Annotated in this window: 432 protein-coding genes, 4 tRNA genes, 1 other RNA gene, 6 pseudogenes and 1 riboswitch (2 of these 444 running past the window's edge); of the genes and pseudogenes, 190 read left to right on the top strand and 253 right to left on the bottom strand. The window is 75.2% G+C overall.

The window, feature by feature from the left end; all coding sequences use genetic code 11:
- Positions 1–404 carry the 5' end (the start) of a tetratricopeptide repeat protein gene (locus EDC57_RS03500; protein ID WP_123400282.1) on the bottom strand. The gene continues 1,300 nt to the left of window position 1, outside the view, so the window shows 404 of its 1,704 coding nt (coding positions 1–404); the start codon lies at positions 402–404; the stop codon falls past the left edge of the window.
- A 144-nt stretch (positions 405–548) separates the two neighbouring features.
- Between EDC57_RS03500 and hemA the strand changes: the two genes are divergently transcribed.
- The 5 genes from hemA (at position 549) to EDC57_RS03475 (ending at position 4,958) form a co-directional block, all read left to right on the top strand.
- On the top strand, positions 549–1,817 hold the full coding sequence (gene hemA / locus EDC57_RS03495; protein ID WP_123400280.1) for a glutamyl-tRNA reductase: 1,269 nt from the start codon (positions 549–551) through the stop codon (positions 1,815–1,817).
- On the top strand, positions 1,814–2,902 hold the full coding sequence (gene prfA, locus EDC57_RS03490) for a peptide chain release factor 1 (RefSeq protein ID WP_123400278.1): 1,089 nt from the start codon (positions 1,814–1,816) through the stop codon (positions 2,900–2,902). Before hemA ends, prfA begins: the two co-directional genes overlap by 4 nt.
- Positions 2,899–3,780, top strand: a complete 882-nt coding sequence (gene prmC, locus EDC57_RS03485) for a peptide chain release factor N(5)-glutamine methyltransferase (RefSeq protein WP_123400276.1) — start codon at positions 2,899–2,901, stop codon at positions 3,778–3,780. The genes prfA and prmC overlap by 4 nt, the downstream gene beginning before the upstream one ends.
- Positions 3,781–3,828: 48 nt before the next feature.
- Positions 3,829–4,581, top strand: a complete 753-nt coding sequence (locus tag EDC57_RS03480; protein ID WP_123400274.1) for a HesA/MoeB/ThiF family protein — start codon at positions 3,829–3,831, stop codon at positions 4,579–4,581.
- A 92-nt stretch (positions 4,582–4,673) separates the two neighbouring features.
- A complete protein-coding gene (locus EDC57_RS03475; RefSeq protein ID WP_123400272.1) occupies positions 4,674–4,958 on the top strand; it encodes an oxidative damage protection protein in 285 nt (94 codons plus the stop codon).
- Positions 4,959–4,961: 3 nt separating this feature from the next.
- Here the strand turns inward: EDC57_RS03475 and EDC57_RS03470 are convergent, their stop codons facing one another.
- From EDC57_RS03470 to EDC57_RS03460, 3 genes are all read right to left on the bottom strand, one after another.
- A complete protein-coding gene (locus EDC57_RS03470) occupies positions 4,962–6,206 on the bottom strand; it encodes an ATP-grasp domain-containing protein (RefSeq protein ID WP_123400270.1) in 1,245 nt (414 codons plus the stop codon).
- A 21-nt stretch (positions 6,207–6,227) separates the two neighbouring features.
- Positions 6,228–6,644, bottom strand: coding sequence for a HesB/IscA family protein (locus EDC57_RS03465; protein ID WP_123400268.1), 417 nt, complete (start codon positions 6,642–6,644; stop codon positions 6,228–6,230).
- 63 nt (positions 6,645–6,707) lie between these two features.
- Entirely contained in the window at positions 6,708–7,205 is a 498-nt protein-coding gene (locus tag EDC57_RS03460) for a DUF5063 domain-containing protein (protein WP_123400266.1), read from the bottom strand.
- Positions 7,206–7,327: 122 nt separating this feature from the next.
- On the opposite strand from EDC57_RS03460, the gene thiD reads away from it, so the two are divergent.
- The 4 genes from thiD to EDC57_RS03440 are packed head-to-tail and all read left to right on the top strand — an operon-like array spanning position 7,328 to position 12,111.
- A complete protein-coding gene (gene thiD, locus EDC57_RS03455) occupies positions 7,328–8,131 on the top strand; it encodes a bifunctional hydroxymethylpyrimidine kinase/phosphomethylpyrimidine kinase (RefSeq protein WP_123400264.1) in 804 nt (267 codons plus the stop codon).
- Entirely contained in the window at positions 8,128–8,784 is a 657-nt protein-coding gene (gene thiE, locus EDC57_RS03450; RefSeq protein WP_123400262.1) for a thiamine phosphate synthase, read from the top strand. Before thiD ends, thiE begins: the two co-directional genes overlap by 4 nt.
- Positions 8,781–10,061, top strand: coding sequence for a glutamate-1-semialdehyde 2,1-aminomutase (gene hemL / locus EDC57_RS03445; protein ID WP_123400260.1), 1,281 nt, complete (start codon positions 8,781–8,783; stop codon positions 10,059–10,061). The genes thiE and hemL overlap by 4 nt, the downstream gene beginning before the upstream one ends.
- Positions 10,062–10,092: 31 nt before the next feature.
- Positions 10,093–12,111 (top strand): bifunctional DedA family/phosphatase PAP2 family protein, encoded by a 2,019-nt coding sequence (locus EDC57_RS03440; protein WP_123400258.1) that lies wholly within the window; start codon positions 10,093–10,095, stop codon positions 12,109–12,111.
- Here EDC57_RS03440 and EDC57_RS03435 read toward each other — a convergent pair.
- The gene (locus EDC57_RS03435; protein WP_123400256.1) at positions 12,089–12,700 is read right to left on the bottom strand and encodes a flavin prenyltransferase UbiX; all 612 of its coding nucleotides are present in this window, start codon (positions 12,698–12,700) and stop codon (positions 12,089–12,091) included. The two genes, EDC57_RS03440 and EDC57_RS03435, sit on opposite strands and share 23 nt — an antisense overlap.
- Positions 12,701–12,851: 151 nt before the next feature.
- Here EDC57_RS03435 and pomA point away from each other — a divergent pair, with 151 nt between their 5' ends.
- From pomA to EDC57_RS03420, 3 genes are read left to right on the top strand one after another with little or no spacing between them, the layout of a single operon-like run.
- On the top strand, positions 12,852–13,613 hold the full coding sequence (pomA, locus tag EDC57_RS03430) for a flagellar motor protein PomA (protein WP_123400253.1): 762 nt from the start codon (positions 12,852–12,854) through the stop codon (positions 13,611–13,613).
- A 2-nt stretch (positions 13,614–13,615) separates the two neighbouring features.
- A complete protein-coding gene (gene tssL / locus EDC57_RS03425; protein ID WP_123400251.1) occupies positions 13,616–14,440 on the top strand; it encodes a type VI secretion system protein TssL, long form in 825 nt (274 codons plus the stop codon).
- A gap of 7 nt (positions 14,441–14,447) precedes the next feature.
- A complete protein-coding gene (locus EDC57_RS03420) occupies positions 14,448–15,026 on the top strand; it encodes a PilZ domain-containing protein (protein WP_123400248.1) in 579 nt (192 codons plus the stop codon).
- 20 nt (positions 15,027–15,046) lie between these two features.
- On the opposite strand, the gene EDC57_RS03415 is transcribed toward EDC57_RS03420, so the two are convergent.
- The 15 genes from EDC57_RS03415 to EDC57_RS03350 form a co-directional block, all read right to left on the bottom strand.
- Entirely contained in the window at positions 15,047–15,280 is a 234-nt protein-coding gene (locus EDC57_RS03415; RefSeq protein WP_123400246.1) for an SHOCT domain-containing protein, read from the bottom strand.
- Positions 15,280–16,488 carry a c-type cytochrome gene (locus EDC57_RS03410; RefSeq protein WP_148051424.1) on the bottom strand — a complete coding sequence of 403 codons (1,209 nt, stop codon included), beginning with the start codon at positions 16,486–16,488 and terminating at the stop codon, positions 15,280–15,282. The genes EDC57_RS03415 and EDC57_RS03410 overlap by 1 nt, the downstream gene beginning before the upstream one ends.
- On the bottom strand, positions 16,485–18,974 hold the full coding sequence (locus EDC57_RS03405; RefSeq protein WP_123400242.1) for a heavy metal translocating P-type ATPase: 2,490 nt from the start codon (positions 18,972–18,974) through the stop codon (positions 16,485–16,487). The genes EDC57_RS03410 and EDC57_RS03405 overlap by 4 nt, the downstream gene beginning before the upstream one ends.
- A 35-nt stretch (positions 18,975–19,009) precedes the next feature.
- Positions 19,010–19,300: a metal-sensitive transcriptional regulator gene (locus tag EDC57_RS03400; protein WP_123400240.1), complete on the bottom strand. Its 291-nt coding sequence runs from the start codon at positions 19,298–19,300 to the stop codon at positions 19,010–19,012.
- Entirely contained in the window at positions 19,297–19,497 is a 201-nt protein-coding gene (locus EDC57_RS03395; RefSeq protein WP_123400238.1) for a CopZ family metallochaperone, read from the bottom strand. The genes EDC57_RS03400 and EDC57_RS03395 overlap by 4 nt, the downstream gene beginning before the upstream one ends.
- Before the next feature lie 88 nt (positions 19,498–19,585).
- Positions 19,586–19,921: a hypothetical protein gene (locus EDC57_RS12740; RefSeq protein ID WP_170165024.1), complete on the bottom strand. Its 336-nt coding sequence runs from the start codon at positions 19,919–19,921 to the stop codon at positions 19,586–19,588.
- Between the two features lie 31 nt (positions 19,922–19,952).
- Positions 19,953–20,549, bottom strand: a complete 597-nt coding sequence (gene petA, locus EDC57_RS03385) for a ubiquinol-cytochrome c reductase iron-sulfur subunit (protein ID WP_123400236.1) — start codon at positions 20,547–20,549, stop codon at positions 19,953–19,955.
- On the bottom strand, positions 20,546–21,088 hold the full coding sequence (locus EDC57_RS03380) for a DsbE family thiol:disulfide interchange protein (RefSeq protein ID WP_123400234.1): 543 nt from the start codon (positions 21,086–21,088) through the stop codon (positions 20,546–20,548). Before EDC57_RS03380 ends, petA begins: the two co-directional genes overlap by 4 nt.
- A 54-nt stretch (positions 21,089–21,142) precedes the next feature.
- Positions 21,143–21,469, bottom strand: coding sequence for a hypothetical protein (locus EDC57_RS03375; RefSeq protein WP_123400232.1), 327 nt, complete (start codon positions 21,467–21,469; stop codon positions 21,143–21,145).
- A 56-nt stretch (positions 21,470–21,525) separates the two neighbouring features.
- Positions 21,526–21,804 carry a cytochrome c gene (locus EDC57_RS03370; protein WP_123400230.1) on the bottom strand — a complete coding sequence of 93 codons (279 nt, stop codon included), beginning with the start codon at positions 21,802–21,804 and terminating at the stop codon, positions 21,526–21,528.
- Positions 21,805–21,816: 12 nt separating this feature from the next.
- Entirely contained in the window at positions 21,817–23,016 is a 1,200-nt protein-coding gene (locus EDC57_RS03365) for a porin (RefSeq protein WP_123400227.1), read from the bottom strand.
- Between the two features lie 100 nt (positions 23,017–23,116).
- Positions 23,117–23,464: a hypothetical protein gene (locus tag EDC57_RS12625; RefSeq protein ID WP_148051423.1), complete on the bottom strand. Its 348-nt coding sequence runs from the start codon at positions 23,462–23,464 to the stop codon at positions 23,117–23,119.
- 52 nt (positions 23,465–23,516) lie between these two features.
- On the bottom strand, positions 23,517–24,884 hold the full coding sequence (gene mpl / locus EDC57_RS03360) for a UDP-N-acetylmuramate:L-alanyl-gamma-D-glutamyl-meso-diaminopimelate ligase (protein WP_123400225.1): 1,368 nt from the start codon (positions 24,882–24,884) through the stop codon (positions 23,517–23,519).
- Positions 24,884–25,402: a hypothetical protein gene (locus EDC57_RS12735; RefSeq protein ID WP_123400223.1), complete on the bottom strand. Its 519-nt coding sequence runs from the start codon at positions 25,400–25,402 to the stop codon at positions 24,884–24,886. Before EDC57_RS12735 ends, mpl begins: the two co-directional genes overlap by 1 nt.
- A 5-nt stretch (positions 25,403–25,407) precedes the next feature.
- A complete protein-coding gene (locus tag EDC57_RS03350) occupies positions 25,408–26,235 on the bottom strand; it encodes a vitamin B12 dependent-methionine synthase activation domain-containing protein (RefSeq protein ID WP_170165023.1) in 828 nt (275 codons plus the stop codon).
- Between the two features lie 114 nt (positions 26,236–26,349).
- Here EDC57_RS03350 and EDC57_RS03345 point away from each other — a divergent pair, with 114 nt between their 5' ends.
- Positions 26,350–27,552 (top strand): SAM-dependent methyltransferase, encoded by a 1,203-nt coding sequence (locus EDC57_RS03345; protein ID WP_123400219.1) that lies wholly within the window; start codon positions 26,350–26,352, stop codon positions 27,550–27,552.
- A 3-nt stretch (positions 27,553–27,555) separates the two neighbouring features.
- Here EDC57_RS03345 and EDC57_RS03340 read toward each other — a convergent pair whose 3' ends face one another.
- Positions 27,556–28,236: an adenylate kinase gene (locus EDC57_RS03340; protein ID WP_123400217.1), complete on the bottom strand. Its 681-nt coding sequence runs from the start codon at positions 28,234–28,236 to the stop codon at positions 27,556–27,558.
- A 178-nt stretch (positions 28,237–28,414) separates the two neighbouring features.
- Between EDC57_RS03340 and EDC57_RS03335 the strand changes: the two genes are divergently transcribed.
- The 9 genes from EDC57_RS03335 (at position 28,415) to EDC57_RS03295 (ending at position 37,109) form a co-directional block, all read left to right on the top strand.
- Positions 28,415–28,780, top strand: a complete 366-nt coding sequence (locus EDC57_RS03335; RefSeq protein WP_123400215.1) for a hypothetical protein — start codon at positions 28,415–28,417, stop codon at positions 28,778–28,780.
- Positions 28,781–28,809: 29 nt separating this feature from the next.
- Positions 28,810–30,099, top strand: a complete 1,290-nt coding sequence (locus tag EDC57_RS03330; RefSeq protein WP_123400213.1) for a 6-phosphofructokinase — start codon at positions 28,810–28,812, stop codon at positions 30,097–30,099.
- 140 nt (positions 30,100–30,239) lie between these two features.
- Entirely contained in the window at positions 30,240–32,258 is a 2,019-nt protein-coding gene (locus EDC57_RS03325; protein ID WP_123400211.1) for a sodium-translocating pyrophosphatase, read from the top strand.
- 112 nt (positions 32,259–32,370) lie between these two features.
- On the top strand, positions 32,371–32,919 hold the full coding sequence (gene ppa / locus EDC57_RS03320; protein WP_123400209.1) for an inorganic diphosphatase: 549 nt from the start codon (positions 32,371–32,373) through the stop codon (positions 32,917–32,919).
- 48 nt (positions 32,920–32,967) lie between these two features.
- Positions 32,968–33,507 carry a metallophosphoesterase family protein gene (locus tag EDC57_RS03315; RefSeq protein WP_170165022.1) on the top strand — a complete coding sequence of 180 codons (540 nt, stop codon included), beginning with the start codon at positions 32,968–32,970 and terminating at the stop codon, positions 33,505–33,507.
- A 25-nt stretch (positions 33,508–33,532) separates the two neighbouring features.
- Positions 33,533–34,015, top strand: coding sequence for a cyclic pyranopterin monophosphate synthase MoaC (gene moaC / locus EDC57_RS03310; RefSeq protein WP_123400205.1), 483 nt, complete (start codon positions 33,533–33,535; stop codon positions 34,013–34,015).
- 4 nt (positions 34,016–34,019) lie between these two features.
- Positions 34,020–34,952, top strand: a complete 933-nt coding sequence (locus tag EDC57_RS03305; protein ID WP_123400203.1) for a cytochrome-c peroxidase — start codon at positions 34,020–34,022, stop codon at positions 34,950–34,952.
- Entirely contained in the window at positions 34,949–36,181 is a 1,233-nt protein-coding gene (locus tag EDC57_RS03300) for a DAHL domain-containing protein (RefSeq protein ID WP_123400201.1), read from the top strand. The genes EDC57_RS03305 and EDC57_RS03300 overlap by 4 nt, the downstream gene beginning before the upstream one ends.
- Positions 36,182–36,218: 37 nt before the next feature.
- Positions 36,219–37,109, top strand: a complete 891-nt coding sequence (locus EDC57_RS03295) for a cation diffusion facilitator family transporter (RefSeq protein WP_211331867.1) — start codon at positions 36,219–36,221, stop codon at positions 37,107–37,109.
- Here the strand turns inward: EDC57_RS03295 and EDC57_RS03290 are convergent.
- From EDC57_RS03290 to thiC, 5 genes are all read right to left on the bottom strand, one after another.
- Positions 37,076–38,029 (bottom strand): PLP-dependent cysteine synthase family protein, encoded by a 954-nt coding sequence (locus EDC57_RS03290; RefSeq protein ID WP_123400197.1) that lies wholly within the window; start codon positions 38,027–38,029, stop codon positions 37,076–37,078. The genes EDC57_RS03295 and EDC57_RS03290 overlap by 34 nt on opposite strands.
- Positions 37,998–39,449 (bottom strand): molybdopterin-synthase adenylyltransferase MoeB, encoded by a 1,452-nt coding sequence (gene moeB / locus EDC57_RS03285; protein WP_123400195.1) that lies wholly within the window; start codon positions 39,447–39,449, stop codon positions 37,998–38,000. Before moeB ends, EDC57_RS03290 begins: the two co-directional genes overlap by 32 nt.
- Positions 39,446–39,865 carry a M67 family metallopeptidase gene (locus EDC57_RS03280; RefSeq protein ID WP_123400904.1) on the bottom strand — a complete coding sequence of 140 codons (420 nt, stop codon included), beginning with the start codon at positions 39,863–39,865 and terminating at the stop codon, positions 39,446–39,448. The genes moeB and EDC57_RS03280 overlap by 4 nt, the downstream gene beginning before the upstream one ends.
- A gap of 64 nt (positions 39,866–39,929) precedes the next feature.
- Positions 39,930–41,126: a conjugal transfer protein TraF gene (traF, locus tag EDC57_RS03275; protein ID WP_123400193.1), complete on the bottom strand. Its 1,197-nt coding sequence runs from the start codon at positions 41,124–41,126 to the stop codon at positions 39,930–39,932.
- Between the two features lie 98 nt (positions 41,127–41,224).
- Positions 41,225–43,102 carry a phosphomethylpyrimidine synthase ThiC gene (thiC, locus tag EDC57_RS03270; protein WP_123400191.1) on the bottom strand — a complete coding sequence of 626 codons (1,878 nt, stop codon included), beginning with the start codon at positions 43,100–43,102 and terminating at the stop codon, positions 41,225–41,227.
- Between the two features lie 50 nt (positions 43,103–43,152).
- Positions 43,153–43,236: riboswitch (TPP riboswitch) on the bottom strand.
- A 124-nt stretch (positions 43,237–43,360) separates the two neighbouring features.
- On the opposite strand from thiC, the gene EDC57_RS03265 reads away from it, so the two are divergent.
- Both EDC57_RS03265 and EDC57_RS03260 read left to right on the top strand, forming a co-directional pair.
- Positions 43,361–44,014: a protein-L-isoaspartate O-methyltransferase family protein gene (locus EDC57_RS03265; RefSeq protein WP_123400189.1), complete on the top strand. Its 654-nt coding sequence runs from the start codon at positions 43,361–43,363 to the stop codon at positions 44,012–44,014.
- Positions 44,015–44,159: 145 nt separating this feature from the next.
- Entirely contained in the window at positions 44,160–45,431 is a 1,272-nt protein-coding gene (locus EDC57_RS03260) for a TolC family outer membrane protein (RefSeq protein WP_170165021.1), read from the top strand.
- Between the two features lie 15 nt (positions 45,432–45,446).
- On the opposite strand, the gene EDC57_RS03255 is transcribed toward EDC57_RS03260, so the two are convergent.
- Positions 45,447–47,288, bottom strand: coding sequence for a FimV/HubP-related protein (locus tag EDC57_RS03255; RefSeq protein ID WP_123400185.1), 1,842 nt, complete (start codon positions 47,286–47,288; stop codon positions 45,447–45,449).
- Between the two features lie 123 nt (positions 47,289–47,411).
- Between EDC57_RS03255 and EDC57_RS03250 the strand changes: the two genes are divergently transcribed.
- Entirely contained in the window at positions 47,412–48,662 is a 1,251-nt protein-coding gene (locus tag EDC57_RS03250; protein WP_123400183.1) for a 3-deoxy-D-manno-octulosonic acid transferase, read from the top strand.
- Here the strand turns inward: EDC57_RS03250 and EDC57_RS03245 are convergent.
- Positions 48,617–49,360, bottom strand: coding sequence for a 3-deoxy-D-manno-octulosonic acid kinase (locus EDC57_RS03245; protein WP_170165020.1), 744 nt, complete (start codon positions 49,358–49,360; stop codon positions 48,617–48,619). The genes EDC57_RS03250 and EDC57_RS03245 overlap by 46 nt on opposite strands.
- Here EDC57_RS03245 and EDC57_RS03240 point away from each other — a divergent pair, their 5' ends adjacent.
- From EDC57_RS03240 to EDC57_RS03230, 3 genes are all read left to right on the top strand, one after another.
- A complete protein-coding gene (locus EDC57_RS03240; RefSeq protein ID WP_170165019.1) occupies positions 49,361–51,343 on the top strand; it encodes an LTA synthase family protein in 1,983 nt (660 codons plus the stop codon). It begins immediately after the preceding gene.
- Entirely contained in the window at positions 51,340–52,404 is a 1,065-nt protein-coding gene (locus EDC57_RS03235) for a glycosyltransferase family 9 protein (RefSeq protein WP_123400177.1), read from the top strand. Before EDC57_RS03240 ends, EDC57_RS03235 begins: the two co-directional genes overlap by 4 nt.
- Before the next feature lie 64 nt (positions 52,405–52,468).
- Entirely contained in the window at positions 52,469–53,011 is a 543-nt protein-coding gene (locus tag EDC57_RS03230; protein WP_123400175.1) for a zinc ribbon-containing protein, read from the top strand.
- A 7-nt stretch (positions 53,012–53,018) separates the two neighbouring features.
- Here the strand turns inward: EDC57_RS03230 and EDC57_RS03225 are convergent, their stop codons facing one another.
- The 17 genes and pseudogenes from EDC57_RS03225 to EDC57_RS03150 form a co-directional block, all read right to left on the bottom strand.
- Positions 53,019–54,281 (bottom strand): TIGR04063 family PEP-CTERM/XrtA system glycosyltransferase, encoded by a 1,263-nt coding sequence (locus tag EDC57_RS03225; protein WP_123400173.1) that lies wholly within the window; start codon positions 54,279–54,281, stop codon positions 53,019–53,021.
- A 13-nt stretch (positions 54,282–54,294) separates the two neighbouring features.
- Entirely contained in the window at positions 54,295–55,509 is a 1,215-nt protein-coding gene (locus tag EDC57_RS03220; RefSeq protein ID WP_123400170.1) for a glycosyltransferase, read from the bottom strand.
- On the bottom strand, positions 55,506–57,434 hold the full coding sequence (locus EDC57_RS03215; protein ID WP_123400903.1) for an XrtA/PEP-CTERM system amidotransferase: 1,929 nt from the start codon (positions 57,432–57,434) through the stop codon (positions 55,506–55,508). The genes EDC57_RS03220 and EDC57_RS03215 overlap by 4 nt, the downstream gene beginning before the upstream one ends.
- Positions 57,435–57,444: 10 nt before the next feature.
- Positions 57,445–58,575, bottom strand: coding sequence for a TIGR03088 family PEP-CTERM/XrtA system glycosyltransferase (locus tag EDC57_RS03210; protein WP_123400902.1), 1,131 nt, complete (start codon positions 58,573–58,575; stop codon positions 57,445–57,447).
- 65 nt (positions 58,576–58,640) lie between these two features.
- Complete coding sequence (xrtA, locus tag EDC57_RS03205) at positions 58,641–60,155, bottom strand: exosortase A (RefSeq protein ID WP_123400168.1); 1,515 nt, start codon at positions 60,153–60,155, stop codon at positions 58,641–58,643.
- Positions 60,152–61,387 carry a TIGR03087 family PEP-CTERM/XrtA system glycosyltransferase gene (locus EDC57_RS03200; protein WP_123400166.1) on the bottom strand — a complete coding sequence of 412 codons (1,236 nt, stop codon included), beginning with the start codon at positions 61,385–61,387 and terminating at the stop codon, positions 60,152–60,154. The genes xrtA and EDC57_RS03200 overlap by 4 nt, the downstream gene beginning before the upstream one ends.
- Complete coding sequence (locus EDC57_RS03195; RefSeq protein WP_123400164.1) at positions 61,384–62,430, bottom strand: FemAB family XrtA/PEP-CTERM system-associated protein; 1,047 nt, start codon at positions 62,428–62,430, stop codon at positions 61,384–61,386. The genes EDC57_RS03200 and EDC57_RS03195 overlap by 4 nt, the downstream gene beginning before the upstream one ends.
- A complete protein-coding gene (locus EDC57_RS03190) occupies positions 62,420–63,214 on the bottom strand; it encodes an XrtA system polysaccharide deacetylase (RefSeq protein WP_245995156.1) in 795 nt (264 codons plus the stop codon). The genes EDC57_RS03195 and EDC57_RS03190 overlap by 11 nt, the downstream gene beginning before the upstream one ends.
- 110 nt (positions 63,215–63,324) lie before the next feature.
- Positions 63,325–64,443 (bottom strand): non-hydrolyzing UDP-N-acetylglucosamine 2-epimerase, encoded by a 1,119-nt coding sequence (wecB, locus tag EDC57_RS13075; RefSeq protein WP_281272253.1) that lies wholly within the window; start codon positions 64,441–64,443, stop codon positions 63,325–63,327.
- 291 nt (positions 64,444–64,734) lie between these two features.
- A pseudogene (locus tag EDC57_RS13070) lies at positions 64,735–65,529 on the bottom strand (XrtA/PEP-CTERM system-associated ATPase); the annotation flags it as partial.
- A 4-nt stretch (positions 65,530–65,533) separates the two neighbouring features.
- Complete coding sequence (locus EDC57_RS03180) at positions 65,534–67,069, bottom strand: TIGR03016 family PEP-CTERM system-associated outer membrane protein (protein WP_123400158.1); 1,536 nt, start codon at positions 67,067–67,069, stop codon at positions 65,534–65,536.
- An 11-nt stretch (positions 67,070–67,080) separates the two neighbouring features.
- Positions 67,081–67,944, bottom strand: a complete 864-nt coding sequence (locus EDC57_RS03175) for an XrtA-associated tyrosine autokinase (RefSeq protein WP_211331866.1) — start codon at positions 67,942–67,944, stop codon at positions 67,081–67,083.
- Entirely contained in the window at positions 67,941–69,554 is a 1,614-nt protein-coding gene (locus tag EDC57_RS03170; protein ID WP_123400156.1) for an XrtA system polysaccharide chain length determinant, read from the bottom strand. Before EDC57_RS03170 ends, EDC57_RS03175 begins: the two co-directional genes overlap by 4 nt.
- Before the next feature lie 37 nt (positions 69,555–69,591).
- Positions 69,592–70,209: an XrtA/PEP-CTERM system exopolysaccharide export protein gene (locus EDC57_RS03165; protein ID WP_123400900.1), complete on the bottom strand. Its 618-nt coding sequence runs from the start codon at positions 70,207–70,209 to the stop codon at positions 69,592–69,594.
- 168 nt (positions 70,210–70,377) lie between these two features.
- Positions 70,378–72,630 carry an efflux RND transporter permease subunit gene (locus EDC57_RS03160; RefSeq protein WP_245995111.1) on the bottom strand — a complete coding sequence of 751 codons (2,253 nt, stop codon included), beginning with the start codon at positions 72,628–72,630 and terminating at the stop codon, positions 70,378–70,380.
- Positions 72,627–74,366, bottom strand: coding sequence for a DUF1302 family protein (locus EDC57_RS13065; RefSeq protein ID WP_148051422.1), 1,740 nt, complete (start codon positions 74,364–74,366; stop codon positions 72,627–72,629). Before EDC57_RS13065 ends, EDC57_RS03160 begins: the two co-directional genes overlap by 4 nt.
- 15 nt (positions 74,367–74,381) lie before the next feature.
- Complete coding sequence (locus EDC57_RS03150; RefSeq protein WP_123400152.1) at positions 74,382–75,191, bottom strand: outer membrane lipoprotein-sorting protein; 810 nt, start codon at positions 75,189–75,191, stop codon at positions 74,382–74,384.
- Between the two features lie 126 nt (positions 75,192–75,317).
- Between EDC57_RS03150 and EDC57_RS03145 the strand changes: the two genes are divergently transcribed.
- From EDC57_RS03145 to EDC57_RS03125, 5 genes are all read left to right on the top strand, one after another.
- Positions 75,318–76,139, top strand: coding sequence for a PEP-CTERM/exosortase system-associated acyltransferase (locus tag EDC57_RS03145; protein WP_123400150.1), 822 nt, complete (start codon positions 75,318–75,320; stop codon positions 76,137–76,139).
- Positions 76,140–76,381: 242 nt separating this feature from the next.
- Entirely contained in the window at positions 76,382–76,810 is a 429-nt protein-coding gene (rplM, locus tag EDC57_RS03140) for a 50S ribosomal protein L13 (RefSeq protein ID WP_123400148.1), read from the top strand.
- 13 nt (positions 76,811–76,823) lie between these two features.
- Positions 76,824–77,213, top strand: coding sequence for a 30S ribosomal protein S9 (gene rpsI, locus EDC57_RS03135; RefSeq protein ID WP_425454784.1), 390 nt, complete (start codon positions 76,824–76,826; stop codon positions 77,211–77,213).
- Positions 77,214–77,283: 70 nt separating this feature from the next.
- Positions 77,284–77,357: transfer RNA gene (locus EDC57_RS03130), tRNA-Gln, on the top strand.
- Between the two features lie 191 nt (positions 77,358–77,548).
- Entirely contained in the window at positions 77,549–78,484 is a 936-nt protein-coding gene (locus tag EDC57_RS03125; RefSeq protein ID WP_123400144.1) for a porin, read from the top strand.
- Positions 78,485–78,569: 85 nt separating this feature from the next.
- Here the strand turns inward: EDC57_RS03125 and EDC57_RS03120 are convergent, their stop codons facing one another.
- Positions 78,570–78,809: a hypothetical protein gene (locus tag EDC57_RS03120; protein WP_123400142.1), complete on the bottom strand. Its 240-nt coding sequence runs from the start codon at positions 78,807–78,809 to the stop codon at positions 78,570–78,572.
- Between the two features lie 184 nt (positions 78,810–78,993).
- Between EDC57_RS03120 and EDC57_RS03115 the strand changes: the two genes are divergently transcribed.
- Together EDC57_RS03115 and EDC57_RS03110 are read left to right on the top strand one after the other, a co-directional pair.
- Positions 78,994–82,827, top strand: coding sequence for a DUF3683 domain-containing protein (locus EDC57_RS03115; protein WP_123400140.1), 3,834 nt, complete (start codon positions 78,994–78,996; stop codon positions 82,825–82,827).
- Positions 82,828–82,915: 88 nt separating this feature from the next.
- The gene (locus EDC57_RS03110; RefSeq protein WP_123400138.1) at positions 82,916–83,116 is read left to right on the top strand and encodes a DUF2905 domain-containing protein; all 201 of its coding nucleotides are present in this window, start codon (positions 82,916–82,918) and stop codon (positions 83,114–83,116) included.
- Between the two features lie 9 nt (positions 83,117–83,125).
- Here EDC57_RS03110 and rpiA read toward each other — a convergent pair whose 3' ends face one another.
- A complete protein-coding gene (gene rpiA, locus EDC57_RS03105) occupies positions 83,126–83,785 on the bottom strand; it encodes a ribose-5-phosphate isomerase RpiA (RefSeq protein ID WP_123400136.1) in 660 nt (219 codons plus the stop codon).
- Between the two features lie 124 nt (positions 83,786–83,909).
- Between rpiA and ilvA the strand changes: the two genes are divergently transcribed.
- Positions 83,910–85,430, top strand: a complete 1,521-nt coding sequence (gene ilvA, locus EDC57_RS03100) for a threonine ammonia-lyase, biosynthetic (RefSeq protein WP_123400134.1) — start codon at positions 83,910–83,912, stop codon at positions 85,428–85,430.
- A gap of 4 nt (positions 85,431–85,434) precedes the next feature.
- Here the strand turns inward: ilvA and EDC57_RS03095 are convergent, their stop codons facing one another.
- The 3 genes from EDC57_RS03095 to ssrS form a co-directional block, all read right to left on the bottom strand.
- Positions 85,435–85,905, bottom strand: a complete 471-nt coding sequence (locus EDC57_RS03095; RefSeq protein ID WP_123400132.1) for an EVE domain-containing protein — start codon at positions 85,903–85,905, stop codon at positions 85,435–85,437.
- The gene (locus EDC57_RS03090) at positions 85,902–86,513 is read right to left on the bottom strand and encodes a 5-formyltetrahydrofolate cyclo-ligase (RefSeq protein WP_123400131.1); all 612 of its coding nucleotides are present in this window, start codon (positions 86,511–86,513) and stop codon (positions 85,902–85,904) included. The genes EDC57_RS03095 and EDC57_RS03090 overlap by 4 nt, the downstream gene beginning before the upstream one ends.
- A gap of 7 nt (positions 86,514–86,520) precedes the next feature.
- Positions 86,521–86,705: non-coding RNA, 6S RNA (gene ssrS / locus EDC57_RS03085), on the bottom strand.
- Between the two features lie 103 nt (positions 86,706–86,808).
- On the opposite strand from ssrS, the pseudogene EDC57_RS13060 reads away from it, so the two are divergent.
- The 3 genes and pseudogenes from EDC57_RS13060 to EDC57_RS03070 form a co-directional block, all read left to right on the top strand.
- A pseudogene (locus EDC57_RS13060) lies at positions 86,809–87,696 on the top strand (ThiF family adenylyltransferase); the annotation flags it as partial.
- A gap of 1,248 nt (positions 87,697–88,944) precedes the next feature.
- Positions 88,945–89,892: a hypothetical protein gene (locus EDC57_RS03075; RefSeq protein ID WP_123400127.1), complete on the top strand. Its 948-nt coding sequence runs from the start codon at positions 88,945–88,947 to the stop codon at positions 89,890–89,892.
- A gap of 98 nt (positions 89,893–89,990) precedes the next feature.
- A complete protein-coding gene (locus EDC57_RS03070) occupies positions 89,991–90,866 on the top strand; it encodes a class I SAM-dependent methyltransferase (protein ID WP_123400125.1) in 876 nt (291 codons plus the stop codon).
- 15 nt (positions 90,867–90,881) lie between these two features.
- On the opposite strand, the gene prsT (EDC57_RS03065) is transcribed toward EDC57_RS03070, so the two are convergent.
- The 13 genes from prsT (EDC57_RS03065) to rluD form a co-directional block, all read right to left on the bottom strand.
- Positions 90,882–93,674: an XrtA/PEP-CTERM system TPR-repeat protein PrsT gene (prsT, locus tag EDC57_RS03065; protein ID WP_123400123.1), complete on the bottom strand. Its 2,793-nt coding sequence runs from the start codon at positions 93,672–93,674 to the stop codon at positions 90,882–90,884.
- Positions 93,652–94,164 (bottom strand): Crp/Fnr family transcriptional regulator, encoded by a 513-nt coding sequence (locus EDC57_RS03060; protein ID WP_123400120.1) that lies wholly within the window; start codon positions 94,162–94,164, stop codon positions 93,652–93,654. The genes prsT (EDC57_RS03065) and EDC57_RS03060 overlap by 23 nt, the downstream gene beginning before the upstream one ends.
- A complete protein-coding gene (prsT, locus tag EDC57_RS03055; protein ID WP_123400118.1) occupies positions 94,137–96,941 on the bottom strand; it encodes an XrtA/PEP-CTERM system TPR-repeat protein PrsT in 2,805 nt (934 codons plus the stop codon). The genes EDC57_RS03060 and prsT (EDC57_RS03055) overlap by 28 nt, the downstream gene beginning before the upstream one ends.
- 4 nt (positions 96,942–96,945) lie before the next feature.
- Entirely contained in the window at positions 96,946–98,331 is a 1,386-nt protein-coding gene (gene prsR / locus EDC57_RS03050) for a PEP-CTERM-box response regulator transcription factor (RefSeq protein ID WP_123400116.1), read from the bottom strand.
- On the bottom strand, positions 98,328–100,367 hold the full coding sequence (prsK, locus tag EDC57_RS03045) for an XrtA/PEP-CTERM system histidine kinase PrsK (RefSeq protein ID WP_123400114.1): 2,040 nt from the start codon (positions 100,365–100,367) through the stop codon (positions 98,328–98,330). The genes prsR and prsK overlap by 4 nt, the downstream gene beginning before the upstream one ends.
- Positions 100,368–100,403: 36 nt before the next feature.
- The gene (locus EDC57_RS03040; protein WP_123400112.1) at positions 100,404–101,837 is read right to left on the bottom strand and encodes a TIGR03013 family XrtA/PEP-CTERM system glycosyltransferase; all 1,434 of its coding nucleotides are present in this window, start codon (positions 101,835–101,837) and stop codon (positions 100,404–100,406) included.
- Positions 101,838–102,039: 202 nt separating this feature from the next.
- Entirely contained in the window at positions 102,040–104,634 is a 2,595-nt protein-coding gene (gene clpB / locus EDC57_RS03035) for an ATP-dependent chaperone ClpB (RefSeq protein ID WP_123400110.1), read from the bottom strand.
- 69 nt (positions 104,635–104,703) lie between these two features.
- Entirely contained in the window at positions 104,704–105,369 is a 666-nt protein-coding gene (locus EDC57_RS03030; protein WP_123400108.1) for a lysophospholipid acyltransferase family protein, read from the bottom strand.
- Positions 105,366–106,667, bottom strand: a complete 1,302-nt coding sequence (locus EDC57_RS03025) for an MFS transporter (protein ID WP_123400106.1) — start codon at positions 106,665–106,667, stop codon at positions 105,366–105,368. Before EDC57_RS03025 ends, EDC57_RS03030 begins: the two co-directional genes overlap by 4 nt.
- Before the next feature lie 6 nt (positions 106,668–106,673).
- Positions 106,674–107,210, bottom strand: a complete 537-nt coding sequence (def, locus tag EDC57_RS03020; protein ID WP_123400104.1) for a peptide deformylase — start codon at positions 107,208–107,210, stop codon at positions 106,674–106,676.
- A gap of 3 nt (positions 107,211–107,213) precedes the next feature.
- Complete coding sequence (locus tag EDC57_RS03015; RefSeq protein WP_123400102.1) at positions 107,214–107,732, bottom strand: glycine cleavage system transcriptional repressor; 519 nt, start codon at positions 107,730–107,732, stop codon at positions 107,214–107,216.
- The gene (pgeF, locus tag EDC57_RS03010; protein ID WP_123400100.1) at positions 107,729–108,514 is read right to left on the bottom strand and encodes a peptidoglycan editing factor PgeF; all 786 of its coding nucleotides are present in this window, start codon (positions 108,512–108,514) and stop codon (positions 107,729–107,731) included. Before pgeF ends, EDC57_RS03015 begins: the two co-directional genes overlap by 4 nt.
- Entirely contained in the window at positions 108,507–109,469 is a 963-nt protein-coding gene (rluD, locus tag EDC57_RS03005) for a 23S rRNA pseudouridine(1911/1915/1917) synthase RluD (protein ID WP_123400098.1), read from the bottom strand. Before rluD ends, pgeF begins: the two co-directional genes overlap by 8 nt.
- Before the next feature lie 87 nt (positions 109,470–109,556).
- On the opposite strand from rluD, the gene EDC57_RS03000 reads away from it, so the two are divergent.
- Both EDC57_RS03000 and EDC57_RS02995 read left to right on the top strand, forming a co-directional pair.
- Positions 109,557–110,318 carry an outer membrane protein assembly factor BamD gene (locus EDC57_RS03000; RefSeq protein WP_123400097.1) on the top strand — a complete coding sequence of 254 codons (762 nt, stop codon included), beginning with the start codon at positions 109,557–109,559 and terminating at the stop codon, positions 110,316–110,318.
- A gap of 19 nt (positions 110,319–110,337) precedes the next feature.
- Positions 110,338–110,859, top strand: coding sequence for a nitroreductase family protein (locus EDC57_RS02995; RefSeq protein WP_123400095.1), 522 nt, complete (start codon positions 110,338–110,340; stop codon positions 110,857–110,859).
- A gap of 10 nt (positions 110,860–110,869) precedes the next feature.
- On the opposite strand, the gene glnB is transcribed toward EDC57_RS02995, so the two are convergent.
- The 4 genes from glnB to sucC all read right to left on the bottom strand — a co-directional run bounded on the left by glnB (position 110,870) and on the right by sucC (position 115,038).
- Positions 110,870–111,208, bottom strand: a complete 339-nt coding sequence (gene glnB / locus EDC57_RS02990; RefSeq protein WP_123400093.1) for a nitrogen regulatory protein P-II — start codon at positions 111,206–111,208, stop codon at positions 110,870–110,872.
- A 74-nt stretch (positions 111,209–111,282) separates the two neighbouring features.
- Positions 111,283–112,905, bottom strand: a complete 1,623-nt coding sequence (locus EDC57_RS02985; protein WP_123400091.1) for an NAD+ synthase — start codon at positions 112,903–112,905, stop codon at positions 111,283–111,285.
- A 75-nt stretch (positions 112,906–112,980) separates the two neighbouring features.
- The gene (gene sucD, locus EDC57_RS02980) at positions 112,981–113,853 is read right to left on the bottom strand and encodes a succinate--CoA ligase subunit alpha (protein ID WP_123400089.1); all 873 of its coding nucleotides are present in this window, start codon (positions 113,851–113,853) and stop codon (positions 112,981–112,983) included.
- 21 nt (positions 113,854–113,874) lie between these two features.
- The gene (gene sucC / locus EDC57_RS02975; protein ID WP_123400087.1) at positions 113,875–115,038 is read right to left on the bottom strand and encodes an ADP-forming succinate--CoA ligase subunit beta; all 1,164 of its coding nucleotides are present in this window, start codon (positions 115,036–115,038) and stop codon (positions 113,875–113,877) included.
- Positions 115,039–115,184: 146 nt separating this feature from the next.
- Between sucC and EDC57_RS02970 the strand changes: the two genes are divergently transcribed.
- The 4 genes from EDC57_RS02970 (at position 115,185) to hemJ (ending at position 119,888) form a co-directional block, all read left to right on the top strand.
- Complete coding sequence (locus EDC57_RS02970) at positions 115,185–116,810, top strand: sensor histidine kinase (protein WP_123400085.1); 1,626 nt, start codon at positions 115,185–115,187, stop codon at positions 116,808–116,810.
- Positions 116,807–118,138: a sigma-54-dependent transcriptional regulator gene (locus EDC57_RS02965; protein ID WP_123400083.1), complete on the top strand. Its 1,332-nt coding sequence runs from the start codon at positions 116,807–116,809 to the stop codon at positions 118,136–118,138. Before EDC57_RS02970 ends, EDC57_RS02965 begins: the two co-directional genes overlap by 4 nt.
- A gap of 71 nt (positions 118,139–118,209) precedes the next feature.
- Positions 118,210–119,445 carry a chloride channel protein gene (locus tag EDC57_RS02960; RefSeq protein ID WP_170165018.1) on the top strand — a complete coding sequence of 412 codons (1,236 nt, stop codon included), beginning with the start codon at positions 118,210–118,212 and terminating at the stop codon, positions 119,443–119,445.
- Between the two features lie 17 nt (positions 119,446–119,462).
- Entirely contained in the window at positions 119,463–119,888 is a 426-nt protein-coding gene (hemJ, locus tag EDC57_RS02955; protein ID WP_123400080.1) for a protoporphyrinogen oxidase HemJ, read from the top strand.
- Positions 119,889–119,904: 16 nt separating this feature from the next.
- On the opposite strand, the gene hslO is transcribed toward hemJ, so the two are convergent.
- From hslO to gatC, 5 genes and pseudogenes are all read right to left on the bottom strand, one after another.
- Entirely contained in the window at positions 119,905–120,453 is a 549-nt protein-coding gene (gene hslO, locus EDC57_RS13355) for an Hsp33 family molecular chaperone HslO (protein WP_342768966.1), read from the bottom strand.
- Positions 120,454–120,553: 100 nt separating this feature from the next.
- A pseudogene (locus tag EDC57_RS13350) lies at positions 120,554–120,715 on the bottom strand (Hsp33 family molecular chaperone HslO); the annotation flags it as partial.
- Between the two features lie 53 nt (positions 120,716–120,768).
- Entirely contained in the window at positions 120,769–122,202 is a 1,434-nt protein-coding gene (gene gatB / locus EDC57_RS02945; RefSeq protein ID WP_123400078.1) for an Asp-tRNA(Asn)/Glu-tRNA(Gln) amidotransferase subunit GatB, read from the bottom strand.
- Positions 122,203–122,213: 11 nt separating this feature from the next.
- Positions 122,214–123,671: an Asp-tRNA(Asn)/Glu-tRNA(Gln) amidotransferase subunit GatA gene (gene gatA, locus EDC57_RS02940; RefSeq protein ID WP_123400898.1), complete on the bottom strand. Its 1,458-nt coding sequence runs from the start codon at positions 123,669–123,671 to the stop codon at positions 122,214–122,216.
- Positions 123,672–123,686: 15 nt separating this feature from the next.
- A complete protein-coding gene (gatC, locus tag EDC57_RS02935) occupies positions 123,687–123,974 on the bottom strand; it encodes an Asp-tRNA(Asn)/Glu-tRNA(Gln) amidotransferase subunit GatC (RefSeq protein WP_123400076.1) in 288 nt (95 codons plus the stop codon).
- A 130-nt stretch (positions 123,975–124,104) separates the two neighbouring features.
- Between gatC and EDC57_RS02930 the strand changes: the two genes are divergently transcribed.
- The 15 genes from EDC57_RS02930 (at position 124,105) to EDC57_RS02865 (ending at position 139,448) form a co-directional block, all read left to right on the top strand.
- Positions 124,105–125,148: a rod shape-determining protein gene (locus tag EDC57_RS02930; RefSeq protein WP_123400074.1), complete on the top strand. Its 1,044-nt coding sequence runs from the start codon at positions 124,105–124,107 to the stop codon at positions 125,146–125,148.
- A gap of 16 nt (positions 125,149–125,164) precedes the next feature.
- Positions 125,165–125,995 (top strand): rod shape-determining protein MreC, encoded by an 831-nt coding sequence (gene mreC / locus EDC57_RS02925; protein WP_123400072.1) that lies wholly within the window; start codon positions 125,165–125,167, stop codon positions 125,993–125,995.
- Positions 125,992–126,486, top strand: a complete 495-nt coding sequence (gene mreD / locus EDC57_RS02920; protein WP_123400070.1) for a rod shape-determining protein MreD — start codon at positions 125,992–125,994, stop codon at positions 126,484–126,486. The genes mreC and mreD overlap by 4 nt, the downstream gene beginning before the upstream one ends.
- 5 nt (positions 126,487–126,491) lie before the next feature.
- Positions 126,492–128,339 carry a penicillin-binding protein 2 gene (gene mrdA / locus EDC57_RS02915; protein WP_123400068.1) on the top strand — a complete coding sequence of 616 codons (1,848 nt, stop codon included), beginning with the start codon at positions 126,492–126,494 and terminating at the stop codon, positions 128,337–128,339.
- Positions 128,336–129,460, top strand: a complete 1,125-nt coding sequence (rodA, locus tag EDC57_RS02910; protein WP_245995110.1) for a rod shape-determining protein RodA — start codon at positions 128,336–128,338, stop codon at positions 129,458–129,460. Before mrdA ends, rodA begins: the two co-directional genes overlap by 4 nt.
- 3 nt (positions 129,461–129,463) lie before the next feature.
- Positions 129,464–130,435 (top strand): lytic murein transglycosylase B, encoded by a 972-nt coding sequence (mltB, locus tag EDC57_RS02905; protein ID WP_123400066.1) that lies wholly within the window; start codon positions 129,464–129,466, stop codon positions 130,433–130,435.
- Entirely contained in the window at positions 130,432–131,241 is an 810-nt protein-coding gene (locus EDC57_RS13285) for a septal ring lytic transglycosylase RlpA family protein (protein ID WP_123400064.1), read from the top strand. The genes mltB and EDC57_RS13285 overlap by 4 nt, the downstream gene beginning before the upstream one ends.
- A gap of 77 nt (positions 131,242–131,318) precedes the next feature.
- On the top strand, positions 131,319–132,461 hold the full coding sequence (locus EDC57_RS02895) for a D-alanyl-D-alanine carboxypeptidase family protein (RefSeq protein ID WP_123400062.1): 1,143 nt from the start codon (positions 131,319–131,321) through the stop codon (positions 132,459–132,461).
- The gene (locus EDC57_RS02890; protein ID WP_123400060.1) at positions 132,458–133,333 is read left to right on the top strand and encodes a D-amino acid aminotransferase; all 876 of its coding nucleotides are present in this window, start codon (positions 132,458–132,460) and stop codon (positions 133,331–133,333) included. Before EDC57_RS02895 ends, EDC57_RS02890 begins: the two co-directional genes overlap by 4 nt.
- Positions 133,334–133,377: 44 nt before the next feature.
- The gene (locus tag EDC57_RS12900) at positions 133,378–133,647 is read left to right on the top strand and encodes a YbeD family protein (protein ID WP_211331861.1); all 270 of its coding nucleotides are present in this window, start codon (positions 133,378–133,380) and stop codon (positions 133,645–133,647) included.
- A complete protein-coding gene (gene lipB / locus EDC57_RS02885; protein ID WP_211331860.1) occupies positions 133,644–134,297 on the top strand; it encodes a lipoyl(octanoyl) transferase LipB in 654 nt (217 codons plus the stop codon). The genes EDC57_RS12900 and lipB overlap by 4 nt, the downstream gene beginning before the upstream one ends.
- Positions 134,294–135,250 carry a lipoyl synthase gene (gene lipA, locus EDC57_RS02880; RefSeq protein WP_123400057.1) on the top strand — a complete coding sequence of 319 codons (957 nt, stop codon included), beginning with the start codon at positions 134,294–134,296 and terminating at the stop codon, positions 135,248–135,250. Before lipB ends, lipA begins: the two co-directional genes overlap by 4 nt.
- A 90-nt stretch (positions 135,251–135,340) precedes the next feature.
- Positions 135,341–137,923 (top strand): serine/threonine-protein kinase, encoded by a 2,583-nt coding sequence (locus EDC57_RS02875; RefSeq protein WP_148051421.1) that lies wholly within the window; start codon positions 135,341–135,343, stop codon positions 137,921–137,923.
- A 42-nt stretch (positions 137,924–137,965) separates the two neighbouring features.
- Positions 137,966–138,778 (top strand): Stp1/IreP family PP2C-type Ser/Thr phosphatase, encoded by an 813-nt coding sequence (locus tag EDC57_RS02870; RefSeq protein ID WP_245995109.1) that lies wholly within the window; start codon positions 137,966–137,968, stop codon positions 138,776–138,778.
- Positions 138,779–138,794: 16 nt separating this feature from the next.
- On the top strand, positions 138,795–139,448 hold the full coding sequence (locus EDC57_RS02865; RefSeq protein WP_123400052.1) for an FHA domain-containing protein: 654 nt from the start codon (positions 138,795–138,797) through the stop codon (positions 139,446–139,448).
- A gap of 7 nt (positions 139,449–139,455) precedes the next feature.
- Here the strand turns inward: EDC57_RS02865 and EDC57_RS02860 are convergent, their stop codons facing one another.
- From EDC57_RS02860 to EDC57_RS02845, 4 genes are read right to left on the bottom strand one after another with little or no spacing between them, the layout of a single operon-like run.
- On the bottom strand, positions 139,456–140,487 hold the full coding sequence (locus EDC57_RS02860; RefSeq protein ID WP_123400050.1) for a M14 family metallopeptidase: 1,032 nt from the start codon (positions 140,485–140,487) through the stop codon (positions 139,456–139,458).
- A complete protein-coding gene (locus EDC57_RS02855; protein WP_123400048.1) occupies positions 140,487–141,902 on the bottom strand; it encodes a glutamate-cysteine ligase family protein in 1,416 nt (471 codons plus the stop codon). Before EDC57_RS02855 ends, EDC57_RS02860 begins: the two co-directional genes overlap by 1 nt.
- Complete coding sequence (murU, locus tag EDC57_RS02850) at positions 141,895–142,572, bottom strand: N-acetylmuramate alpha-1-phosphate uridylyltransferase MurU (protein WP_123400046.1); 678 nt, start codon at positions 142,570–142,572, stop codon at positions 141,895–141,897. Before murU ends, EDC57_RS02855 begins: the two co-directional genes overlap by 8 nt.
- Positions 142,560–143,579: an aminoglycoside phosphotransferase family protein gene (locus EDC57_RS02845; protein ID WP_245995108.1), complete on the bottom strand. Its 1,020-nt coding sequence runs from the start codon at positions 143,577–143,579 to the stop codon at positions 142,560–142,562. Before EDC57_RS02845 ends, murU begins: the two co-directional genes overlap by 13 nt.
- Positions 143,580–143,656: 77 nt before the next feature.
- Between EDC57_RS02845 and EDC57_RS02840 the strand changes: the two genes are divergently transcribed.
- Genes EDC57_RS02840 through rsmA form a run of 4 tightly spaced genes read left to right on the top strand, consistent with a single transcriptional unit; the run spans position 143,657 to position 148,856 of the window.
- A complete protein-coding gene (locus EDC57_RS02840; protein ID WP_123400042.1) occupies positions 143,657–145,819 on the top strand; it encodes an LPS-assembly protein LptD in 2,163 nt (720 codons plus the stop codon).
- 6 nt (positions 145,820–145,825) lie between these two features.
- On the top strand, positions 145,826–147,112 hold the full coding sequence (locus tag EDC57_RS02835) for a peptidylprolyl isomerase (RefSeq protein WP_123400040.1): 1,287 nt from the start codon (positions 145,826–145,828) through the stop codon (positions 147,110–147,112).
- A complete protein-coding gene (pdxA, locus tag EDC57_RS02830; RefSeq protein WP_123400038.1) occupies positions 147,109–148,089 on the top strand; it encodes a 4-hydroxythreonine-4-phosphate dehydrogenase PdxA in 981 nt (326 codons plus the stop codon). The genes EDC57_RS02835 and pdxA overlap by 4 nt, the downstream gene beginning before the upstream one ends.
- Complete coding sequence (gene rsmA / locus EDC57_RS02825; RefSeq protein ID WP_123400036.1) at positions 148,086–148,856, top strand: 16S rRNA (adenine(1518)-N(6)/adenine(1519)-N(6))-dimethyltransferase RsmA; 771 nt, start codon at positions 148,086–148,088, stop codon at positions 148,854–148,856. The genes pdxA and rsmA overlap by 4 nt, the downstream gene beginning before the upstream one ends.
- On the opposite strand, the gene EDC57_RS02820 is transcribed toward rsmA, so the two are convergent.
- The 3 genes from EDC57_RS02820 to EDC57_RS02810 all read right to left on the bottom strand — a co-directional run bounded on the left by EDC57_RS02820 (position 148,841) and on the right by EDC57_RS02810 (position 151,495).
- The gene (locus EDC57_RS02820) at positions 148,841–149,284 is read right to left on the bottom strand and encodes a hypothetical protein (protein ID WP_245995107.1); all 444 of its coding nucleotides are present in this window, start codon (positions 149,282–149,284) and stop codon (positions 148,841–148,843) included. The genes rsmA and EDC57_RS02820 overlap by 16 nt on opposite strands.
- A gap of 163 nt (positions 149,285–149,447) precedes the next feature.
- Positions 149,448–150,560: a DegT/DnrJ/EryC1/StrS family aminotransferase gene (locus EDC57_RS02815; RefSeq protein ID WP_123400032.1), complete on the bottom strand. Its 1,113-nt coding sequence runs from the start codon at positions 150,558–150,560 to the stop codon at positions 149,448–149,450.
- Positions 150,557–151,495 carry a Gfo/Idh/MocA family protein gene (locus tag EDC57_RS02810; protein ID WP_123400030.1) on the bottom strand — a complete coding sequence of 313 codons (939 nt, stop codon included), beginning with the start codon at positions 151,493–151,495 and terminating at the stop codon, positions 150,557–150,559. Before EDC57_RS02810 ends, EDC57_RS02815 begins: the two co-directional genes overlap by 4 nt.
- A gap of 134 nt (positions 151,496–151,629) precedes the next feature.
- Between EDC57_RS02810 and EDC57_RS02805 the strand changes: the two genes are divergently transcribed.
- Positions 151,630–152,067 (top strand): universal stress protein, encoded by a 438-nt coding sequence (locus EDC57_RS02805; protein WP_123400028.1) that lies wholly within the window; start codon positions 151,630–151,632, stop codon positions 152,065–152,067.
- Between the two features lie 8 nt (positions 152,068–152,075).
- On the opposite strand, the gene EDC57_RS02800 is transcribed toward EDC57_RS02805, so the two are convergent.
- Positions 152,076–152,285 carry an acetyltransferase gene (locus EDC57_RS02800; RefSeq protein ID WP_123400026.1) on the bottom strand — a complete coding sequence of 70 codons (210 nt, stop codon included), beginning with the start codon at positions 152,283–152,285 and terminating at the stop codon, positions 152,076–152,078.
- A 118-nt stretch (positions 152,286–152,403) separates the two neighbouring features.
- Between EDC57_RS02800 and pgl the strand changes: the two genes are divergently transcribed.
- From pgl to EDC57_RS02780, 4 genes are read left to right on the top strand one after another with little or no spacing between them, the layout of a single operon-like run.
- A complete protein-coding gene (pgl, locus tag EDC57_RS02795; RefSeq protein WP_123400024.1) occupies positions 152,404–153,144 on the top strand; it encodes a 6-phosphogluconolactonase in 741 nt (246 codons plus the stop codon).
- The gene (gene glk / locus EDC57_RS02790; protein ID WP_123400022.1) at positions 153,141–154,124 is read left to right on the top strand and encodes a glucokinase; all 984 of its coding nucleotides are present in this window, start codon (positions 153,141–153,143) and stop codon (positions 154,122–154,124) included. The genes pgl and glk overlap by 4 nt, the downstream gene beginning before the upstream one ends.
- Positions 154,121–154,501 carry a Co2+/Mg2+ efflux protein ApaG gene (gene apaG / locus EDC57_RS02785; RefSeq protein ID WP_123400020.1) on the top strand — a complete coding sequence of 127 codons (381 nt, stop codon included), beginning with the start codon at positions 154,121–154,123 and terminating at the stop codon, positions 154,499–154,501. Before glk ends, apaG begins: the two co-directional genes overlap by 4 nt.
- The gene (locus tag EDC57_RS02780) at positions 154,501–155,346 is read left to right on the top strand and encodes a symmetrical bis(5'-nucleosyl)-tetraphosphatase (protein WP_123400018.1); all 846 of its coding nucleotides are present in this window, start codon (positions 154,501–154,503) and stop codon (positions 155,344–155,346) included. Before apaG ends, EDC57_RS02780 begins: the two co-directional genes overlap by 1 nt.
- Here the strand turns inward: EDC57_RS02780 and EDC57_RS02775 are convergent.
- The 4 genes from EDC57_RS02775 to EDC57_RS02760 are packed head-to-tail and all read right to left on the bottom strand — an operon-like array spanning position 155,313 to position 158,628.
- Positions 155,313–155,804, bottom strand: a complete 492-nt coding sequence (locus tag EDC57_RS02775) for a dihydrofolate reductase (protein ID WP_170165017.1) — start codon at positions 155,802–155,804, stop codon at positions 155,313–155,315. The two genes, EDC57_RS02780 and EDC57_RS02775, sit on opposite strands and share 34 nt — an antisense overlap.
- Positions 155,801–156,631, bottom strand: coding sequence for a thymidylate synthase (locus EDC57_RS02770; RefSeq protein WP_123400014.1), 831 nt, complete (start codon positions 156,629–156,631; stop codon positions 155,801–155,803). Before EDC57_RS02770 ends, EDC57_RS02775 begins: the two co-directional genes overlap by 4 nt.
- Complete coding sequence (gene lgt, locus EDC57_RS02765; protein ID WP_123400012.1) at positions 156,628–157,419, bottom strand: prolipoprotein diacylglyceryl transferase; 792 nt, start codon at positions 157,417–157,419, stop codon at positions 156,628–156,630. The genes EDC57_RS02770 and lgt overlap by 4 nt, the downstream gene beginning before the upstream one ends.
- The gene (locus tag EDC57_RS02760) at positions 157,420–158,628 is read right to left on the bottom strand and encodes a class I SAM-dependent rRNA methyltransferase (protein WP_123400895.1); all 1,209 of its coding nucleotides are present in this window, start codon (positions 158,626–158,628) and stop codon (positions 157,420–157,422) included.
- A gap of 64 nt (positions 158,629–158,692) precedes the next feature.
- Between EDC57_RS02760 and EDC57_RS02755 the strand changes: the two genes are divergently transcribed.
- From EDC57_RS02755 to EDC57_RS02745, 3 genes are read left to right on the top strand one after another with little or no spacing between them, the layout of a single operon-like run.
- Complete coding sequence (locus tag EDC57_RS02755; protein WP_170165016.1) at positions 158,693–159,322, top strand: CDP-alcohol phosphatidyltransferase family protein; 630 nt, start codon at positions 158,693–158,695, stop codon at positions 159,320–159,322.
- On the top strand, positions 159,319–159,963 hold the full coding sequence (locus EDC57_RS12720; protein ID WP_170165015.1) for an HAD family hydrolase: 645 nt from the start codon (positions 159,319–159,321) through the stop codon (positions 159,961–159,963). The genes EDC57_RS02755 and EDC57_RS12720 overlap by 4 nt, the downstream gene beginning before the upstream one ends.
- Before the next feature lie 50 nt (positions 159,964–160,013).
- Positions 160,014–162,041: a thioredoxin domain-containing protein gene (locus EDC57_RS02745; protein ID WP_123400009.1), complete on the top strand. Its 2,028-nt coding sequence runs from the start codon at positions 160,014–160,016 to the stop codon at positions 162,039–162,041.
- Here EDC57_RS02745 and EDC57_RS02740 read toward each other — a convergent pair.
- The 8 genes from EDC57_RS02740 to gcvT form a co-directional block, all read right to left on the bottom strand.
- Positions 161,927–162,781 carry an anti-sigma factor family protein gene (locus EDC57_RS02740; RefSeq protein ID WP_211331859.1) on the bottom strand — a complete coding sequence of 285 codons (855 nt, stop codon included), beginning with the start codon at positions 162,779–162,781 and terminating at the stop codon, positions 161,927–161,929. The two genes, EDC57_RS02745 and EDC57_RS02740, sit on opposite strands and share 115 nt — an antisense overlap.
- Positions 162,778–163,281 carry a sigma-70 family RNA polymerase sigma factor gene (locus EDC57_RS02735; RefSeq protein ID WP_211331858.1) on the bottom strand — a complete coding sequence of 168 codons (504 nt, stop codon included), beginning with the start codon at positions 163,279–163,281 and terminating at the stop codon, positions 162,778–162,780. The genes EDC57_RS02740 and EDC57_RS02735 overlap by 4 nt, the downstream gene beginning before the upstream one ends.
- Positions 163,282–163,527: 246 nt before the next feature.
- Positions 163,528–163,896, bottom strand: a complete 369-nt coding sequence (locus tag EDC57_RS02730) for a diacylglycerol kinase (RefSeq protein ID WP_123400007.1) — start codon at positions 163,894–163,896, stop codon at positions 163,528–163,530.
- A 1-nt stretch (position 163,897) separates the two neighbouring features.
- Positions 163,898–165,346 (bottom strand): aminomethyl-transferring glycine dehydrogenase subunit GcvPB, encoded by a 1,449-nt coding sequence (gene gcvPB / locus EDC57_RS02725; RefSeq protein ID WP_123400005.1) that lies wholly within the window; start codon positions 165,344–165,346, stop codon positions 163,898–163,900.
- Positions 165,347–165,374: 28 nt separating this feature from the next.
- Positions 165,375–165,878 (bottom strand): thiol peroxidase, encoded by a 504-nt coding sequence (gene tpx, locus EDC57_RS02720; RefSeq protein ID WP_123400003.1) that lies wholly within the window; start codon positions 165,876–165,878, stop codon positions 165,375–165,377.
- A 44-nt stretch (positions 165,879–165,922) separates the two neighbouring features.
- On the bottom strand, positions 165,923–167,308 hold the full coding sequence (gcvPA, locus tag EDC57_RS02715) for an aminomethyl-transferring glycine dehydrogenase subunit GcvPA (protein WP_123400001.1): 1,386 nt from the start codon (positions 167,306–167,308) through the stop codon (positions 165,923–165,925).
- Between the two features lie 5 nt (positions 167,309–167,313).
- Positions 167,314–167,706 carry a glycine cleavage system protein GcvH gene (gcvH, locus tag EDC57_RS02710; protein ID WP_123400000.1) on the bottom strand — a complete coding sequence of 131 codons (393 nt, stop codon included), beginning with the start codon at positions 167,704–167,706 and terminating at the stop codon, positions 167,314–167,316.
- Positions 167,699–168,829, bottom strand: a complete 1,131-nt coding sequence (gene gcvT / locus EDC57_RS02705) for a glycine cleavage system aminomethyltransferase GcvT (RefSeq protein ID WP_123399998.1) — start codon at positions 168,827–168,829, stop codon at positions 167,699–167,701. Before gcvT ends, gcvH begins: the two co-directional genes overlap by 8 nt.
- Positions 168,830–169,056: 227 nt before the next feature.
- Here gcvT and EDC57_RS02700 point away from each other — a divergent pair, with 227 nt between their 5' ends.
- The 7 genes from EDC57_RS02700 to EDC57_RS02670 are packed head-to-tail and all read left to right on the top strand — an operon-like array spanning position 169,057 to position 173,432.
- Positions 169,057–169,653, top strand: a complete 597-nt coding sequence (locus EDC57_RS02700) for a cytochrome b/b6 domain-containing protein (RefSeq protein WP_123399996.1) — start codon at positions 169,057–169,059, stop codon at positions 169,651–169,653.
- Entirely contained in the window at positions 169,650–170,048 is a 399-nt protein-coding gene (locus EDC57_RS13280) for a DUF1924 domain-containing protein (RefSeq protein ID WP_123399994.1), read from the top strand. Before EDC57_RS02700 ends, EDC57_RS13280 begins: the two co-directional genes overlap by 4 nt.
- Before the next feature lie 17 nt (positions 170,049–170,065).
- Positions 170,066–170,611, top strand: a complete 546-nt coding sequence (locus EDC57_RS02690; RefSeq protein WP_123399992.1) for a diheme cytochrome c — start codon at positions 170,066–170,068, stop codon at positions 170,609–170,611.
- Positions 170,604–171,149 carry a cytochrome b/b6 domain-containing protein gene (locus EDC57_RS02685; protein WP_211331857.1) on the top strand — a complete coding sequence of 182 codons (546 nt, stop codon included), beginning with the start codon at positions 170,604–170,606 and terminating at the stop codon, positions 171,147–171,149. Before EDC57_RS02690 ends, EDC57_RS02685 begins: the two co-directional genes overlap by 8 nt.
- A complete protein-coding gene (locus EDC57_RS02680) occupies positions 171,146–171,445 on the top strand; it encodes a PepSY domain-containing protein (protein ID WP_148051420.1) in 300 nt (99 codons plus the stop codon). Before EDC57_RS02685 ends, EDC57_RS02680 begins: the two co-directional genes overlap by 4 nt.
- Positions 171,445–172,113 (top strand): response regulator transcription factor, encoded by a 669-nt coding sequence (locus tag EDC57_RS02675; protein WP_123399986.1) that lies wholly within the window; start codon positions 171,445–171,447, stop codon positions 172,111–172,113. Before EDC57_RS02680 ends, EDC57_RS02675 begins: the two co-directional genes overlap by 1 nt.
- Complete coding sequence (locus tag EDC57_RS02670) at positions 172,110–173,432, top strand: sensor histidine kinase (RefSeq protein ID WP_123399984.1); 1,323 nt, start codon at positions 172,110–172,112, stop codon at positions 173,430–173,432. The genes EDC57_RS02675 and EDC57_RS02670 overlap by 4 nt, the downstream gene beginning before the upstream one ends.
- Before the next feature lie 3 nt (positions 173,433–173,435).
- Here the strand turns inward: EDC57_RS02670 and EDC57_RS02665 are convergent, their stop codons facing one another.
- The 4 genes from EDC57_RS02665 to EDC57_RS02650 all read right to left on the bottom strand — a co-directional run bounded on the left by EDC57_RS02665 (position 173,436) and on the right by EDC57_RS02650 (position 178,112).
- On the bottom strand, positions 173,436–175,151 hold the full coding sequence (locus EDC57_RS02665; protein ID WP_425454783.1) for an ABC transporter permease: 1,716 nt from the start codon (positions 175,149–175,151) through the stop codon (positions 173,436–173,438).
- A gap of 13 nt (positions 175,152–175,164) precedes the next feature.
- On the bottom strand, positions 175,165–176,172 hold the full coding sequence (locus EDC57_RS02660; RefSeq protein ID WP_123399982.1) for a Fe(3+) ABC transporter substrate-binding protein: 1,008 nt from the start codon (positions 176,170–176,172) through the stop codon (positions 175,165–175,167).
- 106 nt (positions 176,173–176,278) lie between these two features.
- Entirely contained in the window at positions 176,279–177,586 is a 1,308-nt protein-coding gene (pepP, locus tag EDC57_RS02655) for a Xaa-Pro aminopeptidase (protein ID WP_123399979.1), read from the bottom strand.
- A complete protein-coding gene (locus EDC57_RS02650) occupies positions 177,573–178,112 on the bottom strand; it encodes a UPF0149 family protein (protein WP_123399977.1) in 540 nt (179 codons plus the stop codon). Before EDC57_RS02650 ends, pepP begins: the two co-directional genes overlap by 14 nt.
- Positions 178,113–178,223: 111 nt before the next feature.
- Between EDC57_RS02650 and EDC57_RS02645 the strand changes: the two genes are divergently transcribed.
- Positions 178,224–178,457 carry a TIGR02449 family protein gene (locus tag EDC57_RS02645; RefSeq protein WP_123399975.1) on the top strand — a complete coding sequence of 78 codons (234 nt, stop codon included), beginning with the start codon at positions 178,224–178,226 and terminating at the stop codon, positions 178,455–178,457.
- On the top strand, positions 178,454–178,771 hold the full coding sequence (locus EDC57_RS02640; RefSeq protein WP_123399973.1) for a cell division protein ZapA: 318 nt from the start codon (positions 178,454–178,456) through the stop codon (positions 178,769–178,771). Before EDC57_RS02645 ends, EDC57_RS02640 begins: the two co-directional genes overlap by 4 nt.
- 149 nt (positions 178,772–178,920) lie before the next feature.
- On the opposite strand, the gene EDC57_RS02635 is transcribed toward EDC57_RS02640, so the two are convergent.
- The 3 genes from EDC57_RS02635 to EDC57_RS02625 form a co-directional block, all read right to left on the bottom strand.
- A tRNA-Phe gene (locus tag EDC57_RS02635) sits at positions 178,921–178,996 on the bottom strand.
- A gap of 60 nt (positions 178,997–179,056) precedes the next feature.
- On the bottom strand, positions 179,057–180,097 hold the full coding sequence (gene mutY, locus EDC57_RS02630; RefSeq protein ID WP_123399971.1) for an A/G-specific adenine glycosylase: 1,041 nt from the start codon (positions 180,095–180,097) through the stop codon (positions 179,057–179,059).
- Entirely contained in the window at positions 180,094–182,457 is a 2,364-nt protein-coding gene (locus tag EDC57_RS02625; RefSeq protein WP_123399969.1) for an AsmA family protein, read from the bottom strand. Before EDC57_RS02625 ends, mutY begins: the two co-directional genes overlap by 4 nt.
- Before the next feature lie 77 nt (positions 182,458–182,534).
- On the opposite strand from EDC57_RS02625, the gene EDC57_RS12715 reads away from it, so the two are divergent.
- From EDC57_RS12715 to EDC57_RS02615, 3 genes are all read left to right on the top strand, one after another.
- Entirely contained in the window at positions 182,535–183,977 is a 1,443-nt protein-coding gene (locus tag EDC57_RS12715) for a hypothetical protein (protein ID WP_170165014.1), read from the top strand.
- 73 nt (positions 183,978–184,050) lie between these two features.
- On the top strand, positions 184,051–184,734 hold the full coding sequence (locus EDC57_RS02620; RefSeq protein WP_170165013.1) for a DUF3047 domain-containing protein: 684 nt from the start codon (positions 184,051–184,053) through the stop codon (positions 184,732–184,734).
- Entirely contained in the window at positions 184,731–185,213 is a 483-nt protein-coding gene (locus EDC57_RS02615; RefSeq protein WP_123399965.1) for a host attachment protein, read from the top strand. The genes EDC57_RS02620 and EDC57_RS02615 overlap by 4 nt, the downstream gene beginning before the upstream one ends.
- Before the next feature lie 159 nt (positions 185,214–185,372).
- Here EDC57_RS02615 and EDC57_RS02610 read toward each other — a convergent pair.
- Positions 185,373–185,446, bottom strand: a tRNA-Gly gene (locus tag EDC57_RS02610).
- A 113-nt stretch (positions 185,447–185,559) separates the two neighbouring features.
- Here EDC57_RS02610 and EDC57_RS02605 point away from each other — a divergent pair.
- The 9 genes from EDC57_RS02605 (at position 185,560) to nfi (ending at position 192,408) form a co-directional block, all read left to right on the top strand.
- On the top strand, positions 185,560–186,087 hold the full coding sequence (locus EDC57_RS02605) for a sigma-70 family RNA polymerase sigma factor (RefSeq protein WP_123399963.1): 528 nt from the start codon (positions 185,560–185,562) through the stop codon (positions 186,085–186,087).
- Positions 186,084–186,824, top strand: a complete 741-nt coding sequence (locus EDC57_RS02600; protein WP_123399961.1) for a DUF3379 family protein — start codon at positions 186,084–186,086, stop codon at positions 186,822–186,824. Before EDC57_RS02605 ends, EDC57_RS02600 begins: the two co-directional genes overlap by 4 nt.
- A 90-nt stretch (positions 186,825–186,914) precedes the next feature.
- Positions 186,915–187,115, top strand: coding sequence for a sulfur carrier protein ThiS (gene thiS, locus EDC57_RS02595; protein WP_123399959.1), 201 nt, complete (start codon positions 186,915–186,917; stop codon positions 187,113–187,115).
- A gap of 28 nt (positions 187,116–187,143) precedes the next feature.
- Positions 187,144–187,947, top strand: a complete 804-nt coding sequence (locus EDC57_RS02590; RefSeq protein ID WP_123399957.1) for a thiazole synthase — start codon at positions 187,144–187,146, stop codon at positions 187,945–187,947.
- A 19-nt stretch (positions 187,948–187,966) separates the two neighbouring features.
- Positions 187,967–188,677 (top strand): tRNA (guanosine(46)-N7)-methyltransferase TrmB, encoded by a 711-nt coding sequence (trmB, locus tag EDC57_RS02585; RefSeq protein ID WP_123399955.1) that lies wholly within the window; start codon positions 187,967–187,969, stop codon positions 188,675–188,677.
- A 44-nt stretch (positions 188,678–188,721) separates the two neighbouring features.
- Positions 188,722–189,453 carry an MBL fold metallo-hydrolase gene (locus EDC57_RS02580; RefSeq protein ID WP_211331856.1) on the top strand — a complete coding sequence of 244 codons (732 nt, stop codon included), beginning with the start codon at positions 188,722–188,724 and terminating at the stop codon, positions 189,451–189,453.
- A gap of 179 nt (positions 189,454–189,632) precedes the next feature.
- Positions 189,633–190,511: a phosphoribulokinase gene (locus EDC57_RS02575; RefSeq protein ID WP_123399953.1), complete on the top strand. Its 879-nt coding sequence runs from the start codon at positions 189,633–189,635 to the stop codon at positions 190,509–190,511.
- 104 nt (positions 190,512–190,615) lie between these two features.
- Complete coding sequence (locus tag EDC57_RS02570) at positions 190,616–191,668, top strand: NADP(H)-dependent aldo-keto reductase (protein WP_123399951.1); 1,053 nt, start codon at positions 190,616–190,618, stop codon at positions 191,666–191,668.
- A gap of 17 nt (positions 191,669–191,685) precedes the next feature.
- Positions 191,686–192,408 carry a deoxyribonuclease V gene (gene nfi, locus EDC57_RS02565; protein WP_281272246.1) on the top strand — a complete coding sequence of 241 codons (723 nt, stop codon included), beginning with the start codon at positions 191,686–191,688 and terminating at the stop codon, positions 192,406–192,408.
- Here nfi and EDC57_RS02560 read toward each other — a convergent pair.
- Genes EDC57_RS02560 through EDC57_RS02540 form a run of 5 tightly spaced genes read right to left on the bottom strand, consistent with a single transcriptional unit; the run spans position 192,371 to position 198,498 of the window.
- Complete coding sequence (locus EDC57_RS02560; protein WP_123399949.1) at positions 192,371–192,892, bottom strand: tetratricopeptide repeat protein; 522 nt, start codon at positions 192,890–192,892, stop codon at positions 192,371–192,373. The genes nfi and EDC57_RS02560 overlap by 38 nt on opposite strands.
- 35 nt (positions 192,893–192,927) lie before the next feature.
- On the bottom strand, positions 192,928–193,728 hold the full coding sequence (locus EDC57_RS02555) for an ABC transporter permease (protein ID WP_245995106.1): 801 nt from the start codon (positions 193,726–193,728) through the stop codon (positions 192,928–192,930).
- Complete coding sequence (locus EDC57_RS02550; protein ID WP_123399947.1) at positions 193,725–194,492, bottom strand: ABC transporter ATP-binding protein; 768 nt, start codon at positions 194,490–194,492, stop codon at positions 193,725–193,727. Before EDC57_RS02550 ends, EDC57_RS02555 begins: the two co-directional genes overlap by 4 nt.
- A gap of 9 nt (positions 194,493–194,501) precedes the next feature.
- The gene (locus tag EDC57_RS02545; protein ID WP_123399945.1) at positions 194,502–195,374 is read right to left on the bottom strand and encodes a PfkB family carbohydrate kinase; all 873 of its coding nucleotides are present in this window, start codon (positions 195,372–195,374) and stop codon (positions 194,502–194,504) included.
- A gap of 1 nt (position 195,375) precedes the next feature.
- On the bottom strand, positions 195,376–198,498 hold the full coding sequence (locus tag EDC57_RS02540) for an SUMF1/EgtB/PvdO family nonheme iron enzyme (RefSeq protein WP_170165012.1): 3,123 nt from the start codon (positions 198,496–198,498) through the stop codon (positions 195,376–195,378).
- 113 nt (positions 198,499–198,611) lie between these two features.
- On the opposite strand from EDC57_RS02540, the gene EDC57_RS02535 reads away from it, so the two are divergent.
- Positions 198,612–200,138 carry a gamma-glutamyltransferase gene (locus tag EDC57_RS02535; RefSeq protein ID WP_123399941.1) on the top strand — a complete coding sequence of 509 codons (1,527 nt, stop codon included), beginning with the start codon at positions 198,612–198,614 and terminating at the stop codon, positions 200,136–200,138.
- A gap of 97 nt (positions 200,139–200,235) precedes the next feature.
- Positions 200,236–200,673 carry an HU family DNA-binding protein gene (locus EDC57_RS02530; protein ID WP_123399939.1) on the top strand — a complete coding sequence of 146 codons (438 nt, stop codon included), beginning with the start codon at positions 200,236–200,238 and terminating at the stop codon, positions 200,671–200,673.
- Positions 200,674–200,703: 30 nt separating this feature from the next.
- Here the strand turns inward: EDC57_RS02530 and EDC57_RS02525 are convergent, their stop codons facing one another.
- From EDC57_RS02525 to moaB, 4 genes are all read right to left on the bottom strand, one after another.
- A complete protein-coding gene (locus tag EDC57_RS02525) occupies positions 200,704–201,165 on the bottom strand; it encodes a tellurite resistance TerB family protein (protein ID WP_123400888.1) in 462 nt (153 codons plus the stop codon).
- An 8-nt stretch (positions 201,166–201,173) separates the two neighbouring features.
- Positions 201,174–201,974, bottom strand: a complete 801-nt coding sequence (locus tag EDC57_RS02520) for a hypothetical protein (RefSeq protein ID WP_123399937.1) — start codon at positions 201,972–201,974, stop codon at positions 201,174–201,176.
- Between the two features lie 67 nt (positions 201,975–202,041).
- On the bottom strand, positions 202,042–203,163 hold the full coding sequence (locus EDC57_RS02515) for a DUF3179 domain-containing protein (protein WP_123399935.1): 1,122 nt from the start codon (positions 203,161–203,163) through the stop codon (positions 202,042–202,044).
- A 55-nt stretch (positions 203,164–203,218) separates the two neighbouring features.
- Positions 203,219–203,743, bottom strand: a complete 525-nt coding sequence (gene moaB, locus EDC57_RS02510) for a molybdenum cofactor biosynthesis protein B (protein ID WP_123399933.1) — start codon at positions 203,741–203,743, stop codon at positions 203,219–203,221.
- 93 nt (positions 203,744–203,836) lie between these two features.
- On the opposite strand from moaB, the gene EDC57_RS02505 reads away from it, so the two are divergent.
- Genes EDC57_RS02505 through EDC57_RS02490 form a run of 4 tightly spaced genes read left to right on the top strand, consistent with a single transcriptional unit; the run spans position 203,837 to position 208,055 of the window.
- Complete coding sequence (locus tag EDC57_RS02505; RefSeq protein WP_123399931.1) at positions 203,837–204,988, top strand: efflux RND transporter periplasmic adaptor subunit; 1,152 nt, start codon at positions 203,837–203,839, stop codon at positions 204,986–204,988.
- Positions 204,985–205,659 carry an ABC transporter ATP-binding protein gene (locus EDC57_RS02500; protein ID WP_123399929.1) on the top strand — a complete coding sequence of 225 codons (675 nt, stop codon included), beginning with the start codon at positions 204,985–204,987 and terminating at the stop codon, positions 205,657–205,659. The genes EDC57_RS02505 and EDC57_RS02500 overlap by 4 nt, the downstream gene beginning before the upstream one ends.
- The gene (locus EDC57_RS02495) at positions 205,656–206,852 is read left to right on the top strand and encodes an ABC transporter permease (protein WP_123399927.1); all 1,197 of its coding nucleotides are present in this window, start codon (positions 205,656–205,658) and stop codon (positions 206,850–206,852) included. Before EDC57_RS02500 ends, EDC57_RS02495 begins: the two co-directional genes overlap by 4 nt.
- 3 nt (positions 206,853–206,855) lie before the next feature.
- Positions 206,856–208,055 carry an ABC transporter permease gene (locus EDC57_RS02490; protein ID WP_123399925.1) on the top strand — a complete coding sequence of 400 codons (1,200 nt, stop codon included), beginning with the start codon at positions 206,856–206,858 and terminating at the stop codon, positions 208,053–208,055.
- A gap of 4 nt (positions 208,056–208,059) precedes the next feature.
- Here EDC57_RS02490 and EDC57_RS02485 read toward each other — a convergent pair whose 3' ends face one another.
- On the bottom strand, positions 208,060–209,280 hold the full coding sequence (locus tag EDC57_RS02485; RefSeq protein WP_123399923.1) for a bifunctional alpha/beta hydrolase/OsmC family protein: 1,221 nt from the start codon (positions 209,278–209,280) through the stop codon (positions 208,060–208,062).
- Positions 209,277–210,065, bottom strand: coding sequence for an NRDE family protein (locus EDC57_RS02480; RefSeq protein ID WP_123399921.1), 789 nt, complete (start codon positions 210,063–210,065; stop codon positions 209,277–209,279). The genes EDC57_RS02485 and EDC57_RS02480 overlap by 4 nt, the downstream gene beginning before the upstream one ends.
- A gap of 74 nt (positions 210,066–210,139) precedes the next feature.
- On the opposite strand from EDC57_RS02480, the gene EDC57_RS02475 reads away from it, so the two are divergent.
- Complete coding sequence (locus EDC57_RS02475; protein WP_123399919.1) at positions 210,140–210,730, top strand: RNA ligase partner protein; 591 nt, start codon at positions 210,140–210,142, stop codon at positions 210,728–210,730.
- Positions 210,731–210,738: 8 nt separating this feature from the next.
- Here EDC57_RS02475 and EDC57_RS02470 read toward each other — a convergent pair whose 3' ends face one another.
- Complete coding sequence (locus tag EDC57_RS02470; protein ID WP_123399917.1) at positions 210,739–211,842, bottom strand: RNA ligase; 1,104 nt, start codon at positions 211,840–211,842, stop codon at positions 210,739–210,741.
- 167 nt (positions 211,843–212,009) lie between these two features.
- Here EDC57_RS02470 and EDC57_RS02465 point away from each other — a divergent pair, with 167 nt between their 5' ends.
- Positions 212,010–212,342: a TusE/DsrC/DsvC family sulfur relay protein gene (locus EDC57_RS02465; protein ID WP_123399915.1), complete on the top strand. Its 333-nt coding sequence runs from the start codon at positions 212,010–212,012 to the stop codon at positions 212,340–212,342.
- A gap of 101 nt (positions 212,343–212,443) precedes the next feature.
- Complete coding sequence (locus EDC57_RS02460; RefSeq protein ID WP_123399913.1) at positions 212,444–213,046, top strand: HNH endonuclease; 603 nt, start codon at positions 212,444–212,446, stop codon at positions 213,044–213,046.
- A 4-nt stretch (positions 213,047–213,050) separates the two neighbouring features.
- Here EDC57_RS02460 and EDC57_RS02455 read toward each other — a convergent pair whose 3' ends face one another.
- Genes EDC57_RS02455 through EDC57_RS02445 form a run of 3 tightly spaced genes read right to left on the bottom strand, consistent with a single transcriptional unit; the run spans position 213,051 to position 215,555 of the window.
- Positions 213,051–213,827 (bottom strand): ABC transporter permease, encoded by a 777-nt coding sequence (locus EDC57_RS02455; RefSeq protein ID WP_123399911.1) that lies wholly within the window; start codon positions 213,825–213,827, stop codon positions 213,051–213,053.
- A complete protein-coding gene (locus tag EDC57_RS02450) occupies positions 213,827–214,738 on the bottom strand; it encodes an ATP-binding cassette domain-containing protein (RefSeq protein ID WP_123399909.1) in 912 nt (303 codons plus the stop codon). The genes EDC57_RS02455 and EDC57_RS02450 overlap by 1 nt, the downstream gene beginning before the upstream one ends.
- 1 nt (position 214,739) lies before the next feature.
- Positions 214,740–215,555: a pyruvate, water dikinase regulatory protein gene (locus tag EDC57_RS02445; protein ID WP_123399907.1), complete on the bottom strand. Its 816-nt coding sequence runs from the start codon at positions 215,553–215,555 to the stop codon at positions 214,740–214,742.
- Between the two features lie 236 nt (positions 215,556–215,791).
- On the opposite strand from EDC57_RS02445, the gene EDC57_RS02440 reads away from it, so the two are divergent.
- Positions 215,792–217,741, top strand: a complete 1,950-nt coding sequence (locus EDC57_RS02440; protein WP_123399905.1) for a hypothetical protein — start codon at positions 215,792–215,794, stop codon at positions 217,739–217,741.
- Positions 217,742–217,808: 67 nt separating this feature from the next.
- Here EDC57_RS02440 and ppsR read toward each other — a convergent pair whose 3' ends face one another.
- The 6 genes from ppsR to EDC57_RS02410 form a co-directional block, all read right to left on the bottom strand.
- Positions 217,809–218,654, bottom strand: a complete 846-nt coding sequence (gene ppsR, locus EDC57_RS02435; protein WP_123399903.1) for a posphoenolpyruvate synthetase regulatory kinase/phosphorylase PpsR — start codon at positions 218,652–218,654, stop codon at positions 217,809–217,811.
- A gap of 97 nt (positions 218,655–218,751) precedes the next feature.
- Complete coding sequence (locus tag EDC57_RS02430; RefSeq protein ID WP_123399901.1) at positions 218,752–219,564, bottom strand: DODA-type extradiol aromatic ring-opening family dioxygenase; 813 nt, start codon at positions 219,562–219,564, stop codon at positions 218,752–218,754.
- Entirely contained in the window at positions 219,533–220,657 is a 1,125-nt protein-coding gene (zapE, locus tag EDC57_RS02425) for a cell division protein ZapE (RefSeq protein ID WP_211331855.1), read from the bottom strand. The genes EDC57_RS02430 and zapE overlap by 32 nt, the downstream gene beginning before the upstream one ends.
- A gap of 73 nt (positions 220,658–220,730) precedes the next feature.
- Entirely contained in the window at positions 220,731–221,186 is a 456-nt protein-coding gene (locus EDC57_RS02420) for a YiiD C-terminal domain-containing protein (RefSeq protein WP_123399897.1), read from the bottom strand.
- A complete protein-coding gene (locus EDC57_RS02415) occupies positions 221,183–221,704 on the bottom strand; it encodes a SixA phosphatase family protein (RefSeq protein WP_123399895.1) in 522 nt (173 codons plus the stop codon). The genes EDC57_RS02420 and EDC57_RS02415 overlap by 4 nt, the downstream gene beginning before the upstream one ends.
- Positions 221,705–221,707: 3 nt before the next feature.
- On the bottom strand, positions 221,708–222,553 hold the full coding sequence (locus tag EDC57_RS02410; protein WP_123399893.1) for a metal-dependent hydrolase: 846 nt from the start codon (positions 222,551–222,553) through the stop codon (positions 221,708–221,710).
- A gap of 65 nt (positions 222,554–222,618) precedes the next feature.
- On the opposite strand from EDC57_RS02410, the gene EDC57_RS02405 reads away from it, so the two are divergent.
- Genes EDC57_RS02405 through EDC57_RS02395 form a run of 3 tightly spaced genes read left to right on the top strand, consistent with a single transcriptional unit; the run spans position 222,619 to position 225,341 of the window.
- The gene (locus tag EDC57_RS02405; protein ID WP_170165011.1) at positions 222,619–223,356 is read left to right on the top strand and encodes a competence/damage-inducible protein A; all 738 of its coding nucleotides are present in this window, start codon (positions 222,619–222,621) and stop codon (positions 223,354–223,356) included.
- A complete protein-coding gene (locus tag EDC57_RS02400; RefSeq protein WP_245995105.1) occupies positions 223,353–225,149 on the top strand; it encodes a single-stranded-DNA-specific exonuclease RecJ in 1,797 nt (598 codons plus the stop codon). Before EDC57_RS02405 ends, EDC57_RS02400 begins: the two co-directional genes overlap by 4 nt.
- Before the next feature lie 9 nt (positions 225,150–225,158).
- Complete coding sequence (locus EDC57_RS02395) at positions 225,159–225,341, top strand: hypothetical protein (RefSeq protein WP_123399889.1); 183 nt, start codon at positions 225,159–225,161, stop codon at positions 225,339–225,341.
- Positions 225,342–225,347: 6 nt separating this feature from the next.
- Here EDC57_RS02395 and EDC57_RS02390 read toward each other — a convergent pair whose 3' ends face one another.
- The 7 genes from EDC57_RS02390 to EDC57_RS02360 all read right to left on the bottom strand — a co-directional run bounded on the left by EDC57_RS02390 (position 225,348) and on the right by EDC57_RS02360 (position 231,234).
- Entirely contained in the window at positions 225,348–225,641 is a 294-nt protein-coding gene (locus EDC57_RS02390; protein ID WP_123399887.1) for a putative quinol monooxygenase, read from the bottom strand.
- A gap of 5 nt (positions 225,642–225,646) precedes the next feature.
- On the bottom strand, positions 225,647–226,504 hold the full coding sequence (locus tag EDC57_RS02385; RefSeq protein ID WP_123399885.1) for an ABC transporter ATP-binding protein: 858 nt from the start codon (positions 226,502–226,504) through the stop codon (positions 225,647–225,649).
- Complete coding sequence (locus EDC57_RS02380) at positions 226,505–227,248, bottom strand: ABC transporter ATP-binding protein (protein WP_123399883.1); 744 nt, start codon at positions 227,246–227,248, stop codon at positions 226,505–226,507.
- Positions 227,245–228,231: a branched-chain amino acid ABC transporter permease gene (locus EDC57_RS02375; RefSeq protein WP_123399881.1), complete on the bottom strand. Its 987-nt coding sequence runs from the start codon at positions 228,229–228,231 to the stop codon at positions 227,245–227,247. The genes EDC57_RS02380 and EDC57_RS02375 overlap by 4 nt, the downstream gene beginning before the upstream one ends.
- A complete protein-coding gene (locus tag EDC57_RS02370) occupies positions 228,228–229,127 on the bottom strand; it encodes a branched-chain amino acid ABC transporter permease (RefSeq protein WP_123399879.1) in 900 nt (299 codons plus the stop codon). The genes EDC57_RS02375 and EDC57_RS02370 overlap by 4 nt, the downstream gene beginning before the upstream one ends.
- Positions 229,128–229,195: 68 nt before the next feature.
- A complete protein-coding gene (locus EDC57_RS02365; protein ID WP_123400886.1) occupies positions 229,196–230,419 on the bottom strand; it encodes an amino acid ABC transporter substrate-binding protein in 1,224 nt (407 codons plus the stop codon).
- A gap of 107 nt (positions 230,420–230,526) precedes the next feature.
- Positions 230,527–231,234, bottom strand: coding sequence for a J domain-containing protein (locus tag EDC57_RS02360; RefSeq protein WP_123399877.1), 708 nt, complete (start codon positions 231,232–231,234; stop codon positions 230,527–230,529).
- Positions 231,235–231,390: 156 nt separating this feature from the next.
- Here EDC57_RS02360 and EDC57_RS02355 point away from each other — a divergent pair, with 156 nt between their 5' ends.
- Complete coding sequence (locus EDC57_RS02355) at positions 231,391–231,912, top strand: YbhB/YbcL family Raf kinase inhibitor-like protein (protein ID WP_425454782.1); 522 nt, start codon at positions 231,391–231,393, stop codon at positions 231,910–231,912.
- Between the two features lies 1 nt (position 231,913).
- Here EDC57_RS02355 and EDC57_RS13275 read toward each other — a convergent pair whose 3' ends face one another.
- The 3 genes from EDC57_RS13275 to EDC57_RS02340 all read right to left on the bottom strand — a co-directional run bounded on the left by EDC57_RS13275 (position 231,914) and on the right by EDC57_RS02340 (position 234,131).
- A complete protein-coding gene (locus EDC57_RS13275) occupies positions 231,914–232,789 on the bottom strand; it encodes a pirin family protein (RefSeq protein ID WP_123399873.1) in 876 nt (291 codons plus the stop codon).
- A gap of 191 nt (positions 232,790–232,980) precedes the next feature.
- Positions 232,981–233,679, bottom strand: coding sequence for a rhomboid family intramembrane serine protease (locus EDC57_RS02345; protein ID WP_123399871.1), 699 nt, complete (start codon positions 233,677–233,679; stop codon positions 232,981–232,983).
- A gap of 14 nt (positions 233,680–233,693) precedes the next feature.
- Positions 233,694–234,131, bottom strand: coding sequence for an acyl-CoA thioesterase (locus EDC57_RS02340; protein ID WP_123399869.1), 438 nt, complete (start codon positions 234,129–234,131; stop codon positions 233,694–233,696).
- An 83-nt stretch (positions 234,132–234,214) separates the two neighbouring features.
- Between EDC57_RS02340 and EDC57_RS02335 the strand changes: the two genes are divergently transcribed.
- On the top strand, positions 234,215–235,135 hold the full coding sequence (locus tag EDC57_RS02335; protein ID WP_123399867.1) for a DMT family transporter: 921 nt from the start codon (positions 234,215–234,217) through the stop codon (positions 235,133–235,135).
- Here EDC57_RS02335 and msrB read toward each other — a convergent pair.
- The 4 genes from msrB to EDC57_RS02315 all read right to left on the bottom strand — a co-directional run bounded on the left by msrB (position 235,092) and on the right by EDC57_RS02315 (position 239,902).
- Positions 235,092–235,496, bottom strand: a complete 405-nt coding sequence (gene msrB, locus EDC57_RS02330; protein ID WP_123399865.1) for a peptide-methionine (R)-S-oxide reductase MsrB — start codon at positions 235,494–235,496, stop codon at positions 235,092–235,094. The genes EDC57_RS02335 and msrB overlap by 44 nt on opposite strands.
- Positions 235,493–235,780, bottom strand: a complete 288-nt coding sequence (locus tag EDC57_RS02325) for an Lrp/AsnC family transcriptional regulator (protein ID WP_123399863.1) — start codon at positions 235,778–235,780, stop codon at positions 235,493–235,495. Before EDC57_RS02325 ends, msrB begins: the two co-directional genes overlap by 4 nt.
- A gap of 130 nt (positions 235,781–235,910) precedes the next feature.
- Positions 235,911–236,603 (bottom strand): TSCPD domain-containing protein, encoded by a 693-nt coding sequence (locus EDC57_RS02320; RefSeq protein ID WP_123399861.1) that lies wholly within the window; start codon positions 236,601–236,603, stop codon positions 235,911–235,913.
- 17 nt (positions 236,604–236,620) lie between these two features.
- The gene (locus EDC57_RS02315) at positions 236,621–239,902 is read right to left on the bottom strand and encodes an LAGLIDADG family homing endonuclease (RefSeq protein ID WP_123399859.1); all 3,282 of its coding nucleotides are present in this window, start codon (positions 239,900–239,902) and stop codon (positions 236,621–236,623) included.
- A 389-nt stretch (positions 239,903–240,291) separates the two neighbouring features.
- Here EDC57_RS02315 and EDC57_RS02310 point away from each other — a divergent pair, with 389 nt between their 5' ends.
- From EDC57_RS02310 to EDC57_RS02275, 8 genes are all read left to right on the top strand, one after another.
- Positions 240,292–240,738 (top strand): Hsp20/alpha crystallin family protein, encoded by a 447-nt coding sequence (locus EDC57_RS02310; RefSeq protein ID WP_123399857.1) that lies wholly within the window; start codon positions 240,292–240,294, stop codon positions 240,736–240,738.
- A 110-nt stretch (positions 240,739–240,848) separates the two neighbouring features.
- Positions 240,849–241,778, top strand: coding sequence for a DnaJ C-terminal domain-containing protein (locus EDC57_RS02305; protein WP_123399855.1), 930 nt, complete (start codon positions 240,849–240,851; stop codon positions 241,776–241,778).
- The gene (locus EDC57_RS02300; RefSeq protein WP_123399853.1) at positions 241,775–242,095 is read left to right on the top strand and encodes a chaperone modulator CbpM; all 321 of its coding nucleotides are present in this window, start codon (positions 241,775–241,777) and stop codon (positions 242,093–242,095) included. Before EDC57_RS02305 ends, EDC57_RS02300 begins: the two co-directional genes overlap by 4 nt.
- A 43-nt stretch (positions 242,096–242,138) precedes the next feature.
- Positions 242,139–242,645, top strand: coding sequence for an Hsp20/alpha crystallin family protein (locus tag EDC57_RS02295; RefSeq protein ID WP_123399851.1), 507 nt, complete (start codon positions 242,139–242,141; stop codon positions 242,643–242,645).
- Positions 242,646–242,650: 5 nt separating this feature from the next.
- A complete protein-coding gene (locus EDC57_RS02290) occupies positions 242,651–244,012 on the top strand; it encodes a DegQ family serine endoprotease (protein WP_425454790.1) in 1,362 nt (453 codons plus the stop codon).
- Positions 244,013–244,123: 111 nt separating this feature from the next.
- Positions 244,124–244,573: a ligand-binding protein SH3 gene (locus EDC57_RS02285; RefSeq protein WP_123399846.1), complete on the top strand. Its 450-nt coding sequence runs from the start codon at positions 244,124–244,126 to the stop codon at positions 244,571–244,573.
- Positions 244,574–244,658: 85 nt separating this feature from the next.
- A complete protein-coding gene (locus tag EDC57_RS02280) occupies positions 244,659–245,816 on the top strand; it encodes a DUF2325 domain-containing protein (protein ID WP_123399844.1) in 1,158 nt (385 codons plus the stop codon).
- 106 nt (positions 245,817–245,922) lie between these two features.
- Positions 245,923–247,173 (top strand): nucleotidyl cyclase domain-containing protein, encoded by a 1,251-nt coding sequence (locus EDC57_RS02275; protein ID WP_123399842.1) that lies wholly within the window; start codon positions 245,923–245,925, stop codon positions 247,171–247,173.
- 8 nt (positions 247,174–247,181) lie between these two features.
- Here EDC57_RS02275 and EDC57_RS02270 read toward each other — a convergent pair whose 3' ends face one another.
- The 9 genes from EDC57_RS02270 to EDC57_RS02230 form a co-directional block, all read right to left on the bottom strand.
- The gene (locus EDC57_RS02270) at positions 247,182–247,934 is read right to left on the bottom strand and encodes an HAD family hydrolase (protein WP_123399840.1); all 753 of its coding nucleotides are present in this window, start codon (positions 247,932–247,934) and stop codon (positions 247,182–247,184) included.
- Positions 247,935–248,004: 70 nt separating this feature from the next.
- Complete coding sequence (locus EDC57_RS02265; RefSeq protein WP_123399838.1) at positions 248,005–249,003, bottom strand: TIGR00266 family protein; 999 nt, start codon at positions 249,001–249,003, stop codon at positions 248,005–248,007.
- A gap of 17 nt (positions 249,004–249,020) precedes the next feature.
- The gene (locus tag EDC57_RS02260) at positions 249,021–249,719 is read right to left on the bottom strand and encodes a glutathione S-transferase family protein (protein ID WP_123399836.1); all 699 of its coding nucleotides are present in this window, start codon (positions 249,717–249,719) and stop codon (positions 249,021–249,023) included.
- On the bottom strand, positions 249,716–250,333 hold the full coding sequence (locus EDC57_RS02255; RefSeq protein ID WP_170165010.1) for a 2-hydroxychromene-2-carboxylate isomerase: 618 nt from the start codon (positions 250,331–250,333) through the stop codon (positions 249,716–249,718). The genes EDC57_RS02260 and EDC57_RS02255 overlap by 4 nt, the downstream gene beginning before the upstream one ends.
- Positions 250,330–251,007: a haloacid dehalogenase type II gene (locus EDC57_RS02250; RefSeq protein ID WP_123399833.1), complete on the bottom strand. Its 678-nt coding sequence runs from the start codon at positions 251,005–251,007 to the stop codon at positions 250,330–250,332. The genes EDC57_RS02255 and EDC57_RS02250 overlap by 4 nt, the downstream gene beginning before the upstream one ends.
- Before the next feature lie 3 nt (positions 251,008–251,010).
- Complete coding sequence (locus EDC57_RS02245) at positions 251,011–251,526, bottom strand: peroxiredoxin family protein (protein WP_123399831.1); 516 nt, start codon at positions 251,524–251,526, stop codon at positions 251,011–251,013.
- Positions 251,527–251,569: 43 nt separating this feature from the next.
- Positions 251,570–252,163 carry a TetR/AcrR family transcriptional regulator gene (locus tag EDC57_RS02240; protein ID WP_123399829.1) on the bottom strand — a complete coding sequence of 198 codons (594 nt, stop codon included), beginning with the start codon at positions 252,161–252,163 and terminating at the stop codon, positions 251,570–251,572.
- A 55-nt stretch (positions 252,164–252,218) separates the two neighbouring features.
- Positions 252,219–254,363, bottom strand: coding sequence for a nitric oxide reductase activation protein (locus EDC57_RS02235; protein WP_123399827.1), 2,145 nt, complete (start codon positions 254,361–254,363; stop codon positions 252,219–252,221).
- A gap of 10 nt (positions 254,364–254,373) precedes the next feature.
- The gene (locus tag EDC57_RS02230) at positions 254,374–255,183 is read right to left on the bottom strand and encodes a CbbQ/NirQ/NorQ/GpvN family protein (protein WP_123399825.1); all 810 of its coding nucleotides are present in this window, start codon (positions 255,181–255,183) and stop codon (positions 254,374–254,376) included.
- Positions 255,184–255,350: 167 nt separating this feature from the next.
- Here EDC57_RS02230 and EDC57_RS02225 point away from each other — a divergent pair, with 167 nt between their 5' ends.
- Genes EDC57_RS02225 through EDC57_RS02210 form a run of 4 tightly spaced genes read left to right on the top strand, consistent with a single transcriptional unit; the run spans position 255,351 to position 260,414 of the window.
- Complete coding sequence (locus EDC57_RS02225; protein ID WP_123399823.1) at positions 255,351–256,634, top strand: FAD-dependent oxidoreductase; 1,284 nt, start codon at positions 255,351–255,353, stop codon at positions 256,632–256,634.
- Positions 256,635–256,638: 4 nt separating this feature from the next.
- A complete protein-coding gene (locus tag EDC57_RS13265) occupies positions 256,639–258,861 on the top strand; it encodes an FAD-dependent oxidoreductase (RefSeq protein ID WP_123399821.1) in 2,223 nt (740 codons plus the stop codon).
- Positions 258,862–258,871: 10 nt separating this feature from the next.
- A complete protein-coding gene (locus EDC57_RS02215) occupies positions 258,872–259,501 on the top strand; it encodes a 4Fe-4S dicluster domain-containing protein (RefSeq protein WP_123399819.1) in 630 nt (209 codons plus the stop codon).
- A gap of 10 nt (positions 259,502–259,511) precedes the next feature.
- The gene (locus tag EDC57_RS02210; protein WP_123399817.1) at positions 259,512–260,414 is read left to right on the top strand and encodes a CoB--CoM heterodisulfide reductase iron-sulfur subunit B family protein; all 903 of its coding nucleotides are present in this window, start codon (positions 259,512–259,514) and stop codon (positions 260,412–260,414) included.
- Positions 260,415–260,513: 99 nt separating this feature from the next.
- Here EDC57_RS02210 and EDC57_RS02205 read toward each other — a convergent pair whose 3' ends face one another.
- From EDC57_RS02205 to EDC57_RS02170, 8 genes are all read right to left on the bottom strand, one after another.
- Complete coding sequence (locus EDC57_RS02205; protein WP_245995104.1) at positions 260,514–261,563, bottom strand: succinylglutamate desuccinylase/aspartoacylase family protein; 1,050 nt, start codon at positions 261,561–261,563, stop codon at positions 260,514–260,516.
- Complete coding sequence (gene rimK, locus EDC57_RS02200) at positions 261,560–262,465, bottom strand: 30S ribosomal protein S6--L-glutamate ligase (RefSeq protein ID WP_123399815.1); 906 nt, start codon at positions 262,463–262,465, stop codon at positions 261,560–261,562. Before rimK ends, EDC57_RS02205 begins: the two co-directional genes overlap by 4 nt.
- The gene (locus EDC57_RS02195) at positions 262,462–262,899 is read right to left on the bottom strand and encodes an ATP-dependent zinc protease family protein (RefSeq protein ID WP_123399813.1); all 438 of its coding nucleotides are present in this window, start codon (positions 262,897–262,899) and stop codon (positions 262,462–262,464) included. Before EDC57_RS02195 ends, rimK begins: the two co-directional genes overlap by 4 nt.
- Before the next feature lie 88 nt (positions 262,900–262,987).
- Positions 262,988–264,307 (bottom strand): sigma-54-dependent transcriptional regulator, encoded by a 1,320-nt coding sequence (locus EDC57_RS02190; protein WP_281272245.1) that lies wholly within the window; start codon positions 264,305–264,307, stop codon positions 262,988–262,990.
- Positions 264,304–266,133 (bottom strand): sensor histidine kinase, encoded by a 1,830-nt coding sequence (locus EDC57_RS02185; RefSeq protein ID WP_123399809.1) that lies wholly within the window; start codon positions 266,131–266,133, stop codon positions 264,304–264,306. Before EDC57_RS02185 ends, EDC57_RS02190 begins: the two co-directional genes overlap by 4 nt.
- Before the next feature lie 85 nt (positions 266,134–266,218).
- Positions 266,219–267,616: a TRAP transporter large permease gene (locus tag EDC57_RS02180; RefSeq protein ID WP_123399807.1), complete on the bottom strand. Its 1,398-nt coding sequence runs from the start codon at positions 267,614–267,616 to the stop codon at positions 266,219–266,221.
- Positions 267,613–268,155 carry a TRAP transporter small permease gene (locus tag EDC57_RS02175; RefSeq protein ID WP_123399805.1) on the bottom strand — a complete coding sequence of 181 codons (543 nt, stop codon included), beginning with the start codon at positions 268,153–268,155 and terminating at the stop codon, positions 267,613–267,615. Before EDC57_RS02175 ends, EDC57_RS02180 begins: the two co-directional genes overlap by 4 nt.
- Positions 268,156–268,279: 124 nt before the next feature.
- Entirely contained in the window at positions 268,280–269,269 is a 990-nt protein-coding gene (locus tag EDC57_RS02170) for a TRAP transporter substrate-binding protein (protein WP_123399803.1), read from the bottom strand.
- A gap of 279 nt (positions 269,270–269,548) precedes the next feature.
- On the opposite strand from EDC57_RS02170, the gene EDC57_RS02165 reads away from it, so the two are divergent.
- Positions 269,549–269,992, top strand: coding sequence for a host attachment protein (locus tag EDC57_RS02165; protein WP_123399801.1), 444 nt, complete (start codon positions 269,549–269,551; stop codon positions 269,990–269,992).
- A 60-nt stretch (positions 269,993–270,052) separates the two neighbouring features.
- Here EDC57_RS02165 and EDC57_RS02160 read toward each other — a convergent pair whose 3' ends face one another.
- The 10 genes from EDC57_RS02160 to EDC57_RS02115 all read right to left on the bottom strand — a co-directional run bounded on the left by EDC57_RS02160 (position 270,053) and on the right by EDC57_RS02115 (position 282,366).
- Positions 270,053–271,495: a bifunctional 2-methylcitrate dehydratase/aconitate hydratase gene (locus EDC57_RS02160; protein ID WP_123399799.1), complete on the bottom strand. Its 1,443-nt coding sequence runs from the start codon at positions 271,493–271,495 to the stop codon at positions 270,053–270,055.
- An 85-nt stretch (positions 271,496–271,580) separates the two neighbouring features.
- Positions 271,581–272,735 carry a bifunctional 2-methylcitrate synthase/citrate synthase gene (prpC, locus tag EDC57_RS02155; protein ID WP_123399798.1) on the bottom strand — a complete coding sequence of 385 codons (1,155 nt, stop codon included), beginning with the start codon at positions 272,733–272,735 and terminating at the stop codon, positions 271,581–271,583.
- Between the two features lie 2 nt (positions 272,736–272,737).
- Positions 272,738–273,625 carry a methylisocitrate lyase gene (gene prpB, locus EDC57_RS02150; protein ID WP_123399796.1) on the bottom strand — a complete coding sequence of 296 codons (888 nt, stop codon included), beginning with the start codon at positions 273,623–273,625 and terminating at the stop codon, positions 272,738–272,740.
- Positions 273,626–273,681: 56 nt separating this feature from the next.
- On the bottom strand, positions 273,682–275,577 hold the full coding sequence (locus tag EDC57_RS02145) for a propionyl-CoA synthetase (RefSeq protein WP_123399793.1): 1,896 nt from the start codon (positions 275,575–275,577) through the stop codon (positions 273,682–273,684).
- 140 nt (positions 275,578–275,717) lie between these two features.
- A complete protein-coding gene (locus EDC57_RS02140) occupies positions 275,718–276,668 on the bottom strand; it encodes an MBL fold metallo-hydrolase (RefSeq protein WP_211331854.1) in 951 nt (316 codons plus the stop codon).
- 53 nt (positions 276,669–276,721) lie between these two features.
- A complete protein-coding gene (locus EDC57_RS02135) occupies positions 276,722–277,570 on the bottom strand; it encodes a YkgJ family cysteine cluster protein (protein ID WP_123399791.1) in 849 nt (282 codons plus the stop codon).
- Between the two features lie 108 nt (positions 277,571–277,678).
- A complete protein-coding gene (gene aprA / locus EDC57_RS02130; protein ID WP_123399789.1) occupies positions 277,679–279,631 on the bottom strand; it encodes an adenylyl-sulfate reductase subunit alpha in 1,953 nt (650 codons plus the stop codon).
- A 60-nt stretch (positions 279,632–279,691) separates the two neighbouring features.
- Positions 279,692–280,162 (bottom strand): adenylyl-sulfate reductase subunit beta, encoded by a 471-nt coding sequence (gene aprB / locus EDC57_RS02125; protein ID WP_123399786.1) that lies wholly within the window; start codon positions 280,160–280,162, stop codon positions 279,692–279,694.
- Between the two features lie 72 nt (positions 280,163–280,234).
- Positions 280,235–281,449, bottom strand: a complete 1,215-nt coding sequence (gene sat / locus EDC57_RS02120; RefSeq protein WP_123399783.1) for a sulfate adenylyltransferase — start codon at positions 281,447–281,449, stop codon at positions 280,235–280,237.
- A 116-nt stretch (positions 281,450–281,565) separates the two neighbouring features.
- A complete protein-coding gene (locus EDC57_RS02115; protein ID WP_123399782.1) occupies positions 281,566–282,366 on the bottom strand; it encodes a sulfite exporter TauE/SafE family protein in 801 nt (266 codons plus the stop codon).
- A gap of 101 nt (positions 282,367–282,467) precedes the next feature.
- On the opposite strand from EDC57_RS02115, the gene EDC57_RS02110 reads away from it, so the two are divergent.
- Complete coding sequence (locus EDC57_RS02110) at positions 282,468–283,445, top strand: complex I NDUFA9 subunit family protein (RefSeq protein ID WP_123399780.1); 978 nt, start codon at positions 282,468–282,470, stop codon at positions 283,443–283,445.
- Between the two features lie 16 nt (positions 283,446–283,461).
- A complete protein-coding gene (locus tag EDC57_RS02105) occupies positions 283,462–284,688 on the top strand; it encodes a multifunctional CCA addition/repair protein (RefSeq protein WP_123399778.1) in 1,227 nt (408 codons plus the stop codon).
- Here EDC57_RS02105 and EDC57_RS02100 read toward each other — a convergent pair.
- Genes EDC57_RS02100 through EDC57_RS02085 form a run of 4 tightly spaced genes read right to left on the bottom strand, consistent with a single transcriptional unit; the run spans position 284,667 to position 287,738 of the window.
- Positions 284,667–285,056, bottom strand: a complete 390-nt coding sequence (locus EDC57_RS02100) for a VanZ family protein (RefSeq protein WP_123399776.1) — start codon at positions 285,054–285,056, stop codon at positions 284,667–284,669. The genes EDC57_RS02105 and EDC57_RS02100 overlap by 22 nt on opposite strands.
- Positions 285,053–285,850 (bottom strand): undecaprenyl-diphosphate phosphatase, encoded by a 798-nt coding sequence (locus tag EDC57_RS02095; protein ID WP_123399774.1) that lies wholly within the window; start codon positions 285,848–285,850, stop codon positions 285,053–285,055. The genes EDC57_RS02100 and EDC57_RS02095 overlap by 4 nt, the downstream gene beginning before the upstream one ends.
- Positions 285,850–286,545 (bottom strand): class I SAM-dependent methyltransferase, encoded by a 696-nt coding sequence (locus EDC57_RS02090; RefSeq protein WP_123399773.1) that lies wholly within the window; start codon positions 286,543–286,545, stop codon positions 285,850–285,852. The genes EDC57_RS02095 and EDC57_RS02090 overlap by 1 nt, the downstream gene beginning before the upstream one ends.
- A 14-nt stretch (positions 286,546–286,559) precedes the next feature.
- The gene (locus tag EDC57_RS02085) at positions 286,560–287,738 is read right to left on the bottom strand and encodes a class I SAM-dependent methyltransferase (RefSeq protein WP_123399771.1); all 1,179 of its coding nucleotides are present in this window, start codon (positions 287,736–287,738) and stop codon (positions 286,560–286,562) included.
- Positions 287,739–287,778: 40 nt separating this feature from the next.
- Between EDC57_RS02085 and EDC57_RS02080 the strand changes: the two genes are divergently transcribed.
- Positions 287,779–288,519 carry a pteridine reductase gene (locus EDC57_RS02080; RefSeq protein WP_123399769.1) on the top strand — a complete coding sequence of 247 codons (741 nt, stop codon included), beginning with the start codon at positions 287,779–287,781 and terminating at the stop codon, positions 288,517–288,519.
- On the opposite strand, the gene folK is transcribed toward EDC57_RS02080, so the two are convergent.
- Positions 288,516–289,001, bottom strand: a complete 486-nt coding sequence (gene folK / locus EDC57_RS02075; RefSeq protein ID WP_123399767.1) for a 2-amino-4-hydroxy-6-hydroxymethyldihydropteridine diphosphokinase — start codon at positions 288,999–289,001, stop codon at positions 288,516–288,518. The two genes, EDC57_RS02080 and folK, sit on opposite strands and share 4 nt — an antisense overlap.
- Entirely contained in the window at positions 288,998–289,354 is a 357-nt protein-coding gene (folB, locus tag EDC57_RS02070) for a dihydroneopterin aldolase (RefSeq protein WP_123399765.1), read from the bottom strand. The genes folK and folB overlap by 4 nt, the downstream gene beginning before the upstream one ends.
- A gap of 103 nt (positions 289,355–289,457) precedes the next feature.
- Here folB and EDC57_RS02065 point away from each other — a divergent pair, with 103 nt between their 5' ends.
- From EDC57_RS02065 to EDC57_RS02040, 6 genes are read left to right on the top strand one after another with little or no spacing between them, the layout of a single operon-like run.
- Complete coding sequence (locus EDC57_RS02065; protein WP_123399763.1) at positions 289,458–290,021, top strand: YqgE/AlgH family protein; 564 nt, start codon at positions 289,458–289,460, stop codon at positions 290,019–290,021.
- On the top strand, positions 290,018–290,428 hold the full coding sequence (gene ruvX, locus EDC57_RS02060; protein WP_123399761.1) for a Holliday junction resolvase RuvX: 411 nt from the start codon (positions 290,018–290,020) through the stop codon (positions 290,426–290,428). Before EDC57_RS02065 ends, ruvX begins: the two co-directional genes overlap by 4 nt.
- On the top strand, positions 290,418–290,921 hold the full coding sequence (pyrR, locus tag EDC57_RS02055) for a bifunctional pyr operon transcriptional regulator/uracil phosphoribosyltransferase PyrR (protein ID WP_425454781.1): 504 nt from the start codon (positions 290,418–290,420) through the stop codon (positions 290,919–290,921). Before ruvX ends, pyrR begins: the two co-directional genes overlap by 11 nt.
- Before the next feature lie 4 nt (positions 290,922–290,925).
- Complete coding sequence (locus EDC57_RS02050; protein WP_123399757.1) at positions 290,926–291,897, top strand: aspartate carbamoyltransferase catalytic subunit; 972 nt, start codon at positions 290,926–290,928, stop codon at positions 291,895–291,897.
- A gap of 1 nt (position 291,898) precedes the next feature.
- The gene (locus EDC57_RS02045; RefSeq protein WP_123399755.1) at positions 291,899–293,182 is read left to right on the top strand and encodes a dihydroorotase; all 1,284 of its coding nucleotides are present in this window, start codon (positions 291,899–291,901) and stop codon (positions 293,180–293,182) included.
- Positions 293,179–294,054: a dihydroorotate dehydrogenase electron transfer subunit gene (locus EDC57_RS02040; protein ID WP_123399753.1), complete on the top strand. Its 876-nt coding sequence runs from the start codon at positions 293,179–293,181 to the stop codon at positions 294,052–294,054. Before EDC57_RS02045 ends, EDC57_RS02040 begins: the two co-directional genes overlap by 4 nt.
- Here the strand turns inward: EDC57_RS02040 and EDC57_RS02035 are convergent.
- From EDC57_RS02035 to EDC57_RS13260, 4 genes are all read right to left on the bottom strand, one after another.
- Complete coding sequence (locus EDC57_RS02035) at positions 294,051–294,602, bottom strand: hypothetical protein (protein ID WP_148051418.1); 552 nt, start codon at positions 294,600–294,602, stop codon at positions 294,051–294,053. The genes EDC57_RS02040 and EDC57_RS02035 overlap by 4 nt on opposite strands.
- Complete coding sequence (locus EDC57_RS02030; RefSeq protein WP_123399749.1) at positions 294,587–295,381, bottom strand: cytochrome c3 family protein; 795 nt, start codon at positions 295,379–295,381, stop codon at positions 294,587–294,589. The genes EDC57_RS02035 and EDC57_RS02030 overlap by 16 nt, the downstream gene beginning before the upstream one ends.
- The gene (locus EDC57_RS02025) at positions 295,368–295,886 is read right to left on the bottom strand and encodes a hypothetical protein (protein WP_148051417.1); all 519 of its coding nucleotides are present in this window, start codon (positions 295,884–295,886) and stop codon (positions 295,368–295,370) included. The genes EDC57_RS02030 and EDC57_RS02025 overlap by 14 nt, the downstream gene beginning before the upstream one ends.
- A gap of 72 nt (positions 295,887–295,958) precedes the next feature.
- Positions 295,959–298,472 (bottom strand): bifunctional diguanylate cyclase/phosphodiesterase, encoded by a 2,514-nt coding sequence (locus tag EDC57_RS13260; RefSeq protein WP_123399745.1) that lies wholly within the window; start codon positions 298,470–298,472, stop codon positions 295,959–295,961.
- A gap of 169 nt (positions 298,473–298,641) precedes the next feature.
- Here EDC57_RS13260 and rpoH point away from each other — a divergent pair, with 169 nt between their 5' ends.
- On the top strand, positions 298,642–299,499 hold the full coding sequence (rpoH, locus tag EDC57_RS02015; protein ID WP_123399743.1) for an RNA polymerase sigma factor RpoH: 858 nt from the start codon (positions 298,642–298,644) through the stop codon (positions 299,497–299,499).
- A gap of 3 nt (positions 299,500–299,502) precedes the next feature.
- Here the strand turns inward: rpoH and bioD are convergent, their stop codons facing one another.
- Genes bioD through bioB form a run of 5 tightly spaced genes read right to left on the bottom strand, consistent with a single transcriptional unit; the run spans position 299,503 to position 303,959 of the window.
- On the bottom strand, positions 299,503–300,174 hold the full coding sequence (gene bioD / locus EDC57_RS02010) for a dethiobiotin synthase (protein WP_123399741.1): 672 nt from the start codon (positions 300,172–300,174) through the stop codon (positions 299,503–299,505).
- Positions 300,171–301,019 carry a malonyl-ACP O-methyltransferase BioC gene (gene bioC, locus EDC57_RS02005; RefSeq protein ID WP_123399739.1) on the bottom strand — a complete coding sequence of 283 codons (849 nt, stop codon included), beginning with the start codon at positions 301,017–301,019 and terminating at the stop codon, positions 300,171–300,173. The genes bioD and bioC overlap by 4 nt, the downstream gene beginning before the upstream one ends.
- Positions 301,006–301,740, bottom strand: a complete 735-nt coding sequence (bioH, locus tag EDC57_RS02000) for a pimeloyl-ACP methyl ester esterase BioH (protein ID WP_245995103.1) — start codon at positions 301,738–301,740, stop codon at positions 301,006–301,008. The genes bioC and bioH overlap by 14 nt, the downstream gene beginning before the upstream one ends.
- On the bottom strand, positions 301,733–302,920 hold the full coding sequence (bioF, locus tag EDC57_RS01995; RefSeq protein ID WP_123399737.1) for an 8-amino-7-oxononanoate synthase: 1,188 nt from the start codon (positions 302,918–302,920) through the stop codon (positions 301,733–301,735). Before bioF ends, bioH begins: the two co-directional genes overlap by 8 nt.
- Positions 302,895–303,959, bottom strand: a complete 1,065-nt coding sequence (gene bioB, locus EDC57_RS01990) for a biotin synthase BioB (protein ID WP_123399735.1) — start codon at positions 303,957–303,959, stop codon at positions 302,895–302,897. The genes bioF and bioB overlap by 26 nt, the downstream gene beginning before the upstream one ends.
- A gap of 74 nt (positions 303,960–304,033) precedes the next feature.
- Here bioB and EDC57_RS01985 point away from each other — a divergent pair, with 74 nt between their 5' ends.
- On the top strand, positions 304,034–304,723 hold the full coding sequence (locus EDC57_RS01985) for a ComF family protein (RefSeq protein ID WP_245995102.1): 690 nt from the start codon (positions 304,034–304,036) through the stop codon (positions 304,721–304,723).
- Between the two features lies 1 nt (position 304,724).
- On the opposite strand, the gene ubiA is transcribed toward EDC57_RS01985, so the two are convergent.
- From ubiA to recG, 3 genes are read right to left on the bottom strand one after another with little or no spacing between them, the layout of a single operon-like run.
- Entirely contained in the window at positions 304,725–305,585 is an 861-nt protein-coding gene (gene ubiA / locus EDC57_RS01980) for a 4-hydroxybenzoate octaprenyltransferase (protein ID WP_211331890.1), read from the bottom strand.
- A gap of 29 nt (positions 305,586–305,614) precedes the next feature.
- The gene (locus EDC57_RS01975) at positions 305,615–306,097 is read right to left on the bottom strand and encodes a chorismate--pyruvate lyase family protein (RefSeq protein WP_170165009.1); all 483 of its coding nucleotides are present in this window, start codon (positions 306,095–306,097) and stop codon (positions 305,615–305,617) included.
- A gap of 19 nt (positions 306,098–306,116) precedes the next feature.
- Positions 306,117–308,183, bottom strand: coding sequence for an ATP-dependent DNA helicase RecG (recG, locus tag EDC57_RS01970; RefSeq protein ID WP_123399728.1), 2,067 nt, complete (start codon positions 308,181–308,183; stop codon positions 306,117–306,119).
- Between the two features lie 167 nt (positions 308,184–308,350).
- On the opposite strand from recG, the gene gltB reads away from it, so the two are divergent.
- The 5 genes from gltB to EDC57_RS01945 are packed head-to-tail and all read left to right on the top strand — an operon-like array spanning position 308,351 to position 317,811.
- On the top strand, positions 308,351–312,814 hold the full coding sequence (gene gltB / locus EDC57_RS01965) for a glutamate synthase large subunit (protein WP_123399726.1): 4,464 nt from the start codon (positions 308,351–308,353) through the stop codon (positions 312,812–312,814).
- Positions 312,815–312,825: 11 nt separating this feature from the next.
- Positions 312,826–314,232 (top strand): FAD-dependent oxidoreductase, encoded by a 1,407-nt coding sequence (locus EDC57_RS01960; protein WP_123399725.1) that lies wholly within the window; start codon positions 312,826–312,828, stop codon positions 314,230–314,232.
- Positions 314,233–314,259: 27 nt separating this feature from the next.
- Positions 314,260–315,324: a uroporphyrinogen decarboxylase gene (gene hemE, locus EDC57_RS01955; protein ID WP_123399723.1), complete on the top strand. Its 1,065-nt coding sequence runs from the start codon at positions 314,260–314,262 to the stop codon at positions 315,322–315,324.
- Between the two features lie 44 nt (positions 315,325–315,368).
- Complete coding sequence (locus EDC57_RS01950; protein WP_123399721.1) at positions 315,369–317,009, top strand: NADH-ubiquinone oxidoreductase-F iron-sulfur binding region domain-containing protein; 1,641 nt, start codon at positions 315,369–315,371, stop codon at positions 317,007–317,009.
- 34 nt (positions 317,010–317,043) lie between these two features.
- Positions 317,044–317,811 carry a pseudouridine synthase gene (locus tag EDC57_RS01945; protein WP_123399719.1) on the top strand — a complete coding sequence of 256 codons (768 nt, stop codon included), beginning with the start codon at positions 317,044–317,046 and terminating at the stop codon, positions 317,809–317,811.
- Here the strand turns inward: EDC57_RS01945 and EDC57_RS01940 are convergent.
- A complete protein-coding gene (locus EDC57_RS01940) occupies positions 317,786–318,910 on the bottom strand; it encodes a PilT/PilU family type 4a pilus ATPase (protein WP_123399717.1) in 1,125 nt (374 codons plus the stop codon). The two genes, EDC57_RS01945 and EDC57_RS01940, sit on opposite strands and share 26 nt — an antisense overlap.
- A 10-nt stretch (positions 318,911–318,920) precedes the next feature.
- Positions 318,921–319,958: a type IV pilus twitching motility protein PilT gene (locus EDC57_RS01935; RefSeq protein WP_123399715.1), complete on the bottom strand. Its 1,038-nt coding sequence runs from the start codon at positions 319,956–319,958 to the stop codon at positions 318,921–318,923.
- 22 nt (positions 319,959–319,980) lie between these two features.
- Between EDC57_RS01935 and EDC57_RS01930 the strand changes: the two genes are divergently transcribed.
- Genes EDC57_RS01930 through metW form a run of 6 tightly spaced genes read left to right on the top strand, consistent with a single transcriptional unit; the run spans position 319,981 to position 324,240 of the window.
- Positions 319,981–320,691 (top strand): YggS family pyridoxal phosphate-dependent enzyme, encoded by a 711-nt coding sequence (locus EDC57_RS01930; protein ID WP_123399712.1) that lies wholly within the window; start codon positions 319,981–319,983, stop codon positions 320,689–320,691.
- A 50-nt stretch (positions 320,692–320,741) separates the two neighbouring features.
- Complete coding sequence (gene proC, locus EDC57_RS01925) at positions 320,742–321,575, top strand: pyrroline-5-carboxylate reductase (protein WP_123399710.1); 834 nt, start codon at positions 320,742–320,744, stop codon at positions 321,573–321,575.
- Positions 321,572–322,135, top strand: coding sequence for a YggT family protein (locus EDC57_RS01920; protein WP_123399708.1), 564 nt, complete (start codon positions 321,572–321,574; stop codon positions 322,133–322,135). The genes proC and EDC57_RS01920 overlap by 4 nt, the downstream gene beginning before the upstream one ends.
- A complete protein-coding gene (locus tag EDC57_RS01915; protein ID WP_123399706.1) occupies positions 322,132–322,416 on the top strand; it encodes a DUF167 family protein in 285 nt (94 codons plus the stop codon). The genes EDC57_RS01920 and EDC57_RS01915 overlap by 4 nt, the downstream gene beginning before the upstream one ends.
- Before the next feature lie 49 nt (positions 322,417–322,465).
- A complete protein-coding gene (gene metX / locus EDC57_RS01910; protein WP_123399704.1) occupies positions 322,466–323,632 on the top strand; it encodes a homoserine O-succinyltransferase MetX in 1,167 nt (388 codons plus the stop codon).
- Positions 323,629–324,240 (top strand): methionine biosynthesis protein MetW, encoded by a 612-nt coding sequence (gene metW / locus EDC57_RS01905; RefSeq protein ID WP_123399702.1) that lies wholly within the window; start codon positions 323,629–323,631, stop codon positions 324,238–324,240. The genes metX and metW overlap by 4 nt, the downstream gene beginning before the upstream one ends.
- 6 nt (positions 324,241–324,246) lie before the next feature.
- On the opposite strand, the gene EDC57_RS01900 is transcribed toward metW, so the two are convergent.
- On the bottom strand, positions 324,247–324,966 hold the full coding sequence (locus tag EDC57_RS01900) for a sulfite exporter TauE/SafE family protein (protein ID WP_245995101.1): 720 nt from the start codon (positions 324,964–324,966) through the stop codon (positions 324,247–324,249).
- Positions 324,963–325,742, bottom strand: a complete 780-nt coding sequence (locus EDC57_RS01895) for an exodeoxyribonuclease III (protein WP_123399700.1) — start codon at positions 325,740–325,742, stop codon at positions 324,963–324,965. Before EDC57_RS01895 ends, EDC57_RS01900 begins: the two co-directional genes overlap by 4 nt.
- A 61-nt stretch (positions 325,743–325,803) precedes the next feature.
- Here EDC57_RS01895 and pyrE point away from each other — a divergent pair, with 61 nt between their 5' ends.
- Positions 325,804–326,445, top strand: a complete 642-nt coding sequence (pyrE, locus tag EDC57_RS01890) for an orotate phosphoribosyltransferase (RefSeq protein ID WP_123399698.1) — start codon at positions 325,804–325,806, stop codon at positions 326,443–326,445.
- A 12-nt stretch (positions 326,446–326,457) separates the two neighbouring features.
- Positions 326,458–327,099: a DUF4124 domain-containing protein gene (locus EDC57_RS01885; protein ID WP_123399696.1), complete on the top strand. Its 642-nt coding sequence runs from the start codon at positions 326,458–326,460 to the stop codon at positions 327,097–327,099.
- Between the two features lie 4 nt (positions 327,100–327,103).
- Here the strand turns inward: EDC57_RS01885 and slmA are convergent, their stop codons facing one another.
- The 5 genes from slmA to coaBC are packed head-to-tail and all read right to left on the bottom strand — an operon-like array spanning position 327,104 to position 332,804.
- The gene (slmA, locus tag EDC57_RS01880; RefSeq protein WP_123399694.1) at positions 327,104–327,709 is read right to left on the bottom strand and encodes a nucleoid occlusion factor SlmA; all 606 of its coding nucleotides are present in this window, start codon (positions 327,707–327,709) and stop codon (positions 327,104–327,106) included.
- Positions 327,706–328,608, bottom strand: coding sequence for an acetylglutamate kinase (gene argB / locus EDC57_RS01875; RefSeq protein WP_123399692.1), 903 nt, complete (start codon positions 328,606–328,608; stop codon positions 327,706–327,708). The genes slmA and argB overlap by 4 nt, the downstream gene beginning before the upstream one ends.
- A 30-nt stretch (positions 328,609–328,638) precedes the next feature.
- The gene (locus tag EDC57_RS13255) at positions 328,639–331,152 is read right to left on the bottom strand and encodes a phosphomannomutase/phosphoglucomutase (protein WP_123399689.1); all 2,514 of its coding nucleotides are present in this window, start codon (positions 331,150–331,152) and stop codon (positions 328,639–328,641) included.
- Positions 331,153–331,162: 10 nt separating this feature from the next.
- Positions 331,163–331,621, bottom strand: a complete 459-nt coding sequence (dut, locus tag EDC57_RS01865; protein ID WP_123399687.1) for a dUTP diphosphatase — start codon at positions 331,619–331,621, stop codon at positions 331,163–331,165.
- A complete protein-coding gene (coaBC, locus tag EDC57_RS01860) occupies positions 331,572–332,804 on the bottom strand; it encodes a bifunctional phosphopantothenoylcysteine decarboxylase/phosphopantothenate--cysteine ligase CoaBC (RefSeq protein ID WP_123399685.1) in 1,233 nt (410 codons plus the stop codon). Before coaBC ends, dut begins: the two co-directional genes overlap by 50 nt.
- A gap of 137 nt (positions 332,805–332,941) precedes the next feature.
- Here coaBC and radC point away from each other — a divergent pair, with 137 nt between their 5' ends.
- Positions 332,942–333,619, top strand: a complete 678-nt coding sequence (gene radC / locus EDC57_RS01855; protein ID WP_123399683.1) for a RadC family protein — start codon at positions 332,942–332,944, stop codon at positions 333,617–333,619.
- Between the two features lie 127 nt (positions 333,620–333,746).
- A complete protein-coding gene (locus tag EDC57_RS01850; RefSeq protein ID WP_148051416.1) occupies positions 333,747–335,471 on the top strand; it encodes a hypothetical protein in 1,725 nt (574 codons plus the stop codon).
- On the opposite strand, the pseudogene tatC reads toward EDC57_RS01850, so the two are convergent.
- The 10 genes and pseudogenes from tatC to hisB all read right to left on the bottom strand — a co-directional run.
- Positions 335,423–336,274 (bottom strand): annotated as a pseudogene (gene tatC, locus EDC57_RS01845) (twin-arginine translocase subunit TatC); the annotation flags it as partial. The gene EDC57_RS01850 and the pseudogene tatC sit on opposite strands and share 49 nt — an antisense overlap.
- Positions 336,271–336,615, bottom strand: a complete 345-nt coding sequence (gene tatB / locus EDC57_RS01840; protein WP_123399677.1) for a Sec-independent protein translocase protein TatB — start codon at positions 336,613–336,615, stop codon at positions 336,271–336,273. The gene tatB and the pseudogene tatC, both read right to left, overlap by 4 nt.
- 33 nt (positions 336,616–336,648) lie before the next feature.
- Complete coding sequence (gene tatA, locus EDC57_RS01835; RefSeq protein ID WP_123399675.1) at positions 336,649–336,924, bottom strand: twin-arginine translocase TatA/TatE family subunit; 276 nt, start codon at positions 336,922–336,924, stop codon at positions 336,649–336,651.
- 21 nt (positions 336,925–336,945) lie between these two features.
- Positions 336,946–337,278 (bottom strand): histidine triad nucleotide-binding protein, encoded by a 333-nt coding sequence (locus tag EDC57_RS01830; RefSeq protein ID WP_123399673.1) that lies wholly within the window; start codon positions 337,276–337,278, stop codon positions 336,946–336,948.
- Entirely contained in the window at positions 337,275–337,595 is a 321-nt protein-coding gene (locus EDC57_RS01825) for a phosphoribosyl-ATP diphosphatase (protein WP_123399671.1), read from the bottom strand. The genes EDC57_RS01830 and EDC57_RS01825 overlap by 4 nt, the downstream gene beginning before the upstream one ends.
- Positions 337,588–337,983 carry a phosphoribosyl-AMP cyclohydrolase gene (gene hisI, locus EDC57_RS01820; RefSeq protein WP_123399669.1) on the bottom strand — a complete coding sequence of 132 codons (396 nt, stop codon included), beginning with the start codon at positions 337,981–337,983 and terminating at the stop codon, positions 337,588–337,590. The genes EDC57_RS01825 and hisI overlap by 8 nt, the downstream gene beginning before the upstream one ends.
- A complete protein-coding gene (gene hisF / locus EDC57_RS01815; RefSeq protein WP_123399667.1) occupies positions 337,980–338,747 on the bottom strand; it encodes an imidazole glycerol phosphate synthase subunit HisF in 768 nt (255 codons plus the stop codon). The genes hisI and hisF overlap by 4 nt, the downstream gene beginning before the upstream one ends.
- Position 338,748: 1 nt before the next feature.
- Entirely contained in the window at positions 338,749–339,495 is a 747-nt protein-coding gene (gene hisA, locus EDC57_RS01810; RefSeq protein WP_123399665.1) for a 1-(5-phosphoribosyl)-5-[(5-phosphoribosylamino)methylideneamino]imidazole-4-carboxamide isomerase, read from the bottom strand.
- 24 nt (positions 339,496–339,519) lie between these two features.
- On the bottom strand, positions 339,520–340,164 hold the full coding sequence (hisH, locus tag EDC57_RS01805) for an imidazole glycerol phosphate synthase subunit HisH (protein ID WP_123399662.1): 645 nt from the start codon (positions 340,162–340,164) through the stop codon (positions 339,520–339,522).
- Positions 340,165–340,174: 10 nt separating this feature from the next.
- Complete coding sequence (hisB, locus tag EDC57_RS01800) at positions 340,175–340,774, bottom strand: imidazoleglycerol-phosphate dehydratase HisB (protein ID WP_123399660.1); 600 nt, start codon at positions 340,772–340,774, stop codon at positions 340,175–340,177.
- A gap of 140 nt (positions 340,775–340,914) precedes the next feature.
- Here hisB and fnr point away from each other — a divergent pair, with 140 nt between their 5' ends.
- The 9 genes from fnr (at position 340,915) to ccoS (ending at position 350,042) form a co-directional block, all read left to right on the top strand.
- Complete coding sequence (gene fnr, locus EDC57_RS01795; protein WP_123399658.1) at positions 340,915–341,679, top strand: fumarate/nitrate reduction transcriptional regulator Fnr; 765 nt, start codon at positions 340,915–340,917, stop codon at positions 341,677–341,679.
- Positions 341,680–341,931: 252 nt separating this feature from the next.
- Entirely contained in the window at positions 341,932–343,359 is a 1,428-nt protein-coding gene (gene ccoN / locus EDC57_RS01790; protein WP_123399656.1) for a cytochrome-c oxidase, cbb3-type subunit I, read from the top strand.
- 13 nt (positions 343,360–343,372) lie between these two features.
- A complete protein-coding gene (gene ccoO / locus EDC57_RS01785) occupies positions 343,373–344,113 on the top strand; it encodes a cytochrome-c oxidase, cbb3-type subunit II (protein ID WP_123399654.1) in 741 nt (246 codons plus the stop codon).
- Entirely contained in the window at positions 344,106–344,288 is a 183-nt protein-coding gene (locus EDC57_RS01780; protein ID WP_123399652.1) for a cbb3-type cytochrome c oxidase subunit 3, read from the top strand. Before ccoO ends, EDC57_RS01780 begins: the two co-directional genes overlap by 8 nt.
- A gap of 19 nt (positions 344,289–344,307) precedes the next feature.
- The gene (gene ccoP / locus EDC57_RS01775; RefSeq protein ID WP_123399650.1) at positions 344,308–345,165 is read left to right on the top strand and encodes a cytochrome-c oxidase, cbb3-type subunit III; all 858 of its coding nucleotides are present in this window, start codon (positions 344,308–344,310) and stop codon (positions 345,163–345,165) included.
- Positions 345,166–345,412: 247 nt separating this feature from the next.
- Complete coding sequence (ccoG, locus tag EDC57_RS01770; RefSeq protein WP_123399648.1) at positions 345,413–346,861, top strand: cytochrome c oxidase accessory protein CcoG; 1,449 nt, start codon at positions 345,413–345,415, stop codon at positions 346,859–346,861.
- 10 nt (positions 346,862–346,871) lie between these two features.
- A complete protein-coding gene (locus EDC57_RS01765) occupies positions 346,872–347,390 on the top strand; it encodes a FixH family protein (RefSeq protein ID WP_123399646.1) in 519 nt (172 codons plus the stop codon).
- 4 nt (positions 347,391–347,394) lie between these two features.
- A complete protein-coding gene (locus EDC57_RS01760) occupies positions 347,395–349,890 on the top strand; it encodes a heavy metal translocating P-type ATPase (RefSeq protein WP_123399644.1) in 2,496 nt (831 codons plus the stop codon).
- On the top strand, positions 349,851–350,042 hold the full coding sequence (gene ccoS / locus EDC57_RS01755; RefSeq protein WP_123399642.1) for a cbb3-type cytochrome oxidase assembly protein CcoS: 192 nt from the start codon (positions 349,851–349,853) through the stop codon (positions 350,040–350,042). Before EDC57_RS01760 ends, ccoS begins: the two co-directional genes overlap by 40 nt.
- Here ccoS and dtd read toward each other — a convergent pair.
- The 10 genes from dtd to EDC57_RS01705 all read right to left on the bottom strand — a co-directional run bounded on the left by dtd (position 350,039) and on the right by EDC57_RS01705 (position 361,358).
- Positions 350,039–350,491, bottom strand: a complete 453-nt coding sequence (dtd, locus tag EDC57_RS01750) for a D-aminoacyl-tRNA deacylase (RefSeq protein WP_123399640.1) — start codon at positions 350,489–350,491, stop codon at positions 350,039–350,041. The two genes, ccoS and dtd, sit on opposite strands and share 4 nt — an antisense overlap.
- A gap of 256 nt (positions 350,492–350,747) precedes the next feature.
- On the bottom strand, positions 350,748–352,568 hold the full coding sequence (gene typA / locus EDC57_RS01745; RefSeq protein WP_123399638.1) for a translational GTPase TypA: 1,821 nt from the start codon (positions 352,566–352,568) through the stop codon (positions 350,748–350,750).
- 26 nt (positions 352,569–352,594) lie between these two features.
- Positions 352,595–353,281, bottom strand: coding sequence for a YecA/YgfB family protein (locus EDC57_RS01740; RefSeq protein ID WP_123399636.1), 687 nt, complete (start codon positions 353,279–353,281; stop codon positions 352,595–352,597).
- A 61-nt stretch (positions 353,282–353,342) separates the two neighbouring features.
- Entirely contained in the window at positions 353,343–355,904 is a 2,562-nt protein-coding gene (gene metH, locus EDC57_RS01735) for a methionine synthase (protein ID WP_123399634.1), read from the bottom strand.
- A 3-nt stretch (positions 355,905–355,907) separates the two neighbouring features.
- A complete protein-coding gene (locus EDC57_RS01730) occupies positions 355,908–356,351 on the bottom strand; it encodes a rhodanese-like domain-containing protein (protein WP_123399632.1) in 444 nt (147 codons plus the stop codon).
- 32 nt (positions 356,352–356,383) lie between these two features.
- Complete coding sequence (locus EDC57_RS01725) at positions 356,384–357,484, bottom strand: PA0069 family radical SAM protein (protein ID WP_425454789.1); 1,101 nt, start codon at positions 357,482–357,484, stop codon at positions 356,384–356,386.
- The gene (locus tag EDC57_RS01720) at positions 357,457–358,155 is read right to left on the bottom strand and encodes an SDR family NAD(P)-dependent oxidoreductase (RefSeq protein ID WP_211331852.1); all 699 of its coding nucleotides are present in this window, start codon (positions 358,153–358,155) and stop codon (positions 357,457–357,459) included. Before EDC57_RS01720 ends, EDC57_RS01725 begins: the two co-directional genes overlap by 28 nt.
- A gap of 63 nt (positions 358,156–358,218) precedes the next feature.
- Positions 358,219–359,706 (bottom strand): HDOD domain-containing protein, encoded by a 1,488-nt coding sequence (locus EDC57_RS01715; RefSeq protein WP_123399627.1) that lies wholly within the window; start codon positions 359,704–359,706, stop codon positions 358,219–358,221.
- Positions 359,707–359,865: 159 nt separating this feature from the next.
- Positions 359,866–361,059, bottom strand: coding sequence for an iron-containing alcohol dehydrogenase (locus EDC57_RS01710; RefSeq protein WP_123399625.1), 1,194 nt, complete (start codon positions 361,057–361,059; stop codon positions 359,866–359,868).
- The gene (locus tag EDC57_RS01705; RefSeq protein WP_123399623.1) at positions 361,056–361,358 is read right to left on the bottom strand and encodes an antibiotic biosynthesis monooxygenase; all 303 of its coding nucleotides are present in this window, start codon (positions 361,356–361,358) and stop codon (positions 361,056–361,058) included. Before EDC57_RS01705 ends, EDC57_RS01710 begins: the two co-directional genes overlap by 4 nt.
- Before the next feature lie 86 nt (positions 361,359–361,444).
- On the opposite strand from EDC57_RS01705, the gene EDC57_RS01700 reads away from it, so the two are divergent.
- On the top strand, positions 361,445–362,335 hold the full coding sequence (locus tag EDC57_RS01700; protein ID WP_123399621.1) for a DMT family transporter: 891 nt from the start codon (positions 361,445–361,447) through the stop codon (positions 362,333–362,335).
- Positions 362,336–362,341: 6 nt separating this feature from the next.
- On the opposite strand, the gene EDC57_RS01695 is transcribed toward EDC57_RS01700, so the two are convergent.
- The 4 genes from EDC57_RS01695 to msrA form a co-directional block, all read right to left on the bottom strand.
- The gene (locus tag EDC57_RS01695; RefSeq protein ID WP_123399619.1) at positions 362,342–363,031 is read right to left on the bottom strand and encodes a TVP38/TMEM64 family protein; all 690 of its coding nucleotides are present in this window, start codon (positions 363,029–363,031) and stop codon (positions 362,342–362,344) included.
- Between the two features lie 79 nt (positions 363,032–363,110).
- Entirely contained in the window at positions 363,111–363,668 is a 558-nt protein-coding gene (locus EDC57_RS01690) for a DUF924 family protein (RefSeq protein WP_123399617.1), read from the bottom strand.
- Between the two features lie 19 nt (positions 363,669–363,687).
- Positions 363,688–364,704: a class 1 fructose-bisphosphatase gene (locus tag EDC57_RS01685; protein WP_123399615.1), complete on the bottom strand. Its 1,017-nt coding sequence runs from the start codon at positions 364,702–364,704 to the stop codon at positions 363,688–363,690.
- 175 nt (positions 364,705–364,879) lie between these two features.
- Positions 364,880–365,410 (bottom strand): peptide-methionine (S)-S-oxide reductase MsrA, encoded by a 531-nt coding sequence (gene msrA, locus EDC57_RS01680; protein ID WP_245995142.1) that lies wholly within the window; start codon positions 365,408–365,410, stop codon positions 364,880–364,882.
- A 209-nt stretch (positions 365,411–365,619) separates the two neighbouring features.
- On the opposite strand from msrA, the gene EDC57_RS01675 reads away from it, so the two are divergent.
- From EDC57_RS01675 to EDC57_RS01645, 7 genes are all read left to right on the top strand, one after another.
- The gene (locus EDC57_RS01675; protein ID WP_123399612.1) at positions 365,620–365,952 is read left to right on the top strand and encodes a DnaJ family domain-containing protein; all 333 of its coding nucleotides are present in this window, start codon (positions 365,620–365,622) and stop codon (positions 365,950–365,952) included.
- A gap of 10 nt (positions 365,953–365,962) precedes the next feature.
- Positions 365,963–366,844, top strand: coding sequence for an ATP adenylyltransferase family protein (locus EDC57_RS01670; RefSeq protein WP_170165007.1), 882 nt, complete (start codon positions 365,963–365,965; stop codon positions 366,842–366,844).
- Positions 366,845–366,972: 128 nt separating this feature from the next.
- Positions 366,973–372,456, top strand: coding sequence for an excinuclease ABC subunit UvrA (gene uvrA / locus EDC57_RS01665; RefSeq protein WP_123399608.1), 5,484 nt, complete (start codon positions 366,973–366,975; stop codon positions 372,454–372,456).
- 80 nt (positions 372,457–372,536) lie between these two features.
- Positions 372,537–373,697, top strand: a complete 1,161-nt coding sequence (locus EDC57_RS13250) for an OmpA family protein (RefSeq protein ID WP_123399606.1) — start codon at positions 372,537–372,539, stop codon at positions 373,695–373,697.
- Between the two features lie 9 nt (positions 373,698–373,706).
- Positions 373,707–376,250: a hypothetical protein gene (locus EDC57_RS01655; protein ID WP_123399604.1), complete on the top strand. Its 2,544-nt coding sequence runs from the start codon at positions 373,707–373,709 to the stop codon at positions 376,248–376,250.
- A gap of 46 nt (positions 376,251–376,296) precedes the next feature.
- Positions 376,297–376,995 carry a hypothetical protein gene (locus EDC57_RS01650; protein WP_123399602.1) on the top strand — a complete coding sequence of 233 codons (699 nt, stop codon included), beginning with the start codon at positions 376,297–376,299 and terminating at the stop codon, positions 376,993–376,995.
- Complete coding sequence (locus tag EDC57_RS01645) at positions 376,992–378,407, top strand: hypothetical protein (RefSeq protein WP_123399600.1); 1,416 nt, start codon at positions 376,992–376,994, stop codon at positions 378,405–378,407. The genes EDC57_RS01650 and EDC57_RS01645 overlap by 4 nt, the downstream gene beginning before the upstream one ends.
- Before the next feature lie 160 nt (positions 378,408–378,567).
- Here EDC57_RS01645 and EDC57_RS13370 read toward each other — a convergent pair.
- The 3 genes and pseudogenes from EDC57_RS13370 to EDC57_RS01630 all read right to left on the bottom strand — a co-directional run.
- A pseudogene (locus tag EDC57_RS13370) lies at positions 378,568–379,380 on the bottom strand (glycoside hydrolase 100 family protein); the annotation flags it as partial.
- A pseudogene (locus EDC57_RS13245) lies at positions 379,350–379,748 on the bottom strand (glycoside hydrolase 100 family protein); the annotation flags it as partial. The pseudogenes EDC57_RS13370 and EDC57_RS13245, both read right to left, overlap by 31 nt.
- A 20-nt stretch (positions 379,749–379,768) precedes the next feature.
- Complete coding sequence (locus EDC57_RS01630) at positions 379,769–380,581, bottom strand: LOG family protein (RefSeq protein ID WP_123399594.1); 813 nt, start codon at positions 380,579–380,581, stop codon at positions 379,769–379,771.
- A 107-nt stretch (positions 380,582–380,688) separates the two neighbouring features.
- On the opposite strand from EDC57_RS01630, the gene EDC57_RS01625 reads away from it, so the two are divergent.
- Together EDC57_RS01625 and tcdA are read left to right on the top strand one after the other, a co-directional pair.
- Positions 380,689–381,453 (top strand): TatD family hydrolase, encoded by a 765-nt coding sequence (locus tag EDC57_RS01625; protein WP_123399592.1) that lies wholly within the window; start codon positions 380,689–380,691, stop codon positions 381,451–381,453.
- Positions 381,434–382,249 carry a tRNA cyclic N6-threonylcarbamoyladenosine(37) synthase TcdA gene (tcdA, locus tag EDC57_RS01620; protein WP_123399590.1) on the top strand — a complete coding sequence of 272 codons (816 nt, stop codon included), beginning with the start codon at positions 381,434–381,436 and terminating at the stop codon, positions 382,247–382,249. The genes EDC57_RS01625 and tcdA overlap by 20 nt, the downstream gene beginning before the upstream one ends.
- A gap of 16 nt (positions 382,250–382,265) precedes the next feature.
- On the opposite strand, the gene EDC57_RS01615 is transcribed toward tcdA, so the two are convergent.
- A complete protein-coding gene (locus EDC57_RS01615) occupies positions 382,266–384,434 on the bottom strand; it encodes a GNAT family N-acetyltransferase (protein WP_170165005.1) in 2,169 nt (722 codons plus the stop codon).
- A gap of 56 nt (positions 384,435–384,490) precedes the next feature.
- On the opposite strand from EDC57_RS01615, the gene EDC57_RS01610 reads away from it, so the two are divergent.
- A complete protein-coding gene (locus EDC57_RS01610; protein WP_123399586.1) occupies positions 384,491–384,913 on the top strand; it encodes a hypothetical protein in 423 nt (140 codons plus the stop codon).
- Positions 384,914–384,934: 21 nt separating this feature from the next.
- Here the strand turns inward: EDC57_RS01610 and EDC57_RS01605 are convergent, their stop codons facing one another.
- Positions 384,935–385,837: a transcriptional regulator GcvA gene (locus EDC57_RS01605; RefSeq protein WP_123399584.1), complete on the bottom strand. Its 903-nt coding sequence runs from the start codon at positions 385,835–385,837 to the stop codon at positions 384,935–384,937.
- A gap of 119 nt (positions 385,838–385,956) precedes the next feature.
- Between EDC57_RS01605 and EDC57_RS01600 the strand changes: the two genes are divergently transcribed.
- Together EDC57_RS01600 and EDC57_RS01595 are read left to right on the top strand one after the other, a co-directional pair.
- The gene (locus EDC57_RS01600) at positions 385,957–386,163 is read left to right on the top strand and encodes a hypothetical protein (protein ID WP_148051415.1); all 207 of its coding nucleotides are present in this window, start codon (positions 385,957–385,959) and stop codon (positions 386,161–386,163) included.
- Between the two features lie 99 nt (positions 386,164–386,262).
- Positions 386,263–387,108, top strand: a complete 846-nt coding sequence (locus EDC57_RS01595; RefSeq protein WP_123399580.1) for an NAD-dependent protein deacetylase — start codon at positions 386,263–386,265, stop codon at positions 387,106–387,108.
- Here EDC57_RS01595 and EDC57_RS01590 read toward each other — a convergent pair.
- Entirely contained in the window at positions 387,105–387,302 is a 198-nt protein-coding gene (locus EDC57_RS01590; RefSeq protein WP_123399578.1) for a cysteine-rich CWC family protein, read from the bottom strand. The genes EDC57_RS01595 and EDC57_RS01590 overlap by 4 nt on opposite strands.
- Positions 387,299–387,916, bottom strand: coding sequence for a flavin reductase family protein (locus tag EDC57_RS01585; RefSeq protein WP_123399576.1), 618 nt, complete (start codon positions 387,914–387,916; stop codon positions 387,299–387,301). The genes EDC57_RS01590 and EDC57_RS01585 overlap by 4 nt, the downstream gene beginning before the upstream one ends.
- 71 nt (positions 387,917–387,987) lie before the next feature.
- Here EDC57_RS01585 and EDC57_RS01580 point away from each other — a divergent pair, with 71 nt between their 5' ends.
- The 3 genes from EDC57_RS01580 to EDC57_RS01570 all read left to right on the top strand — a co-directional run bounded on the left by EDC57_RS01580 (position 387,988) and on the right by EDC57_RS01570 (position 389,894).
- Positions 387,988–389,526 carry a M48 family metalloprotease gene (locus EDC57_RS01580; RefSeq protein ID WP_123399574.1) on the top strand — a complete coding sequence of 513 codons (1,539 nt, stop codon included), beginning with the start codon at positions 387,988–387,990 and terminating at the stop codon, positions 389,524–389,526.
- 79 nt (positions 389,527–389,605) lie between these two features.
- A tRNA-Arg gene (locus EDC57_RS01575) sits at positions 389,606–389,682 on the top strand.
- A 119-nt stretch (positions 389,683–389,801) separates the two neighbouring features.
- Positions 389,802–389,894 carry a 30S ribosomal protein THX gene (locus tag EDC57_RS01570; protein ID WP_123399572.1) on the top strand — a complete coding sequence of 31 codons (93 nt, stop codon included), beginning with the start codon at positions 389,802–389,804 and terminating at the stop codon, positions 389,892–389,894.
- A 25-nt stretch (positions 389,895–389,919) separates the two neighbouring features.
- Here EDC57_RS01570 and EDC57_RS01565 read toward each other — a convergent pair whose 3' ends face one another.
- Positions 389,920–391,920: a UvrD-helicase domain-containing protein gene (locus tag EDC57_RS01565; protein WP_123399570.1), complete on the bottom strand. Its 2,001-nt coding sequence runs from the start codon at positions 391,918–391,920 to the stop codon at positions 389,920–389,922.
- Positions 391,921–391,979: 59 nt separating this feature from the next.
- On the bottom strand, positions 391,980–392,984 hold the full coding sequence (locus EDC57_RS01560; protein ID WP_211331851.1) for an MDR family oxidoreductase: 1,005 nt from the start codon (positions 392,982–392,984) through the stop codon (positions 391,980–391,982).
- A 149-nt stretch (positions 392,985–393,133) separates the two neighbouring features.
- Between EDC57_RS01560 and EDC57_RS01555 the strand changes: the two genes are divergently transcribed.
- The 3 genes from EDC57_RS01555 to EDC57_RS01545 are packed head-to-tail and all read left to right on the top strand — an operon-like array spanning position 393,134 to position 398,363.
- The gene (locus EDC57_RS01555; protein WP_123399568.1) at positions 393,134–394,045 is read left to right on the top strand and encodes a LysR family transcriptional regulator; all 912 of its coding nucleotides are present in this window, start codon (positions 393,134–393,136) and stop codon (positions 394,043–394,045) included.
- Complete coding sequence (locus EDC57_RS01550) at positions 394,042–395,235, top strand: efflux RND transporter periplasmic adaptor subunit (RefSeq protein ID WP_123399565.1); 1,194 nt, start codon at positions 394,042–394,044, stop codon at positions 395,233–395,235. Before EDC57_RS01555 ends, EDC57_RS01550 begins: the two co-directional genes overlap by 4 nt.
- Positions 395,232–398,363, top strand: coding sequence for an efflux RND transporter permease subunit (locus EDC57_RS01545; RefSeq protein WP_123399563.1), 3,132 nt, complete (start codon positions 395,232–395,234; stop codon positions 398,361–398,363). The genes EDC57_RS01550 and EDC57_RS01545 overlap by 4 nt, the downstream gene beginning before the upstream one ends.
- A gap of 5 nt (positions 398,364–398,368) precedes the next feature.
- Here the strand turns inward: EDC57_RS01545 and EDC57_RS01540 are convergent, their stop codons facing one another.
- Together EDC57_RS01540 and ubiK are read right to left on the bottom strand one after the other, a co-directional pair.
- Positions 398,369–399,865, bottom strand: a complete 1,497-nt coding sequence (locus EDC57_RS01540; protein WP_123399561.1) for a YifB family Mg chelatase-like AAA ATPase — start codon at positions 399,863–399,865, stop codon at positions 398,369–398,371.
- 28 nt (positions 399,866–399,893) lie between these two features.
- Positions 399,894–400,193, bottom strand: a complete 300-nt coding sequence (gene ubiK, locus EDC57_RS01535; protein ID WP_123399559.1) for a ubiquinone biosynthesis accessory factor UbiK — start codon at positions 400,191–400,193, stop codon at positions 399,894–399,896.
- 109 nt (positions 400,194–400,302) lie between these two features.
- Here ubiK and EDC57_RS01530 point away from each other — a divergent pair, with 109 nt between their 5' ends.
- The 3 genes from EDC57_RS01530 to EDC57_RS01520 are packed head-to-tail and all read left to right on the top strand — an operon-like array spanning position 400,303 to position 402,240.
- Complete coding sequence (locus EDC57_RS01530) at positions 400,303–400,854, top strand: hypothetical protein (RefSeq protein ID WP_123399557.1); 552 nt, start codon at positions 400,303–400,305, stop codon at positions 400,852–400,854.
- The gene (locus EDC57_RS01525; RefSeq protein ID WP_123399555.1) at positions 400,847–401,446 is read left to right on the top strand and encodes an ABC transporter ATP-binding protein; all 600 of its coding nucleotides are present in this window, start codon (positions 400,847–400,849) and stop codon (positions 401,444–401,446) included. Before EDC57_RS01530 ends, EDC57_RS01525 begins: the two co-directional genes overlap by 8 nt.
- A complete protein-coding gene (locus tag EDC57_RS01520; protein WP_123399552.1) occupies positions 401,443–402,240 on the top strand; it encodes an ABC transporter permease in 798 nt (265 codons plus the stop codon). Before EDC57_RS01525 ends, EDC57_RS01520 begins: the two co-directional genes overlap by 4 nt.
- A 397-nt stretch (positions 402,241–402,637) precedes the next feature.
- Here the strand turns inward: EDC57_RS01520 and xerC are convergent, their stop codons facing one another.
- Genes xerC through lptM form a run of 5 tightly spaced genes read right to left on the bottom strand, consistent with a single transcriptional unit; the run spans position 402,638 to position 406,449 of the window.
- Entirely contained in the window at positions 402,638–403,543 is a 906-nt protein-coding gene (gene xerC / locus EDC57_RS01515; RefSeq protein WP_123399550.1) for a tyrosine recombinase XerC, read from the bottom strand.
- A gap of 9 nt (positions 403,544–403,552) precedes the next feature.
- Positions 403,553–404,257 (bottom strand): DUF484 family protein, encoded by a 705-nt coding sequence (locus tag EDC57_RS01510; protein WP_123399548.1) that lies wholly within the window; start codon positions 404,255–404,257, stop codon positions 403,553–403,555.
- Complete coding sequence (gene dapF / locus EDC57_RS01505) at positions 404,254–405,063, bottom strand: diaminopimelate epimerase (protein ID WP_123400879.1); 810 nt, start codon at positions 405,061–405,063, stop codon at positions 404,254–404,256. The genes EDC57_RS01510 and dapF overlap by 4 nt, the downstream gene beginning before the upstream one ends.
- A 19-nt stretch (positions 405,064–405,082) precedes the next feature.
- The gene (gene lysA, locus EDC57_RS01500; protein ID WP_123399546.1) at positions 405,083–406,336 is read right to left on the bottom strand and encodes a diaminopimelate decarboxylase; all 1,254 of its coding nucleotides are present in this window, start codon (positions 406,334–406,336) and stop codon (positions 405,083–405,085) included.
- Positions 406,337–406,341: 5 nt separating this feature from the next.
- Positions 406,342–406,449 (bottom strand): LPS translocon maturation chaperone LptM, encoded by a 108-nt coding sequence (lptM, locus tag EDC57_RS01495; RefSeq protein WP_245995099.1) that lies wholly within the window; start codon positions 406,447–406,449, stop codon positions 406,342–406,344.
- A 75-nt stretch (positions 406,450–406,524) separates the two neighbouring features.
- Here lptM and EDC57_RS01490 point away from each other — a divergent pair, with 75 nt between their 5' ends.
- Together EDC57_RS01490 and EDC57_RS01485 are read left to right on the top strand one after the other, a co-directional pair.
- On the top strand, positions 406,525–407,547 hold the full coding sequence (locus EDC57_RS01490; RefSeq protein WP_123399542.1) for a c-type cytochrome: 1,023 nt from the start codon (positions 406,525–406,527) through the stop codon (positions 407,545–407,547).
- Positions 407,544–407,999: a DUF302 domain-containing protein gene (locus EDC57_RS01485; RefSeq protein WP_123399540.1), complete on the top strand. Its 456-nt coding sequence runs from the start codon at positions 407,544–407,546 to the stop codon at positions 407,997–407,999. The genes EDC57_RS01490 and EDC57_RS01485 overlap by 4 nt, the downstream gene beginning before the upstream one ends.
- Before the next feature lie 7 nt (positions 408,000–408,006).
- On the opposite strand, the gene EDC57_RS01480 is transcribed toward EDC57_RS01485, so the two are convergent.
- The gene (locus tag EDC57_RS01480; RefSeq protein WP_123399538.1) at positions 408,007–410,799 is read right to left on the bottom strand and encodes a class I adenylate cyclase; all 2,793 of its coding nucleotides are present in this window, start codon (positions 410,797–410,799) and stop codon (positions 408,007–408,009) included.
- 120 nt (positions 410,800–410,919) lie between these two features.
- Between EDC57_RS01480 and EDC57_RS01475 the strand changes: the two genes are divergently transcribed.
- Positions 410,920–411,165 carry a hypothetical protein gene (locus EDC57_RS01475; protein ID WP_123399536.1) on the top strand — a complete coding sequence of 82 codons (246 nt, stop codon included), beginning with the start codon at positions 410,920–410,922 and terminating at the stop codon, positions 411,163–411,165.
- A 15-nt stretch (positions 411,166–411,180) separates the two neighbouring features.
- Here EDC57_RS01475 and argH read toward each other — a convergent pair whose 3' ends face one another.
- Positions 411,181–412,587: an argininosuccinate lyase gene (gene argH, locus EDC57_RS01470; protein ID WP_123399534.1), complete on the bottom strand. Its 1,407-nt coding sequence runs from the start codon at positions 412,585–412,587 to the stop codon at positions 411,181–411,183.
- Between the two features lie 92 nt (positions 412,588–412,679).
- Here argH and EDC57_RS01465 point away from each other — a divergent pair, with 92 nt between their 5' ends.
- Complete coding sequence (locus EDC57_RS01465) at positions 412,680–413,681, top strand: sensor histidine kinase (RefSeq protein WP_211331850.1); 1,002 nt, start codon at positions 412,680–412,682, stop codon at positions 413,679–413,681.
- On the top strand, positions 413,681–414,430 hold the full coding sequence (locus EDC57_RS01460; RefSeq protein WP_123399532.1) for a LytR/AlgR family response regulator transcription factor: 750 nt from the start codon (positions 413,681–413,683) through the stop codon (positions 414,428–414,430). The genes EDC57_RS01465 and EDC57_RS01460 overlap by 1 nt, the downstream gene beginning before the upstream one ends.
- Here the strand turns inward: EDC57_RS01460 and EDC57_RS01455 are convergent.
- Positions 414,421–414,927, bottom strand: coding sequence for a thioredoxin family protein (locus EDC57_RS01455; RefSeq protein WP_170165004.1), 507 nt, complete (start codon positions 414,925–414,927; stop codon positions 414,421–414,423). The genes EDC57_RS01460 and EDC57_RS01455 overlap by 10 nt on opposite strands.
- Before the next feature lie 130 nt (positions 414,928–415,057).
- Here EDC57_RS01455 and hemC point away from each other — a divergent pair, with 130 nt between their 5' ends.
- The 4 genes from hemC to EDC57_RS01435 are packed head-to-tail and all read left to right on the top strand — an operon-like array spanning position 415,058 to position 419,175.
- Positions 415,058–416,020: a hydroxymethylbilane synthase gene (gene hemC, locus EDC57_RS01450; RefSeq protein ID WP_123399528.1), complete on the top strand. Its 963-nt coding sequence runs from the start codon at positions 415,058–415,060 to the stop codon at positions 416,018–416,020.
- Between the two features lie 3 nt (positions 416,021–416,023).
- Positions 416,024–416,806, top strand: coding sequence for a uroporphyrinogen-III synthase (locus EDC57_RS01445; RefSeq protein WP_123399526.1), 783 nt, complete (start codon positions 416,024–416,026; stop codon positions 416,804–416,806).
- Positions 416,803–417,957 carry a uroporphyrinogen-III C-methyltransferase gene (locus EDC57_RS01440; protein ID WP_123399524.1) on the top strand — a complete coding sequence of 385 codons (1,155 nt, stop codon included), beginning with the start codon at positions 416,803–416,805 and terminating at the stop codon, positions 417,955–417,957. Before EDC57_RS01445 ends, EDC57_RS01440 begins: the two co-directional genes overlap by 4 nt.
- A gap of 3 nt (positions 417,958–417,960) precedes the next feature.
- Positions 417,961–419,175 carry a heme biosynthesis protein HemY gene (locus EDC57_RS01435; protein ID WP_123399522.1) on the top strand — a complete coding sequence of 405 codons (1,215 nt, stop codon included), beginning with the start codon at positions 417,961–417,963 and terminating at the stop codon, positions 419,173–419,175.
- 3 nt (positions 419,176–419,178) lie between these two features.
- Here the strand turns inward: EDC57_RS01435 and EDC57_RS01430 are convergent, their stop codons facing one another.
- Positions 419,179–420,204, bottom strand: a complete 1,026-nt coding sequence (locus EDC57_RS01430) for a CDP-6-deoxy-delta-3,4-glucoseen reductase (protein ID WP_123399520.1) — start codon at positions 420,202–420,204, stop codon at positions 419,179–419,181.
- Positions 420,205–420,249: 45 nt separating this feature from the next.
- Between EDC57_RS01430 and EDC57_RS01425 the strand changes: the two genes are divergently transcribed.
- Positions 420,250–421,116, top strand: a complete 867-nt coding sequence (locus EDC57_RS01425) for an NAD-dependent epimerase/dehydratase family protein (protein ID WP_123399518.1) — start codon at positions 420,250–420,252, stop codon at positions 421,114–421,116.
- Here EDC57_RS01425 and EDC57_RS01420 read toward each other — a convergent pair.
- The 8 genes from EDC57_RS01420 to ubiD form a co-directional block, all read right to left on the bottom strand.
- Positions 421,065–421,790 carry an HD-GYP domain-containing protein gene (locus EDC57_RS01420; protein WP_211331849.1) on the bottom strand — a complete coding sequence of 242 codons (726 nt, stop codon included), beginning with the start codon at positions 421,788–421,790 and terminating at the stop codon, positions 421,065–421,067. The genes EDC57_RS01425 and EDC57_RS01420 overlap by 52 nt on opposite strands.
- Position 421,791: 1 nt before the next feature.
- The gene (ccmI, locus tag EDC57_RS01415; protein WP_123399517.1) at positions 421,792–422,631 is read right to left on the bottom strand and encodes a c-type cytochrome biogenesis protein CcmI; all 840 of its coding nucleotides are present in this window, start codon (positions 422,629–422,631) and stop codon (positions 421,792–421,794) included.
- Positions 422,628–423,125, bottom strand: coding sequence for a cytochrome c-type biogenesis protein (locus EDC57_RS01410; RefSeq protein ID WP_123399514.1), 498 nt, complete (start codon positions 423,123–423,125; stop codon positions 422,628–422,630). The genes ccmI and EDC57_RS01410 overlap by 4 nt, the downstream gene beginning before the upstream one ends.
- Entirely contained in the window at positions 423,122–425,086 is a 1,965-nt protein-coding gene (locus EDC57_RS01405) for a heme lyase CcmF/NrfE family subunit (RefSeq protein ID WP_123399512.1), read from the bottom strand. Before EDC57_RS01405 ends, EDC57_RS01410 begins: the two co-directional genes overlap by 4 nt.
- Positions 425,083–426,126 (bottom strand): YncE family protein, encoded by a 1,044-nt coding sequence (locus tag EDC57_RS01400; RefSeq protein WP_148051413.1) that lies wholly within the window; start codon positions 426,124–426,126, stop codon positions 425,083–425,085. Before EDC57_RS01400 ends, EDC57_RS01405 begins: the two co-directional genes overlap by 4 nt.
- Before the next feature lie 61 nt (positions 426,127–426,187).
- Positions 426,188–426,556: a hypothetical protein gene (locus tag EDC57_RS01395; protein WP_123399507.1), complete on the bottom strand. Its 369-nt coding sequence runs from the start codon at positions 426,554–426,556 to the stop codon at positions 426,188–426,190.
- 91 nt (positions 426,557–426,647) lie between these two features.
- A complete protein-coding gene (locus EDC57_RS01390) occupies positions 426,648–427,289 on the bottom strand; it encodes a nucleotide-binding protein (RefSeq protein WP_123399505.1) in 642 nt (213 codons plus the stop codon).
- Between the two features lie 32 nt (positions 427,290–427,321).
- A complete protein-coding gene (gene ubiD, locus EDC57_RS01385) occupies positions 427,322–428,824 on the bottom strand; it encodes a 4-hydroxy-3-polyprenylbenzoate decarboxylase (RefSeq protein ID WP_123399503.1) in 1,503 nt (500 codons plus the stop codon).
- A gap of 71 nt (positions 428,825–428,895) precedes the next feature.
- Here ubiD and EDC57_RS01380 point away from each other — a divergent pair, with 71 nt between their 5' ends.
- Entirely contained in the window at positions 428,896–429,675 is a 780-nt protein-coding gene (locus EDC57_RS01380) for a DUF72 domain-containing protein (protein ID WP_123399501.1), read from the top strand.
- Here EDC57_RS01380 and cysN read toward each other — a convergent pair.
- The 4 genes from cysN to EDC57_RS01360 all read right to left on the bottom strand — a co-directional run bounded on the left by cysN (position 429,623) and on the right by EDC57_RS01360 (position 434,934).
- A complete protein-coding gene (gene cysN, locus EDC57_RS01375; protein ID WP_123399499.1) occupies positions 429,623–431,488 on the bottom strand; it encodes a sulfate adenylyltransferase subunit CysN in 1,866 nt (621 codons plus the stop codon). The two genes, EDC57_RS01380 and cysN, sit on opposite strands and share 53 nt — an antisense overlap.
- Entirely contained in the window at positions 431,488–432,417 is a 930-nt protein-coding gene (cysD, locus tag EDC57_RS01370; protein ID WP_123399497.1) for a sulfate adenylyltransferase subunit CysD, read from the bottom strand. The genes cysN and cysD overlap by 1 nt, the downstream gene beginning before the upstream one ends.
- A gap of 67 nt (positions 432,418–432,484) precedes the next feature.
- Positions 432,485–434,146 carry a nitrite/sulfite reductase gene (locus EDC57_RS01365; RefSeq protein WP_123399490.1) on the bottom strand — a complete coding sequence of 554 codons (1,662 nt, stop codon included), beginning with the start codon at positions 434,144–434,146 and terminating at the stop codon, positions 432,485–432,487.
- 20 nt (positions 434,147–434,166) lie between these two features.
- Positions 434,167–434,934 carry a sulfite exporter TauE/SafE family protein gene (locus EDC57_RS01360; RefSeq protein ID WP_123399488.1) on the bottom strand — a complete coding sequence of 256 codons (768 nt, stop codon included), beginning with the start codon at positions 434,932–434,934 and terminating at the stop codon, positions 434,167–434,169.
- Between the two features lie 105 nt (positions 434,935–435,039).
- Between EDC57_RS01360 and cysB the strand changes: the two genes are divergently transcribed.
- Positions 435,040–436,014 carry an HTH-type transcriptional regulator CysB gene (gene cysB / locus EDC57_RS01355; protein ID WP_123399486.1) on the top strand — a complete coding sequence of 325 codons (975 nt, stop codon included), beginning with the start codon at positions 435,040–435,042 and terminating at the stop codon, positions 436,012–436,014.
- A gap of 9 nt (positions 436,015–436,023) precedes the next feature.
- On the opposite strand, the gene EDC57_RS01350 is transcribed toward cysB, so the two are convergent.
- From EDC57_RS01350 to EDC57_RS01315, 8 genes are all read right to left on the bottom strand, one after another.
- Complete coding sequence (locus EDC57_RS01350) at positions 436,024–436,356, bottom strand: hypothetical protein (protein ID WP_123399484.1); 333 nt, start codon at positions 436,354–436,356, stop codon at positions 436,024–436,026.
- 12 nt (positions 436,357–436,368) lie between these two features.
- Positions 436,369–437,094 (bottom strand): phosphoadenylyl-sulfate reductase, encoded by a 726-nt coding sequence (locus tag EDC57_RS01345; protein ID WP_123399482.1) that lies wholly within the window; start codon positions 437,092–437,094, stop codon positions 436,369–436,371.
- Positions 437,095–437,232: 138 nt separating this feature from the next.
- The gene (locus tag EDC57_RS01340; RefSeq protein WP_123400876.1) at positions 437,233–437,565 is read right to left on the bottom strand and encodes a type 1 pili tip component; all 333 of its coding nucleotides are present in this window, start codon (positions 437,563–437,565) and stop codon (positions 437,233–437,235) included.
- Positions 437,566–437,631: 66 nt separating this feature from the next.
- Positions 437,632–438,213, bottom strand: a complete 582-nt coding sequence (locus EDC57_RS01335) for a carboxymuconolactone decarboxylase family protein (protein ID WP_123399481.1) — start codon at positions 438,211–438,213, stop codon at positions 437,632–437,634.
- Positions 438,210–439,427 carry an MFS transporter gene (locus tag EDC57_RS01330; RefSeq protein WP_123399479.1) on the bottom strand — a complete coding sequence of 406 codons (1,218 nt, stop codon included), beginning with the start codon at positions 439,425–439,427 and terminating at the stop codon, positions 438,210–438,212. Before EDC57_RS01330 ends, EDC57_RS01335 begins: the two co-directional genes overlap by 4 nt.
- Positions 439,428–439,454: 27 nt before the next feature.
- Positions 439,455–439,778, bottom strand: a complete 324-nt coding sequence (locus EDC57_RS01325) for an MTH1187 family thiamine-binding protein (protein WP_245995098.1) — start codon at positions 439,776–439,778, stop codon at positions 439,455–439,457.
- Positions 439,779–439,797: 19 nt separating this feature from the next.
- Positions 439,798–440,574: an exodeoxyribonuclease III gene (gene xth / locus EDC57_RS01320; protein ID WP_123399477.1), complete on the bottom strand. Its 777-nt coding sequence runs from the start codon at positions 440,572–440,574 to the stop codon at positions 439,798–439,800.
- A protein-coding gene (locus tag EDC57_RS01315) for a M3 family metallopeptidase (RefSeq protein ID WP_123399475.1) crosses the window boundary here: on the bottom strand, positions 440,571–442,457 show its 3' portion. Its footprint extends 168 nt past the window's final position; 1,887 of the gene's 2,055 nt are visible here — the last part of the coding sequence; the start codon falls outside the window, past its right edge — the gene reads right to left on this strand; its stop codon occupies positions 440,571–440,573. The genes xth and EDC57_RS01315 overlap by 4 nt, the downstream gene beginning before the upstream one ends.

The following is a 442,457-nucleotide window of genomic DNA, read 5'->3' as shown; positions in this document are numbered from 1 at the left end:
CGCGCCCGCAGCGTCTGCCCGAGGCGCAGGTGCGCCACCAGCACCACCTGCCGCGCCGGCAGGCTCGCCGGCTCCAGGGCGAGCCAGAGCCGCCCCGCCTCGAGGGCCTCGGCCGCCCGGCCGGCGTCGAGGGCCACCTGCGCGGCGCGCCGCGCCACCGCGGCATCGCGCGAAGCGCGCGCGGCCCAGAGGTAGTGCGCGGCCGCCTCCTCCCCCCGCCCTGCGCGCTCGAGGAACTCGCCGGCCAGGATCTGGTAGAGGATCTCGCCGTCGTAGCGCGCCGGCCCCGCCGCCACCGGCTCGGGGGGCTCGGGCAGGGGCACGCGCACGCGCGGGGCGGCGCAGCCCCCCGCGAGGGCCGCACCCACGGCGACGAGGCACAGCATGATGCAACCCTTGCGCATCCCGGCTTGCGATCCCGACCCGCGGCCGATCCGGCGCCCACTATAGCGGGTTTCCCCGCCCCGGACAGCCGCCGCGAGGCCTTGCTTGTCAACCCCCCGGCCTTCCCCCACAATCGTTCGGCTGGACCCCGGCGCGCCTTGAACATGCCGCTTCTCGCCCTTGGACTCAACCACAGGACCGCCCCGGTGGAGATCCGGGAGAAGGTCGCCTTTCCGCCCGAGCGCCTGCCCGAGGCGCTGCGCGAGCTGGTGCGCCTGCCCGCGGTCAACGAGGCGGCGATCGTCTCCACCTGCAACCGCACCGAGCTCTACTGCGGCGTCGAGGCGCTGGAGCAGGAGCGCCTCCTGCGCTGGCTCGCCGGCTACCACCGCCTGCCGGCCGAGGTCCTCGCCCCCAATGTCTACGTCCACCCCGAGCAGTCGGCGGTGCGGCACATCCTGCGCGTGGCGAGCGGCCTCGACTCCATGGTCCTCGGCGAGCCGCAGATCCTCGGCCAGATCAAGGACGCCTACCGCGCCGCCACCGAGGCCGGCACCCTCGGGCGGGTGCTCGGGCGCCTGTTCCAGCACACCTTCGCGGTGGCCAAGCAGGTGCGCACCGACACCGCCATCGGCTCGAGCCCGGTCTCGGTGGCCTTCGCCGCGGTGCGCCTGGCGCAGCAGATCTTCGGCGACCTCGCGCGCCAGACGGCGCTGCTCATCGGCGCCGGCGAGACCATCGAGCTGGTGGCGCGGCACCTCGTGGAGCAGCGCATCGGCCGCATCATCGTCGCCAACCGCACCGTGGAGCGCGCCGCCCACCTGGCCGAGGCCGTGGACGGCTACGCCATCGCCCTCAAGGAGATCCCGACCCACCTCGCCGACGCCGACATCGTCATCTCCTCCACCGCGAGCCCCCTGCCCATCCTCGGCAAGGGGGCGGTGGAGCGCGCCATCCGCGAGCGCCGCCACCGGCCGATGTTCATGGTGGACATTGCGGTGCCGCGGGACATCGAGCCGGAGGTGGCCGAGCTCGACGACGTCTATCTCTACACCGTCGACGACCTGCGCGACGTCATCGAGGAGGGCCTCGCCTCGCGCCGCGAGGCGGCGCGCCAGGCCGAGGAGATCATCGACGTGCAGGCCCGCCGCTTCATGGACTGGGTGCGGGCGCTGGAGGCGGTGGGGAGCATCCGCACCCTGCGCGAGCAGGCCGACGCCGTGCGCGAGGAGGTGCTGGAGAAGGCCCTGCGGCGGCTCGCCGCGGGGCGGGACCCCGCCGAGACCGCCCGCTGGCTCGCCCACACCCTCACCAACAAGCTCCTGCACGCGCCGAGCGTCGGGATGCGCCAGGCGGCCCTGGAGGGGCGCGAGGGGGTGATCGAGGCCGCCCACGAGCTCTTCCGTCTCGGCCCGCCGCCGCGCCGGGGATGAGACCTTCGCTGCTCGAGCGGCTGCGGGCGCTGGCGGCCCGCCACGAGGCCTTGGGGCGGGAGCTCGCGGACCCCGCGGTGGCCGCGGACCCCGAGCGCTTCCGCGCCCTCTCCATCGAGTACGCGCGCACCGAGCCGGTGGCGGCGCGCATGCGCGCCCTGGAGGCGGCGCGGGAGAACCTCGCCGCGGCCGAGGCCATGCGCGCCGACCCCGACCCGGGGATCCGCGAGCTCGCCGAGGAGGAGCGCGCCGCGGCCGAGGCGCGCATCGCCGAGCTCGAGCGGGAGCTCGAGCTGATGCTGCTGCCCGAGGAGCCGGAGGACCGCCTCAACGTCTTCCTCGAGATCCGCGCCGGCACCGGCGGCGCCGAGGCGGCGCTCTTCGCCGGCGATCTCCTGCGCATGTACACCCGCTACGCCGAGCGGCGCGGCTGGGAGGTGGAGCAGGTCAGCGCCAGCCCCGCCGAGCAGGGCGGCTACAAGGAGGTGGTGCTGCGGGTGAGCGGGCGCGACGTCTACGCCCGCCTCAAGTTCGAGTCCGGCACCCACCGCGTGCAGCGGGTGCCGGCGACGGAGTCGCAGGGACGCATCCACACCTCCGCCTGCACGGTGGCGGTGCTGCCCGAGCCCGAGGCGGTGGACACCGTGGAGATCAGCCCCCAAGAGCTGCGCATCGACACCTTCCGCGCCTCCGGCGCCGGCGGCCAGCACGTCAACAAGACCGAATCGGCGGTGCGCATCACCCACCTGCCCACCGGCATCGTCGTCGAGTGCCAGGACGAGCGCTCCCAGCACAAGAACCGCGCCCGCGCCATGGCCCTGCTGCAGGCGCGGCTGCGCGAGCGCGAGCGGGCCCGGCGCGAGGCCGAGCGCGCCCGCACCCGCCGCCTCCTGGTGGGCAGCGGCGACCGCTCCGAGCGCATCCGCACCTACAACTTCCCCCAGGGCCGGGTCACCGACCACCGCATCAACCTCACCCTCTACAAGCTCGACGAGATCCTCGACGGCGACCTCGACCCGGTGATCGAGCCGCTGATCCGCGAGCACCAGGCCGAACGCCTGGCCGAGCTCGCCGAGGCCCCATGAGCGGCGACGTCGCCGCCCTCCTGGCCTGGGCCCGGGCGCGCCTGCGCGGGCGGCGCGAGGCACGGCTGGAGGCCGAGGTCCTGCTCGCGCACGCCCTCGGGCGGCCGCGGAGCTGGCTCTGGGCGCACCCCGAGGCGGTGCCGGGCGAGGGCGCGCGGACCCGCTTCGAGCACCTGGTGGCGCGCCGGGCCGCGGGCGAGCCGGTCGCCCATCTCACCGGCCGGCGCGAGTTCTGGTCGCTGGAGCTCGAGGTGGGCGCCGCCACCCTCATCCCCCGCCCCGAGACCGAGCGCCTGGTGGAGCTCGCCCTCGCCCTCTTGCCCGAGGCCTCGTCGGCGCGGGTGGCCGACCTCGGCACCGGCTGCGGCGCCGTCGCCGTCGCCCTCGCCGTGGAGCGGCGCGGGATCGAGGTGGTGGCGACGGACCTCTCGGCGGCGGCCCTCGCCGTCGCCGCGCGCAACGCCGCACGGCACGCCCCCGGACGGATCGAGCTGCGCCAGGGCGACTGGTGGCAGGCGGTGGCCGGCCGGCGCTTCCACCTCGCGGTGGCGAACCCGCCCTACATCGCCGCCGACGACCCCTGCCTGCGCCGCGGCGACCTGCCCTGGGAGCCCCAGATCGCCCTCACCCCCGGCGGCGACGGGCTCGGCGCCATCCGCGCCATCGCCGCCGGCGCCGCCGCACATCTCCACCCGGGCGGCTGGCTGCTGCTGGAGCACGGCGCCGACCAGGGTCCGGCGGTGCGCGCCATCCTCGCCGCGGCGGGGCTCGTCGAGGTGACCACCGCCCGCGACCTCGCCGGCCACGAGCGGGTGAGCGGGGGGCGCGTCCCCGGGGCGTCGGCCGCGGTGCACCCCCGTCCCGACCCCGCCGCCTGAGGCTGCGGCGGCCTTGCCGGGCGGCGGCCGCGGTCGTATCTTGCCCCCATGGACGACGAGACGCTGCTGCGCTACAGCCGCCAGATCATGCTGCCGCAGGTGGACATCGCCGGGCAGGAGCGGCTGCTTGCGGCGCACGCGGTGATCCTCGGCCTCGGCGGCCTCGGCTCCCCCGCCGCGCTCTACCTCGCCGCAGCGGGGGTCGGGCGCCTCACCCTGGTGGACGACGACCGCGTCGACCTCAGCAACCTCCAGCGCCAGATCGTCCACGGCACGCCGGACATCGGCCGTCCCAAGGTGGCCTCGGCGGCCGAGGCGCTGGCGCGCATCAACCCCGACGTCCGGGTCGAGACCATCGGCCGCCGCCTCGGGGAGGCCGAGCTCGCCGAGCTCGCCGCCGGCGCCGACGTGGTCCTCGACGGCACCGACAACTTCGCCAGCCGCTTCACCGCCAACGCCGCCTGCCAGCGCGCGGGCACGCCGCTGGTCTCGGGGGCGGCGATCCGCTTCGAGGGCCAGGTGGGCGTGTTCCTCCCCGGCGGGCCCTGCTACCGCTGCCTCTACCGCGACGAGGGCGCCCCCGAGGACCGCTGCGTCAACGCCGGCGTCTTCACGCCGGTGGTGGGCGTGGTGGGGAGCCTGCAGGCGGTGGAGGCGATGAAGCTCATCCTCGGCATCGGCCGGTCGCTGAGCGGACGGCTGCTGCTCCTCGACCTCCTGGGCGGCGAGATCCGCAGCGTCGCCCTCCGCCGCGACCCGGCCTGCCCGGTCTGCTCGGGTGCCGCCGCCCGCACCGGCTGAGGGCCCAGCGGCGATCCCGCACCCGGGGCGTGGTTGAGTCGGCGGCCGCGGCGCGCCATCATGGCGGCCTTTGCAGCCGGAGGCGGTGCGACATGGCGAGAATGGTCCAGTGCGTGGTGCTCAAGCGGGAGGCCAAGGGGCTCGACGCCCCGCCCCATCCGGGCGAGCTCGGCCGCCGCATCTACGAGAACGTCTCCCGCGAGGGCTGGCAGCGCTGGCTCGAGCGGCTGACCATGATCATCAACGAGTACGGCCTGAGCACCGCCGATCCGCGCACCCTCGAGCTCATCGAGCAGCACATGGTGGGCTTCCTCTTCGGCGAGGGCGAGCTGGGGCAGGCGCCGGAGCAGTTCCGCCCGCCGCGGGCCAAGAAGTAGCCCTCAGCCGACCGAGACCGCGAGCTCCGGCGCCACCACCACGCGCAGGCGCGCGCGGGCCTCGCGCAGCGCCGCCTCCACCGTCTCCGGGTCGGGGCCGCGGGCGAAGACGAAGCCGAGGTAGCTGCCGCCCTCGGGCAGCGGCACCAGGCGGTAGCCCTCGCGCAGGCCGATCTCCACCGCCTCCACCCCCGGCACCCGCCGGGCCGCCAGCACCCCCTCGACCCGGCGCAGCACGCCGGGGCCGGGCACCGGCAGCATGAGCACGCCGCCCGCGCCCGCGAAGGGCCGCACCTGCGGCGCACGCCCGAGGGCGGCGGCGATCACCAGCGCCTCCAGCGCCACCCCGGTGCCCATGTGGAGCAGGCGGGCACACTCGCCGCCGATGGTGCGCGCGGCCACCTCCAGCACCCAGGCCTCGCCGTCGTGGAGGCGGAACTCGGCGTGCACCGGCCCCTCGCGCAGGCCGCAGGCGGCGCAGACCTCGGCGAGCCGCCGCTCGACCCGCGCGAGCAGCGCCGGGTCGTGGCGCGACGGGGTGACGTAGAGGGTCTCCTCGAAGAAGGGCCCCTCCAGGGGGTCGGGCTTGTCGAAGACGGCCAGGATCCGGGGCCGCCCCGCCCGCAGCAGCGCCTCCACCGCGATCTCCTCGCCGGGGAGGTAGGCCTCCACCAGGGCGTGACCGCGCTCCTCGGCGTCGGCCAGCCCGCCGACGATGGCGGCCACCCGCCGTGCCGCCGCGGCGAGCCCCCGCGCATCGTCGGCGCGGATGACGCCGCGGCTGGCGTTGAGGGCGAGGGGCTTGATGACGCAGGGATAGGGCACCTCGTCCGGGATGCGCCCGGCGGCGAGCTCCGCCAGCGGGAGGCGGCGGAACCAGGGCACCGGCAGCCCCGCGGCGGCCTGGGCCTGGCGCGCCAGATCCTTGCGCCGGGCCCGCCGCGCCGCCTCCGGCGGGTTGTGGGGCAGCCCGAGGGCCTCGGCCACCCGCGCCGCCACCTCCACCGTGGCGTCGTCGGTGGCCACCACCGCCGCGGGCGGCGCCTGCGCCACCGCGTCCAGGATCGCCCGCGCCGCCCGTGCCGGCTCCTCCAGCCGCACGTGGATGCCGTGCCCCGCGGCCAGCGGCTCGCCGTCGGCCGCCACCACCGGCTCGACGCCGAGGGCCCGCGCCGCCTCGAGGTAGGGGACGATGCGGTAGCTCGCGAGCGGCGCCACCAGCAGCACGCGCCCGCCCGCGCCGGGCATCGCGCGCGGCCGGCGAGGGGCTCAGGCGCAGCCGCCGCCTGCGGCGCCGCAGGCGCTGCAGGCCCCGCTGCCGCCCACGGCGGCGAAGACGTTGCGGAAGACGAAGCTCGCCCCCATGGGCCGCTCGACGTAGTCGATCTCGGCGCCGCGCAGGTAGTTGAGGGCGACGGCGTCGACGTAGATGGTCACCCCCTCCTTCTCCAGCGCCGCGTCGTAGGGGGTCTCGGTGTCGGTGAAGGTCATGCCGTAGGTCATGCCGCCGCAGCCGCCGCCGCTGACGAAGACCCGCACGCCGCGGATCTCCTCGTCGGCCTCGGCCAGCAGCTGCGCCAGCTTCACCCGCGCCGCCTCGGTCAGGCGGATGTCCTCGTCGCCGATGCGGCGCGGAAAGTCCACGACGGCGCCCGCTTCGGCGCGGGCCTCGATCTGCTCGCTCATCTCCGGCTCTCCGTGGGTCAATTCCGACCTGGAGGGTAGTCTATCAGCCCGGGGCGGGCGCCGTCAGGCCCCGCCCAGGCGCCCCTCGCTATGCAGGCGGTAGATGTGGCGGGCGGCATCCACCAGGTGCTGGCCCCAGTGCAGGACGTAGCTCGAGCGCAGGAAGCGCAGCGCCCGCTCCGGCTCGCCTGCGTCCACGAGGGCCAGCGCCTGGCGCAGGTCGAAGTAGATGTCGGCGAGGTCGTCGGCGAGGCTGCCGCTCATGTGCTCGCGGTCGCCCTCGAGCCAGTAGGCGTCGTGCTCGCCGAGCAGCGCGCGCAGGCGCAGGAAGAGCTCGAAGCGGTGCTCGAAGTCCGGCACGCGCCCGTCCCGCTCCACCGCCGCCGGCCGGCCCAGCGCCTGCATGCCCGCCTGCAGCCGCGCCAGCAGCACCGCCGCCTCCTGCAGCAGGGTGGGCAGGCTCATGGCCTCGGCGCCGTCGATGAGGGCCACGTAGCGGCGGGCCGCCCGCTCCAGCTCCCCCATCGGCGCCGCCTCCCGCTCGAGCTCGATGCTGCTCACCCCGCAGGCCTCCCGGACTTTTCCCAAGTCTAGCAGCCGCCCCGGAAAGTCCAGGGCGGATCTGGCACCGCGCGCCCCCTTCCGATAGCTTTGCCCCGTCGGGAGGATCGACGGAGGGTGAGGTGAGCAGGACGGTGCCCGTGGTGCTCGTCTTCGCCGGCCACGACCCCAGCGGCGGGGCGGGGCTTGCCGCCGACATCGAGGCGGTGGCCAGCATGGGCGCCCACGCCGCCCCCGTGGCCACCGCGGTGACGGTGCAGGACACCCGGCGCGTGCAGCGCTTCGAGCCGCTGCCGCCGGCCCTGGTGGCCGAGCAGGCGCGGGCGGTGGTGGAGGACCTGCCGGTGGCGGCGGTCAAGATCGGCATGGTGGGCAGCGCCGCCAACGCCGCCGCCGTCGCCGCCGTGCTCGCCGACCTCGGCGACGTCCCCGTGGTCCTGGACCCGGTCCTCGCCGGCGGGGGCGGCGGCAGCCTCGCCGGCGAGGAGGTGCGCGAGGCGCTGCTCGCCCTGCTGGTGCCGCGGGCCACGGTCCTCACCCCCAACAGCGAGGAGGCGCGCGCCCTCGCCCCCGAGGCCGACAGCCTCGAGGCCTGCGCCCAGCAGCTGCTCGCCGCCGGCGCCGAGCTGGTGCTGCTCACCGGCACCCACGAGCCCACCGAGCACGTGGTCAACCGCCTCTGGGGCAACCTCCGGCTCCTCGAGCGCTTCACCTGGGAGCGGCTGCCGGGCAGCTACCACGGCTCCGGCTGCACCCTGGCCTCGGCCATCGCCGGGCTGCTGGCCCAGGGGCTCGAGCCCTTCACCGCCATCCACGAGGCCCAGGAGTACACCTGGGAGGCGCTGCGCGCGGGCTACCGCCCGGGGCGCGGCCAGCACCTGCCCAACCGCCTCTTCTGGGCCTTCGACCGCGGGGAGACGTCGTGACCGGCGAGCGCCCCCTGTGCGGGCTCTATGTCCTCACCGACGGCGCCCTGACCCCCGGCGCGCGGCTCCTCCCCGCGGTGGCGGCGGCGATCCGCGGCGGCGCGCGCCTCGTCCAGTACCGCGACAAGGGGGGCGATGCGCGGCGGCGCCTGGAAGAAGCGACGGCGCTGGCGGCCCTCTGCCGCCGCGCCGGCGTCCCCCTGGTGGTCAACGACGACCCCGCCCTCGCCCGCGCCGCGGGGGCCGCCGGCGTCCACCTCGGCGCCGACGACCCCGATCCGGCCGAGGCCCGCCGGCTGCTCGGCCCCCAGGCCCTGGTCGGGGTCTCCTGCTACGACTCCCTCGCCCGCGCGGAGGAGGCCGCCGCGGCGGGCGCCGACTACGTCGCCTTCGGCAGCTTCTTCCCCTCGCGCACCAAGCCGGCGGCGCGACGCGCCCCGCCGGCGCTGCTGCAGCGGGCGCGGGCCCGCCTCGCCCTGCCCCTGGTTGCCATCGGCGGGATCACCCCCGACAATGGCGCCGCCCTCGTCGCCGCGGGGGCCGACCTGCTGGCGGTGGTGCACGGCGTCTTCGGCGCCGCCGACATCGAGGCCGCGGCCCGCCGCTACGCCGCCCTGTTCGAGCCCGCACACGCATCCGGGAGGGAGCCATGAGCCGGTCGCAGGAGCTGTTCGAGCGCGCCCGCCGCGTCATCCCCGGCGGGGTCAACTCGCCCGTGCGCGCCTTCCGCGCCGTCGGCGGCGAGCCGCCCTTCATCGCCCGCGCCGAGGGGGCCTACCTGTGGGACGCCGACGGGCGCCGCTACATCGACTACGTGGGCTCCTGGGGCCCGATGATCCTCGGCCACGCCCATCCGGCGGTGATCGAGGCGGTGCGCGAGACCGCCGCCCGCGGCCTCTCCTTCGGCGCCCCCTGCGCGCTGGAGGTGGAGCTCGCCGAGCTCGTCTGCGAGCTGGTGCCCTCGGTGGAGATGGTGCGCATGGTGAGCTCCGGCACCGAGGCCACCATGAGCGCGATCCGGCTCGCCCGCGGCTTCACCGGACGCGACCGCATCGTCAAGTTCGAGGGCTGCTACCACGGCCACGCCGACGCCCTGCTGGTCAAGGCCGGCTCCGGCGCCCTGACCCTGGGCGTGCCCACCTCGCCCGGCGTGCCGGCGGCCCTCGCCGCGCACACCCTGACCCTGACCTACAACGACGCGGGGCAGGTGCGCGAGGTCTTCGACCGCATGGGCGACGAGATCGCCTGCGTCATCGTCGAGCCGGTGGCGGGAAACATGAACTGCATCCCGCCGGAGCCGGGCTTCCTCGAAACCCTGCGCGAGGTCTGCGACCGCCACGGCGCGCTGCTCATCTTCGACGAGGTGATGACCGGCTTCCGCGTCGCCCTCGGCGGCGCCCAGGCCCGCTACGGCGTCCGCCCCGACCTCACCACCCTGGGCAAGGTCCTCGGTGGCGGCATGCCGGTGGGGGCCTTCGGCGGGCGGCGCGAGGTCATGGAGCGGATCGCCCCCACCGGGCCCGTCTACCAGGCCGGCACCCTCTCGGGCAACCCGGTGGCGATGGCGGCGGGGCTGGCCACCCTGCGGCTGCTGCGAGAGCCGGGCCTCTACGAGCGGCTCGAGGCGCGCACCGCGGCCCTCTGCGCGGGGCTCGAGGCGGCGGCGCGCGAGACCGGGGTGGCCCTGCGCACCCAGCACGTGGGGGCCATGTTCGGGCTCTTCTTCACCGAGGCCGAGCGGATCACGGGCTACGCCGACGTCACCGCCTGCGACGCCGAGCGCTTCCGCCGCTTCTTCCACGGCATGCTCGCGCGCGGCGTCTATCTCGCGCCGTCGGCATTCGAGGCCGCCTTCATGAGCACGGCCCACACCGAGGCGGACATCGAGGCCACCGTCGCCGCCGCGCGCGAGGTGCTGGCCGGGCTCTGAGCAGCGGAGCCGCCACCGGCCGCGCACCGCCGTGGAGCACCCCGCCCTCGAGGCGCTGCTGGCCTGGATCGCGGCCCACCCGGCCTGGGCCGGGGCGGTGGTCTTCGCCGCCGCCTTCGCCGAGTCGCTGGTCCTGGTGGGGCTGGTGGTCCCCGGCGCGGTCTTCATGTTCGCCGCCGGCGCCCTCGTCGCCACCGGCACCGTCCAGCTCGCCCCCACCTGGGCCGCGGCCTCGGCCGGCGCCCTCGCCGGGGACCTCGTCAGCTTCTGGCTCGGCCGTCGCCACGGCGCGCGCCTGCTCGCCCACCGCCTGCTGGCCCGGCGGCGCGAGCTGGTGACGCGGGCCGAGGCGTTCGTCCGCCGCCACGGCGGCAAGGGGGTGCTGGTGGCCCGCTTCGTCGGCCCCCTGCGCCCGGTGGTGCCGGCGCTGGCGGGCAGCCTGGGCATGCCGTGGCCGCGCTTCGCCGCCCTCGCCGCCGCCGGCGCCGTCGCCTGGGCCCCGGCCTACCTGCTGCCGGGGATCGCGGTCGGGGCCTCGCTCGCCCTCGCCTCGGAGGTGGCGGGCCGTCTCGTGCTCCTCCTGGCGCTGATCCTGGGGCTGACCTGGGGGGTCTTCGCCGCGGTGCACCGCCTCTACGCCCGCCTGACCCCGCGCGCGGCGCGCCTTGCCGCGCGGCTCATCGCCTGGAGCGGACGCCATCCGCTCCTGGGCCCGCCGGTGCGCGCCCTGGTGGACCCCGAGCGGCCGGACCTCGGCAGCCTCGCCCTCCTCGGCCCGCTGCTCGCGGGCGGGGTCGCGGGCTTCGCCGCCCTCGCCTGGCAGGTGGCGCGCACGCCCCCGCCGACGCCGTGGGAGGAGGCGCTGCACCGCACCCTCCAGGGGCTGCGCTCGCCCCTCGTCGACCACGTGATGGTGGCCCTGACCGAGCTCGGCGACGGCGCCGTGCTCTGGCCCTTCGGCCTCGGCGTGCTGGCCTGGCTGCTGGTGCAGCGCCGGCGCACGGTCGCGGTGCACTGGGCCCTGGGGCTTGCCTTCGCCTTCGCCGTGCCGCCGATCCTCAAGGCGCTCTTGGCGGTGCCGCGCCCGCCCGGGGCGATGGTGGCCGGTTACGCCTTTCCCAGCGGACACGCCACCGCCGCCGCCGCGATCTACAGCCTCGCCGCGATCCTCGCCGCCCCGGCCCTCGCCCCCGCGTGGCGCTGGCTCCTCTACGCCTCCACCGCGACGCTGGTGCTCGGCATCGCCGCCTCCCGCCTCTACCTCGGGGTGCACTGGCTCGGCGACGTCGCCGCCGGCCTCGCCCTGGGCGGGGCGTGGGCGGCGCTGGTGGGTCTGGCCTGCCGCCGCCACGGCGGGACGCCGCCGCGGGGAGCGCACCTGGTGGCGGTCTCGAGCCTGCTCCTGGCGCTCTTCGGCGGCACCCACATCGCCCTGCGCCACGAGGCGGACCTCGCCCGCTACGCGCCCCGCGTCCCGCTGCGCACGCTGGCCCCGGCGGCGTGGCTCGACGGGGGCTGGCGCGCGCTGCCGGCGTGGCGCAACGACCTCGGCGGCCGTCGCCGCCATCCCCTGACGGTGCAGGCGGCGGTGGCACCCGCCGCCCTGGCCCGCGCGCTGGCCGCCCAGGGCTGGCGGCCCGCCCCGTTTCGCGCCCGCGACCTCCTCGCCCTCCTCGTACCGGATCCGGACCCGCAGACCCTGCCGGTCCTGCCGCAGGTCCACGACGGCCGCCACGAGGTCCTGCGCCTCGCCCTGCCCGCGCCGGGGGGCCGGCTGGTACTGCGCCTCTGGGATGCCGGCTGGCGCCTCGCCGGGTGGGACACGCCGATCCTGGTGGGCAACGTGAGCTTCCTCGGCGCGGCGCGGCCCCTGCCGCTGCTGACCCTGCCGCGCACCCTGCCCCGCTTCGACGGGCCGCGCGAGGTGCTGGCGCGCCACGCCGGGGCGCTGGTGCGGGCGCAGGTGCGGCGGGGCGAGGGCGGGCCGGAATGGGACGGGGGCGTGCTGTTGCTCGCCCCGCCCGACATCACGCCCCCCAGCGGGGGATGAGATCGTGGCCGATGCCGAGGTGGTCGAGGATCCGCGCGACCACGAAGTCCACCACCTCGGCCACGGTCCGGGGACGGTGGTAGAAGCCGGGCGAGGCCGGCAGCACCACCGCCCCCGCCCGCGTCACGCGCAGCATGTTCTCGAGATGGATCGCGGACAGGGGCGTGTCGCGGGGGACGAGGATGAGGGGGCGGCGCTCCTTGAGCATGACGTCGGCGGCGCGCTCGATGAGGTTGTTGCTGGCGCCGGTGGCGATGGCCGAGAGGGTCCCCATGGAGCAGGGACAGACCACCATCGCCCGGGGCGCGGCGCTGCCGCTGGCCACCGGCGCCATCCACTCCTGATGGCCGAGGATGCGCAGGCCGTCGGTGGCGACCCCGAGCCGCGCCCCCAGGGCGGCCGCCATCGCGCCGCCCTCGGCCGGCAGCGCGAGGTCCTCCTCGGCGGCGAGCACCACCCGGGCCGCCGGCGAGACCATGAGGAAGACCTCCTCGCCGGCCGCCAGCAGGCAGTGGAGCAGACGCAGCCCGTAGGGCGCCCCCGAGGCCCCGGTCCAGGCGAGCGCGATGGCGTCACGGGGGCTGCCCACGTCCCTCTCCCGATCCGACGCCGGTCAGTTAAACTGAAGCCGCCGCCGCGGGCAAGGACGCGCGGGCTCAACCCACGGCCGCGGCGGCCGACATAGATCAAGATCCACCCAGTCGCAGGACCCGGATCGCGGGCACCGGGGAGCAGCCTCGATGGACCTGGCAACCCTCATCGGCCTTCTCTTCGGCCTCGGCATCGTGGTCGGCTCGATCCTCATGGGCAGCGGGCCCGGCATCTTCGTCAACCCGCCGAGCCTGCTCATCGTCGTCGGCGGCACCATCGCCGCGACCCTCATCAAGTTCCCCCTCGCCAACTTCCTGAGCGCCTTCAGCGTCGCCGCGAAGGCCTTCATCTTCAAAATCGAGTCGCCGGAGGAGCTCATCAAGGACGCCGTACGCCTGGCCGAGACCGCGCGCAAGGCCGGGCTGCTGGAGCTCGAGAAGGCGCCGGTCAAGAACGAATTCTTCAAGAAGGGGCTGCAGCTCGTGGTGGACGGTCACGACGCGGCGCTGGTGCGCAAGATGCTCACCCAGGAGATGAACCTGACGGTGGAGCGCCACGAGACGGGGCAGAAGATCTGGAAGGCCATCGGCGACTCCGCCCCCGCCATGGGCATGATCGGGACCCTCATCGGCCTCGTCCAGCTCATGGCCAACATGGACGACCCGAAAAAGATCGGGCCGGCGATGGCGGTGGCGCTGCTCACCACCCTCTACGGCTCGCTCATCGCCAACCTCGTCGCCCTGCCCATCGCGGAGAAGCTGGAGCTTCGCAGCGAGCAGGAGCGCACCAACAAGTCGCTCATCATCGAGGCCATCAACGCGATCCAGGACGGCATGAACCCGCGCGTGCTCGACGGCCTGCTCAAGGCCTACCTGCCGGGCAAGAAGCGCGACAAGGCGAAGGCCAAGTAGCCATGGCCACGGGCACCGCCAAGGGCGCCGCCCCGCCGCCCCCGCCGCCGGACCCGCCGCGGGAGAAGAAGTGCCCGCCGCCGAGGGCGCCGGGCTGGATCGTCACCTTCGCCGACCTCGCCACGCTGCTCATGGCCTTCTTCGTGCTCCTGCTGTCCTTCTCCGAGATGGACGTGCAGAAGTACAAGCAGATCGCGGGCTCCATGAAGAACGCCTTCGGCGTGCAGCGCGAGCTGCGCACCCTGGAGCCGCCCAAGGGAACCAGCATCATCGCGCGCGAGTTCAGCCCCGGCCGCCCGACGCCGGACCCCACCAAGGACATCCGCCAGAAGACCGTCGACGAGAACCGGCAGACCCTGGAGTTCACCGACGCCCGCATCCAGGAGGCCCGGCGCGAGGCCGTCAAGCTGCGCCGCCTGCTGCAGCAGCAGATCCGCCAGGGGCTCGTCGAGGTGGAGCAGCGCGAGGGCAACGTCATCGTCCGTGTCCGCGAGAAGGGCTCCTTCCCCTCGGGCAGCGCCGAGCTCGACCCCGGGTTCGTCCCGGTGCTGGAGACCATCGGCAAGACCCTGGAGAAGACCGAGGGGCGCATCGTCGTCGCCGGCCACACCGACGACGTCCCCGTGCACGGCGGCCCCTACCGTTCGAACTGGGAGCTCTCCGCCGCGCGTGCGGTCTCCGTGGTGCACGAGCTGCTCGCCCGCTCGGCCATTCCCTCCAAGCGCGTCGCCGCCGAGGGCCACGCCGACACCCAGCCGTTGGTGCCCAACACCACCCCGGAGAACCGCGCCCGCAACCGCCGCGTGGAGATCATCATCCAGAAGTGAGGCCGCGATGGACCGACGCCAGTTCTACCGGGTCGAGGATCTCGTCAGCCTGAGCTACCGGGTACTGGAGGCCGAGGCCTTCGAGGAGGCGCTGGCGTCCTTCGAGCGCCGGGGCCCGGTCTGGTTCACCCTCTCCGACACGCTGCAGCGCGAGGCCGAGCAGCTGGAGGCCGCGATCCGCGAGGTCGCCGAGGAGCACCCCCGCATCGCCTACTGCCTGGAGCTGATGGACCGCAAGCTGGAGCTGCTCGGCCGCCTCATCGCCGCCGACCGCGAGGGCCTCTACGACGTACCGCCGCGCCCGGCCGAGATCAGCGCCTCGGGGATCGCCTTCGCCAACGACGAGCGCCTCGAGCCCGGCACGCTGCTCGAGCTGCGCATCGTGCTGCACCCCTCCTTCACCGCCATCCTCACCTACGGGCGCGTCGTGCGCTGCGAGCGCGCGGACGGCGGCGAGCACCCCTGGCGCATCGCCGCCGCCTTCGAGGCGCTGCGCGAGGAGGACCGCGACGTCATCGTCAGCCACGTCCTGCGCCGCCAGGCCGAGCGGCTGCGGGCGCAGCGGCAGGGCGACGAAGGATCCTGACGCCCCTGCCGGCGCCGCCGTCAGTCGCGCCGCAGCGCCTCGCGCATGCGCTCGTAGGTCTCGCGGTCGATCTCGCCCCGGGCGTAGCGGCGCTTGAGCACCACGAGCGGGTCCTCCTCCCGGCCGCTGCCGCCGCCCAGGAGGGCCCGCACGATCCAGACCACCGCCACCAGGACGAGCACCCAGAAGAGCACCATCCCGATCCCGCCGAGGCCCATCCAGGCCCAGCCCCAGGCCCCGCCGCCGTCGTGCATCACGATCCCTCCTCCTCGCCCGCGCCGGGCGGGCAACGCATGTGTCGAGGCCCCTGGCAGGCGCGGGCACGCGGCCCCCACAGGGACTTGATGTAGGCCACGAGATCCCGCGCCTGCGCCTCGTCGAGCACGCCGCGCCAGGCCGGCATCCGCCCCCCGGGGACCCCGTCGAGGATGGTGCGCACCAGATCCTCGTCGGTGTGGTGCCAGGCATGCAGGGCATCGTCCAGGGGCGGGGCGAAGCGATAGTCGCGCACCGCGAGCTTCTCCACCGTGAGCGGCTCGCCGAGGCCGTCGCGGCCGTGACAGGCCCGGCAGCGCGCCTCGTAGAGGCGCTGCCCGCGCCGCGCGGCCTCCGCGGGCGCGGCGGCGGGCAGACCCCAGCGGCGCCATGAGGCGCCGCCGTCGGTGGAGACCAGGATGCGGCCGAGATGGGTCAGCAGGTAGAGCCCGCCGTCGGCGTCCGCGGTGAGGGCGAGCGGGACGTGGGCGCCGAAGTCCGGCACCAGCACCTGCCAGCCTGTCCCCGGGTCCCTGCCGCGGACGAGCCCCTTGCCCAGCAGGAAGGCGTAGACGGTGCCGTCGGGCCGCACCGCCACGAGGCTCCCGGGCTCGTCGCCGCTGGTGAGGGGCGTCCAGCCGCGGCCGCCGTCCCGGCTCACCAGCAGCCCCCCGCCCGCGGCCGCGTAGAGGCGGCGACCGTCCGGGGAGAAGGCGAGGGAGAGGATCTCCTCGGGGGCGCGCCCCACCTGCCGCCAGCTCCGCCCGCCGTCCTCGCTCGTCCACAGCGTGCCGGCGTGGACGCCGGCCAGGCGCCGGGGATCGGCGGCCGAGACCGCAAGGGCGTGGAAGTCGGCCTCGGCGGCGCCCCGCCGCGCCCAGGTCCGCCCCCCGTCGGTGGAGGCCGCAAGGCCCAGGTTCTCGCCCTCGCCCGGGTGCCCCCCCGCGTAGAGCCAGCCCGGCCGTCCGGGGACCTCGATCAGGCTCATGAGGTCCCAGCCGGCGGCGCCGACGCGCCGGACACGACCGTCGGGCGCGACGGCATAGAGCCCGTCGTGGGCGGCCACGCGCAGTCCCTCCCCCGGCACCCAGGCGATGCCGTGAAGGTGGGGCAGCGCCTCCAGGCGCAGGGCGTGCGCCGGCGCTGCGAGCGCCAGCAGCAGCGCCGCCGCGAGCCAGCCGCGGCCGCTGCGCACCCCCCGCCTCATGCCGCCACCCCCTGGGCCTCGGTCCCGGCTCCGGCGTGGGTGGCCGCGGGCGGGCGGAAGCGGCGCAGGCGCAGGCTGTTGGTGACGACGAAGACGCTCGACAGGCTCATCGCCGCCGCCGCCAGCATCGGGTTCAGGAGGACGCCGAGGAGCGGGTAGAGGGCACCGGCGGCGACCGGGATGAGGGCGACGTTGTAGGCGTAGGCCCAGAAGAAGTTGAGGCGGATGGTGCGCAGGGTGCGGCGCGCGAGCGCCACCGCGTTGACGATGCCGCGCAGGTCCCCCGACATCAGGATCACGTCGCCGGCCTCGATGGCCACGTCGGTGCCGGTGCCGATGGCCACGCCCACGTCCGCCTGGGCGAGCGCGGGGGCGTCGTTGATGCCGTCGCCGACGAAGGCCACCCGCCGGCCCTCGGCCTGGAGCCTGCGCACCTCCTCGGCCTTGTGCTCGGGCAGCACCTCCGCCATGACGCGCTCGATGCCCACCGCGCGGGCCACCGCCTCGGCCGTGCGGCGGTGGTCGCCGGTGACCATGGCCACGGCGAGCCCCAGCCGGTGCAGCGCCTCGACCGCCTCGCGACTGCCTTCCTTGACCGGATCCGCCACCGCGAGGGCCGCCGCGAGCCGGCCGTCGACGGCCGCGTAGAGCGGTGTCTTGGCGGCGTCCGCCCATGCCTCCACCCGCCCCGCCACCGGGCCGAGGTCGATGCCGAGCCGTGCCATGTAGCGGTCGGCCCCCACCTGGATGCGGCGCCCCTCCACCTCGGCCTCGATGCCGTAGCCCGGGACGGCCTCGAAGGCCGCCACCTCCGGCAGGTCCAGCCCCCGCGCACGCGCCGCCTCCACCACGGCCTCGGCGATGGGGTGCTCGCTGCGCGCCTCGGCCGCCGCCACCCGGCGCAGCACCTCGGCCTCCTCGCCCTCCACCACCACGAGATCGGTCAGCTCCGGCCGGCCGCGGGTCACGGTCCCGGTCTTGTCCAGGACCACGGTATCGACGCGGGCGAGCAGCTCCAGCGCGGTCCCCTTGCGGAACAGCACGCCCATCTCGGCCCCGCGGCCGGTGCCCACCATGATGGCGGTGGGCGTGGCAAGCCCCATGGCGCAGGGGCAGGCGATGAGCAGCACGCTCACCGCGGCGACGAAGGCGTAGCTGAGCGCCGGCGACGGCCCCACCAGCAGCCAGATCACGAAGGTCAGCGCCGCCACCACCATGACCACGGGCACGAAGACGCCGGCGATGCGGTCGGCGAGCTGCTGGATCGGGGGCTTGGCCGCCTGCGCCTCCTCCACCATGCGGATGATCTGGGCGAGCACCGTGTCCGCGCCGACGCGCTCGGCACGGAAGGTGAAGGAGCCGGTCTTGTTCACGGTCCCGCCGACGACGGTGTCCCCGGGCCCCTTCGCCACCGGGACCGGCTCGCCCGAGAGCATGGACTCGTCCACATAGCTCGAGCCTTCGGTCACCGTGCCGTCCACCGGCACGCGCTCGCCCGGCCGCACGACCACGAGGTCGCCCGGCAGCACCTCCTCCACCGGGACCTCCACCGCCTCGCCGCCACGCAGCACGCGGGCGGTGCGCGCCTGCAGCGCCATGAGGCGGCGGATCGCCTCGGAGGTGCGCCCCTTGGCGCGGGCCTCCAGGTAGCGGCCGAGCAGGATCAGGGTGACGATCACCGCGGCGGCCTCGAAGTAGAGGTTGGCGGTGCCCTCGGGGAAAAGCCCCGGCGCCGCCAGCGCCAGCACCGAGTAGCCCCACGCGGCGCTTGTGCCGAGCATCACGAGGCTGTTCATGCCGGGGCTCGCGTGGCGCAGCTCGGCCCATCCCGAGCGGAAGAAGCGCCGCCCCGCGCCGAACAGCACCGGGGTGGCGAGCAGGAACTCGAGGCCGTGCCAGAAGGCGGGCGGCGCCACCGCCTCGAGGAGCCCCCCCAGCGCCGGGAAGAAGAGCGGCCCCATGGCGATCAGCACCAGCGGCACCGTGAGCGCCGCCGCCGCGGTGAGGTCGCGCCCCAGCCCGCGGATCTCGGCCTCGCGCTCGGCCTGCTCGCGGTCGGCGTCGGCGGCCGCCCCCAGCACCGGCTCGTAGCCTGCGGCACGCACGGCCGCACCCAGCGCGGCCGGCGTCACCGCGTCGGCCAGGTGCTCCACCGTCGCCCGCCCGGTGGCGAGATTGACGCTCGCCGAGAGCACGCCCGGCAGCTTCCCGAGCGCGCGCTCGACGCGGCGCACGCAGGCGGCGCAGGTCATGCCCTTCACCCCCAGCTCGGTGCGCGTCACCACCGGCTCGTAGCCCGCCTGGCGCACCGCCTCCACGAGCTCGGGCAGCTCGACGCGCCGGGCGTCGAAGGCCACCCGCGCGCGCTCGGTGGCGAGGTTGACCTCCGCCGTCTCCACCCCCTCGCGCCTGCGCAGCGCCCGTTCCACCCGCGCCACGCAGCTTGCGCAGGTCATCCCGCCGATCCGGAAGCTCACCTCGGCCATCGCACGCTCTCCCCCGCCGCCGGGCACCGCGCCCCTCAGCGGTACTTGAGGATCTCCATCATCTCCTCGACGATGCCTTCGGCATCGCCGCGCTCGCTGGCGGTGACCACGTGCTCGCGCAGGTGGCTGCGCAGGACCAGCGCTCCGACCTTGTCGAGCGCCCCCTGCACCGCCTTGATCTGCTTGAGGGCGTCGACGCAGTAGACGGTCTCGTCCTCCAGCATCCGGAGGATGCCCTCGACATGGCCGCGGATGGAGAGGAGGCGCCGCCGCGCCTCCTCGCGCACCTCCGGGTTGAGACGCAGCCCGCTGCAGCAGCCGTTCACGCGGCCTCCGCCTCGTAGCCCTCCTCCCGGATCGCCGCCACCAAGGCCTCGATGTCGGGCGAGCCCTCCACCACCGCGACCCCCTTGGTGCGGTCCACCTCCACCACGCGCTCGACCCCGGGCACCGCCTCGAGGGCCTTGCGCACGGCGTTCTCGCAATGTCCGCAGGTCATGCCCTTCACCTTCAGCTGGATCATCTCGTCCACCTCCTTCGCTGCCACCCCACCCCACTGGGGGTGGGGTGGCTACAGACTACGCCTTGCGCCCCCCCGCGTCAAGCGCCGCTCAGCGGCGGCGGCGCTGCGCGAGGATCTCGGTGGGGTTGCTGCAGCAGGGCCCCGCCTTGGCACGCGCATTGGCGCGCAGGTTGCCGTCCAGGTAGCCGTACCAGGCGCGGCGCAGGCGGGCCAGCCAGCCCCGCGCCGCCGCCGCGCCCGCCGCCTCCGCCGCCGCCATCAGCGTCGGATAGTCGACGCGGGCCGCATCATAGGTCACCTCGAGGCCGGCGCCGATCCGCACCGCCTCCACACCCTCCACCCCCTCCAGGGCCGCACGCAGGCGGTCCGACACCGCCTCCGCCGCCACCAGGAGGGGACGGGACACCCGGGTCGCCTCGCTCATGGGTCGCTTCCTCCCGTGGCCTGGGCGGCGCTCACGCCGCCTTCCCATCGACACCGATCTCCACCACCCGCTCCCCGAGGTAGCGGTGCGGCGGGATCTCCAGGTTGAGGGGGGCCGGAACCCCCTTGTAGACACGCCCGGCCAGGTCGTAACGGGAGCCGTGGCAGGGGCAGAAATAGCCGCCCGGCCAGTCCGGGCCGAGATCCTCCGGGGCCACGTCGGGCCGGTAGGTGGGGACGCAGCCCAGATGCGTGCAGATGCCGATGGCGATGAGGAACTCCGGCTTGATGGAGCGATGGCGGTTCCGGCAGTAGAGCGGCTGCTGGGGGCGGAGCGACTGCGGGTCGCGCAGCCGGTCCTCGATCTTCGCCAGGGTCTGCAGCATCTGCGGCGTCCGGTGGAGGATCCACACCGGCTTGCCGCGCCATTCCACCGTCATCTGCTGGCCGGGCTCCAGCTTGGCGAAGTCCACCTGCACCGGCGCCCCGAAGGCGCGGGCCCGGGCGCTGGGCGCCAGCGAGGCCACGAAGGGCACGGCGGCGAAGCCCACGCCGACACCGCCCACCACCCCGGTGGCGGCGACGAGGAAGCGGCGGCGCGCCGCGTCGGTGCGGTCCTGCCGGTTCATGAGGCACCTCCTGCGGCCTGCAGCGCACGCACGCGGGGCAGGATCTCCTCCTCGATCACCCGCGGCGTCATCGGGCCGATGTGCTTGTAGCGGATCACCCCGCGGGCATCCACGAGGAAGGTCTCCGGCACGCCGTAGACCCCCCAGTCGATGCCCACGCGGCCGCTGCGGTCCTGGGCGACGAGGTCGTAGGGATCGCCCAGCTCCGCCAGCCACGCCAGCGCGTTTTCGCGCTCGTCCTTGTAGTTGAGGCCGACGATCTGCACCACCTTCGCCCGCCCCAGCTCCATGAGCAGCGGGTGCTCCTGGCGGCAGGCGGTGCACCAGCTCGCCCACACGTTGACCAGCGAGACGCGACCCAGGAGGTCGTCGCGGGTCACCTCCCGCTGCGGCTCGCGCAGCTCCGGCAGGCGGAACTCCGGCGCCGGCTTGTCGATGAGCGGCGAGGGCACCAGCTTCGGGTCGCGGAACAGCCCCACCGCGAAGACCACGGTGAGGGGCAGGAAGATCAGCAGAGGCACGTAGTAGCGTGCGCGCATGGCACATCCCCCGTTCTGCAAGGACGGACGGCCGCCGCGGCGGCCGCGGCGTTCTCAGGCGGGGGGGCGGCGCGGCGGCGGCTGGGGCGGCTCGAGGAAGACGGGCAGCAGCCGGCGGGCGGCCGGAGCCGGCCGCTCGGCATCGCCCCCCGGCGCGGGGGCGGCGGCCGCCGCCGCGACCACGCAGCCCGTGCCGCAGGGCGTGCAATGGGCGGGGGAGACACAGGACGGCGCCGCCGGGGGAGGCGGCGGCTGCGCCGGGAGCACGTCCGGCGGGACCGCGCTCATCCCCGGCGCCGGGTGCGCGGAGACGACGCGGGCGCTGCCGGACCCCACGCCGAGGCCCAGCGCCGCAAGCAAGACCACGATCCAGGCGCGCATGACAGCGAATTCGACCGGCCCGGCCCGGCGGGGTTCCCGCCGGGCCGGGCGCAGGCTCAGTTGCTCTCCTGCATGTAGCGCAGGACGTCACGGGCCTCCTGCCCGGTCAGCCCCGCACGGATGCGCATGTGGGTGATGATGGGCCGCCACAGGCCGTCGCGGAACTCCTTCGGGTCGCGGTACTCGTGACAGCGGTTGCAGTTGTTGACCCACACCTGGGCGCCGCGCCCCATGTCGCCCTGGCGCGCCTCGTCCGAGGCCGCCCACGCGGCACCGCCACCCGCCACCGAGGCCGCAGCCAGCACCGCGGCGAGGATCGTCGGCATCGTACGCATGGTCTTCCCTCCTCAGAAACCGTAGGCGAACTGGAGCAGGACGCGGTCGGGGTCGTCGCCGGCGTCGAAGTCGTTGGTCTCGTAGGCCAGCTTCACCAGCGCGTTGTTGGCGAGATAGTAGTTGACCCCCACCGCGGTCTGGGTCTGGTCGGACTCGTCGTCGTGGGGGGTGTCCACCTCACCGTAGCGGAGCACCACCTCGACGTTGCCGACGCGATAGGAGCCCTGCACGTACCAGGCCTCCCAGTCGCCGGTCTCCACCTCGCCGCCGGCCAGCTCCGTGCCGTCGAGGCTGATGTCCCCGAGCTCGCTGCGGACCCACTCGGCGTAGACCTTGAGCCCACCGCGCCGGTAGGCGAGATCGAAGGCGAAGACGTCGTAGTCGGCGCTGACCACGGCCTCTCCGGGGTTGCCGCCGCCCACGTCGTCGTCGGTGATCTCCGCATCCGCCTTGCCGGTGGCGGCGGAGAGGCCGATCTCCAGCTCGGGGAAGGGCAGAATGCCGAGCCGGCCGCCCACCACCTTCTCCTCGTTGAGGTCGCGGGAGAAGCCCTCCGCCATGATCCCTTCCACGGCGAAGTCGTCGGGGGCGCCGACGTTCTCCGTCTCGGAGACCACCTCCAGCTCCGGCCCGTTGCCGACGTAGACCGCGTAGTTGAAGCGCACGCCGCCTCCGCCGAATCCACCGCGCAGCTGCAGCCCGGTCTCGCTGGTGGGTGCGGCCCCGTCGTGGCCGAAGCCCGCCGGCGCCGTCGGCAGCTTGTTGATCCAGGACGGATGCAGGTTCTGGCGGAAGAACCCGAGGGGACTGAGGAAGCGCCCGGCGACCACGGTGAGATGGTCGTTCGCGATCCAGTCGATGGTCAGGTACTCCATCTCCAGGTCGGTCTCGCCCTCCTCCGTGACGGCGAGCTCCAGCTCGGACTCGAGCAGGATCGAGTCGCCGTACTGGTAGTGGAAGATGGGCGCAAACTGGGTGCCGGAGAAGGCGTCCACGTCCTTCGTCCCGTCGTGCCCGCGGACGTCCCCGTTCTGGTACGTGACACCGGCGTAGCCGGCCAGGTGCACCACCGACTTCTGGTCGCTCCACTCGGAATGCTCCCGCAGGACCTTCTCAACGGCCTGCTCCAGCGCCTCCGGGGTCTGTGCCGCCGCGGGCCCCGCCGCGGCCGCGAGCCCCAGCGCCGTCACGAGGACATGATGCTTGCGCATGTCGCTACCTCCTGTGGTTTCGGGTCGGAGTCGAGATCGGAGTCGAAAGCGGGCGGCGATCCGCGTCGCCGCGCGGGCGCAGCACCGTGCGCGGACCGCCTCAGGCGGCGATGGGCGGTCGTGTGAGGGGATCGGTCTCGACGCCCGCGAGCGGGGCCCGCGCCTCCGACACGGGGTCGTGCGCCTGCGAAGGCAGCCACCACGCGGCGATGACCGGCACCGCGCAGTGCGGCAACGCCGTGGTGCAGCCCACCCCCCCCGCGCAGGCGGTGCGGCAGGGGCAGGAGCCGATGCAGTGGCAGGGACAGCGGAGCTCGACGTGCCGATGCGGCACGGCACGGAGGACGGGACCGGCGTCGGCGTGCCCCTGCACCGGCACCGGCAGGACCGCTGCCAGCGCCAGCAGGACCGCGACCAGGCCTAGGACGTGGAGCCACGTGCGTGGCATTTCCCGGTCGACCACTCCGAAAACCGCCAAAGGTTACGTGGTTAATTCCAGCTTACGCCCCCGCCGCGCCGGCGGCAAGGGCCGCGAGCAGCCGCCGCGGCACACCGTCGAAGGCGCCGTTGCTCATGCACACCACGTGGTCGCCGGGGCGCGCCTCGCCCGCCACCGCCGCCACCAGGGCCCGGGTGGCCTCGTGCACCGCCGCCCTCGGCCCGAGGGGCGCGAGCGCCGCGGCGAGGTCCCAGCCCAGCCCCGGCGGGCGCAGGGCGTGCACGCGGTCGGCGCCGGCGAGGGCGGCCGCCAGGGCCTCGCGGTGCACGCCCATGCGCATGGTGTTGGAGCGCGGCTCGAGGCAGGCGACGAGCCGGCCCGCACCCACGCGCGGGCGCAGCGCCGCCAGCGTGGCCGCGATCGCGGTGGGATGGTGGGCGAAGTCGTCGTAGACGGTGACGCCGCCGGCCTCGCCCACCACCTCCAGCCTACGCCGCACCCCGGGGAAGCCCGCCAGCGCCTCCAGCGCCGCCGCCGGCGCGACCCCGGCGTGGCGCGCCGCGGCCAGGGCCGAGAGCGCGTTGGCGAGGTTGTGGGCCCCCGCGAGCCGCCAGCGCACCTCGCCGAGGGCCCGCCCGTCGAGGCGCACGCGGAAGGCCGAGGCGTCCTCGGCCAGCGGCTCGGCCTGCCAGAGCCCGCCGGGGCCGGTGCGCTCCACCGGCGTCCAGCAGCCCATGGCCAGCGCGCCCGCCACAGCCGCATCCCCCGCCGGGGCTACGATCCGCCCCGAGGCCGGCACCGTGCGCACCAGGTGGTGGACCTGGCGCTGGATCGCCGCCAGATCCGGATAGATGTCGGCGTGGTCGAACTCGAGATTGTTGAGCACCAGGGTGCGCGGGCGGTAGTGGACGAACTTGGCGCGCTTGTCGAAGAAGGCGGTGTCGTACTCGTCCGCCTCCACCACGAAGAAGGGGGTCTCGCCGAGGCAGGCCGAGGCGCCGAGCCCCCGCGGCGCACCCCCCACCAGCCAGCCCGGGGCCAGCCCCGCCTGCGCCAGGATCCAGGCCACCATCGCGGTGGTGGTGGTCTTGCCGTGGGTGCCCGCGACGGCGATCACCCAGCGTCCGCGCAGCACCGCCTCGGCCAGCCACTGCGGCCCGGAGGTGTAGGGCAGGCCCCGGTCGAGGACGTGCTCCACCGCGGGGTTGCCGCGCGAGAGGGCGTTGCCGACGACGACGCAGTCCACCCCCCGCGGGATCGCCGCCGGATCCCACCCCTCGCGCACCTCGATCCCGGCCTCGGCCAGCAGCTCGCTCATGGGGGGGTAGATCCCGGCGTCCTGCCCGCTCACCTCGTGGCCCAGCGCCCGGGCGAGCTGCGCAAGCCCGCCCATGAAGGTGCCGCAGATGCCGAGGATGTGCACCCGCATCAGCCGCCTCCCGCGGTCATGGCGCCCACCACCGCCATGGAGGCCGCGAGGTAGAGCACCGCGCCGGCGAGCCCCACCGCCGGCGGCACCGACAGGGCGTGGCGCAGGATGTGCGCGATCACGGCGAGGCTCCAGGCCACGAGCCCGAGCCAGGCCAGCAACGCCGCGGGTGCGGGCCGCCCGGCGGCCGCCGCCTGCGCCAGCACCGCCGCCACCGGCAGGGCGAGGAAGCCGAGCAGGGCACCGCTCCCGGTGAGGGCGGTGTAGGTCTGGCGGAAGCGCGCCGGCACCCCCCGCACCGCCAGCGCCAGACGCAGCAGGACCACCATCACCGCGAGATCGGCGAGCGCCGGCGCCACCGCCGCCGCCGTCCCCCGCCCCTCCACCGCGAGCAGCGCGACGCCGCTGGCGAGATAGGCCGCGGTGGCGAGCGCCGCGAGCACCTGCGAGGGCGGAAGATCCTGCGGCCCGGCGCGCAGCAGGCACAGCCCCCAGAAGCGTCGCAGCAGCGCGCCCATGCGCCTCAGACGGTGAAGTAGCGGGCCTGGGGGTGGTGGACCACGATCGCCGAGGTGGACTCCTCGGGCCAGAGCTGGTCCTCCTCGCCGAGGCGCACGCCGATGCGCGCCGCATCCAGCAGCTCCAGGATCAGCACCTGCTGGTGCAGGTCGGGGCAGGCCGGGTAGCCGAAGGAGTAGCGCGCGCCGCGGTAGCCGCCCTTGATCACGGCCTTGAGGTCGCGCGCGTCCTCGGCGGCGAAGCCGAGCTCGGCGCGGATCAGCCGGTGCACGTACTCGGCCAGCGCCTCGGTGGCCTCCACGTTGAGCCCGTGCCAGTAGAGATAGTCCTGATAGCGGTCGGCCTCGAAGAGGGCGCGGGCGTGATCCGCGGCGCGCTGGCCCACGGTGACCACCTGGAAGGCCACCACGTCCATCTCGCCCGAGGCGCGGGGGCGGAAGAAGTCCGCGATGCACAGGCGCCGCCCCCGGCGCTGGCGCGGAAACAGGAAGCGGCCGCGCTCGACCCGACCCTCGGGATCGTCGTAGACGATCAGCGCCTCCCCCTCGCTCTGGCACGGGAAGTAGCCGTAGACCGCCTGCGGACGCAGGATGTCGCCGCCCTCGCTCTCCGCCACCAGGCGGTTGAGCACCGGGTCGGCCACCCGACGCAGCCACGCCCGGTAGGCCTCGGGCTCGCGCCCCCCCGGCTTGAGCCCCCACTGGAATTTGTAGAGCGCGGTGCGGTTGAGATAGGGCAACACCGCGCGCAGCGGCACATGCTCGATGCAGCGCGCGCCCCAGAAGGGCGGCACAGGGACGGCGTTGTCGTGACGGACGGGCTCCTCGCTCACCGCGTGCTCCTCGGGCAGCGCAGGCCATTATACGGATCGCCCCGCACTTGCCCCTCCGGCGGGGTCTCACTATGTTTGTGCGCAGACCCTGGACAGCGGTGGAGGCGCGCGGCCATGCACCAGCGCATCCTACGCCGGCACATCCGCAAGGGCACGCTCGGCCTGGTCCTCCCGGACGGGCGGCGCGAGCGCTACGGCGAGGGCGAGCCCGCCGCCGAGTGGGTGATCCACGACCCCAAGGCCCTGCGCCGCATCGCCGCCGACCCCGACCTCGCCTTCGGCGAGACCTACATGGAAGGCGCCTGGTCGGCGGGCGAGGGCGGCCTCGTCCGCCTCCTGGAGGTCCTGCTCACCAACTTCCCGCTGCGCCACGAGCGCGGCTGGCGCGCCGCGCTCAAGCGGCTGTGGCAGCAGGGCAACCGCATCGCCCGCAGCCGCCGCAACGCCGCCCACCACTACGACCTCGACGAGTGGCTCTTCCGCCGCTTCCTCGACCGCGAGATGCACTACTCCTGCGCCTACTTCGCGCGGCCCGACATGACCCTGGAGGAGGCCCAGGAGGCCAAGGCCCGTCACATCGCCGCCAAGCTCCTGCTCCGCCCGGGGATGCGCGTGCTCGACATCGGCAGCGGCTGGGGAAGCCTCGCGCGCCACCTCGCCCGCCACCACGGCGTCCACGTCACCGGGGTGACGCTGTCGAAGGAACAGCTCCGCGTCGCCCGCGCCTGGGCCGAGGCCGAAGGGCTCGCCGACCGCCTCACGTTCCGCCTCGAGGACTACCGCGAGCACCGCGGCCGCTACGACCGCATCGTCAGCGTCGGCATGTTCGAGCACGTGGGCCAGCCCCAGTACCGCACCTACTTCGAGCGGGCGCGCGAGCTGCTCGCGCCCGACGGCGTGATGCTGCTGCACACCATCGGCCGCCTGGGGCCGCCCACCACCACCAACGCCTGGATCCGCCGCTACATCTTCCCCGGCGGCTACAACCCGGCCCTGTCCGAGGTCGCCGCCGCCATCGAGGAGGCGGGGCTGGAGCTGTGCGACGTGGAGGTGCTGCGCCTGCACTACGCCATGACCCTCGCCCACTGGCAGGCGCGCTTCCAGCGCCACCGCGACGAGGTGGCCGAGCGCATGGGCGAGCGCTTCGCGCGCATGTGGGAGATGTATCTCGCCATCGCCGAGGCGAGCTTCCGCTGGAGCGACATGGTGGTGTTCCAGATCCAGCTCGCCCGCGACCGCACCGCGGTCCCGCTCACCCGCGACTATCTCTACCGGGGCGAGGGCGCGCAGGCGCCGGCCGCGCGCGGCGCCGCCTGAGGCTCAGTCGCCGCTGGCGCGGGCGCGCCCGCCGACCCCGCCCTCGGTGACGGCGGCCTCGATCTGGGCGAAGACCTCGTCGACCTCGCCGTTGCCGTCCACGCTGCGCAGCAGGCCGCGCTCGCGGTAGTGGCCGGCGAGCTCGCCGATGAGCCCCTCGTAGGTGCGCAGCCGGTTGCTGATGGTCTCCTCGTTGTCGTCGGCGCGCCGCCGCAGGCGCCCCCCGCACTCGTCGCACTCGTCGTCGATGAGGGGTGGATCGAGGAAGATGTTGTAGGTGCGGCCGCACTGGGCACAGGTCCGCCGCCCCACCACGCGCTGGACGATGAGGTCGAAGTCCATCTCGATCAGGATCGCCAGATCCAGCGGCCGGCCGATCTCGGCCAGCATCTCGTCCAGGACCCGCGCCTGCTCGGCGTTGCGGGGGAAGCCGTCGAGGACGTAGCCGCGCGCCGCATCACGCCGCGCCAGGCGCTGGCGGATGAGGGCCAGCGCGATCTCGTCCGGGACCGGCATGCCGGCGTCATGGAAGGCCTTCGCCTGCTGACCGAGGGGCGTCCCCTTGCGGATCGCCTCGCGCACCAGGTCCGCAAGCGCCACGTGCGGCACCCCGAAGCGCGCCGCGACCCGCCTGGCCTGGGTCCCCTTCCCGCCCCCTGGCGGCCCGAGCACCACCACCCTCATGGACTCGACACCTCCTCGACCGGATCGCACGCACGGGCCAGCGGCGCACGCCGCATCGCGTCGTGCGGCCTGGCGCATCCTTCATGCCCCCATTAGGGAAATTGCATGGCGGCGCCGAAAAGGAGCGACTAAGCTAGTGCGCCGTTCCGGGCAAGTCAATCACGGGCCGCACCTGACCATGACCCAAGCCGGATCGCCGCCGGGCTTCACCGAGGCCGAGCGCTGGATCGTCGAGACCGCCCTGCGCGAGCGCTGGGGCGGGGACGCGCCCGCTCCGGAGGACGTGGAGGTGGAGGTGCGCCTGCGGCCGACGGCGCGCGAGCTCACCGCCCGCCCGGCGCTCTACTTCCGCCAGGGCGACTGCCATTTCCTCATCGTCAAGACCGGCGACCGCCGCTACCGCTGCCAGTTCTTCTACAGCGTGCGGGAGCAGTACGGCACCGGGATCGAGGAGTTCGACGATCTCGCCGACTGCACCGTGACGCTGCTGCGGGTGCAGGCCGACCAGGCGCGCGAGCGCGCGCGGGCGGCCGAGGGGGGTTGAGCGACGACACACCAAGGGGGAGCAAGCTCATGGCGACGAAGAAGAAGGCCGCCGGCCGCGGCCGCAAGAACGCCTTCTACGCCCAGTCGGGGGGCGTCACCGCGGTCATCAACGCCAGCGCCTGCGGCGTCATCGAGGCCTGCCGCAAGGCCCGCGAGATCGGCAAGGTCTACGCCGGACGCAACGGCATCATCGGCGCCCTCACCGAGGACCTCATCGACACCAGCAAGGAATCGGCCGCGGCGATTAGCGCCCTGCGCCACACCCCCGGCGGGGCCTTCGGCTCCTGCCGCTACAAGCTCAAGAGCCTGGAGGAGAACCGCGCCCAGTACGAGCGGCTGATCGAGGTCTTCGAGGCCCACAACATCGGCTACTTCTTCTACAACGGCGGCGGCGACTCGGCCGACACCTGCCTCAAGGTGGCCCAGCTCTCGGAGAAGATGGGCTATCCCATCCAGGCCATCCACGTCCCGAAGACGGTCGACAACGACCTGCCCATCACCGACAACTGCCCCGGCTTCGGCTCGGTGGCCAAGTACATCGCGGTCTCCACCCGCGAGGCCACCCTCGATGTGGCCTCCATGGCCAAGACCTCCACCAAGGTCTTCGTCCTCGAGGTCATGGGCCGGCACGCGGGCTGGATCGCCGCCGCCGGCGGCCTCGCCTCCGGCCCCGACCTCGAGCTGCCCATCGTGATCCTGTTCCCGGAGGTGCGCTTCGACCAGGACAAGTTCCTGGCCAAGGTGGACGCCATGGTGAAGGCGCACGGCTACTGCACCGTGGTGGTCTCGGAGGGCCTGCGCTGGCCGGACGGGCGGTTCGTCTCCGATCAGGGCATGCGCGACGCCTTCGGCCACGCCCAGCTCGGCGGCGCCGCGCCGGTGATCGCCAACATGGTGCGGGAGGGACTGGGGCTCAAGTACCACTGGGCGGTGGCCGACTACCTGCAGCGCGCGGCGCGCCACATCGCCTCGGCCACCGACGTCGAGCAGGCCTACGCCGTCGGCCAGGCCGCGGTGGAGATGGCGCTGCAGGGGCGCAATGCGGTCATGCCCGCCATCGAGCGCCGCTCCGACAAGCCCTACCGCTGGCGCATCGTCGAGGCGCCGCTCGCGCAGGTGGCCAACCGCGAGAAGATGATGCCCCGGCGCTTCATCTCCCGCGACGGCTTCGGCATCACCCCGAGCTGCCGCGCCTACCTGGAGCCCCTGATCCAGGGCGAGGCCTACCCGCCCTACCGCAACGGGATGCCCCGGTACGTGCGGCTCAAGAACGTCGCCGTGCCGAAGAAGCTGGCGCCGTTCGAGCTCGCGCTGTGAGGGTGCGGGTGCGTTGATCCCGCACCGCGGATACCTATAATGCGCTGACGCGTCCGCCTAAGCACATTTTATCGGTGCATAACGGGTAGGGGGCCCGGACGAAGGCGGTCGCCTCAACCGACCAGAAGGGAGGATCTTCGATGTCCGGCAGTCTCGTCTTCGCGCTCCTGTGCGCGATCGCCGCCGTCATCTACGGCGTCGTCTCCATGCGCTGGATCCTGGCCCAGCCGGCGGGCAACGAGCGCATGCGCGCCATCGCCACGGCGATCCAGGAGGGCGCCCAGGCCTACCTCAACCGCCAGTACACCACCATCGGCATCGTCGGCGCGGTGCTGTTCGTGGTCATCGGCCTCGCCCTGTCCTGGAAGACCGCCTTCGGCTTCGCGGTCGGGGCCATCCTCTCCGGGGCGGCCGGCTACATCGGCATGAACATCTCGGTGCGCGCCAACGTGCGCACCGCCGAGGCCGCCCGCCACGGCATCAACCCCGCGCTGCAGGTGGCCTTCCGCGGCGGCGCCATCACCGGCCTGCTGGTGGTGGGCCTGGGGCTGCTCGGCGTGGCCGGTTACTACGCCTTCCTCGCCGCCACCTCGGGCGCCGAGTCGGTGGACCTCTCGCCACTGGTGGGCCTCGGCTTCGGCGGCTCGCTGATCTCCATCTTCGCCCGTCTCGGCGGCGGCATCTTCACCAAGGGCGCCGACGTCGGCGCCGACCTCGTGGGCAAGGTGGAGGCGGGCATCCCCGAGGACGACCCGCGCAATCCCGCGGTGATCGCCGACAACGTCGGCGACAACGTGGGCGACTGCGCCGGCATGGCGGCGGACCTGTTCGAGACCTATGCCGTCACCGTCATCGCCACGATGCTGCTCGGCGGCCTCATGCTCGCCGATGCCGGCAGCGACGCGGTGGTCTACCCCCTGGTCCTCGGCGGCGTCTCCATCGTCGCCTCGGTGATCGGCACCTTCTTCGTCAAGGCGCGCGAGGGCGGCAAGATCATGGGCGCCCTCTACCGCGGCCTGATCGTCGCCGGCGTCCTCGCCGCCATCGCCTACTACCCGGTCACCGCCGGCCTCATGGGCGACAACGGCACCTACAGCGTGGGCGCCCTCTACGGCTCGGCCCTCATCGGCCTCGCCCTGACCGCGGCGATGGTGATCATCACCGAGTACTACACCGGCACCGAGTTCGGGCCCGTGCGCCACATCGCCGAGGCCTCCACCACGGGCCATGCCACCAACATCATCGCCGGCCTCGGCGTCGGCATGAAGGCGACGGCGCTGCCGGTGATCGCGGTCTGCATCAGCATCTGGGCCGCCTATGCCCTCGCCGGCCTCTACGGCATCGCCATCGCGGCCACGGCGATGCTCTCCATGACCGGCATCATCGTCGCCCTGGACGCCTACGGCCCCATCACCGACAACGCCGGCGGCATCGCGGAGATGGCCGAGCTGCCCGACGACGTGCGCAACATCACCGACCCCCTCGACGCCGTCGGCAACACCACCAAGGCCGTCACCAAGGGCTATGCCATCGGATCGGCGGGTCTCGCCGCCCTGGTGCTCTTCGCCGACTACACCCACGAGCTCACCGCCCACGGCAAGGAGCTCGCCTTCGACCTCTCCGACCACCTGGTCATCATCGGGCTCTTCATCGGCGGTCTGGTGCCGTACCTCTTCGGCGCCCTGGCCATGGAGGCGGTGGGCCGCGCCGCGGGCTCGGTGGTGCGCGAGGTGCGGCGGCAGTTCCGCGAGATCGCGGGCATCATGGAGGGCAAGGCCAAGCCCGACTACTCGCGCGCCGTGGACATGCTGACGCGGGCGGCGATCAAGGAGATGATCGTGCCCTCGCTGCTGCCGGTGCTGGTGCCGCTGCTGGTGGGCCTGATCCTCGGCCCCAAGGCCCTCGGCGGCGTGCTCCTCGGCACCATCGTCACCGGGCTGTTCGTGGCCATCTCCATGACCACCGGCGGCGGCGCCTGGGACAACGCCAAGAAGTACATCGAGGACGGCAACTTCGGCGGCAAGGGCTCGGAGGCGCACAAGGCCTCGGTCACCGGCGACACCGTCGGCGACCCCTACAAGGACACCGCGGGCCCGGCCATCAACCCCCTCATCAAGATCATCAACATCGTCGCCCTGCTCATCGTGCCGCTGCTCTGAGCGGGCGCGACCCTTCATCCCCGGTGCGGGGGCCGGTATACTGCCGGCCCCCGTTTTTTGCGCCGCGCCCAGGGGCCGCGGCGCCGGATCCACGGCAACCGCGGAGGTCGGAATGAACCTGGACCGGGTCGGACCGGGCGAGCACGCCCCGGAGGAGATCAACGTCATCATCGAGATCCCGGCCCATGCCGATCCCGTCAAGTACGAGATCGACAAGGAGACCGGCGCCCTGTTCGTGGACCGCTTCCTCGGCACGGCGATGCACTACCCGGCCAACTACGGCTACGTGCCGCACACGCTGGCCGAGGACGGCGACCCCGTGGACGTCATGGTGATCACTCCGATCCCGGTGATCACCGGCGCCGTCATCCGCTGCCGGCCGGTGGGGATGCTGCGCATGGTGGACGAGAAGGGCCCGGACGCCAAGCTCCTGGCGGTACCGGCCCGCGATCTCAGCGCCCACTACCACCACGTGGACGACCTGGGCGATCTGCCGCGGTCCGCCCTCGCCCCCATCGAGCACTTCTTCGCCCGCTACAAGGACCTCGAGGACGGCAAGTGGACCCGCATCGAGGGCTGGGCCGGCGCCGCCGCGGCACGCGAGGAGGTGGCCGCGGCCATCCGCCGCTTCCGCGAGGCGCCGGTCAAGCCGGCCTTCTAGCGCCGATGCCCGTGACGCGGCATCGCCAGACCGCCCGCGCCTGACCCCGTGCGCATCGCCGTCGTCTCCGACAGCCACGACGATGCCGAGGCCCTCGCCGCGGCGCTTGCGGCGGCCGCCGCCCGCGGCGCGGCCCTCGCCCTCCACTGCGGCGACATCGTCCGTCTCGAGACCGTGCGCGCCCTCGGCAGGCCGCCCCTGCCCCTGCACCTCGTGCACGGCAACAACCACGCCGACCCCGAGGGCTTCCCCGCCTGGTGCGACGGCCGCGACGGCCGCCCACGCTACCACGGCGAGGTGGGGCGGATCGCCCTCCCCGCGGGCCCCGTCGTCTTCACCCACGACCCGGAGGCGGCGCGCCGGCTCGCCGCGCCGGGCTGCGCCCTCGCCGCCTGCGGCCACACCCACGTCCCGCGCATCGAGACCCTGCGCGCCCCGGACGGCGCCCGCATCCTCCTCGTCAACCCCGGCACCGTCGCCGGCCGCGGGGGGCCGGCCACCTGGGCCTTGGTGGACCTCGCGGCGGGGCGCGCCGAGATCCTGCCCACGCCGGGGCGTGACGCGGGCGCCGCCGGCGCCCTACCATAGGGCCCCACGCAGGCGGGAGCGGGACATGAGCGGGCTGACCCACTTCAACGCCGCCGGCGAGGCCCACATGGTGGACGTCGGCGACAAGGACGAGACCCATCGCGTGGCGGTGGCGGAGGGCCGGATCCGAATGGAGGCCGCGACCCTCGCGCGGATCCGCGCCGGCGACCACCGCAAGGGCGACGTCCTGGGGGTGGCGCGCATCGCCGGCATCATGGGCGCCAAGCGCACCGCGGATCTGGTGCCGCTGTGCCACCCGCTGGCCCTGACGCGGGTCGCCGTGGACTTCGCCTTCGAGGAGGACCCGCCCGCGGTCCGCTGCACCGCCCGCGTCGAGACCCGCGGCCGCACCGGCGTCGAGATGGAGGCCCTGTGCGCGGTGCAGGTGGCGCTCCTCACCATCTACGACATGTGCAAGGCGGTGGACCGCGCCATGACCATCGACGGCGTGCGCCTGCTGGAGAAGGCCGGCGGGCGCTCCGGGCACTGGATCCGCAGGGAGGACTGAGGGCGTGCTGCGACGCCTCGCCGTCGCGGCCACCCTCGCGCTGGCGCTCTCCGCGCGCGCCGACGACGTCGACTACGGCGGGGATCCGATCACGCCCGTGCCCCCGCCGCCGCCCGCGGACGCCGCCGCCGAGGTCGGGCGCGCCCTCTTCGCCGATCCCCGCCTCGCCGCCGACGGCAGGCGAAGCTGCGCCGGCTGCCACGACCCGGCGCGGGCCTACGCCGGCGACGGCCCCCGCCCCGCCCACCGCGGCCGCGTCCGCCGCGACGTGCCGACGCTGCTCAACGCCGGCCTGCTCGCGCTCTTCGGCTGGGGGGGCGACGCCCGCCGCCTCGAGGAGGCCGTCGCCGCCTGCCTCGAGGACCCCGCGCGCATGGGGACGGACCCGGAGACGGCGCTTGTGCGCCTGCCCGAGCTCGAGGCGCGGGCGCGGGCGCTCGGCCTCGCCCCGCCCCGCGCGGTGACGGCCCTCGCGGCCTTCCTGCGCACCCTCAACACCCCGGATTCCCCCTTCGACCGCTTCCTGCGCGGCGAGACCACGGCCATCTCCGAGGAGGCGCGGGAGGGCTACCACCTCTTCCGGGACGTCGGCTGCATCCACTGCCACAACGGCGCGCTGGCGGGCGGCAACGTCCGCCAGCCCATCGACCCGCTCGGTGACCTCTTCGACGAGCACCGCGAGGTGAACGCGGAGGACCCCGGTCTCGCGGTGGTCACCGGGCGCGACGACGACCGCAGGATCTTCCGCGTCCCGCCGCTGCGCAACGTCGCCCGCACCCCGCCCTACTACTTCGACGGCTCCATGGAGACCCTCGAGGAGGCGGTGGAGGAGATGGCCGAGCACATGGCCGGCATCGATCTCACGCGGGAGGAGATCGCGCGCATCGTCGCCTTCCTGCGCAGCCTCGACCCCGCCGGCGGGGAGGCGGCCCGGTGATCGGGCCGGGAACGCCGCTGCCGCGCTCGGTGGTGGCGACCACCCTCCTGCTGCTGCTCCTGCTCGGCGGCCTCGCCGCGCAGACGACCTACATCGCCCGCATCAACGCCCGCCACGGGGCCGTGGTCAAGGCCCTGGAGGCCGCCCGCGACGCCGAGCGCTCCCTCGACCGGGAGCTCCTCGTGCTGCGCTATCTCCAGCACCACGACTTCGACCTCGTGCGCGCGGCCGAGGACCGCCTCAGCGAGACCCTCGCCGCCCTCGGCCGGGCGCCGCTGGCCGAGGCGATCGCGGCGTCGCCGGCCACCGCCTACGCCATCCAGCAGGCCGCCCTGCGCTGGTCGGAGATGCGCGCCGACCTGGAGCGCTATCTCACGGAGGTGGCGGGGTTCAAGGTCGCGCTCGCCTTCTTCGCCTTCATGGAGCCGCAGCGCCTCGGCGGGCAGGGCGGGACGCGGCCCGAAACGGCCGCCCGCGTCACCGAGGCCCAGCGCCTCGCCCTGCGCCTCGTCAACAGCCGCGACGCCCGGCTCGCCGCCGGGCTGCTCCGCATCACCAACGGGATCGAGCGGCAGGCTGCGGAGCTGCCGGCGGCCCGTCGCCTGGCGGCCCAGGCCCGCCGCCTGGTCACCCTCGGCGCCGTCCTCGAGCGCCGTCTCGAGCTCATCGAGTCCACCGGCGTCGGTCGCGTCCTCGACGAGGCCCTGGAAGGCTTCCTCAACTACCACGAGCGCGTGGAGCGGAACTCGGAGCGGATGCGCAACCTCCTGGTCGGGCTCGCGGTGCTGGTGTTCCTGGTCCTGACCACCGTGCTGGCGCGCGAGTACGGCATCGGGACCCGGCGCATCGCCGCCGGCGCCGGCGCCTGGCGCGCCCTCCAGTCGCTCAACGCCGCCGTGCTCCTGGTCGACGACCAGGACCGCGTGATGCTCGCCAACGCCGAGGCCGAGCGGCTGCTGGGCCCGCGCCTGGGCGGCCGCCCCCTGGCCGAGGTCCTGCCCCTGGTGAGCGAGGTCACCCGCGCCCCCCTGCCGAGCCCGGCGCGCGAGGCGATCCAGTCGGACGCGCCGGTGCGCTGGCTGCGGGACGTCCGCATCGAGGGAGGAGACGCCTCGGTGGCGGTGGAGGCCTATCCGCTGGTGCGGCCCAACCCGCGCGACACCGAGGGGGCGCTGGTGATGGTGCGCAGGCTGCGCCGCAGCGACCAGCGCCAGCGCATACCGGCCTGACCCCGTGCACGGTGGAAGCGCAGCAACGGGCCCGCTGGTGGTCTCGCTGGCCCTGATCCTCGGCTTCGCCGCCGTGGAGGCGGCGGCGGGCTGGTGGGCGGGGTCGCTGGCGCTGATGGCCGACGCCGGCCACATGCTCTCCGACGCCGGCGCCCTCGCCGTCGCCGCGCTCGCCGCCTGGATCGCGCGCCGCCCGCCGAGCCTGCGCCACTCCTACGGCCTCGGGCGCGCCGAGGTGGTGGCGGCGCTGCTCAACGGGTTCGCCATGGTGGCCCTGGTGATCGGGCTCGTGGTCGCCGCCGTGCGCCGGCTGCACGATCCGCAGCCGGTGGCCGGGGGCACGGTGATGGCGGTGGCCGCGGCGGGCCTCGCGGTCAACGTCGTGGTCGCCCTGCGCCTGAGCCACGGCGGCCACGACCTCAACGTGCGCGCCGCCCTCCTCCACGTCGTGGGGGATCTCCTGGGCTCGGTGGCGGCGCTGCTCTCCGGCGCCGTGGTCCACTTCACCGGCTGGACCCCCATCGACCCCCTGCTCACCCTGCTCATCGCGGGGCTGATCCTGTTCTCCACCGTGCGGCTGCTGCTCGAGGCCCTGCACGTGCTCCTGGAGGGGGTGCCGCACCACCTCGACCTCGCCGAGGTGGGCCGCGCCATGGCCGCCCACCCGGGCGTGGCCTCGGTCCATGACCTCCACATCTGGAGCCTCGGCAGCGGCCAGGTGGCCCTCTCCGCCCACGTGGTGGTGCGCGACCTCGCCGCCTGGCTCGAGGTCCTCCAGGGCCTGCAGCGCATGCTGGCGGAGCGCTACGGCATCGGGCACGTGACGCTGCAGCCCGAGCCCGACGGCCACGGCGTGCCGCTGGCCGCGCTCCGCCGGCGATCTGGCGCGGGCGGTCAGGGGGACGGCCACAGCCCCGTCGAGCCGTAGCGCTCCCCGGTGTCCGAGAGCACCGTGACGACGACGCCGCGGCGCCGCTCGGCGGCCACCTGCAGCGCCGCCCACACGAAGGCCCCCGAGGACGGGCCGACGAAGAGCCCCTGGGCGGCGAGGCGGCGGCAGGTGGCAGCCGCGGCCTCGCTGGTGACCGGCACGCGCCGGTCGATGAGCCCCTGATCGAGGATCGCGGGGACGATGTCGTCGGGCGCGCCGAGGGGCTTGAGGCCCTCGATGCCCGGAAACCGCTCCGGGATCGCGGCCACGATCTCCACCTCCGCCCGCGCCTCGCGCAGGCGCCGCCCCACCCCGGTCAGGGTGCCGCCGGTGCCGACCCCGGCGACGAGGACGTCCGGCGGCGCCCCGGTGCGGGCGTGCACCTGCGCGAGGATCTCGCCCCCGGTGCCCTCGTAGTGGGCGCGCCAGTTGTCCTCGTTGCCGTACTGGTCGCAGTGCCAGTAGCGGTCGGGACGGCGCGCGGCGAGGCGGCGCGCCTCGCGCAGGGCGAAGTCGTAGCCCTCCACGGGGTCGGTGAGGATGAGCTCGGCGCCGTGGGCGCGGATGCGCGCGAGGCGCTCGGCGCTGGCGTTGCCCGGCACCACGAGGGTGACCGGGATGCCCAGCGCGGCGCCGAGCATGGCGTAGGAGATGCCGGCGTTGCCGGAGGAGGAGTCCAGCAGCCGCCGCCCCCCGGCGAGGCGCCCGGCGGCGAGGGCCCGCGTCACCATCCCCGCCACCGGGCGGTCCTTGATGGAGCCGCCGGGGTTGCAGGCCTCGAGCTTGGCGAAGAGCCGCACCCCGGCGGGCAGCTCCGGGAAGGCGAGCTCCACCAAGGGCGTGCGCCCGATCCCGGCCAGCAGCCCGGCGGCGGCCCCCCGGCGCTCAGCCGTCGGCGGCGGCGCAGAAGTGCTCATAGTCCACGTAGCCCGGGAACGGCGCCCCCTCCGCGCAGTAGCGGCAGGCCCGGTCCGGGGCCAGGCGCAGCTCCGTGAAGCGGGCCCGCAAGGCGTCGTAGTGGAGCATGCGCCCGACGAGGGGGTCGCCGAGGCCGAGCAGGATCTTGATCGCCTCCACCGCCTGCAGCAGGCCGATCACGCCCGGCAGCACCCCCAGCACGCCGGCCTCGGCGCAGGAGGGGGCGAACTGCGGCGGCGGCGGCTCCGGGTAGAGACAGCGGTAGCACGGACCGCGCCCCTCGGGACGGCGCGGCCAGAACACCGTCACCTGCCCCTCGAAGCGGTAGACGGCACCGTGCACGTCCGGGATCCCGAGGCGGACGCAGGCGTCGTTGACCAGGTAGCGGGTGGGGAAGTTGTCCGAGCCGTCCACCACCACGTCGTAGCCCGAGAGGATCTCCTCGACGTTGTCGCTGGTCAGGCGCACCGGATGGGGCACCACCTGCACCGACGGGTTGAGAGCGGTGAGGGCCTCGGCCGCGGAGGCCACCTTGGGCATGCCGACGCGGTCGTCCGCATGCAGGATCTGGCGCTGGAGGTTGGAGCGGTCCACCACGTCGTGGTCCACGATGCCCAGGGTTCCCACCCCGGCGGCGGCGAGGTAGAAGGCCGCCGGCGAGCCCAGCCCGCCCGCCCCCACCAGCAGCACGCGGCCGCCCAGGAGCCGGAGCTGCCCCGCCTCGCCCACCTCCGGCATCAAGAGGTGGCGCGCGTAGCGCTCGCGGGCGGCGGCGTCGAGCACCGGCGGGATCTCGAAGGGCAGGCCCTCGCTCTTCCACCGCGTGAAGCCGCCCGCCACCGAACGCACGTCCCGGTAGCCGAGCCGCATCAGGTCCTCGGCCGCGAAGAGCGAGCGGATCCCGCCCTCGCACAGGGTCAGCACCGGCCGGTCCGGATCCGGCGCCACCTCCTCGATGCGCAGCTCCAGGTAGCCGCGCCCCAGCCGCGCCGCGCCCGCGGGGCTGCCCTGCGCGACCTCGTCCGGCTCGCGCACGTCCACCAGCACCGCCCCCTGCCGCTCCACGAGGGCGAGCGCCTCCCGCGGCGTCACCTCCGGGATGCGGGCCCGCAGCTCCGCCAGCCTGCGCTCGGCGATCCGGCCGCCGCCGGTGCCCCCGGCCACCGCCGGGACGATGGCGAGCACCGCCCCGTCACGCACCGGCGCGGCCAGGTCCCGCACCCGCTCGCCGTCCACGAACAGGTTGACGAAGCTGCGCAGCCCGCCGGCCTCGTCCAGGAGGGCGGCGAGGATGCCGGGGTGGTGCTCGCCCAGGTCCGCCAGCACCTCGCCGACGGTGCCGCCGCGGGCGCTCACCTCGTCGGCGCCGCCGGTGTAGCCGCGCAGCGGCGTCGGGATGCGCACGGTCACGCTGCTCATGGCCTCACCTCCTCCTCCTCGAACGCCCGCCCCGCGCCGAGCCGCCACGAGCGCAGCTCGCCCGCCCCGGCCGCGGTGACGGCGACGATGACGTAGGACCACCCGGGCCAGGCCCGGGCCCGGTCCGTCTCCGAGGGCCGGGCGGGGTGGTCCGGGTGGCTGTGCCAGACCCCCACCACGGCCAGCCCCTCGGCCCGCGCCTCGGCGTCCGTGCGCAGGAAGTCCTCGGGATCCAGCTCGTAGCGGTCGCGCGCCCGCGCCCGGTCGAGGTTGGCCGCGCGCACCACGCGCACCACCTCGGTGCAGCCCCCGGCCTGCCGCCCCACGAGCAACCCGCAGGCCTCCTCGGGGTGGGCCCGGGCGGCCCACGCGGCGATGCGGGCACGGAGGTGCCCCGGCAGGCGAAGCACGCTCATGCCCATAGAGTGTAGTCAGGAATTGCGCCGGCGGGGACGGTCCCGCCGTCCCCGCCGGCGCGGCTCAGAAGCGGAAGCCGAGCTCGAAGGCGGCGCCGATCTCGTCGCTGTTGCCGGCCACCGCGAGGTCCGCGTGCACCGCGGCCTCGATGCCGAACCCCGCCGAGTAGACCGTCTCCTCCTCATCGCCCTCGGCGGCGAGGTTGTGGCGCACGCCGAGGCGGAGCTTGAGCACCGGCAGGTCCAGCTCGGCGCCCACCGCCAGGTACTGGGTCTTGCCGTCGAGGCCCAGGGGGTCGTTCTCGGTGAGGTCCAGGTCCGCGGCGATGTGGCCCCAGCGCCAGGAGCGGCCGATGCCGACGCGGGCCTGGGGCTCCACCGAGACCTGGTTGCCGCGCACGGTGGTGTAGTCGTGGGAGAGGAGATTGCGCACCACCAGCCCCACGCGCCAGTCCTCGCCCACGAACCCCAGCAGGCCCGCGTCGAGGTTGAAGTCCTCGAAGCTGCGCCGGCCCTCGTCGACGGTGAAGTCGGCGGTGTCGGCGTCGAGGCGGTAGTCGAAGGTCTCGACGCGCTGCAGCTTCGGGGTCAGGCCCACGGCCCAGCCCTTCTGCTCGCCCTGCAGCTTGCGCGCGACCGCCACCCCGGCCTCCACCACCACGGCGCCGCGGGCCTCCACCGCGGACTGGGGATCGAAGTCGCCGGAGATGAAGGACGGGGCGTCGGTGGGATCCCCGTCGGTGAGGTCCTTGAGCTCGTCGATGTCGGCGGCGGCGACCTCGATGACGCCGCCGCCTGCGGCAAGCCCCGCGGCGTAGACCGCGCCCCCCCACAGCCGGCCCGGGATCGCCACGGAGAAGGCGAGCCCGCCCTGGCCCTGCAGGGGCCGCCCACCGATCCGCTGCGTCCGCTCCAGCGTCTCCTGCGCCGCCGCCTGCACCTGCGACGCGTCGCCGCCCGCAAGCGCGGCATCGAGCCTGTCCACCGCGTCCTGCCAGTCGTCGAGGGCGTCGGCGAGCTCGTCGGGATCGGCCAGCCGCAGCCCCAGGCTCGGCGCCATGAGGCCGAAGTCGTCCTTCTCCCGCGCCGCCGCCATCAGCGCCGGGTTGAAGAAGGGCGCGTGCTCGGGCCGCGCCGTCGCCACCCCGGTCCCGCCCATGGCCATGGAGCGGGCGTCGAAGCTGACGAAGGGGCCGGCCTGCGCCGCCGCCGCAACGAGCACCCCCGCGAGGGCCGTCCCGCCCACGAACCTTCCGCGCATGTCCGCTCTCCTCTTCCGTGTGCCGTCTTCCCCGGCGTGCGCGGACGCACGCCCCCTTCCCCTGTTCGGCCGGTGGCGCGGGATCTTGAGGCTGCGGCTCAGAGCTTGCGGTAGATCTCCCCGCCCCCGGTGCGGAACTGCGCGGCCTTCTCCTCGAGACCCTCGCGCAGGGCCGCCTCGGGGTCCTCGAGGCCGCGCTCGCGGGCGTACTCGCGCACCTCCTGGGTGATCTTCATGGAGCAGAACTTGGGCCCGCACATGGAGCAGAAGTGGGCGACCTTGGCCGATTCCTTGGGCAGGGTCTCATCGTGGAAGGCGCGGGCGCGCTCGGGGTCGAGGCCGAGGTTGAACTGGTCCTCCCAGCGGAACTCGAACCGCGCCTTGGACAGCGCGTTGTCGCGCAGCTGCGCCGCCGGGTGGCCCTTGGCCAGATCGGCCGCGTGCGCGGCGATGCGGTAGGCGATGATGCCCTCGCGCACGTCGTCCCGGTCGGGCAACCCGAGGTGCTCCTTGGGGGTGACGTAGCAGAGCATGGCGGTGCCGTACCAGCCGATCATGGCCGCGCCGATGGCGGAGGCGATGTGGTCGTAGCCGGGGGCGATGTCGGTGACCAGCGGCCCGAGGGTGTAGAAGGGCGCCTCGTGGCAGGCCCCGAGCTCGCGCTCCATGTTCTCGCGGATGCGCTGCATGGGCACGTGCCCCGGCCCCTCGATCATGACCTGCACATCGTGCGCCCAGGCGATGCGGGTCAGCTCGCCCAGGGTCTCCAGCTCGGCGAACTGGGCCTCGTCGTTGGCGTCGGCGATGGAGCCCGGGCGCAGGCCGTCGCCGAGGGAGACGGCGACGTCGTAGGCGGCGAGGATCTCGCAGATCTCCTCGAAGTGGGTGTAGAGGAAGTTCTCCCGGTGGTGGGCGAGGCACCACTTGGCCATGATGGAGCCGCCGCGGGAGACGATCCCCGTGACCCGCCTCGCGGTGAGGGGGATGTGGGCGAGGCGGACGCCGGCGTGGATGGTGAAGTAGTCCACCCCCTGCTCGGCCTGCTCGATGAGGGTGTCGCGGAAGATCTCCCAGGTCAGCTCCTCGGCGCGCCCGTCCACCTTCTCCAGCGCCTGGTAGAGGGGCACGGTGCCGATGGGGACGGGGCTGTTGCGCAGGATCCACTCGCGGGTCTCGTGGATGTTGCGCCCGGTGGAGAGGTCCATCACGGTGTCGGCGCCCCAGCGGATGCCCCACACCATCTTCTCCACCTCCTCGCCGATGGAGGAGCCGAGCGCCGAGTTGCCGATGTTGGCGTTGATCTTCACGAGGAAGTTGCGCCCGATGATCATCGGCTCCAGCTCGGGGTGGTTGATGTTGGCGGGAATGATGGCGCGTCCCGCGGCCACCTCCTGGCGCACGAACTCGGGGGTCACCTCCTCGGGCAGGTTCGCCCCCATGGGCTCGCCCGGATGCACCGGCAGGCCGAGCTCCGCCACCTGGGCCCGCCGCAGGTTCTCGCGGATGGCGACGAACTCCATCTCGGGGGTGATGATCCCCCGGCGCGCGTAGTGCATCTGGGTCACCCGCGCCCCCGGCCGCGCCCGCCGCGGCCGCCGCGTGCCGGGGAAGCGCACCGGCGCAAGCGCCGGATCGGCCGCCCGCGCGCGCGCGTAGGCCGAGCTCGGCCCCGCCAGCACCTCGGTGTCGCCGCGCTCCTCGATCCAGGCCTCGCGCAGGGGCGGCAGCCCGCGGGTGAGGTCGATGGAGACCGCCGGATCCGTGTAGGGCCCCGAGGTGTCGTAGAGCCGGACGGGCGGGTTCTCGGCCGGGCCGAAGGCCGCCGCCGTGGGCGCCTGGGCGACCTCGCGAAACGGCACCCGCAGGTCCGGCCGGCTGCCGGTGATGTAGATCTTGCGCGCGTTGGGGAAGGGACGGACCACCTCCCGGCTCAGGCGCGCGGCCTCCCGCAGGAGCTTCTCGGCGGCGGCGTTCATGGTGCTCACCTCGGGCGGTGGGTCGTGGGGGACGCAGGAGGCGGGCCCGGGAGCTTCCCTACGCCGGCACGACCCGGATCAGGTTCCTGGGGTCTCTCTCAGCCCCGCGCCCGGCCGCGGGGCACCCCCAGCTCCCGCGGCAACTAAAACACACCGCCGCCCTCGGCGCAAGGCGGCCCGGATGCCGGTTTCGGTTGCGCATCAAGGGGAAAGGCCGTACCCTTGGGCGCCGCGTCGCGGTTGTGCGGAGGGGCTGCCATGGACCTCGAGCGGGCGCGCTACAACATGATCGAGCAGCAGGTCCGACCCTGGGAGGTGCTGGACCAGCGCGTGCTGGACACCCTGGCGAAGGTGCCGCGCGAGCACTTCGTCCCCGAGCCCTACCGCGCCCTCGCCTTCGCCGACGTGCAGATCCCGCTTCCCCACGGGCAGGTGATGATGCCGCCGAAGATGGAGGGCCGGCTGCTGCAGGCCCTGTCCCCGCAGCCGGACGAGCGGGTGCTGGAGGTGGGGACCGGCAGCGGCTTCCTCACCGCCTGCCTGGCGGCGCTGGCCGGCCACGTGTACACCGTGGAGATCTTCGAGGACCTGGCGGCGGAGGCCGCACGCCGGCTCGCCTCGCTGGGCATCGGCAACGTCACCGTGGAGACCGGGCAGGCGGCGGCGGGCTGGAGCGCCCACGCCCCCTACAACGTCATCGCCCTCACCGGGTCGGTGCCCGTGCTCGCCGAGCGCTTCCGCGAGGACCTGGCCGTGGGCGGGCGGCTGTTCGCCATCGTCGGCACCTCGCCGGTGATGGAGGCGATCCTGGTCACCCGCACCGGCCCCTCCGACTGGGTCACCGAGAGCCTGTTCGAGACCGACTTCCCGGCCCTCATCGACGCCCCGGCACCGCGCCGCTTCGTCTTCTGAGCCCGAGCGGCCGGGGGGATCCGCCGGATCCCGCGGCGAGACGCCGATGCCGGAGCGAAGAGGCGTGGCGGAACGGACCCCGAGCCCTGGATGCCGGGCGAGTATTTCAGGAGTTCAGAATATGCGGAGATTGATGCTTGCAGCCATGACCTGGGCCTTCCTCGCCGTCCCCGCCCGCGCCGAGGACCTGCTGGCGCTCTACCGCCAGGCGCTCGCCGGCGAACCCAGCCTCAAGCAGGCCGAGGCCGGCCTCGGGGCAAGCCGGGCCGCCGCCCGCCGCGCCCGCGGCGCGCTGCTGCCCGGCGTCGGGCTCGCCGCCGAGTACGCGCGCCAGCGCCAGGACTTCGACGGTACCCCGGAGGAGGAGTTCGACGAGTCGAGCATCGCCCTCAGCTTCACCCAGCCGCTCTTCCGGCGTGACCGGCGCATCGGCCTCGAGCAGGCGGGCACGGAGGTGGCCCGCGCCGAGGCCGAGCTCGCGCGCGCCCGCCAGGAGCTCATGGTGCGGGTGGCCGAGCGCTACTTCGGGGTCCTCGCCGCCGAGGACGATCTGGAGCTCGCCGTGGCCGAGAAGAAGGCCATCGCCCGCCAGCTCGAGCAGGCCCGGCAGCGCTTCGAGGTGGGGCTGATCGCCATTACCGACGTGCACGAGGCCCAGGCGCGCTTCGACCAGGCGGTGGCCGGCGAGATCGTCGCCCGCAACCGCCTCGACGCCGCCCGCGAGGCGCTGGTGGAGGTGACCGGCCCCTACCGCGGCCCGCTGCGCCGGCCCGCCGAGACGATGCCGCTGCTGCCGCCCGACCCGGACGACCCCGAGCGCTGGGCGGAGACGGCGCTCGCCCGCAACCGCGGCCTCGAAGCCCTGCGCCACGCCGTCGCCGTGGCCGAGGCCGAGGTGCGCAAGGCCCGCGCCGCGCGCCTGCCCGCGGTGGATCTCACCGCGAGCGTCAGCCGCCTCGACACCGGCGGCTTCTTCGGCCGCACCGGCGAGACCGGCTCCATCGGCATCCAGCTCACCATGCCCATCTACCAGGGCGGCCAGATCCCGGCCGGCATCGAGGAGGCGGCCCAGCGCCTCGCGGCGGTGCGCCAGCAGCTCGAGGCCGCCCGCCGCCAGGTGGCGCGCGCGGCCCGCGACGCCTACCGCGGCGTGGTGGCCTCGGTCAGCCAGGTCAAGGCGCTGGCCCAGGCGGTGGTCTCCAGCGAGAGCGCCCTCGAGGCCACCGAGGCCGGCTTCGAGGTGGGCACCCGCACCGTCGTCGACGTGCTCAACGCCCAGCGCGAGCTCTTCCGCGCCCGCCGCGACTACCGCCGGGCCCGCTACGACTATCTCCTCAACCGGCTGCGCCTCGCCCTCGCCGCCGGCACCCTGGACGAGGAGGTGCTGGGCGGGATCAGCCGGCTGCTACAGCGCTGAGCGCCGCGGCGGGGATCAGACGCCGTCGCGGATGCGGATCACGCCCCGCAGCAGCAGCAGGTCCTCGGCCACCGGGAGGTCGAAGCCGGTGCGGATGCCGCCGCGGTCGTCGAGGATCAGCTGGTCGAGATAGCGCGCGCAGGGACGCGGCGTCGGCCACAGGGACACGATGGCCTGCGTGATGCGCGGGAAGCGCTCCTCGATCCCGCCCTCCGGCGGCGGCGACCACCATTCCTCCCAGCCCGGCAGGCGGATGTTGAAGCGCTGGCGGAAGGCGGCCGCGGCCTCCTCGAAGGCCTCCCGCAGCCCCTCCTGGCGATAGATCCGGAGCAGGGTCAGCCACGGCGCCGGGTCGCCCTCGTGGCTGCCCCCCTCCCGCACGGTGCGCTCGAGCAGGGCGATGGCCTCCTCCGGGCGGCGAAGGAGGAGGAGGAACTCCGCCCGCACGAGGATGTTGCTGACCTCGGGATCGAGGCCGGCCACGCCCTGCCCGGCGGGAAGGTCGCGGATCTCCATCCCCGCAGGCTCCGCCCGCCCGCCGTCCGCGCCGTCCGCGCCGTCCGCGCCGTCCGCGCCGTCCGCGCCGTCCGCGGGCGGCGCGGGCGGCACCGCCTCCTCGACCCGATCCAGGGCCGCCAGCGGATCGGGCGGTTCGGGCCCGGCGGCCTGCCCGTGGGCGTCCCGCACCGCGCCGTCCACCGCGGGCGGCATCACCGCCGGCACCGGCGCCAGCCCCTCGGCCGCGGTCTCGACCGCCTCGGCCCGCCGGCGGAAGAGGTACATGAGCCCGCTGCCCGCCACCAGCACCACGAGCCCGAGGATCCACCACGCCGTCTCGCCCGCGTCGCCGGCGCCACCCACCGGCGCCGGCCCGGCCACCGCGACCCCCGCCACGGGCGGGGGCGCCGGCGGCTCCAAGACCCCGCTGCGCGCCAGCGCCTCCAGGGCCCGGTTGAGACGATCGAGCTCCCGCTCGAGGCTCGCGATGCGCGCCTTCAGGGCCTCGTTCTCGGCGACGTAGGCCTCCGTGGCCAGGAGGAGCTGCTGCGCGCGCGCCTCGACCCCGTCGCGCCGCCTGGGCCCGCCCTCCTGCGACGCCGTCGCAAGCTCCAGCCGATAGCCGCCCTCCGGCGGCCGCTCAGGCGCCGGCTCGGGCCGCGGACGGGCCGGTGCGGCGGGGGATGCGGGCGCCCGATCCCCGGCGGCGGCAACACCCGGCCGCTCGCGGGCGGGGCGCAGCACCACCGCCGGATCCGGGATCCGCAGCCTCACCCCGGCGGGGAGACGGTCGGGGTTGCGCTCGGGGAAGACCGACGGATTGGCCTCCATGATGGCCTGCACGAAGCGCCACCGCGCCGCCCCCGGCTCGTCCACGTAGCGGGCGGCGATGCGCAGCAGCGTATCCCCCGGGCGCACCGTCCAGGCCGAGGCCGCGGCCTGGCGCGTGCGCGCCGAGCGCGGCGCGGTCTGGGTCCGCGGCCGCTCGGCGCGCGCGAGCGCCGGCGCCAGCGCCCGCGGCAGGGGCGGATCCAGCAGCACCGTATACTCGCGCACGACCCGCGCCTCGCCGGGGCAGGCGAGCCCGAGGGCGAAGACGAGCACCGGCTCGCGCACGCTCTCGCGCGAGCGCACGGCCACGGCACCGCCTTCCAGCGCGGCGGCCAGCGCCGGGGCCGCGGCGGGGACCGGTGCCCGCACCGGCCGCACCTCCACCTCGCACCCGGCCGCCTGCGCCCCCAGCACCGGCACCCGCACGTGGAGCGGCTCGCCGAGCCGGGACCGCACCTCCGCCGGACCGAGGCCCACCGCGCCCGCGGCACCCGCCGCCAGGGCGAGCACGAGCGCCCCCGGGCGCACCGCCCGGGCGCGGGGGACAGGAGCAGACCGCGGGGACAAGCGCACCCTCCCTGCCTACAATGGGGCGGCACCGGCGCCGCTCCATCCCTACAGATCGGCCGGGACAAGATATCAATTAAGCCGATGCAGCGCACCACGCGCCCGCCCCCCTCCTACCCCTGGCTCCTGCGGGCCCTCGCGCCCGTGCTCGCGGGCTATACCGCCTGGCGGGCCGGCCGCCGCGCGGGCCCGCGCTATCTCCGCGAGCGCCTCGGCCTCGTCCCCCCCACCGCGCCCGGTGCGGTGTGGGTCCATGCCGCCTCGGTGGGGGAGGTGGTGACGGCGCGGCCGCTGCTTGCGGCGCTGGCCGCGGGCGGCCGCCGCATCGTCCTCACCACCCACACCGAGACCGGCGCCGCGGTGGCCGCCCGCGCCGGGATCCCGGGGCTTGCGCACCGCTACCTGCCCCTCGACCTGCCGGGTGCGGTCGGACGCTTCCTCGACCGCACCCGCCCGGCCTGCGGCCTCGTGGTGGAGACCGAGCTCTGGCCGACGCTCCTCACCGCCGCCGCCAGGCGCGGGATCCCCGTGGCCATCGTCAACGGCCGCGTCTCCCATCGCTCCCTCCGGGGCGGCCGCTACCACCGCCGCCTCGCCGCCGCCGCCCTCGGCGCCGTCACCGCGGTGCTCGCGCGCTCGGCGGCGGACGCCGAAGGGTTCCGCACCCTCGGCGCCCCGCCCGAGCGCGTGCGCGTGATCGGCAATCTCAAGTTCGCGCCGCCGCCGCAGGCGGCGGCGCCGGCGCGGCCGCTGCCCGGCCCCTTCGTGCTCGCGGCCTCCACCCACGAGGACGAGGAGCGGCGCATCGGCGCGCTGTGGGCCGGGCGCCGCCGCGGACAGGCGCTGGTGATCGCGCCCCGCCATCCCGAGCGGGCCGGTGCCGTGGCCGCCGCCCTCGCCGCCCTCGGGCTCGCGGTGCGCCGGCGCAGCCGGGGCGAGACCGTCGCGGGCGGGGCGCGCGAGGTCTTTCTCCTCGACACCGTGGGCGAGCTCGAGCCCTACCTCGCCCACGCCGAGGTGGTGATCATGGGGGGGTCGTTCGTCCCCCGCGGCGGCCACAACCTGCTCGAGCCCGCGCGGCACGGCCGCGCCGTCGTCGTCGGCCCGCACATGGAGAACTTCGCCGAAGAGACGGACCGGCTGCTCGCGGCCGAGGCGATCGTGCGGGTGGCGGACGAGGCCGCCCTCGGCCCGGTCCTCGATGCCCTGCTCGCCGACGAGGCGCGGCGCCGCGCCCTCGGCCGCCGCGCCCGCGCGGTGCTGGAGGCCGAGGCCGACGTGGTCGCCCGCTACCTCGACGCCCTCGCCGACTGCGGCGTGCTCCCCGCCCGGTAGCCCGCGAGCAGCGCCGACCAGGCGCCCTCGTCGAAGGCGAAGCCCGGGTCCTGCGCCGCGAGCTTGCGCAGCGAGCGGTGCAGCCGCGCGAGATTGGCCTCCGTCCAGGCCCCGGGCGCGCGGATGCGGCCGCGGTCCAGGTCCACCAGATGGACCCCGGCGGGGGCAAGCAGCACGTTGTGGGCGTTGAGGTCGGCGTGGTCCACGCCGGCGGCGTGGAAGCGGGCGATGCACGCCCCCACCGCGGCCCAGGTCCCGGCCTCCAGCGGCCCGCGGGCGAGGCGGGCGGCGAGGCTCAGCGCGCCCGGCAGGTACTCGGTGAGGAGATCGGCGCGGTAGCGCAACCCCCGGCGCACCACCCGCGCCGCCACCGGCCGCGGCACCGCAAGCCCCAGGGCCGCAAGCCGCGCAAGGAGATGCCACTCCCGCCACGGGCGCGAGCGCGCAAGCCCCGTCCACAGGTAGCCGTCGCCGGTGAGCGGCGCAAGCACCCCGCCGCGCCGGTAGTGGCGCAGGACGCATGCGGTGCCGCCGATGCGGACCACCCACGCGGTGCCCCGCCCGCGCAGGCGCGCCTGCACGCGCCCGCGCGCGCCGAGCACGGCGGGCTCGAACCAAGCCGTCTCCGGCTCCTCCCCGCGGGAGGCATCGTATAGGATGTACGCCCCTTCCAGGCGCCGGACCCGAGGCTCGATCACGTGCACCCACCGCAGCAGGGAAGAGTCGCCGCCACCTGGACGGCGGCGGATGCCGAGTCTACCACCGACGCCCGCGCGGGGCGGCTCGCGCCCGCCCTCGCCGCGCTGCGGCTCGCCCTCCTCCTCGCCGCGCTGGGCCTTGCCGGACGCATCCTCTTCCTCGCCGCCCACGCCGGCACCCTGGGCCTCGGCGCCGGCGAGGTGGTGAGGCCGCTGCTCGTCGGGCTGCGCTTCGACCTCGCGGTGGCCGGATTCCTGACCCTGCTCGCGGCCTGGGGGGGCTATCTCGGGCAGCGGCTCCTGGGGCGCGACCCGCGCGCGGTCCTCGCCGCCCTGGGTGGGGCCGCGGCCGCGCTCGTTGCCGGGCTGCAGGTGGGCGATCTCCTCTACTACGGCGAGGCCGGACGCCACCTGGGCTACGAGATCCGCGATCTCGCCCGCAGCCTCGGCGACGTGCTGCGCACCGGGTGGACGCGGGCCCCGCTGTGGATGCTCGCCGCGCCGCTGCTCGCGGCGCTCCCGGCCTGGCTCGCGTGGCGGGCGCTGCGCCCGCGGCGGCCCGCGCCGCGCGGGCGCGGCCTGTGGCCGGAGCTGTGCCTCGCCGCGGTCACCGTCGCCGGCGTGATCGCCGCCCGCGGCGGGCTGCAGCCGATCCCGCTCATGCCCCTCGACGCCCGCTCCGCCGGCGACGCGGCGCAGGCCACGGTGGCCCTCAACGGCGCCTTCAACGCCCTCTACTACGGCATCGGCGGGCGCCACCTGCGCCCCGTGCCGGTGCCGTTCCCGGACGCGGAGGCGCGCCGGATCACCGCCGCCCTCTACCCGCCGGCGGGGCCGCACCCGGCGACGCCGGTGCGTCCCAATATCGTCGTCGTCCTGCTCGAGTCGTGGTCGGCGCGCTTCATGAGCGCCTACGGCTACCCGGCGCCGACCACGCCGGAGTTCGCCGCCCTGCGCGCGCGCGCCCTCACGGTCCCGGCCATGCTCGCCGGCGGCCACCGCACCACCGAGGGCATGTTCGCGGTCTTCTGCGGCGCCCAGAACCCCCTCGGCCAGACCGTGGCGCGGACCAGCTACGAGCACCTGCCCTACCGCTGCCTGCCCCACGTGCTCGCCGGGCTCGGCTACCGCAGCGCCTTCTTCCAGGGGACCCACCGCAACACCTCCGGGGTGGGCAGCTTCGCCCTCGCCGTCGGCTTCGCCGAGAGCTATGGGCGCGAGGAGCTGCCGCCGCCGCGCATCCCCCCCAACGACTGGGGACTGCACGATCCCGACATCTACCGCGCCGCGCTGGAGTGGATGGAGCGGGCGCCGCGCCCCTTCCTCGTCGGCATCAACACCAACACCACCCACGACATCCGCCTCCCCCCGGGGCGCGCGCCCCGCTTCGGGACGGCCTCGGTGCAGGCGCGCTATCTCGACGTCCTGGCCTACGCCGACGAGGCCCTCGGCGCCTTCGTCCGCTCCCTCGAGGCCCGTCGTGCCGCGCTCGGGCCCACGGTGCTGGTGCTGGTGGCGGACCACACCGGCGGCCTGCCGGTGGATCCGTTCTCCCGCTACCACGTCCCCTTCGCCCTCGTCGCCCCCGGCCTGGTGGCACCCGGCACGGTCCGGCGCCCGGCCTCCCAGCGCGACATCCCGGTCACCCTGCTCGACCTCCTGGGGCTGCCCCCGGTGGGACTCATGAGCGGGAAGTCGCTGCTGCGCGCCGACGAGCCGCCGTACTTCGCCGACTACTACCACGCCGGCGCCCTCGGCTGGTGGGAGGGCGAGGGGCTGGTGGAGGTGCCCCTCGCCTCCGCCGCCCCGCCGCGCTGTCTGCGCCTTGCGGGCGCGCCGCTGCGGCCCCGCCCCGCCGCCTGCGGCGCGGAGGCGGGGGCGCTTCGCCGCCGCGCCCTCGCCTTCACCCGCTTCAGCCAGCAGGCGCTTCTGCAGGGGCGCACGGAGGCCTTCGCCCGGCTGCGCGGGGCGGCCGCCCCATGAGCCGCACCGCCCTGCCGCTCGCTGCACCGCCGCGCGCCCTGTGCGTGCTGCGCCTCTCCGCCCTCGGCGACGTCTGCCACACCCTCGCGGTGGTGCGCACCCTGCAGCGGCACTGGCCCGGGACCCGCATCACCTGGATCATCGGGCGCACGGAGGCGGGCCTGGTGGGCGACATCCCGGAGATCGAGTTCGTGGTCGTCGACAAGGCCGCAGGCCCCCTCGCCGCCGCGCGCGCCCTCGCCCGCACCCTGCGCGGCCGCCGCTTCGACGTGCTGCTGCACATGCAGGCGGCGCTGCGCGCGAGCCTCCTCGCGCGCGTGGTCCAGGCCCCGGTCCGGCTCGGCTTCGACCGCCCCCGCGCGAAAGATCTCCAGTGGCTCTTCACCAACGCGCGCATCGAGGGTCCCCATCGCGAGCACGTCCTCGACGGGCTGTTCCGCTTCGCGGAGGCCCTGGGCGTGCGCGGGCGCGATCTGCGCTGGGACATCCCCATCCCTCCCGCCGCCCGCGAGCGCGCGCGCAGGGCCACCGCCGGCCTCGGCCCCTACCTCGTCATCAGCCCCTGCTCGCGCTGGGCCTACCGCAACTGGCTCCCCGAGCGCTACGCCGCCGTCGCCCGCCACGCCCTGCGCCGCGGGCTGGGCGTGGTGATCACCGGGGGGGCGAGTGCCGCCGAGCGCGCCCACGCCGCGGCCATCCTCGAGGGCACCGGCGGGCGCGCCGTGGACCTCACGGGCCGCACCGACCTCAAGACCCTGCTGGCGCTGCTGGAGGGGGCGGTGGCGGTGGTCTCGCCGGACTCCGGCCCCGCGCACTTCGGCACCGCCGTCGGCACCCCCGTCCTCGGCCTCTACGCCGCCACCAACCCCGACCGCGCCCGTCCCTACCTCAGCGCGCGCTGGACCGTGAACCGCTACCCCGAGGCGGTGCGCCGCCTCCTCGGCAAGGACCCCGAGCGCGTGCGCTGGGGCACGCGGGTGCGCGACCCCCGCGCCATGGCGCTGATCCCGGTCGAGGCGGTGTGCGAGCGCCTCGACGCCCTGCTCGGTGCGCGCGCCTGACGCCTTGCCGCGGCGGCGCCGACCTGTCCATACTGGACCCCGGGAGGCACGCGGGAGGACCGGCATGAGCGGGGAAGGACGGGAACCGGACCGGCTCGGCACCGCCTACCACCGCATGGTGGAGCGGGTCCGGGGGATGCTGGAGCGCGCCGAGCACGAGACGGCGCCGACCCTGCGCCAGCTCCTCGAGCGGGCCAAGGAGCGCGCGGTGGAGCTGGGCGAGCTGACGCGGGAGGAGGCCGAGGAGCTCGCCGACTACGTCCGCCGCGATCTCCAGCACGCCGCCCGCTACGTCGCCGAGACCGGCCGCGGGCTCGCCGACTGGCTGCGCTTCGACCTCCAGTACCTGGAGGAGCGCCTGGCCGAGATGCTGCCGCTGGTGGTGGACCGCACCCGCCTGGAGCTCGAGCGCCTCGCCGAGCAGGCGCGCGAGGCCACCGTCTGGCACACGGGCGAGGTGACCGGCCCCGGCACCCTCGTCTGCACCGCCTGCGGCGAGACCCTGCAGTTCCGCCGCGCGGGCCGCATCCCGCCCTGCCCGCGCTGCCACGGCACCCGCTTCCGGCGCCCCGACGACGAGGACGGCGTCGAGGCCGACGGCGGCTGAGCGTCGCTCACCCCCCCGCCCCGGCGGCCGTGCCCGGCGGCTGCGCGGGCGCCCCGTCGCCCGGACGCAGGCGGTCGTAGACCTCGCGGTAGCGGGCGACGCAGCGCGCCCAGCTGCGCTCGGTCTCCACGAAGCGGCGCCCGGCCCGACGCATGGCCTCGGCCTGCGCCGCGGGCATGCGCAGCAGGTCCACCACCGCCTCCGCCAGCGCCGCGGGCGAGTCGGGGGCGAAGAGCCGCCCCGTCTCGCCGTCGCGGATGAGCTCGCGGTGGCCGCCCACCGCCGAGGCCGCCACCAGCCGCCCATGGGCCATGGCCTCGAGGGGCTTGAGAGGGGTCACCAGCTCGGTCAGACGCATGGAGCGGCGGGGATAGACGAAGAGCTCCACGAGATCGTAGTAGGCGCTCACCTCGTGGTGGGGCACACGGCCGACGAGGGTCACGTGGGGCGCGACGTCGGCGCGCGTGGCGCGCTCGCGCAGCCGCTCCGCCTGCGGCCCGCCGCCCACCAGCAGCAGGTGCGCCTGCGGCACCCGGGCGACGATGCGCGGGAGCGCATCGAGCAGCAGGTCCAGCCCCTCGTAGGCGTAGAACGAGCCGATGAAGCCCAGCACCCGCCGCCCCTCGAGGCCGTGCCGGGCCGCCAGCTCCGCCCGGCGCTCGGCGAGGCCCGGCTGGAAGCGCACCGCGTCCACGGCGTTGGGCACCACGGTGACCCGCTCGGCGGGGATGCCGCGCGCGACGATGTCGGCGCGCAGGCCCTCGCAGATGCAGGTCACGGCGTCGGCTCCGCGCAGCACGTGCGTCTCCAGCGCCCGCGTGGCGCGGTAGCGGGGCCCCCAGGGGGTGGCGGTGCCGTGATCCACGGCGGCATCCTCCCAGAACGCCCGCACCTCGTAGACCAGCGGGATGCGGTGCCGGCGCGCCACGCGGAGCGCGGCGAGGCCGTTGAGGGCCGGCGAGTGGGCGTGGAGGATGTCGGGCGGCCCCTGCTCGGCGAGGAGGCGCTCGATGCGCCGCTCGAGGGCGTCCACCACCGCCAGCTCGCGCAGCACCGGGAGCCGCGCCGCGAGGCCCCGCGGCGTCGGGGTGCGGTGGAAGCGCAGCCCGTCCACCGTCTCCTCGCGCTGCGCCGGATCCGGATGCTTGGGGCTGGTGACGTGCACCGTGTCCCAGCCCATGCGCCGCTGGTGCACGAGGATCTCGCGGCTGCGGAAGGTGTAGCCGCTCTGCACCGGCAGCGAGTGGTCGAAGACGTGCAGGATGCGCACCCGTCCTCCCTCCTCAGCCTGCGGCCGCCGCCGCGCGGGGCCGCGCGAGCGCGGCCTCGAACGCCGCCACCACCTCCGCCGCCACCGTGCGCCAGGTGCGCCGCCCCCCGTGCGCGGCGATGGCGGCCCGGTCCCAGCGGCGGCGAAGCCCGGCGGCCAGCGCGCGGCCCAGGGCCTCGCCGTCGCCCGGGGGAACCACGATGCCGAGGCCGGGGCGATCCACCTGCTCGCGGTTGCCGCCGACGTCGGTGACCACCGCCGGGGTGCCGCAGGCGAGGCTCTCGGCGATGGCGTTGGCCCAGCCCTCGTTGGCGCTGGCGAGGACGAAGAGGTCGGCGGCGCCGTAGTAGAGGGGCAGGCGCTCCGGCGGCTGCGGCCCCTCGAAGCGCACGCGGCCCTCCAGCCCGAGGGCGCGCACCCGCCGCTCCAGGGCGGCCCGATGATCCCCCTCCGCGGAGCCGCCCCCCACCACCACGTAGCGGAGCCCGGGCACCGCCTCCGCCAGCGCCGGCAGCGTCTCGATCACGTGCTGCACCCCCTTGCGCGGCACCAGCCCGCCCACGGTGAGCAGTACCCGCGCCTCCTCCTCCAGGCCCAGGGCGCGCCGGCAGGCGGCGCGGGGCAGCGGGCGGAAGCGGCCGTCGTCGATCCCGTTGGGGATGACATGGACCCCCGCGGGGTCGCAGCCGTGGGCGAGGGCGAGCTCGGCCAGGGAGCGGCTCACCGCGATCACCGCCGCGGCGTCGCGCCAGGTCGCCGCCAGCTCCTCCCGCCGCGCCGGGTCGCGGACGTGGCCCACCTCGGTGCCCCGCAGCGTGACGGTGTAGGGCACGCCGAGGGCGGCGGCGAGGCGGCGCACCGCGGCCCCGTCGGGCCAGGTGAAGTGGGCGTCCAGGAGCTCGAAGGGGAAGGCGCGCCGCAGCCGCGCCAGGTGCGGCAGCAACGAGCGGGCGTAGAGGGCGGTCTCGAGGCCCTTGAGGACACCGGGCGGGGAGAGCCGCCGCGGCCTGGCCACCGGCGGCGTCTCGCCGGGGCCGTCCACCGCCCGCTGCGGCCGGAAGCCCGGGCGCACGAGGCGCAGCAGCGGGTCCAGCGGCGACCACGGCACCGGCGCCACCACCCGCAGCGCCACCAGGGCCGCCACATGGCGCACGCGCTCGCGGATGAACAGCCCCGCCAGCGGCACCCCGGGGCCGGGGTAGAGGCTGCTGACCGTGACCACCCTCACCCGGTGCGGCCCCGCGCGGGCGGCACCGCCGCGGCGCCCGCCTGGCGGCGCAGGAAGCCCTCGAACATGAGCAGCGACCAGAGCGCGGCGCTGTGGTCGCGCAGCCCCGCCTGGTGCTGCTCCACCAGCCGGCGCAGGAAGTCCATGTCGAAGATGCCGGCATCGGCCATGACCTCGCCCAGCACCGCCTCGCGCACGCGCCGGCGCAGCGGGCCGCGGAACCAGCGCGCCAGCGGCACCGCGAAGCCCATCTTGGGACGGTAGAGGATCTCCCGCGGCAGCAGCGGCTCCATCGCCCGCTTGAGCAGGTACTTGCCCTCGCGCCCGCGCAGCTTGAGCGACTCCGGCAGGCCCGAGATCCACGCCACCAGCTCGTGGTCCAGCAGCGGCACGCGCACCTCCAGGGCGTGGGCCATGCTGGCGCGGTCCACCTTGGTGAGGATGTCGCCCACGAGATAGGTCTTGAGATCCAGGTACTGGACCAGCGAGAGCGGGCTTCGCACCGGGGCGCGCGCGGCGTGCGCCTCGAGCACCTCCACCGCCCGGAACCCCCCCAGGGCGCGGCGGAAGCCCTCGCTCCAGAGCCGCGCCCGCAGCGGATCGCCCAGCACCGAGACGCTGTGGAAATAGCCCTCCACCGCGTCGCGCGCCAGCGACTCCAGGGTCGCCTTGGCGCGCAGCACCTTGGGCGCCCAGTCCATCTTGGGGTAGATCCGCCCGAGGAGGCCGAAGAGCGGGCGGCGCAGCGCCAGCGGCAGCCGCGCCCGCAGCCGCTCCTCGTAGACGTGCCAGCGGTAGCGGCGGTAGCCGGCGAGGTTCTCGTCGCCGCCGTCGCCCGAGAGCGCCACCGTGACGCGCTCGCGCGCCAGCTCGCAGACGCGGTAGGTGGGCATCGCCGAGCTGTCGGCATAGGGCTCGTCGTAGACCTCCACCAGGCGGTCGACGAGATCGAAGTCGTCGGGGTCCACCTGGCGCACGCGGTGGTCGGTGCGGTAGCGCTCGGCGACCCGCGCCGCGTAGGCGGCCTCGTTGAAGGCCGGATCGCCGAAGGAGATGGAGCAGGTGTTGACGGGGCCGTCCACGAGCCCGGCCATGGTCGCCACCACGGTGCTGGAGTCCACCCCGCCGGAGAGGAAGGCGCCCAGCGGCACCTCGGCCACGAGACGGATCCGCACCGCCTCGCGGATGCGCTCCACCAGCTCCGCCGCCGCCTCGGCCTCGTCCATGGGGCCATGGGGGACGAAGGGGACGTCCCAGTAGGGCGCCGGCGCCGGCAGCGGGCGGCCCCGGCGCACCGTGAGGGTGTGGCCGGGCGGGAGCTTGAGGACGCCCTCGTGGATGGTGTGCGGCTCCGGCACGTAGCCGTAGGCGAAGTAGCTCTCCACCGCGCGCGGATCCAGCGTCCGCGGCAGCGCCGGATGCAGCGCCAGGGCCTTGAGCTCGGAGGCGACGGCGAGCCAGCCGTCGGCCAGCGCGGCGTAGAAGAGCGGCTTGATCCCGAGGCGGTCGCGGGCGAGGAAGAGGGTCTGCGTCCGCCCGTCCCAGAGGGCGAAGGCGAACATGCCGCGGAAGCGCTCCACGCAGCGCTCGCCCCACGCCTCCCAGGCGTGGACGATGACCTCGGTGTCGCAGCGGGTGCGGAAGCGGTGCCCGAGGGCCTCCAGCTCCGCCATGAGCTCGGCGAAGTTGTAGATCTCGCCGTTGTAGGCGACCCAGACGCGGCCGTCCTCGTTGGCGAGCGGCTGGGTGCCGCCGGCGAGATCGATGATGGCGAGGCGGCGGTGGCCGAGCCCCACCCCCGGCTCGCAGTGCAGGCCCTCGCCGTCGGGGCCGCGGTGGGCCAGGCGGCGGGTCATGCGGGCGAGCAGCACCTGGTCCACCGGGCGCCGGTCGCGCAGGTCGAAGAGGGCGGTCAGGCCGCACACCGCAGCGCCCTCAGCCGGCCAGCGCGAGCCCGCGCCGCGCCAGCAGGCCCGCATAGAGGCGGTCGTAGGCCTGCACCATGGCCTCGATGCCGAAGCGGTGCTCGGTCATGCGCCGGGCGATGGCCCCGTGGATGCGTCGCAGCACGGGGTCGCGCACGTAGGCGGCGATGGCGTCGGCGAGGGCGATCTCGTCGCCCGGCGGCACCAGCGCCCCCGCGGCCCGGTCCGCCACCAGCTCGCGGTTGCCGCCCACCGCGGTGGCCACCACCGGCACGCCGCAGGCCATGGCCTCGAGCACCGTGTTGCAGACCCCTTCCGCCAGCGAGGGCAGGACGAAGAGGTGGAAGCGGCGCATGAGCTCGGGGATGTCGTCGCGGCGGCCCGGCAGCCAGGCCGCCCCGTCGGCGCCCGCCTCCCGCAGCAGCCGCTCGGCCTCCGTCCGCAGCGGGCCGTCCCCCACCATCACCAGGCGCAGCCGCCGGCCGAGCTCGGCATCGGCGGCGCGCAGGTGGAGAAAGGCGCGGACGAGCCCGAGGGGGTTCTTCACCGCCTCCATCCGCCCCACCCAGCCGACGACGAAGGCCCCCGCCCAGTCGCGGTCGGCCGGCAGCGCCGCCACCGGCCCCTGGGGCGAGAAGCGCTCGAGATCGACGCCGTTGTAGATCTGCTCCACCGCATCCTCGGGCAGCCCCACCACGTCGTGCAGATAGGCGCGGATCTGCAGCGAGAGGGCGACGTGGCGGTGCACCAGGAGGCTCACCCAGCGGCGCAGCCGCGCGTAGCGCCGCCCGTCGAGATCGTGCACGTCCCAGCCGTGCTCGCCGTGGACGCGGCAGGGCACGCCGGCGAGGAAGGCCGGGATCTGCGCCTCCAGGGTGGCCACGTTGCGGGTGTGGACGAGGGCCGGGCGCAGGGTGCGGAAGAGCCGCCACAGCCTGCGGTAGAGCCCCCAGTCCTGGCCCTCGCGCTTGCCGAGGGCGTGGAAGGCGACGTCGTCGCGCCGGATGCGCCGGCGGAACTCCGTCACCTCCGTCAGCGCCACCACGGCGTGGCGGTAGCGCGCCCGCGGCAGGCGGTTGATGAGATTGACGACCCCGTTCTCCAGCCCGCCGACGTCGAAGCGGTAGACCACGTGCACGATGAGCGGCGCCGCCTCGCCGCCCTCCCCCGCCACCGGCCGCACCGCCGCATCCATGCCCGACCTCCTCAGCGTCCCGCTTCCCGCAGCACCGGGGCGGCCGCGCGCAGGAACTGCGCCAGGACCTCACGCGCCGCCGCCGGATCCTCCTCGAAGGGCGCGTAGACCACCACCCCCACGGCCGAGCCGTCGCCGTGCAGGATCTTGGCCGCCACCTCGGCCAGCTTGCCCACGTAGGGGCTCGTGGTCTCGACGCCGCCGATCCGGTCCCAGGACCAGGCCACGAGCCCCGTGGCGGCCGAACGCAGCACCGCCTCGCGCACCCGCCCGGGCGGCACCGGGACCGCGACCTGCGCCGCGGCGGTCTGCCGCCAGACCGGGTCCTTCTGCACCACCATCACGTTCTGGGAGTTGACGAGCTCGTGGTCCTGGCGCTGATCCGCATAGTAGGCGAGGTAGACGCCCACGACACGACCGGCGGCATCGCGGTAGGTGCGCTGCAGCTCGGCGTCGGTGCCGAGATAGCGCGGCCGCCACGCCGCAGGCCCGCCCTCCGCCGCGGTCCAGGGGCCGATGGCCGCCGGCAGCGCGAGGCGGGCCGAGGCGGCGGCGTCGATGCGCGCCTGCACGGCGGCGGCAAGCCCCGGCCCCAGCCCCGCCACCGCCACCGCCGCGAGCACCAGCGCCGGGCGCACGCGCCCCGCGCCCCCGGGCGCCTGCGGCGCCTGCTCGGGCGGGCGCTCGTCCTCGCGCCAGAAGCCGCCGATCCAGAACATGAGCCCGATCACCAGGCCGAAGAACACCCAGCCGTAGATGATGTGGTCGACGCCAAGGGCCAGGCGCATGTCGCTCAGGTGCGCGATCATCACGATCATGTAGGCCCGCAGCCCGTTGGCGACGATGGGCGTGACCACCGAGGCCGCGATGAAGAGCAGACGGCGGCGCAGGCTGGTGTAGGTGAGATAGGCGTAGAGGGTGCCGAGGGCGGTGGAGGCGATGAGGTAGCGCACGCCGCTGCAGCCCTCCACGACCGACCAGTCGCCGCTGGGGATGGAGAAGAACAGCCCCTCGCGGTAGACCGGGATCCCGGTCAGGCGCAGCAGCGCCACCGTGAAGTCGGCGGTGAACTCCATCAGCGGCGGCACCAGCGCCTCCCCCACCGGGACCATGAAGAACAGGTAGGCGAGGGGGAAGGCGACGGCCCGGGCCACCGCGGCGCCCAGCACCGCCGTCACCGCCGCCGGGATCATGGCCACGAAGGCGAGCTGCTCCGCCACCAGCACCCCGCCGACCCGGGCCACGAGCCAGACCAGCGCCAGCACCGCAAGCACCGCCAGCGCCCGCGGCTCGCCGCGCGGCGCCATGGCGGCAAGGTGCCGGCGCCGCCGCCAGACCAGATAGAGGCTGATGGGCAGGATCACGAAGCCGTGGGCGAAGGTGTCGGAGCGCCACCAGATCGCCGCCATGGAGGCGACGGTGCCGGCGTACAGCAGGGCCAGGGCGAGCAGCGCCGCCGCCGCCAGCGCCAGCGCCCGCCGCCAGGCGGCGGGTGCGGCCGGCACCGCCCACGCCGGCGCGCTCACGCCGTGGCCTCCCGCGACGCCGCCGGGGCGCCGTCGAGCCCCAGCGCCTCGTCCAGCACCGCCAGCGCCTCGTCCCAGCCGTAGCGCGCGCGGACGAAGGCCCGCGCCCGCCGCCCCTGGCCGCCGTCGTCCCCGGCCACGAGGCGCGCCACCGCCTCGGCGAACGCCCCGGCGTCCTGCGCCACCGTGACCTCGTCGCCGCGCAGCCCGGCGATGCCGCGCACCGCCGCCGGTGTCGCCACCACCGCACGCCCCATGGCCATGGCCTCGAGGACCTTGTTCTGCACCCCGCGCGCGATGCGCAACGGCGCCACCGCGGCCGCGGCGTGGGCGAGATAGGGGCGCACGTCTTCGACCCGGCCCGTGACCACGATCCCGTCGCGGCCGTCGAGGGCGGCCACCACCGGCGCCGGCCGCGCCCCCACCACGTAGAGGCGCGCCCCCGGGTGGCGGCGGCGGACCGCGGGCCAGACCTCGCGCGCAAGCCACAGCACCGCATCGACGTTGGCCCAGTAGTCCATGGCGCCGGTGAAGACCACCGCCCGCTCGCCCTCGCGGTAGGGGCTGGGACCGGCGCCGGCGGGGTCGAACCAGCCGCAGTCGACGCCGTTGCGCATCACGCGGATCCGGCCCTCGGCCCCCGGCGCGATGCGCCCGAGCAGCGCCGCCTCCGCCTCCGAGACCACGAGGGTGGCGTCGAAGGCGGCGACGAAGGCGCGCTCGGCCGCGGCGAGCCGCCGCGCCTCGCGGCCGTAGACCCAGCGCGCCGCACCGCCCCGCCCCTCGGCGTACTGGCGCCACTTGTCGGAATCGACGTCCACGAGGTCGAGGACGCGCCGGCGCAGCCCCGGGACGAGGGCGTAGGGGGCGACCCCCGAGGAGAAGGCCAGCGCCGCCTCGATGCGATGGCGGGCCACGGTCTCGCGCACCCAGGCCGCGAGCGCCGGATCCCGGTACCAGGCGAGGGTGAGGGCCTCGCCCCGCAGCAGCCCCAGCGCGGCGCGGCGCCGGCCGCGCCAGCCGCCGGCCTCGGCCACCCGCAGCGAGGCGCAGAGCCCGGCCAGGTGCGGCACGTGGACGCGGTCGGCGGGGTCGTCGACGAAGGTCGCCAGATGGACGCGGGCGCGCCCCGCGAGATGGCGCAGGATGCGCCAGGAGCGGATCTTGTCCCCCTTGTCCGGCGGATAGGGGATGCGGTGGGTCACCAGCAGGATGTCCGGCCCCGCGCTCATCCCAGGTCCCTCGCCAGCCAGGGCCCGAGCCGGTTCGCCACCGCCAGGGGCAGCCGCCGCCAGGCGGCGATGAAGAGGCGGTAGCGGGGGTTGCGCGGGCTCACGTCCGGGATCCGCCGCGCCCGCACCGGCAGCACCTCGTAGTGGAGCGGCTCGGGGGTGAAGCCCCAGTGCTTCTTGAAGCGGTAGGAGCCGCTGTCGACCTTGCTGCGGCCGTAGTCGAAGACGCGCACGCCCCGCCGGCAGGCGTCCGCCATCAGGCTCCAGTACATGAAGTCGTTGGCCTTGAGATCGCGCGCCGCCGCGCGCCCGCCGCCGTAGTACGGCAGCACCTCGTCGCGGAAGTAGAAGCTCATGACGCCGGCCACCACCTCGCCGCGGTGGCGCACCAGGCGCACCTCGCAGGCCTCGCCGAAGGTCTCCTTGAGCAGCCGCAGGTAGCGGCGGTGGAAGACCGGGGTGCCGAGGTTGCGCACGCTCTCGGCGTAGACCGCGTGGAGGGTGTCGGTCTCCTCCACCACCTCGGCCTCGAGCCCGGCCTCGATGCCCTTGCGGATCATCGCCCGCTGCTTGCGCGGCACCGCCCGGAGGTTGACCTCGGGGTCGGGGTCGATCACCTTGCGGAAGGTGACGTAGTGGGGCCGGCGGTGCCACTCGGGACGGCGCGGCGCGCGGTTGCGAAGCTCCAGGTACTGCACGCCGAGCTCCTCGGCGAGCGCCGCCGCGCGTGCCTCCAGCGCCGCGCGCGCGGTCTCGTCCCGCGCCGCCGCCCCGCCGTAGACGCAGAACGGGGTCGAGATGAGGGCGTCGGCGAAGAGGCGGCTGCGGATGCGGGCCAGGGGCAGGACGCCCTGGATCTCGCCCCCGCGCTCGGCGTAGAGATACCAGGTGGGATGGCCGAAGGCCTCCTCGAGGACGCGCCGCCAGCCCGCGCGGTGGAAGAAGGTGGCCTCGGGACAGGCCTCGACGAAGGCGTCCCACCGCGCCGCCGCGGCATCGTCCAGGGTGCGCACCACGAGCTGCGGGCGGACCTCAGCAAGCATGGGCGAGCGCTCCCGCGGGGAGGGCGACGACGCGGTCGATGCGGTCCCAGACGAAGTCGCGCAGCAGCCGCTCGAGGCGCGCCTCGGTGCGGCGCAGGTTCAGATAGTGGCGCACGCGGGTGCGCCGGTCGAGGCCGCGCGGCCGCGGCTGGGCCGGATCGAGCTCCCAGGGGTGGAGATAGAACACCGCCGGCCGCCCCTCGGCGTGGATCCGGCGCAGCGCCCAGCGCGTGTAGCGGTAGGGGGCGAGGCGGAAGAAGCCGCCGCCCCCGCAGGGCAGGCGCCGCCCGCCCACCTCGACGGTGGAGACCGGCACCTCCAGCAGCCCGTGGCCGCGCGGGAACGGGAAGCGCGGCGCGTGGGGATCGCCGTAGTGGTCGTGACGGATGGGGTGGAGGCTGGAGCTGTAGCGGTAGCCCGCCTCGGCGAGGATGGGCACCGCCCAGGGCTCGCCGGCGTCGAGGGAGAAGCTCGGCGCGCGGTAGCCGATCACCGCCGTGCCCGAGAGGTCCTCCAGCAGGGCCTTGCTGCGCCGCACCTCGTCGCGGAAGGCGCCGGGGCCGAGGGCGCCGACGCGCTCGTGGGACCAGCCGTGGCTCGCCACCTCGTGGCCCTCGGCGGCGATGCGCCGCACCAGCCCCGGCTCGCGCTCGGCCACCCAGCCGAGGACGAAGAAGGTGGCGTGGGCGCCGTGCTCGGCGAGCAGGTCGAGGATGCGGTGGGTGTTGGCGGCGACGCGCCGCTCCATCCGGTCCCACGCCGCGCGCGGGACGTAGGGCGCCATGGCGCTGACCTGGAAGTAGTCCTCGACGTCGAAGCTGAGGGCGTTGACCGGGGTGCCGTCGGGGAAGCCCCGCGGCACGCTGCGCCCCTGGATCGCGTCCCTGCCTGCGTTCATCCCGCCCTCCCGTTGAGCCAGGAGACGAGCACGTCGCGGATCCGCTCCGCCGCGCGCCCGTCCCACAGCTGCGGCACCCGCCCCTGGGCGCCGTTGGCGAGCACGTGGTCCACCGCCGCGAGGATGCGATTGGGGTCAGAGCCCACGATGCGGTTGGTGCCCTGCTCGACGGTGATGGGGCGCTCGGTGTTCTCGCGCAGGGTGATGCAGGGCACGCCGAGCGCCGTGGTCTCCTCCTGCATCCCGCCGGAGTCGGTCATCACCAGCCGCGCCTCCGCCATCAGCCCCAGGGTCTCGAGATAGCCCAGGGGCGGCAGGCGCACGATGCGCCGCGCCCCCATGAGGTCGCCGAGGCCGGCGGCCTCGATGCGCGCGGCGGTGCGCGGATGCACCGGGAAGACCACCGGAACCGCGTCGCTGATGCCGCGCACGGTCTTGATCAGCCGCCGCAGCACCGCCGGGTCGTCCACGTTGGCCGGCCGGTGCAGGGTCAGCAGGATGTAGCCCTCGGCGCCCTCGATCACGGCCGGATCCACCCCGTGGCGGGCGAGGGTGCGCGCCGGCGGCACCGCCAGCTCGCGGTGGCGCAGCAGGGTGTCGATCATGACGTTGCCCACGAGGTGGATGCGCCCCTCCTCGATGCCCTCGCCGCGCAGGTTCTCCACCGCCCGCGGCTCGGTGCAGAAGAGGAGATCCGCCACCTGGTCGGTGAGGACCCGGTTGACCTCCTCGGGCATGGTGCGGTCGAAGCTGCGCAGCCCCGCCTCCACGTGCGCCACCGCGCGCCCGGCCTTGGCCGCGACGAGGGCGCAGGCGAGGGTGGAGTTGACGTCGCCCACCACCACCACGCAGGCCGGGTCCTCGCGCTCGAGCACCGGCTCGAAGCGCTCCATGATCTGCGCCGTCTGCACCGCGTGGCTGGCCGAGCCGACGCCGAGGTCCACGTCCGGCTCGGGCAGCCCGAGCTGGCGGAAGAAGGCGTCCTTCATGGCCTCGTCGTAGTGCTGCCCGGTGTGGACCAGGCGCACCCGCACCGGCTCCGGCGCCTCGCGCAGGGCGCGCATCACGGGCGCGATCTTCATGAAGTTGGGCCGCGCCCCGACGACGCAGAGCACGCCCCGGCCGCGGGGCGGGTGCCGCCGGGTGGCCGGCCGCCCCCGCCCCGTGCCGGCCTCCGCCCGGCCGGCGGCGCCGAGCAGGGCCTCCATGCGCTCGCGGATCGCGCCGACGCCCGCCTCGATCCCGTCGAGGCGCTCCTCGATCCCGGCCATGCGCCCCTCCATGCCCTCGACCCGGCCCTCCAGGCCCGCGGCCTCGCCGCGGCGGGGGCTCCGCCCTGGCGGGCCCGCGGGCGCCGCCTCCATGGCCGCCGACGGCGCGGCCTCGAGGAAGGCCTCCTCGCGCAGCTCCTCGATCACCACCCCCACCACGTCGGCGCTGATCTCGTGCAGCTCCTCCAGGTAGCCGTAGAGCAGGAGGCGGTCGCAGAGGGTGTTGATGCGGCGCGGGATCCCGCCGCTGAAGCGGTGGATCACGTGGAAGGCCTCGTCCGTGAAGACCGGGTCGCCCTTCCAGCCCGCCCGCCGCAGGCGGTGCTCGATGTACTCGCGGGTCTCGTCCGAGCGCAGCGGCCCGAGGTGGTAGGCCGCCACCACGCGCTGGCGCAGCTGCTCCATGTGCGGGGCGCGCAGGAGCCGGCGGAACTCGTCCTGGCCGAAGAGGAAGATCTGCAGCAGCGGCCGGCCGTCCAGCTCGAGGTTGGACAGCAGCCGCAGCTCCTCGAGGGCGTCGCGGGCGATGTTCTGCGCCTCGTCCACCACCAGCAGCGCCCGCCGCCCGCGCGCCACCCCGTCGGCGAGGAAGGCCTCGATGCGCTTGATGAGCGCCGTCTTGCTCTTGCCCTCGTGCTCGAGGCCGAAGGAGGCGGCCACCATCTCCAGCATGTCGTAGGCCTCGAGCTGCGAGGTGGCCACCCGCGCCCCGATCACCGCCTCCCGGGCGAGGTCGCGCAGCAGCGCCGCGGCGAGCATGGTCTTGCCGGTCCCGATCTCGCCGGTGAGGACGAGAAAGCCCTCCTCCTTGCTCAGGCCGTAGCGCAGATAGGCCATGGCCCGCCGGTGACCCCGGCTCATGAAGAAGAACGCGGGGTCGGGGGTGAGCTCGAAGGGCAGCGACTCGAGCCTGTAGAAGGACTGGTACACGGTCTCAGAAGCGCCTCGTCACGGTGACGGTCACGCGGTTCTCGCGGTAGTCCTCGCCCGCCTCGGTGGAGTCGCGGCGCTGGTGGCGGTAGGCCGCGGAGACCCCGAGACGGCGCGCGCTCTCGCGGCCGATGGAGAGCTCGCCCGTGGTGGTGTCGTCCTCGCGGCCGTCGTCGAACTCGTTGCGCACCCGCGAGGCCCGCAGCGCCCCCCGCGTGCGCGCCCCGAGGCGCCGCTCGACGGCGACGGTGAGCCCGCGCGCCCGCTCCACCTCGCCCCCGAGCTCGAAGGTGCGCCGCTCGCCGAAGGCGCCGAGCCGCAGGGTGGTGCGCGCCCCGCGCAGGTCCCAGGAGAGATCCCCGCGCTCGCGCAGGAACTCGCCGTCGGCGAGGGAGAAGACGTCGGCGAAGAGCACCACCGGAAGCCCCGTGACCGGGTCCAGGACCGGCGCCCCGGTGGCCGGGTCCACGAGCACGAAGGCCTGCCGCCCGGCGAGGACCAGGCGCTGGACGCTGGTCACCTCCTCGCCGTAGTGCAGGCGCAGGGTGCTCCGGCGGCTGCGCTGGGTCAGGGTCGCATCCCAGGCGCCGGCGGGATTGAGCCCCACGTCCCGGTCGCGCCAGGCGAGATCGAGGCTGGTGCGCGGGGTCGGGGCGATGCGCAGGGCGACCTCGCGGTCGTTCTCGCCGGCGAGCGCGCGCAGGCTGAAGCGCCGCCCCGGCGTCCAGGCGAAGCCTGCGCTCCAGAAGGTGCCGTTCTCGAGGCTGCGCGAGGTGGCGAGCTCGTGGTCCTCGCGGCCGGCGCGGGCGAGCAGGTGCAGGCTGCGGCCGACCCGCCAGTCGGCGTTGCCCTCGAGGACCCGGCTCTCGCTGTCGTCACCGCCCTCGCGGTCCAGGTTGCTGTCGAGGTAGTCCACCGACCAGGTCAGGGGCGAGGGGCGCCGGCCGCTGCCGAGGCGCGCGGTCACCGTGTCGGCGCGGGTGTCGGCGGCGCCGCGCTCGAAGTCGGCGGCCTCGTGGCGCAGCACCAGCCGCCCCGCCACCGGCCCCCAGTCGCGTTCGAGCCGGGGCGCGAGGGCGTAGCGGACGACGTCGGTGCGGTTGCCGTCGAAGATGCTGTCCACCCCGCCCCGCGCCCGCGCCGACACCAGGGCCTGGTCCACGCTCGCCTCGGCGTCCAGGAAGAAGGTCCGCGGCGCAAGCTCCGCCGCGGCGCGGGCCTCCGCGCGGTGGATCACCTCGTTGCGGTCGCTGTCCTCGCTGGAGACGCGCACCCGCCCCTGCCAGGCCAGGCGCAGGTCGAGCCGCCGCCCGTCGGCCTCGGCCACGATCCCCGGCGCGAGCTCGCCCACGAGGTCGCTCTCCTCCGCGCCCGGAGGTGCGAGCTCGACGTTGTCGCTCCAGATCAGCGAGGCGCCCACCGAGGGGCTCACCGTCCACCGCGCCGCCTGCGCCGCCGCCGGGAGGAGGAGCGCGGCGGCCACCCCCGCGAGCAGACGGCGGCCGAGACGCACCCGGGGCGAACGGACCGCGCGCTCCACGCGTCGCCCCCTCAGGACCGGCCGCCGCCGTAGTAACCGCCGTAGTAGCTGCCCCCGTAGTAGGCGGCGCCGCGGCGGCGGGTCTTGTTGAGCACCATGCCGACGCAGTCGCAGCCCTCGAGCAGCTCCAGGGCCTCGGTCACGGCCCGCTGCGAGGTGCGCTCGGCCTCCACCACCACCACGATCTGTCCCATGAGGCCCGCGAGCACGCTCGCCTCCGTGGTCTGCAGCAGCGGCGGCGAGTCGAAGATCACGACCCGGTCCGGGTAGCGCCGCGCGAGCTCCCCGGCGAGCGCCGCCATCGCCGCGCTGCCCAGGAGCTCGGTGGAGCGCTGATGCCGCCGCCCCGCCGGCAGCACGCAGAGCTTGGGCACGTTGGTGCGGACGAGCACCTCGGAGAGGTCCCGGACCTCGCCGGCGAGCACCTCGATCAGCCCCCGACCCGCCGGGATCCCCAGCTCCGAGGCCACCGAGGGGTGGGCGACGTCGGCGTCCACCAGCAGCACCGTGCGGTCCATCTCCATGGCGATGCTCATGGCCAGGTTGATGGCGGTGAAGGTCTTGCCCTCGTTGGCCATCGCGCTGGTGACCATGATCATGTTCGCGTGCTCGGGCCGGCTCGCCTCGTCGCGCGCGATGTTGGCGAGGAGCGGCCGCTTGATGACGCGGTACTCCTCCACCACCCGCCCCTCGGCGTCCGGGGTCACGTAGCCGCGGCGGCGCATCCGCTCGAGATCGATCTGCGCCTGCGGCACGGCCTGCGGGCGCAGGGCGGCATCGGGCGCCGCCGCGGCGGCGCCCGCCGGCGATGCGGGCGCGGTCTCCGGCGCCGGACGGCGCCCCTCCTTCTCCATGGCGCGCTCGATGATGCTCACAGCAGCCTCTCCCTCACGGCCTCCACGGCCGCCAGCACCTGACCGAGATCGATACGCCCGAGCTCGTGCGCCTCGAGCGCCGCCAGCGCCCCCGCAAGCCCGAGCCCAAGAATGAGGAAGGGCAGGGCGGCGGCCACCGTGCGCCAGCGCCGCCCGGGGGTCATGGCGAGCCCGACGCTGCCCAGCACGGGCCGGCCCGTGACCTTGCGCAGCATCCGCCCCTCGTCGAAGACCGGCCGCAGCAGGACCAGCAGGAGCGCCGCCGCCGCCCCCGCCGCGAGCGCGGCGAGGAAGACCGCGGCGTTGAGCAGCAGCCGGTTGGGGGCGCTGGGCTCGAGCGGCACGTGCGGCGGGTCGATGATGCGGAAGCGCACCTGGTCGCTGCTGGTGGCCGCCTCCTCGGTCAGGCGCGCGGTCTCGCGCCGCTTGAGCAGCGCCTCGTAGTTCTGCTTGTTGACCTCGACGTCGCGGGTCAGGCGGGCGAGCTCGGCCTCGACGCGGGGGATGGTGTCGAGGGCCTTGCGCAGCTCCTCCACCTTCGCCTCGAAGCTCTGCACCCGCACCCGCGCGGCGGCGACGTTGGCCTCGGCCTCGCTGAGGGCGATGCGCAGCTGCTGCACGAAGGCGCTGTCCGACCCGCGCCCCGCCCCCGCGCCGCCGGCCGCCCGCGCCGCAAGCTCCTCCTCGCGGCGCTTCTCCAGCTCCTGCAGCGTCGCCCGCACCGCGAGCACGTCCGGGTGCTCCTCGGTGTATTTCAGCAGGAGCTCGTCGAGGCGCTGCTGCAGGGCCTGGATGCGCCCGTCGTAGGCGGTGGCGACGCCGCCCGCCGCCGGCGCCGCGGCGAGGAGGTCGTCCTCGGCCGCCGCCCCCGACTCGGCGTCGGCGAGCTGGCGCGCGAGCTCGTCGCGGCGGAACTGCGCCTCGCGCAGGGCGAGCCTGGCCTGCTCGAGCTGCGCCCGCGCCTCCTCGAGGCGGGCGAAGTAGCTGCCGCCCGAGACCGCGAGGAGGGCGACGTTGGCCCGCTTGAATTCGGTGAGGGCCTTCTGCGCCTCGTCCAGGCGCCGGGCGTACTCCTGCAGCTGCTCGTCGAGGAAGCGCTGCGCGGTGTCGGTGTCGCGGCGGCTCTCGCCGAGGGCGCTCTCCACCAGGATGTTGAGCAGGGACTGGACGGTGCGCTTGGCCACCTTCGGGTCCTCGTGCTCGTAGCTGATGGTGTAGAGGTTCTCGCGCCCGCCGCTGATGCGGATCTCGTCGCGCAGGCGGTCGATGAGCTGCTCCATCGCCTCCGGCGTCGCCGCCTTGAGGTCCTGGTCGGTCATCCGCGCCAGCTTCTCCAGGTTGGGGCGGCTGAGCAGGGTGCGGGTGACGATGGCCACCCGCTGGTTGACGTCGGGCTCGATGGCAAGCCCCCGAAGCAGCGGCCGCAGGATCGAGCGGGTGTCGACGAAGACACGGGCGCTCGCCTCGTAGCGGTCCGGCATCTGCCGCACGTAGAGCCAGCCGGCCACCGCCACGAGCCAGGCCACCGCCAGCGCCACCCAGCGGTGGCGCCACACCCCGCGGGTGTAGTAGCGAAGCTCCGAGACGGCCTCGAGGATCGGGTTGGTCATGCGGACCCCTCCATGCCGCCCGCCGGCGGCGAAGCGCTCAGAACCACGCCTCCGGGATGATGAGGATGTCGCCCGGCAGCACCGGCACGTTGGCGCTCACGTCGCCGTCGCGCAGCAGCCGGTCGAGATGGACGCGAAGCTGCGTCTGCTTGCCGTCCACCACGCGGACGATGCTCGCCTTGTCGCCGGCGGCGAAGTCGGTCAGCCCCCCCACCGCGATCATGACGTCGAGCAGGGTCATCCCCTTGCGGTAGGGAATGGCCTGCGGCTGGGCGGCCTGGCCGACGACCCGGACCTGCTGCGAGAACACGCCGGAGAAGCCGCTGACGATGACCGTCACCACCGGATTGCGGATGTAGCGCGAGAGGACCTGCTCGATCTCGCGCGCCACCTGGGTGGGGGTCTTGCCCGCCACCGGCAGGTCCTCCACCAGCGGCACCGAGATCTTGCCGTCGGGGCGCACCGGCACGGAGGTGGAGACCTCCGGATTGCGCCAGACGAAGATCTGGATGGTGTCGCCGGGACCGATGAGGTAGTCGATGTCGGGCGCCGCCGCCGACGGCGCCGGCACCTCGCCGCCGTAGCGCGGCCCCGCGCAGCCGGCGGCCAGCACCAGCGCGATCAGCACCCCCAGCACCTGAGCCCTTCTTCTCACCACGTCCACCTCCCTCGCGGCCCCTCGCCGCCGGCCGCCTGTCAGATCAGCCGTTTTGTTTTTCGCGCACGAACGGCTTTATGCATTATAGACAGCTCCCGGGCCCCGGCACGGCCGGAACCGGACGCCTTGCCGCGCGGCGCGGCGCATTTTCCTGTAAGCCTGGGACTACACGGGGCGGGAGGCGCGGGGACGGTCCACCAGCACCAGCAGCGCAGGCAGGAACAGGAGGTCGAAGAGCAGCGCCGCCACCAGACCCACCGCGCTGAGGAGGCCGAATTCCACCGTGGGCACGAAGCGCGAGGCGCCAAGCAGCGCGAACTGCGCCGTCAGCACCAGGGTCGTGGCCCCCACCGCGCGCCCGGCGTGGCGGTAGGTGCGGGCGAGCGCCGTCGCGGGCCTGGCGCCCCGGCGCCGGCGCCGTCGGTAGCCGTGGTAGATGTGGATGGTGTCGTCGACGGCGATGCCCACGGCGACGCTGGCGATGAGCACGGTGGCGACGTCCAGCCACACCCCGGCCGCGCCCATGACCGCGAAGATGAGGACGACGGGGGCGAGGTTGGGGATCATGCAGAGGACCGCCTCGCCGAGGGAGCGCCACAGCAGGGCCATGAGGGCGAGGATGAGGGCGAGGGCGGCCAGGATGCTGCGCACCTGCCCCACCACCAACAGCCGCTCCTGGTCGCGGAAGAGCCGCCCCCCGCCCCCCACCGCCCAGGCGAGGTCGGCGGGCGGGTGCGCCTGCAGCCGCGCGCGCAGGGTGTCGATGACGGCCCCGATCTCGCGGCTGCCGTGCACGCGCAGGTGGATGAGCACCCGCGTCGCCGCCAGCTCCCGGTCGGCGAGCTCCCATAGATCGTTGCCGTCGTAGACGAAGAGGTACTGGGCCACCAGCCGGCGGTCGTCCGGGACGCGCCGCGCCGCCGGATCCTCGCCGTGGAAGGCCCAGTTCATCTCCTCCACCAGGTCGGCCACGGACAGCGTGCGCGCCACCTCCGGCAGCGCCTCGGCGAAGCGCTGCAGCTCGCGGATCGCGGCGAGGCGCACCGGCTCCGTCAGCCCGTCCCGCCCCGGCGCCTGCAGCAGCACCTCCAGCGGCGTCACCCCGGTGAGGCGCTCCTCGATCAGGCGCGTCGCCCGCGTCAGCGGGTGCCCCTCGTCGAAGAAGCGGTAGAGATCGGTCTGCACCTCGACGCGGGCGATGAGCGGCACCGAGACCGCCGCCCCGGCCAGCGTCGCCGCCACCACCCAGCCGGCGCGCCGCGCCCCCAGGCGTCCCAGCGCCCGCACCGCACCGCCCACCGCCCGCAGCCCCCCGCGCCGGGGCCAGGCACCGCGGTCCCAGCGGGCAAGCACGGCCGGCAGCAGGACCACCGCGGCGGCATAGAGGGCCGCCACCCCGAGGGCGGCGGCGAGTCCGAAGGTGGCCACCGGCGGCATCGGGCTGGTGCCGAGGGAGGCGAGCCCGGCGGCGGTGGTGAGCGCGGTGTAGCGCGCCGGCCGCTCCACCTCGGCCAGCGCCCGGCGCACCCGCTCGGCACCGCGGTGGCCGCGGTGGTCGGCGTGGGCGACGGCGTTGAAGAGGTGGATCAGCAGCGCCGTCGCCAGCGCCGCCATCAGCGGCGGCAGCATGGCCGTGACCAGGGTGTAGGGCTGGCCGGCCAGGACCACCGCCGCCACCGGCACCAGGACCGCCACCCCCATCACCGCCACCGCCGCCGCCACCGCCAGCCAGCGCCGGTACATCCACCCCAGCAGGAGGAGGCCGGCCACCGTGGTGGCGGGGATGAAGATGGCGCTGTCGCGCACCATGGAGCGGAACTCGGCCACATCCAGGGCGACGTCGCCCCCGAGCGCCGCGAGCCTCGGCCCCAGCCCCGCCGCCTCGAGGGCCGCGCGCACGCCGCGCTCGAGGCGCAGCCGCGCGAGGCTGTCGAGGCCCGTGCGCGGGCGCACCACCAGCGCCACCGACCCGCCGTCGCGGCTCACCAGCAGCCCCGGCGCGAAGCGGTCGCCGAGGACCCGCGCCCGCGCCGCCTCCGCGGGCAGGGGGTTCGCCGGATCCAGCAGCCGCTCCACCGCGAAGCCGTCCTCCGCCGCCCCGATGTGCTCCACCGTGGTCACCGCCAGCACCCGGTCCACCCCCGGCAGGGCCTCGATGGCGCGCACCGCCCGGTCGATGCGCGCCACCCCCGCCGGGGCGAGGAGGTCGCCGCCCTCGAGGAGGACGAAGAGCGAGGCGTCGTCGGGAAAGAGCGCGCGCAACCGGCGGTCCAGCACCACCGCCGGGGCGTCGGGCGGGTAGTAGACCGGCGGGGTGTTGTCCAGGCGCAGCCCGCGCAGGGGCAGCGCCGCGAGCACGAGGAGGCCGAGGAGCAGGGCGAGCGCGAGCCGCGGCGGCAGCAGGCGCGGCCCGGTCAATAGCGCAGCCTCCAGCCGAGCACCGCGAGGTCGTGCCCCGCGTGGAAGCCGCCGGCGGTGTCGGCGTCGCCCGAGAAGAGATGCGCCCCGAGGTAGAGCTCGTGCGGCTCGAGCCCGAGGTAGCGCACCTCCGGGTTGAGGTAGCGGTCGTCGGCGTCGAGCCCGTGGACGAAGCGCAGCCGCCAGCGCCAGCGCCCGTGCCCGGCCAGCGCCTCCACCGCCCCGGTGAGCGCCCGCTGCCGCCGCCGGTCCAGGACCGCGCCGCCCCCCAGCCGGCGCTCGAGCAGCTGCAGCTCCAGGCGCAGGTCGCCGTCGCCCGGGAAGAGCTCGACGCCGACCCCCCAGGCCCAGGCGGTCCGCGTCTCCACCGCGAGGCTCGGGGTCGTCGCCGCCACGTCCGACAGCCACAGGAGCTCGCCGCGCCAGGTGGCCCCGCCCGCCTCCCGCGCGAAATCCACCCCCGCCGCCCACGTGCGCGGATGGCGCCCCACCAGCGCCGGACCGCGGGCGGCGGCGAGCGCCGCCCCCACGTCGCCGCCGCTCGCGAGCAGCGCCGCCCGCACCGGCTCGTCGAGGCCGTAGTAGGGCAGCGGCTCGGGGCCCCGGACGAGGGTGGCGCCGAGGTCGAGGCCCTCGCCGGCGCGGCTCAGCCGCAGCCCGATGCCGCCGCCGTCCGGCGTCTCCTCGCCGACCCCGCCGCGCTGCACCAGCGCCGCCAGCACCGGATCCGGCGGCAGGCCGAGGATCCGCCCCCGCACGCGGTCCACCGGGTACCATGCCGATCCCGCCTCCGGCAGCTCCGCGCCGTGGAAGCCGAGCTGGGCCAGCAGGTCCGCCTTCCAGCCCCCCCGCGCCCACTCCAGGCGGAGGGCCGGCACCGGCAGCCGGCGCTCCGCGAGGTCGTCGAGGAGAAAGCGGCGCAGGTCCGGCACCGACAGCCGGTCGGCCAGCGGCGACTCGTCCATCCGGCCCCAGATCACGCTCTGCCAGCCGAGGGTCAGCCGCCAGGGCCCGCCGCGCCAGCGCAGCCAGCTCTCGCCCGGCTCCAGTTCCGCCTCCTCCGGCCCAGGACCCTCGGCCGCCGCCCGCAGCCGCCCCTCGATGCGCCAGCCCCAGCCCGCCGACGGCTCGCGCGCCCAGGCGAGGCCGGCGCGCACGAGGCCCTGGTCCGGCCCGTCGCCGCCGCCCGCCTCGAGCCAGAGGTCGGCGCTGCGCCGCGGCGCCACCACCGCCGCCCCCCGGGGCGCCGGCCCGGCCGCCGCCGGCGGCGGTGCGGCGCCGAGCAGGATCACCTCGCCCCCGCCTTCCTCTGCGCGACGGATGCGGAAGTAGCGCCGGCGCGCCTGCACCGCCACCACCCGCAGCGGCCCGAGGCCGGCCGCCTCCAGCCGCGCCCGCGCCTGCGCCAGCGCCTCCGCCGAGGCGAACTCGCCCGCCGCCACGGCGTAGCCGCGGCCGAGGGCTCGGCCGGCGATCCAGGCCCCGAGGCCGAGCGCCTCCAGGCGCGCGCGGACGCGGCGCGCCGCGGCGTAGTCCGGCGCCAGCACCTCCAGGCGCTGCAGCCCGACCCGGCCCTCCACCTCCTCCACCCGGGCCGCCTGCCCCTCGGCGCGCAGCCGCGCCGCCTCGGCCTCGGCCGCCTCGCGGGTGGGGAACCACGCCCCGGCGCGGCCCTCCGCGGCGGCGGCGGCGAGCACCGCCGCCAGCACCGCCGCCCCTGTCCGCCCCGCCCGCATCCCGCGTCCGGGGCCTCAGGGGCGCCAGCGGCGCTCGCGCGCGGGATCCTCCAGGACCCCGCGCTCGAACAGCGACTCGGGCAGCCCGCGGTCGTAGCGGATGCGCTCGATGACGATCCGGGTGCGATGGCCGGAGGCGAGCTCCTCCATGGTGCTGTCCATCACCGTCCAGTAGCCCTGCACCTTCTCGATGCGGTGCACGGTCAGGCGCTTGACCACGCGGCCGCGCTGGTGGAACGCCACCTCCAGGGCGACCAGGGTGGGCTCGTGGATGCAGGCGATGCGCCGCTCGTAGACCGAGGAGCCCGCCTCGCGCGGCACGCTCTCGAGGCGCGTGCAGGGCTGGCCCGAGACCGTGCCGGCGCCGAGGATGCGGTGGACGTCCAGCTCCGGCTCGCGGTCCTGCAGGTCCTCATAATAGATGTCGGAGCCGACGAAGCGCCCGCCCTTGCGGCTGCCGGCGATGCGGCGCACGCGCCCGAGCGCCGGCAGGTAGAGCCACTGCTCGCTGTCCGGCCCCGGGCGGTCGCGGGTCAGCAGCCCGGTATCGGCGATGTCGGGCGGGGCGAGGAAGCGGATCAGCGACCACACCGTGCCGCCGCCCTGGTCCCGGCGGTAGCTGACGAAGCGCCGCTCGCGCACGCCGCCGCCGGGGTCCTGCAGGATCATGCGCGCAAGGGCGGTGGCGTCGCGCCCGTCGGGCCGCTCGTAGACCCTGCGGGCAAGCGCCTCGCCCGCCTCGTCGGCGCCCGCCGCCGCCGCGGCGAGGAGCACCGCCGCGAGCACCGGCAGGAGGCCCCGGGGCCTGCGTGTGAATCCGGTCACGTTCCCTGCCCTCCGTCCTTTACCTGCGCCGGCCGGTGGCCCACAATCGACTTGAAGCTAGCCTATCACGACCCCGCTGCCCACCGCCCGCCACGGACGGGGTGCGGCCCCACGGAGGACCCGCCCATGGCCGCCCAGTCCATCGCCCGCGTCTTCGAGGATTACTTCCGGGTGGTCCCGGCCTCCACCCCCGAGCTGCTGGACGAGGCCTACCGCATCCGCTACCGCGTCTACGTGGACGAGTTCGGCTGGGAGCCCCGCGAGCGCTTCCCCGACGGGCGCGAGTATGACGCCTGCGACCGCCACGCCCGCCACTGCCTGCTCCTGCACCGCCCGAGCGGACGCTTCGCCGGCTGCGTCCGCCTCGTCCTGCAGAACCCGGAGGATCCGCAGGCGCCGCTGCCCTTCGAGCGCCACGCCGGGGCGGCCCTGGATCCCGCGGTCTTCGACCCCGCGCGGCTGCCGCGGCACCGCTTCGGCGAGGTCTCGCGCCTTGCGGTGCCGGCCGAGTTCCGCCGCCGCCGCGGCGAGCGCCACAACCCCGTCGCCCTCATCGCCGGCGCCCACCCGCACGAGGGCGTCGCCGAGCACCGCCACCGCTTCCCCTTCATCCCCGTGGGGCTCTACCTCGCCGCCGCCACCATCGGCCTCGAGGAGGGGCTCGACTGCGTCTTCGCCATGATGGAGCCGCGCCTCATGCGCCACCTCAAGGTCTTCGGCATCACCTTCCGCCAGGTGAGCGAGCCGGTCGAGTTCCGGGGCGTGCGCGCGGTCTTCCAGATCACCCGCGACGACCTCTTCCGCCACCTGCGCCCGGAGCTGCACGCCCTGCTCGCCCTCATCCGCGGCCAGATCCTGGAGACCCCGGCGGCGCGACGCTTCGCCAGCCCCGCCGCCTACGAGCGTGACCACCCCCGCCACCTCGAGGCCGGCTCCAGGCACTGGTGAGGGCCCGGAGGGGTTGACCTGCGCATCAGCATGTAAGAAAATTCGCGACAACGGATTTGCCGTCGAGGCGAGGGTTCCCGGCAAGTCTCCCGACTCCTCCATCCTCCTTTGAGGCTTCGGCGCGGCCCGCATGCCGCGCCTTTTTTTTGCCGGCGCCCCGCCCCGCGGGTGGTTGCACCGGTCGGGGGAAGGCATTACCATTGCGCGCCTTCTCCCATCGGGACGATGCGGGAGCCTGAGGCATGAAGACATTCGTCGCCAAGCCCGCCGAGGTGCGCCGCGACTGGTACGTGGTGGACGCCGCGGGCAAGACCCTGGGGCGGCTCGCCGCCGAGATCGCGCGCCGCCTGCGGGGCAAGCACAAGCCCGAGTACACGCCGCACGTGGACACCGGCGACTACATCGTCGTGGTCAACGCCGGCAAGGTCCGCGTCACCGGGCGCAAGCTGGAGCAGAAGGTCTACCACCGGCACACCGGCTACGTGGGCAACCTCAAGTCGGAGACCCTGGGCAAGCTGCTCGCACGGCGGCCCGAGCGCGTGATCGAGCTCGCAGTCAAGGGGATGCTGCCGAAGGGGCCGCTGGGGCGGGCCATGTTCCGCAAGCTCAAGGTCTACGCCGGACCTGAGCACCGGCACCAGGCCCAGCAGCCGAAGCCGCTGGACATCTGACGGGGGACGCATCGTGGAGACGGCTCACTACGGCACCGGGCGGCGCAAGACGGCCACCGCCCGCGTCTTCGTCCGGCCCGGCAGCGGGCGCATCGTGGTCAACCGCCGTCCGCTGGAGGCCTACTTCGGGCGCGAGACGGCGCGCATGATCGTGCGCCAGCCGCTGGAGGTGACGGGCCTCGCCGACAAGGTGGACGTCACCGTCACCGTGGAGGGCGGCGGCACCAGCGGCCAGGCGGGCGCCATCCGCCACGGCATCGCGCGCGCCCTGCTGCGCTACGACGAGGCCCTGCGCAGGCCGCTTCGCAGCGCCGGCTTCCTCACCCGCGACGCCCGCGAGGTGGAGCGCAAGAAGGTCGGCCTGCACAAGGCGCGCAAGGCCACCCAGTACTCCAAGCGCTGAGGCGCGGTTGCGCGCGGCGGCGCGCATCCCTTATCCTTCCCCGCCGCCCCGTTCCGGGGCGGCACGCCACTGGGGGATCGTCTAACGGCAGGACAGCGGACTCTGACTCCGTGAATCTAGGTTCGAATCCTAGTCCCCCAGCCAACCCCGAGGCCCGCCGCACGGCGGGCCTCGCCGTCTCCGGCCCCGCGCGCCCCAGGGCCGCTGTTGCGATGAGGCAACGAAACCGCGCGGCTGTTGCGCCGAAGGCAAAAAGTGGTTGCAAAGCACCGCGGCGTGGCCTATAGTCCCTCCGGTCTCGTCGAGACAACTCTGATTCTGAGGAGGGATAGCCCATGAAGAAGAAGCTGCTTGCCGTCGCCGTCGCGGCCGCGGTGGCCGCGCCGCTGGCCGCCAGCGCCGAGGCCACCGTCTACGGCCGCGCGAAGTTCAACCTCATTAACGGACCGGCCAAGAACGACCCCACGGACACGCAGGTGGACGTGACGCCCGACGTCCGCATCGGCTTCAAGGGGGCCGAGGACCTGGGCAACGGCCTCCAGGCCGTCTTCAAGCTCGAGTACCGTGTGCTCGACGCTGACGACGTCGGCAAACCCAACAACATCGAGAACCGCGAGCAGAGCGTCGGCCTCGCCGGCGGCTTCGGCAAGGTACTCATCGGCAACCTGAGCGCGCCGTACTACGACGGCTCCTTCGCCTTCGTGGACCTGGCCAACATCTTCGACCGCGACCCGGCCAGCGGCAAGGACGGGCGCATCGACAACGCCGTCGGCTACTTCGGCTCCTTCGGCGCCGTCAACGTCGGCGTGACCGTGGGCGGCCTGAACGGTGACTCCAGCGACAACGAAGAGGATACGTCGGAGCCGAACAAGTCGCGGGGCCGCGTCTTCAATGCGTCCGCCACCGCCGACGTGGGGCCCGTGAAGCTCGGGCTCGCCATCGAGTCGCCCGAGGCCGGTGACGACAAGCTCGCGGTGGCGGCGAGCTACAGCTCCGGCGCCTTCGGCGTGGCGCTGGTCTACGACGACAACGGCGCCACCGACGGCACCGCCATCGCCCTCGGCGGCCAGTTCACCGCGGGCGCCAACCGCATCTATGCGGTGTTCGTGGACAACGACAAGGGCCGCGGCAAAGTTGCCGACACCAACCCGTGGACGCTGGGCGTGCAGCACAACTTCAGCAAGCGCACCCGCGTCTACGCGGAGGTCGCGGACAACGACAAGAAGGGCGAGGATACCGCCTTCGGCGTCGGCATCCGCCACGACTTCTGATCGGGCCCGAGGCCCGACGGAAGCGGAACGGGCGCCTGCGGGCGCCCGTTCCTTTTGGCCTGCGGCCCGCGCGGGGCCGGCGGGCTCAGCTCCGGTCGTCGCCGTAGACCAGCGCGGCGACACTGCGCCCGGAGCGGGTCGGGGTGACGACGGCGTCGGTGCTGCGGTCGTCGGCGGCGACGAGGCCGCCGCCGGGGCTGCCGACGGACGGGATCACGGCGGGCTCGCCGCTGCGGTCGTCGCCGTACACCAGACCCGCGGCCTGGGCGCCGAGGCCGAACCCGGTCAGGAGGATGGCGGTCAGCAGGATGTTGCGCTTCTTCATGGTCGTGCCCTCTTGCGGTCGGTTGCGTGTGCCGGGGTCTCCGGCCGGCGAGGGCGTACAACGTCCGCCCTCGCACCCATAGACCGGCGCGCCGCCGCAATCCTTACCGCGCCTCTCAGGAATCACGGCCCGCCCCGTGCTGCTCTGCAGCACGAGGCCCGCCACTCCGCTACAATGCGCCTCCATGCCCGAGCGCATCCGCGAGATCCCCTACAACTACACCTCCTTCTCGGACCGCGAGATCGCCCTGCGCTTTCTCGGCCCGCGCGGCTGGGCCCTGATCGAGGCCCTGCGCGGGGCGCGGCGCACCGGGCGCTCGGCGCGCATGCTCTTCGAGGTCCTGGGCGATCTCTGGGTGGTGGAGCGCAACCCCTACCTGCAGGACGATCTGCTCGCCGACCGGGCGCGCCGCGCCTCCCTCACCCACGCCCTGCGCCACCGCCTCGACCAGGTGGAGGCCCGCGCCGAGGGCAACGCCCACGCCCTGGAGCTCGCCGGGCTCGCGCGCGAGGCGGTGGCGCGCTTCGAGGCCGGGCTCGAGGCCCTCGGGCGGCGGCGTGAGGAGGTGATGCGGCGCCTCGCCCGGGCGACCCGCCGCGACAACGTCCGCTTCGACGGCTTCGCCCGCGTCGCCCACGTCACCGACGCCACCGACTGGCGCGTCGAGCTCCCCTTCGTGGTGATCTTCCCCGACACCGAGGCCGAGGTGCGCGAGGTGGTGGCGGCCTGCATCGAGCTGGGGCTGACCATCGTCCCCCGCGGCGGCGGCACCGGCTACACGGGCGGGGCGGTGCCGCTGCACCCCGACACGGCGGTGATCAACACCGAGAAGCTGGACGGCCTCGGCGAGGTGGTGCGGCGCCGCCTGCCGGGCAGCGGGCGGGAGGCGGCGACGGTGCGCGCCGAGGCCGGGGTGGTGACGCGGCGGGTGGCGGAGCTTGCGGAGCGGCACGGCCTCGTCTTCGCCGTCGACCCCACCTCCCAGGACGCCTGCACCATCGGCGGCAACGTCGCCATGAACGCCGGGGGCAAGAAGGCGGTGCGCTGGGGGACGACCCTGGACAACCTCCTCTCCTGGCGCATGGTGACCCCGGACGGCGACTGGCTGGAGGTGGAGCGGCTCGACCACAACCTGGGCAAGATCCACGAGCAGGCGCGGGTGCGCTTCCGCATCACCCGCTACGGCGCCGACGGGCGCACGCCGCGGGGGGAGCCGCGGCTGCTGGAGCTGCCCGGCGGCGCCTTCCGCAAGCCCGGCCTCGGCAAGGACGTCACCGACAAGGTCCTCGGGGGGCTTCCCGGGGTGCAGAAGGAGGGCTGCGACGGCATCATCACCTCGGCCGTCTTCGTCCTCCACCCCCAGCCCCGCCACGTGCGCACGGTGTGCCTGGAGTTCTTCGGCCCGGACCTGCGCACGGCGGTGCCGGCCATCGTCGAGACCAAGCGCCACGTGGAGGCGGCCGAGGGGGTGGATCTCCTCGGCCTCGAGCACCTGGACGAGCGCTACGTGCGCGCGGTGCGCTACAGCACCAAGGCGCCGCGGCGCGAGCGGCCCAAGATGGTGCTGCTCGCGGATCTCGCCGGCGACGACGAGGCCGCGGTGGCGCGCTGCGCCTCGGAGGTGGTGCGCCTCGCCGCGGCCCGCGGCGCCGAGGGCTTCGTCGCCGCCAGCCCCGAGGCCCGGCGCCGCTTCTGGGCCGACCGCGCCCGCACCGCCGCCATCGCCCGCCACACCAACGCCTTCAAGATCAACGAGGACGTGGTGATCCCGCTGGAGCGGCTGGCGGACTACACCGAGGGCATCGAACGCATCAACATCGAGTACTCCATCCGCAACAAGCTGGAGATGCTGGATGCGGTGGAGGCCTACCTCGCCGGCGCCCTGCCGGAGCTTCGCGAGGCGCCGGACTACGAAGCGAGCGCCGAGGCCGAGGCCATCCTCGAGGGCAAGAAGGCCGCGGCGCGCGCCCACCTCGACGCCGTGCGCGCCCGCTGGGCCGGGCTCCTGGCCCATCTCGACGAGCCGGCGCAGGCCCACCGCGGGCTCCTGGGGGAGGTGGAGCCGGCGCCGGGGGACACGGTGCTCGCGCTGCTGCTGCGGCGCGCGCTGCGCGTCTCCTACCGGCGCGAGGTGGAGCGGCCGCTCAAGCAGATCTTCGCCGGGCGGGAGTTGGAGCCGGTGCGCCGCCGCCTCGACGCCATCCACGCCGCCATCCGGCCGCGGCGCCTCTTCGTCGCCACCCACATGCACGCCGGCGACGGCAACGTCCACACCAACATCCCCGTCCACTCCAACGACTACGCCATGCTCCACGAGGCCGAGCGCATCGTGGAGCGGGTCATGGCCCTCGCCGTCGCCCTCGGCGGCGTGGTCTCCGGCGAGCACGGCATCGGCATCACCAAGCTCCACTACCTCGAGCCCGAGAAGGTGCGCGCCTTCGCCGAGTACAAGCGCCGGGTCGACCCCGAGGGCCGCTTCAACCGCGGCAAGCTCATGGAGGACCCGGCCCTGCTGGAGCGCGCCTACACCCCGTCGCTGCGCCTGGTGCAGCAGGAGGCGCTGATCCTGGAGGCGAGCGAGCTCGGGGCCCTCAACGACGCCATCCGCAACTGCCTGCGCTGCGGCAAGTGCAAGGCGGTCTGCAACACCCACGTGCCGCGCGCCAACCTCCTCTACGCCCCGCGCGACAAGATCCTCGCCACGGGGCTCGTGATCGAGGCCTTCCTCTACGAGGAACAGACCCGCCGTGGCGTCTCGGCGCGCCACTTCGAGGCCATGAACGACCTCGCCGACCACTGCACCGTGTGCCACAAGTGCGTCACGCCCTGCCCGGTGGACATCGACTTCGGCGACGTCTCGGTGCGCATGCGCGAGATCCTCGCCGCCCAGGGGCGGTGCTGGAGCAACCTCGGCACGCGGCTGTCGCTGGCCCTGCTCAACGCCACCGACGCCCGCGCCGTGCGGGGGCTTCGCGCCGCCATCGTCGGGGCGGGCTATCCGGCGCAGCGCCTCGGCCACCGCCTCGCGCGCCGCCTCGGCCTCGGGCGGCGCAACCCGCCGCGGCCGACCACCGGGCGCATGACGCTGCCGGTGCAGGTGGAGCAGATGCTGGCGCGGCCGCTGCCGGGCGACGCGCCCCGCGAGACCCTGCGCGCGCTGCTGGGGATCGAGGACCCGACCCTGGTGCCCATCGTGCGCGATCCGGCGCGCGCCGACCACGGCGGCGAGGCGGTGTTCTACTTCCCGGGCTGCGGCTCGGAGCGGCTCTTCGGCCAGGTGGGGCTCGCCACCCTCGCCATGCTGTGGGAGCTCGGCGTGCAGACGGTGCTGCCGCCGGGCTACCTCTGCTGCGGCTATCCGCAGGCAGCGGCGGGGCAGGCGGCGCGCGCACGCAGGATCAGCACCGACAACCGGGTCCTCTTCCACCGCGTCGCCAACACCCTCAACTACCTGGACATCGGCACCGTGCTCGTCTCCTGCGGCACCTGCCTCGACCAGCTCCTGCTCTACGAGCTGGAGGCGATCTTCCCGGGGGCGCGGCTGCTGGACATCCACGAGTACCTGGCCGAGCGTGGGGTGGGCCTGGAGACGGCGGGCGGGCGCCGCTACCTCTACCACGACCCCTGCCACAGCCCCATGAAGGTGCACGACCCGCTGCAGGTGGCCTCGCGGCTGCTGGGCGGGGCCGAGGTGCGGCTCTCGGACCGCTGCTGCGGCGAGGCGGGCACCTTCGCCGTCTCCCGCCCCGACATCGCCACCCAGGTGCGCTTCCGCAAGGAGGAGGAGCTGCGCCGGGGTCTCGCCGAGCTCACGGGGCGGACGCGGGCGGACGGCACGGTGGGGCTGCTCACCGCCTGCCCCGCCTGCCGCCAGGGGCTCGCCCGCTACGAGGAGGCGACGGGGCTGCGGGCCGAGTACATCGTCGTCGAGCTCGCCCGCGCCCGCCTCGGCGAGGACTGGGAGGCGCGCTTCGTCGAGCGCGTGCGCGCCGGGGGCATCGAGCGCGTGCTGCTCTAGGCCGGGGGCCGCCCGCACCGCGGCGCCGACGGCGTCGTACAATGGTCGGCGTCGGGGGGACGGCCCGGGACGCGAGCGGGAGGTTACGGTGCAAAGGGTGCTGATCACCGTCGGGCTCGTGCTGGTGGCCGCGGGGCTGCTCTGGCCGCTCATCCAGCGCCTCGGGCTCGGGCGGCTGCCCGGGGACATCCACCTCGAACGCGACGGCTTCCACTTCTACTTCCCGCTCACCACCTCCATCCTCCTGAGCCTGCTGCTGACCCTGATCCTGTGGCTGTTCCGGCGCTGAGGCCGGCGCTCACAGGCGGAGGGTCTGCACGCCGTCGGCGCGCGCCACCAGGAGCACGTCCGCCGGGCGCAGGGCGAACAGGCCGTTGGTCACCACCCCGGGGATGTCGTTGAGCTCGGACTCGAGCCGCGCCGGCTCCAGGATCTCGAGGTCGTGGACGTCGAGGATGACGTTGCCGTTGTCGGTGACGAAGCCCTGGCGCCAGACCGGGCGGCCGCCGCGGGCGGCGAGCCTGCGCGCGACGAGGCTGCGCGCCATGGGGATCACCTCCACCGGCAGCGGGAAGCGGCCGAGGCGGTCCGCCAGCTTGCTCTCGTCCACGATGCAGACGAAGGTGCGGCTCGCGGCGGCGACGATCTTCTCGCGCGTGAGCGCGCCGCCCCCGCCCTTGGTCAGGTGCAGGTGGCGGGTGGCCTCGTCGGCGCCGTCCACGTAGACCGGCAGGTCGCCGACGTCGTTGAGGTCCAGCACCTCGATGCCGTGGCGGCGAAGGCGCGCGGTGGAGGCCTCGGAGCTCGAGACCGCGCCCGCGACGTCGATGCGCCGCTCGGCGAGGAGATCGATGAAGTGGTTGACGGTGGAGCCCGTGCCGACGCCGATCACCTCGCCGCGCGGGACGTAGTCGAGCGCCGCCTCGGCGGCCATCCGCTTGAGCCGGTCCTGATCCATCGCACCCTCCCTCCGTCGCTCGCACCGAGGCCGCGATGATACGGCGCCGCGGCGCGCGGGCGTAGACGCACCGCAGCATGCCGGGCTGGCGGCGGCCTCGGGGCCGCTGCTAACCTTGCCCGCCATGGGCGCGGGCGGATATCTGGAGCGCATCCTCACGGCGCGGGTCTACGAGGTGGCCCGGGAGACGCCGCTGGAGCGGGCGCCGGGGCTGTCGCGCCGGCTCGGCTGCGAGGTCCTGCTCAAGCGCGAGGACCTGCAGCCGGTCTTCTCCTTCAAGCTGCGGGGGGCCTACAACCGCATCGCCCGCCTCCCCCCCGAGCAGGCCCGCCACGGCGTGGTCGCGGCCTCCGCCGGCAACCACGCCCAGGGGGTGGCGCTGGCGGCGCGGCGGCTGGGGCTGCGCGCCACCATCGTCATGCCCCGCACCACCCCCAGCATCAAGGTGGAGGCGGTGCGGCGGCTGGGCGCGCGGGCGCTGCTGCACGGCGACACCTACGACGAGGCCGCGGCCCACGCCGTGGCCCTGGCCCGCTCCGCCGGCGCCGCCTTCATCCATCCCTACGACGACCCCGACGTCATCGCCGGGCAGGGCACCATCGGCATGGAGATCCTGCGCCAGCACCCGGGGCCACTGGATGCGGTCTTCGTGCCCGTGGGCGGCGGCGGGCTCATCGCCGGGATCGCGGCCTACGTCAAGCATCTGCGCCCCGAGGTGCGCATCGTCGGGGTGGAGCCGGAGGATGCGCCGACGCTCACCCGCGCCCTGGAGCGCGGACGGCGGGTGCGGCTGCCGCAGGTGGGGATCTTCGCCGACGGGGTGGCGGTGCGGCAGGTGGGGCGCGAACCCTTCCGCATCGCCCGGCGCACGGTGGACGAGATGGTGCTGGTGGGCGTCGACGAGATCTGCGCCGCGATCAAGGACGTCTTCGAGGACACCCGCTCGGTGCCGGAGCCGGCGGGCGCGGTGGCGGTGGCGGGGCTCAAGCGCTGGGTGCACGAGCGGGGCGTGCGCGACGCCGTGCTGGTGGCCATCGAGAGCGGGGCCAACATCAACTTCGACCGCCTGCGCTACGTCGCCGAGCGCACCGAGCTCGGCGAGGGCCACGAGGCGCTGCTCGCGGTGACCATCCCCGAGCGGCCGGGCAGCTTCCTGCGCTTCTGCCGCGCCATCGGGCGGCGCGCCATCACCGAGTTCAACTACCGCTACGCGGATCCGGCCGAGGCCCACGTCTTCGTCGGCCTGCGCATCGCCGACCGGGACGAGCGCGAGGCCCTGGTGGGGCACCTGCGCGGCGAGGGCTACCCGGTGGTGGATCTCAGCGACGACGAGGTGGCGAAGCTGCACGTGCGCCACATGGTGGGCGGGCGGGCGCCGCAGGTGCGCGACGAGGTCCTCTACCGGGTGGAGTTCCCGGAGCGGCCCGGGGCCCTGATGGAGTTCCTGGGGCGCATGGGCGGGCGCTGGAACATCAGCCTCTTCCACTACCGCAACCACGGCGACGCCTACGGCCGGGTGCTCATGGGGGTGCAGGTGCCGCCTGGGGAGCGGCGCGCCTTCCGCGACTTCCTCGCCGGCCTCGGCCTGCCCTTCTGGGACGAGAGCGACAACCCCGCCTACGCCCTCTTCGCCGCCGCCGGCTGAGGGCTCAGGGCGCGGGGCGGCGCGCCATGGCGAGGATGTGCGCCCAGTGCGCGGGCGCGACCGGGGTGACCGAGAGGCGGTTGCCGCGGCGCAGGATGAGCAGCCCCTCGAGGGCCGGCTCGGCGCGAAGCTCGGCCAGGGTCACCGGCCGCGGCAGACGCTCCACCAGCCGTACGTCCACGGCGAACCAGCGCGGCCGCCGCGGATCGGCCCGCGGGTCGTGGTAGGGCGAGGCCGGATCGAAGGCGGTGGGGTCGGGGTAGGCCTCGCGCACCACCTCCACGATGCCCACCACCGCGGGCCGGCGGCAGTTGGAGTGGTAGAAGAAGGCCCGGTCCCCGACCCGCATGGCGCGCAGGAAGTTGCGCGCCTGGTGGTTGCGCACGCCGTCCCAGGCGTCGGTCCCGTCCGGGGCCGCGGCGAGATCGTCGATCCCGTAGGTGGCTGGCTCGGACTTGAGCAGCCAGTACGTCACGGCCGCTCGCCTGCGCAGGGGAAGAGGCGCAGCCCCTGCTCCGTCACCACGCCGTGCAGCGGCACGTCCCAGGGGCGGGCCGGCAGCGCCGGCACCTCCTGGCAGGCGTAGGCGACGCCGATGACCCGCGGGCGGCTGCGCAGACGATCGCGGCGCAGGAAGGCGAGGGCGCGGTCGTAGAAGCCGCCGCCCATGCCGAGGCGGTGCCCGGCGGGGTCGAAGCCCACCAGGGGGGCGAGCACGAGATCGAGGCTGGCCGCCGGCACCGCCGCCACGTGCGCGGGCTCCGGGATGCCGAAGCGGTTGCGCACCAGCGTGGTGTCAGGGCCGAAGGGGGCGAAGAGGAGGCCGCCGCGGGGTGGCGGCGCCAGCACCGGCAGGCAGCAGAGCTTGCCCGCGGCCCACGCCCGCCGCAGCAAGCCGGCGAGGTCCGGCTCGCCGTCGTGGGCGAGATAGAGGGCGATGCGCCGCGCGTAGCGGAAGGGGGCGCTGACCGCGAGGGCGCGCACGATGGCGGCGTCGCGGCGGGCGCGCTCGGCCCCGGCGAGGGCGCGGCGGGCGGCGCGCAGCCGCCGGCGCAGGGCCGGCAGCGCCTCCGGCGCGGGCACGCAAAGGGCGCCCCCCGCATGTGCCGTAGCGGGCCATCGCCCTTGAACCAGAGGTTCAAGTGGGGGCACCGTCGTCACCGAAGGCTTTCCGCTCGCGGGCGGACCTGCACACTGGCGCCGAACAGCGCGCCCCCAGGCGACGCGTTTAGGCTCAAAGGGATCTCCAGCCCGCTTCGTGCACCGCAGGGTGCGCCACGCCGACCATGATACCCCGCCCCGGGCCGCCGCGCACCCGTCTCGCCCGCGGGCCCCGCCGGCGCTAGACTGGGGTCGCCGTCCGGCGAGGGAGCCGCCCGTGAACCAGCACGCCACCTTCGACCCCGGCGAGGCCTTCGCCCGCAACATCGGCTGGATCACCCCGGCGGAGGCCGAGGCGCTCACCGGCAAGCGCGTCGCCATCGCCGGCATGGGCGGGGTCGGCGGCAGCCACCTCCTCACCCTCGTGCGCCTCGGCGTGGGCGCCTTCACCCTCGCCGACCCCGACGTCTTCGAGCTCGCCAACTTCAACCGCCAGGCGGGCGCCGATCTCATGAGCCTCGGCCGCAACAAGGCCGAGGTGATGGCCGAGCGCGCGCGCCGCATCAATCCCGGCCTGCGTCTGCGGGTGATGCCCGAGGCGGTGGGCGCGGACAACGTGGACGCCTTCCTCGCCGACGCCGACCTCTATCTCGACGCCCTCGACTTCTTCGCCTTCGAGGCCCGCGAGCGGGTCTTCGCCCGCTGCGCCGAGCTGGGCATCCCGGCGGTCACCGCCGCCCCCCTCGGCATGGGCACCGCCCTGCTCTGCTTCCTCCCCGGGGGCATGACCTTCGAGGCCTACTTCGGCCTCGCCGGCCGCGGCGAGGAGGAGAAGATCCTGCGCTTCCTCGTCGGGCTCGCCCCCGCCATGCTCCAGCGCGGCTACGTGGCCTGGCCGCAGGCGGTGGATCTGGCCGCCCACCGCGGCCCCTCCACCCCCATGGCGGTGGAGCTCTGCGCCGGCGTCGCCGCCACCGAGGTGCTCAAGATCCTGCTCGGACGCGGCCCCGTGCGCGGGGCGCCGCGCGGGCTGCAGTTCGACGCCTACCGCCGCCGCATGGTCCGCACCTGGCGCCCGGGCGGGCACCGCAACCCCCTGACCCGGCTCACCCTGGCCGTGGCCCGGCGCCGGCTCGCACGGCTGCGGGCCGAGGCCGCGGCGGCCGAGGCGCCGACCCCGGCCACGCCGGCCGGGCGCGTCCTGGAGCTCGCGCGCTGGGCCCCCAGCGGCGACAACACCCAGCCCTGGCGCTTCCGCATCAAGGACGACGCGCGCTTCACCATCTTCGGCCACGACACCCGCGACCACTGCGTCTACGACCTCGACGGCCACGCCAGCCATCTCGCCCACGGCGCCCTGGTGGAGACCGTGGCCATCGCCGCCACCACCGTCGGGCGCCGCGCCGTCGTCCGCATGCGCGAGGCGGGCGATCCGCCGCGGCCGGTCTTCGAGGTCCGGCTGGAGCCCGCCGAGGCGGCGCCCGACCCCCTCGCCCCCTTCATCCGCCTGCGCACCACGCAGCGGCGGGCCATGGGGCGGCGGCGCCTCGCCCCGCGTGAGCGCGAGGCCCTGCGCGCGGCGGTGGCGCCGGACTACGAGCTGATCCTCCTCGATGCGCCGGCGCAGCGGCGGCGGGCGGCCTGGCTCGCCTTCCGCGCCGCCCGCCTGCGCCTGACCATCCCCGAGGCCTGGGCGGTCCACCGCGAGGTCATCGCCTGGGGGGCGCGCCACAGCGAGGACCGCATCCCCGAGGCCGCGGTGGGCTTCGATCCCCTCACCGCGCGCCTCTCGCGCTGGGCCCTGCGGAGCTGGCCGCGGGTCGCCTTCCTCAACCGCTGGCTCGCCGGCACCCTGGCGCCGCGGATCCAGCTGGACCTCCTGCCGGGGCTTCGCTGCGCGGGCTTCGTCGCCCTCGCCGCGCCCCGCCCCCCGGAGGGGACGGCGGACTGGGTCGAGGCCGGGCGCCGGGTGCAACGGCTGTGGCTGGCCGCGACCCGCCTCGGCCTGCAGATGCAGCCGCAGATGACCCCGCTCATCTTCGCCCGCTACGCCCGCGAGGGTGTAAAGTTTTCCGACACCCCCGGGGCCGCGGACGAGGCCGCCGCCATCGACCGCAGGCTCCGCCGCCTCCTCGGCGAGGCCGCCCCGCGCACGGTCTGGCTCGCCCGCATCGGGCCCGCGCGCCCGGTCCCGGGCCGCTCCCTGCGCCTGCCGCTGGCGCGGCTCTGCCTGGACGGGGCCGCGGGCTGAGCGCGGGGCCGCGCTGTCAGGATTTTTTACATTCGCCCCCGCCCCGCCCCCGGCCTCGGCGCGCAACCCATTGTTTCTGCGTGATTCGGGCAGGATGGCACGGGAACTGCATAGGAGAGGGCAACCGCGAACCCATGCACCGGACAAAGGGAGCACGAATCCATGAACACCCCAAGGAACGAGACCCTGCGCAGGAAGACCCTCTCCGCGGCGGTGGCCGCCGGCCTGCTGGCGCTGGCCTCGGGCGGCGCCCAGGCGGCGAACATCCTCTTCGACCCCGACGCGGCCAACATCGACGCCGGCGCGAGCGGCCCCTTCGCCAGCTTCGATTTCGGGCAGGCCCAGGTCTCGGCCTTCCAGCTCTCGTCGGCGCTGGGCTTTCCCAACACCGCCACCGTGTCCATCGGCCTCGGCGCCGACGACGTGGTGAGCCCCGGCGATTCCTTCTCCGAGCAGGTACTCTTCGCCATCCCCAGCCACACCGACTGGGCCGGGACGAACAAGGCCGACGGCTGGCGCGTCAGCGGCCCGAGCGGCAGCTTCGACCAGCTCTTCGTCCTCGCCGATCTCACCGGCTCCATCGCCAGCATCTCGCCCGGCACCATCGGCGCCGGCAACCCGGGTGACATCGGCACCGCGGACTTCACGGTGAACTTCACGGGCACGAGCATCAGCGTGGTCTGGACCCCGGACGGCAACCCGTTCGACGCGAGCGACAACTTCGTCCTCGCCACCCTCGGAAACATCACGGGCGGCATCGACAACGCCAACTTCAACAACGGGACCGCCTCCGTCAACGTGGACATCACCGCCGAGTTCACCAGCGTGATGCCCGGGGTCTGGGCCATGAGCGACGGCACTCCCTTCGAGACCCTCCTTGCCACCACGCCGCCGACGGTGATCCTGGCGCTCGCGGACACCTCCGCCACGTTCCAGGGCGCGAGCGCGAATCTCGGCGGCGACGGCGCCGTGGGCGGCGGCGACGACACCCTGCTGCTTACGATCCGCAACGACCAGGGCACGGCGACGATCCCGGCCCCGGCGCCGCTCGCGCTGCTCGGCGCCGGCCTCCTGGCCCTCGGCGCCATGGCCCGCCGCCGCCGCGGCTGAGGCCGAGCCCTCCCCGCGCCGAATGGCCCGCCTCCGGCGGGCCATTCGCTTTCCGGGCGCGCTACCATGTTCCCGGGAGCACGAGGGGAGCAAGCGCGATGCCCACCCCGGGCATGATCCTCGCCGCGGCGCGGGAGCTGCTGCCCGGCCCCCCGCCCCCGCGGGTGCCGGAGCCCGACCTGGTGATGGACGACCCGGCCAAGGTGGCGGCCTTCCACGAGGCCGGCGCCGAGGGCGGGGTGATGACCCCGGTCTACCTCTTCCACGCCGCCCAGGTCTGCGACGTGGTCCGCCCCGGCGATCGCGTCCTCGACCTCGGCTGCGGCCCCGCCAACCAGCTTGCCCTCGTGGCCGCCCTCAACCCGCAGACCCACTTCCTGGGCGTCGACCTCTCGGCGGAGATGCTGGCCCGGGCCGAGGCCCGCATCGCCGAGCGGGGGCTCGCCAACGTCGCCCTGCGCCGCGGCGACATCACGGAGCTGCGGGGGCTGGAGGACGGCTCGGTGGACGCGGTGATCTCCACCGTGGTCCTCCACCACCTCCCGGACGAGGCGGCGCTGGCGCGCTGCTTCGCCGAGATCGCCCGCGTCCTCAGGCCCGGCGGGGGGATCTACCTGGTGGACTTCGGGCGCATGCGCAGCGAGGCCTCCATGCGCGCCTTCGCCTGGCAGCACGCCCGCCGCCAGCCCGAGCTCTTCACCCTGGACTATTTCCACTCCCTGCGGGCGGCCTTCCGGGTGGAGGACTTCGGCGCCGCCCTCGCCCGCCACCTCGCCGGGCGGGCGCGCCTCTACCGCACCGCCCTGGTGCCCTACATGGTGGCGGTGAAGTCGCCGCCGCGGCGCCCCCCCGACGAGGCGGCGCGCGCCCGGCTGCGGGCGCTGGCGCAGGCCATGCCGCCGCACCAACGGCGCGACCTGCGCGACCTGCGCCTCTTCTTCCGCCTCGGCGGCCTCGCGAGCCGCCACCTCTGAGGACGGCGCCGCCGCTCAGGAGCGCTCCAGCTCCCGCAGCAGCGCCGCCGCGCGCTCCCGCTCCGGGAAGGGCGCCTTCGCCCCGGCCAGCAGGCGCCGCAGCAGCGCCGCCGCCTCCCGCCCCCGCCCCGCGCGCGCCAGCGCCGCGGCGTAGCGGTAGGCGATCCCGGGATGGTCCCCGGCCCGCGCGTGGGCCTGCTCCAGCGCCCGCACCGCCTCCTCGATGCGCCCGGCGCGCAGGAGCAGACCGCCGTAGGTGTCCAGCACCGCCGCCGCCTCGGGGGCGCGCGCGAAGGCCCGCTCGGCAAGCGCCAGCGCCTGGCCCGGATCCTCCTCCGCGAGGGCCTCGGCGAGGTTGTTGAGGGCGACGACGTTGTCGGGGTCGGCGGCGAGGACCCGCCGCCAGGCGGCGACGGCGCCGGCGCGGTCGCCCAGCAGGAGCCGCGCGTCGGCCGCGAGGAGCCGCACCCCCACGTCCCCCGGGTGGCCTTCGAGCCAGTCCTCCAGCGCCGCGAGCGCCTCGTCCCGCCGCCCCGCGCGCCACAGGGCCCGGTAGGTGGCGAGGGTGAGCCAGCGCGTCTCCCAGCCCCGGGCCGCCTCGGCGAGGGCGGCCGCGGCCGCCTCGTTCCGGCCCTCGGCGAGGGCGATCATGCCGGCGAGGGCACGCCCCGGAGGCGCGCCCCGGGCCGCCTCGGGCAGGGCCTGGTAGGCCGCCCGCGCCGCCTCGGAACGCCCCTGGGCCACCTCCAGCAGACCGAGGGCGACCCGCGCCGGCACGTGCCCCGGCGCCAGTTCCAGCACCTTCTCCAGCTCGGCGCGGTAGCGCGCCGCATCCCCCACCGCCTCGTAGGCGCCGGCGAGGAGGAAGTGGGCGAGGGGGGCATCGGGCCTGCGGCGCACCGCCTCGGCGAAGGCCTTGACCGCGCCCTCGGCCCGCCCCGCCTGCAGCCGGACGCCGCCGAGGACCACGAGCACCTCGGGGTCGTCGGGGCGCTGGCGCGCCGCCGCCTCGGCATGCTCCAGCGCCTCCGGCGTCCGGCCCAGGCGCAGGGCGAGCTCGGCCGCCGCCGCCTCCAGCTGCCACGCCTCCGGCAGCGCCTCGATCCCGCGCCGGGCCCAGGCGAGGGCCTCCTCGAGCCGCCCCGCGCCGCGCTCCAGCTCCACCAGCCGCAGATACGTGGGCAGGTGCTGCGGGTTGCGCTCGAGCACCGCCCCCAGGCGCTCCACCGCGGCCTCGGTCCGGCCGTCGCGGACCTCCAGGAGGGCGAGATGCAGCCCCACCTCCGGATCCCCCGGCGCCGCCGCCCAGGCCGCCTCCAGCACCCGCCGCGCCTCGTCGTGGCGCCCGAGCCCCACCAGGGCCTTGGCCTGCAGGACCCGCCAGCGGGGGGCGTCGCCGCCCCTGCGCGCCTCGGCCAGGGCCTCGGCGTAGCGGCCCGCGCCGAGCAGCGTCGTGACCAGCAGCCCGCGCAGGGAGACCGCCGCCTCCCCCCCGACCCCCAGCCCCTCGCGCAGGGTCGCAAGCGCCGCCTCCACGTCGCCGGTGCGCACCAGGCCGAGGGCGAGACGGGCCCGCGCCTGCGGGGTCTCGGGCGCCTGCGCCACCGCCCGCCGCAGCAGCTCGATGCCCGCCTCCCGCTCGCCGAGGGCGAGCCTCGCCGCCCCCAGGAGGCCGAGGATCTCGGCATCGGCCGCGCCCGCATCCACCACCGGCTGCAGCAGCTTCGCCACCTCGCCGGGGCGCCCGGCGCGCAGCCGCACCAGCGCCAGCGTGCGCCGCGCGGCGACCGAGCCCGGCGCCCGCGCCAGCGCCGTCTCCAGCAGCCGCGCCGCCTGCTCCTGCTGCCCCAGGCGGTAGCGCACGTAGCCCGCCGCCACCAGCACCGGCACGCTCCCCGGGGCGCGGGCGAGGGCGGTGTCCAGCGCCCCCTGCGCCTCCTCGAGCCGCCCCCGCGCCAGCAGGAGCAGCCCGCGCGTGTAGTGCACGCCGGGATGATCCTTGCTGAGGCGGGCCGCGGCTTCGATGTCCTCGCCGGCGGCGTCGAGGCGCTCGAGGCCGATGCGCACCACCGCCCGGCGAAGCAGCACCCGCCCGGGCGCCACCCCGAGCGCCAGCGCCCGCCCGTAGGCCGCCTCCGCCGCCCCGCCGTCCCCGCGGCGCCGGGCGAGGTCGCCGAGGGCGACCCAGGTCTCGCCGTCGTTGGGCGTCGTCTCCAGGGCCCGGCGCAGGAGGGCCTCGGCGGCGGCCAGCTCCCCGCGCGCGGCGGCGAGCCGCGCCTCGCCGCGCAGCGCCCGCGGGTGGCCGGGGGCGAGCCGGCGGGCCTCGGCGAAGGCGTCCGCCGCCTCCCCGGCGCGGCCGAGGGCGAGCAGCGCCTCGCCCCGCAGGGCCTCGGCGTCGGCCCGCCGCGCCGGCGCCAGCGGCAGCTCGCCGAGCAGGTCCAGCACCGCCTGCCCCTTGCCCTGGGCGAGGAGCGCCTCGGCCAGCGGCACGAGGACGGCGTCCGGCGCGGCGCCCGCCCGCAGCGCACGGCGGAAGGCGTCCTCAGCCGCGGCGTGCTGCTCGAGCCGCATCAGCGCCCGGCCGAGGAGGAAGCGCGCGCGCGCATCCTCCGGCGCCTCCCGCAGGGCGTTCTTGAGCTCGATGACGGCACCGCGGGCGTCGCCCTGCTGGAGCATCGCCTCGGCGCGCTGCACGCGCTCGGCGAAGCCCGGAGCGCCGCCGCCGCAGGCGCCGAGGAGGAGCGCCGCCGCCGCCGCGGCGGCGATCCACGCCGCGCGGCGGGCCCTAGAGATGCCGGTCGATGTCATGGGCCTTCAGCCCCCATGCGAAGAGCGCCACCGCCTTCTGCGTCGTGGCGCGGAGCCGCTCGGCCAGGGTCTCGAGGAAGCCGCGCAGGACCCGGTAGCCGATCTCGGGATGGGCGTCGAGGAAGGCGAGCATCGCCGCGCCGTCGATCTCGGCCACCTCCGCCTCGTCCACGGCGACCACGGTGGCCGAGTGCGGGCGGCCGTCGAAGAGGGCGAGCTCGCCGAAGACCTCCCCCTCGCCGAGATCGCGAAAGCCGGGATGGAGCGGCCGGTTCCCCTCCAGTCGGACCTCGCCGAGGACCCGGACGCGGCCGCGCAGGACCAGATAGACCCTGCCGCTGCGCTCGCCCTCGCGCAGGACCGCCTCGCCCGCCGCGAGCACGCGCCGGCGCCAGGGGCCGCCCTCGGCAAAGCCCGGGTGGCGCAGCAGCTCGGCAAGCGCCTCCCCCGCCACGGCCGCCGTCAGCGCCCGCCCTCCGCCGGCCGCCACTCCAGCTCGTCCAGGAGGCGGCGGGCGGCCTCGCGCTCGGGAAAGTCGCCCCCGCCGGCCAGCGCCGTGCGCAGATACTCCACCGCGCGCGGCTTGCGGCCCGTCCGCGCCAGCAGGGCGGCGTAGTGGTAGGCCACCGAGGGGTTGTCGGGCAGCGCCGCCGCCGCCCGCTCCAGCAGCGGCTCGGCCTCGCGCACCCGCCCGCTGCGCAGCAGCAGCCAGCCGTAGGTGTCGGCGACGGCCACCGCGCGGGGGGCGCGCTCGTAGGCGCGCCGGGCGAACTCCAGGGCCCGCCCCAGATCCTCCTGCTCGTACAGGTAGGCGAGGTTGTTGAGGAGGATGGGATCGTCCGGATAACGCTCCAGCAGGCGCTCGTAGCTCGCCCGCGCCTCCTCGCGCCGCCCGCCGGTGAGGTAGACCTCGGCGAGCACGAGCGCCATGCGCTGGTCGTCCGGATGCCGGCCGAGCCATGCCCGCGCCGCCTCCACCGCCCCCTCCACGCGGCCCGCCGCCTGCTCGGCGCGCACGATCCCGCGCGCGGCCTCGAAGGCGTCGGGGGCGTGCTCGAGCACCGCGCGGTAGGCCGCCACCGCCTCGTCGTGGCGCCCCCGGGCGAGGTGGAGGTCGCCCTCGAGGAGGCGGCCGAGCCAGCGGGTCGGCTCCTTCGCCGTGAGCCCGGCGATGTGCCGCCGGGCCTCCTCCCAGCGGCCGAGGCGGATCTCGAGGGCGACGAGCTCGCGCGCAAGCCCCGCGTCGGCCGGCGCCAGGCGCGCCGCCTCCAGCAACGCCTCGTGGGCCCGCTCGGTGTCACCCGCCCGCAGCGCCGCCCCGGCGAGGAGGCGGCGGGCCGCCGCCGAGCGCTCCAGCATCCGGGCCAGGGCCTCGTAGGTCTTGACCGCGGCCTCGGCCTGCCCCGCCGCGAGCTCCATCTCGCCCAGGGCGCGCAGGTAGGCGGGGTCGTCCCGGATCGTCTCCGGCGCCCGGCGGAGCACGTTCAGGCCCTCGGCGGCGTCCCCCCGGCGCAGGTGGAACCGGGCCAGCGCCACGCGCGGCGCGAGGGCCTCGGGCCGCTGCGCCACCATCTCCTCCAGCGCCTTGCGCGCCTCCTCGACCCGCCCCTCGCGCGCGTCCAGCTCGGCCAGCGCCAGCCGTGTACGCAGGTGCTGCGGATGGGCCTCGAGGACGGCCTGGTAGAGGCTGCGGGCGCGCGCCGCATCCCCCTCGCGCAGGGCCATGGCGGCGAGGTTGTGGGCCGCGGTGGGATCGCCCGGGGCGAGCGCCAGGGCCTTGGTGAAGGCGGCGCGGGCCTCCTCGGTGCGCCCGGCGGCGGCGTGGACGAGGCCGGTGAGGTTCCAGCCGAGCGCCCGTTCGGGGCTGCGCGCGCGCAGCCGCTCCGCCGCCGCCATGGCCTTGTCCGTCTCCCCCGCCCGCAGGTGCGCGAGGGTCAGCACCACATCCGCCGCCCCACCCTTCGGATCCAGCTCCACCGCCTGCTCGAGGGCGGCGGTGCCCTCCTCGCGCTCGCCCGTGGCGAGCAGGCTCAGGCCCAGGCGCAGCCTGGCCTGGGCCGAGTCGGGATCGGCCTCCACCGCCTTCTCCAGGGCCTCGATGCCCTCGTCGGTGCGGCCCAGCCCGAGGAGGGCGGCGCCGAGGATCTGCTGCGCGGCGGCATCCCCCGGCGCCGCCTCCACCACGGGACGCACCGCGGCGACGGCATCGGCGTGGCGGCCCTGGCGCACGTAGAGCAGCCCCAGGAGCTTGCGCGCCGGCTGCGAGCCCGGGACCCGGCGCAGGACGCGGCTGAGATACTCCTCGGCCTGGCGGTCCTGGCCCTGCATGAGGTGGGTCACGCCCAGATAGAACTGCGCCGGCACGTAGTCCGGCGCCGACTTGAGCGCCTCCTCCAGCGCCGTCTGGGCCTCGGCGAAGCGGCGCTGCTGGAACTGCCAGAGGCCCTCGGCGTAGGGGGCGGCGGGGTGGCGCGGCGCGAGCCGCCGCAGGGCGTCGATGTCGGCGCGCGCCTCCTCCAGCGCCCCGCGCTGGATCCTGAGCAGGGCCCGCTTGAAGAGGAGATCGGGGCGCTGACGGCGCCGGATGGCCTCGTCGTAGGCCGACTCCGCCTCCCGCCAGTCCCGTCGCGCCATGGCGACGTCGCCGCGCAGGATCCAGGCCGCGACGTCCTCCGCGTCCTCCCGGGTGAGGGCCTGCACCGCCTCCCAGGCGCGGTCCCGCTCGCCCCGGCGCAGCCACAGGGCGACCTCCACCATGCGCACGTGCCGGCTGCCGCCGTCGGCCTCCCGCCCGCGGGCGAGCGCCGCCTCGGCCTCGTCGGTGCGCCCCAGGGCGAGCAGCGCCGAGGCGCGCATGGCGTGGAGCTCGGCCCGCACCGCAGGCGCCTGCGCCGCGGCGGGGTCCACCTCGGCGAGCAGCTCCTCGAAGCGCCGCTGCATGAGGAGCGCCCGCGCCAGCCACGGCAGCACCTCCTCGCGGCTGCGGCCGAGGACCTGGGCGCGGCGCAGCTCCTTCTCCGCGGAGGGGCCGTCGCCGGCCTCCACGTAGACCCGGCCGAGCAGGAGCCGGGCCGCGGCATCGTCCGGATTCTCGGCGAGCGCGTTCTTGAGCTCGATCACCGCCGCGCGCAGCTCGCCGCGGGCGCGGTACGCCTCGGCCCGCTCCACCGGCCCGCCCCAGGCGGCCGCCGCCAGCAGCAGGCCGAGGGCGCCCAGCGCCGCGCGCCCGTATCCGCCCCGGTTGCCCCGATCCTTCACGATGCCCATGGGCTCACCTCCCCGGTGTGTCCGTGCCGGCCTGCGTGCCGTGCGGGATGCCGTGCTTTTCCAGCAGGCTGTAGAGGGTCGGCCGCGTCACCCCGAGCAGGCGCGCGGCCTCGCTGACGTTGTGCCCGGCCCGCGCCAGGGCGCGCAGGATGGCGCCGCGCTCGGCCGCCTCCCGCACCTGGCGCAGGTTGAGGGGCTCGGCCTCGCGCGTGCCGTCGAGCTGCAGGTCCGCCGCATGCACGCGCTCGCCGTCGGCCATGATCACGGCGCGCTTGACCCGGTTCTCCAGCTCACGCACGTTGCCGGGCCAGTCGTGGGCCTCGATGGCGGCGAGGGCGTCCTCGCTGAAGCCGCGCACGGGCCGGCCGAGCTCGCGGGCGTGGCGCTCGAGGAAGGCGCGCGCGAGCAGCACCGCATCCCCCTCGCGCCGGCGCAGCGGCGGGATCTCCAGGGTGACCTCGCTGACGCGGTAGTAGAGATCCTCGCGGAAGGCGCCCTCGGCCATGAGGGCGCGCAGGTCCTGGTGAGTGGCGCAGACCACGCGCACGTCCACCGGGATCTCCTCGCGCCCGCCGATGCGCTCCACCACCCGCTCCTGGAGGAAGCGCAGGAGCTTGGCCTGGAGGCTCAGGGGCAGGTCGCCGATCTCGTCGAGGAAGAGGGTGCCGCCGTCGGCGACCTCGATCTTGCCCGGCGTGCGCCGCACGGCGCCGGTGAAGGCCCCCTTCTCGTAGCCGAAGAGCTCGCTCTCGAGCAGGTTCTCGGGGATGGCGGCGCAGTTGATGGCGACGAAGCGTTTGTCGCGGCGCGGGCTCAGCGCGTGGAGCGCGCGGGCGACGAGCTCCTTGCCGGTGCCCGACTCGCCGAGCACCAGCACGGTGACGTCGGCCGGGGCGAGCCGCTCGACGGTGCGGCAGACCTCCAGCATCCCCGGGCTTGCGGCGATGATGCCGTCGAGGGGGGCGGCGTCGGCGCCGACGGCGAGGCGGCGGTTCTCCGCCTCCAGCTCGTGGAGGCGGAAGGCGCGCTCGACGGCGAAGGCGAGCAGCTCCGCATCCACCGGCTTCTGGTAGTAGTCGTAGGCGCCCATGCCGACGGCGCGCACGGCGTTGTCGCGGTCCTCGCGGCCGGTGACCACGACGACCTTGGTGTGCGGGGCGAGGGAGAGGATCTCGCGCAGGGTGGCGAAGCCCTCGCTGGCCCCGCCGGGATCCGGCGGCAGGCCGAGATCGAGGGTCACCACCTGGGGCTCGAGGCGGCGAAGCTCCGCCACCGCCTCCTCGCGCGTCCCCGCCACCGCCACCTCGACCCCCTCGAAGCACCAGCGCAGCTGGCTCTGCAGCCCGGGGTCGTCCTCCACCACCAGGAGCCTGCGGCCCTCGGCGCTCATCCCGCCGCCTCCTGCACGGCCTCGGCCGCCAGCGGCAGGCGGATGCGGAAGCAGGTGCCCCGGCCGGGGCTGCTCTCCACCGCCACCTCTCCGCCGAGGGCGCGCACGTACTCGCGGCACTCGTAGGCGCCGATGCCCATGCCGCTCAGCCCCTTGGTGCTGTCGAAGGGCCGGAACAGCCGCTCGCGAAGGAAGGTCGCATCCATGCCCGTGCCCGTGTCCTCGATCTCCACCAGGGCGCGGCCGCCGTCGGTGCCGACCCGCACCGTCACCCGCCCGTCCGGCGGCGTCGCCTCCTGGGCATTCTGCACCACGTGGCGCAGGACCGTCGTGAGCCGGTCCGGATCGGCCTCCACCCACGGCCCCGGCGGCGCCGCCTCCAGCCGCGGCGCGGGCTGCACCCGGGCCCGCTCGGTGACCACCGCGGCCGCCAGCGCCGCCAGGTCCACCGCCCGCCGCGCCCCCTCGCGGCGCCCCGAGCGCAGCTGCGCCACCAGCCGGTTCATGCGCCCCACCGCATTCTCCAGGGTCGCCACCATGTCGTCCAGGAAGGCGGGGTTGCCGCCGTGGCGGCGGGCGTTGGCGGCGAGCAGGCCGAGCTGGGCGGCGAGATTCTTGAGGTCGTGCACCACGTAGGCCGACAGGCGGTGGTAGGCCTCGAACTGGCGCGCCTGGGAGAGGGCCTCGGCGGCCTGCATCTGGGCCAGGTGGCCCGCCGCCTGCCGCCCGGCGATGCGCAGCAGGTCGTAGTCCTCCCAGATGAGGCGCACCGGCGCGCGGGGCGGGGCGAGCACGACGAAGCCCATGGGCGCCTCGTGCAGCCACAGCGGCACCACCAGCCATGCCCCCAGGGCCTCGAGCCAGGGCGGCAGCCGCAGCCCGGGGTAGCGCTCCGGCGAGGCCGCCACCTCCGCCGGTTCGATCACCCACTCGCGCCCCGCCAGCGCCGCCGCCAGGGGCTCGTCCGGCGCCACCACCGCCTCCGGCGGCGGGGTGAGGTTGAGCCACGCCCGCGGCCGGTAGGCGCCGTGCTCGTCGCGCAGCCACAGCGCCCCGCCCGGACACTCGAACAGCTCCGCCAGGGCGTGGATGGCGCGCTCGGCCGGGGGCAGGTCGGACTCGGTCCCGGCGAGGGTGCGGGTGAGCCGCATCCAGGCGTCGCGGTAGTCGTGCTTGTAGCTGTAGAAGTTGCGGCTGATGAAGACCCGCAGCCACGCCCGCATCCGCCCCGAGGCCATGAGCGCCGCCAGCAGCACCGCGGCCCCCACGAGGAAGACCACCTGCCAGACCGCCCCCCAGGTGCCGCCGAAGCGGCGGATGTAGTAGCCCGCCGCGGCCATGAAGAGGAGGTAGACGCCGGCGCCGAGGAGGGCCGCGCTGTGGAAGACCGCCCGCCGCGAGACCGCGATGTCCACCGCCCAGTCGCGGTTGCGCGCGGCCGCCACCGCGAGCAGCGGCGCCATCAGCCCCTCCGCCGCCACCCGCGCCTGCCAGAGCGCCGGGCTGATGCGGCGCAGCAGCAGCGCGTCGGCGTAGAGGTAGAAGTCGTAGGCGAAGAGGCCGCCGAGGCCGAGGCAGAGGAACTTGAGGGCCCAGCGGCGCGCGGGCGGGGCGTTGCGCCAGAGCTGCTCCACCGCCACCAGCCCCGCGAGGGCGAGGGCGAGGTGGCCGGCCACCGCCCAGTGCCCGCCGACGCGGTGCAGCGGCAGCAGGTCGAGGGCGAGGACGCCCCCCGCGAGCGCCCCCGCGCCGGCGAGCGCCAGGACGCGCCGGCGCCCCGCGAGCATGGTCAGCGCCAGAAAGCCGATCCAGGCCAGGTCGCGCGCCACCTCGGCGGCGAGGAGCGCGCGCAGGGGCGGGACGCCGGCGGCGGCGTAGAGGACGTGCAGGCCCGCCCACAGGGCGGTCAGGCCGGCGGCGGCGAGGAAGGCCGCCCCCGGCGCCGTGCCCCGCCAGCCGAAGGCGAGGAGGAGGGTGAGCCCGCCGAAGGCGGCCGCCCCGAGGGCATGGCTCACCAGCGCCGCGTCGATCTCCATGGCCCTAACGCCTGGCGGAGGGACGCGCCCCTCCGCTCACCGCGCGCCCCGGCCCCAGAGCACCACCTCCACGGTCTGGACGAGGATCACCAGGTCCAGGAAGAGGCTGTGGTTCTTCATGTAGTAGAGGTCGTAGCGGAGCTTCTCCGCCGCGTCCTCGTCGCTCGCCCCGTAAGGGTAGCTCACCTGCGCCCAGCCGGTGAGGCCCGGCTTCACCCGGTGGCGCTCGCCGTAGTAGGGGATGCGCTCCTGCAGCCGGGCGACGAACTCCGGCCGCTCCGGGCGCGGCCCCACCAGGCTCATCTCGCCGCGCAGGACGTTGATGAGCTGCGGCAGCTCGTCGATGCGGGTCTTGCGCAGCCAGGCCCCGACGCGGGTCACGCGCGCATCGCCCGGCCGCGCCCAGCGGGGACGGCCGTCGGCCTCGGCGTCGGGGCGCATGCTGCGGAACTTGATCACCTCGAAGGGCCGCCCGTGCTGGCCCACGCGGGTCTGGCGGTAGAAGACGGGGCCGCCGTCCTCGAGCTTGACCGCGAGGGCCGCAAGCAGCATCACCGGCCAGGTGAGGGCCAGCAGCAGCCCCGCCGCGGCGAGGTCGAACAGCCGCTTGACCGCGTCGGCGGCGAGGCCGCCGCGGAAGCCGTCCGAGAAGACCAGCCAGCTCGGGTGCAGGTCCTCCAGCATCACGCGCCCGGTCTCGCGCTCGTAGAAGCTGTGGAAGTCGCTCACCGGCACCCCCACCATGCGGCAGGCGAGCAGCTCGCGCATGGGCAGGTGGCCGCGGCGGTCGCTCACCGCCACCACCACCTCGTCGACGTCGCGGTCGCGCACGATCCCGAGCAGGTCCCCCACCCCCGTGCGCTCGGACGCGAGATCGTCGACGAAGCGGATGACGTTGTGCTCGACGACGTAGCGGGGCTCCACCGCCAGGCGCTCCTCGCCCAGGGGCACGCAGCCCACCACCTTGAAGCCCGCCCCGGGGGCGCGCGCGCCCTCGATGATGCGCCGCGCCGGCTCGCCGCCGCCCACCACCAGCACGCGGCGCTTGAAGACGTCGATGCCGCACAGGCGCACGAAGGCCCAGCGCGTCAGCAGCACGCCCGCGAAGGCCGCGGGGAAGGCCAGCGCCAGCGAGCGCCGCCACGGCACCACCCCCGGGAAGACGAGGTTGATCACCGCCAGCTCGGCGAAGCCGAAGGCGAAGGCGATCATCATGCGCACCAGCTGGCCCGAGGCGCCCTCGGCCATGCGCCGCTGGTAGAGGCCCACCACCACGAAGTTGAGGACCATGAGCACGGCGAAGGCCGAGGCGTTGGCGAAGGCGCCGAAGCGCAGGGGCGACTCCAGCTCGCCGATGCCGAGCATGCGCAGGGCCTCGCCCACGTACATGGCGAGGCCGAAGACGAGGCCCTCCACCGCGGCGAGGGCGACGAACCACCCCGGGATGTAGTGACGGAACAGTCGGATCATCCTCACTCCCGGCCCCAGCGGCCTGATCGAGATCGATCGAATCGCTCGAACTTACATGCAAATCTCGCCTATGAAAAGATAGCGCAGAGGACGGCCGTCCGCCTCCGCTTTTCATCGGGACGGCCACGCAAATCGATGTAGGAATTTGCTTACAGGGGGGGGGCGTGGAGGCGCCGGCACCCGCGGGTGCCGGCGCCTCCGGTCACGCCGCCGAGGCGGCGGCGCGGCGGGCGAAGACGAGGCCGTCGGGGCCTGCGTCCACCTCGATGGTGTCGCCCGGCACGAACGCGCCGGCGAGGATCTTCTGCGCCAGCGGGTTCTCCAGCTGCTGCTGGATCGCCCGCTTGAGCGGCCGCGCCCCGTAGACGGGGTCGTAGCCGGCCTCGCCGAGCCGCTCGAGGGCGGCGTCGGTGACCACCAGCCGGTAGTGCTTCTCCGCCAGCCGCGCCGCCAGACGCTCGACCTGGATGCGGGCGATCTCGCGGATCTGCGCCTTGCCCAGCGGGTGGAAGACCACCACCTCGTCGATGCGGTTGATGAACTCGGGGCGGAAGTGCTTGCCCACGATCTCCATCACCGCCGCCTTCATGCGCGGGTAGTTCTCCTCCCCCGCCATCTCCTGGATGAGCTGGGAGCCGAGGTTGGAGGTCATCACCACCACCGTGTTGCGGAAGTCCACGGTGCGCCCCTGCCCGTCGGTCAGGCGCCCGTCGTCGAGCACCTGCAGGAGGACGTTGAAGACGTCGGGGTGGGCCTTCTCCACCTCGTCGAACAGCACCACCGAGTAGGGCTTGCGCCGCACCGCCTCGGTGAGATACCCACCCTCCTCGTAGCCGACGTAGCCCGGCGGGGCGCCGATGAGCCGCGCCACCGAGTGCTTCTCCATGAACTCCGACATGTCGATGCGGACCATGGCGTCCTCGGTGTCGAAGAGGAACTCCGCAAGCGCCTTGCAGAGTTCGGTCTTGCCGACGCCGGTGGGGCCGAGGAAGAGGAAGGAGCCGTTCGGCCGGTTGGGATCGGCGAGCCCCGCGCGGGCGCGGCGGATGGCGTCGGCCACCGCCCGCACCGCCTCGTCCTGGCCCACCACGCGCCGGTGCAGCGCCTCCTCCATGCGCAGCAGCTTCTCGCGCTCGCCCTCGAGCATCTTCGCCACCGGGATGCCGGTCCAGCGCGAGACCACCTCGGCCACCTCCTCCTCGGTGACCCGGTTGCGCAGGAGGCGGAACTCGCGCGACTCGGCGGCCTGGGCCTCGGCCAGCCGCCGCTCGAGCTCCGGGATGCGCCCGTACTGGATCTCCGACATGCGCGCGAGATCCCCGGCCCGGCGCGCCGCCTCGAGCTCGATCCGGGCCTGCTCCAGCGCCTCCTTGATGTGCTGGGCACCCTGCAGGGCCGCCTTCTCCGCCTTCCAGACCTCCTCCAGGTCGGAGTACTCGCGCTCGAGGCGGCCGATCTCGGCCTCGAGGTCGGCGAGACGCTTGCGCGCCGCCTCGTCGGTCTCCTTCCTCAGCGCCTCGCGCTCGATCTTGAGCTGGATCAGGCGGCGCTCGAGCCGGTCGAGGGCCTCCGGCTTGGAGTCCATCTCGATGCGGATGCGGCTCGCCGCCTCGTCGATGAGGTCGATGGCCTTGTCCGGGAGCTTGCGGTCGGTGATGTAGCGGTGCGACAGCGTCGCCGCGGCGACGATGGCCGAGTCGGTGATCTCGACGCCGTGGTGGACCTCGTAGCGCTCCTTGAGGCCGCGCAGGATGGCGATGGTGTCCTCGACGCTGGGCTCGTCCACCAGCACCTTCTGGAAGCGCCGCTCCAGCGCCGCGTCCTTCTCGATGTACTTGCGGTACTCGTCGAGGGTGGTGGCGCCGATGCAGCGCAGCTCGCCGCGGGCGAGCGCCGGCTTGAGCATGTTGCCGGCGTCGATGGCGCCCTCGGCCTTGCCGGCGCCGACGATGGTGTGGAGCTCGTCGATGAAGAGGATGATGCGGCCCTCCTGCCGCGCGATGTCCTTGAGCACCGCCTTGAGCCGCTCCTCGAACTCGCCCCGGTACTTGGCGCCGGCGAGCAGCGCCCCCATGTCGAGGGCGAGGATGCGCTTGTCGCGCAGCCCCTCGGGCACCTCGCCGTTGACGATGCGCTGGGCGAGCCCCTCCACGATGGCGGTCTTGCCCACGCCCGGCTCGCCGATGAGGACCGGGTTGTTCTTGGTCCGGCGCGACAGCACCTGGATCGTGCGGCGGATCTCCTCGTCGCGCCCGATCACGGGATCGAGCTTGCCCTGGGCGGCGCGCTCGGTGAGGTCCACGGTGTAGCGCTCGAGGGCCTGGCGCGCCTCCTCCGCCTCGGGGTCGGTGACCGCCTCGCCGCCGCGCAGCGCCTCCACCGCCTTCTCCAGCACCGCCTTGGTGGCGCCGCACTCGCGCAGGGCCTCGCCGGCCGGGTCGCGGTCGTCCACCAGCGCGAGCACGAAGAGCTCCGAGGAGACGTACTGATCCTTGCGCTGCTGGGCGAGCTTGTCGGCCACGTTGAGCACCCGCGCCAGGGCGTTGGAGACGTGCACCTCGCCCGCCGTCCCCTCCACCCGCGGCAGCCCGTCGAGGATGCGCCCGAGGCGGGCGCGGAGGAGGTTGAGGTTGACGCCGGCGCGGTCGAGCAGGGGCCGCACCGTGCCCCCCTCCTGGTCGAGCAGCGCCGCGAGCACGTGCGCCGGCTCGATGAACTGGTGGTCGCGGCCGACGGCGAGGCTCTGGGCATCGGCCAGCGCCATCTGGAACTTGGTGGTCAGACGGTCCATCCGCATCGCGCTTCACTCCCGGTCTTGAACTGGACTGCCCCGGGAGATGCGGCCTGCGGCCGGCGATTTCAACCGTCAGCAGAGGAGATCGTGCAGGCGCGCAAGGAGCCGCGGCCCCTCCTCCGGCGCGGCGCAGCGCAGCGGCGGGTAGGCCGTGACGCGCACACGGCTCGGGAGGAAGAGCGCCCCCAGCACCCGGCCCGCGCCGCGCACCCCGTCGACCCGCACCGGCAGCACCGGCGCCCCGGTGCGGCAGGCGAGCCAGGCCACACCGCCCTTGAGCCCGCGCCGGCGCTCGGTGCGGTAGCGGATGCCGCCCTCGGGGAAGATCACCACCACCTCGCCCGCCTCCAGCGCCCGCAGCGCCGCGCGCAGGGCGCGGTCGGGGCGGTGGGCGCGGTCCACCGGGATGCAGCCGATGGCGCGGAAGAAGGGCCGCAGCCACCACCGCGCGTATTGCTCGCGGGCGATGAGGAAGCGCAGCGGCCGCGGGGAGACCGCCGCCAGCACCAGCGGATCGAGCCCCGAGACGTGGTTGGCGGCGACCAGGGCCGGACCCTCGGGGGGCAGCGCCAGCAGCGGCGCCCGCAGCCCGTGGACGTGGCGGCAGAAGAGGCGGTTGAGGCCGTCGAGCCGATCGAGCCAAGGCGCACCCCAGTCGGCGCGCGCGGCGCGCCCGGCCTGCCGCCCGAGGGCCGCCGCCGCGAGCACCGCCGCGGCGGCAAGGAGCCACCCCGTCACCGCGCCGCCCGCGCCGCCGCCCGCCCGCGCCGCTCGTCCACGGTGGCGAGCAGGACGAGCCCGGCGACGAAGTAGGCCGCGGTGGTGAGGAGGGCGCGGCGGTGATCGCCCCCGGTGAGGTAGGCCACGAGCCCGTAGCTCGGCGGCCCCAGCACCGCCGCGAGCTTCACCGCCAGCCCCCACAGCCCGAAGAACTCGGCGGCCCGCCCCGCCGGCGTGAACGCCGCCACCAGCGCCCGCCCGGCCGACTGGCTCGCGCCCATGGCGAGCCCGATGAGGTTGCCCGCGACCCACATCCCGGCGCGGCCGCCCGCCGCCCACGCCACCGCCAGGGCGAGGATCCAGAGGAGCAGGGTCGCGGCGAGGGTGGGCACCGAGCCGATGCGGTCCTGAAGGTGGCCGAAGGCGAGGGCGCCGAGGGCGGCGGTGACGTTGACCACGAGGATCAGCACCAGCAGCTCGCGCTGCCCCATGCCCATCGCCTCCTGGGCGTAGACTGCGGCCAGCACGATCACGGTCTGGATCCCGGCGTGGTAGACCGTCAGCGTCACCAGGAAGCGGAAGAGGTCGCGGTGGTGGCGCGCCCGCCGCAGGGTCTCGGCGAGGCGGCCGAGCCCCGCGGCGACGGCGGCGGCGAGCCCGGCGCCGTCCCCGGCCGGACGCGCGCGCTCGCGCAGGAAGAGAAAGGTCGGGCTCGCGGCGAGGGCGAAGACCGCGGCCACCCCGAGCAGGATCCAGGGCACGTAGGTCTCGGGCCCCAGCCCCGCGGCCTGCGCCCGCGCGATGACGGCGAGGGCGAGGAGCAGGATCAGCACGCCGCCGGCGTAGCCCAGGGCCCAGCCGTAGGCGGAGATGCGGCCGAGCTGGTCGTCGCGCGCGATCTCCGGGAGGAAGGCCGCCACCAGATTCTCGCCGCTGGCGAAGAGGTAGGCGGAGAGCGCGAGCAGCACCGCCGCGAACCGCCACTCCCCGGGGCCGGCGAGCCCGAGGGCGGCGGTGGCGGCGACACAGCCCACGGTGGTGGCGAGAAGGAGCGGCTTCTTGGCCGCACGGTGGTCGGCGACGGCGCCGATCACGGGGGCGGTCAGCAGCACCAGCCCGTTGGCCGCGGCGAGCGCGAGGGTCCACACCAGCGTCCCCGCGCCGGGGGCGAGCGCCGGATCCCCCCCGGCCACCACGGAGACGAAGTAGGCGTTGTAGACCGCGGTGAGGACCACCGTGGCGTAGCCGGAGTTGGCCAGGTCGTAGCAGGCCCAGGCGAGGATCTCGCCGCGCCCTGCGGGCGAGGCGGCGCCCACCGCGGCTCAGCCCCCGCCGCCCTCCGCGCGCCGGCGCGGCGGCGGCGCATAGACCTTGCGCCGGAAGAGGTCGTTGCGACGGCTGACCAGGCGGTCCAGGAAGAGCAGCCCGTCGAGATGGTCGATCTCGTGCTGGATCGCGCGGGCCTCGTAGCCGCGGCTCTCGATCTCGTGCGCCGCCCCGTGCTCGTCGAGGAAGCGCACGCGGATGGCGGCGGCGCGGACCACGTTGCCGGTGTAGTCCGGCACCGACATGCAGCCCTCGCGCCCCACCTCGAGCCCCTCCCACGCCAGGATCTCGGGGTTGACGAGGACGAGCCGCCCGTGGCTCTCGACCCCCTCGCGCGCCGAGACGTCGACGATGCAGATGCGCTGCCGCCGCCCCACCTGAGGGGCGGCGATGCCGACGCCGCCCGGCTGGGCGCGCATCGTCTCCTCGAGATCGGCGACGAAGGCGCGCAGGGCCTCGTCGAAGCGCTCCACCGGCGCCGAGACCGCCTTCAGGCGGGGGTCCGGGTAGGTCAGGACCGGCAGCACCGCCACGGCTCAGCCCACCAGGGTCTCGACCGGCTCGACCCGCACGTCGAGGTCGCCGAGCCCCGCCCCCGCCAGCGCCCGGCGCAGGGCCTCGATGCCGCGGCGCGCCTCGCCCTCGATGTGGAGCACGTAGATGGGCCGGTCGGGGGTGCCGGCGACATCGGACTCGAGGTCGAGGATGTTGAGCCCGGCCTCGGCCAGCGCCTGCGTCGCCTGGGCGACGATGCCGGTGCGGTCGGCGCCGGCGATGGTGATGCGCACGTCCGGGACCGCGTGCTCGTGGAGGCGCCCCCGGATCGGGTCCACGTGCAGGTGCAGCCCGAGCGCGCGCGCCACCGGCGCCAGCACCGCCTCCAGCGCACCCTCCGGCCCCGCCTGCTCCACCATCAGCATGACGGCGAAGTTCCCGCCGAGCCGCATCATCGAGGCCTCGCCCAGGTTGCAGCCGGCCTCGTAGAGGGCGCCGCTCACCCGCGCCACGATCCCCTGGCGGTCCTCCCCCACCAGGGTCACCATGTACCAGCTCATCGCGCCTCCTCCGCAGGCGAAGGCACCCATGATAGCCCATGGCTGCGCCCGGGCTCGATCCAGGCCAGGGTCGCCATGCGGCCGGTGACGCCGTCGCGCCGGTAGGAGTAGAAGGCGGCCGCCTCACGGAAGGTGCAGCGGCCGCAGACGGCGACCGCCTCCACCCCCGCGCGCCGCAGCCGCCGCCGCGCCGCCGCGGCGAGATCCAGCCGCCAGCGCCCCGCCCGCGGCGAGGGGCGCATCGCCTCCGCCGCCCCCGGATCGGCCGCGAGCACGGCCTCGCGCACCTCGGGCCCCACCTCGTAGGCGGCGGCGCCGATGGCGGGCCCGATCCAGGCCACGACGCCGCCGCCGAGCGCCGCCACCGCCGCCTCCAGCACCCCCGCGGCAAGCCCCCGCCAGCCGGCATGGGCCACCGCCACGGCGCCCCCGTCGCGCCGCGCCAGCACCACCGGCAGGCAGTCGGCGGTGAGCACCGCGAGCACCACCCCCGGCCGCGCGGTCCATGCGCCGTCGGCCTCGGCCCCGGCCCCCGCGGGGGCCTCGACGACGCGGGTGCCGTGGACCTGACGCAGCCAGGCGGGCTCGGCCGGCAGGGCGAGGGCGGCGCGCAGGCGGCGGCGGTTCTCCGCCACCGCCTCGGGGGCGTCGCCCACGTGTCCGGCGAGGTTGAGGCCGGCGTAGGGCCCGGCGCTGACGCCGCCGGTGCGCAGGGTGGTGAGCGCCCGCACCCGCGGCGGCGCGGGCCACTGTGCCTCGATCCAGGCGGGCCCCTCAGCCATGGGCGGCGAGATCCTCCTCCAGGGCCTCGAGCAGCGCCGCGAGATCCGCGGGCAGGGGCGAGGCGAACGCCAGCGGCGTGCCCGTCAGCGGGTGCGCGAAGGCGAGCCGCGCCGCGTGCAGGGCCTGGCGGCGCATCGCCCGCACCCGCTCCGCCAGCGCCGGGAGGGGGTCGCGCGGCAGGCGCGGGCGCCCGCCGTAGACGGGGTCGCCGGTCACGGGGTGGCGCAGATGCGCCATGTGGACGCGGATCTGGTGGGTGCGGCCGGTCTCGAGCCGCACCTCGAGCAGGGTGTGGGCGCGGAAGCGCCGCCGCACCCGGTAGTGGGTCACCGCCGGCCGCCCGGCCGGGACCACGGCCATGCGCTTGCGGTCCACGGGATGGCGCCCCACCGGGGCGTCCACGGTGCCGCCGGCGGTGACGACGCCGTTGACCACCGCGAGGTAGGTGCGGGCGATGGCGCGCGCCTGCATTGCCCGCACCAGGCGGGTGTGCGCCTCCGGGGTGCGGGCCACCAGCAGCAGCCCCGAGGTGTCCTTGTCGAGGCGGTGGACGAGGCCCGCGCGCGGCAGCACGGCAAGCGCCGGGTCGTGGGCGAGGAGGGCGTTGACCAGGGTGCCGCGGGGGTTGCCCGCGGCCGGGTGCACCACCAGCCCGGCGGGCTTGTCGAGGACGATGAGGTGCGCCTCCTCGTGCACGATGCGCAGCGGCATCGGCTCCGGCGCCGGCGCCTCTTCCGCCTCCACCGCGGCGTCCACCTCCACCCGCTCGCCACCGGCGAGGCGCTGGCGGGGCCGCGCCGCGGCCCCGTCCACGCGCACGCACTCGGCCTCGATCCAGCCCTTGATGCGGCTGCGCGAGTGCTCCGGCAGGAGGCTCGCCAGGGCCTGGTCGAGGCGCCGCCCGGCGAGCTCGGGCGGGATCACGAGGGTGTGACGCACCACGTGGCGGACCATGACCGCGCGAGTCTATCAGGGGCGCGGGGCGGCGGCCGCATCCGCTATACTGGCGCCCGCCATGTCCCGAGGGATGCGCACCGCGTCATGAGGCCGCTCGCCCGTCTGCTGCCGCTGCTGGTGGCGGTGCTCGCCCTCGCCGGCTGCGCCAGCCTCAAGTCCGCGGACCCGACCCGCGACTGGAGCGCGCAGCGCTTCTACGAGGAGGCGCGCTCGGCCCTCGATGCCGGCGACTACGAGCGCGCCATCGAGCTCTACGAGAAGCTCGAGGCCCGCTACCCCTTCGGCCCCTACGCCCAGCAGGCGGCGCTGGAGGTGGCCTACGCCTACTACAAGTTCGACGAGCCGGACTCGGCCATCGCCGCCGCCGACCGCTTCATCCGCACCTACCCGCGCCACCCCAACGTCGCCTACGCCTACTACATCAAGGGCCTGGCCAACTTCAACCGCGGCGTCGGGATCCTCGACCGCTACCTCGGCGACGCCATCTCCGAGCGCGACCCGCGCACCGCGCGCGAGGCCTTCGCCGCCTTCGCCGAGCTGGTGCGGCGCTTCCCCGAGAGCCGCTACGCCGAGGACGCGCGCCGGCGCATGCTCTACCTGCGCAACGCGCTCGCCGCCCACGAGGTGCAGGTGGCGGCCTTCTATCTCGAGCGCAAGGCCTACGTCGCCGCCGCCGGGCGGGCCCGCTACGTGATCGAGCACTACCCGCGCAGCCCGGCGGTGGGGCCGGCGCTGCGCATCCTGCGCGATGCCTACCGCGGCATGGGGATGGAGGATCTGGCACGGGACGCCGAGCGCGTCCTGGAGGCCAACCCGGCCTACCGCGACGTCGAGCTCGGGCCCTGAGGCGGGGAGGGGAGCGGCCATGTGGGACTTCTTCGAGACCGTGCGGCACCGCCACTCGGTGCGCCACTACCATCCGGACCTCGAGGTGGAGGAGGCGAAGCTGCATGCGGTGCTGGAGACCGCCTGCGCCGCCCCCTCGGCCGGCGACCTGCAGAGCTACCACATCGTCGTCGTGCGCGACCCGGCGCTGCGGCAGGGCCTCGCCGCCGCCGCCGAGGGCCAGGGCTTCGTCGCCGAGGCCCCGGTGTCGCTCATCTTCTGCGCCGACCCCGACCGCTCGGGCTCGGCCTTCGGCGAGCGCGGGCGCAGCCTCTACGCCCTCCAGGACGCCACCATCGCCGCCGCCTACGCCCAGCTCGCGGCGGTGGCCGCGGGGCTCGCCTCCACCTGGGTCGGCTACTTCGACGAGCAGGCCGTGGCGGAGCTCGTGGGCCTCGGCCCCGGCCTGCGCCCGGTCGCCATCATCCTCCTCGGCTACGCCGCCGAGCTGCCCGAGCCGAGCCCGCGCCGGCGCATGGACGAGGTGGTGACGCGGCGCTGAGGCGTCGCCCTCAGATCGCGGCCTCGTCCTCCTCGCCGGTGCGGATGCGCACCACCCGCTCCACCGGCGTGACGAAGATCTTGCCGTCGCCGATCTTGCCCGTGCGCGCCGCCTCGGTGATGGCCTCGATACAGCGCTCCACCTGTTCGTCCGGGATCACCACCTCGATCTTGACCTTGGGCAGGAAATCGACCACGTACTCGGCGCCGCGGTAGAGCTCGGTGTGCCCCTTCTGACGCCCGAAGCCCTTGACCTCGGTGGCGGTCATGCCACTGATGCCGATCTCGGCGAGGGCCTCGCGCACGTCGTCGAGCTTGAACGGCTTGATGATCGCCTCCACCTTTTTCATTGTGCTCCTCCCAGCGGGGGCGGCACCGCCCCCGTTCCGAACCAGACGGATGCATTCTCCCGCCTCGGCGCGCCCTAGGCCAGGTCCTCGCGGTAGCCCGAGGTGATGGGGTAGCGGCGGTCCCGGCCGAAGGCGCGCCGCGTGATGCGCACCCCGGGCGGGGCCTGGCGCCGCTTGTACTCGGCGCGGTCCACCATGCGCGCCACCCGGCGCACGATCTCGGGGTCGAAGCCCTCGGCCACGATCTCCTCCACCGCGCGGTCCTGCTCCACGTAGCGCTCGAGGATGGGGTCGAGCACCTCGTAGGGCGGCAGCGTGTCGGTGTCCTCCTGGTCCGGGGCGAGCTCGGCCGAGGGCGGGCGCGCAAGGACCCGCTCCGGGATCACCGCGCCGCGCCGGTTGCGGTGGCGGGCGAGGCGGTAGACCAGGGTCTTGGGCACGTCCTTGATGGGGGCGAAGCCGCCCGCCATGTCGCCGTAGAGGGTGGCGTAGCCCACCGCCATCTCGCTCTTGTTGCCGGTGGTGAGCACCAGCCGCCCGGTCCGGTTGGACAGGGCCATGAGGATGACGCCGCGGCAGCGGGCCTGGATGTTCTCCTCCGTGGTGTCCGGGGGGCGGCCAGCAAGATGCGGCGCCAGCGCCTCGAGGAAGGCGGCGAACGGCCCCTCGATGGGGATCACGTGGTGCTCGACGCCGAGGGCGCGGGCCTCGGCCTCGGCATCCTCCAGGCTCATGGGGCGGGTGTAGCGCGAGGGCATGAGCACCGCGGTGCAGCGTTCGGGGCCCAGGGCGTCGGCGGCGACGGCGAGGGTGAGGGCCGAGTCGATGCCGCCCGAGAGCCCCACGAGGACACCGGGGAAGCGATTCTTCTCCACGTAGTCGCGCACCCCGAGGACGAGGGCGCGGTAGACCGCCTCCTCCTCGGCGAGCTCGGGTGCGACGGGCCCCGGGTGCAGGCGCCCCGCCTCCCAGGTCACCGCCTCGATGCGCTCCTCGAAGGCCGGCAGGCGCGCCACCAGGGCGCCGTCGCCGTCCACCGCCAGCGAGGCGCCGTCGAAGACCAGCTCGTCCTGGCCGCCGACGAGGTTGACGTAGATCACCGGCAGTCCCGCCTCGCGGCAGCGCTCGCCGAGCACCGCACGCCGCTCGGCGTCCTTGCCCGCGTGGAAGGGCGAGGCGTTGAGGTTGACCAGAAGCCGCGCCCCGGCGGCCGCGGCCTGCGCCGCCGGCCCCGGGTGCCAGAGGTCCTCGCAAATGGTGATGCCCACGGGGACGCCCCCCGTCTCCACCACGCACGGCGCGGACCCCGGGGCGAAGTAGCGCTTTTCGTCGAAGACGCTGTAGTTGGGCAGGTGCTGCTTGTGGTACTCGGCGACGATGCGGCCGTCGCGCAGGAGGCCCGCGGCGTTGTGGATCCGCCCCCCGCGCCGGCGCGGATAGCCGACGATGCAGTCGATGCCGCGCATCTGCGCGGCCAGCCGCCCCAGCGCCTCCTCCACGCGCCAGTGCAGCCCGGGGCGCAGCAGCAGGTCCTCCGGCGGGTAGCCGGTGAGGGTGAGCTCGGGGAAGACCACGAGCCCGGCGCCGAGGCGGTCGCGGGCCTCGGCCGCGGCCGCGGCGACGCGGCGGGCGTTGCCGTCGATGTCGCCGACCAGGCAGTCGATCTGGGCGAGGGCGATGACGAGGCGCTGGGACATGGACGGCGGCCGCTCACGGTGCGTGGCGGCCGATTATACGCGCCGCCGCGGCGCGGCGGCGCGTACCGGGGCGGCTCAGCCGAGCAGCGCCTTCATGCGCTCGCCGATCTCGGCCGGCGAGCGCACGGTGGCCACGCCCGCGGCCTCCAGCGCCGCATACTTGCCTTCGGCGGTGCCCTTGCCGCCGGAGATGATGGCGCCGGCATGGCCCATGCGCTTGCCCGGCGGCGCGGTGACCCCCGCGATGTAGGCCACCACCGGCTTGGTGACGTGCGCGCGGATGTACTCGGCGGCCTCCTCCTCGGCGCTGCCGCCGATCTCGCCCACCATGACGATGCCCTCGGTCTGGGGATCGGCCTGGAAGAGCTCGAGGCAGTCGATGAAGCTCATGCCGTGGATGGGATCGCCGCCGATGCCGACGCAGGTGCTCTGCCCGAGCCCGTTGCGGGTGGTCTGGTCGACGCACTCGTAGGTGAGGGTGCCCGAGCGCGAGACGATGCCCACCCGGCCCGGGGTGTGGATGTGCCCCGGCATGATGCCGATCTTGCACTCGCCCGGGGTGATGATGCCGGGGCAGTTGGGCCCGATCAGGCGCACCCCAGGATAGCCGGCGAGGGCGGCGCGCACCCGCAGCATGTCCAGCACCGGGATGCCCTCGGTGATGCAGACGATGACGCGGATGCCGGCGTCGGCGGCCTCGAGGATGGCGTCGGCGGCGAAGGGCGCCGGCACGTAGATCATGGTCGCCTCGGCGCCGGTCTCGGCCACCGCGTCGTGCACCGTGTCGAAGACCGGCAGCCCGAGATGGGTGGTGCCGCCCTTGCCCGGCGTGACCCCGCCAACCAGCTTCGTGCCGTAGGCCAGCGCCTGCTCCGAGTGGAAGGTCCCCTGCTTGCCGGTGAAGCCCTGGCAGATGACCCGGGTGTCCTTGTCGACGAGAATGCTCATGTCGCTGTCCGTCCCCTGTCCTCAGGCCGCCGCCGCGGCCACCACCTTGCGCGCCGCGTCGGTGAGGTCCTCGGCGGGCTGGATGTCGAGCCCGCTCGAGGCCAGCAGCTCGCGGCCGCGCTCGACGTTGGTGCCCTCGAGCCGCACCACCACCGGCACCCGCAGGTCCACCTCGCGGGCGGCGGCGATGATGCCCTCGGCGATGAGGTCGCAGCGCACGATGCCGCCGAAAATGTTGACCAGGATGGCGCGCACGCGCTCGTTGGCGAGGATCAGCTTGAAGGCCTCGGCGACGCGCTCGGCGGTGGTGCCCCCGCCCACGTCCAGGAAGTTGGCGGGCTCGCCGCCGTGGAGCTTGATGATGTCCATGGTGGCCATGGCCAGCCCGGCGCCGTTGACCATGCAGCCGATGTTGCCGTCGAGGGCGACGTAGTTGAGGTCGTGCTGGCGTGCGGCGTGCTCGATGGGGTCCTCCTGGGTGGCGTCGCGCCACTCGGCGAGCTCCGCCTGGCGGTAGAGGGCGTTGTCGTCGAGGTTGACCTTGGCATCGAGGGCGAGCAGATCCCCCCCCGAGGTCACGATCAGCGGGTTGACCTCCACCAGGCTCGCATCGCACTCGTTGAACAGCCGGTAGATGCCGGCCATGATGCGCACGAGCTGCCCGGCCTGGCGGCCGTCGAGGCCCATGGCGAAGGCCATGCGCCGCCCCTGGTAGGGCTGGAATCCGGCCGCGGGGTCGATGGCCGCGGTGAGGATCTTCTCCGGCGAGGTGGCGGCCACCTCCTCGATGTCCATGCCGCCGGCGGCCGAGCCCACGAAGACGATGCGCCGCCGCGACCGGTCCACCAGCGCGCTCAGGTAGAGCTCCTGCGCCGGCGGGTTGGCCTTCTCCACCAGCACCACGTGGATCGGCAGCCCCTCGGCGCCGCTCTGCTTGGTCACCAGGCGGGTGCCGAGGAGGGCGTCGGCGGCCTCGCGCACCGCCTCCGGGCTGTCGACGAGCTTGACCCCGCCGGCCTTGCCGCGGCCGCCGGCGTGGACCTGCGCCTTGACCACCCAGCGCCCGCCGCCGAGCTCGCGCGCGGCGGCCTCCGCCTCGGCCGCCGTGCGCGCCGGACGCCCCTCGGGCACCGGGATCCCGTAGCGGGCGAAGAGCTGCTTGGACTGGTACTCGTGGAGGTTCATAAATACCCCTTATCGGCTCATTACCCACGCAAAGGGCGTATTTTTGCGCAAGCGCGTCGCGAAATCAAAGACCGCACGGGCCCCGCCTTGCAGGCCCGGCCCGGATCCCCGAAACTGCGCAGGGTCACTGCGGGCAAAGGTAGCCGTTGAGCGCATCCTCCGCCATCCCGGGCCACCCCTCCGATCCCGGGCCGCGCGCCTGGCAGACCCTGCTCATCATCGGCACCTACCGCCTCGCCCTGGCGGGGCTGCTGACGGTGCTCGCGGTCACCGGCCTCGCGCCGCGCACCCTCGGGGTCGCCGATCCCGCCCTCTTCACCCTCGCCGCCGTCGTCTACCTCGTCCTCGCCCTCGCCGGCAGCATCGCCTTCCACCTGCGTCGGCCCGCGTTCGACACCCAGGTCCACCTCCAGGGCTTCGTGGACATCGCCCTCATCACGGCCCTGATCCACGCCGCGGGAGGCGTCTCCAGCGGGCTGGGGATGCTGCTGCTGGTGGTGGTGATCGGCGGCGGGCTCCTGCTCGAGGGCCGGCTCGCCGTCCTCTTCGCCGCCCTCGCGACGCTTGCCCTGCTCGCCGAGGAGACCTACCGCCAGCTCACCACCGGGGCCGACCCGGCGGCCTATCCCCGCATCGGCATCCTCGGCGCCGCCCTCTTCGCCACCGCCTACCTCGCCCACGTCCTCGCGCGCCGGGTGCGCCAGAGCGAGGCCCTCGCCGCCAGGCGCGCGGTGGACCTTGCCAACCTCGCGGAGCTCAACGACTATATCATCCAGCGCTTCCGCTCCGGGCTGCTCGCGGTGGACGCCGCGCAGCGCATCCGCCTCGTCAACGACGCCGCCTGGCGCCTCCTCGGGATGCCGGCCCTGGGGGAGCGCACGCCGCTGGCGGCGGTGGCGCCGGGGCTCGCCGAGGCGCTGGAGGCGTGGCGGCAGGAGCGGCGGCAGCCGCGCGAGGCGGTGCGGGCGACCCCCGGCGGACGCGACGTCCTGCCCCGCTTCTATCCGCTCGGCGCGGGCGCGGATGCGGGGACCCTGGTGGTGCTCGAGGACGATCAGGTCGTCACCGAGCAGGTGCAGCAGCTCAAGCTCGCCTCGCTGGGACGGCTCAGCGCCTCCATCGCCCACGAGATCCGCAACCCCCTCGGGGCCATCGCCCACGCCGCCCAGCTCCTGGAGGAGACCGAGGGGCTCGACGAGGGGACGCGCCGGCTGGTGGCGATCGTGCGCGACAACGCCCGACGCGTGAACACGGTGGTGGAGAACGTGCTGCAGATCTCGCGCGCGCCGCGGGCGCGCACCCGGCCGCTGGCGCTGGCGCCGTGGCTCGAGCGGTTCGCCGCGGAGTTCCGGGCGCAGCGCGGCCTCGGCGCGGACGACGCCCTGGCGGTGGCCGTGGAGCCGGCGGATCTCACCGTCGAGGCCGACCCCGACCAGCTCCACCAGATCCTCTGGAACCTCTGCGCCAACGCCGACGAGCACGGCCGCGACGAGGCCGGCAGGCTCCATCTCACCCTGCGCGCCGGCACCGCACCGGAGACCGGCGGCGCCTTCATCGAGGTCGCCGACCGCGGCCCCGGCATCCTGCCGGAGGTGGCATCGCGCATCTTCGAGCCCTTCTTCTCCACCGGCGGCCGCGGCACGGGCCTCGGCCTCTACATCGCCCGCGAGCTCGCCGCCGTCGCCGGCGCGGCGCTGGAGTACCGGCCGGTGCCCACCGGCGGCAGCGCCTTCCGTCTGCGCCTCGCGGGCGAACGGGAGATGGCCGCGTGAGCCGCGCCCGCGCCCTCGTGGTGGACGACGAGGCGGACATCCGCGAGCTCGTCGCCATCACCCTCGCGCGCATGGACGTGGAGGCGCGCTGCGCCGCGGACCTCGCCGAGGCCCGCGCCCTCGCCGGAGCCGAACCCTTCGACCTGTGCCTGACCGACATGCGCCTGCCCGACGGCAGCGGCATCGATCTCGTCCGCCACCTCCAGCGCACCCGGCCCGACCTCCCGGCGGCGGTGATCACCGCCTACGGCGACGTGGAGTCGGCGGTGGAGGCCCTGAAGGCCGGCGCCTTCGACTTCGTCTCCAAGCCGGTGGATCTGGGTGTGCTGCGCCGGCTGGTGGAGACGGCGCTGCGCCTGCGCGAGCGCCGCGCCCCGGGCCGCCTGCACCTGGTCGGGGACTCGCCGCCGATGCGCCGGCTGCGGGCCATGATCGCCAAGCTCGCCCGCAGCCAGGCGCCGGTCTACATCAGCGGCGAGTCCGGCACCGGCAAGGAGCTGGTGGCGCGCATGATCCACGAGCAGGGGCCGCGCGCGGCCGGACCCTTCGTCCCGGTCAACTGCGGCGCCATCCCCGCCGAGCTCATGGAGAGCGAGCTCTTCGGCCACGTCAAGGGGGCCTTCACGGGCGCCGCCGCCGACAAGGAAGGCCTCTTCCAGGCCGCCGAGGGGGGGACGCTGTTCCTCGACGAGATCGCCGAGCTGCCGCCGCACATGCAGGTCAAGCTGCTGCGCGCGATCCAGGAGAAGGCGGTGCGCCCGGTGGGGGCGGCGCGCGAGGTGCCGGTGGACGTGCGCATCCTCAGCGCCACCCACAAGGATCTTGCCGCCCTCGTCCAGGCCGGCGAGTTCCGCCAGGACCTCTACTACCGCATCAACGTCATCGAGCTGGCGGTGCCGCCGCTGCGCGCGCGGCGCGAGGACATCCCGGCGCTCGCCGAGCACTTCCTCGCCCGCATCGCCGCGGCGCACGGGGGCGAGCCGCCGCGGCTCGGCGCGGCCGCCCTCGAGGCCCTGATGCGCTACCCCTTCCCGGGCAACGTGCGCGAGCTGGAGAACATCCTCGAGCGCGCCTGCACCCTGTGCGAGGGCGACGAGATCCGCCCCGAGGACCTGCAGCTGCCCGAGGACGGCGGCAGCGGCGCCTTCGAGGCCCCGGAGGCGGTCCCGGAGGAGGGCCTCGAGACCTACCTCGACCGCATCGAGCGCGAGACCATCCTCAAGGCGCTGGAGGAGACGCGCTGGAACCGGACCCAGGCGGCGAAGCGCCTCGGCATCAGCTTCCGCGCCCTGCGCTACCGCCTCAAGAAGCTGGGGCTCGACGGATGAGAACCGGTGCGCCGGGCCCGGTCGGCCGCGCGACAAGGCGGCGCTGGCGCCATGCGCTGCTGTCCCCGACGGTGTGGCGACTGCGCCTCGTGTACTGGGGCGGGGCGGCGGCGGTGGCCGTGCTGACGGCAGGTTATGCCCGCCTCGCCCGCGAGGCCGAGGCGACCTATCGGGCCGGGCTGGAGCTTGACCCCGGGGTGGGCTGGCTGCTGCCGGCGGTGACGCTTCCCCTCATCGGGTGGCTCGTGGCCCGGCTCGCCCCCGCCGCGGCAGGCAGCGGCGCCCCCCAGGCCATGGCCGCCCTGGTGGTGGCGGACGAACGCGCCCGCGCCCGCCTCCTTGCGCCGCGCGTGGTGGCAGCCAAGATCGGCCTCGGCGCCGCGGCGCTCGCGGGCGGGGCCGCAGCCGGCATCTTCGCCCCCTCGGTCCAGATCGGCGCCGCCACCATGCAGGCGGTGGGCCGCCATGCCGGGCTCGCCGGGCGCCGCGCCGAGCGCGGGCTGGTCCTCGCGGGGGCCGCGGCGGGGATCGCCGCCTCCTTCGGCGCCCCGCTGGCAGGGATCGTCTTCGCCATGGAGGAGATGGCCCGCAGCTTCGAGGAGCGGGCGAACGCCCTGCTGCTCACCGCGGTGGTGCTGGCAGGCCTGGTCACGGTGGCCATGGGCTGGGACGCCACCCGCGGTATGCCGCAGCTGCCCGATCCGGTGGGCACGCTGTGGCTCGCCGTGCCGGCGCTCGGCGTCGGCGGCGGGATCCTCGGCGGCCTCGTCGCCCTCGTCCTGGTCTCGGCGCTGCAGGGGCTCGAGGGCATCCCGCCGCGCCGCCGCCTGGCGGTGGCGACCGTGTGCGGCCTCGTCGTCGGCACCGCCGCGCTGGCCACCGGCGGCGAAGCCGTGGGCACCGGCCTGACCGAGATCGAGCAGCTGCTCGCGGGGGGAGAGGCGGCGCCGCTGCTGGCGCTGTGGAAGCTGCTCGCCGCCACCGCAACCGCCCTCTCGGGGGTCCCGGGAGGCCTCATCGGGCCCGGTCTCGCGGTGGGCGGCGCACTGGGACACGGGCTTGCGCCGCTGCTGCCGGCGGTGCCGCCGCCCCTGCTGGTGGTCGTCGGCATGGGCGGCTTCGTCGCAGGGCTCCTGCAGAGCCCCCTGACGGTGCTCGTGATCGTGCTGGAGGTCGCCGACCACCACGCCCTGGTGCCGCCGCTCATGACCACCGTGTTCCTCGCCTACGGGGCCTCGCGGCTGGTCTGCGACCGCCCCCTCTACCGCGCCCTGGCACGCGGCCTTGCCCACCAGGGGCGCGCCTGACGACCCGAGGAGAGACGATGCTCTGGATCAAGGCCCTGCACATCATCTTTATGGTGACGTGGTTCGCCGGCCTCTTCTATCTCCCCCGGCTCTTCGTCTACCACGCCCTGTGCGAGGACGAACCCGGCCGCGCGCGCTTCAAGGTGATGGAGCGCAAGCTCTTCTGGGCGATCACGACCCCCGGCGCGGTGCTGACCGTGGTCTTCGGCCTCTGGCTCCTGGCCGACTACGCCTGGGCCGCCTACCGGCACAGCGGCTGGCTCCACGCCAAGCTGGCGCTGGTGGCGGGGCTCGTCGCCTACCATGTCTGGTGCGGGAAGCTGGTGGCGGACTTCGCCGCCGACCGCAACCGCCACGGCCACGTCTTCTACCGCTGGTTCAACGAGGTCCCCGTGCTGTTCCTGGTGGGGATCGTGATCCTGGTGGTGGTCAAGCCCTTCTGAGCCCCGGCCCGCCGCCTCAGTGCGCACCGCCGGGCGGGGGCGCGGCACCGCTCAGCACCGCCTCCACGTCCACCGCGTCGAGGCGGTGGCGGCGGCCGCAGAAGGCGCACTCCGCCACCACCTCGCCCTCGGCGGCGAGCACCCCCTCGACCTCGGCGCGGCCGAGCCCCCGCATGAGCTCCGCCACCCGCTCGCGTGAGCAGCCGCAGCGGAAGGCCACCGGCGTCGGGTCGAACAGGCGCAGGGGCTCCTCGTGGAAGAGGCGGCGAAGGAGCGCGCCGGCGTCGAGGCGCAGGAGTTCGTCGCCGCGCACCGTCGCCGCCAGCGCCTCCACCCGGCGCCACCGGTCGGGGTCGGGGGGCTCGCCCTTGGGCATGGCCTGGAGCATGAGCCCGGCCGCGCTCTCCGCGTCGGCGGCGAGCCAAAACCGGGTCGGCAGCTGCTCGGAGCGGGCGAAATAGCGCTCGAGCGCCTCGGCAAGGCTCGCGCCCTCGGCGGGCACCACCCCCTGGTGGCGAGCCATCCCCTCGGGCTCCAGGGTGAGGGCCACGAGCCCCCCCCGCACCCACCAGGGCGCCGAGCCCGCCCGCCGACGGCACCGCCCCCTCCCAGCGCGCCAGCCCCCGCACGCCGCCCTCGGTGGTGGCCCGCACAAGGAGCAGCCGCACCGGCCCCGGGCCCTGGATCTGCAGATCGAGGCGGGCGCGGCCCTTGAGGCCGCTGGTCATGAGGAGCGCCGCGGCGAGCGCCTCGCCGAGCAGGGCCCGCACCGGGGGCGGGTGGTCGCGCCGCGCCTGCACGGCCCGCCACGCCGCGCCGAGGCGCACGTGGGCGCCGCGCACGGCGCCGGCCTCGAAGAGGAACCGGGTCAGGGCGTCGCTCACCCCAGGAGCCGCTGCAGGATCTCGTTGACCTGCCGGGGGTTGGCCTTGCCGCCGGTGGCCTTCATCACCTGGCCGACGAAGAAGCCCATGAGCTTGGTCTTGCCGGCGCGGTAGCGCGCCACCTGCTCGGGGTTGTCCTCGAGCACCCGGCGACACAGCGCCTCGAGCTCGCCGTGGTCGGTGATCTGCCGAAGCCCCCGGGCCTCGATCACCGCGTCGGCGTCGCCCTCGCCGGCCCACATGGCCTCGAAGACCTCCTTGGCGATCTTGCCCGAGATGGTGCCGTCCTCGATGCGGCGCAGCAGCCCGGCGAGGGCCTCGGGGCCCACGGGCGCATCCGCGATGCCGATCCCGGCGCGGTTGAGGGCCCCGGCCAGCTCCACCATGACCCAGTTGGCGGCGAGCTTGGGATTGTCCGGCACCGCCTCCACCAGCGCCTCGTAGTAGTCGGCGGTGGCGCGGTCGGCGGTGAGCACGCCGGCATCGTAGGGCTTGAGCCCGTACTGCGCGACGAAGCGGGCGCGGCGCGCGTCCGGCAGCTCCGGCAGCGCCGCCCGCGTCTCCTCGATGAAGGCCTCGTCGAGCACCAGCGGCAGCAGGTCCGGGTCCGGGAAGTAGCGGTAGTCGTTGGCCTCCTCCTTGGTGCGCATGGAGCGGGTCTCGTCGCGCGCGGCGTCGTAGAGGCGGGTCTCCTGCACCACCTCGCCGCCGGACTCCAGGACCTCGATCTGGCGCTCGATCTCGTGGCGGATGGCGCGCTCGACGAAGCGGAAGGAGTTGACGTTCTTGATCTCGGTGCGGGTGCCGAAGGCCTGGCTGCCCTTCGCGCGCACGGAGACGTTGGCGTCGCAGCGGAACGAACCCTCCTGCATGTTGCCGTCGCAGATGCCGAGCCACACCACGAGCTGGTGCAGCTTCTTCATGTAGGCGACGGCCTCCTCGGGCGAGCGCAGGTCGGGCTCGGAGACGATCTCCAGCAGCGGCACGCCGGCGCGGTTGAGGTCGATGCCGGTCATGCCGTGGAAGTCCTCGTGCAGCGACTTGCCGGCGTCCTCCTCGAGGTGGGCGCGGGTGATGCCCACGGTCTTGGTGGTGCCGTCGGCGAGCTCGATGGCGAGGCGCCCGCGCGCCACGATGGGCAGCTCGTACTGGCTGATCTGGTAGCCCTTGGGCAGGTCGGGGTAGAAGTAGTTCTTGCGCGCGAAGACCGAGCGGCGCGCGATCTCGGCCTCCACCGCGAGACCGAACATCACCGCCATGCGCACCGCCTCGCGGTTGAGCACCGGCAGCACCCCCGGCAGGCCGAGGTCGATGGCGCAGGCCTGGGTGTTGGGGGGCGCCCCGTAGGCGGTGGAGGCCCCGGAGAAGATCTTGCTGCGCGTGCGGAGCTGGACGTGGATCTCCAGCCCGATGACCGCTTCCCACTCCATCGTCCGCCCCCTCAGCCGTCGAGGCCCGCCGGCGCGCGCCGGTGCCAGTCGGTGATCCGCTGGAAGCGGTGCGCGGCGCCGAGCAGCCGCGCCTCGTCGAAGTGGCGGCCGATCAGCTGCAGACCCACCGGCAGCCCGTGCGCGAACCCCGCCGGGACCGAGATCGCGGGCAGCCCAGCCAGGTTCACCGCGATGGTGTAGATGTCGGAGAGGTACATCGCCACCGGATCGTCCGTCTTCTCGCCGAGGCGGAAGGCCGGCGTCGGCGAGGTGGGCCCGGCGATGAGGTCCACCTCCTCGAAGGCGCGCAGGAAGTCGTCGCGGATGAGCCGCCGCACCCGCTGCGCGCGCAGGTAGTAGGCGTCGTAGTAGCCCGCCGACAGGGTGTAGGTGCCGATCATGATGCGCCGCTTGACCTCGGCCCCGAAGCCCTCGCCGCGGGTGCGCTTGTAGAGGTCCTCGAGGTCGCGCGGATCGGCGCAGCGGTAGCCGTAGCGGACGCCGTCGTAGCGGGCGAGGTTGGAGGAGGCCTCGGCCGGCGCGATGACGTAGTAGGCCGGCACCGCGTAGCGGCTGTTGGGCAGGGAGATCTCGCGCAGGCGCGCCCCCTCGGCCTCGAGCACGCGCAGCGCGGCCTCCACCGCGGCCGCCACCGCGGGATCGAGCCCCTCGCCGAAGTACTCCCTCGGCACGCCGATGCGCAGCCCCGCAAGCGGCGCCTCGAGGGCGGCGCGGTAGTCCGGCACCTCGGCCTCGACGCTGGTGGAGTCGCGGGGATCGAAGCCCGCCATGGCCCCGAGCAGCAGCGCGCAGTCCTCGGCCGTGCGCGCCATCGGCCCGCCCTGGTCGAGGCTCGAGGCGAAGGCGATCATGCCCCAGCGCGAGACGCGGCCGTAGGTGGGCTTGAGGCCGGTGATCCCGGTCAGGGCCGCGGGCTGGCGGATGGAGCCGCCGGTGTCGGTGCCGGTGGCGGCCGGCACCAGGCGCGCCGCCACCGCCGCCGCCGAGCCCCCGGAGGAGCCGCCGGGGACGCGCTCGGGATCCCAGGGATTGCGCACCGGGCCGTAGAAGCTCGTCTCGTTGGACGAGCCCATGGCGAACTCGTCCATGTTGGTCTTGCCGAGCATCACCGCCCCCGCCGCGCGCAGCCGCTCCACCACGGTGGCGTCGTAGGGGGCGACGAAGGCGTCCAGCATGCGCGAGCCGCAGCTGGTGCGCACGCCGCGGGTGCAGAAGATGTCCTTGTGGGCGATGGGCACGCCCTCGAGCGGGCCGCCCTCGCCGCGGGCGAGGCGCGCATCGGCCTCGCGCGCCTGCGCAAGGGCCGCCTCGGCGGTGACCGTGATGAAGGCGTTGAGCCGCGCGTCGAGCCGCTCGATGCGCGCGAGGAAGTGGCGCGCCGCCTCCTCGGCCGAGAGGCTGCGCGCGCGCAGCGCCGCGGCCAGCTCGGCGACGGTGAGCTCGTGGATCTCGCTCATGGGCTGCTACTCGATGACCTTGGGCACGAGGTAGAGGCCGTCCTCCACCGCCGGCGCGATGGCCTGGAAGAGCGCGCGCTGATCCGTCTCCGTGACGACGTCGTCGCGCAGGCGCTGCACCGCGTCGATGGGATGGGCGAGCGGCTCCACCCCCTCGGTGGGCGCCTCGGCCAGCTGCTCGACGAAGGCCAGGATCTTGGACAGCTCGCGCGCATAGCCCGGGATGTCGGCCTCGCGGATGGCGAGCCGCGCGAGATGGGCGATGTACTCGACGTCGCTGCGCTCCAGGGACATCGCGTGCGCCTCCTCGGCGAGGTCGGTGCGACGGGGCCGCAAAGGTAGCACAAGCCCTCCCTTGCCCAAACCCCCGCCATTCGCTACAGTTTCCCGGTTATTGACCCCCTCCCCCCGAGAAAACACCGGAATGTTCAAAAGGTTACGCGGCCTCTTCTCGAACGATCTGTCGATCGACCTCGGCACCGCCAACACCCTGATCTACGCCCGCGGGCAGGGCATCGTCCTCAACGAGCCCTCGGTGGTGGCGATCCGGCGCGACGCCACCCGCGGCGCCAAAAGCATCGCCGCGGTGGGCGCCGAGGCCAAGCGCATGCTCGGGCGCACGCCGGGCAGCATCGAGGCCATCCGGCCGCTCAAGGACGGCGTCATCGCCGACTTCACCGTCACCGAGAAGATGCTGCAGTACTTCATCCACAAGGTGCACGAGTCGCGCTTCTTCCGTCCCAGCCCGCGGGTGCTGATCTGCGTCCCCTGCGGCTCGACCCAGGTGGAGCGGCGCGCCATCCGCGAGTCGGCGGCCGGGGCCGGCGCGCGCGAGGTCTATCTCATCGAGGAGCCCATGGCCGCCGCCATCGGCGCCGGGCTGCCGGTGGACGAGGCGCGCGGCTCGATGGTCCTCGACATCGGCGGCGGCACCTCGGAGGTGGCGGTCATCTCCCTCAACGGCATCGTCTACTCGCAGTCGGTGCGCATCGGCGGCGACCGCTTCGACGAGGCCATCATCAACTACGTGCGCCGCAACTACAGCACCCTCATCGGCGAGGCCACCGCCGAGCGCATCAAGCACGAGATCGGCACCGCCTTCCCCGGCAGCGAGGTGCGCGAGATCGAGGTCACCGGGCGCAACCTCGCCGAGGGCATCCCGCGCAGCTTCACCCTCAACAGCAACGAGATCCTCGAGGCCCTGCACGAGCCGCTCTCGGGCATCGTCGCCGCGGTCAAGACCGCGCTGGAGCAGACCCCGCCGGAGCTCGGGGCGGACGTGGCCGAGCGTGGCATCGTCCTCACCGGGGGCGGGGCGCTGCTGCGCGACATCGACCGCCTCATCGCCGAGGAGACGGGCCTGCCGGTGGTCATCGCCGAGGACCCCATGACCTGCGTGGCCCGCGGCGGCGGCCGCGCCCTCGAGCTCATCGACGAGCGCGGCGCCGACATCTTCGCCCTCGACTGAGGGCGGGAGGGGAGCCATCAAGGGGCTGTTCCTCGAAGGGCCCGCCCACGGCGCCCGCCTGGCGCTGCTCGCCGCCCTGTCGCTGGCGCTGATGGTGCTCGATCACCGCCAGCACCGCCTCGACCAGGTGCGCGCCGCCCTCCTCGCGGTGGCCGCGCCGGTGCTCTACGTGGCGCGGCTGCCGGCGGAGGCGGCGCGCTGGTCGCAGGAGGCGGTCAAGGACCGGCGCACCCTGCGCGAGGAGAACGCCGCCCTGCGCGCCCGCATCACCGTGCTCGAGGCCCGCCTGCAGCGCCTCGAGGCCCTCGAGCGCGAGAACCTGCGCCTGCGCGAGCTGCTGGGCGCGCCCTTCCAGCCCGGGCTGCGCATCGCGGTGGCGGAGGTCATCGCCGCCGACCTCGACCCCTACCGCCAGCAGGTGCGCATCGACCGCGGCGCCGGCGACGGCGTGCAGGTCGGCCAGGCCGTGATCTCCTCGGCGGGCGTGGTCGGGCAGGTCAGCTTCGTCGCCGCCGGCACCGCCACCGTGACCCTGCTCACCGACCCCGGCCACGCCATCCCCGTGGAGGTGCAGCGCAACGGCCTGCGCACGCTGGCCCTCGGCACCGGGACCCCGGACCGCCTGGCCCTGCCCTACCTGCCCAACCACGCCGACATCCGCCCCGGCGACCGGCTCGTGAGCTCGGGCCTCGGCGGCCGCTTCCCCAGGGGCTACCCGGTGGCCGAGGTGGTGGTGGTGGAGCCGCGTCCCGGGCGCCCCTTCGCGCGGGTGGAGGCCCGCCCGAGCGCGGCCCTGGACCGGCTGCGCGAGCTGCTGCTGGTCTGGCCCGGGGAGGCGGCGCCGTGAGCGAGACGCCGGCCCGCCCGCGCGGGCGCTGGGTGATCGCCGCCACCCTGCTCGCCGCCCTCGTCCTCGCCGTGCTCCCCCTGCCCGAGGCCTTCGCACCCTGGCGCCCGCGGTGGGCGGCCCTCATCCTCATCTACTGGTGCATGGCCCTGCCCCACCGGGTGGGGGTGGGCACGGCCTGGGCCACCGGCCTGTTCGAGGACGTGCTCACCGGCACCCTGCTCGGCCAGCACGCGCTCACCCTGGCGGTGCTCGCCTACCTGGTGATCAAGCTCCACCAGCGGCTGCGGCTCTTCCCCCTGCGCCAGCAGATGCTCGCGGTGCTGGTCCTGCTCCTGCTGGGGCAGCTGCTGGATCTGTGGATCCGCGGCTTCACCGGCCGCTCGCCCGAGACCTGGGCCTACTGGGGGGCGTCCCTGACCGGCACCCTCCTCTGGCCCTGGGTGTTCACGCTGCTGCGCACCCTGCGGCGGCGGCTCCGGGTGACGTAGGGGCCATGCGCAGGCGTCAGCCGCTGCGGGACGAGCAGGCCGAGGCGCGGCTGGTGCGGCGGCGCCTCCTCCTCGCCGGCGCCGGCATGGGGGCGCTCGCGGGGGGGCTGGTGGCGAGGCTGGCGTGGCTGCAGGTGGCCCAGCACGAACGCTACCGGACGCTGTCGCGGGACAACCGCGTGCGGCTGCTGCCGGTGCCGCCGACCCGGGGCCAGGTCTACGACCGCCGCGGACGGCTCCTGGCCGAGAACCTCCCCGCCTACGGCCTGGACCTGGTCCCGGAGCAGGTGCCCGACCTCGACGGCACCCTGCGCCGCCTCGGCGCGGTGATCCCCATCGGCGAGGACGACCTGGAGCGCTTCCGCCGCCTCCTGCGCCGGCGGCGGCGGTTCGAGCCCGTGCCCCTGCGCGTGGGCATGGACGAGCGGGAGGTGGCCGCCTTCGCGGTGGAGCGCCACCGCTTCCCGGGGGTGGACGTGCAGGCGCGGCTGACCCGCCGCTACCCCTTCGGGGCGCTCGCGGCCCACGCCGTGGGCTACGTGGGCCGCATCGGCCCGGGCGAGCTCGCGCCCGAGGACGAGGCCGCCTACGCCGGCACCACCCACATCGGCAAGACCGGCGTCGAGCGCGTCTACGAGCCGCTGCTCCACGGCGCGGTGGGCTACCGGCGGGTGGAGACCAACGCCGAGGGGCGGATCCTGCGCACCCTCGACGAGACGCCGCCGCGGGGCGGGCGCGACCTCCACCTCAGCCTCGACATCGAGCTGCAGCGCGCCGCGGTGGAGGCCCTCGGCGAGGAGGCCGGGGCGGTGGTGGCGCTGGATCCGCGCAGCGGCGAGGTGCTGGCCCTCGCCAGCACCCCTGCCTTCGACCCGAACCCCTTCGTGGAGGGCATCCCGGCGCGGGACTACGAGGCCCTGCGCAGCCACCCGCTGCGGCCGCTGTTCAACCGCGCCCTCGACGGGCGCTACCCGCCGGGCTCCACGGTCAAGCCCTTCCTCGGGCTGGGGGCGCTGGAGCTCGGTCTCACCCCGGCGGCGCGGCGGGTCTTCTGCCCGGGCTACTACCAGCTGCCCAACGACGAGCGCCGCTACCGCGACTGGAAGCGGCGCGGCCACGGCGCCGTCGACCTCCACGACGCCATCGTCCAGTCCTGCGACGTCTACTTCTACGAGCTCGCCCACCGCATGGGCATCGACCGCATCCACGACTGGCTGGCCCGCTTCGGCTTCGGCGCCCCCACCGGCGTCGACCTCCCGGGGGAATCGGAGGGGCTGCTGCCCTCGCGGGCGTGGAAGCGCGCCGCCCGCGGCGAGCCCTGGTACCCGGGCGAGACCCTCATCACCGGCATCGGCCAGGGCTTCCTGCTGGCGACGCCGCTGCAGCTCGCCGCCGCCACCGCGGCGCTCGCCAACCGCGGCCTGCGCGTGCGCCCGCGCCTGGCCCGCGCCAGCGCCCCCGCCGGCGGCGCCCCGCAGCCCCTGCCCGCGGGCGCGCCCGAGCCGCTGCCGGTGGCGCAGCCGGAGAACTGGGCCTACGTGGCGGCGGCGATGGAAGACGTGGTGCACGGCGCGCGGGGCACCGCCCGCCGCATCGGCCTCGGCGCCCCCGTGCGCATCGCCGGCAAGACTGGGACCTCCCAGGTCTACGGCCTGCCCGACGAGGAGGACGAGCCGCCGGAGGACGTCCCGCGCCGGCTGCGCGACCATGCCCTCTTCATCGCCTACGCGCCGGCGCGGCGGCCGCGCATCGCGGTGGCGGTGGTGGTCGAGCATGGCGGCAGCGGCGGCGCCGTCGCGGCACCGATCGCCCGCCGCGTCATCGACGCCTGGCTGGGGGAGATCGAGCCGTGAGGGGCGGGGCGGCCGCCGAGCTCCTGCTCTTTTTGCTCGCCGGCGCAAGGCGGCTGCTGCGCATCGACGGCGCGCTGCTGGGGCTGCTGGCGCTGGTCGCCGCCTACGGGCTCCTCGTCCTCTACTCCGCCTCGGGCGAGGACCTGGAGGTGGTGCGCCGGCAGCTCGTGCGCCTCGGCGTCGCCTTCGCCGTCTTCCTCGCCGCGGCGCAGGTCCCGCCCCGCCACCTGCGCGCCGCCGCCCCCCTCGCCTACGTCCTGACCCTGGGCCTCCTGGTGGCGGTGCTCGCGGCCGGCGAGGTGGGCAAGGGGGCGCAGCGCTGGCTCGACCTCGGGCTGTTCCGCTTCCAGCCCTCGGAGCTCATGAAGATCGCCCTGCCCATGATGGTGGCGCGCTTTCTCGCCGACCGCCCGCTGCCGCCGGCGCCGCGCCACGTCCTCGCCGCCCTGGCCCTGATCGCGCTTCCGGTGGCGCTCATCGTGCGCCAGCCCGACCTCGGCACCGGGCTGCTGGTGGGGGCGTCGGGCCTCGCCGCCCTCTTCCTCGCCGGGCTGCCGTGGCGCTGGATGCTGGGGGGGGCGCTGGCGGCGGCGGCGGGGGCGCCCCTCGCCTGGCACTTCATGCACGAGTACCAGCGCCAGCGGGTGCGGACCTTCCTCGACCCCGAGTCCGACCCGCTGGGCGCGGGCTACCACATCATCCAGTCCAAGATCGCCATCGGCTCGGGCGGCATCTACGGCAAGGGCTGGCTCGCGGGCACCCAGTCGCACCTGGAGTTCCTGCCCGAGCGCTCCACCGACTTCATCTTCGCCGTGCTGGGCGAGGAGCTGGGGCTGGCCGGGGAGCTCGCGCTCATCGGCCTCTACCTGCTCATCGCCTGGCGCGGGCTGGCCATCGCCGCCCGCGCCCAGGACGCCTTCTCGCGCCTGCTCGCCGGGGCCCTGGTGCTCACCTTCTTCGTCTACGTCTTCGTCAACATCGGCATGGTCTCGGGGCTGCTGCCCGTGGTCGGGCTGCCGCTGCCCCTGGTGAGCTTCGGGGGCACCTCCATGGTGACGCTCATGGCCGGCTTCGGTATCCTCAGCGCCGTGCAGAGCCACCGCCGCCTCCTCGCCCCCTGACCCATGGCCCGCCGCAGCCTCGCCGCCGTCCTCCTCCTCGCCGCCGCCGGCGCCGGCGCCGCCCCGGCCGAGTTCCCCGGGCTCGAGACCTTCCTCGAGCGCATGGTGCGCGAGCACGGCTTCGACCGCGACCGCCTCGCGGCGCTCTTCGCCGGCGTGCGCCTCGAGCAGCGCATCCTCGACGCCATCGCGCGCCCGGCCGAGGCCCGGCCCTGGCGCGACTACCGGCCGATCTTCGTCAACGAGGCGCGGATCGAGGAAGGGGCGCGCTTCTGGGCCGCCAACCGCGGCCTGCTCGGGGAGGTGGAGGCGCGCTACGGGGTCGACCCCGCGGTGGTGGTCGCCATCCTCGGGGTCGAGACCCGCTATGGGCGCCACCGCGGGGGCTACCGCGTCCTCGACGCCCTCTCGACGCTGGCCTTCGCGTGGCCGCCGCGGGCGGCGTTCTTCCGCCGCGAGCTCGAGCAGTTCCTGCTGCTCGCACGCGAGACCGGCATCGACCCGGCGGCGGTCACCGGCTCCTACGCCGGCGCCATGGGGCCGCCCCAGTTCATCCCCAGCAGCTACCGCCGCTACGCCGTGGACTTCGACGGCGACGGCGACCGCGACCTGTGGTCGCTGCCGGACGCCCTCGGCAGCATCGGCAACTACCTCGCCCGCCACGGCTGGCGCCGCGGCGGCCCGGTGGCGATGCCGGTGCGCGTGACCGGCGACTTCGCCTCGCTGCTCGACCCCGACCTGCACCTCGCGCGCAGCGCCGGGGCGCTCCGGCGCGCCGGCGTCGAGCCCCTCGGCGCGGTGGACGACGACGAGCCCGCGGCCCTCATCCTGCTCGCCGGCGAGGCGCAGCCGGTGCTCGTCTTCACCAACTTCCGCGTCATCACCCGCTACAACCGCAGCCCCCTCTACGCCATGGCCGTCCACGAGCTGGCCGAGGCCGTGCGGGGGCGGCTGCAGCGCCAGGCCCGGCGATGAGGGCGCGGCTGCTGCCGGCGCTGCTGCTCCTGCTCGGCGGCTGCAGCGCCCTGGTGCGCCACGACGGCCCCCCGGCGCGGGCGCCCGACCTCTCGGCGGTGGCCGAGGCGGTGCCGCGGGCCGAGCCGCGCAGCCCCTACGGCAACCCCGACAGCTACGTGGTCGAAGGGCGGCGCTACCACGTCCTGGCGAGCGCCGAGGGCTATCGCGAGCGCGGCATCGCCTCCTGGTACGGGCGCAAGTTCCACGGCCGGCGCACCGCCAGCGGCGAGCCCTACGACATGTACGCGATGACCGCCGCCCACCGCACCCTGCCGCTGCCCACCTACGTGCGGGTGACCAACCTCGAGAACGGCCGCAGCGTGGTGGTGCGGGTCAACGACCGCGGCCCGTTCCGGCGCAACCGCATCATCGACCTCTCCTACGCCGCCGCGCTCCGGCTCGGCTTCGCCGACAAGGGGACCGCCCTCGTGGAGGTCGAGGCCCTCACCCCCGGGGCGGCCCCGGCGTCGGCCGCGGCCGCGCCGCAGCCGCCGGAGCCGGTCGCCGCCGCCGCGCCGGCGCCGCCGCCGGTGCGGCTCTACCTCCAGGCCGGCGCCTTCGTCAGCCGCCGCAACGCCGAGCTGCTGCGCCGGCGCCTCGAGGTCCTGGTGCGGGAACCGGTGGAGGTGGGGCGGGTCACCGGCGCCGCCGACGCCCTCTTCCGCGTCCGCATCGGCCCGCTCGCCGGCGTCGAGGAGGCCGACGCCCTGGCCGAACGCCTCGCCCGCATCGGCCTCGAGTCGGTCCGCGTGGTGATCGAGTAGGCGGCGCCGGGCGGGCCTGCGCTACAATGCGGCGCGGCCACGTTCCGCCCGTCCAATCCCGGAAGCATCGGACCGCCATGCCTGCGATCGTCATCCTCATCGCCCTCGTCGCCGCGCTCGCCGCGCCCGCGCTGCGGGCGGCGGCGCCGCCGGTGCCCGCCCCGCCCGCGCTCGAGGCGCGAAGCTACCTGCTCATGGACTTCGACAGCGGCCGCGTCCTCGCCGCGCGCGAGCCCGAGGCCCGCGTAGAGCCGGCCAGCATCACCAAGGTGATGACCACCTACGTGGTCCTGCGCGAGATCGCCGCCGGCCGCATCCGCCTCGACGACGCGGTGACGGTGAGCGAGAAGGCCTGGCGCACGCCGGGCTCGCGCATGTTCATCGAGGTCGGCACCAAGGTCACCGTGCGCGAGCTCCTCATGGGCCTCATCGTGCAGTCGGGCAACGACGCCAGCGTCGCCCTGGCCGAGCAGGTCGCCGGCACCGAAGCCGCCTTCGCCGACCTCATGAACCGCACCGCCGCCGAGCTCGGCCTCACCGGCAGCCACTTCGTCAACGCCACCGGGCTGCCCGACCCCGAGCACTACATGACCGCGCGCGACATCGCCCTCCTCGCCCGCGCCCTGATCCGCGACTTCCCGCGCGAGTACGCATGGTTCAAGGAGCGCGTCTACGAGTACAACGGCATCCGCCAGTACAACCGCAACCGGCTGCTGTGGCGCGACGGCAGCGTCGACGGCATCAAGACCGGCCACACCGAGAGCGCCGGCTACTCCCTCGTGGCCTCGGCCCGGCGCGGCCCCATGCGGCTGATCTCGGTGGTGCTGGGCACGCGCAGCGACGAGGCCCGCACCGAGGCGAGCCAGGCCCTGCTCAACTACGGCTTCCGCTTCTTCGAGACCCACCGCCTCTACGCCGCCGGCAAGCCCCTCACCGAGGCGCGGGTCTGGAAGGGCGCACGGCCCACCGTGGGCCTCGGGCTCGCCGAGGACCTCTACGTCACCATCCCGCGCGGGGCCTACGAGCAGCTCGAGGCCGAGATGGCCCTCGACGGCACCGCCGTCACCGCCCCCGCCCGCAAGGGCCAGCGCCTCGGCACGGTGCGGGTGCGGCTCGGCGGCGAGACCCTGGCCGAGCGGCCGCTGGTGGCGCTCGCCGACGTGCCCCTCGGCGGCCTCGCCCAGCGGCTCATCGACGAGGTGCGGCTGTGGTTCCAGTGACCGAGCCCCCCCCCGGGCGCTGCTGGCTCGACGGCCGCTGGCTGCCGCTGGCGCAGGCGCGGGTCTCCGTCCTCGACCGCGGCTTCCTCTTCGGCGACGGCGTCTACGAGGTCATCCCCGTCTACGGCGGGCGGCCGCTGCGGCTGGAGCAGCACCTGGACCGGCTCGAGGCGAGCCTCGGCCACATCCGCCTCGCCAACCCCCTGCCGCGGGCCCGCTGGCGCGAGCTCCTCGCCGAGGCGGTCCACGAGGGCGGCGGCGGCGACCTCGCCCTCTACCTGCAGGTCACCCGCGGCCCGGCGCCCCGGCGCGACCACGCCTTCCCCGCCGAGCCCCGCCCCACCGTCCTCGTCCTGCCCTCGCCGCTCGCCGACGCCGGCGCCCTGCGGGCACGAGGCGCGGTGGTGGTGACCCTGCCCGACATCCGCTGGCGGTGGTGCCACGTCAAGGCCATCACGCTGCTCGCCAACGTCCTCGCGCGGCAGCAGGCGGCCGAACTCGGCGCCGACGAGGCCCTGCTGGTGCGCGACGGGCTCGTCAGCGAGGGCTCGGCGAGCAACGTCTTCGTGGTCGCGGACGGCGTCGTGCGCACGCCCCCCAAGGGGGAGCACATGCTCCCCGGCATCACCCGCGACCTGGTGCTGGAACTCCTGCGCGAGGCGGGGCTGCCCTGCCGCGAGGAGCCGCTGCCGGCGGCGCGCCTCGCCGGCGCCGAGGAGATCTGGATCAGCAGCTCCACCCGCGAGCTGCTGCCCGTGGTGCGTCTCGACGGCCGCCCCGTCGGCGACGGCCGCCCGGGTCCGCTTTTCGCCCGCGCCTGGGCCCTGTACGATGCCTATCGGGAGGCGGTGCGCCGCGGCGAGGCCGGCTGAGGACGCAGACGGGCGCGCCCGGGGGTGCGCGAGAGGAGCAGGCCATGCGCAGCGACCAGGACAGCCCCCTGCAGTTCCCGTGCGAGTTCCCGGTCAAGGTGATCGGGGCCGCGGGGGGCGACTTCCTGGAGCACGTGCTCGCCATCTGCCGCGAGATCGTGGGCGAGATCCCCCCGGAGGCGGTCTCCACCCGCACCAGCCAGGAGGGCCGCTACCTGGCGGTGACGGTGCGCGTCGAGGCGCGCAGCCGCCTCCAGCTCGACAGCCTCTACCAGGCCCTGCACGCCAGCGAGCGCGTGCTCATGCTGCTGTGAGCGCGACCCTGCAGGTGCGGCGCCTCGGCCGCGTACCCTACGAGGCCGCCTGGCGGCGCATGCAGGCCTTCACCGCCGCCCGCACCGGCACCACCGACGACGAGCTGTGGCTGCTGGAACATCCCCCGGTCTACACCCTCGGGCTCGCCGGCCGCGAGGCGCACGTGCGCGACGCCGGCGGCATCCCGGTGGTGCGCACCGACCGCGGCGGCCAGGTCACCTACCACGGGCCGGGGCAGGTGGTGGCCTACCTGCTCCTCGACCTCGCGCGGCTGGGGCTCGGGGTCAGGGGGCTCGTCCGCTGCCTCGAGGAGGCGGTGATGGAGGCGCTGGCGCTCTGGGACATCCGCGGCGCGCGCCGCGAGGGGGCCCCGGGGGTCTACGTGGACGGACGCAAGATCGCCTCCCTGGGCCTGCGGGTGCGGCGCGGCCGCAGCTACCACGGCCTCGCCCTCAACGTCGCCATGGACCTCGCCCCCTTCCGCCGCATCGACCCCTGCGGCCACCCCGGCCTCGAGGTGACGCAGGTGGCCGACCTCGGCGGCCCCGCCGACCCGGATCGCGTCGCCGCCGTCCTCGCCGACGTCCTCGCCCGCCGCCTCGGCCTCGAACCGGTGCCGGCCGCCCCCCGCCTGGAGATCCCCGCATGAGCCGCGAGCGCCCCGCCTCCCCCCCGCTGCGCGAGAAGGGCGCGGCCAAGACCGCGCGCCTGCCGGTGCGCATCGAGCCCACCGCGCGCCCCCTGCGCAAGCCCTCCTGGATCCGCGTCCGCGCCCCCGTGGGCGGCAGCGTCGAGCGCCTCAAGGGGATCCTGCGCCGGCACCACCTCCACACCGTCTGCGAGGAGGCCTCCTGCCCCAACCTCGGCGAGTGTTTCTCGGGCGGCACCGCCACCTTCATGATCATGGGCGACGTCTGCACCCGGCGCTGCCCCTTCTGCGACGTGGCCCACGGCCGGCCCGCGCCGCTCGATCCCGCGGAGCCGCGCCAGCTCGCCGAGACCGTGGTCGCGATGGGGCTGCGCTACGTGGTCATCACCTCCGTCGACCGCGACGACCTGCGCGACGGCGGCGCCGCCCACTTCGCGGCCTGCGTGCAGGCGGTGCGCGAGGCGAGCCCGGGGATCCGGGTGGAGGTCCTGGTGCCGGACTTCCGCGGCCGCCAGGAACGCGCCCTCGAGGCGCTCTCCGCGGCCCCCCCGGACGTCTTCAACCACAACCTGGAGACGGTGCCGCGCCTCTACCGCGAGGTGCGCCCCGGCGCCGACTACGCCACCTCCCTGCGCCTGCTGGCGCGGTTCAAGGCCCGCCACCCCGGGGTCCCCACCAAGTCGGGGCTGATGCTGGGCCTCGGCGAGACCCTCGAGGAGGTGCTCGCGGTGATGCGCGACCTGCGGACGCACGGCTGCGAGATGCTCACCCTCGGCCAGTACCTGCAGCCCACCCTGCACCACCTGCCGGTGCGCCGCTACGTCCACCCGGACGAGTTCGCCGCGCTCGCCCGCGAGGGCCGCGCCATGGGCTTCCGCAGCGTCGCCGCCGGCCCCCTGGTGCGCTCCTCCTACCACGCCGAGGCCCAGGCCGCGGAGGGCGACGAAGTGTGAACCCGGTCCGGTTCCGGGCCGGAAAAAGATAGAAGAATTGAATCGGAACGATGTGCTTTGCCGGCTCATGATGCGGGGGCTCGGGGGGCAGTGAGGCGCGCACGGCGGCTCGGGGGGGAGGCGTGGTTCGCGGCCCTGGCGGCGGGGCTCGCCGCCCTCGTCGCCGCCCTCTCGCCCTGGGGGCAGGCCCTCGAGGGCGCAGTCTACGACCTCGCCCAGCGCCTGCGCCCGCCGCCCACCGCGGCGCACACCGCCGCGGTCCTGGTGGACGCCGACACCGTCGCCGCCCTCGGGCCGCCGCCCTGGAGCCCCGGCGTCCACGCCGCCCTCCTCGAGCGCATCGCCGCCGCCGGGGCCGCCGCCGTCGCCGACCTCGTGCCGGCGGCGGCCCCCGCCCCGCCCCCCGAGGCCCGCCACCTGCAGCGCCTGCTCGCCGAGCTCGACGAGGCCGCGCTCGCCCGCGCCGCGCGCGCCCTGCGCGGTCTCGGCAGGACCCTGGAGGACGGAGACGGCGACCCGCGCCTCGCCGCCGCCCGCCGCCTGCTGCGCGAGGGCGGCCTCGCCGATGGGCTGCCGGCACGCCTGCAGCGGCTGGCCCGGCTCGCCGCCACCGCCCCGAGCCGCGGCGAGGACGCCCTCGCGGCGCGCCTCGGCGGCCCCCCGCCGCTGGTGCTCGCGCTCACCCCGGGGGAGGCGCCGCCGGCGGCGGGGCTCGCCGCCCACGCCCTCGGCGGCGACGCGCCGCTGCCCGGCATCGGCGGCCTCGCCCCGCTGCCCGAGGCACTCGCCGCCGCCGTGCGCGCCGTGGGCGTGGTCCCGCCGCAGTGGCGGCGGCTGCCGCTGGGGGTGGAGGTCGGGGGGCTGCGGCTCGCCACCGTGCCCCTCGCCCTCGCGCTCGCCGCCGACGGGGGCGGGCCCCGCGGCGCCGACCCGGAACGCGTCACCCTCGGCGGCCGCCCGCTCGAACCCGTCCAGGGACTCGTCCTGCCGCACTGGGGTGCGGCGGCCTCGGTCCCGGTGATCTCGGCGGCGGCGCTGCTTTCGGGCCGGCCGCCGGCCGTGCTGCGCGGGCGCGCCGTGGTCCTCGGCCTCGGCGGGCTCCCGGGGGTGGCGCCGGCCCCGACCCCGGCGGGGCGGCTGCCCGCGGCGGTGGCCACCGCCGCGGCCACCGAGGCCCTGCTCGCCGGCGCCTGGTTCCGCGAGCCGCCGGCCGCGCCGACCCTGCGCCACGGCGCCCTCCTCCTCGCCCTGCTGGTGGCGGTGGCGGTGCTGCCGCGCACGGGCGTCGTCGCCGGCTGGGTCCTCACCGTGGTCCTCGTCAACGTGGTGCTCGATGCCGAGCTGCTGCTGCTCGCCGTGCGCGAGACCTGGCTGCCCCTCGCGGGGGCGGCGCTGGTGCTCCTTGCCGCGCAGACCGGGCTCGCCCTCCACCGGCTGGGTGCCGGCATCGGGGGCCGCTGGATCTCGGAGGGGGAGTGGTCCGAGACCAACCGCATGCTGGGGGTCGCCCTCCAGGGCCAAGGGCAGCTCGACCTCGCCTTCGAGCGGCTGCGCAAGTGCCGGCTCGACGGCGAGACCATGGACCTCCTCTACAACCTCGCCCTTGACTACGAGCGCAAGCGCCAGTTCGCCAAGGCGCGCGCGGTCTACGAGTACATGGCCGGGCACGACGGGGGCTTTCGCGACATCGCCGAGCGCATCGAGAAGACGCGCCAGCTCGAGTCGGCGGCGGAGCTGGGGCTCGCCGGCGCCGCCACCACCGGCGGCTCCTCGGGGCCGCTCCTCCTGGACACCGAGGGGGTGCAGAAGCCCATGCTGGGCCGCTACGTGGTGGAGGAGGTCCTGGGCCGGGGCGCCATGGGCGTGGTCTACCGCGGCCGCGACCCGCGCATCAACCGCATCGTCGCGATCAAGACCCTGCCCCTGGCGCAGGAGTTCGAACCGGACGAGCTCGCCGAGGTCAAGGCGCGCTTCTTCCGCGAGGCCGAGACCGCGGGGCGGCTCAACCACCCCAACATCGTGACCATCTATGATGTGGGCGAGGAGCACGACCTCGCCTACATCGCCATGGAGTACCTGGAGGGGCGCGACCTCACCGTCTTCACCCGCCGCGGCCGCCTGCTGCCGCCGGCGGTGGCCCTGCACATCGCGGTCAAGGCGGCCGAGGCCCTCGACTACGCCCATCGCCACCACGTGGTGCACCGCGACATCAAGCCGGGCAACATCGTCTTCGAGCCGCGCAGCGGCCTCGTGAAGCTCACCGACTTCGGTATCGCGCGCATCACCGACGCCAGCCGCACCCGCACCGGCACCGTCCTCGGCACGCCCGCCTACATGTCGCCGGAGCAGGTGGCGGGGCAGCGGGTGGACGGGCGCTCGGACCTGTTCTCCCTCGGCGTCATGCTCTACCAGCTCCTCACCGGGGAGCTGCCCTTCCGCGCCGACTCCATGACCGGCCTCATGTACAAGATCACCCACGAGCCCCACCGGCCGCCCTCGCGGCTCAACCCGCGCCTGCCGCCCTGCATCGACGAGCTGCTCGCCAAGGCGCTCGCCAAGACGCCGCAGGCGCGCTTCCAGAGCGGCGCGGAGATGGCGCGCGCGGTGCGCGCCTGCGGCCGGCGGCTGGCCGCAGCGAGCCGCGCCGCCGCGGCGGGGCGCAACACGGGGTAAAGCCGGAGCGATGCGGGGCCGATACGGGAGAAGGACGTGAGCGTGCGCGGGAGCATTGCCTTCGCCGGGGTCAGCGATGCCGGTCGCGTGCGCGCCCACAACGAGGACAGCATCGGCATCGACGAGGGGCTCGGCATCGCGCTCCTCGCCGACGGCATGGGCGGGCACAACGCCGGCGAGGTGGCGAGCGCCCTCGCCGTGGAGGTGGTGATGCGGGAGCTGCGCCGCCGCCTGCCGCACCCGGAGGGCGGCGGCGACTGGGCGGGCTTCGCGCCCGCGACGCGGGTGCTCGCGGAGGCGGTGCACAAGGCCAATGCCGCCATCCACGAGGCGGCCGCCGCGCGCCCGCAGTGCCGGGGCATGGGGACGACGCTGGTGGGGCTGCTCTTCCACGACGACCGCGCGAGCATCGCCCACGTGGGCGATTCCCGCGTCTACCGCCTGCGCGCGGGCGTCCTCGAGCAGCTCACCACCGACCACACGCTGGTGCAGGAACTCGTCGCCCGCGGCTTCTACACCCCCGAGGAGGCGGCCACGGCCCTCAACCGCAACGTCATCACCCGCGCCCTCGGGACCGAGCCGCAGGTGGCGGTGGACCTGCAGGAGGAGGCGGTGCGCCCGGGCGACCTCTTCCTGCTCTGCTCCGACGGGCTCAGCGACATGATGGACGATGGCGAGATCGCCGCCGAGCTCGCCCGCGCCGACAGCCCCCTGGAGGCGCGTGCCCGGCGGCTGGTGGCGCTCGCCAACGCCCACGGCGGCAGGGACAACATCTCCGTCATCCTGGCCGAGGTGCGCCGGCCCTTCCCGGCGCGGCGCAGCTGGTGGCGGCGACTGGTGACATGGTTCGACTGATCAGGGACACGACACCATGGGCAAGCTGGTTCTGAGCTTCCAGGGCAAGATCCTCGGCGAGTACCCCCTCGACCGCGAGCGGATCACCATCGGGCGGCACCCCGACAACGACATCCGCATCGAGAACCTCGCCGTCAGCGGCCATCACGCCGCCGTGCTCACCATCCTCAACGACGCCTTCATCGAGGATCTCGACAGCACCAACGGCACGCTCGTCAACGGCCGCCCGATCAAGAAGCACGCCCTGCGCAACGGCGACGTGATCACCATCGGCAAGCACGAGCTGCGCTACGTGGCCGACCCCGCAGCGGCCGAGGACTTGGAGAAGACGGTGGTCATCCGCCCCCAGGCCGCCGCCGCGCTGGGGGCCGGCCCCGCGGCCGCGGCGACGCCGCCCCCGGCCAGGCTGCAGGTCCTCAACGGCCCCCACGCCGGGCGCGAACTCGCCCTCACCAAGGCCCTCACCACCATCGGGCGGCCGGGGGTGCAGGTGGCGGCCATCAGCCGCCGCCCCCAGGGCTACTACATCGTCCACGTGGACGGCGCCGACGGCCGCTACCCGGTGGTCAACGGCACCTCCATCGGCCCCCAGGCCCGCCGCCTGGAGGACGGCGACACCATCGAGATCGCCGGCACCAAGATGGGCTTCTTCCTCGGCGGCGCCGACTGAGCCCGGCTCAGCCGGCGGCGGCCACCGCGCCGCCGGCGGCCGCCGCCGGGACCCGCTCCATCAGGTAGCAGAGGCAGTCCTGGCGCACCACCTCCGTATCGAGGGTCAGCATCGAGGGCATCAGCGGGACCCGCGTCCGCAGCGCCCCGTCGGTGACCTCGAAGTAGCGGCGGGCGACGTCGCGGCCGGCCTCGTCGTGGACCTCCAGGCAGCGCGCCCCGCAGCCCTCCACCCAGCCCAGCACGGTCCCGGGCGGCAGCTCGCGGAAGTTGAGGCGGTCGAGGTCGGGGGCGAGCCGCAGCCCCGGGCCGCCCCGGCCCAGACCGAGCGGCACGCCCTCGGCGACCCGCACCACGGCGACGGTGTGGAAGAGATCGATGTCGTGGCCCGGCACCGGATGCGCCGGCAGGTGGTCCATGCGCAGGCAGGCCTCCAGGAACGCGCAGGCATGGGCGGCGCCGCGGGCCTCCCCCACGCGGCCGCACTCCAGGGTCACCGACGGACACAGCGGGGCGAAGGCCGCCGACTGCACCCCGCGCGGGCGCAGGAACCACACCACCGTGCGCGAGAACAGCACCGCGAGGTGGAGGAAGGCGGGCTCGAGGCGGTTGACGCAGGCGTAGTGGGGGTTGAGCCCGGTGTTGTTGTGCAGGTCGACGCTGGCGAAGACGCCCCGCTCGCGCATCCGCGCCACCACCTCCGCCATCATCGCGTGCTCGGGGGCGGGCGGCAGCTCGCTGCCGGGCCAGACGCGGTTGTAGTCGGGCTGTCCGGGCAGGCGCCGCACGCCGGCGCGCGCCGCCTCGACGTTGCCCACGAAGAGGGTCAGCGCCCGCGGCAGCTCCCGCCCCGCCGCCAGCAGCCGCTGCACCGCCTCCAGACCCACCGGCTCGTTGCCGTGCAGCAGCAGCGAGACGAAGAGCGGCGGCTCGCGGCGCCCGCGCAGGTGGATCAGCGCAGGGCCCGGCAGGACGCGGTGCAGCGTCCGCGCGTCGGCGGCGAGAAACCCCTCCGGAAGCCCCTCCAGCACCCGCAGCATCAGACCTCCCACTCGCACACCGGCGCCCCCCCGTCCTGGCGGGCGAGGTAGGCCTCGGTCAGGCGCACCATGTCGGCACCGTGGCGTGCCACCCATGCGCGCTGCCAGTCGGCGCCGGTGCGCCGCCGTTGCAGCCGCGCCTCCACCACCGCGAGATGGGCCGCGGCATCGGCGCCGTCGAGGCCGAGCCGCGCAAGCCCCTCGTGGGCGAGCGGCAGCAGCTCCTCGAGCCACAGCGCCCGCGCCTCGCGCTCGCGCCCGTCGAGCCAGCGCAGGCGCGCCGCGAGCCCGTGCCGCGCTGCAGCATACAGGTTCGCACGCGCGGCCGCGAACGGCAGCCGCCTCGCCAGCTCCGGCCCCAGTGCCGCCAGGCGGTGGGCGAGGCCGAAGAAGAGCGCGGCGTTGGCCACCGCGTCGGCCACCGTCGGCCCCGCCGGAACCACCCGGTGCTCGACCCGCAGCCGCAGCCGCCCGTCCGCGTCGAAGCCCACGAGGGGGCGGTTCCAGCGCCAGATGGTGCCGTTGTGCAGGCGCAGGTGCGCGAACCGCTCGGGCGGCGCGTCGAAGAGGATGGGCAGCAGCACCGGGTAGCGCAGGTTCTCCTGGAACAGCCCCTCCAGCCCCCCCTCGAGGTAGCCGGCGCCGAGGGTGACCCGGTCGGGCGAGCCCGGCCCGCCCACCGCCACCGCCTGCTCGAAGAGCGGGATGCGGGTCTCGGCCCAGAGCTCGCGGCCGAAGAGGAAGGGGGCGTTGGCGCAGGCGGCCACCATCGGCCCCGAGGCGGCGACGGCGGCGTTGTAGAGGTCGCCCGCCCGCGCCGCCTCCACCTGGAGGTGGATCTGGAAGGAGGTGGAGGCCGCCTCCAGCATGAGGTCCGAACGGGCGCAGCGCAGCCGCTCGCGCCCGCCGATCTCCACCACCACCGGCCGCCCGCGGCGCAGACGCATGACCTCCGCGTTGAGGGCGCGGTAGCGGCGCAGCGGCGACATCGCCTGCGGCCCGAAGTCGTCGGGGCGTGCGCTCGGCAGGGTCCCGATCATGGCCAGGCGCGCCCCGAGCTCGCGCGCCGCCTCCGCGGCGGCGCGCCAGGTCTTGTCGAGATCGCGGGCGATGGCGCTGAGGGCCCGCCCGCGCAGCGGCCTCGCCTCGCCGTTGAGCTCGAGGTTGAAGCGGGCGAGCTCCGGACACAGCGGCAGCCCGCGGGCACGCGCGAGCAGCGCCTCGTTGACCGGCGCCGGCCGCCCCGCGGCATCCACCAGCCAGGCCTCGAGCTCCCAGCCCCCCACCGCCGCCGCCTCGCCGCCGAGCCCCGCGCGGCAGCGCGCCACCAACAGCGCCGTCTCCTCGGCGAGGCGGGCGCGGAAGGCCTCGCGGTCGGCCTCGGTAAAGACCTCGCGCCCGATCTCCTCACCCATGGGCGCCCTCCAGCGCCGCGGCGAGGCGCCGCGCCTCGGCGAGCCGCTCGGGGGTGCCGACGTCGAGCCAGCATCCCCGGTGGAGCACCCCGCTCACGCGGCCGGCGGCCGCCGCCTCGCGCAGCAGCGGCCCCAGCGGCCGCGGCCCCGGCGCGCACCCGGCGAAGAGCGCGGCGCGATAGAGCCCGATCCCGGCGAAGGTCCGGCGCGGTCCCGGGCCGCCGACGCGGCCCTGCGCGTCGATGGCGAAGTCGCCGGCGGGGTGGTGGGCGGGATTGGGCACCAGCACCAGGTGGGCGTCGGCCCACGCCGGGATGCGCAGCCGCCCGGGGTCGAGATCGGTGTAGACGTCGGCGTTGAGGACGAGGAAGGGCCCCCGGCCCAGCCACGCCAGCGCGTTCACCACCGCCCCCGCGGTCTCGAGCACCGGCGCCTCCGGGAAGTAGGTGATGCGCACGCCGTGGCGGCGCCCGTCGCCGAGGCGGGCGCGGATCCGCTCCCCCAGGTGGCCGAGGTTGACCGCCACCTCGCGGATCCCGGCCGCGGCCAGCCGCACCAGGTGATGCTCGATGAGGGCGCGCCCGCCCACCTCGAGCAGGGCCTTGGGGGTGCGGTCGGTGAGGGGGCGCAGGCGCTCGCCGCGCCCGGCGGCGAGGATCAGGGCGCGCACGGGGCCGCCTCCGCACCGAGGTCCGCAAGCAGCCTGCCGAGGGGCCGCAGCTCGCCGTAGGCCTCGCACACCGCCGTCACGTAGCCCAGGGTGCGGGGGATGTCGGCGAGATAGCCGGGCTTGCCGTCGCGGTGGTAGAGGCGGGCGAAGATGCCCGCCGCCTTGAGGTGGCGCTGCACCCCCATCCAGTCGAACCAGCGCAGGAAGCGGGCCTCGCCCACGTCGGGCAGCAGCCCCAGGGCGCGCGCCTCCGCCCGCCACGCCAGGGCCCAGCCCCGCACCCGCGCCGGCGGCCAGGCGATGTAGCAGTCGCGCAGCAGCGAGACCAAGTCGTAGGTGGCAGGCCCCAGCACCGCGTCCTGGAAGTCCAGCACACCGGGCCCGCCCTCCGGCAGCCGCATCAGGTTGCGGGCGTGGTAGTCGCGGTGGACGAAGAGGCGCGGCTGCGCCAGCGCCTCGGCCACCAGCCGCCGCCAGGCGCTCTCCAGCACCCGCCGCGCCGCCGCGCCCAGGCGCGCGCCCAGGTGGCGTCCAAGATACCAGCGCGGGAAGAGATCCAGCTCCGCCCGCAGCAGCGCCTCGTCGTAGGGCGGCAGCGTCGCCGCCCACGGCCGCGCCCCCGCCTGCATGCGCAGCAGCGTCTCCAGCGCCGCCCCGTAGAGGGCGTCGGCGTCGCCCTCGCGCAGGGCCTCGAGGTAGCAGGTGTCGCCGAGGTCGGTGACGAGCAGGAAGCCCTCGGCCAGATCCGCCGCGAGGACCCGCGGCACCGCCACACCCAGCGCCGCGAGCCGCCCCGCCAGACGCACGAAGGGAGCGCTGTCCTCGCGCTCGGGCGGGGCGTCCACCGCCACCAGCCCGAGCCCGCCCAGGTGCAGCCGGAAGTAGCGGCGGAAGCTCGCATCCCCGGCCAGGGGCTCGAGGGGCGGCACCGCCGTGCCGAGGCGCGCCGCGAGCCACGCCCGCAGCCTCTCGGCGCGCTCCGCCGCCATCGCCTGCCCAGCGCCCATGGCGCGAGCATATCCGCCGCCGCGGCCGCCCGTCCACGCTGGGCCGCCGCCCCCCCTTGGGCTATCCTTGCGGGCCCATGCGCGCGCGCATCCTCCTCGCCCTCCTGCTCCTCGCCCACGCGGCGGCCGCGGCCGACCCCTGGGACCTGTGCCTGCCCATGGACTCCGGCCAAGCCCCGCGCCCGGAGCCCGCCGCCGGCGGCGGCACCCGCATCCGCGGCCGCGAGGTGGCGGGCGACGCCCATCGGCTGCGCGCCCGCGGCGAGGCCCGCATCGACACCCCGGCCCGGGTGGTGGAGGCCGAGACCCTGGACTACGACCGCGACACCGGGGTCGGCACCGCCGAGGAGGGGGTGCGGGTGAGCGACGGCGACACCGTGATCGAGGCCGAGCGGGCGCGCGTCGAGGACGACGGCGCCCGCGGCGAGCTCGAGGGCGTGCGCTACCGCATCCTCTCGCGCCACGCCCGCGGCGGCGCGGACCGGGTCTTCATGGAGGACCGCGACCGCTACCGGCTCCTCGGCTTCACCTACACCACCTGCGACCCGACGGCGGAGTTCTGGCGCCTCGAGGGGCCCGAGGTGCGCATCGACATGGCCCGCGGCAGCGGCACCGCCTACCACGCCAACCTGCGCATCCACGGCGTCCCCGTCTTCTATCTGCCCGTCTTCTCCTTCCCCGTGGACGACCGGCGCAAGACCGGCTTCCTGATCCCGCGCCTCGGCTCGAGCAGCGAGACCGGGAGCGAGCTCGCCGTCCCCTGGTACTGGAACATCGCGCCCCAGTACGACCTCACCCTGACGCCGCGGCTGACCTCGCGCCGCGGCGCCTTCCTCGGGGTGGAGGCGCGGCACCTGCAGCGCCACGGCGCCGGCACGCTGGAGGCCGACCTCGTGCCCGAGGACCGGCTCACGGGCGGGCGCCGCTGGCTCGCCCGCTGGCGCGAGAGCGGACGCCTCGGCGCCCGCTGGCTCTACGACCTCGACGCCGCCCGCGCCTCCGACACCGGCTATTTCGAGGACTTCGGCGAGACCCTGGCGGTGGCCAGCACGACCCATCTCGAGCAGCGGGCCGACCTCACCTACGCCGGTCCCCGCTGGCGCACCCGGCTGCGCCTGCAGGCCTTCCAGACCGTCGACGGCACCGTCGCCGAGACCGCCCGCCCCTACCGTCGCCTCCCGGCGCTGGAGGTGCTGCTGCGCAACCCGCCCCGGCTCGGCCCCTTGGAGCCCGGGCTGCGCCTGGAGGCGACCCGCTTCGAGCACGACGTCAAGGTGGAGGGGCGGCGCCTCGACCTCTTGGGCTCGCTGGCCTGGCCCCTGCGCCGCCCGTGGGGGTTCGTGGTGCCGAGGCTGTGGGCGCGGCACACCGCCTACGATCTGGCCGGACCCGTCACCGGGGAGGAGAACCCGAGCCGCTCGCTGCCCGGCTTCAGCCTCGACGCCGGGCTCGTCCTCGAGCGCCAGACCCCACGCTTCCTCCAGACCCTGGAGCCGCGCCTGTTCTACCTCCGGGTGCCCTACCGCGACCAGTCGGCGATCCCGGTCTTCGACAGCGCCCGCCTGGAGCTCACCTTCGCCGGGCTCTTCCGCGACAACCGCTTCAGCGGGGCCGACCGCGTCGGCGACGCCGACCAGCTCACGCTGGCCCTGACCTCGCGGCTGCTGGACGCCGACGGCGGCCGCGAGCGGCTCCGGGCCTCCGTGGGCCAGATCCTCCACTTCCGCGACCGGCGCGTGGTCCTGCCGGGCAAGGCACCGGAGACGGCGGCGCGCTCGGCGCTGGTGGGCGAGCTCACGGCAGCCCTGGCAGGCGGCTGGCGGGTCCTCGCCGACGCCCGCTACGACACCGAGACCCCGCGCACCGAGGAGGCCAACGTGCGCCTGCAGTACCGGCCCGACGAGCGCCACATCCTCAACCTCGCCTACCGCTTCGAGGCCGAGGCCTCGCGCCAGAGCGACCTCTCCTTCCGCTGGCCCCTCGGCCGGCGCTGGTACACGGTGGGGCGCTGGAACCGCGACCTCGACGCGCGCCAGGACCTCGAGACCTTCCTCGGCCTCGAGTACGAGAGCTGCTGCTGGATGCTGCGCGTGGTGGGCCGCCGCTTCGTCAACGACACCGAGGGCGACACCAACACCAGCTTCTACCTCCAGCTGGTGCTGAAGGGCCTGGCCCGGGTCGGCAACCGCCTCGAGGACATCCTCGGGCGTGGTATCCTTGGCTACCCCGACGGACCCTGAGACCCCATGCGCAAGGCCCTCCTGCTCCTGCTCGCCGCGTGGCTGGCGCTGCCCGCCCTCGCGCCGGCGGCCGAGCCGCTCGACCGCATCGTCGCGGTGGTCAACGACGACGTCATCACCGCCACCGAGCTCGCCGCCCGCATCGACCTCGTGCGGCGCCAGCTCGAGGCCGACGGCACCCCGATCCCGCCGCGCGACGAGCTCGCCCGGCAGGTGCTCGAGCGCGAGATCCTCGACCGCATCCAGCTCCAGGCCGCGGCGGCCGCGGGCATCCAGGTGGACGACACCACCGTCGACCAGGCGCTTCGCAACCTCGCCCGCGACAACGGCCTCGGCCTCGACCGCTTCCGCGAGCTCATCGAGTCCCAGGGCTACCCCTACGCCCGCTTCCGCGAGGACCTGCGCCGCCAGATCACCATCGGGCGGCTGCGCCAGCGCGCCGTCTTCTCCCGCATCCAGGTGCAGGAGCACGAGATCCGGCGCTTCCTCGAGCGGGAGGATCCCCTCGCCGCAGACCGCGAGTACCGGCTCGGGCACATCCTGGTCGCCCTCCCCGAGGGGGCCACGCCGGAGCGCATCGAGGCCGCGCGGCGCCGCGCCGAGGCGATCCTCGAGCGCCTGCGCGCCGGCGCCGACTTCGCCCGGACCGCGGTCGCCGAGTCCGACGGCCAGCAGGCCCTCGCCGGCGGCGACCTCGGCTGGCGCAAGCCGGGCCAGCTCCCCACCCCCTTCGTCGAGGAGGTGCGGCGGATGCGCCCCGGCGAGATCGCCGGTCCCATCCGCACCGCCAGCGGCTTCCACATCATCAAGCTGCTGGAGGTGCGCGGCGGCGAGGCCCGCCGGCGCGTCACCCAGACCCACGCCCGCCACATCCTCGTGCGCACCAGCGCCGTGGTGGACGACACCGAGGCCCGCCGCCGCCTCCTGCTGCTGCGGGCGCGCGCCCTCGCGGGCGAGGACTTCGCCGCCCTCGCCCGGGCCCACTCGGAGGATCCGGTCTCGGCCGCCGAGGGCGGCGACCTGGGCTGGGTCGGCCCGGGGGACGTGGTGCCGGAGTTCGAGAAGGCGATGGCGGCGCTCGCGCCGGGCGAGATCAGCGAGCCCTTCCGCACCCGCTTCGGCTGGCACATCGTGCAGGTGCTGGGGCGGCGCAGCCACGACAACACCGAGGAGGCGCGTCGCGAGGAGGCCGTGCGCCAGATCCGCCGCCGCAAGAGCGAGGAGGAGCTCGCCCTGTGGCTGCAGCGGCTGCGCGACGAGGCCCACGTCGAGGTGCGCCTCGGCTCCGGATGAGCCTGCGCCTCGCCGTCACCGCCGGCGAGCCCGCCGGGGTCGGACCGGAGCTCTGCCTGCGCCTTGCCGAGCGGGACTGGCCCTGGGAGCCGGTGGTGGTGGCCGACCGCGCCCTGCTCGAGGCCCGCGCCCGCGCCCTCGGCTGGGACGTGGCCCTGACGGAGGCGGACCTCGCAGCACCGCCGCGCCCGGCCCGCGCCGGCCGTCTCGCCGTCCTCCACGTCCCCGCCCCGGGCACCGCCACGCCCGGACGGCCCGACCCGGCCCTCGCCCCCTACGTGGTGGAGACGGTGCGGCGGGCGGTGCGCGGCTGCCTCGCCGGGCGCTTCGCCGCCCTCGTCACCGCCCCCGTGCACAAGGGCGTCATCAACGACGCCGGCATCCCCTTCAGCGGGCACACCGAGCTCGTCGCCGCCGAGTGCGGCGCGGCCCAGCCGGTGATGATGCTGGTGGCGCAGCGGCTGCGCGTCGCCCTCGTCACCACCCACCTGCCCCTGCGGGCGGTCCCCGAGGCCGTGCGCCGCGAGCGGGTGGAGGCGGTGCTGGCGGTCCTCGAGCACGACCTGCGCCACCGCTTCCGCATCCCGCGCCCGCGCATCCTGGTCTGCGGTCTCAACCCCCACGCCGGGGAGGGCGGCCACCTCGGGCGGGAGGAGATCGAGCACATCGCCCCGGCGGTGGCGAAGGCCCGCGCCGGCGGCGCCGACGTGATCGGCCCGCTGCCCGCCGACACCGCCTTCACCCCGGCCCGCCTCGCCGGCGCCGACGCGGTCCTCGCCATGTACCACGATCAGGGGCTGCCGGTGCTCAAGCACCGCGGCTTCGGTCGCGCCGTCAACGTCACCCTCGGCCTGCCCATCGTGCGCACCTCGGTGGACCACGGCACGGCCCTGGAGCTCGCCGGCACCGGGCGCGCCGACCCCGGCAGCCTGCACGAGGCGCTGCGTCTCGCCGCCACCCTCGCCGGCGCGCCATGACCCGGCCCAAGCGCCGCCTCGGGCAGCACTTCCTCCACGATCCGGCGGTCATCGAGCGCATCGTCGCCGCCGCCGACCCGCGCCCGGGCGACGCCGTGGTGGAGATCGGCCCCGGCCTCGGCGCCCTCACGGTGCCGCTGCTGCGCCGCCTCGGCCGCCTCGACGTGGTGGAGCTCGACCGCGAGCTGCTGCCCGCGCTCGCCGCCCGCTGCGAGGGCCTCGGCGAGCTGCGCATCCACGCCATGGATGCGCTCGCGCTGGAGCTCGCGGCCCTCGGCCCCGGCCCCTTCCTGGTGGTGGGGAACCTGCCCTACAACGTCTCGACCCCGCTCCTGTTCCGCCTCCTCGGGCAGCTGCGGCACGTGCGCGCCATGTGCCTCATGCTCCAGCACGAGGTGGTGGCGCGCATGGCGGCCGCGCCGGGCGGGCGCGACTACGGCCGGCTCTCGGTGGCGGTGCAGGCGCGCTGCGCGGTGCGCCCGCTCTTCCGCGTCGGCCCGGGCGCGTTCCGCCCGCCGCCGCGGGTGTGGTCGACGGTGGTGCGCCTCGAGCCGCTGGCGGCGCCCGCGGTGGCGCCGGCGCTCGACGGCGCCTTCGACCGGGTCCTGCGCGCCGCCTTCGGGCAGCGGCGCAAGACCCTGCGCAACGCCCTCGCCGGGGTCCTCGCCGAGGAGGCCATCACCGCCGCCGGGATCGACCCCCGGCGGCGGCCGGAGACCCTCACGGTGGAGGAGTTCGCGCGCCTCGCCCGTCAGGCGGCGGTGTAGACGCCGCGGCGCGGCGTCAGCACGCGGCCGCGCTTCTTGAGGTAGCTGAGGGTCTGGCCGAGGTTCTTGGTGGCGATGCCCTCGGACTCGAGGCGCGTGCGCAGGGTGGCGGTGTCGATGGGCCCGTCGGCGGCGATGATCTCCAGGGCGCGGGCCGAGAGCACGCCGCCGCGGCGGCTCGACCCCGCCGCCTCGCCCCCGGTGCGGCGGCGGCGGCCGCGCATCCCCGCCGCCCCCTCGAGCCTGCGGATCTCGCGGTCGATGGCGGCGATCTCCTGGCGCATGCGGTTCTGAATCTCGCGCCGCTTCGCCCGCAGCTCCTCGACCTGGCGCCGCATCGCCTCCTGCTCGCGCCGCTTCTCCTCCTCCTCCTTGCGGCGGGCGAGTTCATACAGCTCGGCGGCGCTCATCTCCTCGATCGACTTCATGTCTTCCACCCCCTGAATTCACAACGTGAACGGCAAGACAAGGCGCCATGATTATTGGCCAGGGCGACCGCGCTTTCAAGCAAAGTATGAATTCAGGCGGTGCGCCGCGGATCCGAATTCGGCATCCGCGGGCCGCCGCGCGGTTGTGAACTCGCGCCGGGGATCAGGCCGCGGCGCGCACCGCCTCGCAGACGCGCGCGATGCGCGCCTCGTCCATGTCGGGGTAGATGGGCAGGGAGAGGGTCTCGCGGCAGGCCTGATCGGTGACCGGCAGGTCGCCCTCGCGGTAGCCGAGGTCGCGATAGACCGCCTGCCGGTGCAGACCCAGAGGATAGCACTGGGAGGTGGGGATGCCGGCGGCGGCGAGGCCGCTGCGCAGGGCGTCGCGGCGCGGGCTGCGCACGGTGTAGAGATTGAAGACGTGGCGGCCCTCCGCGGGCTGCCCCGGCGTGACCAGGTCGCAGCCGGCAAGCCCCTCATCATAGGCCGCGGCGACCCGCCGCCTGCCCGCGATCAGGTCCTCGATGCGCGCGAGCTTGAGCCTGAGCAGCGCGGCCTGCACCTCGTCGAGGCGGCTGTTGCAGCCGAGGGTGTCGTGCATGAAGGGCGCGGTGGCGCCGTGGTTGCGCAGATGGCGCACCCGCTCGGCCACCTCGGCGCGCTGCGTGAAGACCATGCCGCCGTCGCCGTAGCAGCCGAGCACCTTGGTGGGGTAGAAGCTCACCGCGGCGGCATCGCCGAAGCTGCCCACGCGCCGCCCCCGCCACTCGGCGCCGAAGGCCTGGGCGCAGTCCTCCACCAGCGCCAGCCCGTGGCGGCGGGCAAGCTCCGTGAACGCCCCCATGTCCGCGGGGTGGCCGAAGATGTGGACCACGAGGATGGCGGCGGTGCGCGGCCCGATGCGCTCGGCCACGCTCGCCGGATCCAGGTTGAAGCTCGCCGGGTCGATGTCGGCGAAGACCGGCGTCGCCCCCACCAGGGAGACGGCCTCGGCGGTGGCGAAGAAGGTGAAGGGGGTGGTGATCACCTCGTCGCCGGGGCCGATCCCCAGCGCGCGAAGGGCGAGCACGAGGGCGTCGGTGCCGTTGGCCACGCCCACGGCGTGCGCGGCCCCGACGTAGGCCGCGGCCTCGGCCTCCAAGGCCTCGACGTTGGGGCCGAGGATGAAGCGCCCGCCGGCGCCGATCTCCCGCAGGGCCTGGAACCAGGCGGGGGCGAGGGCCTCGAACTCCGGCCCCAGGTCGAGAAAGGGCACCGCAGGCCCGGTCGTGCTCATGAGCCGATCCTCTCGCGTACCTCGATGGCGACGCGCAGGGCCTCGAGGCCGGCACGGCCGTCCACCAGCGGCCGGCCGCCCTCGCGCACCACGCGCAGGAAGTCCTCCAGCTCCGCATCCAGGGGCGGGCGCGGCGCCACCTCGATGCGCTCGTGGCGGATCTCGGGCCAGCCGCCCCCGGCCCGGGCCGGCCCCGTGCGCACGCTGTCGATCTGCTGGTCGATGAAGTCCAGGGCGTCGTAGCCGTGCTCGGAGAAGACGCGGATGCGGCGCAGCCGCTTGGTGGAGACGCGGCTGGCGGTGACGTTGGCGACCGTGCCGTTGACGAACTCGAGCCGGGCGTTGGCGATGTCCACGTGCCCGGTGATGACCGGCGAGCCCACCGCCGAGACCGAGGCGATCTCCTCCCCCACCAGGGACAGGATGATGTCGATGTCGTGGATCATGAGGTCGGTGACCACGTCCACGTCGGTGGCACGGCCGACGAACTCGCCGATGCGGTGGACCTCGATGAAGCGCGGGCGCGCGATGCGCTCGGCGAGCGCCATGACGCCGGCGTTGTAGCGCTCGAGGTGCCCGATCTGCAGGATCGCGCCGCCGCGCTCGGCGGCCTCGATCACCGCCTCGGCCTCGGCCAGGGTCGCCGCGATGGGCTTCTCCAGCAGCATGTGCACGCCCCGCTCGAGGAAGGGGCGGGCCACCTCCAGATGGGCCACGGTGGGGACGACGACGCTCACCGCGTCCACCCGCCCGAGCAGCTCCGAGCCATCGGCGAAGGCCTCGCAGCCGCACTCGGCGGCCACCGCGCGGGCGCGCGCGGGATCGAGGTCGGCCACCCCCACCAGGCGCACCTGCGGCATGCGCGCGTAGATGCGCGCGTGGATGCTGCCGAGGTAGCCGACCCCGACGACGCCGACGCGGATGGGATCATGCACGGAAGCCCGCCTCCCGCCACGCGCCCCGCCCGCAGAGGTGACAGCGCGCGGCCTCTGGATCAGAATCCATGTTGCGGACGGAGCCGGGCATTACACCACAACCGCGGGTCCGTCCCCAAGCGGAGGAGCGCGAGATGGAGACCTACCGTCACATCCTGCTGGCCGTCGACCTCACCGACGAGGGCCGGCGCGTGGCCGAGCGCGCGGCCGCCATCGCCCGGCACTGCGGGGCGCGGCTGACCCTGCTCCACGTCGTCGAGCACGTGCCGCTGGACCTCTCCAACGACCTCGTCCTCGCCCAGCCGGTGGAGCTCGACGAGGAGCTCATGCGGGAGGCCGAGGCGCGGCTTGCCGAACTCGCCGAGTCGCTCGGCCTCGCCGACGCCGAGCGCCGCATCGAGCTCGGCTCCACCAAGAGCGAGATCGTGCGCGCGGCGCGCGAGAGCGGCGCCGACCTCATCGTCGTCGGCGCCCACGAGCGGCACGGGCTCGCCCTGCTGCTGGGCTCCACCGCCGACGCCGTGCTCCACGGCGCCCCCTGCGACGTGCTCGCGGTGCGGGTGCCCCGCTGAGCCGCCGCTCAGCGCGCGCGCCAGTCGGGATCGAGCCAGCAGCGCGGCAGGTCCTCCCCCGACGGGAAGGCCAGTTCCGCCTTCGGAAACACCGCCGGCTCCTGCAGCTCCTCGCCGGCGTGGAAGCGGCCCACCACACGGTCGCGGCAGGGATCGGCGAGGGCCGTCACCTCCAGGATCTCCACCAGGTCTCCGCTGGGGCGGTGCTTGAGATACATCGTCTCCCCTCCTTTCCGGTCGTGGGTGGGGCGCACCCGGCCACGCCCCTCCTCCTATACTAGGACCGTTTCGCGGCCGCGGCAGCGGCGCCCGGCCGCCCGCGCGAGGAGGCGCACCATGCCGCCCCAGATCCGCATCCTCGACGACCCCGAGACCCTGGCCGAGGCGGCCGCGGCGCGCTGCGAGGAGATCCTGCGCCGGGCCGTCGCCACCGCCGGGACCGCCCACCTCGCCCTCGCCGGCGGGCGCACCCCGCGCGCCCTCTACCGCCGGCTCGCCCGGCGCGGCGGGATCGACTGGCGCCGCGTCCACGTCTGGTTCGGCGACGAGCGCGCGGTCCCCTTCGACGACCCCCGCAGCAACTACCGCATGGCGCGCGAGACCCTGCTCGAGCACGTCCCCGTGCCGCCGGCCCAGGTCCATCCCATGCGCGCCCGCCCGCCCTGCCTGCGCGACGACGCCGAGGCCTATGCCGCCACCCTGTGCGCCCTCGCCCCCCTCAGCGCCCTCGGCGTGCCCTGTCTCGACCTGGTCCTCCTGGGGCTCGGCGCCGACGGCCACGTCGCCTCCCTCTTCCCCGGCACGCGCGCCCTCGCCGAGCGCGACGATCCGGTGGCGGCGGTGGACGAGCCGGGCATCGAGCCGCCGCGGCTGACCCTCACCCTGCCGGTGCTCGACCACGCCCGCCACCTCCTCCTGCTGGTCGCCGGCGAGGAGAAGGCGGCGGTGGTGCGCCGCGCGCTGGCCGAGGCCCCACGGGGCGAGCCGCTTCCGGTGCAGCGCCTCGCCCCGCGCGGGACCCTCGAGTGGTTCCTGGACGCGGCGGCCGCGGCGGGCGTCCCGCGGGAGGGCGCATGAAGGTCCTCGCCGGCGACCTGGGCGGCACCAAGCTGCTGCTGGCGCTTGCGGAGGTGGCGGACGGGCGCGTCGTGCTCGGCCCCGTGCACCGCTACGCCAGCGCCGAGCTTTCCGGCCTGACGGAGGCGGTGCGTCGCTTCCTCGCCGAGGCCGGGGGCGAGGCGGCGGCGGCCTGCATCGGGGTCGCCGGCCCCGTGGAGGCGACCCCGGCCGGGGGACGGGCGCGCCTCACCAACCTGCCGTGGGAGGTGGACGCGGCCGAGCTCGCCGCCGCCGCGGGGGTCCCGAGGGCGCGCCTGGTCAACGACTTCGCCGCCATCGCCCGCGCCCTGCCGGCCCTCGACGCGGAGACCGAGGTGGTGACGCTGCAGCGCGGGCGGCCCGACCCGGCGGCGCCGCGCGCCGCCCTCGGCGCCGGCACCGGCCTCGGCGCGGCGCTGCTGCTGCCCGCGGGGGACGGCTGGCGGGTGCACGCCACCGAGGCCGGCCACATGGACTTCGCCCCCGCCGACGCCCTCGAGACCGCCCTCCTCGAGGCGCTGCGGGCCGAGTTCGGCCGCGTCTCCCTGGAGCGGGTGCTGTCGGGCCCGGGGCTTGCGCGCATCCACGCCTTCCTCGCCCGCCGCCGGGGGGACCAGGGGGCCGCGCTCGCCCCGCCCGAGGTGGTGGCGAGGGCGCGCGCGGGGGAGCCGGCGGCGGCCGCCGCCCTGGGGCGGTTCGTGCGCATCTACGGCGCCCAGGCCGGGAACCTAGCGCTGGCCTGGCTGCCGGCGGGCGGGCTCTACCTCGCCGGGGGCATCGCCCCGGCCATCCTCGACGCGCTGCGCCAGGGCCCCTTCCTCGAGGCCTTCCTGGCCAAGGGCCGCATGACTCCGGTGGTGGCCCGCATCCCGGTCCACGTCGTCATCCACCCCGCCCCGGGGCTCGTCGGGGCGGCGCTGTGCGCCGCCGAGGCCGGCGCGCGGGAGGAGACACCATGAGCGCGCCCGAGCATCGCATCGAGATCGAGGTGGAGACCCGCTACGTGGAGGAGCAGTCCGATCCGGCCGGCGACCGCTACGTCTTCGCCTACACCATCACCATCCTCAATGCGGGCACGCGCGCCGCGCAGCTGCTCGCGCGGCGCTGGGTCATCACCGACGCCAACGGCCGCGTCCAGGAGGTGGAGGGCGAGGGCGTCGTGGGCCAGCAGCCGGTGCTGCGGCCCGGCGAGGCCTTCCGCTACACCAGCGGCGCCATGCTGGAGACGCCCCTCGGCAGCATGGAGGGGGTCTACCGCCTGGTGGACGAGGCGGGGGTCGGGTTCGAGGCCGAGATCCCGCGCTTCACCCTCGCGGTGCCGGGCATCCTGCACTGATGGCCCTGTGGGCGGTGGGCGATGTGCAGGGCTGCCGCGAGGCCCTGGCCCGGATCCTCCACCGGATCGGCTTCGATCCGTCCGCCGACCGCCTGTGGCTGGTGGGGGACCTGGTCGCCCGCGGCCCCGACTCGGCGGGGGTCCTGCGCCTCATGCGCGACCTCGGCGAGGCCGCCGTCTGCGTCCTCGGCAACCACGACCTGCACCTGCTGGCCCTGGCCGAGGGCGTGCGCGGACCGGAGCCGGGCGATGCCCTCGACGTCCTCGAGGCCCCCGACGCCGCCGAGCTCCTGACGTGGCTGCACAACCGCCCCCTGCTGCACCGCGACGAGGCCCTGGGTCTCGCCCTGGTCCACGCCGGGGTCCCGCCCGGCTGGGATCTCGAGGCGGCGGCGGCGCACGCGGCGGAGGTGGAGGCGTGGCTGCGCGGCGGCCGCCGCCGCGACCTCCTCGCCGCGATGTACGGCGACGAGCCGGCGCGCTGGGACGAGGCGCTGGCGGGCGCGGCGCGGCTGCGCTTCATCGTCAACGCCCTCACCCGGATCCGCCTCGTCACCGCCGACGGGGCCCTCGCCCTGGACGGCTACGCCGCCCCCGAGGCCGCCCCGCCGGGCCTCGTACCCTGGTTCGACCACCCCGACTGCCGGGTCCGCGGCCTCGTCTTCGGCCACTGGTCCACGGCGGGGCTGCGCGCCACCCGCGCCGGCTGGTGCCTGGACTCGGGCTGCGTCTGGGGCGGGCGCCTGAGCGCCCTGCGCCTCGACGCCCGCCCCCCCGAGTTGGTCCAGGTGGACTGCCCGCGGCGGCCGCCTCAGGCGCGGCGCTCCAGGACCAGGAAGCTGTAGGGCCAGGGATTGTCGGCGTCGGGGGCGTGGTCCTCGCGCGCGACCTCGACCCACTGCGCGGGGTCGATGGGCGGGAACCAGGCGTCGCCCTCGAAGCGGTGGTGGATGCGCGTGAGGTAGAGCCGGTCGGCGCGCGGGAGGAAGTGGCGATAGAGGGCGGCGCCGCCGATCACCATCACCTCCCGGGCGCCGGCGGCGAGGGCGAGGGCGGCCTCGGGCGAGGCGGCGCGCTCGCAGCCCGCGGCGCGCCAGTCCGGGTCGCGGGTGACCACGATGTTGCGCCGCCCCGGCAGGGGACGGCCGATGGACTCGAAGGTGCGCCGCCCCATGACCACGGGCTTGCCCCAGGTGACGGCGCGGAAGTGGCGCAGGTCCGCCGGCAGGCGCCACGGCAGGGCGTTGCCGCGGCCGATGAGGCCGCCCTCGTCGATGGCCGCGATGAGGCTCAGCACGCTCACACCGCCACCGGCGCCGGGATGTGGGGGTGGGGGTCGTAGCCCTCGATGCGGAAGTCCTCGTAGCGGAAATCGAACAGCGAGCGCACCGCGGGGTTGAGCACCATGCGCGGCAGCGGCCGCGGCTCGCGCGCAAGCTGTGTGCGCGCCTGCTCCAGATGGTTGAGGTAGAGGTGGCAGTCGCCGCCGGTCCAGATGAACTCCCCCGGCTCGTGGCCGGTCACCTGCGCCACCATCAGGGTGAGCAGCGCGTAGGAGGCGATGTTGAAGGGCACGCCGAGGAAGACGTCGGCGCTGCGCTGGTAGAGCTGGCAGGACAGGCGCCCGTCGGCGACGTGGAACTGGAACAGCGCATGGCACGGCGCGAGCGCCATGCGCCCGCGGCGCACGTTCTCCTGCGGCGGGATCGACTCGTCCGGCAGGTCCGCCACGTTCCACGCCGAGACCACGAGCCGGCGCGAGTGCGGCGTGCGCCGGATCGCCTCCACCACCTCGGCGAGCTGATCGATCACGCGCCCGTCGGGGGCGGGCCAGGCGCGCCACTGGCGCCCGTAGATGGGGCCCAGATCGCCCTCGTGCGCCCACTCGTCCCAGATCGTGACCCCGTGGGCGTGGAGGTAGTCCAGGCGCGTCTCCCCGCGCAGGAACCAGAGCAGCTCGTGGACGACGGACTTCAGATGCACCCGCTTGGTGGTGACGAGCGGAAAGCCCTCGGCGAGATCGAAGCGCATCTGATGGCCGAAGACGCTGAGGGTCCCGGTGCCGGTGCGGTCCTCCTTGCGCACCCCCTCCTCGAGGATGCGCCGCATCAGCGCCAGATACGGCCTCATGCCACCCCCTCCCGGCGCCGCAGCGCCCACAGCAAGAGCCCCGCACCGGCCGCGATCATGGGCAGCGAGAGCAGCTGCCCCATGGTCATCCAGCCGAAGGCGACGAAGCCGATGTGCGCGTCCGGCTCGCGCACGAACTCCACGAGGAAGCGGAAGCCGCCGTAGAGGAGCAGAAAGAGCCCCGTCACCGCCCCCGCCGGCCGCGGCCGCGCCGAGAACCACCAGACGAGCGCGAACAGCACCACCCCCTCGAGGAAGGCTTCGTAGAGCTGGCTCGGATGCCGCGGGAGCGGCCCTGCGCCCTCGAACACCATGCCCCAGGGCAGCGCCGTCGGCCGCCCCCACAGCTCGCCGTTGATGAAGTTGCCGATGCGCCCGGCGCCGAGACCCACCGGGACCAGCGGCGCGACGAAGTCGGCCAGCGCAAGCAGCGGCTTGCCGAAGCGGCGGGCGAAGAGCCCGAGCGCCACCGCCACCCCCAGGAGCCCGCCGTGGAAGGACATGCCGCCCTTCCAGACCTCGAGGATGGAGAGCGGGCGGGCGAGGAAGGCGTCGAGCCCGTAGAAGAGCACGTAGCCCAGGCGCCCGCCGAGGATCACCCCGAGGGCGACGTAGAAGACGAGGTCGTCCACCTCGCGCGCGCTCCAGCCGCTGCCCGAACGGGCCGCGCGGCGCCGGCCCAGCCACCAGCCCGCGGCGAAGCCCACCAGGTACATGATCCCGTACCAGTGCACCTGCAGCGGCCCGAGGCGGATGGCGACGGGGTCGATGTCGGGATGGCGCAGCATTCAGATCACCCGGAGGAAGAGGGCCTTGAGGTAGCGGGTCTCGGGCATCGCCGGGTGCACCGGATGGTCCATGTCCTGCCCGGCAGCGGCAAGCTCCTGCACCGCCCGCCCCTGCGTCCGTGCGGCCTCGCGCACCACGCGCCGCAGCGCCTCCTCCTCGAGGTGATGCGAGCAGGAGCAGCTCACGAGGAAGCCGCCCTCGGCGGTCACCGCCATGCCGAGGGCGTTGAGCCGGCGGTAGGCGGCGAGCCCCGCCTTGCAGTCCCGGGCCCGCTTGATGAGCGCCGGGGGGTCGAGGATGACGAGGTCGAAGCGCGCCCCCTCGGCGGCCAGCGCCTCCAGGGCCTCGAAGGCGTCGGCCCGCTCCGCGCGCACGCGCGCCGCCACGCCGTTGCGCTCGGCGTTGGCGGCAAGGCGCGCCAGCGCCGCCTCCGAGGCGTCGATGCAGCGCACCTCCCGCGCCCCGGCGAGGGCCGCGCGGATGCCGAACCCGCCCACGTAGCTGAAGACGTCGAGGACGCGCGCCCCCCGCGCGAGGGCGGCCGCGGTGCGGCGGTTGGCACGCTGGTCGTAGAACCAGCCCGTCTTCTGCCCGGCGGCGGGGTCCACCTCGAAGACGGCGCCGTCCTCCTCCACGAGGACCACCGGCGGCGGCTCGCCGAGCCACGGCTCCACGTAGCGCGCGAGCCCCTCGAGGGCGCGCACCGCGGTGTCGTTGCGGGCGAGCACGTGGCGCACCCCCGCCACCTCGGCGAGCGCCGCCACCACCGCCTCGCGCATGCGCTCCATGCCCGCCGTGGTCAGCTGCACCACCGCGGTCTCGCCGTAGCGGTCCACCACCAGCCCCGGCAGGTGGTCGCCCTCGCCGAAGGCGAGGCGGTAGCTGGGGGCCGGGAACAGCCGCTCGCGCAGGGCCAGGGCCCGCCGCAGCCGCTCGACGAGCAGGCGCCGATCGAGCAGACGGCGGCCGTGGCTGACCAGGCGGGCGCAGATCAGCGAGCGCGGGTTCGCGTAGCCTGCGCCCACGACGCCGCCGCGATGGTCCAGGACCAGCACCGGCGCTCCCGGCTCCAGGCCCTTGAGGGGCGTGCGCGCGGTGTCCACCTCGTTGCTGTAGACCCAGAGGTGGCCCGCACGCAGGCGCCGATCCTCGCCGCGGCGAAGCCGCAGGGTCGCCACCGCCGCTTCCTGGTGGGTTTGGTTGGCCATGGGGGCGCCCACTATAATCCCTCCTTCGCCGTGCACCAACTGCGCGGCCCGGTGCCGCGACGCCATGGCCAACCTCGTCACAACCCTCCGCTTCCTGCTGCTCTTCCTGCTCGTGTGGATGGCCTACCAGGCGCCGCCGCTGGTGCAGCTCGCCAACGCCCCGCTGGTGGCGCTCATCTTCGCCCTCGACGGCCTCGACGGCTACATCGCCCGCCGGCGCGGCGAGGAGTCGCTCTTCGGCGCCATCTTCGACATCGCCGTCGACCGCGTGGTGGAGAACGTCCTCTGGGTGGTGCTCGCCGACCTCGACCTGGTGCCGGTGTGGGTCCCCATCGTCTTCCTCACCCGCGGCATCCTCGTGGACAGCCTGCGCAGCCAGGGCGCCGCCCGCGGCGAGACGCCCTTCGGCATGATGCAGACGCGCATCGGCCGGTTCCTCGTCGCCGGCCGCTTCATGCGTCTGAGCTACGGCGTGATCAAGGGCGTGACCTTCGGCTGGATCCTCTTCCTGCAGCCCTGGCCGGCGCTGGCGCCGAGCCTGTGGGCGCAGTGGTCGGCGCCTCTTGGCCTCGCCTCCCAGGTGCTCTACGTCCTCGCGGTGGTGCTCTGCCTCCTGCGCGGCCTGCCGGTGCTGGTCGAGGTGGCCGTCCACGAGGCCTTCCGGTCCCGCCCCGGGCGCGAGGCCGCTCCGTGAGGCTGGTCCTGGTGGATGTGGACGGCACGCTGCTCGAGGGAACGAGCTCCGAGCGGCGCTTCTTCCGCCACCTCCTGCGCCGCGGCCTTCTGGGCCCGGCCCAGCTCGGCGCCTTCCTCGCCTTCGCCGTCCGCCACCGCCGCCGCTACGGCGCCGACGTCTGGAAGAAGGACAAGGCGTATCTGGCCGGCCTGCGCCTCGAGCCGGTGGCAGCGGAGGCCGAGCGCTTCGTGGCGCGGCGCCTGCTGCCGGCGGTCCGGCCGGTGATGCGCCGGCGCATCGAGGGCCACCGCGCCGCCGGCGACGTCCTCGCGCTGCTCACCGGCACCCCCGCCTTCCTCGCCCGCCCCCTCGCCGAGGCCCTCGCCATCCCGCACGTGATCGCCACCCGCTGCGACCTGCGCGCAGGGCGCTTCACCGCCGCCCCGCCCCCGGTCCACCCCTACGGCGCCGAGAAGGAGCGGCTCGCGCGGGCCCTCGCCGCCGAGCTCCGCCTGCCCCTCGAGGAGGCGGTGGCCTACGCCGACTCGGCCAGCGACCGGCCCCTGCTCGCCGCCGTCGGCGAGGCGGTGGCGGTGCACCCCGACACCGGCCTGCGCAGCGAGGCCCGCGGCCTCGGCTGGGAGATCCTCGGGGGCTGAGGGCGGCGGCTGCTACAATCCTGAGCGAACTGCTCGGATTGGAGCCCGCCATGCCCCGCAACCGCCTCGCCGACGAAGCGAGCCCCTACCTGCTGCAGCACGCCGACAACCCGGTGGACTGGTACCCCTGGGGCGAGGAGGCCCTCGCGCGCGCACGCCGCGAGGACCGGCCGATCCTGCTCAGCATCGGCTACTCGGCCTGCCACTGGTGCCACGTCATGGCCCACGAGTCCTTCGAGGACGAGGCCACGGCGCGGCTCATGAACACGCACTTCGTCAACGTCAAGGTGGACCGCGAGGAGCGGCCCGACCTCGACCGCGTCTACCAGATCGCCCACCAGATCCTGGCCCGACGCCCGGGCGGGTGGCCGCTGACGGTCTTCCTGGATCCGCAGGATCTCGCCCCCATCTTCGCCGGCACCTACTTCCCCCCCGAGCCCCGCCACGGCATGCCCTCGTTCCGCGAGGTCCTGGAGGCGGTGGCCCGCTTCTGGCGCGAGCACCGCGACGAGGCCCGCCGCCAGGGGGCCGAGCTCGGCCGCATCCTCGCCGGCGTGCGGCCGCGCCCGGGCGCCCTCCCCGACCCCGCCGCCGCCTTCGCCGCCGCCGTGGCCGAGCTCGCCGCCCAGCACGACGCCCGCCACGGCGGCTTCGGCGGCGCCCCCAAGTTCCCGCAGCCGACCCTGCTTGTGCTGCTCGCCCGCGCCGAGAAGCCGCGCGGGCGCGCCATGCTGGCGGCCGCCCTCGCCGCGATGGCCCGCGGCGGGCTTCGCGACCACCTGGGCGGCGGCTTCTTCCGCTACTGCGTGGACGCCGACTGGACCGTCCCCCACTTCGAGAAGATGCTCTACGACAACGCCCTGCTGCTGCCGATCTACGCCGAGGCCGCCGCACGGGACGGCGAGGCCGAGGCGGCGGAGGTGGCCGAGGCCACGGCCGCGTGGGCGCTCACCACCATGCAGTCCCCGGAGGGGCCCTTCTGGTCCAGCCTCGACGCCGACAGCGCGGGGGGCGAGGGGGCCTTCTACCTGTGGACGCGCGACGAGGCCCGCAGCGTCGTGGGCGAGGCCGACTGGCCGCTGGTGAGCGCCCACTTCGGCCTCGAGGGCCCGCCCAACTTCGAGGGCCGCTGGCACCTCACCGCCCGCACCCCCCTCGCGCAGACCGCGGCCCGGCTCGGGATCGACCCCGCGGCGGCGGCCGCGGCCCTCGCCCGCGCCCGCGCCCGCCTGCTCGCCGCCCGCGCCGCCCGCCCCGCCCCCGGCCGCGACGAGAAGTGGCTCGCGGCCTGGAACGGGCTCATGATCGGGGGGGTCGCCCGCGCCGGCCGGCTGCTCGGGCGCGAGGACTGGATCGACGCCGCCCTGCGCGCGGCCGCGGGGACACGGGCGGCGCTGTGGCGCGACGGCACGCTGCACGCCTCGGGCCGCTCCGGCCGCCTGGGGGCGCCGGGCTTCCTCGACGACTACGCCTTTCTCGGCCTCGGGCTGGTGGAGCTCGTCCAGGCCCGCTTCGACGCCGGCCTCCTGGCCTGGGCGCGCACCCTCGCCGAGACGATGCGGACGCGCTTCGCCGACCCCGCCGGCGGCTTCCACCTCACCGCCGAGGAGCACGACCGCCTGCCGCTCAGACTCAAGCCCACCGCCGACGAGGCGGTGCCCTCCGGCAACGGGGCCGCGGCGCGCCTCCTCGCCGCCCTCGGCCTCATCCTCGGCGAGGGGGCGCTGCTCGATGCGGCGCGGCGCACCGTGGCCGCGGCCGCAGGCGACATCGAGCGCGCCCCCTCGGCCCACGCCACGCTGCTGCTCGCCCTCGACGAGATCGAGCACCCGCCGGCGACGGTGGTGGTGCGCGCCGCCGACGCCGGGCCGTGGCGCGAGGTCCTGCGCCGCCACCCCGACCCGCGGCGGCTGGAGCTGGTGCTGCCGGCCGCCGATGCGGGCCTGCCGCCGCCCCTCGCCGCCTACCGGGCCCGCGGCGACGCGGCCTGGGTCTGCCGCGGCACCGCCTGCAGCGCGCCTCTGGCCTCGCCCGAGGCGCTCGCCGCATCGCTCGCGTCCCCGGCGAGCTCGGCGTAGACGCGGCGGGCCACGGCCAGCAGCTCGGCGCGCTCCAGCGCGCCGCTGAGGGCGTAGCCGAAGGGCCCGTCCACCCAGTAGAAGACGCTCACCCCGCCCTCGCGCAGGTAGCGGAAGGCGGTGTCGCCGCGCCGGGCCTCGCGGGCGACGTAGAGGGTCAGGCGCCGCCCGGCGCGGTCCTCGTACATGAACTGCGCCGCCGGCCCCGCCTCGCCGGGCAGCAGCCGCCCGCCCACCAGCGTGAAGCCCGCCTCGCCCAGCCGCGGCGGGCGCAGCGGCGCCCCCAGCCGCTTGCCGAGCCAGGCCGCCAGGTGCGCCTCCTCCCCCGCCGACACCTCCACCGGATGGCGCACCTCGGGGGCGTAGACCGCGTGGGCCACCGCCGCCCGCACCGCGAGCGCCCGCTCCGCCGGCGCGCCGCTGCCTCCCAGACCGCCGGGCTCGAGGCCGCGGGCGAACCAGCCCACCGCGATCCCGAGGGCGAGCGCCGCCGCCACCGCGAGGAGCGGCCCCGGCCGGCGCCGCCGCCGCCACACCAGGAGCCGCGCCGGGACCGGCTCCTCCACCACCTCCTGGAACCGCGCCCGCACCGCATCGCCGATGCGGGCGTAGGCCGCCAGACGCGCCGCCTCCTCCGGATGCTCGGCGAGCCAGGATTCCACCTGCGCCCGCCGCTCCGCCGGCAGCAGCCCGTCGACGTAGGCGTGCAGGTCCGCCTCGGCGATGCGCCCCCCGCTCACTTCACCCTCCGCAGGCGCGGCCCGGCGCCCCCCTCGAGGAGGCGGCGCAGCCGCTCCCGTGCCCGGTACAGGCGCGACATCACGGTGCCCAGCGGGATCTCCAGCACCGCCGCCACCTCCTCGTAGCGCATCCCCTCCAGCACCACCAGCAGCAGCACCTCGCGCTGCGCCGACGGCAGGCGCGCGAGCGCCGCCTCCAGCTCGTCCAGGCGCAGGCTGTCCTCCTGCCCCCCCGGCACCCCCTCGCGTCCCTCCTCGAAGGCGTGGTGGAGGGGACGGCGGTGGTAGCGGCGCAGGGCGCTGACGTAGAGGTTGTGCATGATCGTGAACAGCCAGGCCCGCAGGTCGGTCCCGGGCCGGAAGCGGTTGAGCCGCGTCAGCGCCCGCTCCAGGGTGTCCTGGACGAGATCGTCCGCGGCCTCCGGATCGCCCACCAGGGCCCGCGCGTAGCGCCTGAGCCTGGGGATGTGGGCGACGAGCTGCCCCGCCTCCTCGGACACCGGTCCCTCCGTGCCGTCCGCCTGTCCGGTCAACGCCCTTCGCCCTTCGCTATTCCCTCGGCGGGGCCGGACGCCGCCCGGGCAAAAAAAGAGGCGGGGGCGCGAGGCCCCCGCCCGGGGTGACGTCCGGCGCCCTTGCGGGCGCCCACCGGAGCATCGGGGGAGGGGAAGGGATCACTCCGGTGCGTGCCATTGAGCCCCAGAACGCCGGCGCGGACCATGATCCAGGTCAATTGAAATGCATTCTCACGCCGGCCAGAGCACCGCCGCCCACACCGCGGCCGCGAGCAGCAGCGCCACCAGCACCGCCGCCGATCCCAGGTCCTTGGCCTGGCCGGCGAGGGGGTGGTGCTCGGTGCCGATGCGATCCACCGTGGCCTCCACCGCGCTGTTGAGCAGCTCCACCAGCGGCACCAGCAGGACGCTGCCGGCGAGCAGGGCCCGCTCCGTCCCGTCGCGCCCCAGCCAGAAGGCTGCGGGGAGCAGCACCACCGCGGCCGCCACCTCGAGCTGGAAGGCCTCCTCGTCGCGCCACGCCGCGCGAAGCCCGCGCAGCGAATGGCCGAAGGCAAGAACCAGGCGGCGCAGCCCCCGCGGGCGCTCCCCCGGACGCACCTCAGCCCTCCGCCAGGGCGACGTCCAGCTCGCGGGCGGCGCGCACGTCGTCGAGGCGGCGCACCGGCAGGGTGTGCGGCGCCTCGCGGACCCGCTCGGGCTGGGTCCGCGCCTCCTCGGCGATGGCCGCCATGGCCTCGACGAAGCGGTCCAGCGCCTCCCGGCTCTCGGTCTCGGTGGGCTCGATGAGCAGGCACTCGGGGACCAGGAGCGGGAAGTAGGTGGTGGGGGCGTGCTGGCCGTGGTCCAGCAGCCGTTTGGCGAAGTCCATGGCGGTGACCCCGTGCTCCTTGGCGAAGCGGCGCAGGGTGAGGATGAACTCGTGGGTCGCGCGGCGGCCGGGGAAGGCGGGCTCGAAGCCGGCCGCACGCAGCCTGGCGAGCAGGTAGTTGGCATTGAGGGTCGCCATCTCGGCGATGCGCTCCATCCCCTCGCGCCCCACCAGGCGCATGTAGACGTAGGCCCTGAGCAGCACCCCCGCGTTGCCGGCGAAGGCCGACAGCCGGCCGATGGTCTGCGGCCGGTCGACCTCGGTGAGCCAGCGGTAGCGCTCGCCCTCGCGCGCCACCATGGGCACCGGGAGGAAGGGCGCGAGCCGCGCGCTCACCCCCACGGGACCGGCCCCCGGCCCGCCGCCGCCGTGAGGGGTGGCGAAGGTCTTGTGCAGGTTGACGTGGATCACGTCGAAGCCCATGTCCCCGGGGCGCACCTTGCCGAGGATGGCGTTGAGGTTGGCCCCGTCGTAGTAGAGCAGGCCGCCGGCGTCGTGGACGATGCGGGCGATCTCGTCGATGCGCCGCTCGAACACGCCGAGGGTCGAGGGGTTGGTGAGCATCAGCCCCGCGGTGCGCGGACCCACCGCCGCGCGCAGGGCCTCGAGGTCCACGTCGCCCTCGGCGTCGGTGGGGATCTCCCGCACCGTGAAGCCCGCCATCACCGCCGAGGCGGGGTTGGTGCCGTGGGCCGCGTCCGGCACCAGCATCTCCGTGCGCCCCTCCTCGCCCCGCGCCCGGTGGTAGGCGCGGATCATCATCACGCCGGCGAGCTCCCCTTGGGCGCCGGCGGCCGGAGTGAGCGAGACCTCGGCCATCCCCGTCACCTCGGCGAGCATCTCCTGCAGCTCCCAGAGGCAGGCCATGAAGCCCTGGCTCAGGGCCTCCGGGGCTAGGGGGTGGCGGGCGAGGAACCCGGGAAGCATGGCGAGGCTGTTGCACGCCCGGGGGTTGTACTTCATGGTGCACGAGCCCAGCGGGTAGAAGTGGGTGTCGATGGAGAAGTTGCGCTGGGACAGGCGGGTGTAGTGGCGCACCGCCTCCAGTTCCGAGACCTCCGGCAGCGCCGGCGGCTGCCGGCGCCTGAGGTGCGGCGGGATGTCGTCGGCCGACGCCTCCGCCGCCGGGGCGTGGGCCGGGTTGCGCCGGCCCGGGCGCGACAGGTCGAAGATCAGCATCGGGACCTCCCTGAGGCCGCTCCGCCGCTCAGGCCGACAGCGCGGCGACGGCCGCGTCGTAGTCGGGCTCCTGGGCGATCTCGGGCACCAGCTCGGCATGGAGCACGCGGTCGTTGACGTCCAGCACCACCACCGCCCGCGCCGTCAGCCCCGCCAGCGGCCCGTCCTCGATCAGTACCCCGTAGTCCTTGGCGAACCTGCGCGAGCGCATCATGGACAGCGGCACCACGCGCTCGATGCCCTCGGTGGCGCAGAAGCGCTTCTGCGCGAAGGGCAGGTCGGCCGAGATCACCAGCACCACGGTGTTGTCGAGGGCCGCCGCGCGCTCGTTGAACTTGCGCGTGGAGGTGGCGCAGGTGGGGGTGTCGAGGCTGGGGACGATGTTGAGCACCTTGCGCCGTCCGGCGAAGTCGGCAAGCGTGACGTCACGAAGCTCCGCGTCGGTGAGCCGGAAGTCGGGCGCCCTGGCGCCCACCGCCGGCAGCTCGCCGCAGGTGTGGATCTCGGTTCCGCGCAGGGTGATGGTCGCCATGGCCGGGGCCTCCTCTGGTGGTGGGGGGAAGGGGGGCACCGCCCCTAGCGCGGGCGCAGCCGCTCGCAGGGCGGGGCGCGCCGCGCGAGGATGCGCCCGAGGTGCTCGGCGTAGCGGCCGATCTCCTCCTCGGTGCGCTTCTCCGTGGCGCACACCAGCAGCGCCCCCTCGCCGAGCTCGGGATAGTCGCCGGCGAGGGCGACCCCGCCGACGAGGTCGTAGGTGGCGAGGGTGTCCAGCACCTCGCGCGCCGGCAGCGGCAGGCGCAGCACCACTTCGTGGAAGAAGGGCCCCTCCATGAGGCGCTCGACGCCCTCGACGGCGGTCAGCGCCGCGGCCAGCCGCGCGGTGTTGGCATGGCAGGCCGCCGCCGTGCGCGCCAGCCCCTCCGGCCCCAGCAGGGCCATGTGGATGGTGGCCGCGGTCACCATCAGGCCCTGGTTGGTGCAGATGTTGGACGTGGCCTTGGAGCGGCGGATGTGCTGCTCGCGCGCCTGCAGGGTGAGGGTGAAGCCGACGCAGCCGTCGCGGTCGACGGTGCGCCCCACGAGCCGCCCCGGCATCTGCCGCACGTGCTCGCGCCGGCAGCAGAGGAAGCCGAAGTAGGGCCCGCCGGAGGAGAGGGGCACGCCGAGCGGCTGGCCCTCGCCGCAGGCGATGTCCACGCCGTCGGCGCCCCACGCCCCCGGCGGCTTGAGCAGCCCCAGCGAGAGCGGGTTCACCACCGCCACGGCAAGGGCGCCCGCGGCGTGGGCGCGGTCGGTGAGCGCGTCCACCTCCTCCAGGCGCCCGAAGTAGTTGGGCTGCGGGATCACCACCGCCGCCACCGGGCCCTCCACCGCTGCGGGATCGGTGACGCCGGTGGCGGGATCGAAGGGCAGCTCCGCCACCTCGATCCCCTGGGGCGAGACGATGGTGCGCACGGTGGCCCGATAGGCCGGATGGACCGTGCGCGGCATGAGCACGCGCCGGCCGCCGGCGCGCCGGTTGGCCCGCACCGCCATCAGCACCGCCTCGGCCAGCGCCGAGGCGCCGTCGTAGAGCGAGGCGTTGGAGACCTCCAGCGCGGTCAGCCGCGCCATCATGGTCTGGTACTCGTAGATGAGCTGGAGGGTGCCCTGGCTCGCCTCCGCCTGGTACGGCGTGTAGGCGGTGTAGAACTCGCCCCGCGTCGCCAGCTCCCACACCGCCGCCGGCACGTGGTGGTCGTAGGCGCCGGCGCCGGCGAAGCAGACCGGGAGGCCGTCGGCGGCCGCGCGCCGGTGCATGATGCGGGCCACCTCCATCTCGGGCACCGCCGCCGGCATCCGCTCGCCGACGCGGCTGCGAAGCTGCGGCGGGACCTCCTCGAAGAGGGCCTCCACCGAGTCGACGCCTATGGCCGCGAGCATCGCGCGGACGTCGTCCTCGGTGTGCGGGATGAAGGGCATGGCCCTCAGTGCTCCTCGGACTCCACGTGGGCGCGGTAGGCCTCGGCGTCCAGGAGCTCGGCCGAGCCGAGGTCGGCGTCGCGGAGCCGGAACAGCCACCCGCGCCCGTAGGGGTCCTGGTTGACCAGCTCGGGGCTGCCCTCGAGCTCGCCGTTGACCTCGGCCACCTCGCCGGCCACCGGGGCGTAGACGTCGGAGGCCGCCTTGACCGACTCCACCACCGCGCAGTCCTCGCCCGCCGCGACCCTGCGCCCCACCTCCGGCAGCTCGACGAAGACCAGGTCGCCGAGCTGCTCCTGGGCGTGGTCGGTGATGCCCACCACCACGCTGCCGTCGTCCTCGATCCGCACCCACTCGTGGCTGCGGGTGTACCTGAGCTGCGCCGGGATGTCACTCACCGCTCTGCTCTCCTTCCTCTCCGCTCGGGCCGCCGCCGAGGTCCACCATCACCCGCCCGTGACGCACGAACGGCGGCTTGACGATGCGGGCGCGCTCGCGCCGCCCGCGGATCTCCACCTCGCAATGGGTCCCGACGCGCACCGGCACGCGGGCCAGGCCGATGGAGCGGCCGAGGGTGGGCGAGAAGCCGCCGCTGGTGACCACCCCCTCGCCCTGCCCCGGGACGTACACCTTCTGCCCGTGGCGCAGCACCCCGCGCCCCTCCAGGAGCAGGCCCACGGCGCGCACCGTCACCCCGGCCGCCCGCTGCGCCTCCAGCGCCTCGCGGCCGATGAAGGCGCGCGAGGCCGGCTCCCAGGCGACGGTCCAGCCCAGCCCGCACTCGAGCGGGGTCACCTCCTCGTCCATGTCCTGGCCGTAGAGGCACATGCCGGCCTCGAGACGCAGCGTGTCCCGCGCCCCCAGGCCGCAGGGCGCGACCCCCGCCTCGCGCAGCCGGTCCCACCAGGCGCCCGCCTCCGCGGCCGGGATCATGAGCTCGTAGCCGTCCTCGCCGGTGTAGCCGGTGCGGGCCACGAAGAGCCCGCCGATCTCGGCACCGTGGAAGGGCGCAAGCCGCGCCGCGGCATCGGCCCCGGCGCCGAGCACCCTGTGCACCCGCTCGCGCGCCGCCGGCCCCTGCACCGCGAGCATCGCCAGATCGTCCCGCACCGTCACCGCCACCTCGAACGGTGCCGCGTGGCGGCGGATCCAGTCGAGATCCTTCTCGCGGGTGGCGGCGTTGACCACGAGGCGGAAGCGCCCCTCGGCGAGGAAGTAGGCGATGAGGTCGTCGACGACCCCGCCCCGCTCGTTGAGCATGCAGCCGTAGAGCGCCTTGCCCGGCACCTGCAGGCGGTCCACGTCGTTGGCGAGCAGCCGGCGCAGGAAGGGGCGCGCCGCCGGGCCCTCGAGATCGACGATGGTCATGTGCGAGACGTCGAACATGCCCGCCTCGCGGCGCACGCGGTGGTGCTCCTCCACCTGCGAGCCGTAGTGCAGCGGCATCCGCCAGCCGGCGAACTCCACCATGCGGGCGCCGCCGGCGACGTGGTGGTCGTGCAGGGGCGTGCGTCTGGACATCTCGGGCGTGGACTCCTCGGTGGTGCGGTGCCGCAGGCGGCGTCCCCATGGAGCGCGGCGGCGCTGCCCGCCGGCACGGGCCGCGCGGGAATGCATCCCCGGCGACGGCGCTAACTATAGCGCTGGCCCCCCAGCAGTTCCAACGCGGACGCCGCACCCCACGCCCTTCATCTCCGTGTCAGCCACGTCCGCTAGCGTCCCCGGCAACCGCCCCCAGGGAGGACGCCATGCCCGCATCCGGCCGCCCCCGCCTTCCGGCCGCCGCCGACACGGTCCCGGTCTGGGACCTCCCGGTGCGCGTCGGCCACTGGACGCTGGTCGCCGCCGTGACCGTCGCCTGGGCGAGCGACGGCTGGCTGTGGCTGCACGTCGCCGCGGGCGAGATCGCCGCCGTGGCGGTGGCGCTGCGCCTGGCCTGGGGCTTCGTGGGCACCCGCCACGCCCGCTTCCGCGACTTCGTCCGCCCCCCGCGCGAGGCCCTCGCCTACCTGCGCGCCATCGCCGCGGGCGACCCGCCGCGCCACCTCGGTCACAACCCCGCCGGGGGCTGGATGGTGCTCGCCCTGCTCGCGGCGGTGGGGACGACGACGGCGACCGGGCTCGCCCTCCACGCCGCCGCCGAAGGGGCCGGCCCGCTGGCCGGGCTCGTCCCCGACCTGGGACCCCGGGGCACCGCCGCCCTCGCGGCCGGACACGAGCTCCTCGCCGACGGGGTGCTCGTCCTCGCCGCGGCCCACGTCGCCGGCGTGCTCGCGGCCTGCGTGCAGCACCGCGAGGACCTCGTGGCCGCCCTGTTCCACGGACGCAAGAGGAGGACGCCATGAACCGACGCCTTGCCCTCGCCGCAGCCGCCCTGCTCGCCGCCGCCGCGGCCGGCGCCGCCCCCCCACCGGCGGCCGAGCGCCTGCTCGCCCAGTGGCGCACCGCCGGCCCCTTCTCCGCCGAGCGCGGCGCCGCCCTCTGGCGCCGCACCTTCCCCGGCCCCGACGGCCGCCCCCGCGCCTGCACGAGCTGCCACGGTGACGACCTCACCCGCCCCGGTCGTCACGTGCGCACCGGCGAGCGCATCGACCCCATGGCCCCCTCGGCCAACCCCGAGCGGCTCACCGACGCCGGCAAGATCGGCAAGTGGCTGCACCGCAACTGCCGCTGGGTGCTGGGCCGGGTCTGCACCGCCCGGGAGAAGGGGGATCTCGTCACCTTCCTGTCCCGCCAGTGAAAACGAGGAGGATCCCCATGCGATACGTCCGAAGCGCCCTCATCGTGCTGGCCGCGCTCGCGGCCACCGCCGGCGCCCTGCGCATCGCCGCCGGCGAGGACGGCTGGCGCCGCCACCGCCCCGACCTGCCGCCGGCCACCGACCGGGCCTACGTCGAGGAGTGCGGCGCCTGCCACATGGCCTATCCCCCGGCCCTGCTCACCGCCGCCGAATGGGCGCGCATCATGGACCGGCTCGACGCCCACTTCGGCGACGACGCAAGCCTCGACCCGGCGACCGCGGCCCGCGTGCGGGCCTATCTCGAGGCCCACGCCGGCGACCGCCGCCCCGGCGTGCGCGCCCGAAGGCGCCCCGCCCCCGCCACGGCCGACGGGCTGCCACGGATCACCACCACGCGCTATTTCCTGCGCAAGCACGACGAGGTGCGCCGCCGCTGGGTGGTGGAGAACCCCGAGGTGGGGAGCTTCGCCAACTGCCCCGCGTGCCACACTAGGGCGGCGCAGGGATTGTTCGACGAGGACGATGTCCGCATCCCCGGCCACGGGAGGTGGGAAGATGACTGAGCGCGCCCCGCCGGCGGAGGTCACGGTCTGGGACCCGCTGGTGCGGATCCTGCACTGGAGCCTCGTGCTCGCCTACGCCCTGGCATGGGCCAGCGCCGAGACCCTCGAGGGGCTGCACGTGGCGGTGGGGTACCTCGTCGGCGGCATCGTCGCCTTGCGCCTGCTGTGGGGCCTCGTCGGCACCCGCCACGCCCGCTTCCGCGACTTCGTCCGCCCCCCGCGCGAGGCCATCGCCTACCTGCGCGCCCTCGCCGCGGGCGACCCGCCGCACCATCTCGGCCACAACCCGGCCGGGGGCTGGTCGGTGGTGCTGATGCTGGCGACGCTCGCGCTGGTGGTGGCGAGCGGGCTGGCCGCCCTGGAGCCCGGGGGCGCGGGGGAGGCCGCGGAGGAGCTGCACGAGTTCCTCGCCGGTCTCAGCCTGTTCCTGGTCCTGCTCCACCTCGGCGGGGTGCTCTTGAGCAGCCTCCTCGGCGGTGAGAACCTGGTCCGTGCGATGTGGACCGGGCGCAAGCGGGCGGGGCCGGGCGGGCGGTGAGGACGGCGGCGGCAGCGATGCTGGCGCTGGCGGCGCTGGCCGCGGCGGCGGGCGGCGGGGGCGACCACGAGCGCGCCCGCCGGCTGCGCGAATCCGGCAGGGTCCTGTCCCTGGAGCGCATCATGGCGCGCATCCCGCCGCACCTTGCCGGGCGCATCCTCGAGCTGGAGCTCGAGGACGAGGACGGCCGGCCGGTCTACGAGGTGGAGGTCCTCGGCAAGGACGGCCGGGTGCGCAAGCTCCTGCTGGACGCCGCCAGCGGACGACTGCTCTCGGTGGAGGACGAGGAACCCTGATGCGCGCCCTGGTGGTGGAGGACGACGCCGCCCTCGCCCGCGGCATCGCCGAGGATCTCGCCGCCGCCGGTTTTCGCGTCGACCGCACCACGAGCGGCCGCGAGGCCCTGCATCTCGGCGCCACCGAGCCCTATGCGGTGGTCATCCTCGACCTCGGGCTGCCGGATCTGCCGGGCCTGGAGGTGCTGCGCCGCTGGCGCGCGCAGGGCTGCGCCGTGCCCGTGCTCGTCCTCACCGCCCGCGACGCCTGGAGCGAGCGCGTCGAGGGCCTGCGCGCCGGGGCCGACGACTACCTCGGCAAGCCCTTCCACCCCGAGGAGCTGCTGGAGCGGATCCGCGCCCTCCTGCGGCGCGGCACGCCCCGGCTGCCGGGTCCGCTGCGTGCCGCCGGGCTCGCCCTCGACGAGACCCGCCAGAGCGTCGTCACCCCCGACGGTGCCGAGCACCCCCTCACCGCCACCGAGTTCCGCCTCCTGCGCGCGCTGATGCTGCGCAGCGGACGCATCGTCCCCCGCGCCACCCTCGTCGACGAGACCTGGGGCATCGCCGACGCCCCAGAGAGCAACGCCCTCGAGGTCCACATCGCGCGGCTGCGGCGCAAGATCGGGCGCCACCGCATCCGGGCCCTGCGCGGACAGGGCTATCTCCTCGATCCCGGGGCGGCATGACCTCGCTGCGCGCACGGCTCCTGGCAAGCCTCAGCCTGGCGCTGGTCCTCGCCTTCGCCGCCCTCGCCTGGCTCGGCGGACGGGGCCTCGGCGCCCTCCTGGAGGACTACGTCGCCGCGCGCCTCGAGCACGATCTCGAGGGCGTCCTCGCGGCGGTGGCGCGCGGCGCCGACGGCGCCCCCGTCCTCGACGAGCGCCGCCTCGACCCGGTCTTCCACCGCCCCCTCTCCGGCCACTACTACGTGGTGCAGGGCGGCGGCAGGACCCTGCGCTCGCGCTCCCTGTGGGACGCGGAGCTGGCCCTGCCCGACGCTCTGCCGACCGGGCGGCTGCACCTGCCGGGACCCGCGGGGCAGCGCCTGCTGGCGGTGGGCGGCGACTACCGCAAGCAGGGCATGACCCTGACCGTCCTCGTCGCCGAGGACCTCATGCCCGTGGAGGCGGCGCTCGCCGGGCTCACCCGTCGCCTCGCCCTCGCCGCCGCCGCCGCGGCCGCGCTCGTCCTCGCCCTCCAGGGCTGGATCGTGGGCCGTGCCCTCGCCCCGCTGCGCGCCGCCGCCGAGGCGGTGCGCCGGCTGCGCGACGGCGCCGACGGCGTCCCGGATCCCGCCCGCGCCCCCGCCGAGATCCGCCCCCTGCTGGCCGAGATCGGCCGCCTCGTGGCCCTGCTGCGCGAGCGCCTCGCCCGCAGCCGCAGCGCCATCGGCGACCTCGCCCACGCCCTCAAGACCCCGCTCGCCGTCGCCCGACGCGCGCTCGCCGACCCGGAGCTCGCCGGCAGCGCCGCCGCGCGCGAGCTCGCCGCCCAGCTCGACGCCATCGAGACCCGCATCACCCGCGAGCTGCGCCGCGCGCGCATTGCCGGTCACCCGGAGCCGGGCCGGCGCGTGCTGCTCGCCCCCGAGGTGCACGAGCTCGCCGCCCTCGTGCAGCGCATGCACGGGCGCGACGACCTCGCCGTGGAGCTCGCCCTGCCGCCCCGATGCGCCTTCGCCGGCGACCGGGACGACCTCGTCGAGCTCCTCGGCAACCTCCTCGACAACGCCGTGCGCTGGGCCCGCCGGCGGGTCCGCGTCGAGGCGCGGCAGGAGGCGGCGCGGCTCGTGCTGCGCATCGAGGACGACGGCCCCGGGATCGAGCCGCAGGCGACGCAGGCGCTCGCGCGCCGGGGCCGCCGCGCCGACGAGGCCGCGCCGGGGCACGGCCTCGGCCTCGCCATCGTCGCCGACATCGTCGGGCACTACGGCGGACGGCTGCGGCTCGCGCCCTCGGCCGCGCTCGGCGGCCTCGCGGTGGAGGTGGAGCTGCCCGCAGCCTGAGCCTCAGAGGGTGCCGAGCTCGGCCGCCTCCACCTCGCGGCGGCGGCTGCGGGCGATGGCGCGGCTGAGCAGCAGCACCGGCACGATGCCGGCGAGGACGATGGTGACCGCCGGTGCGGCGGCATCCATGAGGCGCTCGTCCGAGGCCAGCTCGTAGGCCCGCACCGCCAGGGTGTTGAAGTTGAAGGGCCGCAGGATCAGGGTCGCCGGCAGCTCCTTCATGACGTCGACGAAGACCAGCAGCACCGCGGTGAGCAGGCTGCCCCGCAGCATCGGCAGGTGGACGCGGCGCAGGATCTCGCGGGGGGCGTGGCCGAGGGTGCGCGCGGCCTCGTCCATGGCGGGCCGGATCCTGGCAAGCCCCGACTCCACCGTGTTCAGCGACACCGCGAGGAAGCGCACCAGGTAGGCGAAGACGAGGCCCGCCACCGTGCCCGACAGAAGCAGCCCGGTGGAGACCCCGAGATGCGCCCGCATCCAGGCGTCGAGGGCGTTGTCCAGGGCACCGAAGGGGATCAGCACGCCGACGGCGATGACGGTGCCGGGCACGGCGTAGCCCGTCGCCGCCACCCGCACCGCCGCCGCCACCGCCGCACCGCCGCGCAGGCGCCGCCCGTAGGCCATGACGAGGGCCACCACGAGGGCGAGGACGGCGGTGCCGCCGGCGAGGTTGAGGGTGTTGACGACGAGGCGCAGGAAGCGGGGATCGAAGGCGCTCTCCGCCGTCTGCACCGTCCATGCCGCGAGCTGTAGGAAGGGCAGGGCGAAGCCGAGCAGCAGCGGCAGCGCGCAGGCCGCGGCGGCGAGCCAGCCCCGCACCCCGCGCAGACGCACCACCGGCAGCGGCCGTCCGCTCCCCGCGACGTGGTGGAAGCGCGCCCGGCGCCGCGCGCGCCGCTCCAGCACCAGCACCGCGAAGACGAAGCCCAGCAGCACCGCCGCAAGCTGCGCCGCCGCGGCGCTGTCGCCGAGCCCGAACCAGGTGCGGTAGATCCCGGTGGTGAAGGTGCTGACGCCGAAGTACTGCACGGTGCCGAAGTCGGCCAGCGTCTCCATGAGGACGAGGCTGACCCCGGCGACGATGGCCGGCCGCGCGGCCGGCACCGCCACCCGCAGGAACGCGCCCCACGGGCCGCAGCCGAGGATGCGCGCGGCCTCCAGGGCCGCCACCGACTGCTCCAGGAAGGCCGCGCGCGCGAGGAGGTAGACGTAGGGGTAGAGCACCAGCGTCAACATCGCCACCGCGCCGCCGAGGGAGCGGATCTCGGGAAACCAGTAGTCGCCGTGGCGCCAGCCGAAGGCCTCGCGCAGCGCCGACTGCACGGGGCCGGCGAAGTCCAGCATCCCGGTGTAGGTGTAGGCGATGATGTAGGCGGGCACCGCCAGCGGCAGCAGCAGCGCCCACTCGAAGAGACGCCGCCCCGGGAAGCGGCACAGGGTGGTGAGCCAGGCCGTGCCGACCCCGATCACCAGCGTCCCCGCACCCACCCCGGCGGCGAGCAGCAGCGAGTTGCGCACGTACTCGGCGAGCACCGTCGCCACCAGGTGCCGCCAGACCTCGCCCGCCGGGTGGAAGACGTGGGCGGCGACGGTGACCACGGGAAGCGCCAGCAGCGCCGCGAGGGCAAGCACCGTCAGCCGCCACGGATCCAAGGCGAAGGCGCGCCCGCCCGCCGGCCGGCGGGCGGGCGTCAGCGTCGCGGTCCCCGGCGCACCCACCGGCACCGCCCGCTCAGCGCCAGCCGGCGCGGTCCATGATCCGCACCGCGGCGGCGTTGAGCTCGCCGAGGCGGGCGAGGTTGAGGCTGTCCTTGCGGAAGTCGCCCCACGCCTGCAGGACCTCGCTCACCGGCACGCCGGGGCGGACCGGGTACTCGTGGTTGACCTCGGCGTACCACGCCTGGGCCTCCTCGCTGGCGAGGAACTCCAGCAGCCGCACCGCCTCCTCGCGGTGACGGGCCCACCGGGTGACGCCCGCGCCGCTGACGTTGACGTGGGCGCCGCGCCCGTCCTGGTTCGGGAAGAAGATGCCCACCTTGCGCGCCGCCTCGCGCTGGGCCGCGTCCTTCCCCGTGAGCATCTGCGCGTAGTAGTAGGTGTTGGCGAGCGCGAGATCGCACTCGCCGGCGGCCACCGCCTTGATCTGGTCGCGGTCGCCGCCGCGGGGCGGGCGGGCGAAGTTGGCCACGAGCCCCCGCGCCCACCGCTCCACCTCGGCCTCGCCGTGGGCGGCGATCAGGGAGGCCACGAGGGACTGGTTGTAGATATTGGAGGAGGAGCGCACGCAGATGCGCCCGCGCCACCTGGGATCGGCCAGATCCTCGTAGGTGGAGAGCGCCTCGGGGCGGACGCGGTCCTTGGCATAGAAGATCACGCGCGCGCGCAGCGACAGCCCGTACCAGTAGCCCTCCGGGTCGCGGTAGGCGGCCGGGATCGCCTCCTCGAGGACCTGCGAGCGCACCGGCTGGAGCACACCCGCGGCCTTGGCCCGGTGCAGCCGCCCGGCATCCACCGTGATGAGGACGTCGGCGGGGGTGTTGTGCCCCTCGCTCTCGAGGCGCTTGAGCAGCGCGTCCGCCTCCGCGGTGAGGAGGTTGACGGTGATCCCCGTCTTCTCCGTGAAGCGCTCGAGCAGCGGCAGGATGAGCGCCTCCTTGCGCGCCGAGTAGACGTTGACCTCAGCCGCGGAGGCCGCAGCGGCCGCGGCCGAAAGCAGCAGGACGCCGAAGAGCTTGCGCATGACGGATCTCCTCCGATTGCGATCACCGGGCGTGATGTTAGCCCACGCCGATGCGCATGTAAACAAGAAAGATTTGCATTCGCGATTGTTGACCGGAGCGGTCGGGCTACGCGCCCACCAGCGCCTCCACCGCATCCGGCTCCTTGGGCAGCGCCGCCGACAGGACCTCGCAGCCGTCGCGGGTGACGAGGACGTCGTCCTCGATGCGGATGCCGATCCCCCGCCACCGCCGCGCCACGCCCTTGGCGTCCGGGGCGACGTAGAGACCGGGCTCCACCGTCAGCACCATGCCCGGCTCCAGGACCCGCCACTCGCCGCCCACCTTGTAGTCGCCGACGTCGTGCACGTCCATGCCCAGCCAGTGCCCGGTGCGATGCAGGTAGAAGCGCTTGTACGCCTCGTCGCGGATGAGCCGCGCCACCCGCCCCTCCAGCAGGCCGAGCCGCACCAGCCCCTTGGTCACCACCCGCACCGCGGCCTGGTGCGGCGCATCCCAGCTCGCCCCCGGCCGCACCGCCTCGATGGCGGCAAGCTGCGCCTCCAGCACCAGCTCGTAGAGGGCCCGCTGGGCCGGGCGGAAGCGCCCGTCGGCGGGGAAGGTGCGGGTCAGATCGGCGGCGTAGCCTTCCCACTCGGCGCCCGCGTCGATGAGAACGAGGTCGCCCGCCTGCACCGTGGCGCTGTTCTCCGTGTAGTGGAGGATGCAGGCATTGGCCCCGGCACCGACGATGGAGGGGTAGGCGGGGGAGCGCGCACCCTGGCGCACGAACTCGTAGAGGAGCTCGGCCTCCAGCGCGTACTCGGTCACCCCCGGCCGGCAGGCGGCCATGGCGCGGCGGTGCGCGGCCTCGGTGATGCGCACCGCGCGCCGGATCGCCGCCACCTCCGCCCGGCTCTTGTGCAGGCGCAGCTCGTGGAGGACGTGCTCGAGGGCGACGAACTCCACCGGCGCGTGGACCCCGGTGCGGGCCTTGGCGCGCACGCGGTTGACCCACGCCATGAGGCGGCGGTCGAAGTCCGGGTCCCGCCCCATGGCGTAGTAGACCCGCTCGCGATCCTCCAGCAGCCCCGGCAGGATGTCGTCGAGGTCGCCGATGGGGAAGGCGTCGTCGGCGCCGTAGTGCTCCACCGCCCCCTCGAGGCCGGCGCGGCGGCCGTGCCAGGTCTCCTGCTCGGGATCGCGCTCGCGGCAGAAGAGGATGAACTCGCCGTGCGGCCGTCCCGGCACCAGAACCGCCACCGCCTCGGGCTCGGGAAAGCCGGTGAGGTAGAGGAAGTCGCTCTCGGGCCGGTAGGGGTACTCCACATCGCGGTTGCGGATGCGCACCGGAGCCGTGGGCACGATGGCGATCGCGCCCTCGCCCATGATCCGCATCAGCCGGCGGCGCCGGCGCGCGAACTCACGCCGGTCCATCGCCCCGCCCCCGCGCCCGCAGGGCCTCGCGCACCAGCTGCACCGCCACGCGCAGAAACTCCACCAGCTCGGCGTAGGCCGCCTCGTCGGCCTCGTCCGCGGCCACCTCGTCGCTCACCTGGGCGATCTGCCACAGGTCGCGCAGGGCCTCGGCCGCGGCCTCGTCCTCCACCTCCCCGGCACCGGCCGCCCCCAGCCCGAAGAGGAAGCCCTGGCACCAGGCCCCGAGCGCCGCCACCCGCCGCGCCAGGGGCGCCTCGTCGGGCGGCAGCAGGGGCGTGAAGCCGAAGCCCGTCTCCTCGGCGAGGGCCGCGGCGGCGGCATCGTGCAGGGCCCGAAGCTCCGCCTCCGGCACCCCGCCCCCGAGCCCCTCGGCGCGCAGGTGCCGCCGCCAGCGTCCCCACGCCGCCTCGGCATCGGCGCACAGCAGCCCGGCGAGGACGCCGTGGGCATCGGCAAGCCCCGTGCCCAGGCCCGCCTGGCGCAGCACGCGCTCCAGCCGCTCGTACGCCTCCGCGCTGCCCATCTGCCGTCTCCATCATCGCCGGCCGCCCCGCCGCAACCGCCTTACCGTAGCACAGGGGCGCGCCGCGGCCGCGCATTGACCGCCCTCGAAGGCGCTGCCTATATTGGCCTCATGGCGGGGGAGGAGGACATCGCCGAGCTGGCCCGTCGCCTGGAGGACCTCGAGGCGCTCCTCGAGCGGCTGCTCGCCCGCTGCCGCCGCCTCGAGGAGGAGAACGAGGCGCTGCGCCAGCAGCAGCGCACCCTCATGGCCGAGCGCGCCAGCCTCATCGAGCGCAACGAGCGCGCGCGCAGCCGCGTCGAGGCCATGATCGCGCACCTGCGCAGCATGGAGGAAGGCCCGTGAGCGAGGCCCCCATCGCGGTCACGGTCCGCATCCTCGACCGCGAGTACCGCGTCGCCTGCCCGCCGGAGGAGCGCGAGGCGCTGCTGACCTCGGCCCGCCACCTCGGCGAGCGCATGCGCGAGATCCGCGACAGCGGCAAGGTCGTCGGCCTCGAGCGCATCGCCGTCATGGCCGCCCTCAATATCACCCACGACTACCTGCGCCTGCGCGAGGAGCGCAGCCGCAGCATCGCCGAGCTGCGCGCCCGCATCGACGCCCTGCAGCGGCGCATCGCCGAGACCCTGGGCGAGGCCCCCGGCAAGGGCGGCGCGTAAGGCGCGGGACGGCGCCACCTCCCTCAACCTCTACGGGCACCCGACCGCGTCGCGGCGCGAGGCTCGCCGGATGCATGCGAGCACTGGGCCCGCAGGCGCCCTCGCCGCCGCGGGCCGGCGACCCCTGCACGTCGATCGGTTGGGGGGATTGGTGGCCAGGGACGGAATCGAACCGCCGACACGGGGATTTTCAGTCCCCTGCTCTACCAACTGAGCTACCTGGCCGCTGGGCCCGCCGGGATGCGGCGGAAAGGACGGCTATTAAATCCGCGCCCCTTGCAGGCGTCAAGCGCCGATGCGGCCGAGGATGGCCCGCACCGGCGCAGGCAGCGCGAGACCTTGCGTCTCCTCCCCGCCGACCCAGCACACCTGCCCCTCGCCCACCGCCGCCGCGCCCTCCACCGTGAGCAGCAGCGGCTCGATCTCGAGCTCGAAGTGGGTGAAGGCGTGACGCACCGTCGGCAGCACCGCCTCGGTGCGGGCGGCGAAACCCAGGTGCACCCGGCACCAGGCCTCGGGGTCGTCGCCCGGCGCGCACTCCGGCAGACTCCAGAGCCCCGGCCACACCCCCGCCGGCGGCCGGCGCGCCAGGAGAACACGACCGTCGCCTCGGCGCAGGACGAGCATGCGGGTGCGGCGCCGCGGTCGGCGCCGCCGCGGCGCCGGGGCCGGATAGGCGCACGGGTCGCCGCGCCGCCTCGCCTCGCAGCCGAAGGCCACCGGGCAGGCGGCGCAGGCCGGCCGCCGCGGTGTGCAGACGGTGGCCCCGAGATCCATCAGCCCCTGCGTGTAGGCGGCGACGTCGCGCCGCGGCAGATGCCCCTCGGCGAGCGCCCAGAGCCTGCACGCCACCGCCGCGCGTCCGGGCCAGCCCTCCACCGCGTGCCAGCGGGCGAGGAGGCGGCGGACGTTGCCGTCGAGGATCGGCGCAGGCTCCCCCCAGGCGAGGGCGAGGATGGCGCCGGCGGTGGAGCGGCCGATACCCGGCAGGGCGGCGAGCGCCTCCAGATCGCGCGGCAGCGCCCCGCCGTGCCGCTCGACGATGCGCCGCGCCGCCTCGTGCAGGTGGATCGCGCGCCGGTAGTAGCCGAGCCCCGACCACGCGGCCAGGACCTCCTCGCGGCCCGCCGCCGCCAGCGCCGGCACGTCCGGCCAGCGCGCGGTGAAGCGCGCGAAGTAGGGGATCACGGTCTCGGCCCGGGTCTGCTGGAGCATCACCTCCGAGACCCAGACGCGATAGGGCGTGCGCGGCCGCTGCCAGGGCAGGTCATGGCGTCCCGCCCGGCGCTGCCAGTCGATGACGGCGGCGGCGAACGCCCCCCTCATCGCAGCAGGCCCTTGAGCTTGTCCTCGAGCTTGCGCCGGGTCTCCTCCTCCACGGCCCGCTTCTTCTCCTCGAGCCGCTGCCGCGCCTCGGCCTTCTCGGCCTCGAGGCGGGCCCGCGCCTTCGCCTCCTCGGCCTCGAGCCGCGCCTTGGCCTTGCCCGCGAGGACCTTATCGAGCTCCACGCTGAACGACGGCCCGGCCCAGGGTCCCCGGATCCGCAACGGGATCTCGAGCCCCTTGAGCGCGGCGAGGTCCGCCCCGCCCTGGCCCTCCAGGGTGCCCACCAGCTTGACCCGCAGCAGATAGTCGAGGCGCTCGCCCGGCAGATCCACGGTGCCTGCACCGGCCACCCGGAGCAGCGGGGAGCGGGCGCGGAGATCGTCGTTGCGCAGGATCCCGTCGCGGATCACCGCGCTGCCGGCAAGCTCGGTGAAGTCCGTCTCGGCCGGCCCCTCCGCCTTCGGCACCGGCCTGCCCTCGAGACGGGCGCGGGCCTCGCGGATCAGCTGCGCGATGTTGACCCCTCGCACGAGGCCGTCGCGGAAGACGAAGCGGGCGGTGCCGTCCACCGTGCGCCGCAGGCCCACCGGATCGGCCCCCTCGGCGGCCAGCGCCAGCGCCACCTCGGCCCGGCCCTGCAGCCGCTCCTCGCCCATGGCGTCGCGCAGGAGGGCGCCGACATCCACGTCGGTGAGGGTCTCGCGGGCCTGCCAGACCGGCGCGTCGCCGCGCACGTCGAGCTGCACGTCGCCGGCGTAGCGGCCGCCGTAGAGAAGGGCCGCATTGGGGCCCAGGCGGAGGAGGCCGTCGCCGGCCGCGATCCGGATGGAGACCGCCTCGGAACGGATCCCGAAGGCCTTGAGCCGCCCGATGCGCACGCGGCCATCGGCCTGCAGCGCGCGCAGCATCTCCAGGGGCAGCGCCGCGGTGCCGACGGCGGCGGTGCCCGGGCTCGGCGGCGCGGTCTCGGCGGCCTGCGGCGGGAGATAGCGGTCGAGATCGACGGCGTCGACCTCGAGATCGAAGCGAAGCGCCGGCGGGGTCCGCGCCAGCCCTTCCACCGCCAGCCGGCCCTGCACCCGGGTCTGGTCGAGGCGCAGGGCGAGCTCGTGCAGCTCGATGCCGGCGGCATCGCCGCGCAGGGCCGTGCGCAGCGCCGCCTCGCCGAGGACCGCCGGATCCGCCGTCTCCGGCACCTCCACGCCCGCCGCGCCGAGGACCGCCCGCGGCGAGAAGGGCGCGATCTCCACCCGCCCCTCGAAGGCGCCGGCGGCAAGATCCGGCACCGTCCCACGCGCCTGCATGCGCACGGGCCCCAGCGCCGCCGCGAGCCGCGGCACCTCGAGCCGGGCGCCCTCGAGGCGCGCCGTGAGGCCGAGCTCGCCCTGGGCAAGGAGCGGTGAGCCGGCGGGCAGGGGGGCGGCGATCCCCAACGCGGCGAGCAGCTCCGCCGGGGCCAGTCGCCGGCTGTCGAGCACCACCTCGGCCCGCGCCGGCGCCGCCGCCTCGGCCCGTCCCGCAAGCAGCAGCCCGGGGAGCTCGAGCTCCAGCCCCTCGGCCACGAGCCGTCCGGCGGCGCCGTCCGCGGCGAGGTCGCCGCGCACGCCCAGATCCACCCCCGCATCCGGCAGCCCCGCACCCGCCGCGTGCAGCCGCAGGTCGAGGCCGCGCACCCGCAGCCCCTGCAGCGCCTCGTCCACCGTCACCTCGCCGCCCACCTCGAGGCGGCCCTGCAGGCCCGCGGGCTCGGCCTCGATCCCGGTGCGCAGCCGCACCGGCACCGCCGCCCCGGGACGCAGGGGCCCGGTCTCGAGTTCGAGCCCGCCCAGGGTCAGGCCGTGGCCGGCCTGCTCGTCCACGTACTCGATGCGGGCGTCGCGGACCTCGAGCCCGGCCACCGCCAGGGCGAGGGCCGGCGCCGCCTCGCCGCCGCCCGCCCCCTCGGCCGCACCGCCCCCGCCGGCGAGGTCGGCCCAGTTGCTGCGGCCCTCGCCGTCGACGCGAAGGTGCAGTCTCAGCCCCTCGACGCGCACCCGGCCGACCTCGAGCTCGCGGCGCAGCAGCGGCAGCAGCCGCACCCGCACCTCGGCCCGCTCGATGGCGGCGAAGGGGCCGGCGCCGAAGCCCGGCGCGTCGGCAAGCTCCACCCGCCCCGTGCGCACCGCAAGCCACGGGAAGAGCTCGAGCTCGAGCCCGCCGCCGATGCGCAGCGCGCGCCCGGTGCGCGCCTCCACCGCGGCCTCGATCTCGTCGCGGTAGTCGTCGGGATCGAAGGTCGCCGCCACGTATCCGAGCACGGCGGCGAAGAGCACCACCAGCACCCCGAGTGCGATCCCGATCCGTCGCAGCCAGACTCTCATGGCGCCTCCCCCTGGGCTTGCGGTGCATCGCGCGGCGGCAGACTAAGCTTCCCCCACACGGCTCCTGCAAGCATAGGATGTTCCGCCGCGCGCGCACGCCGCTGCTGCTCCTCGCCGCAGGCCTTCTCGCCGCCTGCGCCGCCGCCCGCCCGCCCCCGCCGGCCGAGCCCGCGGGCGCGGAGGGCTGTCTCGGGCGTCTCGAGGCCCTGGATGCTGCGGTGGCTGCCGCCGGGGTCGGCGACGGCGAGGCGGCCCGGATCCCCGGGCATCCCTACCTGCGGGTCGACCGCCTCCTCGCCTCCTTCGCCGGCGAGCTCGCGACAGCCGGGGCGCGGCGGGCCTGGCTCGAGGCCCTGCGCCGGCTCGACCTCGAGGCGCGACGCGCCGAGCTCGCCAACCTGCCGGGACCGGCCCCGGCGACGCCGGACGAGATCGAGCGCTGCGGCCGCGCCCTCGTCGCCGCCCTGGCCGCGGATGCGGGCGCCGCGCGGGCGCTGGCGGCGGCGGTGCGCGTCCCGGACGAGTATCGCACCGCTCGGCGCGTCCTCGGCCTCTATGCCGTCACCGCCCTCCCCGTCGACCTCCTCGCCCGGCGCTGGCGCCGCCGCGCCGCGGGCACCTTCGCCCTGCCGCCGCAGGCGCTGCCCGCGGGGGGGCCGTGGCGGATCCTGCGGCCGCCCCGCGCCGAGACGGCGCCGCCCTGGCCCCCGACCCGCGACGCCCTCGGCATCCCGCGCCCGGAGGCCGCGGCGGCGAGGGCGCTCGCGGCCCGCCACGCCCCGACCTTCGTCATCGCCCGCGCCGGCCCCGCCGACGACCCCGGCCGCCCGCGCTGGCGCCGCGGCGCGGCCCGGCCCGACGTGGACCGCGGCGACCCGGTGGTCTACTGGCGCCTCGCCCACACCCGCCTGCAGGGCGAGACGCTGCTGCAGATCGTCTACGTCGTCTGGTTCCCGGAACGGCCGCGGAGCGGCCCGTTCGACCTCCTGGGCGGCCGCCTCGACGGCCTCACCTGGCGCGTCACCCTCGACCGCGAGGGGCGTCCCCTCGCCTACGACGTCATGCACAACTGCGGCTGCTACCACATGTTCCTGCCCACGCCGAGGCTGCGGCCGAGGCCCTGGCCGCCCGCCGCCGGCGAGCCGCCCTTCGTGCCCGCCGTGATCCCGCCGCCCCCGGCGGGGGCGGCGGCCCCGGCGCTCTTCCTCGCCGCCGGCACCCACCAGCTCCTGCACGTGGACTGGCGCCCGCCGCCCTCGGCCCCCGCCGCCCGCTACCGTCTCGCCCCGTATGCGGAGCTGCGCTCCCTGCCGCTGCCGGAGGGGGGGCGGCGCAGCCTCTTCCGCCCCGACGGCATCGTGCCCGGCACCGACCGGGGCGAGCGCTGGCTGCTCTGGCCCATGGGCATCCCGCACCCCGGGGCGATGCGCCAGTGGGGGCACCACGCCATCGCCTTCGTCGGCCGGCGGCACTTCGACGACCCCTTCCTCCTCGAGGAGGCCTTCCTCCCCGCCCCCTGAGGGGGCGGTGGCAGCGGCTCCGCCGCCCTGCTATAGGTTTCTGGTGGGGGCCAACGGAGGAGCCGCACCCGCCTTGACCCGATGCCTGCGCCTGACTCTCGCCCTCCTGCTTGCGTGCGCGGCGCAGGCATCGGCGCAGGTCCTGGACCCGGCCCGGGAGGGGCTCGCCGGATGGGAGGAGCAGCGCTTCCACGGGCGCACGCGCTACCGGATCGTGACCCTCGACGGGGAGCCGGTGCTCGAGGCCCATGCCCGCGCCGGCGCCTCCGGCCTCGTGCGGCCCGTCGCCGTGGACCTCGCCGCCACGCCGCTGCTGCGCTGGCGCTGGCGCGTGGAACGGCTGCCGCGGGGCGCCGCCGAGCACAGCCGCGCCGGCGACGACTTCGCCGCCCGCCTCTATGTCGTCTTCCGCACCGGTCCGTTCCCGTGGCAGCGCTACGCCCTCGACTACGTCTGGACGCGGGCGACGCCCCCCGGGACCCGCTGGCCCAACCCCTACACCGGCCACACCGTGATGTGGTCGGTGGCGCAGGGCGAGGCGGGCCTCGGCCGCTGGCAGACCCACGAGCGCGACGTCGCCGCGGACCTGCGCCGCGCCTTCGGGCGCGAGGTGCGCCGGATCGAGGCGGTGGCGCTGATGACCGACGCCGACGACACCGGCTCCGAGGCCCTCGCCTACTACGGCGCCATCGCCTTCCTGCCCGCCGCCGCGGCGGCGGCCCCCGTCCCACCCCACCAGGAGGTGAGCCGACCATGACCCGATACTGCGTGATCGTCGCCGGCCAGGGCTGCGCCCGCTTCTTCGAGCTGCGCCCGGCGGAGCACCCCGAGCTGGAGTCGGGCCCCAACCTCGTCGAGACCGCCAGCCTCACCAACGAGGACGCCTCCGGGGAGGTCTGGAGCGACCCCAAGAGCGGCCGCAACCGCGCCCCCGGCGGCGGCGGCGCCCACGGCTACGACGACCACCGCGAGGGCCACATGGCGGAGTTCGAGCGTCGCTTCGCGCGCCGCATCGGGGAGACCGCCGCCCGCATGCTGCGCCGGCATCCCGCGCGGCTCGTCCTGGTGGCGGAGAAGCGCATGCTGGGCCACCTGCGCCAGAGCCTCAACGGCAGCGCCGCCGGGGTGACCGTGCAGGAGGTGGCCAAGGACCTGTGCCGGATGGCGCCCATGGAGATCCACGAGCGCCTGGCCGAGGACGGCCTCCTGCCGCGGCGCCGGCCGCCCGCGGCGTAGCGGCCGCGACCGCGCGCCGGGCCTCGCCCGCAGCGACGGCCGAAGCGCCCCGCCGGGGGCGGACGAGGGATCGCGCCCGCCCCGGGGGGGCGCAGTCCGCGCGACCCTTCGGGGCGCTGCGGGCGGGGATCGCGGGGCGCGGATTCAGCGGGGGGAATCTGGAGCGGGTGATGGGAATCGAACCCACGTCATCAGCTTGGGAAGCTGAGGTTCTACCATTGAACTACACCCGCGTGCGCGCTCATTCTATGCATCGGCCGGGGGAGGCGGCAAGGGTCCGGATCGAGGCGGACCCCCCGCGGTAAGGGTTGCCGGAGAGGGCCGGTCTCATGGAGCGTGAACAGAGATGACACAGAACGACGAGGGCGACGCGCGAGCCCGCTTCGAGGCGCTGGTCCAGAGCTTCTCCGCGGACCTCTACCGCTACGCCTTCTGGCTGTGCCGGAACCGCGACACCGCCGAGGAGCTCGTGCAGGAGACCTTCCTGCGCGCCTGGCGCTCCATCGACAACCTGCGCGACGAGAAGGCGGCCAAGGGCTGGCTCTTCACCATCGTGCGCAGGGAGCATGCGCGGCTCTACGAGCGCAAGCGCCTGGACATGCTGGACGACCCCGACTTCGAGCGCGTGCCGGGGGCGAGGGGCTACGACACCAGCACCGAGGCCTTCGTCCTGCGGCGGGCCCTCGCCGAGCTGCCCGAGGACTACCGCGAACCCCTCGTGCTGCAGGTGATCGGCGGCTACACCGCCGAGGAGATCGGCCAGATGCTGGGGATCTCGGCCGGCGCCGTGATGACACGGCTGTTCCGTGCGCGCAAGAAGATGCGGGAGCTGCTCGAGGGTGACGCCGAGGCTTCCGCAGAGGTGAAGAAATGAACGCCGTGCCTCCCATCAGCTGTCTCGAGTTCCGCCGCCGCATCCTCGTGGATCCGCGCGACCGCGACCCCGCGCTCAGCGCGCACCGACGCGACTGTCCGGGCTGCCGCTCGGAGGCCGAGCGCATCGAGCGCCTCGAGGCCGCCCTCCACGAGGCCTGCAAGGTGCCGGTGCCGGAGGGGCTGTCGGCGCGCATCCTGCTTCGGCAGAGCCTGCGCGAGGAGGGCAGGCCGCGGGCCCGCCGCCAGCGCTGGCTGCAGGTCTACGCCCTCGCCGCCAGCGTCCTCCTGGTGGCGGGCATCCTCGGCGGCGGCTACTACCTGCAGCAGAGCCGCGAGGCCCCGGTGGAGCACATGGTGGCGGCCACCGTGGGCGAGCGCATGGCCGAGATCATGCGCGTGGCGGCGGGCACCGAAGCCGACGACCAGGTGGTGCGCAACATGTTCCGCGAGATCGGGGCGCAGCTGGTGGGCGACCTCGGACCGGTGGCCTACTGCGAGGTGACGCGGCTGCAGGGCCGCAAGGCCGGGATGCTGGTCTTCCGGGGCGCGCGCGGGCCGGTGACCGTGGTCTACCTCATGGGCGAGCAGGTCCCGCGCCGCGAGCCCATCCGCCACGACGGCCTCGAGGGCGTGATCTGGCCCGAGGGCAAGGGCAGCGTCGCCGTCCTCGGCCCCGCCGGCGAGTCCCTGGCGCCCTACGAGGAACGCCTGCGCCGCGCCGTGCGCTGGTACTGAACGCGCCCCGCCCTCCCCGCCGCCGCGGCCCGCCCGCGGCGGCGCGCCTGTTGTAGAATCCCCCCTTCGGCAATCCCTGCGCGCACCCGCATGGAGATCATCGTCAACGGAGAGGCCCGCAGCGTCGCCGACGAGCTCACCGTGGCCGGGCTCGTGCGCCTGCTCGGACTGGAGGGACGGCGGCTCGCGGTGGAGGTCAACCGCGAGATCGTGCCCCGCAGCGAACACCCGCACCGGCGCCTGCAGCCGGGCGACCGGGTGGAGATCGTCCACGCCATCGGCGGCGGCTGACGCCGCCCGCAAGCAAGAAGGGAGCCCCATGAACGCCGTCACCGACGCCCTGCCCGACGACCCGCTGATCATCGCCGGTCGCCGCTACCGCTCGCGCCTGCTCGTCGGCACCGGCAAGTACCGCGACCTCGAGGAGACCCGGGCCGCGGTGGAGGCCAGCGGGGCCGAGATCGTCACCGTCGCCATCCGCCGCACCAACATCGGCCAGAACCCGGACGAGCCCAACCTCCTCGACGTCCTCCCGCCCGACCGCTACACGATCCTGCCCAACACCGCGGGCTGCTACAGCGCCGAGGACGCGGTGCGCACCTGCCGCCTCGCGCGCGAGCTCCTCGACGGCCACAGCCTGGTCAAGCTCGAGGTCCTCGGCGACGAGAAGACCCTCTACCCGGACATCCCCGAGACCCTGCGTGCGGCCGAGATCCTGATCCGGGAGGGCTTCCAGGTCATGGTCTACACCAGCGACGACCCGGTCGCGGCGCGGCGATTCGAGGAGATGGGGTGCGTGGCGGTGATGCCGCTCGCCGCCCCCATCGGCTCCGGGCTCGGCATCCGCAACCCTTACAACATCCTCACCATCGTCGAGAACGCCCAGGTGCCCATCCTCGTGGACGCCGGCGTCGGCACCGCCTCCGACGCCGCCATCGCCATGGAGCTCGGCTGCGACGGCGTGCTCATGAACACCGCCATCGCCGGCGCCAAGCGCCCGGTGCTCATGGCCTCGGCCATGCGCAAGGCGGTGGAGGCGGGCCGCGAGGCCTATCTCGCCGGGCGCATCCCGCGCAAGCGCTACGCCGCGGCCTCCTCGCCCATCGACGGCACCTTCTTCTGAGCGGGAGCCGGCGGCACCCGTGACCGCGCCGACGCAGGAAGGCGGGCCGGCGCAGACCCGGCGCATCCGCAGCTTCGTCCGCCGCGAGGGGCGGATGACGGCGGCCCAGCGCCGGGCGCTGGCGACCCTGTGGCCGCGCTACGGCCTCGAGCCCCGGGGGGTGCTCGATCTCGACGCCGCATTCGGGCGCAGGGCGCGGCGCACCCTCGAGATCGGGTTCGGCAACGGCGAGGCGCTGCTCACGCTCGCCCGCACCGCCCTCGAGGAGGACTTCCTCGGCATCGAGGTCCACCGCCCCGGCGTCGGCCATCTGCTCCTCGGGCTCGAGCGCGAGGGCCTCGGCAACGTGCGGGTGATCTGCGACGACGCCGTGGAGGTGCTCTCCCGCCACCTGCCGGCGGCCTCCCTCGACCGGATCCTGATCTGGTTCCCGGACCCCTGGCCCAAGAAGCGCCACCACAAGCGCCGCCTCGTCCAGCCCCCCTTCGTGCGCGAGCTGCTGCGCGTGCTCCGCCCCGGGGGGCTTCTGCACCTCGCCACCGACTGGCCCGACTACGCCGAGCACATGGTGGCGGTGCTGGAGGCGGAGCCGGGCCTGATCAACCTCGAGGGGCCCGGCCGCTTCGCCCCGCGGCCGCCGTGGCGCCCACGCACCCGCTTCGAGGCCCGCGGCGAGCGCCTCGGCCATCCGGTCCTGGACCTCCTCTACCGCCGCCGCGAGGGCGCCTGATGGGCTAAGCTCGCGGGCGGAGGCCGAAGCACGGGAGAGCCGACATGAGCGAAGGCGTCCGCATCGAGGCCCTGGAGCTCGGGCCCATGGAGAACCTCGTCTACCTCGTCCAGGACGCGGCCAGCGGCCGCGCCGCGGTGGTGGACCCGGCGTGGGAGGTGGAGCGGGTCCTGGCGCTGGCCGGCGAGCGCGGCGTGCGCATCACCGACATCCTCCTCACCCACAGCCATCACGACCACGTCAACGGCATCGAGCGGGTGCTGGAGGCCACCGACGCCCAGCTCCACCTGCTGCGCGACGAGGCCCGCTTCTGGGGCGCGGAGCTGCCGCGACCGACCCTCCACCACGGCGGCGACCGCATCCGCCTCGGCGAGACCGAGATCGAGGTCCTGCACACCCCCGGCCACACCCCCGGCTCGGCCTGCTACCGGATCGGCGACCACCTCATCACCGGCGACACCCTCTTCGTCTTCGGCTGCGGCCGTTGCGACCTGCGCGGGGGTGATCCCGAGGCCATGTTCGCCACCCTGCGCCGCCTGCGCGACGGCCTGCCCGACGAGACCGTGATCCATCCCGGCCACCGCTACGCCGAGCCCGAGACCTCCACCCTGGGCGAGCAGAAGCGCGGCAACCCGTTCCTGCACTTCAACCGCCTCGAGGACTTCGTCCGCTACCGCATGGTGGAGCACGACCGCATCCGCAGCACCCCCTACCGGCCGGTGCCGCCGGAGGCGGTCCGCGGCCGCCGGTCGGGGCCGGATAACGCCCCCGGATGAGGGCATAGGAACAAAATAGTCAGCTTTTCACCCCCGATCTGCTATCAAGGGCCCATCACGGCGGCGCCGCGCAGCCTGCGGTGCCGTCCTCGCGCGTGCGGGAGGCTTCCGACGGCCCCGAGGCGGCGGCCGCGGCCCCCGTCGCGGCGACGGATCCAGGTGGACGGGAGGAAAGCGCGATGTCGGTCAAGCACCCCATCATCGCCGTCACCGGCTCCTCCGGGGCCGGCACCAGCACGGTCAAGGTGGCCTTCGAGCACATCTTCTACCGCGAGGGCATCGACGCGGTGGTGATCGAGGGCGACAGCTTCCACCGCTACGACCGCAACGAGATGCGGGAGAAGGTCAAGGAGGCCGAGCGGAAGGGCATCCCGTTCAGCCACTTCGGCCCTGCCGCCAACATCCTCGACAAGCTCGAGGAGCTGTTCCGCCAGTACAGCGAGACCGGCACCGGCCAGCGCCGCTACTATCTCCACAACGAGGAGGAGGCCGCCCCCTGGGGCCAGCCGCCCGGCACCTTCACCCCGTGGGAGCCCATCCCCGAGGGCAGCGACCTGCTGTTCTACGAGGGCCTGCACGGCGGCGTGGTCACCGACGAGGTCAACGTCGCGCAGTGGGTGGACCTGCTCATCGGTGTGGTCCCGGTGGTCAACCTGGAGTGGATCCAGAAGATCCACCGCGACTGCAAGAGCCGCGGCTACTCGCCGGAGGCGGTCACCGACACCATCCTGCGGCGGATGCACGACTACGTGCACTACATCACGCCGCAGTTCTCGCGCACCGACATCAACTTCCAGCGCGTGCCCACAGTGGACACCTCGAACCCCTTCATCGCCCGCGACATCCCCACGCCGGACGAGAGCTTCGTGGTGATCCGCTTCCGCGACCCGAAGAAGTTCGGGATCGACTTCCCGTACCTGCTGGCGATGCTCCACGACTCCTTCATGTCGCGGCGCAACACGATCGTCGTCCCCGGCGGCAAGATGGGCCTGGCGATGGAGATCATCCTCACCCCCATCATCCACGAGATGATGGAGCGGCGCCGGCGCGAGCTCTGACGCGGGCGGCCGCCCCCGGCAGCGGGGGCGGCTGCGCTACACTGGGGTCCCCGAGGCGGCCGGACGGCCCGCCGGGCATCACCGCAAGGCCGAGGAGGACCCCGATGGAACTGCGCCCCCTGGGCGAGACCGGCATCCGCGTCGGGCGCATCGCGCTCGGGACCATGACCTTCGGCGAGCAGAACAGCGAGGCCGAGGCCCACGCCCAGCTCGACCGCGCCGTGGATGCCGGCGTCAACCTCATCGACACCGCCGAGATGTACCCCATCCCGCCGGCGGCCGAGACCCAGGGCCGCACCGAGGCCATCATCGGCAGCTGGCTGCACCGCCGCCCCGGCATGCGCGGGCGCATCGTGCTCGCGACCAAGGTCAGCGGCCGGGCCGACTGGCTGCCCTGGATCCGCGACGGCAGCCCGCGCCTGACCCGCAGCCACATCCACCGCGCCATCGACGACAGCCTGCGCCGCCTGGGCACCGACCACGTGGACCTCTACCAGCTCCACTGGCCCGACCGCCACACCAACTTCTTCGGCCGCCTCGGCTACGAGCACGCGCCCGACGCGGACGAGACCCCCATCGAGGAGACCCTGGCCGCGCTGGAGGAGCTGGTCCGCGCCGGCAAGGTCCGCTGGGTCGGCGTCTCCAACGAGACCCCCTGGGGCGTCATGCGCTACCTGCGCGCCGCCGAGCGGCTCGGGCTTCCCCGCATCGTCTCGATCCAGAACCCCTACAGCCTGCTCAACCGCAGCTTCGAGGTGGGGCTCGCGGAGATCGCCCACCGCGAGGGGGTGGGTCTGCTCGCCTACTCGCCGCTCGCCTTCGGCGTGCTCACGGGCAAGTACCTCGACGGCGCCCGTCCGCCGGGGGCGCGCCTGACCCTGTTCGAGGACCGCGCCCGCTACACCCGCTACAGCACCCCGGAGGGCGAGGCCGCCACCCGCGCCTACGTGGCCCTCGCCCGCGAGCACGGCCTCTCGCCGGCGCAGATGGCCCTCGCCTACGTGCTGTCGCGGCCCTTCGTCACCGCCGCCATCATCGGCGCCACGACCCTGGCGCAGCTGGAGGAGAACCTGGGCGCGGAGGACCTCGTCCTGCCCCCCGAGGTCCTGGAGGGCATCGAGGCCATCCACCGCCGCCACCCCAACCCCTGCCCCTGAGGCCGCGGCGAGGACCCGTGCCGTCGCAGCGCCGGCGCATCCGCCCCCTCCATGACTGGGACGTCGATCCCGCCGAGGCGGCGGCCATCCAGCGGGCGCTCGCGCCACGGGTGGTGCGCGAGGACCGCCTCGGCGAGATCCGCCTCGTCGCCGGCATCGACGTCGGCTTCGAGGCGGCCGGTGGCGTCACCCGCGCCGCGGTGGCGGTGCTGTCCTGGCCCGGGCTGGAGCCGGTGGATCAGGCGCTCGCGCGCCGGCCCACCACCTTCCCCTACGTCCCGGGGCTGCTGTCCTTCCGCGAGATACCCGCGGTGCTGGAGGCGATGGCGGCGCTGCGGCAGTGGCCGCATCTCGTCCTCTGCGACGGCCAGGGGCTTGCGCACCCCCGCCGCTTCGGCCTCGCCTGCCACCTGGGCCTCGTCCTGGACCTGCCCGCGATCGGCGTCGCCAAGTCGCGCCTCGTGGGGACGCACGGCCCGCTCCCGCCCCGGCGCGGCGCCTGGGTCCCCCTCACCGAGGGCGAGGAGGTGATCGGCGCCGTGGTCCGCACGCGCGACGGCGTGCGCCCCCTCTATGTCTCCATCGGTCACCGGATCTCGCTCGCCAGCGCGGTGGACTGGGTGCTGCGCTGCGCCCCGCGCTACCGCCTGCCCGAGACCACGCGGCAGGCCCACCGCCTGGCCTCGCCGCCCCGGGCGCCGGCTACCGGTAGTCGCCGACGAAGTCCCGCGCCTCCTTGAGGCCGGCCTCGGCGGCGCGGCGGATCCAGCGCATGCCCTCCTCGGGGTCCTTGTCGATGCCGCTGCCCGTGAGATAGAGGAGCCCGAGCTGGAAGGCCGCATCGGCGTGGCCCTGCTCGGCCGCCCGCCGATACCAGCGCGCCGCCGCCTCCTGCGCGGTGCCCTCCTCGGGCTCGGCGTAGCCGTAGGCGTAGAGATAGCCCAGCCGGAAGGCGCCGTCGGCGTCCCCGGCCTCGGCGGCGCTGCGGAACCAGCGCAGGGCCTCGCCCTCGTCCTCCGCCACCCCCTGGCCGTTGAAGTACATGATGCCGAGCCGCACCTGCGCCCGCGCATCCCCCGCGTCGGCCAGCGGCTTGAAGAGGGCGAAGGCGCGTTGGTAGTCGCCGCGCGTGAAGGCAGCCACCCCGTCCTCGTAGGGTCCCGCCCATGCCGCGCCCGCGGCCGCGAGACCGAGCATGAGCGCCAAGCAACGCATCCGCTGCATCGATCCTCTCCCGTGCAACGAGACGTCTCCCGCGCCTATTCTCCCACACGCAGCAGCAGCCCGTCGCGGCGGGCGACGCGGAAGGCGGCGAGGAAGAGGCCCGCGCCGAGGGCGAGCCAGAGGGCGTCGAGGAGGAGCGCCGTGCCCATGAGGCCGGCGTCGAAGCGGGCCTCGAACAGCAGCGCACGCATCCCCTCGAAGACGTGGCTCGAGGGCAGCACCCAGGCCACCGGACGCAGCCACTCGGGAAGCACCGAGACGGGGTAGTAGATCCCGCTCACCGGGGCGACCGCGAAGATGGCCACCCAGGCCATGCTCTCGGCGCCGAGGCCGTAGCGCAGCACGAGGGCGGAGACCATCAGGCCGATGGCCCAGCCCATCACCAGGAGGCAGGCGAAGAAGGCCACCAGGGCCGGCCCCATGGAGAAGATCGAGTAGTGGTAGAGGGGGATGGCCAGCAGCGCCGCGGTGCCGACGCCGATCAAGGTGCGCACGAGGCTGATGACGAGGAAGGCCGCCACCAGCTCCTGCGGGCGCAGGGGGCTGACGAAGAGGTGGCCCAGATTGCGCGAGTGCATCTCCTCCATGAAGGCGAGGGAGACGCCGAGCTGGCCGCGGAAGAGCACCTCCCAGAGCAGCACCGCCGCGATCAGCGCCCCCGCCGCCTGCACCAGCCAGGTGCTGTTGGTGAGCAGGAAGCGGGTGATGAAGCCCCACAGCACCATCTGCACCGTCGGCCAGTAGGCGAGCTCGAGCAGCCGCGGCCAGGAGCGGCGCATGAGGTAGAGGTAGCGCAGCACCATGGCGGCCACCCGGCGCGCCGGCGACCCCCTCACGGCACCGCCTCCGCGCGCCTGCCGCGGGCGATGTCGAGGAAGACCTCCTCGAGGTCGCGCCGCCCGTAGCGGGCCAGCAGCTCGCGCGGCGTGCCGCGGTCGACGATGCTCCCGGCGCGCATCATCAGCACCTGGTCGCACAGCCGCTCCACCTCCGGCATGTTGTGGGAGGCGAGCAGGATCGTCGCCCCGCTCTCGCGCCGGTACTGGAGCAGCAGCCCGCGCAGGCGGTCCGCCGTGTCCGGGTCGAGCGAGGCCGTGGGCTCGTCCAGGAGCAGCACCTCGGGCCGGTTCAGCAGCGCCTTGGCCAGCCCCACCCGCGTGCGCTGGCCGGCCGAGAGCGTCCCGTGGGGCCGATGCAGCAGCGGGCCGAGATCGAACAGCTCCGCCAGCTCCTCGATGCGGCGGCGCACGTCCGCGAGCCCGTAGAGATGGCCGAAGACGGTGAGATTCTCCCGCACCGTCAGCCGCTGGGGCAGGTCCACGTAGGGCGAGGAGAAGTTCATCCGCGACAGCACGCGGTGGCGCTCGCGGCGCATGTCCGCGCCCAGCACCCGCACCTCGCCGGCGCTCGGCTCGAGCAGCCCGAGCAGCATCGCCAGGGTCGTGGTCTTGCCCGCGCCGTTGCCGCCGAGCAGCGCGCACACCGTACCGTGCGCGATGCCGAAGCCGACCCCGTCGACGGCCACCACGTCGCCGTAGCGCTTGGTCAGGCCGCGGACCTCGATGGCGGCGGCACGCAGGGGCGAGGCAGAGGCGGGCATGGGACGATTCTAGCGGGCCCGCAGGGCGGCGACGAAGCGGCCGAGGCCGCGCGTGCGGCAGCGCCGCGCGGCGAGCGCCGCCCCTTCCCGCGCCGCCGTCACCGCGTCCGCGCCCCGCGCCAGCGCGGCCACGAGCCCGGCCTGGAAGACGTCGCCGGCGCCGAGGGTGTCGGCGGGACCCGCCACCGGCTCCCCCGCCACCCGCACCACGCGGCCGTCGGCGAGCCGCACCGCGCAGCCCTCCGCCCCCCAGGTCGCCACCACCACCGCGCCCGGGGCGAGCCCCGCGAGGCGGGCCGCGGCATCCTCCGGCCCGCGCGCGCCGCGGCCCTCCGCGAAGGGGCGCGAGAAGACCGCCACCGCCGCCTCGGCGAGCAGCGCCTCGAGCCCCGGCCGCTCCTTCTCCACCTCCACCGAGACCGCCACCCCGGCCTCGCGCAGCCCCGCCACAAGGCCCGCCTGGATGCGGCCGTCGCGGGCCTCGATGTGGGCCCACCCCCACCGGGGGCCGGCCAGCGCGGCGAGGGCCTCGGCGGGGTATTCGGGCAGGGCGCGGTGGTGGACGATGGTGCGGGTACCGGCGCCGCGGTCGAGGAGCACCGCCGACAGCGCCTGACCGGGTGCCGCCAGCGCGTGCGCGAGCTCCACCCCGGCCAGCGCCCCGCGCACCAGCCCCTCCCAGGGCGGCCCCGGCAGCACCGCCGCCAGCGCCACCTCGCGGCCGAGGGCGGCGAGGACGCGGGCGACGTTGGCGCCGTTGCCGCCCACGTCGAGCCAGGCCCCATCCGCCCGCACCTCCTCGTCCGGGCGCGGCAGCGGCGCCACCTCGAGGACGAGGTCCACCACCACGTTGCCCACGACGAGGATCGGCCCGCGCGCCATCTCAGCGCAGGCGCACGAGCCGGAAGCCGATGTTCTCCGCCCGCACGTCGGGCGCGAAGCGCTCGCGCACGGTCACGCGCAGGTTCTTGGCGGCGCTGGTGAAGGAGCCCCCGCGCACGACCCGCTCCGCGCACCCCGGCTCCTCCCAGGGCCGCCCGTCCGCAGGCGCCCCCTCGTAGCTCGGGTGATAGCAGTCCTGCACCCACTCGGCCACATTCCCGGCGGTGTCGTGCAGGCCGAAGGGGTTGGCCGGGAAGCTTCCCACCGCCACCGGGCGGGCGCCGTCGAAGGGATTGCCGCAGTTGAAGCAGTTGGCGTTGCCGACCCCGATGAAGCTGCCCCACCAGTAGATGCCGCCGGTGCCGGCGCGGGCCGCATACTCCCACTGCGCCTCGCTGGGCAGGCGGTAGACGTGGCCGGTCTCCTGCGAGAGCCACGCCGCATAGGCCGCGGCATCCTCCCACGAGACGTTGATCACGGGCTGACGCCCGCGGCCCCAGCCCTCGTCGTCCGGCAGCGGCCGCCCCGTGGCCTGGGCGAAGCGGTCGTAGTCCTCGAAGGTGACCTCGGTGCGGCCGACGGCGAAGGCGGCCAGGCGCACCTCGTGCGCCGGGCGCTCGTTGAGGTAGGGCTCGTCCTCGCCGCTGCCCATGACGAAGCGGCCGCCGGGGATCTCCACCATCTCGGGCCCGAGCCCGCCGTTGCGCAGCGGGTCGCGGAAACGCCGGCCGGGGCGTGCCCGCGCCTCGGCCGGCGGAGCGCTCCGCGGCGGGGCCGGCGCCGCCCGGGCCGCCGGCCGCGGCTCCGGCGCAGGCTGCGGGCCGGCGCGGCCCGGCTCCTCCGCCGGCGGCGCCGGCGGTGCCGCCACGTCGGCCGCATCCGGCAGGCGCACGAGCCCCGCGCGCCAGGCCCACAGGGCACCCGCCGCCACCGCCGCCGCCACCGCCGCCGTCACCGCCACCGCCAGCGCCGCCGCCACCCTGCGGCGTCCGGGTGTGCGGGCCGCCGCGGCCCCTCGGCGCTCGGCGGCGCGGACCTGCGAGCGCAGCTGCGCCTGCAGCCGGCTGGTCTCCGCCTCCAGGCGGCGGCGGATCTCCTCCTCGGCCTCGCTGCGCGCGGCCTTGAGCTCGCGCTTGAGGGCCTCGGCCTCCTGGTGGGCGCGCTGGATCACCTCCACCGCCTCACGCCGGGCCTGCGCCACCTCCTGCTCGGCCTCCTTGCGCGCCCGCCAGAGCTCCTCCTTCTCCACCTCCAGCTCGTGGATGCGGTCGGTGGCGGCGGCGAGCTCGGCGGCGAGCCGCCGCACCTCGGCCTGCTGCTCGTCGAGCGAGCGCTCCAGCTCGGCGGCGCGCTGCTCGGCCCGCGCGCGCGCGGCCTCCGCCTCCCGCAGCGCCTCCTCCAGCTCGGTCGCCGACCGAAGCTCCCCGGCCTCGGCCGCGAGACGCTCGCGCTCGGCCTCGACGGCCTCGAGCCGCTCCCGCAGCGCCTCGAGCTCGCGCCGCGCCGCCTCCGCCTCGTCGGCGCGCCGGCGCAGCGCCGCCGCGGCCTCCTCCTGCCCGCGGCGCGCCTCGTCCGCCTCGCGCCGCGCGCGGTCCATGTCGGAGGCGGCCTGCGCCCGCGCCTCCCGCAGCCGCGCCAGCTCCTCCTCGAGGCGGGCCACCTCCTGCTGCGAGGCCACCCAGGCGGCCTCCATCTCGTCGTGGCGCCGGCGCAGCCGCTCGGCCTCCGCCCGCGCCTCGGTCAGCGCGGCGTCGCGCGCGGCCGTGTGCGCGGCGGCCGCTTCCTCGAGGGCGCGCCGCTCCCCCTCGAGGGTCTCCTTGAGCTGCGCGAGCCGCTCGGCCTCCGCCCTCGCGCGGGCCTGCTCGGCCCGCACCTCCTCCATCGCCCGGCGCGCCTCCTCGAGGAGCCGGCGCGCCTCCTCCTCGGCCGCCCGCCGGGCCTCGGCGAGCACCCGCCCGGCCTCCTCCTCGGCCCGCCGCCGCAACGCCTCCGCCGCCTCGTCCGCCGCCCGCGGCGCGGCCGCGGCCTGCGGCTTGACCACCGGCCCTTCCTCGTGCGGACGGGCGCTGCTCAGGAACACCTCCGGTGGCAGGGCCTGGAGGCCGCCGGCGAGGACATGGGCCTCGTAGCCCTTCTCGCTGAGGATGAAGGCGGCCACCGCACTGCGGCGGCCGGTGTCGCAGTAGATCACGTACGGGCGCCCGCGCTGGAGCCTCGAGAGCTGCAGCCGCAGCGCCGGGAGGGGGATGTTGATGCTGCCCGCGATGTGGGCGTTGGCGTGCTCGTCGGGCAGGCGCACGTCGAGCCACGCCCCGCCGGAGGCGACGATGGACTCGCCCTTGTAGTAGTCCACCGCGTTCTGCAGCGGATCGCGGATGAGCTGGACGAAGTCCTTCTTGGCCAGGCGCATGAGGTGGCCGTCGGTGAGCATGCGCACGGTGGCGTTGCGCCGCTCGTCGGCGACGAGCGCCTCCTCGCCGAAGCCGTCGCCCTCGCCGAGCTCGGCCAGGCGCACCTCGGGGGCGCCGGGCGAGGGCCTGCGCAGGACCACCGCCCGCCCCTTGCGGATGTAGTAGTAGTAGTCGCCCTCCTCCCCCTGGCGGACCACCACGTCGCCGGCGCGCACGCGCACGTCCTCCATGCGCATGATGATCTGCTGGATGTTGGCCGGCGGCAGCTTGAGGAAGACGCGGTTCTGCAGCATCCGCGTCATCCAGTCGCCGTCGTCCTCGGCGATCTCCTCCACCTCGTACTGGTGGTCGGGCGACTGATCCCAGGTGAGGAGCATGTCCAGCAGCGCCGTCTCCACCGCCAGCACCCGCGCCGGCGTGCGGGCGGTGGCGGTGACCTGGCGCGGCTGATGCTGGGCGAGGGGGTGGCGGGCGGTGGCGGTGCCCGCGCGCACCTGCACCCGGCCGCCGCGGCCGTCGGTGAGCTCGATCTCGCCCTCGAGGAGGTAGAGGGTGCGGCCGTCGCGCTCGCCGCGGCGGAAGAGGACGTCGCCCGGGGCGAGCGCGAGGAGCTCGGCCTTCTCCGCGAGCTGGCGGCGGCTGCCCGCCGAAAGGCCGTTCACCGGCACCAGCTCGCCCAGCAGCCGCTCGTCGATCCGGGACTCTCCGGCCACGCTCCTGCTCCCGGGGGAAGGGGACGCCCGGCCGCTCATCCGTCGCACCCGCCGCCGCCGTCCCCTACAATCGAGGCCGATTGTAGGGCATGCCCCCGGGGGACGCACCCGCGATGCCGCCACGCCGCCCGCCGCTGGGTGCCGTCGCCGCCGGCCACCCGGCCACAGCCGAGGCCGCCGTCGAGGCGCTGCGCGCCGGCGGCAACGCCTTCGACGCCGCGATCGCGGCGCACCTGGCCGCCTGCGTGGCCGAACCGGTGCTCGCCTCCCTCGGCGGCGGCGGCTATCTTCTCGCCGCCCCGGCGCGCCGCCCGCCCGTGCTCTACGACTTCTTCGTCCACACCCCGCGGCGCCGGCGCCCCGCGCACGAGGTGGACTTCCATCCCATCGTCGCCGACTTCGGCACCACCACCCAGGAGTTCCACATCGGCCTCGGCGCCGCCGCCACCCCGGGCACGGTGGCGGGGCTGTTCGCCATCCACCGCGATCTCGCGCGCCTGCCGCTGGCGAGGCTGGCCGAGCCCGCCCTCGCACTGGCGCGCCGCGGCGTGCGCCTGAACGCCTTCCAGGCCTACGTCTTCGACATCGTCGGCGTAATCTATCTGGCCACGCCGGGTGCGCGCGCGGTCTTCGCCCATCCGCGGGCGCAGCCGCCGCGCCTTCCCCGCCGCGGCGAGCTGCTGCGCATGCCGGCGCTCGCCGACACCCTGGAGGCGCTGGTGCGCGAGGGCGAGGGGCTGTTCTACCGCGGCGAGATCGCCCGCCGCATCGCCGCGCTCTCGGCCGAGGCCGGCGGCCATCTGCAGGCCGAGGACCTCGCCGCCTACCGCGTCGTGCGCCGCACACCCCTCACGCTCGCCTACCGCGACGCCCGCCTCCACACCAACCCGCCGCCATCCTGCGGCGGCGCCCTCGTCGCCGGCGCCTTGGCGCATCTTGCGCGCACCCCGCCCGCGCCCTTCGGCAGCCGCGCCGAGGCCCTGCGTCTGCAGGCGGCGCTGGCCGCCGCCGACGCCCGGCGGCGGCGTCACGGCGCCGACGCCGAGGCCCTGCTCGCCGACGCCCTCGCCGCACCCCAGGCCCGGCGGGGCACCACCCACGTGAGCATCGCCGACGCCGAGGGCAACCTCGCCGCCCTCACCGTCACCAACGGCGAGGGCTGCGGCCACGTGGTGCCGGGCACCGGGATCATGCTCAACAACATGCTGGGCGAGGAGGATCTCAACCCCGGCGGCTTCCACCGCTGGCCCACCGACCGGCGCATGGGCTCGATGATGGCGCCGAGCCTGCTCGCCCGAGACGGGACCGTCGTCGCCTTCGGCTCCGGCGGCTCGAACCGGATCCGCTCGGCGCTTCTGCAGTTCGCGGTCAACCTGGTCGACCATCGGATGTCCCTCGCGGCGGCCGTGGACGCCCCGCGCATGCACTGCGAGGGCGGCCGCATCGACCTCGAGGCGGGCTACGACCCGGAGGCCGTGGCGGCCCTCGAGGGCGCCGGGGCGCTGCGCCTGTGGGCCGAGCGCAACCTCTTCTTCGGCGGAGTGCACGCGGTCCTTTGCGACCGCGGCCGCCTCGCCGCCCACGGCGATCCCCGCCGCGGCGGCGTGGGCCGCATCGTGCGCGCGCGCAGACGCCGTTGACCCGCCCTGCAATGTGCTATGTTTAGCGCCAAAAAAACGTGAGCCGCATCGCAGCAGGCTCCGTGCAGAGCCCACGACACCACCAAGGGAGCAGCCCATGGCCGCGAAGAAGAAGACGACCACCCGCAGCGCCGCGAGCACGAAGAAGACCCCTGCGCTCCGCCGGACCCGAGCCGCCGCCGCGAAGGCCGCCCCCCGCAAGCCCGCCACCGGCGCCATCGCCGAGAAGCAGACCAAGGCCCAGGTGATCGCGGCCATCGCCGAGGAGACGGGCCTGACCCGCGCGCAGGTGGGCGCCGTGTTCGAGAGCCTGGCCAGCCTCATCCACCGCCACATGAAGCCGCGCGGCTCGGGCGAGTTCACCATCCCCGAGACGGGCGTGCGCATCCGCCGCGTGCGCCGGCCGGCGACCAAGGCGCGCACGGGGCGCAACCCGCGCACCGGCGAGCCGATCCAGATCCCCGCGAGGCCGGCCCAGAACGTGATCCGCCTCACCGCCCTCAAGGCGCTGAAGGACGCGCTCGCAAAGAAGTGAGCCGGGGCGGCGGCCGCGGAGCCGCCGCCCTCAGCCGCCTGCGGGCCCCTCCCCCGCTGCCTCCAGCTTGGCCTGGATGAAGGCCGCGTGGGGCACGTGCAGCAGCTCGGCGACGCGGCGGATGATGTGCTCCTCGTAGCGGTCGATGCGCCCGTCGGCGTAGGCCACCCGCCACATGAGGCCGATCAGGCGCGCCCGCTCCTGCGGGCTCCAGTGCGCGTTCACCAGGGCGGTGTGCTCGTAGAGCGAGACCGCACTCTCCGCCGCGGCCACGGCCTCCTCCACCAGGGCCGCGGCCTCGCCGGCGTCGAGCCCGAAGGTGCGTGCCACCAGGGCGGCGAGCGCCCGCCGCTCCGCCTCGGCGATGTCGAGGTCGGCCCGCGCCGTCTCGGCAAGCAGCACGGCGGCGGCAAGACGCAGCCGCCGCTCGGCATCGAGCCCCTCGGCCGCGGCCTCCTCCGGGACGAAGATGCGCCGCAGGCGCGAGAGCACCGCCGCCCTCACTCCGTGGGCAGGGGCTGCGGCTCGGCGCTCTCCCAGATGCGGCGGCCGCAGACGTTGACGAAAGGTCCGTGCACGCCGTTGAAGAGGTGCACGTGCGCCGCCTCGAGGGCGGCGGCGTCGGTGCCGGTGTCGCCGTAGGTGGCCCGCTCCTCCTCGAGCACCGCCCGCTCCAGCCGCTCCACCGCCTCGGCCGGGCTCGTCCCCTCGAAGTAGCTGCGCAGCAGCGGATCCTCCGCCTGCGCGAGCTGCCTTGCGCGGCGCCGCACCAGCAGCTTGATGGCCTGGCTCGAGGCCGAGCGGAAGGCGCCGGCGCGGATCACCAGGTGACGGCTCCGCCCGGGCTGGACCGCCCACTGCTCGATGGCGTGCTTGGAGTGGCCCATGGCGCCGTAGGTGATGCGCTGGTGGCGCAGGGTGAAGAAGGTCGAGTAGGCGACCAGGGTGCCCACCTCGAAGCGCTGCTCGATGCGCGGCAGCGGATCGAAGGAGAGCCGGTTGGACTGCGCGATCTGCTCCGGGGTCGCCTCCCGGATCGGGAACCCCACCTCGCCCATCGCGGTGGCGAAGAAGCACCAGTCGAAGCGCTCGCCGGCCTCGCGGGCCACCGCCTCCAGGGTCTGCGGCTCGGCGGCGTCGCCGAAGACCAGCCGGTCGACGCCCTCCACCGCCTCGACGCTGCCCGGCCGGCCGTACCAGACCCCCGTGACCTCGGCCTCCTCGCCGAAGAACCGCCGCACCGCGCGGATCGCGGCCCCCCCGGCCACGCCCGTCGCCCCGATGACGAGAAACCGCCTCATCGCGCCTCCCCCGGTTGCCTCTGCCCTGGCCGGGCCATTCTGCCACAGCCCCGGGCCGCGGCGCCCCTCAGCGGCCGTAGATCTCGCTCTCGGGGTAGAAGGCGAGCCAGGCGAAGGCGAAGTGCACGCCGCCCGGCGCCGGCGCAAGGCGCCGTCCCGCCAGCGGCCCTGCGACGGCGCGGCCGAAGAGGTCCCAGAGGCTTGTGGTCTCGCGGTCGCGGTAGCGCCCGGGGCCGACGGCCTCGAAGTGCAGCCGCCGCCCGCCGAGGCGGGCGGAATACGCCGCCGCCACCGGCACCGCCCGGGCGCGGGCGATCGCCTCGGCGTCGAGGGCCGAGCGCGCGCTGCGCCCGGCGAAGATCACCACCGGCTCGCCGCCCACCTCGTCCTCGATCACGGCCCGCTCGCGCAGGACCCGCTCCGGGTAGAGGCGGTGCACGCCGCCGAGGCTGACCGCGAGCACCCGCTCCATCGCCGGCAGGCGCGGATCGGCCGGGTCGCGCAGCAGGAACGGCTGGTTGCCGATGCGGTCGTAGCCGCGGTAGGGGTTGCGGCCGTAGGGGCGGCGGAAGCCGGTGCGCCGCGACAGCACCCGCCCCCGGGGGTGGGCGGCGGCGAAGTCGGCGAAGGCCACCACGGCGGACGGGAGCTGGCGCAGCACGGCGCCGGTGTAGCGGCCCACGATGGCCTCGCCGGTGAGCTGCTGCCACCAGCTCTCGCTCTGGCGGTCGTACATGACCAGGTCGCTGCGCCGCAGCAGCCCCGTGGTGCCGAAGTCCAGCACCTCCCCCCCGACGCGGCGGTCGAAGACGATGGAGGCGTTGCACAGGGGGCAGAAGGTCACCGCCACGGGGACGCCGGCGACGGTGTCGTTGACGATCTCGTGCCAGATGAGGACCTGCAGCGGATAGGCCCGCGCCTCGCCCCCGATCACGAGGGCGATCACCGGCTCCTCGCGCTCGAGCCAGGAGGCGGCCTCGGCCACGGCCTCGAAGCGCGGCCGGTCGATGGCCGGGATCCCGTCCTTGGGCGGCCCGCCCGGCAGGATCTCGCCGAGGTCGATGCGGCGGCGCGCGAAGTCGGTGCGCGGCCAGGCGGCGATGAGGGCGGGATCGGCCTCGAGGGCGCCAGCAGGCGGCGCCGCGGCGGCGAGCAGCGGCAGCAGCAGGGTGCAGAGGATCCGGCGCATGGACGCGCCTCCCGGCAGGGGTCTCCCGAGGAAGACCGCCCGCGCGCCCCGGGTCTTACCGCTCGCGCAGCCGCGGCATCAGCTCGACGAAGTTGCACGGCCGCGTGCGCGCGTCGAGCTGCTCGCGCAGGATGCGGTCCCAGGCGGTGCGGCAGGCCCCGGACGAGCCCGGCAGGCAGAAGACCCAGGTGCCGTTGGCGACCCCGGCGAGGCAGCGCGACTGCAGCGCGGCGGTGCCGATCTCCTGCAGGGAGACGGCGCGGAAGAGCTCGCCGAAGCCCTCCAGGGTCTTGTCCAGCAGCGGCGCCACCGCCTCCGGCGTGCCGTCGCGGCCGGTGACCCCAGTGCCGCCGGTGGTGATCACCGCGTCCACCTCCGGGTCGGCGATCCAGGCCGCCACCACGGCGCGGATGCGGTAGATGTCGTCCGGGACGATGCGCCGCTCGGCGAGGAGGTGGCCCGCCGCCTGCAGCCGCTCCACGAGGGTGCGGCCGGAGGTGTCGGTCTCCTCGGTGCGGGTGTCCGAGACCGTGAGCACGGCGATGCGCACGGGAACGAAGGCGCGGTCCTGTCCGCTCATGGCTGCCCTCCGCGACGAGGCCCTGGCGAGGCCGTGATGGTAGCGCGCGGACGGCAGGCTATCATGCCCCGGTCCGACGAGGGAGAAGCCCGCATGGAAGGGACCGGGTCGCATGCCCCGCGCCGCCTCCTCGCGCTGCTGCTCCTCGCCGGGGCGGCGGCGGCGCTGTGGTGGCAGGCGCGGCCGGTGCCGCCCGCGGTGGAGCTGGTGCGCGTCGGCCGCGGCGTGGTGGAGGCGACGGTGGCCAACACCCGCGCCGGCACCGTGGAGGCGGTGCGCCGCGCGCGCCTCGCCCCGCCCGTGGGCGGGCAGGTGGCGCGGCTCCTCGTGCGCGAGGGCGAGCGGGTGGCGGCCGGCGCGCTGCTCCTCGAGCTGCGCAACGACGATCTCGCCGCCCGCCTCGCCCTCGCCCGCCGCGAGGCCGAGGCCGCCCGCGCCCGCGCCGAGGAGGCCTGCAGCCGCGCCGCCACCGCCCGCCGCGAGGCCGACCGCCAGCTGCGCCTGCACGCGCAGGGGCTCGTCGCCGAGGAGGTGGCGGAACGGGCCGCGGGCGAGGCCCGTGCCGCCGAGGCCGCCTGCCGCGCCGCCGAGGCCGGCGCCCGCGTCGCCGAGGCGCGCATCGCGGTGGCCGAGGCCGAGCTCGAGCGGACCCGGCTGCGCGCCCCCTTCGCCGGTGTCGTGGCCGAGATCAACGCCGCGCTCGGCGAGTACGTCACCCCGTCGCCGCCGGGGGTGCCGACCCCGCCGGCGGTGGACCTCATCGACGACGGCGACCTCTACGTCAGCGCCCCCATCGACGAGGTGGATGCGGCCGGGGTCGCCCTGGACATGCCGGTGCGGGTGACCCTCGACGCCTTCCCGGGACGGACCATCCCGGGGCGCGTGCGTCGCATCGCCCCCTACGTCCTCGACCGCGAACGGCAGGCCCGCACGGTGGAGGTGGAGGTGGCGCTGGAGGACCGGACGGGGCTGCTGCCCGGCTACAGCGCCGACGTGGAGATCGTGCGCGCCCGCCGCGAAGGGGTGCTGCGCATCCCCGCCGAGGCGGTGCTCGAGGGGCGACGGGTGCTGGTCTTCGACGAGGCCGCGGGCGTCCTGCGCGCGCGCGAGGTGCGCATCGGCCTCGGCAACTGGGCCTGGGTGGAGGTGCTGGAGGGTCTGCGCGAGGGCGAGCGCATCGTCCACCGGCCCGGCCAGGAGGGGCTCGGCGACGGCGTCGCCGTGCGCCCGCGCGGGCCGCGATGATCCGCCTCGAGGGCGTGAGCCGCACCTTCCGGGTCGGCGGCGAGCCGGTGCACGCCCTGCGCGGGGTCGACCTCGCCGTCGAGGCCGGCGAATACGTCGCCATCATGGGGCCGTCGGGCTCGGGCAAGTCGACGCTGCTGCACATCCTGGGCCTGCTGGATCGCCCGAGTGCCGGCCGCTACCTCCTCGACGGGGCCGACGTCGGCGGCCTCGACGACGACGCCCGCGCCGCCCTGCGCCTGCGCCGCATCGGCTTCGTCTTCCAGTTCTTCCACCTGGTGCCGCGGCTGAGCGCCGCCGACAACGTCGCCCTGCCCCTGGTGCTGGCCGGCGTCGCACCGGCGGCGCGGCGCCGGCGCGTGGCCGAGGCGCTCGCCGGCGTCGGCCTCGCCCACCGCGCCGCCCACCGCCCGGACGAGCTCTCGGGCGGGCAGCGCCAGCGCGTCGCCATCGCCCGCGCCACCATCCTGCGCCCGGCGCTGCTGCTCGCCGACGAGCCCACCGGCAACCTCGACCGCGCCACCGGGCGCGAGGTCCTGGCGCTGCTCGAGCGGCTCCACGGCGAGGGCCTCACCCTCGTGGTGGTCACCCACGACCCCGCCATCGGCGGGCGCGCCCCGCGCCTGATCCGGCTCGAGGACGGGCGCATCGTGGAGGACCGCCGGCGGTGAGGGCGGCGGACGTCCTCGCCTGGGCCGCCGCCGCCCTGCGCGGCCACCGCCGCCGCAGCCTCCTCACCCTCGCCGCCACCGCCGTCGGGGTCGCGGCGGTGGTGCTCCTCGCCGCCCTCGGCGAGGGGACCCGCCGCTTCGTGGTGGATCGCTTCACCGCGCTCGGCACCCACCTGGTGGTGGTCCTGCCCGGGCGCAGCGAGACCGTGGGCGGGCCGCCGCCGCTCATCGCCGAGACCCCGCGCGAGCTCACCCTCGCCGACGCCGCCGCGGTGGCGCGGCTGCCGCCGGTGCGGCGGGTGGCGCCGGTGGTGGTGGGCTCGGCCCCGGCGGCGGCGGGCGGGCGCGAGCGCGAGGCCACGGTGGTGGGCACCACCGCCGAGATGCGGCCGATCCGGCGCCTGCGCCTCGCCGCCGGGCGCTTCCTTCCCCCCGGCACGGCGGCACGCCCGGTGTGCGTCCTCGGCGCGACGCTGGCGCGCGAGCTCTATCCCGGCACGCGCGCGGTGGGGCGCTGGCTGCGCCTCGGTGAGCGCCGCTGCCGGGTGATCGGCATCCTCGCGCCGGAGGGGCGGAGCCTCGGCCTCGACTTCGACGAGGTGGTGCTGGTGCCGGTGGCCTATGCGCAGGCGCTCTTCGATCGCAGCGGGCTCTTCCGCATCCTCGCCGAGGCCCGCGACCGCGCCGCCCTGGCGCCGGCGCGCCGGGCCATCGAGGGCCTGATCGGGCGCCGCCACGGCACCCTGGACGTCACCGTGATCACCCAGGACGCCGTGGTGGCCACCTTCGACCGCATCCTCGCCCTCCTCACCCGGGTGGTCGCCGCCATCGCCGCCGTGAGCCTGCTCGTCGCCGGCATCCTCACCATGAACGTGATGCTGGTGGCGGTGGCCCAGCGCCGTGCCGAGATCGGCCTCCTGCTCGCCCTGGGGGCGCGGCGGCGCACGGTGCTCGCCCTGTTTCTCGCCGAGGCCGCGCTGCTCAGCCTCGCCGGCGCCCTCGCCGGCCTCGCCCTCGGCCACCTGGGCGGCTGGGTGCTGGCGCGGCTGCTGCCGTCGCTGCCGCTGGCGGTGCCGGCGTGGGCGGCCGTGGCGGGCCCGGCCACCGCCCTCGCCGCCGGGGCCGGCCTCGGGCTGCTGCCGGCGCGGCGCGCCGCCCGCCTCGACCCGGTGGCGGCGCTGGCGGGGCGCTGAGCGGTGCGCGCCGCCGACGCCGTCGCCCTCGTCGCCGGCAGCCTGCGGGCCTGGCGCGCGCGCAGCCTCCTCACCGCCCTCGGCATCGCCGTGGGGGTGGCGGCGGTGGTGGTCCTGACCAGCCTCGGGGAGGGCCTGCGCCGCTACGTCCTGGCCGAGTTCACCCAGTTCGGCACCCATCTCGTGGCGGTGGTGCCGGGGCGCACCACGACCCTGGGCATCTCCGGGGCCGTGATCAACACGGTGCGGCCCCTCACCCTGGAGGACGCCGAGGCGCTGGAGCGGCTGCCGGAGGTGGCGGCGGCGGTGCCCTTCGTGCAGGGCAACGCGGCGGTGGAGGCGGGTGGGCGCTCGCGGCGGGTGCTCGTCTTCGGGGCCGACGCCGACCTGCCCGCGGTGTGGCGCTTCGCCGTCGCCGCAGGCCGCTTCCTGCCCGCGGATCCCCCCCGGCGGGCGCGCCCCTTCGCGGTCCTCGGGGCCCGCGTGCGCGCGGCCCTCTTCCCGGCGGTCAACCCCCTCGGGCGGCGCGTGCGCATCGGCGGCGAGCGCTACCGCGTCGTCGGGGTCATGGCGCCCAAGGGGCAGTTCCTCGGCTTCGACCTCGACGATGCGGTCTACATCCCGGTGGGGCGGGCCCTCGCCATGTTCGATCGCGAGGGCCTGATGGAGGTGGATCTCCTCTACCGGCCGGAGCTGGCCGTGGAGCGGGTCACGGCGGCGGTGCGCCGCCTGCTCCTGGCACGGCACGGGGGCGAGGACTTCACCCTCGTGACCCAGACGCAGATGCTCGAGGTCCTGGGCTCGGTCCTCGAGGTGCTGCAGCTTGCGGTCGCAGCCCTCGGCGCCATCTCCCTCCTCGTCGGCGGCGTCGGCATCCTCACCATCATGACCATCGGGGTCGCCGAGCGCACCGCCGAGGTGGGACTGCTGCGTGCCTTGGGCGCGAGGCGCGGCCAGATCCTCGCCCTCTTTCTCGGCGAGGCCGCCGCGGTGGCCCTCGCCGGGGCCGCCGCCGGCATCGCCGGCGGGCTGCTCCTCGCGCTCTCGGCGGCGCGGCTGCTGCCGGGGCTGCCGGTGCACGTGCCCTGGGGCTATCTCGCCGCGGCCGCCGCCACCGCCCTCGCCATCGGCCTCGCCGCCGGCGTGTGGCCGGCGCGGCGCGCCGCCCGCCTCGACCCGGTGGAGGCCCTGCGCGGCGAGTAGGGGCTCAGCCGGCCAGCCGGGTGCGCACCTCCACCTCGCCGTGCAGGGTGCGGTGCACCGGGCAGCGGTCGGCGATCTCGAGCAGGCGCTGCCGCTGCGTCTCGTCCAGCGCCCCTTCGAGGACGATCTCGCGCTCGATGCGGTCCACCATGCCGTCCTTCTCCTGGCAGCGCTCGCAGTCGCGGGCGTGGATCTTGGCGTGGTCGAGACGCACCTCCACCGCCTCCAGCGGCCAGCCCTTGCGGTCGGCGTACATGCGCAGGGTCATGGCGGTGCAGGCGCCGAGGGCCGAGACCAGGAGATCGTAGGGGTTCGGCCCGCGGTTGCCCCCGCCGACGCGCACCGGCTCGTCGGCGAGCAGGGCATGGCCGTTGGCGCAGATCTCGGTCAGGTAGCGCTCGCGGCCGATGCGGGCCACCACCTGGTTGACGGCGGGCTCGGCCTCGGCCTGCTCCTCGGGGTGGTGTTCCAGGTAGCGCGCGGCCCAGGCCGCGATCACGGTGCCGACGTAGCGCGAGTCGGCCTCGTCGCTGAGCAGGTGATCGGCGCGGTCCAGGGAGACGAAACTCTTCGGGTGCTTGGCGGCCTGGAAGATGCGCGCCGCGTTGTCGATGCCCACCACGGTGTCGCGGGGCGAGTGCAGGATCAGCAGCGGCCGGCGCAGGGCGGCGACGGCCGCCGGCAGGTCCACCGCCTCCAGGTCCTCCAGGAAGCGGCGGCGGATGCGGAACGGGCGCCCCGCAAGCCGCACCTCGGCCTCGCCCTCGCGCCGGATCACCTCCACCGCATCGCCCAGGAGATGGGTCACGTGCGCCGGGTCGGCGGGCGCGCCGATGGTGGCCACCGCCGCCGCCTCCGGCACGCGCGCCGCGGCCGCAAGCACCGCCGCACCGCCCAGGGAGTGGCCGACGAGGATGCGCGCCGGGCCGTGCTCGGCGGCGAGGTACTCGGCGGCCGCGACGAGGTCCTCGACGTTGGCGAGAAAGCCCGTCCCCGCGAACTCGCCCTCGCTCTCGCCGAGGCCGGTGAAGTCGAAGCGGAGCGTGGCGATGCCCTGCCGCGCCAGCGCCGCGGCGATGTGCGCCGCGGCCTTGAGGTTCTTGCCGCAGGTGAAGCAGTGGGCGAAGAGCGCGTAGGCCACCGGCCGCCCCAGCGGCCGGTCGAGGACGGCGCCCAGGCGCTCACCGCGGCCGTTGTCGAACTGGAGCCGGATCGATCGCGTCATGACACCTCCTCCCCCGCAGCAAAGGCCGGGATCTCGAACTCGTGGCGGCACTCGCCCACCGCCTCGCCGCGGCCGTCCCAGGTGCGCTCCACGAGGCAGGCCCGCCCCTCCCGGTCCACCACCAGGACCGTGGAGCAGCGCGTGCCGTAGTCGGCGCCGACGATGAAGAGCGGTGAAAGCCGCCGCTCCCGTTCGGGGCCGACGCCGGTATCCGGCAGCGCCTCCGGGGGCGCCTCGCGACGGTCGGCAAGCAGCGCCATCAGCGCCTCGACCCGCGGGCCCTCGCCCGCAAGCAGCGCCCGCAGGCCCTCCCGCCCCCTGCGCACCTTGGGCCAGGGGGCGTCGAGGCGGCCGTTGCTGAGGCCGTGCACCCCCGGGGCGAGGGCGTGGATGCCGTGGCCGCGGTTGGAGCCGTAGAGGACCTCGTCGGGGGTGGCCACGAGCAGGTTGAAGCCGCCGTAGGCCGCCCCCCCGGCGAGGGCCTCGGCGAGGAAGGCCCGCGGCGGCGCATCGCCGAGGAGGTAGCGGGCGACGAGTTCGCCGCGCGAGCGCGGATGCCGCCCGCGCCGGCCCTCGCGGACGTTGGTCACCGCGGCCCAGCGCCCGTCGCGGCGCACCCCCAGCCAGGTCCCGCCGGCGGCGAGGTCGCGCCCGGCGAGCACCCGCGCGTCCTCGCGCCACCATGCCGCCGGCGCCGCCGGGCGGTCGCGGAACTCGTCGCGGTTGGCGGCGATGACGAGGGGCCAGCGCGGGTGGGCGCGGTGGGCGACGAGGATCAGGCACATGGGGCCATCCTAGCAGCCGCGGCGCCCGCCTGCGCCGTGCTATGCTCGCCCCAGGCGAAGGCGGAGCGGCGGCGATGGAGAGCTACGTCCTCGACACCAGCCTGTTCACCAACCCCGACGTCTACGCGCAGTTCGCCGACGAGCCGCACGGGGCCATCACCGCCTTCGTCGCGCTCGCCCCCCGCGCCCACGCCCGCTTCTACATGCCGATCTCGGTCTACGAGGAGCTCGGGCGCATGCGCGACCTCGCCGAGGTGGCCGCCGACTTCGAGACCGTGGTCTACATCCGTTCGCCGCGCCGCTTCGGCATGCAGCTGCCGAGCGAGATCCTCTACGAGTTCATCGAGGAGGTGCGCGAGCGCATCAACCGCGGCCTGCGCATCGCCGAGGAGCACATGCGCCTGGCCGGGCGGAGCGTCGATGCGGGCGACGCCGAGCGCCTCATGCACCACCTGCGCGAGCGCTACCGCGAGGCCCTGCGCAAGGGCATCGTCGACAGCCGCGAGGACGCCGACGTGCTCCTGCTCGCCTACGAGGTGGACGGAGTGGTGGTCTCGGCGGACGAGGGCCTGCTGCGCTGGGCCGACCGCCTCGGGGTCAAGATCATCGACCCGCGCCACTTCCGCCGCATCCTCGAGAACCGGATCGAGCACTTCGCGCCCTGAGGCCGCGTTCAGTCCTCGATGGCGCCGCCGCGCAGGACGTTGGCGAGCAGCCCGGTCATGGCCGGGTAGACGCGCCGGAAGCGCAGGACGTGGTAGCCCTCGGCGTCGGGCTCGATGCCGTCGACGAGAACCTGCACCGCGGCGCGCCCGCGCAACATGGCCGCGAAGCGCTCGGCATTGGCCCGCGCGCGGAAGCGGCAGCGGAAGGCGTGCTCGACGCGGCCGTGGTCGCGCACCTGCGCCACCGCATCCAGCATCCCCTCGAGCAGCGCCGTCCCCATCTCGGCGGCGAGCCGCTCCCGCGGCAGCCCCTCCTCGTCGACGAAGAGCGCAAGCCGCAGCAGCCGTCCCGTGAAGTACCACGGCGGCAGGTCCAGGAGCTCCGCCCCCGTCACCCGCAGGTCGTCCACCGTCACCCGCGCCGTGGTGTACTTGGCGCGCCGCCCCTGGGGTCCGTCCTCCTTGAAGACCACCCCCTCGCGGCGCTCCGCATCGAGCCGGTGCAGCAGGGTCCGCAGCGCGGCGACGTCCGCCGCGGTGTGCCGGCCGAGGAGGCGGGCGCGGCGCACCGCCCCCGCCGCGGCCAGCGCATCCAGCTCCCCGGCGGGCAGGAAGCCGGAACCGTCCGTGGCGAGCAGATCGAAGGCGTAGAGGGCCACGTCCGCGACCGGATCCGGAGGCCGGCCGATGTTGTAGGGATTGCCGGGGCCTGCGAGCTCGGCGCAGAGCACCCGCGACGGGGCCTCCTCCAGCACCGCCGGGTCGAAGAGCTCCGGCCCGCGGTCGGTGGCGAAGGGGCAGACGAAGCCGCCGCGGCTGAAGCCGAGGAGCCGCCCCTCCACGAGGGCGTAGCGCACGTTGTAGCCGTCGATCTTCTCCTCCACGCGGAAGGGGCCCGGGAAGCGCTCGGCAAGGCCCGTGGCGAGGCGGAGGATGCGCGGGATGGGAGGATAGCCCGGGATCACGATGCCGGCGGCGAAGACCGTGCCGCGGGCGAGCCCGTGCCAGTCGTCCACGAGGCGCTCGTAGCGCAGCCCCTCGTGCTCCTCGGCGGCGAGCTTGCCCGCCGCGCCCGCGGCCTCGCGCAGCGCGGCCATCCCGCTCCCTGCCATGCGCCCGCTCCTTCGCGGCTTCGCCTATCCCCGGTGGAGTATAGCGGGGGGTGGATGCCGCTCCCGCTTGACCTGGGTCAATTCCTGGCTGGGCGCTCGGATTTAGCTTCCGTCCCGAGACCCCGGTACCGCGCCGGGGGGATCCCGCAGCGAGGAGGAACGCCGGCATGGAGTTCGAGATCGACGGGCGCCGCATCGAGACCGACGCCGAGGGCTATCTGCGCAACCTTTCGGACTGGAGCGAGTCCCTGGCCGAGGCCCTCGCCGAGCGCGAGGGGCTGAAGCTGACCGAGGCCCACTGGGAGGTGATCCGCTTCCTGCGCCAAGGCTACGAGGAGACCGGCACCGTGCCCAACGTGCGCCAGCTGCAGAAGTCTTTCGCCAAGACCTACGGCCCCGAGAAGGGCAACAGCCGCTATCTCTACGGCCTGTTCCCCTACGGGCCGGCCAAGCAGGCCTGCCGCATCGCGGGGCTGCCCAAGCCCACCGGCTGCGTCTGAGCCCGCACCCTGCGGCGCGAACCTCGCGCCGCCGGCGCTGCCCAAGGATTATCGGACCCGCATGCGCGCGCGGGCGCATGCGTGCTAGATTGGGTGGCGGCATGGCGGACCTTGCCCAGCAGGTGCTGCGGACCGATCCCTCCGGGATGCCCCTGGAGTGGGTGGACTATCGCGAGGCGGTACGGCTCTACCATCTGGGCCAGGTGGCCTACAGCTGCGGCACCCTGCTCTACCGCATCCGCGGCGGCATCAACGCCCGCAGCGGCCGGCGCAGCCTCATCGAGGTCAGCTCCATCATCGCCACCCACGGCCACCCGCGCGAGCGGGCCTGGCGCGATCACGTCCCGCCCCTCAACAACCGCGCCCTGTTCAAGCGCGACGCCTACCTCTGCCTCTACTGCGGCGGGCGCTTCCCGGCCGCGGAGCTCTCCCGCGACCACGTCACCCCCATCAGCCGCGGCGGCGCCGACAGCTGGAACAACGTCGTCACCGCCTGCAGACGCTGCAACACCCACAAGGCGGGACGCACCCCCGAGGAGGCGGGGATGACGCTGCTCGCCGTGCCCTTCACCCCGACCCACGCCGAGTACGTCTACCTCCAGGGCCGGCGCGTGCTGGCCGACCAGATGGCCTTCCTGCTCGCCCACTTCCCGCGCTCGAGCCCGCTGCACGCGCGGCTGGCGCGACGCATCGCCTCGGCCTGAGCGCTCACACGAGCAGGCGGCGGCGCACGAGGACCACGGCGAGGTAGTAGCCCGCGGCCGCGTAGGCGAGGAGCACCGCGAGGTGCAACCCCACGTCGTCCACCGCCAGCCCCGCCACCAGGGGCCGCACCAGCGCCACCGCATGGGTCAGGGGCAGCACCTGCACCGCGGTCTGCACCGCCGGCGGCAGGGTGTCCACCGGGTAGAAGACCCCGCACAGGATGAACATGGGTGTGAGACCCAGCGTCTGGTAGTAGACGAAGAAGTCGTAGTTGGGCGAGAGCGCGCTCATCACCAGCGCCGGCCCGGCGAAGCAGAGCCCCACCACGAACACCACCGGGATCACCCACAGCGCGCCCCACCCGCCCACCGCCCCCAGGGCCGCGGCCACCACCAGGATCGCCACCCCGCTCAGCAGCCCCTTGCTCGCGCACCACAGCAGCTCGCCGGCGAGGATGTCGTCCACGGTGAGCGGCGCGGCCAGCATGGCCTCGTAGGTGCGCTGCGGCACCATGCGCGTGAACACCGAGTACATCCCCTCGAAGGTCGCCGTCTGCATCGCCGAGGCCGCCACCACGCCGGTGGCGAGGAACGTGAGATAGGGCATCCCGGCCATGTCGCCGATGAAGAAGCCGAGCCCGTAGCCGAGGCCCAGCAGATAGAGGAAGGGTTCACCGAAGTTGATGGTGAGGCTCGCCCCCATGAGCTTGCGCCAGACGAGGAGGTTGCGCCGCCACACCGCGAGCGCCCCCCGGCCCGGCCTCGGCAGCCCCCAGTCCATCAGTCCCGCAGCTCCCGCCCGGTCAGGCGCAGGAAGACGTCCTCGAGGCCGGCGCGGCGGTGCAGGTAGACGAGGTCGTGCTCGCCGCGCAGGCGCGCAAGCAGCGGCCCGGCGTCGCGCGCGTAGCAGTAGACGGCGTCGCCCGTGCGCTCCACCTCCACGCCCTCGAGCCCCTCGAGCACCGCCCCCAGCCGCGGCGCCTCGCCGTGGATCTCCACCACCTCCGGCGGCACGTGGCGGGCGACGAGCTCGGCCGGGCTGCCCTGGTCGAGGATGCGGCCGTGGTCCATCACCACCAGCGCATCGCACAGCCGCTCGGCCTCCTCCATGTAGTGGGTGGTGAGGAGCAGCGTCTTGCCCGCGCGGCGGAGCTCGCGCAGCCGCGCCCAGATGAGGTGGCGCGCCTGCGGGTCGAGCCCGGTGGTGGGCTCGTCCAGCACCACGAGATCGGGATCGTTCACCAGCGCCCGGGCGATGGCGAGGCGGCGGCGCATCCCCCCCGAGAGGGTCTCGATGCGGGTGGCACGCCGCTCGCCGAGCTCGGCGAAGGCGATCAGCCCCTCGAGCCGCCGCGCGAGCTCCGCGCGCCCGATGCCGAAGTAGCTGGCATAGACCCGCAGGTTCTCCTCCACGGTGAAGTCCGGATCGAGGTTGTCGGCCTGGGAGACGACGCCGATGCGCCGCCGCGCCTCGCGCGCCTGCGCCGGCACCGGCAGCCCCAGCACCTCGAGCCGGCCCGCATCCGGCACCGACAGCCCGAGGATCATGCGCAGGGTGGTGGTCTTGCCGGCGCCGTTGGGGCCGAGGATGCCGAAGCAGATCCCGCGCGGGATGGCGAGATCGATCCCCGCCACCGCGCAGCGGGTGCCGAAGCGCTTCACCAGCCCCTCGCCGCGCACCACCGCGTCCATGTCAGTAGAGCCGCCGCCGCAGGCCGCGGGCCTCGATCACGGTGGAGGCGATCTCCTCCACCGACATGCAGGTGACGTCGAGGCAGGGGATGCCCTCGTTGCAGAACAGGGTCTCGGCCGCCTCCACCTCGCGCCGGCAGCGCTCGGCATCGGCGTAGGGCGAGCCCGGCGCGCGCCCGGCGCGGATCTCCGCCAGCCGCTCGGGGCGGACGGTGAGCCCGAAGAGCCGGTCGCGGTACGGCTCCAGCCCCGCCGGCAGGCGCTGCGCCTCGAGCTCGGCCTCGGTGAGGGTGCGGTTGGCGGCGCGGATCCCGAACTGCAGCGCCAGGTAGACGCAGGCCGGCGTCTTGCCGCTGCGCGAGACCCCGAGCAGGACCACGTCGGCCCGATCGAGGTGGCGCGGGTCGGCCTCGTCGCCCATCTGGACGTAGTTGATGGCGTCCACCCGCGCCATGTAGGCCTGATAGTCCACGAGCCCGTGGGAGCGGCCGGGGGCGGAGAGCGCGCGCACCCCCAGCTCGCGCTCCAGCGGGCGGATGAAGGTGTCGAAGACGTCGAAGAACACGCCGCGGGCGCGGCGCACGCGGTCGCGGATGACGGGATCGGCGAGGGCGCTGAAGACGATGGGCGGCACACCGTCGCGCTCGGCCGCGGCGTCGATGCGCCGGCAGGCCGCCACCGCCCGCTCCGGCGTGTCCACGTAGGGCAGCGGCACCTGCTCGAACTCCATGCCCTCGAACTGCGACAGCAACCCGTGCCCCAGCGTCTCCGCCGTGATCCCCGTGCGCCCCGAGATGAAGAAGACGGTCCTTCGCATGCCCGAACCGGTCCCTCCCGATCCCTGCGGGATGATGCGCGATCGGCGCCCCTCGCGCCACCCGGGGAACCGCGGCGCCCGCGCTGTAGGCCTGTTCTTACACGCTCCAGTGGCATCTTCCTATCCAGTTCCGGCGGGGGCCGCCGTAAACGGGATACGGGCAGGGGCGTGTCCGGGAAACGGGCGCGTCGTGCCCTGCATCCTGCCGAACCGCGTGTGAAAGGGAGATCCACACCATGCAGCGAACGCCCCCCGATGCGACACCCCGACTGCGCCTCCGTGCCCTCGCCGCGGCCGTGGCCCTGGCCCTGGCCGGCTGCGGCGGAGGCGGCGGCTCCACCGCAGATGGAGGGGGAGGGGGCGGCGGCAGCGGCTCCGTCGCAGCCGCCAGCCTGAGCGGCACCGCCGCCGCAGGCGCACCCATCGACGGCGTCGTGCGCGCCAAGGACCGCAACGGCCAGATGGCCTACGCGGACATCGGGGACGACGGCGGCTACACCCTCGACGTCAGCGGCATGGAGCCGCCCATCGCCCTGCAGGCCTTCGGCTGCGCGGGCGGAAAGTGCGGCCAGTGGCACTCGGTGGCCACCGCCGACGACATCGGCGGCACCATCAACGTCACGCCCCTCACGGACCTGATCCTGGGCAACGCCGCAGGCGACGCCCCGGACAGCGTCTGGGACGAGTGGACGAACCGGGCCGCAACGGTCGAGACCGGCATCGAGGCCGCCGAAGAGGGCGTCCTGAGCCTGCTCCAGCCGCTTTTCGACGCCCTCGGCATCTCCGTGGACGACCTCCGCAAAGCCGCCTTCACCGCCGACCACAGCGGCCTCGACGCAGTCCTGGACCTGCTCGACGTCCAGGTGGACGGCACGGCTCGCCGGGCCGTGATCGAGCTGGTGGACGGCACGCTCATCGCGACCGACGACTTCGCACGGCACGACGACACGCCGGCGTTCGACGGCGGCGGCAGCCTCCCTGGCCTGACCCCGGCGGACATCGAGGCCATCGGGACGGTGGTCGACGCCTTCAACGCATGGCTCACCGGTGCGACGGCGGTGACCGATCCGGGGCCGGACGCACACGTGGACAAGGACCTCTTCCTGCACGACGGCGCCCCGTGGAACAGCGGCGAGACCACGCCCGAGGACGCCGACAGCAGCATGGCCCTGGGGGTCAAGCAGCGCCTCTTCTACGACGTCATCCAGCCCCCCGGCGGGACGCCGCACCAGGCCCGGATCGTCGCCTGGAACGTCGCCGCCTACCACGAGGACTTCTACCGCGAGGGAACGCCGGCGGACGAGGCGGAGCTCGTCCTCGTCCTCAAGGATGACGAGGACACGATCCGGGTGCAGATACGTCTGCGCAAGGAAGCCGACGGCTGGAAGGTCATCGGCAACCAGCGCGAGGCCTACGTCTCCGGCGCCTACCCCGCACCGGAGTGGCACCGCTCCATCACCCCGGGCGATTCCCCCAAAGTCGAGGAGTGGTTCGAGAACGAGGTCGAGATCGACGTGCGTGCGCCGGCACGCGACCCATCCCAGCGCATCCGATGCGTCCAGCTCCAAGGCCCCGGCGTGGTCCGCAGGCACGCCAACGACGACGACAATCCGTCCGTCGAGGACAATCCGTCCGTCGAGGAGCTCTTCGGCGACTTCGATCCCGCCACCTGGTCCCTGCACAGCCCGTGGAGCGGGGTCTACGACGAGACCTATTTCGACATCGCGGTGGACGAAGGCACGACGCCTGTCGCGCCCGACGCGGAGTGGACGGTCTCGTTCCATGACGGATATGACGACACGAGCGACGCCTGCATCGGCAACCCCGTCGGCGAGACGGTGACCGTCGATCTCACGGGCGTCCTTCCCGCGAGCCTTTCGCAAGAGGACTTCGCCCGGATCGTCAGCCCCACGCCCCAAGAGCTCGCCGCGTGGACACCGGGCACCGCGCTCACGGTCTCCTGGACCCTGCCGGAGGGCGCGAGGGGCGTGGACAAGGTCCGCGTCAAGCTCTGGAGCGGTAGTTCGAGCGGTAGTTCGAAGGTCACCACGACCGTGCCCGCGTCGCAGCAGAGCGTCACCCTCGACACCTCCGGCTTGACCATCGCCGACGGAGCATGGCACCTGGCGGTGCAGTTCCGCGACGCCGGCAACCAGTGGAAGTCCACCTACATCCACGTCCAGTAGCCCCGCGGCGGCGACGCCGCCACGGGCGCCGCGGGCGGGGCCTCGGCCCCGCCCTCTTTCTTGCGCCTCAGAACAGCCGCCGGCGGATGCCGGCGCGCTCGATGACGGCGGTGGCGATCTCCTCGATGGAGCTTCGCGAGGTGTCGAAGGCCGGGATGCCTTCCATGCGGTAGAGCCGCTCCACCTGGCGGATCTCGCGCCGGCACTGCTCGAGGGAGGCGTAGCGGCTGCCGGGGCGGCGCTCGGCGCGGATCTGCGCGAGCCGCTCGGGATCGATGGTGAGGCCGTAGATGCGGTCGCGGTGGGGCGCGAGCTCCTCGGGCAGCCGCGCCTGCTCCAGGTCCTCCTCGGTGAGGGGGTAGTTGGCCGCGCGCACGCCGAAGTGCATGGCGAGATAGAGCGAGGTGGGGGTCTTGCCGCTGCGCGAGACCCCGGTCAGGATGAGGTCGGCGCGGTCGTAGCCGCCGGTCCCCAGGCCGTCGTCGTGGGTCAAGGCGTAGTTGACGGCCTCGATGCGGGCCTGGTAGGCCTGCAGGTCCACGAGGCCGTGGGTGCGCCCGATGGTGTGGCTGGAGCGGGTGGCGAACTCGCGCTCGAGCGGCCCGATGAAGGCGTCGAAGAAGTCGAAGCAGACGCCGCGGCTCGCCGCCACGGTGCGGCGGATCTCGGCGTCCACCAGGGTGGAGAAGACGAGCGGGCGCACCCCGCTCGCCGCGGCCGCGCGGTCGATCTCGGCGGCCGCGGCACGGGCCTTCTCCACCGTGTCCACGAAGGGGATCGTGCGCGGCTGGAAGTCGACCCCCTCGAACTGGCTGAGGAGGCTGTGGCCGAGGGTCTCGGCGGTGATGCCGGTGCGGTCCGAGACGAAGAAAACGGGCCGCGGCGTCGGCCTTGCCTCTGTGCCCTGCGCCATCGGAGTGCCCCCATGCATCCGCGTCTGCTGCTGGCCCTGAAGCTCGCCCTCGCCTGCGCCATCTGCCTCGGCCTCGGCGCGGCCGTGGTCGCGCTGCTCACCTGACGGCGTCGGTCCCGTAGGCGTGCAGGGCGAGGCTGCCGTGGCGCCAGCCCCGGTAGAGGGCCGCCATCGGCCCGCCCGCCGCCCCGGCGGCCACGAGCAGCGGCAGGTAGTGCTCGACGCTCGGGTGCGCCCGGCGCCCGCCGGGCAGGGCCCGGGGCTCGGCCAGGGCCTCGAGATCCCCCGCCGCGAGGGCCGCCTCCACCGCATGGACAAAGGCCTCCGCCCAGGGTTCCGGCGCCGCCTCCGGCGCGTCCCAGCGCAGCGCCGCGAGATTGTGCACGATGCCGCCGCTGGCGACGAGGAGCCAGCCCGCCCCGCGCAGCGGCCGCAGCGCCCGCCCCAGGGCGAGGTGGAAGGCGCCGTCGCGCGGCGGGCACACGGAAAGCTGCAGCACCGGCATGGGCGGCTCGAGCCAGGCGGCCTTGAGCGGCACCCAGACGCCGTGGTCGTAGGGCCTGTGCGGCACCCGCTCATAGGGGATGCCCGCAGCCGCGAGGGCCTGCGCCAGGGCCTCGAGGCAGGCGTCGTCGCCGCCCGCCGCCCAGTCCTCCTCGTAGAGCGCAGGCGCAAAGCCGGCGAAGTCGTGCAGCACCCCAGGGCGGGCACCCGCCCCGGCGATGGCCGGGTGGGCCGTGCACCAGTGGGCGCTCACGCACAGCAGGGCCCGCGGCGGCGCGACGAGCCGCCCCGGCAGCGAGGCCCAAAACCCGGCCACGCCGTCGCGCTCGTACAGCGCCGTGGGCGCCCCGTGGCTCAGGAACCAGACCGGCGGTTCAGGGGCGGTGGGGCCGCGCGAGGTAGGCATGGGTCTGCATCTCGGTGAGACGGCTCGCGGTGCGGCGGAACTCGAAGGCCAACGCACGGCCGCGGTAGAGCCCCTGGGGCGGCGCCGCCGCCGAGCAGACGAGCTTGACGCCGCGGTCGTAGAGCTCGTCCACCAGCCCGATGAAGCGGCGGGCCACGTCCTCGTCGTCCTCCCCCAGCACGCGCACGCCGCTCACCAGCACCGTGTGATAGCAGCGGGCGAGCTCGATGTAGTCGGCCTGCGCGCGCGGCCCCTCGCACAGGGCGGCGAAGCCGAACCAGGCCACGCCGTCGGCCACCCGCAGGGCCGGCAGGGCGCGGCCGTTGATCTGCAGCGTGCGCGGCGCCCCGGCGCCGGGGCCTGCGAGCTCGGCGAAGGCCCGGCGCAGGGCCGCCTCCGCGCCCTCGTCCAGCGGGAAGTGGTAGATCTCCGCCCGCTCCAGGGCGCGGAAGCGGTAATCGATGCCGCCGTCGAGGTGGAGCACCTCCGTGTGCGCCTCCAGCAGATCGATGGCGGGCAGGAAGCGGTCGCGCTGCAGCCCGTTGCGGTAGAGCGCCCGCGGCGCCGTGTTGGAGGTGGCCACCAGCGTCACCCCGCGGCCGAAGAGGCCCCGCAGCAGCCCCGCGAGGATCATGGCGTCGCCGATGTCCTCGACGAAGAACTCGTCGATGCAGAGCAGCCGCGCCTCGGCGGCGATGTCCTCGGCCACCGCCTCCAGCGGATCCGCGGTGCCGCGCAGGGCCTCGAGCCGCCCGTGCACCTCCCGCATCAGGTGGTGGAAGTGCACCCGCCGCTTCGCCGGCAGCGGCAGGTGCTCGAAGAAGAGGTCCATGAGCCAGGTCTTGCCGCGCCCGGTGCCGCCCCACAGGTAGAGACCCCGCACCGGCGGCTGCGCCCGCCGGGCCGGCAGCGGCAACCCCAGGCCGCGCAGTCCGGCCACCGCCTGGCCGAGCAGGCCCCCCGCCTGCCGCGGCGGCGCCGCCAGCAGCGCCCGTCCCACCCGCTCCAGGTGCCGCACGGCCTGCAGCTGCGCCACGTCGGCCTCGAAGCCGAGGCGGTCCAGACGCGCGCGGTAGGCATCGATAAGCCGCATGGATGGGCCCATAACCGAGTGAACCTAGCCAGTGTACACCACCCCCCTCGGCGCGCCCCAGCGGGCGCCGCGCTCAGCCCGCCACGTAGCGGCCGGCGAGGGCGAGCACGGCCTCGCCGGCGCTCTCCACCGTCACGTCGAGGGCGAGGCGGCCGCGCCGCCCGGCGGCCAGGCGCTCCGCCAGCGCCGCCACGGCGGCGGCGTCCGGCCGCGCGCACGCGGCGACGAGGTCGGCGCGCGCCGGACGCAGGTAGCGCACGCGGGCCTCGGCGATGACCACCGGGGCGGCGGGCCGCCCGGCCTCGGCGGCGGCGTGCGAGGCCGCCACCCAGCCGCAGAGGACGGCCACCGCGTAGAGGCTGCCCGCGAACGCGGTGCCCTTGTCGTTGACGTTGGGGGCGAGGGGCGCGGCGAGGCGCACCGCGGCGGCGTCGCTCGCCTCGACGCGGATGCCGAGGGCCGCGCTCGCGGGGATGGCGCGGTGGAGGAAGGCCTCCAGCGCGCCGGCCTCGCGCGGCGGCCCGCTCACGGGAGGGTCTCCGGCAGGTCCCGCGGGCGCACCCGTCGCAGGAGGCGGGCCCGCCGCGGGGGCGTGCCCGGCGGCGAGGGCGCCGGGGCGAGCACGGCGAGGGTGCAGGTGGGCAGGAGCTTGTCCCCGGGCAGCGCCGCCGCCTCCTCGGGGGCCAAGCCCCGCAGGAGCTCCTCGAGCCCCGGGTTGTGGCCGGCGAGGAGCACCGTGCGCGCCTCGCCCGGGACCGCGGCGAGCAGCGCCAGCAGCGCGCTGCCGGGGGCGAGATAGGCCGCCGGCTCCCACACCACCGTCGCCGGGTCGATGCCCAGCTCGGCGAGCACCGCCCGCACGGTCTCCTCCACCCGCCGCGCGGGCGAGGCCACGATCCAGTCCGGGCGCAGCCCCTGGGCCGCCATCCAGCGCCCCATGCGCGGGGCGTCGCGGCGCCCGCGCGCGTTGAGGGGGCGCGAGCGGTCGTCGCCGCGCCAGCCGGCGCGGTCGGACTTGGCGTGGCGCAGGAGCAGGAGCCGCTCCATGCCTCAGCGCAGCAGCGCGCGCCCCTGGAAGACCAGGCTGTCGCCGGGCCGCAGCACCATGAGGGTGGCGGCGCTGCCGCGCAGGGCCTCCTCCATGGCCCCCACGTCCTGGGCGAGGATGGGGAAGGTGCCCCAGTGCATGGGGACGACGATGCGCGCGCCCACGGCGAGCGCCGCCCGCGCCGCATGCGCCGGCCCCATGGTGAAGTGGTCCCCGGCGCTGAGGAGCGCCACGTCGGGGCCGTAGAGCTCGCCGATGGTGGCCATGTCCCGGAAATAGGCGGTGTCGCCCGAGTGGTAGATGGTCGGCCCGCCGCGCACGGAGACGACGAAGCCCGCGGGGTCGCCGCCGTAGACCACCGCGGGGCCCTGGTCGCCGGCGAAGGGGTTGCCCATGCCGCTGGAGTGGACCGCCGGCACCATGGCGACGCGCACGGCGCCGAGGGCGAGCTCGCCGCCGATGTTCATCATCGTGGCGATGCCGGCCTGGGCCTCGGGGAAGCCGAGGAGCCTGACCATGTTCTTGCCGAGGTCGAAGTTGGTCACCAGCCGGGCGCCGGTGGCGCGGGCGATGGCGGTGGCGTCGGCGAGGTGGTCGCGGTGGGCGTGGGTCACCAGCACGTAGTCCACCCGCCCGAGCGCCGCCACCGGGTCCTTCTCGCCCCGGAGCGGGCTCTTGGGATTCTTCAGCCACGGGTCCACCACCAGCACCGTGCCGTCGGGCGCCTCGATGCGGAAGGTGGCGTGTCCGAGCCAGGTGATCCGCGTCGTCCCCGCCCCCTGCGCGGCGAGCGCCGCCGTGGCGAGCACCAGCAGGGCAAGCCCCCTGCGCAGCAGCACTCCGGTCATGGCTCGGTCCTCCCTCGTGGCGCCGTCCGCCGCGAATATAGCCGAGGCGGGCTACAATCGCCGCCGTGGACAGCAGACCCCCGGCAGCGACACCGGCGGTGGTGACCGTCGGCGACGAGCTCATCCACGGCGAGCGCGACGACGGCAACCGGCGCTGGCTGCTGGCGCGGCTCGCCGCCCTCGGCCTCCCCGCCCGCCTCGCCCTGAGCCTGCCCGACGACGAGGCCGTGATCGGCGAGTGGCTGGCGCGGCTACGCGATGCGGGGCTGCGGCCGATCCTGGTCGCGGGCGGCATCGGCGGGACCCACGACGACCGCACCCGCGAGGGTGTCGCCCGCGCCCTCGGCCGCCCCCTCGTCCTCCATCCCGAGTGCGACGGCCTCCTCGCCGCCCGCTTCGGCGCCCGTTACAACGAGCAGCGCCGGCGCATGGCGATGCTGCCCGAGGGCTGCCGCCTCATCCCCAACCCGGACGGCGCGCCCGGCTTCGCCCTCGAGGGCATCCACGCCTTTCCCGGCTTCCCGCACATGCTCCAACCCATGGTGGAGTCGGAGCTGGAGCGGCTCTTTCCGGAGGCCGGCGCGGGCTGGGAGGCGGAGGAGCTGGAGCTGCCCCTGCCCGAGGGGGAGATCGCGGGTGCGGTGGAGACGTTCGTGCGCGACCACCCGGCGCTGCGGGTGGGGATCTACCCGTCCAGGCGCCGTCCCGACGGCTACCGCACCCTGGTGCGCATCCGCTACCGGCCGCCGCGCCCCCCCGAGGTGGAGGCGCTGCGCGGCCTGCTCCTGGGCATCGCGCGGTGACCGCGGAGCGGGTCTGGACCGGGCGCTGGTGGGCGCGTCTGCACCGGCGCACCCCCGACCCCGCGGTGGCCGCCGCCCTCGAGGCGGCGGGGCTGCCCCCGGCGGCGGCGCGCGTCGCCGCCACCCGCCTGCCGTCGGCGGCGCTCGCCCGCCCGGGGCTGGCGCGCCTCGACCACCCGCGCGACCTGCCCGGGGTGGCGGCGGCGGTGGAGCGGCTCGCGCAGGCGCTCGCGCGCGACGAGCCCGTGGCCGTGGTCACCGACCACGACGTGGACGGCGTCACCGCCCATGCCGTGCTGCTGGAGGCCCTGGGGCGGCACTTCGGCCACCGGCGCCTCCTCTCCTTCATCGGCCACCGCCTGCGCGAGGGCTACGGCCTCTCCGACGGTGTCGCCGCGCGCATCCTCGCCGCCCGGCCGCGCCCGGCGCTGGTGATCACCGCCGACTGCGGCAGCAGCGACGGCGAGCGCATCGCCCGCCTCGCCGCCGCCGGCATCGACGTCGTCGTCACCGACCACCACGCCCTGCCCGAATCCGGCCCGCCGGAAGCGGCCGCGGCCTGCGTCAGCCCCCTGCTGCCGGGCGCCTGGGGCGACCGCGCCATCGCCGGGGTGATGGTGGCGTGGCTGCTCATGTGCGCCCTGCGCGCCCGCCTCATCACCGACGGGCGCCTGCCCGCCGACGCCCCCCATCTCGACGACCTCCTGGACCTGGTGGCGCTCGGCACCGTGGCCGACTGCGTCAGCCTCGCCACCAGCGCCAACAACCGGGCCGTGGTGCGCGCGGGGCTCGCGCGCATCGAGGCCGGGGCACGCCCGTGCTGGCGGGTGCTGCGCCCGCACCTCGGCGAGGGCCCGGTGACCGCGCGCGACCTCGCCTTCACGGTGGCCCCGCGCATCAACGCCCGCGGCCGCCTCGACGAGGCCATGGCCGGGGTGCGCTTCCTCCTCGCCGGCGACGAGTCCGAGGCCGCGCGCTGGCTCGCCCTGCTCGAGCGCGAGAACGCACGCCGCCGCGAGATCGAGCGCGCCCTCACCGAGGAGGCCTGGGCTCTCGCCGAGGCGGCGGTGGCGCGCGGCCGTGCGGGCCTCGCCCTGTGGCTGCCGCGGGGCCACCCGGGCGTGCACGGCATCGTCGCAAGCCGCGTCGTCGAGCGCTTCGGCCGCCCCACCGCCTGCCTCTCGCCCCACGCCGCAGACCCCGCGCTGGCCGCAGGCTCGGTGCGCGGGATCGCCGGCTTTCACGTGCGCGACGCCCTCGCCGCCGCCGCGCCGCGCGCGGGCCTGGTGCGCTACGGCGGCCACGCCGGCGCCGGCGGCCTCACCCTGCCGCGGGCCGCGCTGGAGGCGTTCGCGGAGGCCTTCGACGAGGTCGCCACGTCCCGCCTCGACCCCGCCCGCCTCGGCCCCCGCGCCGAGAGCGACGGCCCCGTGGCGGCCGTCGAGCTGGACGATCCGCTCCTCGACGCCCTCGCCGCCCTCGAGCCCTGGGGGCGGGGCTTCGAACCCCCGGCCTTCGAGCTCGCGGCCCGGGTGGGCACGGTCCGCCCGGTGGGCGCCGAGGGCGCCCATCTCCAGCTCGTCCTCGAGGCGCAGGGCCGGAGCCTGCGCGCCATCTGGTTCGGGGCCGCCGGGACGGGGCCGCGGCCCGCCCCGGGGACGCAGGCGCATCTGCTCGTCACGCCGGAGGCCGACCACTTCCGCGGCCTGCGCCGCCTCTCCCTGCGCGTGCTGGGGCTGGTGGCCCAGCCCCCCGCCCAAGGGGATATCCCGGCCGCGGCGCCGACGGGCTAGGATGGCGCCATGGGCGCCTGGGGCTGTCCACACGAGAGCGGCGGCCGCTGCATGCGGGTCAACGGGATCCCCTGCGATCCCGGGATGAAGGGCTGCATCCTCTACGGCCGCGTCACCTTCAGCAAGGCGGAAAAGAACCCGCCGCGGCTGCGCCGCGCCCTCGAGAAGCAGGTGCCGCCTCGCCGGCGCTGAGCGTCCTCAGCCGTTCTCGCCCAACAGCTCGAGCTCGACCGTCTCCGCCGGCGACTCCCAGCAGTCGTAGAGGGTGTCGGCGAAGGCGTGGGTGTAGTCCGCCTGCTGATGGCGGCGGTCGGCGGCCTCGTCCGGGAAGCCCATGATGTGCAGGTACTCGCGCCCGTCGCCCAGGCGGTAGACGCGGTAGAAGGTGCCCGGCTCCTCGCGGCGCACCGCCTCCAGCAGCCGCGTCACCGCATCCTCCACCGAGCAGACCGCGTCGGCGCGCACGCGATAGCGCAGGAGCCGATGGATCATCCCGCTCACCCTCCGAGAAAGAGCCGCCCCACCTCGGGGTCGGCGAGAAGCTCCCGTCCGGGGCCCGCGCGCACCACGACGCCCGAGGCGAGGACGTAGCCGATGTCGGCGAACTCGAGCCCCTTCTTGGCGTTCTGCTCCACCATGACGATGGTCTTGCGGTCGCGGCGGCGCAGCTCGTCGAGGATCTCGAAGACCATGTCGATGAAGCGCGGCTCGAGGCCGATGGAGGGCTCGTCCACCAGCAGCACCTTTGGGTCCATGACCAGGGCGCGGGCGATCTCCAGCAGCCGCCGCTCGCCCCCGGAGAGCACCCGCGCGGGCTGGCGCCGCCGCGGCGCCAGCCGCGGGTAGCGGTCGAAGACGCGCTCGGCGGCCTCGCGGGCGCTGCGCGGATCGGGCATGAGGAAGCCCCCCATCCACAGGTTCTCCTCCACCGTCATGTCGGGGAAGACGGAGTTGTCCTGCAGGATGTAGGCGACGCCGGCGTCGCGCAGGCGCTCGTGCGGCGCAAGCCGGGTGACCTCGCGCCCGCCCACCCGCACCCTGCCCCCGTAGATGCGGGTGAAGCCGTAGAGGGAGTGCAGCACGGTGGACTTGCCGGCGCCGTTGGGGCCGATCAGGCACAGCGCCTGGCCGTCGCCCACGTAGAGCGAGACCCCGTGCAGGATCTCCATCTTGCCGTAGCCGGCATGCAGCCCCTCCACCTCCACCACCGGCTCGCCGCGCACCAGCGCCCGCAGCGCCTCGGCCCTGGGGCCCTGCTCGGCGAGCCGCCGCGCCTCCTCCTGCACCGCGTCGACCGAGATGACGGTGTCGACCCGCCCGAGGCCGTAGCCGCGCCGCTCCCACAGCTCCTTCATTCAGTGCGCCCCCAGGTAGGCGTCGATGACGCGCTGGTCGTCGCGGATCTCGTCGGGCGTGCCCTCGGCCAGCAGCTCGCCGTGGGCGAGGCAGTAGATGTAGCGCGCCAGGTTCATGATCACCCGCATGTTGTGCTCGATCACCAGCAGGGTGAGGCCGAGGTCCTCGTTGACGCGCAGCAGCCGGTCCACGAGGCCGTTGATGAGCGTCGGGTTGATGCCCGCGGTGGGCTCGTCGAGGAGGAGCATCTTCGGCCGGTTCATGAGCGCCATGGCGAACTCCAGCAGCTTCTGCTGGCCGAAGGAGAGCTCGCCCGCGGGCAGGTTGCGCTTGGGGTAGAGGCCGACGAAGTCCAGCAGCATCTCCGCCTCCTCGTAGGCCTCGCGCGGGAAGCGCGCGAAGAGGTCGCGGAGGCGCTCCTCGCGATGCGGCATGCTGATGAGCATGTTGCGCATGCAGCTCATGCGCGTGTAGACGCGGGTCTGCTGGTAGGTGCGCACGAGCCCGAGGCGGGCGATCTCGCCCACCCGCAGGTGCGAGATCTCGCGCCCCTCGAAGCGGATGGAGCCCTCGTCGATGGGATGCTGGCCGACGATGGAGTTGAACAGCGTCGTCTTGCCCGAGCCGTTGGGCCCGATCAGGCCCACGATCTCGCCCCGCCCCACGGAGAGGCTGATCCCGCGGTTGGCGACGACGCCGCCGAAGGTCTTGGTGACCTCGCGCACCTCGAGGATGGCGCTCACCGCCCGCCTCCGCCCTGCGGCCCCTCCTCCACCACCTCCCCGAACCGCTCCGGCCAGCGCTCGCGGGCCCAGCCCAGGATCCCGCGCGGGAAGAAGACCACGATGATCACGATCAACAGCCCCAGCGCCACCCGCTGCCAGCCCAGCAGATAGGTCCAGAAGAGCTCCTGGGTGACGTGGAAGACGAAGGCCCCGAGCACGGGGCCCCAGAGGGTCCCGGAGCCGCCGAGGATCGCCATCAGCACCATCCAGACGCCGTAGGTGGGCCCGGCGAAGGCGACGTCGCGGGGGTCGATGAAGCCGATCAGATGCCCCACGCCGGCCCCGGTCAGGGCGAGGAAGAAGGCCGACACGCACCAGGCGGTGATCTTGTAGCGCCGGGTGCGCAGCCCCATGGCCTCGGCCTTGTCCTCGTCGTCACGGATGGCGTTGATGGCGAGCCCGAAGCGCCCCGCGTAGAGCCGGCGCAGGATCAGCAGGCAGGCCGCGGCGAGGGCCAGGAAGTAGTAGTAGAAGAAGACGTCGCGCGCCCCCGCGGGCCCCGGATAGAGGGGGGTGACCATGCCCGAGCCCGCCCCCACGTAGTCCCAGCCCGAGGCGATCTCGCCGGCGGCGATCCCCAGGCCGAGGGTGCCGATGGCGAAGTAGTGGCCGCGGATGCCGAGCAGCCCCAGCCCCAGCACGAAGGCCGCCGCCACCGCCAGCACCGCGGCCACCGCCATGCCCACGGCGAGGCCCTCGAAGTAGCCGAGCCCGAGGTCGCGCTGCACCACCGCCGCGCAATAGGCGCCGAGGCCGAAGAAGACGATGTTGCCGAAGGAGGTGTAACCCATCTGCCCCCCGACCACGTCCCAGGTCAGGGCGAAAAGCACCATCACCCACAGGAAGGCGAGCTGGGTGACGATCGCCGGGGCGAGCTTCGGCGCCGCAAGCGCCAGCGCCACGCCCGCCGCTGCCGCCGCCAGGCGCGCCCCCCGGCTCATCGCAGGTAGAGCCTCCGGCGCGCGAGACGCCAGTTGCGCCAGACCAGGATCACCACCAGCAGGGAGAAGACGAAGGCGGCCTGGTACTCGGCGCCGAGGAGGAAGCCGGCGAAGTTCTCCGCCACGCCGAGGCCCAGCCCCGCCGCCACCACCCCGGGGAGGTTCCCCAGCCCGGCGACGACCACGATCATGAACGAGCGCACCGTGTAGGGCAGGCCGATATAGGGGTGGATCACCCAGGCCATCACCACCAGCGCCCCGGTGGCCCCGCAGAGGGCGGCGTTGAGAGCGTAGGTGGTGGCGTAGACGCGGCCGGTGTCGATGCCGAGGATGCGTGCGGCGCGGGCGTTCTGGGCCGAGGCGCGGATGGCCTGGCCGAGGCGCGAGCGCTTGAGGAAGAGGTAGAGCACCAGCGCCAGCACCACCGCCCCCGCGAAGGCCACCAACTTGATCTGGCTCACGGTCACCAGACCGCCGAAGAGGAAGAACTGCCCCAGCCCCGAGCGCACCGTCTGCACGTCCGCCCCGAAGACCTCGTTGGCGAGCTGCTGCAGGAAGATACTGATGCCGAAGGTGGCGAGGATGGAGATGAACATGTCCCGGTCCACCACGCGGAAGATCACCGCGCGGTAGAGCGCCCAGCCCACCACGTAGAGCACCGCCGCCGCCACCGGCACCCCGACGAAGGGCGGCAGCCCCGCCTGCACCACGAGGAGCGTGACGTAGCCGCCGAGCATCACCAGCTCACCCTGGGCGATGTTGATGATGTTCATCACGCCCCAGACCAGGGCCATGCCGTAGGCGGCGAGACAGAAGATGGCCCCCACGAGCAGCCCGTCGATGACGAGCTGCACGGCGAGCACGGGGGCGTCGAGGAGGAGCTGGAGCTCGCTCACGGGGCCTTTCCGGCGGGGCCCCCGCCCACGGCGCGGCGGGCGGGGGCAGGCTCAGGCGCCGGCACGGCTCAGCGCTGGCTCCAGGGCGGGGTCGGCCAGCGCAGCTTGGCCGCGGCCCACTTCGTGGGGGCCACGACGCGGTACGCGCCGTCCTGGACCTGGTAGAGGACCATGGGCTTGGCGATGTTCTTGCCCGTCTCGTCGAAGCGGATGGGGCCGTAGAAGGTCATGAGGTCGGTGGCGGCAAGCGCATCGCGCACCTTCTGCGGATCCAGGGACTGGGCGCGCTGGATGGCGTCGACGTAGACCAGGACGCCCGCCGCCGACTCCGCCGCCTGGTAGGGCGGGGCGTAGCCGTAGGTCTTCTCGAACAGCTCGGCGAAGTCGTTGGCGGTGCCGAACCACCGGTCGCTGTAGGCGAGGTGCCGGTCCCACTGCGAGGCGCAGAGCGTGTACTCGGCCTTCTCGCCGAACTTCTGGATGATCTTGGCCGAATCGCAGTGGGTCATGGCCACCATCGGCACGTCCACCCGCATCTCCGCGATCTGGCGCACCGCAAGCGCCGCCCCGCGGGCGTGGCCCGAGACGAAGAGCGCATCGGGCCTGAGCGCCTTGACCTTGGTGAGGGTGGCCGACATGTCGTTGAGCTCGGGCGGCAGCTTGTCGTCGATGACCACCCTCATCCCGTAGCGGCGGGCGTCGTCGATGATGCCCGCGCGCACGTCCTGCGAGAAGGGATCGTTCTCCATCGCCAGGGCGATGCGCGCCGAGGAGGGCTTGCGCCCCGTCTTCTCGAGCTGCTCGGCGAGCAGGGCCACGGCGCTGGACAGGTACTGCTCGCTGGTGGAGAGCACCGCGAAGAGGTAGCGGTAGCCCTTGTTGAAGAGCGAGCGCGAGGCGCCGTTGGCCTCCACCATGGGGATGCGGTACTTCTCCGTCACCGGCGCGATGGCCTTGGTCAGGCCCGAGCTGTAGGGACCGAGGACGAACTGCACCTTGTCCTGGTTGATCAGGCGCTCGACGAGCTGCGCCGCCCGCGCCGGGGTCGACTCGTCGTCGTAGTACTTGACGCGGATGCGGTAGCGCCTGCCGCCGACCGCGACGCCGCCCATCTCGTTGATGCGCTTCACGGCCAGCTCGTAGCCGTTCTTGGTGTTCATGCCGTTGGTGGAGTACTTGCCGGTGAGCGAGACCGCGGCGCCGAAGACGATCTCGTCCTCGGCGGCGGCGGCCGGCCCGGCGCCGAAGGCGAGCAGGGCGGCGGCACAGGCGATGAGCAAGCGGGAAGGCATGGTGTGCACTCCTCTCCTCCGTCGGGGGTGGGCCCCCTTGTCGTTGACCTGCGGCCGTGCGGCCACATCGCGCAATGATAGGCCAACGCCGCCGGCCTTGCAGCGGGCTACTCGCCGAGGAGCACGGCCCTGGCGCGGTTGATGCGCGCGGCGAGGTCGTCGGAGCCGCCGCGGTCCGGGTGCAGGCGCTGGATGAGGCGGCGGTGGGCGGCGCGGATCTCCTCGGCGCTGGCGCCGGGCTCGAGCCCGAGGACCGCGTAGGCCTCCTCGCGGGTCATCCCGCCGCCCGACACCGCCCGGCCGCCGTCCCGCCGGCCGGGGCCGTGCACGCGCTCGAGCCAGGCCTCGAGCAGGGCGCGCCCCTCGGGGTCGCCGGCGAGCTCCTCGTGGAGCGCGCGCAGCTCCTCGGGGCCAAGCTCCGCGAGGTGCCGCCCGGCGAAGCGCCCGGCGCGCACCTGCGCCGCCACCACCCTGCCCGCCGGATCGAGCACCGCCCGCAGAAACGGGGTGACCGCCTCGGCGCCCGCCGCCCCCGCACCGCCCACCATCCCCCGCAGACGACGCAGCATGGCCGCCAGCCGGACCAGGGCCAGCACCCGCTGGGCGAGCGGCAGCAGGCCCGCGACGAGCCCGTAGAGCCAGTGGATCCGTCCCGTCACCACGAGCAGCAGAAGCAGCCCCGCCGCCCCCCACAGCGCGCCCTTGCGCAGCACCCGCGCCACCTCCTCCGGCGGCGTGCGCCGCAGCCAGCGCAGGAACATCCAGCCGCCGAGGGCAAGCGCCAGCAGCAGCACGAGCAGGAACCGCCCCCCCATGGCTCAGCGCCGCCCCCCTGCCGTCGCCGCGTGCCCGCGCATTCCACGCTCCCCCGTACCGCTGCGGGTGCCATTGTCCGCACCGCGAAGGCGGTGGCCAAGGGCGTGTGCTATATCGGTAGGGACCGGGTGGCGCACCCGGGCGGGGGACCCCCGATGCGATGGCTGCTCGCGGCGATGCCGCTGCTGCTGGGAGGACAGGCGATGGCCCTCACCCTCACCTCGCCGGCCTTCGGCGACGGGGACGAGATCCACGCGCGCTACACCTGCGACGGCGACGACGTCTCGCCGCCCCTGGCCTGGTCCGGGGTGCCGGCGGGCACGCGCAGCCTCGCCCTCATCGTCGACGACCCGGACGCCCCGGACCCGTCGGCGCCGCGCATGACCTGGGTCCACTGGGTGCTCTACGACCTGCCCCCGGCGAGCGCCGGCCTGCCCGAGGCGGTGACGCCCGAAGCGCTGCCCGCAGGCACCAGGGAGGGCCGCAACGACTGGGGCCGCACCGGCTACGGCGGCCCCTGCCCGCCGGTGGGGCGCCACCGCTACTTCTTCAAGCTGTACGCCCTCGACGCGACCCTCGGGGACCTCGGCCGCCCCACCAAGGCGGCCCTCGAGGCCGCGATGCAGGGGCACGTGATCGAGCAGGCGCGCCTCGTCGGCACCTACCGCCGCCGCTGAGTCAGCCGAGCCGGCCGGCGCGGTAGTCGGCGAGGGCCTGCTCGATCTCCTCGCGCGTGTTCATGACGAAGGGCCCCCACTGCACGATGGGCTCGCCGATGGGGCGGGCCGCGGCGAGCAGCAGGCGCGCCCCCGCGGGCCCGGCCGCGACCCGCAGCCCGTCGCCGGCGCGGGCGAGCACGGCGAGCGCACGGGGCCCCACCCGCCGCGCCGCCGGGGCGGGCCCCACCTCGGCCGTGCCCTCGTAGACGTAGAGGAACCCGTTGAGGGCCTCGTCCAGCGGCAGCGCCAGCACCGCACCGGGGGCGAGGGCGAGGTCCGCGTACACCGGCCCGGTGACGACGTCGACCACGGGGCCCTCGGCGCCGGCCAGCCGCCCGGCCACGAGCCGCACGGTCGCGCCCGGGGCGGGCGCAAGCTGCGGGATCGCCGCCGCCGGGACGTGGCGGTAGCGGGGCGCTGCCATCTTGTGCGCCGCCGGCAGGTTGACCCACAGCTGGAAGCCGTGCAGCAGGCCCTCCCCCTGGTCCGGCATCTCCTCGTGGACGATGCCGCGCCCGGCGGTCATCCACTGCACGTCGCCGGGGCCCAGGCGGCCCCCGCCGCCGCTGCTGTCGCGGTGGCGCAGGGCGCCCGCGAGGAGGTAGGTCACGGTCTCGAAGCCCCGGTGCGGGTGCGCGGGAAAGCCCGCTCGGTAGTCGGCGGGATCGTCCGAGCGGAACTCGTCGAGGAGCAGGAAGGGGTCGAGCCGCCGCTGCAGGCGCGCCTCGCCGAAGACCCGCAGCAGCCGCACGCCTGCGCCCTCGGTCACCGGGCGCCCGACCACCACCGTCTCCACCGCCCGCGGGCGGCCCACCGTCCCCGTCTCCTCCGCCATCGCCCCGTCTCCGTCGCCGATCCCCTAGAACCTTAGCCGGCGCCGCGGCCTACCGCCTGGAGGCCAGCCAGGATCACCCCGCCGCTCGCATCGAGGGCCCCGCCGCACCACGGGAGAGGGCCACCGCCGGAAAGCCGCCATGGCCGGCCAACCGATACCTGCCGCCCGCGGCATCGCGCCGCGCGCGGGCTTCAGCGCCGGCGTGCCGGGTGGAACAGGCGCACGCCGCGGCGGCGGAAGAAGGGCAGAAGGACCATGCCCGCGACGAAGCCGCCGACGTGGGCGAGGAAGGCCACCCCGCCCTGGCCAGGGGCCGAGAGGGCGGCGCTCGCGAGCTGGAAGACGAACCACAGCCCCAGCACCATCATCGCCGGCACGTAGACCACCTGGCTGAAGAGGCCGAGCGGGATCAGGACCATCACCCGCGCCCAGGGGTAGAGCAGCAGGTAGGCCCCGAGCACCCCCGAGATGGCGCCGCTCGCCCCCACCATGGGCACGGTGGAGGCCGGCGCGGCGAGCGCCTGGGCCATCGCCGCCACCACGCCGCAGGCGAGATAGAAGAGGATGAAGCGGCCGTGGCCCATGGCGTCCTCGACGTTGTTGCCGAAGATCCACAGGTAGAGCATGTTGCCGATGAGGTGGGCCCAGCCGCCGTGCAGGAACATGGAGGTCAGGAGGGTGAGCTCCGGCGGCACCCCGCCGATCCCGGGCGGCAGCTCGCGCAGGTCGAACAGCACCGCCGGCACCAGGCCGTAGCCGTAGGCCACCGCCACCTGCCCCTGCGGCCCCTGGGCCACCTGCCACAGGAACACGAGCACGCAGGCGACGATGAGGCCCACGGTGACGAGGGGGCGGATCTCGGTGGGGTTGTCGTCGTGGAGCGGGATCATGCGCCGCCCCCCCCTCAGGCCGCCACCGGCGCCGAAAGCGCCTCGCGCAGGCCCGGCGGCACCTCGGCCACGCGCCGCGCGCGGTAGTCGAAGCAGACGAGCCCGGTGCGCGCCCGGGCCACCTCGACGCCGTCGGCGGGGCGGCCGACCCGGTAGGCGAGGGAGAAGCCGTGCCGCCCCCAGCCGTCGGGGCCGAGCTCGATGCGCAGCCGCTCGCCGTGGAAGGCCTCGGCCCGGTAGGCCACCGCGAGGTCCGCCACCACCAGCCCGCAGCCGCCGAGGTCCAGCTCCGAGCGCCCGCGGGCCGCCAGCCAGCGCACGCGCGCCTCGTGCAGCAGGCCCACGAGGGCGTCGTTGCCGAGGTGGCCGCCGTAGTTGACGTCGCCGATGCGCACCGCCAGCTCACAGGCGAAGACGAAGCGCTCGGGCAGCTCGATGCGGACTCGGGACACGGCGCCTCCCGGGGCTGTCGGGTCGCGATGCGGAAGGCTATCATGCAGCGCAACACGACCCAACGCCCCGCCCCGGAGCCCCCATGCGAGAGGATCCCGCCCCGCCGTCGTGGCTCGGGCTCGCGCCCGCCCTGTTCGTGCTCCTCTGGAGCACCGGCTTCATCGGCGCCAAGCTCGGCCTGCCCGACGCCGAGCCCTTCACCTTCCTGCTCCTGCGCTTCCTGCTGGTGACCGCCATCCTCGCCGCCGCGGCCCTGGCGACCCGCGCACCCTGGCCGCGGCGCCCGGGCGAGATCGCCCGTCTGGCGGTGGCGGGGCTGCTCATCCACGCCACCTACCTCGGCGGCGTCTTCGCCGCCATCCACCGCGGCCTGCCGGCGGGGACCACCGCCCTCATCACCGCCCTGCAGCCGCTGCTGACCGCCGTCGCCGCCGGGCCCTTCCTGGGCGAGCGGGTCACCGCGCGGCAGTGGCTGGGGCTCGTCCTCGGCCTTGCCGGGGTGGCGCTGGTGGTGGGCGATCGCGCGGGCCTCGGCGAGGGCGACGCCGTCGCCGTCGCATGGGCGGGCCTCGCCGTGCTCGGGATCACCGCGGGGACGCTGTACCAGAAGCGCCACGGCGGCGCCATGGACCTGCGCACCGGCTCGGCGGTGCAGTTCGCCGCCTCCGCCGCCGCCATGGCCGTGCTCGCCCCCCTCCTCGAGACCATGCGCATCCAGTGGAGCGGGCGCTTCCTGTTCGCGCTCGGCTGGCTCACCGCGGTGCTGTCGCTCGGCGCCATCAGCCTGCTCATGCTGCTGATCCGCCACGGGGCCGCCGCGCGCACCGCGAGCCTGTTCTACCTCGTGCCCCCGGTGACGGCGCTCATGGCCTGGGCCCTCTTCGGCGAGCGGCTCGGCGCCGTCGCCCTCGCGGGCATGACGGTGGCGGTGCTGGGGGTCGCCCTGGTGGTGGCGCCGGTCAGTCGCCCTCGTCCGGCTCGAGGCGCAGCGCCACCGAGTTGATGCAGTAGCGAAGCCCCGTCGGCGGCGGTCCGTCCTCGAAGACGTGGCCGAGATGGGCGCCGCAGCGGGCGCACAGGACCTCGGTGCGGCGCATGAAGAGGCTGCGGTCCTCGGCCGTGGCCACCGCATCCTCCGCCACCGGCGCCCAGAAGCTCGGCCAGCCGGTGCCGGAGTCGAACTTCTGCTCCGAGCGGAACAGCGCCTGGCCGCAGCAGACGCAGCGGTAGAGCCCCGGCGTCTTGCAGTCCCAGTAGGCCCCCGAGAAGGGCGGCTCGGTGCCCTTGCGGCGGCAGACGCGGTACTGCTCGGGGGTGAGCCGCGCCCGCCACTCGGCGTCGCCGAGCTCGACCCGGTCCGTCATCCGCCGCCCTCCATGCCCAGCGCGAACATGGTCTCGAGGTCGTGGCGGGAGTAGACCTTGAAGGCGATCAGGGTCTCGGAGCGCTCGATGCCCCGCACCTTAAGCATGCGCCCCGTCACCAGCTCGGCGAGGGCCTCGTTGGTGGGGGTGCGGATCACGGCCACGAGGTCATAGCGCCCACTCACGGAGAAGACCTCCGAGATGCCCTCCATCTCGGCCAGCTCCTCGGCCACCTGGGGGATGCGGTCGCGGTCCACCGTGAGCAGGACGATGGCGGTCACCATGGGACGGGCTCCTCATGGAAGGGGACACACCGCCATTGTAGATCGCCGCCGCGCGGCCCACCCCGGGACCGGCGACGCCCGCCGGCCCGCGCGCGGGCCGGCGGGCGGGAGGCCGCGGCGCGACGGTGCCCTACCCGCACTTGCTCTCGCCGCAGTTGAGGCAGGTCAGGCAGTTGTCCATCTGGATCATGGCCTTGGTGTTGCACTTGGCGCAGAGCTGGGCGCCCTCGGGGTAGTCGCCCTCGGCGCCGCCCTCGGCGGCGGCCTGCTTGCGCCGGGCCTCGTACTCGGCGCGCTTCTCCTCGATGAGGCGGCGCTGGTGCTCGTCCGGCCCCTCGTCCCGGATCAGGCCGATGGTGCGCAGGTGATGCTCGATGACGTCGCCGATCTCGGCCACCAGCGAGGGCATGTAGCGGCCCCCCTTCTTGAAGTAGCCGCCGCGGGGGTCGAAGACCGAGCGCAGCTCCTCCACCAGGAAGGTGACGTCGCCGCCCTTGCGGAAGACCGCGGAGATGATCCGCGTCAGCGCCACGATCCACTGGAAGTGGTCCATGTTCTTCGAGTTGATGAAGATCTCGAAGGGGCGGCGCAGCTCGTGCTCGGTGCCCGGGTTGAGCACGATGTCGTTGATGGTGACGTAGAGGGCGTGCTCCGAGAGGGGGGTCTTGATCTTGTAGGTCACCCCCTCGAGCACCTCCGGGCGCTCGAGCCGCTCGTGCATCTGCACCACCTCGGCGCCCGGGCGCTGCGCCTCGGCGGCCTTCCCGGCGTCGTCCTTGACGACGCTGTACTTGACGATCTTCTTGTCGATCTTGACGGCCATGGTCTTGCTCCTGCGGCTCAGAACTTGCCGTAGTAGCCCTCCTTGAGCGCATCGTAGAGGTTGGCGGCGGTGTGGACCTCGCCGTCGTACTCCACCTCCTCGTTCCCCTTGACCTCCACCACCGAGCCGTCCTCGAGGACGAAGCGGTAGGTGGTCTTGGCCAGGTCCTCCTCCTTGACCAGCACGCCCTGGAAGTTCTCCGGGTTGAACCGGAAGGTGGTGCAGCCCTTGAGACCCTTCCGCCAGGCGTAGAGGTAGATGTCCTTGAAGTCCTCGTAGGGGTAGTCGGTGGGCACGTTGGCGGTCTTCGAGATCGAGGAGTCGATCCACTTCTGCGCCGCCGCCTGGATGTCCACGTGCTCCTTGGGCGTGATGTCGTCCGTGGTGACGAAGTAGTCGGGCAGACGGTGGGCCTCGTCCTCGGCATAGGGCGAGGCCTCGGCGTCCACCAGTGCCCGGTAGGCCAGCAGCTCGAAGGAGAAGACGTCCACCTTCTCCTTGGTCTTGCGACCCTCGACGATGACGTTGCGGGCGTACTGGTGGGCGAAGGTGGGCTCGATGCCGTTGGAGGCGTTGTTCCCCAGCGACAGCGAGATGGTGCCCGTGGGGGCGATGGAGCTGTGGTGGGTGAAGCGGGCCCCCACCTCGGCCAGCCTGGCCACCAGCTCCGGCTCCTCCTCCGCCAGCTGCTGCATGTAGCGGCTGTAGCGGGCGTGGAGGATGCGCCCCGGCACCTTGTCGCCGACCTTGTAGCCGTCGCGCGCAAGCTCCGGACGAAGCCGGAGCATCTTCTCCGTGACCGTGAACTCGCGCGCGAGCAGCGGCGCCGGCCCCTTCTCCTCGGCCAGCTCCAGCGCCGTCTGCCAGCCCGTCACCGCCAGCTCCCTGGCCACCCGCTCGGTGAAGGCCACCGCCTCGGGGTCGCCGTAGCGCATGCGCAGCATGGTCAGCGTCGACCCCAGGCCGAGGAAGCCCATGCCGTGGCGGCGCTTGGCGTAGATCTCCTCGCGCTGGCGCGCCAGCGGCAGGCCGTTGATCTCCACCACGTTGTCGAGCATCCGCGTGAACACGGCGACGACGCGGCGGAACTCCTCCCAGTCGAAGCGGGCGTCGTGGCTGAAGGGGTGGCGCACGAACTTCGTCAGGTTCACCGACCCGAGCAGGCAGCTCCCGTAGGGCGGCAGGGGCTGCTCGCCGCAGTTGTGGGCGTGCAGGCCGTTGGCGTCGAAGGCGTTGATGCCCGGCACCTGGACGTCGTACACGTCCTCGACGCCGTCGGGGGTGACGGATTCGACCACGGCGGTGAAGCGTTCGCGGTTCAGGCGCCGCTTGTAGCCGGCGAGCAGGGCGTCGAGGCGCGCCTGCTTGTCGCTGTCGGCAAAGCCGATGCGCTCGCGGAACACGGCCAGGCTTTCGCCGCTGATCACCAGCTCGTGCTGCGCGCGCGTCCTGTAGGGCCGTGCGCCGCCCCTGCCGTCCGGAAGCAGGCCGGTCCCCTCGGGGCGGCGGTCGCGATGGATCGTCGAGGCGATGCCCAGCCGCAGCAGCATGCGCTGGACGGCTTCGAGCCTCGAGAGATCGCTCTGGGCGAGGCGGACAGACACGCCCCTGGCCTGGCCGCCCTGCACGGACCCGTCCGCATCGAAGATCCCGCGCAGGAAGCCTTCGTGGAACTCCGACGACTCGCGTTCCATCGCCGGCGTGATGTCCTTGCGGCCCGGGCGCATGCCGAGGCTGAAGGCCAGATCGCGCAGGGCCGCCAGGCCCATGCGCCATTCGCCGCGGCCGGGCACCTCGTGGAAGCCAGCGAAGTCGGCGCGATGCGGGAGGCTGCGCGCGCACCGCTCGGCCTCGCGCATCACCGCCCATGCGCCATCGGCCGCCCAGTCCGTGGGGCCGTTGGCCGCCTGGCGGCGCGGCCAGACGGAGAGGACCGCCTTGTCGCATTTCAGCGTCCCGTCGCCCACCAGGAGGCCGAGCAGATATCCCTGCTGCCGGTTCAGCGCGCCGCCCCACCGAAGCTGCCGGTGCCGGTTGAGCAGCACCCGGTCGCCCGGCTGGAGCTCGGATGCGGGAACCCACTCGGTCTCGACCGACCAGCGCGTGGCGCGCACGACCTTGCGCACCCGGTGGTCGGGGGTGAGCCTGAGCGCGTAGCCCTCGCGGGTCTGCAGGCGCACCACCGCCTTGCGGGCCGTCCGAAAGAAACCTTCGATGCCGGTGGCATGGGGCTGCCCGTCCACGACGGCATGGAACGGCGCGCCGATGAGGTCGCGGACCTGGCGCGGACCTGCCGCGGTCTGCACCCAGGTGTCGGCGGTGACACAGGGATTGGTGGCGCGGATCGTCTCGCACCACCAGTTGTTGTTCATCTCGTTGACGCGGTCGATGAGGATGAACCCCGGCTCGGCGAAGTCGTAGTTGGAGGCCATGACGAGGTCCCACAGGCGCCGCGCCTTGATGGTGCGGTAGACCTTGCAGGCGACCCTGCCCTCGTCGTCGGTGATGTAGCCCTCGCGGACGGGCCAGTCACGCCAGACCACCTTCTCGGGATCGGAAAGATCGATCCCCTCCAGCTCGCGCTCGGCCTCGGTCAACGGGAAGGCCAGCGGCCACGGGCGGTCCTCCGCCACGGCGCGCATGAACTCCTCGGTGACGAGGAGCGAGAGGTTGAACTGGCGCAGCCGCCCGGCCTCGCGCTTGGCGCGGATGAAGTCCATCACGTCGGGGTGGCCGATGTCGAAGGTGGCCATCTGCGCCCCGCGCCGCCCGCCGGCCGACGAGACCGTGAAGCACATCTTGTCGTAGATGTCCATGAAGGAGAGCGGCCCCGAGGTGTAGGCCCCGGCCCCGGCGACGAAGGCCCCGCGCGGGCGCAGGGTGCTGAAGTCGTAGCCGATGCCGCATCCGGCCTTGAGGGTCAGCCCGGCCTCGTGGACCTTGCGCAGGATGTCGTCCATGGAGTCGTGGATGGTCCCCGACACCGTGCAGTTGATGGTGGAGGTCGCCGGCTTGTGCTCCCAGGCGCCGGCGTTGGAGATGATGCGCCCGGCCGGGATCGCCCCGCGCCGCAGCGCCCACAGGAACTGCTCGTACCAGGCCTCGCGCTTCTCCGGCGTCTCCTCCACCTCGGCCAGCGCGCGCGCCACCCGCTTGTAGGTGTCGTCGACGGTCTCGTCGAGGATGCGCCCGTCCTTGGCCTTGAGGCGGTACTTCTTGTCCCAGATGTCGTAGGAGGCCGGCTGCAGCGGGATGTCCGGGGGGGTGTCGCTCACGAGCTTGAGATGGGCAGGCGTCATGGATCCTCTTCCCTTTTCGTTCTTCGACTGCCAGGCGGGCCGAAGATGCCCGGAACGGGCGCCTCCCGAGCGGAGGCGAGACACAAGATGTTGTGTCGGCCGCGAAGGAGGCTAGGCCCCGCAGCCATCCCTGTCAAGGCGCGCGCGCCCCTCGGATAATCCGTGACCAGCCGACAAATCAACTGGTTGCAAAACCCCTCCCGATCCCTCTCTGCGGCAAGCCCGCGGTCTGCAAGGGTGCCCCGCCCGGTGCGGTGCAGCACAAGATGTTGTGCTTGTGGATAACCCCGTCGCGACCCCTGCCCGGGCCCTTGAAACCCCGGCGCGCGGACCCATATCGGGGGCAGCGAAGACGAGGTCGAACCCGGAACCGAGAGGAGGTGAGGACCATGACCCTGATGCGTGTCGATCCCTGGAACATGCTGACCCAGCTCCAGAACGAGATGAACCGCCTGTTCGAGTCGCGGCTCGGCCTGGACGAGGGCGCCAACGGCCGCGTCGTGACCGCGGACTGGATCCCGGCGGTGGACATCAAGGAGGAGGACCAGCGCTACGTCATCCACGCCGATGTCCCCGGGGTGGATCCCAAGGACATCGAGGTGACGATGGAGAACGGGATCCTGACCATCCGCGGCAAGCGCGAGCTCGAGCGCGAGGAGGAGCGCGAGGGCTTCAAGCGCGTCGAGCGGGCCCGCGGCACCTTCTACCGCCGCTTCTCGCTGCCCGACACCGCGGACGCGGAGAAGATCGCCGCCAGCATGAAGAACGGCGTGCTGGAGGTGGTGATCCCGAAGAAGGAGCAGGTGCAGCCGCGGCGGATCACGGTCCAGGCCTGATCGCCGTCGCAGGCGGTGCCGGACGGGCGTCGCCGGCCCGCATCCCGCCGCCCCGGCGGGGGGTCTGCGACGCCCCTTTCTTCTGCCCGTCGGAGGGCTGAGGAGCCGCGATGAAGTTCAAGGACTACTACGCCGTCCTGGGCGTGCCGCGCGAGGCCTCGGCGGAGGAGATCAAGCGCGCCTACCGGCGCCTGGCGCGCAAGTACCACCCGGACGTGAGCAGCGAGCCGGACGCCGAGGAGCGCTTCAAGGAGGTGCAGGAGGCCTACGAGGTCCTCAAGGATCCGGAGAAGCGCGCCGCCTACGACCGCCTGGCCACCCGCTGGCACGCGGGCGAGGAGTTCACCCCGCCGCCGGACTGGGAGCGGGAGTTCAGCTTCCACGGCGGCGGCTTCACGGAGGCCGACGCGGCGGGCTTCAGCGACTTCTTCGAGGCGCTCTTCGGGCACGCCTTCGGCGGCGGGCGGCGCCGGGGCGGCTTCGCCTTCCGCGGCGCCGACCAGGTGGTGCGGGTGCCGGTGACGGTGGAGGAGGCCTGCACCGGCACCACGCGGACCCTGAGCCTGGGCGGGCCCGACGGGCGCACCCGCACGCTGCGGGTGCGCATCCCCGCCGGGGTCACCGACGGGCAGCAGATCCGCCTCGCCGGGCAGGGTGCGCCGGGTGCCGGCGGCGGCCCGCCGGGGGATCTCTACCTGGAGGTCGAGCTGCGCCCGCACCCGCGCTACCGCGTGGAGGGTCGCGACCTCTACGTCGACCTGCCGGTGGCGCCGTGGGAGGCGGCGCTTGGGGCGCGGGTGCCCCTGCAGACCCCCACCGGGCGGGTGGAGGTGCAGGTGCCTGCGGGCAGCCAGGGCGGGCGCAGGCTGCGCCTCAAGGGGCGGGGTCTGCCCGGCAGCCCGCCGGGCGACCTCTACGCCGTGGTGCGCATCGTCGTGCCGCCCGCCGACACGCCGGCGCGGCGCGCCCTCTACGAGCGCATGGCGCGGGAGATGGCCTTCGACCCGAGGGCCGCCGAGGGCAGGGGGTACGGGACATGAGCGAGACCGAGGTGCTCGAGGGGCGGCTCCTGGACGAGGCCTGCGAGCTGACCCTGGCCGAGCTCGCGCGGGCCTGCGCGGTGCCGGCCGAGGCGGTGGTGGAGCTGGTGGAGGAGGGGATCCTGGCGCCGCGGGGCCGTTCCGTGGCGGAGTGGCGCTTTCCGGGGCCGTCGCTGGCGCGGGCGCGCACGGTGCTGCGCCTGCGCGCCGATCTCGGCCTCGACCTCGCCGGGGCCGCGCTGGTGATGGAACTCCTCGACGAGCTCCGGCGTCTGAGGCGGCGTGTGCGCCGCCTCGAGCGCGAGCTGGGCTGGTGACGGCGGCCCTTGGACCCATCTGTCGATCCGGGAGGTGACTTCCATGAGCACGCTGCAGGAGATCCGTCACGGCCTCGGGCGGGCGCTCGCCACGCTCTCCGAGGGCTGGCATCAGCTTCGCGAGCGCGCCGCCCACGCCCTCACGCGCTTCACCCCGCGGCGGGGCGGCGGCGCGGTGGAGACCGGGGAGGAGGCGGTGGCCCGGATGGCCCCGCGCTGGGGCCTGCTCGCGGCCGAGGTCTCGGAGGACGACGCCCACGTCCTCGTGCGGCTGGAGGCCCCCGGCCTGGAGCCGGAGGACTTCGATCTCGCGGTGGTGGACGACATCCTGGTGGTGCGGGGCGAGAAGCGCGTCCAGCGCACCGCAGGCAACGCCCGCTACCACCTGCTCGAATGCGCCTACGGCCTGTTCGAGCGCGCCATCCCCCTGCCCGCCCCGGTGAACGAGGCGGGCACCGAGGCCCGCTACCGCAACGGCGTGCTCAGCGTGCGCCTGCCCAAGCGGGCCGCGGCGGCGCGGCGGCGGATCCCGGTGGAGGTGCGGTCGTGAGCGCCCTGCGCCGTGCCGCCGCGGCGGCCCTGCTCGCGCTCGTGGCGCTGCCGGCCGCGGCCGGCACCCTGCCGGTGGCGGTGGGGGGCGGCGAGGGCCTCCCCACCCTCGCGCCCATGCTGGAGCGGGTCACCCCCGCGGTGGTCAACATCGCCACCCGCGGACGGATCCGGGTCCAGGACAACCCGCTGCTGCAGGACCCCTTCTTCCGGCGCTTCTTCGGGCTGCCCGACGTGCCCGTGGAGCGGCCCACCCAGAGCCTGGGCTCGGGCGTGATCGTCGATGCCGGCGCCGGCTACGTCCTCACCAACCACCACGTCATCGCCAAGGCGGACGAGATCACGGTGACCCTGCGCGACGGGCGCAGCTTCGAGGCCCGGCTCGTCGGCTCCGATCCCGAGACCGACATCGCCGTCCTCCAGATCCCCGCCGAGAACCTCGTCGCCCTGCCCCTGGCCGACTCCGACCGCCTGCGAGTGGGCGACTTCGTGGTCGCCATCGGCAACCCCTTCGGCCTCGGCCAGACCGTGACCTCCGGCATCGTCAGCGCCCTCGGGCGCTCCGGGCTCGGCATCGAGGGCTACGAGGACTTCATCCAGACCGACGCATCCATCAACCCCGGCAACTCCGGCGGCGCCCTGGTCGACCTGCGCGGCGAGCTGGTGGGGATCAACACCGCGATCCTCGCCCCGGGGGGCGGCAACGTCGGCATCGGCTTCGCCATCCCCAGCAACATGGCGCGCGAGGTGATGGAGCAGCTCGTGCGCTACGGCGAGGTGCGCCGCGGCCGGCTGGGCGTGGTGGTGCAGGACCTCACCCCGGAGCTGGCACGCGCCTTCGGCCTCGCGCGGGGCGAGGGCGCGGTCATCGCCCAGGTGGTGCCGGGCTCGCCGGCGGAGAAGGCCGGGCTGCAGCCGGGCGACGTGGTGGTGGAGATCAACGGCCGCCGCGTCCGCAACAGCGCCGACCTGCGCAACGCCATCGGCCTGCTGCGCGTGGGCGAGCGCGTCCGCCTGGAGATCGTGCGCGACGGCAGGCGGCGCACCGTCGAGGCCGAGATCGCCGAACCCGAGATCGCGCGCGTGGACGGCGGGCGCATCCACCCGCGTCTCGAGGGCACGGTGCTCAGCGAGATCGAGCCCGGATCCGAGGCCGCGCGCCAGGGCCTCGAGGGCGTGGTCATCGCCGAGGTGGAGCCGGGCAGCCCGGCGGCGCGGGCCGGCCTGCGCCCCGGCGACGTCATCGTCTCGGCCAACCGCCGCCGGGTGACCAGCCTCGAGGCGCTGCGCCAGGCGGTGGACCCGCGCCGCCCCCTGCTCATGAACCTGCGCCGGGGCGAGGGCGGGCTCTTCGTCCTCCTCCAATAGCCGGCGGGCGGGCCGCGGCCCGCCCCACCACCGGTTTTCTTGACTTTTACGCTCGGGTTTCTATGCTGGACCATGAGCATCTCGCCAGATACTGATGGAGGAGGCGTGCCCATGACCGGCCTGATCCCCGGCTTCCCGCCCGACGGCGTGGTCACGGTCAACCGCGTGATCCTGCGCGACGGCTACACCGTGGACGACCTCGAGGAGCGCGTCGCGCTGCTGTGCGAGAACGTCAAGACCTACCACTCGGACAGCGGCTTCGTCGGCGGCTTCGTCTGCCTCAACAGCGGCATGATCTCCAACGAGGGCTCTACCGTCGGCCAGGCGGTGGAGAGCCCCCTCAAGGGGCGCGAGGCCCTCATCGTCACCTTCTGGCGCTCCTTCGAGGACCACGAGCGCTCCCACCGCAGCCCCACCTTCCAGCCGCTGTTCCGCCAGGTGCTGGCGCTGTGCGAGAACGGCAACGAGGAGATCGCCTACACCATGCTCTGGTCCGGCCGCGCCTACACCGCGGAGGAGGCCGCGGCCGCCCGCCGGGCCAAGGAGGCCCACGGCGCCTGAGCCCCCACACGCCGGGCGCCATTTGCAAACGATAATTGCTCGCATTTATACTGCCCCCGTGCATCGGGACACGGGGGTGCGAGCGATGCGATACGGCGAGCCCGGCGGTGACCTGCCCGCGATCTTCCTGCATCCGGAGGGCGTGCGCGAGGCGCCGCGCCCGGCTCCGACCCCGACGCGGCGCCGCCGGCGCCGGCTCCACGAGCTGGAGCCGGGGCTGCTGTGCTCGGTGGTGGGCACCTGCCTCGACGGCGCCGAGCTGCGCGCCGTCGCGCGCCGCCACGGCCTCGCAGGCGACGCCTTCGCCGTCCACCGCCGCCTGGTCAGGGAGGCCGCGGGCCACGGCCCCATCGGCCGCCATCTGCAGCGCCTGTTCGAGCGCAAGTTCGAGGCCGAGGTCCGCCGCTTCGCCGCCGCCCGCGACGCGCACACCCTGCGCAGGCTCTGGCACGAGGCGGTGGCGCAGGGACGGATCGCGGGGGCCTACTGGGCGCTGCTGACCCATCCGCTGAGCGACGGCGCCCTCGCCGCCGAGGCCCACGGCGAGGTGCACATGCTCTCCCACGCCGCGGGCGCGGCGGCGTCCCGCCGCCTGCGCGAGGCCGCCGAGGTGGAGGGCGAGAACGCGCGCCTGCGACGGCTCCTCGCACGGCAGCGCGCCCGGGCCCGGGCCCGCCTCGCCGAGCGCGACCGCCGCATCGCCGAGCTCGAGGGGCGGCTCGCCGCCCGCGAGGCCGAGCTCGCGCGGTTGCGCACCGCCCCGGCGCACCCCGCGGCGGCCGACGCCGGGCGGGCGCTCGCGCGCCTGCGCCGCCGGGTGGCCTCCCTCGAGGCGCGCCTGGCGCGTCGGCGGGAGGCGGCCTCGGCGCCCGCCGCCCCCGTGGCGGCGCCCACCCCCGCACCACCGGGCGCCGACGCCCCCGCCCCGGGACTTCCGCGCCTCGACGGGCGGCGCATCCTCTACGTCGGCGGGCGCCCGCGGGTGGTCGCCCGCCTGCGCCGGCGCATCGCCGCGGCACGCGGCGAGCTGCTGCACCACGACGGCGGCGTCGAGGAGGCCCTCGAGCGGCTCTCGGCGCTGGTCGCAGGCTGCGACCTCGTAGTCTGCCCCGTCGACTGCGTCAGCCACAACGCCTGCCACTGCCTCAAGCGCCTGTGCCGCCGCGAGGGCAAGCCGGTGCTGTTCCTGCGCAGCAGCGGCGACGCCGCCTTCCTCCGCACCCTGGCGCAGGCGGTCTCCTGAGGGGGGCGCCTCGGTGCCACGGCACGCGCCGGCCCGGCGCCTTGCGGCGGCGCGGGACATCGGCCACACTGCCCTGAGGGGACTCTTAGGGGCCGAGGGCCGGCTCATGGCCATGGCGTCGCGGGATCCGCCCCCCGGGCGAAACGAGCTGCGTGGGCTTGTCAGCGAGCAGGAGCTGCGGGCGCTGCTCGGCCAGGAGCCGACCCCCGGGCCGGGGCCGGTCCTGGTGCTCCATCCCGACGAGGGAGAGCGGGACCTCCTGGGACGCCTCCTCCACGGCCACGGCATCCCGGCGGTGACCACGGGCGACCCCGAGGACGCCCTCGAGCTGCTCGGCATCGGCGGCCATCGCGCCCTCGTCGCGGCCCAGGAGGGGCTGCCCGAGGGGATGGCCCGGTTCATGGAGCGGTTGCGCGGCACCGCACCCGGCCTGCCCCTCTACCTTCTGCGCGACCCGGCACCGCTGCCGGCGCCCGCGGGCTGGACGGTGATCGAACGCCCGCTCACGGAGGAGACCGCCGAGGCCCTGCTCTCGGCGCTCGGCGCGGCGCCGGCCGCGCCTGCCGAGGCGGAGGCCGACCCCCGGGCCGACCGCCGCGCCCTCGATGCCGTGGTTCATCTTCTCGCCGCCCGCGCCGACGGCGCCGACCTCGCGGCCGCGCTTCGCGACTGGGCCCAGACCGAGGCCGGCGTGCACGGCCTGGTGGAGGTGCGGGAGACACCGCACGAGGCCCGCTACCGCGTGCGCGGCGCCGGCGTCGCGGAGCGCCGGCGGATGCTTCTGCTGCTGCTGCAGGGGATCGAGGAGGCCGGCGGCGAGGACCCCGGGCGCCGCGAGGCGGTGGGACCCTTCGCCATCCTTCCCGTGGACGAGGGGGGCGGCGGCTACTGCGCGCTCTGGCACGAGGATCCCGACGAGGGCCGCGCCCTCGGCCGGCGCCTGCGCCCGCTGCTGCAGCACCTGCGCCGCCTGCGGCCGAGTCCGGCCGCCACCGAGGCCGCCCGGCGCCGCTTCGTCTCGCTCCTGGATGCGCGCATCCGCGCCGTGGGGCGGCACGGCGGCCGGCTGGCCCTGCTTCTCATCGAGGACGAGGACGCCGAGACCCTGGCCGCGGAGCTGCGCCGGGTGCTGCGCGGCGGCGACTGGGTGGAGGCCATCGGGGAGCGCGTCCACGTGATCCTGGAGCAGCCCGACGAGGCCGTATTCCGCGCCCTGGGCCGGCGCCTGCGGGGCGTGGCCGACCTCGACCGCCTGCGGGTGGCGGCGCTGGCCTGGCGGCCCGGGGAAGGCGACGCCGAGACCGTCCTCGCCCGCGCCGAGCGCGCCCTGGCTGAGGGCGGGGCCGAAGGGCCCTGAGAACCGACTCAGCCCCCGACCCAGCGGCGCAGGTCCGCCACCGTGACGTGGCCCGCGGCAGGCCCCTCGCCGGCGAGCACGTGGCAGGGGGCGTCGGGCTCGCCGAGATCGCTGAGCACGGCGCAGGCGCCGTCGAAGCGGTCGGCCTCGGTGTAGGCGGTCACGGTGACCACCACCGGCACCCCGGCGCCGCGGGCCGAGGCGACCCCGTTGGCCGAGTCCTCGAGGGCGATGCAGGCCGAGGGAGGCAGGCCCAGCCGGTCCAGCACGTGGTGGTAGACGTCGCTGGCCGGCTTCTTGCGCGGGACGCACTCGCCGGCGGCGACGAAGGCGAAGCGCCGCGCCCAGTCCGGCCCAAGATGGGTGGCGAGGAGCGCATCCACGTTCTCGGGACTGGTGGTGGTGGCGACGGCGAGCCGCAGCCCCTCGGCGCCGGCCTCCTCGATCAGGCGGCGCACACCGGGGCGCAGGGCGACCTCGCCGCTGCGGATGAGGACCCCGTAGCGCTCGGTCTTGGCGCGGTGCAGGCGGCGCACCAGCTCCTCCACCGCCTCCCCCTCCGGCAGCGGCGGGCGGTGCTCGGCGACGAAGTGGTGCAGCCGCTCCTTGCCGCCGCCGATGCGCAGCAGCTCGCGGTAGGTCTCGAAGTCCCAGTGCCAGGGCAGGCCGAAGGCCTCGAAGGTCTCGTTGAAGGCGCGCCGGTGCGCCTCCTCGGTGTCGGCGAGGGTTCCGTCGACGTCGAAGATCACCGCCTCGAGCATGGGTGCCGCACTCCCTCCGGCAGGGAGCGCCGAAGGCTACAGCGCACGGACCAGCCGGTCAAGCCGCGGCTCAGCGCTCGAAGATGCGCCCGAGGCCGCCGAGGACGGAGCCCTCCCCCACCTGGTCGCCGCCGCCCCGGGGCATCGCCTGCCAGATGCGCCCGGCGAGACGGCTGAAGGGCAGCGATTGCAGCCAGACCGTGCCCGGTCCGGCGAGCCGCGCCAGGAAGAGCCCCTCGCCGCCGAAGACCGCGCTCTTGATGGAGCCCACGAACTGGATGTCGTAGTCGACGGTGGGCTCGAGCGCCACCAGGCAGCCGGTGTCGACGCGCAGCACCTCCCCCGCCTCGAGGCGGCGCTCGTGGATGCTGCCGCCGGCGTGGACGAAGGCCAGCCCGTCGCCGCGCAGGCGCTGCATGACGAAGCCCTCGCCGCCGAAGAGGCCGACGCCGAGGCGCTTCTGGAAGGCGATGTCCACGGCCACGCCCTTGGCGGCGCAGAGGAAGGCCTCCTTCTGGCACAGCAGCTCGCCGCCGAGCTCGGCGAGGTTCATGGGCAGGATCTTGCCCGGATAGGGCGCGGCGAAGGCCAGCCGCCCCTTGCCGGCGGCCTCGCGGGTGAACACAGTCATGAACAGGCTCTCGCCGGTGAGCAGCCGCTTGCCCGCCCCCACCAGCCGCTCCATGATCCCGCCCTGGGCGCGCCCGTCGCCGAAGACGGTCTCCATGGCGATGCCCTCGTCCATGTACATGAGGGCGCCGGCCTCGGCCACCACCGCCTCGCCGGGATCGAGCTCGATCTCCACGTACTGCATCTCGCTGCCGAGGACGCGGAAGTCGATGTCGTGGGCGAGGCGCTCGCGGTGGACGGCCGCGCGGGGCACCGGCGGCGGCCGCTCGCCGAAGAGGGGGTTCCAGCCGACCGGCTCCCACTTGGTCATGCCGGGCCCGTAGATGAGGGTGTCGCGATGGATGCGACCCTCGCGCAGGGCGGCGCGCACCTCCCCCGCGCTCCACGGCCCGTGCGGGGTGCCGCCGATGTCCACGTACCAGACCTTGTCCTCGCTCACCGCCCTCCCCTCCTGCCTCAGGCGTCCTCCATGACCTCGCGTGCCGTGTCGCTGTCCACCGTGGCGTCGGCGTAGCGGGCGTAGCGGGGCAGGTAGAAGCCGAGATCCCGTGCGCAGGCCGCCACCGCCGGCCGTCCCGCCATCGCCACCCGCCAGCGCGCCAGGGCGCGGCAGTCCTCGGGCAGGCGGAAGCCGCGGTAGTGCTCCAGCACGCCCAGGCGCTCGAAGAAGGGATAGTAGGCGAGATCGGCGAGTGTCACCCGCCCCCCGAGCCAGTACGGCCCGCCGTGGGCGCCGGGCCCCTCGCGGTCCATGTAGCGCAAGGTCTCGGTGAGGCGCGCGGCGATGCGGGCCCGGCGCTCGGGCTCCTGGACCAGCAGGAGGCGGTAGAAGTCGGACACGAAGTGCTGGTCGGCGTGGTCCACCCACATCCGCACCTCCGCCCGCGGCCCCGGGCGGGCCGGCATCAGGGGCGGGCTCGACCAGACCTCCTCGATGTACTCGTTGATGACCGCCGACTCCCAGACGCGGTCCTCGCCGCGGACCAGCAGCGGCACCTTGCCGTAGGGGGAAAGCCTGCGGAACCAGTCGGGGATCGCATCGAGGTCGATCTCCACCTGCTCGCAGGGCACCCCCTTCTCCGCCAGCGCCAGCCGCACGCGGTGGGCGAAGGGGCAGACCGCGGCGCTGTAGAGGACGGGCCGTGCGGCGTTCATGCCAGCCCCTCCGCCGGCCCGCGCAGGCCGAGCCGCCAGGCGAGCTGGTCGAGCCGGTCCTGGCCGAAGAAGATCTCCTCGCCGAGCAGGTAGCAGGGCGAGCCGATCACGCCGCGGCGGATCGCCTCCTCGGTGTTGGCCGCGATCATGCGCGCGGTCTCCGGACGCCGGGCGCGCTCGATCAGGCCCGGCCCGTCCAGGCGGCAGGCGTTGCCGATCTGGGCGAGCGTGTCCCAGTCGGCGATGTCGCGCTCCTCCACCCAGCAGGCGGCCATGATGCGCTCGGCAAGCTCGCCCACCTCGCGCCCCTCGGCCACGGCCTGGGCGATGACGCGGCAGGCCGGCATCGGATCCGTGGGGAAGAAGCGCGGCTCCACCACCAGCGGCATGCGCAGGAACTCGGCGGTGCGCGCCAGATCCTGCAGGCGGTACCGCTTCAGTGGCTCGGGACGCTGCGGCAGCGGCTTGACCTCCACCGTGGCGAAGATGGGGCCGAGGTCCACGGGCCGGTAGCGCACCTCGGCGCGGGCGGCCTCACCGATGCGGCGAAGGCGGGGCATCCCGAGATAGGTCCAGGGCGAGACGGGGCTGAAGAAGAAGTCGATGACGGTCACGCCAATCCCTCCAGGACGTCGGGCAGGGCGGTGAGGTCGCGCACCTCGGCGTCCGGGGCCTGCGGGATGCGCTCGCGGGGCAGACCGTGGCGGTTGCACCACACGACACGGTAGCCGAAGGCCTTGGCGGCATGGGCGTCCCAGCCGTTCGAGGAGACGAAGCCCATGCGCTCGGCGGGCAGCCCGAAGCGGTCCACGGCGAGCCGGTAGACCGAGGGGTGGGGCTTGTAGGTGCCGACCTCGTCCACCGACAGCACCGCGTCCAGGAGACCGCCCACGCCCGCCGCCTCCACCGCCGAGGCCAGCATCTCCGGGGCGCCGTTGGAGAGGATCGCGAGGCGCAGCCCGCGGGCGCGCAAGGCCTCGAGCACCTGCGGCACCTCGGGGTAGGCGTCGAGCCGCGCGTAGAGCCCCATGAGCTCCTCGCGCAGGCCCGCATCCGCAAGGCCCACCGCGTCCAGGGCGTGATCCAGGGCCTCCCCCGTGACCTGCCAGAAGTCCACGTAGCGTCCCATGAGGGCCCGCAGCCAGGTGTACTGGAGCTGCTTGGCCCGCCACACCTCCGCCAGCGGCTGCCAGCGATCCCCCAGCCGCGCCGCCAGGTGCCGCGCCGCCGCTTGGACGTCGAACAGCGTGCCGTAGGCGTCGAAGACGCAGGCCTCGATGCGCGCCACGGCTCACGCCTCCCCGCGCGGCGGGTAGCCGTTGGCCTCGATGAACTCCACGGCCTTGAGCAGGGCGTCGAAGTCCGGCCGCGTGAACGGCATGGTCTGGATCACGCCGCCGTAGAGGGTGCCGTCCGGCCGCACCAGGAACAGCCCGGGCTCGCTGAAGAGCGCGGGCTCCCCCTCCTTGATCCCGCGCGAGAGGAACAGCCCCCAGGCCCGCGCCGTGGCCTCGTCGAGGCCCCAGGCCAGGGGCAGCTCGGCGATCCCCCACTCCTCGCGGCTGCGCCGGGCGCGCTCGGCATCGTCCATGCTCACCGCGACGGGTTCCACGCCCGCCTCGCGGAACGTCGCCACCCGGCGGTCCAGGTCGCGCAGCTGCACGCGGCAGATGGGGCAGTGCAGGCCGCGGTAGAAGAGCACGAGGGTGAAGCGCGGCGGGCGCTGCTCGGCGAGCCGCCAGGGGCCGCCGTCGAGGCGCGTGACCTCCAGGGGCGGTGCCGGCTGTCCGGGTCGGATCTGGCGCATGGTCGTCCTCCTCCTTGCTCGTGGGCGCAGGAAGCCGCCTGGGTCAGCGGCGGGGGGTGGCGAGACCGGCCACGGCGCCCTCGGCCACGGCCTCGAGGAAGGCCCGCCGCAGCCCCGCCCGGGCGAGCACGCGCAGGCCCATGAGGGTCGCCACGAGGAGCCGGGCCTGGGCCTCGGCGGGGCAGTCGGCGCGGATCTCGCCGGCGGCACGGCCCTCGGCCACCACCGCGGCGAAGGCCGCCTCCATCTCGCCGAGGATGGCGCGGATGCGCTCGCCCACCGCCTCGTCCCGCGGCGCCATCTCCACCGCGGTGTTCGCCACCATGCAGCCACGGCCCCGCCCGGGCCCGCAGCTGTAGGCGACAAGGTCGGCGAAGAAGGCCCGCAGCCGCGCGAGCGCCGGCCCCTCGCCGCGCAGGAGCCCGAGGCGGCGGCGCACGTGCTCGACGAGATAGCGCTCGACGGCGGCGAGAAAGAGCCCGCGCTTGTCCCCGAAGGCGCCGTAGAGACTGCCGCGCTGCAGCCCCGTGGCCTCCACCAGGTCCTGGACCGAGGAGCCCTCGAAGCCGTCGCGCCAGAACTGCACCATGGCGCGTTCGAGCACCTCGTCCCGGTCGTACTGCGGCGGTCTCGGCATGGCGCAATTATGGAACGATTGTTCCAGAAAAGAAAGACCGCCCCCCCGGGGGGCCTCAGGTGGCGATGCGGCGGTAGATGTCGGCCACCTTGCGCGGCAGCTCGGCGACGTCGTCGAGGACCACGAAGCGGGCGGCGCCGTAGAGCCGGGGCAGGTAGTCGCGGGCCTGCTCGTCGATGGTGATGCAGAAGGGATGGATGCCGTCGCGCATGAGCTCCAGCAGGGCCTGGCGGGTGTCCTCGATGCCGTAGCGGCCGCGGTAGCCGTCGAAGTCGTCGGGCTTGCCGTCGGAGAGGGTCACCAGCAGCCGCGTGCGCGCCTCCACCGCGGCGAGGCGGCGCCCCAGGTGGCGCAGGGCCACGCCCATGCGGGTGTAGTCGCGCGGCTCGATGCCGGCGATGCGGGCCTGGACCGCCTCGCCGTAGGGCTCGTCGAACCCCTTGATGCGGTAGACCTCGCAGCGTAGCCGCGTGGTCCCCGAGAAGCCGTAGATGGCGTAGCGGTCGCCGAGGGTCTCCAGGGCCTCGCACAGCAGCACCAGGGCCTCGCGCTCGGCGGTGTTGACCCAGCCGCGGGTCGAGCCGCTCATGTCCACCATGAACAGCACCGCAACGTCGCGGGCGTCGCGCACCCGCCGCCGGAAGAGCCCCTCCGGCAGCTCCTCGCCGCGCGCCAGGTCGGCCAGGCCCTCGACGAGGGCGTCGAGGTCCACCTCGTCGCCGAGGCGCTCGCGCCGAAGCACCCGCTCGCCGCCGCGCAGCAGCTCGAAGCCGCGCCGGATGCGCCGCACCAGCCCGCGGTGGCGCGCGAGCGCGCCCGCCACGAAACCGGCATCCCCCGCCGGACCCTCCAGCTCGCGCAGGACGCACCAGTCGCGCCGGTAGCCGCGGCGGGTGTAGTCCCACTCGTCGTAGCGCAGCCCGTCCCCGTCGGCCTCCTGCGTCGCCTCGTCCCCGCCGCCCGGGGCCGCGTCGGGGCTCCACGGATAGAGCCCGTCGCCGGCGGCGACGAGGTGCTCGGGCGGCACCTCGCCGAAGTCGAGCACGATCGAGCGCACCAGGGCGCGGGCCTCCTCGGGCGGCACCCGAAGGCCGCCCTCGAGCACCGCCTCCAGCAGGCGCCGGCCCGCCTCCGCCGCCTCCGCCTCCGTCCCGGCGGGCGCCGGCCCGCGGGGCGCACGCTGCGGATCGGCGCGCACCAGCAGGCGCCCGAGCGCCTCGGCCTCGCGGCGCACGCGCGCCTCGCGCACCGCCTCCACCCGCTCGGGAAGGGCGGCGCCCTGGTAGCAGAGGGGCGGCGGCGGCGCCTCGGTGGCGGCCTGCGCCAGCAGGGCGTAGCTGTCGCGCACCTCCGCATCCGGGCGCGCGAGCCGCGCCGCCATCGCCTCCCACCCCGGCGGCACCGCGGCCTCGCCGGCGAGGGCCCGCAGCCGCGCGAGCTCCGCCGCCGCCCCCGGCAGCTCGCGGGCGAGCCGGGCGTCGAGGCGCAGCCGCTCCAGCGTGTGGAAGCAGGCGGCGAGGCGCGAGGGATCGGCGTAGCGCCCCTGCGCCACCCCGAGGAGGTCCCACCGCCCCTCCCGCCACAGGTGCGCCCCCGCCTCGCCCAGCCAGCGGGGGACCCGCCAGGTCCCGTAGCCCACCTCCGCCCACAGGTGCACCGCGAGCGCCCGGTAGAGGGCGAGGTTGTCCTCCCGGCGCGCGAAGCGGTCGATGCGCGCGGGCAGGTAGAGGGCCTCGGTGTCGGTGTGGGGCGGCTCGCCCGGCGGCGCCGGCTCGATCCGAAGCGGCCGCCCCGAGAGCCCGCGCACGAAGGCCTCGAGCACCGCGCGCACCTCCTCCAGACGCACCGCCGCCGCCTCGGCGGCGCGGCGCGCCCGCCAGGCCTCGAAGCCGTCGAGGACCGCAAGCCCCGCCAGCATCCCGCCCCGGTCGTAGGCATCAAGGGCCTCGCGCAGCCACGCCTCGCGCAGCGCCGCGTCGGCCACGCGCCACACCGCCGGGGCCATGAGCGCCAGGCGGTAGGCGAGCTCCGGGTGGGCGGCCGCGAGCACCTCCACCCAGCGCAGCGCCTCGGCGCGGGCCGCCGGCGCCATCCCGGCGAGGGCGCGGGCCGGGGCCGCCGCCGTGCGCCGCGACGAGAGCACCGCCTCCAAGAGGCGGTCGAGCTGGGCCTCGACGGCCTCGACGGGCGCCCGTCCCACCGCCGCCCCCTCAGAACACCGTGCCGGCGAGCTCCTCCACCGCCGCCACCAGCTCGGCGTCGTCGGTGACGGCCCGCGCCACCGCCGCGCGGCAGGCCGCCCGCGGCGGGATCCCGGCGGCGATGAGCCGCGCCGTATGCACCAGCAGGCGCGTGCTCGCCCCCTCCTCCAGCCCCTGCCCGCGCAGGTTGCGCGTCATGCGGCCGAAGCGCACCAGGCGCGCCGCGGTCTCGGCATCGACCCCGCCCTCGCGCTCCACGATGCGCGCCTCCAGCGGCTCGGGCGGATAATCGAACTCGAGGGCGACGAAGCGCTGGCGGGTGCTCTGCTTGAGATCCTTGAGCACGCTCTGGTAGCCGGGGTTGTAGGAGATGACGAGGCCGAACTCGGGCGGCGCCTGCAGCAGCTCGCCCCGCTTCTCCATGGGGAGGAGGCGGCGGTCGTCGGCGAGGGGATGGATGACCACCGTCGTGTCCTTGCGGGCCTCGACGATCTCGTCCAGGTAGCAGATGGCGCCGGCGCGCACCGCCCGCGCCAGCGGCCCGTCGACCCACGTGGTCTCGCCGCCGCGCACGAGGTAGCGCCCCACCAGATCGGAGGCGGTGAGGTCCTCGTGACAGGAGACGGTCACCAGGGGGCGGCCGAGCCGCCACGCCATGTGCTCGACGAAGCGGGTCTTGCCGCAGCCGGTGGGCCCCTTGAGCAGCACCGGCAGGCGGCTGCGCCAGGCCGCCTCGAACACGGCCACCTCGTCGCCCACCGGCTCGTAGTAGGGGGCCTCGGCCGGCGGGGGTGCGATGGCGCCCGGAAACTCGTCCATAAAGCTCATTTATAGGGGGGCTCTATCCGCGCCCAAGAAATTTCTATTGAGAAATCGCCACTTAGACGTGGAAGCCGGCACCCGACGGCCAGTATGCTACTCGCCGGACTGCGCCGCCCAAGCCTAGCACAGGCCCTGCCGGGGCGGCCGAGCGGGGAGGGAGTTGCATGAGCGAGGCGATCGCCACGAGCCAGACGATCCTCGTCGTCGGCGGCGGCATCAGCGGCATGACCGCGGCCCTCGAGGCGGCCGAGGTGGGCAAGCCCGTCATCCTGGTGGAGAAATCCCCCAGCCTCGGCGGCCGGGTGAGCCAGCTCCACCGCTACTTCCCGAAGCTCTGCGTGCCGAGCTGCGGGATCGAGATCAACCTGCGGCGGCTCAAGGCCAATCCGCGCGTGCGCGTGCTCACCCTCACCGAGGTGGTGGGGATCGAGGGCGGCCCCGGCGACTACCGCGTCCGCCTGCGCACGCGCCCGCGCTACGTCACCGAGGACTGCACCGCCTGCGGCGCCTGCGCCGAGGTTGTGGAGGCGGAGTTCGAGGACGAGTTCCAGCTCGGCCTCGGCCGCCGCAAGGGCGCCTATCTCCCCCACCCCATGGCCTTCCCGCAGCGCTACGTCATCGACCCGCGCATCCTCGGCAGCGAGGACGCCGAGCGGGCGAAGGCGGCCTGCCGCTACGGCGCCATCGACCTGGACATGCGCGAGAGCGAGGCCACGGTCAACGTCGGCGCCATCATCTGGGCCACCGGCTGGCGCCCCTACGACGCCGACCGGATCCAGCCCTACGGCCACGACCGCTACGCCGACGTGGTGACCAACATGGAGTTCGAGCGCATGGCGGACCCCATGGGGCCGACCGGCGGCCGCATCCAGCGCCCCTCCACCGGCGAGCCCCCGAGGCGCATCGCCTTCATCCAGTGCGCGGGCTCGCGCGACGTCAACCACCTCAAGCACTGCTCGCGGATCTGCTGCATGGCGACCCTCAAGCAGACCCACTACGTGCGCGAGGCCCTGGGCGAGGACGTCGAGATGGACATCTACTACATCGACATCCGCGCCATCGACCGCCTCGACGACTTCCACCGCGCGGTGCGCCGCGATCCCAAGATCCGCTTCATCAAGTCGAAGGTGGCCAACATCACCCGCGGCGACGACGGCCGGGTGGTCCTCCACGGGGTCGACACGGAGGGCTATCGCCGCTACGCCGAACCCTACGATCTGGTGGTGCTCGCCACGGGGATGGAGCCGGCGGTGAAGGCCTCCGAGCTGCCGGTGGCGGTGGCGGGCAACGAGCACGGCTTCATCGAGCGCGACCCGGCCAACGGCGCCATCTTCGCCGCCGGCTGCGCCGAGGACGCGCTGGACGTCAACCGCGCGGCGCAGAGCGCGACGGCGGCGGCGCTGCGCGCCATCCAGGTGGTCAACCGCGCGGCCGGCACGGAGGGCTGATCCAGTGGCGGACGAGAAGAAGTTCGGGGCCTACATCTGCAGCGGCTGCGGCATCGGCGAGCGGCTCGACGTCGACGCCCTGGCGAAGATCGCCGAGCGCGAGGGCCGCATGGGCTATGTCAAGACCCACGAGTTCCTCTGCGGCGGCGAGGGCGTGGGCATGATCCGCGCCGACCTCGAGGCGGGCGAGGCCACCCACATCGTAATCGCCGCCTGCTCGCCGCGGGCCAAGACCGAGGCCTTCCGCTTCGACGGCGTCGCCGTAAGCCGCGCCAACCTGCGCGAGGGCGTGATCTGGGTCCGCCCGGACGAGGAGGAGGCGCGCGAGACGACCCAGGAGATGGCCGAGGACTACGTCCGCATGGCCTGCGCCGAGATCAAGCATCTGCAGGTGCCGCAGGCCAACCCGGAGGCGGCCCTCTGCCGCACCGTGCTGGTGGTGGGCGGCGGCGTGACCGGGCTCACCGCGGCGCTGGAGGCGGCCGAGGCGGGCTACGACGTGGTGGTGGTGGAGAAGCGGGGCGAGCTCGGCGGGCACGCCGCGCGCATGCACCGGCGCATCCCCCAGCGCGCCCCCTACCGCGACCCCGAACCCACCGGCATCGACGAGCTCATCGCCAGGGTCGAGGCGCACCCCCGGATCACGGTCCATCTCAACAGCCACCTGGCCCGCACCAGCGGGGCGCCGGGGCGGTTCGAGGCCGAGGTGGCGGGCGAGAGCGGCGCCAGCACTACGGTCCGGGCCGGCGCCATCGTCATGGCCACCGGCTTCACCCCCTACGACCTCTCGCGGCTGCCCCACCTGGGTGCCGGCAAGAGCCCCGACGTGGTGGATCAGGCGGGCCTCGAGGCCCTCGCCCGCGAGGCGGGGGACGGCCCCATCCGCCGCCCCTCCGACGGCAAGGAGGTGCGCAGCGTCGTCTTCGTCCAGTGCGCGGGCCAGCGCAGCGACGAGGAGGGACAGCTGCCCTACTGCTCGGGCCACTGCTGCCTGACCAGCATCAAGCAGGCTATGTACTTCAAGGACCGCGATCCGGCGATCGACGCCACGGTCCTCTACACCGACCTGCGCACCCCCGGGGCGCCGGGCGAGGATTTCTACCGCGCGGGCCAGGAGAAGGGGATCGTCTTCGCCAAGGGCGAGGTCCGCGAGGTGGTGCCCGCCGACGGCGGCCTCGAGGTCCGCTTCAAGGATCTCATCCTCGACGAGGACACCGCGGCACGGGCGGATCTCGTGGTGCTGGCCACGGGGATGATCCCCAACTCCGGGGTGGACTTCGATCCCGAGGCGGTGGCCGAGGAGCAGGCCACCGTGGAGGTGCCGGTGGAGTCCATCCTCAACCTGACCTACCGCCAGGGCCCGGATGTGCCCAAGCTCAAGGACGGCTTCGCCGACAGCCACTTCATCTGCTTCCCGTACGAGTCCCGGCGCACCGGCATCTACCTCGCGGGACCCGTGCGCCGCCCCATGGACATGGCCCAGGCCATGGAGGACGCCGCCGGCGCCGCCCTCAAGGCGATCCAGGCCATCGAGAACGCGGCCCAGGGCCGTGCGGTGCACCCGCGCGTGGGGGACCTCAGCTACCCCAGCTTCCGCCGCGAGGGCTGCACCCAGTGCAAGCGCTGCACCGTGGAGTGCCCCTTCGGCGCCATCGACGAGGACGAGCAGCGCTATCCCGTCTTCAACGAGGCCCGCTGCCGCCGCTGCGGCACCTGCATGGGGGCCTGCCCGGTGCGGGTGATCTCCTTCCAGAACTACTCGGTGGAGACCGTGGGCCAACAGCTCAAGGCGGTGGAGATCCCGGACGAGTTCGAGGAGAAGCCGCGGGTGCTCGTCCTCGCCTGCGAGAACGACGCCTACCCGGCCCTCGACATGGCGGGCATGCTGCGCCGGGAGATCAGCCCCTTCGTGCGCGTGATCCCGGTGCGCTGCCTCGGCTCGGTCAACACCATCTGGATCTCCGACGCCCTCAACTCCGGCTACGACGGCGTCATGCTCCTCGGCTGCAGGAAGGGCGACAACTACCAGTGCCACTTCGTGCGCGGCTCCGAGCTCGCCCACTACCGCATGAGCAAGATCGACGACACCCTCAAGAGCCTGTCGCTCGAGCAGGAGCGGGTCGCCACCTACGAGGTCTCCATCGCCGACATCGAGCGCATCCCCGAGCTCATCCGCGAGTACATGGAGACCATCGACCGCATCGGGCTCAGCCCCTTCAAGTTCTAGGAGGCCGGCGATGAGCGAGCTCAACCAGGCCATGGCCGCCCGCTACCGCAACGACTTCCTGCGCGAGGTGGAGGCCAACGTCGAGGAAGGGCACTGGGTGCGCATGTGCATGCAGTGCGGGGTGTGCGCGGGCTCCTGCCCGCTCGGCCCCTACTGGGAGCACCCGCCCCAGGAGATCTTCATGATGATCCGCGCCAACAAGCGCGAGGAGGTGCTCGCCTCCAGCTCCATGTGGATGTGCACCTCCTGCTACAACTGCATCGTGCGCTGCCCGCGCGGCCTGCCCATCACCCACATCATGCACGGGCTCGCCCACTACGCCGCGCGCCTGGGGCTCGCCCCCAAGACGCAGCCCACGCGGCGCTTCGCCGAGATGTTCTGGGACAACCTCATGAAGAAGGGCCGCGTCAACGAGCTCAAGCTCGGCCTCGGCCTCTACTTCATGAACGGCTTCGCCGAGGGGGTGAAGACGGCGCTCGCCAAGCGGCCCATCGGCCAGGCGATGCTCAGGGCCGGGCGCATGAGTCCCATGGAGCTGGTGCGTCCGCACAAGGTCAAGGACATCCAGGGCCTCAAGGCGATGATCGCCAAGGCCCGCGAGCTCGAGGAGGCCCGCACCACCGGCGGGTCCGCCGGCTGAGGACCACGACATGGCTGAGAAGAGGCGCTATTCGTTCTATCCCGGCTGCTCGTCGCAGAAGTCGGCCTCGTCCTCCAACTACCTGGTCTCGACCCAGGCGGTGTGCGAGAGCCTCGACATCGAGCTCAACGAGATCCCGGACTGGAACTGCTGCGCGGCCTCCATCGGCTACGCCAAGGGCGGCGAACTGCCGCGGCTGGCCCTGTCGGCGCGCAACATCGCCCTCTCCGAGCAGGCCCATCCGGATCAGGACATCGTCGCCACCTGCGCCGCCTGCTGGCTCGCCACGCGCGAGACCCAGGAGCGGGTCCAGGCCGACCCCGAGCTGCGCCGGGAGATGGAGGTGGTGCTGGAGGCGGGCGGCCTCAAGGCCGAGTTCCGCAAGCCCGTCCGCCACATGGTGGAGGTGCTGGTGGAGGACGTCGGCTACGAGGCCATCCGCGAGAAGGTGACCAGGCCCCTGGAGGGCATCAAGATCGCGGGCTACGTCGGCTGCCAGACCAACCGCCCCTTCGGCATCGCCGGCGAATCCTTCGAGAACCCGGTCTATCTCGACAAGATGGTGGAGGCGGTGGGGGCCGAGCCGGTGGAGCACTACGAGAAGAAGGTCCAGTGCTGCGGCGGGGCCCTCATGTTCTCCGAGCCGGAGAAGTGCCAGGCGATGGTCAAGGACATCATCGAGGCGGCCTACGACGGCGGCGCCGAGATGATCGTCACCCCCTGTCCGGTATGCCAGATGAACGTCGAGATCTACCAGGACGAGATCAACAAGCGCTACGGCACCCGCTTCCGGATGCCGGTGGTCTACTACACGACGCTCATGGCGGTGGCCTTCGGGCGCAGCGCCAAGGAGGCGGGCCTCGACGGGCAGGTGATCCGCGCCGAGAAGCTGGAGCAGATCGCCGGCAAGTAGCCGGGCGCGGCGGGGCCGCGGTACCACCCAAGAGGAGGAAACGCTCCGCCCCCCGCGCCTGCGTCCGCCCCCGCCCGGTGGCGCCCCGGGCGTGCGGCCTCAAAGCAGCGGCCCCTCCGGGTAGGGCACATCCGGCGGCTCGGGCTGGAGGGCCTCGTGGAAGGCCTCGACGGTCTCCACCGCCGCGTCGGGCCGGCGGAAGCGGGCGATGTGGAAGAGGGCGTCGCCTGCGTTGGCGAGGGGCAGCTGCGTGCGCCCGATGACGATCCCGGCGAAGGGGGCGCGCACCTCCATCTCCCGCTCGCCGAAGGGGTCGGCGATCACCGCGAGCAGCCCGCCTTCGTCGACCCGGCCGCCCGGGGCCACCAGCATCCGCAGCACCCCGCTCATGGGTGCGCGCACCCAGGCCGTCTCCCGCGTCAGCACCGGCTCCGGCAGCGGCCGGCCGCGCCGCCGGGCGGCGATCATCCCGAGCGCCTCCATGACGTGGAGGATCCCGCGCACGCCGGCACGGATGGAGAGCTCGTCGAAGCGCAGGGCCTCCCCGGTCTCGTAGAGCAGGGTCGGGATCCCGCGCGCGGCGGCGGCCTCGCGCAGCGAGCCGTCGCGCACGGCAGCGTGGATCAGGACCGGCGCACCGAAGGCGCGGGCGAGCCGCAGCGTCTCCTCGTCGTCGAGATTGGCGCGGATCTGGGCCAGATTGAAGCGGTGGCCGGCACCGGTGTGCAGATCGATGCCATGGGTGCAGCGGGCGACGATCTCCTCGAGGAAGAGGTGGGCGATGCGCGCGGCGAGCGAGCCCTCGGGCGAGCCCGGGAAGCTGCGGTTGAGGTCGCGCCGGTCGGGCAGGTAGCGCGAGTGGGTGACGAAGCCGTGGACGTTGACCACCGGGATCGCCACCAGCACACCGCGCAGCCGCACAAGCGCGGGGCTCCTGAGCAGGCGCCGGATGATCTCGACCCCGTTGATCTCATCGCCGTGGATCGCCGCGCTCACGAACAGGCGCGGCCCGTCCCGCCGGCCGCACACCACGTGCACGGGCATGGCGAGCGGCGTATGGGTGAAGAGAGGGGGCAGCGGCAGATCGACGGTGCGCCGCGTCCCCGGCGGGATGCGCTCGCCGCGGATGGTGAAGCCGGCCGCCTTCACCCCTGCCCCCGGGTGCGGGTGCGGTGGGGGCGGGCGTTCTTCTCGATGAAATGGATGATCATGCCCGCGATGTCCTTGCCGGTGACCCGCTCGATGCCTTCGAGGCCCGGCGAGGAGTTGACCTCCATCACCAGGGGACCGTGGGCCGAGCGCAGCAGATCGACGCCGGCGACGTTGAGGCCCATGATGCGCGCGGCCCGCACCGCCGCCGCGCGCTCCTCGGGCGTGAGCTTGACGAGGGTCGCGTTGCCGCCGCGGTGCAGGTTGGAGCGGAACTCGCCCTCGCGCGCCTGCCGCTTCATCGCCGCCACCACCCGCTCGCCGATCACGAGGCAGCGGATGTCGGCGCCCCCCGCCTCGCGGATGTACTCCTGCACGAGGATGTGGGCCTTGAGCCCGAGAAAGGCCTCGATGACGCTCTCTGCCGCCTTGCGGGTCTCGGCGAGGACCACGCCGATGCCCTGGGTGCCCTCCAGGAGCTTGATCACCAGCGGCGCCCCCCCGACCATGTCGATGAGGTCGTCGATGTCGTCGGGCGAGTGCGCAAACCCCGTCACCGGCAGGCCGACGCCCTTGCGGGCGAGCAGCTGCAGCGAGCGCAGCTTGTCCCGCGCCCGCGTGATCGCCACCGACTCGTTGAGGGGATAGACCCCCATCATCTCGAACTGCCGCAGCACCGCGGTGCCGTAGAAGGTCACGGAGGCGCCGATGCGGGGGATGACGGCATCGAAGCCGGTGAGCTCCTGCCCGCGGTAGTGGATGCTGGGCCGGTGCGAGGTGATGTTCATGTAGCAGCGCAGGACGTCGAGGATCTGCACCTCGTGGCCGCGCGCCTCGGCCGCCTCGGCAAGCCGGCGCGTGGAATAGAGCCTGGGGTTGCGCGAGAGGATGGCGATCTTCACCGGCCCGCCTCCGGGTCGCCCTGGACGAAGGACCGTGCCGGATCCACGAGGAACCTTCCTTGCAGCGCGGTCCGCCCGAGCAGCATGCGGAAACGCATGGTGTCGCGGTTGGTCAGGGTCAGCTCCAGCGGCCAGCGCCGCCCGCCCACGACCACCTCGGAGACGATCACGCACCGCTCCTCGCGATGTCCGCCCGAATCCGTGACCACGCGCCGGTCGCGCAACGGCGCACGGCAGTGCACCTCCACCTCGTCGCACCCCTGCAGGGGGTGGACGCCGAAGCGGACCCAGCTGCGACCCGCCTCCTCGAAGGGCTCCACATAGAAGGCGTGCAGGGCCGAGGTCCGCGCCCCCGTATCCACCTTGGCCTTGATGCGCGCGATCCCGAGCTCGGGCAGCGCCACCCACTCGCGCCACCCCACCAGATCCGCCACCGTACAGACCCTCCCGAAAGGACTCGCGCCGCGATCGTACGGCCGGCGCCCGCGGCTGTCACGCCCCCGCCGGCCGCGGCACCCCACCTCAGCCGTCCGTGAAGTCGCGCCGCCTGAGGCCGTGGCGGCGCAGCTTGTCGTAGAGCGTCTTGCGCGGCAGCGCGAGCTCCGCGCACACGGCGCCGATGTCGCCGCGGTGGCGGCGCAGGGCGTCGGCGAGCAGCGCACGCTCGAACGCCTCCACCCGCTCGGCGAGACCGCGCGGCCCGCCTTCGGCGCCCTCCAGCCCCAGGACCCAGCGCTCCGCGGCGTTGCGCAGCTCCCGCACGTTGCCGGGCCAGTCGTGGGCCATGAGGCGGGCGACGGTGGCGGGATCGGGCTCACGCGGCTCGCGCCCGTGCCGGGCCGCGGCCTCGGCGGCGAAGTGGTGGAACAGGAGCGGGATGTCCTCGCGCCGCTCCCGCAGCGGCGGCACCACGATGCGCACCACGTCGAGACGGTAGTAGAGATCCTCCCGGAAGCGCCCCTCGCGGGCGGCGGCGAGCAGGTCCTCCTTGGTCGCCGCCACCACCCGCACGTCCACCGGCACCGGCTCGTTGCCCCCCAGCCGCTCCACCGCGCGCTCCTGCAGCACCCGCAGCAGCCGCACCTGCAGCGGCGGCGGCATGCTCTCGATCTCGTCGAGGAGCAGGGTCCCGCCGCTGGCGTACTCGAAGCGCCCGATGCGCCGCTCGCGCGCCCCGGTGAAGGCCCCCGCCTCGTGGCCGAAGAGCTCGCTCTCGATAATGCTCTCGGGCAGGGCGCCGCAATTGACCGCCACGAAGCGCCCTCCGCGGCGCGCGCTCTGGCGGTGCAGGGTGCGGGCCACCACCTCCTTGCCGCTGCCGGTCTCGCCGATGACGAGGACGTCGGCCTCGGTGGCGGCCACGGCCGCCACCGTCTCGCGCAGCCGCCGCATGGCCTCGGAGCGGCCGAGCAGCACCGGCCCCTCGCCTGCCGCCGCAAGCTCCGCCCGCAGGGCGCGGTTCTCGAGCACGAGGGCGCGCTTCTCCAAGGCCCGGCGCACCACCTCCACCAGATGCTCGCTGCGGTAGGGCTTCTCGATGAAGTCCCAGGCCCCGGCGCGCATCGCCTCCACCGCCATGGGGACGTCGCCGTGACCGGTGACCAGCACCACCGGCAGCTCCGGGTCCACCTCGCGCACCCGCCGTAGCAGCGCCATGCCGTCCATGCGCGGCATGCGCACGTCGCTCACCACCACCCCGGCGAAGTCCCGGCCCACCAGCGCCAGGGCCTCGGCGGCCTCGGCACAGGCGCGGGCGGACAGCCCCGCAAGCTCCAGGGACTGCACCGCGGCGGCGCGCACCGCCGGCTCGTCGTCGACGAAGAGGACCATTCCCCGGCTCACGCCGCGGCCTCCTGCGCCAGCGGCAGCTCCAGCCGGAAGCAGGCCCCCGCCCCCGGCGCGCCGCGCGCGAGGAGCCGCCCGCCGTAGGCCTCGGCGATGCTCAGCGAGATGGAGAGGCCGAGCCCCAGCCCCTCCCCCACCTCCTTGGTGCTGTAGAAGGGGTCGAAGATGCGCTCCTCGGCGCCGGCGGGGATCCCGGGGCCGTTGTCGCACACCTCGAGCACGCCGCAGCCGCCCTCGCGCGCCACCCGCACCGCGATCCTCGGCGCCGCCACCCCCGCCACCGCGTCCAGGGCGTTGGCGAGGAGGTTCACCGCCACCTGCCCGATCCGCACCTCGTGCCCCCGCACCTGCACCTCGGCGGCCTCCTCCAGGACCGGCTCCACCCCGGCCGCGCGCAGGCGCGGCGCCAGCAGCCGCAACGCCCCTCGCACCGCCTCGCCCAGGGAGACCGCCTGCGGCGGCGCGCCGTCGTCGCCGCGCGCGAAGACCTTGAGGTGGCGGCTGAGCTCGGCCATGCGCTCGGTGAGCTCGCCGATGCGGGCGAGGTTCTCCGCCGCCTCCGCGAGGCGCCCGCGCTCGATGAGCACGCGGGCATTGTCGGCGTAGCCCCGGATCGCCGCCAGGGGCTGGTTGAGTTCGTGGGTGACGCCGGCGGCGATCTGGCCCAGCACCGCCAGCTTCCCCGCCCGCACCAGCTCGTCCTGGGTGCGGCGCAGGGCGGCCTCGGCACGCCTTCGCTCCGCCACCTCCTCGCGCAGCCGCGCATTGGCGGCCTCGAGCTCGGCGGTGCGCTCGGCGACCCGCGCCTCCAGGGTCTCGCGCATGGCCTGCTGGTGGGCGATGCGCTCCATGAGCCGCGCCCGCCGCTGGTCCAGGTAGCCTGCGAACACGCCCAGGCCGGCGAGCGCCACCCCCGCGAGCAGGGTCGCCGTGGCGGCGAAGGCACGCACCGGCCGCACGTCGGAGAAGACGTGCACGATCCACCCGGCATAGGGCAGGCGCACGCTCTGGCGCAGGAAGACCGAGGGGCCGCGCCCGCCGGCGGCAAGGCGCACCAGCACGCCGCCCGGCACCACCTCCTGCGCCGCCACGGGGAGCGGCTCCAGCGCCGCATCGCCGTAGCGGCGGCCGGCGCGGATCGCCTCCCGCGCCTCGTCCGACAGCGGCCCCAGGGTCCGGAAGCGCCACTCGGGGCGGCTGGAGAGGAACACCACCCCGTCGGGGTCGGTCACCGCCACCGGCGCCCCGTCCGCCGAGAGCAGCGCCTCCAGCGCCTCCGTGCCCACCTTGACCACGGCCACGCCGCGGACGACGCCGGCGGCGTCGCGCACGGGATGGGAGAAGTAGAAGCCCCGGCGCAGGGAGGCGACGCCGAGGGCGTAGTAGCGCCCCGGACGTCCGGCCATGGCCTCGCGGAAATAGGGGCGGAAGCCGAAGTCGCGGCCGAGGAAGGAGTCCGCCGAGCGCCAGTTGCTGGCCGCCACGGTGCGCCCGTCTGGGGCCATGAGGTAGGCCACATCGGCCCCGGCGAGGGCGGCGAAGCGCTCGAGCGCGCGGCTCGCGGGCTCCGGGGCCATGGCGCCCGAGAGGGCCGCGCGCGCCACCGGCACATCCGCCAGCAGCCGCGCCAGCGGTTCGTACTTGCCGAGCTCGCGCTCGAGCACCGCGGCGTAGAGGCGCAGCCGCTGCGCCCCCTGCTCGCGCAGCTCGGCATAGCCCCGCCCGGCGGCGAGCTGCCAGACGAGGGCGAGCAGCACCGGCGCCGCCACCACTAGGGCGACGATGCCGGCGGCCAGGGTGCGCGACAGCGGCCTCTCCGCCATGGGATCCGGCCCTCCGCGGGGATCGGGCCCGCAACGCCGCGGCTACCCTAGCCGCGTGCCGCCCGGCTGTAAACTCGCCCGCCCCTCAATAGCCCTGCAGCCGGTCGATGAGCCCCGGCAGGAAGAGGGAGATTTGGGGCAGGTAGGTGATGAGGATCAGGAACAGCAGCAGCAGCCCCAGCCACGGCACCGCGGCCCGCACCACCCACGGCAGGCTGCGCCCGGTGATCCCGGCGGCCACGAACAGGTTCAGCCCCACCGGCGGCGTGATCATGCCGATCTCCATGTTCACCACCATGATGATGCCCAGGTGGATGGGATCGATGCCGAGCCGGGTGGCGATGGGGAACAGGATCGGCGCCATGATGAGAATGATCGCCGAGGGCTCCATGAAGTTGCCGGCGGCAAGCAGCACGAGGTTGACGAGGATCAGGAATCCCCACGCCGGCAGGCCCATCTCGACGATCTGCTGGGCGATGGCGTGGGGGATCCGCTCGGTGGTGAGCACGTGGGCGAACAGCATGGCGTTGGCGATGACGAAGAGCAGCATGATGCTGACCTTGGCCGCCTCCATCACCACGCCCCGCACCTGCGCATCGCCCGCGCTGCGCACCAGCGCCCACGCCATCTGCAGGAGGTTGCGGGCCGCCGCCCGCGCCAGCGGCTCGCCCTCGCGCCGCCAGGGCACCCCCTTGAGGGGCCCGATGTCGCGGTAGCCCAGCACCGCCACGAGGAAGGCGTAGACGGCCGAGACCGCCGCGGCCTCCGTGGGGCTCGCGATACCGCCGTAGATGGAGCCGAGGACGATGACGATGAGCATGAGCCCGCCGGAGGCCGAGAAGAAGGAGGCGGCGAGCTCGCGCAGCCCCGGCCAGGGCCGCGCCGGCAGATCCCTGATGCGGGCGACGACGTAGATGGCGAACATCAGGATCCCGCCCATCAGGAGCCCCGGGATGACGCCCGCCATGAACATGCGCGCGGCCGAGACCTCGGTCGCCGCGGCGTAGACCAGCATCACGATGGAGGGGGGGATGAGGATGCCGAGGGTGCCGGCGTTGCAGATCACGCCGGTGGCGAAGGACTGCGGATAGCCCGCCCGCACCATGCCCGCGATGACGATGGAGCCGATCGCCGCCACCGTCGCCGGCGAGGAGCCCGAGACCGCGGCGAAGAGCATGCAGGCGAGCACCGAGGCCATGGCCAGGCCGCCGCGGATGTGGCCCACGGCGTCCATGGCGAAGCGGATGATGCGCCGGGCCACGCCCCCCGTGGAGAGGAAGGCGGAGGAGAGGATGAAGAAGGGGATCGCGAGCAGGGTGTAGTGCTCGGAGAGGGCCTCGAAGAGCTTGAGCGCCACCGAGGCCAGCGAGTCCTGCGAGAAGAAGAGGATCGTCACCACGCTGGAGAGCCCCAGCGCCATCGCCACCGGCATCCCGATGGCCATGCACAGGAACAGCAGCAGAAAGAGCACCGCCGAGGTCATCGCCGCGCCTCCTCCGCCTCGCCCCGCGCCAGATGCAGGCTCTCCTCGGCCTCGTCGGCGAAGCGGAAGCCCTCGGCCTCGCCCCGCAACACGCGCCACAGCAGCTGCAGCAGCCGCAGCGCGAGCAGCGCGAAGCCCACCAGCAGGATCCCGTGGGCGACCCAGAGCGGGACGGGCAGGTCCTCCATCTCGATCCCGATGCGGAACATCTTGCCGAGGTAGATCCAGGATCCGGCGAGGAAGAGGCCGCAGTAGACCAGCGCGGCCGCCACCGCGACCGCGCTCGCCGCGCGCCGCGCGCGCCGCGGCAGCACCCGCACCAGGGCGTCGACGCCGATGTGGGCCCCCACCTTGACGCCGTAGCTTGCGCCGAAGAGGACGAACCAGGCCGAGAGGTGCAGGGTGAGCTCCTGCGACCACAGCCACCCGGTGCCGAAGCCGAAGCGCAGCACCACGTCGACGAACACGAGCAGCGTGGTGGCGACCAGGAGGAGCGCGATCACCGCCTCCTCGATGCGGTTGAGCACACGGACGGACATCAGCGAACCTCCGAGGTGTCGGCCTGCGGGCCGGCGCCGCGGCCGATGCGGGGGCGCGCGCACGCGGCCCCGCGTGGTGCAAGGACTCGGTCCGGGCCGTCCCTGGCCCGGCGGCGGCGCGCGGTCAGCCCTCGTTCGCGCGCAGGGCGGCCTCGATGAGGTCCTCGCCGATCTCGCGCTCGAACTTCTTCCACACCGGCTTCATGGCCTCCACCCACTGGGCCCTCTGCTCGTCGGTGAGCTGGATGATCTCGCTGCGGCCGCTGCGGGCGATGGCTGCACGGTCGGTGCCGGCCTTCACGCGCGCGACCTGGTTGCCGTACTCGATGGCGATGTCCAGGGCCTTCTTGAGCTTCGCCCGCGTCGCCTCCGGCAGCCCGTTCCAGAACTCCTTCGAGGTCACCACCATGTAGCCCAGATAGCCGTGGTTGGACTCGGTGATGTAGGGCTGCACCTCGTAGAACTTCTTCGAGTAGATGTTGGACCAGGTGTTCTCCTGGCCGTCGATGGCCTTGGTCTGCAGCAGCGTGAAGACCTCGGAGAAGGGCTTCTTGAGGGGCGTGGCGCGGACCGCCTCGAACTGGGCTGCGATCACGTCCGAGGACATGATGCGGAACTTCAGGCCATTGGCATCGGCCGGCACCCGCAGCGGCCGCGAGGCCGAAAGCTGCTTCATGCCGTTGTGCAGATAGCCGAGGCCGACGATCCCCTTGCGCTCCATGGAGGCGAGCAGGCCCTGGCCGGCGGGGCTCGCGATGAAGCGGTCCACCGCGTCGATGTCGCGGAACAGGAAGGGCAGGTCGAAGACCTGCAGCTTCTTGGTGTAGCGCTCGAACTTGGACAGCGACGGCGCGGCCATCTGCACGTCGCCGAGCAGCATGGCCTCCAGGACCTTGTTGTCGTTGTAGAGCTGGGAGTTGGGGTAGACCTCCACCCGCACCTCGTCCCCCATGAAGGTGTTGACGATGTCGGCGAAGGCGTTGGCCGCCCGCCCCTTGGGGGTGTTCTCCGCGACCACGTGGGAGAACTTGATCACCGTCGGCGCGGCCATGGCCGCGGGGGCGGCGAGCGCCGCCGCGGCGGCGCCGAGCACTGCGGCACGGATCAGTCGCATGGCGTGATACCTCCTCTCGTTGTCTCGCCGGTCGGGACCGGCCCTGGGGCCGGCGGCGCCAGCCTTGCAAGGGTGATGCCAGGACGGGCGGGCACGCCCAAGATCCCCTGAAGGCCGCTTCAAGCCAGGCTTTCGCATCCCTCCGGCGCGCCCGCCCCGCCCCGCCGCCGTGCGGAAATCCGCACACGGACGCCCCGCGCCGTGCGGTCCGCCGCACACCTTGAGGCGCGCCGGGGCGGCCCCATATCCGTCGCAGACGACGAACGGACGGAGGCTGCCATGACGGAGAAGGGAACCTGGGTGGTCGTGGCCGATGCCGCGCGGGCGCGCATCTTCGAGACCGCCGGGCCGGGCGGACGCCTGGAGGAGCGCGAGGCGCTCGCCCACGAGCCGGCGCGGCGCCACATCGGCGAGCTGGTCACCGACGCCCCCGGCGAGGTCTTCGACCGCGCCGGCCACGGCCGCCACGACGCCGAGCCGGAGGTGGACCCCAAGACCCACGAGGCCCTGCGCTTCGCCCGCCGCCTCGCCGAGCACCTGGCCGAGGCCCGCCGCGCCGGGGCCTACCGCAAGCTGGTGATCGCGGCGGCGCCGCGCTTCCTCGGCATGCTCCGCGAGGCCCTCGACGAGGAGACGCGGGCGGCGGTCGCCGCCGAGACGCCCAAGGACCTCACCGGCCTCGACCCCGCCGAGATCCGGCGCGCCCTGCCCGAGTGGTGGTGAGCGCCGCGGCCCGCGGCCGTGACGGGGCAGGGGCGCGCCGCCCCTACCCCGCCGGGCGGCTCAGGCCACCCAGAGCGCCATGAAGCGGTCCACCGGCGTCTCCTCGAGGCGGCGGTGGTCGTCGCAGACCGCCTCGAGGGCCGCCTGCTGCTTGCGCGCGAAGCGCGTGGCGAGGGCGTCCTGGAACTTCTCGATGAGAAGCGGGATCCCCTCCTCGCGCCGGCGCCGATGGCCCACCGGGTAGTAGACCTCCACCTTGTCGGTGCAGCTGCCGTCGCGGAAGAAGACCTGCACCGCGTTGGGGATGGCGCGGCGCTCCGGGTCGTAGTAGGCCTCGGTGTAGGCCGGGTCCTCCACCACCTCCATCTTCTCGCGCAGGGCGTCGATGCGCGGGTCGGCCGCCACCTCGTCCTCGTAGTGATCGGCGGTGAGCTCGCCGAAGATGAGGCCGATGGCGGTCATGTACTGGATGCAGTGGTCGCGGTCGGCGGGATTGGCGAGCGGCCCGGTCTTGTCGATGATCCGCACCCCCGGCTCCTGGGTGTGGATCACCACCCGCTCGACCTCGTCGAGGCGCGCCGCCACCTGCGGGTGGAGCTTGAAGGCGGCCTCCACCGCGGTCTGGGCGTGGAACTCGGCGGGGAAGGCGATCTTGAAGAGGACGTTCTCCATGACGTAGCTGCCGAGCGGGCGGGCGAGGCGGATCGGCTCGCCGCGGAAGAGGACGTCGCAGAAGCCCCAGCGCGGCGCGCTCAGCGCCGAGGGATAGCCCATCTCGCCCTTGAGCGCCATCAGCGCCAGGCGCACCGCGCGCGCGGTGGCGTCGCCCGCGGCCCAGCTCTTGCGCGAGCCGGTGTTGGGGGCGTGGCGGTAGGTGCGCAGGGCACCGCCGTCGATCCAGGCGTTGGAGAGGGCGTTGACGATCTCGTCGCGGCTGCCGCCGAGGAGGTGCGTCGCCACCGCCGTGCTCGCCACCCGCACCAACAGGACGTGGTCGAGGCCGACGCGGTTGAAGCCGTTCTCCAGCGCCAGCACGCCCTGGATCTCGTGGGCCTTGATCATGGCGGTGAGGACCTCGCGCATGGTGAGCGGGGCCTCGCCGGCGGCGACGCGGCGGCGCGAGACGTAGTCGGCCACGGCGAGGATGGCGCCGAGGTTGTCCGAGGGGTGGCCCCACTCGGCGGCGAGCCAGGTGTCGTTGAAGTCGAGCCAGCGCACGAGGGCGCCGATGTTGAAGGCCGCCTGCACCGGGTCCAGCTCCCATGCGGTGCCGGGCACGCGCGCGCCGCCCGGCAGCACCGCCCCCGGCACCACCGGGCCCAGCAGCTTGGTGCACTCGGGGTAGCGCAGGGCCAGCATGGCGCAGGCGAGCGAGTCCATGAGGCAGTAGCGGGCGGTGTCGTAGGCCTCGGCGCTGTCGATCTCGGCGCCGGCCACGTAGTCGGCGATCTCGACGAGCAGCGGATCCGGATCGGGTCGCTTGGCGCTCTTGATGTCGGCCATGGGTGTCGCTCCTCTCTCGGGTTCGGGAAGGGGAAACGGCGCGGGGCCGCCGCGGCGGCGGCCCCGCGGTGCGCCGGCGCCGGCCTCAGCGCTGGTCGATGGGCACGAAAGGCCGCTCCTCGGGGCCGATGTAGTTGGCGCTCGGGCGGATGATCTTGCCGTCCTGGCGCTGCTCGATGACGTGGGCGGCCCAGCCGGCGGTGCGCGCGATCACGAACAGCGGCGTGAACATCGGCGTGGGCACACCCATCATGTGGTAGGAGACGGCGGAGAACCAGTCGAGGTTGGGGAACATCTTCTTGATCTCCCACATCACCGCCTCGAGCCGCTCGGCGATCTCGAACAGCCGCGTGTCCCCGGCGTCCTCGGACAGGCGGCGCGCCACCTCCTTGATGATGGGGTTGCGCGGATCGCCGATGGTGTAGACCGGGTGGCCGAAGCCGATCACGATCTCCTTGCGCGCGACCCGCTCGCGGATGTCGGCCTCGGCCTCGTCGGGGTTGTCGTACCGGCTCTGGACCTCGAAGGCGACCTCGTTGGCGCCGCCGTGCTTCGGCCCGCGCAGGGCGCCGATGGCGCCGGTGATGGCCGAGTAGATGTCGGAGCCGGTGCCGGCGATGACGCGCGCGGTGAAGGTGGAGGCGTTGAACTCGTGCTCGGCGTAGAGGATGAGCGAGGTGTGCATGGAGCGCACCCAGAGCTCGGGCGGCGTGCGCCCGTGGAGCAGGTGCAGGAAGTGCCCGCCGATGGAGTCGTCGTCGGTCTCCACCTCGATGCGCCGGCCGTTGTGGGCATAGTGGTGCCAGTAGAGGAGCATCGAGCCGAGACAGGCGAGGAGGCGGTCGGCGATGGCGCGGGCGCCGGCCACCGGCTGCTCGTCCTTCTCCGGCTCGCAGGTGCCGAGGACCGAGACCCCGGTGCGCATGACGTCCATGGGATGGGCCGAGGCGGGGATGCGCTCCAGCGCCTTCTTCACCGCCACCGGCAGCCCGCGCATGGCGGCGAGCTTCTGCTTGTAGGCGGCGAGCTCGGCGCGGTTGGGCAGCTTGCCGTGCACCAGCAGATAGGCCACCTCCTCGAACTCGCACTGGGCGGCGAGGTCGGCGATGTCGTAGCCGCGGTAGTGGAGGTCGTTGCCGGTGCGGCCGACGGTGCAGATGGCGGTGTTGCCGGCGGCGGTCCCGGACAGGGCCACCGACTTCTTCTTGCGCTTGGACAGATCCTGGACGGCGTCGCTCATGGTCACTCCCCCCTGGCGTAGAGCTCGTCGAGCTTGCGCTCGTAGGCGTGGTAGTCGAGATAGTCGTAGAGCTCGTCGCGCGTCTGCATGCGATCGAGGACGCCGCGCTGGGTGCCCTCCTCGCGGATGGCGCGGTAGACCTCGAGGGCGGCCCGGCTCATGGCGCGGAAGGCCGAGAGCGGGTAGAGCACCAGCGCCACGCCCGCCCCCGCGAGCTCCTCGACCGTGAACAGCGGCGTCTTGCCGAACTCGGTGATGTTGGCGAGCACCGGCACCCCCACCGCGTCGACGAAGCGGCGGTAGGTGTCGAGGTCGGGCACGGCCTCCGGGAAGATCATGTCGGCACCGGCCTCGACGCAGGCGCAGGCGCGCTCGATGGCGGCCTCGAGCCCTTCCACGGCCAGCGCGTCGGTGCGCGCCATGACGACGAAGGCCTCGTCGGTGCGCGCGTCCACCGCGGCCTTGATGCGGTCCACCATCTCCTGCCTGGAGACGATGGCCTTGCCGGGACGGTGGCCGCAGCGCTTGGCCTGGACCTGGTCCTCGATGTGGATGGCGGCGGCCCCCGCCTTGATCATCGCGCGCACGGTGCGGGCGATGTTGAAGGCGCTCGGCCCGAAGCCGGTGTCCACGTCCACCAGCACCGGCAGCTCGGTGACGTCGGTGATGCGGCGGACGTCGGTGAGGACGTCGTCGAGGGTGGTGATGCCGAGGTCGGGGATGCCGCACGAGGCCGCCGCCACCCCGCCGCCGGAGACGTAGAGGGCGCGGTAGCCGGTGCGCTCGGCGAGCCGTGCGGCGTAGGCGTTGATGGCGCCCACCACCTGCAGGGGACGCTCGGCCTCGAGAGCGGCGCGGAAGCGCGCCCCCGCGCTGCTGCGATCGCTCATGTCGAACCTCCTCCGGGCGAACCCGGCAAGGGGGCGGGGCGGACGCCCCGCCCGGCTCAGGACTTCGGATACCCGAGACCGCGCAGGACCTCGGCGATCTCGTCGAGGATGGCCGGATCGTCGATGGTGGCCGGCATCTTCCACGGCACGCCGTCGGCGATCTTCTTCATGGTCCCGCGCAGGATCTTGCCCGAGCGCGTCTTGGGCAGGCGCTTGACGATGCCCACGAGCTTGAAGGCCGCCACCGGCCCGATGCGCTCGCGCACCATCCGGATCAGCTCCTGGCGCAGCGCCTCCTCCTCGACCTCGGCCCCCGCCTTGAGCACCACCAGCCCCAGCGGCAACTCGCCCTTGAGCTCGTCGGCGACGCCGAAGACGGCGCACTCGGCCACCGCCGGATGCGAGGCGAGCACCTCCTCCATCTGCCCGGTGGAGAGCCGATGGCCGGCGACGTTGATGACGTCGTCGATGCGGCTCATGATCCAGAGGTAGTCGTCCTCGTCCTTGTAGCCGGCGTCCCCCGTGAGGTAGTAGCCCGGGTAGCGGCTGAGATAGGCGTCGACGAAGCGCTGCTCGGCGTTCCACAGCGTGGGCAGCGTCCCCGGCGGCAGCGGCAGGCGGATGACGATGGCGCCGATCTGGTTGGGCCCGAGCTCGCCCCCCTCGTCGTCGAGCACGCGCACGTCGTAGCCGGGCACGGCGCGCGTGGGCGAGCCGGGCTTGACCGGCAGCGGCTCGATGCCGAGGCAGTTGGCGGCGATCGCCCAGCCGGTCTCGGTCTGCCACCAGTGATCGATGACCGGCACCCCGAGCTGCCGGCGGGCCCACTCCAGGGTGTCGGGGTCGCAGCGCTCGCCGGCGAGGAAGAGCGCGCGGAAGCCCGAGAGGTCGTGGCGGCGGATGTACTCGCCCTCGGGGTCCTCCTTCTTGATGGCGCGGAAGGCGGTGGGCGCGGTGAACATCACGCGCACGCCGTGCTCGGCGATGATGCGCCAGAAGGTGCCGGGGTCCGGCGTCCCCACCGGCTTGCCCTCGAAGACGATGGTGGTGTTGCCGTGCAGCAGCGGCCCGTAGACGATGTAGCTGTGGCCGACAACCCAGCCCACGTCGGAGGCGGCCCAGTACACCTCGCCGGGCTCGACGCCGTAGACGTGGCGCATGGACCAGTGCAGGGCCACGGCGTGGCCGCCGTTGTCGCGCACGATGCCCTTGGGCTGGCCGGTGGTGCCGGAGGTGTAGAGGATGTAGAGGGGATCGGTGGCCGCCACCGGCACGCACTCGGCCGGCTCCACCCCGGCCAGCGCCTCGTTCCACTCGATGTCGCGCCCGGCCACCAGCGGCGCCTCGGCCTGCGGGCGCTGGAGGATGATGCAGCGCTCGGGCTTGTGCCGCGCCTGCGCGATGGCGCCGTCCAGCATGGGCTTGTACTCGACGATGCGCCCGGGCTCGATGCCGCAGGAGGCCGAGACGATGAGCTTGGGCCTCGCGTCGTCGATGCGGGTGGCGAGCTCGTTGGCGGCGAAGCCGCCGAAGACCACCGAATGGATGGCGCCGATGCGGGCGCAGGCGAGCATGGCGATGACCGCCTCGGGCACCATCGGCATGTAGATGATGACCCGGTCGCCCTTCTCCACCCCCTGGGCGCGGAGGGCGCCCGCGAAGTGCGCCACCGCATCGCGCAGCTCGCGATAGGTGTAGCTGCGCTGCTGGCCGGTGACGGGGCTGTCGTAGATGAGCGCCTTCTGATCGGCGCGACCCCGCTCCACGTGCCGGTCGAGCGCATTGTAGCAGGTGTTGAGCTCGCCGCCCACGAACCAGCGGTAGAAGGGCTTGTTGCGGTCGTCGAGGACCCGCTCCCACGGCCGGGTCCAGTCGATGGCCTGCGCGGCCTCGGCCCAGAAGCCCTCGGGATCCTCCAGCGAGCGGCGGTAGATCTCGTCGTATCGGGACATGGCGCCTCCTCCCTCTCCCTCGTCGCCGGGCGGCTCGACCGGATTCTATGCCCGCCCCCGCGGCCCCAGAAGCTTATGCCAACGATAACCAGGGGAAATGCAAAACCCCGGGGCTCGCCCGAGGTGCGGTTATGGCCGCGTCAGCCGGCCTGCGCCCGCCACACCGCGAGGCCCTGGGCGTTGACGGTGATGTCGTGGGCGAGCAGGGCCAGGGCCTCCTCCGCGGGCAGGGGCACCTCCTCGGCCGCCAGCCGCTCGGCCATGGCCTCGCGCAGGCGCGCCTCGAGCCAGGCCTGCGCCGCATCCCCGGCGTGGGGGCAGGCGCGGGCGATGGCGACGTAGCGGTCGATCTCGGCATGGAGGGTGGCGAAGGCGCGCCCCACCGCGTCGATGCGGCCGAAATGGGTCAGCAGCAGCATGCGCGGACCGAGCGCCGCGAGCCGCTCGAGGGTCGCGTGCCAGGCCTCGGGGTCGAACTGGACCGGGGCGCTGGGGAGGTAGACGAACGGCCCCCGCGGCCCGTCCAGGGCGCGCAGCGACATCCCGCCGGTGTCGCCGGCGAAGAGACCGCCGGTGGCCTCGTCGAGGACGCAGAAGTGGTGACGGGCATGGCCCGGGGTGTCGAGGAAGCGCAGCGTCGCACCGCCGAGGGTCAGTTGGAAGCCGTCGCCCGCCTCGACCACCCGCTCCGCCGGCACCGCCACCACCTCGCCGTAGTCCCGCGCCATCGCCGCCTCGCCGTAGACCGCGGTGGCCCCGGCGACGAGGCGCGCGGGATCGATCAGGTGGCGCGCACCGCGCGGATGGACCACGAGCCGCGCCGCCGGCAGATGGGTCATGAGTGCACCCGCACCCCCGGCGTGGTCCAGGTGGACGTGGGTGACGATGACGTAGTCGACGCGGTCGCGCCCGAGGCCCAGGGCCTCGAGGGCGGCGAGGAGGCACGGCACGGCGTGGGTGGTGCCGGTCTCGACGAAGGCGGCGCGCCCGCCCCGCAGGAGCAGATAGGAGGCGGCGAGCCCCTCGCGGCCCAGGAAGCCGGTGTCGATGCAGTGGATGCCCTCGGCGACCTCGACGGGCGGGTGCGGCACGGCGGACCTCCGGTGCTCGGGGGGCCGATGCTGTCAGACCGCACCGGCGCGCGTCAACCGGCCGCATCCCCCGCCGGTGCGGCCTCCCGCTGCGCCCGCGCCTCGCGCCGCGCCTTGGCCTCCGCGGTGAGCGGGATCGTCGCCTCGCCGAAGAGGACCTGGCGCAGGAGCCGGTAGCCGAACTCCAACAGGGTCTCGTCCTCCCGCGCCAGCCGCTGGAGGAACACCGGGTCGAGATCGTAGGTGCGGCGGAAGCCCTCGCTGGCGACGAAGGCACGGAAGCGGTCGAGGTCGTAGCAGACCATGAAGAAGAAATCGTAGGTGCGCTTGGGCGGGCGTCCCAGGGCCGGTCCCGCCGAGCGCTTCTTGAGCAGGAGCCGGCGCCAGCCCCGGGCGAGGCGGTCGTAGGGCTCGAGCCCCTGCTCGGCGCGGTAGGCGTCGATGGCGAGCTCGCGCGGCTCCTGGTGGCCGTGGCAGTGCGCCTCCCGGACCAGCGCGTAATGGGCCTCGTCGCGCGCCTCGCCCGCCTTGCGCATGGACAGCAGCGCCAGCGGGTAGTAGCGGCAGGCCGTGGGCCGGTCCTCGTAGATGGTGCATCCCTCGTCCGCCATGAAGAGGCAGGCGGGGCGGTCGTCGCGGGTGCGCAGCTTCACCCCCGGCAGACCGTCGGCGTCCATCTCGTAGGGGAAGGTGAAGGTGGCCAGGAACTCGCCGGTGGTGAGGCCGAGCCGGCGGGCCATGCGGAGGATGTCGTAGGGGGTGAGGGCGAAGTCGATGTTGCTGCAGCAGGCGTTCCAGCAGTCGATGCCCTGGCGGCAGCGGAACTGCAGCCGGCTGTCGCCGCGCAGCTGGACCGGCACCACCGGGTTGTCGATGGCGCCCGTGCGCCGGATGTCGCTCATGGGTTCCCGCTCCTCGGGCCGTGGCAGGCCGGCCCGGTGACGCAAAAGGGGAAGGCCCGGACGGGGCCTGCGCCCCGCCCGGGCCGTCCCTGCCCGGTCAGCCCCGCCTCAGGCGGCCTTGCCGGGGCTGTTCCACTTCTCCACCAGGTCCACGTGCGGACGGGTGAAGACCTTCCACTCCTTGGTCTTCCGGTCGTAGGTGGAGTTGACGAAGACCTTCCAGTTCTCGTCGTCGATGAAGTTGTAGTCCATCCGGTAGTAGAAGCCGGGGTAGCGGCTCTCCTTCCGGAACTTGACGTGCTTGAGATGCGCCTCGGAGGTGAGGATGCGGTGGTAGTTCTCCCAGGCCCGCAGCAGCTCGTGCAGGTCCTTGGCCCGCATCTTGAGGGCGTCCTCCTTGAGCATCTCCAGCTTCTGCTCCGCCACCTCGAGCATCTTCTCGTTGGTGCGGTAGTAGGTGGCGACGCCGCCCACGTACTCGTCCATGATCTTCTGCAGCCGGAACTGCAGCATCTTGGGCGTGATGTAGTGGGGGTTGACGTCGATGGCGGTGGTGTAGTCCTTGTGCTCGAGGAAGTTGCGCACCGGCCGGTAGATCTCCTCCACCAGCTCCTCCACCGGGGTGTCGAGCTCCGGCTGCCAGTCGATGTTGTCGAGCACGAACTTCACCATGCCCTTGGCGGCGATGCGGCCCTCGGCGTGCGAGCCCGAGGAGAACTTGTGGCCCGAGGCGCCGACGCCGTCGCCCGCGGTGAACAGCCCCTTGACCGTGGTCATGGAGCGGTAGCCCCAGTGCCAGTCGTCAGGCGCACCCACGTCCTCCGGCCCCGAGACCCAGATGCCGCAGCAGCCCGAGTGCGAGCCGAGCAGGTAGGGCTCGGTGGGCATGAGCTCGGAGTTCTTCTTCTCCGGCTCGATGTTCTCGCCCGCCCACACGCCGGCCTGGCCGATGCACATGTCGAGGAAGTCCTCCCAGGCCTCGGCCTCGAGGTGCTTGATCTCCTTGGGCGTCATGGTCTCGGCGAGCTTGCCGAGCGCGGTCACGGTGTCCATGTAGATGGGACCGCGCCCCTCGAGCATCTCGTTGAGCATGACGTGGTTGCGCAGGCAGGTGGGCGTCACCTGGGCCTTGTTGTAGGGCGCATAGGCCTCGAGGAGCTGCTGGGCCTCGGGCTTGGACAGGTACTCCTCGCCGTAGGCGTTGATGGCCTTAGACTTGAAGAGCAGGAACCAGGCGCCCACCGGGCCGTAGCCGTCCTTGAAGCGGGCGGGGACGAAGCGGTTCTCCATCATGGTGAGCTCCGCCCCGGCCTCCGCCGCCATGGCGTAGGTGGAGCCGGCGTTCCAGACCGGGTACCAGGCGCGGCCCGTGCCCTCGCCCACCGAGCGCGGACGGAAGATGTTGACGGCGCCGCCGCAGACCAGCAGGCAGGCCTTGAACTTGTAGACGAAGACCTTGTGCTCGCGCACCGAGAAGCCCACCGCGCCGGCGACGCGGTTGGGGTCGTTCTTGTCGTTGACGAGCTTGACGATGAAGACGCGCTCCTGGATGCGCTCCATGCCGAGCGCCTTCTTCGCCGCCTCGGCCACGATCCACTTGTAGGACTCGCCGTTGATCATGATCTGCCAGCGCCCGGAGCGCACCGGCTTGCCGCCCTCGACGAGCTTCTTGCCCTCGTCGCCGGGCTGCTTCCAGATCGGCAGGCCCCACTCCTCGAACAGATGCACGGAGTCGTCCACGTGACGGCCGAGGTCGTAGGTGAGGTCGTCGCGCGTGATGCCCATGAGGTCGTTGGAGACCATGCGGGCGTAGTCGGCGGGGTCGTTCTCGCCGAGGTAGGTGTTGATGGCGGAGAGGCCCTGGGCCACCGCACCGGAGCGCGACAGCGCGGCCTTGTCCACCAGCTTGACCTTGAGCTCGCGGCCGATCTTCTCCTTGGCCGCCTCGATCCAGGGGCCGATCTCGTAGGCGGCGCCGCAGGCGGCCATGCCACCGCCGATGATGAGGATGTCGACCTCCTCCTGGACGATCTCGGGATTGCCGAAGGTACCCTCAGACATGGATGTCACCCTCTCGTCTTGTCCTTCCCTGCCGGCCGCGGCCGGCGCTGCGGGGCCTGCTCAGACCCGGATCAGCTGGCTGCGATCGCCGGGCTTGACCGGGCCGTCGGGGTTGTTGAAGAAGCCCGGCTGGTCGATGCGCGACAGATCCGCCTTGGGCTTGCCCGCATACGGCTCGATGGAGCCCTCGGGGGTGGTGCGGATGGGGAACTTGAAGCGCTTCATGGTGCCGTTGCGGAACTTGATGGTCCAGATGATGGAGTCCGAACCGCGCAGCGGCTGCACCGACGCACCCATGGGGACGATGTCGGCGTAGTGGCGGACCTCGATCGCCTGCTGGGGGCAGATCTTGACGCAGGAGTAGCACTCCCAGCACTGCTCCGGCTCCTGGTTGTAGGCCTTCATCGCCCAGCCGGTCTCCGAGCCGTCCTTGTCCAGGCGCATGAGGTCGTGGGGGCAGATGTACATGCAAGCGGTCTTGTCCTGACCCTTGCATCCGTCGCACTTGTCGGTACGGACGTAGGTTGGCATCGTCAGCGTCTCCGTTTGTGGTCACCTCGAGGTACACCCGCCCGGCCCTCGCGGGCCGGGCGCCGTCGGCCCTCAGCGGGCCGAGTGGCCGGTCAGCTTCACCTCCACGCGCTCGTGCTCGGCAAGCCCCTCGTAGTACTCGCGCAGGATCGCCAGGACCTCCGGGCGGCTGAAGTGATCCGGCACCGGCTGGCCCTCCGAGAGCATCTTGCGCAGCTTCGTGCCCGACAGCAGCAGGCGGTCCTCCTCGCCGTGCGGGCAGGTGCGCATCGAGGCCATCCCCTCGCAACGGTCGCACCAGAAGGTCCAGTCGATCTTGAGCGGCTTGGTCACCAGCGCATCGGCCGGGATCTCGTCGAAGATCTTGTGGGCGTCGAAGGGGCCGTAGTAGTCGCCGACCCCGGCGTGGTCGCGCCCGACGATGAGGTGCGAGCAGCCGTAGTTCTGGCGGAAGAGCGCATGCAGCAGGGCCTCGCGCGGACCGGCATACCGCATGTCCAGCGGGTAGCCCGCCTGCACCACGGTGTCCTTGACGAAGTAGTGCTCGATGAGCGCATCGATGGCGCGGGCCCGGACCTCGGCCGGGATGTCGCCGGGCTTGAGCTTGCCCAGCAGCGAGTGGATCAGCACGCCGTCGCAGACCTCGATGGCGATCTTCGCCAGGTACTCGTGCGAGCGGTGCATGGGGTTGCGGGTCTGGAAGGCGGCCACCGTGGTCCAGCCCTTGGCCTCGAACACCGCCCGCGTCTGCGCCGGGGTCTTGAAGAGCGCCCCGTACTTCTCCGGGAAGCCGCCGGTGGAGAGCACCCGCACGGGCCCGGCCAGGTTGACCTCGCCCTGCTCCATCACCATCTTCACGCCCGGGTGCTCGAGGTCGGTGGTCCGGAACACCGTCGCGCACTCGTGCGCCTTGTCGATGGTGTAGCGCTCGGTGACCGTCATGGTGGCGAGGATCTCGTCACGCTCGGGGTCGTAGAGGGCGACGTCCTGCCCCTCCTTGAGCCCGTCGGCGGTGTCCCGGTCCGTGGACAGCGTGATGGGGATGGGCCAGAAGAGGCCGTTGGCCATGCGCATCCCGTCGCACACCCCCTCCCAGTCGGCCCGGGTCATGAAGCCCTCGAGCGGCGTGAAGCCGCCGATGCCCATCATGATCAGGTCGCCGGCCTCGCGCGAACTCAGCGTCACCCGCGGCAGCGTCTCGGCGCGGCGGCGCTCCTCGGCGAGCGCCTCGCCCTCGAGGAGCAGCGGCTTGAGGGATCCCCCTCCATGCGGCGGCACCAGGCTCATCGCGTCTACCCCTCCCTCGGCCTCACCTCCCCGGGCAGGCCCCCGGGGGAACAAAACCTTAGGGGGGCGCCGGAATGGTGCCAAACAGGTATTTCCTCTGCCTGCATAAGGGGGTCTTATCCCCCTCCCAACAGCATCCGCAGGCCCACCACGACGAGGAAGGCGGCGAAGATGCGGCGCAGCCGCGCGGCCGGCCAACGGTGGGCGAGCGCCGCCCCCACGGGCGCCGCCGGCACGCTGGCGAGGGCGATCCCGGCGAGCGCCGGCAGGTGGACGTAGCCGAGGCTCCACGGGGGCAGCCCCGTCTCCCCCCAGCCGCCCCAGACGAACCCGGCCGCCCCGGCGGCGGCGATGGGCAGGCCGCAGGCGGCGGAGGTGGCGACCGCCTCGTGCACGGGCACGTTGCGCCAGACCAGGAACGGCACCGTGAGGCTGCCCCCGCCGATGCCGAGCAGCGCCGAGACGGCGCCGATGACCCCCCCGGCGGCGGCCAGCACGCCTCGCCCCGGCACCTGCCGCCGCCCGGCGGGGACCAGCTCGAGGGCGAGCTGCGCCGCCACCAGCAGGAGAAAGGCGCCGAAGATGCGGCGCAGCACCGCCCCCGCCAGGGCGTCGGCGAGCCCCGCCCCGGCGAGGGCGCCCGCCGCGATGGCCGGGGCCATGGCGGCGACAAGCTCCCGGCGCAGGGCGCCGCGACGATGGTGGGCCCGCACCGAGGAGAGCGAGGTGAGGAGGATGGTGGCGAGGGAGGTCCCCACCGCCATGTGCATGCTGAGCTCCGGCGCCACCCCCTGCGCCTCCAGCAGCACCAGCAGCGCCGGGACGATGACGATGCCGCCGCCGACCCCCAGCAGCCCGGCGAGGACCCCGGCGAGGGCGCCGGCGGCGAGATAGGCGAGAAGCGCGAGCGCCGTCATGGCGCCCGCAGTATAGCGGCTGCCGCCCCCCGCCGAAGGCCCCCCTCACCGCCCCGATTCCCGTACAATCGGCGCCGACCACCCCTTTCCGGAGGGCGACCATGAGGCCCATGCGCATCTGCATCCTGGGCGGCACCGGCTTCGTCGGCCGCCACCTGATCCCGCGCCTGCTGCGGGGGCGGCACCGGCTCGTCGTGCCCACCCGCCACCCCCACCGCCATCGCGACCTGCTGCCGCAGCCCGCGGGCAACGGCAACTACACCGAGCCGGTGCTGGAGCTGGTGGAGGCCGACGTCCACGACGAGGCGACCCTGACCCGGCTCCTCGCCGGCTGCGACGCCGCCGTCAACCTCGTCGGCATCCTCAACGACCCTGCGCGCGACGGCGCCGGCTTCCGCCGCGTCCACGTGGAGCTGCCGCGCAAGCTCGTCGCCGCCTGCCGCGCCGCGCAGGTGCCGCGCCTGCTGCACATGAGCGCACTCAACGCCGGCCGCGGCGAGAGCCGCTACCTGCGCACCAAGGGCGAGGGCGAGCGCGTCGTGCGCGAGGCCGAGGGGCTTGCCGTGACCGTCTTCCGCCCCTCGGTGATCTTCGGCCCCGACGACCGCTTCTTCAACCGCTTCGCCACCCTGCTGCGCCTCTCGCCCGGGGTCTTCCCCCTGGCCTGTCCGGAGGCGCGCCTCGCCCCGGTCTACGTGGGCGATGTCGCCCAGGCCTTCGTCACCGCCCTCGCCGAGGCGGAGACGGCGGGCGCGGCCTACGACCTCTGCGGCCCGCGCACCTACACCCTGCGCGAGCTGGTGCGCTTCACCGCCCGGACCCTCGGCGTGCGCCGGCTGATCCTGGGCCTGCCCGACGCCCTCTCGCGGCTCCAGGCACGCATCCTCGAGCGCCTGCCGGGCCAGCCCTTCACCTACGACAACTACCTCTCGCTCCAGGTCGCGAGTACCTGCGAGGGGCCGTGGCCGGCGATCCTCGGCGGCCCGCCGGCGAGCGTCGAGGCGGTGGTGCCCGCCTACCTCGCCCGGCGCACCTGGCGGGGGCGGCTCTCGGACTTCCGCCGCCTCGCCCGCCGCTGAGGGCGGCCGCGGCGCGGTGGAGGTCTATCTCGTCGGCGGCGCGGTCCGGGACCAGCTCCTGGGCCGGCCGGTGCGGGAGCGCGACTGGGTGGTGGTGGGGGCGACGCCGGAGGAGATGATCCGGCGCGGCTTCCGCCCCGTGGGCCGCGACTTCCCGGTCTTCCTCCACCCCGAGACCGGCGAGGAGTACGCCCTCGCGCGCACCGAGCGCAAGACCGCCCCCGGCTACCGCGGCTTCGCCGTGCACGCCGCCCCGGACGTGACCCTGGAGGAGGACCTGGCGCGGCGCGACCTCACCATCAACGCCATGGCCCGAGACGCCGCCGGGCGCATCATCGACCCCTACGGCGGCCGGCGCGACCTCGAGGCGCGCATCCTGCGCCACGTCTCGCCCGCGTTCGTGGAGGACCCGGTGCGCATCCTCCGCGTGGCCCGCTTCCTCGCCCGCTACGCGCCCCTCGGCTTCCGCATCGCCGACGAGACCCTGGCCCTCATGCGCGAGATGGTGGCGCGGGGCGAGGTGGATGCGCTGGTGCCGGAGCGGGTCTGGGCGGAGCTCGCGAAGGCGCTCGCCGAGCCGGCGCCGCAGGCCTTCCTGCAGGCCCTGCGCGCCTGCGGCGCGCTCGCCCGCATCCTCCCCGAGGTGGACCGCCTCTACGGCGTGCCCCAGCCCCCCGAGCACCACCCGGAGGTGGACTGCGGTCTCCACACGGAGCTGGTGCTGGCGCAGGCGGCGCGCCTCAGCGACGACCCCCGGGTGCGCTTCGCCGCCCTGGTGCACGACCTCGGCAAGGGCACCACCCCGCCCGCGCGCTGGCCCGCCCACCACGGCCACGAGGTGCGCGGCGCCCGCCTCGTGGAACGGCTCTGCACCCGCCTGCGCGCCCCCCGCGAGTACCGCGACGAGGGCATGCTCGCCGCGCGCCTGCACGGGCGCTGCCACGACGCGCCGGCGCTGCGCCCGGCGACCCTCCTCGACACCCTCGAGCGGCTCGACGCCCTGCGCCGCCCGGAGCGCCTCGAGCGCTTCGTCCTCGCCTGCGAGGCCGACGCCCGCGGCCGCACCGGCCTCGAGGACCGTCCCTACCCCCAGGCGGACTACCTGCGCGGGGCGCGCGAGGCGGCGGCCGCGGTCTCCCCGCACCCCCTCCTCGCGCGCGGCCTGCGCGGCCCGGAGCTGGGCGCAGCGCTGCGGCTGGCGCGCCTGCGCGCGCTCGCCGCCTACCGCCGCACCGCCCGCTGAGCCGCGGCGAGCCGCCCCTCGAGGCCCGCCAGCACGCGGTCGAGCCCCAGCGCCGCGCCCGCCCAGGCCAGCGCCACCCCGCCGGCGTCGGCGGCGAGATCACCCCACTCGGCCGCGCGCGCCCCGCCGAGGCCCTGCAGCAGCTCCAGGACGGCGCCCAGGGCGACGAAGACCGCCGCCAGCCCGGCCCGGCACCGCCGCGGGTGCAGCTGCACGTGCCAGCCCATGAGCGCGGCGTAGGCGAGGAGATGGCCCAGCTTGTCGTTGCCCGCCGCCACCGGTTCGGGCGTCAGCGACAGCCACACCACCAGCGCCACCAGGCCCCAGCCCGCCGCCCGCCACAGCGCGCGCAGGCCGGCCGGGGTCATGCGAACACCGCCAGCAGCACCCCGCCCAGGGCGAGGCGGTAGAGGACGAAGGGCATCATCCCCGCGCGCTCGATCCAGGCCATGAAGATACGGATGCAGAGATAGGCGCTGGCCGCGGAAAGCCCCGCCCCGGCGAGCAGCGCACCCCACGGCACCGGATCGCCGGACTGCGCGAGCTCCAGCGTCTTGAGCCCGCCCGCGAGCACGATCACCGGGATGGAGAGGAGGAAGGAGTAGCGCGCCGCCGCCTCGCGGGAGAGCCCCAGGGCGAGCCCCGCGGTGATGGTGATGCCCGAGCGCGAGGTGCCGGGAACGAGGGCGAGGGCCTGGGCGCAGCCCACCACCGCCACGTCCCGCCAGGTCAGCCGCCCCTCGTCGCGCGCGCCGCCGCCGCGCCGGTCGGCCCAGCCCAGCAGGAGCCCGAAGCCGACGGTGGCGAGCGCGATCACCAGCGGCGAGCGCAGCCGCGTCTCCACCAGGTCCCCGAAGACGAGCCCGGCAAGCCCCACCGGCACCGTGCCGAGGATCACCGCCCACGCGAGCCGCCCCTCGGCCGTGAGCCCCTCCCCGCGCAGCGAGCTCCACCACCCCGCCAGCAGGGGCCGCAGGCGGTCGCGGAAGTAGGCGAGCACAGCCGCCAGCGTGCCCACGTGCACGGCGACGTCGAAGGCGAGCCCCTGGTCGGGCCAGCCGGTCAGGACCGGCACCAGGATGAGATGGGCGGAGCTGGAGATGGGCAGGAACTCGGTGAAGCCCTGCAGCAGCGCCAGGACCGCGACCTGCAGCGGCTCCATCAGCGCCGCTCCGCCACCAGCCGGACGAAGCGCCCCCCGCGCAGCAGCACCCGCTCGAGGACGGCGAAGCCCGTGCGCTGCAGCAGGTACTCCAGGTCCTCCACCGTGTAGCGGTTGTGCTCCACGAAGTGGACGAAGATGTCGGCGAGCTCCGCCGCCGGCGTCGCCGGGTCGAAGGCCGCCGGCAGATGCCCCTCCTCCTCCAGGTAGCGCCGCAGCGGCACCCGCACCCACTCCAGCACCATCAGCCGCCCGCCGCGCCGCAGGCACCGGGCCGTCTCCTGCAGCGCCCGCACCGGCTGGTTCATCTCGTGCAGGACCACCGAGGCCAGAGCGGCATCGACGCTGCCGTCGGCGAGGGGGAGGTGGGGGTCGTGCAGGTCCTCCCGCGCCATCTCGCAGCCGCCGGGCAGCTCGCCCGCGGCGTCGAGCATGTAGGGGGCGCACTCGACGCCGATGGCCCGCGCCCCCGGGTAGCGCTCCACCAGGGCGCGCAGGAACAGCCCCGGCCCGCTGCCGAGATCCAGCACCGTGGGTGGGTCCGAAAGGACCGGCTCCATCCAGCGCGCCCACTCGGCCCAGAAGGCCTCGTCGTAGCGCTGCGCAAAGTGCGCCTTCATGAGCTCGGCGAAGCGCCGCCCGTCGCGGTGGTGGCGCGCAAGCAGCGCCCGGGTCTCCTCGATGCCTCCCGACATGCCTCCGCCTCCCGTCACAGCCGCCCGCGCAGGTCGCGCAGGGCGAAGCCGCCCAGCGGCCCCTCGATCCCGCGGGCAAGCGCCATCACCTTGAACGCCTCCCCCATCTCCGACGGCATCACCAGGCGCTTGACCTCGGCCGCCCGCCGCGCCCGGGTCAGCGCGTCGGCGGCCTCGGCGGCAAGCTCGGCCAGCCCCGTGGCGAGCAGGAACTGCGCCTGGGTGGTGTAGCCCGCGACCTCCAGCCCCGCCGCCACCGCCGCCTCGGCCACCGCGGTGAAGTCCACGTGGGCGGTGATGTCCTGGATCCCCGGCAGCAGGAAGGGATCGTCATGGGCGCGATGGCGGTAGTGGCAGCGCAGGGTGCCGTCGGCGCGCTCGGGATGATAGTACTCGCAGCGCGGATAGCCATAGTCGACGAGCAGCACCACCCCCGCCTCCAGGATCTCGCCGAGGGCCGCCACCCAGCCGGCAAGCTGCGGGTTGCGCTCGGAGCGGTAGCCCGCAGGCAGCCGCCCGCAGGCGGCCTCGATCCCCGCCACCGCCGCCGCCAGATCCTCCGCGGGCGGCAGCGCCGTCCACGCGAAGCCCTCGCCGCGGCGGCGCACGCCGAGCTCCACCACGCCCTCGGCGGTGCGCTCGAAGCGCTCCACGGGCATGGCGTCGAGGACCTCGTTGGCGATCACCACGCCGCGGAAGCCCGCCTCGGGCAGCCCCCGCGCCCAGACGATGCGCTCCCGCCAGGCCGGCAGCGCGGCGGCGAGATGGGCGCGCTGGCGCGCCGCGAGCTCGCCGCTGACCTCGAGGATGCGGTAGCGCGCAGGCGCCGCGCCGAGCCGCTCCAGCGCCGCCAGCAGCCCCGCCGCGAGCCGCCCGCTGCCGGCACCGAGCTCGAGCACCTCGCCGCCGCCGAGCCGCTCCAGCACCTCCGCCACCTGCCGCGCGAGGCACGCGGCGAAGAGCGGCGAGACCTCCGGCGCGGTGACGAAGTCCCCCCCGGGCCCCAGCTTCTCCGTGCCCGCCATGTAGTAGCCGAGGCCCGGCGCATAGAGGGCGAGCTCCATGTAGCGGCGGAACGGGATGGCACCGCCGGCGGCCTCGATCTCGACCGCGATGCGCTCGCGCACCCGCGCGCTGTGCGCCGCCGCCTCCGGCGACGGCGGCGGAAGCTCGAGCCGTGTCGACGCCCCCATGTCGCCCTCCTGCCCCTTCTGCTACAGTGCAGCGCCAGCCATGGACACCGCCGCACCCGTCGCCCTCGTCACCGGCGCCGCCCACCGCATCGGCGCCTGCATCGCCCGCACCCTCCATGGTGCCGGCTATCGCGTCCTCCTGCACCACCACCGCTCGGCGGCGGCCGCCGCGGCGCTGGCGGCGGAGCTTGCCGCCGCGCGGCCCGACAGCGCGCGCACCGCACGGGCGGACCTGCTCGAGACCGCGCGCCTGCCCGCCCTCGTGGAGGGGGCGTTGGCGCACTGGGGCCGCCTGGACCTGCTGGTCAACAACGCCTCGGCCTTCTTCCCCACCCCGGTGGGCAGCGTCACCGAGGCCGACTGGGAGAGGCTCCTCGGCACCAACCTCAAGGCCCCCTTCTTCGTCGCCCAGGCCGCCGCCCCCCACCTCGCCGCCGCCGGCGGCAGCATCGTCAACATCGTCGACATCCACGCCGAGCGCCCCCTCGCCGGCCACCCCGTCTACAGCATCGCCAAGGCCGGCCTCGCCGCGCTCACGCGGGCGCTGGCGCGGGAGCTGGGCCCGGCGGTGCGCGTCAACGGCGTCGCCCCCGGCGCCATCCTCTGGCCCGAGCAGGGCGTCGACCCCGAGCGCATGCGCCTGCTCCTCGCCCGCACCCCGCTGGGACGCACCGGCAGCCCCGAGGACGTGGCCCGCGCCGTCCTCTTCCTCGCCCGCGACGCCCCCTACGTCAGCGGCCAGATCCTCGCCGTCGACGGCGGCCGTTCGGTCGTGGACTAGGGCGCGGGGCCGAGGCGGCGGATGGCGCCCCCCGGGTGCGCGGCCCAGAGCTCGGCGAGGGTACGCCCGAGCACGGGGTGGCGCAGACCCGGGGCGAGCTCCGCCATGGGCGCGAGCATGAAGGCGTGCTCGACGAGCTCCGGCCGCGGCACGGGCCGGCCCGCCACCTCGCCCACCAGGTCGCCGTAGAGGAGCAGGTCGAGATCGAGGGTGCGGGGGCCGAAGCGGGGCCCGCGCCGGTCGCGCCCGTTGGCGTCCTCGATGGCGGCGAGCGCCGCCACCACCGCCTCCGGCGGCTCGTCGGTCCCGAAGCCCACCGCGAGGTTGTGGAAGGGGGCGCCGGCGAAGCCGACGGCCTCGGTCTCGTAGAGCGAGGACGTCTCCAGCGCGCCGAAGCGCCGGCGCAGCGCCGCCAGCGCCGAGGGCACGTGGCGCTGCGGCTCGACGTTGCTGCCGAGACCGACGTAGACGCGCACCGTCACCCGCGCACGCCCCGCTCGATCATGACGCCGACGTCGCGGGCGCCGCGGATGGCGCCCGGCTTGTGCACGCTGACGCGCACCCAGGGCACCCCGAACTCCTCGCGGACGATACGGGCGATGCCCTCGGCCAGGCTCTCCACGAGGCGGAAGCTGCTGCCCTCGACGAAGGCGATGATGCGCTTGGCCACGGCCTTGTAGTCGAGGGCGTCGGCGATGTCGTCGCTCGCCGCGGCGCGGGCGACGTCCGCCGCCATGTCGAGATCGACGCTCACCACCTGGCGGATGCGACGCTCCCAGTCGAAGATGCCGATGACGGTCTCGATGCGCAGGTCGCGCAGGTAGACGATGTCCATGGACGGGCCTCCGCTCGCCTCCGGGGGCGGACCGTAGCGCGGCCGCGCCCCGGGGGCAACCTGCCTTGCGCCCCCCACCGGCGCGGACGGATACTATCGCGCCATGGACGGACCCTCCTATCTCACCGGCCAGTTCCTCATCGCCATGCCCGCCCTGGCCGACCCCAACTTCGCCCGCACCGTGACCTACGTCTGCGAGCACAACGCCGACGGCGCCATGGGGATCGTGGTCAACCGCCCCCTGGAGCTGACCCTGGGCGAGCTGCTGGACCATCTGGAGATCCCCTGCACGGATGCGGCCCTGCGCGCACGGCCGGTCTTCTACGGCGGGCCGGTGCAGCGCGAGCGGGGCTTCGTGCTCCACCGCCCGGCGGGCGAGTGGGAGGCCTCGCTGCGCATCGGCGACGACCTCGGCCTGACCACCTCCCGCGACATCCTCGCCGCCCTCGCCGAGGGCAGGGGTCCGGAGCAGGCGCTGGTGGCCCTCGGCTACGCCGGGTGGGCCGCGGGCCAGCTCGAGCAGGAGATGGCGGCCAACGCCTGGCTGAGCGCGCCGGGCGACCGCGGCATCCTCTTCGATCTCGCCCCGGAGCGGCGCTGGGAGGCGGCGGCGGCCCTCGTGGGGGTCGACCTCAACAACCTCTCCGGCGAGGTGGGGCACGCGTGAGCCGTCCGCGGACGGTGCTCGGCTTCGACTACGGCCGGCGCCGCATCGGCGTCGCCGTGGGCCAGGAGCTGACCGGCACCGCCCGGGCGCTGGGCGTGGTGCCGGCGCGCCGCGGCGAGCCCGACTGGGAGCGGATCCGGCGGCTGGTGGCGCAGTGGCGCCCGGACCTCCTGGTGGTGGGCTGTCCCCGCCACATGGACGGGAGCGAGCACGAGATGACGCGGGCGGCGCGGCGCTTCGCACGCCGGCTGGGGGGGCGCTGCCGCCTGCCGGTGGCGGAAGTGGACGAGCGGCTCACCAGCGCCGAGGCCGAGGCGCTGGGGGGGGCGGAGCCGGTGGATGCGATCGCGGCCCGCCTCATCGTCGAGAGCTGGCTGCGCGGCGACGGGGCGGGCGGTGGCGGCTGAGGACGGCATCGAGGCCGCTCTGGCGCGCATGGCCGAGGCGCTGCGGGCGCGCCTCGCCGCCGACGCCGTGGCGCGCCCCCTCATGGTGGGGATCCACACCGGCGGGGTGTGGGTGGCGGAGCGGCTGCGCCGCCTCCTCGGCCTCGACACGCCGCTGGGAACGCTGGACATCTCCTTCTACCGCGACGACTTCACCCGCATCGGCATCAACCCCCAGGTGCGCCCCTCGCGGCTGCCCTTCGCCGTGGACGACGCCTACCTGATCCTGGTGGACGACGTCCTCCACACCGGGCGCACCGTGCGCGCCGCCCTCAACGAGCTCTTCGACTACGGCCGCCCGGCCGCGGTGCGCCTGGCGGTGCTGGTGGAGCGCGACGGGCGCGAGCTGCCGATCCAGCCCGACGTGGTGGGGCGCCACATGGCCCTGGCGCCGCACCAGCACGTCAAGCTCACGGGGCCCGAGCCCCTCGCGCTGACGGTGCAGGAGGGCTGAGGCGGTGGCCGAGGCGCTGCAGCTGGACGGGCGGGGCCGGCTGCGCCATTTCCTCACCACCGAGGGGCTGCCGCGCGCGGTCCTCGAGGAGATCCTCGACACCGCCGAGTCCTTCCTCGAGGTCACCGGCCGCGAGGTCAAGAAGGTGCCGCTGCTGCGCGGCAAGACCGTGGCCAACCTCTTCTTCGAGCCCAGCACGCGCACCCGCACCACCTTCGAGCTCGCGGCCAAGCGGCTCTCGGCCGACGTGCTCAACATCAGCGCCGCCACCTCCTCGGCGACCAAGGGCGAGACCCTGCTCGACACCGTGCGCAACCTCGAGGCCATGCACTGCGACATGTTCGTGGTCCGGCACGCCGCCAGCGGCGCGGCGCACTTCATCGCCCGCCACGTCGCCCCCCACGTCGCCGTCATCAACGGCGGCGACGGCCGCCACGCCCACCCCACCCAGGCGATGCTCGACGCCTTCACCATCCGCCGCGTCAAGGGCCGCATCGAGGGCCTCACCATCGCCATCGTCGGCGACATCCTGCACTCGCGGGTGGCGCGGTCGCAGATCCACGCCCTGCGCACCCTCGGCGCCGGGGAGGTGCGCGTGGTGGCGCCGGGGACGCTGCTGCCGGCGGCGGCCGCCGAGGCCCTCGGCGTGCGCCCGTGCCGCCACCTCGACGAGGGCCTCGAGGGGGCCGACGTGGTCATCATGCTGCGGCTGCAGCGCGAGCGCATGCGCGGGGCGCTCCTGCCCAGCGCCCACGAGTACTTCCAGACCTACGGCCTGACCGAGGCGCGCCTCGCGCGGGCCCGGCCCGACGCCATCGTCATGCATCCGGGCCCCATCAACCGCGGCGTGGAGATCGAGTCGGCGGTGGCCGACGGGCCGCGCTCGGTGATCCTCAGGCAGGTCACCCACGGCATCGCCGTGCGCATGGCGGTGATGTCCATGGTCCTCGGCCGCGGCGCGGAGGAGGGGGGCTGAGATGCGGCTCACGATCCGCGGCGCGCGCCTCGTCGACCCCGCAGGCGGCCTCGACACGGTTGCCGATCTCCACGTCGCCGACGGCCGCATCGCCGCCCTCGGCCCCGCCCCGGCGGGCTTCGTCCCCGAGCGGGTGATCGAGGCCGCGGGCCTCGTCGCCTGCCCCGGCCTCGTGGACCTCGCGGCGCGGCTGCGCGAGCCGGGCCAGGAGCACAAGGCCACCATCGCCTCCGAGACCCGGGCCGCGGCGGCGGGTGGGATCACCACCCTGTGCTGCCCGCCGGACACCGAGCCCGTGATCGACACCCCGGCGGTGGCGGAGCTCATCCAGCGCCACGCGCGGGCGGCGGGCTTCGCCCGCGTGCTGCCCATCGGCGCCGTCACCCAGGGACTCGCCGGCGCCCAGCTGAGCGAGATGGCGGCGCTGCGCGAGGCCGGATGCGTCGCCGTCGGCGACGGGCTCGAGCCCCTCGGCGACCCCCTGCTCCTGCGCCGGGCCATGGCCTACGCCGCCACCTTCGACCTGCCCCTGCACCTGCGCCCGGAGGATCCGGCGCTGCGCGACGGCGGCATCGCCCACGAGGGCCGGGTGGCGACCCGCCTCGGCCTGCCCGGGATCCCGCCCTCGGCCGAGACCGTGGCCATCGCCCGGGCCCTGGCGCTGGCCGAGGAGACCGGCGCGCGGGTCCACTTCTGCCGCCTCTCCACCGCCCGCGGGGTGGCGCTGGTGCGCCGCGCCAAGGCCGAGGGGCTGGCGGTGACCGCCGATGTGAGCGCCCACCAGCTCCACCTCACCGAGGACGACCTCGAGGGCTTCGACCCCCAGTGCCACCTGCGGCCGCCGCTGCGCGAGGGCGCCGACCGCGAGGCCCTGCGCGCGGGGCTCGCCGACGGCACCCTGGACGCCGTCTGCTCCGACCACCAGCCCCACGAGGCCGACGCCAAGCTCGCCCCCTTCGGCGAGACCGAGCCCGGGATCTCGGCCCTGGAGACCCTGCTCCCCCTGACCCTGGCCCTGGTCGCCGACGGGGTCTGCGACCTCGCCACCGCCCTCGCCCGCCTCACCGCCGGCCCCGCCGCGGTGCTGGGGCTTGCGCCGCCGCGCCTCGCCCCCGGCGCCGTCGCCGACGTGTGCCTGTTCGACCCCGACGCGGCATGGACGGTGGAGGCGGCCACCCTGCGCAGCCGCGGCCGCAACAGCCCCTTCCTCGGCCGCACCCTGCGCGGCCGGGTGCGCTGGACCCTGCTCGAGGGGCGGATCGTGCACGAGGAGCCGGCGCCGTGAGCACGGCCGCCATCCACGTCGAGGATGCCCGCATCCTCGCCGCCGAGGCCCTGCCCGCGGATCAGCATCTGCTGCGCCTCGAGGCCCCGCGCATCGCCGCCGGCGCCGAGCCTGGCCAGTTCGTGCACGTGCGCTGCGACGAGGCCCTGCCCATGCGCCGCCCCCTCTCGATCCTGCGCGCCGACCGCCTGCGGGGCACGGTGGAACTGCTGTTCAAGGTGGTGGGCCGGGGCACGCGCCTTCTCGCCCGCCGCCGCCAGGGCGAGACGCTGAACCTCCTCGGCCCCATCGGCCGCCCGTTCCGTCCCGTGGCGGGGCGGCCGCGGGCCCTGCTCCTCGGCGGCGGCGTCGGCATCCCGCCCATGATCTTCCTCGCCGAGCGGATGGCGGCGGCGCGCAGCCACCGGCCGCTGCTGCTCGCAGGCTCCGAGGTGCCCTTTCCCTTCCCGCCCCGCCCCTCGCAGATGCTCATCGAGGGCATCCCGACCGGGGTCATCGCCACCTTCGGCTGGCTCGAGGACCGCGGCGTACCCTGCCGGCTCGCCAGCAACGCGGGCCTGCCCGGCTGCTTCCAAGGGCACGTGACGGGGCTTGCCGAGCGCTGGCTCGAGGCCCTGGCGCCGCAGGCCCTCGCCGAGGTCGCGGTCTACGCCTGCGGCCCGCCGGCCATGCTCGCGGCGACCGCGGCGCTCGCCCGCCGCCTCGGCCTGCCCTGCCAGGTCTCGCTGGAGGAGCACATGGCCTGCGGCGTCGGCGGCTGCGCCGGCTGCACCGTGCCGGTGCGCACGCCGAGCGGACCGGCCATGCGCCGGGTCTGCGTCGACGGCCCCGTCTTCGACGCCGCCGACGTCCTCTGGGCCGGCACGCCCTAGCCGGAGCGCGGCGGCCCCTGCACCCGGGCCTCGATCTCGGCGAGGCGCCGCGCGCAGTCCTCCGCGCCGGCACCGGCGAGGCCCGCGACCAGCTCGCGCACGCGGCGGTGCCGGGCCCGCTCGGCGGCGAGCCACACCTGCGCCAGCTCCAGCGCCTCGTGCCCGCCACCGGCCGGGCGCGGCCGCAGGTCGAGATCGCCCGCCGCCGCGAGCAGCCGGCACAGCGGGCGGCGCAGGGCCGCGACGCGCCGCTCCCAGACCGCGGCGGCGGCGAGGAGGACCGCGGCGTTGGCGGCCACGAACCCCGCCGCCGCACGGGCGATCTCGGCCAGGAACAGGGGCGCCACCGGTCCCGGAGGCGGGTGGGCGCGGAAGGCCAGCGCCTCGGCGAGCCCGCCCAGGCGGGCGCGAAGCCACAGCAGGAAGGCCGCCACGAGGACCGCCTCGAGCGCCGCCAGGACGAGGATCAGCCGCCGCTGCAGGGCGACGCCGAGGTAGCGCCGCCGACGCCGCTCCGCGCCTGCCGGGGTCGTCACAGGTCGTGGCACTGGTAGCAGAGCTCCCCGTTGTCGTAGCGCCGCACGAGGGCGCCGTGGCGGGCCTCGTAGGCGCGATGGCAGGAGAGGCAGCTCAGGCGCCCGCCCGGGAGCAGCATCTCGCGCGGCAACAGCGCCGCCGGGCGGTAGCCGCCGTACGCCTCGGCGTCGGCGTAGCGCACCCCGATGGGATGGTTGAGGGCCCGCTCGGGATGGCGGAGGACGCCGCGGACGTCGATCCGGACCTCCTTCAGGCCGAGCTTGTCCGCGTGGCAGCCCAGGCACTGCGCGGAGTAGCGGTCGATGCGCCCGGCGGGGGGGCCGTCGTCGGCCAGATGCCCCGAGACCATGAGGGCCGTGCCGCCCTCCGGCATCGCGTCGAAGAAGGCCTGCTCGTGGCAGCTGAGGCAGAACCCGCGCCCGCGGCGCTCCCCGCGCAGCTTGCCCGGCCCCGCGGCGTGCACGTCGTGGCAGGTGCTGCAGGTCAGCTCCCCCTTCCAGTCCGTGGGATAGGCCGCCGGCAGCGGCCGCACCGGGCGCACCCCGGTGGGATGGCTGGCGCGCAGGGCGGCGGCGTGGCAACCGCCGCAGAGCCGCTCCTCCGAGGCGACGAGGAAGCGCGCCGTCTCCGGACGCGTGCGCGGGCCGGCGAGGTGGCAGCCCGCGCACACGGTGTCGGGGTGGGTCGGCGCCGCCGCGCCCTCGGGCCGCGACGCCAGCAGCACCGCCGCCAGCAGCACCACCGGCGCCGCCCAGACCAGGGGCACGGGCCGCCGCTCAGACCTCCACACGGCGGACGAGCTCCCTCAGGGCCTCGATCCGGGGCCCGGCGTCCTCACCCCGGGCGAGGGCCTCGCGCGCCCGCCGCGCCTCCTCGGCCACCGCCGCGGCGTGGCCCTCAAGGGCGGCGCTGGCCCGCTCCAGCAGCCGCGCCTCCCGGCGCAGGCGGTCGCCGCGGCGCACCGGGACCGGCGGCACCGGGCCGGCCTCCAGCAGGCGCTCGAAATTACGGGCGATGCGGTAGAGCGGCCCGACGACGCGGAAGGAGGCGTAGAGCGCCGCCGCCCCCGCGGCGAGGGCGCCGAGTCCCAGCGCGAGCCCGGCCGCGAGCAGCAGCGCAAGATCGAGGCCGCGGCGCAGGGCAAGGGCGCCGCGCACCAGGGTCTCGTAGCCGCCCGCGGTGCCGGCCGCGGCCAGCCACACCGCGGCGGCGAGGAAGGCGAGAACGACCGTGCCGGCCACCAGCGCCGCCAGCGCGAAGCGGATCAGGTCCCTTGCCGCACCTTCCCTGGTCACGGTGGCCGGATGCTCCCCCCTCACCCGTGACGCCGATCCTAGCGCCTTGCGCCGCCTCGACGCAAAGCCTCCTCAGGCCTGCAGGATCCGCCCCTCCCGCAGCCGCCGCGCCAGCTCCTCGGGCGGTCCGGACCAGCCGGTGAGCTCGCCCTGGATCTCGTCCACACGGAGCTGGAGCAGCTTGAGCCACTGCGCCTTGGTGGCGACCCCCTCGGCGACGGTGCGCAGCCCCAGCGCGCGGGCCAGCGCCGCGGTGGCGCCGACGATGGCGGCATCCTCCTCGCTCCCCGGCAGGCCGCGCACGAAGGCCTGGTCGATCTTGAGCGCGCTCAGGGGGAAGCGGCGCAGATAGGCCATGGAGGAGTAGCCGGTGCCGAAGTCGTCGACGGCGACATGGACGCCGAGCTCGCGCAGCGCCCCGAGGGTGCGCGCGGCGCGGTCGGTGTCGGCCATGAGCGCGCTCTCGGTGAGCTCGAGCTCCAGGTAGTGCGGCTCCATCCCGGTCTCGTCGAGGATGCGCTCGACCAGCTCGGCGAGGTCGCCGGCCGCGAACTGGCGCGCCGAGAGGTTGACCGCCACCCGCACCGGCGGCAGCCCCTCGACGCGCCAGCGGTAGGCCTGGCGGCAGGCCTCGCGCAGCACCCATTCGCCCAGGGGCACGACGAGCCCGCTCTCCTCGGCCACGGGGATGAACTCCCCGGGCGGAATCAGGCCCCGCTCCGGGTGGCGCCAGCGCACCAGGGCCTCGGCGCCCACGATGGCGCCGTCGGAGAGGTCCACCTGCGGCTGGTAGTGCAGCAGCAGCTCCCCGCGCTCGAGGGCCTTGCGCAGCGCGCCCTCCAGGTCCAGCCGCCGCCGCGCCTGCTCCTCGAGGGCGATGGCGAAGAAATGGTAGCGGCCGCCGCCGGCGGAGGCGGCCTCGTACATGGCGGCATCGGCGTGCTGCAGCAGCGAGTCCGGGTCCTCGGCGTCCTCCGGCGCGACGGCGATGCCGATGCTGGCCCGCAGGAAGAGCTGCCGCCCCTCGACGGTGACCGGCTCGGCGAGGGCGTCCAGCAGGCACTGGGCGAGGCGCGCGGCGTCGTCGGCCTGGTCGATGCCCCGGGCGAGCACGGCGAAGGTGTCGCCGGCGTGCCGGGCGAGGGTGTCGTCGGCGCGGATGCAGCGCGCGAAGCGGCGCGCCACGGCCTTGAGGACGAGGTCGCCGGCGGCGTGGCCGAGGGTGTCGTTGATGTCCTTGAAGCGGTCCAGGTCCACGAACAGCAGCGCCAGCCGCTCCCCGGCGCGGCGGGCGTGCGCCAGGGCCTGCTGGATGCGGTCGCGCAGCAGGGCGCGGTTGGGCAGCCCCGTGAGCGGGTCGTGCTGGGCCAGGTAGGCCGCCTGCTCCTCCGCCGCCTTGACGCGGCTGAGGTCGGAGAAGATGCCGATGTAGCCCGTGATCTCGCCGTCGGCCTCCCGCACCGCGGTGATGTTGAGCCACTCGGGATAGAACTCGCCGCTCTTGCGCCGGTTCCAGATCTCGCCCTGCCACTGCCCCTGCTCGGCCAGCTCCCGCCACATGGCCTCGTAGAAGGCCGGCTCGTGCCGGCCCGAGGAGAGGATGCGGGTGTTCTCGCCGATCACCTCCTCGGGGGCGTAGCCGGTCAGCCGCGTGAACGCGGGGTTGACCGCGAGGATCGCGCCGGTGCGGTCGGTGACGACGATCCCCTCGCTGGTCTTCTCGAAGGCGATGCGGGCGTACTCGAGCTCGCGAAGCGCCCGCCGGCGCTCCCCCTCGGCCCGCCGCGCCTCCTCCCGCGCCGCCGCCAGGTCGGCCTCGAGGCCCGCGATGCGCGCCTCGGCCTCGGCGAGCCGGGTCTCGCGCCGGACGAGCCGCGCCGCCAGCGCGAGCGCCCCGCGGCGCACGTACCACGTGATCCCCGCCCAGAGCAGGAGCAGCGCCAGCGCCGTCCCCGCCGCCAGGGCCCACTGCACCCGCCGCACCTGGGCGAAGAGAGGGCCGATGTCGGTGTAGAGCTCGACCACGCCGTGGACGCGCCCCCCATCGTCCCGCTCCGCCACCGGCACGTAGGTCTCGAGCAGGTCCTGCTGCTCCACCACCCGGTCGTGGACGTTGAAGTGGCCGCGCCGCTCGATGGCCCAGTGCACCTGCCCGCCGAGGGCGGAACGCACCCCCGGGTTGCGCGCCTGGTCCTCACCCACCTCGTAGGGCCGGGTCGAGAACACCGTCCGCCCCTGCCCGTCGTAGAGCTTGGCGCGCACCACGCGCCCGCCGCCCGCGGCCTCGAGGAGCTCGCGCAGGTCCTCCTGGAGGGGATGGCGGGCGAGCTCGACCGCGGTCATGGCGGCGCTGGCGTCGAGCAGCCCGTCGTAGTGGTGGTGCAGCACGGAGACCAGGCTGCGCGCGAGGCTCTCGGCGTGGCGGCGCTCCTGCAACACCAGGGCCTCGACGACGTAGAAACGGTACAGGGCGGCGAGCCCGGCCCCGACCGCCAGCGCCGCGGCCAGCGCGAACAAGGCGAAGCGTCGGGTGAGCAGGAAGCCCAGGCGGGTCTCGTCGGGGGCCTTGGAGGTCGCCTCTCTCATCACGCGAATTATAGCAATAACCTGATCGTTGACGCGACCAAATTTGATACGAAACCCGCCCGCCCCTGCGCCCGGGGAACCTTCCCCGCCGTTAGCACTCGAAGGCGGTGAGTGCTAAACTCAAGGTGCCCGCGAGACACGGACACCGACGCAGGGGGAGGAATGCACCATGACGCTGCCGATCGAGGCACGCCTGACGCTGCCGGCGCCGGTCAGCAACCTCGACGCCTACATCGAGGCCGTCAACCGCATCCCGGTGCTGGACGCCGAGGAGGAGCGGCAGCTCGCGCGGGCCTGGCGCGAGCGGCGCGACCTCGAGGCGGCCCGGCGCCTGGTGCTCGCGCACCTTCGCTTCGTGGTCTACATCGCCCGCGGCTACCTCGGCTACGGGCTGCCCCTCGGCGACCTCATCCAGGAGGGCAACATCGGCCTCATGAAGGCGGTCAAGCGCTTCGACCCCGCCATGGGGGTGCGCCTGGTCTCCTTCGCCGTGCACTGGATCCGGGCGGAGATCCACGAGTTCATCCTGCGCAACTGGCGCATCGTCAAGGTCGCCACCACCAAGGCCCAGCGCAAGCTCTTCTTCAACCTGCGCCGGGCGAAGCAGCGCCTGGGCTGGCTCAGCCGCGACGAGGCCCGGCGCATCGCCGCCGACCTCGGCGTGCCGGAGGCCGAGGTGGTGGAGATGGAGCGCCGCCTCGCCGCCCACGACGTCCCCTTCGACGCCGGCCCCGAGGACGACGACGAGGGCCACCGGCCTGCCCCCGTCGCCTACCTCGAGGACCGCGGCGCCGACCCCGCCGAGCAGGTGGCGCAGGCGGAGTGGGAGGCGCACAGCCGCGCCCGCCTGCACGCGGCGCTGGCGGCGCTCGATCCGCGCAGCCGCGACATCGTCACGCGCCGCTGGCTGGCCGAGCCGAAGGCGACCCTGCAGGAGCTGGCGGCCGAGTACGGGATCTCCATCGAGCGCGTGCGCCAGATCGAGAACGCCGCGATCCGCAAGATGCGCATGCAGCTCGCCGCCTGAGCCTCACCGCGGCAGGGCGAGCGAGGCGGCAAGGCGCTCCGGGCGCGGCGGCCGCGCGTGCGGCAGCACCCCCAGCAGCGGGGCCGCAAGGCGCGCCTGCAGGGCCTCGACCACCGCCCCGGCGCGCTCCGTCGCGGGCTCGACCCGCGCCGCGATCCAGCCCGCGAGCCGTAGCCCCCGCGCCGCCACCGCCTCGGCGGTGAGCAGGGCGTGGCTGATGCAGCCGAGGCGCAGCCCCACCACCAGCAGGACCGGCAGACCCATCGCCACGGCGAGGTCGGCCGTGGTCCAGTGCGCGCCGAGGGGGACGAGCCAGCCGCCCACTCCCTCCACCACCACCGCGTCGGCCCCCGCCCGCAGCCGCGCGTAGGCCTCGAGGATCGGCGCGCGGCGGATCTCCACCCCGGCCTCGGCGGCGGCGATGTGGGGCGCGACGGGCGGGGCGAGGGCGTAGGGGTTGACGTCGGCGTAGTCCCAGCCGCCGCCGGCGGCCTCGATCAGGATCTCGGCGTCCTCGCTGCGAAGCCCCCCGGGGGTGGCGCGACAGCCCGAGGCCACCGGCTTCATGGGCGCCACGCGCAGGCCCTCGGCGCGCAGGCGGTGGATCAGCGCCGCCGCCGCCACGGTCTTGCCCGCGCCGGTGTCGGTGCCGGTGACGAACCAGCCCGCCGTCACGGGCCCGCCACCCCCACCTCCAGCGGCGCCCGCCCCCAGGCGTGGCCGAAGACCACCTCCCAGGTGGCCGGCAGGCGCCCGTCCTCGGCGCGGCGGAAGCGCTCGTAGGCCGCCGCCACCCGCTCCAGACGGCGCCGCGTGGTCAGCCCCCGCGGCCTGCCGGCGGTGGCGTTGGCGGCGCCCAGCCCCTTGAGGTCGCCCATCAGGGTGTAGGCGTCCGGGTAGGTCATGGTGATGCGCTCGACGTCGGCCACCGCGTCGGCGAGCCCCGCCGCCACCAGGGCGTCACCCACGTCGTGGAGGTCGTGGAAGGCGTTGACGTGGGTATGCGCGCCGCCGTCGGCCTCGGCCCAGGCCTCGCGCAGCTCGCGCAGGGTGTCGGGGCCGAAGGTGGTGAAGAGCACGAGCCCCCCGGGGCGCAGCACGCGGGCGATCTCGGCCAGGGCCCCCTCCAGCCGGGGGCACCACTGCAGGGTGAGATTGGAGAAGACGAGGTCCACCGAGGCGCCGGCCAGGGGCAGCGCCTCGGCGTCGCCGCACACCGCCCACGGCCGCCGCCACGGCCGTCCCCGCCGGCGCGCCGCCGCCGCCATCGGGTGGGCGAGATCGACCGCGAGCAGGCGCGCCCGCGGATAGCGGCGGGCGAGCTCGGGCAGGGCCGCGCCGGTGCCGCAGCCGAGGTCGAGGACGGTCCGCGGCTCGAAGCGCCGCAGCCAGTCGAGCCTGCCCAGCAGGCGCCGGCGGACCTCCGCCTGCAGCAGCGCGAAGCCGTCGTAGCGCGCCGCGGCGCGGGCGAAGTTGGCCCGCACCCGCCCCTTCTCCGGCCGCCCCTCAGGCCGCGGCACAGCGCAGCCCCTCCAGCCCCGCGGCCACCGCCTCGGGGTGCGAGAGCAGCGGCGCATGGGCCGCGTCCTCCAGCACCGTGACCCGCGCCGCCGGGGCGAGTGCGGCGAGATCCGCCGCCACCGCCGCCGGGACCAGGGCATCACGCCCCCCGAGCACCACCGCCGCCGGCACCGCCAGCGCGGCGAGCGCCCCGCGCAGGTCGGCACCCCGCAGGATGTCGAGCCCCGCGGCCAGCGCCTCGGGCCGCGGGGGGGCCATGGCCGCCGCGAGGCGCCGCGCCAGCGGCCGCGCCCCCGGCGCCCCCCGCACCTGGAGGGCGAGGAAGCGGCGCAGGGTGGCGGCGTGGTCGCGGGCCAGCTCCGCGGCGAAGCCCTCCAGGACCTCCGGCGCCGTCGCGCGCGGCCAGTCGGGCCCCCGCACGAAGCGCGGCGAGGCCGCCACCAGCACCAGCCCGGCGACCCGCTCGGGCGCCTGCGCCGCCGCCGCCAGCGCCACCATGCCGCCGAGGGACCATCCGAGCCACCACGCCCGGCGCGGCGCGCGCGCAAGCACTGCCGCCGCCCAGGCCTCGACCCCGCCCGCGGGCACCGCGCCGCCCTCGCCGTGCCCCGGCAGGTCGAGGGCGAGCAGCCCCGGCACGCGCGCCGCCAGGGGCGCGAAGACCCGCCCGCTCATGGCCCAGCCGTGCAGGGCCACCACCGGCAGCACGGCCTCACCCACCGCCGCACCCCCGCCAGGCCTCGGCGAGCGCCTCCAGCAGCCGCGCCACGTGGGCCTCGTCGTGGGCCGCCGACAGGGTGATGCGCAGCCGCGCCCGCCCCGGCGGCACCGTCGGCGGGCGGATCGCCGGCACCCAGATCCCCCGGGCCTCCAGGGCCCGCGACAGCCGCACCGCCGCTTCCGCCTCGCCGACGATGAGGGGCTGGATCGGGGTCCCGGAGGGGGCGAGCGGCAGCCCCAGCGCGGCCGCACCGGCCCGGAAGCGCGCCACCAGCCCGCGCAGGCGCTCGCGCCGCCACGGCTCGGCGGCGGCGATGCGCACCGCCTCGCGCGCGGCCTCCGCCACCGCGGGCGGCAGCGCCGTGGTGTAGATGTAGCTGCGCGCCTGCTGGATCAGGGTCTCCACCAGCGCCTCGGAGCCCGCGACGAAGGCGCCGAAGGTACCGAAGGCCTTGCCCAGGGTGCCCACCAGGACCGGCGCCGCCGCGGCGTCGAGCCCGGCCGCCTCGAGGCTGCCGCGCCCGCCCGGCCCCACCACGCCGAGCCCGTGGGCGTCGTCCACCACCAGCCAGGCGCCGTGCGCGCGCGCCGTCTCCGCGAGCGCCGCCAGCGGCGCCACGTCGCCGTCCATGCTGAAGACGCCGTCGGTGACCAGCAGCCGCCGCCCCTGGGCGCGCGCCAGCAGGCGCGCCGCGGCCGCGGCGTCGGCGTGGGGATAGCGGCGCAGGCGCGCCCCGGCCAGCCGCGCCGCATCGAGCAGGGAGGCGTGGTTGAGGCGGTCCTCGACCACCGTGTCGCCGCGCCCGGCCAGCGCCCCCACCACGCCCAGGTTGGCCATGTAGCCGGTGGAGAAGACGAGCGCCCGCGCCCGCCCGGTGAAGTCGGCGAGCGCCTCCTCGAGCTCGTGGTGGGGCCGCATGTGGCCGCTCACCAGGTGTGATGCGCCGCTGCCCGTGCCGTGGCGGCGCAGGGCCCGCGCCGCCGCCTCCGCCAGGCGCGGGTCGGCGGCGAGGCCCAGGTAGTCGTTGCTGCAGAAGGCGAGGAGCCGCCGCCCCTCCACCACCACCTCGGGCCCCTGGGGACCGTCCACGAGGCGGCGCAGGCGCCGCAGCCCCGCCGCCTCGCGCTCGAGCAGGGCGCGGCGCAGCGCGGCCTCAGTGAGGCTCGGCGCGCTCGCCAAGGCAGGCCTCGCCGTAGAGCAGCGGCCCCGACCCGGTGCCGCCGGTGTGGGCGCGCTCGGCGTGGGGCTCGGGCTCGAGCCCGAGGCGCGCAAACAGCGCGCGGTCGCGCTCGGCGCCAGCGTTGGGGGCGGTGAGCAGGCGCTCGCCGGAGAAGACCGAGTTGGCGCCGGCGAGGAAGCACAGGGCCTGGAGCTCGTCGCTCATGGACTCGCGCCCCGCCGAGAGGCGGATCCAGGAGCGGGGCATGAGGATGCGTGCCACCGCCACCGTGCGCACGAGCTCGAACGGGTCCAGGGGCGGGGCGTCGGCCAGGGGCGTGCCCGCGATGGGCACCAGGCGGTTGATGGGCACGCTCTCGGGGTGGCGGGGCATGCGCGCCAGCTCCAGCAGCAGCCCGATGCGGTCCTCGCGCGACTCGCCGAGGCCGAGGATGCCGCCGCAGCAGACCTTGAGCCCGGCCTCGCGGACGTGGCGCAGGGTCTCGAGGCGCTCGTCGTAGCCGTGGGTGGTGACGATGCGCGGGTAGTGCTCGCGCGAGGTGTCGAGGTTGTGGTTGTAGTAGTCGAGCCCGGCCTCGGCGAGCCACCGCGCCTGCTCGGCCGTGAGCGCCCCCGCGGTGAGGCAGGTCTCGAGCCCCAGGGCCTTGACCGCGCGGACCATCTCCAGCAGGGCCTCGAACTCGCGCGGCCGCGGCCGCCGCCAGGCCGCCCCCATGCAGAAGCGGCCGGCGCCGGCGGCACGCGCCTCGCGCGCCCGCGCCACCACCGCCTCCAGCGCCATCAGCGGCTCGCGCGCGAGCCCGGTGTCGTGATGCGCGCTCTGGGCGCAGTAGCCGCAGTCCTCGGAGCAGCCGCCGGTCTTGACGCTGAGCAGGGTGCTCACCTGCACCCGGTTGCCGGGGAAGTGGCGGCGGTGGACCGCGGCGGCCTCGAAGACGAGGTCGAGCAACGGGCGCGCGTAGAGCGCCGCCACCTCGTCGCGGGTCCAGTCGTGGCGGACGGCTTGCGCCGCCTGCGCGGCGCTGCTATGGCTGGTCATGCTGGCGTACCTCGGCTGCGACCGGCCCCCGATGGTAGCCCGCGGCCGGACGCTGTCAACCGGAAGGGATGCCGATGGTTGACGGGATCGCCCGCCGCATCCTGCGGCTCCTCTATCCCTGGCGCTGCCTCCTCTGCGGCGGGCCGGGCGACGGCCGCGACCTGTGCCGGGACTGCGCCGACGCCCTGCCCCGCCATCCGCGCCCCTGCCCCCTGTGCGCGGCGCCGCTGCCCGAGGGGGCGGCGGGCCCCTGCGGGCGCTGCCTGCGCCGCCCGCCGCCCTTCCGCGCCTGGGCCGCGCTCGCCCACGCCCCGCCTGCCGACCGCATCGTCCACCGCGCCAAGTACCGCGGCGACCTCGCCGCCCTCGCGCTCCTCGCCGCGCTCATGGCCGAGGCGGCGCCGGCGGTGGACGGGGTCCTGGTGCCGGTGCCGCTGCACCGCCGCCGCCTCGCGCAGCGCGGCTACAACCAGGCCCTGGAGCTCGCCCGCGGCATCGCCCGCGCCCGCGGCCTCCCCCTCGCCCCCGCGCTCCTCGCACGCCGCCGCGACACCCCGAGCCAGGTGGGGCTCGACGCCCGCGCCCGCCGCCGCAACCTGCGCACCGCCTTCGTCGCCCGCGACGCGGCGCCGCGGCGGGTGATCCTCGTCGACGACGTCCTCACCAGCGGCGCCACCGCCGAGGCCGCCGCCCGTGCCCTGCGCCGGGCGGGCGCCGCCGAGATCCACCTGTGGGTGGCGGCGCGGGCGGCGCCGCCGGCCTGAGTCAGCCGCGCCCCAGGTAGTCGAGGAGGATGGCGACGAAGACCGCCATCCCCAGCCAGTGGTTGTTGAGAAAGGCCTGGATGCAGGCGGCGGGGTCGCGGTCGCGGATCAGGTACTGCTGGTAGAGGAAGAGCGCCGCCGCCACCGCCAGCCCCAGGTGGTAGTAGCCGTCGAGGCCGGCGAGCCGCCCCACCAGCAGCAGCCCGAGCAGGAACACCCCCTGGAGGACGGCGAGGATCAGGCGGTCGGCCTCGCCGAAGAGGAGCGCCGTGGAGCGCACGCCGATGCGGCGGTCGTCCTCGCGGTCAGCCATGGCGTACATGGTGTCGTAGATCACCGCCCAGAGCAGGGTGACCACGAAGAGCAGCCACGCCAGCCGCGGCACCGCCCCGGTCTGGGCGGCGAAGGCCATGGGCACGGCGAAGCCGAAGGCCGCCCCCAGGTGGACCTGCGGCATCCAGGTCCACCGCTTGGCGAAGGGGTAGGTGGCGGCCAGCGCCGCCGCCGCGAGGGACAGCAGGATGGTGAGGCGGTTGGTGAGGAGGACGAGGCCGAAGGCCAGGAGGGCGAGCAGCGCGAACACCGCCAGCGCCTCGCCCGGGGCGATCTCGCCCGCGGCCAGGGGGCGGGTGCGGGTGCGCGCCACGTGGGGGTCGAAGCCGCGGTCGGCCCAGTCGTTGATGGCGCAGCCGGCCGAGCGCATGAGCACCACCCCGAGGGTGAAGATGAGCACCAGGCGCGGCTCGGGGCGGCCCTCGCCGGCGATCCACAGCGCCCACAGGGTGGGCCAGAGCAGGAGCCAGATCCCGATCGGCCGGTCCAGCCGCACCAGCCGCACGTAGGCGTCGAGCCGGGCCCGCACCTCCTCCCAGCGCGGCAGCACGCGCACGCTCATCGCCCTTCCTCCTCCCTCGTGAACCGCTCCTCGAGCAGGAGCCGCGCGCCGTGGACGCGGTAGAGGCTGCGCCGCGCCCATCCCCCCGCCACCGGCGCCACCGTGCGGCGCACCAGCCGCGGCCCCCGCGGCCGGTGCAGCCACCCCGTGAGGGGGCGGGTGCCGAGCCGCGCCAGGGCGCGCCCCCCACCGCGCCGCACCAGCCCGGGGTCGGCGGCGCTTCGCGCCCGGCACAGCACCCCCCGCGGCCCCTCCAGCACCACCTCCCGCACGTAGCCGAAACGCCGCCCCAGGACCCGGGCCTCGGCCGGCGCGAGGGGCAGGAAGCCTGCGCGCAGCAGCCGCACCCGCGCCCCGCCTGCGGCGCGCCCGAGCGCCGGCAGCAGCGGCCCCTGCCAGCACAGCCAGCGCCGCAGCGGACGCGGCGCAAGCCGCGCCCGTCGCAGCCCCGCCGCGAACCCCCGACTCCCGCTCCCCATGGCAGCAGGCATCATACGATCACGCCTCGGCGTAGGCCATGCGCCCGCCCAGCCAGCGCCGCACGAGGGCCTCGGCGGCCTCGCGGTCGCGCCGGATCAGCGCCTCGGCGGCCTCCTGCACCGCGGGCACGAGGTCGCCGTCGCGCACGAGATCGGCGACCCGCAGCGCGAGGGGGCCGCTCTGGCGCGTGCCCAGCAGCTCCCCGGGGCCGCGAAGCGCCAGGTCGCGGCGCGCGATCTCGAAGCCGTCGCAGGTCTCGCGCAGCACCGCGAGCCGCGCCCGCCCGGTCTCCCCGAGGCGCGAGGGCTCGTAGAGCAGGACGCAGTGGCTCTCGCCGCCGCCGCGGCCGACGCGGCCGCGCAGCTGGTGCAGCTGCGCCAGCCCCAGCCGCTCCGCGTTGTCGATCACCATCACGGTGGCGTTGGGCACGTCGACCCCGACCTCGATCACCGTCGTCGCCACCAGGAGCTGGATCTCGCCGGCGGCGAAGGCCCGCATCACCCGCTCCTTGTCCTCCCCCCGCATGCGCCCGTGGACCAGGCCCACGCGCACCTCGGGCAGGGCGCGGCGCAGGGTCTGCGCGGTGGCCTCCGCGGCCTCCGCCTGCAGCGCCTCCGACGCCTCGACGAGGGTGCAGACCCAGTAGGCCTGGCGGCCGGCGGCGCAGGCCGCGCGCAGCCGCGCCACCACCTCGCCGCGGCGGGCCGCCGGCACCGTCACCGTGCGCACCGGGGTCCGCCCCGGGGGCAGCTCGTCGATCACCGAGAGGTCGAGGTCGGCGTAGGCGGTCATGGCCAGGGTGCGCGGGATCGGGGTCGCCGTCATGATGAGCTGGTGCGGCACCAGCGCGCCGGCCTCGCCCTTGCCGCGCAGGGCGAGCCGCTGGTGCACCCCGAAGCGGTGCTGCTCGTCCACCACGACGAGGCCGAGGCGGGCGAAGCGCACGTCGTCCTGGAACAGGGCGTGGGTGCCCACCACCGCGGGGGCGCCGGCGGCGATGCGCGCCAGCGCCGCGCGCCGCGCCGCCCCCTTGACCCGCCCGCCGAGCCACACCACCTCGAGGCCCAGCGGCTCGAGCCAGCGCGCCAGATTGGCGCGATGCTGCTCGGCGAGGAGCTCGGTGGGGGCCATCAGCGCCGCCTGCCAGCCGGCCTCCGCCGCGGCCAGCATCGCCAGCGCCGCCACCACGGTCTTGCCCGAGCCCACGTCGCCCTGGACCAGGCGCAGCATGGGCCGTGGCGCGGCGAGGTCGCGGCCGATCTCCTCCGCGACCCGGCGCTGGGCCGCGGTCAGCTCGAAGGGCAGCGCCGCGAGGAAGGCCTCGGCGAGCCGCCCCCCGGGGGCCAGGGGCGGCGCCTGCCGCCGCCGCGCCTGCGCCCGCAGCAGGCGCAGGCTCACCTGGTGGGCGAGCAGCTCCTCGAAGGCGAGCCGGCGCCGCGCCGGATCGGCGGGATCGGCGAGGGCGGCCGGGTCGGTGCCGGGGGGCGGGCGGTGCAGCCGCGCGAGGGCGTCGGGGAGGGGGTACAGCCCGTAGGCCTCGCGCAGCCACGCCGGCAGCGTCTCCGCCCTGCCCGCACGCGCCAGGGCCTCCCCCGCCAGGGCGCGCAGGGTGCGCTGGGGCAGACCCTCGGTGGCCGGGTAGACGGGGGTCAGCGCCGGCTCCGGGCGCGCCCCGCCGAGGCGCCACTCCGGGTGGACCATCTCCAGCCCGGCGGGGCCGAGGCGCACCTCGCCGTAGCAGCCCACGCGCACCCCGGGGCGAAGCCGCGCCTTGAGGCCGGCGCGGTAGTGGAAGAACCGCAGGCGCAGGACGCCGCTGCCGTCGGTGATCTCCACCTGGAGGCTGCGCCGGCGCCCGCCCGCCTCCACCGCGGCCGTGACCTCGCCCTCCACCAGGGCCTCGCGGCCGGGCAGGAGCCGCCCCAGGGGCGTGATGCGGGTGCGGTCCTCGTAGCGCAGGGGCAGGTGCAGCAGGAGGTCGCCGAGGCCGCGCACGCCGAGCCGGGCCAGACGCTCCAGCGTCCGCGCCCCCACGCCGGGCAGCCCCGCCAGCGCCGCCGCCCCCTGCTCCGCCGCCCCGTCCATGCCGTGGCGCATTGTAGCGGGGGAAGGCGGCGGCGGAGGGGCTTTGCACGGCGGCGGCTTTGCCGCACCATGGCGGGTCGTGGTAGTCTGATCGGCCCTTTGCGCCCTTTGCCGGCGGCCCCCGGCAGGCCGGGCGCACGGCCTTGCCAATCAAGCGGTTGCAGACTATGGCTGAGACAGGCATCGCGATCCGGGGCGGCCTCTACCGGCCCGAGTTCGAGCACGACAGCTGCGGCTTCGGCCTCATCGCGCAGATGGACGGCGAGGCCAGCCATCGCCTCGTGCGCACCGCCATCACCGCGCTCGAGCGCATGACCCACCGCGGCGCCATCGCCGCCGACGGCAAGACGGGCGACGGCTGCGGTCTCCTCATGCGCCTGCCCGAGGCCTTCCTGCGCGAGGCCGCGGCGGAGGCGGGCATCCGTCTCGGCGCGCGCTTCGCCGCAGGGCCGGTGTTCCTGTCGCAGGATCCGGCGCAGGCGGCACGCGCGCGCGAGCGCCTCGCCGCGGAGCTCGCCGCCGAGGGGCTGGAGCCGGCCGGCTGGCGCACGGTGCCGGTGCGCCCGGAGGCCCTCGGCGAGCAGGCCCTCGCCACCATGCCGCGCATCGAGCAGGTCTTCGTCCACCTGCCCGCCGACCTCGACGGCGATGCCGCCGAGCGGCGCCTCTACGCCGCCCGCCGCCGGGCCGAGAAGGCCCTCGCCGACGACCCCGTCTTCTACGTGCCGAGCCTCTCGGCGCGGGTGATCGCCTACAAGGGCCTGGTGATGCCGGCCTACCTGCCGGTCTTCTACCCGGACCTGGAGGACGCGCGCCTGGCCTCGTCGCTGTGCGTCTTCCACCAGCGCTTCTCCACCAACACCCTGCCCCAGTGGCGCCTCGCCCAGCCCTTCCGCTTCCTCGCCCACAACGGCGAGATCAACACCATCCAGGGCAACCGCCACTGGTCCATCGCCCGCACCGCCAAGCTGCGCTCGCCCCACCTGGACCTGCAGGGGCTGGCGCCGCTGGTGGATCTGGAGGGCTCGGACTCCTGCGCCCTCGACAACATGCTCGAGGCCCTGGTCATGGGCGGGCTCGACATCTTCCGCGCCATGCGGCTGCTGATCCCGCCGGCGTGGCAGAACATCGAGACCATGGACCCGGACCTGCGGGCCTTCTACGAGTTCTTCTCCATGCACATGGAGCCGTGGGACGGGCCCGCGGGCATCGTCCTCACCGACGGGCGCCACGCCGCCTGCATCCTCGACCGCAACGGCCTGCGCCCGGCGCGCTGGGTCATCACCCGCGACCGCGTCATCACCCTGGCCTCCGAGATCGGGGTCCACGACTACCGCCCGGAGGACGTGGTGCGCACCGGGCGGCTGCGTCCCGGCGAGATGATCGCGGCCGACACCGCCACCGGCGAGCTGCTCCTGCCGGCCGACATCGACGCGCGCCTGCGCGAGAGCCTGCCGTGCAAGCGCTGGCTCGCCGCCCACGCGGTGCGCATCGGCACCGCCGAGGACGCCCCCGCGGTGCGCGAGCCCATGCCGCGCGAGCGCCTGCACGCGCTGGAGAAGCTCTTCCAGGTGACCCTCGAGGAGCGCGAGCAGGTGATCCGCGTCCTCGCCGAGGCCGGCCAGGAGGCGGTGGGCTCCATGGGCGACGACACCCCGCTGGCGGTGCTCTCGCGCCAGCCGCGGGTACTCTACGACTACTTCCGCCAGCAGTTCGCGCAGGTCACCAACCCGCCCATCGATCCCCTGCGCGAGCAGATCGTGATGTCGCTGGAGACCTGCTTCGGCGCCGAGGGCAACCTGTTCGAGGCCGGCGAGGCCCATGCCCACCGCGTGGTGGTGGACTCGCCCGTGCTCTCCGAGGACAAGCTCGAGCGGCTGCTGGCGCTGGAGGATCCCCGCTACGCCCATCATCGCATCGACTGCACCTACGGCGAGGAGGAGACGCTGCGCGCGGCGGTGGAGCGGATCGCCGCCGAGGCCGAGGAGGCGGTGCGCGCGGGCAAGGTGATCCTCCTCCTCAGCGACCGCGACGTCGCCCCGGGGCGGCTGCCGGTGCATGCGCTCCTCGCCACCGGCGCCGTGCACCACCGCCTGGTGCGCGCGGGGCTGCGCTGCGACGCCAACATCGTGGTGGAGACCGCCACCGCCCGCGATCCGCACCACTTCGCCTGCCTCATCGGCTACGGCGCCACCGCGGTGGTGCCCTACCTCGCCTACCAGATCCTGCACGACATGGCGGCGAGCGGCCTCGTGCGGGGCAAGGACGCGGCGCGGCTCGCCCGCGACTACCGCAAGGGCATCAACAAGGGCCTCTACAAGATCCTCTCCAAGATGGGGATCTCCACCATCACCAGCTACCGCGGCGCGCAGCTGTTCGAGGCGGTGGGGCTGCACGAGGAGGTGGTGGCGCTGTGCTTCGCCGGCACCACCTGCCGCATCCAGGGCGCGGGCTTCGCCGAGCTCGACGCCGAGCAGCGCCTGCTGGCGCGCGAGGCCTGGAACCCGCGCCGAGCGCGCCGCCCCGGCGGCCTGCTCAAGTTCGTGCACGGCGGCGAGTACCACGCCTACAACCCCGACGTGGTGCGCGCCCTGCAGGAGGCGGTGCGCAGCGGCGACTACGCCCGCTACCTGGAGTTCGCGCGCCTGGTCAACGGCCGCCCGCCGGCGGCGCTGCGCGACCTCATGCGCCTGCGCGAGGCCCCGGAGCCGATCCCGCTGGAGGAGGTGGAGCCGGAGGAGGCGCTCTTCCCCCGCTTCGACACCGCGGCGATGTCGCTCGGGGCGCTCTCGCCCGAGGCCCACGAGGCCCTCGCCATCGCCATGAACCGCCTCGGCGGGCGCTCCAACTCGGGCGAGGGCGGGGAGGACCCGTCCCGCTACCGCACCGAGCGGGTCTCCAAGATCAAGCAGGTGGCCTCCGGCCGCTTCGGCGTCACCGCCGAGTACCTGGTCAACGCCGAGGTCCTGCAGATCAAGATCGCCCAGGGCGCCAAGCCCGGCGAGGGCGGCCAGCTCCCCGGCCACAAGGTCAACGAGCTCATCGCGCGGCTGCGCTACACCCGGCCCGGCGTGCCCCTCATCTCGCCGCCGCCGCACCACGACATCTACTCCATCGAGGACCTCGCGCAGCTCATCTACGACCTCAAGCAGGTCAACCCCGAGGCCCTGGTCTCGGTCAAGCTGGTCGCCGAGCGCGGCGTCGGCACCATCGCCGCCGGCGTCGCCAAGGCCTATGCCGACCTCATCACCATCGCCGGCCACGACGGCGGCACCGGCGCCAGCCCCCTGACCTCGGTCAAGTACGCCGGCGCCCCCTGGGAGCTGGGCCTGGCCGAGACCCACCAGGTGCTGCGCGCCAACGACCTGCGCGACAAGGTGCGGCTGCAGACCGACGGCGGCCTCAAGACCGGCCTCGACGTGGTCAAGGCGGCGATCCTCGGCGCCGAGAGCTTCGGCTTCGGCACCGCGCCGATGGTGGCCCTCGGCTGCAAGTACCTGCGCATCTGCCATCTCAACAACTGCGCCACGGGCGTCGCGACCCAGGACGAGACGTTGCGCCGCCATCACTTCAAGGGCGCCCCCGAGATGGTCATGAACTACTTCCGCTTCGTCGCCCGCGAGGCGCGCGAGTGGATGGCCCGGCTCGGCGTGCGCCGGCTCGAGGAGCTGGTGGGGCGCACCGATCTGCTCGAGCTGCTGCCCGGCGAGACCCCCAAGCAGCGGCGGCTCGACCTCTCGCCCATCCTCTCCGACGGCGGCGTGCCCGCGGACAAGCCGCACACCTGCCGCGTCGAGCGCAACCGGCCCTTCGACAAGGGCGAGCTCGCCGAGCGCATGGTCGCCGACATGCGCGAGGCGATCGCGAACCGCCGGGGCGGCGAGTTCCGCTACGAGATCCGCAACTGCGACCGCTCCATCGGCGCCCGCGTCGCCGGCGAGATCGCCCGGCGCTGGGGCAACCAGGGCATGGCCGACGCCCCCATCACGGTGCGGCTGCGCGGCACCGCCGGGCAGAGCTTCGGGGTCTGGAACGTCGGCGGCCTCCACCTGCACCTCGAGGGCGACGCCAACGACTACGTCGGCAAGGGCATGACCGGCGGCAAGATCGTGCTGCGCCCGGCGCCGGAGGCGGGCTACGTCTGGCGCGACAACGTCATCATGGGCAACACCTGCCTCTACGGCGCCACCGGCGGGCGGCTCTACGCCGCCGGCATCGCCGGCGAGCGCTTCGCCGTGCGCAACTCCGGCGCCGTCGCCGTCGTGGAGGGCGTGGGCGACCACGGCTGCGAGTACATGACCGGCGGCGCGGTGGTGGTCCTGGGTCCGACCGGGATCAACTTCGGCGCCGGCATGACCGGGGGCTTCGCCTTCGTGCTCGACCGCGAGCGCTGCTTCGTCGACCGCTACAACCACGAGCTGATCGACATCCACCGCCTCCACCCGGAGCCCATGGAGGCCCACCGCGCGTTCCTGCGCCGGCTCGTCGCCGAGCACGTGGCCGAGACCGACAGCCCCTGGGGGCGGGAGATCCTCGAGCACTTCGCCGACTTCCTGCCGCACTTCTGGCTGGTCAAGCCGAAGGCGATGGAGATCGAGTCGCTGCTCGACACCCTCGAGCGGGCGGCCTGAGGGAGGGCGCCATGGGCAAGAAGAACGCGTTCCAGTTCCTGCACACCCCGCGCAAGGACCCGGACAAGCGCCCGGTGGAGGAGCGCGTGCGCGCCTTCCGCGAGCTCTACCTGCCCTTCGACGGCGAGGCCGCGGCGATCCAGGCCGGGCGCTGCCTCGACTGCGGCAACCCCTACTGCGAGTGGCGCTGCCCGGTCCACAACCTGATCCCCAACTGGCTGCGCCTGGTGGAGCAGGGCGAGATCCTCGCCGCCGCCGAGCTCTGCCACCAGACCAACTCGCTGCCCGAGATCTGCGGCCGCGTCTGCCCCCAGGACCGCCTCTGCGAGGGCGCCTGCACCCTCGCCGACGGCTTCGGCGCCGTCACCATCGGGGCCATCGAGCGCTACATCACCGACACCGCCTTCGCCCAGGGCTGGCGGCCCGACCTCTCGGCGGTCAAGGACACCGGCCGGCGCGTGGCCGTGGTGGGGGCGGGCCCCGCGGGGCTGGCCTGCGCCGACGTCCTGGTGCGCAACGGCGTCCGCCCCGTGGTCTTCGACCGCAACCCCGAGATCGGCGGCCTGCTCACCTTCGGCATCCCCGAGTTCAAGCTCGAGAAGGCGGTGGTGCGCCGCCGCCGCGCCGTCCTCGAGGCGATGGGGGTGACCTTCCGCCTCGGCGTCGAGATCGGGCGCGACCTCCCCTTCGGGCAGCTCCTGGAGGAGTTCGACGCGGTCTTCCTCGGCATGGGCACCTACCGCTACATGAAGGGGGGCTTCCCCGGCGAGGAGCTGCCCGGCGTCCACGAGGCGCTGCCCTATCTCGTCTCCAACGTGCGCCGCTCGCTGGGCCTGGAGCCGGGGCCCGAGGGCTTCATCGACATGCGCGGCCAGCGCGTCGTGGTCCTGGGCGGCGGCGACACCGCCATGGACTGCACCCGCACCGCGATCCGCCAGGGGGCGGCCGAGGTCACCTGCGTCTACCGCCGCGACGAGGCCAACATGCCGGGCTCGCGGCGCGAGGTGGCCAACGCCAAGGAGGAGGGCGTGCGCTTCCGCTTCAACCGCCAGCCGGTGGAGATCGTCGGGCGCGGACGGGTCGAGGGCGTCAAGGTGGTGGAGACGCGCCTCGGCGAGCCCGACGAGCGCGGCCGCCGCCGCCCCGAGCCGGTGCCGGGCAGCGAGGAGGTGATCCCGGCCACACGCGTCGTGGTCGCCTTCGGCTTCCAGCCGAGCCCGCCGGCGTGGCTCGCCGAGCACGGCATCGAGACCGACGGGCGCGGCCGCGTCCGCGTCGACGGCGGCCTCCCCCACCAGACCACCTGCGCCAAGGTCTTCGCCGGCGGCGACATGGTGCGCGGCTCCGACCTCGTGGTCACCGCCATCTGGGAGGGCCGGGAGGCGGCGAAGGGGATCCTGGAGTTCCTCGGGGTCTGACCGCCCCGGGCACAGCGGAAGAGAACCATGCCGCAGAACGACCTCCTCCTGCGGGCCCTGCTGCGCCAGCCCGTGGAGCGCACGCCCCTCTGGATCATGCGCCAGGCCGGGCGCTACCTGCCCGAGTACCGCGCCACGCGCGCCCGCGCCGGCGACTTCATGACCCTTTGCAAGACCCCGGAGCTGGCCTGCGAGGTCACCCTCCAGCCCATCGACCGCTTCGGCCTCGACGCCGCCATCCTCTTCTCGGACATCCTCACCATCCCCGACGCCATGGGCCTGGGGCTGTCCTTCACCGAGGGCGAGGGCCCGCGCTTCGCCCGGCCCGTGCGCAGCGAGGCCGACGTGGACGCCCTCGGGATGCCGGATCCGGAGGACGATCTCGGCTACGTCATGGATGCGGTGCGGCTGATCCGGCGCGAGCTCGCCGGGCGGGTGCCGCTCATCGGGTTCTCCGGCAGCCCCTGGACGCTGGCCACCTACATGGTGGAGGGCGGCGCCAGCAAGGAGCTCGGCTGCGTGCGCGGGATGCTCTACGAGCGCCCGGAGCTCCTCCACCGCCTGCTGGGGCTGCTCGCCGAGGCCGTCACCGCCTACCTGCAGGCCCAGATCGCCGCCGGCGCGCAGGCGGTGATGATCTTCGACACCTGGGGCGGGCTGCTCACCCCGCGCGCCTACCGCAGCTTCTCCCTCGACTACATGGCCCGCATCGTCGCCGCCCTGCCGCGCGAGCACGAGGGCCGGCGCGTGCCCGTGATCCTCTTCACCAAGGGCGGCGGCGCCTGGCTCGAGGCCATGGCCGAGACCGGCTGCGACGCCCTCGGCCTGGACTGGACCGTGGACATCGGCGAGGCCCGCGCCCGCGTCGGCGACCGCGTCGCCCTGCAGGGCAACCTCGACCCCTGCGCCCTCTTCGCCTCGCCCGCGCGCATCCGCGAGGAGGCGGCGCGCGTGCTCGCCTCCTACGGCCACGGCCCGGGGCACGTCTTCAACCTCGGCCACGGCATCCACAAGGACGTCGATCCCGAGCACGTGGCGGCGCTGGTGGAGGCCGTGCGCGAGCTGAGCCCCGCCTACCACGGCGCCGCCTGAGACCCTGCTATCCTTGCCCCCGGGCCACGACCCCGGGGGCGGCGATGCGCAAGCAGGTCCCGCGGCACGAGGCGGGCGATCTCGAGACCGTGCGCCGGCTCGGCGCGGGCCTCGCGGTGCGCCCCGACCTCCTCCTCGAGCACCTGCACCGGATCCAGGACGCCTGCGGCCACCTGCCCGCACGGCTGCTCTCGGCCCTCGCCGAGCACCTCGGGATCGCCCCCGCCGAGGTCCACGAGACCGCAAGCTTCTACCACCACTTCGACCTCGTGCGCGAGGGCGAGGCCCCGCCGCCGCCGGTGACGGTGCGCGTCTGCACCTCGCCCGCCTGCCGGCTCGGCGGCGCCGAGGCGCTGCTCGCCCGCCTGCGCGCCGGGCTGCCGGCGACGCGGGCGCGGGTCGTCGCCGCATCGTGCATCGGGCGCTGCGACGGCGCCCCGGCGGTGCTCGTCGGCCGGCGCCCGCTGGCCCCGGCCGACGCCGCCGCGGTCACCGCCGCCGCCCTCGGCAGCGACACCGAGGCCCCCGTCCCCGCGGCCGAGGGCCTCGCCGCCTACCGGGCCCGCGGCGGCTATCGCCACCTCGCCGCCCTCGCCGACGGCAGGCTCGACCCCGAGCGGGTCCTCGCCGAGCTGGAGGCGGCGGGCCTGCGGGGCCTCGGCGGCGCCAGCTTCCCCACCGCGCGCAAGTGGCGGATCGTGCGCGCGCAGCCCGCCCCCAAGGCGGTGGTGGTGAACCTCGACGAGGGTGAGCCCGGCACCTTCAAGGACCGCTGGTTCCTGGAGACGGCCCCCCATCGGATGCTGGAGGGGGCGCTGGTGGCGGCGCGGGTGGTGGGCGCGGAGCGGGTGGTGCTCTACCTGCGCGACGAGTATGCGGGGGCGCGCGCGGTGCTTGCGCGCGAGCTCGCCGCGCTGGCCGCCGACCCGCCCGCCCCCCTGCCCGAGCTCGCGCTTCGCCGCGGCGCCGGCGCCTACATCTGCGGCGAGGAATCGGCGATGCTCGAGTCCATCGAGGGCCGCCGGGGCTGGCCGCGGCTGCGCCCGCCCTACGTCGCCGAGCGCGGCCTCCACGGCCGCCCGACCCTGGTCCAGAACGGCGAGACCCTCTACTGGGTGCCCGAGATCCTCGACCGCGGCGGCGCCCGCTTCGCCGCCTGCGGCCGCAACGGCGGCCGCGGGCTGCGCGCCTACTCGGTGAGCGGACGGGTCCGCCGCCCCGGTGTCTACGTCGCCCCCGTGGGGGTGAGCGCCCGCGAGCTGATCGAGGAGCACGCCGGCGGCATGGCCGACGACCGCCCCCTCTATGCGTTCTTCCCGGGGGGCGCGGCCTCGGGGATCCTGCCCGCGGATGCCGCCCACCTGCCGCTCCTGCCCGAGACGCTCGCCCCGCTGGGCGCCTCCCCGGGCACCGGCGCCCTCACGGTGCTCGCCGAGGGCGACCGCGCCCGCGACGCGGCGCTCGCGGTGATGCGCTTCCTCGCCGCCGAGTCCTGCGGCCAGTGCACCCCCTGCCGCGCCGGCACCGCACGCGCCGCCGAGCTCATGGCCGAGGGGCGCTGGGCGGTGGAGACCCTGGAGGCCCTCTGCGAGCTCATGGCCGAGGCCTCCATCTGCGGCCTGGGCCAGGCCGCGCCGAACCCGGTGCGCTCGGTGCTGCGCCACTTCCGCCACGAGCTCGGCTGAGGCGACCTCGCCCCGCGGCGGCGGAGGCGGCACAATGCGCGCCGTGGACGGGCTCGAGATCCTCTACCGCGACGACTGCCTGGTGGCGGTGCACAAGCCGGCCGGCCTCGCCGTGCACCGAAGCCGCCTGCACCGGCGGGACCGCCGCCATGCCCTGCAGCTGGTGCGCGAGCGCCTCGGCCGACGCGTCTGGCCCGTGCACCGCCTCGACCGCGCCACCTCGGGGCTGCTCCTCTTCGCCCTCGACCCCGCGACGGCGCGCCATCTCGGCGCCGAGTTCGCCGCGGGGCGGGTGGCGAAGCGCTATCTCGCGGTGGTCCGCGGCCACCCGCCCGAGGCGGGCGTCATCGACCGGCCCCTGCGCGATCACGCGCACCCGGGGGCGCCCCTGCGCGATGCGGTGACCGCCTTCCGCCGCCTGGCCACGGTGGAGATCCCGGAGCCGGTGGACCGCTATCCCGTGGCCTGGTATGCGCTGCTGGAGGTGCGCCCCCGCACCGGCAGGCACCACCAGATCCGCCGCCACCTCAAGCACGCCGGCCACCCCATCATCGGCGACACCACCCACGGCCAGGGCAGCCACAACCGCTTCTTCCGCGCCCGCTTCGGCTGCGGCCGGCTGCTGCTGGCCGCCGTGGGCCTGCGCCTCGCCCATCCCGCCGGCGGCACCCTGGAGCTGACCGCGCCGCTCGCCGAGGACTTCGCCGCGGTGCTCGACGCGCTCGGCTGGGGCGCACACCGCCCCCGCGTGGCGGTGCTGCGCGAACCCGGCGGGGCTAGCGCTCCGGATCGACCAGCCTGACCCCGTCGAGGCCGGCGGCGAACTCGTCGACCCCGCGCTCCTCGCCGAGCTTGATCATCAGGCGCACCTCGTTGGGCGAGTCGGCGTGGCGCAGCGCCTCCTCGGCGCTGATCTCCTCGTTGCGGTAGAGCTGGTAGAGGTACTGGTCGAAGGTGATCATGCCCTGCTGGGTGGAGCGCTTCATGACGTCCTTGATCTTGTGCACCTCGCCCTTGCGGATGAGGTCCTTGACCAGCGGCGTGTTGAGCAGGATCTCCACCGCCACGCGCCGCCCGACGCCGTCCTTCCGGGGCACGAGCTGCTGGGCGATGATGGCCTGCATGTTGAGGGAGAGATCGAGCAGGATCTGGTTGTGCCGGTCCTCGGGGAAGAAGTTGATGATGCGCTCGAGGGCCTGGTTGGCGTTGTTGGCGTGCAGGGTGGCGAGCACCAGGTGGCCGGTCTCGGCGAAGGCGATGGCGTACTCCATGGTCTCGCGGGTGCGGATCTCGCCGATGAGGATCACGTCCGGGGCCTGGCGCAGCGTGTTCTTGAGGGCCACCTCGAAGGACTCGGTGTCGAGGCCCACCTCGCGCTGGGTGACGATGCAGTTGATGTGCTGGTGGACGTACTCGATGGGATCCTCGATGGAGATGATGTGGCCGCTGGAGTGCTGGTTGCGATAGCCCACCATGGCCGCCAGCGAGGTGGACTTTCCGGTGCCGGTGCCGCCCACGAAGATCACGATCCCGCGCTTGAGCATGGCGAGCTCGTTGATGATGGGGGGCAGCCTGAGCTCCTCCACCGTGGGGATGCGGGTCTCGATGCGACGCAGCACCATCCCCGGCTGGTTGCGCTGGACGAAGGCGCTGACGCGGAAGCGGCCGATGCCCGAGGCGCTGATGGCGAAGTTGCACTCGTGGGTGCGCTCGAACTCGGCGCGCTGGCGCTGGTTCATGATCCCCAGCACGAGCTCGCGCGACTGGTCCGGCGTGAGGGGGTTGCGGCTCACCGGATGGAGCTTGCCGTCGATCTTGAGGGCGGGCGGAAAGCCCGTGGTGATGAAGAGGTCGGAGGCCTTCTTCTGCACCATCAGCCGCAGCAGGCCGTTGAAGTCCATGACGCCTCCCTCAGCGGAAGAGGTCGCGGTTGTGCGCCTTGGCGCGCGCCTCCTGGACGCTGACCACGCCCTTGCGCACCAGCTCCTGCAGGCTCTGATCCAGGGTCTGCATCCCCACCGCGCCCCCGGTCTGGATCGCCGAGTACATCTGCGCCACCTTGTTCTCGCGGATCAGGTTGCGGATGGCGGGGGTGCCGATCATGATCTCGTGGGCGGCCACGCGCCCGCCGCCGATCTTCTTGAGCAGGGTCTGCGAGATCACCGCCCGCAGCGCCTCCGAGAGCATCGAGCGCACCATCTCCTTCTCGCCCGCGGGGAAGACGTCGATGATGCGGTCGATGGTCTTGGCCGCCGAGACCGTGTGCAGGGTGCCGAAGACGAGATGCCCCGTCTCGGCCGCGGTCAGCGCCAGGCGGATGGTCTCGAGGTCGCGCATCTCGCCCACCAGGATCACGTCCGGATCCTCGCGCAGCGCCGCCCGCAGCGCCTCGCTGAAGCCGAGGGTGTCGCGGTGCACCTCGCGCTGGTTGACCAGACACTTCTTGCTCTGGTGCACGAACTCGATCGGGTCCTCGATGGTGAGGATGTGGTCGAAGCGGGTCTCGTTGATGTGGTCGATCATCGCCGCCAGGGTGGTGGACTTGCCCGAGCCCGTGGGCCCGGTCACCAGCACCAGCCCCCGCGGGTTGTCGGCGATGTCCTTGAACACGGCCGGGGCGCCGAGCTCCTCCAGGGTCAGGACGTTGGTGGGGATGGTGCGGAAGACGGCGCCGGCGCCGCGGTGATGGTTGAAGGCGTTGACGCGGAAGCGCGCCACCCCCGGCAGCTCGAAGGAGAAGTCCGCCTCCAGGAACTCCTCGTAGTCCTTGCGCTGCTTGTCGTTCATAATGTCGTACACGAGGGCGTGCACGGTCTTGTGGTCGAGGGGCGGCAGGTTGATGCGGCGGATGTCGCCGTCGACCCGGATCATGGGCGGCAGCCCCGCCGAGAGGTGCAGGTCGGAGGCGCGGTTCTTGACGCTGAAGGCCAAGAGCTCGGCGATGTCCATCTCTCCCCCCGTGGCGACGAAGATGTCGGGATCCGTGCAGGACTTCGAGCATATCAGAGCGGGCCTTGAACGGGTACGCGCCCGCATCGCCGCGGCCGCCGCCGCGGCCGGACGGGACCCCGCGGCGATCCGGCTCGTGGCGGTGAGCAAGACCCACCCCGCCGAGGCGGTGGCGGCGGCCGCCGATGCCGGCCAGCGCGACTTCGGCGAGAGCTACGTCCAGGAGGCGGCGGGCAAGATCGACGCCCTGGCCGGGCGCGATCTCGTCTGGCACTTCATCGGCCCCATCCAGTCCAACAAGACCCGCGCCATCGCCGCCCGCTTCCACTGGGTCCACGGCGTCGACCGCATCAAGGTGGCCGAGCGCCTCTCCGCCCAGCGCCCGCAGGGGCTCCCGCCGCTCGAGGTCTGCATCCAGGTCAACGTCAGCGGCGAGGCCACCAAGTCCGGCTGCAGCCCCGAGGCGCTGCCGGCGCTCGCCGAGGCGGTGGCGAGGCTGCCGCGGCTGCGCCTGCGCGGGCTCATGGCCATCCCCGCCCCTTGCGACGACCCCGAGGCCCAGCGGCGCCCCTTCCGCCGCCTGCGCGAGCTCCTGGAGGGGCTGCGCGCCCGGGGCCTCGCCCTCGACACCCTCTCCATGGGCATGAGCGACGACCTCGAGGCCGCGGTGGCCGAGGGCGCCACCGTGGTCCGCATCGGCACCGCCATCTTCGGCCTCCGCCCGCGCCGCTGACGGCGCCGGCGCGGTTGTCGCGCGCGCGCCCCTCCAGTATCTTCGCCGCCATGGAGCAGCCGGTCCTCGCCTTCATCGGCGGCGGCAACATGGCCCGCAGCCTGGTCGGCGGCCTCGTCGCCGACGGCCACCCGGCGGCGCGCATCCGCGTCGCCGACCCCAGCGCCGAGAAGCGGGCGGCGCTGGCCGCCGACTACGGGGTCGCCGTCCACGCCGACAACACCGAGGCGGCGGCGGACGCCGCGGTCGTGGTACTCGCGGTCAAGCCGCAGGTGCTGCGCGCGGTGGCCGAGGGCCTCGCCCCGGTGGTGCAGGCCCGCCGCCCGCTGGTGATCTCCATCGCCGCCGGCGTGCGCGAGCCCGACATCCGCCGCTGGCTCGGCGGCGAGGTGCCGGTGGTGCGCACCATGCCCAACACCCCGGCGCTGGTGCAGAGCGGGGCCACCGCCCTCTACGCCAACCCCCTGGTGAGCGCGGCCCAGCGCGAGGTCGCCGAGTCCGTGTTGCGCGCCGTGGGGGTCACCCTGTGGGTCGAGGAGGAGGCGCTGCTGGATGCGGTCACCGCCCTCTCGGGCAGCGGTCCGGCCTACTTCTTCCTCCTCATGGAGTGCCTGGAGGCGGCGGGGGTGCGGCTGGGGCTGACGCCGGAGCAGGCCCGCCTCCTCACCCTCGAGACCGCCTACGGCGCGGCCAAGATGGCGCTCGCCAGCGGCGAGGACCCCGCGGTGCTGCGAGCGCGGGTGACCTCGCCGGGCGGCACCACGGAGGCGGCGCTTCGCGTCTTCGCCGAGGCCGGCCTCGGCGAGATCGTCGCCCGCGCCGTCACCGCGGCCCGCGACCGCGCCGAGGAGCTCGGCCGCATCCTCGGGGGGGAGGGGCGGTGAACCCGTATCTGGCCTCGCCGCTGGAGTTCCTCATCCAGACCGTGGCCGGGCTCTACGTCCTCGCCCTCATGCTGCGCTTCCTCCTCGCCTGGGTGCGGGCCGACTTCTACAACCCCCTGAGCCAGTTCCTGGTGCGGATCACCAGCCCGCCGCTGCGCCCGCTGCGCCGCATCGTCCCTCCGCTCGGCGGCATCGACCTCGCCGCGCTGGTGCTGATGCTGGCGGTGCAGTTCGCCGCCCTCGCCCTCATCGTCCTCCTGCGCGGCGGGCCGCTCCCGGTGGGCGCCCTGCTCGCGGTGAGCCTCGCCGAGCTCGTGCGGCTCGCCATCAACGTCTTCTTCTTCGCCATCCTCATCCAGGCGGTCCTCTCCTGGGTCAACCCGGGGCTGCACAACCCCCTGACCTCGCTCCTGCACAGCCTCACCGAACCGGTCCTCAGGCCGATCCGGCGCTTCGTGCCGGTGGCGGGGGGGATCGACTTCTCGCCCCTGGTGGCGATGATCGCCCTGGAGCTGGCCAAGCGGCTGATCCTGCCGCCGCTGCTCGCGCTCGCCGGATGAGCGCCTGGCTGCGCCGGGAAGGCGACGACCTCGTGCTGGCGGTGCGGGTGCAGCCGCGGGCGAGCCGCACCGCCGTGGTGGGCCCGGAGGGGGAGCGGCTGCGGGTGCGGGTGAGCGCACCGCCCGCGGACGGACGGGCCAACGCCGCCCTCGCCGAGCTCCTGGCCGAGGCCTTCGGCGTGCCGCGCCGCCAGGTGGAGATCCTCGCCGGGGCCGGCGCGCGGGACAAACGTGTGCGCATCGTCGCGCCGCGCCGTCTCCCGGCGTGGGCGCGCCCGTGAGGGCGCGGTTGCGCGCCGGCCGATCCCGCCTCTAGACTTGCCGGTTCCCATGGACCCTGCAGCCGGGAAGCACAGCCAGCCGTCGGCCGGATCGGTCGGCATCGTCACGCCGCAGCGGATGCGCTTCGAGGAGCCGCTGCCGCTTCGCTGCGGCCGCAGCATCGGCCCCTACGAGCTCGTCTACGAGACCTACGGCGAGCTCAACGCCGCGCGCACCAACGCCGTCCTCGTCTGCCACGCCCTCTCCGGCGATCACCACGCCGCCGGCTACCACGGCCCCGAGGACCGCAAGCCCGGCTGGTGGGACAACTGCATCGGTCCGGGCAAGCCCATCGACACCCGGCGCTTCTTCGTGGTCAGCCTCAACAACCTGGGCGGCTGCGCGGGCTCCACCGGCCCCGCCAGCACGAATCCCGAGACCGGCCGTCCCTACGGGCCGGACTTCCCCATCGTCACCGTGCCGGACTGGGTGGCGAGCCAGGCACGGCTCGCCGACCGCCTGGGGATCGAGCGCTGGGCCGCGGTGGTGGGGGGCAGCCTCGGCGGCATGCAGGCGCTGCAGTGGGCCATCGACCAGCCGCAGCGGGTGCGCCACGCCGTGGTCATCGCCGCCGCCCCCAAGCTCTCGGCCCAGAACATCGCCTTCAACGAGGTGGCGCGCCAGGCCATCTTCGCCGACCCCGACTTCCACGGCGGCCGCTTCTACGAGCACGGCGTGGTGCCGCGGCGGGGGCTCGCGCTGGCGCGCATGCTGGGCCACATCACCTACCTCTCCGACGACGTCATGCGCGCGAAGTTCGGGCGCGAGCTGCGCGCGGGCCGCATCGGCTACGGCTTCGACGTCGAGTTCCAGGTGGAGAGCTACCTGCGCTACCAGGGGGCGCGCTTCGTCGAGCGCTTCGACGCCAACACCTACCTGCTCATGACCAAGGCCCTGGACTACTTCGACCCCGCCGCCGACCACGGCGACGACCTCGCCGAGGCCCTGCGCCGCGCCCGCGCCCGCTTCCTCGTGCTCTCCTTCACCTCGGACTGGCGCTTCGCCCCGGCGCGCTCGCGCGAGATCGTCAAGGCCCTGCTCGACGCCGGGCGCGAGGTGAGCTACGCCGAGATCGAGGCCCACCACGGCCACGACGCCTTCCTCATGCCCATCCCGCACTACCACCGCATCCTGCGCGGCTACCTGGCGCGGGTGGCCGAGGAGGTGGGGGCGTGACCGCGCTGCGGCCGGACCTGGCCACCATCAGCGAGTGGATCGAGCCCGGCAGCCGGGTGCTCGATCTCGGCTGCGGCGACGGCACCCTGCTCGAGCACCTGGGCCGCACGCGCGGGGTGAGCGGCTACGGCATCGAGATCGACGACGAGAGCGTCGCCCGCTGCATCGAGCGCGGGGTCAACGTCATCCAGCGCGACCTCGACGCGGGGCTCGCCGACTTCGACGACGACGCCTTCGACTACGTGGTCATGACCCAGACCCTGCAGGCGGTGCGCTACCCCCACCGCCTGCTGGCGGAGATGATGCGGGTCGGCCGCCAGGGCATCGTCACCTTCCCCAACTTCGGCCACTGGCGGGTGCGGGCCCAGCTCGCCCTGCGCGGGCGCATGCCGGTCACCGGGGCGCTGCCGGCGCAGTGGTACGAGACCGCCAACATCCACCTCTGCACCGTGCGCGACTTCGAGGCCCTGTGCCGCGAGCGCGGCTGGGCCATCCTGCAGCGGGCGATGGTGGACACACGCCACCGCGAGCGCCCCTGGATGCGCCTGCTGCCCAACCTCCTCGGCGAGATCGCCCTCTACCGCGTGCGCCGCGACGGGGGCGGCTGAGCGCCCTCAGCCGCCGCCGTGACCGGCGTGACCGGGGCCCGGGAGCCAGCCCGCGGCCGCGGCGAGCCCGGCAAGCCCGAGCCCCATCACCGCCAGCGCCGCCGCCGTGCGCACCGCGGGCCGCGCCAGGAACGCCGCGACCCCGCGCCCGGCGAGCCCCGCCGCCAGCGTCGCCGGCAGGGTCCCGAGGCCGAAGGCCGCCATCCACACCGCACCGCCGGCCGCGCCCCCGGCGGCCAGCGCCCCGGCGAGGGCGGTGTAGACGAGACCGCACGGGATCCACCCCCAGACCATCCCGCAGGCCACCGCCTGCATCGGCGTGCGCACCGGCAGCAGCCTGCGCGCGGCGGGCTCCAGCCGCCGCCACAGCACCGCACCGAGGGCCTCGAGACGGCCGAGCCCCGCCCACCAGCCCCCGAGGTGGAGCCCCAGCCCGAGGAGGAAGAGCGCGCCCACCCCCTGGAGCAGGCGCCGCGCCGCATCCAGGGTCACCGCCTCGGCCGCGGTCGCGCCGAGCCCTCCGGCCACCGCCCCCGCGGCGGCGTAGCTCGCCACCCGGCCGAGCCCGTAGCCGAGCTGAAGCACCCAGGCGGGGCCCCGCCCGGGGGCGGCGCCGAGGGCCAGCGCGGCGGCGATGCCGCCGCACATGCCGACGCAGTGGCCGGCGCCGAGGAGCCCCAGGAGCACGGCCGCGGCCGGCCCTGCACCCTCGCCGAGCAGGCTCACCCCGGCACCTCCAGGTCGTAGTCCATGATCAGAGGGGCGTGGTCGGAGAAGCGCTGCTCGCGGTAGATGGCGGCGGCGCGCACGCGCCCGCGCAGGCCCGGCGTCACGATCTGGTAGTCGATGCGCCACCCCACGTTCTTCTCCCACGCCCGCCCGCGGTTCGACCACCAGGTGTACTGGCCCGGCTCGCGGTTGACGACGCGGAAGGCGTCGACGAAGCCGAGCTCGTCGAAGACCCGGTCGAGCCAAACCCGCTCCTCGGGCAGGAAGCCCGAGTTGCGCTGGTTGCCGCGCCAGTTGGCGAGGTCGATGGGGCGGTGGGCGATGTTCCAGTCGCCGCAGAGGATGTACTCGTGGCCGTCGCCGCGCAGCCGGCGCAGGAAGGCGAGGAAGGCGTCCAGGAAGCGGTACTTGGCCTCCTGCCGCTCGGGACCGGCCGAGCCCGAGGGGACGTAGACCGACGCCACCCGCACCGGACCGAGGTCGATCTGCAGATAGCGCCCCTCGCGGTCCGCCTCCTCCCAGCCGATGCCGCAGCGCACCTCGCGCGGGGGCAGGCGGGTGAAGATCGCCACCCCGCTGTAGCCCTTGCGCTCGGCGTCGCACCCGTACAGCGCATAGCCCGGCAGGGTACGATAGCGCGCCGGCAGCGCCCCGAGCTGGGCCTTGGTCTCCTGCAGGCAGATGACGTCGGCGTCCTGGCTCGGGAGCCACGCGTAGAGCCCCTTGCCCACCGCCGCGCGGATGCCGTTGACGTTGAGGGTGATGACGCGCACCGCCGCCCCCGCACCCGGGCCAGCGTGTATGATACAGGTCGACCCGGACGAGCAGGGCACGATGCGCGACTACCAGGAGGCATTCATCCGCTTCGCCGTGGAGTGCGGCGTCCTCCGCTTCGGCGAGTTCACCCTCAAGTCCGGCCGCGTCTCGCCCTACTTCTTCAACGCCGGGCTGTTCGACAGCGGCGGGCGGCTCGCGCGGCTCGGCGGCTTCTACGCCGCCGCCCTGACCGCCTCCGGCGTCGCCTGCGACATGCTCTTCGGCCCCGCCTACAAGGGCATCCCCCTCGTCGCCGCCACCGCCATCGCCCTCGCCCGCGAGCACGGCCGCGACCTCCCCTTCGCATTCAACCGCAAGGAGGCCAAGCACCACGGCGAGGGGGGCGTGGTGGTGGGCGCCCCCATCCGCGGCCGCGTCCTCATCGTCGACGACGTCATCTCCGCCGGCACCTCGGTGCGCGAGTCGGTGGCCATCATCCGCGGCCTCGGCGCCGAGCCCGCGGGCGTGCTCATCGCCCTCGACCGCCAGGAGCGCGGCGTCGGGCCCCGCTCGGCGGTGGCCGAGGTGGAGGAGGGCCTGGGGATCCCGGTCATCAGCATCGTCCGCCTCGACCACCTCGAGGCCTGGCTCGCCGCCGAGGGGCGGGAGGCGGAGGTGGCGGCGATCCGCGCCTACCGCGCCCGCTACGGCGCGGACTGAGGGGAGGGCGCGATGCGGCACCTCGTCGCCGCGCTCCTGCTGCTCACCGCCCTGCCGGCATGGGCGGCGAAGCTCTACAAATGGGTGGACGAGAACGGCGTCGTCCACTACAGCGACACCGTGCCGCCCCAGGCCGCGCCCCGCGGGCGCGAGGAGCTCGACGAGCGGGGGCTGACCGTCCGCCGCATCGAGCGCGCCCCGACGCCGGAGGAGCTCGCCGCCGCCGAGGCCGAGCGGCGCCGCCGCGAGGAGGCCGAGCGGCGGGCGCGCGAGCAGGCCGAGCGCGACCGCCGGCTCCTCGCCACCTACTCGAGCCTCGCCGACATCGCGCGCGCCCGCGACGAGGCCCTGAACGCCCTCGAGGGGCTGATCCAGGTCGCCGCCGGCACCGCCGACAACCTCCGCGCCCAGCTCGACCGCCTGCTGCGCCAGGCGGCGGCGCACGAGCGCGGCGGCGAGGCGGTACCGGAGCCGCTGCGGCGCGAGATCGGCGCCACCCGCCGCCAGATCGCCGAGCACGAGGCCTTCATCCGCGCCAAGCGCGAGGAGCAGGCGCGGCTGCGCGCGCGCTTCGAGGCCGAGATGGCCCGCTTCCGCGAGCTCGCCGCGGAGCGCGACGGCGCGGGAGATCGGGCGGCGCCGCGCCGCCCCTGAGGCCTCACGGCGCGCCCGGTCCCGCCAGCGGCAGCACCGCCAGCAGCCGCGGCCCCTCCGCCTCCCAGCGCGCCAGCGGCCGCTCCGTGAAGCCGCTCTGGACGAAGCGCTGCAGCCGCCCGGCGACGTAGGCCGCGAGCACCCCCGCCGCCGCCGGCGCCGGATCCAGCAGCTCGCCCCGCATGTGGCCCTCGCGCAGGACCTGCCGCAGCTGCACCTCCAGCCGCTCGAAGAGCCGGCTCGCCCGCGCCCGCAGCCGCTCGCGCTCGCCCGCCAGGGCCTCGCCCACGAGCAGCCGCGCGATGCCCGGGTTGCGCTCGCCGAACCCCAGCACCAGCCACACGATGCGCTCGCAGCGCAGGCTCGCCGAGCGGTGGCCGTCGAGGATCTGGTTGATGCGGGCGAAGACGCCCTCCTCGGCGAAGTCCATGAGGGCGTCGAACATCTGCGCCTTGGAGGCGAAGTGGCGGTAGAGGGCGGCCTCGGAGACGCCCACCGCCCGCGCCAGCCGCGCCGTGGTGATGCGCTCGCCGGGGCCGCGCTCGAGCTCGCGCGCCAGCGCCTCGAGGATCGCCTGGCGGCGGCCGCCGGCCGGGCGCGCCGCGCTCAAGGCCCCTCCCCGCGGATCAGGGTGCCCACGCCCTCGTCCGTGAAGAGCTCGAGCAGCACCGCGTGCTCGACCCGCCCGTCGATGATGTGGGCGGCGCGCACGCCCGCGCGCACCGCCTCCAGGGCGCAGCGCACCTTGGGCAGCATGCCGCCGTGGATGGTGCCGTCGGCGATGAGGGCGTCCACCTCCTCGGGCCCCAGCCCGGTCAGCACCCGTCCCTCGCGATCCAGGACGCCGGCGGTGTTGGTGAGCAGGATCAGCTTCTCCGCCTGCAGCACCTCGGCCACGCGCCCGGCGACGAGATCGGCGTTGATGTTGTAGGAGCGCCCGTCCTCGCCGACCCCGATGGGGGCGATGACGGGGATGAAGTCCCCCGCCACCAGCATGTCCACCACCCCGGTGTCCACCGCCTCCACCTCGCCGACGTGGCCGAGGTCGATGATCTCGGGCTGCTCCAGCTCCGGCCCCTTGCGACGGATGTGCAGCTTGCGCGCGCGGATCAGGCCCCCGTCCTTGCCCGTGAGCCCCACGGCGCGGCCGCCGTGGCTCGCGATGAGCTGCACGATCTCCTTGTTGACCAGCCCGCCGAGCACCATCTCCACCACGTCCATGGTCTCGGCGTCGGTGACGCGCATGCCGTCGACGAAGCGGCTCTCCTTGCCGATGCGCTCGAGCAGCCGCCCGATCTGCGGCCCGCCGCCGTGGACCACCACGGGGTGGATGCCCACCAGCTTCATGAGCACCACGTCGCGCGCGAAGCCGCTCTTGAGGCGCGCGTCCACCATGGCGTTGCCGCCGTACTTGATCACCACCGTGCGGCCGCGGAAGCGCCGGATGTAGGGCAGCGCCTCGGCGAGCACGCGGGCGATGCGCGTCGCAGACTGCTGGTCGATGGTCATCTCCTGCCTCCCCCCGCCGCGGGCCCGCCCTCAGAACGGCAGCTCGAGGTCGGGCCGCACGGCGAGGATCGCCTTGCGGAAGGTCTCCTGGATGCGCCGCAGCGCCTGCGGGCTGTCGCCCTCGAAGCGCAGGACCAGGCAGGGCGTGGTGTTGGAGGCGCGCACGAGGCCGAAGCCGTCCGGGAAGTCGGCGCGCAGGCCGTCGATGGTGGAGACCTCCGCCTCGGGGAAGCTCGCCTCGGCGAGGAGCCGATCGATGAAGGCGTACTGCTCCCCCTCCGCCAGGTCCACCCGCAGCTCCGGCGTCGTCACGCTGTCGGGCAGCGCGGCGAAGACCTCCTCGGGGCTGCGCGCATCGGCGGCCAGCACCTCCAGCAGCCGCGCCGCGGCGTAGAGCCCGTCGTCGAAGCCGAACCAGCGCTCCTTGAAGAAGAAGTGGCCGCTCATCTCGCCGGCCAGCAGCGCCCCGGTCTTGCGCATCGCGGCCTTGATCAGGGAGTGCCCGGTCTTCCACATCATCGGCTGGCCGCCGTGCTCGGCGATGACCCGGCGCAGGTGGCGGCTGCACTTGACGTCGTAGATCACGGCCGCGCCGGGCTGGCGGCGCAGCAGATCCACGGCGAAGAGCATCAGCAGCCGGTCCGGCCAGACCACGCGGCCGCCTCCGTCGACCACGCCGAGGCGGTCGCCGTCGCCGTCGAAGGCGAGACCGAGGTCCGCGCCCTGCCGGCGCACGGCCATGATCAGGTCGCGCAGGTTCTCCGGCTGGCTCGGGTCCGGGTGATGGTTGGGGAAGCGCCCGTCCACCTCGCAGTAGAGCTCGGTGACCTCGCAGCCCAGCTCCCGCAGCAGCCGCGGCGCCACCGCACCGGCGACCCCGTTGCCGCAGTCCACCACCACCCGCAGCGGCCGCGCCGGACGCACGTCGCCGACGATGCGGTCGATGTAGTCGTCGATCACCTCGCGGCGCTCGCGCGCGCCGCTGCCGGCGAGGAGGTCCCCGGACTCGATGCGGGCGCGCAGGGCCTGGATCGCCTCCCCCGACAGGGTCTCCTCGGCGAGCATGATCTTGAGGCCGTTGTAGTTCGGCGGGTTGTGGCTGCCCGTCACCGCCACCCCCGAGCCGGTGCCGAGGTAGTGGGTGGCGAAGTAGAGCACCGGGGTCGGCACCATGCCGATGTCGACCACGTCGCGGCCCGAGGCCTGGATGCCGCGCATGAGCGCCTCGGCGAGCTCCGGCCCCGACAGCCGGCCGTCGCGGCCCACCACCAGGGACTGCTGGCCGCGCTCGTAGGCCTCCGTGCCCAGGGCCCGGCCGATGGCCTCGACGATCTCCGGGGTCAGGGTCTCGCCCACCACGCCGCGGATGTCGTAGGCGCGGAAGATGCTCGCCGGCACCCGCTCGAGGCTCCCGCCCTCCGCCTCCGAGGCCTCCCCGAAGACCGGCGCGACCTCCTCCTCCACCGCCACCGCCGCCGGGGCCACCTCCTCCACCGCGGGTGCCGCAGGCTTCGGCTCGGGCACCGGCCGCGCCGCCGGGGCGGGGGTCCGCGCCGCCATCTCGCGGCCCATGTCGATGAGCAGGCTCACGGTCACCGCCGAGGAGGCGAGCCGCACCGGGTAGTCGGTGCCGAGGCGGCGGGCCAGGAGGTCGCGCACGAGGTTGAGGATCGTCACCTGGTCGCGGCGCATGGCCCCGGCGAGGACGCGCAGGAGCGCAAAGACCACCAGGGCGATCACCGCCACCGCCCCGCCGGCGACGCCGAGCACCAGCGGCCGCACCGGGCCCGCCGAGGCCACCGCCGGGGTCTGCAGCACCACCTCCCAGCCGGTCCCCGCGACGGGGGCGCGGAAGACCGCGCCGCCTGCGGCCTGGCCGCGCGCGGCGAGCGCGCCGACGCCGCGCTGGTGCAGCTCGAGCCGCCCGCCCGGCGTCTCCAGCCGCCCGAGGAAGGCCGCGAGCGCCTCCTGCGGGTAGGCCGCGAGCACCACCCCCGCCACCCCGCCGCCGGGGGCCGGCACCGCGCGGGCGAGGTCGAAGTGCGCCCCCGGCCTGCCCGGGAGGTAGACCTCCACCGGCGGCAGCGGACCGCCGCGCTCGAGGCTGCGCACGAGTTCGAGGTCGGCGAAGCCGAAGGGCGGGCTCGCCTCCTCCTCGAGGCGGTCCCATCCCGCCGGCAGGAGCCGCACCCGTGCCCCCGGGAAGGCCGCGGCGAGCCGGCGCGCCATGGCCTCGCGCGCGGCGGCATCGCCGGCGAGGGCCGCCGCCACCTCGGCGCGGGCCGCCACCGCCTCCAGGGTGCGCCGCGGCCCGTCGAGGAAGGCGGCCACGGCGCCCGCATGGGCGCGCGCCGCGGCCTCGCCGAGCACCGCCTGCGCCCCCCGCTCCTGCGCCTCCACCAGCGCGGCGGCGAGCAGCACCGCGGCCGCGGCGGCGGCCCCCGCCCCCGCCCAGAGGGCGGCCCCGAGAAGCGGCAGTCCCAGCCGCCCCCCCGCCGGGCGCCCCGCCGCCGGGGCCTTGCTCCGAGCACCGAACAGCGCCATGACTCCCCCCTCAGCGCCGCCCCGAGTGGCCGAACCCGCCGGCGCCCCGCGCGCTCGGCTCGAAGGCCTCGACGAGGCAGAAGCGGGCCCGGATCACGGGCACGAAGACCAGCTGCGCGATGCGCTCCCCCGGCTCGATCGTAAACGGGCGCACCCCGCGGTTCCAGCAGGAGATGAGGATCTCGCCCTGGTAGTCGGCGTCGATGAGGCCCACGAGGTTGCCGAGCACGAGGCCGTGGCGGTGCCCGAGGCCGGAGCGCGGCAGCACCACCGCCGCCATCTCCGGGTCGCCCATGTGCACCGCGATCCCGGTGGGCACCAGCTCGCACGCCCCCGGGGCGAGCTCCAGCGGCGCCTGCAGGCAGGCGCGCAGGTCCATCCCCGCCGCCTCGGCGGTGGCGTAGTCGGGCAGCGGCCAGTCACGGCCGAGGCGCGGATCCAGGATCCGCAGCGGGATCTCTCGCTCCATGGCGCTCCGCGATGCGCGCGACGAGCCGCCGCGCAAGCTCCAGCTTCGACGCCCGCCCCAGCGGCTCGGCGCCGTCCTCCCAGATGAGCGTCAGCTCGTTGTCTTCGCGATCGAAGCCGATCCCGGGACCGACCCGGTTGGCGGCGACGAGGTCGAGGCCCTTGGCGGCGAGCTTGGCGCGCGCGTTCGCCTCCACCGCCTCGGTCTCGGCCGCGAACCCGACCACGAACGGCCGCGGCCGGCGCCGGGCCACGGTGGCGAGGATGTCCGGGTTGCGCACCAGCTCGAGGCCCAACCGCTGCGCCCGCTTCTTGATCTTGGCGGGGGCGGTCTCGGCCGGCCGGTAGTCCGCCACCGCCGCGGCGGCGATGAAGATGGCGCAGGCGTCCACCTCCGCCTCCACCGCCGCCAGCATCTCGGCCGCGCTCTCCACCCGCACCAGGCGCACCCCGGGCGGCGGCGCCAGCGCCGTCGGCCCGCTCACCAGCACCACCTCGGCGCCGGCCTCGCGGCAGGCCTGGGCCACCGCGTAGCCCATGCGCCCGGAGCTGCGGTTGCTGATGTAGCGCACGGGATCGATGGCCTCGCGGGTCGGGCCGGCGGTGACCAGCACCCGCAGCCCGGCGAGCGGGCCCCGCTCCAGCAGCCCCTGCACCGCGGCCGCGATCTCGGCCGGCTCGAGCATCCGCCCCGGCCCCTCCTCGCCGCAGGCGAGGGCCCCCTCGGCGGGGCCGAGGACGTGGGCCCCGCGCGCGCGCAGCCGGGCGACGTTGTCCTGGGTCGCCGGATGCGCCCACATGGCCGCGTTCATCGCCGGGGCCAGCGCCAGCGGCGCCCGCGTCGCCAGGCAGAGGGTGGTGAGGAGGTCGTCGGCGAGCCCGTGGGCGAGGCGCGCCAGCAGGTGCGCGGTGGCGGGGGCCACCAGCACCAGGTCGGCCCTGCGGGCGAGCTCGATGTGGCCCATGCCGGCCTCGGCCTGGGGATCGAGCAGGGCCTCCCGGGCCGGGCGGCCCGTCACCGCCTGGAAGAGGAGCGGGGTCACGAAGGCGGTCGCCCCGCGCGTGAGCACGGCATCCACCTCGGCCCCCGCGCGCACCAGCTCGCGGGCGAGCTCGGCGGCCTTGTAGGCGGCGACGCCGCCGCTCACGCCGAGGACGATGCGCCGCCCGGCGAGCGCGCTCACCCGCTCCCTCCGCGCCCGCCCACGCGCCAGCCTCGCACCCGCCTCCTCCGCATCCCGTGGTGCCCGATGGGCCGTTAAGATACCATCCGGCGATGCGGACGCGGCAACGGACGCCGCCCCGGCGCAGGGAGGTGCCCATGGCGATCCGCCACTGGCCGGCCGCCGAGCGGCCGCGGGAGAAGCTCCTCGCCCAAGGTCCGGAGGCCCTCTCGGACGCGGAGCTCTTGGCCATCTTCCTGCGCACCGGGGTGCGCGGGCGCAGCGCCCTCGATCTCGCCCGCGAGCTCCTCGCCCGCTTCGGCGGCCTGCGCCCCCTCCTCGACGCCCCGCCGGCCGCCGTCTGCGCCCTGCCCGGGCTCGGCCCGGCCAAGTACGCCCAGCTCGCCGCCGCCCTCGAGCTCGCCCGCCGGCATCTGCAGGAGCGGCTGCGCCGCGGCGAGGCCGTCACCGACCCCGCCGCCGCCGCGCGCTACCTCGCGGCCCGGCTCCGCCACCGTCCGCGAGAGGTCTTCGCCTGCCTCTTCCTCGATGCGCGCCACCGTCTCATCGCCTACGAGGAGCTCTTCACCGGCACCATCGACGGCGCCCAGGTCCATCCCCGCGAGGTGGCGCGGCGGGCCCTCGCCCACAACGCCGCCGCCGTCATCGCCGCCCACAACCACCCCTCGGGGGTGGCCGAGCCCAGCGCCGCCGACCGCGCCCTGACCCGCCGCCTGGCCGAGGCCCTGGCCCTGCTCGAGGTGCGCCTCCTCGATCACTTCGTGGTCGGCGACGGCGAGCCCTGCTCGCTGGCGCAGCTGGGCCTCCTGCCCTGACGGGGCGGCGTCGTGGACGGGGTGCAGGGGCGGTGCTAGCCTAGCCGCTGTCGCCTGCCGATAGACAGGAAGACTGGGGACACCGATAAGGGGAAACAAAGCGTTCGTGTCCCCGAAAGGAGGGATGGTGAACGGGACGGACGGAGGAAGAGGCGGAGGACTCACGGCGGCGGAGGCGCGTCCCGAGCGGCTGCGCGAGTGGCTGCGGGGGCTGCCGCTGGCGCAGCCGCGCCGCGCGGCGACCCTGCTCGCGGAGCGGCTCGACGAGCTGGGGGCGCTCGCCCTGCGCCCGCAGGATGCCATCGCCGCCCTCGAGACGCTCACGCCGGCCGTCGGCGAGCTCGAGGGCGCGCTGCGCGAGGAGCTGCGGCGCATCCCCGGCTTCCCCGTGGGGCCGACGGCGCGCACCGGCCTGGTGGCGCGAGAGGCCCTCCACGCCTGCGCCGCCGCGGCCTGGGCGCGCCTCCTCGAGGCGCTGGAGGACAAGGGCGCGGCGCGCACGCGGGCGACCGCAGCGGTGCGCGTGCTGGACCACGCCGCGCGCTGGCTCCTCGCCCGCTACGCCCACTACCAGCCGCCGGATCCCGCCGCCTGGCGGCTGCTGCATCGAAGCTTCGCGCGGCTGCACGGCGACGCCGAGGCCGCCGCCCGCGCCGCCCACGACCTCGAGGGTGTCACGCTGACACCCCGAGCGGCCTATGCCCGCGCCCTCCTCCTCGCCCTCGCCAACCCGTATCACCTGATGCTGGGGGAGGCGGACACCGTCTACGCCTGGGCCGCCCCCTTGGCCGGCCGGCTCACCCTCGGCGGCGAGGACGGCTGGGCGGCGGTGGACCTCACGGGCGAGGCCGGCCCGGTGCCGGTGGAGCTCCTCGCCGGCAGCGCAGGCACCCTGCGCATCGACCCCGAACCGGTGGCGGCGGCGCTGCGCGATCGCCTCGGGGAGATCCTGCGCGAGCACCCGCCTGCCGCGGGCCGGGCCATGCCCCTGCCGGTGCGCCGCGAGCGCGACCTGCTGCTGCGGCTGCTGGAGGCCTGGGGCAGACGCCCGCGCCGGCATCAGCAGCGGGCAGCGGTGCCCGGCCGGCTCGCCATCGTCGCCGGGCTGTCCAACGTCCATGCCGTACTCACGGGGGGCGCGCCCTTCGCCCCCGCGGAGCAGGAGGCCCGCATCGCCCGCGCCACCCGCGACCTGCACCTGCTGCGGGTGCTGGACGAGGCCGAGCCGCACACGCCGCCGCCCGAGCGGCGCACCTTCCGCGCCATCGATCCCGCCGCCGACGTCTGGCAGCGGGTCTACGAGACGCCCGAGGAGCCGGCGGCCGAAATCCGGCCTGCGGACGAGTCCGAGCCGTCGATCGTCGAGAGCGCCGACGTCAGCGCCGGCGGCCTCGCCGCCGAGATCCGCCCGGGGGCGCCGGTGCGGCTCCTCGTCGGCGAGCTCCTCGCCTACCGCGGGGCCGAAGGGGACGGCTGGCACGTGGGGACGGTGCGCTGGATGCGCCAGGTGGCGGACGACGGCACCCTGCGCATCGGCATCAAGCGCCTGGACCGCAGCGCCCGCGCCGTGGCCGTGCGCGCGGTCGCCGGCACCGGCAGCGGGGGCGTCTACCAGCGCGCCCTCGTGGTCCCCGACACCGATCCCCTGGAGCGCCCCGCGGCCCTCGTCACCCCGGCCTACATCTACGACGTCGGCACCGTGCTGCTGGTGCAGATGGAATCGCGCATCGTCTATCTGCGCCTGACCAAGGCGCTGGAGAGCACCGCCCGCTTCGCCCGCTATCTCTACGAGCCGACACGGGCCCCGGCCACGCTGCCGCCACCGCCCCGCGAGCCCATGCGGGCCGTCTGAGGCCCGCCCCGCTAGCCGCCGCCCTCGGGTGCGTCGGTGCCGGTCTCGCCGCCGTCCCTGCGCGCGTAGAAGCGCGAGAAGAGCACCCCGAGCTCGAACAGCAGCCACATCGGGATCGCGAGCAGGGTCTGGGAGATCACGTCGGGCGGCGTCAGGATCATGCCCACCACGAAGACGCCGACGATCACGTAGGGGCGCTTCGCCACCAGCGCCTCGGGCGTGGTGAACTCGCCCCAGACCAGCAGGATGGTGGCGATGGGGACCTGGAAGGCGACCCCGAAGGCGAAGAAGACCGTGAGCACGAAGCTCAGGTAGCGGTTGATGTCGGTCATGATCGCCACGCCCTCGGGCGCGGTCGAGGTGAGGAAGCCGAACACCAGGGGAAAGACCACGAAGTAGGCGAAGGCGGCGCCGAGGTAGAAGAGGATGGTGCTCGCCACCAGCAGCGGCAGCACCAGGCGCCGCTCGTGCTGGTAGAGCCCGGGGGCCACGAAGGCCCACGCCTGGTAGAGGATCCACGGCATGGCGATGAACGCCGCCGCCACCAGGGTGAGCTTGAGGGGGGCGAGGAAGGGCGAGGCGACCTCGATGGCGATCATGGTCGCCCCCTGCGGGAGGTGCTTCAGCAGCGGCCCCGACAGCCAGGTGTAGAGGGGGTTGGCGAAGGGGAAGAGGGCGAGGAAGACCACCAGCACCCCGAGCAGCGCCCGCAGGATGCGGTCGCGCAGCTCGATGAGGTGGCTGATGAAGGGCTGCTCGAGCTCGCCGGGGTCCGGCCCCTGCCCTGGCGCGGTCGTGCTCATGACGCGGAAGGCTTGTCGCCGGCGCCGCCCTCAGCGGCGGAGCGCGCCGTCTTGCCCGCCGGCGGCGGCGCATCCACCGGGATCGGACGGCTCAGGTCCTCCTTGAGGTCCTCGACGGGCTCGAGGTCGCCGAGGGCGGCCTTCTGCTGCTCCATCAGCTCCTTGAGCTCCTGGGCGCGGATCTCGCGCTCGATGTCGGCCTTGACCGAGCCCACCATCTGCCGCAGCCGCGCCACCCAGAGCCCGGCGGTGCGCGCCACCCGCGGCAGCCGCTCCGGCCCGATGACCAGCAGCGCCACCAGCAGGACGAGGGCGACCTCCCAGAAACCGATGTCGAACATGACCGCCGCGGCGGCAGCCGCCGCCGCCCAGCCTCAGGCCTGGCCCTTGTCGCCGGAGGCGGTCCCGCCCGCCTTCGCCGCCTCCTGCCCGGCCCCGCCCTCGGCGGTGCCCTCGGCGGGGCCCTTCTCGCCCTCGGCGATCTGCTTCGGCGGCTCGGCCTCGGCCTCGCTCTCGCCCTCGCGCACGGCCTGGCGGAAGCTCTTGATGGAGGCCCCGAGGTCCGCGCCCAGGTTGCGCAGCTTCTTGGTCCCGAACAGCAGCAGGACGATCAGCAGGATGATCAGGAGCTGCCAGACGCTGATGCCCATCTCCTCGTCCCCTCTTCGTGGTCACCGCCCCGGGTGCCGGAATCCCCCGAGCAGGTGCAGGTGCAGATGATCGACGATCTGGCCCCCGCCCCGGCCGGTGTTGACCACCGTACGGTACCCCTCGGCCAACCCCAGCCGGCGCGCCAGCCCCGGCAGGAGCCGGATGATGTGCAGGACCAGCGCCTCGTGCTCGGGCCCCAGGTGGTCGAGGCTCGCCACGTGCACCCGCGGCACCACCAGCACGTGGACCGGGGCCTTGGGGTGGATGTCGTGGAAGGCCACCACCTGCTCGTCCTGGTGGACGAAGCGGGCCGGAGCGCGCCCGGCAACGATATCACAAAAGACGCAGCTCACGACCGTCCCCGCGCGGCCTTCTCCTCGAGACCCGAGGTGCCGAAGCGCCGCTCCAGCTCGGCCAGCACCGCCCCCGCCCCCAGCCCGCGATGGGACAGCAGCACCAAGGTGTGGAACCAGAGGTCGGCCACCTCCCGCACCAGGGGCCCGGCCTCGCCGCCGCGGGCCGCCAGCAGCACCTCCACCGCCTCCTCGCCCACCTTGCGCAGGATCGCCTCCTCGCCGCGGGCGTGCAGCGAGGCCACGTAGGAGCGCTCGGGGTCGGCGCCGCGGCGCGCCGCCAGCACCTCGTCGAGACGCCTGAGGATGTCACTCACCGCCGCCTCCGTAGATCTCGTCCGGGTCGCGCAGCACCGGCAGGACCTCGCGCCAGCCGGTGCCGTCCCAGGCGCGGTAGAAGCAGGAGCGCCGCCCGGTGTGGCAGGCGATGCCGCCGCGCTGGCGCACCCGCAGCAGGACCGCGTCGCCGTCGCAGTCGAGCCGCACCTCCACCACCTCCTGCACGTGCCCCGAGGCCTCGCCCTTGCGCCAGAGCCGCCCCCGCGAGCGCGACCAGTACACCGCCCGCCCCTCGCGCAAGGTCGCCTCCAGGGCCTCGCGGTTCATCCAGGCGAGCATCAGCACCTCACCGGTGTCGGCGTCCTGGGCCACGGCGGGCACCAGCCCGTCGGCGTTCCAGCGCACCGGCCCCGGATCCGCGCTCACAGGCGCACCTCGATGCCGCGCGCCGCCATGTGGCGCTTGGCCTCCTCGACGGTGTGCTCGCCGAAGTGGAAGATGCTCGCGGCGAGCACCGCGTCGGCCTCGCCCTCGAGGATCCCCTGGGCGAGGTGGTCGAGGCTGCCCACACCGCCGGAGGCGATCACGGGCACCGGGACGGCGCGGCTCACCGCCCGCGTCAGCGCGAGGTCGAAGCCCTCGCGGGTGCCGTCGCGGTCCATGCTCGTGAGCAGGATCTCGCCCGCGCCGTAGGCGGCCATGCGCGCCGCCCACTCCACCGCGTCGAGCCCCGTGGGCCGGCGCCCGCCGTGGGTGAAGACCGCCCAGCGCGACGGTGCCTCGGCCACCTGCTTGGCGTCGATGGCGACCACGATGCACTGCGAGCCGAAGCGCTCGGCGGCCTCGCGCACGAGCTCCGGGCGCTGCACCGCCGCGGTGTTGATGGCGACCTTGTCCGCCCCCGCCGAAAGGAGCCGGCGCACGTCCTCGCAGCTTCGCACCCCGCCGCCCACCGTGAGGGGGATGAAGACCTGCCCCGCCACCCGCTCCACCACGTGGAGCATGGTCTCGCGCCCCTCGTGGCTGGCCGTGATGTCGAGGAAGGTGAGCTCGTCGGCGCCCTGCTCGTCGTAGCGGCGGGCGATCTCCACCGGATCCCCGGCGTCGCGGATGTCGACGAAGCGCACGCCCTTGACGACGCGGCCGGCGTCGACGTCGAGGCAGGGGATGACGCGGCGGGCGAGCGCCATCTCAGGCCGCCGTCCCGGTGAGCTCGTCGGCGAGGCGCTGCCCCTCGGCGAGATCCAGCGTGCCCTCGTAGAGGGCGCGGCCGGTGATGGCGCCGAGGATGCCCTCGTCGGCCACCGCACAGAGGGCGCGGATGTCGTCGAGGTCGCGGATGCCGCCCGCGGCGATCACCGGGATGGCGAGCTCGCGGGCGAGCGCCGCGGTGGCCTCGACGTTGATCCCGCTCAGCATCCCGTCGCGGGTGATGTCGGTGTAGACGATGCCCTCGGCGCCCTCGGCCTCGAGCCGCTGGGCGAGCTCGACGACGCTGTGGCGAGCCAGCTTGGACCAGCCGTCGAGGGCGACGCGGCCGTCGCGCACGTCGAGCCCGACGAGGATGTGGCCGGGGAACTCGAGGCAGGCGTCGGAGACGAAGTGGGGCGCCGTCACCGCCCGCGTGCCGAGGATGACGTAGCTCACCCCGGCATCGAGATAGGCCTGGATGGTCTCCTCGTCGCGGATGCCGCCGCCCACCTGCACCGGCAGGTCCGGAAACGCGGCGCAGATCCGCGCCACCACGTCCGCATGCACCGGGCGGCCGCTCGCCGCGCCGTCGAGATCGACGATGTGGAGGCGGCGCGCACCCGCCGCCACCCACCGCTCGGCCACCGCGAGCGGGTCGTCCGAGAACACCGTCTCCTCCTCCATCCGACCCTGGCGCAGGCGCACGCAGCGCCCGCCCTTGAGGTCGATGGCCGGGATCACCAGCATGGCCTCTCGCCTCCTCCGTTGCCCTCAGCCCTCACCGTCCCACGCCAGGAAGTTGGCCAGCAGGCGCAGGCCCGTGGCCGAGCTCTTCTCGGGGTGGAACTGGGTCGCGAACAGGTTGCCGCGCGCCGCCGCGGCGGCGAAGCGCACGCCGTAGTCCGAGGTGGCGGCGAGCGCCGCCCCCGCGGCCTCCGCGTGGTAGCCGTGGACGAAGTAGAACCAGGCGCCGTCGGCGATGCCGTCCCAGAGCGGGTGCGGCCGCGTGCGCCAGACGCGGTTCCAGCCCATGTGCGGGACCTTGAGGGCGCGCCCGTCCGGCTCGCGCATGCCGTGGCCGAAGAAGCGCACCCGCCCGGGGAGGATCCCCAGGCACCGGGTGCCGCCGTTCTCCTCGCTCTCCTCGTAGAGCGCCTGCATGCCGATGCAGACGCCGAGGAAGGGCCGCGAGGCGGCGGCCTCGCGCACCGCCTCGACGAGGCCGCGCCGCGCGAGCTCCGCCATGCAGTCGCGCATGGCGCCGACGCCGGGAAAGACCACGCGGTCGGCCGCCGCCACCGCGGCGGGGTCACCGCTCACCCGCACCCGCACCCGCGGCGGCGCCACCCGCTCCAGGGCCTTGGCCATGGAGTGGAGATTCCCCATGCCGTAGTCGATGACCACCACCCGCCCCATGGGTCTGCCCTCAGAGGCTGCCCTTGGTGGAGGGGATCGCACCGCCGAGGCGCGGATCCGGCGCCACCGCCTGGCGCAGGGCGCGGCCGAACGCCTTGAAGAGGCACTCGGCGATGTGGTGGGCGTTGCGGCCCCGGAGGAGGTCGACGTGCAGCGTCATCCCGGCGTGGTTGACCAGCCCCTGGAAGAACTCCCGCACCAGGTCCACGTCGAAGGTGCCGATGCGGGCGCGGGGGAAGTCCACCTCGTAGCAGAGGCCGGGGCGGCCGGAGAGGTCCACCACCACGCGCGCGAGGGCCTCGTCCAGGGGGACGTAGGCGTGGCCGAAGCGGGTGAGCCCCGCCTTGTCGCCGAGCGCGCGCGCAAGGGCCTGGCCCAGGGTGATGCCCACGTCCTCCACGGTGTGGTGGTCGTCCACGTGGACGTCGCCCCGGGCGCGCACCTCGAGATCGAGCAGCCCGTGGCGAGCCACCTGCTCGAGCATGTGGTCGAGGAAGGGCACCCCGGTGGCCACCTCGGCCCGCCCCGTCCCGTCGAGGACCAGGCGCACCGCCACCGCGGTCTCGCCCGTGCGCCGCTCCACCTCGCCGCACCTTGCCTGCTCGCCCATGCCCGTCCGCGCCCCCGGCACCGTGAGACGCCCTAGGATAACCGCCCCCGGCAGGCGCCGGAACCACCGCGCGCGTTGCGCCGCGGCGCCCCTTCTGCTGCAATAGGGGCGAGGCTTCGCCTGGGCGGAGGCGCGACGCGGTGCAGCCTGCCGAGAGCAACGTCATCAAGCTGGCCCGCCTGACGGTGGCCTGCACCCACTGCAGCCTGCGCGACGTCTGCAACCCGTCCGGCGCCGAGCGCAGCGCGCGGGCCGAGCTCGACGCCATCGTCCGCCGCCGCCAGCCCCTGGCGCGCGGCCAGCACGTCTTCCGCGCCGGCGAGCCCTTCCGCGCCATCTACTGCGTCCGCTCCGGCTGCATCAAGACCTACGCCACCACCGACGACGGCGAGGAGCAGGTGACGGGCTTCCACCTGCCCGGCGAGCTCATCGCCATCGACGCCATGGGGATGGAGCGGCTTCCCACCGCCGCGGTCGCACTCGAGACCAGCAGCATCTGCGAGATCCCCTTCGACCGCCTGAACGCGCTCGCCCGCCGCATCCCGGGCCTGACCGAGCAGCTCTTCGCGCTCCTCACCCAGGAGATCGCCCACTACCAGACCCTGCTGCTGCTGGTCAGCCGCAAGACCGCGGAGGCCCGCCTCGCGGCCTTCCTGCTCTCGCTCTCGATGCGCTTCGGCCGCCGCGGCTTCTCGCCGAGCGAGTTCTATCTCAGCATGTCCCGCAACGACATCGGCAACTTCCTCGGCATGGCGGTGGAGACGGTCAGCCGCGTCTTCACCCGCTTCGACGAGGAGGGGCTGATCACGGTGCGCCGCAAGTACGTGCGCATCCACGACCTGGAGGCGCTCAGAGAGGTGGCCGGACGCCCGCGGCTCGAGCACGCCCTGCAGGCGCAGTTCTAGGGCGGCGGGCCGGGCGCGGGCCCGGGAAAGGGCGGGGAGCTTGCCGCACCAGCGCAGGCCGTATGCGACGCCGCGCCCCGGGGCCCGGGGCGCCGGCCAATCCCACACCGTTTATGCAACCATAATTGACGTGCGTCAATGCGCCCCGCGCGCAGGCGCGTCAACGTTCCCTGTCCGTGCCCGGCCGCGGCGGGCGGCGCCATCGCGGGCGGCCCCAAGCTTTCCTGCCTCGTGAACTAGGGAGGATGCATCGTGGAAGCGACCCAGAGCAGACCACACTACCACCTGGAGGTGGTCAGGTGGTTCACCATCATGGCGGTGGTGTACCTGGTGGTGGGCCTGGCGGCCGGGGTCTACATCGCCTCGGAGCTGGCCTGGCCGGCCCTCAACCTGGACATCCCCTACATCACCTTCGGGCGGCTGCGGCCGGTGCACACCAACGCCGTCATCTTCGCCTTCGGCGGCTCGACCCTCATGGCCACCGCCTTCTACGTGGTGCAGCGCACCTGCGGCGTGCCGCTGTGGAGCAACCGGCTGGCCTGGTTCACCTTCTGGACCTGGAACGCGGTCATCGTGCTCGCCGTGATCACGCTGCCGCTGGGGCTGACCCAGGCCAAGGAGTACGCCGAGCTGGAGTGGCCCATCGACATCCTGATCGCGGTCTCCTGGCTCAGCTACACCTTCAACTTCATCATGACCATCGTGCACCGGAAGACCAAGCACATCTACGTGGCCAACTGGTTCTTCCTCGCCATGATGATCATGATCACCTACCTGCACGTGGTGAACAGCCTCGCCATCCCGGTGGGCCTGTTCAAGAGCTACTCCATCTTCTCCGGCGTGCAGGACGCCATGATCCAGTGGTGGTGGGGCCACAACGCGGTGGGCTTCTTCCTCACCGCGGGCTTCCTCGGGATCATGTACTACTTCGTGCCCAAGCAGGCCAACCTGCCGGTCTACTCCTACCGGCTGTCGGTGCTGCACTTCTGGGCGCTCATCTTCGGCTACGTCTGGCTCGGCGCCCACCACCTGCAGTACACGGCGCTGCCGGACTGGACGGGCTCGCTGGGGGCGGCCATCTCCATGGCCATGATCATCCCCTCCTGGGGCGGGGCCATCAACGGCATGATGACCCTCTCGGGGGCGTGGGACAAGCTGCGCACCGACTACGTGCTGCGCTTCCTCATCGCTTCCCTGGCCTTCTACGCCATGTCCACCTTCGAGGGGCCGGTCATGTCCACCAAGACCGTCAACAGCCTCTCGCACTACACCGACTGGACCATCGGCCACGTCCACTCCGGCGCCCTCGGCTGGGTGGCGATGGTCTCCTTCGGCGCTCTCTACCACCTCACGGCGCGGCTGTGGAACACCGAGCTCTACTCCACGCGGCTCGTCAACGTCCACTTCTGGCTCGCCACCGTGGGCGTGGTCTTCTACATCACCGCGATGTGGGTCTCGGGCATCATGCAGGGGCTGATGTGGCGCGCCTACACCGAGTACGGCACGCTCGCCTACACCTTCGCCGAGTCGGTGGCGGCGATGCACCCGTACTACGTCCTGCGCGCCGTGGGCGGCATGCTCTATCTCGCCGGCGCCCTGCTCATGCTCTACAACGTCGTGATGACCATCCGCACCGCAGGCGAGCGGCGCCCGGCCGCCGCCGTGGCCGCGGGCGCCTGAGGGAGGGTTCGACATGGCCCAGCGCAAGGTCGACGCAGGCGGCCTGCAGCCGCTCGCGGAGAAGAACATCGGTGTCCTCGTCCTGCTCATCGCCATCGTCGTGGCGATCGGCGGCATCGTCGAGATCGTGCCGCTGTTCTATCTCGACAACGCGGTCGAGGACCGGCTCAAGAACCCCGACGGAAGCCCCAAGTACCCGGAGCTGATCTGGGACCGCAAGGCGGGGCAGAAGCTCAGCGACTGGAAGCCGGGCGACGGGCTGCGCCCCTACACGGCGCTGGAGCTCGCGGGACGCGACATCTACATCCGCGAGGGCTGCTACCTGTGCCACTCGCAGATGGTGCGCCCCTTCCGGGACGAGCGCGAGCGCTACGGCCACTACTCGCTGGCGGTGGAGTCCAAGTACGACCACCCCTTCCAGTGGGGCTCCAAGCGGACCGGACCGGATCTCGCCCGCGTCGGGGGCAAGTACTCCAACGAGTGGCACTACCAGCACCTGCGCGACCCGCGCTCGGTGGTGCCCGAGTCGGTGATGCCGCGCTACCCGTGGCTCGAGGAGCGCACCCTCGATCCCGAGCGGGTGCAGCGCAGCATGCGGGCGATGAAGCTGCTCGGCGTGCCCTACACCGACGAGGACATCGCCGAGGCGCCCAAGGAGGTGGCGGGCAAGACCGAGATGGAGGCCCTGGTCGCCTACCTGCAGGTGCTCGGCACCTGGATCCGCTTCGAGGAAGGCAAGGACTACCGTGAGTAGCCTGCGCGAGTACTTCCACACCGACTGGGCGGCGATGACCTGGGTCGACTGGATCGGCCTGTCGGTGACCGTGGGGACGTTCCTGCTCATGCTGGGGCTCTACGTCTACGTCTTCCGCCCCCGCAACCGCGAGCGCCTGGAGCGGCACCGCCACATCCCGCTCGACGACGAATGACCGGATCGCGGAGGTTTCCATGAACGAGCGCAAGGACAATCCGTTCGGCGTGCCGGACACCGGCCACGTCTGGGACGACAACCTGCGGGAGCTGCTGAACCCGCCGCCGCGCTGGTGGCAGATCGCCTTCCACGCGAGCTGGATCGGGGTCGTGATCTATCTGATCCTGTTCCCGGGCATCCCCCTCGTCCACGACTACACCCACGGGATCCTGGGCTGGAGCTCCATCAAGCGCTACAAGGCGCAGGTCGCGGAGGTCGAGCGCATCCGCGCCCCGTTCGAGCAGCGCATCGCGGCCCTCAGCGCGGCGGAGATCCTCAAGGATCCCGAGCTCAAGCAGTACGCCATCGCCTCGGCGCGGGTGGACTTCGGCGACAAGTGCGCGGCCTGCCACGGCGCCGGCGGCCAGGGCAACCCGGGCTTCCCCGTGCTCGCCGACGACGACTGGCTCTACGGCGGCACGGTGGAGAAGATCCAGGAGACCATCACCAACGGGCGCCGCGGCATGATGCCCGCCCACGCCGGGCGCCTCTCGGCGGCGGAGATCGACGCCCTCGTGCGCCACGTCAAGGCCCTCTCCCGCGGCGGCGAGGACCCCGAGGGCAAGGCCCTGTTCACCGGCAAGGCCGCCTGCTTCGCCTGCCACGGCCGCGACGGCAAGGGGAATCAGGCCATCGGCGCGGCCAACCTCACCGACGCCATCTGGCGCTTCTCTGGCACCGACGAGGAGATCCGCCGCACCATCGCCCACGGCGTCAACGACCCCTCCGACCCCGAGACGCGCCGGGCCGAGATGCCGGCCTGGAAGGGCAAGCTCTCGGAGAGCCAGATCAAGAAGCTCGCCGTCTACGTGCACGAGCTGGGCGGCGGCCGGTGACGGAAGCCGGCGGCCCCCGCCCGGGGGCCGCCGCGGAGGGAAGACGCCATGAACGTGGACAGCGTGGTCATCGGGGCGGCGGTCGCGGTGATCGTCACCATCGGCATCATCGGCTTCCTCGGCTGGCGCATCGCGAGCCTCATGCGCAAGGGGCCGGGCGACTGACCGCCCCGCGGCGGGGGGCTGTAAGCCCCCCCTTTTTCCGCTACGCTTCATTCGAAGATGCGAATGTTCTAGAGGTCGGACCATGACCGAGCCGGCACGCAGCACCCCCCCCGCGCCCCCGGGCGGGGGCGGGATCGACCACGAGGGGGTCGCGGACCTCTACGCCGAGGCCGTCCACTGGCACGTCAACACCGGCGACGAGGTCATCCACGCCAAGCGCATGCCGGGGCGCTTCCGCCGCCTCAAGTGGCTGACGAGCGCGGTCTGGCTGATCTTCTTCCTCGGCCCCTACCTGCGCTGGGACGGGCGCCAGGCGGTCATGTTCGACATCCCCCGCCGCCAGTTCCACATCTTCGGCGCCACCGTGCTGCCGCAGGACTTCTGGCTCCTGACCCTGACCCTGCTCTTCTTCGCCACCCTGCTCGCGGTGGTGACCAACGTCGCCGGGCGCGTCTGGTGCGGCTACTTCTGCTTCCAGACCGTCTGGACCGACGTCTTCACCTGGATCGAGGAGCGGATCGACGGCCCGCCCCAGGCGCGCCGCCGCCTGGAGAAGGCCCCGTGGGACGCGCGCAAGATCGGCCTGCGGCTGCTCAAGCACACCCTCTGGCTCGCCATCGGCGTCCTCACCGGCATCACCTTCACCCTCTGGTTCGGCGACGCCCCCACCCTCTGGCGGCAGTACCTGACGCTGTCGGCGCACCCGGTGGCGTGGGCCGCGGTGGGCGTCTTCACCTTCTTCACCTACCTCTTCGCCGGCCGCATGCGCGAGCAGGTCTGCTTCTGGCTCTGCCCCTACGCCCGCTTCCAGGGGATCATGTACGACCGCCAGACCATCCTGCCCACCTACGACTTCCGCCGCGGCGAGCCGCGCGGCCGGCTGCGCAAGGGCGAGGCCCTCGACGGCGGCGCACGCGGCGACTGCATCGACTGCAAGCAGTGCGTGGCGGTCTGCCCCATGGGGGTGGACATCCGCGAGGGGCAGCAGGAGGGCTGCATCACCTGCGGCCTGTGCATCGACGCCTGCGACGCGGTCATGGACAAGGTGGGCCGCCCGCGGGGCCTGATCCGCTACGCCTGCCTCGACGAGATCGAGGGCCGCCCGGTCCGGCCCTTCTGGCGCCGCCCGCCGGTGTGGATCTACGGCACCGCCCTCGCCTTCGCCCTCGCCGGGATCCTCTATGGCCTGAGCAGCCTCGGCGGCATCGACCTCAAGGTGCTGCACGAGCGCCAGCCGCTCTACGTCCTGTTGAGCGACGGGCGGATCCAGAACAAGTACACCCTCAAGGTCCTCAACAAGTTCCCGGAGCCGGCGCGCCTGGGGGTCTCCGTCGAGGGCCTCCCGGGCCTGGAGCTTGCAGGCATCGAGGGACCGGTGACCGCCGCCCCCGGGCGCGTCTCCGCCTTCACGGTGCTCGTGCGCGCCCCCCGCGACGCCGCCCCCTCGGGGCTGAGCCCGATCCGCTTCCGGCTCCGGCGCCTCGGCGGCGGCGACACCGCCGAGCGCGAGAGCATCTTCGCAGCGCCCTGAGGAACGCGCCATGGGCGAGACGACACGTCGAGACCGCGGACCCGCCTGGAAGAACCCCTGGGTGCTCGCCTGGTACGGGGTGGTGCTCGCCATCCTCGTCGCCAACGGCGTCATGATCACCCTCGCCGTGCGCACCAACCCGGGGCTGGTGAAGAAGGACTACTACGAGAGCGGCCAGCGCTACGGCGAGACCCTGGCCGCCGAGCGCGAGGCCCGCGCCCTCGGCTGGTCCCTGGATCTCGCGCTGCCGGCGCAGCCGCGGGCGGGGGCGCCGGCCTCGGTCCACCTCCTCGCCCGCGACGGCAGCGGGCTGCCCCTCCAGGCCAGCCGCGCCCACCTCTATGCCTACCGGCCCGCGGACGCCCGCGCCGACTTCGACCTTCCCCTCACCCAGACCGCCGCCGGGCGCTATCGGGCGGAGCTGCGCTTCCCGCTGCCCGGGGTCTGGGACCTGGTGGGCGAGCTCGAGCAGGGCGGCCGGATCGTGCGCGTGGCCCGCCGCATCGAGGTGCTGGCCGGCGGGGGCTGAGGCGATGGCCGCCGAGGCGGCGCGCTCCGCCCCCGCGCAGGCCTGCTACCACTGCGGCCTGCCGGTGCCCGCCGGCGCCGACTGGCGGGCCGAGATCGGCGGCGCGCCCCGCGCCTTCTGCTGCGCCGGCTGCCGCGCCGTGGCCCAGGCCATCCACGCCGCCGGCCTCGACGGCTACTACCGCCGCCGCCCCGCCGCCGCGGGCGCCCCGCCCCCGCCCCGGCGCCCGGATCTGGAGACCTACGACCTCGACGAGGTCCAGGCGGCCTTCACCGACATCCGCCAGCCCCGGCGCAGCATCCACCTGCTCGTGGAGGGGATCCACTGCAGCGCCTGCATGTGGCTCATCGAGCACGCGCTCGCCGCCGTTCCCGGGGTGGAGGAGGCGGAGGTCAACCTGGCCCAGAAGCGCCTGCACCTGACCTGGGACAACCGCCGCGTCCGTCTCTCGGCGCTGCTCGGCCGGCTCGCCGGCCTCGGCTACGCCGCCGTCCCCTACGACCCCGAGATCGCCGAGGGGGCGGTGCGGCGCGAGGCGCGCCGCCTCCTCTACCGCGTCGGCTTCGCCGGCTTCGCCGCCATGAACATGATGTGGGTCGCCATCGCCCTCTACGCCGGCGCCGCCGAGGGCGAGTTCCGCGACCTCTTCCACTGGGTGGGGCTGGCGCTGGCGACACCGACGGTGTTCTACGCCGGCTGGCCGTTCCTGCGCGGGGCGTGGGCCTCGCTGCGGGGCCGGCGCCCGACCATGGACGTCCCCATCGCCCTCGGCGCCCTCGCCACCTGGGGCTACTCGGCCGCGATCACCCTCTCCGGCACCCGCGCCGCCGAGCCCTACTTCGACTCCGTGGTGGGCTTCGTCTTCGTGCTCCTCGTGGGCCGCTTCCTGGAGTCGCTGGCCCGACGCGACGCGGTGGCCGCGGGGCGGCGCCTGCTCGAGCTGCAGCCGCAGGCGGCGCGGCGCCTCGAGGCCGACGGCAGCGAACGCATGACCCCGGTGCGGGCCCTGCGCCCCGGGGACCTGGTGCGCGTGCGGCCCGGCGAGCGCATCCCCGTCGACGGCCTCGTGGTGGAGGGCGAGGGCAGCGCCGAGGAGTCGCTCCTCACGGGCGAGTCGCGCCCGGTGCCCAAGCGGCCCGGGGCGCGGGTGCGCGCCGGCACGCTGAGCCTCGATGCCGCCCTCACCGTGCGCACCGAGGCCGTGCTCGCCGACACCGCCCTCGGGCGCATCGTGCGCCTGGTGGAGGCGGCGCAGGCCTCCCGCGCCCCCATCCAGCGCCTCGCCGACCGGGTCGTGCCCTGGTTCGTGGCCGCCACCCTCGCCCTCGCCGCCGCGACCTTCCTCGCCTGGCTCGACGCCGGCGCAGGGCCCGCCCTGGTGACCGCCACCGCGGTCCTCATCGTCACCTGCCCCTGCGCCTTCGGCCTCGCCACCCCCATGGCGGTGGCGGTGGCCGCCGGCCGCGGCGCCCGCCGCGGCATCCTCGTGCGCGACGGCGCCGCCCTCGAGGCGCTCGCCCGCTGCGACACCGTGGTCCTCGACAAGACCGGCACCGTCACCGAGGGCCGACCCGCGGTGGCCGCCGCCCACGAGGCGGGCCCCGCCGACCCCGGCCTGCGCCGCCGCCTCGCCGCCCTCGAGGCGCGCGCCGAGCACCCCCTGGCGCGGGCGGTGGGGGCGTGGGCCGGCGTGGATGGCCCGCTGCCGCCGGTGGAGGGCTTCCGCTACCGGCCCGGACGCGGCGTCGCCGGGCGCGTGGAGGGGCACGCCCTGGTCGCCGGCACCGCCGCCTGGCTCGCCGAGCACGGGGCCGTCGTGCCCCTGGACCTCGCCGCCGCCGCCGCCCGCGCCGCCGAGGCGGGGCGGACGCCGCTGCTCGTCGCCGAGGACGGCCGCGCCCGGCTCCTGCTCGAGGCCGAGGACCGGCTGCGCCCGGAGGCACCGGAGGTGGTGCGCGCCCTCGCCGCGGGCGGCCTGCACCCGGTGCTCCTCTCGGGCGACCGCCGCGCCGCGGTGGCCGCCGTCGCCGACACCCTCGGCATCACCCGCTTCGAGGCCGAGATGCTGCCCGAGGACAAGGCCGCCGCGGTCGCCGCGCTGCGCCGCGAGGGCCGCCGCGTCGCCATGGTGGGCGACGGCGTCAACGACGCCCCCGCCCTCGCCGCCGCCGACGTGGGCATCGCCGTTGACCGCGGCGCCGACCTCAGCGCCGAGAGCGCGGGGCTGCTGCTCACCGGCGACGATCTGGGCCGCCTCGCCGAGGCGGTGGCCCTTGCCCGCGACACCCTGCGGGTGATCCGCCAGAATATCGGGCTCGCCCTCGCCTACAATGCGGTCATGGTGCCGCTGGCGATGAGCGGCCACGTGACGCCGCTCCTTGCGGCGCTGGCGATGCCGGCGAGCTCCATCGCCGTCACCCTCAACGCGACCCGCATCGGCCGCCGTCTGCGCGAGGAGCCATGGAAGTCATCTACGGCCTGCTCCCCGGCGTCCTCCTGATCGGGCTCGCCTTCGCCGGGGTCCTGATCTGGGCCGCCCGCAGCGGCCAGTTCGACGACCTCGAGGGGCCGGCGCACCGCATCCTGCTGGACGACGAGGAAGCGCCCGCCGCCACCGGAGCCGAGGACGAACGGGAGGAGGACGGACGCTAGCGCCGGCCCGGCGGGACCTCGAGCCAGAAGGTCACGGGGCCGTCGTTGACCAGCTCCACCGCCATGTCGGCGCCGAAGCGCCCGCTCGCCACCGGGGCATGGCGGCTGCCGGCGAGGGCGACGAGGTGCTCGAACAGGCGCCGCCCCTGCTCGGGGGGGGCGGCCGGGGTGAAGCTCGCCCGGGTGCCCTTGCGGGTGTCGGCGGCGAGGGTGAACTGCGGCACCAGCAGCAGGCCCCCGCCCACCTCCGCCAGGCTGCGGTTCATGCGCCCGGCCTCGTCGGGAAAGACGCGGTAGCCCAGGAGCCGCTCCAGCAGGCGCGCCGCCGCCGCCTCGTCGTCGCCGCGCTGCACCCCCACCAGCACCAGCAGCCCCCGCCCGATGGCGCCCACCACCTCGGCGCCCACGCGCACCTCGGCGCGCGCGACCCGCTGCAGCAGCCCGATCACGCCGCGACCCCTCCTGTAGGCCTAGGCTTACAGCCTCCTCCGCCCCAGTTTACGCGCCTTTCCCCCGGCGGCCGATGCCGCAGCCCCGCCGCGGCGCGGATCATGGGTCCCGTCAGGCTGAGCCGGCCCATGGAGGGGCCGGCGAGGTTTGACCCTCACTGACACCACTCCACGGACGGAGGACCATCCCCTGTCAACTGAAGCACGGCGACCTTGCCCCGGCCCCCCGCCGGGGCTTCCTTTTGGCGCGCCGTGCCTACCCCGCCGCCGAGCGGCGCCCGGCGCGGCGCCGCTCCGCCTCGTCCAGGTGGCGCTTGCGCAGGCGGATCGCCGCCGGCGTCACCTCCACCAGCTCGTCGTCGCCCACCAGCTCCAGGGCCCGCTCCAGGGTCAGGCGCAGGGGCGGCGTGAGGAGGATGTTCTCGTCGTTGGCGGCGGCGCGGATGTTGGTGAGCTTCTTCGCCCGCAGCGGGTTGACCACGAGGTCGCCGGGGCGGCTGTGCAGACCGATGACCATGCCCTCGTAGACGGCCTCGCCGGGGCCGATGAAGAGCCGGCCCCGCTCCTGCAGGTTGAACAGGGCGTAGGCCAGGGCCTTGCCGGTGGCGTTGGCGATCATCGCCCCGCGCGGGCGCCGCGCCACCTCCCCCGGCAGGCGCGGGCCGTAGCCGTCGAAGACGGCGTGCAGGATCCCCTCGCCCGCGGTGAGGGTGAGCAGCTCCGTGCGCAGGCCGAACAGCCCCCGCGTCGGGATGCGGTACTCCAGCCGCACCCGCCCCGCCCCCTCGGGGCGCATATCCACGAGCTCGCCGCGGCGCCGCCCCAGCTCCTCCATGACCGCGCCCTGGCCCGCCGCCGGCAGGTCCAGCACCAGCCGCTCCCAGGGCTCGCAGAGGACCCCGTCGATCTCGCGCAGCACCACCTCGGGGCGGGAGACGGCGAGCTCGTAGCCCTCCCGGCGCATGTTCTCGATCAGCACCGCGAGATGGAGCTCGCCGCGGCCGGCGACGCGGAAGCGGTCGGGGTGGGCGGTGGGCTCGACGCGCAGAGCGACGTTGTGCAGGGCCTCGCGCTCGAGGCGCTCGCGCAGCTGGCGGCTGGTGAGGTAGCGCCCGTCGCGCCCGGCGAAGGGCGAGGTGTTGACCTCGAAGTGCACCGCCACGGTGGGCTCGTCCACCGCCAGCGGCGGCAGCGGCTCGACGGCGCCGGGGTCGCAGAGCGTGTCCGAGACCGCCACCTCCTCGACCCCCACCACGGCGACGATGTCCCCCGCCACGGCCTCCTCCCGCGGCACCCGCTCCAGCCCCTCGAAGCCGTGGATCTCCAGCACCCGCGCCTCGCGGCGGCGCCCCTCGCGGTCCACCGCCACCACCGGGCGGTTGCGGCGGAGGCGGCCGCGCTCGACGCGCCCGATGCCGATCACGCCCACGTAGCTGGAGTAGTCGAGGAGGCTGACCTGCATGCGGAAGGGCCCCTCGCCGGTGCGCGGCGGCGGCGTGTGCGCCACCAGCGTCTCCAGCAGCGGCTCGAGGTCGGCGCCGCGCCGGTCGGGGTCGAGGCTGGCCCAGCCCTCGACCCCGGAGCAGTAGACCACGGGGAAGTCCAGCTGCGCCTCGCTGGCGCCCAGCTCGCAGAGCAGGTCGAAGACCGCGTCCACCACCGCCGCCGGGCGCGCCCCCGCACGGTCCATCTTGTTCACCACCACGATGGGGGCGAGGCCCCGGGCCAGGGCCTTGCGGGTGACGAAGCGGGTCTGGGGCATCGGCCCCTCCACCGCGTCCACCAGCAGCAGCACCGCGTCCACCATGGAGAGGACGCGCTCCACCTCGCCGCCGAAGTCGGCGTGCCCCGGGGTGTCCACCAGGTGGATGCGCCGGCCGCGCCAGCGCACGCCGGTGGCCTTGGCGAGGATGGTGATGCCGCGCTCGCGCTCCTGGGCGTCGCGATCGAGCAGCCGCTCGCCCTCGACGCCGCGCCCGAGCGCGCCGCAGTGGCGCAGGATCGCGTCCACGAGGGTGGTCTTGCCGTGATCGACGTGCGCCACGAGGGCGACGTTGCGGATCTCCTGCTCGCTCATGGTGCTTCCCGGGGGCGGCGGCGCGGTCAGTGCAGGCTGCGGCCCGCCCCTCCGCAGCACTCGTCGAAGGGCAGGCCGCTGCCGCAGGGGCAGGCCTCGCCGGCGCCGGGATCGGGGCCTGCGGGCGCCGCCCCCGCGGCCATGCGCCGGCGCCAGTGGGCGTAGATGCCGCCGACGCTGCGCGGGATCATGGCGCACAGCGCCCGGTAGCGCTCGGGATCGGAAAGGTCCGCCTCCGGCGCCTCCTCGTCGTCGATCTGGGCGAGCACCACGATGGGGTAGAGGAGATCCACCAGCTCCCCGCCCATGGCCGCCTGCCACTGCTCGCCGCGCAGGCTCATGCCGCGGATGAAGCCCTGGCACCAGCCCTCGGCGCTCGGCACCCGCGCCCCGCCGGCCTCCTCGCGCTCGGCGAACAGCGGCTCGAGCTCGCCGCGCAGGGCCAGGGTGGCGGCGATCTCATTGTGCATGCGCATGAGGAGGTCGAGGATCTCCTCGGCCTCGGCGAGATCCTCGAAGACCGGGTTGCCGTCGCAGATCACCGGCAGCCACTCGCTGGGCCCGACCGGCTCGGGGCCGCAGACGATGGCGGTGAACAGCCCGTGGACCTCGTCCACGAACAGGGCCTCCTCGCCGCAGGCGTCGGAGGCGAGGAACGCCTCCAGGCGCCGGTAGTCGGCGTCGGCCAGGGGCTCGTCGACGGATCTCACCATGCCTCTGCCTCCGCGGCCCGCGGCCGCACCCCCATGCCCTCGGCACCGCCCCGGGCCATCCTCAGCCCTCCGCGCGCCGCTCGGCACAGATCCGCTCCATCAGGCGCAGGCCCGCGAAGGCGTCCTTGGCGTAGTGGACGCGGTCCGGGCGCGTATAGGCGCGGCGGCAGTCCTCCTCGACGTAGCGGCGCGTCAGCGCCGCACCGCCGAGGAGCACCGGGATGTCGAGCCCGCGCCGGCGCATCTCCTCGAGGTTCTCCTTCATGATCACGGTGGACTTGACCAGCAGCCCCGACATGCCGACGGCGTCGGCGCGGTGGCGCTCGGCGGCCTCGATGATCTCTTGGATCGGCTTCTTGATGCCGAGGTTCACCACCTTGTAGCCGTTGTTGGTGAGGATGATGTCCACGAGGTTCTTGCCGATGTCGTGGACGTCGCCCTTGACCGTGGCCAGCACCAGGGTGCCCTTCTGCGCGCCCTCCACCCGCGGCATGCGCGGCTCGAGGTAGCGCACCGCCGCCTTCATGGTCTCGGCCGACTGGAGCACGAAGGGCAGCTGCATGCGCCCGGCGCCGAAGAGCTCGCCCACCTCGCGCATGCCGTCGAGGAGGATCTCGTTGATGATCTGCACCGGGTCGTGGCGCTGGAGCGCCTCCTCGAGGTCGTCCTCGAGGCCGCGGCGGTCGCCGTCCACGATGCGCCGGCGCAACCGCTCCTCCACGCTCGCCGGCGCCGCCCGCTGCGCCTGCTCCTCCTCCTGCGCCTCCTCGAAGAGCGCGATGAAGCGCCCGAGGGGATCGGCGCCGTCGCGCCAGCGGTTGAAGATCAGGTCCTCGGCGGCCTCGCGCAGCGCCTCCGGGATGCGGTGCAGCGGCGCGATCTTGGAGACGTGGATGATGGCCGCGGTCATCCCCCGCTGCTGGGCGTGGTGGAGGAAGACGGAGTTGAGGACGTGGCGCGCCGCCGGTCTCAGGCCGAAGGAGACGTTGGACAGCCCGAGCAGGATCTGGCAGCGGGGGAAGCGCTCGGCGAGCCGCTCGATGGCCTCCAGGGTGTGGACGGCGTGCTCGCGGTCGTCCTCCATCCCGGTGCAGATGGTGAAGGTGAGGGGATCGAAGAAGAGGTCCTCCTCGGGCAGGCCGTGGCGGTCCACGGCGAAGGCGTGGAGCCGCTCGGCGATGCGCAGCTTGTCCTCCACCGACTTGGCCATGCCGGCCTCGTCGATGGTGAGGGCGATCACCGCGGCGCCGAAGCGGCGCGCCAGGCGCAGGATCTCGGCGGGGCGGTCCTCGCCGTCCTCGAAGTTGATGGAGTTGATCACCGACTTGCCGCCGAGGAGCTTGAGCGCCGTCTCCAGCACCGCCGGATCGGTGGAGTCCAGCACCAGCGGCACCGTCACCTGGGCGCGCAGGCGCGAGACCAGCTCGGCCATGTCGCGGGCCTCGTCGCGGCCGACGTAGGCGACGCAGACGTCGAGGGCGTGGGAGCCCTCGCGCTCCTGCTCGCGCGCGATCCCCACCAGGCCGTCCCAGTCCTCGGCCGCGAGCAGCTCGCGGAACCGCTTCGAGCCGTTGGCGTTGCAGCGCTCGCCGATGGCGAAGACGGCGTTCTCCTGCCGCAGCGGCACCGCGGTGTAGAGGGAGGCCACCGCCGGCTCCGGCTCGACCCGGCGCGGCCGCGGGGCCGGGTCGGAGCGCGCGTCGAGCATGGCGCGCAGGCGGGCGATGTGCTCGGGCGTGGTGCCGCAGCAGCCACCGATGAGGTTGACGCCGTCCTCCTCCACGAAGCGCCCCTGCCACAGGGCGAGCTCCTCGGGCGTGAGCGGATAGCGGGTCTCGCCCTCGACCAGGATCGGCAGCCCCGCGTTGGGCATCACCGAGACGGGCCCGGGCCAGCGCGCGCAGAGGAAGCGCACGTGCTCGGCCATCTCCGCCGGGCCGGTGGCGCAGTTGAGGCCGATCCCGTCCACTCCCATGGCGGCGATGCTGACCAGGGCGGCGCCGATGTCGCTGCCCACGAGCAGGGTCCCGGTGGCCTCCACCGTGACCGAGACGAGGATCGGGACCGCCTCGCGCCCGAGCTCGACGCGCGCCGCGCGGGCGCCGTTGATGGCCGCCTTGACCGTGAGCAGGTCCTGGTGGGTCTCCAGCAGGAGGGCGTCGACGCCGCCCTCGACGAGCCCCAGGGCCTGCTCGCGGTACGAGGCCTCGAGGGCGTCGTAGTCGATCTGGCCGAGGCTCGGCAGGCGCGTCCCCGGGCCCATGGAGCCCAGCACGTAGCGCGGCCAGTCCGGGGTCGAGAGACGGTCGGCCTCGGCGCGGGCGATGGCCGCGGCCTCGCGGTTGAGGGCGCGGGTCTCGCCGGCGAGGCCGAACTCGCCGAGAACCACGTGGTTGGCGCCGAAGGTGTTGGTCTCGATGCAGTCGGCGCCGGCCTCGAGGTAGGCGCGGTGCAGCCCGGCGACGAAGTCCGGCCGCGTGCGGTTGAGGATCTCGGAGCAGTTCTCGTGGCCGAGGAAGTCCCGCTCCACGTCCCATGCGCGGCCCTGGATGAAGGTGCCGGTGCCGCCGTCGGCGAGCAGGACCCGCCGGCGCAGCCGCTCCAGGAGGGGCTCACGGGCCATCGCTCAGCACTGCTCCCAGGGCAGCCCCTCGAAGCGCCATCCGCCCAGGGTGCTGCGGTGGTGGTTCTCGTCCAGCTCGCCCTCGAAGCCGTCGAGGACGTTGTAGACCTCGCGCACCCCCGCCTCCAGCAGCGCCCGCCCGGCCTGCACCGAGCGCTTGCCGCTGCGGCAGATGAGGATCACCGGCGCGCACCCGCCCTCGTCGTCGCAGGCGATGCCACCGAGCAGCACCTCGCGCACCTTGCGCACGAACTCCTCCGGGTGCGGCGCCCAGTCCGGCTCGTCCATCCACGGGATGTGGATCGCCCCCTTGGGGTGCCCCACGAAGAGGTACTCGGCGGTGGTGCGCACGTCGATGAGCACCGCGCGGGGATTCTCCTGCAGCATCCGCCAGGCCTCGGTCGGGGTCAGGTGGCGCAGGTCCGGATGGGGCTTGCTCTTCGGCATGCGGCGGGTCCTCGTGCGGCGGGAGGCTGCGATTATAGTCCGGCCCCGCCTGCGGATCCGCCCTCGAAGAGGGCGAGCTGCCGTCCGCCCGGCGGGCGGAAGCGGCTGCAGTCGAGGGACGGCGGCGCGCCGTAGCCGAGGCGGCGCGCGGCGAGCTCGAAGCGCCGCCCGATGAGGCGCGCGCGCTCGCCCTGCCCGGTCATGCGCGCGCCGAAGCGCCCGTCCGTGAGCCCGCCGCCGCGGCAGGCGCGCAGCTGCGACAACACGTGCCGCGCGGCGGCGGGCCGGTGGCGGGCGAGCCAGTCCTCGAACAGCGCCGCCACCTCCCCCGGCAGGCGCAGCAGCACGTAGCCGGCGAAGGCGGCGCCGGCCTCGCGCGCCGCCGCCAGCACGCGCTCGATCTCGTGGTCGGTGAGGGCGGGGATCACCGGCGCCACCAGCACCCCCACGGGGACGCCGGCGGCAGCGAGCCGCGCCATCGCCTGCAGCCGCCGCCGCGGGCTCGCCGCGCGCGGCTCCAGGCGCCGTGCCAGATCCGCGTCCAGCGTCGCCAGCGACAGCGCCACCTGCGCCAGGCCGCGCCCGGCCATGGGCGCGAGGAGGTCGAGGTCGCGCTCCACCAAGGCCGACTTGGTGGTCACCATCACCGGATGGTGGTGCGCGGCGAGGACCTCCAGCACCGCCCGCGTGATCCCGAGGCGGCGCTCCACCGGCTGGTAGGGGTCGGTGTTGGCGCCGAGCGCCACCGGCGCGCAGCGGTAGCCGGGCGCGGCGAGCTCGCGGCGCAGCGCCTCGGCGAGCCCCGCCTTGTAGAGGATGCGGGTCTCGAAGTCGAGGCCCGGAGAGAGGCCGTGGCGGGCGTGGGTTGGCCGGGCGTAGCAGTAGATGCAGCCGTGCTCGCAGCCGGCGTAGGGGTTGACGGAGCGGTCGAAGGGGAGATCCGGCGAGTCGTTGCGGGCGATGGCGCCGCGCGCCCGCTCCGGGCGCAGCTCGGTGGGCGGCGGCGGCTCCGGTCCGCCGCCCCAGCCGTCGTCCCAGGGGTGGCGCTGCCAGGCCGCGTAGCGCGGCGGCGGGTTGGCCGCCGCGCCCCGCCCCTTGCCCCCCGTCACCACGGGAGCGCCTCGCCGTCGCAGCGGAAGAAGCGCCCGCTCATGGCGGGCTCGAACCGGGCCACCAGGGCGCGCATGGCGCGCACGCTCTCGGCCGCGGTGAGCGGCGCCGCGGCACCGCCCATGCGCGTGCGCACCCAGCCCGGGTGGAGGAGCAGCAGCCCGATCCCGCGCGGCGCCAGCTCGTGGGCGAACCCCCGCATGGCGGCGTTGAGGGCGGCCTTGCTGGAGCGATAGTAGGTGTCGCCCGCCTGGCCGATGTCGGCGATGGCGCCCATGTGGCTGCTCACCGCCACCACCACGGCGCGCCGCGCCGCCTCGAGGTGCCCGCGGAAGGCCTCCAGCACCCGCGCCGCGCCCAGCAGGTTGACCTCGAGGGTCAAGCGCCAGTCGTCGTAGCGCAGGGCGCCGAGGCGCGCCTCGCCGTACTTCTCGAGATAGATGCCGGCGTTGAGCACCAGCAGGTCGAGGGGCTCGCCGCCGAGCTCGGCCGCCACCGCCGCCACCTCGTCGGCGCGGGTGACGTCCATGCGATGGACGCGCACCTCGGGCCGCCGGGCGGCCAGCTCCGCGAGCGCGGCGGCCTCCGCCGGGCGCCTGCAGCAGGCATGGACGCGGGCGCCCTCGGCCGCATACTGGCGCACCCATTCCAGGCCGAGGCCGCGGCTGGCGCCGGTGACGAGCACGGTGGCCACGGATCGGTCCTCCTCGACCCCAGCATGGCACAGGGCGGCGCCCGCCTCCAGCGCCCGCCGCCCTCAGGCGGCGAGGGCGCGGGCGATGCGGTCGAGGGCCGCGGCCGCGGCGAGGACCCGCCGCGTCTGCGCCAGCACCTGCGGCCAGCCGAGCCCGAGGGCGGCGAGCACCTCCCGCGGCGGGTCACGGCTCGGGGTGGCGTGACCGATCCCGGCCTGGCGCAGGGCGTGGGCGGCCGCCAGCACGAGGTTGGCCGCGCCCGCATCCGCCCCGCGGCAGAGCTCGTTGTGATGCTCGCGCACCGCCCGCGTCGCCTCCGGCGACAGCCCCCAGCGCTCGGCCAGGGCCGCACCCAGCGGGGCATGGGCAAGGCGGGTCCAGCCCGCGCCCAGGGTCGCCGAGAGGACTCTTCGCTCCACCACCGGCAGGGCGAGATCCGGTCGCAGCTCCAGCACCCGCTCCATGAGCAGGTACTCCGGGCGCAGCAGCTCGCCCCAGGCGAGCACCCCCGCCTTGTGCAGCAGCCCGGCGGCCACCGCCGCCCCCCGCGCCGGCCGCGCCTTGGGCGGCACGAGCGGGGCCAGGGCCTCGCACAGGGCCGCCGTATAGACCGCCCCGCGCACCACGGCCTCGCGCCCGAGGCCGCCGAGCCTCGGCCCCCGGAAGACCCGCAGGATCCGCATCGCCCGCGCCAGCTCGAAGGCGAGGCCGAAGCCCAGGACGCGCCCCACCGCCTCCCGGAGGCTGCGCACCGGACCCGCCGCGGGTCGCAGCGGCAGGCGCGCCCAGCGCACCAGCTGGACCGCGAGCACGGGATCGGCGCCCACCACGTCGGCCAGGGCGGCGGCGCGGTCGGCGCGCACCGCCGGCAGTTCCAGCAGGCGGGCGGCGAAGGCGTCCGGGGCGGGCAGGCGCTCGGGCAGCCCCTCCAGCGCGCCCGGGTCACGCCGGGGGCAGAGCGCGCGCAGCGCCGCACCGCCCCCCGCGGCGGTCTCCACCTCCGCCGCCACGACGAGCGCCAGCCGCTCGGGGGCGCAGGTGAAGCGCAGGGCGCGCCCCTTCGCGGCCAGCCGCCACAGGTCGCGGCCGCGGATCGCGAACAGCGCATGCCGCCGCCCCCCCTCGAGGACCACCTCGCGCCGCTCGAGCAGCGCCGGCTCCACCACCGTGGGCAGCCCGTAGGGCCGTCCCACGGGCGGGATGCAGCCGGCGTCGCAGTCGGGAAAGAGGTGGCGCACGGCGCGCGGCGGGAGGGGGGCGACGGCGCCGCCCAGCTCGGCCTCGAGGACCCGGAAGTCTACGAGATGATCCCACGGCAGGAGGGCGATGACGGGCCCCTGGCGGCTGCCCAGCAGCACCGCGCGGGCCGCGCGCCCGGCGGGGATCCGCCCTGCGCGCACGAGCCCCTCCACCGACACCCCCCAGCCCCGCGCCACCATGCGGTGGGCGACACCGCGCCGGCGAAGCTCCGCCGCGACGGCGGGCGCCAGCACCGGCGCCGCCTCGGCGCCGCGCCGCCCGTCCCCCCGTGCCAACGGATCCGCCTCCACGGACGCCCTCTCCCCCCGCTAGGAAGCCGCCACCACCGGAAACATAGCACGACATCTCGATGGACGTGTCCATGTTTTCCGTACAGACGCATGGATCGTGTGGATTTTGCCGCGGACGCCGGTGCGGCCTGCGTCGTCAGCGCCCGCGGCCCGCCCCGGTCACAGGCAGGCCTCGAGGATCGCCGCGAGCTCCTCGTCCGTGAGCACCACCGGATTGGTGCGCATGCTGCTGCCGCGGGCGTGGGCGACGATGCGGGGGATGTCGGCGGCACCGACGCCGTAGCGGCCGAGGCCGGGCAGCGCCAGCGCCTCCCGCCACGCATCCAGCAGGGCCACCAGCGCCTCGTGGGCGGCGGTGTCGCCGGCGAAGTCCCGCCCGCAGAGGATGCGCGCCGCCTCTGCGTAGAGGGCGAGGGCGGGGCTGTCGGGGGCCCGCGCGTGCAGGGCGGCGAGGTTGGCGCGCGTCGCCGCCGCCACCACCGTGCCGCAGGCGACGCCGTGGGGCACCGGATGGAAGGCGCCCAGCGGCGAGGCCAGGCCGTGGACGGCGCCGAGGCCCGTGTGGGCGAGGCAGATCCCCGAGAGCAGCGCGGCGTAGGCCATGCGGGCACGGGCCTCGGGGGCGTCGCGCCCCTCGCGCGCCGCGCGGTGCCAGGGCAGCAGCCCGTCCCGCACCGCGGCAAGACCGTCGCGCGCCAGCGCCGCCGCGACCGGGTGGGCGCGCAGCGAGGTGAAGGACTCCAGCAGCTGGGTCAGGGCGTCCATGCCGTTGGCGGCGATCACCTCCGGCGGGCACGTCGCCAGCAGGTCCGGGTCGACGATGGCGTCGCGGGCCACCAGGGCCTCGTCGCGGAAGGACTTCTTGTAGCCCTGCGGCCCGACCACGCTGAGAACGGCGTTGCGGGTGGCCTCGCTGCCGGTGCCGGCGGTGGTGGGCACGGCGACGAAGGGCAGCGCCGGGCCCGGGTAGGGGTGCTCGGGACCGACCCCCTCCAGGAAGTCGGTCACCGGCCGCTGCACCCGCAGCAGCCCGGCGACGGCCTTGGCGGCGTCGAGGGCGCTGCCGCCGCCGATCCCCGCCACCACCTCGATGCCGTCCCCGGCGTGGCGGCGCACCGCCGCATCCACCAGCTCCGGCGAGGGCTCGCCGGCGACGGCGAGGTGGCGCCAGGCCATGCCCGCGCCCTCCAGCGCCGCGGTCAGCCAGGCCCAACGCGGCCCCTCCACGAAGGAGCGCGCCCCGGTGACCAGGAGCACGCGGCGGCCGTGGCCCGCGAGCACCTGCGGCAGCGCCTCGATGCGGCCGGGGCCGAAGCGGATGCGGGGCAGGCGCCCGAGGTCGAAGGGCGTCATCCCCCGGCCCCGGGGAAGAGGCCGCGGTAGGGCTCGCCGCGCCGCGGCTCGGCCATCCACCCCGCCACCGCGTCGCGCCAGCGCCGGTAGTGCGCGGTCTCCTTGTGGGCGGCGGCGTCCTCGGCGCTGCGGTAGGCCTCGTAGAGGACGAAGCGGGTCGGATCCTCGGCGGACTGGAGGACGTCGAAGCGCAGGTTGCCCGGCTCGCGCACCGAGGCCTCGTGGTTGGCGCGGGTGGCCTCGATGAAGTCGTCGACGTGCTCCGGCCGGACCCGGACGTGGACGATGGTGACGTGCATGATCCTCCTCCTCCGTGCGCGCGCTCCCCGGCTGCTATAGCATGGTCCGCGGCGCCGGCGTGCGCCAGCCACGACAAGACCCGCACATGCACCCGCATCGCAAGGCCTACCTCTACGCCGCCGGCGCCGTCGCCGCCTGGTCGACGGTGGCCTCCGCCTTCAAGCTGACCCTGGCCCGTCTCTCGCCGCTGGAGATGCTCTGGTACGCCTCCGCCGCCTCCACCGCGGCCGTGGCCCTGGTGCTGGCCCGGCGCGGGCGGCTCGCGGCGGCGCTGCGCTGGCGGGGGCGGCGGCTCGCCCGCTCGGCGGCGCTCGGCCTCCTCAACCCGCTCGCCTACTATCTGGTCCTGTTCGAGGCCTACGACCGCCTGCCGGCCCAGGAGGCCCAGCCCCTCAACTACGGCTGGCCCATCGTGCTGGTGCTGCTCTCGGCCCTGGTGCTGCGCCAGCGCGTGCGCGCGGGCGAAGTGGCGGCGCTCGCCGTGAGCCTCGCCGGCGTCGCCGTGATCTCCACCCGCGGCGAGCTCGCCGCGATGCGCATCACCGACCCCCTGGGCGTGGGCCTGGCCCTGGGCTCCACCGTCATCTGGGCCGCCTACTGGCTCGCCAACCTGCGCGACGAGGCCGACCCGGTGGAGCGCCTGTTCTGGAACTTCGCCTTCGGCACCCTCTGGGTCACCCTCGTCGTCCTCGCCGCCGGGGCGCTGCGCCCGCCGTCGCCCGCCGGCCTCGCCGGTGCCGTCTACGTGGGGCTGTTCGAGATGGGGCTCACCTTCGTGCTCTGGCTCCAGGCCCTGCGCCACGCCCGCACCACCGCCCAGGTGAGCGGGCTCATCTACCTCAGCCCCTTCCTGTCGCTGATCCTGATCCACCTCGTGGTGGGCGAGCCGATCTACCCCTCGACGCCGGTGGGGCTCGCGCTCATCGTCGGCGGGATCGCGGCGCGGGAGTGGTTCGGCCGGCAGCGCGCCGCCTGAGCCCGCTCAGGAGGGGACGGCCCCGCCGCGGCGCAGGGCGCGCAGGGCCCAGCGCGCGGCGAGGGGAAAGAGCGCCAGCGCGGTGAAGGAGAGGAGGAGCCCGGGCGAGAGGATGTCGCCCGGCGAGCGCAGGCCCGCGAGCTGGGTGCCGGCGTTGACGTAGACCACGGTGCCCGGGAGCATCCCGAGCTGGCTCGCCCAGTAGAAGGTGCGGGCGCGGATGGGGGTGAGGGCCATGAGCAGGTTGATGACGAAGAAGGGGAAGGCCGGCACCAGGCGCAGGGAGAAGAGGTAGAAGGCGCCGTCGCGCTCGATCCCGGCGTTGACCGCGGCGAGGCGGTCGCCGAAGCGGCGCTGGACCGCCTCGCGCAAGAGGAACCGGGCGACGAGGAAGGCGAGGGTCGCCCCCACGGTGGAGGCGAAGGAGACGAGCACCGTGCCCCAGACGAGGCCGAAGACGGCGCCGCCGGCCAGGGTCATCACCGCCGCCCCCGGCAGCGACAGCGCGGTGACCAGGACGTAGATCCCGAAGTAGACGGCGGCGCTGGCGAAGGGGTGCGTGGCCACCAGCGCCTGCAGCGCCTCCTGCCGCCCCCGCAGGGCCTCGAGGCTGAGGTGGCGGTCGAGGTCGAGGGCGAAGAAGGCCGCCACGAGGAGCGCGAGGACGGCGAGGACGAGCAGGCGGGATCGGGTCATGGGTGCGGGCTTCCTCCGTCGGGGCGGACATCGCCCCCTCCCGCCAGCAGACCGCGCACCCGCCCCAGCCCTTACCGGCTCAGCCGCGGAAGGCCTCGGGCGAGGCGAGCCAGGCCTCCTCCTCCGGCGTCGAGGGCCGCCCGAGGACGGCGTTGCGGTGGGGGAAGCGACCGAAGCGGCGCACGATCTCGCGGTGGTGGCGCGCCCAGCGCAGGTTGTCCTCGAGGCCCGCGGCGGCGAAGAGGGCCACCGCGCGGTCCTGGTCGCGCAGATCCTCGCTGTGCATGAAGGGGAGGTAGAGGAAGGCCCGCCCGGCATCGTCCAGCGCCGCGTCGAGACCGCGGGCGATGGCCCGGGCGGCGACCTCGCGCGCCAGCGCCTCGGTGGAGAAGGCCTCGGGGCGGCCGCGGAACATGTTGAGGGGGAACTGGTCGAGGACGATCACCAGCGCCAGCGCACCCTCGGCGGTGGCCTCCCAGGCGGCCAGCCCCCCGCCCGCGGCGCGGCGCCACAGGCCCTCGAAGCGGTCGCGGATCTCGGCGTCGAGGGCCGGCGTGGCGCGGAACCACTGCCCGCGCACGCGCGCGTCGAACCAGAAGTCGAGGACCTCGCGGGGATCGGGGTCGCGGGCGTCCATGCCCGCAGAGGATAGCGCCTCAGGCGGCCTCGCGCCGGTGGTAGGCCTCGATGCGGTCCACCTCCTCGCGCGAGCCGAGGATCACCGGCACCCGCTGGTGGAGCCCCTGCGGCTGGATCTCGAGGATGCGCTCCTCGCCGGTGATGGCGCGGCCGCCCGCCTGCTCCACCAGGAAGCCCATGGGATTGGCCTCGTACATCAGGCGCAGCTTGCCCGAGCGGACGGACTCGCGGCGGTCGCGCGGGTAGAGGAAGACGCCCCCGCGCATGAGGATGCGGTGCACCTCGGCCACCATGGAGGCGATCCAGCGCATGTTGTAGCGCTTCCCCAGCGGCCCCTCCTCGCCGGCGAGGCAGTCGGCCACGTAGCGCTGCACCGGCGGCTCCCAGAAGCGCTGGTTGGCTGCGTTGATGGCGAACTCCGCGGTCCGCTCGGGGATGCGGATGTCCCGGTGGGTGAGGATGAACTCGCCGATCCCCGGGTCGAGGGTGAAGCCGTGCACCCCGTGGCCGGTGCTCAGCACCAGCATGGTGGCCGGGCCGTAGAGGGCGTAGCCGGCGCAGACCTGGCGCGTGCCCGGCTGCAGGAAGTCCTCCAGGCGCGGCTCCCGCCCCGGGTCGGGGCTGCGCAGGACCGAGAAGATGGTGCCCACCGAGACGTTGACGTCGATGTTGGAGGAACCGTCCAGGGGATCGAACAGCAGCAGATACTTGCCCCGCGGATACGCCGCCGGCACCGGCAGGATGTCCTCCATCTCCTCCGAGGCCATGGCCGCCAGGTGCCCGGTCCATTCCATGGAGCCGATCACCACCTCGTTGGCGATGACGTCGAGCTTCTTCTGGGTCTCGCCCTGGACGTTGGCCGTCCCCGCCGAGCCCAGCACCCCGGCGAGCTCGCCGCGGCGCACGGCGTGGGCGATGGTCTTGCAGGCGGTGGCGAGGTCGTTGAGCAGCAGCGAGAAGTCGCCGCTGGCGCCGGCCGCGTGGCGGCGCTGCTCCTCGATGATGAACTGCGTCAGCGTGGTCCCGTGCTGCATCGGTCTACCTCCCGCGGATCCAGTCCCGAAGCGGCCGCGCAGTATACCGGGCCGGTCCCTCGGCCGCCGCAATCCATCCGTTATGGCGCCATCAACGGGGCATGCCCGCCGCCCCGGCGCCCGGCAGGGCCGGCCTCACGGGGACCCCGGGGCAGGGAGGCCGGGGAAGGCCTGCTCACCACCCCCCGCGCGCCAGGTACTGCTGGTGCGCCGGCTCGGCGTAGTAGAAGGCCTCCAGGGGGCGGATCTCGGTGGTGATGCGCCGGCGCACGCCCGCCGCCTCCAGCGCCGCCCGGCGGCGGGCCAGCGACGCCCTGGCCGCCGCCTCCTGGGCCGGCGTCGTCCAGAGGATGATGGAGCGGTACTGCGTGCCCACGTCCACCCCCTGACGCATCCCCTGGGTGGGGTCGTGGCCGTCCCAGAAGACCTCCAGCAGGGCCTCGTAGGGGATGCGGCGGGGGTCGTGCACCACCAGCACCACCTCGGCGTGCCCGGTGCGGCCGCTGCACACCTCCTCGTAGGTGGGATTGGGGGTCAGACCCCCGGCATAGCCCACGGCGGTGGTGTGGATGCCCTCGCCGAGGCGCCAGAAGCGCTGCTCCGCGCCCCAGAAGCAGCCCATGCCGAAGACCGCCGTCTCCATGCCCTCGGGCCACGGCGGCACCAGCGGCGTGCCCAGCACCGCGTGGCGCCCGGGCACCGGCATCGGCTCGGCCCGCCCCGGCAGGGCCTCCTCCGGGGTGGGCAGGCGCGCCTTGAAGGGCGAGCGGAACAGGTTCACGGCAGCTCCCCGCGCATGCCCCGAGCATAGACCAGCCGCAGCGCCGGGCGGGGCCGATGCCGCCTTCCTGCGGCCCCTGCATGCGCCGGCCCATGGTTGACGATGGCGGTCCGATTCTGGCACAAGGCCGGCCCATGTGGCTCATCGACCAGATCGCCGAGGCCCGCATCCGGGAGGCCATGGCGCAGGGGGCCTTCGACGGCCTGCCGGGGGCCGGCCGGCCGCTGGTGCTGGACGACGACCGCCATGTCCCCGAGCACCTGCGCGTCGCCTACCGCATCCTGCGCAACGCCGGCTTCCTGCCGCCGGAGGCGGCGCTGCGGCGCGAGATCCGCACCGTCGAGGAGCGCGCGGCGCTGTCGCGCCGGCTGCAGTGCCTGCTGATCCGGCTCGACGAGACCCGCGCCGCGAGGCTGCGCCGGGGACCCTATGCCGCACGGCTCGCCGCCCGCTTCGCCGCGCCCTGAGACCGCCGCGATGCCGCCCGCACCGCCCCCCTTCGCCCCCGGGACCCTGGCCGCGCTGGCCGCGTCGCAGGTGCGCGCGGCCCTGGCCGCGGGGGCCCTGCGGCCCATCCCCACCGAGGCGGTCACGGTCCGCGACGGCGGCATGCGCTTCGTCGTCCGCCACCTGCCCGCCCTCGCCGCCAAGCCGCGGCCGGACTGGTCGGGGCCGCCCCGGGACGACCCCTTCCTGCCCCCCGAGCCGCCCCTCACCGTGGCCTCGGTGCCGCCCGACCACGTGATCGTCCTCAACAAGTTCCCGGTGCTGCCCGGGCATCTGCTCCTCGTCACCCGCGGCTTCGAGCACCAGGAGCGCCTCCTCCGCCCCGGGGACCTCGAGGCGCTCTGGCGCTGCATGGCGGAGATCCCCGGGCTCGGCTTCTACAACGGCGGTGTCGAGGCGGGCGCGAGCCAGCCCCACAAGCACCTGCAGCTCGCCCCCTACCCGCTGGGCGCAGGCGAGGACCTCCCTCTCGCCGCGCTGGCGGCCGAGGCCCGCGGCGAGCGCGTGCCGGGGCTGCCCTTCCGCCACGCCTTCGCGCGCCTGCCGGCGCTGCCCGAGGCGCCGGCCGCCGCGGCCGGCGTCCTGCACGCCCTCTACCGCGCGCTGCTGGAGGCCGCCGGCGTCGGCGTGCGCGCGGCCGCGGACGGCGAACGCCAGGGGCGGCCCTACAACCTCCTCCTGACCCGCGAGTGGATGCTGCTGGTGCCGCGCAGCCGCGAGCGCTACGCCGGGGTCTCCGTCAACGGCCTCGGCTTCGCGGGCTCGCTCTTCGCCCCCGATCGAGCCGGGCTGGCGCGGCTGCTCGCGGCCCGCCCGATGACGGTGCTGCGCGCCGTCGCCGACCCGCCGTGACGAATCCGTCGGGAACGGATTCGGACGCGCGCAGCGCGCCCGCAGGGCGCGGGCCAGGGACGGCCCGCGTCACGAATCCGTCGGGAACGGATTCGGACGCGCGCAGCGCGGCCGCGGGGGTCGACGCCGTGATCCGCATCCGCGGCGCCCGCCAGAACAACCTCCAGGGCCTCGACCTCGAGCTGCCGCTGGGGGAGCTGATCGTGGTCACCGGGGTCTCGGGCTCGGGCAAGTCCTCGCTCGCCTTCGACACCCTCTACGCCGAGGGCCAGCGGCGCTACGTGGAGACCTTCTCCCCCTACGCGCGGCAGTTCCTCGAGCGCATGGACCGGCCGCGGGCCGAGGCCATCGAGGGCATCCCGCCGGCGATCGCCATCGACCAGACCAACCCGGTGCGCACCTCGCGCTCGACGGTGGGCACCATGACCGAGCTCGCCGACCATCTCAAGCTCCTCTACGCGCGCGCGGCCCGGCTGTTCTGCACCGGCTGCGGACGCGAGGTCCGGCGCGACACCGTGGACTCGGTGGTGGCGGCGGTGCTCGGACGCGTCGGCGGCGAGCGGGTGGCGGTGACCTTCCCGGTGCAGGTGCCACAGACGCTGTCGGCGGAGGAGGTGCGCGGCTTCCTCGCGCGCGCCGGCTGGATCCGGACCCTGGAGACGGGCGACGGGCTCGAGGTGGTGCAGGACCGGCTGCGCGTGGACGAGGCGGCGCGGGCGCGGCTCGCCGAGGCGGTGGAGGCGGCCCTCGGCCACGGCCACGGCCGGGTCCACGTCCACCGCCTCGACGGGCGCACCCCCGCGGGGGCGCCGCTGCGCTTCTCCACCGCGCTGCACTGTCCCGACTGCGACCGCCGCTACCGCGACCCCACGCCGGGGCTGTTCTCCTTCAACTCGCCGGTGGGCGCCTGTCCCGTCTGCCGCGGTTTCGGCCGCGTCATCGGCATCGACTGGGACCTGGTGATCCCGGATCCCACGAAGACGCTGGCCGAGGGCGCCGTCCGCGCCTTCCAGGGCAGGGTCTCGTCCGAGTGCCAGCGCGACCTGGTGCGGCACGCGCGCCGCCGCGGCATCCGCCTCGACGTGCCCTGGGCCGAGCTCACCGAGGCCGAGCGGCGCTGGGTGATCGAAGGCGACGGCGAGGAGGGCGGCTGGTACGGCGTGCGCGGGTTCTTCCAGTGGCTGGAGGGCAAGGCCTACCGGATGCACGTGCGGGTCCTCCTCTCCCGCTACCGCAGCTACACCGCCTGCCCCGCCTGCGAGGGCGCACGGCTCACCCCGGAGGCGCTGGCCTGGCGCCTCGGCGACGCCGACGGCGCGGCGCGCGTCCTGCCCTCCGGTGCGCGCCGCCCGCCGCGCGGGCACGACCTCGACCCCGAGGCCTACCGGGCCCTGCCCGGCCTCCACCTGCACGAGCTCGCGACCCTGCCCATCGCCCGCGCCCGCGCCTTCTTCGAGGCCCTGCGCCTGCCGCGGCCGCTGGACGAGGCCGCCGGCCTCCTGCTCGAGCACATCCGCACGCGGCTGGCCTATCTCGAGGAGGTGGGCCTCGGCTACCTCACGCTGGACCGCCAGTCGCGCACCCTCTCCGGCGGCGAGGTGCAGCGCATCAACCTCACCACGGCCCTCGGCGCCTCCCTGGTCAACACCCTCTTCGTCCTCGACGAGCCCACCGTCGGCCTGCATCCGCGCGACACCGCGCGGCTGCTCGGGGTCCTGCGCCGCCTGCGCGACGCCGGCAACACCCTCGTGGTGGTGGAGCACGACCCGCAGGTGATGGCCGCCGCCGACCGCGTCCTCGACCTCGGCCCCGGCCCCGGCGAGCGGGGCGGGCGGGTGGTGGCCTTCGCCCCGCCCGCCGAGCTCGCCCGCCACCCCGCGTCGGTCACGGGACGCTACCTCTCGGGGCGAAGCCGCGCCTGGGCCGCCCGCACGCGCCGCCCGCCCGACGCCGGGACGCGCTGGCTGGCGCTGCTGGGCGCGGCCCAGCACAACCTCAAGGGCATCGACCTGCGCCTGCCCCTGGAGCGGCTGACCTGCCTCACCGGGGTCTCGGGCTCGGGCAAGAGCACGCTCGTGACCGAGGTCCTGTACCCGGCGCTGCGCCGCGCCCTCGGCGAGGGCGGCGAGGCGCCGGGGCGGTACCGCGCGCTCATCGGGCACGAGCACCTCGACGGCGTCGTCCTCGTGGACCAGTCGCCCCTCGGCCGCACCGCCCGCGGCTGTCCGGCGAGCTACGTCGGCGCCTGGGACGCCATCCGCCGCCGCTTCGCCGCCGAGCCCCTGGCGCGCAGCCGCGGCTACACCGCCGGCACCTTCAGCTTCAACGCCGGCGGCGGGCGCTGCCCGGCCTGCGGCGGCTCCGGCTTCGAGCACGTGGAGATGCAGTTCCTCGCCGACGTCTACCTGCGCTGCCCCGAGTGCGACGGGCGCCGCTACCGCAGCGAGGTGCTGGAGGTGGCGCTGGCGCCGCCCCGCGGCTCGGACCTCGCCCCGGCGACGGTGGCCGACGTGCTGGAGATGACGGTGGACGAGGCGGCCGCCTTCTTCGCCGACGACGCCGCGGTGCTCGGTCGCCTCGAGCGGCTGCAGGCGGTGGGGCTCGGCTACCTGCGCCTCGGCCAGCCGCTGCCCGCCCTCTCCGGCGGCGAGGCCCAGCGCCTCAAGCTCGCGGGCCACCTCGCCGCCGCCCCGCGCGGGCGCCGCCTCCTCTTCCTCTTCGACGAGCCCACCACCGGCCTGCATCCGGCCGACGTCGAGGTCCTGCTGCGCGCCTTCCAGCGCCTGCTCGACGCCGGTCACTCGCTGCTCGTCATCGAGCACAACCTCGACCTGGTCGCCGCCGCCGACTGGATCGTGGACCTGGGCCCGGAGGGCGGCGAGGCGGGGGGCGAGATCGTGGTCGCCGGCACCGTGGAGACGGTGGCCGCCTGTGCCGCAAGCCACACCGGCCGGGCCCTGCGCGCCCATCTCCAGGGGGGCGCGGCCCAGGTCCCCGCGCCGCGGCCGCGGCGCCGGCGGACGGCGCCGGCCGCCATCGAGGTGCTGCACGCGCGCGAGCACAACCTGCAGGATGTCTCGGTGACGGTGCCCCGGGACCGCCTCACCGTGATCACCGGCGTCTCCGGCTCCGGCAAGAGCACCCTCGCCTTCGACATCCTCTTCGCCGAGGGCCAGCGCCGCTACCTCGAGTCGCTCAACGCCTACGCGCGCCAGTTCGTGCAGCCCGCCGCCCGCGCCGACGTCGACGCCGTGCTCGGCATCCCCCCCACCGTGGCGATCGAGCAGCGCACCAGTCGCGGCGGGCGCAGGAGCACCGTGGGCACCCAGACCGAGATCCACCACTTCCTGCGCCTGCTCTACGTGCGCCTCGGCACCCAGCACTGCCCGGACTGCGAGGTCCCCATCGAGGCCCTCTCCCCCGAGGCCATCGCCGCACGCATCCTGCGCCGCTGGCGCGGGCGGCGGATCGAGCTCCTGGCGCCCCTGGTGGTGGCGCGCAAGGGCGTCTACCGCGAGCTCGCCCAGTGGGCCGCGGCGCGCGGGCACGAGGAGCTGCGCGTCGACGGCGCGCGCCGGCCCACCGCGCCCTGGCCCGCCCTCGACCGCTACCGCGAGCACACCATCGAGCTACCGCTGGCGGTGCTGGAGGCGGTGCCCGAGGCGGAGCCGGCCCTGCGCCGCGCCCTCGACCAGGCCCTGGCGCTGGGCAACGGCGTCGTCCACGTCATCGAGGCCGGCGCCGCCGGCGCGGCCACCGTGCTCTCCAGCCGCCGCGCCTGCCCCCGCTGCGGCCGCGGCTTCCCCGAGCCCGACCCGCGGCTCTTTTCCTACAACGCCCGCCACGGCTGGTGTCCCGCCTGCCACGGCACGGGGGCGGATCTGCCCGGGCCCGAGGAGGGCGACGGCGAGGCCCCCGCGTGGGCGGCACGCTCCGAGGGCGAGGCGCGCCCCTGCCCCGCCTGCGGCGGCGCGCGCCTGCGCCCCGAGGCCCTGGCGGTGCGATTCCGCGGCCGCTCCATCGCCGAGGTCTCGGCCCTGCCCGTGCGCGAGGCGCTGGCCTGGTTCCGCCGCCTGCGCCCGAAGGGGCGCGAGGCCGCCATCGCCCGCGACCTGCTGGCCGAGATCGAGGCCCGCCTGGCCTTCCTCGACGCGGTGGGTCTGGGCTACCTGCGCCTCGACCGCGGCGCGCCCACGCTCTCCGGCGGCGAGGCCCAGCGCATCCGCCTCGCGGCCCAGCTCGGCTCGAACCTGCGCGGGGTCTGCTACGTCCTCGACGAGCCCACCATCGGCCTGCACCCGCGCGACCACGCCCGCCTCCTCGCGACCCTGCGCCGCCTGCGCGACAAGGGCAACACGGTGCTGGTGGTGGAGCACGACGAGGAGACCATCCGCGCCGCGGACCACCTCATCGACCTCGGTCCCGGGGCCGGGGCCCACGGCGGCCGGGTCGTCGCCGAGGGCGATCTCGCGGCGGTGTGCGCGGCGCCGGAATCGGTGACGGGGCGGCTGCTCGCCGAGCCCCTGCGCCACCCGCTGCCCGGACTCGCGCGCCGCCCGCCGCCGCAGGACGACGCCTGGCTCGCGGTGCGCGGGGCCTGCGCCCACAACCTCAAGGGGATCGACCTGCGCATCCCCCTGGGCCGGCTGGTCTGCGTCACCGGCGTCTCCGGCTCCGGCAAGAGCACCCTCGTCCACGACGTCCTCCGCGCCAACCTCGCCCGGCTCCTCGGCCGCGGCCGCCGCCCGCGGCGGCTCACGGGCTGCGCAGCCATCGCCGGGCACCAGGCCCTCGGCCGCGTCCTCGAGGTGGACCAGGCCCCCATCGGCCGCACGCCCCGCTCCTGTCCCGCCACCTACGTGGGCGTCTTCGACGAGATCCGCCGCCTCTTCGCCCAGACCGCCGAGGCGCGGATGCGGGGGTGGCGCCCGGGGCGCTTCTCCTTCAACGTCGCCGGCGGCCGCTGCGAGGCCTGCCAGGGGCAGGGGGTGAAGACCGTCGAGATGGCCTTCCTGCCCGACGTGGAGGTCCCCTGCGAGCTCTGCGGCGGCGCCCGCTTCGGCCGCGAGACCCTGGAGGCCCGCTGGGGCGGGCGCAGCATCGCCGAGGTGCTGGCGATGAGCGCCGAGGAGGCGGCCGCCTTCTTCGCCGCCCACCCGCGCATCCACCACCCCCTGCGCCTGCTCTGCGACGTGGGCCTCGGCTACCTCACCCTGGGCCAGCCGAGCCCCACCCTGTCCGGGGGCGAGGCCCAGCGCATCAAGCTGGTGGCGGAGCTTGCGCGCGTCCGCCCCGACCCGCGCCGGATGGGGGCCCCGAAGCCGACCCTCTACCTCCTGGACGAGCCCACCGTGGGCCTGCACATGGCGGACGTGGAGAAGCTCACGCGCGTGCTGCACCGGCTGGTGGACGCAGGCCACACGGTGCTCGTCATCGAGCACAACCTGGACGTCGTCGCCGAGGCCGACTGGGTCATCGATCTCGGCCCCGAGGGGGGCGAGGCCGGCGGGCGGGTCGTCGCCGAGGGCCCGCCGGAGGCGGTGGCCCGCCGGCCGACCCACACCGGGCGCGCCCTCGCCGCATTCCTCGCCGCACGCGCCGCCCCGGCCTGAACGCCGCCCCCCTTGTCCCGCCCGCCACCCGGCGCCATACATAGGGGCGTGTCGCGATCACCGCAGAGGAGGGGCATGGCATGCGCGACGGACGGTGTCTCGGCCTGGCCGGCGCAGCCCTCGCCCTCGGCCTCGCCGCGGCGCAGGCCGGGGCGGCGATCGAGGGCGGGGGCGAGCGCTACCGCTTCGAGCCCGGCGACGAGGTCATCTACGAGAGCGATCTCCCACGCTGCCCGGTGGGCGAGTTCCTGCCGGAGCTCCGCATCGCCCGCGGCGCCTACGAGTGCGCGCGCCTCGCCGACCGCATCTGGATCCGGCCGCTGGAGCACGGCACCACCCTCTACCTGGCGCTGCCGGGGCCGCTGCCCGAGGCGTTCTCGCTGGAGTTCACGGTACGCAGCTTCACGCCCGGCCGGCCGCTGCTGCGCTTCGCCCTCCACCCGGCGGAGGTCCTCGCCCGGCTGCAGGAGGGCCAGGCCCACGCGGCCGACGACGCGCAGCTCGTCGCCGGCGTCATCCGCGTGGGCGAGGCGTCCCTGTTCGGGGCCAAGGACGCCCCCCGGGGGAATCTGGACGGGCGCTGGGACTTCCGCCGGGCGATCGAGCCCGGGCGCGACCACCGCATCGCGGTCCAGGTGCGCCGGGGCCAGATCCGCTTCTTCGTGGACGGCGCGCGCGTCGGCCACAAGCCCTTCGCGCCGGCGGCGCCGCCCCAGGTACTCACGCTCTTCTTCCGCCGCCTGGTGGATGCCCCCCAGCCCTTCGCCGAGGCGCCGGTGCTGGTGCGGGACATCCGCATCGCGGGCTACCGCACGCGGGAGGCCGCCCCCGAGGCCGAGCGCGACCTGATCCGCGACCTCGGCGCCGAGGAGACCCCCGAGGGCCTCAAGGTGACCCTGTCGGAGGCCATCCTGTTCGACTTCGGCCGCTGGGCGCTCCGGCCCGAGGCCCGGCCCGTGCTGGACAAGCTGGCGCGGCTCGCGGCGCTGCGCAAGGGCACGGTGCGCGTGGAGGGGCACACGGACGACGTGGGCCCGGAGCAGTTCAATCGCGTGCTCTCGGAGCTGCGCGCCCACGTGGTGGCGCTCGCGCTGGCGCGCCGCGGGGTCGAGCCGGGGCGCCTGGTGGCGCGCGGCTTCGGCGAGACGCGGCCCGCGGTGCCCAACGACTCGGACGCGCACCGGGCCCGCAACCGCCGGGTGGAGGTGATCCTGGAGCGGCCCGGGGCCGCATCCCGCTGAGGGCGGGCCATGCGTCCCGCTCGCCTCGGCGGGCTCGTCCTGCTGATCCTGGCCGGCGCGGCCCGCGGGGCCGCGGACCCGGTGGCCGCCCTCGCCTCGGCGCAGGAGCCCGGGGCCGTGCGGGAGACCGCCCTGCGCCTCGGCGGGGCGCTGGAGCGCGGCTGCTGCTTCGGGCGGGAGTCGGAGATCGCCGGGCTGGCCGCGCAGCGGCTCGCCGCCTGCCCGGGCGACGGCGCCGTGGTGGCCGCCCTCACGGCGGCCCTGGCGCCCGTCGCCGAGGCCGTGGCCATCGAGGAGCCGGCCCTGGCGCGGCGCGTGTTCCTGGAGCTTCCGCTCGCCTGCCTGGCACGCCGGCCCGAGGCGTGGGCGGACTACGCCCCGCTGCCCCTGGAGCTCGGCCCGGCGCTGCTGTTCCACGACCCGGAGGCCTTCGCGCAGGCGCTCGGCCGCCTGCTGGCGCTCGCCCGGGGCGGTCCCGGGCGCGCCGCCGCGGTCCTCGAGCGCCTGTCGGCGCTGCCCGCCGCCAGCCCGCTGCCGCCCCTCGCCCCGGCCGACCTGGAGGCCCTCGTCCAGGCCGCCGGCAACGACCTCTACCGCCTGCCGGAGCTCTTCTCGCGGCTGCCCGGGCGGGCGGGGACGCAGGCGCTGCTTTACCTCGCCGAGCGCCGGAACCTGTCCGTGCCGCCGGAGCTTGCGCGCTGGGCGGATGCGGGCGCGATCCGCGCCGACGCCCTGCGCGCGCTGGCCGGGCGCGACCTCGACCCGCAGGCGCGGGGGCGCCTCGAGCGGCTCGCCGCCGATCCCGACGCCCGCGTGGCGGCGGCGGCGCGGGATCTGCTCCGCCAGGCCCCCGGGACGGGCGGGGAGGCGCCGGCGACGGACCCGAGGCGCTCCCTTCAGGCCCTCGCCGGCGGCGACCGGGCGGCGCGCGCCGAGGCGGCACGGGCCCTAGCCCGGTACCTGCTCGCCCGCCCCGCCGACCGCCAGGTGCGCGCGGCCCTGCGCCGGGCCGCCGAGCACGACCCCGAGCTGTGGGTCCGGGCGCAGGCCTGGCAGGGGCTGCTGGCGAGCCGGGACGAGGTGTTCACCTGGCAGCGGCTACTCTCCCGGCTCCGCGCGGGACCGGGGCGGGAGGAGGTGCTGGCGCTGCTCGCGGCGTTCGAGACGCCGGTGCCCTCGGCGCTCGTCGAGGGCCTGCCCGAGGCCCTGCCCGGGACGCTGCTCGCGCTCGCGGCCGGGACCGCGGCGCCGCGTCTTCGCATCGAGGCCCTGCGCACGGCCCGGCGCGCCGGCGAGTGGGCGCAGGACCTGCTCTCCCGCGCCTACCTGCCGGAGGAGGCAGCGCGCGCGGCCGCCGACCGCGCCCGCGCCCGCGCCTTTCTGGAACGCTTCGGCGCCGCCACCGAGCCCCGGGTGCGGACCCTGCTCGCCGATCCCGATGCCGCCCTGCGCGGCGAGGCCGCGGCCTGGTTCGTCGCGATCCCGGCGCGCGAGCCCGCCACCGCCGAGGCACTCCTCGCCGCCACCGAGGACCCGGACCCCCGGGTGCGCGGGCAGGCCGCCATGGCCCTGGCCGCCGTGGGTGCGGTGCCGGCGGGGTTCGGCGCCCGGCTGGAGGCGCGCCTCGGACGCGGCGACGCCGACCCGGACCTGGCGGGCGCGCTGCGCAGGGCCTCCGCCGCGGCGCTGTGCGCGGACCCGGCGGCGCGGCCCCGCCTCGCCGCGGTGGTGCTCCACCGGGCCGGGGACCGGGCGCTGCGGCAGGCGCTGGCGGCGCGGTGCCGGCTGGAGGCCGGCGCCGCCCGTGCCCTGCTCGAGGCGGCGGGGGAGGGCCTCGTGCGGGAGCTGACCCGGGAGGAGGCGCCCGCTGCCGATGGGGGACGCCTCGCGGACGCGCTGCGGCGCGCCGAGGAGGACCCGCCTCCCTGGAGCCTGGTCGCGCGCATGACACCGGCGCCGGTGCGCGACGCCTGGCTGCTGGCGCGGGCGCGGGACCCGGCCCTCGACTGGCGGGCACGGTGGGGGCTGCTGCGCCGGCTCGAGGGAGGCGGGGAGCCGGGCGTGGCGGAGGCGCTGCAGGCGCTGCTCGTGGCCGGCGTGCGGGCGGATGCCGTCGGGCCGGCGGAGTTTCTGGACATCTTCGGCCGGCTGGGGTACGGCGCCGTGCGGGCGCTCGCCGAGGCCTTCGCCGACGACCCGCAGGCCCTCGCCCGCGCCGCCCGGCTGCTGGAGCGCGCGGCGGACCTCGCCTCGCGCCGCGCCGCGGCGGGGGGAGGCGGCGGCGCAGGCCCGCCGCGGCCGGGGGCCGGGGATCTGCCCTGGATCGCGCGGCAGTTGCAGGGGGCGCAGGCGGAGCCGCGGCGGCTCGGCCCGCTGGTGCGGCTGCTGCGACTGTACGCGCTGGGCCAGGATCCCGGACTGCAGCGGCGCGCGTGGGAGGAGGGGATCACGCCGCGGCTGCTCGAGGCCATGGGCCGGCCGGGCGGCTGCGAGGCGGTGCGGCCCGCCCTGCACAGCCTGCTGGGCAGGATGGTGCCGCCCCGCTGCCGGTGAGAAGGGCTTTTTCAGGGGGGAGGGTCAGGAGATGTTGTCCCGGTCCATGCGTCTTGCCCGCCGGGGGCTCGCGGTGCTCGCCCTGCTGCTCGGCGCAGCGGCACCGGCCGCGGCGCTGGAGCGGTTCAGCTACTGCGGCCACCTGCTCGTGACCGGCGGGCTCGAGACCCCGCAGGGCACGGCGATGCCCGCGGCGCCGGTGATGCCCTTCGTGGGCGGCTACCTGGGGCCGCTGGGCCTCACCCCGGTGGCGCCGCGCACCTGCGTGTACGTGCGCCTGGGCCCGGTGCGGGACGGGCGCTACCTGCCCACCATCGTGGTCTGGTCCGACCTGCAGATGCCCGTCGCCTACCACGCGGACATCTATTCCGATGCCGAGGGCATCTTCGGCCACCGCCCGGCGGCACCCTACGGCGGGGCGGGGGCCGGGACGCCGTCGGCGCGGGAGCTGGAGGCGGCCCTGGAGGCGGCGGCGGGCGAGCCGGTGCTGCTTGCGGTGCTGGACGCCCTGGGTCAGGGCGAGAGGCAGCTGCGCCTCGACCGCGACCTGATCCCGGTGCTGGTGCCCGGCACCGCCCAGGGCCTGACGCTGTCCGGCCGGTACGAGATCACCGAGATCCGCGCCGATCCCCGCTTCCCCGCCGAGGTCCTGGAGCTGCTGCGCGACGGGCAGGCGCGGCGCACACCCCACAGCCCCGGCTGGCGGGCGATCGCCATCCCCGCCGACAAGGTGCCCCCGACATGACCCGTCGTGCCCTCCTCGCCCTGGCCCTGGGGCTCTGGGCGGTCGCGGCCCCGGCCGCGGAAGGCCGGCTGCTGGTGGTGCGCCCCGCCAGGGCGCTGGCGGCCCTGGCCCCGTCGCCCTCCGGGGTCTGGTTCGCGGTGGTGCCGCCGGAACCGTGGCAGCCCCACGCCGAGGCGCCGCCGGTGTTCATCCCGGTGGAGGCGGGCGGACGCAAGGCCGCGGGCTCCGTGGTGATCGGGCACTGGGGCCGGCGCGGCGTGGACCGGCTCGCCGCCCTGCCGGGCGACCTCGCCCTCGGCGGTCGCCGGGCCTACGGCGTGAGCGGCATGGCGGCGGACGGCGGGACGGTCTGGCTCACCGGTCCCCTGGTGTTGCCCGAACGGCCCATCGGGCGCTACTTCCTCGCGCACCTGGATGCCGCGGGCGGCACAGAGGTGGCGGTGGATGCCGGGCCCGCCGCGGTGGCCGTGGCCGCCCGGGCGGGGACGGTGTACGTGGCGCGCAATCCCGAGCCCGGGACGCCGGTGCCGGTGGCGGCCCTGGCGCGCCACGGCGGCTGGACCGCCCGCCTCCCGGTGGCGGGGACCGCCCCGTTCTTCTCGTGGACCCCCGGGCCCGGGATCGCCGCCGCGGCCGGGGGCGTCCTCGCCGCGGCGCGCTTCCACGGATCGGTGCGGGTCGCCGGGGCCGAGGCACGCAGCCCCGCCCCGGGCGAGATGCCGATCCTCGGCACGCTGCCCCCGCCGGCCCTCGAGGCCCTGCGCCGGCTCCTCGCCAGCGGGTCGCTGCCGCCGCTGCCGGCGGCGCTGGTGGTGCACCTGGACGCGGGCGGCCGGCTGCGCTGGCTCGACACCGTGACCCCCGATGCCGTGCGGGTCGGCGGGACCGCCGGCGGGGGCGGCATGGACCCCGCCCGCATCGACGGCTTCCCCGTGCTGGCGGCCGACGGGGCCGGCCGCGCCTACCTCGTCGGCCGCTACGTCCATGCCGTGCGTTCGGGGGACCGGCGCATCGTGGTGGAAGAGGCCGCCGCGGACGAGACCCACTGCTTCGCCGCCTCCTGGGAGCCCGACGGCAGCCTGCGCTGGCTGCGGGACGTGCCCGGGTGCCGCGGCGAGGTCATCGGGCTCGCGGCCGGGGGCGGACGGCTCGTCGCCGTCACCGCCCAGGAGGCCCTGGCCCTCGACGCGGGCACGGGCACCCTGCGCGGGCGCCGGCCGCTGCCCCGGGCGCGGCGCACGGACCGCCCCCCGGAGCTGCGCTGGACCGCGGCCGCCGTGGCCGGCGGACGGCTGCTGCTCGGCGGCACGTTCCGCGGCAAGGCCGAACTTCTGGGACAGCGGCTCGACGAGCCGCGCACGGTGGCGGTGGTGGCCGAGCTGCCCCTGGAGGTCGCGGGCGCGGGGCCCTGACGGACCCCCGGCAGGCCGGGGCCGGCCGCCGCGGCGGGCGCGGCCTCAGCCGCCGCCCGGAGGGGATCCGGAGGCCACCTGGCAGCTGGCCGGGGCGGCGAGGAGGGCGTGGGCCGCCGGCCGCTCCAGCAGGTCGTGAGCGAGCAGGAAGGAGGCGGCGGGCGGCGACGGCGAAGGCCCGCTCGGCGAGCTCGTCGGCCCCGGCGCGCCGGCACGCGCCCACCAGCAGCCACAGCAGGACGGGCCAGTTGCCCCCGTTGTGATAGGACCAGGGCAGGTTCTTGGGGTCGCTGCCCGTGAGCAGCCGCCACTCCTCGCCCTGCAGCGCCGGGTAACACAGCTTGGCCGGCATCGCCCCCACCAGGTCGTCCCAGCGCCGCGTGTACAGCGCGGTGAGGGCGTGGCGCTGGGGCAGCGTGGCAGTATCGGTGAGCACCGCCAGCAGGTTGCCCTGGGCGAAGTAGCGGAAGTCCATCCGCCCCAGGCCGAGGTTGCCGAGAAAGTAGCCGGCGCCGTCCGGCAGCCAGTCGATCACCCAGTCCGGCACCGCCTCCGGATACACGTTGAACAGGTTCTCCGCCCGCGCCCCGAACTCCTCCGTGCCGAAGCGCAGGATCTCGTTGAGGCGCGGCAGGTCGAGCCAGTAACAGAGCGGCAGGTAGGAGCGCAGGCTCCGCCGCCGCGCCTCCACGGCCCGGCACAGGTCGTGGTCCGCGCCGGTGCGGTGCAGCACCCGCCCCGCCGCCCCCAGGGCGGCCAGCAGCAGCACCTGGATGTCCACCGGGTGGCCGTAGACCCCCAACCGCCGGTCGATCATGAAGGCGCCGTCCGGCACCAGCATCGTGGGCATGTCCTCGAGCTCCTCCCGCAGGCAGAACTCCACGATGCGCCGTGCCGCGGCATGGATGCGCGGGTCCCGGGCGAGGGGCTCGCCCCCGTGAGCTGGACGTAGGCATCCAACAGCACCAGCCACCAGAGCATGGAGTCCACGGGCGTGACGCGGCCGATGGCCTAGTCGCCGGAGTCGGCGCGCAGCCGCTCGCCGCCGTCGGGCCCGCGCTCCACCGCGAAGCTCGCGGGCATCAGGCCCGGGGCGCGCCGGTGGCCCGCGGGGCTGGCGCGGGCGGCCTGCAGCTGCGCCAGGACCAGGAGGAAGGCACGGACCATCCCGCTCCTGCCCTCCGGCAGCTCGAGCAGCGCCGCGGGGACGACGTCCCGCACGAAGCAGTGGTAGTAGTTCTCGGCCGCGGCACGGTCCGAGGCCGGCACCGCCAGCAGCCCCACGGGCTCGCCGCGCCAGGTCACCACGGCGTCGGCGAGCAGCGCCCGCGCCTCGGCCACCGCCCGTGCCACCGCGCCGGTCACAGGATCGCCCCCCGCTCGGGCACGCCGTGGCGGGCGAGCTGCTGGACGAGGTAGTCGAAGGCCTCGTCCACGGAATCGGTGCGCAGGTAGAGGCGGAGGTCCTCCGGGTCGATGGTGCCCCACTCCGCGAGCGCCTCCAGGTGCAGGACCCGGTCCCAGTACTCGGTGCCGAAGAGCACGATGGGCAGGTGCTTGCGGATCTTGCGCGTCTGCACCAGGGTCAGGAGCTCGAACAGCTCGTCCAGGGTCCCGAAACCGCCCGGGAAGACCACCACCGCCTTGGCGAGGTAGGCGAACCAGAACTTGCGCATGAAGAAGTAGTGGAAGTGGCAATGGAGCTCGCGGGTGACGTAGGGGTTCTCGAACTCCTCGTGCTCCAGGGAGATGGTGAGGCCGACGTTGAGCCCCCTGGCCTCGGAGGCACCGCGGTTGGCCGCCTCCATGATGCCGGGCCCGCCGCCGGTGCAGACGACGAAGCGGCGGGCCTCCTCGCCGAGGCCCTTGGACCACTCGGTCAGCCGGCGCGCCAGCTCCCGCGCCGCCTCGTAGTAGCGCGACATCGCCAGACGCCGCCGCGCCCGCTCGACGTCGCCGCCCTCGGCCTCGGCCTCGGCCAGCTCCCGCTCGGCCTGCTCGCGCGAGGGGATGCGCGCCGAGCCCATGAAGACCACGGTGTCCTCCACACGATGGCGGTCGAAGCGCCCCCACGGCTCCAGGTACTCCGAGAGGATGCGCAGGGGACGCGCCTCCCGGCTCTCGATGAAGTCCCGGCGCAGATAGGCCGGCGTGGTGCGACGGCGACGGCTCATGGCTCCTCCGCTGGGTTGTCCGGGGGCACGCCCCTGCCCCCGCGGCCAGCGTACAACAGGACCGGGCCGGACCGCGCGCCCATGCGCCGGGGCTACAATCCCGGGCGATGGAGCTCGTCGACACCCACTGCCACCTCGACGTCGCGGACTTCGACCCCGACCGGGCGGAGGTCCTGGCGCGGGCGCGGGCGGCCGGCGTCGCCGACATCGTCGTGCCCGGCGTCACCGCCGCCGGCTGGGATCGGCTCCTCATGCTCTGCGCCGGCGATGCCCGCCTGCACCCCGCGCTCGGGCTCCATCCGGTCTACCTCGCCGAGCACCGCCCCGAGGATCTCGCCGCGCTGGAGCGGCGCCTGGGCGAGCACCGCCCGGTGGCGATCGGCGAGATCGGCCTCGACCACTACGTCGACGGCCTCGACCACGCCGCCCAGCGGCGGCTGTTCGCGGCCCAGCTCGCCATCGCCCGCGAGGCCCGCCTGCCGGTGCTGCTGCACGTGCGCAAGGCCCACGACGAGGCCCTGCGCCTGATCCGCGAGGCCCGCGTCGAGGGCGGCATCGCCCACGCCTTCAACGGCAGCCTGGAGCAGGCCCACCGCTACCTCGACCTCGGCTTCCGCCTCGGCTTCGGCGGCATGCTCACCTACGAGCGCTCCCGGCGGCTGCGGCGGCTCGCCCGTGACCTGCCCCCGGAGGCCATCGTGCTGGAGACCGACGCCCCCGACCTCACCGTCGCCGCCCACCGCGGCAGCCGCAACAGCCCCGAGTACCTGCCGCACGTGCTCGCCGCGCTGGCCGACGTCCGCGGCGAAGACCCGCAGCGGCTCGCCGCCCTCACCACCGCCAACGCCCGCCGTGTCCTGCGCCTCGCCTGAGCCCGACGCCGACTGGCGCGCCCGCTTCGGCGCCCTCGGGCGCCTCTACGGCGAGGCCGCGCTGCCGGTGCTCGCTTCCATGCACGTCTGCGTCGTCGGCCTCGGCGGGGTCGGGTCCTGGGCGGTGGAGGCGCTCGCCCGCACCGGCGTCGGCGCCCTCACCCTCGTCGACTACGACACCGTCGAGCCCGGCAACTGCAACCGCCAGCTGCCGGCGCTGACGGCGAACTTCGGGCGCAAGAAGCACGCCGTGCTCGCCGAGCGCATCGCCGCCATCCATCCCGGCTGCCGCGTCACCTGCATCGACGACTTCGCCACCCCGCGCAACGTCGCCGAGCTGATCACGCCCGCAGCCGGCCTCGACTGCGTCATCGACGCCATCGACGGCATCGCCGCCAAGGCCGCGCTCATCGCCCGCTGCCGGCGGCTCAAGATCCCCGTCGTCACCACCGGCGGCGCCGGCGGCCTCACCGACCCGACGCAGGTCCAGGTGCGCGACCTCAGCCGCACCTGGAACGACCCCCTCGCCGCCAAGGTGCGCGCGAAGCTGCGCGCCGACTACGGCTTCAGCCGCAACCCGAGGCGGCGCTTCGGCGTCGAGTGCGTCTTCAGCATCGAGCAGCCCCGCTACCCCCGCCCCGACGGCAGCGTCGGCCCGGAGAAGCCGGGCATCCACGGCGTCTCCCTCGACTGCCGCCTCGGCTACGGCTCCGCCGCCCACGTCACCGCCGTCTTCGGCATGGTCGCCGCCGCGCGCGCCGTCCATCGCACCCTGGAGCGACGGCTCCGCGCCTGACCCCCGCCGCCCGCGCTCACGCCCCCGCATCGCGCAGCCGCCGCCGCACCGCGCGCACGGCCTCGCCGCCGCGGGCCTCCAGGGCCGGGCGCAGCGCCTCGCGCAGCCGCGCCGCCGCCTGCGCCCGGCCGGGCACACCCAGCATCCCCGCCACCTCCGGCCACGGCCGCCCCTGCAGGACCTTGGCCACCAGGGCCGCCGCCTGCGGCGGCGCCGGCGCGGTCGCCGGATCCCCCAGCAGGGGCGGCAGCAGCTCCGCCAGCGCCGGCTGCGCCTCCTCGTAGATGCGCCGGCCCCAGGCGAAGGCCGCCGCCTGCGCCCACGCCGCCTCCCCCACGGCCTCCCACCGCGCCGGCCCGGCGGCCCCCAGGAGGGCCGCCGCAAGCTCCGGCTCCAGCCCCCGCAGGGGGTCGGCGAGGCGGCGCGGCAGGCCGCGCCCGAAGTCGACGCAGGCGGCCTCCACCGCGTCGCGCCCGCCCCCGCTCAGGCCCTCCAGCATCAGCACCGAGTGCTCGCCGCTGGCCGCCCCCCGGCGCACGCTCACCCGCGCCGGGCGCAGCCCCGCCCGGCTCCAGAAGGCGACGAGCCCCGGCGTGGCGCCGAAGCTCGCGCCGAGGCCGTCCCAGCCGCGGGCGCAGGCCTCGCGGCGGGCCGCCTCCACGAGGGCGCGGCCGATCCCCCGGCGGCGGCGCGCGGGATGCACTGCGATGCGCACGATCCGGCCCCAGCGCAGGCGCGCCGCCGCCTCGAGGCCCAGGTGGGCGGCCAGGGTCTCCGGCACGAGGTGGCCGTGGGGGCGGCGCACCCCAGCCCAGACGGCGCGCGCCGCGTCGGCATCGAAGCCGCCCTCCTCGGCGAGCAGGACCACCCCCACCGCCGCCGCACCCTCGCGGGCGAGCAGCACGTGCAGGTTCGGCCCGTCCAGCAGATATCGCAGATCGTAGGGCCGGGTGCGATAGTGGGCGCTCACCAGGAGGCCGAAGACCTGGGCCAGCAGGGCCTCGTCGGCGGCGAGGGCGTCGCGCCCGGCCACGGCGATCGCCGGCGCGCACGCCGCCGCCGGGGGGAGGGGCGCCGGCTCGGCATCCAGCAGCAGGGCACGGAAGAGCCACGCCTCCAGGGCGTCCTCCGCCCCCCAGCGCACGGGCTGCTGCAGGCGCACGACGCGGGCGCCGCGGCTCGCCGCCTCCACCGCCGGCAGGAAGCGCAGGGCGAAGCCGCGCCCCGAGCCCTCGTAGCCGTGCACGGTGGTGGCGAAGCCGATGCGCGGGTGGGCCGCCAAGAGAGCGGCGAGGAGCGCACCCGGCAGGGCCGCGGCCTCGTCCACCAGCACCATCGCCCCCGGCTGCGGACGGCGCACGAGGGCGTCGGGGGGGAGGAAGCGCACCCCCGCGGCGGCGAGCGCCCGCCCCGCGGCCACCCCCAGCCGGGCGGCGGCATGGCGCAGCGCCGTGGCCGCGGCCTCGGGCCGCGGCGCCGTGATCACCACCGCCCGTCCCCGCGCCGCCAGGCGCGCGGCGCAGATCCCCAGCGCCGCCGACTTGCCGCGGCCGCGGTCGGCGACGAGCACCGCGGGGCGGCGCCGGCCCCCCTCGGCGGTGCGCAGGAGCGCGGCCACCGCCGCCGCCTGGTCGGCGCTGAGGCAGTCCGGGTCCGGCGACGCCTCGCCGCGGCGGTCCGGGGGAGGCGCGGGAAGCGGCGGCAGCCCCCCGCCCTCCCGCACCACGATCACCCCCGGATGCGCCGACGAGATCCGCGCCAGGCGGGCGAGGAACCGCCCCGCCACCGCCTCGGGGCCGTACCCGGCGACGGCGATGCGGGCCCGCTCCGGATCCGGGTGGACGGGCCAGCGCTCCGGGGGCGGCGCCGGCAGCAGGAGCAGGCCCGGGCCCCGCACCATCCCCGCCGCCATCCCAAGGAGGTCGGGATCGAAGCCCTCGTGGAGGTCCACGACGACGGCGTCGTGCTCGCCGCCGAGGTGTCCCGCCGCCTGCCCCCGCGCCGCCGCGGCGAGGCCCGCCGGCGGCTGCGCCCCGATCCAGAGGGCGTCGCCCGCCGCCCGCGCCATCGCCGCCGCCGTCCCCCGCCCCCAGGCGGCACCGCCGGCGAGGAGCACGGCGCGGCGGTGGCGCGCGGCGGCAAGCCTGCCCATGAGCGCCCGCGCCCAGGCCGTCGCCGCCTCCACCCCCGCGCCTTCTGGTACCCTGTGGGGATCGTCCATCGCGAACCCGAGAGGTCAGCATGAGCACGCAGGATATCGCCGAGGCCCTCAAGATGGAGCCGGGCCAGCTCTACCGCGAGGAGGTCTTCACCGACCGGCGCGCCGGCACCATCCGCCGGCTCGTCCCGGTCACCGACGAGGGCCTCCAGGATCCGGCGCGGGAGGTCCTCTACGTCGGCCAGACGCAGATCCTCACCGCGGTGGGCACCCTGCCCATCGCCTTCGAGATCCCGGCCAAGAGCCTCGAGGAGGCGGTGGCGAAGTTCGGCGACGCCGCCAAGGAGGCGGTGGAGGACACCCTGCGGGAGCTGCAGGAGCTGCGCCGCGAGGCCGCCTCGCGCATCGTCATCCCCGAGGGCGGCCTCGGCGGCGGGGGCCTCGGCGGCGCCGGCGGCGGCATGCCCCCCGGGGGGATCCCGGGCGGCGGCATCCAGCTGCCCTGAGGCGCGGCGGCCGGCGCGCGCCTACGCCTCCGCCACCTCCTCCAGCAGCCAGGCGCGGAACGCGGCCACCTTGGGCCGCTCCACCGCCGCGCGCGGGCAGACCAGGTAGTAGGCGTACTCCAGGGGCAGGCGGATGTCGAAGGGGATCACCAGCCGCCCCGCGGCGAGGTCCGGCTCGGCCAGCTTGTCGATGGCGAGCACCACCCCCTGACCGTCGGCGGCGGCCTCCAGGGCCAGCGTGGTGTGGCTGAACCGCGGCCCGCGCCGCGGGTTGACCCCCTCCACGCCGGCGAGACGCAGCCACGAGGCCCAGCCCTGCTGCGAGGTGTCGCGCCCGAGGCCCTCGTCGTGCAGCAGCGTGAAGCGGGCGAGATCCTTCGGCTCGCGCAGGCCGCGCGCCACCAGCGACGGGCTGCACAGCGGCACGGCGCTGACGCCGAAGAGCCGCTCCGCGTGCAGCCCCTGCGGATAGCGGCCGTCGCTGAAGTCGATGGCGACGTCGGCCTCCTCGCGGCCGAAGTCGGGCAGCCCGTAGCGGGCCGAGATCTCCACGTCCACCTGCGGGTGGCGCTCGGCGAAGCGGTCGAGGCGCGGCACCAGCCACTTGCCGGCGAAGGCCGGGGCCACGCTCACCACCAGCGGCCCGGTGGTGCCCACCTCCCGCACTCGCGCCACGCCCCGCGCCAGCAGCCGGAAGCCCTCGCTGACCTCCGGCAGGCAGGCGCGCCCGGCCTCGGTCAGGCGCAGGCTGCGGGCATGCCGCTCGAACAGGCGCACGCCGAGATAGCGCTCCAGCGAGGCCACCTGCTGGCTGACCGCCGCCGGGGTCACGTGCAGCTCCTCCGCGGCGCGCGTGAAGCTCAGATGGCGCGCCGCGGCCTCGAAGGCGCGCAGGGCGTTGAGGGGCGGGAGTCGGTGCGGCATCGCGTCCTCAATTTTTAGCTTTCCTAAATCATCGCATGATAAATCGTTGTTTGTAAAGCTCGCCCGGGCGCGCCACAATTTGCGGCGGTGCAGCATCGAAGGTCTCTGGAGTGGCCGCCATGAAGATGCAGATCGATCCGGAGCGGGCGGCGCTGGCGCGTGACCCCGACGCCGTGCAGCGCATCATCGAGCAGGCGCGGGCCGAGCGCGCGCGCCACCTGGCACGGTTGCTCACGGCCGGTGGACGCGCCCTGCGGCAGGGGCTTGCGCGCCTGCTGGAGGGGCGCGGGCCGCTCGTGGGGGGACACGGCCGCGCCGCCGCCTGACCCAGGCTTTCTTTCTCTCCCTCGTTGCTCGCTTCGCCGGCCCTCGGGCCGGCATCTTTTTGCCTTGCCGCCGCCGCGGCGGCGGCCTACCCTCGCCCCATGGGCACGCGGACGGGCCGCGAAGTGGCCGCCTGGCTCGCCCGCCACGCCCCGGTGGCGGTGCTCACCGGGGCGGGCTGCAGCACCGCCTCCGGCATCCCCGACTACCGCGACCGCGAGGGACGCTGGAAGCGGCCCGAGCCGATGCGGCTGCAGGTCTTCCTCTCGGGGCCGGAGACGCGGCGGCGCTACTGGGCGCGCAGCGCCGCGGGCTGGCCCCGCATCGCCGCCGCCCGTCCCAACGCCGCGCATCGCGCCCTCGCCGAGCTGGAACGGGCCGGGCTCGTCTCCACCGTCGTGACCCAGAACGTGGACGGGCTGCACCGGCGCGCCGGCAGCCGCCGCCTGGTGGAGCTGCACGGCCGCCTCGACCGCGTGCGCTGCCTCGCCTGCGGCGCGCTGGAGTCCCGCGCCCGGCTGCAGCGGCGGCTGCTCGCGCTCAACCCGGCCTTCGCCGCCGCGCCCGCCGCCCGGGTCCTGCCGGACGGCGACGCGGCGCTGGCGGAGGAGCTCGCCGCCGGCTTCCGCGTCCCGGGGTGCCGGCGCTGCGGGGGGCTGCTCAAGCCCGACGTGGTCTTCTTCGGCGAGGCCGTGCCGGGGGCGGCCGCCGCCGCCGCGCAGGCGGCGGTGGAGGAGGCCGCGGGGCTGCTCGTGGTGGGCTCCTCGCTCATGGTCTACTCGGGCTTCCGGCTCGTGCGCGCGGCGGCCGCGCGCGGCCTGCCGGTGGCGATCCTCAACCTCGGCCGCACCCGCGGCGACGCCCTCGCCGGGGCCCGCTGGGAGGCCGACTGCGTGGCCACCCTCACCGCCGCCGCGGCCCGTCTCGGCGCCGCCGTACCGGCCTAGCGAGGGCCCTCGGCCTCCCGCACCCGCCGCACCCGCTCGGCGAGGCAGCGCGGGCAGAGGCAGCCCGCGATCCCGGGCTCGGGCGGCAGGGGCGGAAAGTCGCGCGCGCACCAGCAGCCGCACGAGTCGTCGATGCCGCAGCGGAAGGCCGCGCCGCAGCGCGGGCACCGCCGCTCGGCCCCCGGCGCGTTCACCGCGGGCGGCGGCGGCGCTCGATGGCGCCGAAGGTGACGTACTCGCTGGCGCCGAGCCGCGCGATGGGATCGACCCGCTCGGCGTGCACCACCAACCGGCCGCGGGGGTCGTGCTCGGCGACGGCGTCGTCGTACCAGATCCTGCGCACCCGCCCCAGGATGAGCGCCTGCGGCGCGGCACCGATCTCGTGGATGGCGAAGCGCTCGCAGGCCATGGCGATGCGGCAGGCGGCCAGGCGCGGCAGGTCGAAGCCCTCGAAGGGCTCGAGCGCAAGCCCCAGCCGCTCCAGCTCCGACTCGCCGTAGGGCAGGGTCGCCGAGCTCTCGTTGAGGGCGTCGAGCAGCTCGCGGTGGGCGATGTGGATCACGAAGCGGCCGCGCTCGGCGATGTTGCGGCAGGTATCCTTGGGGCCGCCGTCGGTGGGCTTGCGGCCGATGGAGAGCATCACCAGGGGCGGGTCGCTGGCGACGGCGTTGAAATAGGAGAAGGGGGCGAGATTGAGCGAGCCGTCGGCGTTGCCGGTCAGCACCCAGGCGATGGGGCGCGGGATCACGGTCTGGGTGAGGGTGAAGTAGACCTGGTCGGGGGCCAGGGCGTCGAGATCCACGTACATGGCGGCACCTCTCCTCGGGATCGGGCGCAGTCTACGGCCGCGGCCGCGGCGGTGGTAGGGTATCGCGGAGCATGCGCCGTCTCGCCATCGCCCTGTCCGCCGCCGCCCTCCTCGCCGGCTGCGCCGTCAATCCGGTCACCGGCCGCAGCGAGCTGCGCCTCGTCTCCACCGCGCAGGAGATCGAGACCGGGACCCGCGCCTACCTGCCGGCGCGGCAGATGCAGGGCGGGGACTATGTCGCCGACCCGCAGCTGCTCGCCTACGTGCGCGAGGTGGGCCGGCGCATCGCCGCGGTGGCCGACCGCAGGCTCCCCTACGAGTTCACCATCGTCAACGACGGCACCCCCAACGCCTGGGCGATGCCCGGCGGCAAGATCGCCGTGCATCGCGGCCTCCTCCTGGAACTCGGCAGCGAGGCCGAGCTCGCCGCCGTCCTCGGCCACGAGGTGGTCCATGCCGCCGCGCGCCACGGCGCCAAGGCCATGGAGCGCGGCCTCCTGCTGCAGGGTGCGGTGCTCGCCGTGGCCGCCGGCGCCGCCGAGCGCGGCTCGGCGCCGCTGCTCGTGGGCGGCGCCCGGCTCGCGGCCGGGCTGCTGAACCTGCGCTACTCCCGCGAGGCCGAGCTCGAGGCCGACCGCTACGGCGCCCTCTACATGGCGCGGGCAGGCTACGACCCCCGCGCCGCGGTCAGCCTCCAGGAGACCTTCGTGCGCCTCTCCAAGGGCCGGCGCAAGGACCTGCTCGCCCGGCTCTTCGCCACCCACCCGCCGTCGGAGGCGCGCGTGCGCGCCCTGCGCGCCTGGGTCGCCACCCTGCCCCAGGGCGGCGAGCTCGGCACCGAGCGCTACCAGGCCCGCACCGAACGGCTGCGCCGCACCGCGCCCGCCTACGCCGCCTGGAGCCGGGGCCGCGAGACGCTCGCCCGGGGCGACCCCGCCGCCGCCCTGCGGGAGGCCGAGCGCGCCCTCGCCATCGAGCCCGCGGAGGCGCTCTTCCACGCCCTGCGCGGCGACGCCCTCGCCGCCCTCGGGCGCAGGCGCGAGGCCCGCACCGCCTACGACCGCGCCGTGGCCGCGAATCCCGGCTACTACTACCCGCGGCTTCGCCGCGGACTGCTCCTGCGCGAGCTGGGCGAGCGCGAGGCCGCCCGCGCCGACCTCGAGGCCAGCAACCGGCTGCTGCGCACCGCCGCCGCCCTGCGCGCCCTGGGCGAGCTGGCGCTCGCCCAGGGGCGGCGCGAGGAGGCCGTGCGGCTGCTCGCCGAGGCCGCCGGCGCCGACGACCCCGAGGGGCGCGCGGCCTACGCGACGCTGGCCCGCATCGACCTCCCGCACCGCCCCGGCCGCTACCTGCCGGTGCGCATCGGCCGCGGGCGCTCGGGCCGCGTCCTGGTGGAGCTTCGCAACCCGACGCCGGTCGCCGTCGCCGACGTCGTGGTGCGCATCCGCGCACCCGCCGCAGACGGGGTCCGCATCCTCGCGCAGCGCCTGCCCGGCACCCTCCCGCCCGGCGGGCGCCGCCTCGTCGATCCCGGCCTCGGCCCCCTGCCCGATGCCGCGCTGGCCGCCCTGCGCGCCGAGGTGGTGGCGGCGCGGGTGGCCGCACCCTAGCCGGTTGCACAGCGGCGGCGCCGGCGGTACAGTGCGCGCCACCGGGGCGGCCCGCATCCCGCGCGGCCGCCGTCGCAAGGCGCCCGTAGCTCAGCTGGATAGAGCGTCGGCCTCCGGAGCCGAAGGTCAGAGGTTCGAATCCTCTCGGGCGCGCCAACCCCCTGCGCCGGCCCCGCCCCCTTCCGCCGCCGTGGCGCGCCCGCCTTCCGCGGCGCCCGTCCCGCCCGTAGAATGGCGCCGCGCTGAGGATCCCTGACGATTGCGGAGGTTCCATCATGGGCAAGGGTGATCGCCGCACGCGCCGGGGCAAGATCTGGCGCGGCACCTACGGCAACACGCGGCCGAAGAAGGTCCGCAAGGGCCGCTGAGGGCGCGGGGGCCGCGCCCGCCGGCTCAGCCGGCCCCGAGCAGGCTCTTGAGGTTGGCGAGGTGGGCGCGGCCCCGGGCCGCCCGCTCCCGGGGGTCGGCCACGGCACCGGCCCCCTCCAGCACCAGCTCCTCCCGCGGCAGCTCGTCGAGGAAGCGGCTGGGCTCGCGTTCGACGGTCTCGCCGCGGGCCCGGCGCTTGCGCGCCCAGGTCAGGACCAGGCGGCGCCGGGCGCGGGTGATCCCGACGTAGGCGAGCCGCCGCTCCTCCTCGACGGTGCCGGCCTCGACCGCGTTCTGGTGGGGCAGCAGCCCCTCCTCGAAGCCCACCAGGAAGACGCAGGGGAACTCCAGGCCCTTGGCCGCGTGCAGGGTCATGAGGGTGACGCGGTCGCCGCCGCGCTCCTCGTCGTCGCGCTCGAGGATGTCCATCAGCACCAGCCGCTCGACGACGGCGGCAAGACGCCCCTCACCGCCGGCCTCCTCCGCCAGGCGCCCGATCCAGGCGATGAGCTCCTCGACGTTCGCCCAGCGGCGCTCGGCGGCGGCGCCGTCGGCGCAGCACGCCTCGAGCCAGGTGCGGTAGTCGATGGCGCGCACCAGCTCGCGCACCGCCGCCGCCGGATCGCCCCGCTCGCCGCGGTCGCCGAGCTCGACGATCATGCGCGCGAAGGCCTCCAGGCGCTCGGCGGCGCGCGCCGGCAGGTGCTCGCGCAGCCCCAGCTCGAGGCACGCCGCCAGCATCCCGACCCCGCGCTCGCCGGCGTAGCGCGCCAGCGCCTCCACCGTCCGCGCCCCGATCTCGCGCCGCGGCGTGTTGACCACGCGCAGGAAGGCGGGGTCGTCGTCGGGGTTGACCATCAGCCGCAGGTAGGCGACGAGGTCGCGGATCTCGGTGCGCTCGAAGAAGGAGGTCCCGCCGGAGATGAAGTAGGGCACCCCCTGCTCGCGCAGGGCCCGCTCGAAGGGGCGGGCCTGGTGGTTGCCTCGGTAGAGGATGGCATAGTCGCGCCAGCGCCCGCCGCGGCGGAAGCGGTCGGTGACGATCTCCGAGACCACCCGCAGGGCCTCGTCCTCCTCGTCGCGGCAGGCCAGCACGCGGATGGGGTCGCCCGCGCCGAGCTCGCTCCAGAGCCGCTTCTCGAACAGGTGCGGGTTGTGGCTGATGAGCCGGTTGGCGGCGCGCAGGATGCGGCCGGTGGAGCGGTAGTTCTGCTCCAGCTTGACCACCTTGAGGCCGGGGAAATCCTCCGCCAGCCGCGCCAGGTTGTCGGGACGGGCCCCGCGCCAGGCGTAGATGGACTGGTCGTCGTCGCCCACCACGGTGAGCGCGCCGCGCACCCCCACCAGCGCGCGCACGAGCCGGTACTGGGCGCCGCTGGTGTCCTGGTACTCGTCCACCAGCAGGTAGCGGATGCGCCCCTGCCAGCGCTCGCGCGCCGCCGCATCCCCCTCCAGCAGCCGCACCGGGAGCAGGATGAGGTCGTCGAAGTCCACCGCCCCGTAGGCCCGAAGGTGCCGCTGGTAGGCCTCGTAGAGCTCGGCCGCGCGGGCCTCCTCGTCGCTCGCCGCCCGCGCCCGGGCCTCGGCGGGCGTGACCAGATCGTCCTTCCACGCCGAGATGCGCGCGCGCGCCGCCTCCACCAGCGCCGGCGAGGCCGGCCCCGCCACCTCGCGCAGCACGCCGAGGCTGTCGGCGGCGTCGAGGATGGTGGGGGCGCGGCGAAGCCCCAGGGCCTCGGTCTCGCGGCGGATGATCTCCAGCCCCAGGCTGTGGAAGGTGCACACCGTCAGGCCGCGCGCCCCGCGCCCCCCGGTGAGGGCCGCGACGCGCTCGCGCATCTCCCGCGCCGCCTTGTTGGTGAAGGTGACCGCGGCCACGTGGCGGGGGGCGTAGCCGCACGGCCCGAGGAGGTGGGCGATCTTGTGCGCGATGACGCGGGTCTTGCCGCTGCCGGCGCCGGCGAGCACCAGCAGCGGCCCGTCGATCCAGGTCACCGCCTCGCGCTGTCGGGGGTTGAGCTCCATGGCGCCTCCGCGAGCGAGCGGCGCATTCTACCCCCGCGCGGGCGACTGCGGGGTGCCGCTCAGGCGTCGACGTCGATGACCACGCGCCCGGCGATGCGGCCGGCGACGATGTCCTCGGCCAGCTCGCGCAGCCGGCTCATGGGCTCGACCCGAATCAGCCGCTCCAGCACCTCCACCGGGAGGTCGGCGGCGAGGCGGTCCCAGGCGCGGCGGCGCCGCTCCGGCGGCAGGATCACGGAGTTGATGCCGAGCAGGCTGACCCCGCGCAGGATGAAGGGGAAGACCGTGGTGTGGAGCTCGTGGCCGCCGGCGAGGCCGCAGGCCGCCACCGCACCGCCGTGGCGGGTGCGGGCGATGAGCGAGGCCAGCGTCTGCCCGCCCACGGTGTCGACGCCGCCGCCGTAGGTCTCCGACTCCAGCGGCCGGCAGGGCGCGGCCAGGACCTCGCGCTCGATCACCTCCGCCGCGCCGAGCTCGCGCAGGAAGGGGCCGCGCTCGCCGGCCCGCCCGGTGGAGGCCACCACCCGGTAGCCGGCGCGGGCGAGCAGGACCACGGCGATGCTGCCGACGCCGCCGGCCGCCCCGGTCACCACCATGGGGCCGAGGTCGGGACCGATGCCGTGGTCCTCCAGCGCCAGCACGGCCAGCGCCGCGGTGAAGCCCGCGGTGCCGATGCCCATGGCAAGGCGGGCGTCGAAGGGCGCCGGGATCGGGACCAGCCACTGCGCGCGCACGCGCTGGTACTGGCTGTAGCCGCCCCAGTGCAGCTCGCCGATCTCGCAGCCGGTGATGAGGACCTGGTCGCCCGGCTTGAAGTCGGACGCGGCCGACTCCACCACCTCGCCGGCGAGGTCGATCCCCGGCACCAGCGGGAAGCGGCGGGCGATCTTGCCCTTGCCGGTGACGGCGAGGCCGTCCTTGTAGTTGAGGCTGGAGTAGCGCACACGCACCAGCACGTCGCCCTCCGGCAGGTCGGCCGCGCTCAGGGTGCGCGGCGCGCAGCGGTAGCCGCCCTCGTCCCTCTCGATGAGCCAGGCGTTGAAGGCATCGGGTGTCGCGCTCACGGGCAGGCCTCCTCTCTTGGTTGTCGTCCGGCGCCCCGCTCCGACGGTGGCCGACCATTCTAGCAGCCGGCCCGGCGCCGCCGCCGGGGCCCTTGCCAGCGGCGCGCGCTGCGCCTAAAACGGGGAGAGCCCCCGCCGCGGAGGAGCCGTTGCGACCGCGCATCAGCCTCGACGCCCTCGTGGTCCTCGACGCCATCGAGCGGCGCGGCAGCTTCGCCGCCGCCGCCGAGGAGCTGCACCGCGTCCCCTCGGCCATCACCTACACGGTGCAGAAGCTGGAGCAGGACCTCGGCGTCGTCCTCTTCGACCGCAGCGGCCACCGCGCGCGCCTGACCGAGGCCGGCCGCGTCCTCGTGGAGCAGGGCCGCAACCTGCTGTGGGCGGCGGGGGGGCTGGAGCGCATGGTGCGGCAGGTGGCCACCGGCTGGGAGGCGGAGCTTGCGGTGGCGGTCTCGGACCTGCTGCCGCTGGAGCGGCTCTTCCCCCTCGTCGAGGCCTTCTACGCCGAGCACCACGGCACCCGCCTGCGGCTGCTGCGGGAGGTCTTCGGCGGCGTCTGGGACGCCCTCGCCTCGGGGCGCGCCGATCTCGCCATCGGCGCAAGCGGCGAGGGCCCCGCCAACGGCGGCTACGCCACCCGCCCCCTGGGACACCTGCCCTTCGTCTTCGTGGTCCCGCGCGGCCATCCGCTGGCCGAGGCCCCGGAGCCCGTGAGCGACCAGGTCCTGCTGCGCCATCGCGCCGTCGCCGCGGCGGACAGCTCCCGCCGCCTGCCCCCGCGCACCGCCGCCCTGCTCTCGGGACAGGACGTGCTCACCCTGCCCGAGATGCGCGACAAGGTGGCGGCGCACCGCCACGGCCTCGGCGTCGGCCACGTCCCCCGCTACCTGGTGGCCGCGGACCTCGCCGCCGGGCGCCTGGTGGAGAAGCGCCTCGCCCACGCCAGCGCGCCGGCCGACCTCCACCTGGCCTGGCGCGAGGACGCGCGGGGGCGGGCCCTCGCCTGGTTCGTGGAGCGGCTCGAGCGGGACCGCCCCTTCGCCGATCTGCTCGAGCCATGAGCCGCCCCGAGCCCCTGCCCCCCGCCCACGAGCCGCCGGCGCAGGCGCCGCCGCGCCGGGCCCCCGGCCGCGCCCTCCACGCCCTCGCCGCCCTCGCGCTGCTCGCCGCCGGCGCCGGGGTGGCGGCCTGGCTCATGGCCACCGCGCCCGAAGCCCCGCGCCGCCCGCCGGCGGCGGCGCCGCCCCCGGTGCGCTGGATCGAGGCCGTGCCGCGCCCGGTGCGCGCCACCGTGCAGAGCCACGGCACCGTGGCCGCGGCGGTGCAGACGACCCTCGCCGCGGAGGCGGCGGGGCGGCTGGTGGCGGTGGAGCTCGAGCCGGGCGGGTTCTTCGATGCCGGTGCGCTCCTCGCGCGCATCGACCCGGCCGGCTACCTCATCGCCCGCGACGAGGCCCGCGCCGCCCTCGCTGCCGCCCGCGCCGCCCTGCGCGAGGAGGAGGCGCGGGCCGAGCAGGCCCGCCGCGACTGGCGCCAGCTCCACCCGGGCGAGCCGGCTCCACCGCTCGCCGCGCGCGAGCCGCAGCTCGCCCGCGCCCGCGCCGAGGTGGCGGCGGCCGAGGCGCGGCTGCGCCGGGCCGAGCTGGACCTGGCGCGCACGGAGGTCCGCGCCCCCTATGCCGGGCGCGTCCTGCGCCGCCTCGCCGATCTCGGCCGCTACGTCACCCCCGGCACGGCGCTGGCCGAGATCCACGCCGTCGAGCGCGCCGAGGTGCGCCTGCCCGTGGGCGATGCCGACCTGGCGCTGCTCGCGCCGGCGGTGGGCCGGGCGGTGCGCCTGCGCGCCGGCGGGCAGGCGTGGACGGGGCGCATCGCGCGGGTGGAGCCCGCGGTGGACCCGCGCACGCGCGAGCACATCCTCGTCGCCGAGATCCGCGACCCCTTCCGGCCGCGGCCCGACGGCACGCCGCCCATCCCCATCGGCCAGTTCGTGGAGGCCGAGATCGAGGGGCGGCTGCTCGCCGCGGTGGTGCCCCTGCCGCGCGAGGCGGTGGACGCCGACGGCCGGGTGGCGCTCATCGAGGACGGCGGACGGCTGCGCCGGCAGGCGGTAGAGGTGGTCTGGCGCGACCGCGACCGGCTCGCCGTGCGCGGGCTGGCGGCCGGGAGCCGCATCGCCCTCGGGGTGCCGCCCACCCTCCCGGACGGGGCGCGGGTGCGCCCGGTGGCCGCCGCCGGGGGCGGGGCGTGATCGCCTGGTTCGCCCGCAACGAGGTCGCCGCCAACCTGCTCATGGCGGCGATCATGGCCCTCGGGCTCTGGTCCCTCGCCGGCCGCCTGCCCCTGGAGGTCTTCCCCGCGATCGAGCGTGACGTGGTGGAGGTGGCGGTGGCGGTGCCGGGGGCGACGCCGCGGGAGGTGGAGGAGGGGGTGGTGACCCGCATCGAGGAGGCGGTGGCCGACCTCGAGGGCATCGCGCGCATCGCCTCCTACGCCTACGAGGGGGCGGGCCGGGTCTCGGTGGAGGTGGAGGAGGGCACCGACCCGCGCGAGCTCCTGGACGAGATCCGCAACCGCGTCGACGCCATCACCGCCTTCCCCGCCGAGGCCGAGCGGCCCCGCTACGCGGTCTCGGTCTCGCGCCGTGAGGTGATCAGCGTGGTGGTCTCGGGCGCCCTCGGCGAGGACGCCCTGCGCCGCATCGCCGAGCAGGTGCGCGACGAGCTCGCCCGCCTGCCCGGCGTGGCGGCGGTGGAGCTCGCGGCGGTGCGGCCGCGGGAGCTCGCGATCGAGGTCCCGGAGGCCGCCCTCGACCGCCTCGGCCTGACCCTCGATGAGGTGGTGGAGGCGGTGCGCCGCCATGCCCTCGACCTCCCCGCCGGCAGCCTGCGCACGCCCGGCGCCGAGATCCTGCTCAGCACCCGCGCCCAGCCGCGCAGCGCCGAGGGCTTCGCCGCGATCCCGGTGCTCGCCGACGCCGAGGGCGGCCTCGTGCGCCTCGGCGAGATCGCCACCGTGCGCGACGGCTTCGAGGAGACCCCCCTCGAGACCCGCTTCGACGGCCGTCCGGCCCTCGTCCTCGACGTCTACCGCAGCGCCCGCGGAAGCGCCATCGAGGTGGGGCGGGCGGTGCGCGACTACGTCGCCGCGGCGCAGGCGCGCCTGCCCGAGGGGGTGCGCATCGACTACTGGCGCGACCGCTCGCGCATCGTCCGCCTGCGCCTCGAGACCCTCGCCAAGAGCGCCTGGCAGGGGGGGCTGGTGGTCTTCGTCCTCCTCGCCCTCTTCCTGCGGGTGGCGGTGGCGGTGTGGGTCTGCCTCGGCATCCCGGTGGCCTTCCTCGGCACCCTCGCGCTGCTGCCGGACCTCGGCATCACCCTCAACATCATCAGCCTCTTCGGCTTCATCCTCATGCTCGGGGTGGTGGTGGACGACGCCATCGTCACCGGCGAGAACATCTACGCCCACCTGCGCCGCGGCGAGGCGCCGCTGCAGGCGGCGGTGGCGGGCACCCGGGAGGTGGCGGTGCCGGTGACCTTCGGCATGCTCACCACCGCGGCGGCCTTCGCGCCGCTCATGATGGTGCCGGGCGTGCGCGGCCAGCTCTTCGCCCAGATCGCCCTCGTCGCCATCGTCGCCCTGGTCTTCTCCTGGCTCGAGTCGAAGCTCATCCTGCCCGCGCACATGCGCCACGTGCGCGCGCGCGAGACCGCACCCTCGGCCTGGGCGCGGCTGCAGCACGCGGTGGCCGACGGGCTCGAGGCGTGGGTGGCGCGCGCCTACGGGCCCTTTCTCGCGCGGGTGCTGGCCTGGCGCTACGCCGCCCTCGCCCTCTTCGTCGCGGTCTCGGTGGCGGTGCTCGCCATCGCCGCCAGCGGCCGCTACGGCTTCACCTACTTCCCGCGGGTGGCGAGCGAGGTGGCGCAGGCGACGCTGCAGATGGAGCCCGGCACCCCGGCCGAGGTCACCGCCGCCGAGATCGCGCGCATCGCCGCCGCCGCGGCCGAGCTCGAGGCCCGCTACACCGACCCCGCGAGCGGCGAGTCGGTGATCCGCCACATCCTCGTGCGCACCGGCGCCACCGCCTCGGGCGGCTCGCCGGGACGGCGCGGCGGCAGCCCGACCCTGGGCCAGGTGGCCCTCGAGCTGGTGCCCCCGGAGGAGCGGACGGTGGCGGTGACCACGCCCGAGCTGGTGCAGGCCTGGCGGCGCCTCATCGGCGACGTCCCCGGCGCCCGCAGCCTCACCTTCCGCGCCGAGATCGGTCGCAGCAGCGACCCTATCGAGATCGAGCTCTCGGGGCCCGACCTCGCCGCCCTGCGCGCAGTCGCGGCGCAGGTGCGCGGCCGCCTCGCCGGCTACGCCGGGGTGTTCGACATCGAGGACGACTTCGACCGCGGCCAGCCCGAGATCGAGCTGCGCCTGCGCCCGCAGGCGGCCCGCTACGGGCTCGACGCCGCCACCGTCGCGCGGCAGGTGCGCGCCGCCTTCCACGGCGCCGAGGTGCAGCGGCTGCAGCGCGGCCGCGACGAGGTGCGGGTGATGGTGCGCCACCCCGAGGCGGAGCGGCGCTCGGTGGCGACCCTGGAGCGGCTGCGGATCCGCACCCCGGACGGCGCCGCCGTCCCCCTCGCCCGGGTGGCCGAGCTCCACCTCGGCCGCGGCCTCACCACCATCCGCCACCTCGACCGCCGCCGCGTGGTCACCGTCCACGCCGACGCCGACAAGGGGCGCGTGGACCTCAACGCCGTCGCCCGCGACCTCGCCCCGTTCCTGGACGGGCTCGCGGCCCGCCACCCGGGGCTCGCCTGGCGCTTCGGCGGCGAGCTCGCCGAGCAGCGCGAGACCTTCGGCCGGCTCGCCGCCGGCACCGCGCTGCTCCTCTTCGCCATCTACGCCCTGCTGGCGATCCCGCTGCGCTCCTACGTCCAGCCCCTGATCGTGATGCTGGTGATCCCCTTCAGCCTCGTCGGCGCCTTCCTCGGCCACGTCCTCATGGGTATGGACCTCAGCATCATGAGCGTCATGGGGCTGCTGGCGCTGGCGGGCGTGGTGGTCAACGACAGCCTCGTCCTGGTGGACTGGACCAACCGCCACCGCGCCCGCGGCATGGCGCTCGCCGAGGCGGTACGGGCGGCGGGGGTGGCCCGCTTCCGCCCCATCCTCCTCACCTCGCTCACCACCTTCGGGGGGCTGGCGCCGATCATCTTCGAGCGCAGCACCCAGGCCCAGTTCCTCATCCCGATGGCCGTCTCCCTCGGCTTCGGCGTCCTCTACGCGACCCTCCTGAGCCTGGTCCTGGTCCCGGTGGGCTATCTGATCCTCGAGGACCTGCGCCGCCTCGTCGCGGGGCTGCGCCCGGCGCCGGCGCGCCCGTGAGCGCCTCAGGCGAGGCGGCGGTCGAGGCGGCGGTAGCCCACCGCCTCGGCCACGTGCTCGGGGGCGATGGTCTCGGCGCCGGCAAGATCCGCGATGGTGCGCGCCACCCGCAGGATGCGGTGGTAGGCGCGTGCCGAGAGCCGCAGCCGCTCGATGGCGGCGGCGAGCAGCGCCGCCGCCTGCGGCGCCGCACGGCAGTGGCGCTCCACCCCGGCGGCGTCGAGGGCGGCGTTGGCCCGCCCCTGGCGCGCCAGCTGACGCCCGCGCGCCGCCGCCACGCGGGCGCGCACCGCGGCCGAGTCCTCCCCCGGGCGCCCCGCCAGCAGCTCCTCGCGGGGCAGCCGCGGCACCTCCACGTGCAGGTCGATGCGGTCGAGCAGCGGCCCGGAGATGCGGGCGCGATAGCGGCGCACCTGCTCCTCGGTGCAGCGGCAGCGCCCGGCGGGGTCGCCGAGGTGCCCGCAGGGGCAGGGATTCATGGCCGCGACGAGCTGGAAGCGGGCGGGAAACTCCGCCTGCCGCGCCGCCCGCGAGACGGTGATGCTGCCGTTCTCGAGGGGCTCGCGCAGGGCCTCGAGGACGCGGCGGTCGAACTCCGGGAGCTCGTCCAGGAAGAGCACGCCGTGGTGGGCGAGGGAGACCTCCCCCGGCCGCGGCTGCCCGCCCCCGCCCACCAGGGCCACCGCCGAGGCCGTGTGGTGGGGGGCGCGAAAGGGCCGCAGGCCCCAGCGGGCGGGATCGAAGCAGCCGGCGGCGGAGGCCACCGCCGCCGCCTCCAGGGCCTCCTCCTCGGTCATGGGCGGCAGGATCCCCGGCAGGCGCTGGGCGAGCATGCTCTTGCCGGTCCCGGGCGGGCCGATGAGGAGCAGGCTGTGGCCACCCGCGGCGGCCACCTCGAGGGCACGACGCGCCTGGTGCTGGCCGCGCACGTCGGCGAGATCCGGCACCGCCCCCACGCCGCCCCGCTCGGGGGCCGCGGCCGGCGCCAGCGGCTCGCGCCCGGCGAGGTGGGCGCACACCGCGAGCAGGTGCCCGGCGCCGAGGACGCGGCCGCCCGCGGCGGCGGCCTCGGCCGCGTTGCCCTCGGGGACGACGAGGGCGCGGCCCGCGCGGCGGGCGGCCAGCGCCGCCGGCAGGACCCCGCGGCAGGGCCGCAGCGCCCCGGTCAGGGCCAGCTCCCCGATGAGCTCGTGGCCGTCGAGGGCCTCCGCCGGCACCTGGCCCGAGGCGGCGAGGATCCCCACCGCGATGGGCAGGTCGAAGCGCCCGCCCTCCTTGGGCAGATCGGCGGGGGCGAGGTTGATGGTGATGCGGCGGGCGGGGAAGTCGAAGCCGGCGCTCACCAGCGCGCTGCGCACCCGATCCTTGGCCTCGCGCACCGCCGCCTCCGGGAGGCCGACGAGGGTGAGGGCGGGCAGGCCCGCACCCAGGTGCACCTCGACCACCACCTCCGGCGCCGCGACCCCCTCCTGGGCGCGGCTGTGGACCACCGCAAGCGTCAGGGCGGATCCCTCCCCCCGCGGACGCCCCTCAGGTGGGCGGGTCCTCCGGCCCCTCCTCCAGCGGCGGTTCGGCCGGCGGCGTGATGCCCGCGTGGGCCTCCAGCGCCGCCACGCGCCGCTCCAGCCGCTCCACCATCGTCCGCGTGCGCGCGAGCAGCTCGGCCTGGACGTCGAACTCCTCGCGCGTGACCAGGTCCATGCGCGCGAAGAAGGCCTGGAGCACGGCGCGGAAGTTGCGCTCCATGTCCTGCTGCAGCTCGCGCATGCCCGGCGGCACCATCGCCGCCAGGCCCTTGGCGAGCTCGTCGATGGTCTTCTGGCTGATCATGGCCGACGCCTCCACGGGGAACGGGAGAGGATTGTTCCGCAGCCCCCGCCGGCACGCAACCGGGCGGCGCGGATGGCGGCGGCGCGCCCCCGCCCTTATCCTTGCCGCGATGGCCTCGCTCCACGTCCACCGCGCCCGCATCGCGCTGCTGCTGCGCTTCGACGACGCCGCGGTCACCGCGATGGCCCGCTATTCGCCGCGCCTGCTCGGCGAGACGCTGGCCGAGGCGGTGGCCCGCGGGGTCGCCGAGCGCGGCCTCGGCTACTTCCCGCCGCTGCCGCGCCTGGTGGAGCTGGGGCTCGCCGAGCCCGACCTCCTGGCGGCGGTGGACGACGTCACCGCCTTCGTGCTGCAGGCGGCGCGCAACGGCGGCCGCCAGCGCCTCGCCGCCCTCTTCTCCTCGGTGCGGGTCGAGCGCGTCACGAGCCCCGCCCACACCATGCCCCCCATGCGCCCCGCCGACCCCCGCGCGGTGGAGGCCCTGGCCCACCACTACGCCCCGGACCGCGCCCGCCTCGAGCTGGTGGTGACGAGCCTCGAGCGCAACGCCTACGAGGGGGCCGAGCGCTGGCTCGGGCGGCGGGCGGCGCGGGCCCTGGCGGGGCTCGCCCGCGACATCCGCCTCCTCGACGCCGCCCCGCTGGAGGCCGGCGATGGCTGAGGGGCTCGTCCTCGAGGGGCTGGCCGTCCCGCCGCTGGAGCCCGTGGACCTGCACCTCGCCCCCGGCACCATCACGGTGCTGCGCGGCCCCTCGGGCAGCGGCAAGACCCGGCTCCTGCGCGCCATCGCCGACCTCGAGCCGCACCGCGGCCGCGCCCTGCTCGACGGCGTCCCCGCCGAGGCGATGCCGGCACCCCAGTGGCGCCGCAAGGTGGCGTGGCTTCCCGCGGAGCCGCGCTGGTGGGGCGCGCGGGCGCGCGATCACTTCCCGCCCGGCGTCGAGGCCGGGCTCACCGCCGCGGGGCTTGCGGCGACGGTGCTCGACGAGCCGCTCGAGCGCCTCTCCAGCGGCCAGCTCCAGCGCCTCGCCCTGCTGCGGCTGCTCGCGCGCGGGCCGCGCGTGCTCCTCCTCGACGAGCCCACCGCGCGCCTCGACCCCGTCAACACGCGCCGCATCGAGCGGCTGGTGGGCGAGCACCTCGCCCGCACCGGGGCCCTGGCGCTGTGGGTGACCCACGACGAGGAGCAGGCCGCGCGCCTCGGCGGCTCCGTCCTCGAGATCCGCGGCCGGCGGCTGGAGGCGGCGGCGTGATCCCGCTCTCGCCCCTGGATCTGGCCCTCGCGGCGGCCCTCGTCCTCGCCCTCGCCGGCCTCTCCGCGGCCCTCGGCCTCGGCATCGGCCGCGGCCTCCTCACGGCGGCGGCGCGGGCGGCGCTGCAGCTCGCCCTCGTCGGGCTCGTCCTCAAGGCCCTGTTCGCCGCCCGCCACCCCGCGCTCGTCGCCGCCGTCGCCGCCTTCATGCTCGCGGTGGCCGGGCGCGAGGTGCTGGCGCGCCAGCAGGTGCGCCTGCGCGGCGGCTGGGGGCTGGCGGCGAGCACCCTGCCCATCGCGCTGTCCACCTTCGCCGTCACCGTCCTCGCCCTCGCCGTGATCATCGCCCCCGAACCGTGGTACGCGCCCCGCTACGCCGTGCCCCTGCTCGGGATGCTGCTCGGCAACGCCATGAACGGCGTCGCCATCGGCCTCGACCGCCTGCACCAGGGGATCCGGCGCGAGGCCGCGGTGATCGAGCAGCGCCTCGCCCTCGGCGAGCCCTGGGCCGAGGCCGTGGGCGGCCTGCGCCGCGAGAGCGTGCGCGCCGGCATGATCCCCATCATCAACGCCATGGCCGCCGCCGGCGTGGTCAGCCTGCCCGGGATGATGACCGGCCAGATCCTCGCCGGCGCCCCGCCGCTGGAGGCGGTGCGCTATCAGCTCCTGATCCTGCTCCTGATCGCGGCGGCGAGCGGGCTCGGCACCCTCGGCGCGGTCTGGATCGCCACCCGCCGCCTCACCGACGGGCGGGAGCGCCTGCGCCTCGACCGCCTCACCGGCCCCGCCCCCTGAGGCCTCCCCGCAGACCCCCACCGCCGACGCCCCGACGACGGCGCTCCGCGGCGCTCCCCGCTTCCGGCGCTTCGCGCCCACGTGTCCGCGCCGCGCCTGCGCCTCGACCGCCTCACCGGCCCCGCCCCCTGAGGCCTCCCCGCAGACCCCCACCGCCGACGCCCCGACGACGGCGCTCCGCGGCGCTCCCCGCNNNCGCGCCTGCGCCTCGACCGCCTCACCGGCCCCGCCCCCTGAGGCCTCCCCGCAGACCCCCACCGCCGACGCCCCGACGACGGCGCTCCGCGGCGCTCCCCGCTTCCGGCGCTTCGCGCCCACGTGTCCGCGCCGCGCCTGCGCCTCGACCGCCTCACCGGCCCCGCCCCCTGAGGCCTCCCCGCAGACCCCACCGCCGGGGTCAGCGGCGGCCCCTGCGGGCGCGGGGATGGGCCTGATCGTAGACGCGGGCGAGATGCTGCAGGTCGAGGTGGGTGTAGACCTCGGTGGTGGCGATGTGGGCGTGGCCCAGCAGCTCCTGCACCGCGCGCAGGTCGCCGCTGGACTCCAGGAGATGGGTCGCGAAGGCGTGGCGCAGGAGGTGGGGATGGACGCGGCGGCCGAGCCCGGCGGCGAGCCCCCAGTGGCGCACCCGCGCCTGGATCGCACGCGCGCTCAGGCGCCGCCCGCGCCGGGAGACGAAGAGCGCACGCTCGTCCGGCGCGGCGAGCCCGGGGCGCACCGCGAGCCAGGCGGCGAGGGCGTCGCGGGCGCGGCGGCCCACCGGCACCTCGCGCTCGCGCCCGCCCTTGCCCCGCACGCGCACCGTGCCCGCGCCGAGATCCGGCCCGTCGGCGTCGAGGGCGGCGAGCTCGCCGAGGCGCAGGCCCGACGAGTAGAAGAGCTCCAGGAGGGCGCGGTCGCGCCGCCCCAGGGGGTCGTCCCCCGGCGCCTCCACCAGCGCCGCCGCCTCCTCCACCGAGAGGGTCTCCGGCAGCCGGCGCGGGGCGCGCGGGGCGGAGACCTCGGCCGCGGGGTCGAGCCGCGCCCGCCCCTCGCGGAGCAGATAGCGGTAGAAGCCGCGCACGGCGCTGAGGGTGCGGGCGATGCTGCGCGGCGAGGCGCCGCGGCGGCGGCGCTCGGCGGCGAAGGCCCGCACCGCCCACGGCCGCAGGGCCTCCCAGGCGGCGATCCCCTGGCGGCGGCAGAAGGCGGCGAGGGCCTCGAGATCGCGCCGGTAGGCGGCGACGGTGTGCGGCGAGAGGCGCCGCTCGCTCGCGAGGTGCCGCAGGAAGGCCTCGACCGCCCCGGGATCGGGCCCGGACACCGCCGCGCCTCAGCCCCCGAGGCGCCCGCCCAGGGCGTGGGCGACGAGCTCCCCCATGTGGCCGAGGAAGAGGGTGCCCATGCCCTGCAGGAAGCGCTCGGGCTCGCGGCTGCCGATGGCGAGGATCCCCTGCACGCGCCCGGCGCACAGGGGCACGAGGGCGGCGGAGGCGACCTCCCCCGCCGCCTCGGCGAAGAGGAACTCCAGCTGCTCGCGCGTGAGCCGCCCGCACAGTGGCTTGCCGAGGCCGAGGAAGTTGCCGAAGCGGCGCTCGAGCTCGGGGTCGTCGCGGGCCACCGCGCGCGCCCCGTCGGGCAGGGCCGCGGCGTCGGCGTCGAAGAGCACCAGCGCCACGGCGTCGGCGTGGAAGGTCCCCATCATGTGCTCGCGCACGGTGGCCACCACGTCCTCGGCCCCGCCGGCGTCCATGAGCGCCAGCGCCAGGCGGTGCAGCCGCTCGTGCAGCCGGTCGTTGTCGCGCGCGACCTCGATCAGCTCGGTGAGCTTGCGGCGCAGCCCCTGGTTCTGCTCGCGCAGGACCTGGACCTGGCGCTCGATGAGGGAGACCGCGGCCCCGCACTCGTGGCGCAGCCGCATCGCCGCGAGCAGGGCCTTGTGGCGCTCGAAGAAGTCCGGATGGGCCGAGAGATAGCGGGCGACCAGGGCCTCGGTGGCCGCGTCCTCGTCGAGACCGCTCTGCCGCTGGCTGCTCATGTCCGGATCCGTCCCTCGAAGACCCGCTCGGCGGGTCCGGTCATCCACACCGGCTCGCCCTCGCCGGGCCAATGTATCACAAGGTCCCCGCCGCGCAGGTGCACCCGCACCCGCGGCCCGAGCCGCCCGGCGAGCCGCCCCCACACCACCGCGGCACAGGCGCCGCTGCCGCAGGCCTCGGTCTCGCCGGCGCCGCGCTCGTAGACCCGGAGGCGGACCGCCTCCGGGGAGAGGACCTGGAGGAAGCCGACGTTGACCCCGGCGGGGAAGGCCGGATGGCGCTGCAGCGCAGGCCCCAGGCGCCCCACCGGCGCCGCCGCCACGTCCGCCACCTCGAGCACGGCGTGGGGGTTGCCCATGGAGACCGCCCCCACCTCCACGCGCTCGCCCTCCACCTCCAGGGGATAGCGCAGGGCGCGCGCGGGCGCGTCGATGGGGATCTCGGCCGGCTCGAGCCGCGGCGGCCCCATGTCGACGCGGACCTGGCCGTCGGGCTCGAGGAAGAGGCCGACGAGACCGCCGCGGGTCTCCACCACCAGCCGCGGCGCCTGCCACAGGCCCTCGTCCACCACGAAGCGGGCGAGGCAGCGGGCGCCGTTGCCGCACTGCTCCACCTCGCCGCCGTCGGCGTTGAAGATGCGGTAGCGGAAGTCGGCCCGCGGGTCCGCCGCCGGCTCCACCAGCAGCACCTGGTCGCAGCCGATGCCGCGGCGGCGGTCGGCGAGCCGGCGCGCCAGCTCCGGCGTCATCTCCACCCGCTGGCGCACGGCGTCGATGACGACGAAGTCGTTGCCGAGCCCGTGCATCTTGACGAAGCGCACCGCCCTACCCCCGCGGCAGCGTCCGCTCGCCCGCCCACAGCGCCTCCACCGGCTCGCGCTCGCGCACGACGTGGAAGCGCCCGCCGTCCACCATGACCTCGGCCGGGCGCGGGCGGCCGTTGTAGTTGGAGGCCATGACGAAGCCGTAGGCCCCGGCCGAGCGCACCGCGAGGAGATCGCCCTCGGCGGCGGCGAGGCGCCGCCCGCGGCCGAGGAAGTCGCCGCTCTCGCACACCGGCCCCGCGACGTCGCACAGCACCGGCTCGGCGTCCGGGCGCAGGCGCACGGGGACGATCTCGTGCCAGGCATCGTAGAGGGCCGGACGGATGAGCTCGGTCATGGCGGCATCGACGATGAGATAGCGCCGCCCCCCCTGCTCCTTGACGTACTCGACCCGGGTCAGGAGCACGCCGGCGTTGCCGGCGATGGCGCGCCCGGGCTCGAGGATGACCGCGTAGTCGCGCCCGGCGAGGAGCTGGCGCAGGGCCGAGGCGTACTGGGCCGGCTCCGGCGGGCGCTCGTCGCGGTAGGGGATGCCGAGGCCGCCGCCGAGGTCGAGGTGGCGGATGGGGATGCCCTCGGCGCGCAGCGCATCGGCGAGCGCGAGCACGCGCTCCGCGGCCTCGAGGAAGGGCGCCAGGGTCGTGAGCTGGGAGCCGATGTGGCAGTCGATGCCGGTGACCTCGATCCCCGCCATGTCCATGGCGCGGCGGTAGAGGGCCGGGGCCTCGGCGGCGGGGATGCCGAACTTGCTCTCGCGCAGGCCGGTGGCGATGTAGGGGTGGGTGCGCGGGTCGACGTCGGGATTGACGCGCAGGCTCACCGGCGCGCGCACGCCGAGCGCCCGCGCCACGCGGTCCAGCCGCTCGAGCTCGGCCGCCGACTCGACATTGAAGCAGCGGATGCCCGCCTCCAGCGCCCGCCGCATCTCCGCCTCGCCCTTGCCCACGCCGGAGAAGACCACCCGCGCCGGATCGCCGCGGGCGGCCAGGACGCGGGCGAGCTCACCCCCGGAGACGATGTCGAAGCCCGCGCCGAGGCGGGCCAGCACGTCCAGCACCGCGAGGTTGCCGTTGGCCTTGACCGCGTAGCAGACGAGATGATCGAGCCCGGCCAGGGCCTCGTCGAAGGCGCGGTAGTGCCGCTCGAGGGTGGCGCGGGCGTAGACGAAGCAGGGCGTGCCGCAGGCCTCGGCGATGGCCTCGAGGGGGACGTCCTCGGCGTGCAGCCGCCCGTCGCGGTAGTGGAAGTGGTCCATCTGGCTCAGCCGCCCGCGCCCTGCGCCGGCTCCTCCGGGATGTAGAGCGGCCCCTTCTGGCCGCAGCCGCCGAGGAGCAGCGCGGCGAGCAGCAGCCCGGCAAGCGCCCGCATCCGCATCGGCCCTCCGCTACAATCGAGCGCCGGAGTATAGCAGCGGCGGGGCAGGCCCCGCCGCGGGGAGGTTCGATGCGCACAGCCCCGGCCCTGGGGGCGGTCCTGCTCCTCGCGGCCGCGGCGGCCGCCGCGGCCCCGGACGGCGCCGCCCTCTACGGACGCCACTGCGCCGCCTGCCACGGCGACGACGGCAGCGGCGGGGTGGGCGTGCCGCTGGCCCTGCCGGACTTCCTCGCCACCATGACCGACCGCTACCTCGCCGAGACCGTCCGTCGCGGCCGCCCCGGCCGGGTGATGCCCGCCTTCCCGGAGCTGAGCGAGGAGGAGGTGGCGGCCATCGTCGCCCACGTCCGCCGCCTCGGCGGCGTGCCGGCACCGCGGTATGCGCCGCGCCCGGCGCGGGGGGACGCCGCCCGCGGCGCCCGTCTCTACGCCCGCCACGGCGCCGCCGGGGAGGGCGGCCGGGGCACCGGGGTCGCCTTCGCCCGCCCGCGCGACCTTCCGGTGGTGCCGCCCGCGCTGGCCAATCCGGGCTTTGCCGCCAGCGTCTCCGACGAGGAGCTGCGCGCCACCCTCCTGCGCGGGCGGCGCGGCACGCCCATGCCCGCCGCCGCGGACCTGGGCCTGAGCGGCGAGGACGTGGAGGATCTGGTGGCCCATCTGCGCCGCCTGGGCTCGGCGGCGGCGCCGCGCGCGGCGGGACGCGACGAGCCTGCGCTGCTGGAGGCGGAGTCGGCGATCGGGCTGGAGGAGACCGTGGAGGCGGTCAAGCGCGCCGTGGTGGGACAGAACTTCCGCCTGATCCGCGTCCAGTATCTGGACCAGGGCCTCGTGCCGGAAGGCACCGAAGACCGCCGCCGCGTCATCGTCTACTTCTGCAACTTCGCCTTTCTCTACGAGGCCCTCGCCATCGACCCGCGGGTGGGGCTGTTCCTGCCCTGCCGCGTCACCGTGGTCGCGGACGGGGACCGGGTCCGCGTCATGGCCGTCAACCCCAAGCGCCTCAGCGTGCTGTTCAACAACGCCGAGCTCGATGCGGCCTGCGCGCGCATGGCGGAGATCTACCGCGCGATCCTCGAGGAGGCGACCCTGTGACGCCCCGCACCACGCCCTGGCTGCTCGCGGCGCTCCTCTTCTTCACCACCGCCGCCGCGCGCGCGGCGGATCTGCTGATGGTGCGCTCGCCGGAGCCCTTCCCCGAGGCCATGGCGACCCTCCAGGAGGCCATCCGCGAGGCCGGCTACACCGTCTCGCGGGTGCAGCGGGTGGATGTGGGCCTGGCCGCCATGGGCTATCGCAGCGACAAGTACCGGGTGGTCTTCTTCGGCCGCGCCGGGGAGGTGGACCGGCTGGCCGAGCATCACCCGCAGCTCATCCCCTTCCTGCCCCTCAAGATCGCCCTCTTCGCCCAGGGCGAGGAGACCCTGGCGGTAGCCCTCGACCCGCGCCGGCTCGCCGGCTTCTTCGACGATCCCGCGCTGGCGCCGGTGCTGCAGCGCTGGGCCGCCGATCTCGAGCGCATCCTCGCCCGCGTGCGCGCCCCCTGAAGCCGCCTCAGCCGCCCTCCGGGGCGGCGTTGAGCCGGGCCTCGATGGCCTTCTTGTAGGCCAGGTAGCGGATGGTCTGGAGCTGCGGCTCGCCGCCGGCGTCCGGGCGCAGGCGGGAGATGTCGAGATCGGTGATGTAGACCGGATAGCGGGCGCCGCTGGGGCGGCGGGCGAGCACGTGCCGCCTCACCGCGGCGAAGAGGGCCTCGCCGTGCTCCAGGGTCGTGAACTCGCGCTCGCCGCAGTAGATGCGATAGCCCACGCGCCCGTCGGCCTCCTCCTCCACCAGGACCTGGACGCTGTAGTAGCCCCCGGCGTCCCCGGGCTCGAGCACCACCGGCTCGGCGCGCCAGCCGCCGGGGCCCGGGCGCAGGCGCGCATAGCCCACCGCCGCCGCCGCGTGCGGCGCGAGCAGGGCGCGGCGGCGCGCCACCGCCTCGAGGAAGCGCTGGAGCTGGCGCAGCAGGATCTCGGGGTCGCGCCCCTCGTAGCGCTCGTGGAAGAGGGAGCCGCGCTCGTCGACGACGTAGAGCCCCACGGCCCCGCCCTCGGCCTCGTAGAGGACCTGGATGCGCCCCGGCCGGGCCGCGGCCAGCACCGCCGGCAGCGGCGTCCCGGCGAGCGCGAGGCGGTCCAGGGCGACGCCGCGGAAGCGCGGCTGGGGCGCCGCGAGGGCCTCCAGCAGGGCCTCGGTGTCGGCCAGGATCCGCCCGCGCACGCCCTCCGGGCCCGCCTCCAGCAGGCAACAGCGACCGTCGGCCTCGAACACGAAGCGGCCGGCCCCGCCGGGCCCCAGGGCCGCGGCGGCGGCGGTGAAGAGCGCCTCGACGCGGGCGGCGATGGCCCCGCCCCGGCCGGGGGTGAAGCAGGCCGCCGCGGGCCGCGGCGGCACCCCGCCGGCGGCCCAGCGCAGGTGGTCGGCGAGCGCCGCCAGCAGCCCTTCCAGCCCGTCGTAGCGGTGGGTCAGCACCTCGCCCCAGCTGTTGCGCACCAGCAGGTCGAGGGTGCGCACCAGGTTGCGCCGGGCGCCGCCGTACTGCAGCGGGTCGGTGCGGTCGCTGACCAGCTGGCGGCCGGCACGGGTGAGCGGCGCCATGGGGTCGACGCCGAGGTTGACGAAGACCAGCAGCTGCTCGGCCACCGCCGCCCGCCCGAGGCGCTCCACCGGCGGGTCGCCGAGGGCGCTGCGGGGCAGCGCGGCGGCGAGGCGGTCGAGGACGGCGCGCACCTCGGCGCTGCCGACGCCGCCGGGGTGGGCGTGGAGGTGGATGCGGGTCCCCGGCCGCACGAGCCCGTTGAGGTGGCACCAGGCGAGCAGCTCGAGCAGCTGCGGCGCGCGCTTGAGGGGGGGCTGGCGGGCGCCGTCCTCGGGCGCCACGGCACCGCGGAACAGCAGCCAGCCCCGCCGCGCCCCGGCGCCGCGCACCTCGTGCAGCGACAGCGCCTCCTCGCTGAGGTCGGCCGAGATCCCGGGATTGACCAGCTCCACCTTGCCGGCACGGCGCTCGAAGGCGGCGTGGAGCTTGCGGCCGAGCAGCTCCAGGTCCTCCGCGGTGGCGGTGACGGCGGCGGCCTGCTCCGCCGCGGCGCGGGCGAGCGCCCGGTAGGCGCGGGTGAGCTCCCCCACCAGCAGCCGCCGCTCCTCCAGGACGCGGTGGATCTTCCAGCGCGGGCGGGCATCCAGGAGCACCAGCTGCGGCTCGTCCCAGCCCCAGCGGGCGACGAGCTCGGCGAGGAGCCGCCGCCGCCAGGGCCGCTCGGCGCCGCTGCGGCTGAGCGGCTCGCCCACCTTGAAGTAGAGGCAGCGCCGCGCCAGCTCCAGCCGCTCGAGCTCCCCCCGCGCCACCAGGTGCTCCTCGACCCGGTTGATCATCATGACGTAGGGATCGACGGCGTCGACCCCGGTCTCGCCCCCGTACACCGCCGCCTTGAAGCGCCGGGCGAGGGTGTCGCCCGCGGGCCCCTCCGCGTAGGCCTCCAGCAGCTGCAGCTTGAGCACCGACTTGTAGGGCGAGGCGATGGCCTTGTAGAGGTGCCAGAGGGCGGCGCCCACGAACTCCCCCGCGGGGATCGCCCACAGGGGCCCGAAGTCGATGCAGTCGCGGTCGGCGACGATGCCGGCCCGCGCCAGCCGGTGCGTCCAGGCCTCGTAGTCGGCGTCCGCCTCCGGCGGGACCAGCCACCACAGCGGATGCTGGCCGGCGAGCAGCAGCCCCGAGCGGTAGAACTCGTCCCGCAGCAGGTTGTGCTGGGTGCTGCCGCTGCTCTCCCGCGACAGCGGCGCGTGGCGCCCGGCGCGGAACTCCGCCGGGTCGATCAGGAAGCAGTGGACCTCGAGCCCGAGGCCCGCGGCCCAGCGCTCGACGGCGTCGCAGCGCGCGCGCAGGGCGGCGCGCGCCTCGGCGCCGAGCGCGCTGCGGTGGCAGACCCAGAGATCGAAGTCGCTGCGGTCGGTGTGGGCGACGGTGCCGGCCGAACCGATGAGATAGAGGCCGTGCAGGTCGTAGCGGGCGAGCGCGCGGCGCCGGTAGCGGAAACCCTCGGCGAGGGCCTCTGCGGCGGCCACCGCGGCGCGGGGCGGACGGTAGTCGACGATGCCGAAGGGGACGCCGTCGCCCACGTGCCCGGGCAGGGCCTCGTGGACGGCGTGGAAGAGCAGCGGCAGGACGTCGAGGAAGACCCGCTGGCGCGGCGGCAGGGCGTCGCGGGTGCGCCGCAGGCGCTCGCGGTTGATGCCGTAGAAGCGGCGCCGCAGCTGCTGCAGCGTCCCGAGGTCGATGCCGCCGGTCGCCGTCGCCATCCGCCCCTCCGTGCCGCCACCGCGACCATGCTAGCGCAGCCGCCGCCCCCGCGCTTGCCCGTGGCGGCCTGCACCGTACAATGGCGGCCCGCATCCACGGCCAGGGCCGAGGGAGGAGCCATGCGCGATCCGTTCCGTCCGCCGCAGGTGGGCGCGCCCGATCCGGAGCTGAGGAACTCGCCCATCATCGAGGACACCGCGGAGGACTTCGAGGTGGTGGGGCAGGAGCTGGACGAGCTGCCCGTCTGCTACTTCAACGGCGTCGCCTATCGCCACGGCCAGTTCGTGTGCAGCGGCACGGAGCTGCTGCGCTGCATGCGCGGCTCCTGGATCCGCGCCGGCTCCTGCGACCCCGACAACCCCTGAGCGCGCGGGCGGCGCTCAGCCGCGGCGGCGCGCCGCCAGCCAGGCGCGGGCACGGGCGCAGGCGGCGCGCACCTGGGCCGGTGCGGTGCCGCCGATGTGGTCCCGCGCCGCCACCGCGCCGTCCAGGGTGAGGACCTCGCGCACGTCCTCGTCGATGGCCTCGGAGAAGCCGCGCAGGGTCTCCAGCGGGAGGTCGGCGAGATCGCAGCCCTCGGCCTGGGCGTGGCGCACCGCGCGGCCGACGATCTCGTGGGCGTCGCGGAAGGGCACCCCCTTGCGCACCAGATAGTCGGCGAGGTCGGTGGCGGTGGCGAAGCCCTCGCGCGCCGCCGCCCGCATGCGCCCGCGGTCGGGCTCGAGGGCGGGGACGAGGTCGGCGAAGGCCCGCACCGAGCCGAGGACCTGGTCGACGGTGTCGAAGACCGGCTCCTTGTCCTCCTGGTTGTCCTTGTTGTAGGCGAGGGGCTGGCCCTTCATGAGGGTGAGCAGCGCCACCAGATGCCCCTGCACGCGGCCGCACTTGCCCCGCACCAGCTCGGGCACGTCCGGGTTCTTCTTCTGCGGCATGATGGAGGAGCCGGTGCAGAAGCGGTCGGGCAGCCGGACGAAGCCGATGTGGGGCGAGGCCCACAGCACCAGCTCCTCGGCCATGCGCGACAGGTGCACCATGAGCAGGGCGCAGCAGGAGACGAACTCGATGGCGAAGTCGCGGTCGCTGACGGCGTCGAGGGAGTTCTCGCAGACGCCGTCGAAGCCCAGCAGGCCGGCGGTGTAGGCGCGGTCGATGGGGAAGGTGGTGCCGGCGAGCGCCGCCGCCCCCAGCGGCATGACGTTGACCCGCCGGCGGCAGTCGGCGAGGCGGTCGCGGTCGCGGCGCAGCATCTCGAACCAGGCCATGAGGTGATGGCCGAAGGTCACCGGCTGCGCCACCTGCAGATGGGTGTAGCCGGGCATGACGGTGTCGGCCTCGCGCTCGGCGAGCGCCACCAGCCCCTCCTGCAGGCGGCCGATCTCGGCGTCGATGGCGTCGATCTGCTCGCGCAGCCACAGCCGCAGGTCGGTGGCCACCTGGTCGTTGCGCGAGCGCCCCGTGTGCAGCCGCTTGCCCGCCTCACCGATGCGCTCGGTCAGGCGCGCCTCGATGTTCATGTGCACGTCCTCGAGGGCCACCGACCACGTGAAGCGCCCGGCCTCGATCTCGGCCCGCAGGGCCTCGAGCCCCCGGACGATGGCCTCGGCGTCGGCCTCGCCGAGGACCCCGGCCCGCGCCAGCATGCGGGCGTGGGCGATGGAGCCGGCGATGTCGTGGGCGTAGAGCCGGCGGTCGAAGTCCACCGAGGCGGTGAAGGCCTCCACGAAGGCGTCGGTGGCCTCCTCGAAGCGTCCGCCCCAGGGCTTGCGCGTTCCGTTATCCTTGGCCATGAGAGCCATCCCCCGAGCCGCAGGAAGGACGGCGCAGTATACGGTCACCGGCGGCGCCGGCGCGAGGCGGCGCCGCGTGCGGGAGGGCGACCTTGCACCCACGCGAGCGCGACGAGACCAGCTTCCTGCCCGACTTCTGCGCCGTGCGGGTGCTGCTGGCGCTGGTGCTGGCGGTGGAGCTGCTGGCGCTGGTCCTGGTGCTCGCGGCCCCGGCGCCGTCGTGGGGGCGGCTCGCCCTCGTTTCGCTCCTCGCCCAGTGGGTGGCGCTCGGCAGCGCCGCCCTGCTCTGCCCGCTGCGCCGCGCCCTCGGCGGGCGCCACCCCGGCGCCGTCGCGGCCGGCGCCCTCGCCGTCGTCGCGCTCGTCGCCGCCGCCAGCGCCGCCGCCGCCCAGGCCGCCGGCCTCGCCCCCGCAGGCCCGGCCCTCGTCGCCCGCGTCGCCGCCGTCGCCCTCATCGGCGCCGGCCTCGCCCTGCGCCACCTCTACGTGCAGCACCAGTGGCGCCGCCAGCTCGAGGCCGAGAGCGAGGCGCGGGTGGCCGCCCTGCGCGCCCGCATCCGCCCCCACTTCCTCTTCAACAGCATGAACACCATCGCCGCGCTCACCCGCAGCGATCCCGCGCGCGCCGAGGAGGCGGTGCAGGATCTTGCCGAGCTCTTCCGCGCCGCCCTCGAGGACGGACGCGAGCACGCCAGCCTCGGCGAGGAGGTGGCGCTCGCGCGCCGCTATCTCGACATCGAGGCCCTGCGGCTGGGGCCGCGGCTGCGCGTGCGCTGGGCGATCGAGCTCGGGACCGAGCGCTTCCGGCTCCCACCCCTGACCCTGCAGCCGCTGGTGGAGAACGCGGTCTACCACGGCATCGAGCCGCTCCCGGAGGGGGGCGAGGTCCTGGTGCAGGCGCGGCGGCAGGGGCGGGGGCTGCGCCTCGAGGTGCGCAACCCCCTGCCCGCCGACGCCCCGCCCCGGGCGGGCCACCGCATGGCCCTGGACAACGTCCGCCAGCGCCTCGCCGCCGCCTTCGGCCCGCGCGCGCGGCTCGAGGCGGGGCCGGAGGACGGCGGCTACCTCGTCTCCATCGAGGTGGAGGCGGACTGATGCGGATCCTCATCGTCGACGACGAGGCCCCGGCGCGCGAGCGCCTGCGCCGCCTCTGCGGCGAGATCCCCGGCTGCGCCGTGGTGGCGGAGGCCGCGGACGGCAGGACGGCGATCCGGCGCGTGGGCGAGCACGACCCCGACGTGGTCCTGATGGACATCCGCATGCCCGGCATGGACGGGCTCGAGGCGGCGCGCCACCTGGCGCTGCTCCCGGCGCCGCCGGCGGTGATCTTCGTCACCGCCTACGGCGACCACGCCCTGGCCGCGTTCGAGGCCCAGGCGGTGGACTATCTGCTCAAGCCCATCCGCCGCGAGCGCCTGGCCGCCGCCCTCGCCCGCGCCCAGCGCCCGACGCGGGCCCAGACCACGGCCCTCGCCGCCGCCGCGGCTCCGGCGCGGACCCATCTCGCGGCCCGCGTCCGCGGCGATCTGGTGCTGGTGCCGGTGGCGGAGGTGCGGCTGCTGCGGGCGGACCACAAGTACACCGAGGTGGTGCACCCGGGCGGCACGCTGCTCCTGGAGGAGTCGCTGAAGAGCCTCGAGCGCGAGCTGGGCGAGGCCTTCCTGCGCGTGCACCGGGCGGCGCTGGTGGGCATCGCCCACGTGCGCGCGCTCCACGCCGGCCCCGGCGGACTGCACCTGCGTCTCGACGGCCTCGAGGAGCCGGTGCCGGTCAGCCGCCGCCACGCCGCCGCGGTGCGCCGGCGGCTCAAGGCCCTGACCGCCGGCCGGCAGGCTCAGCAGTAGGCGGCCGCCTCGGCGCAGCCCGCGGCGAGGCGCTCGGCGATGCGGGCGCGGCCGCGCTCGATGGCCTTGTCCAGGTAGTAGGCGAACATCTCGCCGTTGTAGCCGAGGAGCGGCTCGCCCAGGGGCTCGCCGTCGGGCCCCAGGAGCAGCGTGGTCGGGGTGAGGGCGACGCGGTAGCGGGCGGCGATGGCGCGTGCCGGCACCCTGCGCCCCGCGGCGTCCACCACCGGGTCGCCCGAGGTGATGTCGATCTTGCGCAGCAGGATGCGGCCCTCGTACTCGCCGCTGAGCAGCATCGGCACCAGCTGCTCGGCCTCCAGGCGCATGCAGTAGACGCAGCCGGGGCTCGTGAAGACGAGGACCACGGGGGCGCCGAGGCGGCGGGCCTCGGCGAGGTCGGCGGCGAGATCCGCGAGCATAGCGACCCGGGGCGCGGCCGCCGCCGCCGCGGCCCAAAGCCCCGCCGCGAGCACCGCAAGGCGCATCCGACGGCCCATCTCCATCCTCCCGCCGCGCCTGCTTCGGGCGCGGTCTGCGTGCCCGGGCATTGTGCCCCGGTCGGCGCCTGCCGCCCATATCCCCGGCGTGATAGCATGGGCGGCCGCGCCGCCGCAAGGAGACCGCGCCGTGCCCGCGACCCTGCGCATCGCCACCCGCAAGAGCCCGCTCGCCCTCTGGCAGGCGGAGCACGTCGCCGCGCGCTTGCGCGCGGCCCATCCCGGGCTCGCGGTGGAGCTCGTCACCATGACCACCCAGGGCGACCGCATCCTCGACGCCCCGCTCGCCCGCATCGGCGGCAAGGGGCTGTTCGTGAAGGAGCTGGAGCGGGCGCTGCTGGACGGGCGGGCCGACATCGCCGTGCACTCCATGAAGGACGTCCCCGTGGAGCTGCCCGAGGGGCTCCACCTGCCGGTGATCCTCGAGCGCGAGGACCCGCGCGACGCCTTCGTCTCGCCCCGCTACGCCGATCTCGCCTCGCTGCCCCCCGGCGCGCGGGTCGGCACCTCGAGCCTGCGCCGGCAGGTGCAGCTTCGCGCCCGCCGCCCCGACCTCGTGGTGGAGAGCCTGCGCGGCAACGTGGGCACGCGGCTCGCCCGCCTCGACGCCGGCGACTTCGACGCCGCCATCCTCGCCTGCGCCGGGCTGCGCCGGCTCGGCCTCGCCGGGCGGATCCGCCGCCCCCTCACGGTGGAGGAGAGCCTGCCCGCCATCGGCCAGGGGGCCATCGGCATCGAGTGCCGCCGCGACGACGCGGCAACCCTCGCCCTCGTCTCGGTCCTCGACCACGGCCCCACCCACACCTGCCTCGCCGCCGAGCGCGCCCTCAACGCCGTCCTCGGCGGCGGCTGCCAGGTGCCCATCGGCGGCCACGCGGTGCTCGAGGGCGAGACCCTGCACCTGCGCGCCCTCGTCGGCCACCCGGACGGCGAGCCGGTGCTGCAGGACGCGATCCGCGGGCCGGCGGCGCAGGCCGAAGCCCTCGGCCGCGCCCTCGCCGAGCGGCTGCTCGCGGCCGGCGCCCGCGAGATCCTGGAGGCCGTCCACCGCGCCGGGCTGCCGGGGCATCCCCCGGACGGCGCCGCCGGCTGAGCCGTGGACGCGCCCCTGCCGCAGCTCGGCGGCGCCGGCGTCCTCGTCACCCGCCCCGCCCACCAGGCCGAGGGCCTGTGCCGGCTCATCGAGGCCGCGGGAGGGCAGGCCCTGCGCTACCCGGTGATCGCCATCGAGCCGCTGCCGGACGACGGCCTCCTCGCCGAGCGGCTGCGCGGGGCCGATCTCGCCGTCTTCGTCAGCGCCAACGCCGTGCGCGAGGCCCGCGCCCGCCTCGGCGCGGGCTTCCGCCGCCCGCCCGGACTGCGCGTGGCGGCGGTGGGCGAGGCGACGGCGCGGGCCCTGGCCGAGGCGGGCCTCGCGGCGGACGTGGTGCCGGCGCAGGGGGCGGACAGCGAGGCCCTGCTCGCCGAGCCGGCCCTGCAGGACGTGGCGGGGCGGCGCGTGCTCGTGGTGCGGGGCGAGGGCGGCCGCGAGCTCCTCGCCGAGACCCTGCGCCGGCGCGGGGCCGAGGTCGCCCACGTGGCGCTCTACCGCCGGGTGCGGCCGCCGCTGGGTCCCGAGCCCCTCCTGCGCTGGCGGCGGGCCGGCCTGCTCGACGTCGCCCTCGCCACCAGCGTCGAGGCCCTCGAGAACCTCGCGGCGATGGCGGGCGAGGTCCTGCCCCACCTGCAGCAGCGGCCGCTGGTGGCGGTGAGCGGGCGTGTGGTACAACGGGCCCGCGCCCTCGGCTTTGCGCGGCCGTGGTGCGCGGGCGGCGCCGGCGACCGCACGCTGCTGGAGGCGGTGGCCGCGGCCCTCGCCGCCGACGGGGAGCAGCCATGAACGACGAAGAACGCAGGCAGGACCAGGACAGGTCACCCGGGACGGACGCACCCGACGACACCGGGCCGCAGGGCCCGGAGGCGGACGGGTCGGCGGAGGGCGCGGGCGGCGAGGCGGCGCCTGCGCCGGCCGCGGAGGAGGGGGCGGGGCCGCGGGCGCGGCGCATCGCCCTTCTCGCCCTCGTCGTCGCCCTCTTCGCCCTCGCCGCGGCCCTCGCCGCCGGGGCCGGCGCCTACCTGCTCTGGCGGCAGGCGACGGTCGCGGTGGCCGAGACGCGCGCGGCGGCGCGCGGCGGACAGGAGCGGCTCGCGGCGACGCTGGCGAAGCTCGACGAGCGCGTGGCGCAGCTCGCGGCGGGGCTCGATGCCGCCCGCGCCGAGGACGCCGCCCTCGGCCAGCGCCTGCAGGCGCTGCGCGAGAGCGTGGCCGAGCTCGCCGCGCGCGAGCGGGGGCGGGACAACGCCTGGCTCGTGGCCGAGGCCGAGTATCTGCTGCGGGTGGCCAACCACCGGCTGCGCCTCGCCGGCGACCGCGCCGCCGCCCTCGCCGCCCTGCGCGCCGCCGACGGGCGCCTGCGCGAGGCGGCGGACCCCCGCCTGATCGAGGTGCGCGAGGCCGTCGCGCGCGAGATCGCGGCCCTCGAGGCGGTGGCGGTGCCGGACCTTGCGGGGCTCGCGGCGCGGATCTCGGCCCTCGAGGGCCTGGTCCCGCGGCTGCCCGTGCGCGGGGTGCGCCCGCCCCTCCGCCCGGCGGCGGGGGACGGTGCGGCGGACCGGCCGCCGGTGCGCGACCTCGGCGGCTTCCTGCGCGCGGTGTGGGCGGACGTGCGTGACCTGGTGCGGATCCGCCGCGACGCCGAGGCGGCCGAGCCGCTGCTGCCGCCGGACGCGGCCTACTTCCTGCGCGAGAACCTGCGCCTGAAGCTGGAGGGGGCGCGCCTTGCCCTGCTGCGCGGCGACGAGGCGGCCTACCGCGAGCTGCTGCGCACCGCGCGGGCCTGGCTGGAGCGGCACTTCGTCGCCGACGACACCGCGGTGGCGGCGGCGCTGGGCGAGCTCGAGGGGCTCGCCGCGGCCCCGGTCCGCCCGGCCTGGCCGGACATCTCGGGCTCGCTGCGTCTGCTCACGGCGCAGCGGGCGGCCGGAGGCTGAGCCGTGCGCCTCGTCCTCGGCCTCGTCGTCGTGGTGGTGCTCGCCGCCGCGGCCGCGGGCGTGCTGCTGCGCGAGCCGGGCTACCTGCTCCTGCGCTACGGCGCCTGGACGGTGGAGACCACGCCGGCGGTGGCGGTGGTGGCCCTGGCGCTGCTCTACGCCGCCGTCGCCGTCGTCTGGCGCCTCGTCCGCGGCACCCGCCGCCTGCCCCGCCGATTCGCCGCCTGGCGGCGCTCGGTCCGCCGCCGCCGCGCGCGGCGCGCCCTCGTGCAGGGCCTGGTGGAGCTCGCCGAGGGCCACTGGGACACCGCCGAGCGGCTGCTGCTGCAGGGGGTCGCGGACAGCGAGGCGCCGCTCCTGCACTACCTCGGGGCGGCCCGTGCGGCCCAGGCCCAGGGCGCCCGCGACCGGCGCGACCGCTACCTCAAGGCGGCGGGGGAGGCCCGGCCGGCGAGCCCACTCGCCGTGGCCCTGACCCAGGCCGAGCTGCAGCGCGCCGACGGCCAGCTGGAGCAGGCGCTGGCAAGCTACGTCCATGCCCGCCAGCTCGCGCCGCGCCATCCGCTGGTGCTGCGCCGCCTCGCCGAGCTCTACCGCGAGCTCGCCGACTGGGAGTCCCTGGTGCGGCTGCTGCGGGACCTGCGCCGCCACCGCGCCCTCGGGGACGAGGCGCTCTCGGCCCTCGAGCGCGAGGCCTGGCGGCGGCTGCTCGCGGCCTCGCCCGAGGCGTGGGCGCGCCTGCCGCGGGGCCTGCGCCAGGAGCCGGAACTGGTCGCCGCCCATGCCGAGGCGCTCCTCGCCGCCGGCCGCACCGCCGAGGCCGAGGCGGCCCTGCGGCGCGCCGCCTCGGGCCGCCCCGATCCGCGCCTGGCCGAGCTCTACGGCCGCCTCAGTGGCGAGGGGGCGGAGACGCGGCTGCGGACCCTCGAGCGCTGGCTCGGCTCCGCCCCCGAGGACCCGGTGCTGCTCCTCGCCGCCGGCCGCCAGGCCGCGGCGGCGCGGCTGTGGGGCAAGGCGCGCAGCTACCTGGAGGCGGCGGTGGCCCGTGGCGCCGGGGCCGAGGCGCGGCTGGAGCTCGCGGCGCTGCTGGAGGCGCTGGGCGAGACCGAGACCGCGCGCGAGCACTACCGGCGCGGCCTCGAGGAGCGCCTCGGCCACGGCCCGGCGCTGCCGGCGGCCCCCGCCCCGCGGCCGCTGCCCGCCGCCGACGCCGGCTGAGGCTCAGCCTCCCCGGGCGCCGTCGCGGGCGAACTCGAAGGCGTCGCTGTAGAGCCGCTCCGGCGGCAGCCGGTGGACCGGGAACAGCTTCGCCGCCGCATCCACCATCGCCGGCGGCCCCGCCACGTAGACCTCGAAGCCCGACAGATCCGGGTGGTCCTCCACCACGGCGTCCGTCACCAGCCCCGTGCGGCCGCGCCAGCCGTCCGCGGGCAGCGGATCGGACAGCACCGGCGTGAAGCTGAAGTGGGGGTGCTCGGCGGCCCAGCGCTCGGGCAGGTCCGCGAGATAGAGGCCGGCCCGGCTGCGCGCGCCCCAGTAGAGGCGGAGCGGGCGGCGCAGACCGACGTGGAAGGCGTGCTCGAGCATCGCCTTGAGGGGGGCGAACCCGGTCCCGCCCGCCACCAGCAGGGCCGGCAGGGCGCTGTCCTCGCGCAGGCCGAACCGCCCCAGGGGCAGCTCGATGCGCAGCAGGTCCTTGACCTTGAGCCCGCGGAAGACGTGGCTGGTGAAGTCGCCGCCCGGGACGTAGCGGATGTGCAGCTCGATGCGCTCGTCGCTGTGCGGCGCGTTGGCGATGGAGAAGGCGCGGCGCCGCCCGTCGGGCAGGACGACGTTGAGGTACTGCCCGGCGCGGTAGGGCACGCGCACGGTCTCGGGCAGCACCAGCCACAGGCGCATCACGTCGGGTGCGAGCAGCTCCAGGGCGTCGACCCGCGCCGGCACCACCTTGGGCGAGGCCGCATCGCCCGCCGGCCGCGGCACCTCGATGACGAGGTCGCTTGCCGGCACCGCCCGGCAGGCCAGCGCCAGCCCCTGCGCCCGCTCGGCGGGCGGGAGCGCCGCCGGCGTGCCGCCGGGGTAGGTCACCTCGCCCGCCACCACCCGCACCTTGCAGCTGCCGCAGGCGCCGTTGCGGCAGCCGTAGGGCAGCTCGACGCCGGCCCGCAGGGCGGCGTCGAGGAGCGCCTCGCCGGGGCCCGCCTCGAAGCCCCGGTCGTCCCCCTGGATGGTAACCTTGTACGTCATGGCCGACCCATGTCCCCTGTCCTCGAGAAAGGCGGCCATTCTGCCGTGAACCGCCCCGCCCTTCCAGCGTGCGACGTCCTCGTCGCCGGCTGCGGCGACGTGGGCACGCGTCTTGCGCGCGCCCTCGCCGCCGAGGGCCTGCGGGTGGCGGCCCTGACCCGCGGCCCCGCCCGCCACGCCGCCCTCGCCGCCCACGGGATCCCGGCCCTGGCGGCGGACCTCGACGCGGGGCTGCCGGCCCTGCCCGCCGCCGCGCGGGTCTACCACCTCGTGCCGCCCCCTGCCCGGGGCGAGGACGATCCGCGCCTGGCGCGCCTGCTCGCGGCCCTGCCGCGCCCGCCCGCACGCCTGGTCTATCTCGGCACCACCGGGGTCTACGGCGACCAGGGCGGGGCCTGGACCGACGAGGACACGCCGCCGCGGCCGGCGCGCCCCGCGGCCCGCCGCCGCCTCGCCGCGGAGGGGCGGGCGCAGGCGAGCGGCGCCGGTGCGGTGGTGGTGCTGCGCGTGGCGGGCATCTACGGCCCGGACCGGCTCCCGCGACGGCTCCTGGCCTCCGGGCTGGCCCTGCCCGAACCCGCCGAGGCCCCGTGGACCAACCGCATCCACGTCGACGATCTGGTGACGACGCTGCGCCGCGCCGGCGCCGACGACGCCCCGCCCGGCGTCTACGACGTCGCCGACGGCGACCCCCGGCGCATGACGGAATACCTCTGGGCGGTGGCGGACCACCTCGGCCTGCCCCGGCCCCCGACGCGGCCCCTCGCCGAGGTGCTGGCGACGGCGCCGCCCGCCCTCGCGGCCTATCTCGGCGAGTCGCGCCGCATCCGCGCCCGACGCCTGCGCGAGCGGCTCGGGGTTCACCCCCGCCCCTTCACCCTCGGCGGGGACCGCCCGCCGCCCCAGGGTTGAGGCGCCTCCGGGGGACGGGCGGCGCACGCCGCCTCCACCATCCCCGCCAGCGTCTCGCGCTCCTTCGTGAACAGCGCCACCGCCTCCGGATCGAAGGCGCGCCCGGCTTCGCGCGCGATCTCGCCGCAGGCGGCCTCGAAGTCGCGAGGCTGCCCGTAGGCACGGCGGCTCACCATCGCGTCGAGGGCGTCGATGACGGCGAACAGCCGTGCCCCGAGGGGGATCCCGGCCCCGCGCAACCCCCTCGGATAGCCTGCACCGTCCCAGCGTTCGTGATGGCACAGGACGAGCTCCGCCGCCGCCTCCATGCCCTGAATTCCGGCAAGCAGTCCCCAGCCGAGCTCCGGGTGACGACGCATGAGCCCCCACTCCTCCTCGTCGAGGGGTCCCGGCTTGCAGAGGACACGGTCGGGAATGCCGATCTTGCCCACGTCGTGGAGCAGGGCGCCGAAGTAGACCTGCCGCAAGGCGTCGGGATCGTCGAGGACGTGGCGCGCGAGCACCAGCGTGTGGCAGGCCACCCGCCGCGAGTGCAAGCCGGTGCCGTGCTCGCGCAGGTCGAGGGTGTCCGCGAGCCGCTCGGCAAAGAGCGCCAGGGCCTCCTCGACCGGGATCACGGCGCGGCGCAGGGTGCACGCATCGGCGCCGCAGGGGCAGGCTCCGTGCCGTCCCACGTCAGCCTCCCGGAGGGGTCCCCTGCGCCCCCGATCCCGCGGCCCCGCCCCGGCGCCGCTCCGCCTCGCGCAGCGAGGCCAGCAGCAGCGGGCGGTCCGGATGATCCTCCGGCAATCCGTCCAGGGCCTCCCGCCAGAGCCCGACCGCCGCGCCGTAGTCGCCGCGCTGGGCCAGTGCCATCCCCTTGAACCACAGCGCCCGCGGGTGCCCCGGCGCCGTGTCGAGGGCCTGTTCCACCAGCGCCAGGGCCTCGTCGCCGATGCGCCCGCCCGCCGCCATCGCCGTCGCCTCGGCCCGCGCCACCAGCAGCTCCGGCAGGGGTCCCGCCAGCCGCAGCGCCCGGGCGAAGGCCTCGGCCGCTTCGCGGTGGCGGCCGCGGGCCTGCTCCACCCGCCCCAGCACCGCCCAGGCGGCCGCGTCCTCGCCGCGAAGCGACAGCCGCGCCTGCAGCCGCGCCGCCACCGCATCGAGCCCCTGTCCGGTGCCGGCGACGGCGAACTCGGGCGCCCCCGTCCAGGCATAGACCCCGAGTCCGACGGCGAGACCCGCGGCCACGGCGAGCACCAGGACCGACCGACGCCGGCCCCCGCAACGCGCCTCGGCGATGCGGAGGTCGTCGAGGAGCTGGCGCTCGAGCTCGCGGCGCGCCGCCGTGAACGCGGCCTCGTCCATGCCGCCTTCCCGCCGCTCCCGCTCGAGCTCCGCGAGCCGCTGGCGGTGCACCGCCACCTGCAGGGCCTGCGGCGCCGTCCCCTCACCGGACCCGCGCCGCAGCGCCGAGGCCAGGATCAGGCCCGCCCCGAGCGCGAGGAGGGCCCCCATCAACAGGAAGGTCGTCACGATCGCTCCTCCCCTTGCGCCGCGCCCAGCAGCCGCTCGACCAGCTCCCGTTCGCGGGGACTGAGCTCCGGGACCTCCACCGCCTTCCGGGAGGCCCGCGTCAGGCGCAGCAGCAGCACCACCCCGACCAGGGCCAGCACGGCCGGGGCCGCCCACAGCGCCACCGTGCCGGGACGCAGCGGCGGGCGCAGGAGCACGAACTCGCCGTAGCGGGCGAGCATCCAGTCGACGATCTGCCGGTCGGTAGCGCCGGCGCGCAGCTGCTTGTAGATCTCGGCGCGGATGTCGCGCGCGAGATCGGCCCCGGACTCCGCCACGCTCTGGTTCTGGCACACAAGGCAGCGCAGGCTCCGCGCGAGCCGCCAGAAGCGCTCCGCCAGGACGGGATCGTCGAACGGGTAGAGGTCCCGGGCCGGCGCCGAGGTGCCGGCAAGGGGCACCGCGAGCACGAGGCCCGCCACCGCGCCCAGGACGAGACCGCGCAGGCCGTTCATGCCGCCCCCTCCTGCGCCGCCCACGCCGCCGGCGCGGCGACGCGCACGCGCCGGTAGCGGCGGTCGGCGATGGCGAGCACGCCTCCCAGCATCATCAGCAGGCCCCCGGTCCAGATCCAGCGCACGAACGGCTTGACGTAGACCCGCACCGCCCAGGCCCCGCCCTCCAGAGGCTCGCCCAGGGCCACGTACAGGTCGCGCAGGACCCCGACGCGGATGGCGGCCTCGGTCATGGGCTGGCCGGAGACCAGGTAGGTGCGCTTCTCCGGGCGCAGGCGCGCCACCTCGCGGCCGTCGCGCAGCACCTGCACCGGGAACACGACGCTGCGGTAGTTGGGCCCGCGCCCGGAGACCGGCTCGCCGAAGCGGAAGAGGTAGGCGCCCACGGCCACCTCGGCGCCCGGCTCGATGCGCACATCGCGCTCGACGCTGTAGCGGCTCGCCATCACCACCCCCACCACCAGCACCGCGAGACCGCCGTGCGCCACCACCATGCCCCACCGATGCGCAGGCACCGCCCGCAGCGCCCCCAGCGCCCCGCCCCGCCGGCCGAGCGCCTCCCGGCTCGCGAGGAGCAGCCACGCCGCCAGCGTCAGGCCGCCTGCCGTGGCCACGTCGGAGGCGCCGCCGACGACGGCGAAGGCGGCCGCCACACCCAGCGCCAACGCCGCCAGCGCGATCCACCGCAGGCTGCGCACCACCCGCACCGGGTCGTCCTGGCGCCACCGCAGGAGGGGACCGAGCCCGGTGAGGAAGAGCACGGGGACCATCAGCGGCACGAAGACGGCGTTGAAGTACGGCGGCCCGACCGAGATCTTGCCCCCGCCGAGCGCCTCCAGCACCAGCGGATAGGCCGTGCCCAGGAGCACCGTCAGGGTCACCACCACGAGGGCGACGTTGTTGAGCAGCAGCGCCGTCTCCCGCGAGCACAGGGCGAAGCCGCCGATGGCGCGCAGGGTCGGCGCGCGCAGGGCATAGAGGAGGAGCGCGCCGCCGACGGTGACCCCGAGCAGCAGCAGGATGAACAGGCCGCGGCCCGGGTCGCTGGCGAAGGCGTGGACCGAGGTCAGCACCCCGGAGCGCACCAGGAACGTCCCCAGCAGGCTCAACGAGAAGGTGAGGATGGCCAGGAACACGGTCCAGCCCTTGAACATCCCCCGCTTGTCGGTGACGGCGAGGGAGTGGATGAGCGCCGTCCCCGTCAGCCAGGGCATGAACGAGGCGTTCTCCACCGGGTCCCAGAACCACCAGCCGCCCCAGCCCAGCTCGTTGTAGGCCCACATGCTGCCGATGACGATGCCGGCGGTCAGCCACACCCACGCCGCCGTCGTCCACGGCCGCGACCAGCGCGCCCACGCCGCGTCCAGGCGCCCTCCGATCAGGGCCGCGATGGCGAAGGCGAAGGCCACCGAGAAGCCCACGTAGCCCATGTACAGGGTCGGGGGATGGAAGGCGAGACCCGGATCCTGCAGCAGCGGGTTGAGGTCGCGACCGTCGGCCGGCGGCCACAGCAGCCGCTCGAAGGGATTGGAGGTGAGCAGCAGGAAGCTCAGAAAGCCGACGGCGATCATCCCCATGATCGCCAGCACGCGGGCCATCATGGCTTCGGGCAGGGCGCGGCTGCGCAGCGCCACGGCCAGGCCCCAGGCCGACAGGGTCCAGACCCAGAACAGCATCGACCCCTCGTGGCCACCCCAGACCCCGGTGATGCGGTAGAGCAGGGGCAGGCGGGTGTTGGCGTTGGAGGCCACGTAGGCGACGCTGAAGTCGTTGGCGACGAAGGCCTGCGTGAGGGCCGCCAGCGACACGCTCAGGAGCAGGAACTGCGCCAGCGCCGCCGGCCGTGCCACCGCCAGCCAGGGTGCGATCCCCCGCGCCGCGCCCACGAGCGGCACCGCCGCCTGCACCAGCGCCACCCCGAGCGCGAGGGCGAGGGCGAGATGTCCGAGCTCCGGGATCATGGCACCAGCGCCATCTGATGGCCCACCGCCCCGAGCTGCAGGGTCGAGCGCACCGCGAGCGGGTCGGCGTCCACGAGCCACAGCCGCCCGTCGGCGCTGCTCGTCACCAGGATGCGGTTGTCCGGGGCGACGGTGACGTGATAGGGCCGCGGGGCGAGCGCGAGCGTGCGCATCGACCGCTCGTCCGGCCGCAGCGCGACGAGCTTGTCCTCGCCGTTCACGGCCACGAACACCTGCCGCCCGTCGGCGCTCAGGGCGAGCCCGTGGGGCGAGCGGCCCACCGCGTACCGCGCCGCCACCACGCCCGCCGGCAGATCGATCTCCACCACCTCGCCGGTTTCCGCGGCGACCACGAACAGGCGCCGCGCGTCGCGTGACAGGGCCATGTGTTCGGGGCCGCCCTCGACCACGATGTTGCGGCGGACGATCCAGCGCCCGGTGTCGATCTCGCTCACGGTACCGTTGCCCGTGTTGCTGACCCACACGCGCCCGCCATCGGCGCTCGCCACCGCGTAGTTGGGGGCCGGCCCGGTGGCCACCCGCGCCGCCATGCGCCCCGTCTGCAGGTCGACGACGCTGATCCCGCCGCCTGTCGGGTGCGTGGCCACCCCCCAGCGCCCGCCGGGCAGGGCGAGGACGTGGTGCACGGGACCGGCCACCGGCACCTGCCGCCGGATCGCGCCGGTGGCGACGTCGACGAGATAGACGAGGCCGGAAGCCGAGGCGTCGCCGCCGCCGCGGTGATGGGCCTCGTGCTCGCTCTGGGAGACGCCCGCGGGCCTGGCCGGCATGCCCGCCGGGGCCACCGTCTGGAAGCTGCCGGCGATGAGCACGCCCGCCTCGGGCGCGTATGCGAGCCCGTGACTGGCGACGACGCCGTCGATGGCGGCGGTGACCGCACCGCGGGCGAGATCCACCGCCACCAGGCGGTTGGCCTCCCCGGTGGGAACGTAGACCAAGGGTTCGGCGGAGGCCGCGGCGCCAAGGAAGGCGAGCACGGCCATCAGCCGGCGCAAGGGCCGGAAGGAAGGCGTGGACATGGACGAATCCTCCTCGCGGAAACGGGACGGGCCTGGGGCGCCGCGCGGGCGCACGCAAGGGTCAGCCGAGCCGCATCACCGTGTGCGGGGTGAGGAGGAGACGCCGGTAGAGCAGGTAGAGGCGCTGCCGGGAGGCCCCGGGCGGGCGGGTCGCCCCCTGCGGCATCGCGGCCTGGAACGGCATCGCCGGCGCCAGCGCCGGACCGGGCGGCGCGCCGGGCGAGCGCGGCCGCTCCACCTGCGGCAGCGTGGTGCCTTCATGGTGGGCCGGGCGGTGGAAGCGCGCCTCGCAGGGAAGCCAGCCGGCTCGGGAGGCCTCTCCGGCGGGGACGGCGAGGCTCGCGCCGGCGGCGACGGCGGCCCCGGCGGTGCCGCCCCCGACCAGCCCGGCCGCAAGCAGCGCCAGGGCCGCCGCGACCCACCACCTCATCGCGCGTGAACCTCGGTGCATCCGGCTCCCCGACGTCGTCGCCCCCGCCCGGACCGATGCCTTGGACACCCGTCGCGGAGGCGGGTTCCGCTCACGCCGCGGGACGGCTGCGGCGGCTGCCCAGCCAGCGCAGCAGGCGCTGCCACTGCTCCCGATCCTGGGCCGCCTGGGCGGGGGCGAGCTCGAGGACCCCGAGCCCCCGCTCGGCGGCGCGGATGTAGTTCTGGCTCTCGCGCAGCACGCCGATGAAGGGGATGCCGAGCCGGCGCAGGAAGTCCTCGAGGGTGTGGTAGATGCGCGTGTGCTCGCGCACGCGGTTGGCGAGCACGCCGAGGACCACCCGGCCCCGCGCCACCTGGGGGGTGGCCGTGAGCTCGCCCACGAAGCGCGCCGCGGCGCGGATGTCCAGGGGCGAGGGCAAGACCGGGATCAGCACCGTCTCGGCGCGGCGCAGCAGCGGAGCGAGCTCCGCGCCGTGGACCCGCGCCGGGGCGTCCATGACCAGCACCTCGCAGCCGCGCGGGGCGCGCCAGGCGCCCTCCCAGGCGGCGATGCCGTGGATCGGCGGACGCGTCTCCGGGCGCGCCTCGAGCCACGTCCAGGCGCTCGCCTGGGGGTCGAGGTCGGCCAGCGCCACCTGGTGCCCGCGCGCCGCGTAGTGCGCGGCGAGGGTGGTGGCGATGGTGGTCTTGCCGCAGCCGCCCTTGGCGTTGAGGACCAGGATGGTGCGCATGGCCGCCCCTCCGCGTGCCGGGCCCGGGCGAATTATAGTGGGCGGGTGCGGCCGCCATCGGCGTCCGCGGCGAGGATGCCCAGCGCGTCCCAGAGCTCGTCGACGCGGCGGCGCACGGCCTCGTCCATGCGGATGGGGCGGCCCCAGGCGCGCGTCGTCTCGCCCGGCCACTTGGTGGTGGCGTCGAAGCCCATCTTGGAGCCGAGGCCGGAGACCGGGGAGGCGAAGTCGAGGTAGTCGATGGGGGTGTTCCCCACCACCACCGTGTCGCGCGCGGGGTCCATGCGCGTGGTCATGGCCCAGATCACGTCCCGCCAGTCGCGCACGTCCACGTCGTCGTCGGTGACGATGACGAACTTGGTGTACATGAACTGGCGCAGGAAGGACCACACCCCCATCATCACGCGCTTGGCGTGGCCCGGGTACTCCTTGCGGATGCTGACGCAGGCGAGGCGGTAGGAGCAGCCCTCGGGCGGCAGGTAGAAGTCGACGATCTCGGGGAACTGCCGCTGCAGGATGGGGACGAAGACCTCGTTGAGGGCGACGCCGAGGATCGCCGGCTCGTCCGGCGGCCGCCCGGTGTAGGTGCTGTGGTAGATGGGCCGGTGGCGGTGGGTGATGCGCTCGATGGTGAAGACCGGGAAGCGCTCCACCTCGTTGTAGTAGCCGGTGTGGTCGCCGAAGGGGCCCTCGTCGGCCTCGTCCCCGGGGTGGATGAAGCCCTCGAGCACGATCTCGGCGCTCGCCGGCACCTGCAGATCGGCGTGGCGGCAGCGCACCACCTCGGTGCGCGCGCCGCGCAGCAGCCCGGCGAAGGCGTACTCCGAGAGGGTGTCCGGGATGGGGGTCACCGCCGCGAGCATCGTCGCCGGATCCGCGCCCAGCGCCACCGCCACCGGGAAGGGCTCGCCGGGACGGGCCTCGCGCCAGTCGCGGTAGTCGAGGGCGCCGCCGCGGTGGGAGAGCCAGCGCATGATGACGCGGTTGCGTCCGATCACCTGCTGGCGGTAGATGCCGAGGTTCTGGCGCGGCTTGCGCGGGCCGCGCGTCACCACCAGGGCCCAGGTGATGAGCGGGCCGGCGTCGCCGGGCCAGCAGGTCTGGATCGGGAAGCGCCCGAGGTCCACCTCCTCCCCCTCCAGCACCACCTCCTGGCAGGGGGCCCGTGGGAGCACGCGCGGGTTCATGTGCAGGACCTGGCGGAAGACCGGCAGCTTCTGCCAGGCGTCGCGCATCCCCGCCGGCGGCTCCGGCTCCTTGAGGAAGGCGAGCAGCCGCCCCACCTCGCGCAGCGCGCCGACGTCGTCGCGGCCCATCCCGAGGGCGACGCGGCGCGGCGTCCCGAACAGGTTGGCCAGAAGCGGCACCTCCGAGCCCCTCGGCCGCTCGAAGAGCAGCGCCGGCCCGCCCGCGCGCAGGGTGCGGTCGCAGATCTCGGTGACCTCCAGGTGCGGATCCACCTCGAGACCGACGCGCTTGAGCTCCCCCCGGCGCTCGAGGTCGGCGACGAAGTCTCGCAGGTCACGGTACGGCATGGCGGCCGATTATGCGGGCCGCCCCGGGGGCTGGCAAACGCCGCCGCGGCGGTGCACATTGGCGACCGACCATGGCGGGGTCGCTGCACATCGGCACCAGCGGCTGGAGCTATCCGCACTGGCGTGACGGCTTCTTCCGCGGCGTGCCGCGCGCGCGCTGGCTCGCGCACCTCGCCGCGCACTTCGACACGGTGGAGGTGAACGCGAGCTTCTACCGCCGCCTCGCCCCGGCGACGCTCGCCCGCTGGGCCGCCGCGACCCCGGACGACTTCCTCTTCTCCCTCAAGGGCCACCGCGCCGTCACCCACCTGCGCCGCCTGCGCGACGTCGCCGCGGAGGTGGCGGCACAGCGCGCGGCCTCGGCCCCCCTCGGGGCGCGGCTTGCGTGCGTCCTCTGGCAGGCGCCCCCGGGGCTGCACGCCGACGCGGCGCTGCTCGCCGGATTCCTGGAGGTGCTGGGGACCTGGCCGGGACCGCGCCACGTGCTCGAGTTCCGCCACCGCGGCTGGTTCACGGACGCGGTGGCGGAGCGCCTCGCCGCCGCGGGCGTCGCCCACGCCCTCTCCGACGCCGGGCGCTGGCCGCGCTGGGACGCCGTCACCACCGACCTGGTCTACGTCCGCCTCCACGGGCGCCCGCGCACCTACGCCTCCGCCTACGGCGAGGCGGGGCTGCGCCCCTGGGCGGAGCGGATCTCGGCCTGGCGCGCCGAGGGGCGCGACGTCTTCGTCTACTTCGACAACGACGCCGCGGGCGCGGCCCCCGAAGACGCCCGCATCCTGCAGGCGCTGTGCGGGTTCAGCCGCCGCCCGCCCGTCCCAGCCAGCCCCGCGCCCGGAGCAGGGCCATGAGCCGCTCCACGGCGTCCTCCACCGCCAGCTCGTGCGCCGGCAGCACCAGATCCGGCGCCGGCGGCGGCTCGTAGGGGGCGTCGACCCCGGTGAAGCCCGGGATCTCGCCGGCGCGGGCGCGCCGGTAGAGGCCGTGGCGGTCGCGCAGGGCGCAGACCTCGGGCGGCGTGCTGACATGGACCTCGAGGAAGTCCTCCTCGCCCACGATGCCGCGCACCCGTTCGCGGTGGGCGACCCGCGGCGAGACGAAGGCGCCGATCACGAGGTTGCCGGCGTCGATGAGGATCGAGGCCACCTCGGCGACCCGGCGCAGGTGCTCGCTGCGGTCCTCGGGGGAGAAGCCGAGATCGCCCGAGAGGCCGTGGCGCAGGTTGTCGCCGTCGAGGACGTAGGCGTGCACGCCGCGCTCGAACAGCCGCGCCTCCAGCGCCCGCGCGATGGTGCTCTTGCCGGCGCAGGGCAGGCCCGTGAGCCAGAGCAGGCCGGCGCGGTGCCCGTGCACCCGCTCGCGCTCGGCGCGCGGGATGCGCCCCTCGCGCCAGAAGACGTTGGGGCTCGCCGCGGGGTGGGCGCTCACCACCATGCCCGCGGCGACGGTGCGGTGGCTGCGCGGGTCGATGAGGATGAAGGCGCCGGTGGCGCGGTTCTCGGCGTAGGGGTCGACGGCGAGGGGCTGCGCCGCGTGGAGCCGGATGCGGCCGATGTCGTTGAGGGCGAGGCTGGCGGCGTGGCGGTGGCTCAGGGCGTCGACGTCGACGCGGTGGACGACGTGGGTGATGCGCGCGCGGGTGGTGCGCGTGGTGTGCTTGACGAGGTAGGGCCGCTCCGGGTCCAGCGGCTCCTCGTCGAACCAGACCACGTCCGCCTCCAGCTCGCGGCTGACCTCCGGCGGCGCGGCGGCGTCCACGATCATGTCGCCGCGGCCGACGTCGATCTCGTCGGCGAGGAGGAGGATGACCGCCTGCGGCGCCGCGGCCTCGGCGAGGGCGCCGTCGAAGGTGTGGACCGCCCGCACCGTGGTCTCGCGCCCGGAGGGCAGGACCCGCACCCGCTGCCCCACGCGCACGGTGCCCGAGGCGACGCTGCCCGCGTAGCCGCGGAAGCGGCTGTCCGGGCGGACGGCGAGCTGCACCGGGAAGCGCAGCGGCGCCGCGGCGGCGTCGGCCCCGACCTCGACCGTCTCCAGCAGCTCCAGCAGCGGCGGGCCCTCGTACCAGGGCATGCGCGGGCTGGGGCGGGTGACGTTGTCGCCGTGCAGGGCGCTGACCGGGACGAAGACGAGGTCGCGCGCGCCGATGCGGGCGGCGAAGCGCTCGAACTCGGCGCGCACCCGCTCGAAGGCCGCACGCTCGAAGCCGACGAGGTCCATCTTGTTGACCACCACCACCAGCTTGGGGATGCCCAGCAGGTGGGCGATCCAGGCGTGGCGGCGCGACTGGGTGCCGACCCCCCGCGCCGCATCCACCAGGATCAGGGCGAGGTCGGCGGTGCTCGCCCCGGTGGCCATGTTGCGCGTGTACTGCTCGTGGCCCGGGGTGTCGGCGATGATGAACTTGCGCCGCGGCGTGGCGAAGTAGCGGTAGGCGACGTCGATGGTGATGCCCTGCTCCCGCTCGGCCTTGAGGCCGTCGGTGAGCAGCGCGAGATCCGGCCCTTCGCCGCGGCTCGCCCGCGCCACCGCCTCGAGCTGGTCCTCGAACACCGCGCGCGCCTCGTAGAGCAGCCGCCCGATGAGGGTGCTCTTGCCGTCGTCGACGCTGCCCGCGGTGGAGAACCGCAGCACCCCGCGCGCCTCCTTCAGCACCGCCGCCATCAGAAGTACCCCTCCCGCTTGCGCTCCTCCATGGAGGCCTCGCTCGCACGATCGTCGACGCGTGTGGCGCCGCGCTCGGTGACGCGGGCGAGCGCCGTCTCCTCGATGATCTTCTCCACCGTGTCGGCGTCGCTCTCGACGCAGGCGGTGCAGGTCATGTCGCCGACGGTGCGGAAGCGCACGCGGCGCCGCTCGACCCGCTCGCCCGGGCGCGGCGGCACCAGCTCGCTCACCGGGACGAGGACGCCGTCGCGCTCCACCACCTCGCGCTCGTGGGCGTAGTAGATGGCGGGCAGATCCAGCCGCTCCCGCGCGATGTACTGCCAGACGTCGAGCTCGGTCCAGTTGCTCAGGGGGAAGACCCGGATGTGCTCGCCCGGGTGGTGGAGCCCGTTGTAGAGGTTCCAGAGCTCGGGGCGCTGGCTGCGCGGATCCCACTGGCCGTGGACGTCGCGGAAGGAGTAGATGCGCTCCTTGGCCCGCGCCTTCTCCTCGTCGCGGCGCGCCCCGCCGAAGACGGCGTCGAAGCGGAACTCGGCGATGGCGTCGAGCAGGGTCACGGTCTGCAGCCGGTTGCGCCCCTCCCCCGGGCGCTCGCGCACGCGCCCGGCCCGGATCGAGTCCTCCACCGAGCGCACGATGAGCCGCGCCCCGAGCTCGCGCGCGCGGCGGTCGCGGAAGGCGATCACCTCCGGGAAGTTGTGGCCGGTGTCGATGTGCAGGAGCGGAAACGGGATCGGCAGCGGGTGGAAGGCCTTCTCGGCCACCCGGAGCATGCACACCGAGTCCTTGCCCCCCGAGAACAGCAGCACCGGCCGCTCGAACTCGGCCGCCACCTCGCGCATGATGTGGATGGCCTCGGCCTCGAGCCAGTCGAGATGGCCGAGGCCCCGGGTCTCCTCCCGCACCGGAAGGACGCTCGCCTCCATCGCCACGCCTCTCCTCTGCATGCCCGGGGGGGCGCCCGCGCCCCCCGTTCCCCGGGATCCCGCGCCCTCAGGTGCCCGTGGGCAGCTCGAAGCCCGCGAGGCCGCCCTGGGCGCACTCGCCGAGACCCTCCTCGTCCTGGGCCACCGCGCCCTCGCCGCTCCAGTCGACGGCGAGCGCCGCCGCCTCCTCGGCGCGCACGGGCACGAGATCCGCGAGCAGCGCGTGGAAGAAGCCCGCGCCCTCGCGCCGGGCCCAGGCACCGAAGGACTCGTCCTCGCCGCGGCGCTCGCGCCAGGCCGCCCGCACCCGCGCGAGCGCCTGCGGCACCCGCCGGGCCGGGACCTCCGGCCCCTCCACCGCGAGCCCGCCGCCGGCGGCCGGATCCCCGCCGAACTCGAGCACGTAGCAGGGCACGAGCACCCCGTCGACGCGCCGCCCCTGGCCGTGCAGGCCGATGTCGCCGACGCGGGACTGAGCGCAGCCGTTGGGGCAGCCGTTGACCCGCACGCGCAGGTCCTCCGCGCCGCCGTCGATGCGGTCGGCGAGATGGGGCGAGGCGGTCACCGCGAGCGGGCAGAGGGTGGTGCCGGGGCAGGTGACGACGCCGTCGCCCGCGCGCGGCCGGCCGAGCCCGAGCCGCCCGAGCGCGGCCTCCAGGGCGGCGAGGCGCTCCTCGGCGACCCCCAGCAGGAGCAGGTTCTGGTCCTGGGTCACGCGCAGCGCCTCGACGCCGTGCTCCGGCAGCAGCGCCGCCAGTCCGCGCAGCTGCGCGGCGTCGAGCTCGCCCCGGGGCACCGCCACGGGCAGGGCCACCCGTCCCGGCTGGCGCTGGGCCACGGGGGCGCGCACCACCCCGCCGGGCAGCGCCGGCGCCGGCCCCGGCTCGCGCCAGGCCGCGGCCACGGCGCCCCCCTCGAGGCGTGCCAGCCGCTCACGGTAGAGGGCGCGGAAGCGCTCGATGCCGAGGCGCTCGACGGTGAACTTGAGCCGTGCCCGCGCCCGGCGCCGCCGCTCGGAGTGCTCGTGGTGGAGCCGGATCACGGCCTCCACCGCCGCCAGCAGGCGCGCGGCGGGGACGAAGGGGTCGAGCAGGTCCGCCTCGCGCGGCCGGCTGCCGAGGCCGCCGCCCACGTAGAGGGCGAAGCCGGGTGCGCCGTCGCGGCGCACGGCGACGATGCCGAGGTCGTGGATGCGGGCCCCGGCGCAGTCGGCCTCGCAGCCGGAGAAGCTGACCTTGAACTTGCGCGGCAGCGCCGAGGCCACGGGATCGCCGGTGAAGCGGCGGGCGACGGCCTCGATGAGGGGCTGCACGTCGACGTGCTCGCCCGGGCAGACCCCGGCGAGGGGGCAGGCGGTGACGTTGCGCACGGTGTTGCCGGCGGCCTCGCGGGTGGTGAGCCCGTGGCCCGCGAGCAGCCGCAGCAGGGCCGGCAGGTCCTCGAGGCGGACGCCGTGGTACTGCACGTCCTGGCGGGTCGTGAGGTTGACCACGGGATGGCCGCAGAAGCGCTCGAGGCCCTCGGCGAGGCCGGCGAGCTGGCGCGGCGCGACGGCGCCACCCGGGAGCTTGACCCGCACCATGTGGAGGCCTTCCTGGCGCTGGGCGTAGATGCCCTGCTGGAGCCGCACCGGGACGAAGGCCTCCGGCGCCATGCGCCCCGCGCGCACGGCCTCCACCGCCGCCTCGAAGGCGTCCAGCACCGTAGGGTCGTTGAGATCGATGGCCATCGTCGCGCTCCTCTCTGCGTTCACCAGACGAGCCCCACCCCCACCGCCACCAGGCAGACCGCGAGCAGCGGCCGCAGCACCCCGGCCGGGAGGCTGCCCCCGAGGCGCGCCCCCAGCACCGCCCCCGGCAGCGAGCCCGCCGCGAGCAGCGCCAGCAGCCCCCCGTCCACGGTCCCGAGCCCGACGTGGCCGGCCGCGGCCAGGGCCGCGAGCGGCACCGCGTAGGCGATCCCGGTGCCCACCACCACCGCCGGCGCAAGCGCCGGATGCAGCACCACCAGCGCCGCGGTGCCGAGCGCCCCCGCGCCCACCGAGGACAGCGCCACCAGCAGCCCCACCACCGCCCCGGCGGCCACGGTCAGGGCGGCGGCGCGCCGGGCGAGGGCGGCGCGCAGCGCCGGGACCTCGATCCGCCCCCACTCGCGCAGCAGCAGCACGACCCCGGTGAGGACGAGGGCGGCGGCGAGGGTGGGCCGGATCAGGACCCCGGGGTCGCCGCCCGCGGCCCTCACCGCGGCGAGCAGCCCGAGCCCCGCCGCCACCGCCGGCACCGCCCCGGCCAGCAGCCGCGCGGCGAGGGGCCAGGCGACCTGGCCGCGGCGGTGGTGCGCCCACGCCGCACCGGCCTTGGTGAGGGCGGCGTAGGCGAGGTCCGTGCCCACCGCGGTGGCCGGCGGCACCCCCAGGAGGATGAGCAGCGGCGTCATCAGCGCGCCGCCCCCGACCCCCGTCAGCCCCACCACGACGCCGACCGCCAGCCCTGCGATGACGAATGCGCCCGCTTCCATCCGGGATACGCCCTGTGACCGTGGGTCCGATCCTAAGGGCCCGTGCTTATGGACAAAAAGAATGATTGTTTCTATCTTGATGTGAGCTGGTTATAAGGAGGCCCCGTGAACCTGCAGCAGCTCCGCTACGTGGTGGCCGTGGTGCGCAGCGGCCTCAACGTCTCCGCCGCCGCCGAGCGGCTGCACACCTCCCAGCCCGGGGTCAGCAAGCAGATCCGCCAGCTCGAGGACGAGCTGGGGGTTCGCCTGTTCGAGCGCAGGGGCCGGCAGCTGGTGCGGCTGACGCCGGCGGGGGAGGCGGTGCTGCGCCACGCCGAGCGGGCCCTCGCCGAGATGGACGGCATCCGCCGCATCGGTGAGGAGCACCGCGACCCCACCCGGGGCAGCCTCGCCGTGGCCACCACCCACACCCAGGCCCGCTACGCCCTGCCGCCGGTGGTGGCGCGCTTCATCCGCCGCTACCCCCGGGTGCGCCTGCATCTGCACCAGGGCACGCCGATGCAGATCGCCGAGATGGCGGCCGGCGGCGAGGTGGACTTCGCCATCGCCACCGAGGCCATGGAGCACTTCGAGGACCTGGTGATGCTGCCCTGCTACCGCTGGAACCGGGCCGTGGTCACGCCCTGCGACCACCCCCTGCGGGAGGTGGAGCCGCTGACCCTGGAGGCGCTGGCCGAGTACCCCATCGTCACCTACGTCTTCGGCTTCACCGGCCGCTCCGTGCTCGATCGCGCCTTCGCCGCCGCGGGCCTCGAGCCCAACGTGGTCTTCACCGCCACCGACGCCGACGTCATCAAGACCTACGTCCGCCTCGGCCTCGGCGTCGGCATCGTCGCCCGCATGGCCTACGACCCGCGCGTCGACACCGACCTCTGCGCCCTCGACGCCGGCCACCTCTTCGAGCCGAGCACCACGCGCATCGGCTTCCGCCGCGGCACCTTCCTGCGCCGCTACATGTACGACTTCATGGAGTGGTTCGCCCCCCACCTGACGCGGGAGCGGGTCGACGCCGCGGTCGCCGCCGCCGACTGGCGGGCGCGCGAGGCGCTGTTCGCCGACCTCGCGCTGCCCATGCGCTGAGGGCCGCCCTCAGACGAAGTCCAGCTCGGGGTGGGCCTCCAGCAGGTCCAGCGCCGAGACCGCCGCCGCCGGGCGCAGCACCTCCCGCAGCAGCCGCAGGTAGGCGGTGTAGACGCGCACCGTGCCGTCGCCGTCCTCGACCAGGAAGAAGGGCGCGGTGGCGATGCCGTGGCGGCGCGCCAGCCGCCAGCCCTCCCCCTCGGGGTCGCGCTCGTCGGCCACCACCACGCGGTGGATGCGCGACCACAGGCCCTCGCCGCGCAGGCGCGCCTCCACCTCCGCGCACTTGCGGCACGGCCGCCCGTCGGCGAGGACCTTCTTGACCATCGTCACCCGTGCCATGGACCGCCCTCCTCAGCCGTTGGCCGCCAGGTTGCCGGCATGCAGGCCGCACTCCTTCTCGCGCGCGTCCTCCCACCACCAGCGCCCCTCGCGCTCGTGCTGGTGGGGCAGGACCGGGCGGGTGCAGGGCTCGCAGCCGATGCTCACGTAGCCGCGGGCGTGAAGCGCGTTGTAGGGGACGTCGTGGGCGCGGATGTAGGCCCAGACCTGCGCCGAGCTCCACTCCGCGAGCGGATTGACCTTCACCAGGGGCCGGTCCGGCTGCGAGAAGGCCGCATCCAGCTCCACCACCGGCACCGCCGCCCGCGTCGGGCTCTGGTCGCGGCGCTGGCCCGTGACCCAGGCGTCGAGGCCGGCGAGGCGGCGCCGCAGCGGCGCCACCTTGCGCACCGCGCAGCAGGCCTTGTGGCCCTCGCGGTAGAAGCTGTAGAGGCCGCGCTCGCGCACCAGGGCCTCCACCTCGGCGGCGTCCGGAAACAGCACCTCCAGGGCGATGCCGTAGTGCTCGCGCACCCGCTCCAGGAAGCGGTAGGTCTCGGGATGGAGGCGACCGGTGTCGAGGGAGAAGACGGCGACGTCGGGACGGATCCGCACCGCCATGTCCACCAGGACCACGTCCTCGGCGCCGCTGAAGGAGAGGGCGATGCGCTGGAAGCGCTCCAGCGCCCAGCGCAGGATCTCCTGCGGCTCGGCGCCGGCCAGCTCCCGCCGGGCCCTTTCGACGAGCTTTCCGTCCATCCGGCAACCCCCCGAATCGGTAGCGGCGCCGCCCGCCGGCACCGCGCCCGTGCAGGGATACCCGAATCCAGGGTATGACCGGAAATGATTTGTTCTTCTAGTTTGTGAACCAGAGGGAATAAGCGCGGGGCGGGCCGCCTACTTGTCTCCGCCGGCCTCGAGCTCGCGCAGGTACCGCCGGGTCAGCTCGGCGAAGCGCGGCGTCGGCCCCACGTCCTCGTAGATGGGATCGCCCTGCTCGTCCTCGGCCACCACCCGCGTGCCGGGGACGTAGGGCATGGTGGCCTCCACCTCGTTGAGGGCCGCCGAGAGCAGATCGGTGACGACCTCCTCCACCTCCCGCCCGTAGAGCTCGGCCAGGGCCTCGATCCGGGCCGCATCCTCCAGCGGCAGCCGGACCTCGTAGCGCTTCGCGGCCAGCCGCCGAGGCCGCTCCTGCGTCCAGGTCTCGATCAGGTCCCGCACCCGCATCAGCATCGCTCCATTCCTCGCTCCGACCTCCCGGCACGGCGATTTCTCGGTGCCCACGTTGTCATTCTAGCGGTGTTCGTCCGGGTCCGTCGTGACCCGGGACACGTCCGGGACACGGCAGAACCCCTGCGGCTCGACGCCGAGGGCGGCGTTGAACTTCGACGACAGGTTCTGGAACGCGATGAGCGCGGTCAGCTCCACGATGCCGTCGTCGTCGAAGTGCCGGCGCAGGGCCTCGAAGTGCTCCGGCCCCGGCTGGCGGTCGCTCAGGGTGACCGCCTCGGCGTAGCGCAGCACCGCGCGCTCGCGCTCGTCGAAATGGGGGCTGTCCTCGAAGCGTTCCAGATCCGCCAGCTTCTCCCACGGAACGCCGCGGCGCATCCCCAGGGCGCAGTTGATGTCGACGCAGAAGCGGCACCAGTTGAGCTGCGAGACGCGCACCGTCACCAGCGCGCGCAGGGCCGGCTCGATGGGAGAGCTGCGCCGGTCCAACGCACCGTAGAGGAGGGCGACGCCGGCGAAGACCCGGGGGCTGCGCGCCCAGAGTCGTGCCGGCTCCAGCACCTTGCCGTAGCGGCGGCGCTGGTTCCAGAAGAAGAGCCGCACGTACCACGGCACGCGCCCGAGGGGACTGCGGATCACGCTCATGGGGTCTCCTCCATCATGGCCGGGGGGCGGCGGGAACGCAGGGCGAGGCTGAGGGCGGTCCCGGCCGCGGTGAGGACGGCGGCCGCCCCGTAGGCGGGGCCGAAGCCGCCGACGCGCTCGGCCAGCCACCCCGCCCCCGCCGGCCCGGCCACCTGGCCGAGGGCGAAGACGAAGGTGATCCAGCCGAAGACGGTCCCTGCGCGCGCAGCCCCCACCAGATCGCCCACCGCCGCCGCCATGATGGTGGGGATGGCCCAGGCCGAGACGCCGTAGAGCACCACCGAGACGAGCACCCCGGCCGTCCCCGGGCGCAGCGCCATGAGCCCGTAGGCCACGGTCTGCAGGGCGAAGACGAGGGCGAGGCCGCGCCGCCGCCCGATGCGGTCGGACAGCCCCCCGAAGAGCGGCCCCGAGGCCAGGCTCAGCAGCCCCACCAGGCTCCAGAAGTCGCCGGCGCGCTCCGCCGCCATGCCGTGATCGTCGATGAGGGTGGTGACCACGAAGGTGGCGTAGACCACGTAGGTGGCGCCGAAGGCGAAGTAGACCGCGCCGAGGTGGGCCACCAGCCCCGGCGGCAACCGCCCGCCCCCGGCCGGCACCGCCTGCCGCCCCCCCACCGGCTCGAGGCCCAGCCGCGCCGGGTCGTCGCGCAGCAGCCACCCGGCGAGGGCGGCGCAGGCGAGGCAGAGCAGCCCGAGGGCCGCCCACGCCGTGCGCCAGCCGCCGGGGGCGGCGGCCAGCACCGGCACCCCCTGCCCGGCGAGGGCGATGGCGATGCCGTTGGCCGAGACCACCAGCCCCGCCGCCCGCCCGCGCAGGCGGGGCGCGAACCAGGCCGAGACCAGGGCCATCACCGGGACGTTGGCGGCGCCGCTGCCGAAGCCGGTGAGGGCGTAGAGGAGCGCGGCGGCGGCGAAGGACGGCGCCGCCGCGACCCCGAGCATGGAGGCCCCCACCAGCACCACCGAGGCGGCCACCACGCGCCGCGCCCCGAAGCGCTCGGCGACGGGACCCGCCGCCAGCACCGCCGCCAGGTAGCCGACGAAGTTGGCGGTCCCGAGCAGCCCCATCTCGGCGTAGCCGAGACCGAGGCCGGCCCCGGTGCCGGGCAGGAGCATGCCGAGGGCGAAGCGGCCGACGCCGAGGGCGGCGAAGATCGCCGCCGCCCCGCCGGCGAGGACGGCGAGGGCCCGCCCGGTCCCCTCAGCGGCCATGGCGCCGCCGCGCTGTGTCGGCGCCGCTCACCGGGCGAGCTTGGCCTCGACGCTCGCCACCTTGTCCTCCATGCTCTGGTCGCGGTCGGTGCGGGTGCCGATCTTGATGCTGGTGCTCAGGCGGGGCACCCCCATCCCGTGCAGCACCTCGTGGCAGCGCCGGATCGCCGCCATGACCTCGTCCCAGGTGCCCTCGACGTTGGTGCCGTAGGCGTGCAGGCGGGTCTTCAGCCCCGCCTCGGCGAAGACCCGCTCGCAGGCCGCCACGTAGGGCGAGAGCGAGAGCCCCACCCCCAGGGGCACGATGGTCACGTCGGCGATCACGCGCAGGGAGCCCACCTCGGTCGTCATCGCGGTACCTCCTCGCGGGTCAGGACCCGGCCAGGTCGAACTCGGCCACCACCGGGGCGTGGTCGGAGGGGCGCTCGCCCTCGCGCGGCGCGCGGTCCACGCGGCAGGCGCGCACCCGCCCGCACAGCGCGGGGCTCGCGAGCACGTGGTCGATGCGAAGCCCCATGCCCCGGCGGTAGGCGTTCATGCGGTAGTCCCACCAGGTGTGGATGCCGGCCTCCCCCGTGATCCGGCGCAGGACGTCGCACAGGCCCGCCTCCAGCAGCGCGCGGAAGGCCTCGCGCTCGGGCGTGCTGGCCAGCACCCGCTCGCGCCAGAGCTCGGGATCGTGCACGTCGCGGTCCTCCGGGGCGACGTTGAAGTCCCCCAGGACCACGAGCAGCGGGTGGCGCGCCAGCTCCGCGCGCACCTGCGCCGCCAGCGCCTCCATCCAGGCCAGCTTGTAGGCGAACTTGTCGCTGCCCACGGCCTGGCCGTTGGGGACGTAGACGTCGATCACCCGCAACGGCCCGCAGGTGGCGGCGAGATAGCGGCGCTGCCCGTCGGGGGCCCCCGGCAGGGCGTCGGCCACCTCGGCGGGGGGGAGACGGGAGACGATGGCGACCCCGTTGTAGGTCTTCTCGCCGGCGAAGACCACGTGATAGCCCGCCTCCCGGAACTCCAGCGCGGGGAAGGCCTCGTCGGGGACCTTGGTCTCCTGCAGCGCGAGCACGTCCGGGGCCTCGGCCGCGAGCCAGGCGAGCACCTGGGGCAGGCGCACGCGCAGGGAGTTGACGTTCCAGGTGGCGACCCTCACTGCGGCTGCTCCTGCACCGGCTCGATGCCGCTGTGGCGCAGCAGCGGCTCGACCCGCGGCGGCCGCCCGCGGAAGGCCACGAACAGCGCCATCGGCTCGCGCGCCCCGCCCTGCTCGAGGATCTCGCGCCGGAAGCGCCGCCCGGTGGCGGCATCGAACACCCCCGCCTCCTCGAAGGCCGAGTAGGCGTCGGCGGCCAGCACCTCGGCCCACTTGTAGCTGTAGTAGCCGGCCCCGTAGCCGCCGGCGAAGATGTGGGAGAAGCCGTGGGCGAAGCGGTTGAAGGCGGGCGGGCGCACCACCGCCACCTCCTCGCGCACCGCCTCGAGGATCTCGTAGACGCGCCCGCCGCGCGCCGGGTCGTACTCGGCGTGCAGGCGCATGTCGAAGAGGGCGAACTCGAGCTGGCGCACCATCTGCAGCCCGGCGTGGAAGTTGCGCGCCGCCCGCAGCCGCTCGAGCAGCGCCCGCGGCAGCGGCTCGCCGGTCTCGTAGTGGCCGGAGATCAGCGCCAGGGCCTCGGCCTCCCAGCACCAGTTCTCGAGGAACTGGCTCGGCAGCTCCACCGCGTCCCAGGGCACGCCGCGGATGCCGCCGACGCTGGGCCAGTCGATGCGGGTCAGGAGGTGGTGTAGGCCGTGGCCGAACTCGTGGAACAGGGTCAGGACCTCGTCGTGGGTGAGCAGCGCCGGCCGCCCCTGCACCGGGGGCGTGAAGTTGCAGGTGAGGAAGGCGAGCGGCGTCTGGACCGCCCCGTCGCGGCGCAGCCGCGCCCGGCACTCGTCCATCCACGCCCCGCCCCGCTTGTGGGGGCGGGCGTAGGGGTCGAGCCAGAAGCCGCCGAGCACGGTCCCGTCCTCGTCCACGATCTCGTGGAAGCTGACGTCGGGGTGCCACACCGGCACCCCCGCGCGGGGGCGCACGGTGATGCCGAACAGCCGCCGCACCACCTCGAACATCCCCTCCAGCACCCGCGGCAGCGGGAAGTAGGGCCGGAGCGCCTCCTCCGCCAGCCCCAGCCGCTCCTCGCGCATGCGCTCGGCGTAGTAGGCGATGTCCCAGGCCTCGAGCCGCTCGAGGCCGTCGCGCTCGCGGGCGAAGGCGGCAAGCTCGGCCAGCTCGCGCTCGGCGGCGGGGCGGCTGTGGCGGGCGAGCTCGCGCAGGAAGCCGAGCACCTCCTCCACCGAGGAGGCCATCTTGGTGGCGAGGGAGAGCTCGGCGTAGGAGGCGAAGCCGAGCAGCCGCGCCGCCTCGTGGCGCAGGGCGAGGATGCGCTCCATGACCGGGCCGTTGTCGAAGCGCCCGGCGTGGGGGCCGCGGTCGGAGGCGCGGGTGACGTAGGCCTCGTAGACCTCGCGGCGCAGGGCGCGCGAGCGGGCGTGGCCCATGACCGCGAGGTAGCAGGGCATCTCGAGGGTGAGGAGATACCCGTCCACCCCCTCCCGCTCGGCGTACCGGCGCGCAAGCGCCAGCGCGGTCTCCGGCAGGCCCGCGAGCTCCTCCGCGCTGGCTCGGCGCTTCCAGGCCTGGGTGGCGTCGAGGAGGTTCTCCTCGAAGCGGGTGCCGAGCCGCGCCAGCTCCTCCTGGATGGCGCGGAAGCGCGCGCGCTCGGGCCCGGCGAGCTCCACCCCCGAGAGGCGGAAGTCGCGCAGCGCGTTGTCCACCAGGCGCTGCCCCGCGGGCTCCAGCCGCGGGTAGGCCTCGCCCTCGCGCAGGGCGCGGAAGGCGCGGTAGAGGGCCTCGTTCTGGCCGAGCTCGGTGGCGTAGTCGGTGAGCTTGGGCAGGCAGCGGTTGTAGGCCTCGCGCCAGGCCTCGGAGTTCATCACCGCGTTGAGGTGGGAGACTGGCGCCCAGGTGCGCTCGAGCCGCTCCTCGATCGCCTC

Source organism: Inmirania thermothiophila (assembly GCF_003751635.1).
Lineage (GTDB): Bacteria > Pseudomonadota > Gammaproteobacteria > DSM-100275 > DSM-100275 > Inmirania > Inmirania thermothiophila.
The sequence above is the reverse complement of the archived record's forward strand: the minus strand, read 5'-3'. Positions and strand labels throughout refer to the sequence as shown.

What these genes read in the sequence shown, in the direction of transcription:
- EDC57_RS02385 (WP_123399885.1), bottom strand. Translation starts at nt 226,504, where the DNA reads ATGAAGGAGCTGTGGGAGCGGCGCGGCTACGGCCTCGGGCGGGTCGAC.
- EDC57_RS01570 (WP_123399572.1), top strand. Translation starts at nt 389,802, where the DNA reads ATGGGCAAGGGTGATCGCCGCACGCGCCGGGGCAAGATCTGGCGCGGC.
- traF (WP_123400193.1), bottom strand. Translation starts at nt 41,126, where the DNA reads ATGCGCGGAAGGTTCGTGGGCGGGACGGCCCTCGCGGGGGTGCTCGTT.
- EDC57_RS01455 (WP_170165004.1), bottom strand. Translation starts at nt 414,927, where the DNA reads ATGGGCCGTCGGATGCGCCTTGCGGTGCTCGCGGCGGGGCTTTGGGCC.
- EDC57_RS03325 (WP_123400211.1), top strand. Translation starts at nt 30,240, where the DNA reads ATGTCCGGCAGTCTCGTCTTCGCGCTCCTGTGCGCGATCGCCGCCGTC.
- EDC57_RS02985 (WP_123400091.1), bottom strand. Translation starts at nt 112,905, where the DNA reads ATGTCCCAGCGCCTCGTCATCGCCCTCGCCCAGATCGACTGCCTGGTC.
- EDC57_RS03420 (WP_123400248.1), top strand. Translation starts at nt 14,448, where the DNA reads ATGGACCGACGCCAGTTCTACCGGGTCGAGGATCTCGTCAGCCTGAGC.
- EDC57_RS01930 (WP_123399712.1), top strand. Translation starts at nt 319,981, where the DNA reads ATGTCGGGATCCGTGCAGGACTTCGAGCATATCAGAGCGGGCCTTGAA.
- EDC57_RS01550 (WP_123399565.1), top strand. Translation starts at nt 394,042, where the DNA reads ATGAGCCGCCCCGAGCCCCTGCCCCCCGCCCACGAGCCGCCGGCGCAG.
- EDC57_RS01985 (WP_245995102.1), top strand. Translation starts at nt 304,034, where the DNA reads ATGGTTGACGGGATCGCCCGCCGCATCCTGCGGCTCCTCTATCCCTGG.
- EDC57_RS02455 (WP_123399911.1), bottom strand. Translation starts at nt 213,827, where the DNA reads ATGGACTGGGGGCTGCCGAGGCCGGGCCGGGGGGCGCTCGCGGTGTGG.
- EDC57_RS02085 (WP_123399771.1), bottom strand. Translation starts at nt 287,738, where the DNA reads ATGGGGGCGTCGACACGGCTCGAGCTTCCGCCGCCGTCGCCGGAGGCG.
- EDC57_RS02855 (WP_123400048.1), bottom strand. Translation starts at nt 141,902, where the DNA reads ATGGGTGAGGAGATCGGGCGCGAGGTCTTTACCGAGGCCGACCGCGAG.
- EDC57_RS01460 (WP_123399532.1), top strand. Translation starts at nt 413,681, where the DNA reads ATGCGGATCCTCATCGTCGACGACGAGGCCCCGGCGCGCGAGCGCCTG.
- rplM (WP_123400148.1), top strand. Translation starts at nt 76,382, where the DNA reads ATGAAGACATTCGTCGCCAAGCCCGCCGAGGTGCGCCGCGACTGGTAC.
- gcvPB (WP_123400005.1), bottom strand. Translation starts at nt 165,346, where the DNA reads ATGCTGATCTTCGACCTGTCGCGCCCGGGCCGGCGCAACCCGGCCCAC.
- EDC57_RS03170 (WP_123400156.1), bottom strand. Translation starts at nt 69,554, where the DNA reads ATGACCAACCCGATCCTCGAGGCCGTCTCGGAGCTTCGCTACTACACC.
- EDC57_RS03335 (WP_123400215.1), top strand. Translation starts at nt 28,415, where the DNA reads ATGACCCAAGCCGGATCGCCGCCGGGCTTCACCGAGGCCGAGCGCTGG.
- EDC57_RS02530 (WP_123399939.1), top strand. Translation starts at nt 200,236, where the DNA reads ATGGCCGCGAAGAAGAAGACGACCACCCGCAGCGCCGCGAGCACGAAG.
- EDC57_RS03015 (WP_123400102.1), bottom strand. Translation starts at nt 107,732, where the DNA reads ATGAGCTGGTACATGGTGACCCTGGTGGGGGAGGACCGCCAGGGGATC.
- EDC57_RS03265 (WP_123400189.1), top strand. Translation starts at nt 43,361, where the DNA reads ATGGACCTCGAGCGGGCGCGCTACAACATGATCGAGCAGCAGGTCCGA.
- EDC57_RS02270 (WP_123399840.1), bottom strand. Translation starts at nt 247,934, where the DNA reads ATGCTCGAGGCGGTGATCTTCGACGTCGACGGAACCCTCGCCGACACC.
- EDC57_RS02285 (WP_123399846.1), top strand. Translation starts at nt 244,124, where the DNA reads ATGACCGGCCTGATCCCCGGCTTCCCGCCCGACGGCGTGGTCACGGTC.
- lgt (WP_123400012.1), bottom strand. Translation starts at nt 157,419, where the DNA reads ATGCTGCGCCATCCCGACATCGACCCCGTCGCCATCCGCCTCGGGCCG.
- lysA (WP_123399546.1), bottom strand. Translation starts at nt 406,336, where the DNA reads ATGGACCACTTCCACTACCGCGACGGGCGGCTGCACGCCGAGGACGTC.
- EDC57_RS02410 (WP_123399893.1), bottom strand. Translation starts at nt 222,553, where the DNA reads ATGACCGGAGTGCTGCTGCGCAGGGGGCTTGCCCTGCTGGTGCTCGCC.
- EDC57_RS02780 (WP_123400018.1), top strand. Translation starts at nt 154,501, where the DNA reads ATGGCCCTGTGGGCGGTGGGCGATGTGCAGGGCTGCCGCGAGGCCCTG.
- EDC57_RS01480 (WP_123399538.1), bottom strand. Translation starts at nt 410,799, where the DNA reads ATGGCGACGGCGACCGGCGGCATCGACCTCGGGACGCTGCAGCAGCTG.
- hisF (WP_123399667.1), bottom strand. Translation starts at nt 338,747, where the DNA reads ATGGCGCTCGCCCGCCGCGTCATCCCCTGCCTCGACGTCGACGCCGGC.
- EDC57_RS03230 (WP_123400175.1), top strand. Translation starts at nt 52,469, where the DNA reads ATGAGCGGGGAAGGACGGGAACCGGACCGGCTCGGCACCGCCTACCAC.
- EDC57_RS02295 (WP_123399851.1), top strand. Translation starts at nt 242,139, where the DNA reads ATGAGCACGCTGCAGGAGATCCGTCACGGCCTCGGGCGGGCGCTCGCC.
- EDC57_RS02325 (WP_123399863.1), bottom strand. Translation starts at nt 235,780, where the DNA reads ATGGTGACCGCCATCGTCCTGCTCACGGTGGACCGCGACCGCATCCCC.
- pdxA (WP_123400038.1), top strand. Translation starts at nt 147,109, where the DNA reads ATGAGCCTGCGCCTCGCCGTCACCGCCGGCGAGCCCGCCGGGGTCGGA.
- hemJ (WP_123400080.1), top strand. Translation starts at nt 119,463, where the DNA reads ATGCTCTGGATCAAGGCCCTGCACATCATCTTTATGGTGACGTGGTTC.
- msrB (WP_123399865.1), bottom strand. Translation starts at nt 235,496, where the DNA reads ATGACGGACCGGGTCGAGCTCGGCGACGCCGAGTGGCGGGCGCGGCTC.
- mpl (WP_123400225.1), bottom strand. Translation starts at nt 24,884, where the DNA reads ATGCGGGTGCACATCCTCGGCATCTGCGGCACCTTCATGGGCGGGCTT.
- EDC57_RS01915 (WP_123399706.1), top strand. Translation starts at nt 322,132, where the DNA reads ATGAGCGCCTGGCTGCGCCGGGAAGGCGACGACCTCGTGCTGGCGGTG.
- EDC57_RS03340 (WP_123400217.1), bottom strand. Translation starts at nt 28,236, where the DNA reads ATGAGGGTGGTGGTGCTCGGGCCGCCAGGGGGCGGGAAGGGGACCCAG.
- EDC57_RS13280 (WP_123399994.1), top strand. Translation starts at nt 169,650, where the DNA reads ATGAACCGACGCCTTGCCCTCGCCGCAGCCGCCCTGCTCGCCGCCGCC.
- EDC57_RS02145 (WP_123399793.1), bottom strand. Translation starts at nt 275,577, where the DNA reads ATGTCCCGATACGACGAGATCTACCGCCGCTCGCTGGAGGATCCCGAG.
- tatA (WP_123399675.1), bottom strand. Translation starts at nt 336,924, where the DNA reads ATGGGCATCAGCGTCTGGCAGCTCCTGATCATCCTGCTGATCGTCCTG.
- bioB (WP_123399735.1), bottom strand. Translation starts at nt 303,959, where the DNA reads ATGACCAGCCATAGCAGCGCCGCGCAGGCGGCGCAAGCCGTCCGCCAC.
- EDC57_RS02480 (WP_123399921.1), bottom strand. Translation starts at nt 210,065, where the DNA reads ATGTGCCTGATCCTCGTCGCCCACCGCGCCCACCCGCGCTGGCCCCTC.
- EDC57_RS01345 (WP_123399482.1), bottom strand. Translation starts at nt 437,094, where the DNA reads ATGGACGGAAAGCTCGTCGAAAGGGCCCGGCGGGAGCTGGCCGGCGCC.
- glnB (WP_123400093.1), bottom strand. Translation starts at nt 111,208, where the DNA reads ATGAAAAAGGTGGAGGCGATCATCAAGCCGTTCAAGCTCGACGACGTG.
- EDC57_RS01645 (WP_123399600.1), top strand. Translation starts at nt 376,992, where the DNA reads ATGACCCGTCGTGCCCTCCTCGCCCTGGCCCTGGGGCTCTGGGCGGTC.
- EDC57_RS01335 (WP_123399481.1), bottom strand. Translation starts at nt 438,213, where the DNA reads ATGAGCGTGATCCGCAGTCCCCTCGGGCGCGTGCCGTGGTACGTGCGG.
- aprB (WP_123399786.1), bottom strand. Translation starts at nt 280,162, where the DNA reads ATGCCAACCTACGTCCGTACCGACAAGTGCGACGGATGCAAGGGTCAG.
- EDC57_RS01940 (WP_123399717.1), bottom strand. Translation starts at nt 318,910, where the DNA reads ATGGACTTCAACGGCCTGCTGCGGCTGATGGTGCAGAAGAAGGCCTCC.
- rpiA (WP_123400136.1), bottom strand. Translation starts at nt 83,785, where the DNA reads ATGGATCAGGACCGGCTCAAGCGGATGGCCGCCGAGGCGGCGCTCGAC.
- EDC57_RS02415 (WP_123399895.1), bottom strand. Translation starts at nt 221,704, where the DNA reads ATGGAGCGGCTCCTGCTCCTGCGCCACGCCAAGTCCGACCGCGCCGGC.
- sucC (WP_123400087.1), bottom strand. Translation starts at nt 115,038, where the DNA reads ATGAACCTCCACGAGTACCAGTCCAAGCAGCTCTTCGCCCGCTACGGG.
- EDC57_RS02500 (WP_123399929.1), top strand. Translation starts at nt 204,985, where the DNA reads ATGATCCGCCTCGAGGGCGTGAGCCGCACCTTCCGGGTCGGCGGCGAG.
- EDC57_RS02805 (WP_123400028.1), top strand. Translation starts at nt 151,630, where the DNA reads ATGGAGACCTACCGTCACATCCTGCTGGCCGTCGACCTCACCGACGAG.
- EDC57_RS01490 (WP_123399542.1), top strand. Translation starts at nt 406,525, where the DNA reads ATGCGCACAGCCCCGGCCCTGGGGGCGGTCCTGCTCCTCGCGGCCGCG.
- EDC57_RS02165 (WP_123399801.1), top strand. Translation starts at nt 269,549, where the DNA reads ATGACGGAGAAGGGAACCTGGGTGGTCGTGGCCGATGCCGCGCGGGCG.
- EDC57_RS01740 (WP_123399636.1), bottom strand. Translation starts at nt 353,281, where the DNA reads ATGGTGAGATCCGTCGACGAGCCCCTGGCCGACGCCGACTACCGGCGC.
- EDC57_RS03075 (WP_123400127.1), top strand. Translation starts at nt 88,945, where the DNA reads ATGAACACCCCAAGGAACGAGACCCTGCGCAGGAAGACCCTCTCCGCG.
- EDC57_RS03475 (WP_123400272.1), top strand. Translation starts at nt 4,674, where the DNA reads ATGGCGAGAATGGTCCAGTGCGTGGTGCTCAAGCGGGAGGCCAAGGGG.
- EDC57_RS01395 (WP_123399507.1), bottom strand. Translation starts at nt 426,556, where the DNA reads ATGAGGTGGTGGGTCGCGGCGGCCCTGGCGCTGCTTGCGGCCGGGCTG.
- EDC57_RS03260 (WP_170165021.1), top strand. Translation starts at nt 44,160, where the DNA reads ATGACCTGGGCCTTCCTCGCCGTCCCCGCCCGCGCCGAGGACCTGCTG.
- EDC57_RS02225 (WP_123399823.1), top strand. Translation starts at nt 255,351, where the DNA reads ATGAGCGAGGCGATCGCCACGAGCCAGACGATCCTCGTCGTCGGCGGC.
- EDC57_RS02485 (WP_123399923.1), bottom strand. Translation starts at nt 209,280, where the DNA reads ATGACGCGATCGATCCGGCTCCAGTTCGACAACGGCCGCGGTGAGCGC.
- ppsR (WP_123399903.1), bottom strand. Translation starts at nt 218,654, where the DNA reads ATGGCGCAGGGCACAGAGGCAAGGCCGACGCCGCGGCCCGTTTTCTTC.
- EDC57_RS01530 (WP_123399557.1), top strand. Translation starts at nt 400,303, where the DNA reads ATGGCCTCGCTCCACGTCCACCGCGCCCGCATCGCGCTGCTGCTGCGC.
- EDC57_RS02570 (WP_123399951.1), top strand. Translation starts at nt 190,616, where the DNA reads ATGGAACTGCGCCCCCTGGGCGAGACCGGCATCCGCGTCGGGCGCATC.
- lipA (WP_123400057.1), top strand. Translation starts at nt 134,294, where the DNA reads ATGAGCCGCGAGCGCCCCGCCTCCCCCCCGCTGCGCGAGAAGGGCGCG.
- EDC57_RS02755 (WP_170165016.1), top strand. Translation starts at nt 158,693, where the DNA reads ATGGCCAACCTCGTCACAACCCTCCGCTTCCTGCTGCTCTTCCTGCTC.
- EDC57_RS02090 (WP_123399773.1), bottom strand. Translation starts at nt 286,545, where the DNA reads ATGTCGGGAGGCATCGAGGAGACCCGGGCGCTGCTTGCGCGCCACCAC.
- EDC57_RS03280 (WP_123400904.1), bottom strand. Translation starts at nt 39,865, where the DNA reads ATGAGCGTGCTTCGCCTGCCGGGGCACCTCCGTGCCCGCATCGCCGCG.
- EDC57_RS02660 (WP_123399982.1), bottom strand. Translation starts at nt 176,172, where the DNA reads ATGCGCAAGCTCTTCGGCGTCCTGCTGCTTTCGGCCGCGGCCGCTGCG.
- EDC57_RS02180 (WP_123399807.1), bottom strand. Translation starts at nt 267,616, where the DNA reads ATGACCTCGGCGGTGCTCTTTCTGCTGCTGTTCCTGTGCATGGCCATC.
- EDC57_RS01710 (WP_123399625.1), bottom strand. Translation starts at nt 361,059, where the DNA reads ATGACGCCCTTCGACCTCGGGCGCCTGCCCCGCATCCGCTTCGGCCCC.
- EDC57_RS01410 (WP_123399514.1), bottom strand. Translation starts at nt 423,125, where the DNA reads ATGAACGGCCTGCGCGGTCTCGTCCTGGGCGCGGTGGCGGGCCTCGTG.
- EDC57_RS03370 (WP_123400230.1), bottom strand. Translation starts at nt 21,804, where the DNA reads ATGCGTACGATGCCGACGATCCTCGCCGCGGTGCTGGCTGCGGCCTCG.
- EDC57_RS02445 (WP_123399907.1), bottom strand. Translation starts at nt 215,555, where the DNA reads ATGCGAAGGACCGTCTTCTTCATCTCGGGGCGCACGGGGATCACGGCG.
- lptM (WP_245995099.1), bottom strand. Translation starts at nt 406,449, where the DNA reads ATGCGGGCGCTTGCCGGGCTGCTGCTCGCCGCGCTGCTCCTCGGCGGC.
- gcvPA (WP_123400001.1), bottom strand. Translation starts at nt 167,308, where the DNA reads ATGCCCTTCATCCCGCACACCGAGGACGACGTCCGCGCGATGCTCGCG.
- EDC57_RS01700 (WP_123399621.1), top strand. Translation starts at nt 361,445, where the DNA reads ATGCACCCGCATCGCAAGGCCTACCTCTACGCCGCCGGCGCCGTCGCC.
- tatB (WP_123399677.1), bottom strand. Translation starts at nt 336,615, where the DNA reads ATGTTCGACATCGGTTTCTGGGAGGTCGCCCTCGTCCTGCTGGTGGCG.
- EDC57_RS01960 (WP_123399725.1), top strand. Translation starts at nt 312,826, where the DNA reads ATGGGCAAGAAGAACGCGTTCCAGTTCCTGCACACCCCGCGCAAGGAC.
- EDC57_RS03040 (WP_123400112.1), bottom strand. Translation starts at nt 101,837, where the DNA reads ATGATCCGACTGTTCCGTCACTACATCCCGGGGTGGTTCGTCGCCCTC.
- EDC57_RS01580 (WP_123399574.1), top strand. Translation starts at nt 387,988, where the DNA reads ATGCGCCGTCTCGCCATCGCCCTGTCCGCCGCCGCCCTCCTCGCCGGC.
- ccoS (WP_123399642.1), top strand. Translation starts at nt 349,851, where the DNA reads ATGGAAGTCATCTACGGCCTGCTCCCCGGCGTCCTCCTGATCGGGCTC.
- EDC57_RS03125 (WP_123400144.1), top strand. Translation starts at nt 77,549, where the DNA reads ATGAAGAAGAAGCTGCTTGCCGTCGCCGTCGCGGCCGCGGTGGCCGCG.
- EDC57_RS02675 (WP_123399986.1), top strand. Translation starts at nt 171,445, where the DNA reads ATGCGCGCCCTGGTGGTGGAGGACGACGCCGCCCTCGCCCGCGGCATC.
- EDC57_RS03195 (WP_123400164.1), bottom strand. Translation starts at nt 62,430, where the DNA reads ATGCTTGCTGAGGTCCGCCCGCAGCTCGTGGTGCGCACCCTGGACGAT.
- EDC57_RS02305 (WP_123399855.1), top strand. Translation starts at nt 240,849, where the DNA reads ATGAAGTTCAAGGACTACTACGCCGTCCTGGGCGTGCCGCGCGAGGCC.
- EDC57_RS02550 (WP_123399947.1), bottom strand. Translation starts at nt 194,492, where the DNA reads ATGCCCGCCTCTGCCTCGCCCCTGCGTGCCGCCGCCATCGAGGTCCGC.
- thiS (WP_123399959.1), top strand. Translation starts at nt 186,915, where the DNA reads ATGGAGATCATCGTCAACGGAGAGGCCCGCAGCGTCGCCGACGAGCTC.
- EDC57_RS02505 (WP_123399931.1), top strand. Translation starts at nt 203,837, where the DNA reads ATGGAAGGGACCGGGTCGCATGCCCCGCGCCGCCTCCTCGCGCTGCTG.
- EDC57_RS03480 (WP_123400274.1), top strand. Translation starts at nt 3,829, where the DNA reads ATGGACGACGAGACGCTGCTGCGCTACAGCCGCCAGATCATGCTGCCG.
- gatB (WP_123400078.1), bottom strand. Translation starts at nt 122,202, where the DNA reads ATGGAGTGGGAAGCGGTCATCGGGCTGGAGATCCACGTCCAGCTCCGC.
- thiC (WP_123400191.1), bottom strand. Translation starts at nt 43,102, where the DNA reads ATGAACGCCGCCGCCGAGAAGCTCCTGCGGGAGGCCGCGCGCCTGAGC.
- argH (WP_123399534.1), bottom strand. Translation starts at nt 412,587, where the DNA reads ATGGCCAAGGATAACGGAACGCGCAAGCCCTGGGGCGGACGCTTCGAG.
- EDC57_RS03235 (WP_123400177.1), top strand. Translation starts at nt 51,340, where the DNA reads ATGAGCCGCACCGCCCTGCCGCTCGCTGCACCGCCGCGCGCCCTGTGC.
- EDC57_RS01390 (WP_123399505.1), bottom strand. Translation starts at nt 427,289, where the DNA reads ATGCGCACCATCCTGGTCCTCAACGCCAAGGGCGGCTGCGGCAAGACC.
- EDC57_RS01685 (WP_123399615.1), bottom strand. Translation starts at nt 364,704, where the DNA reads ATGCAGCACGGGACCACGCTGACGCAGTTCATCATCGAGGAGCAGCGC.
- glk (WP_123400022.1), top strand. Translation starts at nt 153,141, where the DNA reads ATGAAGGTCCTCGCCGGCGACCTGGGCGGCACCAAGCTGCTGCTGGCG.
- EDC57_RS02170 (WP_123399803.1), bottom strand. Translation starts at nt 269,269, where the DNA reads ATGCGACTGATCCGTGCCGCAGTGCTCGGCGCCGCCGCGGCGGCGCTC.
- EDC57_RS01625 (WP_123399592.1), top strand. Translation starts at nt 380,689, where the DNA reads ATGGAGCTCGTCGACACCCACTGCCACCTCGACGTCGCGGACTTCGAC.
- metX (WP_123399704.1), top strand. Translation starts at nt 322,466, where the DNA reads ATGGACCCTGCAGCCGGGAAGCACAGCCAGCCGTCGGCCGGATCGGTC.
- EDC57_RS02575 (WP_123399953.1), top strand. Translation starts at nt 189,633, where the DNA reads ATGTCGGTCAAGCACCCCATCATCGCCGTCACCGGCTCCTCCGGGGCC.
- EDC57_RS02580 (WP_211331856.1), top strand. Translation starts at nt 188,722, where the DNA reads ATGAGCGAAGGCGTCCGCATCGAGGCCCTGGAGCTCGGGCCCATGGAG.
- prsT (WP_123400118.1), bottom strand. Translation starts at nt 96,941, where the DNA reads ATGGGCATCGTGAAGGATCGGGGCAACCGGGGCGGATACGGGCGCGCG.
- EDC57_RS01730 (WP_123399632.1), bottom strand. Translation starts at nt 356,351, where the DNA reads ATGCCGAAGAGCAAGCCCCATCCGGACCTGCGCCACCTGACCCCGACC.
- EDC57_RS13255 (WP_123399689.1), bottom strand. Translation starts at nt 331,152, where the DNA reads ATGGCGCTGTTCGGTGCTCGGAGCAAGGCCCCGGCGGCGGGGCGCCCG.
- ccoO (WP_123399654.1), top strand. Translation starts at nt 343,373, where the DNA reads ATGGCCCAGCGCAAGGTCGACGCAGGCGGCCTGCAGCCGCTCGCGGAG.
- EDC57_RS01430 (WP_123399520.1), bottom strand. Translation starts at nt 420,204, where the DNA reads ATGACGTACAAGGTTACCATCCAGGGGGACGACCGGGGCTTCGAGGCG.
- EDC57_RS13065 (WP_148051422.1), bottom strand. Translation starts at nt 74,366, where the DNA reads ATGCGGGCGGGGCGGACAGGGGCGGCGGTGCTGGCGGCGGTGCTCGCC.
- EDC57_RS02845 (WP_245995108.1), bottom strand. Translation starts at nt 143,579, where the DNA reads ATGGGCGCTGGGCAGGCGATGGCGGCGGAGCGCGCCGAGAGGCTGCGG.
- EDC57_RS02100 (WP_123399776.1), bottom strand. Translation starts at nt 285,056, where the DNA reads ATGACCCCGGCCGGCCTGCGCGCGCTGTGGCGGGCGGCGGGCTGGGGC.
- EDC57_RS01525 (WP_123399555.1), top strand. Translation starts at nt 400,847, where the DNA reads ATGGCTGAGGGGCTCGTCCTCGAGGGGCTGGCCGTCCCGCCGCTGGAG.
- EDC57_RS02515 (WP_123399935.1), bottom strand. Translation starts at nt 203,163, where the DNA reads ATGCGCCGGATCCTCTGCACCCTGCTGCTGCCGCTGCTCGCCGCCGCG.
- EDC57_RS02045 (WP_123399755.1), top strand. Translation starts at nt 291,899, where the DNA reads ATGCGGCTCACGATCCGCGGCGCGCGCCTCGTCGACCCCGCAGGCGGC.
- hemL (WP_123400260.1), top strand. Translation starts at nt 8,781, where the DNA reads ATGAGCCGGTCGCAGGAGCTGTTCGAGCGCGCCCGCCGCGTCATCCCC.
- ilvA (WP_123400134.1), top strand. Translation starts at nt 83,910, where the DNA reads ATGGGCGCGGGCGGATATCTGGAGCGCATCCTCACGGCGCGGGTCTAC.
- EDC57_RS03190 (WP_245995156.1), bottom strand. Translation starts at nt 63,214, where the DNA reads ATGGCGCCCTACGTCCCGCGCGCGGCGTGGGACCGGATGGAGCGGCGC.
- EDC57_RS02345 (WP_123399871.1), bottom strand. Translation starts at nt 233,679, where the DNA reads ATGATCCCGCTCCACGACGACAACCCCACCGAGATCCGCCCCCTCGTC.
- EDC57_RS02800 (WP_123400026.1), bottom strand. Translation starts at nt 152,285, where the DNA reads ATGTATCTCAAGCACCGCCCCAGCGGAGACCTGGTGGAGATCCTGGAG.
- EDC57_RS01340 (WP_123400876.1), bottom strand. Translation starts at nt 437,565, where the DNA reads ATGCGGGTGCGGGACCTGATCGAGACCTGGACGCAGGAGCGGCCTCGG.
- EDC57_RS01630 (WP_123399594.1), bottom strand. Translation starts at nt 380,581, where the DNA reads ATGAGCCGTCGCCGTCGCACCACGCCGGCCTATCTGCGCCGGGACTTC.
- EDC57_RS02700 (WP_123399996.1), top strand. Translation starts at nt 169,057, where the DNA reads ATGCCCGCATCCGGCCGCCCCCGCCTTCCGGCCGCCGCCGACACGGTC.
- EDC57_RS02115 (WP_123399782.1), bottom strand. Translation starts at nt 282,366, where the DNA reads ATGACGGCGCTCGCGCTTCTCGCCTATCTCGCCGCCGGCGCCCTCGCC.
- tpx (WP_123400003.1), bottom strand. Translation starts at nt 165,878, where the DNA reads ATGGCGACCATCACCCTGCGCGGAACCGAGATCCACACCTGCGGCGAG.
- radC (WP_123399683.1), top strand. Translation starts at nt 332,942, where the DNA reads ATGGCGATCCGCCACTGGCCGGCCGCCGAGCGGCCGCGGGAGAAGCTC.
- EDC57_RS03405 (WP_123400242.1), bottom strand. Translation starts at nt 18,974, where the DNA reads ATGGCCGAGGTGAGCTTCCGGATCGGCGGGATGACCTGCGCAAGCTGC.
- prpC (WP_123399798.1), bottom strand. Translation starts at nt 272,735, where the DNA reads ATGAGCGACGCCGTCCAGGATCTGTCCAAGCGCAAGAAGAAGTCGGTG.
- EDC57_RS13250 (WP_123399606.1), top strand. Translation starts at nt 372,537, where the DNA reads ATGCGCGACGGACGGTGTCTCGGCCTGGCCGGCGCAGCCCTCGCCCTC.
- EDC57_RS02860 (WP_123400050.1), bottom strand. Translation starts at nt 140,487, where the DNA reads ATGCTGCGGGTGCTGGAGGGGCTTCCGGAGGGGTTTCTCGCCGCCGAC.
- EDC57_RS03410 (WP_148051424.1), bottom strand. Translation starts at nt 16,488, where the DNA reads ATGAGGCGGGGGGTGCGCAGCGGCCGCGGCTGGCTCGCGGCGGCGCTG.
- EDC57_RS02600 (WP_123399961.1), top strand. Translation starts at nt 186,084, where the DNA reads ATGAACGCCGTGCCTCCCATCAGCTGTCTCGAGTTCCGCCGCCGCATC.
- prsK (WP_123400114.1), bottom strand. Translation starts at nt 100,367, where the DNA reads ATGGAGATCGACGCGGCGCTGGTGAGCCATGCCCTCGGGGCGGCCGCC.
- EDC57_RS12740 (WP_170165024.1), bottom strand. Translation starts at nt 19,921, where the DNA reads ATGAGCGAGGCGACCCGGGTGTCCCGTCCCCTCCTGGTGGCGGCGGAG.
- EDC57_RS01510 (WP_123399548.1), bottom strand. Translation starts at nt 404,257, where the DNA reads ATGAGCAGCCAGCGGCAGAGCGGTCTCGACGAGGACGCGGCCACCGAG.
- EDC57_RS01655 (WP_123399604.1), top strand. Translation starts at nt 373,707, where the DNA reads ATGCGTCCCGCTCGCCTCGGCGGGCTCGTCCTGCTGATCCTGGCCGGC.
- EDC57_RS03380 (WP_123400234.1), bottom strand. Translation starts at nt 21,088, where the DNA reads ATGCGCGCACGCTACTACGTGCCTCTGCTGATCTTCCTGCCCCTCACC.
- EDC57_RS02160 (WP_123399799.1), bottom strand. Translation starts at nt 271,495, where the DNA reads ATGGCCGACATCAAGAGCGCCAAGCGACCCGATCCGGATCCGCTGCTC.
- EDC57_RS03365 (WP_123400227.1), bottom strand. Translation starts at nt 23,016, where the DNA reads ATGCGCAAGCATCATGTCCTCGTGACGGCGCTGGGGCTCGCGGCCGCG.
- EDC57_RS01585 (WP_123399576.1), bottom strand. Translation starts at nt 387,916, where the DNA reads ATGTACGTGGATCTCGACGCCCTGGCCCCCGACCAGGTCTACTTCACC.
- EDC57_RS01350 (WP_123399484.1), bottom strand. Translation starts at nt 436,356, where the DNA reads ATGGCACGGGTGACGATGGTCAAGAAGGTCCTCGCCGACGGGCGGCCG.
- EDC57_RS03415 (WP_123400246.1), bottom strand. Translation starts at nt 15,280, where the DNA reads ATGCACGACGGCGGCGGGGCCTGGGGCTGGGCCTGGATGGGCCTCGGC.
- EDC57_RS02240 (WP_123399829.1), bottom strand. Translation starts at nt 252,163, where the DNA reads ATGCCGAGACCGCCGCAGTACGACCGGGACGAGGTGCTCGAACGCGCC.
- EDC57_RS01600 (WP_148051415.1), top strand. Translation starts at nt 385,957, where the DNA reads ATGAAGATGCAGATCGATCCGGAGCGGGCGGCGCTGGCGCGTGACCCC.
- EDC57_RS03250 (WP_123400183.1), top strand. Translation starts at nt 47,412, where the DNA reads ATGCAGCGCACCACGCGCCCGCCCCCCTCCTACCCCTGGCTCCTGCGG.
- rluD (WP_123400098.1), bottom strand. Translation starts at nt 109,469, where the DNA reads ATGGTCCGCCACGTGGTGCGTCACACCCTCGTGATCCCGCCCGAGCTC.
- EDC57_RS02280 (WP_123399844.1), top strand. Translation starts at nt 244,659, where the DNA reads ATGCGATACGGCGAGCCCGGCGGTGACCTGCCCGCGATCTTCCTGCAT.
- EDC57_RS02995 (WP_123400095.1), top strand. Translation starts at nt 110,338, where the DNA reads ATGTGGGACTTCTTCGAGACCGTGCGGCACCGCCACTCGGTGCGCCAC.
- EDC57_RS02215 (WP_123399819.1), top strand. Translation starts at nt 258,872, where the DNA reads ATGAGCGAGCTCAACCAGGCCATGGCCGCCCGCTACCGCAACGACTTC.
- EDC57_RS02310 (WP_123399857.1), top strand. Translation starts at nt 240,292, where the DNA reads ATGACCCTGATGCGTGTCGATCCCTGGAACATGCTGACCCAGCTCCAG.
- EDC57_RS13275 (WP_123399873.1), bottom strand. Translation starts at nt 232,789, where the DNA reads ATGGCGGAGGAGACGGGGACGGTGGGCCGCCCGCGGGCGGTGGAGACG.
- EDC57_RS02430 (WP_123399901.1), bottom strand. Translation starts at nt 219,564, where the DNA reads ATGCCTACCTCGCGCGGCCCCACCGCCCCTGAACCGCCGGTCTGGTTC.
- hemE (WP_123399723.1), top strand. Translation starts at nt 314,260, where the DNA reads ATGCCGCAGAACGACCTCCTCCTGCGGGCCCTGCTGCGCCAGCCCGTG.
- EDC57_RS02470 (WP_123399917.1), bottom strand. Translation starts at nt 211,842, where the DNA reads ATGGCAGGGAGCGGGATGGCCGCGCTGCGCGAGGCCGCGGGCGCGGCG.
- petA (WP_123400236.1), bottom strand. Translation starts at nt 20,549, where the DNA reads ATGAACCGGCAGGACCGCACCGACGCGGCGCGCCGCCGCTTCCTCGTC.
- EDC57_RS02210 (WP_123399817.1), top strand. Translation starts at nt 259,512, where the DNA reads ATGGCTGAGAAGAGGCGCTATTCGTTCTATCCCGGCTGCTCGTCGCAG.
- EDC57_RS02080 (WP_123399769.1), top strand. Translation starts at nt 287,779, where the DNA reads ATGGACACCGCCGCACCCGTCGCCCTCGTCACCGGCGCCGCCCACCGC.
- hisH (WP_123399662.1), bottom strand. Translation starts at nt 340,164, where the DNA reads ATGGGGCGGGTGGTGGTCATCGACTACGGCATGGGGAATCTCCACTCC.
- pgl (WP_123400024.1), top strand. Translation starts at nt 152,404, where the DNA reads ATGCCGCCCCAGATCCGCATCCTCGACGACCCCGAGACCCTGGCCGAG.
- EDC57_RS02625 (WP_123399969.1), bottom strand. Translation starts at nt 182,457, where the DNA reads ATGAGAGTCTGGCTGCGACGGATCGGGATCGCACTCGGGGTGCTGGTG.
- EDC57_RS01670 (WP_170165007.1), top strand. Translation starts at nt 365,963, where the DNA reads ATGCCGCCCGCACCGCCCCCCTTCGCCCCCGGGACCCTGGCCGCGCTG.
- EDC57_RS02245 (WP_123399831.1), bottom strand. Translation starts at nt 251,526, where the DNA reads ATGCGCCAGATCCGACCCGGACAGCCGGCACCGCCCCTGGAGGTCACG.
- EDC57_RS02135 (WP_123399791.1), bottom strand. Translation starts at nt 277,570, where the DNA reads ATGAGCGACATCCGGCGCACGGGCGCCATCGACAACCCGGTGGTGCCG.
- EDC57_RS03290 (WP_123400197.1), bottom strand. Translation starts at nt 38,029, where the DNA reads ATGAGCACTTCTGCGCCGCCGCCGACGGCTGAGCGCCGGGGGGCCGCC.
- EDC57_RS12715 (WP_170165014.1), top strand. Translation starts at nt 182,535, where the DNA reads ATGTTCCGCCGCGCGCGCACGCCGCTGCTGCTCCTCGCCGCAGGCCTT.
- EDC57_RS02065 (WP_123399763.1), top strand. Translation starts at nt 289,458, where the DNA reads ATGGACGGACCCTCCTATCTCACCGGCCAGTTCCTCATCGCCATGCCC.
- pomA (WP_123400253.1), top strand. Translation starts at nt 12,852, where the DNA reads ATGGACCTGGCAACCCTCATCGGCCTTCTCTTCGGCCTCGGCATCGTG.
- cysN (WP_123399499.1), bottom strand. Translation starts at nt 431,488, where the DNA reads ATGGCGGCGGTGCTGAAGGAGGCGCGCGGGGTGCTGCGGTTCTCCACC.
- EDC57_RS02375 (WP_123399881.1), bottom strand. Translation starts at nt 228,231, where the DNA reads ATGAGCCGGGGGGCGCGCCTGGCGGCGGCAGCGGCGGGCGTGGCGCTG.
- EDC57_RS02360 (WP_123399877.1), bottom strand. Translation starts at nt 231,234, where the DNA reads ATGGGGGGGCGGTTCCTGCTCGTGCTGCTGCTGGCGCTTGCCCTCGGC.
- aprA (WP_123399789.1), bottom strand. Translation starts at nt 279,631, where the DNA reads ATGTCTGAGGGTACCTTCGGCAATCCCGAGATCGTCCAGGAGGAGGTC.
- dut (WP_123399687.1), bottom strand. Translation starts at nt 331,621, where the DNA reads ATGGAGCGAGAGATCCCGCTGCGGATCCTGGATCCGCGCCTCGGCCGT.
- EDC57_RS12625 (WP_148051423.1), bottom strand. Translation starts at nt 23,464, where the DNA reads ATGCCACGCACGTGGCTCCACGTCCTAGGCCTGGTCGCGGTCCTGCTG.
- EDC57_RS01935 (WP_123399715.1), bottom strand. Translation starts at nt 319,958, where the DNA reads ATGGACATCGCCGAGCTCTTGGCCTTCAGCGTCAAGAACCGCGCCTCC.
- EDC57_RS02670 (WP_123399984.1), top strand. Translation starts at nt 172,110, where the DNA reads ATGACCTCGCTGCGCGCACGGCTCCTGGCAAGCCTCAGCCTGGCGCTG.
- EDC57_RS02545 (WP_123399945.1), bottom strand. Translation starts at nt 195,374, where the DNA reads ATGGCGCGCGGGCCGATCCTCGTCGTGGGCAACGTGGTGGTGGACCTC.
- gltB (WP_123399726.1), top strand. Translation starts at nt 308,351, where the DNA reads ATGGCTGAGACAGGCATCGCGATCCGGGGCGGCCTCTACCGGCCCGAG.
- prsT (WP_123400123.1), bottom strand. Translation starts at nt 93,674, where the DNA reads ATGACATCGACCGGCATCTCTAGGGCCCGCCGCGCGGCGTGGATCGCC.
- EDC57_RS02475 (WP_123399919.1), top strand. Translation starts at nt 210,140, where the DNA reads ATGGAGAGCTACGTCCTCGACACCAGCCTGTTCACCAACCCCGACGTC.
- EDC57_RS01605 (WP_123399584.1), bottom strand. Translation starts at nt 385,837, where the DNA reads ATGCCGCACCGACTCCCGCCCCTCAACGCCCTGCGCGCCTTCGAGGCC.
- metH (WP_123399634.1), bottom strand. Translation starts at nt 355,904, where the DNA reads ATGGCCCGTGAGCCCCTCCTGGAGCGGCTGCGCCGGCGGGTCCTGCTC.
- EDC57_RS02095 (WP_123399774.1), bottom strand. Translation starts at nt 285,850, where the DNA reads ATGGAGCCGCTGCAGGTCGCGGTCCTGGCGCTGCTGCAGGGCTTCACC.
- EDC57_RS03330 (WP_123400213.1), top strand. Translation starts at nt 28,810, where the DNA reads ATGGCGACGAAGAAGAAGGCCGCCGGCCGCGGCCGCAAGAACGCCTTC.
- ccoG (WP_123399648.1), top strand. Translation starts at nt 345,413, where the DNA reads ATGACCGAGCCGGCACGCAGCACCCCCCCCGCGCCCCCGGGCGGGGGC.
- hemA (WP_123400280.1), top strand. Translation starts at nt 549, where the DNA reads ATGCCGCTTCTCGCCCTTGGACTCAACCACAGGACCGCCCCGGTGGAG.
- EDC57_RS02760 (WP_123400895.1), bottom strand. Translation starts at nt 158,628, where the DNA reads ATGGCCAACCAAACCCACCAGGAAGCGGCGGTGGCGACCCTGCGGCTT.
- hisA (WP_123399665.1), bottom strand. Translation starts at nt 339,495, where the DNA reads ATGCTGGTGATCCCGGCCATCGACCTCAAGGGCGGGCGCTGCGTGCGC.
- argB (WP_123399692.1), bottom strand. Translation starts at nt 328,608, where the DNA reads ATGACCATCGACCAGCAGTCTGCGACGCGCATCGCCCGCGTGCTCGCC.
- cysD (WP_123399497.1), bottom strand. Translation starts at nt 432,417, where the DNA reads ATGGAGGCGAGCGTCCTTCCGGTGCGGGAGGAGACCCGGGGCCTCGGC.
- EDC57_RS02690 (WP_123399992.1), top strand. Translation starts at nt 170,066, where the DNA reads ATGCGATACGTCCGAAGCGCCCTCATCGTGCTGGCCGCGCTCGCGGCC.
- EDC57_RS02520 (WP_123399937.1), bottom strand. Translation starts at nt 201,974, where the DNA reads ATGAGGCGGTTTCTCGTCATCGGGGCGACGGGCGTGGCCGGGGGGGCC.
- recG (WP_123399728.1), bottom strand. Translation starts at nt 308,183, where the DNA reads ATGGACGGGGCGGCGGAGCAGGGGGCGGCGGCGCTGGCGGGGCTGCCC.
- EDC57_RS02450 (WP_123399909.1), bottom strand. Translation starts at nt 214,738, where the DNA reads ATGGACGCGGTGGTGCGCGGCGAGGGGCTGGTGAAGCGCTTCGGCACC.
- EDC57_RS01595 (WP_123399580.1), top strand. Translation starts at nt 386,263, where the DNA reads ATGGGCACGCGGACGGGCCGCGAAGTGGCCGCCTGGCTCGCCCGCCAC.
- EDC57_RS02615 (WP_123399965.1), top strand. Translation starts at nt 184,731, where the DNA reads ATGACCCGATACTGCGTGATCGTCGCCGGCCAGGGCTGCGCCCGCTTC.
- EDC57_RS02650 (WP_123399977.1), bottom strand. Translation starts at nt 178,112, where the DNA reads ATGGGCAGCGCGGAGGCGTACGAGCGGCTGGAGCGCGTGCTGCGCCAG.
- pyrE (WP_123399698.1), top strand. Translation starts at nt 325,804, where the DNA reads ATGCGCGACTACCAGGAGGCATTCATCCGCTTCGCCGTGGAGTGCGGC.
- EDC57_RS02605 (WP_123399963.1), top strand. Translation starts at nt 185,560, where the DNA reads ATGACACAGAACGACGAGGGCGACGCGCGAGCCCGCTTCGAGGCGCTG.
- sucD (WP_123400089.1), bottom strand. Translation starts at nt 113,853, where the DNA reads ATGAGCATTCTCGTCGACAAGGACACCCGGGTCATCTGCCAGGGCTTC.
- moaC (WP_123400205.1), top strand. Translation starts at nt 33,533, where the DNA reads ATGAGCGGGCTGACCCACTTCAACGCCGCCGGCGAGGCCCACATGGTG.
- EDC57_RS01885 (WP_123399696.1), top strand. Translation starts at nt 326,458, where the DNA reads ATGCGGCACCTCGTCGCCGCGCTCCTGCTGCTCACCGCCCTGCCGGCA.
- EDC57_RS02260 (WP_123399836.1), bottom strand. Translation starts at nt 249,719, where the DNA reads ATGAACGCCGCACGGCCCGTCCTCTACAGCGCCGCGGTCTGCCCCTTC.
- EDC57_RS02335 (WP_123399867.1), top strand. Translation starts at nt 234,215, where the DNA reads ATGCGAGAGGATCCCGCCCCGCCGTCGTGGCTCGGGCTCGCGCCCGCC.
- prpB (WP_123399796.1), bottom strand. Translation starts at nt 273,625, where the DNA reads ATGAGCGATCGCAGCAGCGCGGGGGCGCGCTTCCGCGCCGCTCTCGAG.
- EDC57_RS02175 (WP_123399805.1), bottom strand. Translation starts at nt 268,155, where the DNA reads ATGTCCGTCCGTGTGCTCAACCGCATCGAGGAGGCGGTGATCGCGCTC.
- pepP (WP_123399979.1), bottom strand. Translation starts at nt 177,586, where the DNA reads ATGGACCGGCGTGAGTTCGCGCGCCGGCGCCGCCGGCTGATGCGGATC.
- EDC57_RS02395 (WP_123399889.1), top strand. Translation starts at nt 225,159, where the DNA reads ATGGGCGCCTGGGGCTGTCCACACGAGAGCGGCGGCCGCTGCATGCGG.
- EDC57_RS01705 (WP_123399623.1), bottom strand. Translation starts at nt 361,358, where the DNA reads ATGCACGTCACCATCGTCCACGTCCGGGTCCGGCCGGAGCACGTCGAC.
- msrA (WP_245995142.1), bottom strand. Translation starts at nt 365,410, where the DNA reads ATGCCGGTGCCCGGGCGCCACGCGGTGCTGGGCACGCCGCTGGTGCCG.
- EDC57_RS12735 (WP_123400223.1), bottom strand. Translation starts at nt 25,402, where the DNA reads ATGGGCGCGCTGCTGCGACGCTTCTGGGGGCTGTGCCTGCTGCGCGCC.
- EDC57_RS01760 (WP_123399644.1), top strand. Translation starts at nt 347,395, where the DNA reads ATGGCCGCCGAGGCGGCGCGCTCCGCCCCCGCGCAGGCCTGCTACCAC.
- EDC57_RS12900 (WP_211331861.1), top strand. Translation starts at nt 133,378, where the DNA reads ATGCGCAGCGACCAGGACAGCCCCCTGCAGTTCCCGTGCGAGTTCCCG.
- EDC57_RS01950 (WP_123399721.1), top strand. Translation starts at nt 315,369, where the DNA reads ATGCGCAAGCAGGTCCCGCGGCACGAGGCGGGCGATCTCGAGACCGTG.
- EDC57_RS01360 (WP_123399488.1), bottom strand. Translation starts at nt 434,934, where the DNA reads ATGGAAGCGGGCGCATTCGTCATCGCAGGGCTGGCGGTCGGCGTCGTG.
- EDC57_RS02440 (WP_123399905.1), top strand. Translation starts at nt 215,792, where the DNA reads ATGCAGCGAACGCCCCCCGATGCGACACCCCGACTGCGCCTCCGTGCC.
- EDC57_RS01945 (WP_123399719.1), top strand. Translation starts at nt 317,044, where the DNA reads ATGCGCGCCGTGGACGGGCTCGAGATCCTCTACCGCGACGACTGCCTG.
- prmC (WP_123400276.1), top strand. Translation starts at nt 2,899, where the DNA reads ATGAGCGGCGACGTCGCCGCCCTCCTGGCCTGGGCCCGGGCGCGCCTG.
- rpoH (WP_123399743.1), top strand. Translation starts at nt 298,642, where the DNA reads ATGACGCTGCCGATCGAGGCACGCCTGACGCTGCCGGCGCCGGTCAGC.
- EDC57_RS02185 (WP_123399809.1), bottom strand. Translation starts at nt 266,133, where the DNA reads ATGGCGGAGAGGCCGCTGTCGCGCACCCTGGCCGCCGGCATCGTCGCC.
- EDC57_RS02865 (WP_123400052.1), top strand. Translation starts at nt 138,795, where the DNA reads ATGGGCAAGCTGGTTCTGAGCTTCCAGGGCAAGATCCTCGGCGAGTAC.
- moeB (WP_123400195.1), bottom strand. Translation starts at nt 39,449, where the DNA reads ATGAGCAGCGTGACCGTGCGCATCCCGACGCCGCTGCGCGGCTACACC.
- ubiD (WP_123399503.1), bottom strand. Translation starts at nt 428,824, where the DNA reads ATGCCGTACCGTGACCTGCGAGACTTCGTCGCCGACCTCGAGCGCCGG.
- EDC57_RS02355 (WP_425454782.1), top strand. Translation starts at nt 231,391, where the DNA reads ATGCGATGGCTGCTCGCGGCGATGCCGCTGCTGCTGGGAGGACAGGCG.
- EDC57_RS02820 (WP_245995107.1), bottom strand. Translation starts at nt 149,284, where the DNA reads ATGAAGTCGATCGAGGAGATGAGCGCCGCCGAGCTGTATGAACTCGCC.
- EDC57_RS13285 (WP_123400064.1), top strand. Translation starts at nt 130,432, where the DNA reads ATGAGGGCGCGGCTGCTGCCGGCGCTGCTGCTCCTGCTCGGCGGCTGC.
- EDC57_RS03070 (WP_123400125.1), top strand. Translation starts at nt 89,991, where the DNA reads ATGCCCACCCCGGGCATGATCCTCGCCGCGGCGCGGGAGCTGCTGCCC.
- EDC57_RS03200 (WP_123400166.1), bottom strand. Translation starts at nt 61,387, where the DNA reads ATGAGCGCGGGGCCGGACATCCTGCTGGTGACCCACCGCATCCCCTAT.
- EDC57_RS02230 (WP_123399825.1), bottom strand. Translation starts at nt 255,183, where the DNA reads ATGGACGAGTTTCCGGGCGCCATCGCACCCCCGCCGGCCGAGGCCCCC.
- pgeF (WP_123400100.1), bottom strand. Translation starts at nt 108,514, where the DNA reads ATGGCTGAGGGGCCCGCCTGGATCGAGGCACAGTGGCCCGCGCCGCCG.
- ubiK (WP_123399559.1), bottom strand. Translation starts at nt 400,193, where the DNA reads ATGATCAGCCAGAAGACCATCGACGAGCTCGCCAAGGGCCTGGCGGCG.
- EDC57_RS02465 (WP_123399915.1), top strand. Translation starts at nt 212,010, where the DNA reads ATGGAGTTCGAGATCGACGGGCGCCGCATCGAGACCGACGCCGAGGGC.
- EDC57_RS01400 (WP_148051413.1), bottom strand. Translation starts at nt 426,126, where the DNA reads ATGTCCACGCCTTCCTTCCGGCCCTTGCGCCGGCTGATGGCCGTGCTC.
- EDC57_RS03145 (WP_123400150.1), top strand. Translation starts at nt 75,318, where the DNA reads ATGGCCGCCCAGTCCATCGCCCGCGTCTTCGAGGATTACTTCCGGGTG.
- EDC57_RS02315 (WP_123399859.1), bottom strand. Translation starts at nt 239,902, where the DNA reads ATGACGCCTGCCCATCTCAAGCTCGTGAGCGACACCCCCCCGGACATC.
- EDC57_RS01650 (WP_123399602.1), top strand. Translation starts at nt 376,297, where the DNA reads ATGCGTCTTGCCCGCCGGGGGCTCGCGGTGCTCGCCCTGCTGCTCGGC.
- apaG (WP_123400020.1), top strand. Translation starts at nt 154,121, where the DNA reads ATGAGCGCGCCCGAGCATCGCATCGAGATCGAGGTGGAGACCCGCTAC.
- mltB (WP_123400066.1), top strand. Translation starts at nt 129,464, where the DNA reads ATGGCCCGCCGCAGCCTCGCCGCCGTCCTCCTCCTCGCCGCCGCCGGC.
- EDC57_RS03345 (WP_123400219.1), top strand. Translation starts at nt 26,350, where the DNA reads ATGCACCAGCGCATCCTACGCCGGCACATCCGCAAGGGCACGCTCGGC.
- tssL (WP_123400251.1), top strand. Translation starts at nt 13,616, where the DNA reads ATGGCCACGGGCACCGCCAAGGGCGCCGCCCCGCCGCCCCCGCCGCCG.
- typA (WP_123399638.1), bottom strand. Translation starts at nt 352,568, where the DNA reads ATGAGCGAGCAGGAGATCCGCAACGTCGCCCTCGTGGCGCACGTCGAT.
- EDC57_RS02320 (WP_123399861.1), bottom strand. Translation starts at nt 236,603, where the DNA reads ATGGCCGTCAAGATCGACAAGAAGATCGTCAAGTACAGCGTCGTCAAG.
- EDC57_RS02110 (WP_123399780.1), top strand. Translation starts at nt 282,468, where the DNA reads ATGAGGCCCATGCGCATCTGCATCCTGGGCGGCACCGGCTTCGTCGGC.
- EDC57_RS02840 (WP_123400042.1), top strand. Translation starts at nt 143,657, where the DNA reads ATGCGCGCGCGCATCCTCCTCGCCCTCCTGCTCCTCGCCCACGCGGCG.
- gcvT (WP_123399998.1), bottom strand. Translation starts at nt 168,829, where the DNA reads ATGTCCAGACGCACGCCCCTGCACGACCACCACGTCGCCGGCGGCGCC.
- sat (WP_123399783.1), bottom strand. Translation starts at nt 281,449, where the DNA reads ATGAGCCTGGTGCCGCCGCATGGAGGGGGATCCCTCAAGCCGCTGCTC.
- EDC57_RS01690 (WP_123399617.1), bottom strand. Translation starts at nt 363,668, where the DNA reads ATGGACGCCCGCGACCCCGATCCCCGCGAGGTCCTCGACTTCTGGTTC.
- EDC57_RS02365 (WP_123400886.1), bottom strand. Translation starts at nt 230,419, where the DNA reads ATGCCTTCCCGCTTGCTCATCGCCTGTGCCGCCGCCCTGCTCGCCTTC.
- EDC57_RS03465 (WP_123400268.1), bottom strand. Translation starts at nt 6,644, where the DNA reads ATGAGCGAGCAGATCGAGGCCCGCGCCGAAGCGGGCGCCGTCGTGGAC.
- gatC (WP_123400076.1), bottom strand. Translation starts at nt 123,974, where the DNA reads ATGTCCCTGGAGCGCAGCGACGTCGAGTACATCGCCCATCTCGCGCGG.
- EDC57_RS02590 (WP_123399957.1), top strand. Translation starts at nt 187,144, where the DNA reads ATGAACGCCGTCACCGACGCCCTGCCCGACGACCCGCTGATCATCGCC.
- ccoP (WP_123399650.1), top strand. Translation starts at nt 344,308, where the DNA reads ATGAACGAGCGCAAGGACAATCCGTTCGGCGTGCCGGACACCGGCCAC.
- folB (WP_123399765.1), bottom strand. Translation starts at nt 289,354, where the DNA reads ATGGACATCGTCTACCTGCGCGACCTGCGCATCGAGACCGTCATCGGC.
- EDC57_RS02560 (WP_123399949.1), bottom strand. Translation starts at nt 192,892, where the DNA reads ATGCAGCGGATGCGTTGCTTGGCGCTCATGCTCGGTCTCGCGGCCGCG.
- EDC57_RS01565 (WP_123399570.1), bottom strand. Translation starts at nt 391,920, where the DNA reads ATGGAGCTCAACCCCCGACAGCGCGAGGCGGTGACCTGGATCGACGGG.
- EDC57_RS02685 (WP_211331857.1), top strand. Translation starts at nt 170,604, where the DNA reads ATGACTGAGCGCGCCCCGCCGGCGGAGGTCACGGTCTGGGACCCGCTG.
- EDC57_RS01405 (WP_123399512.1), bottom strand. Translation starts at nt 425,086, where the DNA reads ATGATCCCGGAGCTCGGACATCTCGCCCTCGCCCTCGCGCTCGGGGTG.
- mutY (WP_123399971.1), bottom strand. Translation starts at nt 180,097, where the DNA reads ATGAGGGGGGCGTTCGCCGCCGCCGTCATCGACTGGCAGCGCCGGGCG.
- EDC57_RS03000 (WP_123400097.1), top strand. Translation starts at nt 109,557, where the DNA reads ATGAGGCCGCTCGCCCGTCTGCTGCCGCTGCTGGTGGCGGTGCTCGCC.
- EDC57_RS02930 (WP_123400074.1), top strand. Translation starts at nt 124,105, where the DNA reads ATGTTCAAAAGGTTACGCGGCCTCTTCTCGAACGATCTGTCGATCGAC.
- clpB (WP_123400110.1), bottom strand. Translation starts at nt 104,634, where the DNA reads ATGCGGATGGACCGTCTGACCACCAAGTTCCAGATGGCGCTGGCCGAT.
- EDC57_RS01380 (WP_123399501.1), top strand. Translation starts at nt 428,896, where the DNA reads ATGGCGGGGTCGCTGCACATCGGCACCAGCGGCTGGAGCTATCCGCAC.
- dapF (WP_123400879.1), bottom strand. Translation starts at nt 405,063, where the DNA reads ATGCACGGGCTCGGCAACGACTTCGTCGTCATCGACGCCGTGCGCCAG.
- EDC57_RS01475 (WP_123399536.1), top strand. Translation starts at nt 410,920, where the DNA reads ATGCGCGATCCGTTCCGTCCGCCGCAGGTGGGCGCGCCCGATCCGGAG.
- EDC57_RS01325 (WP_245995098.1), bottom strand. Translation starts at nt 439,778, where the DNA reads ATGACGACCGAGGTGGGCTCCCTGCGCGTGATCGCCGACGTGACCATC.
- EDC57_RS01975 (WP_170165009.1), bottom strand. Translation starts at nt 306,097, where the DNA reads ATGGGGAGCGGGAGTCGGGGGTTCGCGGCGGGGCTGCGACGGGCGCGG.
- hisB (WP_123399660.1), bottom strand. Translation starts at nt 340,774, where the DNA reads ATGGGCGAGCAGGCAAGGTGCGGCGAGGTGGAGCGGCGCACGGGCGAG.
- EDC57_RS03120 (WP_123400142.1), bottom strand. Translation starts at nt 78,809, where the DNA reads ATGAAGAAGCGCAACATCCTGCTGACCGCCATCCTCCTGACCGGGTTC.
- EDC57_RS01695 (WP_123399619.1), bottom strand. Translation starts at nt 363,031, where the DNA reads ATGACCCGATCCCGCCTGCTCGTCCTCGCCGTCCTCGCGCTCCTCGTG.
- EDC57_RS01610 (WP_123399586.1), top strand. Translation starts at nt 384,491, where the DNA reads ATGAGCACGCAGGATATCGCCGAGGCCCTCAAGATGGAGCCGGGCCAG.
- EDC57_RS02275 (WP_123399842.1), top strand. Translation starts at nt 245,923, where the DNA reads ATGGCCATGGCGTCGCGGGATCCGCCCCCCGGGCGAAACGAGCTGCGT.
- EDC57_RS02535 (WP_123399941.1), top strand. Translation starts at nt 198,612, where the DNA reads ATGCCGCCACGCCGCCCGCCGCTGGGTGCCGTCGCCGCCGGCCACCCG.
- EDC57_RS02815 (WP_123400032.1), bottom strand. Translation starts at nt 150,560, where the DNA reads ATGAGCACGACCGGGCCTGCGGTGCCCTTTCTCGACCTGGGGCCGGAG.
- EDC57_RS13260 (WP_123399745.1), bottom strand. Translation starts at nt 298,472, where the DNA reads ATGAGAGAGGCGACCTCCAAGGCCCCCGACGAGACCCGCCTGGGCTTC.
- rsmA (WP_123400036.1), top strand. Translation starts at nt 148,086, where the DNA reads ATGACCCGGCCCAAGCGCCGCCTCGGGCAGCACTTCCTCCACGATCCG.
- EDC57_RS02745 (WP_123400009.1), top strand. Translation starts at nt 160,014, where the DNA reads ATGCCCCGCAACCGCCTCGCCGACGAAGCGAGCCCCTACCTGCTGCAG.
- EDC57_RS02835 (WP_123400040.1), top strand. Translation starts at nt 145,826, where the DNA reads ATGCGCAAGGCCCTCCTGCTCCTGCTCGCCGCGTGGCTGGCGCTGCCC.
- ppa (WP_123400209.1), top strand. Translation starts at nt 32,371, where the DNA reads ATGAACCTGGACCGGGTCGGACCGGGCGAGCACGCCCCGGAGGAGATC.
- EDC57_RS03470 (WP_123400270.1), bottom strand. Translation starts at nt 6,206, where the DNA reads ATGCCCGGCGCGGGCGGGCGCGTGCTGCTGGTGGCGCCGCTCGCGAGC.
- zapE (WP_211331855.1), bottom strand. Translation starts at nt 220,657, where the DNA reads ATGCGGCTTATCGATGCCTACCGCGCGCGTCTGGACCGCCTCGGCTTC.
- proC (WP_123399710.1), top strand. Translation starts at nt 320,742, where the DNA reads ATGGAGCAGCCGGTCCTCGCCTTCATCGGCGGCGGCAACATGGCCCGC.
- EDC57_RS03115 (WP_123400140.1), top strand. Translation starts at nt 78,994, where the DNA reads ATGCCCGAGCGCATCCGCGAGATCCCCTACAACTACACCTCCTTCTCG.
- EDC57_RS01330 (WP_123399479.1), bottom strand. Translation starts at nt 439,427, where the DNA reads ATGGCCGCTGAGGGGACCGGGCGGGCCCTCGCCGTCCTCGCCGGCGGG.
- mrdA (WP_123400068.1), top strand. Translation starts at nt 126,492, where the DNA reads ATGCGCAGGCGTCAGCCGCTGCGGGACGAGCAGGCCGAGGCGCGGCTG.
- moaB (WP_123399933.1), bottom strand. Translation starts at nt 203,743, where the DNA reads ATGAGCGGACAGGACCGCGCCTTCGTTCCCGTGCGCATCGCCGTGCTC.
- EDC57_RS01675 (WP_123399612.1), top strand. Translation starts at nt 365,620, where the DNA reads ATGTGGCTCATCGACCAGATCGCCGAGGCCCGCATCCGGGAGGCCATG.
- EDC57_RS02770 (WP_123400014.1), bottom strand. Translation starts at nt 156,631, where the DNA reads ATGAGGCCGTATCTGGCGCTGATGCGGCGCATCCTCGAGGAGGGGGTG.
- prfA (WP_123400278.1), top strand. Translation starts at nt 1,814, where the DNA reads ATGAGACCTTCGCTGCTCGAGCGGCTGCGGGCGCTGGCGGCCCGCCAC.
- EDC57_RS02300 (WP_123399853.1), top strand. Translation starts at nt 241,775, where the DNA reads ATGAGCGAGACCGAGGTGCTCGAGGGGCGGCTCCTGGACGAGGCCTGC.
- EDC57_RS01765 (WP_123399646.1), top strand. Translation starts at nt 346,872, where the DNA reads ATGGGCGAGACGACACGTCGAGACCGCGGACCCGCCTGGAAGAACCCC.
- EDC57_RS01440 (WP_123399524.1), top strand. Translation starts at nt 416,803, where the DNA reads ATGAACGACGAAGAACGCAGGCAGGACCAGGACAGGTCACCCGGGACG.
- EDC57_RS03395 (WP_123400238.1), bottom strand. Translation starts at nt 19,497, where the DNA reads ATGATCCAGCTGAAGGTGAAGGGCATGACCTGCGGACATTGCGAGAAC.
- EDC57_RS01365 (WP_123399490.1), bottom strand. Translation starts at nt 434,146, where the DNA reads ATGGCCATCGATCTCAACGACCCTACGGTGCTGGACGCCTTCGAGGCG.
- EDC57_RS02390 (WP_123399887.1), bottom strand. Translation starts at nt 225,641, where the DNA reads ATGATCCATCGGCTCCTGCGCTATCGCGTGCGCGCCGACGCGGTCTGC.
- EDC57_RS02645 (WP_123399975.1), top strand. Translation starts at nt 178,224, where the DNA reads ATGGCGGGGGAGGAGGACATCGCCGAGCTGGCCCGTCGCCTGGAGGAC.
- EDC57_RS02895 (WP_123400062.1), top strand. Translation starts at nt 131,319, where the DNA reads ATGCCTGCGATCGTCATCCTCATCGCCCTCGTCGCCGCGCTCGCCGCG.
- EDC57_RS03375 (WP_123400232.1), bottom strand. Translation starts at nt 21,469, where the DNA reads ATGCGCGCCTGGATCGTGGTCTTGCTTGCGGCGCTGGGCCTCGGCGTG.
- prsR (WP_123400116.1), bottom strand. Translation starts at nt 98,331, where the DNA reads ATGAGCGCCGAGGGCCGCAGGCTCCTGGTGGTGGAGGACGACCCCGGG.
- EDC57_RS02460 (WP_123399913.1), top strand. Translation starts at nt 212,444, where the DNA reads ATGGCGGACCTTGCCCAGCAGGTGCTGCGGACCGATCCCTCCGGGATG.